The organism is Paracoccus alkanivorans (assembly GCF_003697785.1).
In the GTDB taxonomy this organism is placed as follows: domain Bacteria; phylum Pseudomonadota; class Alphaproteobacteria; order Rhodobacterales; family Rhodobacteraceae; genus Paracoccus; species Paracoccus alkanivorans.
In genome coordinates this window covers 280023-733118 of the sequence record NZ_QOKZ01000002.1, presented here as the reverse complement: position 1 = coordinate 733118, position 453096 = coordinate 280023, and the positions used below count along the sequence as shown (strand labels likewise).

Below are 453096 nucleotides of genomic sequence, written 5' to 3'. Positions count from 1 at the left end.
CCGTTCTGACCAGCCCCGGATGGGCCGCCAGGCATATCGAGGAAGGGGAGAACCATCGCGGAAAACTGCGCCGGGTTTTTGCCACTCATGGTCTGCGCGCGGTGGAAATTCGTGACAGTATCGATATTGACCACCTGATCGCCGCGCTGGGCGAGGCGCCGTTATGAGATGGCTGCTTCTCGGCTTGCTGCTGCCCTTGCCGGTGCTGGCGCAGCCCCGGATAGTTGCCGAGAACCCGCATGGCTATGGATGGTGGCTGGGCGACGAACTGGTGCAGCATATCCGGATCGATCTTTCCGACGGTGTGAGCCTCGACCCTGCCAGCCTGCCCAGACCGCGCAGGGTGGATTACTGGCTGGATCTACGAGGGATTTCAGCACGCGAGACACGGGACGGGATCGAACTGACCCTGTCTTGGCAGAATTTCTACTCGGCAATGGAGCCGAAGCGGCAGGAGGTCCCTTCCTCACCGATCCGGCTGTCGAACGGGGCCGAGGCCGTGCTGCCCGGTTTCAGTTTCGTCACATCGCCCATCCGGCCGCTCACCGCGCCATCCTCGCCCGATCAGTTGTTGCCCGACCCGGAATTCAGGCTGATAGATCCATATCCTCACCGGGCGGGACTCGTCGGCGCGGTATTCATGTTCGTCGCTTCATTCGCGGCATTGGCATGGCATCAGGCATGGTGGCCCTTTCATGCCCGGCCGGCGCGGCCTTTCACGCGGGCCGCGCGCAGACTGAGACGTCTCGCGGATCCTGCCATGCAGCGCCGGTTGCTGCACCGTGCCCTGGATGCCGCGTTCGGAAAGGTCATGATCGGCGAGGACCTGTCGCAATTTCTGGCCGACCGCCCGGAATTTGCCTCGATGGCCGATCGGCTGGCCGATTTCTTTCACGGCTCGGATGCCGCTTTCTTTGGCGTCGGACCGGTCGTCGAGGGCGATGTGGCCGCTCTGGCCCGCGATCTGTCCCGGATCGAGCGGGGCCAGAGATGATGGCGTTCTTCCATCCCTATGTCCTGTTTGCGCTTCCATTCGCCTTGCTGCCCCTGGGCTTGCGTTGGCTGCGCTCGTTCGATGTTCCACGGCTGGGTTCGAGGCCCGTGGATGCGCGATCCCGGCTGATCGACCGGGGATTGCCGATTGCCGGGTTCATCGCGATCTCGTCGCTCGTGCTCGGTGTCTCGGGCCCCTATCTGAAGGGGGGCAGCGTTCCGTATCGCGGGCAGGGCTCGAATCTGGTGGTGCTGATCGACCGGTCCTCCAGCATGGATGACAGTTTCGCGGGGCGGACGCCGGATGGCGGCGAGGAAAGCAAATCCGCCGCTGCGCGCCGCATTCTGCAGGACTTCATCGCAGGTCGTCCCGATGATCGGATAGGCATTGCGGCATTCTCGACCGCGCCCTTGCAGGTGCTGCCCATGACGACCAGCCGCAGCGCGATCAGGGCGGCCATCGATGCGCAGGCGGAACGGGGCCTGTCGCAAACCGATGTCGGACGCGGACTGGCACTGGCTATGGAAATGATGCGCGACAGCACTACCGTCGGTTCGCGCGCGGTGGTGATGGTGTCGGATGGGGCCGCCGTGATCGCCCCCGATGTGCAAAAGCAACTGCGCGAGCTGGCGCTCGAACAGCAGGTCAATCTCTATTGGCTTTACCTGCGCACCGAGGGGGCAAAAAGCATCTTCGACGATGGGGCGCCGGGCGAGGCGAATACCGCCCAGACCCGTCCAGAACGGCATTTGCATCTGTTCCTGCAAAGGCTGGGCATCACCTATCGCGCCTTTGAGGCCGAAGGCCCCGAGGCCGTTCAGCAGGCCATCGACGAGATCGGAAAGATGGAAACCAGGCCGATCCTGACCGAACGCATGATCCCGCGCCGCGATCTGGACTGGATATGCTATCTTCTGGCTGCCGCAGCGGCCGGAATTCTGACATTGGCCCGCTGGCTGGAGCGCCCCTATGCGCCGGTTATGCCCGCTCCGCTGATGAGGCGATCATGAGGCGGCTGGTCTGTATCGCGCTGATCACGCTCGCACTTGTCTTTGCTGGGGCGACCGTCTGGCGCGGTTACGTCCTGTGGATGGTCGAACGCGACAATGCCGATATCCGGGCATTGGCGGCGGGGCAGAATGTCGCCCGCCGCGCAACCGCCAATCCGAATGCGTTACATGCCCATGTCCTGTTTCTGAGCTGGCGCGACAATTTGCCGGAAGCGCAGGAAATGCTGGCGGCTATGGGAACCGAACGGCCCGATCTTCTGGCCGAGGTGCATTTTGCCATCGGCAATGCCCAGATGCGCGCGGCATATGAGCAGATCGAGGCGAACAGGCTCGAAGACGCCGTTCCCGCGGTGAATCTGGCCAAGGCCGCCTATCGCGAGGCGCTGCGCATCCTGCCGGATTATCGCGATGCCAAGGTCAATCTGGATCTCGCCATGCGTCTGGTTCGCGACATGCCGCGACCCGAAGCCGAGGGAGAGGACGACCCCGAGAACCGCCCGCGCCGTCTGTGGACGGATCTGCCAGGCCTGCCGCGTGGGGCGCCATGAGGTGGCGGGTCGTCTTGCCGGCTACGGTTACCGGTCTAGCCCTGTTGGCTGCATTGGGGCTGGGTATCCCGCGTAAACAGCATCTGACGGATGCGCTGGTCGTCGTCGATATCACCCGCTCGATGAATGTTCGTGACATGCAAGGAGAATCGCGGCTGGATTATGTTCGGCGCGCGTTGCGTGACTGGATAGCGGCACGTCCTTGCGGTTCGCGTATCGGGCTTGCGCTGTTTACCGAACGCCGCAGCGTGACGCTGTTCGAACCTGTCGAGATTTGCGCCGATTTTTCCTCTGTCGCGGGCAGCCTTGCCGGTCTCGATTGGCGCATGGCCTGGGAAGGCGACAGCATGATATCCAAGGGGCTGGATTATTCGCTCGACCGTGCGCGCGAACTCGGAGTGCCGCTGATCTTCGTGACCGACGGGCACGAGGCCCCGCCGCTGCCCTATGCCGGGCCGGCGGGATTTGCAGGCGACAGTCCGGGCGGGCTGATCCTTGGTGTGGGGGGCGATGCACCCGCACCCATCCCCAAATTCGATGATCTGGGGCGCGAAGTGGGGTTCTATGATCCCGAGGATGTTCAGCACGCCCCGGCGCGTATCGGAGCGCCGCCTTCCGATGCCTCGGAGCGCCCGGGATATCATCCCCGCAACAATCCGTATGGGGAATCCGACCTTGAAGGAAACGAGCATCTGTCCGAACTGCGTCAGGTGTATCTTCAGGATTTGGCTGAGGATCGTGAACTGGGTTTCCTGCGTCTGGCAGATGGAGGCGCGGCGATAGACCGCGCCCTGCTACAGTACGCACCAACCCATTCCGTCCGTGTCACCCGCAGCCTGTCGCCCCTGATAGGGGCGGCGGGATTACTGCTGCTAATTGCCCTTTGGCTTGCCGGCCATCGCGGTTTCACTCGAACCGAAAGGAGATTTCATGACTATAGGACGCATTCTCACCGCGGCTTTCTTCGCCGTCACATTGGCGTTGTCGGCAAAAGCGCACGGTCCTACGCCGCAACGGGTCGAAGAGACAGTGACAATCGCGGCCGCGCCCTCTGATGTCTGGGCTATCGTCGAGAGTTTCGCGGATATTGCCGAGTGGCATCCCATGGTCGGGGCGGGCTCGGGCGAAGGAGAGAACGAGACGGGGGCGACACGGAACCTGACGCTGGAAGGCGGCGAGATCGTCGAGCGCCTTGACAAGCATCAGCCCGACGAGATGAGTTATTCCTATCGGATGCTCAAGGAGAACGTTCAGGCCCTTCCGGTAAGTTTCTATTCGGCGACACTAAAGGTGGAGGCAGCGCAGGAGGGTAGCAAAGTCAGCTGGATGGGGCGTTTCTATCGGGGCGACACGGGAAACACCCCGCCGGAAAACCTGAATGACGAAGCCGGAAAAAAGGCCATGAGCGCATATTTCCGGGCCGGGCTGGATTCGCTCAGGTCCATGGCGGAAGCCGATTGATTCCGGACATGCCGTCATTCTGGCTGATCATATGGTTTCTCATGCTCGCGCTTGGCATGAATGCCGGGAAGGCTCTGGCCGATCCATTGCTGTATGTGGTGGATCAGGAAGGCGGTGCCGTGATCGTTGTGGATACGGAAACGGATACGGTTCAAAAGACCATCCCCGTGCCGGGCGGACCTGCTGTCACGGCCGTTTCCGCGAATGGGCAATTTCTTTACACGACCCATCCCGAAAAGGGGATGATCAGCGTCGTGGACAGGTATACGGCACGGCATGCCCGATCCTTCGATATCGGCGGTATGCCATTCGGCATCGCCGTCGATCCGGGGGACGGCTCTCTGTTCGTCAGCGATTGGAAGCGTGATACCGTGGCCAGGATAGATGCTTCGGATGGCCGACGGATTGCCGAAGCGCCAGTGGGACGGGCGCCTGCCGGGCTGGTTCTGGATCCCGGCGATGGCCGCATTTACGTTGCCGATCGCGAAAGCGATAGCGTCACGGTGCTGAATGCCGCAGGGCTGGATCGGGTCGCGACGATAGGTGTGGGCAGGGCCCCTTTCGGGTTGGCCTTATCGGTGGATACGAGGCGTCTTTATGTCGCGAATGTCCAAAGCGCCGATATCAGCGTCATAGATGTGGAAACGATGGCGGTGACCGCGACGGTGCGGGTGGGGGAAATGCCCTATTCGGTCGATATTTCCGGGGATGGTGAGTTAGTCTTTGTCACCAATCAGCAATCTGGAACCGTCACCGTGATCGAGGCGGCCGGCAATACGGTCACCGAGACCGTGACGGTCGGAGAATATCCCGAGGGGATTACAGTTATTAACGGTGCCAAAGCTTATGTTGCGAACTGGTTTTCGCAGGATCTCTCTGTCTTGGATCTCGATGCCTACCGCGAGGTTGCCAGGATTCCAGCAGGAAAGGGGCCTCGCAATATGGCAATCGGGGCTTCGAGGTGACGTGCGGATTCTGGATAAATCATAATCCGCCACAGTTCAGGGGAGGATATCACGGCTGTCGCGCAAATCTGTTGTCTCTACCTGACGAACTTCCGTGATCGACTGATCAACAGAGCAGTCGCTGTTGAAATGCCTATTTGACGATGAGAATACACATGACCAAAGGTCTCCGCGCTTGGAATGCCATTTTGATCGTGGCGTTCGCGAAGAGTCCGTGCTTGAAGGTGCGCATGGCCTCGAAAGCGGTCAGGCTGAGAGTGTGCCGGATGCTTCCCTCAGCCCTCTGACATTATCAGGTTACGTCCGCAGTATAGAGCGTTGCTGCGGATCATGCCAGATCTTGGTGATGTTCTCGCCGCGTAGCTGGGGTTCCTCCCGCATGTTCTGCCGCGAATGCCTCTTTCCCCTTTTCGGCCCATAGCTTTCGTGCACGGTCGCCATCCTCGCTTTGGAGCTTTTCGGCCATCCAGAGCAGCGCGCCGAGGATCATCGCACGATCATCGCCTGTCAGCTCCGCAATGCCCGCCTTCTTGATGAGCCCGCCGAGCTCGATCAGGTGCCGTGTGCGCCTGCGACGTTCTTGCTGCCAGGACCGCATGTCATGCCGCGCCCGGGCCGCCTGATACCGGTTGCCCGCCGCTTTGTTGCGTTTGAGCGCCACTATTGTCGCGGACAGCCGCTGGTGCAGATCGCTGCGATTTACCGCGAAAGAACGCGGCCCCACGTTTTGCCCACGCCTCCTTCTTTCCGGCATTGTCAGTCGCCGCCAGCGCGACCAGCGCCCCGGCCAATTCCTCGACGCTGAGCGCATCGGCCCCAGTGGCGATGACCAGTTCGCCCAGCTGCTGCACCTTGCGGGCTTTCAGGTCCCTGGCCTTCGCCTCCAGTGCTTTCAGTTCCGCATCGAAATCCCGTGGTTTGCGCATTACGTCCTCCATGATTTGCTGATGAGACAATGATAACGGCGTCCCCGTCGGAAGGCTTCCATGTTGCCGGGGCGCTGCGGGACGGCCCGGTCCCGCCCGAGAATTTTTCGAGGAAGGGCGCGCTTATACGTCGTTCCGACATGCGCCGAGACGGCATTGATCACCTGCCATCATGGCGATCTATCACCTCTCCGTTCAGGTCATGTCCCGCAAGACGGGCCGCAGTGCGGTGGCTGCCGCCGCCTACCGCGCGGGCGCGCGACTGCGCGACAACCGCCTCGACCGCCAGCAGGACTTTTCCAGGAAACGCGGCGTCGTGCATTCCGAGGTGCTGCTGCCGGAGAACGCACCGGAGATTTGGCAGGATCGCGAACGGCTGTGGAACGATGTCGAAGCCGTCGAGCTGCGGAAGGACGCGCAGCTTGCCCGCGAGGTGGAATTCGCCATTCCGCGCGAGATGACGCACGCGCAGGGCGTCGCGCTCGCCCGCGATTTCGCCCAATCCGAATTCGTCGATCAGGGCATGATCGCCGATCTGAATGTGCATTGGGATATCGGTGCGGACGGCATGCCCAGGCCGCATGCCCATGTCATGCTGACCATGCGCGAGGTCGATGAGAGTGGTTTCGGCAAGAAGAATCGCGACTGGAACCGCACGGAGATGGTCGAGCGCTGGCGGCAACGCTGGGCCGAACATGTCAATGAACGATTGATGGAACTCGACATCGATGCCCGGATCGATCATCGCAGCCTCGAGGCGCAGGGCATTGACCTGGAGCCGCAGACCCAGATCGGCGCATCGGCACAGCGGATCGAGCTTGACGGCATCGACGCCGCCGACCGCGCCGAGATGCATCGCGAGATCGCGCGGAGCAATGGCGCGCGCATCATCGCCGATCCGTCCATCACCCTGGAGGCGATCACCTATCAGCAGTCCACCTTCACGCGGCGCGACATGGCACGCTTTGCGCATCGGCACAGTGACGGCATCGAGCAGTTCAACGCGGTCATGGGCGCGATGGGCCGTTCTCCTGATCTTGTCGCGCTGGGCAAGGATTCGCGCGGCCATGACCGCTTCACCACGCAGGGCATGATCGAGGCCGAACAGCGGCTGCACCGCGCGGCGGAGCTGATGGCAAAGAAAGAACTGCACGGAGTCAGCGACAGGGACAGGGAACGCGCGCTGACGCGGGCCGCCGCGCGTGGCTTGGTCCTGTCGGGCGAGCAGGGGGCCGCGCTGGCGCATGTCATCGAAGGGCGCGGTCTCGGCATCGTCATCGGCTATGCCGGGACCGGCAAGAGCGCCATGCTGGGCGTGGCTCGCGACGCCTGGGAAACGGTGGGCCTTGAAGTTCGCGGCGTGGCGCTCTCCGGTATCGCGGCGGAAAATCTGGAAAGCGGTTCGGGCATTGCATCCCGCACCATCGCCAGCATGGAACATGGCTGGCAGAACGGGCGAGACATGATCACGTCACGCGATGTTCTTGTGATCGACGAGGCAGGCATGGTCGGCACGCGACAGCTGGAGCGCGTGCTGTCCCATGCCGCTGAACGCGGCGCCAGGGTGGTGCTGGTGGGCGATCCGCAGCAGTTGCAATCGATCGAGGCCGGTGCGGCCTTCCGGTCGCTTCATGAGCGTCACGGTGGTATCGAAATCGAAACCGTGCGCCGCCAGCGTGAGGGCTGGCAGCGGGACGCCACGCGTGATCTGGCCACCGGCCGCGCCGCTGCTGCGATCGGAGCCTATGACCGCCATGGCATGCTGCATGCAGTTGTAACGCGGGAGCAGGCGCGCGACGATCTGATCACCGGCTGGGACCGCGAGCGGCAGGCGGCGCCTGATGCCAGCCGGATCATTCTTACCCATACCAATGCCGAGGTGCGCGAACTCAACGAAGCCGCGCGGCAGAAAATGCGAGAGGCGGGTGATCTGGGGGCGGATGTGGACCTGACCGTCGAGCGCGGTGCGCGAAGCTTCGCGCGCGGGGACCACGTGATGTTCCTGCAGAACGAGCGCGGGCTGGGCGTGAAGAACGGCACGCTCGGCACTGTCGAGGACGTCAGCACACAGAGCATGACCGTGCGCACCGACGATGGGCGCGACATCTCCTTCGACCTCAAGGATTACGATCGCATTGATCATGGCTATGCTACCACGATCCACAAGGCACAGGGCATGACCGTGGACCGGACCCATGTGCTGGCGACCCCGGGGTTGGACGCCCATGGCAGCTATGTCGCAATGTCGCGGCATCGCGAGCAGATGGATCTGTATTACGACCGCGACGACTTCGCCAGCCGCGACCGGTTGATCCACGCCCTGTCGCGCAATCGGTCCAAGGACATGGCACTGGATTACGAGCAGCCGCGTGATCCGGTGCAGGATTATGCCGAACGGCGCGGCATCAACTTCCGGGCGCGTGTCGTCGAGATCTTGCGAAAACTCGTGCCGAAACGGTTGCGAGATGCCGTTGATGACATGTTGGATGGGCGGCGCTTCCTTGGTGATGGCGTGCCTGGTCCCGAGGCTGGGGTCGGGCCGGAACGGGGAAGAGCAGGCTCGGACCTCGTGCAGCAGGTCTCCCATCTGCCGGAGACCGAGACCTCGGAGGATTGGGAGCGAATGTTGCGCCGCGCCCGCACACAGGCATTGGTGCGGCACGCCCGCGCCGTCGATGCGATCTTCGAGGCCCAGGAACGGGGTGGCAAGGCCGGTCCGGAGCAGGTGAAGGAGTTGCGCGAAGCCCGAAAGGCCTTCGAGGAACTGCGACCCTTCGGTGCGCATGACGCCGAGGCCGCCTACAGGAAGGATCCAGACCTCGCGCGTGAGGCGGCGGCGAGCCGGGTCCGGCGTGCCGTGCGGGCACTGCAGCTGGAAACCGAGCTACGCACGAGTCCTGAACGCCGCGCGGATCGCTTCGTGGCCCGCTGGCAGGCACTCGACCGGGCTGTTGAGCAGAGATATGCGGCGGGAGATTATTCCGGCTATCACGCCGCGCGGAAGGAAATGGGCAATATGGCCAGGAGCCTGGAGCGCGATCCGCAGCTGGAATCCATTCTCGCCAACCGCAAGCGGGAGCTCGGCATCACCTTCGAAACAGGCCGCCAGCTTGGCAGAGAACTGGCCTTCCAGCACGGTATCGACTTCAGCAGGGGGCGCGGGCGCGGTCTGTGAGACCCCTCCGAATTACCGCCGGTTCCGCGCCACAACACGACGGGTCGATTCTCCCTCTTGCGCGCGCGTTTCTGCCTGTCCTGTCTGGACCAGAGATTATCAACAGGAGGCAGCACGACCATGCCGGAACCAGGCCGTATCATCCGCCTGAAAACCGTTCTCGTCCGGACCGGCCTGTCCCGATCCACCATCTACCGCAAGATTGCCGAAGGAACCTTCCCGGCCCAGATCAGGATCAGCATCCATGGCGCCGGCTGGCGGGAATTCGAGATCAATCGCTGGATCGAAGATCCGGTGGGGTGGCGACCGGAAGACAAAGGGGTTGAAGATCGCGGGGCAGGGGGACATTCGGCGTAGTCTTGTCCCTGGCGTACGCGGTCCTTTGCGGGCCGGTCGGCCCTACGCGCAGGGCTCACGGAAGCTGCCATTCAAACCTGGCGCAGTGTACTATCGCATGAGCCTCTATCCGTCAGCCATTCTCAGGTTTCGTGGCTCTGCCTCACTTTGTGTGGCAGAGCCGATTTCAAGGGCCACGCGGCACCCGGATAGATACGGCCGTGGCGAAGCAGAAAACCCTGCAGATGCTGCCGCGCCTTGCCCAACACCCGCATCGCCTCATGCGTAGCGTCCGGCACCCACATTGCGGTCAACTCGCCCGCCCGGTGCAGCTTCACCAGCATCACCGCATCACGACGGTCTGTCTTCACGCGATCACCCGCCTTCCCCGGAATGAGAGAGGGCGCCACGACGATGCAATCATGCGCCAGTTCCCCGAGTTGGCAAAGTAGACCGTAGCCGCATGGCTCAGCTTCATAGCAGAAATGAAGATGATTTCCGCCAGTGCCAAGCTTCTCCACCAGCTTCCGGACATGATCCGGATGGTCTGAGATTGTGCCCCAATGACGGACCTCGCCTCCGCGATCCTCTTGTGCAATCGCAACTGAAATCGTCGCCTTATGGACATCCAGCCCGATGAACATGCTATCTTGCATTTGGTCTCTCCCCCATTCTTGAGGCTCGGCACCAGCCAATCTGGCGCAACCCCTGAACAGAGAATGCCGCGGGAGAGGCCGCCAACCCAGTCAGCTCACTCCACGATCATTGGATCTAAGTTGTCTCTATAGATGTACTCCGGAATCATCATACGATTGGCCGTCAGGCAATCCATTTAGTGAATTCCGGGCGGGTCATGGCGTCTTTCATGCGCTCCTCGCCGTCTCCGACGCGCATCAGCATCGGCGTACGGGTCGGGCCGGGATCGATGCCAATGGCGCGGAACGCGGCCTTCATCCCCGGCAGTACGCCGGTCGCCAGCAAAACCTCGACAAAGCGGGCCGAGATATCCTGCAGGTTCTGCGCTTCGGTCAGGTTACCGGTGCGGATGGCCCGATCCAGCGCGACATAAAGCCGGCCCAGCAGGTTGTAGGTTGTTCCGATACCGCCATCCGCACCCAGTACCGCCCCTGACAGGTAAATCTCGTCAAAACCGAAGAACAGTGTCGAATCGGGGCAGGCACGGCGCAACATCGACAGTTTGAACATGTCGTTCGAAGTAAATTTGAGCCCCGCCACATTGGGCAGCCCGAGAATTTCGATCAGCGTCTCCATGGGGATCGGGCGACCGGTACGCACCGGCACTTCATAGACGATCAGCGGCAGGTCAGTCGCCGCCTGAAGATCGTGGTAGTAGGCTAGGATTTCGGCGTCGGTGAACGGATAGGAATGCGGCGGTAGCGCCGACAGCCCGTGATAGCCCAGTCGGGCCGCGTTCCGGGCCAGCCGCATCGAATCACGCAGATTGGGCGCGCCGACATGGGCGATTAAGGTGGTGTCGCCGGCATCTTCTGCCACGATGGCCTGCTGAGCCAGCAGTTCCTCGACATCCAACAGCCCGGATTCGCCGCTGCTGCCCCCGACATAAAGCCCGGTCAACCCCTGCCGCAGCACGTAATCATTCAGCTTTCTCTGGCGTTCCGGGCTGAAGCTGCCGTCATCGGCGAGTCCGGTCATCAGGGCGGCATACATGCCGGAAAGCGGTCTGGTCATGGGAATCCCTCGGAAAAGTGGAGCGTTATTGTCAGCATATTCTTTATATATTGTTTGACAAGATTAAAATATGGTCTTACCAAAAGCGAGCGAGGAGGGAGGGGTAATGAGCGATATGACTGAAGCCATACGAATGCCGGACATGATTGCCGATACGCTGATTTCAGAAATCCGCGACGGCGGCATCGCGGTCGGCAGCCAGTTGCCACCCGAACGAGAGTTATGCGAACGGTTTGATGCCTCGCGGCCGACGGTGCGTGAGGCGCTTGCGCTGATGCAGATGCGCGGTTTCATCGAGGCGGGAGGCGGCCGCAGGCCGCGCGCCGTGCGCCCATCGCTACAAACCATCCTAGTATCGGCCGGCGATCACATCCGCGACCTGCTGGGCGACGCCGAAAGCGGCGCGCATCTGGAGCAGATGCGGCAATTCATCGAAACCGGCGCCGCGCGCGAGGCGGCCATGCGGGGAGACCGCGTCCAGATCGCCCGGCTGCAGGATGCTCTGGACCGCAACGAAGCCGCCATCGGAACGCCGCGCTTTGCGGAAACCGATATCGCCTTTCACCGCGCACTGGTTTCGATCGTGGGTAACCCGGTGATCCTGACCCTGCACGACATGTTCGTGTCGGGGCTGCTGGCGCAGCGGCCGGCTGTCGAAGATCCCGCGAAGCACGATGCGATCGCCCATGCCGAGCACCGGGCCATCTACGACGCGGTGCTGGGTGGCGATGTCATGGCCGCGACCGAGGTAATGGACCGGCACCTGGCCCGCTCTTACAGGGCACGGCTGAACAAATCCAAACCGGCGAATCCGCCGGCAACTTCCTGAGGAGGAGAGGACGATCATGATGAAAGCAATGTTGATGGCAGGCGCTACGGTGCTGGCAGTCGCGACCGGTGCCGATGCGCGCGAGCTGACGCTGGGAACGCAGGATAACGAGGCGACACCCGTCTACAAGGGTGCCGCGGAATTCGCTGAACAGCTCGAAGCGGTGTCGGGTGGCGAGATGACGGTCAAGCTGTTTCCCTCGGCCACGCTGGGCGATTTCAAGGCGATGGTCCAGCAGGCGCAGGCCGGAGAGCTGGATATCGTGATCACTGGCTATCCCGACATGTCCTATACCATCCCCGAACTGAAGCTGATCGGCGCGCCGTATGTCGTCAGTGATTATGCGCAACTCAAGGAGATCGTCGCGGGTCCCTGGGGTCAGAAGATGGCCGCTAAATTCGAGGAGCAAGGCATCCATGTGCTGGATGTCTGGTATTACGGCACGCGCCAGACCACTGCCAACAAGCCGATCGAAAGCATCGAGGACATGAAGGGATTGCGTCTTCGTACCCCAAATGTGCCTTTCCTGATCGCCTATGCCGAAGCCGTCGGTGCGACGCCCGCGCCGGTCGCTTTCCCCGAGGTTTATCTGGCCCTGCAGACCAACCAGGTCGACGCTCAGGAAAACCCGCTGACTACCATCGACGCACAGAAATTCTACGAAGTGCAAAGTTCCATCGCGATGACCAACCATTTCGTCGCCTCTTCGGCCGTGCTGATCGCCAAGGACAGCTGGGACAGTTTTTCGGAACAGGAAAAGGAATGGGTCAGCGAAGCGATTGCCGCGGGTGGTAAGCTGAATGATGACCTGTTGATGAAGGGCGAGGAAGAACTGGTCAAGACCTTCGAGGAAAAGGGTATGACCGTTACCCATCCCGATCTCGAACCGTTCAAGGCCGCGATGCAGCCTTATTACGACACGCTAGAGGAAGAGTTCGGCGAGGGCGCCATCGCCGAGGTTACCGCGAAATAGGTTCGCTTTTTCGCCGGGGGCGGCATAGTCCCCGGCAGATTGCACGAAGGAGGTCGTCGGTGAAACCGATCCGGAGATACAGCGTCGAAGGGGTCGTTGCTTCGATCCTGTTCATCTGCCTGTTCATCGTGGTGCTGATCCAGATTTTCGGCCGCACGCCGCTGTTCACAGGTCCGGTCTGGACCGAAGAGGCGGCACGCTGGCTATGGGTCTGGATGGCCATGATCGGTATCGCCGAGGCAGAACGCACCGACGGACAGCTGCGCATGGGCTTTCTGGTCGAGGCGTTGCCTCGGCGGGGGCGCATCGCCGTCTTTACCGCTATCGACATTGTCTATCTGGGTATCGTGCTGAACCTGATCTGGATCGGCTGGATGACCATCCGGCGCACCTGGTCGAACGAGGCGGTGACCCTGCCGGTGTCAGACGCGGTCCTTTATGCCTCGGGCTTTATCGCCATGATCCTGATCGCGAACCGTGTCATTCGCCGCCTGAGCGGCCTCGGCCATCGCCATGACCCCGACAAGGTGGAGACGCCGCTATGATCCTGTCTGCCATCGCCCTGGGCTGGCTGTTCCTGGTTCTGGTCGGGGTACCTATCGGCATCTCGATGATCCTCGTTTCGATGGGTTATTTCTACTGGTCGGGCATGGGGCTGTCCTTTGCGGTGTCGCGCATGGCCGACGGGCTGAACAGCTTCCCGATGCTGGCTGTTCCGCTGTTCATCCTGGCCGCCGCGATCCTGAACGGGGCCGGCATCACCAACCACCTCTTCGGTTTCGCACGCGCGCTGGTCGGTCATATCCGCGGCGGGCTTGGTCATGTGAACGTCCTCGCCAGCCTGTTCTTTTCCGGCATGTCCGGCTCGGCTCTCGCCGATGCGGGCGGGTTGGGCAAGATGGAGATCGAGGCGATGCGCCGCGCGGGATATGACGACGAGTTCTCGGGGGCGGTCACTGCGGCGTCGTCGATGATCGGCCCGCTGGTTCCGCCTTCGATCACCATGGTGCTTTACGGCGTCATCTCGAACACCTCCATCGGCAAGCTGTTCATGGGGGGCGTGGTACCCGGCGTGCTATGCGCCGGCGCGCTGATGGTGATGGTCTATGTCGTGGCGCTGCGCCGCGACTATCCTCGGGACCGGTGGCCCGGGCTGCCGGTGCTGTTCGGCCTGTTCGTGCGCTCGTTCCCGGCGCTCCTGACGCCTGCCGTCATTGTCGGGGGGATTTTCAGCGGTTGGTTCTCGCCCACCGAGGCGGCTGCGGTAACGGTCCTCTATGCGGTCCTCATCGACCTGATCTTCTATCGCGAGCTGACCTGGCGGAGGCTGTGGGACGCGATCTATGAGACGACCGCAACCTCGGCCAGCATTGCCACGATCATCGCCGGGGTGTCGTTGCTGGGTTATGTGCTGGCGCGCGAGCAGGCACCGCAGCAGATCGCCGCGATGTTTCTTGCCATCGCCGACGGGCCGGTCAGCTTTCTGATCGCGGTCAACCTGATGATCTTCGCCTTGGGCATGTTCATCGAGTCGCTGGTCATCCTGCTGATCGTGGTGCCAATCCTGGTGCCGATCGCGATGGGTTTCGGCATCGATCCGATTCATTTCGGTGTCATCGTAGTGCTGAACCTGATGATCTCGATTCTGACCCCTCCGATGGGCATGGCGCTGTTCGTCGTGGCGCAGGTGGGGGGAATTCCGTTCCAGCGGCTGGCCCGTGCGATCCTGCCCTGGCTTATTCCGCCGGTCGTCGTGCTTGTGCTGGTTTGCGCTTTCCCGATTCTTGCAACGGGCTTGCCGGGATTGATGGAATGAGCGTGCTGGATCGGCTGGAGGGCAGGCTGGTTGTGTCCTGCCAGCCCGTGGATGATGGACCGATGGACGATCCCGCGATCGTCTGCGCGATGGCCCGCGCCGCTGTTGCGGGAGGGGCGGGCGGACTGCGGATCGAGGGTGTCGAGAACCTTCGCGCGACGCGCCCGCTGGTTGATGTGCCGATCATCGGTATCGTCAAGCGGAATGTGTCGGGCAGCCCGGTGCGCATCACCGTGACCGAGCAGGATGCTCGGGCACTTGTCGCGGCGGGCGCCGATATCGTGGCCTATGACGCGACCCCACGCCCGCGCCCGGACCCGCGCGACGGTATCCTTGCCGCGATCCTGGCGGGTGGTGCCCTGGCGATGGCGGATTGTGCGACACGCGCGGATGCACAGGCCGCGCTGACAGGTGGAGCCGCGATCATCGGCACGACGCTTTCCGGCTATACCGCCGACACGGCGACAGGGGACGACGCGCCCGATCTGGCCTTGATCGAAGAGTTCAGCCGGTTGGACGGATTTGTCATGGCCGAAGGGCGGTTGAACACCCCCGAACTCGCGGCACGCGCCATGCAGGCTGGTGCGGATGCGGTGACGGTCGGCAGCGCGCTAACCCGTCTCGAGGTTGTCACAGGCTGGTTCGCGGACGCGGTGCGGGGGCGGCGATGATCGAGGGTTTTTCCGTCGATCTGGGTGGCACCAAGACTGCCGCCGCGCGGATCGCGAATGGCCGGATCGAGGCGCGGCTGCAGTCGCCGACCGAAGCGCAGGCCGATTTCGAGGCGCAACTCGACGCCCTGTCTGCGTTTTTGGCAGAGCTGGGATTCCGAAAGGGCGACCGGCTGGGAGTTGCCGTTGCCGGTCGTGTCGATGCTGCGGGCCGTTGGGGGGCGGTGAATGCCGGCACGCTTCCCGGTATCAGGGGCGAGCCGTTGCTGGACCGGCTGCGAGGCCGTTTCGGAGCAAGGGTATCTGCGATCAATGATGCCGCGGCGGCCGCACTGGCCGAGGCCAGGCTCGGTGCGGGTGTGGGCGCCGATCATTTCGCTTATCTGACGGTCTCGACCGGGGTTGGTGGCGGTATCGTTCTGGACGGCAAGCTGCTGCAAAGCCGGAACGGGATGGCGGGGCATGTCGGCTTTATTTCCACTTTCCTCGGCCGGGACCGCTGTGGTTCGGGTCGGGTCGGAACGGTGGAAAGCGTGGCGTCTGGCCGGACCATTGCAGCCATGGCCGGGACACCGGACGCGCGGGCGGCATTTGCCTCGGACACCGACCGGAGCCACGCGGCCATTGATCGCTCTGCTGCGGCGGTGGCGGGGCTTTGTGCTGACCTGACCGCCATCTTCGGGCTGGACCGTATCGCCATGGGCGGCAGTATCGGGCTTGCCGGGGGTTATCTTGCTCGGGTCACCGCCCGGCTCAGCGATGAGCCGCCATTGTTTCGCGTGCCCGTCGTATCCGCCACCCTCGGCCATGACAGCGCACTTCTGGGCGCCCTGCTGTCAGAGAGGGCTGCGTCATGAAGGTTCTGATCTGCAAGGATCACTTGTCGGCAACCGAACGCGTCGCCGGACTGATCGCCGATCATCTGCGCAAGCGGCCGGGTGCGGTGCTGGGTCTTGCGACCGGTGGCACTATGCTGCCGCTGTACCGGCGGCTGATTGCATCGCACGAAGAGGGGCTGTCCTTCGCCGGGGCGACGACCTTCAATCTGGACAAATATGTCGGGCTGGCACCGGATCACCCGGCTTCGTATCACAGCTACATGCGCAAGGCGCTGTTCGACCATGTCGATATTGATCCGGCCCGTACCCATCTGCCCCGGGGCGACGCGGCCGATCCCACGGCCGCGGCACTTGATTACGAAGCGCGGATCGCGCGTGCAGGCGGTATCTCGCTGCAGCTTCTGGGGATCGGAAGAAACGGGCATATCGGCTTCAACGAGCCCATCTCGTCACTGGCTTCGCCCACCCGGGTCAAAGACCCTGACCGAAAGCACGCGCCGCGCCAATCAGGTTTATTTCGGCCTGGGTGAGGCTCCGCCCGGCTTTGCGATCACCATGGAGGTAGGCACCATCCTGTCGGCGCGGGAATGCCTGCTTCTGGCCACAGGGGCCGAAAAAGCCATGGCGGTCGCGGCGATGATCGAAGGCCCGGTTTCGGCGATCTGCTCGGCCTCGGCCCTGCAGATGCGCGCCTCCGCAACCAACATTCACGCCACCCGCGTTCCTGCGAGCGCATGTAAACCCTCGGGTCGGATGTGTGTGTAGTGGCGCAGCATCTTCCAATCTTTGTGTCCAGTTACGAGGGCGACTTGTTCAATTGAGAAACCTGCTTGGAAGAGGCGGCTGGTTGCTTCGTGGCGCAAATCATGGAAATGCAGGTCAAGTATGCCCAGAGTTCGGCAGGTCCGTCTAAATGCGGTCCCGACTGAACGGCCATTATATGGAAAAATGCGCCCACGACCGCCTGTGATCTTTCGCTGCTCCTCGATCAACACACGCGCATCGTACCCCGACACATCCAGCAGAGGAATTCGCTGATCGTTTCCCGATTTGTGGCGAGGGTCCTTGCGATCTCGAATGAGCAGCATCTTGGAGCGCGCATTGTAGTCCTCCCAGCTGACTCGGCAGATCTCTTCCTGACGCATGGCGCTCGCGATCGCGAACCGAACAATACGGGCCACGGGTATGACCTGTCGCGGATTACTCTCCAGCGCTTTGAGGATGGCATCAATCTCGTCTTCGCTTGAACGCCGGTCCCGTTCGTTGCCCTTGCCAACCAGACCAAGCCGGGAAAGCGAGATCAATCCCTTCGGTCGGAGCGATGATCCCGTGAACAGCCGCGGCATGTGAGAGGATCGTCTTTATATAGCCAAGGTCGATGCCGACTGTTACCGGACCTGCGCCTTCTTTGGCGCGCTGTCGGCCGAACTTGATAAACTTCTCTCGACTCAATTCGGCAGGTTTCAGGTTCCCAAGGCGCAGTGTGAAAAATTCCAGGCTTGCCGCCTTTGAACGGCCCAGTTTCTTCCCGACCTCCGCCAGATCTTCTTTGTGAAGGTCGATGAGGTCTTTGAATGTCTTGGCCGTCGCGCCACAAGAGTGTATAGGTTCGCCCCGATCGATCTTGCCCTCAATGGTCCTCGCCCAGAGCTCCGCGTCGCCGCGCCGCAGGAAAGACTCGCTGATATAGTTGCCTTTGCGTCTGACTTGGACGCGCCAGGAACCTGAAGGGAGTTTTGAAATCGTGGCCATTTTCGTGTGCTCTATGTGTGCAGTGCGCGGTCGAAACGTGGCGTATTGGGTCGTAAGATGGAGTGCACACGCCGCCGCACAACGATTTGATGATAAATGAAAAATGAATAAATATCAATCACATATACTTGCCGTGGCACCCATGATGGATTGGACCGACAGAGGCTAAATTCGTAAGTTAAAACAATTCCATATTGGCATTCTCCTTGTACCAAGTGCCAAAACCTTTGCAGGGCTTCGGCGGCGCGGCGCTTTTCGTCTTCGGGCACGAAGCGGTCGGCATAGACGACGGTGGTGCCGCGCTCGCCCTTCAAGACATTGCCGCCGAGCGAGAGCGCCTGACGGAAGGTGAGCCAGCTCTGGCCGGTAAAGTCACGTTCGATCACCGCGCCCCACAGAAGCAGCACGTTGATCCCCGAATAGCTCCGGCCGGTCGAGGCATTCTTCGGAAGGCCGAGCGGCGCTTTCGCCGCAGCCGTGCCCCAGGGCTGAACCCAAGGCACGCGGCCTGCCTCCAGCTCGGCGATGATCTTGTCGGTGATCTCGGAGTAGAGATTGGCCCGGTCACGCCTGGCGCCGGTGTTTCGCTTGTGTCTGGACATCGCGGTTCTCCGCGACGGGCGCCAAGGGCCTCTCCCTCGGCTTTCAACCCGTCACGGCAAACCGGTCCGCACTCTCACTCTCGGGGCGTTGTGGGATGTCCCCGCAGAAGGGGTCGGGCGAGACTACAGGCTCGGCCGCAGGGGAAGGCCTTCCCCTCCTGGGTCTTCCAGATCACGATCTATGCAGTTCCAATTTGCGGGTCGTTGACTTCCAATCAGCCAATATCGATCCTCTCGCGGTTTGAGGATCGGGAGACCGTCTTCGCCGCTCACAAGTTGACAGTATGTGCGTGGGGATACTACACCGATATCGCCGACGTCATCCGGCAGATTTCGAATAAGCCCGTCGATGATCTGCACGAACTCTGGCGGCGGATCGTCTTCACCATCCTCGTTTCCAACTCGGACGACCATCTGAAGAACCACGGTTTCATCTACGCTGGTGGGGATCGATGGCGGTTGTCACCGGCCTTCGACATCAACCCGTCCCCATCACGTCACAGAGTGCTGGAAACCGGCATTATCCAGGGCGGCTCGTTCGACGCCTCCCTCGACATCGCGCTGGAGGCGTGCGAGTTCTTCGAACTGACGCCGGTCGATGCACGACAGCAAGCATTTCAGATGGCCGAGACGATCGTGAGTAACTGGAAACAGGCCCTGCGCGATGAAGGCGCCTCATCCGATGACCTGCGAACCTACGCCGATGCATTTGAGCACACCGAATCGCAGAAAGCCCTGTGGTTGAACCTGTAAGACGTGGGTCGGCCGCCACGGTCGCTCGTGAATCACTCAAGAGCCTCGAATTTTGTATGGCGTTCATTCGTCAGCCAATCGAGAGCCGATAGACACGAGGGTAGAGGCCCGAAACGGTCTCCGACCGGGCACTCTTGGCGGCGTTGCACGCCTCGCATAGGAGTTGGATATTGGTGATGTCGTTCGCTCCGCCGTGTGCGAGCGGCACGATATGGTCGTAACGCTCCCGTGCTTCGGGAGACAGGACTCGGTCGATGGGCTTTTTGCAAGTGCGGCATTCACCTCCATCGCGGAAATAAATGGCGTCACGAACGTAGCTCGGTACGGCCACGCGGCGGAGGGTTCCTCTCGTGGTGAACCTTTCGTCTTCATTTCCGGTATCTTCACCGAAATCCGATATGTAATTCGCAACGATGGCGTTGAAGCGCGCCAACAGACTGACATCGCGAAAGACAATGTGAAACACTTCCTCCACGAGCCGGTCACGTCCCTTTTCATAGAGTTCGGTCAGAATGATTTCACCGGGACCTTCCTCGTCGATATCATCGAACCAGTCCTTCGGAGCGTCCATCAGTTCGAGAAACGCGCGAAAGGTCGCCGAACCCTCCTCGGTCGGTTCGTGCACGACACTCTCGAAGATCTCGGCGATGAAGAAGTGAAGGTTCGACCATCGCGGAAACGCGTTGCACAATGAAGTCGCACTCCCGTCCTCGGCCAAGATATAGTGCAGCTCTCTAAGATAGGCCTGTGGATCATCGACGACGTTGGAGACCACATGGGCAAACCAGTAGGGGGTCAGCCCGAGAGCTTCGAAATAACCGGATCGTCTCATCTGCGGCCCGCCCCGAACATGTCGATAGAATCATTTAGTGTTTGTCGCAGGCGCACGAGATCCTTTGTCTTCCATTCCCAGACAGGAGGCGTGAGGTCGGGCGCTCCGAGAAGCGCGTTGACGTACCGACGATACCTGTAGCCGAGCGCATGACACAGTCGGCGGACGGTCATTTCAGGTCTCGTTCCTCGTTGCGCGACGGCGGCCGTTATCCTGGAGCGCATTGAATCCATGTCTTCCTTCAATTCGGTGAGTTCGTCAGACATACTCATGATTTGGCTTTCGACCTCGGATTTGTGCAATGTTCCATGTAGAAGACTATAGCGATGATCGCCTCAAATCATGGTGCATACATTGCGGTGTCGCAATCGCGAACGTGAAGGCCAATCGCGACCACGTTCCCACGAAGTCCTTCCTTTCCAGGCGCCTGCGTGAAGACGGTGCAGCCTACGATCGCGGCCAAGGCGCGCCCGACGGCTATCTTCCTCAAGTAGTCGTGTGCAAGGCCTGCAACGCGGGATATTCGCGGGACGAGGCGTACCTATTATGCGTATTGCATGCAGTCCTTGCCGGATCACTCTATCCCGATCCTGATACTCACCCGGAAGCGGCGAAGGTCTTGCGCAGCAACCGCGATGTCGTTCGATCTCTCAAGGCCGATCCCAATGGTCAGATGCTTCTGTTCGACGATCTGGAACCGTTCACTTTGTATCCCGACCCCGATCGCGTCCGCGGCGTCGTTCTCAAGAACGCCCGTGGGCACGCATATCACGAAATCGGAGAACCGATGCTGGATGAGCCGTCTTTCATTTCGTTCCAGCCGCTCTCGTCGATGACCGATGAGGAGTGTGCAGCATTCGAAAATGGCGGCGGCGGAGGTTCGGACCTCTGGCCTGAGGTCGGAAGCCGCATGATGGTAAGAGTCGTCGAAGGCGTCGGTTTGGCCGGTGGCTGGGTTGAGGTGGAACGAGGCCGCTATCGCTATGCAGTCGACTGGTCGGCGGGCGTCACGGTGAGGACGGTCATTTGGGATTATCTCGCGACGGAAACCCGCTGGTGACGTAACCCCGACTTCCAGCCGCTACGAGAGTCCTCGGTTGATCCGACCCGTGGTCAGAATGGCTGCTCAGCGGCCGGGACGCGAAGCAGGGAGCGCTTTCGGACGAGGCACGGATCTGTGCCGACGCGTTTGAGCGCGCGGGGGACAGACAAAGCCCTGACTTTGGCACCGTAAGGAACGGCTGTTTGTGTCTCGGCATTTCAGAATGCTCAGATCACGACCCAAAGAATTTCCGGCGCAGTTCAGGTCTCTGATTCAGGAACCGTTCGATCTCGAAGGATGAGAAATGCTTCTGCACAATGTTGCGTCGCTCGCAGATTGCATCTGCGGCGTCGAAGAGCGTGGCGTCGATCGCGGCCGAGGTCATGATGCCGAACCCCTCCGCATCATACTGTTCCAGCATGTCACCGATGTCGGGAACATCACGCTTGCCGAGGGATCTCTTGGAGGTGACCAATTTGCACTGAAAAACGAACTTCTTGCTTGGCTCCCGGTATGCAAGCGGCTGTGTCCAGACGATGATATCGCGTCCCCCGTCCCTTGAACGGGAATGGCCCATTTTCCTGATCGTTTCATGATCAAATCCGGGATGGGAATATATCAGATCATAGCAAAGAGCTTCGAACTGTTCGTCGTCAAGCGACTGCCAATTCGACCGATGGCTCCCCGACACACCAAGAGCACGATCGATGCCGGAGGACAGATCGGCAACCTGAAGCCCCAGCTGCTTGGTCTCGAGAATGTCGAGTGCACGACTTTCAAAGAATATGTGATTCCACCCCTCATCGCTGTCCGTGAGGATGATTAATTCGCCGCTTTCGTGAACGAGGCAGGCGTGTCCCGAGACGGTCTGGTTGACAGGTCCGTACTCTCTCATCGACAGCATCGCCGGCGCGACCGAAAACAGTGGCCGTTGCCATCCAAGGCGCAGAACCTGGTCTTCATCGCCAAGAAACGACTGACAGACGCGCGCCTTCAGAAAGCCGTCCAGCGGAAAATGCACGTGAAGATCACCAGCCGTCGCAATGCACACATTGTTCAGCATCGACAGCTTGGCAGAATGGAATTGTGATATCGCCACATCCTGATTGAGGGCGCGAAAAAAGCCACCAAGATCGATCTTGGCGGAAACAATCCAGCTTTCGATTGAGGCGAAGGCATCAGCACCCAGCTGAGCCGAGAAGGCCGATTTGTGAAACCCGAAGCGCCTTTCCGGATATCGCGCGAGATCGGCTTGTACCCAGTCGGATTGTTCGTAGGTATAGTAGGCGCCATTTATCAGATTTGCGTGGTAGTCATCGATCAAGGCTGGAAAGAAGAACTGCCGTTCATCAAGGCTATCCTTGTAACGCTCCATGGTATCAGGATAATTCTGGAAATAGTCCGAATACAGTTTCGCGATGTCGGGATCATCGCCACCAAAATGCATGCAGCTTTGGCGCAGTTGGCTAAGGAAGTCTGGCCCGGGATCCTTTCCGTTGAATACGAATTGCGTTCTGTAGGGAGAGGTCGATTGCCGTCGCATTGAAAGCGACGGATTTGATACGCAGGCCGCCATGGCTTCCGTGACATAGGAGATGTCCAGAAGATCCTCGCATATCGAGAGATGTTCGTTTGCATGTCCTATGGCATACGAAGGAATGATAATCGTGATCTCGTCAGGACATTGGCAGCCAGCTTCAATCCTTTTGATCACCCTCAAGAGATTATCGGCTTCCAGATCGATCCGAGGAGGAATACTTTCATTCATTGTTGTCGAGTTCTGTCCTCATGGCCTCTGTTCGTAGTCATGCTGAAGAAGCAGATACGTTTTTGAAATGGATTGTAACCCGTCCTCTCGATCTGAACGTGAGCGCAAACGCAGAATGCACTCATTTAGCCCCTGAAGCCGAGCTTTCGCGCATCTACGAGAATTGTCTCCCCATGCATCGCCTGCTTTCGAGTAGGGGGCTTTCCGTTGCCGGCTAGCTTCCCAAGGCTGAAGGACAGGCTTCGTTGCCAGGGCTGGAGTGACTGGGTGTCTTTCGCCCAGGCTGACAGGGCAAACCATGTCTCGGCCGAAACTGCCGCGACGCGATCGATCAGCTCCGCTTCCTGGGCTGTCGTCTGTTCTTCAAGTGCGTGCCTGGTGCTCTGCGTCCGTGCCTTTTCGCGGCTCAGCAATTCGTCCTCAAGAACGGGCGGGATGTCGATCTCCATATCGCGAAAGGATTCCCAGCATCTTTCCTTCTTGCACCATTCAGTGACGTTCTGGCCGCCAGGAGAATTGGTGATGTGTTCATGGGCATGCACGCAAAGGGTATCGATGAAGTTCGAAAGCGCAGCCGACAGGCCCTGACGGTTCCAGATCGCTTCAAGGTCGATGCGCTTCGCGGTGCGGTGAGACAGCCATGCCAATGTGTAGGTGACGATATTTGCGCGATAGCCGCCGAATTTTCGTCGCGAGACGATACGCTCGGTTTCCTTGAACAGGATCGCTCGCGCGACAGCCCGATTGAAAAACGCGTCATCCGGCAGAAATTGACCCCGTCGGTCCAGGACATCCATGAAGTCGAGATAGCACTTCTGGGCACCTCGACTGACGATGTAGGGCAATTGTGACCAGGTGTGTTCAAACTTGGCGAGGTCCGTCTTTGATATCATCTGCCGACGCGGATGAATTGCCTCAAACGCCTTGCGTTGTGCAGGAGTCTTGTTCTGCGCAAGAGCGTCGTGATACTGGCCGCGCGCCCGTTCGTAGAACCAGCGGGATTGACGCTGCAGGCCCGGTGCCGGTGGTGCCCAGATCGAGCGCGACAGTTCCTCCATTCGCCGATGAAAGGGATGATTGGACGAGAAGTCCGCCATATTGACCTTGTTCTGATTGTTGGCGGACTGGGAAATGCGGGGCGCGATTTCCTCGACGTCGCCGCCCGAGAGAATTTCGGTGATCTTGACCGGAACCTGAAGGCGGCTGAGGTCGGCCGAATCCTTTCGCGAAGCTCGGAATATCGAGCCGGTAGTCTGGCCGCCGTTCACGATCTGAAAATCCTCGGCAGAAATCAGGGTCACCGTTCCGTCGCCATGATCCTCGAGAGCAAGCCCGGAGGCAGTGACAGACAGGCCATTGTTGAAGGCGAGAAACATCTGAGGTTCATCAAGGATGGTCTTGCGGATGCTCTGGTTCACCTTGCCTCGCAACTGGAGAAAGCTCCGCACGTTACGTTCGAGTAGCTTGGGCCCAAACCGCTTGTACATTTCGACGAGAACGTCACCGGGGATGACTGCCAGCAGGCAGCGATATCCGGCATTCTCCGGTTCGGAAATAATGCAGCGAAGCGGGCTTGCGCACATCTCGGCAAAATTGACGTGAATGGCTTCGTGCCCCGTGCCCGACGAGACAGCGCGATGAATGCGGCGCAGATCCCATAGATGACTCGATATCTCGATGCCGTGCAGGGTCTCGTCCTCGATCCGTTCGATTGTGGCCAACCCGTCGGTGATCACGAAAAGACGAACATGGCTGATGTCGTTTCGCGCCTGCCAGATCGATCGCGCCATGTCATAGCCGTCCAGCGCTTCCTCACGTCCCTGGTGAATGCCTTCGATCGCCTTTTCGAGGAATGTGAACAGGCGCCGGAAACCCGTGTCTATTTCGGTTTTGGATGTCGTGCCTGCTGCTCCGTCGAGGCGCGGAATGGTCAGGAACAGATCCAGACGGTCGTTGTCTTCGGAAAGGTAGTAGCCGCTGCATCGCATCCCACGCGCTTCGAAAGGGCACGATATTCCATCGTCTATCTCGCCGACCTCCGCCAGATAGCCAATCACGATCTCGGTGAACGCTTCCGCTCGTAGCGCGCCATCCTCGGCGGCATCAGCGTGAGCGATGACATCCTGCTGTATGTTGCGCCCGAACGCGTGGAGCTCTTCAAGTTCAGTCATTGGACTCCATCAGGAGCTGGACCGCCCTTTCTCGGGGGATCCCATATTCGGACAGGTCGCCGGCAATGATGGTGTAGCGGATGTCGCCCACGCCGGATGGAAGGTTTGCTTCGGTCAATCGGGGGAAATTCCCGCGGACGTGGAAACAATGCTGGTCGGTTACGCGATAGCGGCTCCTCGCATAGAGTGGGGCGTGTACTTCGAGGTATCCACTCTGCAGCAGGCGATCGTCGAATTCCCGTGCTGCCAAGTGATCTGACTGCAGTTGCGAGCGTATCCGGGCAACCAGCGCTGGAAGCGCTATCCCTCGCGCACTGCTTTCCTCGATGCACACATGTGCGAGCAGCAGCGCCCGGTGTGAGCGCTCGTCAAGTTGTCTCTCGTTGGCAATCGCAAGCCGTGCATGCAGCTTCGAGAGTGTCGTCTTCACTTCAACCGCTGCGTCTCTGATAGTGAAATCCTGATGTGACGCGCTCGGTCCCGACCAGGATGTTACGGCCTCATAGGCCTCCATCTCGGCGAGGCAGAGGCTCTCGAGAATGATCAGTTCACCGAAGAGGCCACGTTGCGCTTCCTGCGAAAGCCCTTCTGCGGGGACACGCTCGAACAGTCCTTGCCACATCGAGAGACGGTCGATGCATCGGCGCAGACCGGCGGTCGTGTTCTGCTCAGCCCCAACGGCATTCACGAGATCGGCGGAAAGCACTGCAAATATCTCGCGGAGACGATCATCCTCCAGCATGACGCGCAGGACCGTTCGAGGGTGCGCCGGGTCAAGTACTTCGTGCAGGACCTTTACACCTCGACAGGTCGGTATTCTATCCGTCGGAGGGCGCTGCTCTCCATCACCTTCGATGAGGAGTCCGAGACGGCCACTGGGCCAGAAGATGCAGGCGAACAGATCAACCGCTGCCTCCGTGTCCAGTCTGCGGCGATCCATCCCGGAGGTGCCTTGTCCCTCGGCAAGACTTCGCCAGAGTTCGACCAGTTCGTCGGGGTTCATGCGAACAGCTCCTCGAGCTGTTTGACGCTGTTTTCGGCGTAGTCGATCAGCGGTGCGTCGGCATCGAAAGGAAAGCTGACGGCAAAACCCATGATCGGGATGTTGCCATCGAGGCCGGCGTCGATTGGATAGATCAGCAGAAGTCCGCGATCCGGGCTCCGCTGTCTGCGAATGAAGGGACCGCTCGCCGACTTGGGCTGATCGCGCTTGGGTGGTGATTTTCGTTGCCATGCGGCAATGGTCTCTGTCATCGCCTTGTCGATCTGATCCTGGCTGAAGTCGATGGTTTCGTCGCGCGGGCTGACCAGCCGACCAATGGTCACCTTCTCGCGATCGCCGGGCATGTGGTTTTCGCGTTCCGTGAGAATGACCTCGTATGGACCGATCCGGGCCGGCACCTTCGAGCGGCCGTTCGCGATGAGCGCTATTGTCCAGTTTTTGAGTCGACCAGCGCCCACACGATTGGTGACGTAATCGGAGATCGCCCTTGAATTGGCCTTCCAGGAGTCGCGCGAAGTTTCCAGCGATCCCATGAGCTCTGCCACTCTGCCGCCATCGACATCTGTCCAGACAAAGCGGCCATTGCCGGTTATGCGTGGCAATCCCTCCAGAAACTCAGAGAAGACATTCAGATTGTGCTCTGCGCTGGATATGTCGAATGAAACGGTCTCCGAAATCGTTCCGGAAAAACCCGCGCGAACCGAGGCACCCGAGCGCATCTTGTTGGCAGCCGTGATCAGCATCCCATCTGGATGAGTTCGCACGCGGTTGCCGAACTGGAGCGGGTTCTCGCCGTTGGCGAACATCAGATCGAATTCCTCGCGGAGCTCGGCGGTGGCTGTCGCGATGTGACGGTACCAGTCGACGAGATCGGGTGACGTGTAGAGGCGACAGAGGTCCGCATAGCGCGGCCGATAGCCGAACCATCGGCCCATCTGCATCAGAGTGTCGTACATGCGCGATGTGCGTACGAAGTAGCTGACGCTCAGTCCTTCCAGAGTCAGTCCGCGGGACAGCTTGTCGCCGCCCACCGCAATCACCGAAAGGCCAAGCGGGTGGTCGGTATAGTCAAGTGCGTCTTTTGCAGACCCGTTGATTCTGCGAACAGTCAAGCGCTTGGTTGCATCGAACAGTTGCTGCTGTACTTGGTCCCATATGAGTTCCGGCAGATCGTGGTCGGGCAGCAGTCCTCGGATTTTCGGCGCGTTCGCGTCAAAGTCGCTGTCCCAGAGCTGTCTCAGCCTTTCTTCGGCGTCACCACCTGTTCCGGGAAATTCAAGCTGCCGCCTGATGTCGGCGAGTTCCTCTTCGATCAGCCGGGCAACCTGATCCTGCACGAGCGTGAAGCGTGTGACATGGACGAGCATGGAGTTGTCTGCATCGACTTCGCCACGAGCACGGCGCGCGGAACACGCCAGAATGTAGGCCAGGATGGCCTCTTTCAGCGATGCAGGCAGGGCCGAAACGGAGAGCTCCTTCTTATGTTTCGGTGGAAAGCAGGGGCTTGCGTCCCGGACGCGCCTGATGATCGGCAGGCCGGGCGTTTCACCCTCGGTTCCCGGACGATTCAGCCCGAACACCTTTTCAGGTCCTATGTAGTTCGATGGCGCCGGGATGTTGATGATGAAGCTTCGGGGAAAAAGGTCCTGGCCATGCGCATTCGAATAGGCTTGATGGTGCATGAAGACATTTGCGAATGGTGTCGCCGTATAGCCGACATAGGCGCTCTTTTCGAAAGCGGTCAGCAGGCTTCGAATGAAGCCATTGGTCTTTGTCGGATCCGCATCTTCATCGATGTTTCCGTCATCGTCGCGATACTCGTTCGTGTTTGCCGATGCGTTGTCGGCTTCGTCATCGATCACGAGCAGGGGCACGTCGCGGATTGTCTTTCCGCCTGGGACATCGGGGTCGTCGACGCCACGCACCGAGAGAACCCAAGCGAGCAGGTTCTTCAGTATCGACACGCGCTTCTTGACAACAAGGATGACCGGATCACGGCCTCCGGGGATGATGCGCGTGCCTTGGGCCGTTGCCTGCTTGAAGTCGCCGCCATCCGTGCTGCTGGTGAGCGAATGTGCGACAAGGAACGGCGCACTTGGCATCTTGCCCGCACCGATCCTCTGATTTTCCTGTTCGGCAAGAAGGTTGAGGCGGGTATCAAAGCCAAGAAACCCCTCATCCAGTCTGAGCTGGGTCTGGCTTCGAAGACTGTTGTGAATGCCCGCCAGGACGATCACGAGTGGAAAACCGGCGTCCACGGCCTTGCAGATCAGGCCGGTATAGTTGGACGTCTTGCCGGACTGCACGTCGCCGACCACCAGGCCGCGCCGATCCCACTCGCCGGCAGTCTCCGGGTTGCGTAGGCGATCCAGGATATCGTCCGTCAGGCGATCGAGCTGATCCAGCACCTCGCGGGGCAAACGCTTCTTCTTGTCGAGATAGTGCCGGTAGCGTTTCCAGAATTCGAACGGCCGTGTTTCCTGCGACGCCGCGATCCAGGCACTGAAGTCATTGTCGTCGATGACGGAGTAGCCGCTGACATGCGTATTGTTCTTTGCCTCCAGTTCCTTCAGGAGTCGATTGCCGTCTATGCTCCCGAATTGCGGCATGGACAGCACGGCTGTCACGGTTCGCTCCAGCGCGTCCTGGGTGATGCGCGGCTCCATCAGAAGAAGCGAGTCGGCAACTCCATAGGCGCTGGAGAACAAGGATTCATTTGATCCTGCCGTCATTCAAAGCCCCTTTTTTCGATGTCTCTCGCCGCCATTGCGCTGGTGATCTCGTCCAGGAAGCCGGCAATCAGCTCAGGATACTGATTGAAGGGTTCCATCCCCATCAGTGCTCGGGCGGCCGAGGCAGGTTCGTTTCCTTCCTGTCTGAGTGCCGAGTACACCGCCTCCATCGCTTTGCGCAGTTCGCCGGACGCGCCCTCGAAGGGCAGGCCGAAACCGTCGGGTGACTCTGCGTTGTTGATGACAATCAGCGGGGCAGGGACTGTCTGCTCGATCAGATTGAGCAGAGCACGAGACGCATCGCGATCGACAGAATCCTCGAGCACCCTGCGAACGAGTGGATGCTCTCTATTGATTTTGTAGAATGTCTTCCCGTGCCTGGTGAGGTGCGTCCAGAGAAACGACTGCTTGTCGCCATGCTGACGCTGCAGAATCTTTCCACGATGCCTGTAGATTCGGGATGCCTGACCGCGTGCGACCCGGGCGATACGCTGGAGGTCCTTGCGCAATTTGGCGGGAGGGCGCGCGCGTGACTTCTTGACATCGATCTGCCACGAAAGATCGGCCGAGTTGGGCAGATCGATCCTGATGCGCGCCAGCTTGAAATGCTCTTCCTTCTGCATTCCCAGCCCGAGCCAATCACCCGCGACCAATAGGCGGCGGTTCCTGTAGATGTAGAAACCCTGATGTGCGTTCCAGCCTTTCGGTCCGGCGCCAAGCGCATGCCGTTCAGACGAAATCTTGCTGTGATGAGGGAGAATGAAGGCTTTGATCTCGATTTGTGCGCCGTCCGCAGTCAGCGTTTCTGCGGGCAGAGGGTCCACCGCATCGATGTCTTCCATGAACGGATCCCAAGGCTCGATCTTGCGTCCGTTCAGATGGATGCTGATCGCATTCCGCCCTGTGAGAAAGCGGTGGAATACCATTGCCAGATGCTGTTTCACGGCATCTGCGCGTTCACGAAAGTGCTTCTGCGCGGTTTCATCGTCGGCGGAAACGGTGCCAACGAGCTGATCGAGTCGATCCCAGAACAGCACCGTTCCGGATGCCTGCTTGGGAAGCAGTCCAAGGTCACCCTCGCTGACAAGATCAGGACCCTTGAGTAGCCGCCATTCGCCCGTCTCGGTTGAGGCAATGTAATCCAGGTCCCATCGCCTGACGGCAACTGACGTAGGCGCTGATCTGCTGAGTACAGTGAGACAGCGGCAATGGGATATCGATGCCGTCTTCATGCCAAGTCCGAAACGCCCGAGGTCACTTGAAGATCGATGAGCAAGCGGGCTCATACTTCCGGGGCGCATCGCCTGTACCAGCTCCTTCTCGGACATGCCCTCGCCATCATCGCGAATCGTGATGCGGGACTCCTGACCTGCCCAGATCAGATCGATCCAGACGTTGCGAGCCTTGGCTGCAATGCTGTTGTCCACGATATCCGCCAGCGCGGTGGGAAGGTCATAGCCGAAGGCGCGCAGCGACTCGAACAACTCCGCGGCCCCCGGATTGGCTATGTCGTATTTAGCCGACATGGGCCAGTTCTCCCGCTTCGCGTTCCTGTTCGAGGCTCTCGACCTTGCCGGTCAGGAGGGAATGAAGAGCCTCGCCTATCCACATCGCGAGCAGCGGAGGAACCGCGTTGCCAACCTGCACGTATTGCTGCGTGCGATTGCCCTTGAAGAGATAGTTGTCTGGAAAGGTCTGCAGTCGAGCAGCCTCACGAACGGAGAGGCTCCGACACTGCAAAGGGTCCGGATGAATGAAGTAATGCCCATCCTTTGAGATGTGAGACGTGATCGTGGTCGAAGCCGCATCCCATAGCTGGACGCGAAAACGGTCGGAGAATTTCCCCGTGGACCAGTTGTTGTGGTTTGGCGCCAGTTCGGAAGGGAAATCCGATGCCTTCGGTGAGCGGCCGACCACTTCGCCAAAGACGGCAGCAAAGAAGTAGCGAGCCAAGTCCTCCGCCATGTGCCCTCGCGTCTGGTTGTTGGGCAATCGCGTGAGCCTCCTGTCGACAAGCCAGTTGCTGAGATTCTCGGAGCAGAGCTTCGAGTTTCCAGTGCTGTCTCCTTCCCTCGGAGGGATCTCATTCATTTTCTGAAACAGGGCCAGGTAGTGTTTTGCCTTGGACGTGAATGAGAGTCTCTCGTCCTCGATCAATCCCGGATCGAGTCCGGAAACCTTCGCCATTGCGGACGAGACGACCGCACGCCATTCGACGGGACCATCTGCAGAACGGCTGAGCCCGCTGCGCAGCTTCGGCATGCCTCCGATTGCATCCCTGACTGTGGCTTCAGCGCGGCGCCTCTCGATCAGATTAGCGACCGCTTGATCAGAGATGTCGCGTGCCAGATCTTCGCGAACTCCGACGACGATCACCCTGTGTCTCGCCTGTGGAATGCCGAAGTCTTCAGCGCGCATCACGAAATCGCGCGAACGGGGAGCGACAGTTTCAGCCTCCGGTCGGCGGCGCGACAGGGGTGAAAGGGCAAATAGCCGGTAGCGCCCAGCATCGCGCTGGTCACCCCGCAGATCCTCCAGAACCTGATCGAAGATGCGACGCTCACCATCGATTGACGAGGAGAGCATCCCCTTCACATTTTCCATGACGAATGCCGCAGGTTGCAGCCGATCTAGAATACGGATGTACTCCTTGTAGAGAAAATGTCGGCCATCTTTACTTGCAACATAGCCTTCCTTGCCCTGGTTTCGGGCGCGGCCTACAAGGGAATAGGCTTGGCAGGGCGGACCACCGATGAGAATCGTGTTTCCACCTGCTTTCTCGCGGATCGCGTCGATGCGATCATTCAGTCTGAGCTCCGGATCTTCTTTCCCCAGTTCGAGTTGCCATGCCTCCTGCGATGCAGCGGCCCATTGGTCGGGGAACAGCGTGGCCCAGTCCGGCTCCTCGCCGCCGTCGTTGATGAAGTCGTAATAGCGGTCAGGATATTTGTCGCTGAACTGCCGCAGGAAGGCCCGCAACAGCAGGGTCGAATGCGCGGTCACTTCCTTCTCGAGTGACAGCTCGAGGCGGAAAGCCGGGTTTCCGTCTGCCCGGCGAACCTTCGAAAATCCCTCGGCAAGGCCGCCCGGGCCTGCAAAAATGTCGACGACGGAATATGTTGACAAGAATCACGCTTCCCCGAACCAATAACTTGCCTTGAATGAATAACATTCTGAAGCCGGAAATACAGGTCTCAATTCATGGCTGATATAGTTGATGCCGCCACGCGATCGCGAATGATGTCGGAGATTCGCGGCAAGAATACCCGGCCGGAACTGCTCCTGCGCAAGGCACTTCATCGTGCAGGGTTTCGATTTCGGTTGCATGATGCGACGCTGCCCGGAAAGCCTGACATCGTGTTGCCGAAATACCGGGTAGTCATTTTCGTCCACGGCTGCTTCTGGCATCGCCACGAGGGCTGTCACTGGTGTTCAGTACCCGGCTCAAATGCAGACTTCTGGTCCAAGAAATTCGAAAAGAACGTCGAGCGTGATCGCCGCCATGTGACACAGCTGAAGCAGGCTGGGTGGCGTGTGGGGACGGTGTGGGAATGTGCGCTTCGATCCAACAGCACGTCAGCGGTCGAGAGTATAAGCGACTGGATACGTTCAGGTGAGCCCCGCTTCGAGACCGGCATTGTTCGGTCGAGCGATCGGTGAACCGGATTGGAACGCCATTTCGGGTCGACGCGGAGCTCATCGCGCGGTTCATGATGTTTCGACCGGATGCGGGACGTGTACTGCCGCATGAAAAATTGCACCTTCTCGGGGCTTTGGGTGTACGTGCGGCTGCGAGATCGGTCGCCAGCAGGGAGAGGGGCCCTCGACGCGTACTTGGCACCGTTGGAGACGGCGAACTCATGGAACTCGCTGGACAGTCAAGCGCCAATGAGCGCGCAGTGCTGGGCCAAGCATGGGGTTGGGTCTTAGAGGCCGCCGACGAAATGGTCACCCTGATCGACGCGGAGAAGGACGATCGTGTTCGACGCGAGCTATGCGGAAGTTGGCGTCACTGGAACCGCGTAGAAGCAGCCGTCATGCAATTCAGGGATACGCGCACCTTAGCTTCCATGGAATACGCCATCGACGTAGCGGACCCAGAGGTCCTCTTCATGTGGCAGGATCCGCTTAGGATTGTAGAACACATTCGCGGCGACGATCTACTGACGGCGAGGGCTGAGAAGCTTCTTGCAGCGCGATTGAATGCTCTCGACGGATCGAAGCTCAAGCGCGTCGTCGTCAGACAACAACTGGAGGAAGATCAAGGGCCTGCGTGACCGGCGGAATTGGGACACGTTAATGTCCGCTTTTGGGGTTGCCGTTCGACCAGTCGAACGTCCGAAACGGTGGCGCGAAGCGGCCACTATGCATGAGATTCCGGCAGGTTTGTCGGCTTCCGGGGGCTTCGTTGGATCGGCACACCGTTCGATTGGGCTGGTGGAAAGTGAATCTGTGCGTTACAAAACCTGGGTGTCAAATAGAATAGACCTAGGAATTGTCACGCGCGATTGTGTTACAAAACCTGGGTGAGAATCAAGCTAGACCTAGGATATGTAACGGCATGATGCAGGCAGGACGAACCCAGCGTGATCAACTGTCGGCTATTCTCCGAGCAAAGCCGATCGTGCGCGCGTACGAGCTTCGCAGGGTGGGAATCGCCGGGCAGACGATCAAGCGTGCCGTCGACGACGGCGAGCTTGTTCGCATCTCCCGCGGTCTCTACCAGCGCGCCGACACCGATGTGGACACGGAACAGGGACTGGCCGAAGCGGCAAAACTGGTGCCGAAAGGGGTCATCGCGATGGTCTCGGCACTTGCCTTCCATGGGCTGACCGATCAGATGCCTCGGAAGATCTGGGTCGCCATCAGCACGAAGGACTGGGCGCCGGCGCCCGTCTATCCCCCGATCCGCATTGTCGAATTTCGCGACAAGTACATGCAGCAGGGAATCGAGCATCACCGGATATCAGGCGTCGACGTGCCCGTATTTTCGGTAACGAAGACGCTTGCCGACATCTTTCGCAACAGCAAGCTGGTCGACCGCTCGGTTGCCGTGGAGGGCCTTCGCGCGGCACTTGAACAGCGCAAGGCCACGCCAGGCGCGATCGCGGACGCGGCAATGGGGGCGGGGGCCTGGAGGATCATGCGACCCTATCTCGAGGCTTTGACGTCGAATGGGTAGAACGCCTCCTGCAAATCAGGCCGCATCGATCAAGCAAAGGCTTCTGAACCTCGCACGGAAGGAGGGGCGGGTATACGAAGTCGTGCTGGTCCGTTACGCGCTCGAGCGACTGCTCTATCGCCTTTCGATATCGGATCACAACGACCGTTTCGTCCTGAAGGGCGGCATGCTCTTGACGCTTTGGATCGAGGGGGGCAATCGCGAGACACGGGATGCAGACTTTCTCGGGTTCGGGGACGCCAGCACAGACAGCCTCAAGGCCACGTTTGCAGACGTCATGGCCATAGATGCGAACGATGGACTCATCTTCGATGTCGACACGCTGACGGCAACGACGATCCGGGAAGACATGGAGTACGAGGGCGTGCGTCTGCGGACGACGGCATTTCTGGAGAAGTCGCGCATTCCGGTCACGATCGATGTCGGGTTTGGAGACGCGATTGCCGCCGGTGCACAGCCATTTGCCTATCCATCACTGCTTGGCATGGAAACGCCGAGAATACGGACTTATCCGCCTGCAACGGTAGTTGCAGAGAAGTTCCAGGCGATGGTTGCGCTTGGCGTCGCAAACGGACGCATGAAGGATTACTTCGATCTGTGGGCGATCGCGAAGGCCGTTCCCGTTTCCGGTGGTGAACTTGATGCCGCGATACGAGCCACCTTCGAACGAAGACGAACTGACGTTCCCTCTGAACGACCACCGGGTCTCTCGGAGACTCTATCGGCGGATGAGGTCAAGCAACGACAGTGGCGCGCCTATTCACAATCGATCGACCTTCCGGACCTGTCGCTGGAGGAGGTTGTGGATGCGGCCTGGGCTCTGGTTGGGCCAGCATGCTCACGAATAGCTTCATCCGATGACGAATGATTCCAAGCGCATCTGAAACTTGCCTGCCTTCTTCGGCTCGGCCACCGTGCCCGATCGCATCACCCGCTTATCGCTTGCGCCGAACGGCTTGTCCTTGGTCCCAACGATTTGGTACATGCCCCACTGATATGGCACATTGTGCCAAAGATGAAATCGACCGGAATGGAACGAAATAGGGCAAATACTTGAAATATAACCATAAAAATATTCGAGTCCAAGTGGTGGAATTTTGTTAAGTGACTGAAAAATATAGCAAATTTGCCATTGCACCCATGATGGATTGGACGGACCGGCACTGCCGGTTCTTTCATCGGCTGATGTCTCGGCGGGCGCTGCTTTATACCGAGATGGTGACGGCGCCGGCGGTCATTCATGGTGATCGGTCGCGGCTGCTGGACTATGACGCGGGCGAGCATCCGGTGGCGCTGCAACTTGGCGGCTCGGTTCCGGCCGAGCTTCGCGAGGCCGTCCGTGCCGCCGCCGATTGGGGATATGACGAGATCAACCTGAATGTCGGCTGTCCCAGTGACCGCGTGCAGTCGGGCTGTTTCGGAGCGGTGCTGATGAAAACCCCGGCACTGGTTGCCGATTGCGTCACCGCGATGATGGCCGTCAGCCCGGTCGAGGTCACTGTGAAATGCCGCATCGGGGTGGACGATCAGGAACCGGCAGAGATCCTGCCCGCTTTCCTGGAAACCATGCGCCGCGCCGGTGTGCGCAGGATTGCCATCCATGCGCGCAAGGCGTGGCTGCAGGGTCTCAGCCCGCGAGAGAACCGCGAGGTGCCGCCGCTGGATTACCCGCTGGTGCATGCGATGAAATCAGCCTTTCCCGATTTGGACCTGTCGGTGAATGGCGGTATCGAAAGCCTCGACGAGGCGCGCCGGCATCTGCGGGTGATGGACGGTGTGATGGTGGGAAGGGCCGCCTATCACCAGCCCTGGGACCTGCTGGGGCAGGCCGACACATTATGGGGCGAGAGGCCGGCTTTCTCGTCGGCGCTGCAAGTGGCCGAGGCGATGCGCCCCTATATCCGCGATCATCTGCGGCAAGGGGGGCGTTTGCACCAGATCACCCGCCACATGCTGGGCCTGTTCCACGGCCAGCCCGGGGCGAGAGGGTGGAAGCGAACACTCTCCGAAGGCGCGTCGAAGGGCGGGATAGAGGTGTATGACGCGGCCCTGGCGCAGGTCGGCCGGATCGCGGCCTGAGGGCGGGGGTGATCGACGCTGCGGCTTGTGCCTTTTCCGGCAACATGTCAGATCACCGGCGAAAGGATTTTTGCCATGAGCGATCTGCCCGTCATCCGCCTGCGTCCTAAATCGAAGCCGCAGGCCATCCGTCACGGCTTTCCCTGGATTTTCGCGGACGAGGCGGTGCTGGACCGCCGCACACGCGCCTTGCCTGCGGGGGGATTCGCTGTGCTGGAGGACGCCGAACGCCGGCCGATGGTGCTGGTGACGGTGAATCCGGTCTCGAAGATCATTGCGCGGGTGATGGATGCCGATCCGCAGGCGCGGATCGATGGCGACTGGCTGCGGGCCCGGCTGGTCCGCGCCCTGGCGATGCGCGAACAGCTTTATGACGCGCCCTTCTATCGGCTGGTCCATGCCGAGGCGGACGGGTTTCCGGGGCTGGTCGTCGATCGCTTCGGCGATGCCGCCGTGATCCAGCCCAACGCGGCATGGGCCGATCGCATGGCGGGCGAGATCGCCGAGGCGCTGGCGGACGTCGCCGGAGTGAATACTGTCATCCTGAACGGGCAGGGGCGTGCGCGCGGATTGGAAGGGCTGGACGAGCGGACCGGGATCCTGCGCGGCACGGCCCCTGACGCGCCCGTGCAGGTCGCGATGAACGGCGCGGTTTACATGGCCGACCTGCTGGGCGGGCAGAAGACCGGGCTTTTCTATGACCAGCGCCCGAACCATGCATTCGCGCAACGATTGGCGCGGGGGGCGGAGGTGCTGGATGTCTTCAGCCATGTCGGCGGCTTCGGCCTTGCGGCGCTGGCGGCGGGAGCCTCCCGCGCGACCTGCGTCGATGGTAGCGCGGCGGCGCTGGAACTTGCCGGAGCAGGGGCGCGGGCCATGGGCGTGTCCGACCGGCTGGAGATCCGGCAATCCGACGCTTTCAAGGCGATGGAGGCACTGGCCGAAGAGGGCCACCGTTTCGATCTGGTCATATGCGATCCGCCTGCCTTCGCGCCCTCGAAACAGGCGCTGGAGGCGGGGTTGCGCGCCTATGAGCGGGTGGCCAAACTGGCCGCGCCGCTGGTCGCGCCCGGGGGATATCTGGGCCTATGCAGCTGTAGTCATGCCGCCGACCTGACCCAATTCCGCAATGCCAGCGCGCGCGGGATCGGTCGCGGCGGGCGGCGCGGCGTGCTGATCCATAGCGGGCAGGCTGGTCCCGACCACCCGACATTGCCGCAACTGGCCGAGACCGGCTATCTCAAGGCGCTGTTCTTCCGGCTGGACGGATGAAGGCGGTTCTGGATGCCAATGTGCTGTTTCCCACCATCCTGCGCGAGATCCTGGGTGATCTGGCCACGGCGGGGCTTTACCGACCGCTCTGGTCGGCGCGGATACTGGCCGAGTGGCGCCATGCCGCGGCGCGCCTTGGCCCCGGGCAAGAGGCCGTGGCAGGGGCCGAGATCGCGCTGCTGACCCGGCGGTTCCCCGATGCCGCCATGCCCGATGACGGTGCCCGCGCCATCGACCTGCATCTGCCCGATCCTGCCGACCGCCATGTGATCGAGGCCGCGCTGGCAGGTGGTGCCGCGCTGGTGGTGACGGCAAATCTGCGTGATTTTCCGCGTCCTGTCATGGCGGGGTTGGGATTGCGTGCGATCCATCCCGATGCGTTCCTGCTGGAACTGCACCGCCGCGATGCGGCAACGGTTACCCTGGCCGTGCAGACCGCCCGTGACAAGGCGGCGAGGATGGGAGGCGACATGACCGTGACGGATATGCTCAAGCGCAGCCGCCTGCCGCGGCTCGCCAGGCTGCTGAGAGGTTGAATCAAGTTGCTGTTAACGCTAACAAGAGATATGGCGGAAGCCGGTGATAAGGAGGACAGCATGGTCTCGCGCGTCATTCCGGTCGAAGATTTCGACCTCGTGATATTCGGAGCAACCGGTGATCTCGCGCATCGCAAGATCCTGCCGGGGCTGTTCCGCCGCTTCGTTGCGGGGCAGATCCCCGAAACCTCCCGTATTATCGGCGCGGCCCGGACCGAGCAGGACGATGACGCTTTCCGCGCCGAAGCAGCCAAGGCGATTGTCGAATTCGCGGGCGTCAAGAAGAACGACCCGGATCTGGTCAGGTTCACCGGGCTTCTGGGTTATACCGCGATCGACGCCAAGGGCGAGGGTGGCTGGAAAGCGCTCAAGGCTCGGATGCGCAAGGGGGCGGTTCATGCCTTCTATTTCTCGGTCGCGCCGTCGCTTTTCGGGGATATCGCCGAACGCCTGCACGGTCATGGCATCACCGACAAGCACAGCCGCATCGTTGTGGAAAAGCCCTTTGGCCGAGATCTGGAAACGGCCCGGGCGCTGAATACAATGCTGGCCCAGCATTTCCGCGAGCAGCAAATCTACCGCATCGACCATTACCTGGGCAAGGAAACGGTCCAGAACCTGATGGCGGTGCGTTTCGCCAATATCCTGTTCGAGCCGCTGTGGAACGCGCAGTTCATCGACCATGTCCAGATCACCGTGGCCGAGACCGTGGGTGTTTCGGGCAGGGGCAGCTATTACGACAAGTCCGGCGCCATCCGGGACATGGTGCAGAACCACATGATGCAGCTTTTGTGCCTCATCGCGATGGAGCCGCCATACCATTTCGATCCGAACGCGGTGCGCGACGAGAAGCTCAAGGTCATCCGCGCGCTGGAACCGGTCGAACCGTCGGATATCGTGCGCGGCCAGTATCAGCCCGACGGCAAGGAGCCGGGCTACCTGGAGGATGCCGAGAACCCCGATTCCCGCACCGAAAGCTATGTTGCCATGAAAGTGCGGATCTCGAACTGGCGCTGGCAGGGCACGCCCTTCTACCTGCGCACCGGCAAGAAGCTGCGCGCCCGCACCTCCGAGATCGCCATCACCTTCAAGGAGCCGCCGCATTCGATCTTTGACGATACCGGCGCGCCCCGGGCCAACGAGCTTGTCATCCGGCTGCAACCGAACGAAGGTATGAATCTCAAGGTGATGATCAAGGAGCCGGGGCCGGGCGGGATGCGGCTGGTGCAGGTGCCGCTGGACATGTCCTTCGCGGATGCCCTTGGGCCGGAGGGGGCCGATATGCCCGACGCCTATGAACGGCTGATCATGGATGTGATCCGGGGCAACCAGACCCTGTTCATGCGCGGCGACGAGGTCGAGGCCGCATGGGCATGGACCGATCCGATCATCCGCGCGTGGGAGGATGGCAAGCAGCGCCCCGAACCCTATGATGCCGGCTCCTCGGGCCCGGAAGAGGCGCTGCGCCTGATGCACCGCGACAACCGCCGATGGAGGGAGATTCGCGCATGAGCATGGATTTCAAGGAATATCCCGACCGCGAGATGCTGGCCCTGTCGCTGGCCGACCGGATCGCCTCGCAGCTTGGGCAGCATCTGCGCTCTGCCGAGACGGCCAGCCTTTGCGTTCCGGGCGGCACCTCTCCGGTGCAGGTTTTCGATACGCTCAGCGGTGCCGATCTGGACTGGAACCGCGTGACGGTGTTCCTGGGCGATGAGAGGTGGGTCGATGGCGAGCACAAGCGCTCGAACAGCCGGCTGCTGCGCCGTCACCTGCTGCGGGATCGGGCGGTGGCGGCCAATTACATCGATCTCTATACCGGCGATGCGCAGCCCGAGGATGCGACGGACGGGCTGGCCGAGGCTTTGGCGCCGCATCTGCCGGTGACCGTGGTGCTTTTGGGCATGGGCAACGATATGCATACGGCCAGCCTCTTTCCCGGGGCCGACCGGCTGGCCGAGGCATTGGCAAATGACGCGCCGCCGCTGATGGCGATCCGTGCCGACGGGGCGGAGGAGCCCCGCATCACACTGACGCGCCCGATCCTGTCACAGGCGATTCATATCCATCTGCTGATCATGGGGCCGGAAAAGCGCGAGGCATTGGAACGGGCGCAGAAACTCGACCCGATCGAGGCGCCGATACGCGCCTTCCTGGATGCCGCCACCGTGCATTGGGCGGAATAAGAGGACCGACGACACATGAACGATATCTGGACCCGGCTGAAAGCCCATCGCGATGCACAGGGCGAGGGGCGCATCTCCGATCTTTTCGACTCTGATCCCGCCCGCGCCACGGCATTCTGCACCGAGTTGGATGACGGGCGGGGCGGGCTGGTGTTTGACTGGTCCAAGACGATGATCGATGCGGGCGCGCGCGATCTGCTGATCGAACTGGCGCAGGGGGCGCAGGTCGAGGCGCGGCGCGAGGCGATGTTCTCGGGCGAGAGGATCAACGAGACCGAGGGCAGGGCGGTGCTGCATACGGCGCTGCGCAACCTGGACGGCGACGTCCGCGTGGACGGACAGGACGTGATGCCCGGCGTGCGCGCAACCCATGAGCGCATGAAGGCTTTCGCCCGCGATATCCGCTCGGGCGCGTATCGGGGGCAGGGCGGCAGGATCACCGATGTCGTGAATATCGGCATCGGCGGCTCGGATCTCGGACCCTATATGGCCACATTGGCGCTGGCGCCCTATCATGACGGGCCGCGCACGCATTTCGTCAGCAATGTCGATGGCGCCGATATCGCCGATACGCTGAAGGGGCTGGACCCGGCGACGACGCTGGTGATCGTGGCCTCCAAGACTTTCACCACGATCGAGACGATGACCAATGCCCGCACCGCCCGCGACTGGATGGCGGCGACGGTATCCGAGCCTGCGGCGCAATTCGCGGCGCTGTCCTCGGCGCTCGACAAGACGGCGGATTTCGGGATCGATGCCGGCCGGGTCTTCGGCTTCGAGGATTGGGTCGGCGGGCGTTACTCGGTCTGGGGGCCGATCGGGTTGTCGGTCATGCTGGCCGTGGGGCCCGGGCGTTTCGATGAATTCCTGGCCGGTGGCGCCGCGATGGACGCGCATTTCCGCGCCGCCCCGCTGGAACGTAACCTACCGGTGCTGCTGGCGCTGACCGGTATCTGGCATCACCAGATCTGCGGCTATCCGACCCGTGCAGTGCTGCCCTATGACAACCGGTTGCTGCGCCTGCCCGCTTACCTGCAGCAACTCGAGATGGAGTCCAACGGCAAGCGCGTGGCGATGGATGGCAGTGATCTGACCCTGCCCTCCGGGCCCGTGGTCTGGGGCGAGCCGGGCACCAATGGCCAGCACGCGTTCTATCAATTGATCCATCAGGGCACTCTGCCGGTGCCATGCGAATTCATTCTCGCCGCGCGCGGGCACGAGGACGAGCTGTCCCATCACCATATCCTGCTGGCCGCGAACTGCCTTGCGCAATCCGAGGCGCTGATGCGTGGCCGAAACCTGGATGAAGCGCGGGCGTTGATGGCTGCCAAGGGGCTGGAAGGAGCGGAGTTGGACCGGCAGGCGCGGCATCGCGTCTTTCCCGGCAACCGCCCGTCGACCACCTTGCTGATCGGGCAGTTGACGCCCTTTGCCCTGGGGCAGATCGTCGCCCTCTACGAGCATCGGGTTTTCGTCGAAGGAGTCATCCTTGGCATCAACAGCTTCGACCAATGGGGAGTCGAACTGGGCAAGGAACTGGCGCTGAAGGTCGAACCGCTGCTGAAGGGCGAGGCCGCGCCCGGTCATGACGCCTCCACCGAGCATCTGGCGAGCCGGTTCCGGCAGATGCGTGGATAGGCGGGGCGGGGGGCTGTCTGCCCCCGGTCCCCGTTCCGGGGACTCCCCCCGAAGGTATTTGGCAAAGAAGAAGGGGCGAAATCGGTTGATCCGTTCCCCCGGCCTTTCACTCGGTTTCACGAGCGACTAGGTTCAGGCGGACGGAAAGGATGCGGATATGTCGTTTTTCTCGAAACTGCGCGAGCGGCTGACCCGCTCTTCCTCCAGGATCGGGGAGGGGCTGGACGATATCGTCGGTGAGGGCACGCCCGAAACGGAGGCGCGGCCCGGGGAGGACGATGCGCCGGGATCCGGGCCCGAGATGCATCAGCCGGTTCCCGCGGTGCCCTCGCCTGCCGGGGGGTTGGTCGGCCGTCTCTTCGGACGTGGGGAGGCGCCGGCGGACGAGCCGCGGCGGGCGCTTGACGACGAGATGCTGGAGGACCTGGAGGATATGCTGGTCCAGGCAGATCTGGGTGTGGATACCGCGTTGCGGGTCAGCGCCAATATCGCCGAAGGGCGGATGGGACGACGGGTCTCTGCCACCGAACTCAAGGAGCTTTTGGCGACCGAGATCGCCCGGATCATGACCCCGGTGGCGCGGCCTTTGCCGCTTTACCCCAAAAAGCCGCAGGTGGTTCTGGTCGTGGGCGTGAACGGTGCAGGCAAGACCACAACGATCGGCAAGCTGGCCAGCCAGTTCCGCGCGGCGGGCAAATCGGTCGTGATCGCTGCCGGGGACACCTTCCGGGCGGCGGCGGTCGAGCAGTTGCAGATCTGGGGGCAACGTGCCGGGGTGCCGGTGATGGTTGCGGCGCAGGGATCGGATCCGGCGAGCCTTGCCTTCGATGCGATGACCCGGGCCGAGGCGGATGGCGCCGATCTGCTGATGATCGACACGGCGGGGCGTCTGCAGAACCGCCAGGACCTGATGGAGGAACTGGCCAAGATCGTCCGGGTGATCCGCAAGAAGGATCCGGAGGCGCCGCATAATACCTTGCTGGTCCTGGACGCGACCACCGGGCAGAACGCGTTGAACCAGGTCGAAACCTTCCGGAAGCTGGCCGATGTGTCGGGGCTGGTGATGACCAAGCTGGACGGCACCGCACGCGGCGGTGTGCTGGTGGCGCTGGCGGATCGTTTCGGGCTGCCGATCCATGCGATCGGGGTGGGCGAGCAGATCGACGATCTGGATGCCTTCGACCCGGAGGAATTCGCCCGCGCGCTGGTGGGGCTGTAGCGCCCTGCCGCCCTAGCCACGCAGCGCCCGCCACAGGCTGAGCGCGGCATCGCCCAGATCGCCGAGCCGGGCCAGCAGATGCTCGGGTTCGAGGCTGCCAGCCGGGACGTCGCGATGGTCGAGACGGGAGAGCAGGCGCATCAGGCGGCGGCGATGCGTGCCGGTCAGGACCTGCACCGGATCCGCGATGACTCCCGCAAAGGTCGTGACGACCGAGCCGATGACTGCCAGCACAACGCCGGTTGCGACGACCTGCATGGGGGTAAGCTCGACCGGGAAGACGGCATACCACATCCGGCCCATGCCGCGCCCGAGGGTGAAATCCTCGATGGCCGTCGAATAGGCGCGTATCTCTGCCAGCGGACCGGCCAGCGAGATTATCCCGGGTGTGGCCCGTCCGAACAGCAGCAGCCCGGCAAACAGCACCAGAAGCGATGTGGTGATCTCTGCCACCGCGTTGCGGGTCTCGGTATGGCGGGCGATCTCTTGCCGGACGGCTTCCGGATCGGCGCGCGGGCCGAGCTTTTGGGTTTCCAGGTGACCGAGAAAAGCGGTCAGGTCGGTTTCGATGCGCCGTGCAACATCCGATTTCAGGAAAACGCGCCTGGCGGCCAGCCATTGTCCCGCCCGTTTTGCACCGATGGTTGAAAGCAGCATCGCGACCAGCCGTATCAGCAGGAATAGCGGTGCCATCGCGACATTCAGAGGCGCGCGCAAGAGATCCGGCCCGAAGGCAGCCCGGTGCAGCTTGAACGTGCCCGGAATACCGTAGCGCATCCGGACAAAGCGCGAGACCTCTGTCCGCCGGGCGGTTTCGATCGAATCTGCGCTGCCTGTCCCCTCTGAGCCCTGAGGCATGTTACCTTCCGATACTTTCTACCAGTGCCGGCCGCCCCGGATATCGATATATCCATATCTGGCCGGCAATATGCGCTGCCCGGTTTTTCCGCGCCCCGTTCCGTGACCGCAGGCCGGTTCCGGCAAAGACTGCGATTACCGGTGTGGCTTGACAACCCATTGTTTGCCGCGACGATGAGACATGCCTTGCATGCGGTAGCGGGCAGGCCGGAAACAGGAGGGGGCAGTGCAGTCATTCAGTTTTCAGACCACCCGTTCGGTTCTGGCCGAGGCCGGTGCCACGGCCAGGATCGGCGGGATTCTCGCGGCTCGGGGCTGCCGCAAGGCCGGCTTCGTCACCGATCCGATGATTCTGGAACTGGGGCTGGCCGATGTGGCACTTGCGGGGATAGAGAAAGCCGGGCTGTCAGTCTGGGTCTTCCCTGATGTCCAGCCCGACCCGCCCGAAGAGATGATACAGGGTGCCGTTCGTGCGGCGCGGGCCGAGGGCGTGGATTGCGTCGTATCCGTGGGCGGCGGCTCGTCGCTGGACACGGCCAAGCTGATAGCGGTGCTGTTGAATACCGATCAGCCGATTTCGGACATGTATGGCATCGATCTGGTCAGGGGAGAGCGTCTGCCCCTGATCCTGGCTCCGACCACAGCCGGAACGGGATCGGAGGTGACGCCGATCGCCATCGTCACGACCGGCGAAAACGAGAAGAAGGGCGTGGTCGCGCCGCAATTGCTGCCCGATTGCGCGATCCTCGACGCCGAGTTGACCGTGGGGCTGCCTGCGCAAGTGACGGCGGCGACGGGGATCGATGCGATGGTGCATGCGATCGAGGCGTTCACTTCGAAACGGCTCAAGAATGTCGTGTCCGATTGCCTCGCGAAACAGGCGCTGGAACTGCTGGGCGGCAATATCCGCAGGGCCTGTTCCGAGCCGCGGGATCTCGAAGCGCGGGCGAATATGCTGCTGGGATCGATGCTGGCGGGGATGGCTTTTGCCAATGCGCCGGTCGCGGCGGTGCATGCGCTGGCCTATCCGCTTGGCGGGCATTTCCACATCCCGCACGGGCATTCCAACGCGCTGGTCCTGCCCTATGTTCTGGAATTCAACATGCCCGCCGCCGGCTCGCTCTATGCCGAGATCGCTCCGCTGATATTTCCTGAACTGAGCGGGCAGGGCGAGGATGCGCGCGCCCGGGGACTTGCAGAGGGCTTCAAGGCCCTGGGGCCGGAACTTGGCATGACAAGCAGGCTGGGCGAGATGGGAATCAGCCATAATCACCTGCCGATGCTGGCGGCAGATGCGATGAAGCAGGAGCGTTTGCTGATCAACAACCCGCGCGAGATGACCTATGAGGCGGCGCTGGAAATCTATACGCAGGCTCTTTGACCGAAAGCCGGTCAGTCCACGGCGCGGATAAGCTTTTTGTCGAGCACCTTGAGCACCTGCGAAAGGTCATGCCCGCGCTTCAGGATGCGGCCATCCATGGCGATCACGGCATAGGCGCCCTGTGCGCTCCGCAGTTTAGGCCGCTTCTCGATCCGGTAGAGCGGATGTTCCGTGGCGCGGCGGAAAACGCTGAATATCGCGGCGTCGCGCAGGAACGACATCGCATAGTCGCGCCATTCGCCAGCGGCGACGAAACGGCCATATACTGTAAGGATGGCCCCGAGTTCGGCACGGTCAAAGACCACCCGTTCGGGATCGGCGGCAAACGGCGGGGCGGCGTTCATCATGACGGAATGGTGACATCGTGCCGGGCGCAAATCAACGAAAAACGACGGCCCGGTCAAAGGCCGCCGCGATCAGGGCTGGCCGTCTCAGTAACAGCCGATCTTCTCGATCCGGTCGTCGCCGTTGAGTTCGATATTCAGCCGGTCGGGGCGGAAATCCGCGGTCACCGCGTCTTCGGGGCCAATGATCCGTGTTCCGGCGGGCAGCTTTTGCGAATCGAGCGCCGATTTCGGCTGGCCGACCAGATCCTGCAGCACTTCCGCGCCGCAATTCTGGGGCAGGTCGAGCGTGGGAGCGGTGGAGGATTCGGTTTCCGGTTCACATGCCGCTAGCGCGAGGCCAGAGATCAGCGGGAGGATCAGGGTTCTGCGCATCGTCAGCCGCAATCTATATTGTAGATATTGCCCGAGGCATCGAGGCGGAAGACGATCCGGTTGGGATCATAATCCTGCGGCTCGATTCCGCGATGCTCCACGACGCGGTATTCCTTGCTCAGGCCAAGCGTGGGAATGACGCTGCCGGGCTGCGACAGGTATTGCGTGTATTCCTTGGCGCCGCAAAGATCGGGCTCACGCTCTTCAAGGCCGGAGATGCCCTGAACCGGGGTCGGTGCCAGCGGCTGAACGGGTTGAACGGCCGGTGTCGGGGCGGGCTGTGGTGCGGGCATGCAGCCCGCCAGCAACGCGGTCGTCGCGGCAATGGGCAGGATCGTCGTCTTGATCATTGTGTCAGGATTCCCTCGTGCGCCCGTGACGGGCATTTGTCGTGATTTGTAACGTGAAATATACGGATCCCCGGCCAGCTTGAGAACCCGGAGATGCAATCAATATTGCATCAGCGCATTGACGCAACATCCACGCATCTTTTCATTTCTTGCCGGTCGAGGTTCCGTGCCGCAGGGCCGCCAAAGGCCCGCAGGAACATCTCGGCAGAGCGAAGTGCCGCAGTCCTGTCGTCACCCGCGGTTCGGGCGGCGACCTGATCATGGATGGTGAGGCCGCAAAGACGGATCAGCTGCCGGGCGGCAAGCGCTGTATCCCCGATATCGAGCTCGCCCCGGCCCACGTATATCTCCAGCCGGTCGGCAAGCGGACGGACGAGCAGCTTTTCGGTCCGCTCGTGATAGGCCCTGATGAGGGCCGGGAAACGGTTCGCCTCTCCGATAGTGAGCCGGACCAGTTGAACCTCCGGATCCGAGTGCAGCCATTCCGTTATGGCCGCCGTGATCCGGGTCAGGCCGGGTTCCACGGGAAAATCGTGCTCAATCGAGGCCAGCGGCCCCACATCGGGACGATCGAGGGCCATCTTCACGGCTTGCTGGAACATCAACTGCTTGTCAGGGAAATAGGCGTAAAGGGTTGCCTTCGAAACACCGGCGGCCCGGGCGATGTCGTCCACTCCAGCCCCGGCATATCCGTCACGCAGAAAGATGCGCCACGCGCCATCAAGAACCTGATCGATCTTGCGCCCGAATGCGGCGTTCCTGCGCTTCTTGAGTTTCACCATACCGGCCCGCCCTGATAATTAATACGTTCCCGACTCAATGTATCCCGGCGCCCGGCGGTTGCATGCCGGATCGCATGGGGCGTTTCTCTGCCGAAGTTGTGAAGAATGTTTCAATTTTGCCTGAATTTTTGGCATGAAGCGCATAGAAGCCGTGACCGCTTTCCCCTAGCCTCGCAAATGGCAGGCGTCGAATCGTCAGTGTGAAAGAGGAGCCCGCAATGGCCAACACCCATACTTCATTTCGTGAATCTGTCGAGCGGATGTTCACGCATGCCGCGGGACTGATGGCTTTGCCCCCCGGCCTCGAAGAGAAAATCCGGGTCTGCAACTCGACCTACACGGTGCGTTTCGGTGTCCGGCTGCGCGGGCAGATCCAGACCTTCACCGGCTATCGCTCGGTTCATTCGGAGCATATGGAGCCGGTCAAGGGCGGGATCCGCTATTCACTGGATGTCAACCAGGACGAGGTCGAGGCGCTGGCTGCGCTGATGACCTATAAATGCGCGCTGGTCGAAGTGCCTTTCGGTGGCTCCAAGGGCGGGTTGCGCCTTGATCCTCGGGAATGGAACGAGGATGAGCTTGAGCGTATAACCCGCCGTTTTACCTATGAATTATCGCGCCGAAACCTGATTTCTCCCAGCCAGAACGTTCCGGCCCCCGACATGGGCACCGGCGAGCGCGAGATGGCCTGGATGGCCGATGCCTACAAGCGCCTGCATCCCGACGACATCAACGCCAAGGCCTGCGTGACCGGCAAGCCGCGCACCGCGGGCGGGATCGACGGTCGGATCGAGGCGACCGGCCGGGGCGTGCAATATGCGCTGCGCGAATTCTTTCGCCATGAAGACATGATGAAACGGGCCGGGCTGGAGGGTACGCTCGCCGGCAAGCGGGTCGTCGTGCAGGGGCTGGGGAATGTGGGCTATCACGCTGCGCTGTTCCTTGCGCAGGAGGACAAGGCGCTGATCACCACGGTGATCGAGCGCGACGGCGCCGTCAGCAACCCGAAAGGGCTGGATATCGGGGCGCTCAAGGCGCATATCGCCGCGAATGGTGGGGTCGAGGGGTTTGCCGGGGGCGATTTCCGCCCCGAAGGCCTCGCCGCGCTGGAGGATGATTGCGACGTGCTGATCCCGGCGGCAGTGGAAAGCGTCATCCATGGCCGCAATGCCGACCGGATCAGGTGCAAGCTCATCATCGAGGCCGCGAACGGCCCCGTGACCGCCGATGCCGACGAAATTCTCAAGCGCAAGGGCGTGGTCATCATCCCGGACATGTATGCCAATGCCGGCGGTGTGACGGTGTCCTATTTCGAATGGGTCAAGAACCTGTCGCAGATCAGCCTTGGCCGCCTGGAACGCCGCCACGAAGAGGCCCGCGCCCGCATGCTGGTCGAGGAACTGGAACGCCTGTCGGCCGATACGGGCCTGAACTGGACGCTTTCCAAGGGTTTCAAGGAGGCGTTTCTGACCGGCGCGGACGAATTGGAGCTGGTCCGCTCGGGGCTTGACGACACCATGCGCGAGGCTTTCGGCAAGATGAAGGAGGTCTGGGTCAGCAACAGCAAGGTGGATGACATGCGCACCGCCGCCTATGTGGTCGCCATCCGCAGGATTTCCAATGTTTACGGCTCACTTGGACTGTAGCGGCTGAACCGGCGATATCCGCGCGCCCGGATGCCTGCCGCCCGATCGGCGGGGCGGCAGGCATTTGTGTCTCTGTCTTTCTTGAGTATCCCTTCCGCGTCTGGCAAAGCTTCGGCCTGTCGTTCGTGACGCGGGGTTTCGGTTGTGACCGGCGTAACCGGCCTTAAGATGGCGGTCGGATCAGTCTGGATAGCAGTCGGGGCGCGCGGATTGCCGCCCTGCAAGGGAGGATCGGATGAGCTACAAGGCGCCAGTCGAGCAGATCGAATTCATTCTGCGGCATGTCGTGCCCTATGGTGAGATCGCTGCCACGGAACGGTTCAGCGAGGCCGGTTTCGACACGGTCAGCGCGATCCTGACCGAGGCGGGCAAGCTGGCCGGCAATGTGCTCGCTCCCCTGAACCGCAATGGCGACGAGACGCCGGCGCGGCTGGAAAACGGCAAGCTGCGCTCATCGCCCGGCTTTGACGAGGGGTTCCGCGCGATTGCCGAAGGCGGTTGGGTCGGGCTGGCTGCCGATCCGGAGCATGGCGGCATGGGGCTGCCGCAGGCGCTCAACATGGCCGTGGCCGAGATGATGGCGGGGGCCTGCCTGTCGCTGCAACTCAACCCGCTTCTGACGCAGGGCCAGATCGAGGCGCTGGAACATCACGCCAGCGATGATCTCAAGGCGCTTTACCTGCCTAAACTGATCAGCGGCGAATGGTCCGGCACGATGAACCTGACCGAGCCGGGGGCGGGCAGCGATGTCGGTGCCCTGACGACGAAGGCCGAGCGGAACGGGGACGGCAGCTATTCGATCACCGGGCAAAAGATTTTCATCACCTGGGGCGACAGCGATGTGACCGGGAATGTCTGCCATGCGGTGCTGGCGCGGTTGCCGGACGGGGCAAAGGGCACCAGGGGAATCAGCCTGTTCATGGTGCCGAAACTCATCCCGGACGAGAACGGCAATCCCGGCGTTGCCAACAGCCTCAAGGTCGTCAGTCTCGAGGAAAAGACCGGCATCCACGGCAGCCCGACCTGTGTCATGAGCTATGAGGGCGCGACCGGCTGGCTGATCGGCGAAGAGCACAAGGGCATGGCGGCCATGTTCACGATGATGAACTGCGCCCGGCTCGGTGTTGGTATGCAGGGAATCGGTGTGGGCGAGGCGGCATTGCAGCAGGCCGTCACTTACGCGCAAGAGCGTATCCAGATGGGCCCGATCATCCGCCATCCCGATGTCCGGCGGATGCTGGCCACCGCGCGGGCCGAGATTTTCGCCGCCCGCGCCATCGCTCTGGCCTGTGCTACCGCGATCGATCTCGAACGGGCGACGGGTGATGCTGACCATGCTGCACGCGCGGCCTTCCTGACCCCGATCGCCAAGGCCTACGGCACCGATACCGGTTGGCGCGTGGCCGATACGGCGGTGCAGGTGCATGGCGGCATGGGCTATATCGAGGAAACCGGCGCGGCCCAATATCTGCGCGATGTCCGCATCACCCAGATCTACGAGGGCACGAACGGCATCCAGGCGATGGATCTGGTGGGGCGCAAGCTGTCTGACGGGGGAGAGGCGGCGGCACGGTTGCTCGACGAGATCCTCGACGGCGCCAAATCCGCGCAGGGCGACCATCCCGAACTGGCCAACGAGGTCTGGCAAGCCGCCGAAACCCTGCGGGAGGCGACCCAGACCATGCTGGAACGCGATTTGCCCGAACGTTTCGCGGGCGCTGTTCCTTACCTTTCCGCTTTCGCGCGGGTGTTGGGCGGATATTACCATCTGCTTGCCGTTCGTGCCGGGGGCGAGGCCCAGCTTGCGCTGGCGCGGGTCTTCATCCGCCGCGTCCTGCCGCGTTTCGGCACCGATCTGGAGGAGGCGCTGGCCGGGCTGGAGGATCTGACGGCCATCCGTGACGAGACACTGGCAGGGGAGATGGCAGGTTGATCGCAACCCCGTTCGAGACGCCGCCCGCCCGGGGTGAGGCGATTGCAGTCGCGGACGGGGTGCTGTGGCTGCGCCTGCCTCTGCCCATGGCGCTGGATCATGTGAATATCTATGCGCTCGAAGAGGGTGACGGCTGGACCATCATTGATACCGGCTTTGACACCCGTTTGACCCGCGAGATATGGGGGGGGCTGCGCAGCGGCCCGCTTGGCGGCAAGCCGGTCCGGCGGGTGATCGGCACGCATCATCACCCCGACCATATCGGGCTTGCGGGTTGGTTCATGCGCAGCGATGGTGCCGAATTGATGATGAGCCGGACCGCATGGCTTACCGCCCGGATGCTGCAACTGGACCTGCAGGAGCGCCCCACGCAAGAGGCGCTGGCTTTCTGGCGGCGGGCAGGCATGCCGCCGGAACTGCTGGAAAAACGCGCGGGCGAGCGGCCCTTCAATTTCGCGGATGTCGTTGCGCCGATACCGCTTGGCTATACGCGGCTGACCGACGGGCAGGAGGTCAATTTCGGCGGGCGCCGCTGGCGGGTCGCGATGGGGCACGGCCATGCGCCCTGCCATGCCACCTTCTGGTCGCAGGATGACGATCTGGTGATCGGCGGCGATCAGTTGCTGTCCTCGATCTCTCCCAATCTCGGCGTCCACCCGACAGAGCCCGAGGCCGATCCGGTCGGCGAATGGCTGGAAAGCTGCACCCGGTTGCTGGAACTGGCCGAGCCGCGGCATTTCGTGCTGCCGGGCCACAAGCTGCCTTTTACCGGCCTGCCCGACAGGCTGCGGCAATTGATCGATAACCATCACGGCGCTCTCGACCGGGTGGAAACCGCCTTGCGCGCCGCCCCCCGCAGCGCCGTCGAATGTTTCGACATCCTGTTCAAGCGCCGGATCGATGAGTCGGTTTTTGGTCTGGCATTGGTCGAGGCGGTGGCGCATGTGAACCATCTGCGCCACAAGGGTGTGATCCACGCGGTCGGCGAAAGGGATGGCGCGGCACTGTGGGGGGCGTGACAGCGCGCCCGGTTTCGGCTATCGGATGGCCAAGGACAAACCGGAGGGCAGGCATGGCCACGCATCACGAGATTACCGAACACGAACATGGCAGCATGGATATCACCCAGCAGAAGCAGACTTTCGCCGGCTTCGTCCGCATGGCGATATGGGTCTCGGTGATATCGATTCTCGTGCTGATCTTCATGGCGCTGACAAACGCCTGATTACCGGCGCGGGAACATATCATGAAAAGACGCGTTTTTATCGCGGCGGCCCTGCCGGCGGCTTTGTCCGCATGCGGCGCTGACAATATCTGGGCCAGCGACGAGGCGGTGCGTGCCGCGCGTTTCGTGTCGAACGAGCCGCCCTCGATCACGCTGTTCACGGTTATCAGCATTCCCGGTGGCCGGGGCGGGCATACCGCGCTGATGATCAATGGCAGCCAGCGGGTCATCTACGACCCGGCGGGCAGCTGGAACCATCCGCGGATTCCTGAACGCCATGACGTGCTTTACGGGATTACCGACAATTTCAAGAATTTCTATATCGATTACCACGCACGCGAGACCTATTGGGTCGCCGAGGATACCGTGCCGGTTACCCGTGAGGTCGCCGATATCGCGATTCGCAGGGTCGAGGCGAACGGCGCCGCCAACAAGAGCTTTTGCGCGGTCGAGACCGGCACTGCCCTGCGCGGCGTTCCGGGCTTCGAGAACGCGCCGACCGGCTTTTCTCCGATCAGGATGCGCGAATGGTTCCTCACCTTGCCGGGCGTGACCTCGAAGCGGCACAGGGATGGCGATCCGGCGAATAACCACAATGTGCTCATCCGCCAGAAGGATGGCACGATGACCGGCTACCCCAGGACGTAAAGCATCCCGAACAGCGTAATGGCGCCGCCGAGGATAGCGAGGATGATATTTTTGGTCAGGACGCCCACGGCCACCGTCACGGCGGCTGCCGACAGCCGGGCGGGGTCCGGCTGTCCCCCGGTCGCGGCGGGCCACATGACCAGCGGCGCGACCAATGCGGGCAGGACGGCGACGGGCGTATAACGCAACATGCGCATGAACCATTGCGGCAGGTCGCGATTGCCCAACGCGCCAAGAAAGGACCAGCGGATAAGGAAGGTGCCGATCCCCAGCAGGATGATCACTACCCAGATGGTCAGGTCCGAATACCCGCCGCTCATCCCCGCGCCTCCTTCCGCCGTTCGGCCCGGATTTCGGCCCATGCGCCGGTCGCCATGCCAAGCACCGCCGCGATCATCATCCCCAGACCAGAAGGCAGCCATGCCAGTGCCAGCGCCGCGACGATCGCGACGAAACAGGCTGCCATATGCGCATAGGTGCGTAACATGGGCGCGATCATGGCGAGGAAGGTGATCGGGATGGCGAAGTCCAGCGCGATTCCCTCGGGGATGGCCCGCCCGAGCGTCGCTCCCAGCCAGCTGACCGCGACCCACGGAACGCAAAGCGCCACCGCCGCGCCAAGGAAATAGGCCAGCCGCTGCTGCAGGCTCAGGCGCGGATGCCGCTCGTAATGCTGGATCGCCAATGCATAGGTCTGGTCGATCAGGACATAGGCGATCCAGGCTTTCTGCTTGCCCGAGGCGCCTTTCAGCCACGGCACCAACGATGCCGAATACATCGCCATACGCAGGTTGACGGCAAGGCTGGACAGGATCACCACCCATACCGGTGCATGGTCCGACAGCAGCTGCACGGCGGTGAATTGCGATGCCCCGGCCAGGACCAGCACCGAGAAGCCGAGGACCTGCGCGATATCGATACCGGCCTCCAGCGCCACGACGCCGAAAAGCAGTGCAAAGGGAACAATGACGATCAGGAAGGGCAGGGTCTGGATCATGCCATGGTAGAATGCCTGAACCGGGCTGCGCGCCAATGCGCGCGCGCTGGCGGCATCGGCGGCGGCTTGCCGTGGCTGTGGTTGCGGGGCTGGCGAGGGAGCCATGGCGGCGCTATTCCTGTCTGTCATGCAAGCCTCTTGCTTGCATGATGTGCAGTGAGAGGCAAGCACCCGATGAAGATTTGCGCCCCGGTTCCCGATGCCGCCCTGCCGCAAGCCATCCAGCTATGGCGCAGCGCCTTCGGAAGCCCGGGCAGGGCAGGGCGTCCCTGTGCCGAGAACGCGATCGCCGCGATGCGTGGGGAGGTGATCGAGGGGATCGTCGGGCTTCGCGACCATCGGGGCGGTTTCCTTGCCGCATCGCCGCCATTGGCACGGCTGTTGTTCCGGCCCGCGCCACCGACCGCGGATCTGGTTCTTGACGGCATTGTCGTGCGTCATCCCCGCCGGGGCTGCGGCCGCGCCCTGATTTTTGCGGCCGAGGCCGAGGCGCGCCGCCGCCGCCGGGATGGGCTGCGGGCCGAGGTGCGTCTGCGGAACCGTGACGCGATGGCCTTCTATCGAAGCCTCGGTTTCGTCGAGGAAACGCGTGGCCGCTTTGGGTGGCCGTGGTCGGGGATGGTTGCAGTCATGCGGAAACCGATCTGATCGCGCGGAACCTGCCAGCGATTCCGGAGCCGGACAAGGAACGGGAGGCGACCGGAGCCGTGAATGGGCCGAGGTGTCAGCGAAACTGCTTGGCGAGTTTCAGGCCCTGTCCCTGGTAATTCGAGCTGATCCCCGACCCGTAAAGCTGCCGGGGCCGTGCGGCCATGCGCTCATAGACGAGCCGGCCCACGACCTGACCATGTTCCAGCACGAAGGGCGCCTCGTGGCAGCGGACCTCCAGCACGCCACGGGCGCCTGCGCCGCTGCTGCCGATGCCGAAGCCGGGATCGAAGAAGCCCGCGTAATGGACGCGGAATTCGCCTACCATCGCCAGGTATGGCGCCATCTCGGCTGCGTAATCGGCGGGGATTGCCACCGATTCGCGGCTGACCAGGATATAGAAGGCACCGGGGTCGAGAATCAACCGGCCATCCGAAGTGCGCAATTCGTCCCAGAACTCGGCCGCGGGATATTCGCCGATCCGGTCCAGATCGATCACGCCACTATGCGGACGGGCGCGATAGCCCACCAGATCGCCGCTTTCGGGCCGCAGATCGACCGAGAAGCCAAGCCCCTGATCGATCAGCGCCTCGCCGCCCATCAACGGTTCGCGGGTGTTCAGGGCGTGCAATTCGGTGTCGCTCAGTATTGCCTGACCGCGCCGCAGCCGAAGCTGGTTCAGGCGCATGCCGGGACGGACGAGGACCGAGAAGGAGCGCGGGCAGATCTCGGCATAGAGCGGGCCGTCATAGCCTTCGGGCAGGCGGTCGAACTCGGTGCCGTCATCGGTCACCAGCCGGGTCAGCAGGTCCAGCCGGCCGGTCGATGATTTCGCATTCGCCACTGCCGTCAGACCTTCGGGCAGCCGCAGCCGCTCCATCAGCGGGACAAGATAGACGCAGCCACGTTCGAGCACCGCGCCCTCCGTCAGGTCCATCTGGTGCATCCGCAGATCCTCCAGCCGGTCGGCGATGCGCCTGCCCTTGCCCGCCAGAAAGCTGGCGCGCAGGCGGTAGGCGGTATTGCCAAGGCGCAGATCCAGGCTGGCGGGTTGGATCTGCTCGGGGGTGATCCGGGGCTCGGCCGCGATCACGCCCGCTTCGATCAGGTGGCGGATTTCGCTGTCAGGCAGAACACCGTTCATGACTCTCCCCGAAAATCTGCGGTGGATATGGAAACGCCCATCCCGATGAAGGGATGGGCGGTTTCGGAATGGTCGGGCCGGCGAGATTCGAACTCGCGGCCTTCCGCCCCCCAGACGGACGCGCTAACCAGGCTGCGCCACGGCCCGACGCGGGCCATATAGAGCGAAGAAAGAGGGCTGCACAAGGGCCCTGAGAGGGAAATCTGCACCAATTCGCGTCGAGGGGGCCGAATGGTGTCAGTAATGCCGGGAGATGGCATCGCGAAGCTGCTTGCATTGCCGATAGGCGGCAACGGTCAGGCGGTCCGCCCGGCGCAGACGGGCAGCGGTGCCGACCAGGCGGGACAACCAGATGCCATCCCCCTCGGCGGAAGATGCGGCGAGATCGGGAAACAGTGGCAGCGATTGCGTGATGTCCCCGGCAGGACGTTTGCGTGAGCGGGGCCTTGAGGGCTGGCTGGACATTTCCCGAGGCTCCTCTGTGGCAGACTGAACCGGTTGGGACAGCGCGGATTGCATTGAGGTGCCGGTCACAGCGGGGATTGCCTCTTCCGTCGCGGAATCCAGTGCCGCACCGTTGAGACGGGCTGCGCCACGGTCGCGAATGCTTTCGCCACGGTCGCGAGCCATGAGCTTTTTTGCACCGCGGATCGTCAGCCCCTCTTCGCGCAGCACCTCGCAAAGCCCGGCCACAAGCTGCACGTCATCGGGCCGGTAATATCGCCGGCCATCGGGGCGCTTCATCGGTTTGAGCTGCGGGAATTGCGTTTCCCAATAGCGCAGCACATGCGGGGCAACCCCGACCATCTTGGCGACCTCGCCAATGGACCGAAATGCATCCGCCCGTTTTTCCATCCGTCAGCTGCGACCCTCAGCGCTTGTTGCCGGCGGCAACACGATCTTTCATCAGATGCGATGGCCGAAAGGACAGGACCCGGCGCGGTGTGATAGGCACCTCCTCGCCCGTCTTCGGATTCCGGCCGATCCGCTCGTTCTTGTCGCGGATGCTGAATGTGCCAAAGGATGAAATCTTGACCTGTTCGCCGCGCACAAGTGCGTCGGAAATATGGTCCAGCACCGCTTCGACCAGCTGCGCGGATTCGTGCCGGGACAATCCGACATCCCGAAAAACCGCTTCGGCCAGATCCATCCGGGTCAGCGTTTTGTCGCCCATGATCTTCCCTCTTTTGTGACGGCAGGATGGTTCGGTTTGCCGAACCTGTCAATGCAAAGGGCGGAGAAATCGTTCTCTGCCCGTGACTTGGGCCGCAGTTTTGCGCGAATTACTGCGCACATTCCTAAATCCTGGCCAGATCGGGGCTCGGCTGCGTGCGGCCGAGGTTGAAACGGGGCCGAGGTGTCGCGCCAGGTCGCGTAATCCCGCAGATAGGAGATCTGGCTGGCATAGACACTGCAGACGAAGGCTTGGCCTCCTTCGGTCGCCAATGCTCCTCACCGGCCTGTCCATCGTGCGAAAACCCGATTCGTTATTGGTCACACCATAGGGCGGGTAAACCATGCCGACCTTGCTATGAACCCGTTATACAGGTCGGCCCGCCCCGCTGCTGGATCCGGTCCACATAGTCGATGGCGTTGCGATCGGCATCGCCGCGACCGCTTGCCAGCCCGCGAATCATGTCCCGGCTGGCCCGCAGCGCGCCGGTGAGTTTGAACACCGATGTAAGGACCATAGCGCCGGTCACGATGAACCGCATCCGCCGCATGTCGCCACGGCTGATCTGTTGCTTCCGGGTAATAGCGGGCCCAGTCCGGCCTTGCCCGAGCGATGACCGCGACATGGATCGCATGCAGCAGCCCCGGCATCATGCCCGGAAGGGAGCGGATCATGGATTTGAAACGGCTGCTGTGCTGACCTATCTTAAAGGGAATGAAAGGAGAGCGATATGGCCGGAGGATGGGCCCGCGACGACGCGGTGAACGAACAGATCGAAATCAGCACGGCCGAGGCCATCGCCCGCGCGAAAGCGCGCGCCGCCCGGCCCCAGGATGTCGCCTCCGCCGAGTTCTGTGCCGAATGCGACGAGCCGATCCCGCAGGCCCGCCGCGAAGCGATTCCCGGCGTGCAGCTCTGCGTCACCTGCCAGTCCGGTCGGGACAAGGCCCGCCGTCCCACTGGCGGCATCAATCGCCGTGCCAGCAAGGACTCCCTGTTGAAATAACGGCTTGCGCCTTCTTCTTCATCAAAATGTCCCGGGGGGAGCCCTTTCGGGGGCGGGGGCAGAGCCCCAAACAGTTACCAGCGCAGAACCGCCGAACCCCAGCTCAGCCCGCCGCCGATGGCTTCGGTCACAAGAACATCGCCCGGCTTGAAGCGGCCTTCACCATCCGCCACCGACAGCGCCAGCGGAATCGAGGCTGCCGAGGTATTGCCATGATCGGCGACCGTGAGGACGACTTTCTCCATCGGCAGGCCCATCTTTTGCGCCGTGGCCGAGATGATGCGCAGATTCGCCTGATGCGGTACCAGCCAATCGACCTCGCCGGGGGTGAGCCCGGCCTTGTCCAATGCCGCATGGGCGGTCTTGGCCAGCTTCTCGACGGCATGGCGGAAGACCAGGTTGCCCTGCATCCGCAATTGCCCGGCCGTGCCGGTGGTCGAAACGCCGCCGTCGACGTAAAGCAAATCGCGATACTTGCCGTCGCTATGAAGATCGCAGGCCAGGATGCCTCGATCGCTGTTGTCTCCCTTGCCCTCCTGCGCTTCAAGGATCACGGCGCCGGCCCCGTCGCCGAACAGCACGCATGTCGTCCGGTCGGTCCAGTCCATGATGCGCGAGAAGGTTTCGGCACCGATCACCAGAACGCGGTCCACCTGTCCGGAGCGGATCATCGCATCGGCATTCGCCATCGCAAAGACGAAGCCCGCGCAGACGGCCTGAACGTCAAAGGCAAAGCCCCGGGTCATTCCCAGCCCTGCCTGCACCATCGTCGCGGCTGCGGGAAAGGTGAAATCGGGGGTCGATGTCGCCAGGACGATGCCGTCCAGATCGTCCGGCTGCAGCCCGGCCTTGTCCAGCGCGGCGCGGGCGGCACGGATGCCCAGGTCGCTGGTGGTCTCGCCCTCGGCCGCGAAATGCCGCCGTTCGATGCCGGTGCGTGTCCTGATCCACTCGTCCGAAGTGTCCAGCTTGTCCTCGAACCAACTGTTCTCGACCACGCGTTCGGGCAGGTAATGCCCCGTTCCGGTAATGACAGCGCGACGAATCACGATGCGATCCCTCCTGTTTCTGTGCCAGAGGGCAGCGTGGCGGCGCTTTGAGCAACGCGGGCGGCCAAGCGGTCCTGAAAGCCGGATTTGGTCAGTTGAAAGGCCAGTTTGATCGCCGCCGACACGCCGGTGGCGTCGGCCGATCCATGCGATTTGACGACCGTCCCGTTGAGGCCCAGGAAAATCCCGCCATTCACGCGGCGCGGATCGATCCGCTTCTGAAGGCGCTTGAGCGAGGTCATGGCCAGCAGGGCGGCGAATTTCGACATGATCGAGTTGGCAAAGGCTTCCCGCAGGAACTCGCCAACCAGCTTGGCGGTGCCCTCGCCGGTCTTCAGGGCGATATTCCCGGTGAAACCGTCGGTCACGATGACATCGACACGCGAAGAGGGCAGATCGCCGCCTTCGACAAAACCGACATATTGGAAATTCCCGGTCTCGGCGGCTGCCGTGATCAGTTCATTGGCCTGCTTCAACTCGGCCCGCCCCTTGTGCTCTTCGGTGCCCACATTCAGCAACCCGACCCGCGGCTCGGCGATATCCATGCCGTTGCGTGCGTAAGAGGCGCCCATCAGCGCATATTGCAGCAGATCCGGCGCATCGGCCCGGATATCCGCGCCCACATCCAGCATGATGTTGAAGCCGCCGGGGTTCTTGGATGGCCACAGGCAGGCGATGGCGGGGCGGTTCACGCCGGGCAGCTTGCGCAGCCGCAGCATCGACAGGGCCATGAGCGCGCCGGTATTGCCGCAGGACACCGCTGCCCCCGCCTCGCCGGTCTTGACCGATTCGATGGCGGACCACATCGAGGTGCCATTGCCCTTGCGGACGATCTGGCTGGGCTTGTCCTCCATCGTGATCACGCCCGCCATGTGGCGAATGTCGCAGCGCCCGGACAATTCCTTGCGGCGCTCGATCAGGCGGCGAAGCTGGGCTTCGTCGCCATGCACCACGAACCGGATCTCGGGGTTTTTCCTGGCGCTTTCAGCCATACCCGCCACCACGACCGAGGGACCGCGGTCGCCTCCCATCGCGTCAACCGAAATCACCACGCTGCCCCCGTCTTCAGGGGCGCGCGATGCCGGACTGGTCGGATCGGTGGTCATCAGGTGGCGAAGCCGGCCCCGATCAGGCCGCGTCGTCGTCGAGATCGATTTCGTTCGCCTGCGCGACAACTTCGCGGTCGGCATAGTGGCCGCAGGACGGGCATACGTGATGCGGGCGCTTCAATTCGCCGCAATTCGGGCATTCGTTGGGGTTCCCGGCGACCAGAGCATCATGCGCGCGACGCATGTTGCGCTTGGAACGGGTTACGCGGTTCTGAGGGACAGCCATGTCACAACCTCGGTTAGCTGGGTGCGGCGCCTTTGCGGCAAGCGCACCATGTGTTTTGAATTCGCAAATGAACCGCGCAGATACGCCATGACGGTCGCGCCCGCAAGCCCTTGCAACAGTGCCGTGGCCGGAAATGTGCCCTATCCACCACTCGGAACACGGATCGTGGCCCCAAATACGGTCTTGCGCAAGATGATTCCGCCAGGCGACCGGCAAAGGCCACGGCCGGGGCAGGGCGGTCAGCCCTGATTCCCTTCCCCCTTCAGCAGCTTGTCCAGGCCGGCGAAGGGCTTGCGGGTGTCCGCCTCGGTTTCCTCTTCGGCGATTCCCGGCAGTTCTGCGTCCTCGGCACGGGGATACTGGGGCAGGGCCAGGGTCAGTTCCTCGATCATGACCGCCGTCAGGTCGATGAACTGGCCCAGAGGCTCCAGCGTTTCGTCGGGCATCTCGATTTCTTCGCCTTCGGGAGGGCGGATATGCGGGGAATAATGGCGATGTATCTCTTCGGCCAGATCGGTCTTTACCGGTTTCAGCGTAATCACGCAGGATTGCACCACGCGGGCGGTCAACCTTCCCTGCAGGAGCCACGCATCGCCGCCCTCGGCCCGCAATTCGCCCCGCAACTCCAGTTCCGGCAGGCCCTGCAACCCCAGTTCTTCGGCGATAGCGGCGCGTGTCTTTTCATCGGGGCGTAATGTAAAGGGAGTAGGTGCACGCGGGTTCAGATGCGCCACTCGCAGGCGTTGCGGATGAGAATCGGGGGCGGTCATGTCGGGCCTCTGGCGTCGGTCGGCGGGTTGGATCGGCTTTTTTGCCGCAGGACCGGGTAGCGCAACCCCCGACCGCCGATGGATATTCTTGAGCGCCGGGTGCGAGTTTGCTAAGCCGGTCGGGCCGCGTCAACCGTCCGAGCAGAGGGATAACATTTTCATGGCCGCAATTCGGCAGATGCTGATCCTGGTCCTGGTGACCATTCTCGGGCTTGCAGCCTGTTCTCCGGTCTATCGCAATCACGGCTTCGTGCCGCCTGATATCGATCTGGCCCAGGTCGTGGTAGGAGAGACCACGATGGACCAGCTTCCGGCGCTGATCGGACGCCCCTCGGCACAGGGGCTGCTGACGGGTTCGGGATGGTATTACGTGGGCTCGCGCTGGCGTCATTACGGTATCAGAAAGCCGCAAGAGGTAAATCGAGAAGTCGTCGCGATCTCCTTTGATTCGCAAGGGGTTGTCAGAAATGTCGAACGGTTCGGGCTGGAGCGCGGACGGGTGGTCACCCTGTCGCGCCGTGTCACCGATACCGGCGTGACAGAGATCTCGCTGATCGGGCAGATCCTTGGCAATCTGGGCAATATCCAGGCCGGCGATTTCATCGACTGAGCTTGTTGCGGCGGGCCTGCCCCTGTCCTGATGTTCAGGGCAAAGGGCAAGCCGGCGGGAGTCGGGATCATGACCGCGCTTGACGATCTTGCAGCCACGCCTTTCCACGATGCCGATTCGGCGCAGCGGTCGCGAATGCTGTCGCGACTGGCCGATACGGAACTTTCCGTCGCGCTTGAGGGCGAGCCTGCCGGGGACCGGATCGAGCTGCGAATCTTTCCGCTCGAAAGCGGGCCGGTCGCGCTGGCCTGCGATGGCGAGGACCGGTTGGCAGATTTCTTTGGTGCGCCGGTCGCCTATGCCGCGATGCCGGGACGGGTCCTGGCCGGATTGCTGCGTGGCGAAGGGGCGGGCTTGCTGGTCAATCCCGGCCATCCCTCCGAAATGCTGCTGGACGCCGGGATGCTCGATTGGCTGACCGAAGTGCTGGCCGTCGCACCGGACACCGCCGAGATGCGGCTGCGCCTGACTGCTCCGGCCCCCGCCACGGTCGAGTCGCTTGCCGAGCCGCTGGCCACCCGGCTGGCCGATATGCACGGTTTGATCGGCGGCGCGGCGCTGGCTGGTATCCGGGGCGAGGACGGCCCTTCGGCGCATCTGCTGCTGATCGCCGGGGCCGAGGCCGGGCATCAGCCCGCCATCGCCAAGGCGCTGGCCGAGGCGCTTGCCTTCCTGCCGCCGCAGCCGGGGGGCGTGGATATCAGCTTTTCCGATGCCGCTCCGCCGCCCGGCGCCCTTCGCTTCGACCTGACACCGGCCGAGCCACCGCGCCCGGAGCGTCCCAAGACCCCGCCACGCCTGCGCTGAATTATCTGCGCAGTTGCGCCCGCGTCATCGAACTGACAAAAAAGGCGAATGCATTTGCGTCACAAGGCCCTGTCCGTTCATCTTCTCACCGCGACCGGCGCGGTCCTGTCCATGCTGGCGATGCTGGCGGCGGCGAAAGAGGAATGGTCGCTGATGTTCCTCTGGCTGGTCGTCGCTTTCGCCGTGGATGGTGTCGATGGCCCCCTGGCCCGCAGATATGAGGTCAAGACGAACTGGCCCACCTATGACGGTGTGCTGATGGACCTGATCATCGATTACCTGACCTATGTGTTCATCCCGGCCTTCGCACTGTTCCAATCGGGGCTGCTCTCGGGCTGGACCGGCTGGTTCGCGATTATCGTGATCACTTATGGCAGCGTCGTATATTTCGCCGATACGCGAATGAAAACGAACGACAATTCCTTTGCCGGGTTTCCGGGCTGCTGGAACATGGTGGTGCTGGTTCTCTTCGCGGTCAAACCGCATTGGCTGACAATCCTGGTCATAGTCGTGCTGCTGACCGTCGCCATGTTCACCAATATCAAGTTCATCCATCCGGTCCGCACCGAAAGATGGCGGGCGATTTCGCTGCCGGTGGCGGTCCTGTGGGTGATCTTCGCGGCCCGCGCCGCATGGGTCGATTTCCACCCGTCAAGCTGGGCCATCTGGGGGCTCGTCCTGACCTCGGTCTGGCTCTTGCTGGCCGGCTTGCTGCAGCAATTGCTGCCCGAACGCAGGTAAGGCACCGAGGACGGGCCTCCCGTTTCTTCTTCACGCAAATATCCCGCCGGGGGCCGGGGATGCGAAACCCCCCGGCTGTCGCAGGACGCAGGCCCGGCACAGCCCCAAACAGCTTGCCTGCACGCCCGATCCGTCCGATGATCCGGCAAAGGCAAGGATCGGGGGGCATATGCTTGATTTGCTGAAATCATCCGTCGCGGCGCTGGCACTGATGGCCGGCGGGGCCGCCGCGCAGGATTCGATCACCCTGGGGATGGTGCTGGAGCCGCCCAATCTCGACCCGACCGGCGGGGCCGCCGCCGCGATCGACGAGGTGGTCTACGCCAATGTCTTCGAGGGGCTGACGCGTTTCGGCCCCGATGGCGGTATCCTGCCCGCGCTGGCTTCAAGCTGGGAGGTGGAAGAGGATGGCCGGATCTACGTCTTTCACCTGCGGGAGGGCGTGATATTCCATGACGGGGCGGAGTTCACCGCCGAGGACGTGGTCTTCACGCTCGACCGGGCGCGGGCCGAGGATTCCACCAATGCGCAGAAGGTGCTGTTCGAGGGAATCGAGAGCGTCGAGGCGGTGGACCCGCTGACCGTCCGGGTCACGCTGACCGCGCCGGACGGGAACTTCCCCTTCAAGATGGCATGGGGCGACGCGGTGATGGTCGATGAGGCCAGCGTCGCCGATCTGGCCACCAGGCCGATTGGCACCGGTCCGTTCAAATTCGACGAATGGGCGCAGGGCGACCGGGTCGAACTGTCGGCCTTTGACGGCTATTGGGGCGAGAAACCGGCGCTGCAACGGGCCACATTCCGCTTTATCGGCGATCCGACCGCGGCTTTCGCGGCGATGATGGCGGGTGATATCGACGCTTTCCCGAATTTCCCCGCACCCGAGACCCTGCCGCAGCTGGAGGCCGATCCGCGCTTCAAGGTGATCGTCGGCACCACCGAGGGCGAGACGATCCTGGCAATGAACAATGCCCAGCCTCCGCTGGACGATATTAAGGTCAGGCAGGCCATCGCCCATGCGATCAACCGGCAGGACATCATCGACGGGGCGATGTTCGGCTATGGCACCCCGATCGGCAGCCATTTCGCGCCGCATCATCCCGATTACGCCGATCAGACCGCGAAATCCGCCCATGATCCCGAGGCTGCGGGGGCCTTGCTGGAAGAGGCAGGGGCAGGACAGGTCAAGTTGCGCCTCGCCCTGCCGCCGACGCCCTATGCGCGGCGCGGGGGAGAGATCGTGGCGGCGCAGCTGCGCGAGGTGGGGATCGAAACCGAGATCACCAATATGGAATGGGCGCAATGGCTGGAAAGCGTCTTCAAGGGCGGCGATTTCGACCTGACCGTGATCAGCCATACCGAGCCCCTGGATATCGATATCTATGCCCGGCCGGATTACTATTTCCACTATGCCAAGCCGGAATTCGTCGCGCTGATGGACGAGTTGCAGGCGGCGACCGATCCGGAACAGCGCAGCGCGCTTTATGTCAAGGCGCAAGAGATGATCGCGGATGATTATGTCAACGCGTTTCTGTTCCAGCTTGCGCGGACCGGTGTGGCGAATGCCAGGATCGAAGGGTTGTGGGAGAATGCCCCGACCCAGGCCAATGACCTGACCGGGGTGCGTTGGGTGGAATAATCCCGCCCGGCGGATGGCGGGCCAATGAAAACCGGCGGGCATATCGCAATGCCCGCCGGTTCCTGTTTCATGCCTCAAGGGTCAGGCGAATTTTCTGATCTCGCCCGAACGCAGCCGCGACACGTAGCTTGACAACTCCACCTTGACGATCGGCATCAGGAAATACAGTGCGATGATGTTCACGACCGCCATCGCGAAGATTGCCGCATCCGAGAAGTCGAGGACCGAGCCAAGCTGGATCGTTGCGCCGAGAAAGACGAAGAAGCAGAACAGCAGCTTGTAGATGATCTCCTTGGTCTGTCCCTCGCCGAACAGGTAGGTCCAGGCTTTCAGGCCGTAATAGCTCCAGGAGATCATCGTCGAGAAGGCAAACAGCACCACCGCGACAACCAGCACATAGCGGAACCAGCTGAAGGTGCTGCTGAAGGCGGCGGATGTCAGTGCCACCCCGCTGCTGCCGTCCAGCGTCTTGATCGCCTCGCCGGCCTCGTCCAGCACGAACATGCCGGTTGCGGGATCGGTGACCAGTTGCCCGGTGATGACGATGACCAGTGCGGTCATGGTGCAGATGACAACCGTATCGATGAATGGCTCCAGCAGAGATACGAACCCCTCGGTGATCGGTTCCTTGGTGCGCACCGCCGAATGGGCGATGGCGGCCGAGCCGACACCGGCCTCGTTCGAGAAGGCGGCGCGGCGGAAGCCCTGGATCAGTGCGCCGATGGCTCCACCGACGATCCCGCTTTCGGTGAAGGCGCCAGAGATGATCTGGCCGAAGGCGGTTCCGATCATGTTGAAATTCATCAGGATGATGATGAGCGCCGTCCCGACGTAAAGGATGCCCATGAAAGGCACGACTTTCTCGGTCACGCTGGCGATGGATTTCAGGCCACCAATGATGACCAGAAAGACGATACCGGCGAAGATCACGCCGGTGATCCAGCCCGGATAATCCCCGATGACATTGGAAAGCTGCGCATGGGCCTGGTTCGACTGAAACATGTTCCCGCCGCCCCAGGAGCCGAGGATGCAGAAGATCGCGAACATGACGCCAAGGAACTTGCCGCCGGGCAAACCGCGCTCGGCAAAGCCCTTGGTCATGTAATACATCGGTCCGCCCGATACGGTGCCGTCATCGTATTCGTTGCGATATTTCACGCCGAGCGTGCATTCGGTGAATTTCGATGCCATGCCGAGCAAACCGGCGAGAATCATCCAGAATGTCGCGCCGGGTCCGCCGACGCCCACGGCGACTGCCACGCCGGCGATATTGCCAAGACCGACCGTGCCCGACAGCGCTGTGGCGAGCGCCTGGAAATGGCTGACCTCGCCTGCGTCATTCGGATCGGAATAATCCCCTTTCACCAATGCGATGGCATGCGGAACCATCTTGAACTGCACAAAACCGAAATAGATGGTGAATACCATCGCCCCGGCCACCAGCCAGCCGACGATCCACGGGAAATCATAGCCGAAGATATTGAATGTGTAGAATATTATATTGACGAACCAGCCTGTCGCATAGCCGAAATACTGGTCGAATACCGCGTCGATTCCCTGCGCCAGGGCCGGGGCCGCGCCGAGCAAGGTCATCCCGAATGCGGCGGCGAGCATATGCATTGCACGAAAAGTCATGATGAATACTCCTTGGCGTTCAGGGGACAATGGTTACCGGTACCGGCGCGACTTGCGCCAATGTGCCCGCGACGGAACCAAAGATGCGCGATGACAGGCCCGAATGCCCCATCCGCCCGATCATGATCAGCGCGGCATCCTCGTCCTTGGCGATCTGGACCAGCGTTTCGGCGATATGGCCGTATTTCAGCACCGTCGAGACAGGCACGCCCGCCGCCTCGACCTTGGCCGTTACCGGGGCGAGAATCGCCGTTTCCGCCCGGGTCAATTCCTCCTGCCGGCGCTTGTGCCGTTCCTCCAACTCGTTCGGGGTCAGGAAGCTGTAGGGAGACCACTCCAGCACATGGGCGATGACAATGCTGTCACCCTGCGCCTTGGCGCGGGTAGTCGCGAAGTCCAGCGCACGATGCGATGCTTCGCTGCCGTCGAAACCGACGACGATTTTCCGGGACATTTCTTCCTCCTTGATGATGTTTATCATTATTATTGATGGATCGAGGATAGGCGTGCAGGGAGGCATGGGGCCAGCAAAAAATATGACGCATGCGTAATGTTGCGCAGTCATGGCCTTGTCCGGTCAGGAAAAAAGGCGGGTTTCGTCCGGTGTGCCGGGCATCCGGTGAAAGGATCGGCGCAACGGATACGATTTTTCCCTTTTCAAGCCGGATCATGGGCGGCATATTCCGCCACATGACTCGGATGCGACATATCGCCACCGCCACTACCGCGCCCTTTGGCGCGCTTCTGGCCGTGAATCTCCGTGGTCTGCTTCTTCTTACGCTGCGCTGAGCGGGTCTTCCCGGGCCGCCGCTCAGTCAGGTCAGTGCCCGGGGCGCGCGCACAAACCCCTCACATGAGTGTAAGAAAGACGACCAGATGACTGACCAGAACCGCGTATACATCTTTGACACCACCCTGCGCGATGGCGAGCAATCGCCGGGTGCCACGATGAGCCATGCCGAAAAGCTGGAAATCGCCCAGATGCTGGACGAGATGAATGTGGATATCATCGAGGCAGGCTTCCCCATCGCCTCCGAGGGCGATTTCGCCGCTGTGAGCGAGATCGCCAAACAATCGAGAAACAGCGTGATCTGCGGCCTCGCCCGCGCCCAGATCCCGGATATCGACCGCTGCTGGGAGGCGATCAGGCACGCGAAGCAGCCACGCATCCACACCTTCATCGGCACCTCGCCGCTGCATCGCGCGATCCCCAACCTGGATATGGACCAGATGGCCGAACGGATCGAGCAGACCGTGACCCATGCCCGCAACCTGTGCGACAATGTGCAATGGTCGCCGATGGATGCGACAAGGACCGAGCATGACTACCTGTGCCGGGTGGTCGAGATCGCCATCAAATGCGGGGCGAGCACGATCAATATTCCCGATACGGTGGGCTATACCGCGCCGCGCGAAAGCGCCGAACTGATCCGCATGCTGCTGGAACGGGTGCCGGGCGCCGACGAGGTGATTTTCGCGACCCACTGCCATAACGACCTGGGCATGGCGACGGCGAATTCGCTGGCTGCGGTGGAGGCCGGCGCGCGGCAGATCGAGTGCACGATCAACGGGCTGGGCGAGCGGGCGGGCAACACCGCGCTGGAAGAAGTGGTCATGGCGATGCGGGTGCGCAACGACATCATGCCCTTCAGCACTGGCATCGACACCACCAGGATCATGGGGCTGTCGCGCCGGGTGGCCCAGGTCTCGGGTTTCCCGGTGCAGTTCAACAAGGCCATCGTCGGCAAGAACGCCTTCCTGCATGAATCCGGCATCCACCAGGACGGTGTGCTGAAGAATGTCGAGACATTCGAGATCATGAAGCCCGCCGATATCGGGCTGAACGAGAACAACATCGCCATGGGCAAGCATTCCGGCCGCGCCGCCCTGCGCGCCAAGCTGGCCGATCTGGGCTACGAGGTCGGGGACAACCAGCTCAAGGATATCTTCGTGCGTTTCAAGGCCTTGGCCGATCGAAAGAAAGAAGTCTATGACGATGATATCGTCGCGCTGGTGCAGGATGCCGCCGCCAATACCGGCGACGATTACCTGCAGGTCAAGCATCTGCGGGTGATCTGCGGCAGCGACGGACAATCCGCAGACCTGACCATGATCGTGGGGGGCGAGGAGAAATCCGTGCATTCCACCGGCGACGGCCCCGTGGATGCCTGCTTCAATGCGGTGAAGAAGATTTTCCCGCATGACGCGGAACTGCAGCTCTATCAGGTCCACGCGGTGACCGAGGGCACGGATGCCCAGGCCACGGTCAGCGTCCGGATGGAGGAGGATGGCCGCATCGTCACCGGCCAGTCATCCGATACCGACACGATCCTGGCCTCGGTCAAGGCCTATGTCGGGGCGTTGAACCGGCTGATCGTGCGGCGCGAAAAGACCGGCAAGGACAGCGACGCGAAACAGATCAGCATGTATTCGCATTGACCGGATATCATCGGTGGGGCCCGGCTGGTCCGGGCTCCGTTCCTTCGAAAATGCGATTCCATCGCCTTGCTTAACGGTTTGTTAGCCCTTTTCATGCTGATTGCGCCGTGACGGGCGCATATCCGGCTTTCGTGCAGTCCTGCCAGCCGGTATACGCGGAGCCTCTCGACAGGGGCTTTCGTCAACGGTGTTAGCCTTCTATATGGGGCGACGTCTTTTCCCGTGGCGCGATTCCGCAAAAGCACACGGGAAAGGGACGGAAAACGGGGCAGGCCGGGACCAACCGGCGCGAAAGGGATACGTGCATGGCATTCGGGGGATTGTTTTCGACCGATATCGCAATCGACCTTGGGACGGCGAATACGCTGATCTATGTCAAGGGCAAGGGGATCATTCTGAACGAGCCCTCGGTCGTCGCCTATCACGTCAAGGACGGCAAGCGGCAGGTGCTGGCCGTGGGCGAGGACGCGAAACTGATGCTGGGCCGCACGCCCGGCAGTATCGAGGCGATCCGGCCGATGCGCGAGGGCGTCATCGCCGATTTCGACAGCGCCGAGCAGATGATCAAGCATTTCATCAAGAAAGTGTTCAAGCGTACCACCTTCTCCAAGCCCAAGATCATCGTCTGCGTGCCGCATGGGGCAACCCCGGTCGAGAAACGCGCCATCCGGCAATCGGTCCTGTCGGCGGGCGCCCGCAAGGCCGGGCTGATCGCGGAGCCGATTGCCGCGGCCATCGGCGCGGGCATGCCGATCACCGAGCCCACCGGCAGCATGGTCGTCGATATCGGCGGCGGCACAACCGAGGTCGCGGTGCTGTCCCTGGGCGATGTGGTCTATGCGCGCTCGGTCCGGATCGGCGGCGACCGGATGGACGAGGCGATCATCAATTACCTGCGCCGCAACCAGAACCTGCTGATCGGTGATTCGACCGCCGAGCGGATCAAGACCTCTATCGGCACCGCGCGAATGCCCGATGACGGGCGCGGGGCGACGCTGATGGTGCGTGGTCGCGATTTGTTGAACGGCATTCCCAAGGAGATCGAAATCTCTCAGGCGATGATCGCCGAGGCGCTGACAGAACCGATGCAGGCGATCTGCGAGGCGGTGATGGTCGCGCTGGAGGCGACGCCTCCGGATCTGGCCGCCGATATCGTCGATCGCGGCGTGATTCTGACCGGTGGCGGCGCCATGCTGGGCGAGTTGGACCTGGCGCTGCGCGAGCAGACCGGCCTGTCGATCAGCCTTGCCGATCAGCCGATGAACTGCGTTGCCCTGGGAACGGGCAAGGCATTGGAATATGAAAAACAGCTCCGTCATGTGATAGATTACGAAAGCTGAGACCAACCGCGCGGAGGCGCTGAATGGCGCGCAAGGGACCAGATTTCGCCACGCCGATCCGCCGCGTCCTCATCGCGCTGCTGGCGATTGCATTGGCCGGGCTGTTCCTGTTCTGGCGAATCGACAGCCCGCGCGCCGAAAAGATGCGTACGGCGGTGATCGACCGGGTTGTGCCCAGTTTCGAATGGGCGATGGCCCCGGTCACGCAGATCAGCGAGATGATCGCGGGCTTTCAGTCTTATGCAAGGCTCTATGAACAAAATCAGGAGCTTCGCCGGGAGTTGCGGAAGGCCGCCGAATGGAAGGAGGCGGCCGTCAGGCTGCAGGAGGAAAACTCCAAGCTTTCGGCGCTGAACGATGTTCGCATCGACCCTGCGCTGACCAGCGTGACCGGCGTGGTCATGGTGGATTCGGGCACGGCCTTCCGTCAGTCGGTCCTGCTCAATGTCGGTGCCCGCGATGGCATCGTCGATGGCTGGGCGACAATGGATGGCCTGGGTCTGGTGGGGCGGATTTCTGGCGTCGGCCAGCGCACCAGCCGTGTCGTGCTGCTGACCGATCCTTCCTCGCGGGTGCCGGTCACCATCCAGCCTTCGGGCATACGTGCTCTGTTGACCGGAGATAACAGCGCCTATCCCCTGCTTGAGTTCATCGAGACCCCGGACAATGTGCGCGCCGGGGATCGTGTCGTCACCTCCGGAGATGGTGGCGTCTTTCCGTCCGGGCTTCTGGTCGGGCATGTTGCCGAGGGTGCGGATGGCCGGACAAGGCTGCGATTGGCGGCCGATTACGGGCGGCTGGAATTCCTGCGCGTGCTGCGCGCTCATCCCGAGGAGCAGTTGACCGATGCCGGGGCGCTGATTGTGCCGGAGGCGGAGGAGCATGACCTGATAGGCCCGCCGCTGCCCGAGGAGTTTTTCGAAGCCGATCGGGGCGCCGAGGCCCTTTTGAGCGGGTCATCGCAGTGATCGAGAATGTGCGAAGACAGGTCCTTCTCGGTGCGGGTCTTTTCATTCTCTGCCAGGCACTGATCCTGTTTGCGCGGCTTTTGCCGCTCTGGACCGGCCATATTGGCCGGCCCGGCCCGGATCTGGCGCTTTGCCTGCTGTTCGTATGGCTCTTGCGCCGCCCGGATCAGCTTGCCGCCCCGATGATCGCCGGGTTGTTCCTGCTGGAGGATGTCCTGCTGTTGCGGCCGCCGGGTCTCTGGGCTGCCATCGTCCTGATCGGCAGCGAATTCGCCCGCTCGCGCGAGAACCGTTGGCGCGATCAGCCGTTTATGATTGAATGGCTGCGGGTCTCGATCCTCATGGGCGTCATGATGCTGGGCTATCGGATGGTGCAGTTTCTATTCCTGTTGCCTGTGCCTGCATTCGGGAACGTGCTCCTGCAATATATCTCGACCGTGGGCTTTTATCCGCTGGTCGTCCTTGCCGCGCGCTGGCTGATCGGGTTGCGCAGGATCAGCCCGGCAGAGGCCGAGATGATGAGATACAGCCGATGAAGAAATCGCCGCGCGAAGTCATGGAAAGCAGCCGCATGCTGGGGCGGCGGGGTCTGATGCTTGGCGGTGTCCAGCTTGGCATAGCCATGGCCCTGGGATTGCGGCTGCGAACCATGCAGCTTGAACATGCCGACGAATACCGGATGTTGTCGGACGGCAACTCCATCAAGATTCGCTTGCTGCCGCCCGCCCGGGGGCTGATCCATGACCGCACGGGAGCCGTCATTGCGGGTAATGAACAGAATTACCGTGTCACCCTGACCCGCGAAGAGGCGGGCGGAGATGTCGAAGCGGTTCTGCGCCACCTGTCGCGACTGATCCCGATCAATGATGCGCGGATGGCGGAATTGCTGGACGAGTTTTCCCGGCGATCCGCGATTACCCCCATCGTGCTCGCGGATCGCCTGAGCTGGGAGCAGTTCAGTTCTATCGCGGTCAATGCGCCCGCCTTGCCCGGGGTGACGCCGGAATCCGGCCTGTCGCGCGTCTATCCGCGATCCCATGATTTGGCGCATGTGCTTGGCTATGTAGGACCGGTTTCGGATTACGACCTGTCAAAGATCGAGAATCCAGATCCGGTGCTGATGCTGCCCGAGTTCCAGCTTGGCAAGGTCGGTGTCGAGGCCAAGATGGAGACGGAACTGCGCGGCACGGCGGGAGAGCGCCGGGTCGAGGTCAACAGCGCCGGGCGCGAGATGCGCGAACTCAGCCGGAAAGAGGGCCAGCAGGGCGCCACGGTGCAACTGACCATCGATGCGGGGCTACAGAATTACGCGGCGCAGCGAATGGGAACGGAAAGTGCGGCCGCGGTGGTCCTCGATGTCCAGACCGGCGAGGTGCTGTGCTCCTGCTCCACGCCCAGCTTCGATCCGAACAAGTTCGTGCGCGGTATTTCCGGCCCCGATTACCGCTCGCTGATGGAGCATAACCACCGGCCTCTCGCCGACAAGACGGTTCAGGGGGTCTACCCGCCCGGCTCGACCTTCAAGCTGGTCACGCTGATGGCAGGGCTCGAAGCGGGTGTCATCAATGGTGGCTCCAGTTTCTACTGCCCCGGATATGTCGAGGTGGGGGGGCGGCGTTTCCACTGCTGGCGGCGTGGCGGGCATGGCCAGATGGACGCGATCCAGAGCCTCGAACAAAGTTGCGACGTCTACTATTACGAACTGGCGCAGCGTGTCGGCATTGACCGCATCGCCGAGATGGCGCGCAAGCTGGGCATTGGCGTGAGGCACGACCTGCCGATGTCGGCCATCGCCCAAGGCATCGCGCCCGACCGCGCCTGGAAACGCGAAAGATACGATCAGGAATGGCAGATCGGCGACAGCCTGAACGCCTCGATCGGGCAGGGCTTCGTCCTGGCCTCGCCGATGCAACTCGCGGTGATGACCGCGCGGGTCGCCTCGGGCAGGCTGATCTCGCCGCGATTGGTGCGTGCCATCGACGGTGTGCCGCAACTGAGTGAGGAATTCCCCGATCTGGGCTTCGATCCCCGGAACTTGCAGCAGGTCCGGGCGGGAATGGACGCGGTGATGAATTCCGCGCGCGGCACGGCACGCAGTTCGCGGATCATTGCCGAGGAATGGCGCATGGCCGGCAAGACCGGCACCAGCCAGGTGCGCAATATCACCGCGGCCGAGCGCGCCCGTGGCGTGGTTTCGAATGAACAGCTGCCATGGGAAAGGCGCGATCACGCGTTGTTCGTCTGCTTTGCGCCGTATGAGCAACCCCGTTTCGCGGTCTCGGTGGTGGTCGAGCATGGCGGCGGCGGCTCGACGGTTGCGGCCCCGATCGCCCGCGACATCCTGCTTTACGCGCTGGCGGGGGGATTGCCACCGCTCGATTCCGTTCCCGAGGCGCAAAGGGCCGAGATGGAGGCCCGGCACAAGATGATGAAGCTTTATACGCCCGAGCCGCCCAAATCCGGCCGGTCGTCGCAGGCCTGAGGGGACAGGATGGCCTATCTCGACTATCAGGTTGCCCAGACTCCCGCAGGTTGGCGCAAGATCCTGTATCTGAACTGGCCGCTTGTCTTCCTGCTTTCCGCCGTGGCCTGCTATGGTTTCGTGATGCTCTATTCGGTGGCGGGGGGGGATACCGACATCTGGGCCAAGCCGCAGATGTACCGCTATGTTGTGGGGCTTGTCGCGATGATCGCCCTGGCTTTCGTGCCGATGTGGTTCTGGCGCGGCGTGTCGGTGTTCGGTTATGTCCTGTGCCTGCTGCTGCTGATCGCGGTCGAGCTGATCGGTGACATCGGGATGGGCGCGCAGCGCTGGATCGATATCGGCCCGGTTCAACTCCAGCCGTCGGAATTGATGAAAGTCGCCCTGGTTCTGGTTCTTGCGGCCTATTACGACTGGCTTGATGTCAAGAAGACTTCGCATCCGCTATGGGTGCTGGTCCCGGTGATCCTGATCCTGACGCCGACCGGTCTGGTGCTGATGCAGCCCGACCTCGGAACATCGATCATGCTGATCACCGGGGGGGCGATCGTGATGTTCGCGGCCGGAGTATCGCTGTGGTATTTCGCCGCCGTGATCCTGTTGGCCGTGGCACTTGTCACGACGGTTCTTGAGAGTCGCGACACCGAATGGCAGTTGCTCAAGGATTACCAGTATCGCCGGATCGACACCTTTCTGGATCCTTCGGTCGATCCTCTCGGGGCGGGCTACAACATCACGCAGGCGCAGATCGCCCTTGGCTCTGGCGGCTGGTCGGGCAGGGGCTTCATGCAGGGCACGCAATCGCGCCTGAACTTCCTGCCCGAGAAACACACCGATTTCATCTTTACGGTGCTTGCCGAGGAGTTCGGATTTGTCGGGGCCGGTTCGCTTCTGGTGCTTTATACGCTGATCATCGGCTTTTGCCTGTTCTCGGCACTCGGCAATCGCGACCGTTTCGGTTCGCTGCTGACCATCGGGATCGGCGGCACCTTCTTCGTCTATTTCGCGATTAACATGGGCATGGTCATGGGCATGCTGCCGGTGGTCGGCTCGCCCCTGCCTCTGGTCAGCTATGGCGGGACCGCTATGATGATCCTGATGCTGGGCTTTGGCATGGTCCAGTCCGCACATGTCCATAAACCGAGGTGATCCGATGCAAGTTCTGTTCGCAGCGCCCGAATCCATGTGGGAAGAGTGGTCGGCGCCGCTTGTTTCTGCCTGCCCCGAGATGCAGTTGAAGCGCGAAGGCGAGCCTGCGGGTTTTGATGCGATCATCTATGCGCCGGGCGGCGAGATCGAGGACCTGTCCCCCTATCGCAACGCCCGTCTTGTCCAGAGCCTCTGGGCCGGGGTCGAGCGCATCATCGGCAATCCCACGTTGACGCAGCCCTTGGCGCGCATGGTCGATCCGGGACTGGCGCAGGGCATGTCGGAATATTGCACGGGCTGGGCGATGCGCGGGCATCTGGAGATGGACCGTTATGCGCAGGACGGGATCTGGCGCAACGGCCAGATCCCGCCGCTGGCGTCCGAGCGGCGCATAACCATCCTGGGCATGGGTGAACTGGGCCGTGCCACTGGCCGCATGCTGGCGGGCATTGGTTTTCCCGTGACCGGCTGGAGCGCATCGGGAAGGCCGGTTGAGGGGATAGAGGTTCTCGGGGCTAGCGATCTGGACCGGGCATTGGAGCGGGCCGAGATCCTCGTCACCCTGCTGCCCGACACGGCGGCCACGCGGGGCCTGATGAATGCCGATCGCTTTGCCCGCTTGCCCGAAGGCGCCTGGCTCATCAATCCCGGCAGGGGAACGCTGCTGGACGAGGATGCACTGATCGCGGCGCTCGATTTCGGCCGGCTCGGCCATGCCGTGCTGGACGTGTTCCGGACCGAGCCTTTGCCCCCGGATCATCCTTTCTGGAAACATCCCCGGATTACCGTGACACCGCATATCGCCGCTGACACCCGCCCGGAAACCGCCGCCCCGGTGGTAGCCGAAAATCTGCGGCGCGCCATGTCCGGTCAGCCGATCCTGAATCTCGTGGATCGCGTGAAAGGCTATTGAGGCTCTTTCTTCTTCATCGAAATATCCCGGGGGGAGTCCGAAGGACGGGGGGCGGCACCCCCCTTTTCGGCCTCTTCGCGTCCTCGCGTAACCGTGGGGGCGCTGCTTGCCCGAACCCGCGCGATTCGCGCCGCCATTTTTTTCTCGCGGCGGCGGTGATAGGCGCGAATAACGGGAACGGTCAGGTAATGCGAGGCAATGCTGACCGCCAGTCCGATGATCACCCCGCCAACGATATAAGGCCAGTAAACCTGGTAAAGGAAATCGCCCAGATTCTCCCAATGCGCCTGTTTCGGCCCAAAGATCGACAGGATATTGTACCAAAGCTCGGCACTGGCGCGGGTGAACTCCCCGAAAATGAACTGCGGTGACAGTTCCCCGCCCAGGCCCAGAAGCTGGCGCCCGAGGCTGACGGACAGCACAGCGATGAAGGGAAAGGTGATCGGATTACCGACAAAGGTCGCCAGAAGCGCGGCAAGGATATTACCGCCGATCAGCCACGCGACCGCCGCCGCGCTTGCGAAATGCAGGCCGAAAAGCGGCGTGAAGGACACGAAAACGCCAGCCGCGACCCCGCGTCCGATGCGGTGGGGCTGATCGGGCAGGCGGCGCAACCGGTGCAGCACATAGGTCCCCGCCCGGCGCCAGCCGCCCCGCGGATAGAACATGTCGCTGGCCATCTGGCCGTAACTGCGAGGTTTGCGGCGTTTGAACACCTTGCTTTCCGATCCCCTGCCTCTGCCTCGTTCCGCTTTACAAAGAAACCATGACGGAAGTCTTACGGTTTCAATGCCGGGTCGCGGATCCGGGCCACCTGAGCCACGTCGCTTTCTGCTTCGAGTGCGGTCAGCAGCGCATGCAGATGCTCGTAATGCCGCAACTCCACCTCGATCGCGATACGGTAGAAATCCGGCTTGCGGTCGAGGAACTCGAGATCCGAGATATTCGCCCCATGCTGTCCGATCAAGGTGCAGATCCGGCCAAGGATCCCCGCGTCATGGCGAATGGTCAGATGCAGCATGGTCGAATAGGCGGGAGGATGACGTCCTTCGCGCCAGCGCAGATCGACCCAACGGTCCAGGTTATCCTCGAACTCGGCAAGCACCGGGCAGTCGATCGCATGGATCACCACGCCGCGCCCGCGATAGGTGATCCCGACGATGCGCTCGCCCGGCAGGGGGCTGCAACAGGGGGCGCGGGTGAAGCTCTGATCGGCATCCAGTCCGGCAATCGGGCGACGGCCGTCCAATTCGTCAGATGTGTCCACGAGATCGGGATAGAGGACATCGAGCACTTCCTTGGCGGAGTTTTCGGCGCTGCCGATCCGGGCCAGAAGCTCCTCGGCGCTGTCCAGCCCCATCTGGGTGGCGGCGATGCCCAGGGCCTTGTCGGTCGCCTTGCGCTCGACATGCTCGAAGCTTACCCGCACCAGTTCACGTCCTAGCCGGATGAAGCGGTCGCGGTCCTCCTGGCGTAATGAGCGCCGGATGGCGGCCTTGGCGCGGCCCGTCACCACCACGTCCAGCCAAGTCGCCTGCGGACGCTGCCCCGAGGCCGCGATGATCTCGACCGATTGCCCGTTCTTGAGCCGCGTCCACAGCGGCACGCGGATGCCGTCCACCTTCGCACCGACGCAGGAATGGCCCAGCCTGGTATGGATCGCATAGGCGAAGTCGATCGGCGTCGCGCCGCGCGGCAGCTGGATGACATCGCCTTTCGGGGAAAAGCAGAAGACCTGATCCTGATACATCTCGAGTTTGACATTCTCGAGGAAATCGTCGTGATCCTCGCCCTCGAAATGATCGGTCAGCGTCTCGATCCATTCGGCGGGATCGGCGGCAAAGGGGTTCTTGGCCCGGACCCCATCGCGATAGGCCCAATGCGCGGCCACCCCGGCCTCGGCGACCTCGTGCATCTGGCGGGTGCGGATTTGAACCTCGACCCGCTTGCCGTCGCGGCCCGAGACCGTGGTATGGATCGAGCGGTAACCGTTCGATTTCGGCTGGCTGATATAATCCTTGAACCGCCCCGGCACCGCCCGCCAGCGGTGATGGATCAGCCCGAGGGCACGATAGCAATCGGCTTCGTTGCGGGTGATGATCCGAAAGCCGTAGATATCCGAAAGGCGTGAGAAGGCGAGCTGTTTTTCCTGCATTTTCCGCCAGACTGAGAAGGGTTTCTTCGCGCGCCCGAAGACATCCGCTTCCAGCCCCTCACGTTCCAGTTCGGTGCGGATATCGGCGGTGATCTGGCTGATGACATCGCCGGATTCACGCTGCAGGCTGACGAAACGGCGGATGATCGAGTTGCGGGCCTCGGGATTGATGACCTTGAAGGCCAGGTCCTCCAGTTCCTCGCGCATCCATTGCATCCCCATGCGCCCGGCCAGCGGCGCATAGATATCCATCGTCTCGCGCGCCTTCTGAAGCTGCTTTTCCGGCTTCATCGAGCGGATCGTACGCATATTGTGCAACCGGTCCGCCAGCTTGACCAGAATCACCCGAAGATCGCGCGACATAGCCATGAAAAGCTTGCGGAAATTCTCGGCTTGCTTGGATTGGGCCGAACTGAGCTGCAGGTTGGTCAGCTTGGTTACGCCATCGACCAGCTCGGCGATCTCGCGCCCGAACATCGCTTCGACCTCGGTCATGGTCGAGCGCGTGTCCTCGACGGTATCATGCAGCAGGGCAGTGGCGATGGTCGCGTCGTCCAGCCGCATCTCGGTCAGGATGGCGGCAACGGCGATGGGATGGGTGAAATAGGGCTCGCCCGACTGGCGGAACTGCCCCTCATGCATCCGCATGCCGTATTCATAGGCATCGCGGATCAGCTGCAGATTGCTGCGCGGATTGTAATTGCGGATCAGCGCAATGAGGTCCTCGACGTCGATCATGCTTGACGAAGACCTCCGTGAAACCGATCAGCTGCGCTGGCTGGCTTCCAGCATCATGCGCAGCATCCGCTCTTCGGATTCCTCGTCGGCGGGTTTGGGACGGTCGATTTCGGCGCCCAGAAGCAACGCCATCGCGTCCTCTTCGGGTTCGTCCACTTCGATCTGGGTCTGGCTGGCTTCGATCATGCGTTCGCGCAGATCGTCCACCGGCTGTGTTTCGTCGGCGATTTCGCGCAGGGCGACAACGGGATTCTTGTCATTGTCGCGATCGACCGTGGGGGCGCTGCCCGAGGTAATCTCTCGCGCGCGATGCGAGGCCAGCATCACCAGATCAAAACGATTGGGAACCTTGTCGACGCAGTCTTCGACCGTTACGCGGGCCATTCTTCACCTGTAGAGTTGCGAATCGGAGTTCGGGAACGAAAAAGGATAACTGGAGATTGTGGCTGGAAATGTCAAGGTAATACCGGCATTTCCCTTGCCGCGAAGGGTGTCATTCCCCTTGTCGCCTCGTCGGGCAGGGCGGCCAGCATCTGCGCCACGCTCTGCCCCGTAACCGGGTGACGCCATTCTGGCGCGATCTCGGCCAGCGGGGCCAGGACAAAGCCGCGATCCTGCAATCGCGGATGCGGCAGGATCAGGGTTTCCGGCGCAGAGGTCCTTTGCCGTTCGGGCGAAAGCCGCATGCAGAGCCGCTGTGTATCCCCATCGGGCAGGATCTGGTCGTCAAGAGCGATCAGGTCCAGATCCAGCACCCGCGACGACCAGCGCCCGGTGCTGCGGTCGCGGCCGAAACGAGCCTCGATTTCATGTAACAGTGACAGCAGATCCTGGGCCGGCAGGGTTGTGCGCAAAGTCAGCGCCGCGTTCACATAATCGGGACCGGAACCAGCCGGCATTGCCGGGGTTTTCCAAAAACGGCTAAAGGAGGTTATTGTAGTATTCGGGTTTTCGTGCAGAATGCTCGCCGCCAAGCGCAACGTTTCACCCACGTCAGCGCCGGCAGAGGGCAGGTTAGCGCCTAAGGCAATAAGTGCGAGTTTGTATTGGGACATAGTAACCTGCTGAAAACTCAAGTCGTAGGATCGCGACGGTTCCACTGCCAGGGAAACTCCCCGGCGGATGGTTGTCGCCGGTTCACCCGGTAACGTCTCATTGAAGGCAATTCGAATGTTTTACAAGGATGACAGGTTGGCGATTTTCATCGATGGGGCCAACCTTTACGCAGCAGCCAAATCTCTTGGTTTCGACATCGATTACAAGCTTCTGCGTCAGGAATTTGACCGCCGCGGCAAATTGATGCGTGCCTACTACTATACCGCGCTCATTGAAGGCGAGGAATATTCTCCCATCCGGCCCCTGGTCGATTGGCTGCATTACAACGGCTTTTGCGTCGTCACCAAACCTGCCAAGGAATATACCGACAGCCTGGGGCGTCGGAAGGTCAAGGGCAACATGGATATCGAACTGACCGTCAACGCCATGGAGCTGGCGCCGCGTCTGGATCATGCCGTGCTGTTTTCGGGCGATGGCGACTTCCGTCCGCTGATCGAAGCCTTGCAGCGGCGCGGCGTGCGTGTGTCTGTCGTCTCGACGATCCGCTCGCAACCGCCGATGATCGCGGATGAATTGCGCCGTCAGGCCGATAATTTCATCGAGCTTGACGCGCTGCGCGACATCATCGGCCGCCCCCCGCGCGAGACGCCTCAAACGCAGGACGAGGACTGAGCGTCCCGGTTGCAGAAGCCGCCCCGGGGCGGTGGCGGGCGCTGGCACTGCTGAGTGCCGGCGTCGTCGGCGCTATGACCTGCTGGTTCTCGGCCACCGCCGTGGTGCCCGAACTGACCCGGGAATGGGCATTGACGCCCGCGCAGGCGGGCTGGCTGACCAATGGCGTGCAGATAGGTTTCGTGCTGGGCGCGCTTGCCTCGTCGCTGGTCAACCTGCCCGATCTCATGCGTATGACGCGCCTGATCGCGATTTCGGCCCTGGTTGCGGCATCCGCCAATGCCGTCTTGCTGTTCGAACCGGGCTGGTCCGCCGCGGTCATCGCCCGTTTCGTGACCGGTATCGCGCTGGCCGGGATATATCCGCCAGCGATGAAGCTGATGGCCACGTGGTTCCGCCGAGGGCGCGGTCTGGCGATGGGGGTGCTGATCGGAGCGCTTACACTCGGATCCTCGATGCCGCATCTGTTTCGCGCGGTCGTAGACGGATTGGACTGGCGGCTGGTCGTGAGTCTGGCCAGCCTTGGCGCCGCCCTGTCGGCGGCGATCTTTGGCCTGATGATCAGGGAAGGACCCTATGCATTCGGCCGCGCCGTCTTCGATCCAGGGCGTGCCCTGACGATATTTCGCGACCGTGGGGTGCTTTTGGCCAATCTGGGCTATTTCGGGCATATGTGGGAGCTCTACGCCATGTGGGCGTGGTTTCTTGCCTTCGCGACGGCGGCAGAACAGGGCGGGGCGGGGCCTTTCGCCTCTCCTTCGCTATTCGCGTTCCTCGTCGTCGCCTCGGGTGCGGTCGGCTGTATCCTGGGCGGGTTGCTTTCGGACCGCATCGGGCGCTGCCTGACGACCGCCGGGATGATGGCGGTGTCGGGGAGTTGCGCGCTGCTGATCGGCTTCGCCTTCGATGGCCCTGAATGGCTGCTGGCGCTGGTCGCGGTGATCTGGGGCATCTCGATTGCCGGAGACAGCGCCCAGTTCTCCACTGCCGTCACCGAGCTTGCCGATCCGCGCTTCATCGGCACGGCGCTGACATTGCAGGTCAGCATCGGCTTTGCGCTCACCGTGCTGACCATCTGGATCATGCCCCATATCGCCGCCGCCCTTGGCGGCTGGCGATGGGCCTTCCTCGTCCTGATACCCGGTCCTGCCGTCGGTGCCTGGGCAATGCTGCGCCTGCGCGGATTGCCCGAGGCTGACCGCCTTGCCGGGGGGCGGGGCTGACAGGATCAGCCCTTGGCCTGCCGGCTTTTGGGCTGACGCGAAGGACGGCGAGGCGGGCGTCTGGTGCTGCCGCCAGCAGGTTTGCCCCGGCTGCCCGGACTGCGCCCGGAGGGGGCAGGGGCCGCAGGAACCTCGCCGCCGATAACCGGGATTGCCGATTTCATCGCCCGTTCGATGGCGCGCAACTCTCCCAACTCGGCCGGGGCGCAGAAAGCCACTGCCCGGCCGTCGCGCCCGGCACGGGCGGTGCGGCCGATCCGGTGGACGTAGTTCTCGGGCACGTTCGGCAGGTCGTAATTATAGACATGCGCGACCTCGGGGATATCCAGCCCGCGTGCCGCGACATCCGTTGCGACGAGAATCTGCGTCTCTCCCTTGCGGAAGGCCTGCAGGGCGCGCTCGCGCTGGCCCTGGCTCTTGTTGCCATGGATCGCGGCGACGGTGAAACCCCACTTGTCCAGCAGCTTGGCCAGCTTGTCCGAACCGTGCTTGGTGCGGCCAAAGACCATCGCAAGCTCGCCCGGATGTTTCGACAGGTATTCGGCCAGCAGCGTGGCCTTGTCGCCCTGCGACACGAAATGCACGCCCTGCTCGATCTTTTCCGCGGCCTTGCCCGGAGGGTTCACGGCGACACGGACCGGATCGCTCAGATAGGTGTCGGCCAGTTCCGACATCAGCTTGGGCATGGTGGCTGAAAACAGCAATGTCTGGCGCTTGGGCGGCAGCATCTTCGCAATCCGGCGCAGCGCGTGGATAAAGCCGATATCCAGCATCTGGTCGGCCTCGTCCAGCACCAGGTAGGTCGTTGCCTCGAGCGAGATCGCGCGCCGTTCGATCAGGTCGATCAGGCGGCCTGGCGTGGCGATCAGCACATCGACCCCGCGCGAGAGCCGCTCGGTCTGAACATTGATCGATGCGCCGCCGACGACGCGGAAACTGCGGATCGGCGTGCCCTCGGCATAGGCGTCGATATTCTGGGCGATCTGCGTTGCCAGTTCGCGGGTAGGGGCAAGGATCAGCGCGCGGCAGGTCTTGGGGTCGGGTTTCTTGCCGAACTTGATCAACCGGGTCAGCATTGGCAGGCCGAAGGCGGCAGTCTTGCCGGTGCCGGTCTGGGCCAGTCCCAGCACGTCGCGGCCTTCCACGACCGCGGGAATGCCCTCGGCCTGGATCGGCGTCGGCCGGGTCAGTCCCATCGCGGCGATATTTGCGTTGATGCGCGGATCGATACCCATCTCTGCGAAAGGTCCGGTCGGCAGCGGATCGCGCGCGGGGGCGCGGCGGCCCTCGTTCGGTGCGGCGTGATGCTGGGGATTGCGGGGTTTACCCTTGCCGTCACGATAGGAGCGGCGGGAATTTGTCTTTTCCATCAAGATACTTTCGTCCCCCGCATCCCCCGTATCGGACGCAAGGGCAGGAGCCGTGGCAGCGGGCCACGGCGAACACAGGGATGCGAGCGCGATACGAGGATGCCCGCAAGCCTCCCCGCGTGAATGGGAAACTGAATGAAATGCCATGCGCCCCGTGCGAATCTTTCGCGGCTGCTCACGCGGCAGCGGGCCTTGGCCTGTGGCAGATGGTCCATGCCGCGCGGGAAGTCAAGATAAATCGTTGAAACGCATCCTTCCTGCGTCCCGCGATAACTGGGGGGCTTTGCGCCCCCAGACCCCCTGCAGGATATTTCCATGAAGAAGAAGAAGGGGCGAATACGGATTGGACCGGTGGCGGAGGGTTACGCCATCGTGGCTAGCATCTCTGCCGTAAGGGTATCCATTTCGTCGCGGGCGGCGCCGTTGCGGGCATGTTCGGCCACGCCCAGTCCCTGGCCCAATGTTTCGGCATAGGCGACGCGGTTGGCGATTTGCGTATCGGCAACCATCGCGCCCAGTTCGGCGGCCTTTTCGGCCACTTCCGCTGCCAGCCTTGTATTTGGACGCACCCGGTTCAGCACCACCATCACCGGCGATTTTTCGCGCCGCGCCAGGTCGAGCACGCCCTCGGTCGCCCACAGGTCGACATGGCTGGTCGCCACCGGCACGATCACCAGATCGGCCACTCGCAGGGCCGGGCGCAGATCGCTGTCGATCTTGGGTGGTGTATCGACGATGACGAAATCGAAGCGCTTCTTCAGTTTTTCGGATTCATAGCTGGCACCCCATGCCGAGGATGTCGAGAAATCCAGCGCCTCGTCCTCGCCCCGCGCCTCCATCCGTTCGATGAACCAGCGCCCCATGCTGCCCTGCGGATCGGTATCGACCAGCGCGACCGAATGCCCCATGCGATGCAGGCAGATGGCCAGATTGACTGCCAGAGTGGTCTTGCCCGAGCCGCCTTTCTGCTGGGCCACAGTGATAATCCTGCCCGCCATCAATACCCTCTCACCGCGAGTTTCCGGCAGGTTATCCGCCCCATCCCGTGATTGCACGGGTTTTCTGCACCTGCAGCATCAGTCCCGGAAGACTGACTGCAATTCATACATGACCGGCTCGAAACTTTTGCACATGGCATGAATATCGCGGTTGCGCCGCCGCATCTCGTCGGTCCGCAGCATCGCCTGGTAATCCTTGCGGTCACGCCATTGCGAATAGGTCGCGATGCGGGTCTGCGCGTCGTTCAGGTGGATTGCGCCGGAAACGAATCCCGGTTGACGGCTGATGACCTGTTCCCATGCGTCGGTCAGCATCTCCAGCACGTCATGGGCGGTGCCGGGGGTGACCTCGAAGGTGCAGATAACGGTCTGGCCGTCGAAATCGGGGCGGATATCGGGCATGGCTGGTCTCCATCTGGCAATGCTCGTTTTCAGCCTAGGCCGAATCCCGCCCGGCGCAAAGCACCTATCCGGGCATTGCCGCCGCGGACGGCAGGATGCATGGTCTGTGCGACAACATGCTAAAGGAGCAGGCGATGATCCCGGTATTCGATGGGCATAACGATTTCATCCAGCGCGTGGTCGCTGCGGGAGACGACGGTCCCAGGATCTGGCTGGAAGGTGACGGCACTGGCCATCTGGATCTGCCGAAGGCCAAGGCGGGCGGGATGATCGGCGGTTTCTTCGCGATCTGGATTCCATCGCCGCACGGGCCGAATGACGATGCGACAGTGGAAATGATGCAGAACCCGCCCTTTTCCATGCCTCTTCCCGATGAAATCCCCCATGACCTCGCCTTGCCCCACGCCTTTGAGCAGGCGGCCGCCTTGCGCGCATTGGAAAGAACCGGCACGCTGGATATCGTGACCAGCGTGGCGGGACTGCGCCGAACCGTGGCCGATGGCCGTATAGCGGCCATCATGCATATGGAAGGCGCCGAAGCGATCCGCGACATGGACGCGCTGCACCTGTGGCATGAAGCGGGGCTCCGCTCGCTAGGACCGGTCTGGTCGCGGCCCACGGCTTATGGCCACGGTGTGCCCTTCGCCTTTCCTTCATCACCCGATACCGGTGACGGGCTGACCGAAGCGGGCAAGGCGCTCGTCCGCGAGTGCAACCAGTTGCGGATCATGCTGGACCTGTCGCATCTGAACGAGGCCGGATTTGACGATATCGCGGCGCTTTCCGACGCTCCGCTGGTTGCCAGCCATAGCTGCGTGTACGCCATCTGTCCCAGTGCCCGCAACCTGACCGACCGGCAGTTGCGGGTCATCGCCGAAAGCGGTGGGCTGGTCGGGCTGAACTATGCTTCCAGCTTCCTGCGCGAGGACGGCAGGCGACTGCCTCTGGAAAATCTGGAGGTCATGCTGCGGCATCTGGATCATCTGCTGGACATTCTGGGCGAGGACGGTGTCGCACTCGGATCGGATTTCGACGGAGCGCTGATGCCACGGGATCTGCCCGATGCGGCGGCTTTGCCAAACCTTGTAAAAGCCATGAATAACCATGGATACGGGGATGATTTGGTTGAAAAAATATCCAGTGAAAACTGGATTTCCTTACTCGCGCGGACATGGGGAAACTGATGGCTTCCATGAAGCGGTCCAGAAGTGTCGCTTCATGGAAATCCGGGCTTCTCTATGCTCCGGGCGGGAGGCGTTTCCGCCAATCCCGCGATATGCCGGACTACTCGCTCACCTGAGCCTCTGACGAGATATCGCCGGTATCAGCCTGTGCGACAGCCACCATCTCGGCCAGTTCGGGATCGGCCTCCAGGTCGGCGAAGGCGAATTTCGAGGTCAGGTTCGCAGGCGACAGCTCGATATTCTTCACCACCTGCGGTCCCGGCGCGGCGGGGCCATAGGTCCGGCCATTCACCGCGAAATAAACCGCGCCGGAATTGCCAGTCCTCAGAACCGGAGGCTCTTCCAGCTTGGGCAGGGTGAAACGCTCGCCCGCATCCATGATCTTTTCAAGCAGAACAGTGCCATCCGCCGAGGTTACCCGAACCCATGCCGGGCGCGCTGCCAGCAATTGCAGTTCCGGCGCGTCCGGTGCGACGGTCCGGACCGCCGCCTGTTCTTCCGGCATCTGGGGGCCGTATTGCATGGCCTGCGCCAGTACGGTCACGGTATTGGCGCCGCCCGATGGCGGGGCGACGGTTGCCTTGTCCTGCTCTGAAACGGGGGCGTCGGCAGTCTCGAAAGAACCCTCCAACTTGGGGTCGATTGCCGCAATCGGACCGTCCCGCGAATTCAGCACCGGCGCCTCAAGGATCTGGGGGCGGTACATCCGGTCCAGAACCTCCGGCTGCGGCAGCCGCTGCACCATGGTTGCGGCGTCCGTCGGCGAAAGCGCCGGCTCGGGCAGGCCCGCGCTTTGCGCCGGGTCGAGCGATGCCGTGATATTCGGCGCATCGTTGCCGGGTGTAAGCGTGACGCGCTGGATTTCCTGCAGGACCGTCCAGCCGCCATAAGCCAGTCCGCAGACCAGCACCGCCAATACCAGAATGGAACCGATCGCCTTGGGTTCGATATCGGACCAGAAGCTTTGCTGCTGGGGGATGAACAGGGCGTGGGGATTGGCCAGCGCCTCTGCCGGGTCGGATGGCCGCCGCGCCGGCTTGGGGCCGGACGCCGAGGGTGCCATGCCATGGGTCGGCTGAAAGCCCGATTCGAGGCAAAAACGGCGAAAGGTCCAGTCCGGGTCCATATGCAGGTAGCGGGCATAAGAACGTACGTAACCCGCGATGAAACTGGGGGCATCGAAGGCACTGATGTCGCAATTCTCGATCGCAGCGACATAAGAGGCGCGTATCCTCAGCTCCCGCTGCACATCAAGCAGTGATTTGCCCAAGGTAGCACGCTCGCCGCGCATGATGTCGCCAAGGCGCGTGTCGTCATCGAGGAAATACTCGATCTCCTCTACCTGCGAATTCTCTTCTGCCGGACTTGTTGCCCGCAGTTTGCTCATGCTCTCTGCCTCATCACACCATCAAAATGCCGCCCGAATCACTGCGGCTCCAACTTGTAAGTGCTAGCATATTATCACGGCGGCGAGAGCAGTTCACCAGCAGATATCGTCAGGCAGTCAAATCGGCGCGATTCAGGGCGCATTGCGACCACAGCCTGTCCATTGCACGCACGAGCCTGTCGATCTCCTTGGGGTCGTGAACGGGCGAGGGGGTGAAGCGCAAACGCTCGGTCCCGCGTGGCACGGTGGGGAAATTTATAGGCTGTACATAGATGTTATGGTCGCGCAGCAACAAATCCGACAGCGATTTGCAATGCACCGGATGGCCGACATGAACGGGCACGATATGGCTGCCATGGTCGATGATCGGCATCCCGAGCGATTTAAGGCGCATTTTAAGTATCCGGGCATGGAGTTGCTGCGCATCGCGCAATTCCTGCCCTTTTTTGCCCTTGAGGAAGCGAATCGAGGCTGCCGCCCCCGCCGCGACCGCGGGCGGCAGCGAGGTGGTAAAGATGAAGCCCGGCGCATAGGAGCGGACCGCGTCGCACATCCGGGCCGAGGCGGCGATATAGCCGCCGAACACGCCGAACGCCTTGCCGAGGGTGCCGTTGATGATGTCGATCCGTTGCGACAAATGGTCACGCTCGGACACGCCGCCGCCGCGCGGGCCGTACATGCCGACCGCGTGAACCTCGTCCAGATAGGTCAGCGCGTTGAATTCGTCGGCCAGATCGCAGATTTCCTTGATCGGGCCGAAATCGCCATCCATCGAATAGATCGACTCGAAGGCGATCAGCTTGGGCGCGGCCGGATCGTCCGCCTCCAGCAATTCGCGCAGATGGGCAAGGTCGTTATGGCGGAAAATGCGCTTGGCGCCGCCATTGCGCTTGATCCCCTCGATCATCGAGGCATGGTTCAGCGCGTCGGAATAGATGATCAGGCCGGGAAACAGCTTGGGCAGAGTCGAAAGCGTCGCGTCATTGGCGATATATGCGCTGGAAAACACCAGCGCCGCCTCTTTCCGGTGCAGATCGGCCAGCTCGGCTTCCAATTGCTTGTGATAGACCGTGGTGCCCGAGATATTGCGCGTTCCGCCGGAACCGGCACCGGCGGATTCCAACGCCTCGTGCATGGCCGACAGGACCACAGGATGCTGGCCCATGCCAAGATAGTCATTGCCGCACCAGACGGTGATTTCCTGCTGCTGCCCATCGGGGCGCGTCCAGACCGCCTGCGGGAACCGGCCCTTCGCACGCTCGATATCGATGAAGGTCCGGTAACGGCCTTCCTCGTGAAGCTGTCCGATGGCCCGATCCAGAGCGGCGTCATAATTCATGTCTGGCGTTCCCTTGCTTTGCCTGCTGGGTGCGATCATTCTTCCGATCTCGCGCGCTTGTCGGTGATACATGCAGATTCTCGAAAATGACAGGTCAAAATTGTCGCAGCACGACTAAAGGCCAAGGCGAAAAACCAAGTGTTTCAGTCAGAAAGGACCGGAAAATGACGGACGGAAAACAGCTCGATGCGATTCTGGCGCAGCTTGATGCCGGGCAGGATGCGGCGCTGACGCGGCTGCTCGAATTCCTGCGCATCCCGTCGATCTCGACCGACCCGGCGCATCGCGATGATGTCCGCGAGGCCGCGCAATGGCTGTGCAGGGAGTTGGAAAGCCTTGGTTTCGAGGCAGGAATCCATGACACGCCGGGCCATCCCATGGTTGTGGCCCGTTCAGCCCCCGGCGATGCCCGCCCGTTGCTGTTCTACGGTCATTACGACGTGCAGCCGGTCGATCCGCTGGAATTGTGGGACCGCCCGCCCTTCGAGCCCGAGATCCAGGAAACCGATGACGGCAAGGTGATCCGCGGGCGCGGCGCCTCGGACGACAAGGGCCAGCTGATGACCTTCGTGGAGGCTTTCCGGGCGTGGAAAGCGGTGCATGGCAGCCTGCCCTCCGACCTGGTTCTGCTGTTCGAGGGCGAAGAGGAATCGGGCTCGCCGTCACTTCAGCCTTTCCTGACCGAGCATGCCGACGAGTTGCGCGCCTCGCTGGCGATGATCTGCGATACCGGGCTTTATGCCGATGGCCGCCCCGCGATCACGACGCAGCTTCGCGGACTGGTCGGCGAAGAAGTGATCATCCGGGCCGCCGACCGCGACCTGCATTCCGGCAGTTTCGGCGGACTGGCGGCCAATCCGGTCATGATCCTGGCACAGGCGCTCGGGGCGTTGAAGGATGGCGACGGGCGGGTGACGCTGCCCGGTTTCTATGACGGGGTCGAGGATCCGGGCGAGGATCTGGCCCGCGACTGGCAGGCGCTCGGCTTCGACGCGGCGGAGTTCCTGGGCCGGGTCGGACTGTCCGAACCCATCGGGGAAAAGGGGCGGACGCCGCTGGAAATGGTCTGGAACCGCCCCACCGCCGAGATCAACGGCATCGCCGGCGGCTATGCGGGCGAAGGTTTCAAGACCGTCCTGCCCGCCGAGGCCCGCGCCAAGGTCAGCTTCCGCCTGACCGGCACGCAGGATCCGCAGAAGATCCGCGAGGCCTTCCGCGCCCATGTCAGCAGGTTCGTGCCCGCCGATTGCCGCGTGGAGTTTCACGAACATGGCGGCAGCCCGGCCAGCGTCATGGATATCTCCGATCCGGCCTTTGCCGCCGCCAGGCAGGCACTGACCGAGGAATGGGGACGCGAGGCGGCCTATATCGGCGCTGGCGGCTCGATCCCGATTGCGGGCGACTTCAAGGAAATCCTCGGCATGGATTCGATGCTGATCGGTTTTGGCCGCGACGATGACCGGATTCATTCGCCGAACGAGAAATACAACGTGGAAAGCTTCGTCAGGGGCGCACGCTCATGGGCGCGGATCATTGCCGCGTTGAGGTAAGCGGCGTGGCCTGAACCCATCGAAGGCCGCCGGCGGGGCTGGCGGCCAACGGTCTTTGCGGAACGCGGATCACCTCAGAAGCCCGTTCACCCATTCCGGCACGGTCCGGCTGGCCGGCCCCAATATGCGCTGCGAGAAATCCCGGCTGTTGGCGCTCTCTTCCAGGTTCAGCTCAATGCACTCAACGCCGAATCGTGCGGCATGCTGCGCAAATCCCGCCGCCGGATAGACATTTCCCGAGGTGCCGATCGCGGCGAACAACTCGGCTTCTTCCAGTGCCTGCCAGATCCGTTCCATGTGATAGGGCATCTCGCCGAACCAGACGATATCCGGGCGCGTGGCCTGGGCGTTGCATTCGGGACATCGATCCTCGGGTCGCATGACCATCGGTGCCTGCCAGCGATGCCCGCATGCCGCGCAAAGCGCGCTGGCCACCGCGCCGTGCATATGGATGACATCCGCGCTGCCGCCACGCTCGTGCAGGTCGTCCACATTCTGGGTGATCAGGGTCAGATCATGCGCGCGCGCCAGTTCGGCCAATGCGCGATGGGCGGCATTGGGCTGTGCCTCGGCAGCTTTTATGCGGCGCATGTTGTAGAAATCGTGAACCAGTGCCGGATCGCGCTCGAACGCCTCGACCGTGGCGACATCCTCGATGCGATGGTTCTCCCACAGGCCGTCCGAGGCGCGAAAGGTCGCAAGCCCGCTTTCGGCCGAAATGCCCGCGCCGGTCAGGACCGCGATGCGCATCGCCTCAGCTGCAATAGGCGGCGGCGGTATTGGCGAAATTCGTGTAGCGCGACCAGAAGGCGCTGTCGGAACTGCTGTCGGATGTCCGTGCCTCCTGCGCCTCGTGCGGGTCGCGGAAGAAACGCGCGGCGCGGCGCTGGTCCGAACGTGAAAGGGTCTGGTCCGCCACCTGCTGGATACAGCCGCAAAGCGGTGTGTTGCCTTGCGCGCGGTCGGAACGGACGCAGGCGCTGTCGATAGGGCCGGCCATGGCCAGCGGCGTGGTCAATACTAAAGTGGCTGCCGCAATGGCGATGCGGTTGAACATAACTGTCTCCTCGGTTCCTTGCTGCCTCGGGCGGCCGGTGGGCCGGCTTGTTTTGCCCTTATGGACACAAGATATAGCAAAATCGTTACTTCAACTCAATCTGTTACGGTTATCACCCGGTTGCGGCGGCAAATCCGGCACCGTCAATATCTTGTGGCGCGGCCGGACAGGCACCTTGTGGCGGGCGGAGGATTCGGGCGCCTGGAGGTTTGACATGCGCGGGGCGGCGTGATCTCGATCATCCGAACGTGAGGAGGGGGCGCGATGATCGAGGCTGTGGGGCTGGATGCCGACGATACCCTGTGGGAGAACGAGCAGTTCTTTCGGCTGACCGAGGCGGGGCTTGCCGAATTGCTTGCCGATCATGGCGATCCCGACCAGATCAGCCGCTGTCTCCACGAGGTGGAGCGCCGTAACTTGTCGCGTTACGGATTTGGTATAAAAGGATTTACATTATCCATGGTCCAGACCGCCATCGAGTTGACCGGTGGCCGGGTGCCGGGGCAGGTGATAGGACGGATACTGGAGCTTGGCCACGAGATGCTGGCCCATCCGGTGCATCTGATCGAGGGCGTGCCCGAGGCGCTGGACGCGCTGGCGGGGCGGCGTCTCATCCTGATCACCAAGGGGGATCTGCTGGACCAGGAGCGCAAGCTCGCGGCCTCGGGATTGGCCGAGCGGTTCGATGCTGTCGAGATCGTGGCGGACAAGACGCCCGGAACCTATGCCCGGGTGCTGAAGCGCCATGCGGTCGACCCCGGCCGTTTCCTGATGGCGGGAAACTCGGTCAAGAGCGATATCCTGCCGGTGCTGGAACTGGGCGGCAGGGCGGCACTGATCCCGCATGACCTGACCTGGCAGGTGGAACATGATGACGATCCGGATCATCCGGGTTTTCGCCGGCTGGATTCGATCAGGGAACTGCCCGGGCTGGTCGAGCGGTTCGGGACAGGGAGATGAGCGACAATTTCCGTGCCGCCATGCTTATGGTCTTTTCCATGGCGCTGTTCGCACTGGAAGACGCCTTCATCAAGATGATGGCTGCGGGAATACCGGTCTATCAGCTGCTGGCAATGATCGGCGCATTCGGCATGCTGCTGTTCTGGCTGCGCATGATCGGGCGCGGGCAGCCGATGTGGTCGCCCGCATTGCTGCATCCGATGGTGATCGCGCGCAATCTGGGCGAGGTCGGCGGGGCCTTCGGGTTCGTAACCGCGCTGGCGATGGGCGAACTGGCCTCTGCCTCGGCGATCCTGCAGATGCTGCCCCTGACGCTTGTTCTGGGGGCAGCCCTGTTCCTGGGGGAAAAGGTCGGCTGGCGGCGCTGGAGTTCCGTCCTGCTGGGATTTATCGGTGTGCTTCTGATCCTGCGCCCGGGAACGGAGGCTTTCCAGCCATCCGGATTATGGGCGCTTTTCGGCGTCGTGGCGCTGACCCTGCGCGATTTGGCGACGCGGCTGATACCGGCGTCGATCCCATCGGATCAATTGTCGGGCGCGGCCTATGGGGCGATGGTTCCGGCCGGGCTGCTGATGGGGTTGATCGCTACTGCGGAGCCTGTCGTCCCAAGCGGCCGGGACTGGGCACTGCTGGCGGGAACCATGCTGTTCGGGGTCACCGCCTATTCCGCGATGGTGACGGCGACCCGCTTGGGCGAAGCCTCGGCTGTCGCGCCGTTCCGTTATACCCGCCTTGGATTTGCGCTGGTCGTCGCGGTCGTGATGTTCTCCGAGCGACCGGATCTTCCGACATTGGCGGGTGCGGGGCTGATCGCCGTTTCGGGCGGCTATGCCATGTGGCGCGAGGCGCGGCTGCGAGGGCGCAGGCGAAACCCGCCAGACGGCCTGATCCGGCGCGGCGAGAGATAAGGGCAGCCCTGGCCCCGATCCGTCGCCGCGACAGATGCAAATCCCTCTTTTCGCGGCGCGCGCGCCCTTGTATAGCCTCGCCATGACCGAGCTGTCCCATATACGCAATTTCTCGATCGTGGCCCATATCGACCACGGCAAGTCCACCCTGGCCGACCGGCTGATCCAGCTGACGGGCACTGTCGCCGAACGCGACATGAAGGCCCAGATCCTGGATGCCATGGATATCGAGCGCGAGCGCGGTATCACTATCAAGGCCAATACCGTTCGGATCAGCTATCCGGCGCAGGACGGGCATACCTATGTGCTGAACCTGATCGACACGCCGGGCCATGTCGATTTCGCCTACGAGGTTAGCCGGAGCATGCGCGCGGTCGAGGGCTCGCTGCTGGTGGTGGACGCCACCCAGGGGGTCGAGGCGCAGACGCTGGCCAATGTCTATCAGGCCATCGACGCCGATCACGAGATCGTCCCGGTCCTGAACAAGATCGACCTTCCGGCGGCCGAGCCCGACCGGGTGAAGGAGCAGATCGAGGATGTGATCGGCATCGATGCATCCGAGGCCATTCCGATCAGCGCCAAGACCGGCCTCGGCATCCCCGATGTGCTGGAGGCCATCGTGCGGCGCCTGCCTGCGCCCAAGGGGGATCGCGACGCGCCTCTCAAGGCGATGCTGGTCGATAGCTGGTATGATCCCTATCTGGGCGTCGTCGTGATGATCCGGGTCATGGATGGCGTGATCCGCAAGGGCGACCAGGTCAAGATGATGCAGACCGGCGCGAGCTATCGCCTCGATAAGCTGGCCGTGTTGACCCCGGCCATGCGCGACATTGCAGAACTCGGACCGGGTGAGATCGGCGTTTTCACCGCCTCGATCAAACAGGTCCGCGATACCCGCGTCGGCGACACCATCACCCACGAGAAGAAGCCGACCGAAAGACCGCTTCCGGGCTTCAAGCCCGCGCAGCCGGTGGTGTTCTGTGGGCTGTTCCCGGTCGATGCCAATGATTTCGAGGCGCTGCGCGACGCCATCGAGAAACTGGCCCTCAACGATGCCAGCTTCAGCTACGAGATGGAAACTTCGGCGGCGCTCGGTTTCGGGTTCCGCTGCGGCTTTCTGGGCCTGCTGCACCTGGAGGTGATCCGCGACCGGCTTGAGCGCGAATACGACCTTGACCTGATCACCACAGCGCCTTCGGTTGTTTTCAGGCTGCATATGCGGGATGGCGAGACGCGCGAATTGCACAATCCCGCCGACATGCCCGACCTGACCCTGGTGGATCATATCGAGGAACCGCGGATCAAGGCGACGATCATGGTGCCGGACGAATATTTGGGCGATGTACTGAAACTGTGCCAGGACCGGCGCGGCATCCAGCTTGACCTGACCTATGCGGGCAGCCGCGCCATGGTGGTCTATGACCTGCCATTGGCCGAGGTGGTGTTCGACTTCTACGACCGGCTGAAATCTGTGACCAAGGGTTATGCGTCCTTCGATTACCAGATCAGCGAGTATCGCGAGGATAACCTGGTCAAGATGTCGATCCTGGTGAATGACGAGCCGGTCGATGCGCTGGCGATCATGGTTCATCGCGACCGCGCCGAAGCCCGTGGCAGGGTGATGGTCGAGAAGCTGAAAGAGCTGATCCCGCGCCACATGTTCAAGATCCCGATCCAGGCGGCGATCGGCTCGCGGGTGATCGCGCGCGAGACATTGTCGGCGATGCGCAAGGACGTGACCGCGAAATGCTATGGTGGCGACGCGACGCGCAAGAAGAAGCTGCTGGAAAAGCAGAAGGCCGGCAAGAAGAAAATGCGCCAGTTCGGCAAGGTCGAGATCCCGCAGACGGCGTTTATCCAGGCGCTGAAGATGGACGGGTAGGGGCGGACACCGCGCCCGTCATTTTCACCCATCGCGTTGACCGGGCAGGTTCTGCCTCCGCGAACTGTATCCTGCGGTGGCCGGGGGCGCCGCCCGTCGCCGGCAGGTCTCTCGAACCGGTGGCGCGACCCCCGGGATATTTGCATGAAGAAGACGTGGGCCGGGGGGACTCGATTAAGCGCAAACTGCTCTAGCCGAGGTTCCGCCCACCTCACCGCAGGGATATGGCCCGCAGGAAGTGGTACGCAGCCTGTCCGCAAGCGGGCAGGCCGGTCTTGATCCTGCCCGGATACTTTCAACCACGTGGACAAATGGAAACGGGCGGGGCTACAATGCGGCCCCGCCCGTCTGGCTCGGTTTTGAAGGTTCCGTTCGTCAGGGGCCGACGACCCGGCATTCCTGCTGTTTTGCCTGCAGCCGGTCGCAGGTAAGCTGCGCATCGGCCTTGGTCAGGTTCGCGAAACTCGGCTCGAAACCGCGCAGGGTGTCGGCGACATGGCGATTTGCATTTTCCAGCACATCCCCGCTTTGCAAGGCGGTTTGCAACAGCAGCTCGTCGGCCGCGGCTTTCGAGCGATGAAGGCCAAGAACCACGCCCCAATGACGGCCGCTGTTTTCAGCGCGTGACACGATCTCGAGCGCGGCGGGATCGGCAATATCGCCTTCCCCCATCGCGGCGACGATGACCCTGTCCGAACGCGGTTCCGGCGGAGTCGAGGCCATGAGGGCGAGCGAGTCCGAGCCGGCCTGCGGGGCTGGCGCCGCATCGGCCAGAACTGCGGCCGTGCTGGCATCGCCCGGATCGCTGCTGCCGCGCGAGCGGGGTGCCGGAACCGGTCGGGAAGAGTTCGCGAGCACCGGTGCGGCCGGACTGGCCGATGCGGCTGAATCATCCGAGGCCACTGCCATTTGCACCGCCTTTGCGACGGCCTCCGCCGTCGCGTTCGGGCGCAGTTGGGGGCGCGGGCTGACGCTTAGTGCCAGCTGGCTCATGGCCTGGGGCCGCGCTGCCGCGCTGGTTGTCGTGCTGGGCAAGGCGCGCATTGCCGGCTCGGGCGGCGCGGAAGCGTTGAGCGTCAGTTCCTGCGGTTGCGGCTGAAGCGCGGCGAGCTTCGGCTCGACCTTTGCGCGGCGCACGATCCGCTGCGTCATCGTGGGAGGCGGTCCGGGGCGAACCTCCCGCACGCGGCTTGGCACGCGGCTGAAGCTCGAATCCAGCAATTGCGCCATGACCTGGTTGCGCTGCGCGGTCGAGGTGCCGCCGAATACGGTTCCGATCAGCCGCTTGTTGCCGCGGCTGGCCGAGGCGGTCAGGTTGAAGCCTGCCGCCCGCGTATATCCGGTCTTGATCCCGTCGGCGCCGGGATAACCATCGAGGAAACGCTTGTTCGTCGAAGAGACAGTGGTGATCCCCGCATCCGCCGAACGACGCGAGAACAGGTTGTAATACTGGGGAAAATCGTAAAACAACCGCCGCCCGAGAATCGTCATGTCATGGGCGGTCGAATAATGCCCGTCCTGCGTCAGGCCGTTGGCGTTGCGAAACTGGGTATTGTTCATCCCAAGGGCACGGGCCATCTGCGTCATCTGCTGGGCAAAGGCTGCTTCGGAGCCTGCCAGCCCCTCACCGATGGCGGTGGCGGCATCATTGGCGGATTTGATCGCCGCCGCGCGGATCAGGTAACGTAACTCGATCTGTTGCCCGGCCTTCAGCCCCAGCTTCGAGGGAGGCTCGGCCGCGGCGTTCGAAGAGATCGGAAACTTGCTGTCCAGCCGGACCTGCCCCCTCTCGACAGCCGTGAATGCCAGATAAAGGGTCATCATCTTGGTCAGGGACGCCGGATGAAGCTTGGTGTCCTCGTTCTGCTTATAGATGGGCTGTCCTGTCCTTGCGTCCATGACATAGGCGGCGAAAGGCGCAGCCGACAATGTCGTGGGGGCCAATACGGCCAGCAGGATCAGTGCCCACAGCCGGGCTGTCTGGGAAAATAGGGTCACTGTCGCGGTCTCTTCTGCCTCATGCGGCGCGTCGTTTATCGCACGCCAATTGTTAATGTTTTGACTATAGCATGACTGGATAATTCAGAAAACCTCGCATTTTACATATTTTGTTGCGCGTTTCCGGCGGCGGATCGTCCATTCGGAAATACAGCGTCCCGGCGGTGCGGTCAGATCATCCGGGGGCTTTCATCCCGGCATAATTTGACTATATTTCGCCCAAGGAAAGCAGGGCTTGGCAATGATTGCGAATGCCCGTCAATCCGCGAAAGGCCAGAGCTTAACCGCGATGACGCATTGGATGACCGACCCGAACAACCCGGACGAACAGTCCGATCTGGTGGTGAAGCCGCGTATGAAATCGCAGCGACCGCCGATGTACAAGGTCCTGATGCTGAATGACGACTTTACCCCGATGGAATTCGTCGTCCATGTCCTGGAACGCCTGTTCAACATGACCCATGCTCAGGCGATCGAGATCATGCTGACCGTTCACCGCAAGGGGATTGCCGTGGTTGGCGTCTTTTCGCATGAGGTCGCCGAGACAAAGGTTGCGCAGGTGATGGAGCTGGCCCGGCGCCAGCAGCATCCGCTGCAATGCACCATGGAAAAAGAGTAGGCCGTGACCGGAACTCGATTGCAACTGGCCTTCCCGGATGGCCATCCCGGGGGCGACGTGCTGGTTTTGGGCGCAGGTGGCGGTGATGACCTGTCGCCGCTCGACCCGGCACGAACCCGGATCGAGCAGGGAATGTTTCCCGATCACCGCATGCTGAGCACGCGCGGTTTCGATGTCGCCCCGCGGATCGATGGCCATTTCGGAACGGCCGTCGTGATCCTGCCGCGTGCCAAGCCCGCGGCCCGGGCCCGTATCGCAGCCGCTGTAGAGCGCCTGACACCGGGCGGGGCACTGTGGATCGATGGCCAAAAGACCGACGGGGTCGATTCCATCCTGAAGGAGCTGCGGGCGCTTTGCGACGTGGACGAGGTTCACAGCAAGGCGCATGGCAAGATTTTTCGTGTCACGTTACCCGGAGGGGAATGGGTGCCTGATGACTGGGGCGCCCGCCCGGCCGAGGTCGCGCCGGGTTTCGTGACCAGACCCGGTGTCTTTTCGGCGGATGGGATTGATCCGGGCTCGGCCTTGCTTGCTCGCCACCTTCCCGAACGTCTGCCGACCCGGCTGGTCGATATGGGGGCTGGCTGGGGCTGGCTGGCGGCCCAGGCGCTGACCCATCCGGGCGTCGAGGTGATCCATCTGGTCGAGGCCGATTACGCAGCCCTGCAATCGGCCCGCGACAATATTTCCGATACGCGCGCACGGTTTCATTGGGCCGACGCACGGGATTTCGAGCTGCCCGAGCCGGTCAACGGCGTGATCATGAACCCGCCTTTCCATCTTGGCCGCGATGCCGATCCGAAACTGGGCGCGGCGTTCATCGCGGCTGCGGCGGGTCTGCTGACCGGGGCGGGGCGGTTGTGGATGGTAGCCAACCGCCACCTGCCCTATGAAACCGTGCTGCGCGGGCATTTCGCGCAGGTGACCGAGATCGGCGGCGACAATCGTTTCAAACTGTTCGAGGCCAGCGGCGCGGGCCGTGGCGGCAATCGGCAAAGGGGGCGCAGATGAGCCTATCCATCCAGGGCAAGACCGCCATCGTGACCGGGGCGGGGCGTGGTATCGGTCTGGCCATAGCCAAGCATTTCGTCGAACGCGGCGCCAATGTCATGTTTGCCGATTGCAACGAGGCGGCGCTGGAATCGCAGATGTCGGATTACGATCTCGAAAAGGATCCGGTCCGCTATTTCGCGGGCGACATGTCAGAGCGTCTGGCGATGGCGAACCTGCTTTCGGCGACGCTCGATGCCTTTGATCGCATCGACATCCTTGTGAATGCGCATCGTTTCGTGAAGGGATCGGATCCGCTGGACACCGATCCGGGCGTGCTCGAAGAGATGCTGCGGCAGAACACGATCTCGGTGCTGCGCCTGTCGCAGATGGTGGCCAAGCGGATGATCAAGCAGGCCGAAGAGCAGGAGGAGGTCTCCCAGACCGGGGCCATCGTCAATATCTCGACGCTGGCGGCAACCCGGCCGGTTCCGGCGATGCTGGGCTATTCCATCGCCTGCGCGGCACAGGAACAGGCGACGCGGGGGCTGGCGCTGACTTTGGCGCCATACCGTATCCGCGTGAACGGGGTCAGTTTCAGCAGCGTCATGTCGCACGAGCTGAAATGCGCGCTGAAGGAAGATGGCGAGCTGCGCGGCCAGATCATCGCCGGCACGCCCCTGGGCCGGATCGCGGGCGCCGAAGAGATCGCTGACACGGCGCTCTACCTTGTCAGCGAGGGGTCGCGCTTCGTGACCGGCCAGATCATCACCGTCGACGGCGGGCGCTGCCTGGCCGATCCGGTGACGGCCCAGGTGCTGTAACGCCGGATCTCAGCCCGGCTGCCTCATGGGCAGGCCAAGACCGCCAAAGCGCATGTCGCCGAGCGACGAGGGAATGACGCGGGTATATTTCGTGCCTTCGATAGCCGCTCCGGCCATCAGCCCTGCCTGACCGAAGATCAGCGCGACCACCGGATACTGGGCGGTCACCGTGTCCGCCCCCATCGCCATGCCGCCAGCCGGAATGGCGTAGAAGGCATTCGCTCCGGCGACCCAACCGGGGGCGGCGCGGAACGCGGCCAGCGCGGCATCGCTTTGGAAGATCAGCACATGTGCATATTGCTGCGCGCCAAGCTGGAAGCCGAGCGTGGCCCGCGTGGCGGAGTAATAGTCCACCGTCGCCCCGCCGATCCGCAATGCGCCCTGACCATAGGCGCCGCCGACTCCGATGGCCGCCTCGGTCATCAGCGGCATGTAAAGCACGCCCTTGGCGTTCTGCACCATCGATGCTGCACTGGGATAGGTTTGCATCAGGTATTGATGCGTCTGGTCCACGCGCGCATCCAGCCGGGACGCCGCATTGTTGCCGACCGCGTTGCTGCATCCTGCCACGGCCAACATGGCCCCGCCCGTCGCCAGCATTTTGCGGCGGGTCATTTTTTCGAAACTGCCCATCTTTTTCGCCTCGCTTCTGTGATCGGGCTCCTTGGCGGCCCGTTGGCGGCAGGATACGCGAGACGGACCTATCATGCCAGCATTTCGGCCACGGCGGGCGCGAAATAGCTGAGAACCCCGTCGCAGCCGGCACGCCGGAAGGCGAGAAGGCTTTCCAGCATCACGTCACGCGACAGCCAGTCATTGCGGATCGCTCCTTCCAGCATCGCGTATTCGCCACTGACCTGATAGGCGAATGTCGGCACCTCGAAGCGATCCTTCACCTCGCGGCAGATATCCAGATAGGGCATGCCGGGCTTCACCATGACCATGTCCGCCCCCTCGGTCAGGTCGCGGGCGACGCAGCGCAGTGCCTCCTGCCGGTTGCCGGGATCGATCTGATAGGTCTTCTTGTCGCCGACCAGCCGCCCCGAAGCGCCCACCGCGTCGCGGAACGGCCCATAGAAGGCGCTGGCGAATTTTGCCGCATAGGACAGGATCGCCACATCCTTGTAACCTTCAAGCTCCAGCGCGGCCCGCAATGCGCCGATCCGGCCGTCCATCATGTCCGACGGTCCGAGGATGTCGGCCCCGGCCTCGGCCTGCGCAAGCGCCATTTTGACCAGCGCCTCGACCGTCTCGTCATTGAGGATCTCGCCATCGACGACGAAACCGTCATGGCCGTTGATATTATAGGGATCCAGCGCGATATCGGTCATCACCGCCAGTTCCGGCACCGTCTCCTTGATGGCGCGGATGGCGCGGTTGCCGATATTGTCCGGATCCCATGCGCGTTCGCAGCTTTCCGTCTTAAGTTCCTGGTCGGAATGCGGAAAGATGCAGATTGCCGGAATGTTCAACCGGGCCGCCCGCTCCGCCGCCCGCTTCGCTCCGTCCAATGTCAACCGCTCGACCCCGGGCATCGAGGGGATCTCGCCCTCCGCGCCCGCGACTTCGGTGACGAAGATCGGCCAGATCAGGTTGGCGGCGCTCAGATCGGTTTCCGAGATCATGGCACGCAGATTTGCCGTGCGGCGCATCCGGCGTAGCCGCGTGGAGGGAAAGGGGGCAATGATCGGGCTGGCCATGGCGGTATCCTCATCGATGTCTGGGCGAAAGCGCAGCCGGATCGGCTTTTCCTTCGCCTGAAGCCGTTCTAAGGTCGCGCGCGACCAAGGACAAGGAACCTGCCGCGTGCCGCAATTCGACGGATTTATCAGTTTTCTGGACAGCCGCTCTTTCGGGACCATCTGGTACTGGCTGGCCGTGATCGGCATGTGGTCGTCCAGTGGCCGAAAGATCATCGGGGTGCCGGTAGAGGTCCTTCTGCGCGCCCGCCATGCGCTATCGCGCGACGAGACTGACGGGCCCGCCATGGTCGCATTGCTGAACTGGCTGTCCCTGACCCTGCCGCGCTGGCGGTTGGGACATCGGGAAGCTGTGGTCATCCTGGCGGCGACGGGCTTCCTGATGACCTCGCTGGCAGGCCTGGGCTTTGGCTACGATCTCGAGATGGCTCAGGCGCTGACCTTGCTGCTGTTGCCTTTCGTAATCCTGTTCTGGATGCGGGTCCGTCTGGCGCGCAGGCTCATGCCGCTGTTGCAGGACGAACACGCAGAGCGGCAATTGCCCGCTGTCGCGGCAGAGGTCGTTCGGTGCATGAACTGGCATCGCAGGCTGGTCACGCTTCTGTCGATTCTCGCCGTGGCGATCACCGCGCTGTGGGGGGTGCTCTGGTCGCTGATGCATCCGAACGGGATGTGACCTTGACACCGCCGCCCCGCACTTTACCTGACGCCCCATGTCTGACCAGTTGATCCTTTCCGGCGCGCCCGAGGGCTACGACGCCGCCCTGATCGCCCGCGAAGCGGCGCGATCCGAAAACGGCGGGGCTCCGGTCATCCATATCGCCCGCGACGACCGCCGGATGGCGGCGATGCGGGCGGCGCTCGGGTTCCTGGCACCGGAGCTGGCCGTACTGGATTTCCCGGCATGGGATACGACGCCCTATGACCGCGTCTCGCCCGCACCCGCGATACAGGCGGCACGCATGGCGACACTGGCCGGTCTGGCTCAGGGGGCGGTCAAGGGGCCGTTCGTCCTGCTGACAACGCTGAACGCGGTGCTGCAGCGGGTTCCGGCCCGTGAACTGGTTGGCGGAGCCAGTTTCGCCGCGCGTGTCGGTGACCGCATCGACGAGGCGGGGCTGCGCGATTTCCTGATCCGGATGGGCTTCGTGCAATCGCCGACCGTGACCGAGCCCGGCGACTACGCCATCCGTGGCGGCATCATCGATATCTACCCGCCGGGCGAATCCGGGCCGATCCGGCTGGACCTGTTCGGCGATGTTCTGGACGGTGCGCGCCGCTTCGATCCAGTCAGCCAGCGGACCACCGAAAAGCTCTCGCGCGTCGAGATCGCGCCGATGTCCGAGGTCATCCTCGACGAGCCCGCGATCACCCGGTTCCGCCAGAACTACCGCGCCGAATACGGGGGAGGCAGCAACGACCCGCTTTATGAAGGCGTCAGCGCAGGCCGCAAGATGTCGGGGGTCGAGCATTGGCTGCCATGGTTCCACGACCGGATGGAGAGCCTTTTCGACTATCTTCCCGGCGCCTCCGTCGTGATGGACGACCATGTCGGGCAGGTGATCGATGCCCGGCGCGAAATGATCCGCGAACAGTTCCAGGCCCGCCGCGAGGCGATGGCGATGAAGGGACGCAGCGATACCGTCTACAAGCCGGTGCCGCCCGACGCGGTGTTTCCGACCGAAGAGGAATGGAACAACTGGCTCGCCCCGCATCGTGTGCTGCGCCTGTCGGTGCTGCCCCAGCCTCCGGGGCCGGGTGTCCTGGATGCGGGCGGACGGCCGGGGCGTAATTTCGCACCCGAACGTCAATCTGAAAATACCAATTTGTTCAAGGCGCTGTCGGATCATATCAAGAATCTGCGAAAAGATGGCCGCGTCGTCATCGCCAGCTTTTCCGATGGTGCCCGCGACCGTCTGGCCGGGCTGATCTCGGATGAGGGCGTCACCGGTGCGCAGATGATCGGTGACATCCGTGAACTGCCCGATGTGCCCGGTGCCCTGGGGCTGGCTGCCTGGCCGCTGGAAGAGGGTTTCACGGCGGATGGCCGCGCCCTTGGCCGGTTGACGGTGATCTCGGAACAGGACGTGCTGGGCGACCGCCTGATCCGGGGGGCGAAGAAGCGCCGCCGGGCCGAGAATTTCCTGCAGGACACGCAAAGCCTCACCCCCGGCGATCTGGTCGTGCATGTCGAGCATGGTATCGGGCGCTATACCGGGCTGGAAACGATCAAGGCCGCCGGGGTGCCGCATGATTGCGTGGCGCTGGAATATGCGGGCGGCGACCGCCTGTATCTGCCGGTCGAGAATATCGAGCTGCTCAGCCGCTATGGCCATGAAGAGGGGCTGCTGGACCGGCTTGGCGGCGGCGCATGGCAGGCCCGCAAGGCGCGGCTGAAGGAGCGTATCAAGCTGATCGCCGACAAGCTGATGCGTGTCGCAGCCGAGCGCCTGTTGCGTCCCGCCCCGGTGCTGGAGCCGGAGGATCACGACTGGCAGGCTTTCTCCGCTCGCTTTCCCTATAGCGAAACCGACGATCAGGCGGCGGCGATCGAGGATGTGTTGAACGATCTGTCGGCGGGCCGTCCGATGGACCGGCTGGTCGTCGGCGATGTCGGTTTCGGCAAGACCGAGGTGGCGATGCGCGCGGCTTTCGTCGCCGCCAGTCAAGGGCTGCAGGTGGCAGTCATCGCGCCGACCACCTTGCTGGCCCGCCAGCATTTCAACAGTTTTGCCGAACGTTTCCGCGGCACCGCGATCAGCGTCCGTCCCCTGTCACGCTTCGTCGGCGCCAAGGATGCGGCAAAGACCCGCGAGGGGCTGGCCGATGGCACGGTGGATATCGTCGTCGGCACGCATGCCGTGCTGGCCAAATCGGTGCGCTTCAAGCGCCTTGGCCTGCTGGTCATCGACGAAGAGCAGCATTTCGGTGTCGCCCACAAGGAACGGCTCAAGGAGTTGCGCAGCGATATCCACGTGCTGACCCTGACCGCAACGCCGATCCCGCGCACGCTGCAACTGTCACTCACCGGGGTGCGCGACCTGTCGATCATCGGCACGCCGCCCGTGGACCGCCTGTCCATCCGCACCTATGCCAGCGAATTCGACAGCGTGACCATCCGTGAGGCGCTGCTGCGCGAGAAATACCGTGGCGGGCAAAGCTTCTTCGTCGTGCCGCGCCTGTCGGACCTGCCCGATGTCGAGCACTGGCTGGCCGAGAACGTCCCCGAAATCTCCTATATCGTCGCCCATGGCCAATTGGCGGCTGGCGATCTGGACCAGCGGATGAACGCCTTTTACGATGGCAGCCATGACGTGCTGCTGGCGACCTCGATCGTCGAAAGCGGCCTGGACATTCCGACGGCGAACACGATGGTCGTCTGGCGCTCGGACATGTTCGGACTGGCGCAGCTTTACCAAATCCGGGGCCGGGTAGGGCGCTCCAAGACCCGCGCCTATTGCTACCTGACCACCAAACCGCGGACTCCCCTGACCCCGCAGGCGATCCGGCGGCTGAAATTCCTTGGCGCCATCGACAGCCTTGGGGCGGGTTTCAACCTTGCCTCGCAGGACCTGGATCTGCGCGGGGCAGGGAACCTGCTGGGCGAGGAACAATCCGGCCATATCAAGGAGGTCGGCTTCGAACTTTACCAGGCGATGCTGGAGGAAACCATCGCCAAACTGAAATCGGGCGAGATCGAGGGCACGCCCGAGGATGAATGGGCGCCACAATTGAATCTTGGCGTGCCGGTGACGATCCCGGAACATTACATCCCCGATCTGGACGTGCGGCTAGGCCTTTATCGCCGCCTTGCCGAACTGACCACCAAGGTCGAGCTCGAAGGCTTTGCCGCCGAATTGATCGACCGTTTCGGCGCGCTGCCGCGAGAGGTGAACACGCTGCTGCTGGTGATCCGCATCAAGGCGATGGCCAAGCGCGCCAATATCGCCCGGCTCGATGCCGGACCCAAGGGCGCGACGGTGCAGTTCCACAACGACAAGTTCCCCAACCCGGCCGGGCTGGTGGAATTCCTGACCGATCAGCGCGGGCTGGCGAAGGTCACCGATAACAGGATCATCCTCCGCCGCGACTGGAAATCGGATGCCGACCGCATCAAGGGGGCATTCTCTGTCGCCCGTGACCTGGCCGCAAAGGCAAAGGTGGCGAAGTGAGCGGGCAGGTCCGTTTCGACCACGGCCCGCTGCCGGGAGGGACGCTGTTCACAGCGCCGCAAACGGTGATCCGCGCCGACACGCCAGCCGGGGTCATCCCGGCACTGGCGGCGATGGAGGCGGCGCGGGCGCACGGCTGCTGGTTGGCGGGATACCTGTCCTATGAGCTCGGCTATGCGCTGACGCCCCGGCTTGCACCGCTGATGCCACTGGGCCGCGATGTGCCGCTGATCCTGATGGGGGTGTTCGACGGGCCGCGCCCCGCTCCGGACCTGCCCGATCCTGCCGGGATACGCCTTGGCGTGCCGCGCCCGCTCTGGTCCCGCGACCGTTATGACCGGGCGATTGCCAAGGTGCATCGCTATATCGAGGCGGGCGACACTTACCAGATCAACCTGACCTTCCCGATGGAAGCCGAGGCAGAAGGCGATCCGCTGGCCATCTATGCCGCTCTGGCGGCGCGCCAGCCGGTGGGCGAGGGGGCCTTCGTCGATCTGGGTGGCCCGGTCGTGCTGTCGCGCAGTCCCGAGCTGTTCTTTGCCACCGATCACGCGGGCCGGATCGAGACCCGGCCGATGAAGGGCACGGCTCCGCGCGGCGCGACCCCGGAGAAGGACCGGGCGGCGGCCGAGGCGCTGGCGGCTTCGGAAAAGGATCGGGCCGAGAACTTGATGATCGTCGATCTGCTGCGAAACGATATCAGCCGGGTCTGCCTGCCCGGCTCCGTCCGCGTGCCGAAACTGTTCGAGATCGAGCCCTATGCCACGGTTCACCAGATGACCTCGACCGTCACCGGGCAATTGACCGGTGATGCCGGGCTGAGCGACATCCTGCGGGCCCTGTTTCCCTGCGGCTCGATCACCGGTGCCCCCAAAATCCGCGCGATGGAGATCATCGCGGAACTGGAGCAGGCGCCGCGCGGGGTTTATTGCGGAGCCATTGGCTGGGCCGACCCGGCAGGACCGATGCGCTTCAACGTCGCGATCCGGACGCCGGTCATGGAGGGCAAGGGGCGTCTGCGGGTGAATGTCGGCGGCGGCATCACCCATGACAGCCGCGCCGGATCGGAATGGGAGGAGGCAATATGCAAATCCGCATTCCTGGGCCTGTCCCCGCAGGGCTGAAGGTGATCGAGACCATGCGGGCCGGGCCGGATGGCCGGATCCGTCACTGGCCGTTGCACCTGGAGCGCCTGCGCAGGGATTGCGCCGCGGTGGGTTTCCCGCTTGACGAGGAGGCCGTCGCGGCCTCTCTCGCTGCCCTGCCGAAGGAAGAGGTCCTGAGGGTCCGGCTGACCGTCGATGCCGGCGGGCGGATCGCGGTGACGCATCAATTCCTGCCTCCGACCCCGGATCACTGGATCATCACGATCTCGAAACTGGCGCTGAACAGCGCGGAGCCATGGCTGCGCATCAAGACCTCGCATCGCCCCGCCTATGATTCGGCCCGCGCGGATATGCCCCCGGGCTGCGACGAGGCGATTCTGCTGAACGAGCGGGGCGAGATCTGCGAGGGCACGATCACCAATGTCTTTTTGCGCCGGGACGGGCGGTTGCTGACCCCTGCCGCTTCTTGCGGGCTGCTGCCCGGCGTGTTGCGGCAAGCGCTTCTGCAAACGGGTGAGGCACGCGAAGCGCTGCTATATCCCGCCGACCTGACGCGGGGGGAGCTGTTTTGCGGCAATGCCCTGCGCGGCCTGATTCCGGCACGGTTGCGGCCCGCGCCCATCGCCTGAAAGCAGGAGGACGACGGCTTTGCACCGGCAGGCAGGCCCCGGCACACTGAAATTCCCGCCTCTTCTTCTTTGTCCAAATACCTCGGGGAGCCGCCGGAACGGCGGCGGGGCAGAGCCCCGGAAACCGTGACCCCGAAACAACACGCCATTTCCTTGTCATCCGCCCGGCACCGTTCCAGCGAAAGGCTGCTCAGCCTTCCGCGTGGTTTGCGCGATATCCGGCCATGGTTTTTCTACCCCTTTGCCGTTTCGGGTTCCGGCGGGGTATTCTCGGCAGATGCCTATTCTGTTCTTACTTCCCATAGCGGCACTGGCCGCATTGCTTGCAGGGTGGGAGCGCCATGGCCTGCCACGCTTCCTGCTATTGTCGCTTGGCGTCTTCGCGGCCGCGCTCTGGCTTTGGATCGCGATCGCTTTCATGGCCGTCAACAGGCCGTTCTGAAATGCGGAGCGCAGGAATAGGTGTCAGGCGGACATCCTTCATGCCATGCCGGCATGCTGCCACTTTCCGCTGACTTGCCGATTCTTCCCGTCTGCGCGACGTTGAGTTATGCTCGGTCATCGGAGGAGAGGACCATGGCGAACACAGATGGGGTGTTGATCCATCCCGCCGTCGATAACGGCATAAGGCAAACTGATCCGAATTTTTCAGGCGGTGTATTGAGTTGTCTCTGTAGCAGCAACCCGGTGAAAGTCCGGGTGGGCGCCCAGACCGCGCATAACCATGTCTGCGGCTGCACCAAGTGCTGGAAGCCCGAAGGGGCGGTCTTCAGCCAGATCGCCGTCGTCTCGCGCGATGCGGTCGAAGTGCTGGAAAACGGCGACAAGCTGGAGATCGTGAATGCCGAGGCGCCGATCCAGCGGCACCGCTGCCGCGATTGCGGCGTGCATATGTATGGCAGGATCGAGAATACCGGCCATCCCTTCTACGGTCTTGATTTCGTGCATACCGAATTATCGCCCGAAGAGGGCTGGTCGGCTCCGGAATTCGCGGCCTTTGTCAGTTCGGTCATCGAATCGGGTGTCGATCCGTCGCGGATGGACGGCATCCGGGCGCGGCTGCGCGAGTTGGGCCTGCATCCCTATGACACCTTGTCACCGCCGCTGATGGACGCCATCGCCGCGCATGTGGCGAAAACCTCGGGTGTCACCAGCAGGGCCGCGGCGCAAGAGGAAAAACCGGATACTCGCCACGACGGGCAGGCCACAGCCGAAAGCGAAAGCCGGGAAACGGCCAGTGCCAGCGCGCCCCCGCCGCCGCCCGCCGCATCCGGCTCGATCATCGGCAGGCTCCTGAATCGCCTGCTCGGCGGCAGCCGCTAGGAAATCAGGCGCGGCTGCGCAGCAACCCCATGATTTCCTTGGTGCGTTCAAGGATCGGGGTGGCGAGTTCATCGGCGCGTTCCGCACCATGGCCAAGGATCCGGTCGATCTCGGCCGGATCGTCCATGAATTCGCTCATCTTGCGGGTGATCGGCGACAGCGCCTCGACCGCTACCTCGGCCAGAGCGGGCTTGAATACGCCGAAACCCTGTCCCTCGAAACGGGCCAGGACCGCGTCGGGAGTTTCATCCGCCAGCGCGGCATAGATATTGACCAGGTTGCGCGCCTCGGGCCGATCCTTGAGCCCCTCGACATTGCCGGGCAGTGGATCGGCATCGGTGCGGGCCTTGCGGATCTTCTGCGCGATCGCGTCGGCGTCGTCGGTCAGGTTGATGCGGCTGGCATCCGACGGGTCGGACTTGGACATCTTTTTCGAGCCGTCGCGCAGCGACATGACACGGGTGGCGACGCCTTCGATCAGCGGCTCGGTGATCGGGAAATGCTCGATCTTGTAATCGTGGTTGAACTTGGCGGCGATGTCGCGGGTCAGTTCCAGATGCTGTTTCTGATCCTCGCCCACCGGCACCGCGGTGGCCTGATAGGTCAGGATGTCAGCAGCCATCAGCGCCGGGTAGGCCAGCAGGCCAAGGCTGGCATTCTCGCTGTTCTTGCCCGCCTTGTCCTTGAACTGGGTCATCCGGTACATCCAGCCGACCCGCGCCACGGTGTTGAACAGCCAGGCCATCTCTGCATGGGCGCTGACTTGCGACTGGTTGAACAGGATCGACTGGCGCGGATCGACGCCCGAGGCCATGAAGGCCGCTGCGCCTTCGCGGATGCGCTGGCGCAGGACGTCCGGGTCCTGCCAGACAGTGATCGCATGCAGATCGACGATGCAATAGATCGTCTCGGACTCGTTGCCCTGCAGCGCCGCGAAACGTTTCAGCGCACCCAGGTAGTTCCCGAGCGTCAGCCCGCCCGAGGGTTGGATTCCCGAAAAGATGCGGGGGGTAAAGCGCGTGTTGGTCGTCTCGCTCATGTCCGGCCTGCTTGGAATTTCTTCGAGGCTGGCTTAGCTGTTGGCTGCCGCAACCGCAACCGTGAAGGAACGCCCATGCATCAGGGGATGAATGAATCGCCGATCAACCCGCTGCCCGCCATTGTCTGGCTGCTGGCCATGCCCACCATCGCCAGCGAGGCGGTATTCGGGTTGGGCCGGCTCGGGCTGATCGGCGGGGCCGAGGGGGTCGGGCTGCGGCTGTCCGGACTGCAGATGAGTGCCTATGCACCCGAAATGGTGCAAAGAATGTGGGCCATGGACGCGGTCGATTGGAGGCAGGTTTACCGGCTGGTGAGCTATCCTTTCGTCAATTACTCGGTGATGCAGGCATTGTTCGTGCTGGCTTTCACGCTGGCGCTCGGCAATCTGGTGGCGCGGGAGTTCCGGCCCTGGGCGGTCGTGGCACTGTATCTGGGCTCGGCCATCGGCGGGGCGCTGGTCTACACGGTGGCCATGTCGCTCGTGCCGGGCCTGTCAGCGCCGCTGATCGGAGGGTATCCGGCGATCTACGGGCTGGTCGGTGCCTTTACCTTCCTGCTCTGGACCAGGCTGGCGGCGGCCAATGCCAACCGGATGCGGGCCTTTACGCTGATCGGAATGCTGCTGCTGTTCCAACTGGTCTTCGGCATTGTCTTTGGCGGCGCAGGCTATGGCTGGATTGCCGAGATCGCCGGATTCGCCGTGGGCTTCGGGCTCAGCTTCCTGCTGGTGGATGGCGGGATGGCACGCGCCTTGCGGCAGCTCAGGCAGAGATGATCCCCGCGGGCGGCACCCTGCCTGCATGATCAGGGAGCCTGTGGCGCTTCGCACTCATCCGTCGCCCATGAATGCCGCCAGGGTCTCGGCCACCGCCTCGGGAGCATCGGCATGCATCCAGTGGCCGGCATGCTTTATGCGCAGCAGCCGGGCTTGCGGGAAGTAGTCGCGAATGGCGGCCTCGCCCGCATCATCCACGTAATCCGATTCGGCACCGGCCATGAACAGGGCGGGGCCGTCGAAAGCCGCCTTGGGCAGGCCCTCGGGCCAGCCCGTGGTGCGATCCATCCAGTCGCGCAGAACCGGCAGGTTCAGCCGCCAGCGGGGTGGATCGGATTTCAGGTCCAGCGATTGCAGCAGGAATGCGCGCAGGCCGGTGCTGTGGACATGTTCGGAAAGCCGCTGATCGGCCTCACTGCGCCGGCTCAGCCCATGCAGATCCATCGCCTCCATCGCATCGATCAGGTGGCTTTGGCTATGGGCGTAGGTTACCGGCGCGATATCCATCACCACCAGCTTGCGGATCAGTTCCGGCCGGGTCAGCGCCAGCTGCATGGCGGCCTTTCCGCCCATGGAGTGGCCCGCAAGGTCCACGCGTCCGCCATATGCCTCGATCACCCCGGCCAGGTCGGCCGCCATCGCGGCATAGCTGTGATCGGGATCATGCGGGCTGTCGCCGTGATTGCGCTGATCGACAAGGATGACCCGCCGCTTTTCGGACAGCCGCCGGGCAATGGCGCCAAGGTTGCGGCCCTGGCCGAACAGGCCATGGACCAGCAGGATCGGCAGGCCCTCGTCCTGCCCGACAACAGAGTGATTCAGCTTCATGCCGGTGATCCTATGACCTCTGGCCTGCGCGCGCCATCCCGTCTATGACAAGGGCATGACTCGCGATGCACAGACGGTGGACGATGTCCGGGACATGGCCGAAGAAGTGGCGCGGCTGATGGCCGACCGCCTTGGCGGTGCGCGCCGGAGCGAGCGCCCGGGGCTGCAGGTGATGTTGCGGCGCCGTGGCGGGGCCTTGCCGCGCAAGCTGCGGCGCGCGGCTGGCGTTCTGGCCGAGGCCGAGCTGCACAGTGCCCAGCCCAGAATCGCCCGGCAGCTGGATCTTCCTGCGATCAGCCGCGCCTACAGCGCGCTGATGGCGCATCTGCAACCGATGGGCGAGATGAGCCGCTGGCGCGACCGTATGCTGAACTTTGCAGCCTCGCTGGTGTTCGGGCTGATGGTGCTGGCGGCGCTGCTGATCTGGCTGATGGTCCGGCGCGGCTCTCTTTGACATGCCCGCATGGATCCCGCAACGGCAGCCAGGCTTTGCCGCATCAGGCGCTTGCGGCATGTCCGACGTGGCATTCTGCCGAAGATCAAAAGCATATGACGGGGTAATAAGATGATGATTTTCTGGCGGCGTGGGCTGGTGTTCCTTGCCGTGCCGAAAACCGGGACGCATTCCTATCTGGCCAGCCTTGGCGATGCCGCCGATATCCTGTTCCGCCATCCACAGGGGCTCAAGCATATGGGGCTGCGCCGCTATCATCGTCAGATCCGGCCGCTTCTTCCGTCAGGCGAAACGCTCGAGACATTCGCCATCATGCGCGAGCCGGTCGATTGGCTGGGGAGCTGGTATCGTTACCGGTCGCGTTCCGAAATCAAGGGCCGGGAAACATCTACCAGCGGCATCAGCTTCGAGAAATTCGTCGCGGACTACCTGTCGGAAACTCCTCCGCCCCATGCCGAGATCGGGAGTCAAAGCGGGATGCTCAGCTATGGCAAGCCTCTCCACGTCGTTGATCACCTGTATAAATACGAGAATCCGGAGGCGATCGGGGAGTTCTTGTCCGACCGTCTGAAAGTTACGCTTGGTAAGCTGCCGATGCTGAATGTCTCTCCTGACGCCGAGATTGCACTGAGCCGAAAGCTTCGCAGCAGGCTAGAGAAGGAGCGCGGGAGGGATTTCGAGCTTTACGCCACAGCGACAGGGTAAGGATTCGTCACCTGCCGGCAGGCGGTGGGTCTGCATGTATCGCAAACCTGCCTTGCCCGTTTGACCGCTTGTTCATGCTGCGTTGCGGCATGCATGTTGGTCTCGAACGGAAAAGAGGCTCACATGAGTGATTCGCGCAGCTTGCGGCCAGCCATTCTTGCCCTTGCCCTGGGGGCATTCGCGATCGGAACCTCGGAATTCGCGGCGATGGGGCTACTGCCCTATTTCGCCGCCGATCTTGGCGTGACCGAGCCGCAGGCCGGTCATGTCATCAGCGCCTATGCCCTTGGCGTGGTCGTCGGCGCGCCGCTGACCTCGATCCTGGGGGCAAGATTGCCGCGGCGGCGTTACCTGGCCGCATTGATGATGTTCTACGGGGTGATGAACCTGCTGGCGGCTGTGTTACCGGGATTCGCCACGCTGGCGGGCATGCGGTTTCTGGCGGGATTGCCGCATGGCGGCTTCCTGGGCGTGGCGATGCTCTATGCCGCCGATGCCCTGCCACGCGAGCACCGGGCAAGGGGAGCGGCGCAGATTCTCATGGGACTGACGGTCGCCAATATCGCCGGGGTGCCGCTGGCAGGAGCCTTGGGGCAGGGGGTCGGCTGGCGTTGGGGCTTTGCGCTGCCCGGCCTGCTGGCGCTGGTCTCGGCATGGGCGATCCTGCGGCTGGCGCCGCGCGTGGGCGCCGATCCGAATGCGCGCCCTTGGGTCGAGTTGCAGGCGCTGCGCAACGCGCGGGTGCTGTGGTTGCTGGCAGTGGGCGCGATCGGCTGCGGTGGGGTGTTCGCCGTCTATGCCTTTCTGACGGCGGCGATGCTGGCCACCACCGATGCACCGGTCTGGGCGATTCCGCTGGCGCTGGCCATGTTCGGGGTCGGCGGCACGCTTGGCATATGGGCTGCCGGGCAGATCACCGAACGCTTGGGCCATGTCCGCGCGGCCTATATCAGCCTTGGCACCATGGCCGTGACGCAGGCATTCGCGGCGCTGGTGGTTGGGGACTGGCGGTTGATGGCGCTGTCTTCCTTCCTGCTGGCCGCCGGGGCCGGGCTGGTCATTCCATTGCAGACCCGGCTGATGGATGTGGCCGGTCCCGCGCAAAGCATGGCCGCTGCCCTGAATCACGCGGCCTTCAACGCCGCCAATGCATTGGGGCCGCTTCTGGCCGGGGCCGCTCTTGCCGCCGGATGGGGCTGGCAGGCGCCGGGGCTGGTCGGTCTCGGGCTTACGGCTGCGGGGGCCCTGGTTCTGACGCTGGCGGTCTGGCAGGATCGGGGAGCTGCGGTGCCGGAAGGCTTTGCATGATGACCCGGCGCGAGTTCGAGGCGAATTCGCGCCGCCATGTCACGAAAAGCACCACCGCCGTCGCCACGATGAGCGCCCAGGCCCCTGCCAGCCAGGCCAGCCCCCCGAGCGCGAAATAGACCGAGCGCAGACCGGCATTGAAGCTGCGTGCCGCCGTGATGTTCAATTCTCCTGCCTGGCCGGCGCGGATGCGCGCCATGGGATGGTCGGTCTCGTTCGGGACTGCCGCCATCATGATCGCGCAATAGCCGAACAGCCGGTGCGACCAGACGAATTTCAGAAAGGCGTTGACGACGAAGAACATCGGCACCAGCAGCTTCAGTTCCCATAACAGGGTGGTGCCGTGCTCCAGTTCGAATTCCTGCACGATGCCGCGGAGCCGGTCGGTATTGCCTATCAAGGCCAGCGCGCCGCCGATGGCGATCATGCAGGCCGAGGCGAAGAATGCCGTGCCCTCGCGCAGGCTGGACAGGATATTGCCGTCGAAGATGCGCGGGTCGCGGGTGACGAATTGCCGCATCCATTCGCGTCGATACCGCTTCATCAGCACCGAGACCGAGGGCTTGCCCGCAGGCGGATTCTCGGTGATCCAGCCGATGCCCAGCCATGCGATGAACAGCAGTGCCACGGCCGCCAGATCGAGAGGCGTCAGATCTTGGACAAGGGGGATATCGGCAAGCATCTCCATTCTCATAGCATGCCCGGCAAGGGTGAGTACCGGATTCGCGTCCCGAAGGCATACCGGAACAATAGGCCGTGAGGCGATCCCTCGGAAAGCCGGAATGGAACGAAAAATCGCCCGCCGGGTCTTGAAAGCCGCGAAAGTGCCACCAGATTTTTGCCATCGGCGGCCGGAATGGCGCCGGTAAACCGCCCGCCCGGAGACCGGGGGGCAATGACATGGCATCGCTTATGAAAGGATGTGACTGATGCGTAATTTCGACCTGACCCCGCTTTATCGCGCCACTGTGGGTTTTGACCGGCTGGCCGATGTCGTGGACCGCGCGCTGACGGCCGATCTGGCCGCACCCACCTATCCCCCATACAATATCGAGAAGACCGGCGAGGACAGCTATCGCATATCGATCGCCGTGGCCGGCTTCGCCGCCGACGATCTGAGCGTCGAACTGCGTGACAGTGCCGTCATCGTTTCGGCCCGCAAAGCCGAAGAGGATGACAACCGCAGCTACCTGCATCGCGGCATCGCCACCCGCGCCTTCGAGCGCAAGTTCACCCTGGCCGATCACGTTCGTGTCGATGGCGCCAGCCATGTCGATGGCATGCTGCATATCGATCTGGTGCGCGAAATCCCCGAGGCGCTGAAACCGCGCCGGATCGAGATCGCCAAATCCGCGCCGAAAGTGGAAAAGCTGGACGCCTGACAGCCCCGTTCCACTGCCGGTTTTCGGAACCGCCCGGCCGCCCCATCGGCCGGGCGTTGCTTGATTCCGGATAGCTGCGGGAAAGAGGCGTTTCCCTCAAGCCGGATATTCTCCTGGGAAACGGCGGATGTGACAGGCAGGAAAATTCCCATGTCCGGTAAAACCGCCTGAAAGCCGGGGCAGGTTGCTCATGCTGCCGGGCGGAAGCCAGAGTCATTCGCTAACAAGGTTGAATTGAATAATTGTTCAATTATGCTTGTTCCGGCAATGCCGGTGGAGGGCCGGCAGCCGCAAGGCGAAGGGAGGAGACATGATGGTCTATGGCGAGGCACCGCATGCCGGTGGCAAAGCGCATGTGCGTGGTGGGGAAGAGCCCGCATTGCTGAACGACACCATTCCGGAACTGCTGGCGCGCTGCGTGGCGGGGAATCCGGATGGCGAGGCGCTTGTCTTTCCCGATCGCGGCCTGCGGCTTGGCTGGCAGGAGTTTTCGGATGCGGTGGATCGTCTTGCGACGGGGCTGCTTGATCTCGGGCTGGCACGGGGGGATCGCTTGGGGATCTGGTCGCCAAATCGTCCCGAATGGGTGTTGACCCAATTCGCGACTGCACGGATCGGCGTGATCCTCGTCAACGTGAACCCGGCCTACCGGATAGGCGAGCTGGAATATGCGCTGCGCCATGTCGGCGTCCGGGCGATCATCGCCGCCGACCGGTTCAAGTCCTCCGACTATCTTGCCATGCTGAACGAACTTGCCGGAGAACTTGGTGAATGCGCGCCCGGTGCGCTGGTTTCGGCAAGGTTGCCCGACTTGCGTATCGTCATTCGCATGGGCGGGGAAAAATCCGACGGGATGTTGAATTTCGACGATCTCGCCGCGACCCCCGCCGATCCCGGGCGGCTCGATGCCGCCACCGCGGCGCTGTCCCCTGATGACGCGATCAATATCCAGTTCACCTCGGGCACGACCGGATTGCCCAAGGGGGCGACGCTGACCCATCGTAACATCGTCAACAACGCGCATTTCACCACCGGGCGAATGCATTTCACCAGCGCCGACCGGTTATGCATCCCGGTGCCGCTCTATCACTGTTTCGGCATGGTCATGGGGGTTCTTGGCTGCGTCACCAAGGGCGCCGCCATGGTTTTCCCGGGGGAGGGCTTTGACCCCGACATCACGCTCGCGACTGTCGCGAACGAGAAATGCACCGGGCTTTACGGGGTGCCGACCATGTTTTCGGGCATGCTTGATGCGGAAGGTTTCGCCGGGCATGACCTGTCGCGGCTGCGCACCGGGATCATGGCGGGCGCGCCCTGTCCGATCGAGGTAATGAAGCGGGTGCAGCGCGACATGAACATGTCCGAAGTCACCATCGCCTATGGCATGACCGAGACCAGCCCCGTATCCTTCCAGTCCCATACCGACGATCCGCTGGAAAAGCGCGTTTCGACCGTGGGGCGCATTCATCCGCATCTCGAGGTGAAGCTGGTCGACGATCAGGGCCGGACCGTCGGCATCGGCGAGACGGGAGAGCTGTGCACGCGCGGCTATTCGGTCATGCGTGGCTATTGGGGCGAGCCGGACAAGACCGCCGAGGCCATCGACGATGACGGCTGGATGCATACGGGTGATCTGGCCACAATCGACGCCGAGGGTTATTGCAGCATTGTCGGCCGTGTGAAGGACATGTTGATACGCGGCGGCGAGAATATCTATCCCCGCGAGATCGAGGAATATATCTTTCGCCATCCGGCTGTTCAGACCGTGCAGGTCTTTGGCGTGCCGGATGAGAAATTCGGCGAGGAGGTCTGCGCCTGGATCGTGCTCAAACCCGGCCAGGAGGCGACAGAGGACGAAATCCGCAGCTTCTGCCAGGGGCAGATGGCGCATTACAAGGTGCCGCGTCATATCCGGTTCAAGGCCGAGATTCCGATGACGGTGACCGGCAAGCCGCAGAAATTCGTCATGCGCGATGCGATGGCCCAGGAGCTTTCCGGCTGACGGGGATGGCGGGGCGCGGCAACCGGCAGGCCATTCGCGCGTTGACCCCTATCGACAATCGGCGCGCCAGCGAATTAAAGCGATGCTCTGACTGCATCCTTTCTGTATCCTGTGCGTTAATGGTTCAGGATTGACATACGGAGAGAAGCCATGACGCTTCATCGATACATCACTGCGGCGGTTGTTCTTGTCGCCATGGGAATTGCGCTGCCCGCGTCTGCCGACCCGGGCAAGGGCAAGGGAAATGGCAAACATGCCCGCCATCATCAGGTTCACAAGCATGGCGGCGAGCGCCGGGTTCTGCCCCGCTATGTCGCGAACTGCCCGCCCGGACTGGCCAAGAAAAACCCGCCATGTGTTCCGCCGGGACAGGTGCGTAACGCCGATATCCGGTATGTCCCGAGTATCGGGGATATTCTGCGCGTGGGGGATTACAGGATCATCCGGGATCCGAGCCGCTACGATCTGGAATATCGCCGGGGATGGGATTACTACCGGGACGACAACTATGTCTATCGCGTGGATAGCGGTACGCGGAAGGTCCTGGCTGTCCTTGATCTGCTGAGAGCATTCTCGAACTGAGGGAAGGGCGTGGCGCAACGCGCGGATCGGGATGTCGCGGCAGGGCCGCAAGTCATCCCCGATCCGTCTTTCGCCGGTTCCCGTTTGCGTGCCGCTGGAAATGCCGGGTGACGTTTCGCACCAGCCCATCCAGATGCGAATCTATGGCCGCGGTCATGCGGACGGGGTCGCGGGCATGCAGTGCCGCGATCATTTCCTCGTGTTCTGCCAGCACGCGCCCTGCCTCGGCCCGTTCGCGCGCTGACAGAAAGCGGATGCGCCACAGACGGGCAAGATATTCACGATAGGTCCGGCTCAGCGCGGCGTTATGCGCGGCATCGGCGATTGCGGTGTGCAGGCGCATGTCGCGGTCGAATACGTCGATCTTGTCGCCCAAGGCGTGATCGGTGGCGATGTCGGTGACCATGCCCGCGATGGCCTCGATCTCTTCGGCTGTCGCGTTCCGGCAGGCGAGGCCGCCCGAGAACAGCTCGAGCTGACGCAGCACGGCAATCTCGTCCAGCACCTCCTCCAGCGAAGGGTTGGCGATGATGGGGCTGCGCAGCGGGCGCAGCGTGACCAGCCCTTCCTGTCCCAGGATCCGTATCGCCTCGCGCAAGGGCGTGCGGCTGACACCCAATCGCAGCGCGTGGTCGCGCTCTTTCAACAGGCTGCCAGGGGGCAGGTCGCCGGTCAGGATCTCGCGCCGCAGCCGTGCGGCGATACCGGCGGGATAGGTCCGGTCGGTATCTTCAGTGCGGGTCATCGCATTGCCCGGCCGCCCCTAGTTGACCGGTGTTTCCGGCTCGCGCCCGTCCAGCATGGCGCGCAGGTTGCGGCGCTGCAATTCGCCCATCGCGGCGCGGGTCTCGGCCGTGGCCGAGCCGATATGGGGCAGGGGGAGAAGGTTTTTCATCCCGATCAGGCGCGGATCGACTTGCGGCTCTCCCTTGAATACATCCAGCGCCGCGCCCCGGATGGCGCCCGATTCCAGCGCGGCAATCAGCGCCTCTTCGTCGATGACAGTCCCGCGCGAGATATTCACGATAACGCCGTCCGGACCCAAGGCTTCGATCACCTCGGCCGAGACGAAACCCTCGGTCTGCGGGCCGCCGACCACCGCGACGAAAAGATCGTCGGCGGCGCGGGCCAGATCGACCGGATCGGCGTGATAGGTCCAGCCTTCGGGCGTGTCCTTGCGGCTGCGCGACTGGTAGTGGATCTCGCATTTGAAACCGGCGAGCCGGTCGGCGATCTCGCGCCCGATGCGGCCGAGCCCGAGTATGCCGACCTTGCGTCCTGAGGCCTTGCGCGCCAGTGGCAGTTTCCTGCCCCGGCCCCAATCGCCACTGCGCAGATGCTGCATCGCCGGTTCGAAGTCGCGGGCCTGCGCGATCCACATGGCGACCGCCAGGTCGGCCACGTCGTCATTCAGAACGTCGGGCGTGTTGGTAACGCGGATACCCCGTGAACTTGCGGCCTCCACGTCGATCGCATCATAGCCCACGCCGAAATTGGCGATTGCCTTCAGCGAGGGAAGCAGATCCATGCGCGCGCCGTCGAAAGGATCGTGCCCCATGAAGGCAACGGCGAGGATATCTTTCCGCTCGGCCTCGGGTAGTTCGGCCATCTCGGCAAGGCTCGCTACTCGGCGGGCGTCGAAATCCTGTTCCAGCGCGGTGGCGTCCCTGTCGGAATAGGGACCAATTGCAATGATTTGGGGCATGGGAATTCCTTTCGCTATTTCTGGGCCGAACCGCGATGCCGCATGGACAAGCGGGAGTTCACCGGTATCAGCCGCGCCCGATAAAGGGCATGTTCGTGGCCATGACGGTGACGAATTGCACATTCGCGCCCTCGGGCAGGCTGGCCATGTGCAGCACGGTATCGGCCACGACCTGCGCATCCATCACCGGCTCGACCCTGACCGAGCCGTCGGCCTGCGGCACGCCCCGGGTCATCTTTTCGGCCATGTCGGTCAGCGCATTGCCGATATCGATCTGTCCGCAGGCGATGTTGAACGGCCGCCCGTCAAGCGAGATCGAGCGCGTGATCCCGGTCACGGCATGTTTCGATGCCGTGTAACCGATCGAGCCGGGCCGGGGAGCATGGGCCGAGACCGAGCCGTTATTGATGATCCGCCCGCCCTGCGGCTTTTGCGCGCGCATGACGCGAAAGGCCGAGCGGGCGCAATTGAAGACGCCATTCACGTTGACGTCGATCACGCGGCGGAATTCATCCGCATCGACCTCGTCGGGGGTCTGGGTGACCAGCCCGGTGCCGGCATTGTTGAACAGCGCGTCGATCCGGCCCCACCGGGTCACGGCCTTGTCGAAAGCGGCATCCACCGCCGCGGCATCGGTGACGTCGCAGGGCAGGACCAGCGCGCCCGCATCGCCCGCGGTTTCGCGCAGCGCCTCCTCGCGCCGGCCGATCAGCCCGACCTGCCAGCCCGCTTGCAGAAATACCCGCGCCGTGACCCGGCCGATACCGCTGCCCGCGCCGGTGATGATGATGGTGCCTGTCATTGCCTCGCCTCCCCCTGTGATATCAGTTCAGTGATTGTCGCGCGGCAGGTTGCGTGCCACGCGTTGATAGGCCGTCGCCAGTTCCAGGCAGCCGCCATCGGCCAACTGGCCGACATGGCGGCGATAGATCTCCTGCCAGGGCGTCTGGTTGACCAGTTCGGGCGGCTGCCACGCGTCGCGGCGGCGCTGCCATTCGTCCTTTTCGACCAGCGCATCCATGCGCCGGTTGTTCAGGTCCAGCCGCACCCGGTCGCCGGTCTGCAGAAGGGCAAGCCCACCGCCCACGACCGCCTCGGGCGAGGCGTTCAGGATCGAGGGGCTTTCCGATGTGCCCGACTGCCGCCCGTCGCCGACGGTGGGCATGTGGTTGACGCCCTGTTTCAGCAGCGCATCGGGCGGCTGCATGTTCACCACCTCGGCGCTGCCCGGATAACCCACGCAGCCGACATTGCGGATGAAGAGGATGCAATTCTCGTCGATCTCCAGCGCCGGGTCGTTAATGCGGTCGTGGTAATCCTCGGGACCTTCAAAGACAATGGCGCGGGCCTCGTGGACCCCTTCGGCACCGGGATGCGACAGGAAACGGTCGCGGAAATCCCCGGAGATCACGCTGGTCTTCATCAGTGCCGAGTCGAACAGGTTGCCTGACAGGACCAGGAACCCCGCATTTTCGCGCAGGGGATCGGCGACGGAACGAATCACTTCGCTGTCGCGGCTGTCCCAGCCCCGCAGGTTCTCGGACATGGGTTTGCCGGTCACGGTCATGGCGTTTTCGCGGATAAGCCCGGCCTTGCGCAACTCTCCCATCACCGCAGGCACGCCACCGGCGCGGAAGAAGCTTTCGCCCAGATACTCCCCGGCGGGCTGCATGTTGACCAGCAGCGGCACCTCGAAGCCGATGGTTTCCCAGTCCTTGACGTTCAGCTCGATCCCGGCATGGCGGGCAACGGCCTGCAGATGCGGCGGCGCGTTGGTCGAGCCGCCGATGGCCGCGTTCACCACGATGGCGTTCTCGAAGCTTTCACGGCTGAGGATATCCGAGGGTTTCAAATCGTCCAGAACCATCTGCACGATGCGCTTGCCGGTCTCGTAAGCCATCGCCATGCGCTCCCGGAAGGGTGCGGGGATGGCGGAACAGCCGGGCAGGGACATGCCAAGCGCCTCGGCCATCGCGTTCATGGTGCTGGCGGTCCCCATGGTGTTGCAATGGCCAAGGCTGGGCGCGGATGCGCAGACCCGGCTTATGAATTCCTCGTAATCGATCGCGCCCTCGGCCAGCAGGCGGCGGCTTTCCCAGACAATAGTGCCCGAGCCCGCGCGCTTGCCCTGCCACCAGCCGTCCAGCATCGGCCCGCCGTTCAGCGTGATCGCCGGGATATCGACCGTCGCCGCGCCCATCAGCATGGCGGGGGTGGTCTTGTCGCAACCGGTGGTCAGCACCACGCCGTCGATGGGATAGCCATGCAGCACCTCGACCAGCGACAGGTAGGCGAGATTGCGGTCAAGCGCCGCGGTGGGGCGCTTGCCGGTTTCCTGGATCGGATGGACCGGGAATTCCATCGGGATGCCGCCGCCATCGCGAATCCCGGCCTTGATGCGGTCCATCAGAAACACATGGATCTTGTTGCAGGGCGCAAGGTCGCTGCCGGTCTGGGCGATGCCGATGACGGGCCGGCCCGCCTGGATTTCCTCGCGCGTGAAGGCCTGGTTCTGGTAACGCTCCACATAGAGCGCGGTCATGCCGGGATTGTTGGGATTGTCGAACCATTCCTGGCTGCGGAAGCGTTTGTTTGCGCGTGTATCGGACATGGTTCCCTCCGGCTGGCGTCAGCTTACCTGAATGCGAATCTGGTATACCATGCCGGCGTGGACTGTAAAGCCGAACACAGCCACGGAAGGACAAGCGCTTGAACAATGCGAGGAAAGGCAGATAACGTATACATAAGGATTGGCGCAAAGGAGGAGCAGCGCATGAAGGTTCTCATCATAGGCGCGGCCGGTATGGTCGGCCGCAACCTGACCGAGGCGCTGGCCGAAAGCGGCAAGCTGGGCGATCAACCGGTAAGCGGGATGACGCTGTTCGACGTGGTGCCCGCCTCGGCGCAAGGGAATAGCCGCGTGACGGTCGAGGTTGAGACCGGCGATATCTCGGACCGGGCCGTGGTCGGCCGGCTGGTGGCGGGCCGTCCGGAGGTGATCTTTCACCTTGCCGCCATCGTCTCGGGCGAGGCCGAGGCCGATTTCGACAAGGGCTATCGCATCAACATGGACGGCACGCGCAATCTCTTCGAGGCGATCCGGGCGCTTGGGGACTATCATCCGCGCGTCGTCTATACCTCTTCCATAGCGGTCTTCGGCGCGCCTTTCCCCGAGGCGATCGGCGACGAGTTCATCACCGCGCCCATGACCAGCTACGGCGCGCAGAAGATGATCGGGGAACTGCTGCTGAACGATTATTCCCGGCGCGGCATCTTCGACGGCGTGGGTATCCGCCTGCCGACAATCGTGGTGCGGCCGGGCAAGCCTAACAAGGCCGCGTCGGGTTTCTTCTCGGGTATCATCCGCGAGCCTCTTGCGGGGGTGGAGGCGGTGCTGCCCGTCGATGACGACGTGCAGCACTGGGTGGCCAGCCCGGCATCCGCGACAGGCTTTCTGATTCATGCCGCGACAATGGACACCGCGCCTCTCGGGGCCCGGCGCTGCCTGACCATGCCGGGCCTGTCCGTCACCGTCGGCGAAATGATCGCCGCGTTGGGCGAAGTCGCGGGCGAGGATCGCGTGGGCCTGATCAGGCGCGAGCCCGACGCCACGATCCGCGCCATCGTCGCCGGCTGGCCGCGGAATTTCGACGCCGCACGCGCAATCGAGGCCGGGTTCACCGCCGATGCCAGTTTTCAGGATATCATCCGTGCCCATATGCACGATACCGGGTTGCGGGAAGGGGAGACATGAAGGCCGGGCGCGCCTTTCGCTCGAACCGGGCGACACGGCCTCATCCGGTTCTTCCGGGAAGCGAGGACATGCCCGCGCGCGAACGCGCCTATCACGACCTGCGCTACCGGATCCTGACCGGGCGGCTTGCGCCTGGCACGACGCTTCTGGAGACCGAACTTGCAGCGCTGTTGTCGCTGTCGCGCACGCCGGTTCGCGAGGCGGCGATCAAGCTGGCCGAAGAGGGACTGGTCAATATCCGCGCCCGCCATGGCATCACCGTGTGCGACCTGAGCCTGTGCGACGTGGCCGAGGTCCTCGACGTATTCTCGGCACTGGAGATCCGCGCCGTGGCGCTGGTCGCGCGGCGGGGGCTGAGCCACGGCGAGCATAACCATCTGTCGGGGCTGCTCGACCGGATGGAGCGCTACACCGCCAATGGCAATATCGTGCGCTGGTCGGATCTCGACGACGATTTCCATTCCAGCATGGTCAGCCTGTGCGGCAATGCACGGCTGCAACGCACGCTTGGCGAATATTGGGGGCAGCAATTTCGCGCGCGGATGCTGATCCTGCCACTGCGTCCGGTGCCGCATCAGTCAGACAAGGAGCACCGGGAGATCCTTGCCGCCGTCCATGCCCGCGACGAAGAGGCTGCCCGCCATGCGCATGAACGTCACCGCGCCCGCGCCGATGCCCAGCAGCTTGCCTTGCTGAAGAACCACTTGCCGCCGGGCGATTCCACGGATTCACAGGAGGATATGCGATGAACCAGATTGACCTTAGCGGCCGCCGCGCCATCGTCACCGGAGGCGCGCAGGGCATCGGCCTGGCCGTTGCCCGCCGCTTTGCCGGCTCGGGGGCGGAGGTCATCATCTGGGACAGCAACGAGGAAGGTGCGCTGGCCGCGGCGGAGGAGATCGGCGGCCGGGCACGCAAGGTCGAACTGACCGATGATGCCGATGTCGCCGCCGCGGCCGATGAGGCGGGCGTCGTCGATATCCTCGTGAACAATGCGGGCATTACCGGTGGCAATGCCCGCCTGTGGGAGATCGAACCCGACACATGGCGGCAGGTCATGGAGGTCAACCTGAATGCGCCCTATGTGATTTGCCGCGCGCTGGTGCCCGGCATGATCGCGCGCGGTTACGGGCGGATCGTGAATGTCGCCTCGATCGCGGGAAAGGAGGGCAATCCCAATGCCTCGCATTACTCGGCCTCGAAAGCGGCACTGATCGCGCTGACGAAAAGCCTCGGCAAGGAGCTGGCGGGAACAGGGGTGATGGTGAACTGCATCACGCCAGCCGCCGCGCGCACGCCGATCTTTGACCAGATGAAGCAGGAACATATCGACTACATGTTGTCGAAGATACCGATGAACCGCTTCCTTGAGCCGGAAGAGGTCGCCGGATTGGTTGCCTGGCTGGCCTCTGAGGAGTGCGCCTTCTCGACCGGCGCGGTGTTCGACATCTCGGGCGGGCGCGCGACGTATTGATGCCGTGCGGATGCGATTTTCCTCGTTGGCCGGCGCCTATGTCCCGGCATGCCGCGAGGCGGTTGAATGCGCCGGATCGTGGTATGCCAGATTGCATGCCATCTGCCGGTGGACTAGGTTGCGAAGGATTTTTTCAAATTGGGGGACGGAATGAAATTATTGCGTTACGGGCCGGTCGGGGCCGAAAAGCCGGGGCTTCTGGACGATCAGGGCCGGGTGCGTGATCTTTCGGGCCATATCGACGATATCGCAGGCGATGTGCTGGCACCTGAAGGGCTGGAGCGCCTGCGGGCCCTTAACCCCGACGACCTGCCGCTGGTCGAGGGCAAGCCGCAGGACGGGCTGCGCCTTGGCCCCTGCGTCGGCCTGGTGCGCAAATTCATCGCCATCGGATTGAACTATGCCGATCACGCCGCCGAATCCGGCATGGCGGTGCCCTCCGAACCCGTGGTTTTCAACAAATGGACCAGTTGCATTACCGGCCCGGATGACGAAGTCCTCGTGCCGAAGGGCTCGACCAAGACCGATTGGGAGGTCGAACTGGGCATCGTCATCGGCGCCCCCGCCTCGGGGGTCGGCAAGGCCGAGGCGATGAAACATGTCGCTGGCTACTGCGTGGTCAACGATGTCAGCGAGCGCGAATGGCAACTGGAACGCACGGGAACCTGGGACAAGGGCAAGGGCTTCGACACATTCGGTCCCATCGGTCCCTGGATGGTAACGGCGGACGAAATCCCCGATCCCGGCAAGCTGAAGATGTGGCTCGAGGTGGACGGCAAGCGTTACCAGGACGGCTCGACCGAGACGATGATCTTCGGCGTTGCGGAACTGGTCAGCTATTGCTCGACCTTCATGACCCTGCAGCCGGGCGATATCATCACCACCGGGACGCCTCCCGGCGTTGGCATGGGGCAATCGCCGCAGGTCTTCCTGAAAGGCGGCGAGGTCATGAGGCTGGGCATCGAGGGCCTGGGCGAACAGACCCAGAAGGTCGGCAACGCCTGACCATGAGTGCCGAGGCCCGCCTGCGCGAATCCCTGTGCGAGCTGGCGGCCTCGCTTTTCCGGCGTGGGCTCACGCATGGTTCGACCGGGAATATCTCGGCCCGCTGCGAGGATGGCGGGCTGCTGGTCTCGCCCACCGGCACGAGTTTCGGGCGGCTGGACCCGGCGCGGCTTGCCCGCTTCGACGCCTCGGGCCGGCAGATCGGGGGCGATCCGCCGACCAAGGAGATGCCTCTGCATCGCGCCTTCTACGACACACGGGACGGGACGGGGGCGGTTGTGCACCTGCATTCCTGCCACTCGGTTGCGCTGTCCATGCTGCCGGCCGAGGATCCCGACAACTGGCTGCCGCCGATGACACCCTATGCGATCATGCAATTGGGCAAGGTTACCCTGCTGCCCTATTTCCGGCCGGGTGATGCGGCGATGGGCGATGCTGTGCGCGGGTTGGGCGGCAAGCGCGCGGCGGTGATGCTGGCCAATCACGGCCCCGTCGTCGCCGGCAGGACGCCCGAGGCGGCCTGCAACGCGGTCGAGGAACTCGAGGCGACCGCCCGCCTTGCCATGATGCTGCGTGGTCTGCCCGCCCGGATGCTGGATGCCGCGCAGATCGCCGATCTGGTCCGTATCAACAAGATCGAGTGGGAGGACTGAACTTGCCTCGTTTTTCCGCCAATCTCGGTTTCCTCTGGTCCGATCTGCCGCTGCCCGACGCGATCCGGGCGGCGGCCCGGGCAGGGTTCGATGCGGTCGAATGCCATTGGCCCTACCGGTTCGATCCCGCCGATATCCGTGCCGCGCTCGACGACACGGGGCTGGAGATGCTGGGTCTGAACAGTTCGCGCGGCAAGGAGGGAGAGAACGGCCTTGCCGCCCTGCCGGGCCGCGAGGCGGAAGCACGCGAGGCGATCTCGCAGGCGCTGGATTACGCGGGCCGGATCGGTTGCAAGGCGGTGCATGTCATGGCCGGTTTCGCTAGCGGCCCGCGCGCCGAGGCCGCGTTCCTCGCCAATCTGGATTTCGCCTGCGAACTAGCGGCGCGGCAGAGCGCGGCCATCCTGATCGAGCCGCTGAACCATTACGATGCGCCCGGTTATTTTCTGAACAGCGCCGATCAGGCCGCCGCGATCATCGAGCGGGCGGGGCGTGGCAATCTGCGGATGATGTTCGATTGCTATCACCTGCAGATCATGCAGGGCGACCTGACACGGCTCTTGCATCGCATGGCGCCCCTCACCGGTCATATCCAGTTTGCCGCGGTGCCCGATCGCGGCGCCCCGGATCACGGAGAACTGGATTACCGCCATGTCTTTGCCGAGATCGACAATATGGGCTGGGATCGTCCGTTAGGCGCGGAATACCGCCCCGTCGGTGCGACAGATGCGAGTCTCGGCTGGATGCAGAGCCTGCGTCCAAGCGCATAAGTTCAGGATGAAAGCGCAACGGAATTGCAGCGTATATCGCGAAATTCCCGCCCGCATACAGTCCGAAGCTCGATCCCGGCAAGGTTGAAACCGGCATCGGCAGAATCCGCCCGGCACAGTGCAGGGTGAACCCCCGGCCGATACGCGCAGGGGCAAGCTGAATCAAGGCAAGTCGTTAATCCATGTAGGTAAAACTACCTGCGTAATCTTGCGAATATCCGCATCAGTCTGAATTCTGTATACCATTTATGCCGCCGAAAAATATATGTGAGGCGGCGGGTTAACCAGCACTGTTTTCCCGAGTTGAATAGTCTGTCCCGGCAGCCCGGGTGGTGGGTGACCGCACGGCACCGGGAGATATTGAACGAGAGCCATTTCAGATCGCCGTCGGAGTTAGGGGCATTGCGCCGAGCTCCGGCGGCTTTTTCATTTCTGGATGTGTGGCGCGCAGGCCCGGCACTTCTTGTCAGCCCATATTGCGTGCCAGCGACATGAGTTCCACGACCGATCCTACCCCCAGCTTTTCCAGTATCCGCGCCCGGTGGTTGTCCACGGTTCTGGGGCTGATATTCAGATACCGCCCGATTTCCTTGCTGGAAACCTCGGAGGGACGCGAAAGCATGTGATTCACGATTTCCTTTTCACGCGGGGTCAGGCGGGAAAAGCGCTCCTGCAGATCCCGGTCCGTCTGGTTGGCCGCATGCATGGAACTGGCTACGCTCAGCGCGTTCTGGATGCATTCCATCAACTCGGCCTGGCGGAAGGGTTTCTCCAGGAAGTCGATCGCGCCGCCCTTCATGGCCTGCACCGACTCGGGAATGCCGCCATGGCCGGTTATGAAGATTATCGGAATGGCCCAGCCCTTTTTCTTGAGATGTTGCTGCAGTTCCAGCCCGGTCATGTCGGGCATGCCCTGATCGAGGATCAGGCAGGCGATCTGCTCGCTGTCGTAATGCTCGAGAAACTCGGCGGCTGAGGCGAAGGCCTGTGCTTCGATCCCCCGGATGCGCAATGCGCGAAGCAGCGAAGACCTGATATCCGGATCGTCGTCCACGATGAAAACGATATGAGAAGCATCGGACATCCCATCACCCTTCCTGTCATGCGGTTGCGGGTATCGATCTGCGGCAATCGCGGTATTCACGCGGCATCCGGCGATATGTCTCTATATTGATCTCGATTCCCGGTTCCTGATGTTATTGTCAGTGCTATCCGGAAGGATAGGCAAGGTAAAACAGAAACGCGCTCCGCCCGTGTAAGTTGCATCATGCCAAAGCTTGCCGCCATTCGCCTCGATCATGCTGCGGCAAATCGAAAGACCAAGCCCCATGCCATTCGCCTTGGTTGTCTCGAATTCGGTGAACAGTTCGACTTCGGGACTTATCCCCGGCCCGGTATCTTCGACGGATATCTCCAACTGCCGCCCGATTTTCTTGGCTGTGACGGTGATCTTGCGTGGTGCGAGATTGCTTTCGCCCATGGCCTCGACGGCATTGCGAAGCAGGTTGACGATGACCTGGGCGACCTGGATGCGATTGGCGCTGACTGGCGGCGGATCGCATGACAAGGCATGGATCGTCACGCCTGCCTCGGTCGCCTCGGGCTGGACGAGGCGCTGCGCCTGCTCGATCAGCTCGGCGATGTCGAACAGGGTCGCGCCCGTCGCATCCTTCATGATGAAACCGCGCAGCGCCCGGATGATGTCGCCGGCGCGCAGCGATTGCTGTTCGACCTCTGTCAGGATCTCTCTCAGTTCGGGCGGGCGGTTCTGGAGTGAATCGACGATCAGCAGCGCGGTATCGGTATTCTGGGCGATGGCCGCCAGCGGCTGGTTCAGTTCATGCGCAAGCCCGGCCGCCATCTGTCCCAATGTATGCCCGCGGGACAGGTGGATCAGATCGCGGTTCAGGCGGGCGATCTGGTTTTCCTGGGCCTTGCTTTCGGTAATGTCATCCAGCGTCACCACCGCGTGCAGCGGGTTGCCGTTGTAATCGCGAATAAGGATCGCGTTTACCGCGATGGTTATGCTTTCGCCATCCTTGCGGATAAAGCGGGTTTCGTGCCGGGTGGCAAAGCCGTCGCTCGTCGCGAAGAAATCGGAGTTGAACTTGTTGCGGTCATCCGGATGAATAAGATCGGCGTAACGCATATGCGTGATGTCATTCGTGTCATAACCGGTGATTTCGCAGAATTTCGCATTCACCTTGAGAAACTCGCCCGAACTGGGCGTGATTTGCGCCATGGCCCGCGATGACAGGTCGAATGTCTGCCCGTATTCGCGCTCGGTCTTTTTGCGCGCAACGATCTGCTGCATCAGCGTTTCATTGGCGTGGGCCAGTTCCTTGTAGGTGCTGGGCATCGGTTCGGAGGGATCGATCTCTCCCTGGGCGATAAGTGCAGACCGGACGGCGAAGGCGCGGACCGGCCGGTGGATATAATCCGCCAGGGCCAGCCCTGCGAAACCTGTGGCTATGGCGACCAATACGGCAATCCAGATGCTGATCGCCCGGCTTCGCTTGAGCCCGCCGATGAAGTCGATCTCCGGCGCGTAGACGCCGATGATCCATGGCAGGTTATCGCTGATGATCGGCGTCAGGGTCGAAATGTAGACTTCATCATCGAAGATGAACTTGGAAAAGCTTTCTTTGCTTACTTGTTCATTGAACCCATCCCCGAGCCAGGAAAATGCCTCCCGCGCGATCTCGTCTTCGAATTCGCGGATATTCGGAAAGCGTAATGTCCCGTCGTCATCCTGGGTCTTGAGAAGATCCCGGTTGGGATGGGCAATCACGTCGCCATTGCGGTTGATGATCAGCGCTTTGCCGGTATTGCCGATCCTCAGATTCGACAGGAATTCCGAGATGCTGCTGATCTCGATATCCACCCCGACAACGCCACTGATACCGCCATCGCCGGTTCGAACCGGGGCTGCAAGCGTAATGCCGGGCTGCTGGGAGGTGAAGAAGATATAGGGGTCGGTCCATATCGTATCCAGGGCCTTACGGGCGCGGATATACCAGGGACGGGTCCTGGGGTCGAACATGTCGGTCGGATCGACCTCGCTTTTGATCCTTTCGAAATTCGCGTTGCGCCAGATCTGCTCGCTGCGCCGGGTTTCGCCCTCGACGGTGATAATCTTGGTCCGAAACGGAGCCTTCCCGGTATCGCGCATGACAAAGACGAAACTGCCATCCTCCGAGCCGAAATAAAGTCCGGAGAACTGTGGCGTGACCTTGAGTTGCTGAAACAGGAACCGCTCAAGGATCTCGGGGTCGTCGCTGGCCAGAATGCGATTTTCCGACAATCGTGCCGCAAGCTCGGCCGCACCGCGCGCCGGGCGCAGAAAACCCTTGGAATGCTCGGTGGCGTTCATTCCGACATCGCTGAGGATCTTTTGCGCATGATCGAGCAGCGCCCGTTCCGATGTGATATAGGAAGTGAACACGACGGCCAGAACCGCGACGAGTTGAAGGCCCGCCAGACCTATTGCAAGCAGTGCCCCAAGCGAAATCCTCATCTTTGCGATCTTCCAGTAAAGCCGGGTATGACAATATATTGATAGAGTTTCCCCGCGTGACTGAAAACCTGCTGCGTGACAAGAACCGCATTCAAGGATTTGCGGGTCAATCCGATTCATGAACCGCCGGCCCCGGTTGGACAATGGGCGCAAAGCTGGCAGCTGTTCGAATCCCATGAGTTGTTCAAAGAAGGAAATCATCTTCGCTCAGCGAAATCTGCCCGCTCAGAATAAAAGCCATCTCGGCATGGCCATTGCCATCGATGTCAATGTTGATGCGGGTGTCAGCGCCCTGGAATTCCCATTTCAATTGGCGGCTGCCGGTAAAGACATCGTTTCCGATATAGACAAGACCGAGTGACGACAGGTCCATCTTGTCCGACCCGGTTTCAAAATCCCGGATAATGTCGGGGGCGTCGGGAGAACTGTGGGTGGCGAAGGAGAAGCGAAAGCTATCCTTGCCTGTCCCGCCAACCAATTCATCGGTGCCCAGGCTGCCTGCGATCGTGTCATCGCCATATCCACCGTAGATCGAGTCATTTCCCGACCCGCCGACCAGCATGTCCTTGTAGAGATTGCCGTATATCTCGTCGTTACCCTCTCCGCCCCAGATACGGTCGTCGCCGATATCACCGTAAAGCGTGTCATTACCGTCATTTCCGGCGATGCGGTCCGCGCTCTCCCTGCCGAACACGATGTCATCCCCGGCGCCCGCCTCGACGAAGTCGCGCTCTGCTCCGCCGGTTATCAGATCATCTCCCAGCATTCCCCAAAGCTGGTTGAGACCCTCGGCATCGGTGATCGTGTCGTCGCCATACCCGCCATAGATCGAGTCGTTTCCCGGTCCACCGACCAGCATATCCTTGTAGAGATTGCCATATATCTCGTCATCGCCCGCTCCGCCCCAGATACGGTCGTCGCCGATATCGCCGCGAAGCGTGTCATTGCCGTCATTTCCGGCGATGCGATCCGCCTTTTCCCCGCCGAATACAATGTCATCCCCGGCGCCCGCCTCGACGAAGTCGCGCTCTGCTCCACCGTTGATCCGGTCATTTCCCAGCATCCCCCAAAGCTGGTTCAGGCCATTGGCATCGGTCAGCGTGTCATCGCCATATCCACCATAGATCGAGTCATTTCCCGACCCGCCGACCAGCATGTCCTTGTAAAGATTGCCGTATATCTTGTCGTCACCTTCTCCGCCCCAGATGCGGTCGTCGCCGATATCGCCGCGAAGCGTGTCATTGCCGTCATTTCCGGCGATGCGGTCCGCGCTCTCCCTGCCGAACACGATGTCATCCCCGGCGCCCGCCTCGACGAAGTCGCGCTCTGCTCCACCGTTGATCCGGTCATTTCCCAGCATTCCCCAAAGCTGGTTCAGGCCATTGGCATCGGTCAGCGTGTCATCGCCATATCCGCCGTAAAGCGTGTCGTCCCCCGATCCGCCGATCAGCATGTCCTTGTGAAGATTGCCGAACAGCACATCGTTCCCTGTGCCGCCGACCAGATAATCCTCGTCGTTGGAGCCCGACAGGATATCGTCACCCGTGCCGCCATGAAGGCGATCATTCCCGTCATCGCCGGTAAGATGGTCATTTCCGCCGTCGCCGTGAATAGCATCGTTCCCGGCATTTCCCGAGGCCATGTCATCGCCCGCTCTCGCCCTGATCACATCCGGACCGACCTGCCCCGACAAGGTGTCGGCTCCATCGGTTCCGAAAATATGCCTGCCGACCGTAACGGGAGGGGGGTCGGTCCCGAATTCGGCGGGGTCGATTTCGGGCAGGTTGTAATGCGCGATCGGAAACATGTCGTTCGAAAAATCCGCTTCAGTCAGGGCGGTTCCGTCCCTGGTGGCGATTTCGATGGTTGCGTCGTGGAAACGCAGCTTGATACCGCCTGCCTTTGGCAGGAACTGGACCTGATACAGGCTGCGGATGCCAAGCTGGCTCAGGTCCAGCCGGTCTGATTCGATCTCGAAATCCATTATCAGGATTCGGCCGGTATCATGGGCGGGAACGAAAATATCTGCGCCGGCGCCGCCAAACATCCTGATGCCAGAGGCAGTCGCTATCAGGATATCATTGCCATCTTGCGCATCCATTCTCCGGTTGCCTGCTTCGGCGAGTAACAGGTCATTGTTCATTGTTCCGCCGATGACCCTGTTCGCTGACGAAACGGTTTCGCCGATTGTGCCGGGATCGAACTGAAGCTGGGTGATGCCGTTTTCCGTGGCCGAACTGACGAACAGATCTATCTTGCCGTCGTCGAGCCTTGCCTCGATATCGCTCACATCCGCCAGTGTCATTTCGTTGCTGTCCGCGATGGTCTGCAGATGCAAAAGCCGTCCATCGGGCTGCAACGTGAAAATGCTGAGACCGTCATCCACGCCCCCCGCGAAAACATAGGCGCGATCACCGACGGTCACGGTTTCCAGCGAGGTTATCCGTTCAAAGCTGGTATAGCCCTCGTCGAGTATATGGTCGGTCGGCGTCAGCTTGCCGTCCGCAAGAAGCCTGAACACGGTGAGGGTCGAGGAGCCTGCGGCAGCGGCGACGACATATGTATAGCCTCCGGCCTGTATCGCGCTGATATCCGTGGGCACCGCATAGCCTGTTCCCATCGCGCCGACATGCAGCATTCCGGTGCCTATCTGGCCGGAATCGGTCACATGATGTGTCGAGATGAAATCGCCCATCTTCGAGATCGCGACAAGGAAACGCGCCTCTCCGACATGCGTTTCGATGATCTTGTCCAGTGCGCTGTTCTCGTGGGCGTCGGGCAGGGGAATGGCAATGCTGGAGGGCCCGGTCAACTGCCCGTCCGCACCGATCCTTTGCACCGTGAGTTCCAGACTGTCCCGGTGCGCATGGTAAAGAAAACTTCCGGCCGGGCTGCTGAACTGGCCCAGTGAGGTGATCTCGGCGCCGATGTCGCCGGGCGCGAAAAGCGGCCGGAAGCCGCCCAGATCACCGGCAGGTGAAAGGCCGACCCCCATATGTTCGGCGCCGCCCAACCGGGTGAGATGGACAAAATCCTCTCCGTTCACATTCAACAGGTTGATGTCGGGTTCCCGCTGATAGGCGAAATGCGCGGGGAAGGGCAGGGTATCGATCTGCTGTAGCGGCCTGTCGGGCGTGGCAAGCGCATATGAACTGATGCCCGCACCCCAGAAAGCTGTCGTGGCGAGCAGCATTGCCTGGCCATTACTGGTCAGGATTTCCAGATCCGTTACTCCGGACAGCCATTGTTCGTTTGCGGCCGCATGGGTGGCCACATGTCGATAGCTCAGCATGATCGGTCTGTTCTTTGTTACCTGCCGACATCATCGGAAATGTGTCGGCGGGATCATCAAGCCATGAACCGGGCAGGAATGCACCAGATTTGAATGGCGCATTTTAATAGAAATGCTTGCTATTTCGTGGGCTCCGGCGTGCCGGATTCCTTCTTCGGATCGTGGAAGGCAAGCGGACCATAGAGGATGATGCCGGGCTGCGTGACCTTGGTATCGCGCATCATTTCCGCCAGCTCACCGACCGTGGTCCGGACCAGCCGCTGATGCGGATGGCCCACAGCCTCGGCGAACAGGGCCGGAGTTGATGCCGGCAGACCATGAGCCCGCAATCCCTCGGCCAGTTTCGGAAAGCTGCGCTGCCCCATGAAAACCACCGTGGTCACGCCGGGATCGGCGATGGCGGCCCAATTGATGTCCTCGGGCAGATTGCCGGTGACATCCGCGCCGGTCAGGAACTGCAGGCGGCGCGCGGTCAGCCGCCGGGTCAGGGGCAGGCCGGCGGCCGCCGCGGCGGCGCTGGCCGAGGTCACGCCGGGAATGATCTCGAAGGGAATTCCGGCATCCGTCAGGGCGATCAGTTCCTCTTCCAGCCGGCCGAAGATCCCCGCATCGCCGGATTTCAGCCTCACCACCCGCCGGCCCTGCCGTGCATGCCCGACCAGCAGCGCGTTCACATGTTCCTGCCGTGCCGAGGGGCGGCCCGCGCGTTTGCCGACGGCGATCAGTTCGGCCTGCGGTCCCGCCTGATCGAGCACCGGTCCCGAGGCAAGGTCGTCGAACAGGATCACATCGGCCTCGGCCAGCCGCCGCGCGGCCTTGAGCGTCAGCAGCTCGGGATCCCCGGGGCCAGCCGAAACGAGAGATACGAAACCGGTCGAATGGGCGGGGCTGGTCACGAGCGGCGGCTTTCTCTTTTATGGCGGTGACGGGGGTTTCCAGCTATATCACCGGAACATGCGGTGACAACGTATTTGATCCCTTGCCACGGTCGGGGCGGCAGGTTGCTATACTTGACATGTTTAGTCGGAAACATTAGCGCGGTGCCTGTCATTAATTGTCTGATAACCGATCTCGCCGGAGAATATAGGTGCCGCACTATCCGAAAGACGCTTTTTCCGAGATTTCCGGACCGGGTGAATCCGCGGGCGTGTTTCTGGCGGCGGCATTGACCAAGCATCCGGCATCCGCGCATCTGGCGGCCTCTTGGATGGCGCCGCGCCCTCTTGGCTACGGAGCATGCCATGCCTGAACTTTCCTCGACAATCACCGCCCTGCCGCTGCTGCAGATGATCCAGGATGGCGGCTGGACGATGTGGCTGATCACCTCCTTGTCCGTCGTCACGCTTGCCATCGTGCTGTGGAAACTGTTCTCGTTGTCACGTCTCGGGGTCTGGGGCGGCAGCCATTCGCGCCGCGCTCTCGCGCTCTGGGCCGAGGGGCGTCGCCGCGAAGCTATGGAAGAGGTGCGAGGACGTCCCTCTGCCCGTGCCCGTGTCGCGCAGGCTGCGATCGGCACCACGCTCGATCCGTCGATCGATGACAAGACCGCGCGCGAGGAAACCGCCCGTATCGCGCGCCAGACCCTTTATCGTGCCCGCGAGGGGCTGCGGGCGCTGGAGCTGATCGCGACCATCGCGCCGCTGCTGGGCCTGCTGGGCACCGTCCTAGGGATGATCGCCGCGTTCCAGGTGCTGCAGGAATCGGGCAACCGTGCCGATCCCTCCGCCCTTGCAGGCGGCATCTGGGAGGCCCTGCTAACCACGGCGGCAGGCATGGCGGTGGCGATCCCCGCTGGTGTGGCGCTCAGCTGGTTCGAATCCATCGCCGACCGCCTGCAGGCTGACCTGGAGGACCTGGCGACGCGCATCTTTGTCAAGGCCGACTCGCCGCAACAGCCGGCCTTGCGGCTCAAGGCGGCGGAATGAGCGAGGATAGCTTCGATCTGGGGCCGCGCCGGCATCCGCGAAGGATGTCGCTGACGCCGATGATCGACGTCGTCTTTCTGCTGCTGATCTTCTTCATGCTGTCCTCGCGTTTCGGCATGGATGCGGTATTGCCCGTCGCCGGTGGTGCCGAGGGAGCGGGCAGCGAGTGGCAGGGTGCGCCGCGATTGGTGGATATCTCGCCCGACAGCGTTTCGCTGAACGGTGTCGAGACGCCCGAGGCCGAACTGGCCGGGGCGCTGGCGGCACTGATGCCCGAAGAAGGGGCGGCGGTGATCCTGCGGCCCCGCGACGAGGCCGATCTGCAGCGCCTTGTCAGCGTGATGGACGGGCTGCGGGCGAAAGGTTTCAACAACATGATCCTGGTCGAGTGAGCCATGCGTATCGACATGCCCCCCCGCCGCCCGCGAGGCGAATCGATCATTCCGATGATCAACGTGGTCTTCCTGCTGCTGATCTTTTTCCTGCTGACCGCGCAGGTCACGCCGCCCACGCCGTTCGAATTGACGCCACCCGAAAGCAGCTCGGACATCCCCTCGCAGGATCGCGATGTGCTTTACGTCTCGGCGGCCGGTGAACTGGCCTATAACGAGGCGCGTGGCACCGATGTCTGGGCCGCGATCGGCGAACGCCGGGGGGAAGAGCCGCTGGAGATCCGCGCGGATGCGGAAACCTCCGCCACGCAGATCGCCGGCCTGCTGAAACGCCTGCGCGAGATCAGCGATACGGGCGCACAACTCGTCGTCAGCGGAGGTTGAGATGGCAGCCGGGCAGAAATGGGAAGTTGCAAGTTTCTTGACCATCGCCGCGGCGCTGCATGTCGCCGGAGCGGCGATTGTCATGCCGGAGCGGATCGCGATGGGGGCGGCGATGCCCAATCCGCCCGCGCCGGTTGCGGCGGGCTCGGGCAGGATGTCGGAACTGGTCGAGCAATGGGAGAATCCGCCAGAGACCGCCGAAGAGCCGGAGATGACGGAACCCGAAGAGATGGCCGAGCCGGAGATCGAGCAGCCGACGCCTGATCAGGCACCCGAGCGCGCGCCCGAAACGCCGCAGGTGCCCGCCGCGCCCGAGCTCAGCGCGGCCAAGCCGAACCTGCCGGAGCCGCCCGAGCCACAGCCCGAGCCGGTCAAGCCGGAACTGCCTGAATTGCAGCGTTTCGAACCGCCCGAGATCAAGTCGGAACTGGCGCTCGACACATCGGAGCGTCCCGGCCAGAAGCCGCCGAAACCCGAACCCGAGCCGGAACCCGAACCCGAAGTCGCGCGCGAGGCCGAGCCGACACCGCAGCGGCAGACCGCCCAACCCGAACCTGCCTCGCAAGGGGGCGGTGCCGGGGGGGATTCCTCGTCACGTTCCGCCGGTGGCGGGAGCAACGGGATCAGTGAGCAGCAGCGGGCCAGTTTGTTGTCGCAGTGGCAAAGTCAGCTCAGTGCCTGCATTTATAGTGGTGCCAGACGCGCCAGTATTCGAGGGGGAGGGAGCTTGACCGTCAATGTGACGATCGCCCCGAACGGTGGCATACAGGGTGTCTCATTGGCCGCTTCATCGGGCGACACCAGTGTGGACAGGGCAGTGGTGCAGGCCATCTCCCGGGTGGGGCGGTGTCCCGCCGCGCCGGCTGCATTGAATATCACCAGTTCGATAACCGCCCCCATGCCGGTCAGCGTTAGGTGATTGCCCATCAGGTGATGAGGCGAGTGCAATTAACTCGCCGCCTGTTTGGGAGTAACTCATGTTCCTGGGGCGGTGCATTCCGGCTATAGGCTCGTTGAGAGGCCGGTATAGGACGGATGTCACCGCAGCCTTTCGCAGCGACTGCTGAGTCAATTGAGTCAATCCTATTCGATGTTGTGTCACGTGCCGTTGCGAGCGTGACTGGACGGCGGGCGGTCAGCGCCGCTCCGCCACCTCCATCAACCCCGATCCGCCGAGTCCAGCCAGATCGTCACCGGCCCGTCATTCAGCAGGCGCAGCTTCATATCCGCGCCGAAGCTGCCCGTTTCGACCGGGACACCCAGCCCTCGCAGGCTTTCGGCGAAATGCAGATACAGCCGTTCTCCGTCATCGGGTGCCGCCGCCGCCGAAAAGCCGGGGCGGTTCCCGCTGCGCGTGTCGGCTGCCAGCGTGAACTGGCTGATGACCAGCGCCCCGCCCGAGACATCGAGAAGCGAGCGGTTCATCCGGCCCTCATCGTCGCGAAAGATGCGCAGCCTGGCTGTGCGGGCGGCAAGTTTCTCGGCGGCGGTCCCGTCATCGCCCCGCATGGCGCAGACCAGCACGGCAAGCCCCGGTCCGGTCCGGCCGACGATACGCCCCCCGACCTCTACCGAGGCTTCGCTGACCCGCTGGACCAGCGCCCTCATCCCAGCATCACCCCCAGCACCACCGTCATCAGTCCGAGCGCCGAGATCACCAGCGCCACCATGTTGACGGCAAGGATGCCCTGCATGCGGGCGCGCAGCATGTTTTCGTCCAGTTCCGCGCGGCGGATGCGGATGGCGGTGACGATGCACCAGATCAGCGCGGCCAGCCCCACCAGCGTCAATGCCGCGCCGCCCCAGACAAGCATGTCGAAAATCTCCACGTCGCGCCCCTTTCAGGTGATCACCGGTTTCCGCCGACCTAGCCGCGATCGGTCCGTGAGGCAAGGTCGAGGGGCGCGGGCTGCGGCAGGCAGGGGTTTGTCCTTGTGATTTTGTCGGGAATTGACCTCGGATTGCCGAGTGCTTAGGTCGGGTATCGACAGGGGAGCATCTATAAGGATTTGCCATGCGTCTGACAGCGGATTTCCCGACAACCCGCGGCCCGCAACTGCTGGCCACCATGTCCAAGCATTTCGGCCACAAGATCGATGTCGATATGCTGGATGACCGGTCAAGCTTCCATTTCGAGATGGGCGAGGCAGAGATCGAGACCACGGCCGAGGGCCTTCGCCTTACCGCCGATGCCCCTGATGAGGGGGGCTTGCAGCGGACCTGCGAGGTGCTGGAAAGCCATCTTTTGCGCTTTGCCCATCGCGAGGACCCGCAGCCCCTGCGTTGGAGCGCCGCAGCCGGTTGACGGCACGGGCCGGGTGTCACAAACAGGCAGTTGCCGTGAAAGGACTGTCGAATGAGCGCCCCGAACTGGATTGCCGCCGAGTATGACGGCGCCCGCCTGCGTTTCTGGTCGATGCAGGGAGCCGGGATATGCGCGCGGCAAGAGGGGGCCTGCACCTCGATGGCCGCGCTGACCGATGCGTTGAAGGACTGGCCGGATCTGCCGGTGCTGCTGGCCGACCTGACGGGCGAATTCCCCGCTCCGGGCGCGGCTGCGCCTGTTTCGGCGGCGCTCCGTCTCGTGCAGGGCAGTGGCGGCGCCCGCCCGCTCTGGCTGGCACAAGGGGTAACGCAGGCGACACCCGCCGGCGCGTTGCATGGCCAGACGGCGGCAATCGCCGGTCTGCTCAAGGCAGAGCCGCAATTCGACGGGGTGATCTGCCTGCCCGGCCGCCGCAGTCACTGGGTGCGTATTTCAGCCAGCGAGATCTGCCATTTCCACGGCTATATGACGGGTGAGTTGCTGGTATGGCTCGGCAGCCCGCATTCCTCCGATGCCGCGAGCGATCCCGATGCCTTCTTCGCCGCCTTCGAGGATGCGCTGAGCCGCCCGCATCGCGCCTATGGCCGGTTGCTTGCCTTGCGCGGCGCGAAGGGGGCGGAGGCTTCGCAACTCGCCGGGCTGCTGATCGGTATCGAGATGGCCGATGCGAAACCCTATTGGCTGGGAGAGAGGGTTGCCGTGACCGGGCATGCGCCGCTGGCCGATCTTTATGCCGCTGCGCTCGAGCGGCAAGGCGTTTCCATCCAGCGCCCGGATCCGGATGCCGCCCTGCTGGCCGGGCTGCATGCCGCGTGGAAATCCCTGCCGGTGAATGCGGCCAAGGGCATATTGCACTGATTTCCGGCGCGAAGGCCGATATCGTCGCATTCCCGTCGCTTCCAGCCCCATACACGCGATTATCAGTTGCCGCATATGGTTAATTGGGCGATTCTATGCTTGTGCCCTCATGTGATCGGGCCGCCGGTCAACAGTATTCCAGTATCCGTGCCATCAGGAGATCAGAATGCGAGCCCTCAAGGCTGTCTTGGGACTGTTGGTCATCCTTGCCGCATCGGCGGGCGGGCTTTACGTGACCGACCGGCTGCTCGCCTCGCCCAACGCGACCGGGCCTTCCGGCGATGAGCCGGCCGGGCCGCTGGCGGTCGAGACCATCCCGGTCGAAACCGTCACCTTCTCGGACGCTGTCCGGGCTGTCGGCACGGCACGGGCGCGCAAGGCCATCGATCTGGTCGCCGAAGCCAGCGGCCGCGTCACCCGCATCGCGTTCCATCCCGGCGACGAGGTGGCGAAAGGAGACATCCTGCTGGAACTGGATGACCGGGCCGAGCAGGCCGATCTCAAGGCCGCGGAGGCGACACTGGCCGAGGCACAGGCTGCTTTCGCGCGCCAGGAGCAGCTCAACAAGACAGGCAACGCCTCGGACGCGGCCTATCAGACCGCAAAGGGGGCGCTGCTGCGGGCCGAGGCGGAACGCGACCGCGCGACAGTTTCGCTCGAGGACCGGCGCATCCGCGCGCCTTTCGCGGGTGTGGTCGGGCTGACCGATCTGGTAGAGGGGCAGATGGTCGATGCGGCGACCGTAGTCACCACCCTTGACGACCTGTCCGTGATCGAGGTGGATTTCAGCGTTCCCGAAAACCTGCTGTCACGGCTCAGGCCCGGGCAACGGGTCGAATTGACCTCGGCGGCATGGCCGGGCCGGATCTTCGAAGGCCGGATCAGCCGGATCGATACCCGTGTCGATGACGCGACCCGCTCGATAGCCTTGCGGGCCGAGGTTCCGAACCGGGACCGCGCCCTTGTGGGGGGCATGTTCCTGCAGGTGCATCTGGTGCTGGACGAGCGGCAGCAATTCGCCATTCCCGAGCAGGTGCTCAGCGTCGATGGCGAACGGAACCTGGTGCTGTTGGCCAGGGACGGCGTTGCCCAGCAGGTCGAGATCACGATCGGCCAGCAGCTCGATGGCATGGTCGAGGTGGTCTCGGGGCTTTCCGAAGATGCACGGATCATCGCGACGAACCTGCATCGCGTCGCTCCGGGGATGGAGATCCGGGCCACGCCCCGCGACCGCCTTACCGAGGCAGCCCCGCGGACGGGTGAAGGCGGATGAGCCTGCCCGATCTTTCCCTGCGCCGCCCGGTTCTGGTGACGGTGCTGAACCTTCTGATCGTGCTGATCGGTGCCGTGGCGATGACCCGGCTCGCCGTGCGCGAATTGCCTCAGGTCGAAGCCGCGCGGGTGACGGTGCGGGTGAGCTATACCGGTGCTGCTCCCGATGTGGTCGACAGCCAGGTCGCGACGGTGATCGAAGGCGCGCTGGCCGGGGTGTCCGGCGTCACTTCCATGTCCACGGAATCAGAGCGCGGCGGCATGCGCACGGTGCTTGAATTCGATCCCTCGCGCAATATCGATGCCGCCGCAAATGATGTCCGCAACGCGGTGGAACGGGTCGTCGGCAACCTGCCCGAGGAGGCCGAGAGGCCCCGTATCGACAAGAATGACAGCGAGGGTGACCCGGTGCTGCGGCTCAGCCTGTCCAGCCCGGACATGACCTCGCTGGAACTGTCGGATTACGCCGATCGCTATATCAAGGACCGGTTGGCGCGCCTGCCCGGGGTGGCCAATACCGTGATCTATGGCGAGCGCGCGCCGTCGATGCGGATCTGGCTGGATCAGGCGCAGATGGCGGCGCACGGAATTACCACCTCGGATATCATCGCCGCCCTGCAATCGAACAATGTCGAACTGCCCGCCGGGGAAATAGAAACCGGGGCCCGGCAATTGCAGGTGCTTGCGCAAACCCGATTCACCTCGCCCGACGCGTTCCGGCAGATGGTCGTCCGCGACGACGGTATCCGGCCGCTGCGGCTTGGCGATGTCGCCAGGATCGACGAGGGCGCAGAGCAGACCGAGTCGCATTTCCGCAGCAATGGGGTGCTGGCCCTTGGCATGGGCGTCCAGCCGCAGGCGCAGGCCAACACTGTCGCCATCTCGAACGCCGTCCGCGCCGAACTGGAACGCATCATCCCGACCCTGCCTGCCGGAATGACGCTCGAGATCACCTCGGACGAGGCGGTGTTCATCGAAAGCTCGATCAAGCAGGTGGGCAAGGTCTTTGCCGAGGCGGTGCTGCTGGTGACGGCGGTGATCTTCCTGTTCCTGGGTTCGCTGCGGCTGTCGATGGTGCCGGTCGTGACGATCCCGATTTCCGCCTTTGGCGCGGGCCTTGCGATGTTGATGCTGGGCTTTTCGATCAATATCCTGACGCTTTTCGCGCTGATCCTGGCGATCGGGCTGGTCGTGGACGATGCCATCGTGGTGCTGGAAAATATCCAGCGCCATCGGGCGATGGGCGCGAGCCGGGCCGAGGCCGCCCGCCGCGGCGCCGGACAGGTCAGTTTCGCGGTGATCGCCACGACCGCCGTCCTGATCGCGGTTTTCCTGCCGATCAGTTTCATGCAGGGCCAGATCGGCCAGCTTTTCGCCGAGTTCGGTATCGTGCTGGCCGTCGCCGTGGCAGTGTCGGGCTTCGTCGCCCTGACGATTTCCCCGGTGCTGGCCTCCAAGGTTCTGCCGCGCGAGGATCGCCCGGGCCTACTGACCCGGGCTGTCGACCGACTTATCGGTCAACTGGAGCGTGCTTATGGCGCGCTGCTTGGCCGGATGATTGCCCGGCCCCTGCCGATCCTTGCCATCAGCGCCTTTGCCGTCGCCTCGGCCTTCGCGATTTACCAGAACCTGCCGCGGCAATTGACGCCGGACGAGGATCGCGGCCAGTTCCGCATCTATGTCTCTGCCCCGCAGGGCTCGAACCTCGCCTATACCGACGCCGCGACCCGGCGTATCGAGGCGATGCTGGAGCCGATGCGGGAGGAGGGCATCGTTCAGAACGTCACTGCCATCGTCGGGACATGGGGCGAATTGCGGCGTGCGCTGCTGCTTGTCACGCTCAGCCCATGGGACCAGCGGTCGAAAACCGTGGAGGACGTGATCTCGGAGCTTCGCCCGAGACTGGCGGAGATCACCGAGGCGGCGACTTTTGTCAGGCCCTCGGGCGGATTGGGGATCGGCGGGTCGCAAGGCAGCATTCGCTGGATGCTGGGTGCCCCCGATATCGAGCGCGGCGTGGAATGGGCCGATCAGCTTGCCACGGCATTGAAGGACGATCCGGGGCTGGCCGCGGTCGAGGTGAACTACTCGGCCAACCAGCCGGGCGCCACATTGTCGATAGACCGCGCCCGCGCGCAGGATCTGGGGCTGACATCCGAAGCCATCGCCCAGACCCTGCAAGTGCTGTTCGCCTCGCGCAGCGTCGGCGAATACAGCACCGACGGAAGACAATATCCCGTCGTCCTGCAGGCTGCCCCGGAGGATCGCGACTCCGTCGAGGACATGCTGTCGGTGCTGCTGCGCAATGATCGCGGGGATCTGATCCCGCTGTCGGCCTTTGCCTCGATCCGCACCGGCGCGACCGCGCCCGAGATCAACCGCTATGACCGGCTGATCTCGGTCGAGATGGAGGCCGATCTGCGCGAGGGCGCCGACCTGGCAACGGCGATGAGGGCGGTCGAGGATGCGGTCGGGCAACTGCCGATGGGCGCCAGCCTTGCCTGGCAGGGGCAGGCGGCGGATTACCTCGAATCCTCGGGCGGCGTCGCCATGGTCTTTGCGATGGCGCTGGCGATCGTCTTTCTGGTGCTCGCCGCGCAGTTCGAGAGCTTCCGCTCGCCGCTGACTATCATGCTGACCGTGCCCCTTGGGCTGGGCGGCGCGGCGATCACGCTGTTGATCACCGGCGCATCGGTGAACATCTTCTCGCAGGTCGGAATGATCCTGCTCATCGGGATCATGGCCAAGAACGGCATCCTGATCGTCGAATTCGCCAACCAGTTGCGGGCCGAGGGACGCTCGATCCCCGACGCCGCCCGCGAAGGTGCGGTCACGCGGCTGCGCCCGGTGATGATGACCACCATCGCCACGGTTCTGGGGGCTGTGCCGCTGGCGCTGGCCTCTGGGGCCGGTGCCGAAAGCCGCCGGGCCATCGGTGCTGTGATCGTGGGCGGCCTTAGCCTTGCCTTCATCCTGACGCTGCTTCTGACCCCGGTCATCTACGTGCTGATCGAAAACCTGCGCGGCACCCCGGACGAAGAGGCCGCAGGCACGCCGAAACCGGCGCCGGCAGAGTAAGTCCCTGCCGTGATCGCCGTCTGGCGGGAGTGGTTTCCGCTGCGCGCTTACGTCTTGTTAACCTTCGCCACATAGAGATTACCCCTCACCAAGGCGGCGCAGGGGTCCGGTCCGCGATGTTCATGTCCATGCCAACGGCGCGGTTCCCTTCGCAGCCAGCGGAGCATGTCAGCCGGGAACTTGCCGAGATCCTCGCGATCTATGAGCGGCTTTATCCGGCCAGGCACCTGAACTTCTACCTGTATGAGGGTGACAACCCGGTCTGGTGCGAGCCTACGATCATCGAAGGGGAGTTCGTCCCCGGCCCCGAACATCTGAGCCCGGAATATCTGGGTCATCTGGCGTGTCCGGGCAAGGATGATGCCGCACCTCCCGTCACGATCATGCTGTCGGTCCCGCGCGCCCCCGACCCGCGGGAAGCATCGCAGACAGAGCCGGACTGGAAACCGGTGCGGCTGCTACGGATGATCTATTTCCTGAATCCGCTGATTTACGAACAGATCCGCCATATGGCCGAAATGATGCGCAAATGGCGCAGGGATCGCGGGCGGGACATGGTCGCGCTTGCCCGTGGTCACGGGACGCCGCTGATGACCGGTCCCGGCCCGCAGGCGAACGGTCGCCCGGCGATCCTGATCGGTATGCACTGGCTTGAACTGGGTGGTGCCGAAAATCTTGCCTTCGATTGCATCGGTTGGGCGTTGGAGGCGGGGTTGCGGGTCTTCGTGATCGCCGCGGTGCCGTCACTTCAACGCCTCGCGGGGAGGCTGCCGCAGGATGCGGATATCCGTTTCATACGGCTGGATCGTTACCTGCCGCATCATCTCTGGCCGCGATTTGTGGAAAGACTGGTGCAAGGCGAGAATATCAGGCTGGTGCATATCCATCATTGCGCACCGCTTTACCGGGCGCTGCCGTATCTGCGCGCCAGGGCTCCGTGGGTCAGGGTAATCGACAGCACGCATATCGTCGAATACGCGGATGGAGGCTATCCGCGCATTTCCGGTACCTGGTCGAATTTCATCGATACCCATCATGTCATCAGCAATGACCTGATCCGCTTCTATCAGGATCGCTTCCACGCAGCGGGAAAGCTGGCGCTTGGAAGGATGCTCGACCGTTCGCAACTGGCGCAGCCGCTTGTGCCGATGACCATGCGGGCGGGCAAGAAATCGCTGCATTTCGCCTTTGTCGGGCGTTTCTATTACCAGAAGCGCCCCATCGTCCTGATCGCGATATTGCGGGCGCTGATGCGATGGGCGCGGCGCGGCGGCGTCGAATTGCGGGCAACGGTCATGGGCGAAGGGCCGTTTCGCGCGGCGATGTGCCGGCTGTTGCGGCGATACGGATTGGCGGAACGGGTCGAGATCAGGTCCGCCCGGATGCCGGTTTTCGAACTTCTGGAAGAGGCGGATATCCTGTTGCTTCCCTCCAGTAACGAGGGTCTGGCGCTGGTCTGTTACGAGGCGGTCCGGCATGGCTGCATTCCAATCTCCACGCGGGTCGGGGCGCAGGATGAACTCCTGCCGGAGGGGTTGCTTCTTCCGCTATCGCCCTTCGCCACGGTCCGGGCGGCGGTCAGGCTGGTCGACCGGCTTTGGCGGGACGGTGATTTCCTGGCCCGGCAGGTGGCGGAACTGAACGCGGCCTGGACAAGGCTCGGCGATGATCCGACGGCCAGAGAGGTGCTGATGCCGGTCTATCTTTCCGCGGCCAGCACCGGGCAGGAACGGAGGCGGGCATGAGTGTGCTGACCGGAACCGCCGCCATTATCGTGACCTTCAATCGCGCGGCCAAGCTGACGAAGGTTCTGGATGCGCTGGACCGGCAGGTGGTGCGGCCAGAGGTGATCTGGGTGGTTGACAACGCGTCCACCGATGGCACCGGCGATCTGGTTCTGGCCCGGGCGCGGCAAATGCCGGCCATCCGTTACCTGCGCCTGCCCGGAAATCTTGGCGGGGCAGGAGGCTTTCACGCGGGACTGAAGGCGGCCTATGCGCAGGGCGCGAATTACTTCTGGCTTTCCGATGACGACGCCTATCCGGAACCGGACGCGCTGCGGGTATTGCAGGAAGAGATGACCGGGTTTCAGGCCCGGCACGGCTGGAGGCCCGCTTTCGCCTGTTCACGGGTGGAATGGACCGACGGCAGCCTGTGCGAGATGAACACGCCCCGACCGGCATGGGACTGGCCGCGTTTCCTGTGCGACGGTTCCGCGCCGGTTCTGGTGGAGTCCTGCTCCTTCGTGTCGGTGCTGATTCCGCGTTGGGCGGTGAAGGAGCATGGCCTGCCGATCGCCGATTATTTCATCTGGTTCGACGATGTCGAATATACAAGCAGGCTTTCGCGTTCCTATCCCGGCATCTTCTGCCCCCGAAGCCGCGTGGTCCACGACATCGCCAGCAATCGCGGCGTGCATTTCGGTCAGCTTCGTGAAAGCGATTTGTGGAAATACCGCTACGGCACCCGGAACGAAGCCTCGTTTCGCCGTCGTGAAGGGGGCATCGCCGGGCTGGCCGGCTATGCCTTCCGGGTTCACCGGCAAATGAAGGATGCGGATGTGCCATGGAGGTTGCGCAGGCGAATCTATGCCTCGATCCTTCGGGGGGCAGGTTTCCGGCCCGGGATCGAACGGGTCTGACCGCCCCGGTCAGTGAGACAGTCTTTGACGCAGCACTGCCTGTATCCGATCACGGTCCATCGGCTCTTTCAACATGTCGAACACGTCCCGCAGCGCACCGGGATCGGTCGCGAACTCCTCGTAGCGGGTGATCCGGGTCCTGCTGGGATGGGCATCATGGTAATCGGCAAATCGCCGGTCCATGTCGTGGGCAAGGACGGTGATCTCGTCAGGTTTCCACTCGGTCCACCATGCCGATTTCATGACATCCTCGATCCGCCGTGTATTGAAGACGAAATGTGCGTTCTTGAAATGCGCCGCCATGAAATCCAGAATCTCGACGAAATGCCCGCCAAGCGCATTGTAGCGGATCTCCTTGAAACCGAACCAGCGCGCCTCGGGAGGCGGGCAGAGCACATGATCGACGAAACCGTCTATCATCGAGGCGGCGAAGGGCCATGGCCGGATTCCGTCTGCCCCGTGCCACGGATGGGTCGGCGGGCGGTGTTCCTGCCCCCAGGTCCCACGCGTCATCCGGCAGCGCATCGCCGCCTGCCAGATGGGTTCCATCATGTTGTGATTCTCGCCCCGGATGACGCAGCCCGGAATCGTCATCAGCAGGTTCTGCAGCAGGGTCGAGCCCGAACGGCCATAGGTGACGATGAAAACCGTGCCCTTCAGGCGATTGAACTTGCGGTCGAACCTATGCGCTGCCGGGGTGTGCATCTTCTCATATGTCAAGCGGAGTCACGATCCGACATACCGGCATTTACTTGAGGAAAGGTAAATGATGGTCCCGCAGAGTCAGGGTTGCCATAAATTCTTCACATTTATAATAACAAAATCACATAATAAATGTTGAAATATGTGGCGAAGCTGTTAAAACGATCCCGCGCCGAGCAGGGATCGGCCCGGGGATGTCAGATGAAGCGCGATGAACGCAGACAGGCAATCATGGATCAACTGATCGAGGCGCGGGCCGTCGATCTGGACGATCTGGCGACCCGTTTCGCGGTCTCGAAGATGACCATCCACCGCGATCTTGACGATCTGGAACAGGCAGGGCTGCTGCGCAAGGTGCGTGGCGGCGCGACCATCGAGACGGGAACGCAATTCGAAAGCGATTTCCGCATCCGCGAATTGCAGGATGCCGATGCCAAGACCCGCATGGCGCGGGCGGCGCTCGACCTGGTCGAGCCGGGCATGACCGTGATGGTCAATGACGGCTCCATGGCGGCCCTGCTGGGCGCCTGCCTGCCCGACAAGGCGCCGCTGACGGTGATCACCAACAATGCCGCCGTGATCGACCGGCTCAGGGATACGCCGCGTATCACCCTGATCGCGCTTGGCGGGGTGTTCAGCGCCAAGTTCAACGGCTTCTTCGGCGTCGTGACCGAAACGGCGCTGTCGCGGCTGCGCGCTGATCTGGCATTCATCTCGACCCCGGCTCTCGCGGGGTTGCAGGCCTTCCACATGGACGATTCGGCGGTGCGGGCCAAGCGTGCCATGATATCCGCCGCCGGGCGCAGCGTGCTGCTGGTCAATCACCGCCGCTTCGGGCGCTCGGCCCTGCATGTGCTGGCCGACCTGGCGGAATTTTCCGCGATCATCACCGATGCCGACCCCGCGCCACAGGATCGCGCCGCGATCGACCGGGCGGGGATCGGGCTGACCACTGCCAAGGACTGACAAAATGACGGATTTCTGGATCGGCACCAGTTGGAAGATGAACAAGACGCTGGCCGAGGCGCGCAGCTTTGCCGCCACGCTGGCCGCGGCGGATGCGGCCCGCGATCCCCGCATCCAGCGCTTTGTCATCCCGCCCTTCACCGCTATGCGCGAGGTCAAGGCGATGCTGGCGGATACCAGCGTCAAGGTGGGCGCGCAGAACATGCATTGGGCCGACGAGGGCGCTTGGACGGGCGAGGTCTCGCCCCCGATGCTGACCGATTGCGGCCTTGATATCGTCGAGCTGGGTCATTCCGAGCGCCGCAAGCATTTCGGCGAGACCGACGAGACCGTCAGCCTGAAAACCGAGGCCGCCATCCGCCACGGTCTGATCCCGCTGATCTGCATTGGCGAGACCCTAGAGGAGCGCGAAGCGGGCAGGGCGCAAGAGGTGCTGGAGGCGCAGGTCAGGGGCGCGCTCGGGAAACTTTCCGGCGACCAGAAATCCGCCGGGATCCTGCTGGCCTATGAACCTGTCTGGGCCATCGGCGAAAACGGCATCCCGGCGACATCGGATTATGCCGATGCAAGGCAGGCAGAGATCATCGCCGTGGCGCAGGATATGCTGGGGCGGCGCATCCCCTGCCTTTATGGCGGCTCGGTCAATCCGGGGAATTGCGAGGAACTGATCATCTGCCCGCATATCGACGGGCTGTTCATCGGGCGCTCGGCGTGGAAGGTCGAAGGCTATCTCGACATCCTCGCCCGTTGCGCCGCCAAATTGTGAAGGAGAGCGACATGAAACTGGCAATCGCAGGCGACAGCGCAGGTGAAGGGCTGGCCAAGATCTTGGCCGATTACCTGAAGGACAAGCACGAGGTGGCCGAGATCTCGCGCACGGATGCGGGACCGGATGCCTTCTATGCAAATCTTTCGGACCGCGTGGCGAGCGAGGTCCTGGCCGGCACCTATGACCGCGCCATCCTGGTCTGCGGCACCGGCATCGGAGTCTGCATCTCGGCCAACAAGGTGCCGGGCATCCGTGCCGCGCTGACTCATGACAGCTATTCCGCCACCCGTGCGGCGCTGTCGAACAATGCGCAGATCATCACCATGGGCGCACGGGTCATCGGGACCGAACTGGCCAAGACCATTGCCGATGCATGGCTGGCCGAGACCATGAACTTCGACGCGAATGGCCGCTCTGCCGGCAATGTGAACGCCATCGATGAGGTCGATGCGAAATACAACAAGGCCTGATCGGATGATGTCATGCTGAAACTGCCCGCCGACGGCCTCGCGCGGGGCCTCCCGCTGGAAGAGGCGCTGCCCGATCATGGCCCCGGCGCCATCGCTTTGGCGATCTTTCGCGCCCTGCCGCCGCTTGCGGCGCGCCTCGCGGCGGGCAGGCTGCATGGCGACCCCGATGCCATTGTCGGCACCAATGACAGCGGCGACCGGCAGAAGGCGCTGGATGTCGCCGCCCATGAGCACATGATCGCCGCCCTGCGCGCGGCGGGCGTCCGGCAGGTCCTGTCCGAAGAGGCCGAGGATGTCGCGCTGCTGAACCCCGACGGTGCCTATGATGTCGCGATGGACCCCATCGACGGCTCGGGCAGCATCGGCATCGGTGCGCCCCTGGGCATGCTGTTCAGCATCCTGCCCGCCGCGCCCGACGGTTTCATGCGCCCCGGACGGGCGGCGGTGGCCGCCGGCTATGCCTCTTTCGGCCATTCCGTCGATATCGGCTTCTCACTGGGAAAGGGTGTCAGCATCGCCACCTTTGACACCGGAATCAACGGCTTCCGAATCGTGCGCGAAGGCGTGACGCTGAAACCCTCTGCCCCGGTGCTGGCCTATAACGCCTCGAACGAGCGTCACTGGCCCGGGGGGCTACAGGCATGGCTGCGCGATATCCGGGCGGGGAAAGAAGGCCCGCTCGGGCGCGACTTCAACATGCGCTGGCTGGCCGCCGCCGTCGGGGAATTGCACCGCATCCTGTTGCAGGGCGGTGCCTTCCTCTATCCAGCCGATCACCGCCCCGGCTATCGGAACGGCCGGTTGCGGCTGATCTATGAATGCACCCCCATCGCCTTCCTGATCGAACAGGCGGGCGGTCTGGCCTCGGACGGGCAGGGGCCGGTTCTCGACCGCCTCCCCGACAGTCCTCACGGCATGAGCCCGTTGATTTTCGGCAGCCGGCAAGAGGTCGAAACCATCCTCTCCTATCTCTCGCGGTAACTCTTGGGAAAGGCCTGGACATTGCCCGCCTCCCTTCTTCTTCATGCAAATATCCCGGGGGCGTCGGCAGGTCGCGCCACTGGTTCGAGAACCAGCCGGTGACGGAACTGGTCCCCGGTTCGGCCGCAAACCCGGCTTAGCCCCAAAGAATCCCCTTCATGTTTCAAGGATAAACCCAATGGCCATGATCACCCTCCGCCAGCTTCTCGATCACGCAGCCGAGCACGGCTATGCGGTTCCAGCCTTCAATATCAACAACATGGAACAGGGGCTGGCGGTGATGACCGCCGCGCAGGACACAGATTCACCGGTCATCCTGCAAGCCAGCCGGGGCGCGCGCGCCTATGCCAACGACCTGGTGCTGGCCGGTCTGATCGGGGGCTTTGCCCGCGCCTTCCCCGATATCCCGGTCTGCATGCACTTGGATCACGGCAACAATCTGGCGACCTGCGCCACCGCGATCCAGAACGGCTTTACCAGCGTAATGATGGACGGTTCGCTGCGCGAGGACGGCGCGACCCCCGCCGATTATGCCTATAATTCCGGCATCACCGCCGAGGTGGTGCGGATGGCCCATGCCTGCGGAGTCTCGGTCGAGGGGGAGCTGGGCGTGTTGGGCAGCCTGGAAACCGGCATGGGCGATCAGGAAGACGGCCATGGCGCGACCGAAAAACTGGGAGAGGACCAGCTTCTGACCGATCCCGCCGAGGCAGAGCGTTTCGTGACCGATACCGGGGTCGATGCCCTGGCGGTGGCGATGGGCACCAGTCATGGCGCCTACAAGTTCACCCGACAGCCCGATGGCGACATCCTTGCCATGCATGTGATCGAGGAAATCCATCGCCGCCTGCCGAATACGCATCTGGTCATGCATGGCTCGTCCTCGGTTCCCGAGGATTTGCAACGCATCATCAACGACCATGGTGGCGATATCCGCCCGACCTGGGGCGTCCCGGTCGCGGAGATTCAGCGTGGCATCAGGTCGGGCGTGCGCAAGGTGAATATCGATACAGACAACCGGCTGGCCATGACCGCCGCGATCCGCAAGACATTGGCCGAGGACCCGTCCGAATTCGACCCGCGCAAATATCTCAAGCCCGCGATGGCGATGATGACCGAGGTCTGCAAGGCCCGGTTCGAGGCTTTCGGCACAGCCGGTCATGCGTCTGGCATCCGTCCCCTGCCGTTGGCGGCGATGGCGCGGCGGTATTGAGCTTATCACGATATCCTTGCGTCATTCTTGCGTTGGCTCGATATGGCTTGGCGACCTGAAAATGGTCATGTTTTCCGTGCTCGCACCATCCGATTGCAACGGAGCCGGGCAGAGCCCGGCCACGGGTGGGCATCCCGGCACCTGTGCTGCCCGATTCATGCTGCACCCCCGGACGAAGCTGAAATTACAGGATAACGTTAGCAAAGCGCCCGCCCATGGAGGCGGTCGGGCGCTGCCCGGCGGGCCTGCGGCTCTTGATTTCGGGCTGTTCAGGCTGCCCGACCAGATGACCCATTTCCAGGCCGCCAAGCCATATCGAGCCTTCCGTAAGAAAAGAACCGCCGGCTCTTAGCGGCTCATGCTGTGTCCGAAGCCGTCGCGTGACTTCCGGAAAGGCTCACTCCATCAACGCGCGGGCCGTCACCTCGTCCGTGATCAGCCCCGAGAGGCGGCCACTGCTCAAGACCGCCCGGATCGCAGAAACCTTTTCTCCGCCTCCCGCAATCGCCACGATGCGGCTGCCTTTCGGCCCCTCCAGCCCGGCGGAAAGCGTGCGCAGGCTCAGCGTGGTTTCCAGCGCCCGGCCCTTCGCGTCAAAGAAATGCCCGAGCATCTCTCCAACCGCTCCGACGGAATTTATCTCTTCGATCTCATGGGGTTCGATCATCCCCGAGGCGACAAGCTGCGCCCCCGCATCCGCCGTGCCGATGCCTGCGAATTTCAGCGTCGCGCCGTTGGACAGGTCGAAGATTTCGCGCACGCCGGGCTGGGCCAGCAGGATCTGGCGGTCACTCTCGGAATTGGCGAAGAACGGCACCGGCAGCACATGCGCCTGCGCGCCGGTCTTGTAGGCAAGGCTGTGCATCACGTCATGCGGATTGGCCGCGTAATGCCGGGTCAGCCCGCCCAGCAGCGACACGAAACGCATGCCGGAGCCGTCGAAGCGCGGCAATTGATGCACCGCCGCCGCCAGGGTCCGCCCATGGCCGAGCCCGATCACCTCATGCTCGCCACGCTCGATCTCGCGCCGCAGGAACCCGGCCCCGGCCAGCCCGAGCGCCCGAAATGGCAGCCCGGCCTCTCCCAGATCCGGGGCGACTTCGCAATAACTCAGGTGATATCTGTCGCTTAGCTGATTCTCCAGCATGGCGCATTCGACGATCTCGCCATCTATCGAGACCTTCACCACGCCATCCGCCACCGCCCGCGCGATCAGCCGATGCGTCTTGACCGAGGTCAGCCCAAGCCGCGTGGCCACCGCCGCCTGCGTCAGACCGCCCACGTAATGCAGCCAGGCGGCGCGTGTCGCGAGGCTTTCTTCGGGATCGGTCCTGGACATGACGTAAGCCTTTTTTGCTATATGTTCAGCTTGTCCGCACCGCTGTCGATATGCGGTGCCCAGAAGGCCACGCTTTCGGCGATCTGCCCGATCACCTCGCGGTCATTCGGCTCGCGCTCCTTGAAGCTCAGCTCAAGGCAAATCTCGTTATCGACCGCGCCGCCCTCGGCGAAGGCCCGCAGCAGAGGTTCGGGCTGGATATTGCCCCTGGCGTTGAATTCGGCGGTGAAGGGGCGATGCCCGCCCTTGTCCATCAGCGATTGCTTTATATGGATGATCGGAGACACGCGTGGCACTGCCCGCGCCCAGGCATAGGGGTCGTAATCGTCGGGATTGTCGCTGGTCACGTCGCCATGATCGATATCGGCCATCATCCACATCGGCACGGCCAGCCCGGCAGCGCTCAGCCGGTCCTGCAGGGCCATGCTCGCGGCGATGGTCTCGCCGAATTCGCGGCCGATGCTCATGGGTTCCCAGAAGACATGATCGAGCCCCGCAGCCTTGGCATGTTCCGCCACCTCGGCCCAGCAATCGATGGCGATCCGGATCAGTTCCTCGCGCCGTGCCGGGTCGTCGTAATCGCGATAGGTGAAGATCGCGAATTGCGTGCCGACGGAATGCCCGCCAAGATCCGCGATGATATCGGCGAAACCCTTGAACCAATCCACGTAATAGCGCCGCACGTCGCGGTCGGGATGGCCGAAATGATTGAGCCGCCCATAGGGTCCGGTCATGCCGCTGGTCACGCGGACTCCGGTGCGGTCCAGCGCCCGGCCCATCTGGCGGGTCAGGCGGCGGATCACCGGGGCAGGCCATGACGGGTTGATGAACTCATGCGTCAGCTGCAGGTCGCGGATGCGCAGCTCGCGGGCGACGGTATCGATCAGGTCATCCGGCTCGGCAAAGCGGTTGACCAGCGGGTTGGTGTTCAGCGACAGGGTCAGGGGCATGGCGATTTCCCGGCAGTGTATCGGGGTGAGTGGTGATCTTGCGCGGAATCAAGGCCCGAAGGGCCGCCGCGCAGCGCCCGTCCGCCCCACCGGATGGGCGCTTTGATGCCGTCGGGCTGCGGTTCCAGCCTTGGTCGGGATTGCACCGTAAAGCGGGGGCCGCGGACCTTTGCCTCCCGCCCGACGGACGGGCACTGCGCGGCTCCAAATGCGGTGAGTGGCGTGCTATGCGGCATCCGCGAGACCCGCGTTGTCGAACCATTCGGTGAATGCCGCGCGTTCGGCCTTGTTCAGATGCAGGTAATGCTTGGTCCGCCGCCAGAGGATATCCTCGGCAGTCAGCGCCCATTCCTTGCGGACCAGGTAGCGTGCCTCGGCCTCGTAAAGCTGGCCGCCGAAATGCCGGCCCAGATCGTCAAGGCTCAGCGCCCCCGCCACCACTGCCTTGGTGCGCGCGCCGTAAAGCCGCCCGTAATGATGCACCAGCTTGCGCGGCATCCACGGGTGCAATTCGCGCAACAGGTTGGCATAGCTTTCATAATCGGCATTGGCGATCTCGCCGCCCGGCAGCGGGGCGGTTTCGGTCCAGTCCGGTCCCATATCCGGAAAGACCTCTTTCAGCCGATGCATACCGTGCTCCGCCAATTCGCGGAAGGTGGTGATCTTGCCGCCGAACACGTTCAGGAGCGGTGCGCCGCCGTTCCGGTCGAGGTCAAAGACATAATCGCGCGTCACCGCCGAAGGATTGCCCTGCCCGTCGTCGAACAGGGGCCGCACCCCGGAAAAGGTCTCCAGCACGTCCGAGCGGCGCAGCTTTTCCTTGAAATAGCGGTTCACGGCGGCCAGCAGGTATTCGATCTCGGACTCGTCGGCCTGCACCTCCTCGGCCCGGCCATCATAGGCGATATCGGTTGTGCCGATCAGCGCCTTGTCGCCCTCGTAGGGGTTGATGAAGATCACCCGCCTGTCGTGGTTCTGGACGAGATAGGCGTTACTGCCCTGCCAGAATTTCGGCACGATGATATGGCTGCCCTTGACCAGCCGGACATTGCGGCTGGAATTCGCACCGGCCACCCGCCCGATAACGTCGCTGACCCAGGGGCCTGCGCAGTTCACGACGCAGCGGGCGCGGAAGCTGCGGGTTTCGCCGGTGATCTCGCTGCGGGTCTGCACCGTCCATGCGCCATCCTCGCGCCGGGCCGAGATGCAGGGACTGCGGGTCAGGATCTCGGCTCCTTTCTCGGCTGCATCGACTGCGTTCAGCACGACAAGGCGGGCATCGTCCACCCAGCAATCGGAATATTCGAAGCCCTTGGCATATCGATCCAGCAGGGGGGCGCCCTCGGGATCGCGGCGCAGATCCAGCGTGCGGGTGCCGGGCAGTTTCCTGCGCCCGCCCAGGTTATCGTAAAGGAACAGCCCAAGCCGGACCAGCCATGCCGGGCGGTCCTGCGGGCTGTGGGGCAGCACGAAGCGCATCGGCCAGATGATATGCGGGGCAGAGCGCATCAGCACCTCGCGCTCGATCAGGGCTTCGCGGACCAGCCGGAACTCGTAATATTCAAGATAACGCAGTCCGCCATGAACCAGCTTGCCCGAGCGTGACGACGTGCCCTCGGCCAGATCGCCCTTTTCACACAGCACGACCCTCAGCCCCCGGCCTGCGGCGTCGCGGGCCATGCCCGCGCCATTGATCCCGCCGCCGATCACGAAAAGATCGATCATCTCGTTGCCGGTCGTCATGTCAGTCTCCTTGTCAAAGGCGTCTGCGCGGCGCGGGCGCTTGCCAATGCGTCCCATGCCGGGGGCAGGGCCTGTCGCGATGCGGTGAATGCGGGGAAGAGCCGCGCATAGGCGGCCACGAGATCGGGGTCGGGCGCCTCGGCCTCGCCCAGAAGCGGCGTGACCCATTCGCCGATACAGGCCTCCATGTCCGGATAGGCGCCGATCGCGACCGCGGCCATCATTGCCGCCCCGGCCGCGCCCGCCTCGTCGCGTTCGGACACGCGCACCGGCGCGTTCAGCGAGGCAGACAGGATGCCGCGCAGCCCCCTGGACCGCGCCGCCCCGCCGGTCAGGCGCAGTTCCGAGGGCAGGGGCCCCATCGCGGCGTAGCAGTCGCGCATGGCCATCCCCAGCCCCTCGGCCACGGCGCGCAGCATGTCGGGATAACGGTGATGCTGCGCAAGCCCGACAAAACCCGCGCGCGCATCGGCGTTGACGAAAGGGCCGCGCTCTCCGGCATCCGAGATATAGGGGTGATAGACAATCTGTCCGGGGCGGCTGGCGGCCAGCCAGCCCTCGATATGATCGACAAGGTCGCGATGGCTGACGGAATGGCCCATATCCGACATGATTCCGGCGGCCATCCCCAGCACCCAGTCAAGATTCAGCGTCGCGGCCATGTTGGTCTGGACCTGCGTCACGATACCGGGGATGGGCAGGCAGATCACATAGCCGGTGCCCTCGGCGTTCAGGTGCACATCCGGGGCCGCCACCGCCCGCAGATGCACTCCGGTCGAGCCCACGGTTGAACAGGCCACGTCGCCCGCCCCGCCATAGACCCCGGCGCCAAGCGCGGTCATGACCATATCGACATAGCCAAGGCTGACAGGTGTTCCGGCGCGCAGCCCGGTCCGGGCGGCGGCCTCTGCCGTCAGCGGGTGGGTGATCTCGCTGCCGTCGACGATCTCGGGCAACAGATTACGGCGATGGGTCAGGCCGAGCGCCGCAATCACGGTGTCGTCATATTGGCGGTTGCGGAAATTGCCGAAGGTGAAGCTGGCTTCCGACGGGTCGGTCGCCCGGATGCCGGTCAGATTCAGGTAAAGCCAGTCCTTGCAATGCAGCGCGACCTCGGCCCCGTCCAGCAGTTCGGGCGCGTGGGTGTCCATATGCGCCATCTGGCTGCCTTGCTGGCAGGTGTTCAGCCCGGTTCCGGTCGCCTCGAAACGGGCGCGGTTGGCATCGCCCTGCGCCAGACGCTCAACCGTGGGTGCGGCACGGGCATCCAGCCAGATCCATGCATCGCTCACCGGGCCGTCCCGGCCCACCAGCCATGTGCCGTCCCCTTGCGCGGTAACCGATAATGCGGCGGTGCGGGTGGCGAGATTGTCGATCCGGTCGCCAAGCTGGCGCAGGGCGGCGGCGCAATCCTCCCATGTCTGGCGAAGATTCTGCGTGGCGGAGCCGTCCGGTCCCGTCGTGTAGCGATTCGGCACTGATGCCGCCGCGAGCTGCCGGCCTTGCAAATCGAAACTCACGGCCTTGATGACCGAGGTGCCTGCGTCGATGCCGATCAGGATGTCAGTGCCCTGCATGATCCGCCTCTGATGAACCGGTGTCCCTGCCATGCATTGTTCCTCTCCTCCTTCCCGGATCGTCGCGACGCCCTGCCGTGGCCTGTGGCTCAAAACGTCTGCTCGTTATATATCATAATTATCCCATAGTGAATGTATTTTTTTACAGACGAAGAAAATAATTTCATGTACCATTGTGTTGCAGCTATGCTTTCCGCGATTCGAAATGGGCGGTGCATAATCTGTTTTGGGGGAGAGTAGGGCATGATATTTGCGCAATACCGTTCACTCATGGCTGAGGTTCACATCTTGCACCTGCCGGGCTTGCGGTTGGCGGGTGCTGTGACGGTGCGGGATCTTTCAGGGGATGTTTATCTCTATTGACTGAGATTATAACATTGTTCTATCATAACTATCAATCCGCTCGCGTCAGAAGGGGCGCGGAAACCGGCTCGTAGGGAGGAGATCATGCACTTGCCCGGAACATCCCGAGCCAATCTGGCTCGCGCCCGTCGCGCCGAGACCGATCACAATCAATCCGAGGCCGCATCATGACCCAGAGTTCCGCCCCGATTTCCTCTGTCCCCGCACCCAAGGCGCCGGCGCCCTCGCGGCGCGGTCTGATCATCGGTACCGTGCTTGCCGCCGCGGTGGCGGCGGGTATCGCGCTGGATACCACTGTCGTGCGGATCGGCTCCGAAGCCGACGCCCGCCAGCAGGCTTTCTCGCCCGACAGCTATGGAGAGGCGGAGTTTCCGCGCATTCAGGCATTCGTGCAGGAAAATGCCGTCGATGCCGCCACCCTGGCCCCCGCAGTGCTGGCCGACAAGGATGCTGCCGCCGAAGAATACGGCACCCCGGCCTCGACCGGTGCGATCATGCCGGTGACCGTCACGGGCGTCGTGGGGGAGGGTAAATCCGGGATCTATACGCTGACCGCCGAGGGTGTGCCCGAAGAGATCACCGTCCGCGTCCAGACCGGCCCCGCCATCAACGGCACCGAGTTGCGCGATGCGCCGGGCGATATCGCCTTTGGCCAGTTCAAGAACCAGATCGAGTACCAGGATGCGGGCTCGGCCATCAACCGCGCCATGAAGGCCGCCGTTCTGGACGGCATAGACACCGCCGGCCTGCCGGGCAAGACCATCACCGTCACCGGTGCATTCCGGCTGATCAACCCCAAGAACTGGATGATCACCCCCGTCGCGCTGGAGGTGAAATGAGCCCCGAGACCCCCGTCCCCGACGCGCGGCCCGACCTGCAGGAGGTCGTGCTCGCCGCCCGCAATGTCGCCAAGTCCTATGGCAATGTCCACGCGCTGAAAGGTGTGAATTTCGATATCCATCGCGGCCAGGTCACTACGCTGTTCGGTGAAAACGGCGCCGGTAAATCGACACTGATGAAGGTGCTTTCGGGCGTGATCCAGCCGACATCCGGCGAGATCATCCTTGACGGGCAACCGGTGAGCTTCGGCAATGCTGCCGATGCCCGCGATCGCGGCATCTCGATCATCCATCAGGAATTGTCGCTGGCCCCCAACATGACGGTGCGCGACAATATCTTCATGGGGCGCGAGATCAGGACCGCCACCGGTGTCGATTTCGCCGAGGAAGAGCGGCAGACCCGCAAGCTGATGGAAGATCTCGAAGAGGATATCGATCCGCTGACCCCGGTCGAGGAATTGCGCCTCGGCCAGCAGCAGATCGTCGAGATCGCCCGCGCGCTGTCGGTCAACAGCCGTATCCTGATCATGGACGAGCCGACCTCCGCGCTTTCGGCCAGCGAGGTGGAGGTGCTGTTCAAGGTGATCCGCGACCTGACCGCAAGGGGCGTGTCGATCGTCTATATCTCGCATCACCTGGAAGAGGCGCTGACCATCACCGATCACGCGGTGGTGCTGCGCGACGGGAACATGACCGCCTATGCGCCGCGCGCCGAGATCGATCTGGAATGGATCGTCCGCAACATGGTGGGCGAAAACTACGACCTGGGCTCGCCGCCCGAGGGTCACGAAATGGGCGGGGTCGCCCTGTCGATCCGCAACCTGTCGGTTCCGGATGCCTCGGGCGTCGATCTGGTGGACGGGATGTCGCTGGATGTCCGCGCGGGCGAGATCGTCTGCATCTATGGCTTGATGGGGGCAGGGCGCACCGAATTGCTGGAGGCCATCGCCGGGCGGCTGCACGCGACTGGCGGAGAGATCGTGCTGGATGGCCGCGAGGTGTCGCATCTGTCCATCGGCGAGCGGATCGCGCGCGGCCTCGCATTGGTGCCCGAGGATCGCCAGCGCGACGGGCTCGTGCAGACCATGAGCGTCGGGCAGAACCTGTCGCTGGCCTCGATCCGCAACTTTACCCGGGGGCTGTTCACGCAGACCCAAGCCGAGAGGGCGCTGATCGATAGCAGCATCCGCGAAGTCACCGTCAAGACCGATGGCCCCGACGCGCCCATAGGCTCTTTGTCGGGCGGCAACCAGCAGAAGGTGGTGATCGGCAAGATACTGGCCACGAAGCCCCGCGTCATCATGCTGGACGAGCCGTCGCGCGGCATCGATATCGGCGCCAAGGCCGAGGTGTTCAGGCTGCTGGCCGAGGGGGCGAAACAGGGGCTTGCGGTGCTCTATTCGACCTCGGAGGTCGGCGAATGCCTGTCGGTCGCGCATCGGATCATCGTCATGCACAAGGGCCATATCTCGGCCGAATTCGATTCCACCGTCACCAAGGAAGAGATCATGGCCGCCTCGGGCGAGTCCGTGGCCGCCTGAAGGACGAGAGCGAGAGGGAACAACCCCATGTCGGACACCACAATCACCCGCGCCGCCTCGGACAAACAGGCGAAGAAATTCAATATTGGCCGTCTGCTGCTGGAAGGGCGTGCCTTCTTTGCGCTGATCCTGATCATCGCGGTATTCTCGGTCATGTCGCCGAACTACTTCACCGTCGGCAATTTCCTGATCATGTCCAGCCATGTGGCGATCTACGGGCTTCTTTCCATCGGCATGCTGCTGGTGATCCTGAACGGCGGCATCGACCTGTCGGTGGGCTCGATCCTCGCGCTGGCCGGCGTCAGTGCGGGCGCGATGATGCAGGGGATCGAGTTGCAGGCCCTTGGGGTGATCCTCTATCCGCCGGTCTGGGCCGTGGTCGTGCTGACCTGCGTGCTGGGCGCGCTGGTGGGCGCGGTGAACGGGGTGCTGATCTCGATCTTCAAGGTTCCGGCCTTCGTCGCCACACTTGGCGTCATGTATGTGGCACGCGGCATCGCGCTGCTGATGACCAACGGCCTGACCTATAACAACCTGTCGGGACGCGCCGAACTGGGCAATACCGGCTTTGGCTGGCTGGGTTTCAACCGCATCGCGGGCATCCCCATCTCGGTGCTGGTGCTGGCGGCGATGGCGATCATCGCCGGGCTGATGCTGTCGCGTTCGTCCTTCGGACGCTGGCTCTATGCCTCGGGCGGCAATGAACGCGCCGCCGAATTGTCCGGCGTGCCCACCCGCCGGGTCAAGATCACTGTCTATACGCTGTCGGGCATCCTTTCGGCCATTGCCGGGCTGGTCCTGTCCTCCCAGCTGACCTCTGCCGGACCCACCGCGGGCACCACCTATGAACTGACGGCCATCGCGGCCGTGGTGATCGGCGGCGCGGCCCTGACCGGCGGGCGCGGAACCATTCGCGGCACCATGCTGGGGGCCTTCGTCATCGGTTTCCTGTCGGACGGGCTCGTGATCATCGGCGTGTCCTCCTATTGGCAGACGGTCTTTACCGGCGCCGTGATCGTGCTGGCCGTGCTGATGAACTCGCTGCAATACGGGCGCGGCACCCGCAAGAGCTGACGCCCCCGAACATCACCGCCCGGGCAATGGCTGGTCCGGGCGCCACCCCCTGCCCGGAAAAACGGCAGAATCACCAACCCGAAGGGAGAGAGACAATGATGAAAATGACGCGCCGCCTGATGCTGGCCGCCGCCGCAAGCCTGCCGATGATGGCCGGCTCGGCATGGGCCGAGGGGCTGATCTCGATCATCGTCAACGATCCGGCGAACCCCTATTGGTTCACCGAGGGCGAGGTCGCCAAGGCCACCGCCGAAGAACTGGGCTACGAGGCCAATGTCGCCGCGCATAAGGGCGATACCAATACCGAAAGCACCCTGATCGACACCGCGATCACCAACCAGTCGGTGGCGATCATCCTCGATCCGGCCAATGCCGACGGTTCGGTCGGCGCGGTCAAGAAGGCTGTCGATGCGGGTATCCCCGTCTTCCTCGTCAATGCCGAGATCAACCAGGAAGGTCTGGCCAAGGCGCAGCTCGTTTCGAACAACGCGCAGGGCGCGGCGCTTGGCGCGCAGGCATGGGTCGAGGCGGTCGGCGACAGCGGCAGCTATGTCGAGCTGTTCGGCGCCCCGTCGGACAACAACGCCGCGACCCGCTCGAACGGTTACGAGACGGTTCTGACCCAGTATCCCGACCTGGAAAAGGCCGATCAGGAGGTCGCCAACTGGGATCGCACCCAGGGCTATCAGAAGATGCAATCCATGCTGCAGGCCAATCCCAACATCATCGGGGTGATCTCGGGCAATGACGAGATGGCGCTTGGTGCCATCGCCGCGCTGAAAGAGGCCGGCAAGCTGGATCAGGTCAAGGTCGGCGGTTTCGACGGCTCTCCCGATGCGGTCGAGGCGGTCAAGGCCGGCGAGATGCAATATACCGTCCTGCAGCCCGTCGCGGTCTTTGCCGAAGAGGCGGTCCGGCAGGCCGACAATTTCATCAAGACCGGCGAGACCGGCGTCGAGATGGAAAAGCAGCTCTTCGACTGCGTGCTGATCACCGCAGAAAATGCCGATCAGATGACCTCGCCCTTCGTGCTTGAGCAGTGACGGACAGGGGGCACGGGAAACCGTGCCCCTTTCCCTTCCGGCGGGTCCGGCTATCCTGCCATGTGACGCCCCCACCCGATGACGAGGCAGGAGAGATACGCATGACAGGCAGCCCGGAGCAGGAACCGATCGAAAGGCTGATCGCCGATGACCTGCCCAGTGACAGCCGCCAGGCCCGCCAGATCGCCCGCCGCCAGATGATCGCCGAGGCGGTCATGGCCGAGGGCACGATGCGGATCGAGGACCTGACCGAGCGTTTCGGGATCAGCCTGATGACCGCCCATCGCGATCTGGACGATCTTGCCAGCCGGGGACTCCTGCGCAAGACGCGCGGCATCGTCTCGGCCGCCCCCACCAGCCTGATCGAGGCCAGCGACGCCTATCGCGACACGAGGCAGGCCGCCGAGAAAGCCGCCATCGCCGCCGCCGCCGCCCGGATCATCGAACCGGGGCAGGCGGTGTTCTTCGACGATTCCACCACCGTGTTCCGCATGGTTCCGCATCTGGCCGCCAGGGTGCCGCTGACCGCGATCACCAATTCCATCGCCCTGATGAACGCGCTCAAGGAGATCCGCGATCTTACCCTGCTGGGGCTGGGCGGTCAGTTCCATAATTGGTGCAACGCCTTCATGGGTCCCGTCACCACTGCCGAGATCCGCCGCTTGCGCGCCGATCTGGTATTCCTGTCCATGTCGGCAATCACCGATGGGGTGGTTTTCCATCAAAGCCCGGAGATGGTCGAGACCAAGCGCGCCATGTTCGACAGCGCCGCCAGGCGCGTGCTGCTGGCCGATCACACGAAATTCGAGCGCCGCGCCCTCCATGCGATGGAGCCGCTGGAAAAATTCGATCTGGTCATCCTGGATGACGCCACACCCCCGGCCATGATCGAACAGATGAAGTCGCGCGGGATCGAGGTAATGGTGGCCAGCCCGGAACGCGCCGGATGACCCGGCGCGTTCGGTAATGTCGTGTCAGGCACTTCCCCGGTGGGACAGCGCCGCCTCCACCCCGCGCAGCTCGGCCAGCCCCTTGAGCCGCCCGATGGCCGGATATCCCGGCTGCCCTCCGCGCCCGATATCGTCAAGGATGTCCTGCCCGTGATCCGGCCGCATCGGGATCGCCGCATCCGCGCGGCCGGCCTTGCGCCGCCGTTCCTCCTCGCGCAGGACCGAGGCGACCAGCGCCACCATGTCGGTCTGTCCGCCCAGATGCTCGTCCTCGAAGAAGGAGCCGCGGATCGCATCGCCATCACGCCGGACATTGCGCAGATGCAGGAAATGCACCCGCGCGCCAAAGCGCTCCATCATGCCCGGCAGGTCGTTGTCGGGACGCGCACCCAGTGAGCCCGAACATAGCGTGATCCCGTTCGCGGGCAGATCGACGGCGGCAAGGCGCTCGGCGTAATCGGCCTCGGTCGACATGACGCGGGGCAGGCCCAGCAGGCCGAAGGGCGGATCGTCCGGATGGCAGCACAGCCGCACCCCGATCTCCTGCGCGACGGGGGCGACCTGTTCAAGGAAATCATGGAAATTCCGGCGCAGCACCTCGTCGGTCACGGGCGCATAGCTTTCCAGCAAGTCGCGCACATCCTGCAGGCTGAAATTCTCCGCCGCGCCCGGCAGGCCGAATACCACATTGCCGGCCAATTGTTCGCGCCTCGCCTCGTCCATCCCGGCGAAACGGCGGGCGGCCTCGTCGCGGACATCCTCGGGGAAATCCTCGGCGGCACCGGCGCGCTTGAGGATATGGATATCGAAAGCCGCGAAATCGGTGAAATCGAAACGCATGCAGGTCGCGCCATTGGGCCTTCGCCATGCCAGGTCGGTGCGGGTCCAGTCCAGCACCGGCATGAAATTATAACAGATAACCTCGATTCCCGCCGCCTTCAGGTTCTGCATCGATGTGATCCAGTTCCCGATATGGGTGCGCCAGTCGTCGCCCTGCGTCTTGATCGCCTCGCTGACCGGCAGGCTCTCGACCACCTCCCATTTCAGGCCCGATGGCGCGCCGTCCTTCATCACGGCGACCTGCTGCTGCCGCCTGGCGATTTCTTCCGGCGTCCAGACCGCGCCACTGGGCAGGTGATGCAAGGCGGTCACCACGCCCTGCACCCCGGCCTGCATCATGTCATCGATGGATACCCGATCCTTCGGCCCGAACCATCGCCAAACATGCCTCATCTCATTCTCCTCAACGCAGCGGATCGCAGTCACCGAATCCGCTCTTCTTCTTTGTTCAAATACCTTCCGGGGCTGCCGTCAGGCACATCACCGGTTCAAAAGAGAGTCGCCCGCGGCAGGTTGCCCCCGCGCTCCCGGCCATCTCATGCCGCGAAATCCAGTTGCACCTTGACCGCCTGCGCCCGGTCCCCGGCCAGATCGAAGGCCCGCACCGCCTCACGCGCAGGCAAGACCTGCGTCACCATCGGCGACAGGTCGATCCTGCCCGTGGAGATCATCCCGACGGCCTCCGCGAACTCCCTGTCGAAGCGATGGGTGCCGAAAAAGCGCAGCTCCTTGCCGACGATCAGGTTGAGCGGCAGCGGAGTCGTCCCGCCCACGCCGATCTGCACCAGGCTGCCCTGCGGACGGGTGACGCCGATGGCCTGCGCGATGGCGTGCTGATTGGCGGAACATTCCAGCACCACGTCGATCCGGCCCTTGCCGGTCGCATAATCGGCCAGCCCGTCGGGGTTTTGCGCCACGTTCACGACCCGGTCTGCGCCCATCTTTTCAGCGATCTGCAGGGTGAAATCCTGCACATCGGTCACGATGATCTCTGCCGCGCCCCTCAGGCGGGCCAGCGCGGTGCAGATCGCTCCGATCGGTCCGGCGCCGGTGATCAGCACGCGCTGCCCCTCCAGCGAAGGTGCCATCGAGATCGCGTGCAGGCAGACCGCCAGCGGTTCCGCCCCTGCCGCCGCCCCGGCATCGATGCCTTCTGGCAGGGGCAGGCATTGCGCCACGGGATGGGCCAGCCGGGTGCGGAACAGCCCGTTTTCATGCGGCAGGCGCATGGCCGAGCCGTTAAAGCGCATCTCCAGGCAATGCCGTTCCTGTCCGGCCTTGCAGAACGCGCATTCTCCGCAGGGGCGCGATGGCGACAGCGCGACGAGCTGTCCCGGCTTCAGTCCCGAATCCCCGGGTGCCGCCTCGACCACCCCGGCGGCTTCGTGACCCAGGATGATCGGCTCGCGGACCCGGACAGGGCCAAAGCCGCCATCGTGGTAATAGTGCAGATCCGATCCGCAGATACCCCCGCGAAGCACGCGGATCACCGCCATTCCGGGCGCGGTCTCGGGTTCGGGAGGCTCCTCGATGCGCAAGTCATGGGCGGCATGGAGGCGGCAGGCGATATCGGTCATTTTACTGGTCCATCAGGGAAGGCAGCCAGGTGCTGATCGCCGGGACATAGGACACCAGCAACAGCACCAGGATATTGGTGATCAGGTAAGGTATCAGCGCCCGGATCACCGGGGCAAGCGGTAGCCGGGCGATATTGGCGCAGACGAACATGCAGACCCCGACCGGGGGTGTGGTCAGCCCGATCATCAGGTTCAGCACCGCGAAGACCGAGAAATGCAGCGGATCGATCCCGACGCCTTGCGCAAGCGTCATCAGCGGCACGAAGAGGATGATGAGGGCGGCGATCGTTTCCATGAACATGCCGACGATCAGCAGCACGACATTGATCAGCAGGATCACCAGGATCCGGTTGTCGGTGATCGACAAGACCGCGTTCGCGATCATCTGCGGGATCTGTTCGCTGACCAGGATCCAGCCAAAAACATTGGCCGTGCCCACCAGCGCCAGGATTCCCGCCGAACTCACCGCGCTGTCGATCAGGATTCCCGGTATGCGGGCCAGTGGCAGTTCGCGATAGATGAAGGCGCCCACGATGACGGCATAGATCGAGGCGACGACGGCGGTCTCGGTCGGCGTGACATAGCCCGACAGCATCCCGCCCACGATCAGCGCGGTCATCGCCAGTGCCCAGAAGGCGCCAAGGAAGGATATGCCCAGCTCGCGCCATCCCTGCCACATCTGGCGCGGGAAATCGCGGCGCACCGCGATGATATAGGTCGTGACCATCATCGCCAGCCCCAGCAGGATACCGGGCACTGCTCCGGCAATGAACATCTTGCCGACAGAGATTCCCGACAGCGAGCCGACGATGATCATCGGCACCGATGGCGGAATGATCGGCCCGACGGTCGAGGAAGCCGCCGTCACCGCGGCCGAGAAATCCGCCGGATAGCCGGCCTTCTTCATGCCGGGGATCATCATTCCCCCGATCGAGGCCGCATCCGCGACTGCCGTGCCGGAAATGCCCCCGAACAGCATCGACGAGGCGACATTGGTCTGCGCCAGCCCGCCACGCACCCAGCCCACCAGCGCCTGTGCAAAGCGGATGATCCGGCCGGTGATGCCGCCGCCATTCATCAGGTTGCCCGCAAGGATGAAGCCGGGGATGCACAGCAACACGAAGCTGTCCATCCCCGCATACATCTTTTGCGGAATCACCACCAGGGGCATGCCGTTCCACAGCAGATAGGCCATCGAGGAAAGCCCGAGCGTGATCGCCACCGGCAGGCCGATCACGAGGCCCAGAACGAAGGTCAGTCCAAGGATCGCCAGGCTCATTCGATCTCTCCCACCAGGTTTTCGGGGCGGCCATCAGTGGCGCCGGTCAGCATTCCGGTTACCCGCAGCAATCCCGCCAGCGCCAGCACCGCCAGAAGCAGCAGCACGCTGCCATGCGCATAATTCATTGGCAGCCCCATGGCAGGAGAGGTCTGCATCGCGCCGATCCGGGTGAACTGCCATGCCGGCGCGATGATCAGCGCGCAAAATCCCAGCACCAGCCCTGCCGAGACCAGCCGCAGAAGCCATGGCCATCGCCCCGGCAACCCCTCGCTGACCAGATCCACATTCACTAGATCGCCCGTCAGCAAGGCCAGCCCGGTCCCGAAGCCCGCCAGATACAGCAGGGCGAAACGGGTCAGCTCCTCGGTCCAGACCGGCGAGGCGCCGACAAATCCGCGCCCGACCACCTGCACGGTGACGGCGGCGATCAGCACCATAAAGGAAATCCCGGTACCCAATCGCAAGAGGGCCCGCATCCAGCGGATCATGGCGGTCATGCTTCCTCCTCGGCGAATGTTGCCTTCGGATCATCAAGATTGGAAAATTTCCGGGCGGCCGGGGCGAACCGGCCGCCCGCAGGATCAGCCCTGGGCGGCGAAAAGCTCTTCGACCACCGGCTTGATCTCGTCGCCGACATTGGCCAGCACGGCATCCCTGGCCTGTGCGGCGAAGGCGGCCTTGTCGCTGTCCACGAATGTCATGCCCTTGTCCTGCAGGGCTTTCGCCAGGCGTTCCTCATCCGCCAGGAACAGTTCGCGCTCATATTGCTGCGCGGTTTGGGCTGCTTGCGTCACGGCTTCCTGGTCCTCGGCGGACAGGCGGCCCCATGTCATCTCCGAGATGGTCAGGTAGATCCATGACCGCACATGCTCGGTCTTGTTCACGAATTTCTGCACCTCGTTGAAATTCGCCGATTCGATCAGCGCGAGCGGGTTTTCCTGCGCGTCGATCGTGCCGTTCTGCAACGAGGTGAAGACCTCGCTGAAGGCCATCGGCGTGGGCTGTGCGCCAAGCGCCTCCCAGGTCTTGACGAAAAGCGGCACATTCGGCACGCGCAGCTTCAGCCCGCTCAGATCCTCGGGCGTCATCACCTCGCGATTCGAGGTCAGGTTGCGCGGTCCGCGTGCGAAATAGGCGATGGGCCGGATCTGCGCGCGCGCAAGGATCTCCTCCTTGATCTGCGTGCCGATATCGCCTGCCGCGACCTCGTCCATCTGTTCCAGCGAGTTATAGGCATAGGGCACGGCAAGCAGCGCCGCCATCGGCGACCAGTTCTGCAGGCTTTCTCCGGTGATCGTCATGTCGGCGGTGCCAAGCTGCATGCCGTTGATCAGGTCGATTTCCTTGCCAAGCGATTCATTGGGGAACACCTGCACCTCGACGCGGCCATCGGTCAGCTTGGCGACTTCCTCGCCGAATTTCAGCGAGGCCTTGTGCCAGCTGTTTTCCTCATTTGCCAAATGGCCCAGCTTGATGGTCACATCGGCGGCATGGGCGCGGATTGCCGGCGTGGCCAGAAGGCTGGCCCCGGCCAGGGCGGTGAATTGGCGGCGGTTCAGTTTCATGAAGGTTCCTCCTGATTTCATTTCGTGAAGAATTCGGGCTTGCTGCGGGCGATCTCGGGCAGGTCGTTGAGCACTTCGCGCAGATGCAGGCGCATTGCCTGCTCGGCCCCGTCCGCGTCGCCTTCCCGCAAAGCCTGCACGATGGCCCCGTGCTGCTCGATCAGTTTCTGGTGATCAAAGATCCGCGCGGTGATATGGCGCAGCCGGTTCATCTGGGATTTCAACCCCTCCAGCACGTCCCAGACATCGCCATGCCCCGCCGCGACGGCAAGGCTGTGATGGAACTGGTCGTCCAGCGTGATGAAGGCTTCGACATCCTGCCGCTCGCTGGCCTCCCGCTGCGCGGCGAGCTGCCGGTCCAGCCGGGCCAGCAGTTCGTAGTCGAGATTGGCCGAAACCATGCGGATCAGGTCGCTTTCCACCGCCTCGCGGATCAGTCGCGCCGAGAGCACGGCATTGATCGAGATCCGGCCGATGAAGGTGCCGCGCTGCGGGCGAACCTCGGTCAGCCCCGTGGCGGTCAGGCGGATGAACGCTTCGCGCACCGGTTGACGGCTGACGCCTGCCTGGCCCGCGATTTCGGTTTCGCTGAGACGCGCGCCGGGCTCCAGCTCACCACGAAGAATGCGGCCATGCAGCCAGTCATAGACCTGCTGCGCCGTCGAGTTCCCCGATGTGACGATGTTGATGTGATCCACGGCGTTCCCCCTCCATCGCCATTTATGCCATACTTCCATACCAGTCAATCGTCCAGATAGCGGTGACTGGGGCATCTCGTGATGGCCCGTTGCCGTCAGGTCTCTTGAAGCGGTTGTGTGTTATCCGCGGGCGCGGCGAAACAGGTCAGCCGAATACGCCTGCCGCGCGCCCGACCAGCATGAAACCCCGGGCGGAACGGGTATCGGCCAATTCGGTCAGCTGGGCATCATCCAGCCGCGGAGCCTCCCGGGTCAGCATCTGGTCGAAATGGCGCAGGAAATGGTGGGCGGTGTCGCGGAAAATCTCGTCCCCGCGCATGAGCGTCGCCACGGTTTCCAGCGCGATTTCATCACCGATTCCGCCGATCTTCCTGGCGGTCTCGCCCCGTTCTCCCTCGGCGAAGCGACGCCAGATCGCAGGGGGCACGGGGTCGGGCGGCAGGTCGTCCATATAGATGTCATGCGCGGCCAGCAACGTGACGACATCCTGGGCGGCGCGCAGCACCCGCGCGGTATCACGGTCCTGCAGTGCCATGCGCAAGGCCGCGATCGTTTCCTGGTCATTCGCATCGTCTGGAAAGTTGAGCGCATTGACAAGGATGCCGGCCGGTATTTCGACCGGCTCGGGGGCGTCGAAATGCAGGCTTGCCTGCCGGGGTGGCGTTGCCGGCCGCGCGGGCCTTGCCGGCGGCGGCGCCGGACGCGCGGCGGGGACGGGCGCTGGCTGTGGCTGCGTCCGGACGGGCTCGGCATTCGTCGGCCTGGGCCGTTTTGTCGCCATTTCCTGCAGGAGGAACAGGTTGCCGCGCAGTTCCGCCGCCTCGTCCCGCAGCCTCCTTATCGCGCCCGCGAACCCGACCGCCATCCAGATCAACGCAAGGGGCATGACGATGCCGGTAATGGTCAGGATCCGGGTGATGCCGCTGACCCGCATATCCGCCTCGCCGGGGATCAGCAACCAGAAGAGCAGCAGCAGGACCAGCCAGACCGCGCTCAGCACAAGGCCGATGACCGTCTCGGCATTACGATATGCCATAATGGTGTCCCGGCCGTTCAACGCCATTGCCTACTCGTACCGGATGGCGACGATCTCGTAGCTGCGCTGCCCGCCCGGTGTGCTGACCTCGACGCTGTCGCCTTCATCCTTGCCGATCAGGGCCCGGGCCAGTGGCGAGCGCATGTTCAGGCGCCCGCGTTCGATATCCGCCTCGGCCTCGCCGACGATCTGATAGCTGCGCTCTTCCTCGGTGTCCTCGTCGATGAGGTCGACGGTGGCCCCGAACTTGACCGAACCCGACAGCTTGGCGGGGTCGATCACCTCGGAGCGCGACAGGATCGATTCCAATTCCTTGATGCGGCCTTCGATGAAACCCTGCTTTTCGCGGGCGGCGTGATACTCGGCATTCTCCGACAGATCGCCATGTTCGCGCGCCTCGGCGATGGCGCGGATGATGGCGGGGCGCTCGGTCGATTTCAGCCGCGCGAGTTCCTGTTCGAGAGCCTGAAATCCGCCCCGTGTGATTGGTAGTTTGTCCATCGCTGCCCTGTCCTGTCCTGGGTTGCGTTGTTATGCCGATGCTAACCGAACGCCCCCGCCATTCGAAATGGCAGGGGCGCGAAAACCGTCGGCGGGTATCGTGACTCCAAATCCGTGGCCTTTGCAAGAGCAGCGATTGCGGACACGGCGATTTTCGGCCTGAGAAATCGTTGCGTCACGATTGCACGGTGGAAAAACGACATGTAGTGCTGTCACAGCCAGAGAAAGGGGAGACTTCCAGCCATGACCGACGAGACCCAGACCCTTCGCGAATCGATGGAGTACGATGTTGTGATCGTGGGCGCGGGGCCAGCGGGCCTGTCGGCCGCGATCCGGCTCAAGCAGATCGATCCCGAGATTCAGGTGGTGGTGCTCGAAAAGGGTTCCGAGGTGGGGGCGCATATCCTGTCGGGCGCGGTGCTGGATCCGTCGGGGCTGAACCGGCTGATTCCCGACTGGAAAGAGAAGGGCGCGCCGGTCGCGACCGAAGTCACCGACGACAATTTCTATGTTCTGGGCGAATCCGGGCAGATGAAGGTGCCGAACTGGCCGATGCCACCGCTGATGAACAATCATGGCAATTATATCGTCAGCATGGGCAATGTCTGCCGCTGGCTGGCCGAGCAGGCCGAGGAACTGGGCGTCGAGGTTTTCCCGGGCATGGCCGCGTCGCAGATCGTGTGGGACGGCAACCGCGTCAAGGGTGTCGTGGCCGGCGAGATGGGGTTGAATGCCGACGGCACCCCCGGCCCGCAATACGAGCCGGGCATGGAACTGCACGGCAAATATGTCTTTATCGCCGAGGGCGTGCGGGGCAGCCTTGCCAAGGAGATCATCACCCGTCTGAACCTGTCGAACGGGCACGAGCCGCAGAAATTCGGCCTTGGCATGAAGGAAATCTGGGAGGTTTCTCCCGAGAAATTCAAGAAAGGCCGGGTCGTGCACACGATGGGCTGGCCCCTGGGCAAGAACGCGGGCGGCGGCAGCTTCATCTATCATTTCGAGGATAACCAGGTTCTGGTCGGCTTCGTCGTTCACCTGAACTACGCCAACCCGCATCTGTATCCCTACATGGAGTTTCAGCGGTTCAAGCATCACCCGATGGTGGCCGAGCTGCTGGAAGGCGGCAAGCGCGTGGCCTATGGCGCCCGGGCGATCAGCGAAGGCGGCTGGCAGTCGATCCCCGAGCTGTCATTCGAGGGCGGCGTGCTGCTGGGCTGCTCGGCGGGCATGGTGAACGTGCCGCGGATCAAGGGCAATCACAACGCCATGATTTCCGGCATCGAGGCGGCGGAGGCCGCGGCGGCAGCCCTGGCCGAGGGGCGCGAAGGCGACCGGCTGGAGGCTTATGACGTGGCGGTGCGTGGCGGCGAGATCGGCAAGGATCTGAAACGCGTGCGCAACGTCAAGCCGATCTGGTCGAAACTGGGGCTTTGGGCCAGCCTCGCGCTTGGCGGTTTCGACATGTGGGTGGCGAATCTCACCGGCTGGAATCCGCTCGGCACGTGGAAACACGGCAAGACCGATGCGCAGGCGACCGGAAAGGCCAGCGATTATGAACCGATCGACTATCCGAAACCCGACGGGAAACTGTCTTTCGACCGGCTGACCAATGTCTCCTTCGCGTTTACCAATCATGAGGAAAGCCAGCCCTGCCACCTGAAGCTGAAGGACGCATCGGTGCCGATCTCGGTCAACCTGCCGGAATTCGCCGAGCCGGCGCAGCGCTACTGCCCGGCCGGCGTCTACGAGGTGGTCGAGGATGGGGGCGATCCGCGCTTCGTGATCAATTTCCAGAACTGCGTCCATTGCAAGACCTGCGACATCAAGGATCCAAGCCAGAACATCAACTGGACCACCCCGCAGGGCGGCGACGGGCCGAATTACCCGAATATGTGATAACGGGGCGGGGAGGCTGACATTGCCCTGATCGATTCGGGGCGTTAGGCTCGCGTCAACAACAATGTTACCTTCTCGATGGATGACGTGAACACGACCCGACCGAACCAGGCCCTGATCGTTGCCCTGATCGCAGGAATGTCCCTGCCTCTGGCGACGCCGTCCGCCGCGCAGGAACCACCGCCGCCGCGTCCCGAAAATCGCGAGATGGCGGAAACCGTGGCGCCGCCCGATGACGGGCCGGATGCACCTCTGACCAACGGTCTCGCGGGCCCCTTTCTTGCCGCTCGCATGGCGACGGTTCTGAATGATTACCGTGCTGCCGCGAATTATTTTTCGGAGGCGGTGGCCCAGGATCCGAAGGATCGCTACCTGCAGGACGGCGCATTGGTCGCACTGATTTCGGCCGGTGATGTCGCGCGCGCGATCACATTGGCCGACCAGATGGCAACGCAGGGCGGGGGGACCGAATTGTCGGCGCTGGTGCGCCGGGTCAACCTGGCGCAAAAGGGTGACTGGACCGGTCTTCTGGAATTGCTGGATGCCGATGCCAAGGACATCAATACGAAGGATAACGCACTTCTGGACGGCATGATGCGGGCATGGGCGCTGCTTGGGGTTGGAAACGCCTCGGATGCGCTTGCCACCTTCGAGGAAATGGCCAAGGCCCGGGACGTGGCGCCGATGGTCCAGTATCACCTTGCCCTGGCCCGGGCGATGGTCGGCGATTACGAGGGGGCGCAAAGCCTGTTGTCCGACCGCCAGGCCGGCGATCACCTTCTTGGCCTGACCGCGCGCGTCCAGATCCTGGCGCAGCTTGAACGCCGGGACGAGGCGGCTGCATTGCTGGACAAGGTGCAGGGGATCGAGGTCGAGCCGCAACTGGTCGAATTGCGCGAAAAGCTGAAATCGGGCGAGCCGATCACCTTCGATGTCGTGCAAACCCCGGCTGACGGGTTGGCGCAGCTTTTGCTGACCTTCGCCAGTGCTCTGGCCGCGAACCCGGATCCCGAGCCGCTCTCATTGATCCATGCGCGGCTGGCGGCGTGGCTTTCCCCGGAACTGGGAACTGCGCGTCTGACCGTGGCGCAGTTGCTGCAGGAGCGGCAGCAATTCGACCTGGCCGAACGGGAATTCGAGGCGCTGCGCCGCATGGGAGAGATGCGTCCGATCGCGGAACTGTCGCGGATCGATGCGCTGGCCAGCGCCGATCGCCATGACGAGGCGGAAAGCGCCGCCCTGTCGCTGACCGCGGCATATCCGGAATTGCCGCAGGCATGGGTGGCGCTTGGGGATCTGTTGCGGCAGCAGGAAAAATTCGCGCAGGCGGTGCCGGCATATGACAAGGCGCTGTCGCTTCTGGCCGATGCCCCGCCAGAGGAACGCTGGTTCGGGCTTTACGCCCGCGGCATCGCGCTGGAGCGTGTGGGACAGTTCGACCGGGCGGAAAAGGACCTGCTGGAAGCGATCGAGATCCAGCCGGAAGAGCCGAGCCTGCTGAACTATCTGGGTTACAGCTGGATCGACCGGAACGAGAATCTGGACCGGGCGCTGGAACTGATCCGCAAGGCGGTCGAGCTGTCGCCCGATGACGGCTATATCCTCGATTCGCTGGCCTGGGCGTATTTCCGCATGGGCCGCTACGAGGAGGCGGTCGAGCCGATGGAGCAGGCGATTGCCACCATGTCCTCGGATCCGCTGGTCAACGATCATCTGGGCGATATCTATTGGAAGGTCGGCCGCAAGCGCGAGGCGGAAATCCAGTGGCAGCGCGCCCTGTCGCTGAAACCCGGTGAAAGCGGAGAGGTGGATGCCGACCGCATCCGCGCCAAGCTGGAACGTGGCCTGGACAGGGTGCTGGCCGAGGAGAAAGCCGCCGGAGAAAGCGAGCAGCTGCCTCAGCCCGAGGCCGAAGCCGAGGCTGGTGCCGCTTCTGCCGATTGATATTTCATGTCCGTGACGTGCCTGTCCGAACCGGCCCCGGCCAAGCTGAATCTGGCGCTGCATGTGACCGGCCGGCGGACGGACGGCTATCACCTGCTTGATTCGCTGGTCTGTTTTACTTCGCTCGGGGACGAGTTGCGCCTGTCGCCCGGTCCGCTGTCGCTAAGCATCGATGGTCCGTTTGGCGATGGATTGGCGGTCGATGACGACAATCTCTGCCTGCGTGCCGCGCGCCTTGCCGGGGCCGATATCGGGATTTGCCTGACCAAGAACCTGCCCGTCGCCTCCGGCATCGGCGGTGGTTCCGCGGATGCCGCGGCGGTGCTGCGCGGGCTTGAAAGGCTGGGCCATGCCCTGCCTGCCGATCTTCAGCAACTCGGGGCCGACGTGCCGGTCTGCCTCGCCTCCGTTCCCGCCCGGATGCAGGGGATCGGAGAGAGGATCGTTCCGCTTCCCGCTCTTCCGCCCCTGCATCTGGTGCTGGTCAATCCGGGCGTGGCTTTGTCCACGCCGCAGGTCTTCGCGGCGCTGGAACAGCGCGAAAACCCGGCCCTGCCGGAGATCCCCGACTTCGCGGCTGCCGAGGCGCTGATCCGATGGCTGCGCGGCACGAGGAACGATCTGGAGGCTCCCGCACGCCATCTTGCCCCGGTGATCGGCGAGGTGCTGGCGGCACTGAACGCCATGGGTGCCGGATTCGCGCGCATGTCCGGCTCGGGCGCGACATGTTTCGGCATTTTCGATACCGCCCCTCGGGCCGCGGAATCCGCCGAAACCTTGCAACGGCATGGCTGGTGGGCGATGGCGACGGAACTGGCGCAACCGCCCGTGCCCGGCTAAGCTGTCAGGGAAATATCGGAGGACAGACATGCTGCGTCTCGGCGTCAATATCGATCACGTTGCCACGATCCGGAATGCGCGCGGCACCCCATGGCCGGATCCTCTGCGCGCCGCCCGCATCGCCGAAGCGGCGGGGGCCGATGGTATTACCGCCCATCTGCGCGAGGATCGCCGCCATATCAGCGATGCCGATATCGATGCGCTGATGGAGCATCTTGCCTTGCCGCTCAATCTCGAGATGGCCGCGACCGAGGAGATGCAGCGGATCGCCCTGCGCCACCGGCCGCACGCGGTCTGCCTTGTCCCCGAAAAGCGCGAGGAACGCACCACCGAAGGCGGTCTCGATGTGGCGGGCAATGACAGCATGCTGGCCGATTTCATCGCCCCCCTGCGCGAGGCGGGCTGCCGCGTCTCGCTGTTCATCGGCCACGAGCCCGCCCAGATCGAGGCCGCCGCCCGCATCGGTGCGGCAGTCGTGGAACTGCATACCGGCGCTTATTGCGACCTCGACACCGAGGGCCGGATTGCCGAACGCGATGCCGAACTTGCCGGCCTGACCGAGGGCGCGCGGCTTGCCGCCGATCTCGGGCTGGAGGTTCATGCCGGCCATGGCCTGACCTTCGGCACGGTTGGTCCCATCGCCGCGCTGCCGCAGGTCGCCGAGCTGAATATCGGTCATTTCCTGATCGCCGAATCCGTCTTTACGGGGCTTGGCGATGCCATCCGCGAAATGCGCCGCCGCATGGACGAGGCCCGCAAATGATCCGGGCGTCGCTCCTGACCCTCATCCTTGCTGCGGCTCCTGCATTGTCCCAGGATGTTTCGAATAGCGGCATGGTTCGGAAATGCGATGATGCGACCCGCGCCGATACCATTGCCGAACCCTGGGAGGAAAACACCGCCACCTATTCGGATGGCGCCATCCGCATCGCGCGCCTGGATTTCACCGAACCCGCGGCGGCGGCGGTGAAGCTTCTGGTCCTCAGCCCGCCCCGTGACGAGCTTGGCCTGCGCCAGTGCCGCGTGGTCAGCCTGAGCGACGGCATGGGCTTTTATGATATCGATTTCGCGCGGCGGGAGGCCAGCTACGATCCGCAGCGGGGGCTCACCATCAGCATGCCCGCCCGGCAATACCTGCCCGAAAGCGATCAGGGCGGGGATGACGGATGGTTCCAGCTTTACATCACGATCAATCAGCAAAGCGGCGAGATCACCACGCAGGGCTTCAAATGACCGGCTGTCGCCCCTTCTTCTTGATGAAAATATCCGGAATTCCGGCAGGGCGGCCAGGCGCATGATTCTCGGTATCGGCACCGACCTCGCGAATATCGAACGGATCCAGGGCACGCTGGACCGGTTCGGCGACCGTTTCCGCAAGCGCGTCTTTACCGAAACCGAACTCGCCAGGGCCGCCCGCCGCAAGGACGAGGCCGGGACATTGGCCAAGCGATGGGCCGCGAAAGAGGCCTGCTCCAAGGCCCTGGGCACCGGGCTCGCGATGGGGATCAGTTGGCGGGACATGGCGGTCAGCAATCTGGCAAGCGGTCAGCCGGTCATGGAACTGACCGGATGGGCGGCGGACCGGCTGGCGCGGATGACGCCTGCGGATCACGATGCGACGGTCCATGTCACGCTGACCGACGATCACCCATGGGCGCAGGCTTTCGTGGTGATCGAGGCGTTACCCAAATCGCGTGGCTCGGCTTGACTTTGCCCCCCGCACCGGACCATGAACGCGCGAATGCGGGGTATCGCTCGCGCACTGCTCGGAAGGACAAGGACCATGGCTGACAGCACGGCCGGCAAGAAGAAGGAAGGCATCTGGGAGACGATCAAGACGATCTTCTGGGCGCTGGTGATCGCGGGCATCTTCCGCACCCTGTTCTTCCAGCCATTCTGGATCCCCTCGGGCAGCATGAAGGACACCTTGCTGATCGGGGATTTCCTTTTCGTCAACAAGATGGCCTATGGCTATTCGCAATATTCCTGCCCCTTCTCGCTTTGCCCGATCTCGGGCCGCATCATGGGATCCGAGCCCGAGCGCGGCGATGTCGTGGTGTTTCGCCACCCCACGCGCGGCGTCGATTTCATCAAGCGCGTGATCGGCCTGCCCGGTGACGAGATCCAGATGAAGGGCGGGCGCTTGTGGATCAATGGCGAAGAGACCGCCATGGAACCGGCCGAGGATTTCATCGAGGTCAAGGAGCAGCAGGGTCCGCAGGGGCTGATCCCGCGCTGCGCGAACGACCCGGTGCCCGAGGGCGGCGAATGCGTCAAGCAGCGCTTTAACGAAACGCTGCCGAACGGTGTCAGCCACAGCATCCTGAACATCACCGATGGGTGGGTCGCCGACGACACCCCGGCTTTCACCGTTCCCGAGGGCCAGTATTTCTTCATGGGCGATAATCGCGACAATTCCGAGGATTCGCGCTTTCCGCAGGAGGTCGGCGGTCTCGGCTTCGTTCCCGCCGAATTTCTGATCGGCCGGGCCGACCGCATCATGTTCTCGTCTGCCGGCCGGTCCCTGCTGTATTTCTGGACCTGGCGGGGGGATCGCTTCTTCAAGGCGGTCAATTGAAGCCGGGGGCCGATATCCGCGCCTTCATGACCCGGCTTGGCCATGAGTTCGGGCATCCGGAACTGCTGATCCGTGCGCTGACCCATGGCTCGGTCGCGACACCCACCCGGCCCGACAACCAGCGGCTGGAATTCCTGGGCGACCGGGTGCTTGGGCTGGTGATGGCCGAGGCGCTGTTCTCCGCCGATCTGCAGGCCAGCGAGGGGCAACTCGCGCCGCGTTTCAATGCCCTGGTCAGGGGCGGAACCTGTGCGGCCATCGCCCGCGAGATCGGCCTGGGCGAGGTGCTGAAGCTGGGCCGCTCCGAGATGCTGTCGGGCGGGCGCCGCAAGGAGGCGCTGCTGGCCGACGGGATGGAGGCGGTGCTGGCCGCAATCTATCTGGATGCCGGTTTCGAGGCCGCGCGCAACGTGATCCTGCGGCTTTGGGCGGACCGGCTGGAGAGTATCGACGACGATCCCCGCGACGCCAAGACCGCGCTGCAGGAATGGGCGCAGTCGCAGGGAATGGGGCCGCCGGTCTACGAGCAGACCGACCGCAGCGGTCCTGACCATGCGCCGGTGTTTTTCATCACCGTGCGCCTGGCCGATGGCCAATCCGCCGAGGCCAGCGGCTCGGGCACCAAGCGCAGCATCGAACAGGCCGCCGCACAGGCCCTGCTGGACCGGCTGGAGGGCCGCGAATGAACGATACCACCACCCGCGCCGGTTTCGTCGCGCTGATCGGAGAGCCCAATGCGGGCAAATCCACGCTTCTGAACCGGATGGTCGGGGCCAAGGTCTCTATCGTGACCCACAAGGTCCAGACCACCCGCGCCCGCATTCGCGGCATCGCGATCGAGGGTGGCAGCCAGATCGTCTTTGTCGATACGCCCGGCATTTTCCGCCCCCGCCGCAGGCTGGACCGCTCCATGGTCGCGGCAGCCTGGGGCGGCGCGTCGGATGCCGATATCATCCTGCTTCTGGTCGAGGCGCATCGCGGGATGGCCGAGGGGGTCGAGGCGATCATCGCCTCGTTGAGGGAACTGGGCGGCAGGACTCCGGTGGCGCTGATCATCAACAAGATCGACCGGGTGAAATCCGAAGTTCTTCTGGCGCTGTCGCAGAAACTGAACGAGGCTTTCACCTTCGAGCAGACGTTCATGATCTCGGCCGAAAAGGGCTATGGTTGCGATGATTTGCGCGGATGGCTGGCGGGGGCGCTGCCCGAGGGACCGTGGCTATATCCCGAGGACCAGATCGCCGACCTGCCCATGCGCATGATCGCCGCCGAGATCACCCGCGAAAAGCTGACCCTGCGGCTGCACGAGGAAATCCCCTACCAGTTGACGGTCGAAACCGAGGCCTGGGAGGAGCGCAAGGACGGCTCGGCCCGTGTCGATCAGGTGGTTTACGTGGCCCGTAACGGTCACAAGGGTATCGTGCTGGGCAAGGGGGGCGAGACGATCAAGACGGTCGGGCAGGCCGCGCGCGCGGAACTGGAAGAGTTCATGGGCCGCCGCATCCACCTGTTCCTGCAAGTCCGCCTGCGCGAGAACTGGCAGGACGAGGCAGAGCGTTATAACGAGATGGGCCTCGATTTCCGCGATGGCGAATGACGGCCATGGCTGAGGCGCGGCTGGCAAGCGGTGTCTGGGTCTCGGCCTATCTGGCCCGGTTGGGGCTGGCGAATATCCCGGCCTATGTGGTCGCGCATGGAGACGATACCGCCGGGGCGGTGCTGATCAAATGCGCCCGGCTGGATGGCAGCGCGCAGCTTTACGCCCGCGAATGGGATTTCGAGACCGGCATCCGGTCATGGCAGATGGTGGCCGAAGGCTCCGAGGCCGAGATCGACGAGGCGATCCGCCGGCAGCGCAGTTTCGACCCTGACATCTGGGCGATCGAGATCGAAAGCCGGGACGGCCGCACCCTGTTGGACGAAGAGGGGCTGGGCTGAGCGGTAAACGGCATCTGGTGCCTGCCGGAATTGCAGATTATGCACGGCATATGAGCAGTTCTGCCGCCATAAACAGCGATTCGCCGCGAGGTTTCGCCTTTGCCCTGAGCGCTTATGTGCTGTGGGGGGTGCTGCCGCTTTACATGAAGACATTGGCACATATCCCGCCCATGCAGGTGATCGCCCATCGCGCCCTCTGGGCGCTGCCTATCGCGGCGGCGGTCCTGATCTGGCAGCGCCGCGGTGGCGACGTGATGGCCGCGCTGAAGAATCCGCGCCTGTTGGCCATGGCGGCACTGACTGCTGTGCTGATCACCGCCAACTGGACGATCTATGTCTGGGCGGTGACCAATGATCACGCGCTGGACGCGGCGCTTGGCTATTATATCAACCCGCTGTTCAGCGTGTTTCTTGGAGCCTTGCTGCTGGGTGAGAAACTGAACCGCACCAAGTTGCTGGCCATCGCGCTGGCCGTGGCGGCGGTGGTGGTCCTGACCGTGCAGGCCGGGCGCTTGCCCCTGGTTGCCGTGGGGCTGACCTTCAGCTGGGGCATCTATGCCTATTGCAAGAAAAGCCTGCCGCTTGGGCCCAATCAGGGCTTTACGCTTGAAGTTCTGCTGCTCAGTCCTTTCGCGCTTGCCTATCTGCTCTGGCTGAGCGTGACCGGGCAGGGGGCTTGGGGCGATGGCAGCACATTCGATATCCTGATGCTGCTGGGCTGCGGGCCGGTGACGGCGATCCCGCTGCTGTTCTATGCCAATGGCGCCAAGCTGCTGCGGCTGTCGACCATCGGTATCCTGCAATACCTGACTCCGACGATGATCTTTCTGACGGCGGTCTTCATGTTCGACGAGCCCTTCGGCCCGGCCCGGATGATCGCCTTCCCGATGATCTGGGCGGCATTGGCGATCTATTCCGTCTCGCTGTTCCGCGAGGCGGGGGAACGCCGCCGCAATCGCCGCGACATCGCTGCGCACCGGATCCAGTAAAGGCGGCATCAATCCGCGCCGGCCGGGGATCCCGTCGTGGTCAGGCCCCATACGCCGCTGTCCCGATCCGCCCGCGAGGCCGGAAGGTATTTGGACAAAGAAGAAGATGCTTTCGGGACGCCGTGACGGGACAGGGCTTGCCGGAAACTCCTGCGCATGTCAGCCTTTGGGACACGCATTTGAAACGAGGTTGAGATGGCGCATCCAAGACAGCGCGTGACTCTGATCACGCTTGGCGTTGCCGACCTGGCGCGGGCGCAGGAATTTTATGCCGCTTGGGGGTGGCAGCCGCATGGCGCCTCGCAGGAAGGGGTGGCGTTCTACCAGATGAACGGGGCGGTGCTGGCACTGTTCGGCAAGGCCGACCTGGCCGCCGATCAGGGACGGCCGGGGGCAGAGCTGGGAACCGGTGCGGTGACATTGGCGCAGAACTGCCCCAATGATGCCGAGACGGACGAGGTATTCGCCGCCGCGCTGGCTGCCGGGGCGACCTGCCTCAAGCAGCCGGAAAAGGTCTTTTGGGGTGGCTATTCGGGTTACTTCGCCGATCCCGACGGGCATGTCTGGGAGATCGCCACCAATCCCTTCTGGCCATTGGCCGATGATGGCGCGCTGACCCTGCCCGATCCCGATTGAGATGGCGATGGAGTGGCAGGCCGAAGGCACGGTGATCGCGCGGCGCCCGCATGGCGAAACGGCGGTGATCATCGAAGTGCTGACGCTGCAGCATGGCCGCCATGCAGGGCTGGTGCCCGGAGGAGCGTCACGCAAGCGGGCGGCGATGCTGCAACCCGGTGCGCGGCTGGATTTGCACTGGCGCGCGCGGCAAGAGGACCATCTGGGGCATTTTACCGCCGAGCCGCTCAGGCAGCGCGTTTCGCTGCTGGGCGATCCCCTGGGGCTGGCGGGGCTGAACGCGGTTTGCGCGCTGCTGTGTTTCGCATTGCCCGAGCGAGATCCGCATCCGGCCCTGGCCGCGATGACCGAGGCCCTGCTGGACAGGATGGAGGCCGGGGAGGATTGGGCCGAGGATTACCTGCACTGGGAAATGCGGCTGCTCGACGAGATGGGCTACGGTCTCGACCTGAGCGCATGCGCGGTGACCGGTGCGCGCGAAGGGCTTGCCTATGTCAGCCCGCGCTCCGGCCGGGCGGTCAGCCGGGAGGGGGCGGGGGAATGGGCCGACCGGCTGTTGCCGCTACCCGCGATACTGGGAGGTGCGGACAGCAATCGCGGCAATGGCCTTGCCGAAGGGCTGACCATCACCGGGCATTTTCTTGAGGCGCGATTGGCAGCGGAACTGATCGGCCGGCCGCTGCCTGCCGCCCGCGGGCGTTTGGTCCGGCGGCTGACAGGGGCCGCCGGATCGGCCGGCGATTACTGAGTGCCGCGAACGGTATCCAGCGCGGTGACGGCGCTCGATGCGCGGACTCCGCGCTCGAAGATCAGCCATGTAGAGGGCGATTTCACCTTCAGCACGCCGCCGTAGAACTCCATCTCGGTCGCCGATTGTAGCACCGAGAGGAAGCGGTTCTCCAGTTCCAAGTTCTTGCAGGCGGCCTTGGTCGAAACGATCGGCGACAATGCCACGGCGGGCAGCTCGGCCTGGTTCTGGGCCGAATAGCCATTGCACGGCCCCTTGCCCGAAATGCGCGTTTCCTCGACCCGCAGAGTGACATCGCGCAGGGGAACCGCCGCGCCGTCCATGCCCACCAGCACGTAATCGCCGCCCGGAATGAAACCATGGTCGTCGGGTGACACGGGCTGTGTCGGTTCGCAGGCGGCAAGCGCAAACACCCCTGCGATGGCAGCGATGGGAAGGCCGAGGCGGGCAAGGCGGGACATGATAAATCTCCTTGGGCAGTCTGATCGGTTTGGAACGCGGTAAATCCGCTTTGGTTCCAAACTTCTAGCCTAATTCCGATCAGCCCAAAAGACGCCTTGCGATAACCTGGGCCTGAATTTCCGCCGCGCCCTCGAAGATATTCAGGATTCGGGCGTCGCACAGGACCCGGCTGATCTGATATTCCAGCGCAAAGCCGTTGCCGCCATGGATTTGCAGCGCATTGTCCGCTGCCGCCCAAGCGACGCGCGCACCCAGCAGCTTGGCCATCCCGGCCTCGAGGTCGCAGCGATGGCCGTGATCCTTCTCCCACGCGCTGAAATAGGTGAGCTGCCGGGCGATCATGATCTCGACCGCCATCATCGCCAGCTTGTCGGCGACGCGCGGGAAATGGATCAGCGCCTTGCCGAACTGCTTGCGGTCTAGCGCGTATTGCAGCCCCAGCTCAAGCGCGTTCTGGGCCACTCCTATGGCCCGGGCGGCGGTTTGAATACGAGCCGATTCAAAGGTTTGCATCAGCTGCTTGAAGCCCTGTCCAGGAGTGCCGCCCAGCAGGTTCCCGCCCTTGATCTCGAAGCCGTCAAAGCCGAGTTCGTATTCCTTCATGCCGCGATAGCCGAGCACCTCGATTTCGCCGCCGGTCATGCCGGGGCTCGGGAACGGATCGTCATCGCTGCCCGGGGTTTTCTCGGCGATGAACATCGACAGGCCCCGGTAATCCGTGGTCTCGGGATCGGTGCGGGCCAAAAGGGTCATGATATGGGTGCGGGCGGCATGGGTGATCCAGGTCTTGTTGCCGGTGATCTTCCAGTTGTCGCCATCCCTGACGGCGCGGGTCCGCAGGCTGCCAAGATCGCTGCCGGTATTGGGCTCGGTGAACACTGCCGTCGGCAGGATCTCACCGCTGGCCAGCCGGGGCAGCCAGTGTTCCTTCTGTTCATCGGTGCCGCCGCCCAGAATCAGCTCTGCCGCGATTTCGCTGCGGGTGCCGAGCGAGCCCACGCCGATATAACCGCGCGAAAGCTCTTCGCTGACCACGACCATCGCCGCCTTCGACATGCCCAGCCCGCCGAGGTTTTCCGGAATGGTCAGGCCGAAGACGCCCAGTTCGGCCAACTCCTCGATGATCTCCATCGGGATGAAATCGTCCTTCAGATGCCATTCATGGGCATGCGGCACGACCTTGTCGTCGGACCAGCGGCGAAACTGGTCGCGGATCATCTCCAGATCCTCGTCCAGCCCGGTGGCACCGAATGTCGCGCTGCCCCGGTTGTCTGCGATCAGCGTGGCCAGCCGGGCGCGGGCATCGGGCGAATTGCCGGCCATCATTGCCCGTGCCGCATCCGAGGGCTGCCATTCGACCGCCAGATCGGACAGGCGGGCGAATTCGTTCTGGCTCATCGGTATTCCGCCGCCGATCTGCGCCAGGTATTCGCCAAAGCCGATCTGCAGGATCAGCTTTTCCATTTCTCCTTCGACACGGCCAGCCCATGCTGCAAGCTGCTTGAGCGCTTCAACATAGGTCGTCAGCCATGACAGGGCGTGGGCAGCGTGCTGATGCTGTTCCAGCAACTCGGCATCGGGCTTGCCCTCGGGGGCGACCATGTTCCGCAAGGCTTCGGTCGCGCGTTTTTGCAGATCCTCGATCTCGGACAGGACGGTTCCGGCCCGGTGCTGCATGTCTTTCATCGATTCGTCCTTTCGCGGCGTTGCAGCATTGCTAGATCCTTTGCAATCGCAGCGCAACTATAATGCGAAATTTGTGTGTTTTTAGACCGAAAATGTCGCGGCTGTTTTCGCGCTGTCACTCGGACATGCGGATGGGAAAAAAGGGGCATTTCCAATCCTTCGTGCTCGGTCTAGCGTGCCGCACATGTTCGGTATTGAAGCCTGGCAATTCTGGGGAGCAGTCGTGATCACGGCCTTTGCGGGCTTTGTGAAGGGCGCGGTGGGTTTTGCCATGCCGATGATCATGCTGTCGGCTTTCGGCTCGATCCTGCCGGCCACGACGGCGCTGGCGGCGCTGATCCTGCCCACCCTGCTGACCAATACCCAACAGGCATTCCGGCAGGGTCCGCAAGAGGCATGGGGATCGATCTGCCGCTTTCGGCTGCATATCTCGATGGTGGTGATCTTCATCTGCATCTCGGCAGGTTTCGTGAAGGTGCTTCCGCAGCCGGTGATGTATGTTTTGCTGGGGGCGCCGATCGTCGGCTTTGCCTTGTGGCAGCTTGCGGGCCGGTCGCTGATATTACCCTTGCATCACCGCCGCCGTGCCGAGGCGGTCACGGGTATCATCGGCGGGCTCTATGGCGGCATTTCGGGTATCTGGGGGCCGCCGCTGATCGTCTATCTGCTTTCCGTCGGAGTCGATAAGCGCGAGCAGGTGCGGGTGCAGGGCGTGGTGTTCCTGCTGGGGGCGGTCGTGCTGACGGCGGCGCATCTGACCTCGGGTATACTGAACGCGCAGACATTTTCGCTGTCGCTGGTGCTCTGCATTCCGGCCTTTGCCGGGATGCTGGCGGGCTTTGGCTTGCAGGACCGGCTTGATGTGGTGCAGTTTCGGCGCTGGACATTGGTGCTTCTGGTGCTGACCGGGCTGAACCTTGTCCGCCGCGCATTTGAAATCTGGATCTGAACATATGACCGACGCCGCCGACCTGACCGCCCGCCTGATCCGCTGCCCTTCCGTGACGCCAGAAGAGGGCGGCGCGCTGGTGCTTTTGGGCGACATGCTGACTGCCGCGGGATTCGAGGTGCACCGGGTGGATCGGAACGGCACGCCGAACCTGTTCGCGCGTTGGGGCGCGAAGGGGGCGAAGAGCTTCGGTTTCAACGGCCATACCGATGTGGTTCCGCCCGGCGATCTGGGCTCCTGGACGCATCCGCCTTTCAGCGGCCATGTCGAGAACGGGATCATCTGGGGTCGGGGCGCCACCGACATGAAGTCGGGCGTCGCGGCTTTCACCGTCGCCGCCATTGATTTCGTCACCCGGACCCCGCCCGATGGCGCCGTGATTCTGACCGTCACCGGCGACGAGGAGGGCGCGTCGAAGGACGGAACCCCGGCAATCCTTGACTGGATGGCCGCGAATGGCGAGCGGATGGATGTCTGTGTGGTCGGCGAGCCCAGCAATCCCGACCAGATGGGCGAGATGATGAAGATCGGCCGCCGCGGTTCGGTCACTTTCCGCATCACTGCCCGGGGCGTGCAGGGCCATGCCGCCTATCCGCATCGCGCAAAGAACCCGCTGCATGCGCTGACCCGCTACCTGGATGGGCTGATCTCCGAGCCGCTCGATCAGGGCACCGATCACTTCGACCCCACCGGCCTGCAGATCACCAGCATCGATTGCGGCAACCCCGCCTCGAATGTCATTCCCGAAACAGCGGTGGCGGTGGTCAATATCCGTTTCAACGATCTGCATAGCGGCGCCTCGCTGACCCGCGACCTGAGCGCCCGCGCCGAGGCGGTCAGCGCCGAAACCGGTGTCGCGCTGACAATCGAGGCGGATATCTCGGGCGAGGCATTCCTGACCGAACCCGGCTCCTTCGTCGATCTGGTCCGGGATGTCGTGACCGCGGAATGCGGGCGGCAGCCGGAATTGTCGACCTCGGGCGGGACCTCGGATGCGCGCTATGTCAAGGACCATTGCCCGGTGGTCGAGTTCGGCCTTGTCGGGCATTTCATGCATCAGGTCGATGAACGCGTGCCCGCCGCACAGGTCGAACAGCTCAAGGGGATCTACCAGCGCATCCTGGAGAGGTATTTCGCATGAGGATAGAAGAAACCGGTGACATCGACGCCTGCCGCGCATTGCGCCGGGCCGTGTTCATCGAGGAACAGGGCATCGCCGAGGCCGATGAGTGGGACGATCTGGACGGGCAGGCGATCCATCTTCTGGCCTGGGAAGAGGACGAGCCGGTCGGGACGGCCCGCATCCTGCAATCGGGCTCGACCGGCAAGATCGGGCGGGTCTGCGTGTTGGCCAGGGCACGCGGCACCGGCCTTGGCACCAAGCTGATCCGGGCGGCGGTGGATGTGCTGCGGGCGCGCCCCGGCGTGACCCATGCCAGGCTTGGCGCACAGGTGCATGCCATCGGGTTCTACGAGAAACTGGGCTTCACGGTGACAGGCGAGGTTTACGATGACGCGGGCATCCCGCATCGTGACATGATACGCGAGCTTTGAACCCCTGTCGCTTCTTGCCCTTTCCCTGTTAGGCTCATCCCATGACCCAGATTCCCAGCAAGCAACAGATCATGGATTGGGTTGCCGAACATCCCGACGCCAGTTCCAAGCGCGACATCGCCAAGGCCTTCGGCATCAAGGGCGCGGATCGGATCGAACTCAAGCGGGTGCTGAAGGAGCTTGAGGCCGAAGGCCAGCTTGAGCGCCGCCGCCGCCATTATCTCGACCCCGAGAAACTGCCCCCCGTGACGGTGCTGGAACTGCTGGCCCCGGACGGCTCGGGCGATCTTTTCGCCCGCCCGCTGGAATGGCGTGGCGAGGGGCCGATGCCGCGTATCCTCTTTACCCCGCGCGAATCCGATCCGGCATTGGGGCAGGGGGAACGCTTCCTCGCCCGGCTGGTCGAGATACATGGCGAGGATTATCAATACGAGGCGCGTCTCATGCGCCGCATCACTGCCGCGCCGAACCGGATCGTGGGGGTGTTCCGCAAGGAGGCGGAGGGCGGGCGTATCGTGCCCATCGACAAGGGGCAGGACCGCGAATGGCGGGTCCGGCCGGACGCCACGCTCGGGGCGCAGCCGGGGGAACTGGTGCAGGCCGAGCAGGCGGGGCCGAAAAACCGGCTTGGTCTGCCTCTGGCACGGATCGTGGAGCGGTTGGGCGATCCTTCGGCCCCGCGTGCCGTCAGCCTGATCGCCATCCATCAGCACGGCATCCCCGACGAATTCCCCGACAAGGTCATCGCCGAGGCCGAGGCGCAAAAGCCCGCGACCATGAAGGGGCGCGACGATCTGCGCGATCTGCCGCTGGTCACGATCGACCCGGCGGATGCGCGCGACCATGACGACGCCGTGGCAGGTATGATGGAGAAAGACGGCGGCGCCACCATCTGGGTCGCCATCGCCGATGTGGCGCATTACGTCCGCCCCGGTTCGGCACTTGACCGCGAGGCATGGAACCGTGGCAACTCGACCTATTTCCCCGACCGCGTGGTGCCGATGCTGCCCGAGGCGCTCTCGGCGGATCTGTGTTCGCTGCACGAGGGCGAGGACCGCCCGGTGATCGCGGTGCGCATGCGGCTGGATGCGCAGGGCAACAAGGTCAGCCACGCTTTCCATCGCGGCATGATGAACAGCCGGGCCAGCCTGTCATATGGGCAGGCGCAGGCGGCGGCCGATGGCAAGCCTGACGAGCAGACCGAACCCTTGGTGGATGCGGTGATCAAGCCGCTCTGGCATGCTTACGGTTTGCTGAAATCGGCGCGTGACCGGCGTCAGCCGCTTGATCTGGACCTGCCCGAGCGCCGGATCGAACTGACCGAGGATGGCCGCGTCAAATCGGTGAATTTCCGTGAACGCCTGGACGCGCACCGGCTGATCGAGGAATTCATGGTGCTGGCCAATGTCGCCGCCGCCGAGGAACTGTCCCGCCGCCAGCGCCCGCTCCTGTTCCGGGTGCACGAGGAGCCCTCGCTCGACAAGATCGACGCGCTGCGCGAGGTGGCGCAGGCATCGGGCTTCACGCTGGCCAAGGGGCAGGTCCTGCAGACCAGCCATCTGAACCGGCTGCTGGCCCAATCCGAAGGCACAGATTTCGACGAGCTGATCAATATCACCACGCTGCGCTCGATGACGCAGGCTTACTATCACCCCGAGAATTTCGGCCATTTCGGGCTGGCGCTGAAAAGCTATGCGCATTTCACCTCGCCCATCCGCCGTTACTCCGACCTGATCGTGCATCGGGCGCTGATCACCGGGCATGGCTGGGGCGGGGGGCGTGGCAAGGAAACCGACGGGCTGTCCGAAGGCGATATCGAGCGCATGCAGGAAACCGCCACCCATATCAGCGAGACCGAGCGCCGCTCGATGGCGGCCGAGCGCGACACGACCGACCGCTATCTTGCGGCCTATCTGGCCGACCGGGTGGGCACGGAAATGACCGGGCGCATCAGTGGCATCCAGCGGTTCGGTGCCTTCATCAAGCTGGACGAGACAGGGGCGGATGGCCTGTTGCCGATCCGCGATATCGGGCAGGAATATTTCCATTTCGACCCTGACGCGCAGATGCTGATCGGTGCCGATACCGGGCTGGAGATCGGCATCGGCCAGCGGGTCACCGTGCGGTTGACAGAAGCGGTGCCGGTCACCGGCGGCCTTACGCTGGAACTGCTGGAACTGGAGGGCGAGGCCCTGCCGCGCGCGCCGGGCAAGAGCAAGCGCAGCCGCAGCCCGCGCCGGGTCTCGACGAAATCCCGGCTGGCCGAGATCAAGCGCGCCCAGAAACGCCGCCGAAAGAAGTAAGGCGCTTCAGGGCGCGCGCTGACGAACTGCTTCCCCCGTTGCCCATGAGACGCAGCTACAGGTTCAGGTAGTGCTCGGGCATGAGAGGCACATCTGTATCGCCGGGCTTGATCCCTGCAGCAGTCAGCATTGCGTGGATCTGGCCGCGGTGATGGGTCTGGTGATTGAACATCTGCAGCACGAGCATTTTCTTCGGCTTGCTCAGCTCGCGCCCGATCGCGCCCGAGAACCAGTTTAATTCGCCCTCGAACCATTCCGACGGCACCTCGTGCGCCCATTGCAGGATAAGCTCGTCCAGCTCCCGCCGTTTTTCGCGGAAAGCGGGCCAGTCATCGGCAAGCCCGACCGATTCCGCAAGGCCGCCAGGGGGCCGGGCTGTTCCGGCGAAGCGGCTCATCCACATCATGTCCCCCCACAGGACATGGGAAAAGGTCTTGTGTATCGAGCCGAAGAATGCACCGCGGTCCCGCGCGCGTTCTTCTGGCGAAAGACCGTCCGCCGCATTCAGCAGGTTCTCGTTCTGCCAGAGATTGTATCTGGCCATGGCCAAGGCATATTCCCGGTTAGGCATATGTCACCTTTGATCAACGGTTGCGATGGGCTTCCAGGTCGAGGACCGGGCAGGGTCCTCTATGCATTCGTCTCGCCCGAACCCAGCCCAAGCCCCGCGCGCATCACCATCCGGCGGATCGGGCCGATACCGTAAAGACCGCCAAGCGCGGCTGCCCGCAAATCGCGCAGCGGGCGGGCCTTGGCCTGGCTGGCACGGTTCAGCGCGTCGATACCCAGCAATCGGGCATAGGCATCCGGGCGGCGGCTGCGGTTATAGCGGTCGAGGCTTTCCGCGCTGCCAGGATCGTTCCGTGACAACTCGATCAGCGCGGTAAGATCGGCAAGGCTCATGTTCAGGCCTTGCGCGCCGATGGGCGGGACGACATGGGCGGCCTCGGCGATCAGTGCCGTGCGGGGGCCGCTGAAGCGGTCGGCGATCTGGCTGATGATCGGCCATTGCGTCAGCGCGGTGGCCTGGGTGAGCCGGCCAAGAACCCCGGCCGAACGCGCGTTCAGCTCTGCGGCGAAATCCTCGCGGGGCAGGGCGCTCAGCCGGGCGATTTCGCGGCCGTTCTCCATCCACACGACAGCCGAGGACGGCAAGCCGTCGCGGTCGGGCAGGGGAACCAGCGTGAAGGGACCGCCCGAGCGGTGGATCTCGGTCGAGACATTTTCATGCGGGCGTTCATGGGTGACGGCGAAGGCCAGCGCCTTCTGGCCATAGCGGAATGTCCGCACCCCGATTCCCAGGGCCTGCCGGGTGGGCGAGTTGCGCCCATCGGCGGCAACGACCAGCCGCGCACGCAGGCGGCGGCCGTCCGACAGGGTAACCATGGCGCCCTCATTGCGGGGGATCAGGTCGGCTGTGCCGATGCCGGGCAAAAAGCGGATGGTTTGCAGATGTTCGATCCGGGCCGACAGCTCGCGCCGCAAGAGCCAGTTCGGCAGGTTCCAGCCAAAGGGCGCATCGCCGATCTCGGCGGCATCGAAATCGCGGGTCAGGCGTGCCTCGGGCCGGGCGCCGCCCGCATCGACGATACGCATGATCTGCAAGGGCGTCGCAAAGGGCGCAAGGCGGCCCCACAGCCCGATGCGCTCCAGCAGATCGACCGACGGGGCAAGAAAGGCGGTGCTGCGCAAATCGGCGCCGTGGGCGCTTTCCTCGGTCACCGGGGGGGTGGGATCGACGCAAAGGGTCGAGAACCCTTCGGAGCCGAAGGCAGCCGCCGCGATCAGCCCGGCGATCCCGCCGCCCGAGACCAGGATGTCGATATCTTCGATCTTGGCGGTCATGCTGGTCCTCTCGGCGCGTTTCGGTTCCGTCCTGTTCAGCAGGCGGTCACGATCCCTTGCAGGAACCCGGTCAGGTCCCCGGTGCGATGCTGGACATGATCGCCGATTGTCCCGGGCCCGGCAAGCGCGTTCGGCCCGTCGCGCCCCGGCCCGACCAGCACGGTGCGCATTCCCAATTCATGCGGCACGGCAAGATTGCGGGGATCATCCTCGAAGAATGCCGCGCGGGCAGGATCGATCCCGGCCTGTTCGATGACCGACTGATAGGCCTCGGATCGCGGCTTGGGATGAAAGCCGGTTTCCTCGACGCCATAGACCGCCTCGAACAGGTCGAGATCGCGCGCGGTCAGCACCCTGCGTGCATAGCGGGCATCGGCATTGGTATGGATCAGCTTGCGGCCCGGCAGGGCGGAAATCGCGGAGGCAAGATCCGGGGCCGGGGTCAATTCGGAAAAATCGATGTCATGCACCTCCGCCAGATAGGCGGAAGGATCGATCGCATGCTCGGCCATCAGCCCGGCCAGCGTGGTGCCATAGCGGTGCCAGTAATCGCGGCGCAGCCGGTCGGCATGATCCGCCCCGACCGAAAGCCTGCGCATGACATAGGCATTCATGCGGGCCTCGATCTGTGGAAACAGCGCCATCTCGGGCGGGTAGAGCGTATTGTCCAGATCGAAGATCCAGATATCGGTGTTCGTGAAATCCATACTTGTCGCATATCCCGGCGATTGCGCGCTTGCAATTGCCGTGCGTCCGGCCAATCGTGTCGGTCATGAGAGATGATGCCTATTCCCTGATCCTCGCCGCCATCGAATCCGGCACCTATCGCCCCGGTGACCGGCTGGTCGAATCCGAACTGGCCGAGCGTTTCGGCGTCTCGCGGACCCCGGTGCGCGAGGCGTTGCAGCGGCTTGAGACGCAACAGATGCTGGTGCGCGACGGGCGCAGCCTGATCGTCGCCTCGCTCGATCACAATCAACTGGCCGAGCTTTACGTCGTGCGGGCCGAGCTGGAGGCACTGGCTGCGCGGCTGGCTGCCCGCCACGCAACGCCCGAAGAGGTGCGGGTGCTGGCGCAGATGGTGGCCGAGGACCAGAAGGCGGTCGGCGATCCCGAGGCATTGGCGCGGGCGAACAAGCGCTTTCACCGGCAGATCCATCTGGCCTCGCATAACCGCTATCTGGTGCAGCAGCTTGATCTCGTGCATCGCAGCATGGCGCTGATGGCCCGCACCTCGCTGGCCGCCGAGGGGCGCAGCGAGACGGCGCTGGCCGAGCACAAGCGGATCGTGGATGCGATCGCGGCAGGGGATGGCAATACGGCGGATCAGGCGCTGCGCCAGCATATCTCGATGGCATGGGAGACCCGGCTGAAGCTTGAAGCGCAGGCGGATCATGGCTGAGCCGTCATCGCCGCGCGGGCCGGGGCGACTGATCGAAACCGAGGCCGATCTGGCCGAGGGTGTGACCTATCTGATGCGGATCTGCCCGGTCTGGGCGCGGGTGCTGCCGGAACTGGGCCCCTTGCCCTTGCGCCGCCGTCCTGACGGGTTCGAAGCAATTGCGAGTGCGATCGTGTCGCAACAGATCTCGATTGCCGCGGCGGGTTCGATTTGGGAGCGGATGGTGACTGCGGGCCTTACCACTCCCGCCGGGATCGTGGCGGCAAGCGATGAGGAGATGCGCGCCGTGGGCCTGTCACGCCCCAAGATTCGCTATCTGCGCGGGATTGCCGGGGCGGGGCTGGACTGGCCCGGTCTGCGCGGCATGCCCGATGACGAGGCGATTGCCGCGCTGGTCGCGTTGCCGGGGATCGGTCTGTGGACCGCCGAGATCTACCTGAAATTCGCATTGGGGCGGGCGGATGTCCTGGCGGCGGGCGATCTGGCGCTGCAGGAGGCCGCGCGGATGCTTTACGGGCTGGAGGAACGCCCCGGTCCGGCGGCGCTGCGGGAAATGGCCGAGCCGTGGCGGCCTTGGCGCTCGGTTGCGGCGCGGGGATTGTGGGCCTATTACCGGCAGCTCAAGGGACGTGAAGGGATCAGGTGAACATGGAATTGAAATCCGCCCGAAAGGGCCCCGGGAAGGCCGATGCGGTCGTGGTGTTCCTGCATGGCTATGGCGCCGATGGCGCCGATCTTCTGGGGCTGGCCGATCCCCTTGCGCCGCATCTGCCCGGAACCGCTTTTTACGCCCCGGACGCGCCCGAGCGCAGCGTCAACAATCCGATGGGCTACCAGTGGTTTCCGATCCCGTGGCTGGACGGTTCGACCGAAGAGCAGGCAAAGGAGGCGATGGCCCGTTCGATCGAGGCGCTGAACGCCTATCTGGACAGGGTGCTGGCCGATGAGGGGCTTACTCCTGACCGGATGGTGGTGGTCGGCTTTTCGCAAGGCACGATGATGGCGCTGCATGTCCTGCCGCGCCGGGACCGTGAGGTGGCCGGGATCGTCGGTTTCTCGGGGCGGCTCTTGCTGCCCGAACGGCTGGAGGCCGAGGTCAAGGTAAAGCCGCCGGTGCTGCTGATCCATGGCGATGCCGACCCGATGGTTCCCTTCGAGGATATGGGACTGGCCGGCAAGGCGCTGGAAGGCGCGGGTTTCGCTGTCTATGGGCATGTGATGAAGGGCACGGGGCACGGAATCGCGCCCGACGGGCTGTCGGTGGCCCTGGGCTTCCTGAAGGACCGTTTGGGCAAGTAGCCGGGCAACCCGATCGGGCCCGGCCTGGCCGGGCGCGCGACATGCCGGCCCGATCGGCCGGCGCGAGGGGGCTGTCTGCCCCCGTCCAGCCTGCTCAGGCTGGACTCCCCCGAAGGTATTTTCATCAAGGAGAAGTGATCAGGCCCAGAGTGCCGGATCGGCCAGTTCGATGGAATTTCCGGCAGGGTCGCGGAAATAGATCGAGCGGGCGCCGTTCGGCCAGCGAAAGTCGGCCTCGATCCCGACATCATGCGAGGCGAGGTGCCGGCGCCAGTTATCGAGCCGGTCCGGGGCCACCGCGAGGCAGACATGCCCAGGCCCGCGGGCGCCATGGGGCGGCACCGGCAGGCTCGCGCCCGGCGCGGGCGGCTTTTCGGTCGCTTCCGCGCGAAAGATCAGCAATACTTGCGGGCGTGGCGTATCGGTCACACGGAAGAAGACATGGCGGCCGGGTACGGCCACGATCTGCGTGAGTCCCATGACATCCGTCCAGAAGCTGGCCGCGATGTCCAGATCCTCCGCATAGAGGGCTGTTTCCAATGTGCCGAGAACCGGCGGGGCTGATTTTGTCATGGCCGACAGACTGCCATTCGGACAGGCCCGGGGCAAGTTGTCATGGTTTGTTCATTCTGATGCGCTATCTGATCCATGGATCGGATACATCCGGGGGCTTGTCAGAAGCGGGCCACGATATATAGTTGGCTTATGGAGTGATGAGCGCCCCGGTTCAGGTCAGGATGGGGCAGTCGGGAAGGCGGAATGCTGGATAAATCTCATCAGACGGAGTTTCGGACCCAGTTCGTGCGGGAACCGGCCAGCCTGCGCCATCATCCGGCGCTGGTGCTGAATGCGGATTACCGGCCGCTGAGCTATTACCCGCTCTCGCTCTGGCCCTGGCAGGAGGCGATCAAGGCGGTGTTTCTCGACAGGGTCAGTATCATCGCCGAATATGACGAGGTCGTGCGAAGTCAGCGGCAGGCCTACCGGATACCCTCCGTCGTCGTTCTGAAAGATTATGTGAAACCCCAGAAGCGCGTGGCATTCACGCGCTTCAATCTTTTTCTGCGGGACGAATTCTGTTGCCAGTATTGTGGTGCGAAGGGCGAGTTGACCTTCGATCATGTCGTGCCGCGCTCGCGTGGCGGAATCACCAGTTGGGAAAATGTCGTCGCGGCCTGTTCGCCCTGCAACCTGCGCAAGGCGAATCGCAGCCTGCGCCATTGCGGGATGAGCCTGCGCCGCAAGCCGCGCCGGCCCACGCCCGAAGAAATGCATGCTGTCGGCCGCCGTTTCCCGCCCAACCACCTGCATGAAAGCTGGATGGATTTTCTTTACTGGGATGCCGAGCTGGAAAGCTGATCCGGCCGATCAGCGGTCGTGGTCGTGCCAGTTCCGGGTCGAGAAATGGATCAGCGCCGCACCGGTCAGGCCCACGAGAAGCAGGGTGATCAGCGGCACGCCTGCGGCGAGGCTTGCCCACAGGGTGACGGCGGCTGCAAGGATCACCGCCACGATCAGCAACAGGAAATGCGGCAAGGGCATGTGGTTCTCTCCTTACCGGCAATATGGGGGTTGCGGCGGGAAATGAAAAGGCTTCGCCGCCCGCCCTGCCCAGATTTGCCGGGGCGGCATGTTACACCGGCAACAGGCCGCCCCTTGCCTGCACATTACCTGATCAGCAGGATCGGCACCTTGCAACTGCGGATCATTTCGAGCGCGGTCGAGCCGACGAACAAGGCGCGCAGACGGCTGTTTCCCGCGGCGCCCATGACCATGTGACCGAAGTTTTCGGTCTCGATCAGCTTGCCCAGAACCTCTTCGGGCTGGCCGGGCAATATGCGCGCCCCGGTTTCGAAGCCGGCCTTGATCAGCAGGCTTTTCACATCCGCCAGCGCCGTCTTTGCGGCGGGGCTGTCAGGGCCGACCGTCACGATCTCGAGCGGGAGCCCGGCATAGAGCGGGTTGCGGCTGACATGTTCCACCGCGCGGATCGCATTGGCGCTGCCGTCAAAGGCGACCAGAACCTTTTCGATCGGATTGAAGGCGCGCGAGGCCACGAAGAGGGGGCGGGTCGTTGCCCGCATCACCCGCTCCAGGTTGGAGCCGAGATGCCCCTTGGCGAAATCCGCGCCTTCGCCGCGTTTGCCCATGACGATCAGGTCCGCCCCGCCCTCCTTTTCCGAGACAGCCTCGATCAGGTCGCCATGCCGGAGATATTCGCTTGCCGTGATCCCGGCCTGCTCCAGCAGCGACTGCGCGTCCTCGAGGATTGCGCGGCCGCGTTGCACAGCCAGCCGGGCGCGTTGTTCGTCGATGCCGGCGAGCTGTTCGAGCAGGGCGCTGCGCGCGCCGAGCGTGATCGAACCCGACAGGTCCTGTCCGGGGCCGGTCTCGCGCCGTCCGAGCACATGCATCAGCTCGACATCCATGCCGGTGCGTCCGGCGATCCAGATGGCGTGGTCGCAGACCGTTTTCGAATAGACCGATCCGTCGACCAGCGCGATAAGCTTCCTTGTCATCAGATTTCCTCCCTCAATGCGCCATCAGCTTGTCGAGCGCGCCGGGCTTGTCATGCAGGGCGAGCTTGTCGACGATGGTTTCGGACGCCTCGTTCATGCCGACGATTTCGACTTCGGCACCGTCACGGCGGAATTTCAGCACCGCCATGTCCAGCGCGGCAACCGAGGAAATGTCCCAGATATGTGCGCCGCTGACGTCGATCACCACGTGGTCGACCGCCTCCCTGAAATCGAAGGCGCGCATGAATTGCTCGGCCGAGGCAAAGAAAAGCTGTCCCTCCACGAAATAGGTCCGGCAGCGCCCGTCCTCGGACAGGCTGGGCCTGACGCGGAACAGCTGCGCGATCTTACCGGCGAAGAACAGTCCCGACAAAAGCACGCCGACCAGCACCCCGATGGCGAGGTTGTGAGTGTAGACCACCACAGCGACCGTCGCCAGCATGACGAGCGACGAGGATCTCGGATGCGTCCTGAGTTGCTTGACCGAGGACCAGGAGAATGTGCCGACAGAGACCATGATCATGATCGCGACCAGCGCGGCCATGGGGATCCGCGCGACCAGGTCGCCAAGCGAGACCACCATGAACAGCAGGAAGACACCCGCCGCAAAGCAGGAAAGCCGCCCGCGACCGCCTGATTTGACGTTGATCATCGACTGGCCGATCATCGCGCAGCCCGCCATGCCGCCGATAAAGCCGGTGGCGGTATTGGCAAGGCCCTGACCGATGCATTCCTGGTTGCGATCCGATGTCGTGTCGGTGAGATCATCGACGATATTCGCTGTCATCAGGCTTTCCAGCAGCCCGACCACCGCGACCGCAGCCGCATAGGGAAAGATGATCGTCAGGGTTTCGAGGTTCAGCGGGATATCCGGGATCAGGAACATCGGCAGGGTGTCGGGAAGCGCGCCCATATCGCCCACGGTCCGAACGTCCCAGCCAAAGATTATCGCCAATGTGGTCAGCACGATGATCGTGACCAGCGGCGAGGGCACCGCGCGGGTGACATAGGGAAACAAATAGATGATGGCAAGCCCGGCGGCGACCAGCGGATAGGTCAGGAAGGGCACGCCGATCAGCTCGGGAAGCTGGGCCATGAAGATCAGGATCGCCAGCGCATTCACGAATCCGGTCATGACCGAACGCGACACGAAACGCATCAACTGCCCGAGGCGGGCGAACCCGGCCGCGATCTGCAGCAACCCGGCCAGCACCGTCGTGGCCAGCAGGTATTGCAGGCCATGATCCTTCACCAGCGTCACCATGAGAACGGCGGTCGCGGCCGTGGCCGCCGAGATCATCCCCGGCCGCCCGCCCGCGATGGCAGTGACCACGGCGATCGAGAAAGAGGCATAGAGTCCGACTTTCGGATCCACGCCGGCGATGATCGAGAAGGCGATAGCCTCGGGAATGAGAGCCAGGGCAACAACCAGCCCGGACAGCAGGTCGCCACGGATATTGCCGAGCCACTGGCGTCGGTAATCGTCGAATGTCATCAAAATGTCCCGTTCCTCTCCAGTGCGCAGCCTTGCTGCGTTCTGGCGTTTTCTTCAGTTTTCACGGTTATCCGGCGGATCGGCGGCCGGAAGAGCCACCCGGGAATCTCACCCGGGTCCAGACGGTCGCGCGTCGCATAGCCCGATAGAGGGCGGACTGCAAGCTTTCGCCCGCGATGAAACCGCCGCGGGAAAGTGGCTGCAGGCCGGGCTGCGCGTTCCTCAGAAAACCGACAGGATCTCGTCCAGCGGCTTCTTGCGTTTTGCCATGGCCGGGACGACCGCCGCCTCGGCGGGTAGGCCCACGGGCAGGATCATGACGGGTTTTTCGTTGTCGGGCCGGCTGCAAAGCTCGTTGAGAAACTTCATCGGGTTGGGCGTATGGGTCAGCGTGACCAGCCCGGCGTGATGGATCGCCGCGATCAGCATCCCGCAGGCGATGCCGACGCTTTCGGGGACATAGTAGTGCTTGTGCCGCTGTCCGTCCTCCAGCCCGTAGCGCTGCGCGAAGACCACGATCAGCCAGGGCGCGGTGGTCAGATGCGGCTTGTCCGGCCCGGTGCCCACGGGTTCCAGCGCCGCCAGCCACTCATCGCCGCCGCCACCGGCATAGAAGGCGCGTTCCTCTTCTTCGGCGGCTTGCCGGATGCGGGCCTTCATCGCCGGGTCGCTGATCGCGACGAAATGCCATGGCTGCTGGTTCGCGCCCGAAGGGGCGCTTCCGGCGGTTTCGATGCAGGCCTCGATCACCTCGCGCGTGACGGGCGTATCCGAAAAATCGCGCACGCTATGCCTTTTGCGCATGTGATCCCGGAACGCCCGCACCGATCGCAGTGAAGCCTCGGGCGACAATTGCACCCGGTCGGGCAGGGGCACTGGTTCATAGGTCACGCTTTCCTCCTGTTCTCATATGAAGGAAATCTTATGCGTGTTTCATGCGGTTTGGCCACCGGGCAGGGGTGGTTTAGCGGCTCGGTCGACGAAGTGCCGTTATTCGTGCATGGCCGAGGCTTTCTCAGCCCGCGCCGTTTTCCCCGGGCCGGAATCCGTGCCGCGCATGAAAGCGCGCCAGTTCGCTGGCGGTCGGGGCGTGGCCCGAGAAGATCTCGACATATCGGGGAATACGCCTCATCCGGACCCGCAGGCTTTCCCGCACCTGCATCGAGATATAGCCTATCTGGGTCAGGTAGACGGTGCGCGCCCTTGTATCGGCATCGTCCGGCGCATAGCCGAACCGCTCGAAGATCGACCGTATCGCCGCCAGCCGGTGTTCATCGGCGGCATTGACTCGCGCCATCACGGCATCGGATTGATGCGCCCAACCGCGCACCGCGAAATCCAGGCGCGGTTCGAAAAGCGTTTCGTCCAGGAACACCCCGATCAGGTTCAGCACCGCCTCTGCCGGGGTTTCAGCATAGGCCTTGCCCGCGTCGATGAAGGCACCGGTATTCTTTCGCTCCCATTCCTCAAGCAGCGCGTCGAGAAGCGCGTTGCGATCCTTGAAGAACCAGTAAAAGCTGGTGCGCGAGATATTCAGCCGGCTTGCGAGCGGCTGGATCTTCACCGCCTCGAGGCCGGTATCGAGGAAGGCCTGCTTGGCCGCCGCAAGCCAGAGTTCACGCGAACCGCGCCAGCCCGATGCCTTGGCCTCCTGACCCTGATGATCCGACATTCTCATATCCTGATCCTATCGCTCCGCCTTCAGGCTCACAAGCAGGAATATACATTAATGAACTCAATATTGACACTAGTGAACATTTCTGGAATCCTCCGCGAAGCCAAGGGAGACGCCCATGACCAACGATCCGCTCCTCCAGCCCTACCAGCTCAGGCACCTGACGCTGAAGAACCGGCTGATGATCACCAGCCACGAGCCCGCCTATCCCGAGGATGGCATGCCGAAAGAGCGTTACCGCGCCTATCATGCCGAGCGGGCGCGGGCCGGGGTGGCGCTGACCATGACCGCCGGATCGGCCTCAGTCGCCCGCGACAGCCCGCCGGTCTTCAACAATATCCTGGCCTGGAAAGACGAGGTGGTCGGCTGGATGAAGCAGCTGACCGACGAGTGCCACGATCACGGCTGCGCGGTGATGATCCAGCTCACCCATCTGGGCCGCCGCACACGGTGGGACAAGGCCGACTGGCTGCCCGTGGTCTCGGCAGGGCATGAGCGGGAGCCCTCGCACAAGGCTTTCCCCAAGAAGGCCGAGGATTGGGACATTGCCCGGATCATCGAGGATTACGCCGACGCGGCAGAGCGGATGCAGGCGGCGGGGCTCGACGGGATCGAACTGCAGGCTTATGGCCACCTGATGGACCAGTTCTGGTCGCCCCTGACCAATGAGCTGGACGGGCCCTATGGCGGCTGTCTCGACAACCGGCTGCGCTTCACCTTTGACACGCTGAGGGCGATCCGCGACCGGGTGGGGCCGGATTTCATCGTCGGCATCCGCTATACCGGCGACGAGGATCTGCCGGGCGGGCTGACCAAGCAGGACGGGCTGGAGATCTCGCGCCGCCTGAAGGATTGCGGGATGGTCGATTTCCTGAACGTTATCAAGGGTCATATCGATACCGATGCGGGCCTGACCGACGTGATCCCGGTGCAGGGCATGCGTTCCGCGCCGCATCTGGACTTCGCCGGAGAGATCCGGGCTGCGACTGAGTTCCCCACCTTCCACGCCGCCAAGATCCAGGACGTGGCCACCGCCCGCCACGCCATTGCCAGCGGCAAGCTGGACATGGTCGGCATGACCCGCGCGCATATGGCCGATCCGCATATCGTGGCCAAGATCATGCGCGGCGAAGAGGATCGCATCCGCCCCTGCGTCGGTGCGAATTACTGCCTCGACCGGATCTATCAGGGTGGCATGGCACTGTGCCTGCACAACCCGGCAACGGGGCGCGAACTGGAGCAGCCGCATGAGATCGCCAAGGCCCAAACCCGGCGGCGCGTGGTGATCGTCGGTGCCGGCCCGGCAGGGCTGGAGGCCGCGCGTGTCGCCGCCGAGCGGGGGCACGAGGTGATCCTGCACGAGGCGGCGAATGACCCGGGCGGGCAGATCCGCCTGACGGCCCAGACATCGCGCCGGGCCGAGATGATGCAGATCGTCCAGTGGCGCTTCGAGGAATGCCAGCGGATGGGCGTGAATTTCCGCTTCAACAGCTTCGCCGATGCCGGGACCGTGCTTGCCGACAATCCCGATGCCGTCATCGTCGCCACCGGCGGGTTGCCGCATACTGGGGTGCTGGAGGAAGGCAATGCGCTGGTCGTATCGGCATGGGATATCCTGTCAGGCGATGCGCAGCCGGGGCAGAATGTGCTGATCTATGACGATGCGGGCGATTATGCCGCGCTGCAGGCAGCCGAGAAGATCGCCGCCACCGGCGCGAAGGTCGAGATCATGACCCGTGACCGCATCTTTGCCCCGGAGGTCATGGCGATGTCGCTGACCCCGTCCATGCGCGAGTTGCAAAAGCGCGACGTGACCTTCACGGTAACATGGAAGCTGGACCGGGTGCGGCGCGATGGCAATGAATTGCTGGCCGGGATCGGCAGCGATTACGGCGGCGTCACCCGCGAGCACCGGGTGGACCAGGTGATCGTCAATCACGGCACGAGACCGCTGGACGATCTTTATTTCGATCTGCGTCCCGGCTCGGTCAATCTGGGCGAGGTGGATTACGAGGCCCTTGTCGCCGGTCAGCCGCAACAGGTTCAACGCAATCCCGGGGGCAGTTACCGGCTGTTTCGCATCGGCGACGCCGTGGCCGCGCGCAATACCCATGCCGCGATCTATGATGCGCTGCGGCTGGTAAAGGTGCTTTGACGGCAAGGTATCCCCGCGTTTCGTTGCCGGGCGGTTTTCGTGACGGCGGCGCTGCGTGGCATCGGCGCCGCAAGGTATTTGAACAAAGAAGAAGAGAGGGGTTCGCTCGTGGATGATAACGCCGGGATATTGCGCCAGGCCTGCGGAGATTGAGCCAGACAGGAATGCGTCCCTGCAAGACCGACCGGCCCGGCCGGCCTGACGATCAGGCCGCCGCCGCTCCCGGTTCCACAAGCGCCACGATATCCATCATGATCCTGTTGAGCTGGAAATCCTTGGGCGTATAGACCCGCGCCACGCCCATGGCGAGCAGCCGTTTCGCGTCTTCCTCGGGGATGATCCCGCCGGCGATGACGGGGATATGACCCAGCCCCGCCTCGCGCATGCGTTCCATCAATTCCTCGATCAGGGGCAGGTGGCTGCCCGACAGGATCGACAGGCCGACGACATGGGCCTCTTCCTCCAGGGCGCGGGTGACGATCTGCTCGGGCGTCAGGCGGATGCCTTCATAGGTGATATCCATGCCGCAATCGCGGGCGCGGAAGGCGATCTGCTCGGCGCCGTTGGAATGCCCGTCCAGCCCCGGTTTGCCGACCACGAATTTCAGACGCCGCCCCAAGCGGGTGCTGACCGCATCCACCGCCTCGCGGATCTCCTCCAGCCCCTCGGTCCGGTTCGAGGGCGAGGCCGACACGCCGGTGGGTCCGCGATACTCGCCATGGATTTCCCGCATCACCCCGGCCCATTCGCCGGTCGTGACGCCGGCCCTGGCCGCCTCGACAGAGGGGGGCATGATATTGCCACCGTTCCGCGCCACCTCGCGCAGCGCGGCCAGCGCGGCCCGGGCGGCACCCTCGTCGCGGGTCTCGCGCCATTCGTTCAGGCGGGCGATCTGGTCCTGCTCGACCTCCGGATCGACGGTCATGATGCCGCCATCGCCTGCCGTCAGCGGCGAGGGCTCGCCCTGTTCCCAACGGTTCACGCCGACCACCACGGTCTCGTTCGATTCGATCCTGTTGAAACGCTCGGCATTCGACTCGACCAGCCGGGATTTCATGTAGTCGATGGCCGCGATCGCGCCGCCCATCTCGTCCAGCAGCTTCAATTCGTCGCGCGCACCCGCCTTGAGTTCCTCGACCCTGGCGGCGATGACCGGGTTACCGTCGAACAGGTCGCCATATTCCAGAAGGTCGGTCTCGTAGGCGACGATCTGCTGCATTCGCAGCGACCATTGCTGGTCCCATGGCCGGGGGAGCCCGAGCGCCTCGTTCCATGCGGGAAGCTGCACCGCCCGCGCCCGCGCGTTTTTCGACAGCGTCACCGCCAGCATTTCCAGCAGGATGCGGTAGACGTTGTTTTCCGGCTGCTGCTCCGTCAGGCCAAGGCTGTTGACCTGCACACCATAGCGGAAACGCCGGTATTTCGGCTCCTCGATACCGTAACGGGTGGCGGTGATCTCGTCCCACAGCTCGGTGAAGGCGCGCATCTTGCACATCTCGGTCACGAAGCGGATGCCGGCATTCACGAAAAAGCTGATTCGCCCGACCATGGCCGGGAAGTCTCCGGCCGGGACCTTGCCCTTCAGGTCGTCCAGAACCGCGATCCCGGTGGCCAGCGCATAGGCCAGTTCCTGCTGCGGCGTCGCCCCGGCTTCTTGCAGGTGGTAGGAGCAGACATTCATCGGGTTCCATTTCGGCAGGTGCTTCGCCGTATAGGCCGCCACGTCGGTAATCATCCGCAATGAGGGCTTGGGCGGGCAGATATAGGTCCCGCGCGAGAGGTATTCCTTGATGATGTCGTTCTGCACCGTGCCCTGCAGTTTCGTGACATCCGCCCCCTGTTCCTCGGCCACGGCGATATAGAGCGACAGCAGCCATGGCGCCGTCGCGTTGATCGTCATCGAGGTGTTCATCTGTTCCAGCGGGATCTGGTCGAATAGCAGCCGCATGTCGCCAAGATGGCAGATCGGCACGCCGACCTTGCCGACTTCGCCCCGTGCCAGCACGTGATCGCTGTCATAGCCGGTCTGCGTGGGCAAATCGAAAGCTACCGACAGGCCGGTCTGCCCCTTGGCCAGATTGCCCCGGTACAGTGCATTCGACTTTTCGGCCGTGGAATGGCCCGCATAGGTGCGGAACAGCCAGGGTTTGTCTTTCTCGGCCATTTCAAGTCCTCGCAACAATCTTTCGACTGAATCCCAGATACAGAAACATTGATGCGCAGTCAATTCGCCGCGTCGCGGCAATTTCAACAACCGCATAGACACAATATTACAAATTATCAGTTCTTATGGTTGCAAAATTGCGCAAGCCATCATAGGAACAAGCTCGGATACCCGGTGATTCTGCACCGCGGCACGGTGAAGGAGATGCAGATGGCCCTTGATGCCCCGATCGCGCCCTATGAGGCGCCCCAGAAAGATCTTTACGAGATCGGCGAGATGCCGCCCCTCGGGCATGTGCCCAGGCAGATGCATGCCTGGGCCATTCGCCGCGAACGCCACGGAGAGCCGGACAAGGCGATGCAGCTGGAAATCGTGGATACCCCGGCGATCGACAGCAACGAGGTGCTGGTCCTGGTGATGGCGGCTGGCGTCAACTACAACGGTATCTGGGCCGGGCTGGGCCAGCCGATCAGCCCATTTGACGGGCATGGCGCGGAATATCACATCGCCGGATCGGATGCCTCCGGGATTGTCTGGGCGGTGGGTGACAAGGTCAAGCGCTGGAAGGTCGGCGACGAGGTCGTCATCCATTGCAACCAGGACGATGGCGATGACGAGCATTGCAATGGCGGCGATCCGATGTATTCGCCCAGCCAGCGCATCTGGGGATACGAGACGCCGGACGGTTCATTCGCCCAGTTCACCCGTGTGCAGGCGCAGCAGCTCATGCCCCGCCCGCGTCACCTGACATGGGAGGAATCGGCCTGCTACACGCTAACGCTGGCCACCGCCTACCGGATGCTGTTCGGCCATGAACCGCATGAACTGAAACCGGGCATGAACGTGCTGGTCTGGGGCGCCTCCGGGGGGCTTGGCTCCTATGCCATCCAGTTGATCAACGCCGCAGGCGGCAATGCCATCGGCGTAATCTCCGAAGAGGACAAGCGCGATTTCGTCATGAGCCTTGGCGCCAAGGGCGTCATCAACCGCAAGGACTTCAACTGCTGGGGTCAGCTTCCCAAGGTCAACACCCCCGAATATGCCGATTGGTTCAAGGAAGTCCGCAAGTTCGGCAAGGCCATCTGGGACATCACCGGCAAGGGCAACAATGTCGATATCGTCTTCGAACATCCGGGCGAGGCGACCTTCCCGGTCTCGACCTTCGTGTGCAAGAAGGGCGGCATGGTGGTGATCTGCGCGGGCACCACCGGGTTCAACTGCACCTTCGATGTCCGCTACCTGTGGATGCATCAAAAGCGCGTGCAGGGCAGCCATTTCGCTCATCTGAAACAGGCCAGCGCCGCCAACCAGCTTATGCTGGAGCGCCGCCTTGATCCCTGCATGTCCGAGGTTTTCCCCTGGGCCGAGATCCCGCAGGCGCATATGAAGATGTATAAAAACGAGCACAAGCCCGGCAACATGTCGGTGCTGGTGCAGGCCCCGACCACCGGGCTGCGCACTTTCGAGGACGCGCTGGAAGCCGGGCGGAAGGGCTGACCGGGGCTGGTCCCTAGCGGCCGAAGAGCCGCTCGATATCCGCCAGCCGCAGCTTGACCCAGGTGGGTCTGCCATGGTTGCACTGGCCGGATTTCGGGGTTCGTTCCATGTCGCGCAGCAATGCGTTCATCTCGTCGGCGGTCATCCGCCGGCCGGAACGCACCGAGCCGTGGCAGGCCATCGAGGACAGCACCGCGTCGAGCCGCGCGCGCAGGCGGTCCGAGGTGCCTTGGTCGGACAGGTCGTCCAGAATGTCGCGGATCAAGGCCTGTGCGTTCAGCCTGGTCAGCATCGCGGGCGCCTCGCGCACTGCCACCGCGCCGCCGCCGAATGCCTCGATGACAAGGCCGAGTTCGGCCAGTTCACCGGCGATGGACAGGATGCGGGCGGCGTCGGCTTCGGACAGTTCGACGATCTCGGGGATCAGCAGGGCCTGGCTGGCGATGCCATTGGCCTCTGCCTGGGCCTTGAGCCGTTCGTAGACAAGCCGTTCATGCGCGGCATGCTGATCGACGATGACCAGCCCGTCATCGCTTTGCGCGATAATGTAATTCTCGTGGATCTGGGCGCGTGCCGCCCCAAGGGGGGCCGTGGCTGGGGCGTCGTCACCCGCGGGCTCGAACCGGGCGGAGGGTGCCTCGGAAAAGCCGGTCTCCTGCATCGGCACGGGCGCCTGCAGATCGAGGCTTGCCCGGATCGCCCCGCCAGAGGGGCGGTAATCCATCTGGTAATTGCGCGGCGGCGGCGCGTTCAACCGGGCGGGCTCAGGCCGGAACGCGGCCAGCGTCGCATCGCCCACGGTCGAGGAGGCCCGGTGCCCGGCATTGGCCAGCCCGTGCCGAAGCGCGCTGACCACCAGCCCACGCGCGGCGGTGGGATCGCGGAACCGGACCTCGGCCTTGGCGGGATGGACGTTCACATCGACAAGTTGCGGATCGCAGGTCAGGTACAGCACCGCCGCCGGATGCCGTCCCGAGGCCAGCACATCCATGTAGCCCGCCCGCAGTGCCCCGGTCAGCAGCTTGTCGCGCACCGGGCGGCCATTGACGTAAAGATGCTGCGCCACCGCCGCGCCACGCGAATAGGTCGGCAGGGCGGCAAAGCCGGTCAGCGTCAACCCGTCGCGCTCGGCATCGATGGCGATGGCATTGTCGATGAAATCGCGGCCCATGACCCGGGCCAGGCGGGCCTGAAGCGCGCCGAACAGTTCCCCTTGCTCGGCATCGGCGCGGAACGCCTCCTTGCCGTCGGCGCTCAGGGTAAAGCCGGTATAGGGCTCGGCCATGGCGAGGCGGCGAACGGTCTCGGCCACGGCCTGCGTCTCGGCACGCTCGCTGCGCATGAATTTCAGCCGCGCGGGGGTGGCAAAGAACAGATCGCGCAGCTCGACCACCGTGCCGCGATTTCCGGCGGCGGGACGGGGCGGAGTGATCCGGCCCGCAGTGACCGAGATTTCCGCACCCTCATCGCCGTCCACGCGCGAAGTGATGGTCAGCCGTCCCACCGCGCCCAGTGAGGGCAGCGCCTCGCCGCGGAACCCGAAACTGTTGATCGCCAGAAGGTCATTGCCGTCGATCTTGCTGGTTGCATGGCGTGAAAGCGCCAGCGGCAGGTCGTCGGGCGTCATGCCGCAGCCGTCATCGCTGACGCGGATCAGCCGCTTGCCACCTTCCTCTATGGCGATGTCGATCCGGGTCGCGCCCGCATCCAGCGCATTCTCGACCAGTTCCTTGACCGCCGAAGCCGGCCGCTCCACCACCTCGCCCGCCGCGATGCGGTTGGCGGTGGCCTCGTCCAGTTGCCGGATGATCGGGCGGATATTGGGGCTGTGGTTGTTCATTCTACCAGATTTAGCAGTTGCGGGATCTGTTTGCCAGTGATTCGGGTGAGGCGAATGGCGGGCGCCCGCCTTGTGCCGGGCTGTCCGCAAATGCTTAAAGCAGGACGATCACCAGCAAAACCAGCCCGCCCGCGATGATTGCCCGCCGATACAGCGCCAGCGCGGGCTCGATATCGGTGGCGTCGGGATCGCGATCCGATCCGTTCAGCCATGGCTCATCCGCGATTTGGCTGCCATAGATGCGCGGACCGGAAAGCCGCACTTTCAGGGCGGCGGCCATTGCGGCCTCGGGCCAGCCGGCATTGGGCGAGCGATGGCCCCCCGCGTCGCGTCTTGCGATCCGCCAGGGATGCAGGGAGCCGGAGGCGAGCGTGAACAGCAATGCCGTCAGCCGCGCCGGCAACCAGTTCGCGAAATCGTCCAGTCTTGCCGCGAAACGGCCGAATTCCTGATGACGCGGCGTCCGGTGCCCGATCATCGAGTCCAGCGTGTTGATCGCCTTGTAGGCCGCGATTCCGGGCAGCCCGGCCGCCGCCGCCCAGAACAGCGGCGCGACCACACCGTCCGAGGCGTTCTCGGCCAGGCTCTCGATGCCGGCGCGGGACAGGGCGGCCTCGTCGGCGCGGGAGACGTCACGCCCCACGATCATCGATGTCGCCTCGCGCGCGGCTTTCAGATTGCCCGCCAGAAGCGGTGTTTCAACCGCGCGCAGGTGATCATGCAGGGACCGTGCAGCGACCAGCGGCCATGCCAGCAGCCCGGCGATGACCGGACCCAGCAAGGATTGCAGGATCAGTGCGGGCAGGACCGCCGCCGCGATGACGATCAGGCTGGCCGCCATGCCCTTGCCAAAGCGTTCACTGCCCCGGTTCATCCGGTGGTCCAGCCGCTCGATCAATGCGCCGATCCAGACCACCGGATGGCCAAGACGGCGATATAGCGCATCGGGCCAGCCGAGAAGCGCATCGGCCAGCAGGGCGATCAGGGCACTCAGGGCAAACATTCCGCCTCCGCCGTCAGGTTGACCGCCTCGACCGCCCACCCCCTGCCGGTCCGGCGCATGATCGTCAGCGATAGCGGCGCGACCGAAAAGGACAGGGCCGCTGCGCCCACCACCAGCGACAATGCCGCCCGGACGGTTCCGGCATGGGCGACGATCAAGGTATCATCCGTCAATGCCTGCAATTCGGGCCGGACACGCGCGGCCATGTCGTCGAAGCTTTCGCCACCCTCGGGCCGATGCGCGGCGATCCGCTCCGGCTCAAGATTGCCAAGATCGGGCAAATCCTCGTAGCGCCGCCCCTCCCAATCGCCGTAATCCTGCTCCCACAAGGCCGGGCTGGTGCCGGTGACCTCAAGCCCCAATGCGGCGGCGGTCTGCAGACAGCGCAGCGCCGGACTGCAGATCACCCGCCCGGGATCGCCGATCATGCGCCGCATCCGCGCGCAGGCGGTCGAATCGCTGCAATCGGCATCGATATCGCGGCGGCCGGCCAATCGTCCCCCGCTCAGCGGCGGGGCGTGGCGCAGAAGTTTCAGCCGCATGAGCCGCTCCGTCCCGGTTTCGACACCAGGCAGGACTATCGCAATCATTCCAGGGTCGAAAGCGGCAATATTGACCTGTAGCGGGATCGGGCGCAGGCTTTTGCTTGACGCAGGGGATCTGCTTGGCGTATTTACATTAAATGAACATATGTTCAATAAATGGGAGGAGGGGGCGCGATGTTCACCCGAGGAATGCAGTTCGATCTGGGCGAGGATGTGAATGCGCTGCGCGAGATGGTGCATCGTTGGGCGCAGGATCGCGTCAGGCCCATGGCGGCAGAGGTGGACCGCAAGAACGAATTTCCCAACGAGCTATGGACAGAGATGGGCGAACTGGGCCTGCTGGGCATCACCGTGCCCGAGGAGTTCGGCGGTTCCGGCATGGGCTATCTGGCGCATGTCGTGGCGACAGAGGAGATCGCCCGGGCATCGGCTTCGGTCAGCCTGTCCTATGGCGCGCATTCGAATCTGTGTGTGAACCAGATCAAGCTGAACGGCACCGATGAGCAGCGGGCGAAATACCTGCCCAAACTGTGCAGCGGTGAGCATGTCGGCGCGCTGGCCATGTCCGAGGAAGGGGCGGGCAGCGATGTCGTTGGCATGAAGCTGCGGGCCGAGAAGAAGAATGACCGCTACGTGCTGAACGGCAATAAATACTGGATCACCAATGCGCCGGATGCACAGACGCTGGTTGTGTATGCAAAGACCGACCCGGATGCCGGCAGCAAGGGCATCACCGCATTCATCGTCGAACGCGGGATGCAGGGTTTCTCGACCAGCCCGCATTTCGACAAGCTGGGGATGCGCGGCTCGAACACGGGCGAGCTGATCTTCGAGAATTGCGAGATCCCGTTCGAGAACGTGCTGGGCGAGGAGGGCCGCGGCGTGCGTGTCCTGATGTCGGGCCTCGACTACGAGCGGCTGGTGCTGTCGGGCATCGGCACCGGAATTATGGCGGCCTGCCTGGACGAGGTGATGCCCTATGTCGCCGAGCGCAAGCAGTTCGGCCAGCCGATCGGGTCGTTCCAGCTCATGCAGGGCAAGATCGCCGATATGTATGTCGCCCTGAACACCGCGCGCGCCTATGTCTACGAGGTGGCTAGGGCCTGCGACGCGGGCAAGGTGACGCGGCAGGACGCGGCGGGCGCGGTGCTTTACGCCTCCGAGCAGGCGATGGTTCAGGCGCATCAGGCGGTGCAGGCCCTGGGCGGAGCCGGTTTCCTGAATGACAGCGTGGTCAGCCGCCTGTTCCGCGACGCCAAGCTGATGGAGATCGGCGCGGGCACCAGCGAAATCCGCCGGATGCTGATCGGGCGGGAACTGATGGGGCTGGTCTGATGCGCGGGGTTGTCATTGCGCTCATGATGATGGCGGGCGCGGCCATGGCACAGGATGACGGCATGCCGGCGTTCGACCCTTCCTTGCTCGAGACCTGTCTCGACAACGCATCCTTGCGGGCCGAACAAGGCGAGGAACGGGATGCCGAAAGCTGCATCGGTCTGGCCGCAGGGCAATGCATGAAAGAAGAGGGCGGAGATACCACGGCCGGAATGGTGCAATGCCAAAGCCGGGAAACCGGGTTTTGGGATGCCCGTTTGAACGATGCCTACGCGGCGGCGATGGCGCAGGCCGAGGAGATGGACCGGATCAACGCCAAGGCCGACCCATCCGCCCCGAAACAGGCGGCCGCCCTGAAGCAGATGCAGCGCGACTGGATCGCGTTCCGTGACAGCAGTTGCGCCTATGAGCGCTCCTTGTGGGGAAGCGGTAGCGGCGCGGCGGTTGCCTTGGCGGGATGCGCGCTGTCGATCACAGCGGAGCAGGCATTGCGGCTGGAGCGATACAGGGAACGCTAGGCAGCGAGGAGGAGGAAAAATATGAGACTGTTGCAGCTTCTTTTCGCCGTGGCAGGGCTGACGGTATCCGCGCCGGTATTTGCGGGCGATGCCTCGGGGCTGGACCCGGCGGCGATCGACCGGTGCATCGGGGCGGGAGAGGGCGGCAATTGCGCGGATGCCGGGATGCAGGCTTGCCGTGAATATGCAGAGACGAAATATACCGGAGATGATCCCGATTTTGTCGAGAAAAACTGTCTCGACGCTTCGCATCAGGCCTGGGAGGCGAAGCTGAGCGAAACCTATCAGGCGCTTTTGGACAAGGAAGCCGAGGCGGGGATCAAGCCGCAGGAAATGCTGCGGCAGACCGAGCATGCATGGATCGGTTTCCGCGACAGCCTGTGCGATTACAGGGCGGATGCCGCAACTGCCCGCGAGGCGAGCGGCGAACTCGCCCGGCTGGAATGCCAGAGGGACGAGGCCGCACGGCATTGGGCGCTGCTGAATGCCCGGTTAAGGGACATGCCCGAATGACCATGTTGGCCGGTCATGACTATCCTGCGCTTTGGCGCGACTTCAGATGGGAATGGCCCGCCCGCCTGAACATGGCCGATCAATGCCTGTCGCATCACGGCGCGCGCGTGGCGATCATCGAGTATGACGGCACCCCGCATCCCGTGACCTATGCGGAACTGTCGCAGATGGCGGCGGCATTGGCCCATGCGCTGCAGGCGGAGCGGGGCGAGAGGGTGGCGGTGCTGCGCACGCAATCGGCATGGACGGCGGCGGCGCATCTGGCGGTGTGGAAATCGGCGGCGATCTCGATCCCGCTGTTCAAGCTGTTCGGTCCCGAGGCACTGGAACTGCGTCTGCGCGATGCCGGTGTCCGCACGGTGATCGCCGATGCCGAGGGGCGCGAGATGCTGCGCGCCTTCCCGGATCTGCGGGTGATCGTGCCCGAGGATGGATTGCCCAAGCCTGGCCCCTTCGCCACCCTTCCGACCGGTCCCGAAGACCCGGCGGTAATCATCTATACCTCGGGCACGACCGGGGCGCCCAAGGGCGCGCTGCACGGCCATCGCCTGCTGACCGGCCATCTGCCGGGCGTCGAGATGAGCCATGACCTGCTGGGCCAGCCCGGCGACTGCCTGTGGACGCCGGCGGATTGGGCATGGATCGGGGGGCTGTTCGACGTGCTGATGCCGGGGCTCGCGCTCGGTGTGCCGGTGGTGGCGGTTCGGATGCCGAAATTCGATCCTTCCGAAACGGTCCGGCTGATCGCCGATTGCGGCGTGCGGAACATCTTCTTCCCGCCGACCGCGCTGAAGATGCTGAAGGCCGCCGATATCTCGATTATCGGGTTGCGCTCGGTCGCCTCGGGCGGAGAGACGCTCGGGGCCGAGATGCTGGATTGGGGGCGGCGGGCCTTCGGCCTGACGATCAACGAGTTCTACGGCCAGACCGAATGCAACATGGTGGCATCCTCGGCCTCGTCGATGTTCGCCGCCCGCCCCGGATCGATCGGCAAGGCCGTGCCGGGCTTCGATGTCCGGGTGATCGACGAAAGCGGCCAGCCGACCGATGCCGAGGGCGATATCGCCGTGCGGCGCGGGGCCGGTTCGATGATGCTGGAATACTGGAACCGCCCCGATGCGACGGCCGGGAAATTTCGTGGCGACTGGCTTGTTACCGGCGACCGAGGCGTGATCGAGGACGGCTATATCCGCTTTGTCGGGCGCGACGATGACGTGATCACATCGGCGGGCTACCGCATCGGCCCCTCCGAGATCGAGGACTGCCTGCTGAAACATCCCGCGGTCGCACAGGTAGGGGTTATCGGCAAGCCCGACCCCGTAAGAACAGAAATCGTCAAGGCTTACATCGTGTTGCGGGATAAATTTCATCCATCGGACGAACTGGCCTGCGAATTGCAGTCCCACGCCAGACGCCTCTCTGCCGCTCATTCCTACCCGCGCGAGATCGCCTTTCTTGACGCTCTTCCAATGACCGTGACCGGCAAGGTGATGCGGCGGGAATTGCGGCAACTGGCGATTGCCGAGAACGAGGGAGGCAGGGATGGATGACGCATTTCCCCGCAACCGACGCCAGATGACGACCGAATTTTTCCAGATCGGAGCCCGCCGCGCATGAAACTCAGATCCGCCGCCCTGACCACGTCCGATGCTTTCAAGGCTAATCGCGAAGCGCATCTCGCGCTGCTCGCCACCGCCCGCGAGGCCGCCGAGGCAGCCGCCGCCGGGGGCGGGGCCAGGTCGATGGAGCGCCATGTCAGCCGCGGCAAGATGCCTCCGCGTGAACGGGTGGCGAACCTGCTCGATCCCGGCTCGCCCTTTCTGGAAATCGGGGCTGTGGCGGCGCATGGCATGTATGATGGCGCAGCGCCGGGGGCGGGAGTGATCGCCGGGATCGGGCGGGTTCATGGCCAGGACGTGATGGTCGTCGCCAATGACGCCACGGTGAAGGGCGGCACCTATTACCCGATGACGGTGAAAAAGCACCTGCGTGCGCAAGAGATCGCGGCGGAATGTCATCTGCCCTGCGTCTATCTGGTCGATAGCGGCGGCGCGAACCTGCCCAACCAGGACGAGGTCTTTCCCGACCGCGACCATTTCGGACGCATCTTCTACAACCAGGCGCAGATGTCGGCCAAAGGCATCCCGCAGGTCGCCGTGGTCATGGGCTCCTGCACCGCGGGCGGCGCCTATGTGCCCGCCATGTCGGACGTGACGATCATCGTCCGCGACCAGGGCACGATCTTCCTCGCCGGTCCGCCGCTGGTCAAGGCCGCCACCGGAGAGGTCGTGACGGCCGAGGATCTGGGCGGCGGCGATGTCCATACCCGCCTGTCGGGCGTGGCCGATTACCTGGCCGAGGATGACGCCCATGCACTGGCGCTGGCCCGCCGCACCATCGGCAATCTCAACCGCCGGATGCCCGAAAGCGTCCTCTGGCAATCGCCCGAACCCCCGGCCTATGACCCCGACGAGATCCTTGGCGTCGTGCCCGCGGATCTGCGCACCCCCTATGACATCCGCGAGGTGATCGCCCGCATTGTGGACGGCTCGCGCTTCGACGAGTTCAAGGCGCGTTTCGGCGAGACGCTGGTGACGGGTTTCGCCCATGTCGAGGGCTGCCCGGTCGGCATCGTGGCGAATAACGGCGTGCTGTTCTCCGAGGCCGCGCAGAAGGGCGCGCATTTCATCGAATTGTGCTCGCAACGCGGCATCCCGCTGGTGTTCCTGCAAAACATCACCGGCTTCATGGTCGGGCGCAAATACGAGAACGAGGGCATCGCCCGCCACGGCGCCAAGATGGTGACCGCTGTGGCCACGACTTCGGTGCCCAAGATCACCATGCTGGTCGGCGGCTCTTTCGGGGCAGGGAACTATGGCATGGCAGGCCGCGCCTATTCGCCGCGTTTCCTGTGGACATGGCCCAACAGCCGGATCTCGGTGATGGGCGGGGAACAGGCGGCGGGCGTGCTGGCCACCGTCAAGCGCGACGGGATCGAGCGGCAGGGCGGCAGCTGGTCCGCCGAGGAAGAGGCGGAGTTCAAGCGCCCCACCATCGAGATGTTCGAGCGCCAGTCGCACCCGCTCTATGCCTCGGCGCGGCTTTGGGATGACGGTATCATCGATCCGTGCAAGAGCCGCGATGTGCTGGCCCTGTCGCTGCGCGCCAGCCTGAACGCGCCGATTGCGCCGACGCGCTTCGGTGTCTTCCGGATGTGATTGTGGCAGCGATGGATGCCTCCGGCGGAGGTATTTTGGCAAAGAAGAAGGAACCGGAATGATACGGGTCTGGCAGGGAGATATCACCACATTGACCGTGGATGCCATCGTCAACGCGGCCAACGGGACGCTGCTTGGCGGCGGCGGCGTCGATGGCGCGATCCATCGCGCGGCAGGACCCGGTTTGCTGGAGGAATGCCGCAGGATCGGCGGCTGCCCGACGGGGGAGGCGCGCATCACCGGCGGCTACGATCTGCGCGCCCGGCATGTCATCCATACGGTCGGCCCGGTCTGGCGCGGAGGCGATCAGGGCGAGGACGGCCTGCTTGCCTCGGCCTATCGCAACAGTCTCGTGCTGGCCCGCGAGCACGGGCTTGCCAGCATCGCCTTCCCGGCCATCTCGACCGGCATCTACGGTTTTCCGCCCGACCGCGCCGCCCGTATCGCCGTTGAAACGATCCGGGCTCATGGAGAATCCCTTCAGGTGACGCTGGTCGCCTTTGACGAAGTCACTGCCCGATATCTCGAAGAGGCGCTCGGATGACCTCTTCTTCTTTGTGCAAATACCTCGCGGGGCCGCCGGTTGGTGCGCCACCGGTTCGAGAACCAGCCGGCGGCGGGCGCGAAGCCCCCGGCGCCCGCCAAGCCAAGGACCTGCCATGTTCCAAAAGATCCTGATTGCCAATCGCGGCGAAATCGCCTGCCGAGTCATCGATTCCTGCCACCGCTTGGGAGTTGCGAGCGTCGCCGTCTATTCCGATGCCGACCGCGCCGCCCGCCATGTCGCCATGGCCGACGAGGCCGTGTATCTGGGCGGTCCCGCTCCGGCGGACAGTTACCTGCAAGGCGACCGGATCATCGAGGCCGCCAAGGCCACCGGGGCGCAGGCGATCCATCCCGGTTACGGCTTCCTGTCCGAGAATCCCGATTTCGTCGATGCGGTCGAGGCGGCGGGGCTGGTCTTTATCGGTCCGTCGGCCAGGGCGATTCGGGCGATGGGGCTGAAGGATGCCGCCAAGGCGCTGATGGAAGAGGCCGGGGTGCCGGTCGTGCCGGGTTATCACGGCGCGGATCAGGACCCCGCCCATCTGGCGCAGGAGGCCGGGAGGATCGGCTACCCGGTGCTGATCAAGGCCGTGGCGGGCGGTGGCGGCAAGGGGATGCGCCGGGTGGACGACCCGGGCGCGTTCGCCGATGCGCTGGCCTCGGCCCAGTCCGAGGCGAGGAACGCTTTCGGCAATCCCGACGTGCTGATCGAGAAATACATCCTGCGGCCCCGCCATATCGAGGTGCAGGTCTTTGGCGACGGGCATCGCGCGGTTCATCTGTTCGAGCGGGATTGCTCCTTGCAGCGCCGCCACCAGAAGGTGATCGAGGAGGCCCCGGCCCCCGGCATGACGGCCGAGATGCGCAAGGTCATGGGCGCTGCCGCGACCCGTGCCGCCGAGGCGATCGGCTACAAGGGCGCGGGCACGATCGAATTCATCGTCGATGGCTCGGGCGGGCTGCGCACGGACGGTTTCTGGTTCATGGAGATGAACACCCGGCTGCAGGTCGAGCATCCCGTGACCGAGGCGATCACTGGCATCGACCTGGTCGAATGGCAGCTTCGCGTCGCCAGCGGCGAGCCCTTGCCCGCCCGGCAGGAGGATCTGCGGATCACCGGCCATGCCTTCGAGGCGCGGCTTTATGCCGAGGATGTCCCTGCGGGTTTCCTGCCCGCGACCGGTCGGCTGGCGCATCTGCAATTTCCCGATGCCGCGCGGATCGAGACCGGCGTGCGGCAGGGCGACGCGATCAGCCCGTGGTATGACCCGATGATCGCCAAGATCGTGACCCATGGCCCGACCCGCGCGGTCGCCTTGCGGGCGCTGGAATCGGCCCTTGTCGATACCGAGGTGGCGGGCTCTGTCACCAATCTCGATTTCCTGATCGCGCTGACAAGGCATGAGGGTTTCCGCGAGGGCGAGGTGGATACCGGCCTGATCGGCCGCGACCTGGAGGCGCTGGTTGCGGCGGCCGAAGCCGATCCCCGTGTCAGGGCACTGGCGGTGATCGGGCTGGCCGGGCTGGCCGATCCGCGGGTGAAGGGCGGGGCGACGCTGTGGCAGCCTTTGCGCCGGACCATTGCATGGGAGGGCGGCGAGGCGGTGCTGGAAGTCCTTGGCCCCGGTGCCGCGCGGGTCACGCTGGACGCCGGCTCCGCCCATGAGGTTCGCTGGCGGGACGGGCGCTGGTGGGTGGACGAGACCCTGATGCGTCACCGGATCGTCAGCCATGATGCCGGAGTCAGCGTCTTCGGGGGCCGCACCGTGCATCTGGTGCCGCTGGATCCGCTGGCCCGCGATGCCTCCGCTGCGGGTGACGAGGTTACGCTGGCGCCCATGCCGGGGCTGGTGAAATCCGTGCATGTGAAGGCCGGGCAGGCGGTGAAGGCGGGCGACCGGCTTGCCGTTCTGGAGGCGATGAAGATGGAGCATAGCCTGACCGCATGGCGCGACGGCGTGGTGGCCGAGGTGATGGCGGCGGCCGGGGATCAGGTCGAGGCGGGCGCGCCGCTGATCCGTCTGGAGGAGGAAGAGGAATGAGCGACCGTCCCGTCCTGTGGCATGTGCCGCTGTCGCGCTCGATGCGGGTGCGCTGGCTGCTGGAAGAGATCGGCTGCGATTACGATCTGCGCGAGTTGTCGTTTTTCGACAAGTCCATGCGCCAGCCTCCCTATAGCGATATCCATCCGGCGGGGCGCGTCCCGGCGCTGCAGGTGGACGGGCATCTGATCCGCGAATCCGGCGCCTGCATCGAGTATCTCTGCGAGACCCGCGCCCCCGAACTGATGCGCGCGCCCGGCGCCGAGGGGCGGGCCGACTGGCTGAACTGGCTGCATTTCGCGGAAACATTGGGACAGCATCTGGCCAACCTGACCCAGCATCACATCGTGCTGCGCGAGGATTACATGCGCTCGCCCACCGTGATGCGGCTGGAGGCGGCACGCCTGTCGCGCACGCTCGGGCTGGTGGCGCAGACCGTCGCCGGGCAGGACTGGCTGATGCCCGAGGGCTTCTCGGGCGTCGATTGCGCGGTGGGCTATTCGGTCTATATCGCCGCGCGTTTCGTGCGCTTCGATGACCGCCCCGCGCTGATCGCGTATTTAGAGCGCTGCAAGGCGCGCCCGGCATTCCGGGCGACCCTGCCGGAACCGGGCGGGCAATTGATCTATGCCAGGGAATTCTACGAGGTGCCCGATGCCTGAGACCGTCGAGATATTCGAGATGGGCCCCCGCGACGGGCTGCAGAATGAAAAGCGCCTGATCCCGGCGGCGGAAAAGATCGCGCTGGTCGATCTGCTCTCGCAGGCCGGTTTCCGGCGCATCGAGGTGACCAGCTTCGTCTCCCCGAAATGGGTGCCGCAGATGGGCGACGCCGCCGAGGTCATGGCCGGGATCGCCCGTAAGCCGGGTGTCAGCTATGCGGTGCTGACGCCGAACATGAAGGGCTTTGAGGCGGCGAAATCCGCGCGGGCCAGCGAGGTGGCGATCTTTGCCAGCGCATCCGAAGGCTTCAGCAAGGCCAATCTGAACGCGACGATTGCCGAGTCGCTGGAACGCTTCGCCCCGGTGGCCGAGGCCGCGCGGGCCGACGGGATTCCCGTGCGCGGCTATGTCAGTGTGGTGACCGATTGCCCCTTTGACGGCCCGACTCCCCCGTCCAATGCGGCCCGCGTGGCGGCGGCGCTGCGCGATATGGGCTGCTACGAGGTCAGCCTTGGCGACACCATCGGCCGGGGCCGCCCAGAGACCATCGACGCCATGCTGGCGGCGGTGCTGGACGAGTTGCCGCCGGAACGGCTCGCCGGGCATTATCACGATACCGCTGGCCGGGCGCTCGAAAATATCGATGCTTCGCTGGCGCGCGGGTTGCGCGTGTTCGACGCGGCGGTCGGGGGCCTGGGCGGCTGCCCCTATGCTCCGGGCGCCAGGGGAAATGTCGCGACCGAAGCCGTGGCGGCGCATCTGGCGGCGGCGGGCTATGCGACCGGGCTGGACATGGATGTGATCGAAAGGGCCGCGGCCATGGCGCGCGCCATGCGGGAGGGTGAGAATGTTTGAGACGATCCGGACCGAAACCGACACGCGCGGCGTCGCCACATTATGGATGGCACGCCCCGACAAGCATAACGCACTCTCGCAGCAACTGATCGAGGATCTGACGGCGGCGGCGGCGCAGCTTGGCGCCGATCCGGCTGTGCGGGTCGTGGTGCTGGCGGGCGAGGGCGCCAGCTTCTGCGCGGGCGGGGATCTGGGCTGGATGAAACAGCAGATCGCCGCCGATGCCGATACAAGACGGGCGGGCGCGCGGGTTCTTGCGGGCATGCTCTCGGCACTGAACCTTTTGCCAAAGCCCCTGATCGGGCGGGTGCATGGCAATGCCTTTGGCGGCGGGATCGGGATGATGTCGGTCTGCGATATCGCCATCGTCGCCGGGACCGCGAAATTCGGACTGACCGAGGTCAAGCTGGGCCTGATCCCGGCGACCATCGGCCCCTATGTGCTGGCCCGGATGGGCGAGGACCGGGCGCGGCGGGTGTTCTTCTCGGGGCGGGTCTTCGATGCATCCGAGGCGGTGGCGCTGAACCTTGCCGCGCGCAGCGTTGCCCCGGACGATCTCGACAAGGCGGTCGAGGCCGAGGTTGCGCCTTTCCTTCTTGGCGCGCCGGGGGCGATCGCGGCGGCCAAGGCACAGTGCCGCTTTCTCGGCCCACGCATCACCAAGGCCGAGATCGAGGACAGCATCGACCGGCTGGTGGCAGTCTGGGAAGGGCAGGAGGCCCCCGAGGGCATCAGCGCCTTCTTCGAGAAACGTAAACCGGGCTGGCAGTGAAAACCGGCCGCAAATCCGGTTTCTGTCATGCGCCGGCAATGAAATACCCCGCCGTATTCAGGAACGGCGGGGTATGGTCGTGGTTGCAGTCAGGACCGGATCACAGATCAGGATAGAGCGGGAAGCGCGCGCAAAGTTCGGCCACTTCGGCGCGGACCTTGTCCTCGGTGGCGGAGTTGCCTTCCTCGCCGTTGGCTGCAAGGCCATCGACGACCTCGACGATCCAGCGGGCGATCTGCCGGAACTCGGCCTCTCCGAAACCGCGGGTGGTGCCTGCCGGTGCGCCAAGGCGGATGCCCGAGGTGACGAAGGGTTTCTCGGGATCGAAGGGCACGCCGTTTTTGTTGCAGGTGATATGGGCGCGGCCCAATGCCGCCTCGGTCGCCTTGCCGGTCACGCCCTTGGGGCGCAGGTCGGCGAGGCACAGATGGTTGTCGGTGCCACCCGACACGATGTCGATGCCGCCCTTCATCAGCTCATCCGCCATGGCACGGGCATTGGCGACGACCTGCGCCGCGTAATCCCTGAAGCCGGGCTCAAGCGCTTCGCCGAAGGCCACCGCCTTGGCGGCGATCACATGCATCAGCGGACCGCCCTGCAGGCCGGGGAACACCGCCGAATTGATCTTCTTCGCGATATCGGCGTCATTGGTCAGCACCATCCCGCCACGGGGGCCGCGCAGCGATTTATGCGTGGTGGTGGTCACGACATGCGCATGCGGCAGCGGCGAGGGATGCTGTCCGCCCGCGACCAGCCCGGCGATATGGGCCATGTCTACCATCAGATAGGCACCCACCTCGTCGGCGATCTTGCGGAAGGCCGCCCAGTCCCAGATGCGGCTATAGGCGGTGCCGCCGGCCAGGATCAGCTTGGGCCTGTGGGTGCGCGCCGCCTCGGCGATTGCCTCCATGTCCAGCAGCTGATCCTGCTGGCGGACGCCATAGCTGACCACGTTGAACCATTTGCCCGACATGTTGACGGGAGAGCCATGGGTCAGGTGGCCGCCGGAATTCAGATCCAGCCCCATGAAGGTATCGCCCGGCTTCAGCAGCGCCAGGAACACCGCCTGGTTCATCTGGCTGCCGCTATTGGGCTGGACATTGGCGAATTCGCAGTCGAACAGCTCCTTGGCGCGCTCGATGGCCAGGTTCTCGACGATATCCACATATTGGCAGCCGCCATAGTAACGCTTGCCCGGATAGCCTTCGGCATATTTGTTGGTCAGGACCGTGCCCTGCGCCTCCAGCACCGCCTTCGAGACGATGTTTTCCGAGGCGATCAATTCGATCTCGTCGCGCTGGCGGCCCAGTTCCTTGCCGATGGCACCGGCGATCTCGGGGTCTCGGCTGGTCAGGGTTTCGGTGAAAAATCCGTTGTCGCGGGTGGGGGCGTTCATCTGTCACGCGTCCTTTCTGGCTAAGCTGCGGCAGGGATGGGCCCTCATAGCCCAAGCCCGGTCAGGCTGAAAGCAGCAAAACGACAGCTTCGGGGCCGGTTGCGTCAAGGGCGGGGCTTGTCTTTGTCACCGTCAGCGCCGATGCTGCGCAGCGAGAGGGGCAAGCCGTAACAGATGATGCCGAGGATCCATTTCACCGCCAGCCTGGCCGAGGCCGCGCGCGAGGCGCTGGCCAGTCTTTCCGCGCGATATGGCTGTGCCGATGCGGACAGCGCCGATCTGGTCGTCGCATTGGGCGGGGACGGGTTCATGCTGCAGACATTGCATGCCATGGAGGGGCGCGACCTGCCGGTCTACGGGATGAACCGGGGAACGGTCGGCTTCCTGATGAACGCCTATGGCGAGGAGGATCTGCCGCGCAGGCTGGCCGAGGCGGAGGAGACGATCATCAACCCGCTGCGCATGAGCGCCACATGCAAGGACGGATCCCTGCATGAAGCACTGGCCATCAACGAGGTCAGCCTTCTGCGCGAAGGCCCGCAGGCGGCCAAGCTGCGCATTCATGTGGATGGCAAGATGCGGATGGCAGAACTGGTCTGCGACGGGGCGCTGGTCTCGACCCCGGCGGGTTCGACGGCTTATAACTATTCCGCGCATGGCCCTATTCTGCCTATAGATTCCGAGGTTCTGGCCCTGACGGCCATCGCGCCTTTCCGGCCTCGCCGCTGGCGGGGGGCGCTGCTGCCCAAGAATGCGCAGGTCGAGATAGAAGTGCTCGACCCCGAGCGCCGCCCGGTCATGGCCGATGCCGATTCGCGCTCGGTCCGTCATGTCACGCGGGTGCATATCCACAGCGCCGCCGACATCTCGCACCGGCTGCTGTTCGATAGCGGCCATGGGCTGGAAGAGCGGTTGATCAGGGAACAGTTTGTTTAAAGCATCTCCAGCAAAAGTGGATACCGGTTTTCCGTCCGGAAATGGGTAAAAACAAAAACCTGCATCGTTTGGGTGCTTCAACGAAAAACCGGAACGATGTAGGGCATTGTCGGCAAACGCGGATATCGGTCCTGAAAGGCCGGGGGTTTCGGCCCGCTGGCCTATTGCCCGAAGAACCGCCGCAGTTCATGCCATAACCAGTCCCAGATTTCCGGCGCGCCCCGTTCGACCCAGGGGCCCACCCGTGCCTCTATATCGCTCAGCGTCACGTCATATTCGACCCATCCGGCCCCGCCGGATCGCAGGTTCTGCAGGACGGGCTGGCTTCGGTCGAGCGCCTTGGCAAAGCGGGCGTCAGGCGTCTCCACCGCCTCGAATTCCTGCCAGAGCGCCATGAACTCCGCCGCCTGAGACGCGGGCAGCAATCCGAATATCCGTTCGGCCGCCGCGGACTCGGCCGCCTGAACCGCCACCGAATGATGGGCCTGCCCGCCGGCCGAATGCAGCGGCACATCCCCGGTGTCGATCTCGACCAGGTCATGCAGCAACAGCATGCGGATGACGCGGGTGACATCGACACCGGCCCCGGCATATCCGGCCAGGACCAGCGCATAGAGCGCCAGATGCCAGCTATGCTCGCCGCTGTTCTCGCGGCGCGAGCCATCGATCAGCGTATTGGCGCGATAGACCGATTTCAGCCGGTCCGCCTCTGACAGGAAACGCAGGCGGGCGGTCAGGTCGCTGCCGGGCAGGTCCCGGCCCTCCAGCAGCGCATCCGCCGCATCCATCGCATCGGGCCATTCGCGGCGCAACCGGGCCGCGCGCCCGCCGGACATGTTGTCGCGGACGATGGCGACGTGATCGGGCAGGGGCGCCGGTGCCATCAGAACCTGGAACAGCGGTTGGCCGTGATCCATCCGCTTGGCCATCCGGGCATCCGGCGTTTCGCCCGCTTCGAATTCCCGCCACAGCGCATGCAGCGCCTCGCCGCCGGGGATCAGGCCAAACAGGCGCGCGGCGGCCTGCGCCTCGGCCTTGGCCAGGGCGGTGCCGTCATGGGGCAGGTGGATCGGATGATCGCCGCTGTCGATCTCGACCAGATCATGCAGCAGGGCCATGGCGATGGAGCGGTCCGAAGCGCCGAACACCATCGCGTAAAGCGCGACATGCCAGCTGTGCTCGGCGCTGTTCTCGGGGCGGGAGAGATCCATCAGGACATTCGCCCGCTTGACCGATTTCAGCCGGTCGGCCTCGCAAAGGAAGGCGAAGCGGTGGGGAAGATTGCCATGCATGGATATTGCCCTCCCCGCAGCGGATGGCCCGGCAGGCCGCCTCGTCAGCGCGTGCTTTCGGTCAGCCGCCGCCGGACATAACCTTGCACGGTTTCGATCATCGGCTTCATATGCGCCTCGTCGTCGCGGAAGAAATGATCGGCGCCTTCGATTTCCTCGTGGGTGATGGTGATGCCCTTCTGTTCGCGCAGCTTGGCGACCAGCGAATGCGTGTCCTTGGGAGGGGCCACCCGGTCGGCGGTGCCGTTGATGATCAGCCCGGAATTGGGGCAGGGGGCGAGGAAGCTGAAATCATACATGTTCGCGGGCGGCGCCACGCTGATGAAACCGGTGATCTCGGGCCGCCGCATCAAGAGCTGCATTCCGATCCAGGCGCCAAAGCTGAAACCCGCGACCCAGCAATGCTTGGAATTCGGGTTCATCGCCTGCAGGTAATCGAGTGCCGAGGCGGCGTCGGACAATTCCCCGATACCCTGATCGAATTCGCCCTGCGAGCGGCCGACCCCGCGGAAGTTGAACCGCATCACGGTAAAGCCCATGTTGTGGAATGCATAATGCAGGTTATAGACGACACGGTTGTTCATCGTGCCGCCATATTGCGGATGCGGATGCAGGATGATGGCGATGGGGGCGTCCGGTATGCCGGCCTGCGGATGGTAGCGGCCTTCGAGGCGGCCTTCGGGGCCCGGAAAAATCAACTCTGGCATCGTCTTCCTTCAGCGGCTTGGAGGTTTCTTGACGCATTCGCGCCAGGCTTCTAGACCGATATCTGGGAAGCCTGCGCAGCGGGCGCAAGAAACGGGCCTTCGGGGCATAACGCAGCGGTGCAGGGGCCGTCAATCTGTGGCGGTAATGCCGCAGGGAAGGAACAATAACGATGAAACTGTCAACCAAGGGCCGCTACGCAATCATCGCGCTGGTCGATCTGGCGATCGCGCGCGGGGACGACTTGACCTCGCTGGCCGAGATCTCGAAACGCCAGGATATCTCGCTGCCCTATCTCGAACAGCTTTTCGTCCGCCTGAGGCGGGCCGAGCTGGTGACGTCGGTGCGCGGCCCGGGTGGCGGCTATCGGCTGGCACGCCCGCCCGAAACCATCCGCATCGCCGAGATCCTCGAGGCCGTGGACGAAACCGTCAGCGCCATGCATGTGGGCGCGGGTGCCTCGGGCGGGGTATCGGGTTCGCGCGCGCAGACATTGTCGAACCGGCTGTGGGAGGGGCTGTCGGCGCATGTCTACGTGTTCCTGCACAACCACTCGCTGGCCGATGTGGCCAGAAACCAGTTGCTGCCATGCCCGGCCCTGCCGCAAATCCTGAACGTGGTGGACGAATAGGGGCGTTCAGGCGATCAGGGCCAGCGCCATGCCGCCAAGCGCGCCGGCGATCACGACCTGCCATGCGGGCCTGCGCCACAAGGCCAGCATCAGGAACAGCGCGACCGCCAGCGCCAGGTCGGCATCGCCCCGGATACCGCCGGTGAAGACCGGATCGTAAAGCGCGTGCCCAAGTATCCCGACAACCGCCGCATTGGCCCCGGCCATGGCGTGCCGCGCCGGGTTCAGGCGCGACAGCGCGGCCCAGAAGGGCATCGCCCCGGCCATCAGCAGAAAGCCCGGCAAAAAGATCGCGACCAGCCCCACCAGCGCGCCGGGCAATCCGGCGGCCACCTGGCCCAGCCAGCCCGCAAAGGTAAAGACCGGCCCCGGCATCGCCTGCGCCGCTCCGTAACCGGCAAGGAAACTGCCTTGCGGCACCATGTCGCCGGTGCCGCTTTGCAGCAGGGGCAGCACCACATGCCCGCCGCCAAAGACCAGCGCGCCGGCGCGGTAGAAGACATCCGCGATTTTCGCTAGCGCTCCGCTATCCGCGATCAATGGCAGGCCGACCAGCAGCAGCAGGAATGCCAGAAGGCATGACGCGCCTGCCCGGCGCGACAATGCGCGCAGGGGCGGGGTGGCGATATCGCCGGATGGCGGCGCGACGCGCAGCGCGAATCCCAGCCCCGCGCCAAGCAGGATGGCGGCGATCTGTGCCAATGAGCCTGCCGGCAACAGGGCGATCAGGGCCAGCGCCGCAAGGGCGATACCTGCGCGTGGACCTTCTGGTGCAAGGCTTCGCGCCATGCCCAGAACCGCATGGGCGACAACCGCGACGGCGGTGATCTTCAGCCCCGCGATCAGCCCTCCGGCCAGTCCCGCCTGCGGCGGCGCCGTCCCGACCAGTGCCGCCAGCAAGATCATCAGGATCGCCGAGGGCAGGGTGAAGGCCAGCACCGCCGTCACCGCCCCGGCAAAGCCGCCCCGCTGCCAGCCCAGTGCAAAGGCGGTCTGTGACGAGGCCGGGCCGGGCAGGAACTGGCTGAGCGCGAGAATCTCGGCATAGGCGTCATCGCTGATCCAGCGGCGGCGCTGGATCAGCTCGGCCCGGTAATAGCCCAGATGCGCGATCGGGCCGCCAAAGCTGGTCAGGCCGAGGCGCAGGAAAGCCGAGGCGATCTCGGGCAGCTGGGAGCGGGATGTTTCGGCCATTTCTGTGTCCCTAGAACCGGGTTGTGACAGGATCACGAAATCCGGGATGTTCCGTTCGCGTTTTTTTGGCAGGATGTCGGAAAAGGAGCCGCCATGAAACCCGAATATCCCGATCACCCCGCACCCGCCGATGCCGCGCAGCGCCGCGCTGTCGCCCCGGTCATCTGTTACCCGGTCGATGCCCTGCCACGTCCCGACCTTGCCGCCTGCCGCGCCGTCCGCGCGGGCTGGAGCCGGGTTGCGCAGGTGACGGTGCCGCCGCGGGAGGCGCGATGCTTCGACGTGCCGGCGGGCCATTTCTTTCGTATCACCAGTGTCGAAGGGCCGCAGGTCGGCGATCTGAACCTGTGGTCCGCCGACCTGTCCGAGCGTTTCTATTCCGGCAAGAGCCGGGCGCTGCACGGCACTCATCTGGGGGCTGGCGACCGGATGTGGTCGGGTTTCCCGACATTGAGGCCGATGGCGACGATCACCGAGGATACGCTGGACTGGTATGGGTTCGACGAATATGGCGGCGGCGTCCATGACGTGATCGGCACGCGCTGCGATCCCTATACGCATAACCTTCTGTCCGATGGCGGGCAGTATCACCATTGCTGTCATTCGAACCTGACCCGCGCGCTGGCCGAACGGCTGAACATTCCGCCGGCCGAGGCCGAGCAGCATGTGCATGACGTGCTCAATGTATTCATGTGCACCGGTTTTACCCGTGACACCGGGCAATATTTCATGAAGGCCAGCCCGGTGCGTCCCGGCGACTACCTGGAATTCTTTGCCGAGATCGATCTGCTGGGCGCGCTGTCGGCCTGTCCCGGCGGCGATTGCGGCAGCGAACATTCCTCGGACGAGGCGGCATGTCATCCGCTGCTGGTCGAGGTTTTCCGGCCCAAGGCCCCGCCTGCGGGCTGGGCCTCGCCCCGGCCGAACGGCTATGACCGCAGCCACGGGGCAGAGGCTTAGGCGGCGTTGTTCCGCTATCACACAATAGGTAGTGGCGCGGCATTGCATTTCGCGCTATGCTGCCCCCAGATCCGGATAAACCGGACATGATCGAGGCAGTGACGGCAGTATTCCCATGACCGAGATGGTCTTTGGCACGGCCCCCGCGCGGGCAGGTGATCCGATTCTTCCCAGATGGTGGCGCACCATCGACAAATGGTCCCTGGCCTGTGTGCTGGGGCTTTTCGCGATGGGGCTGCTCCTGGGGCTGGCAGCCTCGGTTCCGCTGGCCGAAAAGAACAACCTGCCACGGTTCTACTACGTCGAAAGGCAGGCCGCGTTCGGCGGCCTCGCGCTGCTTGTGATGCTGGTCTTCTCGATGATGTCGCCGCGGCAGGTGCGGCGGCTCGGCGTGCTGGGCTTCGCGGGGGCGTTCCTGCTGATCCTCGCCCTGCCGATCATCGGAACCGATCATGGCAAGGGCGCGGTTCGCTGGCTCAGCATCGGCGGGACGTCACTGCAGCCCTCTGAATTCCTGAAACCGGGCTTCGTGGCGCTTTGCGCGTGGTTCATGGCGGCCAGCCAGGAAGTGGGCGGCCCGCCGGGCAAATTCTATTCCTTCATTGCCACGACTGTCATTGTCGTGCTTCTGGCCCTGCAGCCCGATTTCGGGCAGGCCTCACTGGTGCTGTTCGCGTGGCTGGTGATGTATTTCGTGGCCGGGGCGCCGATGGTGCTGCTGATGGGCGTGGCGGGCCTGGCCGGGCTGGGCGGGTTCTTTGCCTATGGCGCCTCGGATCACTTCGCCCGGCGTATCAACGGTTTCCTGTCATCCGAGATCGATCCGCGCACGCAGATAGGCTATGCGACGAATGCCATCCAGGAGGGCGGTTTCTTCGGAGTCGGCGTGGGCGAGGGCACGGTAAAGTGGTCGCTGCCGGATGCGCATACCGATTTCATCATCGCGGTTGCGGCCGAGGAATACGGCCTGATCATGGTGCTGGCGATCATAGCGCTCTACTGCACCATTGTCGTGCGTTCCCTCCTGCGCCTGCTGAAAGAGCGTGATCCCTTCGCGCGGATCGCCGGCACCGGGCTGGCCTGTTCCTTTGGTGTGCAGGCGCTGATCAACATGGGGGTGGCGGTGCGCTTGCTGCCGGCCAAGGGGATGACGCTGCCATTCGTGAGTTACGGCGGCTCGTCGGTCATTGCCTCGGCGGTCGCGATGGGGGCCCTGCTGGCGCTGACCCGCACCCGGCCACAAGGTGAGATGGCCGAAATCCTGCGGCGGGGGCGCTGATGTCCCCACCCCTGGCCCTGATTGCCGCCGGCGGGACCGGCGGTCACATGTTTCCCGCGCAGGCGCTGGCCGAATTGCTGCTGGCCGAGGGCTGGCGCGTCAGGTTGTCCACCGATGACCGGGGCGCGCGATATGCGGGGGGATTTCCCGAGGCGGTCGAGCGTTCGGTGGTGCCATCGGCAACCACGGCGCGGGGCGGGGCCCTGGGCAAGCTGACGGCGCCTTTCAAGATTCTGGCCGGGGTCGTGGCCGCGCGGAGCGGGTTCCGCCGTGACCGGCCTGCCGTGGTGATCGGCTTTGGCGGCTATCCGACCATTCCGGCGCTGGCGGCGGCTGTCACCATGGGGCTGCCCCGCATGATCCATGAACAGAACGGCGTAATGGGACGGGTGAACCGGATATTCGCGCGCCGCGTTCATCGCATCGCCTGCGGGACATGGCCGACCGAATTGCCCCGGGGTGTCGGGGCGGTCCATACCGGCAACCCGGTGCGCGCCTCGGTGCTGGATCATGCCGGGGCGCCCTATGGCCCTCCGGCCGGGGATGATCTGCATCTTCTGGTGATCGGCGGCTCGCAGGGCGCGCGGGTGCTGTCAAAGGTGGTGCCCGATGCCATCGCCGCGCTGCCCGAGGATATTCGCGCCCGGCTGCATGTCAGCCACCAGGCTCGCGCCGAGGATGGCGACAGGGTCACTGCGGCCTATAGTGCAGCGGGGGTTCGGGCCGATGTGCAGCCCTTTTTCAACGACGTGCCCGAGCGTCTCGCGAAAGCGCAACTGGTCATCAGCCGTTCGGGCGCGTCCTCGATCGCCGATATCACGGTGATCGGACGGCCCGCGATCCTGATTCCGCTGCCGAGTGCGACCGGCGATCACCAGACCGCCAATGCGCGGGCGCTGGCCGAGCATGGTGCAGCACTCGTCCGCCCGGAATCCGCGCTTGACGCCGGGGGCCTGATGGGCGACATCCGCGGCCTTCTGACCGATCCCGCGCAGGCTCGGGCCATGGCGGCCGCCGCGCTGGAGCTTGGCCGCCCCGATGCGGCGCGGCGTCTTTATGCTATAGTGACGGAGATAACAGGATGAACGCGGCGACCAAATTGCCCTTCGATCTCGGACCGATCCATTTCGTCGGCATTGGCGGTATCGGCATGTCCGGCATCGCCGAGGTCCTGTTGACCCTTGGCTATACCGTGCAGGGCAGTGACCTGAAGCGTTCGAAGATCACCGACCGCCTGGAGGGGCTGGGAGCAACCATCTTCGAGGGGCAGCAGGCTGACAATATCGGCGAGGCCGGCGTGGTGGTCATCTCGACCGCGATCAGGAAGGGCAATCCCGAGCTGGAAGAGGCGCGCCGCCGCGGCCTTCCCGTCGTCCGCCGCGCCGAGATGCTGGCCGAGCTGATGCGGATGAAATCGAACATCGCCATCGCGGGCACCCATGGCAAGACCACCACCACCACCATGGTCGCCACTCTGCTGGATGCGGGCGGGCTGGATCCGACGGTGATCAATGGCGGGGTGATTCACGCCTATGGCTCGAACGCGCGGGCCGGGGAGGGCGAGTGGATGGTGGTCGAGGCCGACGAGAGCGACGGCAGCTTCAACCGCCTGCCCGCCGATATCGCCATCGTCACCAATATCGATCCCGAACATATGGAGCATTGGGGCAGCTTCGATGCGCTGCGCCAGGGTTTTTACGATTTCACCTCAAGGATCCCCTTCTACGGGCTGGCAGTGTGCTGCACCGACCATCCCGAGGTTCAGGCGCTGGTCGGCCGTCTGACGGACCGCCGGGTGGTGACATTCGGCTTCAATGCGCAGGCGGATGTGCGTGCGGTGAACCTGCGTTACGACAAGGGCATTGCGCATTTCGACATCGCCTTGCAGGGCGAGCGTGACGAAACCGGCGATGAGGGCGGGCTGATTGAAGGCTGCACCCTGCCGATGCCGGGCGATCACAATGTCTCGAACTGCCTTGCCGCCGTGGCGGTTGCCCGTCACCTGGGCATGAAGAAATCCGAGATCCGCGGCGCGCTTGCGAATTTCGCCGGGGTCGGGCGGCGCTTTACCCGCGTGGGCGAGGTGGACGGCGTGACCATCATCGACGATTACGGCCATCACCCGGTCGAGATCGCCGCCGTTCTGAAGGCCGCGAGGCAGGCCAGCAGCGGCCGGGTCATCGCCGTGCATCAGCCGCATCGCTATTCGCGGCTTTCGAACCTGTTCGACGATTTCTGCACCTGTTTCAACGAGGCCGATGTCGTCGCCATCGCCGAGGTCTATGCGGCGGGCGAGGACCCGATCCCCGGCGCCACCCGTGACGACCTGGTCGCCGGCCTGATCGCCCATGGCCACCGCCATGCCCGCGCGATCCTGAACGAAGATGACCTGACACGCCTGGTGCGCGAGCAGGCCCGTCCCGGAGACATGGTCGTCTGCCTTGGTGCGGGGACGATCTCTGGCTGGGCCAATGCGCTGCCCGAACGGTTGCGGGGACAGGCCGCATGACCGGGCTGCACGTCATCTCGGGCGCGATGGCGTTGCTTTGGGTCATATTGGCGAGCCTGCAGCCACGGGTGACGCGGCGCCATCAGGCCCGCTCGTTCTGGGCGGTGATCTTTCTCGGTGTGCCGGTGCTGGGCTGGCTGACCTTGCACTGGGGGCCGGTTATCGGCGTTGCCGCCTTCGTGCTCGGACTTTGCCTGCTGCTTTTTCAGCCTCTGCGCCCGAGGCGCGGCGAAGTGACGCGAGTGATCATGTGCGACACCCCACCGCCCGGCCCGGGAAGCCCGTGAACCACGCTTGTCTGTTCCGCGTTACCTCTGCACTGGTCACTGACGGCGCGGAAATTCACTCCCCGAGCGGAGCCGGGGACTTGAAACCCGGGATCGGTCTGGTTGACGCGGCATCGGGTTCGATCCTTGACCAGCTGTCCTCCGCCAGCTCGATATTGCCGGGGATGTCCGCCTCCCAGAAACCGACCACATTCCTGGTGATGTTCAGGTAAAGCTTGCCGTCGACGATCCGCCACAGGTTCGGATTGCCCGGCACCTTGCCGCCCTTGGAAACGCCATAGGCGCAATGACCGTCATATTGCGGCGCGTAATAGGCAGGATCCTCCAGGAACCTGTCGCGGTTTGCCGTGGTGGCGAAGGCGAAGGTCGCGCCGTTATATTTGGCGGTGATATCCGCCTTGCCGGGAATGGCGGCGGGCTGGGCCGTGCCGACAGGCGCCTGTTCGATATCGCGATAGGCGACCACGTCATAGCCGGATACGGCAAAGCCGGTCTGATCCACGAACTGCTCCCCCGCAAGGGCCGGGAACGCGAGACCGGAAGCGAGGATGGTGGCAAGGAAAAAGGCTTTCATGGCGATACCTGTGCTGTTGGTTTGCCATCGCCATTACGATCCCGGAGCGGATATCTTACAGGTGTTCGCGATTCCGTGATGGCAGGGCGGCGGCGACCGGCAGATTGACCTTCGCCAATGCCCTGTTTACCAGCATGGAATGACGTTCGATTTGCCTACCCCCCGTGGCGCCCTGACGCCGAACCGCTCCCTGGACAGCCTCACATGGCTGCGTGTGGGCGGGCCGGCCGACTGGCTGTTCCAACCCGCCGATGCCGAAGATCTGGCCGGTTTCCTGCGCGAGCTTGATCCGGCCATGCCGGTCTTTCCCATCGGTGTCGGCAGCAACCTGATCGTGCGCGATGGCGGCATCCGGGGCGTGGTGGTCCGGCTTGGACGCGGCTTCAACGCGATCACGACCGAAGGGGACCGGGTCACGGCAGGGGCGGCGGCGCTGGATGCCCATGTCGCCAGGCGGGCGGCGGATGCGGGGCTGGACCTGACCTTTCTGCGCACCATTCCCGGCAGTATCGGCGGGGCGGTCAGGATGAATGCGGGATGCTATGGATCCTATATGGCCGATCACCTGATCGAGGCAAGAGCGGTCACGCGCGACGGGCGCCAAGAGGTGCTGAAGCCCGGGGATTTGCGCTTTGCCTATCGCCATTCGGAACTGCCGGAGGGCTGGATCATCACCGAGGCGGTGCTGCGGGCCGAGAGGGGGGATCCCGACGCGCTGCACCGTAAGATGGCTGATCAGCTTGCCAGGCGCGACGCGACACAGCCGACGAAAGAGCGCAGCGCCGGTTCGACCTTCCGCAACCCGGCCGGATTCAGCTCGACCGGGCGGGAGGACGACACGCATGAGCTGAAGGCCTGGTCCCTGATCGACCGGGCCGGGCTGCGCGGCCATAGCTGGGGCGGGGCGCAGATGTCTGAAAAGCACCCGAATTTCCTGTTGAATGCCGGTGGTGCCACGGCGGCCGACCTGGAAGCCCTGGGTGAGCTGGTGCGCCGCCGCGTGCTGGAGGAAAGCGGCCACGAACTTCAGTGGGAAGTGATCCGCGTGGGCGACCCCCTGCCCGGGGACAAGCAAGGCTGAAAACGCGGCAGGAGCCGGCGTTACACCGCCGCGGCCCGAGCGGGCAGAGCTGTCGGGGCGGCTCCATGGGCGAATGAAGGCCGCCTGAAGCATTTCCAGCGAAAGTGGATACCGGTTTTGCGTCCGGAAATGCGTAAAAACAAAAATTTACATCGTTTCGGTGCTTCAGCGGAAAACCGAAGCGATGTAGGTAGAAATGCCTACGGTATACATTTTTATTGTATACCGTTTACCATTTCGTTAACCAATCATCTGCCGATGATTCACCACGTTTCCGCGAGAGAACGGCTTGTCGCGAATTCGTGTGGCGCATCGGCGCGATTGTTTCACAGAGGTCTCTGATGCCGACAGCATTCAACGTTCTATATTTGGGCAAACTTCCCCTCATGGATACCACGAGGGGGAACGGTACCACCGAAGCCGCCAGCCAGTTCAATGGCAGGACTTTCGGAGCCGAAACCGATCCGCTTTGGGAGGATTTCCGGCATCTCACGACCCGGCCGGGCTATACGAGCTATACCGCCAACTCCCCCGCCGACACCTATAACAACAATGCCGACCCCAATCAGAATACCGGCTCAAAATACGAATATTTCCGGACAACTGCAGATGGCGGGCAGACCTGGACACCGCACGCATATGATGTGCTGGCCGTTTATAACAACAGCGTCATAACCTATACGGATGGAACGACCGCGACCATTCAGGCCCATATATTCCAGGACTATAACGGAGAGACTTTCTGGGCGCCGCAGGTGACGCAGAACGGCTCTCAGGATGCGATGGAAGCGAAACCCATCCAGGCCCTGAAACTCGGGACCCTTTCTACGGCTACGAACTCGGGCCTTGCGGCGAGCCGGGACGCATGGGAATATCAGACCCCGTGCTTTACCCGTGGCGTCGCGATTACGGTTCGGGACGGTCAGAAACCCGTCGAGGATCTGGCCGTCGGTGATCTGGTCCTGACAAGGGATAACGGCCTTCAGCCGATCCGCTGGATCGGGTCGCGCAAGGTTGACGGGATCTTTCTGGAATGCAATCCCAAGCTTCGCCCGATCCGCATCAGGGCCGGCGCTCTTGGAAGAAACACACCGGCATCCGATCTGATTGTTTCCCCGCAGCATCGGATCCTGGTCCGCTCCAAGCTTGCGCAGCGCATGTTCGGTATCGACGAAGTTCTGGTCGCGGCCAGGCAGTTGCTGGATGTCGATGGGATCGAGATCGCCCGGGACATGCCGGAGGTCGAATATTTCCACTTCATGTTCGACGATCACCAGCTTGTCCTGGCCAATGGCGCGGAAACCGAAAGCCTCTATGCCGGCCCCGGAGCGCTGAAGGCGGTCGGTCCGGCAGCGCGCGATGAAATCCTCGCGCTGTTCCCCGAACTGCGCGAATTGGATTCGGAGGTGGTTGCGCAGCCGGCCCGGCCTCTGGTCGAGGGACGGACGGCGCGTCACCTGATCGGTCGCCATGCCCTGACCGGCCGCGAACTGATCAGCTAGCCTGGTCTTCGCTCCCGGTTTCCGGTGATCGGCCGGGAGCTTTGCGGAAACGTATTCCCTGTGACCGGCGTTCGTGCGGCCCAGAAGGCGCGAGCGCCGGAATTTTTCGGGCCCATGGCTTTCGCCCGTTCGAATCAACAGTTTCCGCCGAACCTCGAAAAAGCCCCTTTTGTGATTCGCGATTTGCGGCTATCCTGATACGACAAGGTGCAGGACCGGGATGAACCCGGCCGCATCGGATTGAACAAGACCCGGATCAACCGGGTTTCGAGAGGCAGAAACGTGACGGGCAGGTCGAGCAGGACAGCCCACACCGTAGCCGTTCTGATGGGCGGACCCTCGGCCGAGCGCGAGGTATCCCTGTCGTCAGGACGTGAATGCGCGGCCGCGCTGCGGGTGGCAGGTTATGAGGTGATCGAGGTCGAACTGGCCTCGGATCGCAGCGATGACATTATCGCGCGGCTGAGCGGGATTGCCCCGGATGTGGTCTTCAATGCGCTGCATGGCCGTTGGGGCGAGGATGGCTGCGTGCAGGGCATTCTCGAATGGATGGGGCTGCCCTATACGCATTCCGGCGTGCTGGCCTCGGCCATGGCGATGGACAAGACCGTCGCCAAGCAGGTTTTCCGCGCCGCCGGGCTGCCGGTGCTGGAAAGCGTCATCGCCGATGCCGCGGAGGTGCGCAGCCGCCATGTCCTGAAACCGCCATATGTGGTCAAGCCCTATAACGAGGGGTCTTCCGTCGGGATATATATCGTGCATGAGGCGGCGAACGGGCCGCCGCAGCTTTCCGATGCCATGCCCGCCCGGGTGATGGTCGAGACCTATGCGCCGGGGCGCGAACTGACGGTGACGGTTCTGGGTGACCGGGCACTTGCCGTCACCGACATCATCACCGATGGCTGGTATGATTACGATGCCAAATACAAGGAAGGCGGCTCGCGCCACGTGATCCCGGCGGAACTCCCCGAAGAGATCACGGCGGCCTGCCTCGATTATGCCCTCAGGGCGCATCGCGCGCTTGGCTGCCGCGGGCTGACCCGCTCGGATTTCCGTTGGGACGATAGCCGCGGGCTGGACGGGCTTGCCTTGCTGGAGGTCAATACCCAACCCGGCATGACGCCGACATCGCTGGCCCCCGAACAGGCCGCGTATCAGGGGATCGATTTTCCTGCCCTGATGCGCTGGATGGTGGAGGATGCACTGTGTCCGTCGTGATCGACCATCGTTCCCGGAACCAGGCCGAACAGCCTTCGCGTCCCAAGCGCGATCCGGCTCCGTCGCGGCTGAAATACCGGCTGGAGCGGATGTGGCTGACACCGCTTTACCGCCGTCTGGTCAGGGTCGGTCTGCCCGCCTTCCTGATCGCCATGACGGCGGGGCTTTGGCTGGCCGACGAAGGCCGGCGCGCGGCGCTGAGCGAAGGTCTGGCCGGACTGGTCGAAAGGGTCCAGAACCGCGAGGCATTCCAGGTCACGATGATGACCATCGAGGGCGCATCGCCTGCCGTGGATAAGGCGCTGCGGGGAATGCTGCCGGTCGATCTGCCCGCATCCAGCTTTGATATCGACCTTGCGGCGCTGCGCCTGCAGGTGCTGCAGCTGGACGCGGTGGAAAGCATCGACCTGCGGATCAAGCCGGGTGGCATCCTCTCGGCGACGGTGACGGAACGCCAGCCTGCGCTGCTGTGGCGCCATGCCCGCGGAATCGACATGCTGGACAAGTCGGGGCACCGGGTCGCCAGCGTCACCTCGCGCGATGTGCGCCCGAACCTGCCGCTGATCGCCGGCGACGGGGCCGATCTGGTGACCCAAGAGGCGCTGGCGCTGATCGACGCGGCCGGACCGATCCTGCCGCGGCTGCGCGGGCTGGTGCGCAAGGGCGAGCGGCGTTGGGACGTGATTCTGGACAAGGGGCAGATGATCATGCTGCCCGCCGAGGGCGCGGTGACCGCGCTGGAGGCTGCCATCGCCCTGGACCATGCCCAGGACATGTTGGGGCGCGATATCTCGGTGGTCGATCTGCGCGACCCGTCCCGGCCGATCGTGCGCTTGGGGCTGGATGCGCGCAATACCCTCCGCACGGCACGGGGCATGCTGCCACTGGGGCCGGACGGCAAGGTGATCGAGGAAAGGAAAGGGGGCTGAAATATGGCGGAACTGTATCAGACGCAGCGGGCGATGCGGAACATGCGCCGGGCGGCCTTGCAGCGCGGGGTGATCGGGATCCTCGATATCGGAACTTCGAAGATCGCCTGCATGGTGCTGAAATTCGACGGCACCGGAACCTTCCGCGAAACCGATGGGGTCGGCCCGATGGCCGGGCAGGCGAATTTCCGGGTGATCGGCGCGGCCTCGACCCGTTCGCGCGGCGTCCGCCGGGGCGAGATCGACACGATGGCCGAGACCGAGCGCGCGATTCGCACCGTCGTGGCCGCCGCGCAGAAGCTGGCCGGGGTCAGGGTCGATCATGTCATCGCCTGCATGTCGGGCGGGCGCCCGGCCTCCTATGGGCTGAACGGCGAGATCACCCTGCAATCGGGCAAGGTGACCGAGCATGACGTGGCCTCGGTGATGGCCGCATGCGACACGCCCGATTTCGGGCGCGGGCGCGAGGTGCTGCATGCGCAGCCGGTGAATTTCGCCGTGGACAACCGCAGCGGGCTGGGCGATCCGCGCGACCATGCGGGCAACAGGCTTGCCTGCGACATGCATGTGCTGACCATCGACGGCGACCTGATCGGCAACCTTGTGCAATGCATCCGCCGCTGCGATCTGGAACTGGCGGGGATCGCCTCGGCGGGCTATGCCTCGGCCCGGGCCAGCCTGGTCGAGGATGAGCAGGAACTGGGCAGCGCCTGTATCGATTTCGGCGGCGGCGGGACGAGCGTTTCAATTTTTGTAAAGAAACACATGATCTTCGCCGACCATGTTAGAATTGGCGGGAATCTGGTCACGCAGGATCTGGCGCAGGGGCTGCGGGTTTCCCTGCCGGTGGCAGAGCGGCTCAAGACCCTCAATGGCGGTGTCGAGGCCACCGGGCGCGACGATCGCGAGATGATCGAGGTGGGCGGCGATACCGGCGATTGGGAGGCCGACCGCCGCACCGTCAGCCGCGCCGATGTCATCGGAGTGATGCGCCCGAGGGTCGAGGAAATTCTGGAGAATGTGCGGCAAGTGCTTGATGCGGCGGGGTTCGATCACATGCCCAGCCAGCAGATCGTGCTGACCGGCGGAGGCAGCCAGATCCCGGGGCTGGACGGTCTTGCGACGCGTATCCTGGGGCCGAATATCCGCTGTGGGCGGCCCTTGCGCATCGACGGGCTGGCCCATCAGCTGACCGATCCCAGCTTTTCCAGCGCCGTCGGGCTGGCGCTGTTCGCGGCCCATCCGCAGGACGAGTGGTGGGATTTCGAGATGCCGGCGGATGCCTATCCGGCACGCAGTCTCAAGCGGGCCTATCGATGGTTCCGCAATAACTGGTAGCCGGGTTGCGTCCTGATGGTGGAAGGCCCGCGGCCAACCACCATATCAAGGTAATTTGGCAAGATACCGCCGATAGTTACGGAAAAGACCGCCATATTTTGCGGTCGAATCGTGTTTTTCGGGTGACGGACAGGGGCATGTCCGCTACGATTGGGTCTAATAAGGGGGATTCGGACGGGTGAATTAAGCCCGCCACGATCAGCGACAAACAGGCGGAAACCATGAACCTCAATCTGATGATGAACGACGAACAAGAGCTCAAGCCCAGGATCACCGTATTCGGTGTTGGCGGTGCGGGCGGCAACGCGGTCAACAACATGATCGAGAAACAGCTCGACGGGGTCGAGTTCGTGGTCGCCAATACCGACGCGCAGGCCCTGGCGCAGTCGCGCTCGACCAGCCGCGTGCAGATGGGCCCGAAAGTGACCGAGGGGCTGGGCGCCGGCGCCAAGCCCTCGATCGGCGCCAAGGCGGCCGAGGAAACCATCGAGGATATCGTCGATCACCTGATGGGCGCGCATATGTGCTTCATCACCGCCGGGATGGGCGGCGGCACCGGCACCGGCGCCGCGCCGATCATCGCCCAGGCCGCGCGCGAGATGGGCATCCTGACGGTCGGCGTCGTGACCAAGCCCTTCCAGTTCGAGGGCACAAAGCGGATGCGCCAGGCCGAAGAGGGTGTCGAGGCACTGCAGAAGGTCGTGGACACGCTGATCATCATTCCCAACCAGAACCTGTTCCGGCTGGCGAACGAGAAGACCACCTTTACCGAAGCCTTCGCGATGGCCGATGACGTGCTGTATCAGGGCGTCAAGGGCGTGACCGACCTGATGGTCCGCCCGGGCCTGATCAACCTCGACTTCGCCGATGTCCGTGCCGTCATGGACGAGATGGGCAAGGCGATGATGGGCACGGGCGAGGCCTCCGGCGACAACCGGGCGCAGGAGGCGGCCGAGCGTGCCGTCGCCAACCCGCTCCTGGACGAGATCAGCCTGAACGGCGCCAAGGGCGTGCTGATCAACATCACCGGCGGCTATGACATGACCCTGTTCGAACTGGACGAGGCCGCCAATGTCATCCGCGACAAGGTCGACTCGGATGCCAATATCATCGTCGGCTCGACCCTCGATCCGGATATGGACGGCTCGCTTCGCGTGTCGGTCGTGGCGACCGGTATCGACGCCTCGGCGGCGCAGGAGGATGTGCCCGCCCCGCGCCGCAGCATGGCCGAGCCGCTGACCCAGAACCCGCCGGTTGCGCGCGGCAACGCCGATGTCGCCGCGGAAGAGGATGATCTGCCGGTTCCGCCGCGCCGGGCTCCGGCCGCGATCAGCGAGCCCCGGACGGAGGGGCCCGCCCCCGCCGCGCGGGAAGAGGACGACCTGCCGCCTCCGGCGTGGCAGTCCCGGCCGCAGTCCCGCGCCGCCGCCGCGGTCCAGATCGAGGATGACGCCAGCGGATTTGTCGCGCCCAAGCCGGCGGGTGGCGATCGCGGCCAGCCCAAACCCGAGGTGCTGGAGCGGCTGCGCAAGGCCGTCGAGCATCAGGGCGAGCGCCAGGCGGCCCGGCAGCCGCAAGCCCGGCCCGAGACCGAGGCGAGCCGCGTCCAGAGCCGGATGAGCGGCCTTGGCCGGATGCTGGAGCGGATGGCCGGTCATAACGATCAGGGCGGTCAGGCCAAGCCTGCCGCGGCCTCCATCGCCGAGCGCGTCAACGAGCGGGTTGCCGTCCGCGCGCGCCAGCAGGAGGCGGATTTCGACGATCTGGCAAGCCCCGACAATGGCGACGACAACGTGGAAATTCCCGCCTTCCTGCGTCGTCAGGCGAACTAGGCTCATCACAAAACTGTCGCAACGCTTGATCGAAAGGGCCGCAGGAAGCGGCCTTTTCTTGTTTTTATACAAACGATTGACTTTCGTCCTTGTTTTCCTGCACCGGAATCGGCGGCGAATGTTACACCCGGTTACAATTCGTTAATTGAACGCCTGCCCGCTTCGCCTTAGCTGGGATGAAGACGGAATAACCATGTTCTGATCAACAGAATGTAAGGCAGGCAGATCATGCAGGCGACGCTTAAAACGAATGCGATCTTTGAAGGGGTTGGTTTGCACTCCGGTGCGGCAACCCGGCTGGAGATCCATCCCGCACCGGCTGGCCATGGCATCCTGTTCCGCCGGATCGATCTTTCACCGGCTGTCGATATACCGGCCCGTTGGGACCATGTGACGCCCTCCCAGCTATGCACATTGCTGGACAACGGGCAGGGGCAGACCCTGTCCACGGTCGAGCATGTCATGGCCGCGCTGGCCGGCACCGGTGTTCATAACGCGCTGATCGAGGTGAACGGTCCCGAAGTGCCGATTCTCGACGGTTCCGCCGCGCCCTTCGTCAAGGGCATCCTGCGCGCGGGCATCCGGATGCAGCCCGATCCGCTCCGCGCCATTCGCGTGCTCCGCCCCGTGGAACTGCGCGAGGGCGAGGCTTATGCCCGGCTGTCCCCCGCCGACCACCTGGAGATCGAGTTCGATATCGATTTCGTGGACGAGGCGATCGGCCACCAGGAAAAGCGGCTGGACATGGCCAACGGCGCCTTTCTGCGCGAACTGGCCGACAGCCGCACCTTTTGCCGGCAGGCGGATGTGGACATGATGCGCAAGAACGGTCTCGCGCTTGGCGGAACCTATCTGAACGCCGTTGTCGTGGACGGTGCGCAGGTGCTGTCCCCGGGCGGGCTGCGCCATGCCGACGAGGCGGTGCGTCACAAGATGCTGGACGCCATGGGCGACCTGGCGCTGGCGGGCGCCCCGCTGCTGGCACGTTATACCGGGCACCGTGCCGGTCATGGAATGACCAACCGGCTGCTGCGCGCCCTGTTCGCCGATCCGACGGCCTGGACATGGGAAACCTGTTCGCCCGATCTGGCGGACCGTCTGCCGGGGGCAGGGGTTGCAGCCTACTCATTTCTGGTCAATGACGAGTTGGTCGCGCAGTAATGCGCGGCCTTTTTCACGCTGTCGCGGACGGGCTTTCCGCTGCGGTATTCAGGCAGGCTTTCGCCCCTTAATCAATTCTCATGCAGAATTCAACGGATTGCCATTTTGCGCCCCCTGATGTTCTGTGCTAGGAGATGCCGGCTACCCGGTCAAAAGGGTGGCGGCACAGCAGAATCGTTGGGCAGGTGAAGATGGTGCGCTCGAAAATCTCGGCTTCCTTGATGGCTGCTGTGTTGGCAGGCATGACCCTTTCGGGATGTTCCGCCCTCCGCGGCTCGGATGACAAGGAACAGAACCTTGAAAGGTTCACCGCCGAGCAAATCTACAAGCGGGGCGAATACGAGCTGGAAAACAGCCGCAGGCCCGAGGACGCGGTTCATTATTTCAGCGAGGTCGAACGGCTTTATCCCTATTCGGAATGGGCCAAGCGGGCGCTGATCATGCAGGCCTACGGCCATCACCGCGCCGGCGAATACGAAGAGGCGCGCGGGGCCGCGCAGCGCTTCATCGACACCTATCCGGGCGATGCGGATGCCGCTTATGCGAAATACCTGCTGGCGCTGTCCTATTACGACCAGATCGACGATGTCGGCCGGGACCAGGGCCTGACCTTCCAGGCGCTGGTGGCGCTGCGCGAGGTGATCGAGGAATATCCCGACAGCGAATATGCCCGCAGCGCGATCCTGAAATTCGATCTCGCTTTCGACCATCTTGCCGCCAAGGAGATGGAAATCGGGCGCTACTACCTGAAGAAAGGCCATTACGCCGCGTCGGTCAACCGGTTCCGCGTCGTGGTCGAGGAATTCCAGACCACGACCCAGACACCCGAGGCGTTGCTTCGTCTGGTCGAGGCCTATCTGGCGCTTGGCCTCAATGACGAGGCGCAGACGGCGGGGGCGATTCTGGGCTATAACTTCCAGTCGTCGCCTTTCTACGAGGATGCCTATCGCCAGCTTCGCGGGCGTGGCCTGTCGCTCGAGGCGCGGGGCGACAGTTGGCTGACCAATGTTTACCGCCAGATGGTTCAGGGGAAATGGCTGTGACCTTCGCCCTCTAGGGTCGGGCGCGGCCTGCCGGAGCACGATGCTGCAATCGCTGGAAATCCGCGACATGCTCTTGATCGACCGGCTGGAGCTTTGCTTCGCGCCCGGTCTGAACGTGCTGACCGGCGAAACCGGGGCGGGCAAATCGATCCTGCTGGATTGCCTTGGCTTCGTTCTCGGCTGGCGCGGCCGTGCCGATCTGGTCCGGCAGGGGGCGGCGCAGGGAGAGGTGACGGCGGTATTCGACCTGCCCGCAGGCCACCCGGCACGCGCGATTCTGGCCGAGGCGGGAATCGAGATCGACGAGGACGAATTGATCCTGCGCCGCGTCAATGGCGGCGATGGCCGCAAGACCGGATGGGTCAATGACCGGCGTGTCTCGGGCGAGGTCCTGCGTCAGCTCTCCGAACAACTGGTCGAGCTGCATGGTCAGCATGACGATCGCGGCCTTCTGAATCCGCGCGGACATCGCGCGCTTCTGGACGCTTTCGGACGGCTGGACCTGTCCCCGGTCCGGCAGGCCTGGGTGGTTCGCCGGGAGGCCCGGACGGCTCTGGCCAGGGCCGAGGCGGAACTGGCTGCCGCCCGCGAGGAAGAGGAATATCTGCGTCACGCGGTCAAGGAACTCGACGATCTGGCGCCGCAGCCGGGCGAAGAGGCCGAACTGGACACGCGCCGCCGCAGCATGCAGGCCGCCGCGCGTATCCGCGAGGATGTCCTGCGCGCCCTGCAGATGCTGGGGCCGGAAGGCGCGGAAGGGGCGATTCTGGATGCGAACCGCTGGCTCGAAGGGGCCGCGGAAGGTGCCGAGGGGCGGCTTGATGCGTCGATCAGCGCCCTTTCCCGGGCACTGATCGAACTGGGAGAGGCCCATGGCGGGGTCGAGGCCGCCCTGTCGGAAATGGATTTCGATCCGATGGAACTGGAGAATACCGAAGAGCGTCTGTTCGCATTGCGGGCGCTGGCACGGAAACATGACGTGCTGGCGGATGACCTGTCGGGGCTTGGCGATGAGCTGCGCGAACGCCTGGACCGGATCGATGCGGGCGAGGAAACGCTGACCGCGTTGCGCCAGAAGGCCGAGTCCGCGGACCACGCCTGGCAGCAGGCGGCGGATACCCTGAGCGCGGCGCGCGCCGAGGCGGCCGGGCGGCTGGACAAGGCGGTGATGGCGGAACTCGCGCCGCTCAGGATGGAGCGGGCGGTTTTCGAGACCGGGATCACGCGAAACGATCCGGGGCCGGACGGACAGGATGCCGTGGCCTTCACCGTTGCCACCAATCCCGGCGCACCGGCAGGACCGCTGGACAAGATCGCTTCGGGCGGGGAATTGTCGCGCTTCCTGCTGGCATTGAAGGTCTGCCTTGCGCGGGGAAATGACGCGCTGGTGATGATCTTTGACGAGATCGACCGGGGTGTTGGCGGCGCAACCGCCGATGCGGTGGGGCGGCGGCTGAAGAAACTGGCGCAGGATGCGCAGGTTCTGGTGGTGACGCATTCGCCGCAGGTCGCCGCCCTTGGCGACCGGCATTTCCATGTCTCGAAAACGGTCGAGAGGGGCATGACGACATCCGCCGTGACCGAACTGGCCCCCGGCCCGCGCGTGAGCGAGATCGCGCGCATGCTGTCGGGGGACAGGATCACGGATGCCGCCGCCGCCGCCGCCCGGGCACTGCTGGACGGGTAATGTTGCCAGCCATGCGGATGAACGGGGAGGGCGGCGAGACCCTGGCCGGCGGCCGGGGCCGGGCCGCTTCCCTCGCCACCGGCACAGGCGGAATTGCCCCGCGATGCAGTTGCGGACACGGGATTGACAAGGCAAAAGCTGTTACCGAATGAACGATACAAACCCGAGGTAAGGTGCATCATGGATCAAGTGACTGAACAGGATAAATACAATGTCACCGCGGCGGAGCTTCGCCAGTTCGTCGAACAGATCGAGCAGCTGGAAGCCGAGAAGAAAGACATTGCCGAGCAGATCAAGGAGATCTTCGCGGAAAGCAAAAGCCGTGGCTACGATTCCAAGGCGCTCAAGACCATCATATCGCTGAGAAAGAAGGACAAGGACCAGCGGGCCGAGGAAGAAGCGGTGCTGGAACTGTACAAGGAAGCGCTTGGCATGAACTGATCGGGCGGAACCCGTTCGGGGTCAGGCCGTTTCCATGCCCTCCCGCATGCGCGGATGCCGGACATCGGCTGGAGCAGCTTGCAGCTGATCGGGTTCAGTTGCGAGTTGCGCCCCGCGATCGGGGCGTGCCCCCATCCGGCCCATCCGGGCCGGATTCCCCCGGGATATTTGCATGAAGAAGAAGCGGGCCGGGGTGGATTCGATCAAGTGCAAATGCTCTGACCGGAAAGCGTCACGGCAGGAGGCCGAAGCGCGGCCATGATGTCGTCCTGTCGGCAATATCAGGCTCATGAGAAAAGCCCGCGCCGGTGAGGCGCGGGCTTGACGATGAAATCATATGCCTCAAAGCCTTTGCTCGCTAATGGAGTGAGCATACCCGAATCGGGACCATGCGCGCCATAAGTGCGATTACCCAGTTATCATTACCTGTGAAATGACGCGCATGGAGGCGGCAACTCGTAACCGCGGGCGAGGCGCAGCCTCAGTCCCGCTTACCCTCAACGTGCCGTTGTGCCTCGTCATCGAGCTTGGGTTTATGGATGCCTTGAGGCGTGGAGACACCTAGAGTCTGGCAATTCTTGGTCATTGTCATTCTCCTTGATGAGGGTTCTGTATATCACGGCTGCGTGAAAGGTAAATGACATTGCCCGCCCCGCCCGTGAAACGGGATCCGGGCAGATCCATTACCACCGGCCCTAACCGAAAATTCGTTAATATCGGCAACGGGCTAGAGAATCCCGCCAAGGCGGAACGGTCTCGCCAAGGCGGAACGGTTCGTCCCGTCTGTCCATGCGGTTGCCCGGCCATTGGAGGCGCCCAGGTTGAAGCGATCCCGATATCTGTTAAATATGGTATACAAATTTGGGGGGGAACTATGGCAGCAAATACACTACAGCCGGTGACTGTATTTGGGCGGAATAATTTTGAATGGCGGTTTGCCGGGGAAACCGAATGGAGGTCGGGCGTTCCCGACGAGGGGAGCGGGCGTGCTTACAGCAGCACTTGGACCGGGGAAATGCAAATCAGGTTCGTCGGGGGCGGGGATTCCGCCACCTTCGACATATGGGACGACGATACTCGAGACGATGGCGATGATCTGGACGAATATGTTGCGCGCGGCGGCGGTTCACGCCATCAGGAAATCGCCGAAGCGGTTACACTGAACGGCGAAACTTGGCAGCCGAGGGGGGACACCGGATACGGGCCGCAACTTCAGGCAGACTGGGTTCTGACATCCTCCGATTTTTCAAAGATCGGGGACGGCGCCACAGAAGGTGACAATACCATCACAGCTGGACATGCGCTGATCGGGGTGAGTTTTGAGGAAAGGGTCAACGTCAACGGTCTCAGTAATCATACCGACGGTATTATCTTCGCCGGAGACACCCAGCCCACACCCGGCGAAATTTACAGTTTCACCCCCTCTGGCAGACAGAGTGCTTACCCGATCGACTACTCGTCCCTCGTCACCTGCTTTACGACAGGCACCCTGATCGAAACCTGCAATGGCCCTGTCCCGATCGAAAAACTTGGCGTCGGCGACATGGTGCGCAGCTGCGATCACGGCTTGCAGCCTGTTCGCTGGATTGGCGCGACGCGGGTGGATCGCTCCGCACTCGCCAGAAACCCGAAACTGTTGCCGGTGCGCATAAAAGCAGGTGCGCTGACCCAAGGTCTGCCCCGGCATGACCTGCTCGTCAGCCGCCAGCACAGAATGCTCGTCCGCTCTGAAATTGCTCGGCGGATGTTCGGAACCAAGGAGGTTCTGGTCCCTGCGATCCAGCTGGTCGGGTGGGACGGAATCGATATCGCGACAGATGTCGACAGCGTCACTTACTGGCATGTCATGTTTGATGCCCATGAAGTGATCTTTGCCCATGGAACGCCAAGCGAAAGCCTGTTTGCCGGACCGATGGCGCTGGCAAGCCTGTCGCCGGACGCGCTTGAGGAAATCACGACATTGTTTCCGGAGGTTGCGGCCCCGGATTTTGCCGGGGTTCCGGCGCGGCAATTCGCCTCGAGAGGCGCGGCGGTCAGGCAGCTTGTCGCAAGACACGCGAGGCAAGGCAAGCCGTTGCTGTAGCCTGTCATTTTCGTGACAGGAACGCGGATACCGGATCTGAACCGTGAAACGATCCCGCCTCTGCCAAAAGAGGCGGGATCGTTGATTCTGCGCGATCCGGCACCCGGAACCAGCCGCTGGACGATTATGCCACCAACTTGCGGCCCGGGATTGCCTCAATTCCCTCGGGGCAGCGGGTTTCACTGCCCGTCAAGCGCGGTAGGATTTTGTTTTCACATATTTTCAGACGCAAAACCGGTATCCATCCCGGCTGGAAATGCTTTAATGCCATACAGGAGCGCGGCTGACGGGAGCGGATGATGTTGAAGCGGATTTTCCTTGGACTGGTCGTTCTGCTCATCCTCGGGGCTGCCGCATTCTTCACTTTCGCGCCCGGCTATGTCGAGCGCAGCCAGAATCCGGTGGCCATGCCCGCAGAAGGCTGGCCGGTCTCGGATGAGGCCGCTTCATTGCACCGCGAACTGGTGATCGGCGACTGGCATGCCGATTCGCTGCTTTGGGACCGCGATCTGCTGAAGCGCGGGGGGCGCGGGCACACCGATTTTCCCCGGCTGCTGGAGGGTAACGTCGCCTTGCAGGTCTATACGACGGTGACGAAAAGCCCGCGCGGACAGAATTACGATCAGAACAGCGCCGGGGCTCCGGACAATATCACACCGCTGTTCATGGGGCAGTTGCGGCCCGTCCGGTCATGGTTTTCCCTGCGCGAGCGGGCGCTGGTGCAGGCCGAAAACCTGCAACGGATGGCCGAAGAGGCGCCGGAGCTTCTGCGCATCATCCGCACGCGCGGGGATCTGGCGGAACTGCTGGCTGACCGGGCAGGGGGCGAGCGGGTCCTGGGCGTGATGCTGGGCTCGGAGGGCGGGCACCCGCTGGAAGGCGATCTGGCCAATCTGGATGTCCTGTATGACGCCGGTTTCCGGCTGATGGGGCTGACGCATTTCTTTGACAACGAGCTGGGCGGCAGCCTGCATGGCGAAGGCGGCAGCGGTGCCGGGCTGACGGAATTCGGGCATCAGGTGGTCGCGGCGATGATGGAAAAGGGCATGGTGATCGACCTTGCCCATGCCTCGCCGCAGATGGTCGAGGATGTGCTGGCCATCGAGGGCACGCGCCCGATCCTGTCGCATACCGGCATTCACGAGCAATGCGCCAGTCATCGCAACCTGCAGGACGCGCTGGTGAAACGGATTGCGGACAAGGGCGGGGTGATCGGGATCGGCTACTGGGCCGATGTGGTCTGCGGCCGGACCCCTGCCGATATCGCGGCCGCGATCAGGGCCGCGATCGCGCTGGTGGGCGAGGATCATGTCTCGCTCGGGTCGGATTACGACGGCTCGGTCGGTGTGCCTTTCGATGCCGCGCATCTGTCCGCCTTGACTCAGGCGCTGATGGATGCGGGATTGAGCAAGCCGCAAATCGCCAAGGTCATGGGCGGCAACATGATGCGCTACCTGGCGGATATTCTGCCAAGCGGGACTTGAGGAGGTCGGGATGAAACGCGGAGCATTGCTGAATGCGGAACTGTCGGGGCTGGTCGCGGCGATGGGGCATGGCGACCTGCTGGTCATCGGCGATGCCGGCCTGCCTGTTTCGCCGGGGGTGCGCTGTATCGACCTGGCCGTGACCGGCGGCGTGCCCGGCTTTTTCGAGGTGCTGGACGCGGTGCTGTCGGAACTGGTCGTAAAACGTTCCGCCGCCGCGGTCGAGGCCGATCCGGACCTGATCGACCATTTCTCCGTCCGGCAGATCGGAATGCTGGAACGGCTGCCCCATGATGAGCTGAAGCAGGTCAGCAAGGGTGCGCGGGCCATCGTCAGGACCGGCGAGTTCACGCCCTATGCGAATATCTGCCTGTGGTCCGGCGTGGCGTTCTGAGCGGCACCGGCTCCGATGGAAAGGGTATCCGCATGAGCACCGTCACCCTGCTGACCGGCAAGGCAAGGCCGATTGCCGGCACCGGACATGCAAGCGCCATCGCAAAGGCGCCTGTGAAGGGGCCGCTCTCACTTGGGCCGGAAGGTTTCACCGGCGACGAACAGGCGGACCGGCGCGTGCATGGCGGCCCCGAAAAGGCCGTGCATCATTATCCGCGCGATCATTACCCGGCCTGGCGGGACGAGATCGGCGCGCATCCGTTGCTGGATCAGCCCGGCGCTTTTGGCGAGAATATTTCCGCCACGGGGTTGACCGAGGACAATGTGGCGGTGGGCGACATGTTCCGCTTGGGCGGGGCGCTGATACAGGTCTCGCAGGGCCGCCAGCCCTGCTGGAAGCTGAATCATCGTTTCGATGTAACGGACATGGCGCGCCGCGTGCAGGGCAGCGGGCGGACCGGCTGGTATTATCGCGTGTTGGAGCCGGGAACCGTCGCGCCGGGGGACGCGCTTGTCCTGGTCGACCGCCCCGCGCCGGACTGGACCATTCGCCGCCTTTGGCATGTGATGTATGTCGAGCGGATGAATCCCGATGACCTGTCGCGGATGGCGTCGCTGGAGCTATTGGCCGAGGGCTGGAGGCGCCATGCCAGGCGCCGCCTCGAAAGCGGCCGGGTCGAGGATTGGAGCAGCAGGCTGGAGGGTTCCCGATGACGCAGATTGCAAGACCGCCGCTGGTGATCTCGGTTCAAAGCCAGGTGGTGCATGGCCATGTCGGCAATTCGGCTGCGCTGTTCCCGATGCAGGCCGCCGGGCTGGAGATCGCCGCCATTCCCACGGTGATTTTCTCGAATACCCCGGACTATCCGACCCTGCGCGGCGCACCCGTCGCGCCCGGGCTTTTCGCCGACCTGCTTCTGGGGGCCGAGGAACGCGGCCTGCCGCAGCGCGCGGCCTATCTGATGTCGGGCTATATCGGCTCGGTCGAGGTGGCGCGGCTCGTGGCCGATTTCGTGGCGCGCTGCAAACGGGCCAATCCCGCGCTGATCTATATCTGTGATCCGGTGATGGGCGATCATGCGCCGGGACTCTATGTGCCCGAGGAAATCGCCGGGGTGATGCGGGACGGGCTCTTGCCGCTGGCCGATATCGCAACGCCGAATTCCTTCGAACTCGGGCACCTGACCGGCCATCCCATCGTCACGCTGGAGGATTTGCGGCAGGCCGCCGCGGGACTGAGGCTGGCCCCCGGCGCACGGCTCATCGCCACCGGCTGCGAGTTGCAGGACACGCGCAGGGGCTATCTGGAAACCGTCATCCTTGGCCCGGGCGGGCTCAGCCGCCATCCGACCCCGCATATCCCGGTCGCCCTGCCGGGCACCGGGGATCTGTTCGCCGGGCTGGTCGTGGCGGGGCTGGGGAAGGGCCGTCCGCTGCCGGATGCGGTCGAACTGGCGCAGGACCTGACGGGCCGGGCGCTGGACCATGCCCGCCGCATCGGCGCGCGCGAGGTGGTCCTGTTCGAGCCGGGGTTCCGCCGCGCATTGCTGGAAATATGAGCTTTCCGGGAACCTGGACACGAAGGGGATATGCAGATGGAAATCGGGGCGGAACTGGACGGGAATGTCATCCGGCGGGTGCGTGACAGCTTCAACCGGCAGGGGCTGATGGCGCATCTGGGGGCCGAGATCGCCGGGATCCGCGCCGGGCTGGTGACGCTGACCCTGCCGTTTCGGCCGGAACTGACCCAGCAGCACGGCTATTTCCACGCGGGCGGCAGTTCCGCCATCGCCGATACCGCCGGCGGCTACGCGGCCTATACGCTGTTTCCCGAAGGCAGCGCCGTTCTGACGGTCGAGTTCAAGCTGAACCTGATCAATCCCGCCCGCGGCGAAAGGCTGGAGGCGGTGGGGCGGGTGATCAAGCCGGGGCGCACTCTGACGGTGTGCCAGCTCGATGTCCGGGCCGTGGATGGCGCGCGAAGAACCCACGTGGCCACGGGGATGCAGACATTGATCCGGGTAGAAGGCAGCGCCTGAACCCCGGGCGGCAGACATGACCCGGCCATCATGGAATGACCGCCGGGCAGAATTTCGGAACGAAGGAGAAGATCATGCGAGTCCTGACAATCATTGCCGCCGCCGCGATCGGCCTCTGGGCGGTGACAACCGGCACGGCCCGGGCCCAGGAAGATCAGGCACAGCAGGATTACCCGCCACAGAAGGTGGTTTACCATATCAATGCGGATGGCGGCGGGGACGGTGCGGGCTATAAACCCGCGCTCAACAATATCCGCAACCATGTCAATGCGGTCGGCAAGGACAATCTCGATCTGCGCGTGGTCATGCATGGCGATGGCCTGGGCCTGTTGCAGGCCGCGCTGGAAAACCAGCAATTGCAAGGGCTGATTGCCGGGCTCAAGAACGAGGGCGTGCAATTCCTGGTCTGCAACAACACGCTGACCGGGCGCGGGATCGACCCGGAAACCGACCTGTTCGATGTCTGGCCAGAGGATATCGTGCCTTCCGGCGTGGCCGAACTGGCCAGGCTGCAACAGGAGGGCTTTGCCTATATCAAGCCCTGAGCCCCCCGCATCGGTCCTTGCAGCATCCGCCCGGCATGCCTATATTCCACCCTGTTCGGCATCTGCCGGACTATGGACATAAACGCGCTCGTAATAAGCGGATCGGACCCGGGGGCGGTACCCGGCGGCTCCACCATTCACCTTCGTTGGGGGAACATGGGGCCGAAACAGGATCGACGAACGTCTAAAGGGGTTTGCTTTGTCCCGGTGAGCTACCACCGTCATCGGTGCAAAATGTACAGTTGCCAACGACAACCGTGCTCCGGTGGCCGTTGCTGCGTAAGCAGTAACCAAACCGAAACCTTAAGCCCTGACGCCTAGCAGCTTCAGGCGGGGCCCGCAGGAGCCTGGCAACAGAATCCTGCATTTTATTCCCGCTCTTATAGGTATCTGCATTTCCCGGGATGGGGTTTGGATTGATGTAGCCGGGATAAGGCTGGCCGCATCGATCAGGCCATGCCTGCCGGGATGTTTCGTTCACGGCACCGTCGGGCCATCGAATGCCGATTCAGAGGGATCACGTTCTTGCGGCAAAGTGGCCCGTGTGAGCAGGCCGGGAACCGCATAACTTATTGATGATTGAAAGCTCCATTTGACAATACTTACTTAAGCTATATCAATCAAATCTTAACTATGCATGAGTGAGTGACAAGGATTAACCGGGGCGATTAGCAGGGTTGCAAGTTCCGGCGCGTAACGAGTGGGGGTTAGGTTATGGTAACCAGAACTTATGGTACCTGGGGTTGGGTAATTGATATTCCGAATAACAGCGGTAACGATCTAGAGAACATTTCTCCACATACCTATAAAATAGGTTCTGGTGCGGTATATCGGGACGATCTGGCGTTCAGGGACACCTCTGCCAATGAGACGGATCGTCCCTGGATCGGGGACACTGATAATGATGGTGGCTCCCCCCCTGGCGCGGATGAAGGTGTTCTGGTTGATGGGAAGTTCAGTCAGATAAACGAAATTGCAAGATATAATGTTGAAATCGAACTGCAAAAACCCGGTGGGAAACCCGAGGTGCTGGAGTATCGATTTTTTATCATGCAACTTGATTCGGATGGAGCCAATCCGGGTATGACCTTTATCAGGCCCCGGGATGACGATATCCAGGATATGTTGAGCAAGGGGTACAAGCAGACCGATGTCAATTCGATAAGACTTGTATCGAAGTCGACACCCTCGGGATCCTCTGAATACGGCACCCTATACGCTGACTCCTTCGATCAGCCGTTCTGCTACGTTGAGGGTACCGAAATTCTCACAAAAGCTGGTGCACAGCGGGTCGAAAGCCTTGCTCCAGGTGACCTGGTTCTGACCCGTGACAACGGGTATCAACCCGTTCGCTGGATCGGTCATCGCAGCCTAAATGCCGAACAACTGGCCGCCAATCCAAAGCTGCGCCCGATCCGCATCCGGGCGGGTGCATTGGGAGAGAATACGCCTTCCACGGATCTTCTGGTGTCGCGGCAGCACCGCATTCTGATCCGTTCGAGGATTGCCCAGCGGATGTTCGGGACGTCAGAGGTTTTGGTCGCGGCCGTGCAACTGCTGTCGTTCGAAGGGTGCGAGATCGTGGATGATCTTGATGAGGTCGTATATTGCCACCTGCTTTTCGATCGGCACGAGATCGTGATAGCGAACGGAGCTGAAGCCGAGTCACTTTTCACGGGGCCTGAGGCTCTGAAACGAGTAGGACCGGAGGCGGTCGCGGAAATATATGCGCTTTTCCCGGAATTGCGCGATCACGATTATACTCCGGTTGCAGCGCGACCATTTCCGACTTACCGTGATGCACGTAGTCTGCTGCACCGTCATGATAAAAGCATCACGCAGCTTGTATCAGCATGAGATAAGTTCGTATTGCTGTTCTGGTTCATCCGGTTTTGATAGGATCAATATCCAGGCCGGATCACTCCAGGGCATAAATATCGTTGTCGCGGCGGGTGCCGATGACGATACTGCGCGATCCGTTCAGGTGAGAAATCACGGCGGCATCGGTTTCGGCATCCAGATGCTCTTTAACAAGATCGGCGATTTTTTCTCGCGGCTCCCGGCTCGAGAAAAGAACGAATGATTTGCCTTTGCTGATTACAGCTTCGGTCACGGCATTCAATGCCTGATCGAGTTCCGGATATTTCTCCTGAAGCGAAACATTTTCAGCAATGTTGAAAGTCACACAGTAACCGTACATCCCACCCTCTGTGCGCCGGCACGATTCAATCGATCCGTCCGCGCAAGCGTATTGAACCTCGGGCGAAGAGTCCAACGCGAAACCCGAAAACCCGCTGCCCGACGGTTGCGGGGCGGCCGGCCCGTCCGGCGCGCCGCCACCGGCGATATCGTGCCAAGTCGGAAAGAAACGGCACAGGATTCCGGCTGTCGCGGATCATATCCTCGATGATCCGATTTACATCTTCGATCCGAACGGTCATCCTCTTGAACTGGCGGCCCCGATGCGGGGCATGCCGGAGGAATGGAGCCGGACGAAGCGGGGCCGGGACAGGCCGAATGGCTGCACGCGGTGGAATTTGCCACCCTTGCATCCCGGCAACCGGTCGGATCTTTCCGACCCGTCTGAACCGCGATCGTCGTAGCCACGTCAAGGAAGACCACATGCGATATCATACACCATCCAGTTTCGATGATGCGGCAAGGCTTGCGGCCGAAGCCTCCGGGGTGACGCGTTTCCTGGCCGGCGGCACCGATGTGCTGGTCCAGATGCGCGCCGGTGCGGTCCTGCCCGACGACCTGATCGATCTCAAGAAGATCCCGGGCGTGACCGAGATCGCGCAAACCGGGGATGGCGGCTGGAAAATCGGTGTCGCCGTGTCCGGCGCGCGGCTTGGGGCGCATGAGGCGCTGGTGCGGGACTGGCCCGGAGTCGTCGAGGGAATGGAGCTTGTCGGCTCGACACAGGTGCAGGGGCGGGCCACGCTGACCGGCAATCTGTGCAACGGCTCTCCGGCGGCGGATTCGGTGCCCGGGCTGGTCGCGGCGGGCGCGAGTGTCGAGATCACCGCCCCCGGTGGCCGCCGCATCGTGCCGGTCGAGGACATCCCCGCCGGACCCGGCAAGACGACGCTTGCTGCTGGCGAGGTGATTTCCGCCATTCTGCTGCCGCCGCGCGGGGCCGGGGGCGGCGACGCATATCTGCGCTTCATCCCGCGCACCGAGATGGACATCGCGGTGGTCGGCTGCGCCGTCAACCTGCGCGTCGATGGCGGCAGGATCACCGAGGCGCGCGTGGCGCTCGGTGCCGTCAGCCCGAGGATCGAACTGGTCCCCGCCTGCGCCGAGGCCATCATCGGCACATCGCTGGACGATGCGGCGCTGGACGCATTGGCCGGGGCCGCGTCGGCCGCCTGCAACCCCATCGACGACAAGCGCGGAACCGTCGAGTTCCGCACCGAAGTGGCCGGCGTTCTGGCAAAGCGCGCCGCCAGGATAGCCTATGCCCGAGCCAACGGAGACTGATCCATGAGCAAGATGCACGTTACCACCACCGTCAACGGCGATGAGGCCGAGTTCCTCGCCGACCCGCGCGAGACGCTTCTGGACTGCCTGCGCGACCATCTTGGCCTGACCGGCTCCAAGGAAGGCTGCGGCACCGGGGATTGCGGGGCCTGCTCGGTCACGCTCGACGGAGAATTGGTCTGTTCCTGCCTGGTCCTGGGCGTCGAGGCCGCGGGCAAGCGGGTCGAGACCATCGAGGGCATGGCGAATGGCAACGAGCTGCATCCGCTGCAGCGCAAGTTCATCGAACATGCCGCGCTGCAATGCGGCTTCTGCACGCCGGGCTTCCTGGTGGCCGCGAAAGCGCTGCTGGAGCGTAACCCCGACCCGACCGAAACCGAGGTGCGCTATTGGCTGGCGGGGAATCTCTGCCGCTGCACCGGATATGACAAGATCGTCCGCGCCGTGCTCGACGCGGCTGCGGACATGCGCAAGGAGGCTGCGTGATGGCAAAGGATGAGATCAGGGAATTCCGGCTGGTCGGCACCCGGCCCGACCGTCCCGACGGGCTGGACAAGGTAACCGGCCGCGCGCGCTACGGCGCCGATATCTCGGCTCCGGGGATGCTTTGGGGCGCGGTTGTCCGCTCTCCCCATGCGCATGCGCGGATCGTCAGGATCGACAGCTCGAAGGCCGAGGCGCTGGCGGGCGTGAAGGCCGTCGTCACCCGCGCCGATTTTCCCACCGGCCTGACCGGCGAGGACTGGAACCTCCAGGAAAACACCATGGCCGGGGAAAAGGCGCTGTATGACGGCCACGCGGTTGCCGCCGTTGCCGCGACCTCGGCGCTGCGCGCGCAGGAGGCGGCGCGGCTGATCGAGGTCGAATACGAGGTGCTGCCGCATGTCATCGACGTCGATGACGCGATCAGGCCCGACGCGCCGGTGATCCGCGAGGGTGCCGCCGACGCGACCGTGCCCGAGGGCATGCCGCCCAACGTGGTGCGCTATATCGATTTCGGCCGTGGCGATATCGAGGCGGGTTTCGCCGAGGCCGATCTGGTCATGGAGCGCAGCTACAAGACCGAGGCCACCCACCAGGGCTATATCGAGCCGCATGCCTGCCTTGGCCAGCTTGGCGAGGATGGCAAGGGCGAGATGTGGGTCTGCACGCAGGGGCAATGGTTCATCCGCAGGATGTGCACCGCTGTTCTTGGGCTGGAAACCTCGCAACTGCGCGTGACGCCTTCGGAAATCGGCGGCGGATTCGGCGGCAAGACGACGATCTTCATGGAACCCCTGTCGCTGGCGCTCAGCCGCAAGGCGGGCGGACGCCCGGTCAAGATCGTGATGAGCCGCTCCGAGGTGCTGCGGGCGACGGGCCCGACCGCCTCGGCCTCGATGGACGTCAAGATCGGCATGAAGAAGGACGGCACGCTCACCGCCGCCCGGGCCGAGTTCCGGATGCAGGGCGGGGCCTTTCCCGGCGCGCCGGTGGACATGGCGCTTTATTGCGCCTTTGCGCCCTACAAGCTGCCCGCCGTGCAGCATATCGGCTATGACGTGCTGGCGAACCGTCCGAAATGCGCCGCCTACCGCGCGCCGGGTTCGCCCATGGGCGCCTTCGCGGTGGAAAGCCTGCTCGACGAGATGTGCCGCGAACTGGATCTCGACCCGCTCGAAATGCGGCTCAAGAATGCCGTGAATACCGGCGATACCTCCAGCTATGGCCCGAAATTCGGCACCATCGGCCTGATCGAGACGCTGGAGGCCACGCGCGCGCATCCGAACCTGTCCGCGCCGCTCGGGCCGAACCAGGGGCGCGGCATCGCCACCGGCTACTGGTTCAACCATAACGGCGAGACATCGGTGTCGATGGCGCTTTCCGAGGATGGAACCGTGCAGGTCTCGATCGGCACGCCGGATATCGGCGGCAGCCGCGCCTCGATCGCGCTGATGACAGCCGAGACACTGGGGATCCCCTACGAGGATGTCCGCGTCAATGTCGTCGAGACCGGCGCGCTCGGCGTCAACGAGCCGACCCATGGCAGCCGCGCCACATTCGCCTGCGGCAAGGCGGCGGTCGAGGCCGCGCGGCAGGCCATCGGCGAGATGTGCAGGCGGGCCGCCAGCGAATGGGGAATCGACCCGGAGGCCGTCGAATGGATGAACGGCGCGGCACAGCCCGCCGGTCCCAATGCCGGGGAATTCCCGCCGATGACCATCGCCGAGATCGCGGGCAAGATGGGCTCGACCGGCGGGCCGATCTCGGGGCACCATGAATCGGTCCCCGACGGCGTCGGGGCGAGCTTTGGCTGTCATGTCGTCGATGTGGAGGTCGATCCGGAAACCGGCCGCACCACCATCCTGCGCTATCTTGTCGTGCAGGATGCCGGCCGGGCGATCCATCCCTCCTATGTCGAGGGCCAGTATCAGGGCGGCGCGGTGCAGGGCATAGGCTGGGCGCTGAACGAGGCCTATATCTACGGCGAGGACGGGCGGTTGCAGAATTCGGTGTTCCTCGACTACCGGGTGCCGGTGGCCTCGGACCTGCCGATGATCGATACCGAGATCGTCGAGGTGCCCAATCCCGGCCACCCGTTCGGCGTGCGCGGCGTGGGCGAGACGGGCATCACCCCGCCGCTTCCGGCGATCGCCAATGCCATCCACCAGGCCACAGGCGCGCGGCTGCGGCAATTGCCGATGTCACCGCCCAGGGTGTTGGCCGCGATCGGGGAGGCCCGGCAGGGCTAAGGCGATTTCAGCAAGAATGGAGACCGGTTTTGTGTCCGAAAATGCGTAAAGACAAGGACCCGCAGCGTTCCGGAGCTTTGCCGGAATGCCGGAATGCTGCGGGGCGCGCATGGTGAAGGTCAATCTTTGGTCCAGCCTGACCCGGTTCACCGACGGGGAACGGGCGGTCGAGATCGAGGCCGGAACCGTGGCCGAGATTCTGGACGGGCTGACAGCCGCCTATCCGGGCCTCGGGCCGATCCTCGATAGCGGCGTGTCGGTGGTGATCGACGGCGAGATCGCCACCGGGCGCCACACCCCCGTCACACCCGAAAGCGAGGTCTTCCTGATGCAGCGCCTGAAGGGCGGCTGAAGGGCCGGGGCCGAAGGCCAGAGCAGTTTGCAGTTGATCGGGTTCAGCCGCGATCTGCATCCTGCCATGGCCGGGGGCGCTGCCTCCATCCGGCCCGGATGCCCCCGGGGATATCTGCATGAAGAACAAGCGGGCCGGGGTAGGGCTGATCAAACGCAAACTGCGCTGGAGGCTGGACGGCTTGTGCAGACCGTTACACCGGGGGCCCCTTTCCGGTGATTGGTGCGGACGACGGGACTCGAACCCGTACTCTCATGCGAGAAGCAGATTTTCGTACCACTTCGGCTTTCGCCGCCGCCTTTCGGCGTTCGTGGTCTGGACTGTCCCTTCGCCATGACCCGAAGGCTTTAGGCGCCGCCCGTCCAGTCTCTACACCTTCCCCGGTTGGGGCTTGGCTCGGGATTGACCTGGGGCGCGTGTATCTGCCCTTTAGCGTTCCCCGACTTTGAGCGGTTCTACTCCACGGATTTCCCCGCGGGCACTCCAAATTTAAAGTCTGCTGCGTCTACCGATTTCGCCACGTCCGCCGTGACCCCGAGTAGCTAGCCAAGCCGCCCGGATTAATCAAGCGTAACCTGCCGCCCGGCGTTGCGCGTCAATAGCTGCGGGTCGGGCGGTCGAAGACCTTGCGGCCCATCAGCGAGCCGACCAGGTCGACCATCAGCTTGGCGGTGCGTCCCCGGTCGTCGAGGAAAGGGTTGAGCTCGACGAGATCCAGCGAGGTCACGAGCCCGGATTCATGCAGCAGTTCCATCACCAGATGCGCCTCGCGGAAGGTGGCGCCGCCGGGCACGGTGGTGCCGACCGCAGGGGCGATGGAAGGATCGAGGAAATCCACGTCCAGCGAGACATGCAGCATGCCGTTCACGGCGGCGACACGGTCGAGAAAGGCGCTGAGCGGCGCGGCAATGCCCTGTTCGTCCAACACGCGCATGTCGTTCACCGTGATGTCGGTTTCCTGCATGGCGCTATGCTCTGCCGGATCGACGCTGCGGATGCCGAACATGCAGATATTCGCGCCGGGGATCGGGTTGGGAAAGGGCGGGAAGGGCTCGAATCCGGAGCGGCCATTGGCATAGGCCATCGGCGTGCCGTGCAGGTTGCCCGAACTGGTGGTCAGGACGCTGTGGAAATCGCTATGCGCGTCCAGCCAGATCACGAATTGCGGGCGGCTGATGCCTGCGGCATGAGCGGCGACCCCGGCGAGGCTGCCAAGCGCAAGGGAATGATCGCCCCCCATGATGATCGGCATGCCGTCGGACAGGGCGGCGGCGGTGGCCCGGCTCAGCGCGCCGGTCCAGCCGATAACCTCGGGCAGATGGTGAACGGCGGGATTGCCGCAGCTTTCCTGCCTGCCCGGGTCGGGGGCGACATCGCCGCGATCCTCGACGCTGTGGCCAAGCGCGGCAAGGGTATCGCTGATGCCCGCCACGCGATAGGCGGCGGGGCCCATCAGGCAGCCGGGGCGGCGCTGGCCTTCGTCCACGGGTGCGCCGAGAAGGATGCAATGGGTCATGCGGGGCTCCTGTTCCTGTCCGGTCAGGATAGACCCGGCGGCGGCGCTGCGCCAGATGGCGCAGCCCGGACCGGGCCGGAAGCGGGGCGGTCATCCATCTGGGCGGGAGCCTGAGATAATCAAGGCAATTTATTGTTTTCGAATAATTCCCTTGAGACCGCCGCCGATGAGTAACGCGATGTCGAGAATTGCCAGCACCGCAATGCCCCGGCCGGAAACCGCGATATAGCGCGGCTGCCACCGGGGGCGGAACTTGGACTTGAAAGCCCTTACGCCCTGGAAATTGTAATACCGTTCGCCGCTGAGGAATATCCGGTTGCCGAGATGATTCCAAAGCGGCGCCCGCGAATGGATGGCAAGTCCGGCCAGCGGGGCCATGCCCAGGTTCAGGGTCCGGAACCCCTCGGCCTTCAGCCGCTCCATGATGCGGACGAAAAGCAGGTCCATTGCGCCCCGATGGGCATCGGGGACATGGCGCATCAGGTCGATATAGGCATCGCCTTCGCAGGACGAGACAAGGATATTGGCGAATGCCACGATCCTGCCGTTCATCCTGATGACCGCCACCGGCCCCGCGGCGATGTATTCCGGCTGGAACCTTCCAAGGGAAAAGCCCTTCTCGGCGGTTCGATGCATCGCCAGCCAGAGATCGGAGACATGTCTCAGTTCGTCCAGCACGGCGGGAATTTCATCGGCGGAGAGCATGGAAAACTCCAACCCGTCGCGCGTGGCGCGGTTCACCGAGCGGCGCAATTTCAGCCAGGTGCCGCCCTGCAGGTTGAAATTTTCAATATCGACAATAGCTTGCTCGCCAAATTTCAGGCATTTCATCCCCGTGTCCAGCGCAAATGGCAGGAACCCTGCCGAGACCTGGTAGAAAACCGCCCGGCATCCGGCCTTGCGGGCCGTTTCGATGAACTTCACGATCAGTCCGGGCCATGCCTGCGCCGGACCGACCGGATCGAACAGGGCCACGCAGGAGCGTCCGCGCCGGGCATACATGATGAAGGCCGTGCCGCAGTCGGAAAACATCACCTGCTTGTCGCCAAGGCGGACAAGGCCGGCGCCCGCATCAGGCTGACGGGCGAGGATATCGGCGGCGCGGCGCAGGTCCCCGGTTGCCGGCAGCCTGCAACCGGGGAGCCGGCCGAGCAGCCTGCGCGCAATCGCCCCGCCGGTCAGCGCCAGCAACGCCAGTGTGACAGGCGCGGTGAAGCCGCGATTTGCCAGAAGCAATCTCAGCCCGGCCCCTTCGACGAGTTCGGCGAAGAGAAGCAGGGCGGAAAATGCCACGCCAAGGACAAACAGGCTGCAGGACAAGAGCGAGTAGCGGTCGGGCAATAGCCGGCCGAAGATCAACTTGGCCAGCGGGAGCCCGGGCCCCGGCGGAACCTGCGTTCCGTGATCCTCCCGCAATGCGGAATTTTCGTCATCGGCAAGCGTATCCGCCATGGTCCACCCGCAACAAGAGTCGGCAAGGCGCTTGGACAGGCAAGCCCGGCCGCGCCACTGTGCTGTCTACAGCGGTTTCGCAAAGCAAAAGTTGACCGGCGGTATTTTCCGCGATTTTCCCGGCGCATGGTTAATACGAGGTTCCATCTTGCGTAAATGGAAACTTTGGGAACTATTACAGACATGCACGTCCCCTCACCCCGGCCGTGCCGCCATATTTCAAACTTCGGAGTTTTCAAATGTATAAGAAACTTACTGCCGAGGTTCTCGGCACTTTCTGGCTCGTGTTCGGAGGCTGCGGCAGCGCCATTTTCGCCGCAGCATATCCAGAGCTCGGCATCGGCTTTACCGGCGTTGCCCTTGCCTTCGGCCTGACCGTCCTGACCATGGCCTATGCCGTCGGCGGGATTTCCGGCGGGCATTTCAACCCTGCCGTCTCGATCGGCCTCGCCACGGCGGGGCGGTTCCCGGCGGCCCATCTGCTGCCCTATATCGTGGCGCAGCTGGCCGGGGCCGTCCTTGCCGCCGCCGCGCTTTATGTCATCGCCACCGGCAAGGCGGGATTCGAGGCCGGGGGATTCGCGGCAAACGGATATGGCGAGCATTCGCCGGATGGCTATTCGATGCTCGCGGCCCTCGTCATCGAGACGATCCTGACCGCGTTCTTTCTGATCGTCATCCTCGGCGTTACCCATGGCCGGGCGCCGACCGGCTTCGCGCCGATCGCGATCGGACTGGCGCTGGTGCTGATCCATCTCATCTCGATTCCGGTCACCAATACCTCGGTCAATCCCGCCCGTTCGACCAGCCAGGCGCTGTTTGCCGATGGCTGGGCGCTTGGGCAGTTGTGGCTGTTCTGGGTCGCCCCGATCCTTGGCGCGGTCATCGGCGCGTCGATCTGGAAAAGCTTCGGCGAAAACGACTGATACCGCAGGATCCCTGGGACCCGCCCGGAGTGGCGGATCTGTGAAACTCGGCGAGATGATCTCGCCATGGCCGGGGGCTGCCGCCCCCCGCCGCACCTCGCGTGCTTCCCCAGGGGATATCTGCGCGAAGAAGAGCCGGAGCGCCTTTGGACGGGGGCGGAGCGGCCCGGATCGGGGCGCTTATTCCCGCGTGCCCTTGAAGCGTTCTTCCCATTCCGCGCGCTGTTCGTCGGTGATCTTGGCGAAAAGCACCTCGGGCACGGTAAAGGCATGGCCCGGTTGCAGGGCGGCCAGCGCCTCTGCGATGTCGGTGGGCCAGTCTGCCTGATCGGTTTGCATCGCCTCAAGCATCGACTTCGAGGCAAAGGGGATGAAAGGCGCCGACAGCACCGCGTAAAGCCGGATCAGGTTCAGCCCGAGCCGGACCTGCATCGCGGCCATTTCCGGGTCGGTCTTGAAGCTGGACCACGGCGCCGCGCTTTGCAGATATTCGTTGCCCAGCACCCAGATGGCGCGCAGCTCGGCGGCAGAGCGGCGGATCTCCATCCGGTCCATATGCCCCTCGTAGGCGCGGATGCGGGTGGTCAGGGCCTCGATCAGTGCGGTTTCGTCGGGGCCGTAGCTGCCGCCCTCGGGCACCGCCTCGCCGAACTTCGAGCGGCAGAACTTGGTGATCCGGCTGACGAAATTGCCGAGCACATCGGCGAGATCCTTGTTCACCGACTGCTGGAAATTCTCCCATGTGAACTCGCTGTCGCCGGATTCGGGGGCGTGGGACAGCAGCCACCAGCGCCAGTAATCGGCGGGCAGGATCTCGAGCGCGTGATCCATGAACACGCCGCGTCCCTGCGAGGTCGAGAACTGCCCGCCGTCATAGGTCAGGTAGTTGAAGGACTTGATGTAATCGACCATCTTCCACGGCTCGCCCGAACCGATCTGGGTGCAGGGAAAGGACAGGGTGTGGAAGGGCACGTTATCCTTGCCCATGAACTGGGTATAGGTGACGTCGCCCGCGCCCTCGTCCAGCCGCCACCAGCGGCGCCAGTCGGCCTCGGCCCGGCCGTTGGCGTCGGCCCATTCTGCGGTGGCGCCGATATACTCGATGGGCGCGTCGAACCAGACATAGAAGACCTTGCCCTCCATCCCCGGCCAGTCCTGCTCGCCGCGCTTGACCGGCACGCCCCAGTTCAGGTCGCGGGTGATGCCCCGGTCGCGCAGCCCGTCGCCATCGTTGAGCCATTTCTTGGCGATCGAGGTGGTCAGGATCGGCCAGCCGGTCTTGGAATCGATCCATTCGGCGATCTCGCCCTTGAGCGCCGATTGGCGCAGGTAGAGATGCTTGGTCTCGCGCACTTCCAGGTTGGTGCTGCCGCTGACGGCCGAGCGCGGATTGATCAGGTCGGTCGGGTCGAGCTGCTTGGTGCAGTTCTCGCATTGATCGCCGCGCGCACGCTCGTAGCCGCAATTGGGGCAGGTGCCCTCGATATAGCGGTCGGGCAGGAAGCGGCCGTCATCGATGGAGTAGACCTGCTTCTCGCTGACCTCGCGGATATAGCCCGCATCGGCCAGCCGTCCGGCGAAATGCTGGGTCAGCACGCGGTTGCGGTCGCTGGAGGAACGCCCGTAATGATCGAAGCTGAGGCCGAAACCCCGCGCCAGCGCCGATTGCTCGCCATGCATCCGGGCGCAGTATTCGGCCACCGGCTCGCCGGTCTTGGCGGCGGCCAGTTCGGCGGGGGTGCCGTGCTCGTCGGTGGCGCAGATGAACATCACCTCATGCCCGCGCCCCCGCAGGTAACGCGCGTAAAGATCGGCGGGAAGCTGGGAGCCGACGAGATTTCCCAGATGCTTGATGCCGTTGATATAGGGCAGGGCAGAGGTGATGAGATGGCGGGCCATGGATGCGTCCTTTTGATCGGCGCTTGTCTATCGGCACCGCAGGGGAATTTCCAGCGGTTACGAAAGGTTTCCCCGCGCCCGCGGATTACCGATCCGCCGCCCCGGGGTAGCTTCAGGGGGTAGCCTGTGGCGCCAACACTGTCCCCGGCACCGATCTGCCGGCGGGTGCGGTGTTTCCGCAGCCGGTCAGAGACCGGCGAGTTCCATCACCACCGCCCATTCCGCGTCACTCACCGGCTGGACCGACAGGCGGGAATTGTTGACCAGCGCCATGTCCTTCAGCCGGGGCTCGGTCTTGGCCTGCTCCAGCGAGACAAAGCGCGGCAGCGGTTTGACCGCCTTCACATCCACGCATTCCCATCTGGGATCGTCGGTGGTGCTGTCGGGATGGGCCTCGGCGATGACCTCGCAGATGCCGACGGCCTCCTTGCCCTGGTTCGAGTGATAGAACAGCCCGAGATCGCCCTTTTTCATCGCCCGCATGTTGTTGCGGGCCTGGTAGTTGCGCACCCCGTCCCATTCCTCGCCCCGATCGCCCTTGGCGACCAGGTCGTCCCAGCCAAAGACGTCGGGTTCGGATTTGAAAAGCCAGTATGCCATCAGCCGATCACCTTCTTCCATTCGGTCACCCGCACGCTCTCGAACAGCCCGGCGGATTTGTAGGGATCATTCGCCGCCCAGTCCTCGGCCGCGCCCAGGTCGGGGGCGTCGAGAATGACCAGCGAGCCGCGCATCTCTCCGTCCTCGATCAGCGGGCCGGCCATGGCGACGATCCCGCTGTCCCTGATATGGGCCAGATGCGCCTCGCGCGTGTCCAGCCGGGTCTGCAGTGCGCCGGGCCTGTCCCGGCAGATGACGGCGAATAGGGGCATCATTCCTCCTTGAGCGGGCGGTTCATCAGGTGCTCCATGGCGTTTTCCACGGAAACCGCGCCTTGCGCAAGACGCGCGACCATGGCGGCGATGGGCAGTTCCTCGTCCAGTTCCGCGGCCAGCCGGGTCACGGCGCGGGCGGTGGCGGCCCCCTCGACGGTCGTGCCGGAGTCGAAATCCGAGCCCGAGCCGATGGCATGGCCGAAACGGAAATTGCGCGACTGCACCGAAGAGCAGGTCAGCATCAGGTCGCCCAGTCCCGACAGGCCGGTGAGCGTCTCGGGCCGGGCGCCAAGCCGGGCGCTGAGGCGGGTCATCTCGGCAAAGCCCCTGGTGATGATTGCCGCGCGGGCGCTGTCGCCCAGCCCCGCGCCCATCACGGTTCCGGCGGCGATGGCGATGACGTTCTTCAGCGCGCCGCCCAGTTCGGCCCCGGTCACGTCGCTGCTGCGGTAAAGGCGCAGGACGGGCGTGGACAGCGCATGCTGCAGCGCCTTGCCGCGCCCGGGATCGGCGCAGGCCAGCGTCAGGGCGGTGGGCAGGCCACGGGCGATATCGGCGGCGAATGACGGGCCGGTCAGCACCGCGACCGTGGCGGCGGGACAGGCGGAGGCAATCAGCCGCGAGGGGCCGGTCAGCCGGGTCAGATCGATCCCCTTGGCCGTGCTGACCAGCGTCTTGCCGTCCAGATGCGCGGCGTGATCGGCCAGGAATGCGCCCAGCTTCTGCGCCGGAAGGGCCAGCAGCAGCGTATCGGCGCGGGTGGCCTGCGGCAGGTCGCCGGTGACGGTGACCGCATCGGGCAGGGTGACGCCGGGCAGGCGCGGGTTCTCTCGCCCCCAACCCGTGCTGCGTCCCCAAAGCGTGACCGGCCCGCGTGTCGCCAGCGCCACCGCCAGCGCAGAGCCGAATGCGCCTGCGCCCAGAACCGCGATGCTCATGCCTTCGCCCCCTTCTTGCCGCTGCCCAGCATCGGCGCGGCGCGGCTGTCCAGTGGCCAACGTGGGCGGGCGGCTAGGTCCATGCCGTCGCGCGCGCCTGTCCGGAACCGCTCGATCCCCGCCCACGCGATCATTGCCGCGTTGTCGGTGCAAAGCCGCAGGGGCGGGGCGAGGAAGCGCGCGCCCGCGTCCCGCGCGACCTGTTCCAGCGCGGCGCGGATGGTCCTGTTGGCCGCGACCCCGCCCGCAACGGCCAGCACCGGGGCAGGGGACAGGGCCAGCGCGCGGCGGGATTTCTCGGCCAGAACCTCGGCCACGGCGGTCTGGAAGGCGGCGCAGAGATCCTGCCGGTCGGATTGCCGCAACCCGCCCTGTTCCGCGATCAGCTGGTCGCGCAGGCGCAGCGCCGCCGTCTTGAGGCCCGAAAAGGACATGTCGCAGCCGGGCCGGTCCAGAAGCGGACGCGGCAGCTCGAAGCGGTCGGCACGCCCAAGCGCCGCCTCGGCCTCGACCGAGGGGCCGCCGGGCTGGGGTAGGGCCAGCAGCTTGGCCAGCTTGTCGAACGCCTCTCCGGGTGCGTCGTCGATGGTGCCGCCGAGGCGCGAGAATTCCTGCGGGCCATCCACGCGCAGGAACTGGCAATGCCCGCCCGAGACCAACAGCACCAGGTAGGGAAAACCGATGCCATCCGTCAGGCGCGGGGTCAGCGCATGTCCGGCAAGGTGGTTCACCCCCACCAGCGGCAGCCCGGCCCCGGCGGCGATGCCCTTGGCCATCATCACCCCGGCCATCACCCCGCCGATCAGCCCCGGCCCGGCAGTCACCGCAACGGCGGTCAGTTCGCGCAGCGTCAGCCCCGATTCGGCCAGCGCCTGCTCGACGCAGATATCCAGCCGCTCGGCATGGGCGCGGGCGGCGATCTCGGGGACGACGCCGCCGAAATCGGCATGCATCTCGGTCTGGCCCGCCACGACCGAGGACAGGATGCGGCGGCCGCCGGTGACGATGGCGGCGGCGGTGTCATCGCAACTGCTTTCGATGCCAAGGAAAATGCTGTCGTCCATGCTCTTGCCGGGAGGGGGAATGCCGCTTACCCCTGATGAAGTAGCATCGCCGAGGGGGAAATGCCAATGCCAGCAAAGCCGCAGCCCCGCCTTCTGCTGACCCGCCCCGAGCCGGATTCGCGGCGCTTCGCGGCGATGCTGCCGGAATGGGAGGCGGTGATCTCGCCGATCCTGAGGATCGCGCCGGTGGCGCATGATGCGGACCGGCTGCATGCGGCGCCGGGGCTGGTCTTTACCTCGGCCCATGCGGTGCCGGCGGCGGGACCGGGGCGGGGGCGGCTGGCGCTTTGCGTGGGCGCGCGGACGGCGAAGGCTGCGCGCGAGGCCGGGTTTACCCCGCGCGAGGGCAACGGCTTTGCCGAGGGGTTGCTGCCGCTGATCGAGGCGGCAGAGGTTCCGCTGATCCATCCGCATGGCCGTCACCTCGCGCGCGAATTGCCGGTCGAGGGGATGGTGGTCTACGACCAGATCGCCCAGCCCCTGAATGACGCGGCCCGGGCATTGCTGGCCGGACCCGGGCCGGTGGCGGTGCCGCTGTTCTCTCCGCGCTCCGCCCGGCTGCTGTCGGCGGCGTTCCGTGATTCCCGTGCCGAGGCATGGATCGCGGCGATCAGCCCGGCTGCGATGGATGAGTGGCGGATGCCCGCCAAGCGCCGCGCAATCGCCGCCGATCCCTCTGCAAAAGCGATGGCCGCGACGATTCGCCGACTTGCGGAAAGGGAACAAAGCTGATGACAGCGGGTTGAGACTGCGGCATTGGCTGGATAGGCTAAGCCGGAAGACCCGGCGGCTGCGGTGCCACCGTGGCGTTGGATGACGGGGAGTAAACGTGACCAAGCCAAGCAAGAGCAAACCCTCGAACAAAACCGCGGCCTCACCGGCCGAGCAGCCGAAAGAGACGCTGAAGCTCAGGAAAGAGGCGGCTGAGCCGGGTGTGATCCGCACCACCGATACAGGTGCGGGCAAGGGCGATTCGGCTGCCGCGCGCGGGGGAGAGATCAGCCCCGCCGATTCGGCGCTGGTCGGAAAATCCGCGACAGGGCGGGGCGCGGCAGAGCCCAAACCGGCGCCGGAACAGGCGGATATGGGCAAGGCCGCCGTGATCTCCGCCGCCACGGAACCGGAGACGGGGCCGAAGGACGAGAGTAAACCCGGCGTTCCGTCCGTCGATTCGCGCGGCAAGCCCGAGGCGGAACCGGCCGGGATACAGCAGGCGGCGGCGAACCAGCCGACCGCAACACAGCAGAACGTGACCGTGCGCAAGACCGGCTTCTGGCCGGTGGTTTTCGGCGGTGTCGTGGCTGCCGGCCTGGGCGCTGCGGCGACGATCTGGGCATTGCCGCATCTGCCGGCGGGCTGGTTGCCCGAGCAGGAGCCCGCCATCGACGCCGAGGCGATCAGGGCCGATGCCGTGACGGCCGCCGAAGAGGCGGCGCGGCAGGCCGTGGCCGAGACAACGGCTGCCGATGCAGGCGAGGCCGCGGTTCCCGCCGATATCCAGGCCATGCTGGAAGAGCAGGCCGAGCGTATCGCCGCGCTGGAAGCGGCGGGGGCGGCCCCTTCGGATGCGGCCGGTGCGCCATCCGATCCCGCCTCGGCGAGCCTTGCGGGCGGCGCGGGCGAAGCGCCGGTTTCGCCGCAGGATCTCGCGCGGTTGCAGGAGCAACTGGAACAGCAGGCCGCTAAGCTGGCCAAGCTGGAGGCGCGGCCCGGCATCGACCCCGAGGCCGCCGCGAAAGTGCAGCAGATCGCCGAGCAGGCCGATACGCTGCAACAGCAGATCAGTTCCGCCGCCGAACAGGCGCAGGCGCAGATCAGTGCTGCGCAAGCGGAAGCCACGAAATTGCAGGAAGCCGCTGCCGACAGCACAAAACGCGCGCAGGCCGTGGCGGCGGTCGCCGCATTGCAGGCCGCGCTGGACAAGGGTGTGACGGCGCAGGACGCGCAGCAGGCCCTTGCCGATGCCGGGATGGACGCCCCTGAAGCGTTGCAACAGGACATCCCCAGCATCGAGACCCTGCAGGACAGCTTTGGCGATGCCTCGCGGGCGGCGCTGCGGGCGTCCCTGTCCGCCGAGGGCGCGCAGGGCGGCAACATGCTGACGAATTTCCTGAAGGCACAGACCGGCGCCCGTTCGGTCGCCCCGCGCGAGGGGGACGATCCCGACGCGGTGCTTTCGCGCGCCAATGCCAGGGTCGAGGCGGGCGATATCGCCGCTGCCCTGGAAGAGATGGCGGCCTTGCCCGATGCTGCCCGCGAAGCCCCGGCCATGGCCGATTGGCTGGCCGGTGCCACGGCCTTCAGCGATGCGCAGGCGGCGCTGTCCGACCTGTCAGCCACCACGAATTGAGGACCCGGCCCATGTTACTGTCCTTGTTGAAAATCCTGTTTTTCTTTGCCGTGGTCCTGGCCATTGCCCTGGGGGCGATGCAGCTTTCGGAAACCGGCCAGACATTGCGCCTTGAATATGCGGGCACCGAGATCGCGCTGACGCCGATCAAGGCGATCGTGGCGCTTCTGGTGCTGATGGTGCTGGCATGGCTGGTGTTCAAGCTGCTGGGCCTTGCGCTGGCCTTCATCCGCTTCATCGCCGGGGACGAGACCGCGATCAGCCGCTATTTCGCCCGCTCGCGCGAGCGCAAGGGATATGACGCGCTTGGCGAGGGGATGCTGGCCGTCGCCTCGGGCGAGGGCAAGCTGGCGCTGGCCAAGGCCGCCCGCGCCGAGAAATTCCTGGACCGGCCGCATATCACCGATCTGCTGACCGCGCAGGCCGCCGAGGTGGCGGGCGACTCGGCCCGGGCCAACGCGACCTATCGCAAGCTGCTGGAGGACGAGCGCACGCGCTTTGTCGGCATTCGCGGGTTGATGCGGCAAAAACTGGAAGAGGGCGATACCAGGGCCGCGATGCTGCTGGCGCAGAAGGCCTATGCGATCAAGCCGAGCCACAAGGAGATCCAGAATACGCTGCTGGACCTGCAGACGCGGGAACATGACTGGAAGGGCGCCCGCGCCATCCTCAAGGACAAGCGCCGGCAGGGGGAGCTGCCCAAGGATGTCGCGCTTCGCCGCGACGCGGTTCTGGCCCTGCAGGAGGCCAGCGAGGTTCTGGCGCAGGGCAATTCGATCAGTGCCCGCGAGGCGGCGATTTCCGCCGCCAAGGCCTCGCCCGACCTGATCCCGGCCTCGGTTCTGGCGGCGCGCAGCTATATCGCGCAGAAGGATCCGCGCAATGCGACGCGGATCCTGGAAAAGACATGGTCGGTGCGCCCGCATCCCGATGTCGCCGCCGCCTATGCCGAGATCGTGCCGGACGAGACCCCGAACGCGCGCCTGCGCCGCTTCGAGGCGCTGCTGCGGAAAAATCCCGATCACGAGGAATCGCGCCTGCTGAAGGCCGAGCTTTTGCTGGCCGCCGAGGATTTCCCCGGCGCGCGGCGGGCGCTTGGCGACCTGGCCGAGTCGCATCCGACGGTGCGAACCCTGTCGATCATGGCCGCCGTGGAGCGGGGCGAGGGCGCCGATGACAGCGTTGTGCGGGGCTGGCTGGCGCGCGCGCTGACCGCTTCGCGCGGGCCGCAATGGATCTGCGACAAATGCAGCAATGTCATGTCTAACTGGGCGCCGGTCTGCGACAGCTGCGCCGGTTTCGACACGCTGACATGGCGCGAGCCCGAAGAGAAGGGGTCCGCCCCGGCAATGCCCGGCGCCGAGATGCTGCCGCTGCTGGTCGGTGCTTCCGGCAAGGGCAAGGCGGGGACAGACGGGAAAGCCTCTGATTCAGCGGATGTCGAGGCGATCGCGACGCCCGAACCGGCGAAGAAAGCGGCGAGGACCGAGATTGCCGATGTCGCTCCGGGCATGGTTCCGCGCGAAGAGGATTATGTCGAGGTGACGGAGCCCGCGACCACCGTGACCGCGCCTGAAAAGGATGCGTCCGGAGAAAGCCCCTCGGAGAAAAGCGGAACCGGGGCGCGCGCCGGATCCGGGGCCGTGAAAGCGGATGGTCCGGCACCGAACGGCAAGGCGACCGGCGAGGCCGAGATTATCCCGGTTCGTCCGGATGTCGAGCCTCCGGAAGAGGCGCAGCAGGCGGTGCCGGCTTCGAAAAGGTAAAAGGATCGCGGGCCGGGACCGGATGCCCGCCCCATCGTGAAAAAGGCCCCGGCGGTTTCGCCGGGGCCTTTCCTTGTGTCGTCTAAAGCATTTTCAGCAAAAGTGGATACCGTTTCGGCAGAAAAACAGTCCCCCGAACTGTTTTTCGATCCTGCCTCAATGCGTCCGGAAATGCGTAAAAACAAAAGTTTACATCGTTTCGGTGTTTCAACGAAAAACCGAAACGATGTAGTGCAGTTTGCAGTTGATCGGGATCGGCCGCGAACTGCATCCCGCGATGGCCGGGGGCGCTGCCCCTATCCGGCCCATCCGGGCCGGATTCCCCCGGGATACTTGTATGAAGAAGAAGGAAGCCGGGGGAACGAACAAGCGCAAACGGCTCTGGTGCAGCCTGTCGTCAGTGCAGTGTCGCCTCGGGTTTAGGCCCTTCGCCGACCGCGCCCAGCTTGTGCCCGGCGCGTCCGATGCGGTTGCCGACCAGCAGACCGTCGTCATTTGCGGTGACATGCACGGTCTGGCCGTCCAGCACCTCGCCCGACAGCAGCAATTCGGCCAGCGGATCCTGCAGGGCGCGCTGGATCACCCGCTTGAGTGGGCGGGCGCCGAAGACCGGGTCATAGCCCTGATCGGCCAGCCATTTGCGCGCCTCGTCATCCAGTTCCAGCGTGATCTTGCGGTCGGCCAGACGGGCCTCCAGCCGCGCGAGCTGGATCTTGACGATGCCATCCATGTTCCCGCGCGTCAGGCGGCGGAAGATGATGATCTCGTCCAGCCGGTTCAGGAATTCGGGGCGGAAATGCGACCGCACCGCCTCCATCACCTGTGTCCGGGCATCGGTGGAATCGGCCTCTTCCGGCAGCGTCGACAGCGCCTGCGAACCAAGGTTGGAGGTCAGGATGATCAGCGTCTGCTTGAAATCCACCGTCCGGCCCTGGCCATCGGTCAGCTTGCCGTCGTCCAGCACCTGCAACAGCACGTTGAAGACATCGGGATGCGCCTTCTCGACCTCGTCGAACAGGATCACCTGATAGGGCCTGCGCCGCACCGCCTCGGTCAGCACGCCGCCCTCGTCATAGCCGACATAGCCCGGAGGCGCGCCGATCAGCCGGGCCACGGAATGTTTCTCCATGAATTCCGACATGTCGATGCGGACCATCGCCTGGTCGTCGTCGAACATGTAATCGGCCAGCGCCTTGGTCAGTTCGGTCTTGCCGACGCCGGTCGGGCCGAGGAACAGGAAGCTGCCAAGCGGCCGGTTCTCGTCATTCAGCCCGGCGCGCGCACGGCGCACGGCGTTGGACACGGCGATCACCGCCTCTGACTGGCCGATCACGCGGCCGGTCAGCACGTCTTCCATCTTCAAGAGCTTCTCGCGCTCGCCCTCCAGCATCCTCGCCGTCGGAATGCCGGTCCAGCGTTCGACCACCTCGGCGATCTGCTCGGGGCGGACGGCCTCCTCGACCATCGGGCCGTTGGCCTCTTCGGTTTCGGTTGAGGCCAATTGCTTTTCGAGGCCCGGGATGATGCCATAGGACAGTTCTCCCGCGCGGGCCAGGTTGCCCTCGCGCTTGGCCTGCTCCAGCTCTGCCCGCGCCCGGTCAAGCTGTTCCTTCAGCCCCCTTGCGCCTTCCAGCTTGTCGCGTTCGGCCTGCCAGCGGGCAGTCATTTCGGCGCTGCGCTCCTGCAGATCCGACAGGTCCTTTTCCAGCCGCTCCAGCCGGTCGCGCGAGGCGCTGTCGTCCTCGCGTCGAAGTGCCTCGGCCTCGATCTGCATCTGCAGGATCTGCCGGTCCAGCGCGTCGAGTTCCTCGGGCTTGCTGTCCACCTCCATCCGCAGCCGGCTGGCGGCCTCGTCCATCAGGTCGATGGCCTTGTCCGGCAGGAAGCGGTCGGTGATGTAGCGGTTGGACAATTGCGCAGCCGCGACCAGCGCCGCGTCCGAGATCCGCACGCCGTGGTGAAGTTCGTATTTCTCCTTGATGCCGCGCAGGATGCTGATCGTATCCTCGACGGTCGGCTCTTCGACCATCACCGGCTGGAAGCGGCGGGCAAGGGCGGCGTCCTTCTCGATATACTTGCGGTATTCGTCCAGCGTCGTGGCGCCCACGCAATGCAGCTCGCCCCGCGCAAGCGCCGGTTTGATCAGGTTGGCCGCATCCATGGCGCCATCGGTCTTGCCGGCGCCGACCAGCGTATGCAACTCGTCGATGAACAGCACGATCTCGCCCGCGGCGGCCTCGATCTCCTTCAGGATCGCCTTCAGCCGTTCCTCGAATTCGCCGCGATACTTGCTGCCCGCGATCAGCGCGCCCATGTCCAGCGCCATCAGCCGCTTGTCGCGTAGGGATTCCGGCACGTCGCCATCGATGATCCGCAGCGCCAGCCCCTCTGCGATGGCGGTCTTGCCGACGCCGGGCTCGCCGATCAGCACCGGGTTGTTCTTGGTGCGGCGGCTCAGCACCTGCATGGCGCGGCGGATTTCCTCGTCGCGGCCGATGATCGGGTCGATCTTGCCCTGTTCGGCGGCTTCGGTCAGGTCGCGGGCATATTTCTTGAGCGCATCGTAGCCGTCCTCGGCGGAGGCCGAGTCGGCGGTGCGTCCCTTGCGCAGATCGTTGATCGCGGAGTTCAGCTTTTGCGCCGTCACCGCGCCCGCCTCCAATGTGTCGCGCGCGCGGGTGTTCACCATCGCCAGCGCCATCAGGATACGCTCGGCCGGCACGAACCTGTCGCCTGCCTTTTTCGCGATCTTCTCGGCCTCGTCCAGCACGCGGACCATGGAGGGGTCCACATAGACCTGCCCGTCCGCGCCCGAAACCTTTGGCAGCCTGGCGACCGCCTGATCGACGGCCTCGGCCACGCGGCTTGCATCTCCGCCCGCGCGGTTGATCAGGTTGGAGGCCAGCCCCTGATCGTCATCCATCAATGCTTTCAGCAAATGCTCGGGAACGACCCGCTGGTTTTCCTCGCGGATCGCGATGGTCTGGGCGGCTTGCAGGAATCCGCGCGACCGTTCCGTGAACTTTTCCATGTTCATCGGCAATTTCTCCTTTTGTTAGCCCCCGAGTTGGCAGACGCCCTGTAGAGGCACGTCCCGGTTCGGGTCTTCGGGTAACAGATGGGATGTTTCACGCCGCTTTCAAGCCGCGACAACCTGTGCCATAACACCGCGATTTCGCGGCAAAAGGGGATGCAGATGGATGACCGGCTGATCGTGGCGCTGGATGTGCCGGATGCGGTGGCGGGACTGGAACTGGCCGGGAAGCTGGGCGATTCCGTCGGCTTCTACAAGATCGGGCTGGGGATGCTGACAGGCGGCGGGCTGGCGCTGGCCAACGAACTGAAACAGGAACATGGCAAGCGCATTTTCCTTGACATGAAGCTGTTCGATATCGGCGCGACGGTCGAGGCGGCGGTGCGCGGGCTGGCCCGGTTTGAGCTGGATTTCCTGACCGTGCATGGCGATCCCAATGTCATCCGCGCCGCGAAGGAGGGGGCGGGGGACAGCGGGCTGAAAATCCTTGGCGTCACAATCCTGACCTCGCTGGAGCGCGCCGACCTGGATGCCGCGATGATCCGGCCCGGCGAGTTGCACGAGATCACCGTGGAACGCGCCGCCCGCGCCTTCGAGGCCGGGGCCGATGGCATCATCTGCTCGCCCCGCGAGGCGGCGGCGATCCGTGCCTTGCCGGGGTCGAAGCTGATCGTCACGCCGGGCGTGCGCCCCGCGGGCAGCGATCTGGGGGATCAGAAGCGGGTGGAGACGCCGGCCAGCGCCATTGCAGCCGGTGCCGATCACATCGTCGTCGGCCGCCCTATCTGGAAGGCCGGGGATCCGCGCGCCGCCGCACAGGCCATACTGGCCGAGATGGCATCGCCACAGGCACAGCGCCCGAACCTGTAGCGCGATCCTTCCGTGCCGGGCGGATACCGGGAGCCTTGCCTTAACGGATCAGGACCGCCTGCCGCGTCTCCATGATCCAGGCGGCGACTATTGCGAAGAGGACATGGCCGATCAGGGCGACCCATGTGATGCCGGTAAAGCCCAGGAAAGGCGGGTTGCCCGCGACCAGATGCGCCATGACATAGAGCGCGAAGATCCACAGCACAACGCCATAGACCAGCGCCGTCATGATCCAGGGCAGGGCGGGCATGATCCTTTGCTGGACGGGCCGGGCGATCAGATACCAGCCGAGCGGATAAAAGAGCAGGCCGGTGACGACATGCAGCAGGTAGCCCAGTTCCGGTGACCTGAGGCCGGTCAGGACCTGGATGGTCTGGGTGGCCAATGGCACCGGTGCCAGTTTCGACATGCCGATCAGCGGGCTGATCGCCTGACCGTATGAATCGAAGGCGAGCGTGGCAAGCGCGCCTGCCGCGAGCATGGTGTAGATATGCGAGTCCGTCTGCTGTTCGGTCATGGGTTTGTCCAGTTCAATTACAATGTCAAAGACCCGCCGGTTTTTCGGGGCGGCTGTTTCCCGATACGCTTGTGGTGAACGATCCGTTACAGGCGATTCCCGAAGGTCCGGGAAATTTGCCTTTCTGCGATCCATCCGGCGGGTCCGCGTTGCGTGTCAGCCCCGTTGCATCGCCGCGTTCGATCAGGGCGACGCAACGGACAGGCAATTGTTTTGTCACGATTTAGGCAGGTTTCAGGATGCAATCGAGGGTTTTGTTATTGACTTTGAAAACGCCTTAAGGTAGAAATATCGCATGCTGGGAGAAATGGGCGAGCGGCCGGGGTTGGACCTTTGGCCGCTTTTTCATTTCTCGGCCCGTGCGGACAGGACACGGAGCGCGAGGCGGATTGCATGAAGGACAACAATCAGGACGGGGCCGGGCGCATTGACGCATCGGCCCCCAGGCCCGTTGGGGCGCGTGAGGAGCAGGCGGAACCTTGTTCCGCGACCGATCCCGAAGAGGTGATCGCCGAGGCGGCGGCCGCGGTGCCGTTGATCTGCGAGGACCGGGAGCGGCGCTTTGAGGTGCATCCGATGCTGGAATTGCTGCGGCGGCCCAATCCGGGGCAGGGGCGGGCCGAGCTGTTCGAGGCGCTGTTCGGGCAGATCCTGCTGTCGGGGAACGGCTATGTCGAGGCGGTGGGGCTGCGCGGCGACGGTTTGCCGGAGGAGCTGCATGTGCTGCGCTCGGACCGGATGAGCATCGTTCCGGGGGCGGATGGCTGGCCGGTCGCGTTCGAATATGCGGTGGGCGGGCGCAGGCATCGGTTCGACATGACGGGCTCTCCCGATCCGGTCTGCCATATCAAGAGCTTTCATCCGCTGGACGATCATTACGGGCTGTCGCCCATGCAGGCGGCGGCGGTGGCGCTGGATGTGCATAACAGCGCCAGCGCGTGGTCCAAGGCGCTGCTGGACAACGCGGCGCGGCCTTCGGGGGCGATCGTCTACAAGGGGGCGGACGGGCAGGGGGTGCTGAGCCCTGAGCAATATGACCGGCTGGTGGGCGAGATCGAGATGAACCACCAGGGCGCGCGCAATGCCGGGCGCCCGATGCTGCTGGAGGGCGGGCTGGACTGGAAGCAGATGGGGTTCAGCCCCTCGGACATGGAGTTCCACCAGACCAAGATGGCGGCGGCGCGCGAGATCGCGCTGGCCTTTGGCGTGCCTCCGATGCTGCTGGGGATACCGGGGGATGCGACCTATGCCAATTACGCCGAGGCGCATCGGGCATTCTACCGGCTGACGGTTTTGCCGCTGGCGGCGCGGGTGGCGGCCTCGGTCGCGTGGTTCCTGTCGGAGCATCTGGGGGCGGAGGTTCTGCTGCGGCCCGATCCGGATGCGATCCCGGCGCTGGCCGAGGAGCGGGACCGGCAGTGGAAGCGGATCGGCGAGGCGGCATTCCTAGGCGATGCCGAGAAGCGGGCGCTGCTGGGGCTGGCGCCGATGGGAGAGGGGTGAGGCGATGGAGCATTCGCGTTTCGCGCAGGTGGCCGGCTGGCAGGATCCGCGGCTGGAGGCGCAGGAGCGGATCATGGCGCTGCAATTCGGCACGGTCGAGAAGCGGCTGGAGCGGATCGAGGCGATGATCGAGGGCTTGGAGCGGCGGTTAACGGGCTGGCCGATCCTTATGGGGGTGCCGAACAGCCGGTCATGCCGTGGCGGGGGCGGATCACGACATCGGTGGCGGCGGGGCGCGAGAGCTCGCCGGACGGGAGCAAGGCGGCGGAGGCCGAGGTGGCGGCGTTTTTCGGGCAGGCCGGGCCGGGCGATTTCATCCGCGATGGCGAGCGGATCGAATATCGCGGGCCGGAGGAATGGTCCTATCGCCGCTTTGTCCTGCATTATGCGCATCTTTGTGCCGTGGCAGGGGGCGTGGACAGCTTCCTGATCGGCTCGGAAATGGTGGGCATGACGCGGATTCGCGGGGCCGGGGGCAGTTATCCGGCGGTGGCGGCGTTACGGCGGCTGGCGGCGGATGTGCGGGCCGTGCTGGGGCCGGAGGTCAGGCTGGGCTATGCCGCCGACTGGTCGGAATATTTTGGTCATCATCCGGGCGGGGGCGAGCTGTTCTTTCATCTCGATCCGCTCTGGGCCGACGGGAATATCGATTTCATCGGCATCGACAATTACATGCCACTCTCCGATTGGCGCGATCCCGCCTTTCCCGCCCGCCGCGACCTGTGGAGCGATGGTCCGGCATGGGAGCGGGGCCATTGGCTGAACGGGCGGGCCGGGGCGGTGCCGTTGGCCTCGGTCGTGGGCGATATCTGCCGGGAGGCGGGGGTGAGGGCTTTTGACACCAGTGGATTGTCGGGTGTCGTGCACGGCTATCGGCTGGAGGGGCAGGAGACCGGGCGGGCGGCGCTGCAACCCTTGATGCTGGCGCATGGCTTTGATGCGGTGGAGCGTGACGGGGTGCTGCGTTTCGTCATGCGGGATGGCCGGGCCAGGGGAGAGATCGGGCCGGATGATCTGGCTGTAGCCGATGGGCTGAGCGGGATCGAGGTCTCGCGGGCTCCGGATGCCGAGATAGTGGGGCGGCTGCGGCTGTCCCATGTCGAGGCGGGCGGCGATTACGCGGTGGCGACGGCGGAGGCGATCCTGCCCGGGGACGTAAGGGACAATGCCGCCGGGAGCGAGTTCCCGATGCTGCTGACACGGGCCGAGGGGCGGGCGATTGCCGAGCGGTGGCTGGCCGAGGCCGAGGTCTCGCGCGACAGGATACGTTTTGCCCTGCCGCCCTCGCGTGCGGATCTGGGGCCGGGGGATGTGCTGCGTGTGGCGCGGGAGGGTGCGGAGGCGCAGTCATGGCGGATCGACCGGGTCGAGCGGGCTGGGGCGATCAGCGTCGAGGCGGTGCGGGTCGATCCGGGGGTCTACCGGCCCGCGCGGGCGGCCGACGAAGAAACCGCGATCCGGCGCTATGTGCCGCCCCTGCCAGTCTGGCCGGTCTTTATGGACCTGCCGCTGATGCGGGGGGACGAGGCGCCGCATGCGCCATATCTCGCGGTATCGGCGCATCCCTGGCCGGGATCGGTCGCGGCCTATATGTCGGTCGAGGAGGAGGGCGGGTTCGACCTGAACCTGACCCTAACACGGCGGGCGGTGATGGGGCGGACATTGACGCCGCTGGCGCGCGCCCGTCCGGGGATGATCGACCGGGGTGCGCCCTTGCGATTGCGGATCAAGGGCGACCAGTTGCGCTCGGTCGGGCGGCGGGCGCTTTGGTCCGGGGCCAATCTGCTGGCGATCGGGGATGGATCGGCAGAGCGTTGGGAATTGCTGCAATTCGCCCGGGCCGAGCCGGTGGGCGACGGGATCTGGGAGATCCGCGACCGTCTGCGCGGGCAGGCGGGGACGGATGGGGTGATGCCTTCTGTCTGGCCCGCCGGGTCTCTGGCGGTGCTGATGGATGGGGCTGTGCGGCAGGTGGCACTGCCGCCCTCGGCGCGCGGACAGGAGCGGTTCTGGCGGATCGGCCCGGCGCTGCGCGCGCCCGATGACGCCAGTTACCGGGGGATCGTGACCGGGGCGAGGGGGATCGGGCTGCGTCCCTATGCGCCCTGCCATCTGCGGATCGAGGGGCGGCGGATCCGCTGGATCCGGCGGGCGCGGGTGGATGGCGATGGCTGGGATGGGCCGGAGGTGCCCCTGGGCGAGACGCGGGAAGCCTATCTGCTGCGGCTGAGCCGGGGCGGCGAGGTGATCCATCAGGTTCAGGTCCCGGTCCCGGAATACCGGGTGCCAGAGGGTGTCTGGTCGGCGGCGCTTGCCGGAGGCGCATTCACGGTCGCGGTCGCGCAACTGTCGGAACAGTTCGGGGCCGGGCCATTTGTCAGGAGGGATATCAATGACGGCGAATGATACGATGCGGCTGGAGATGCCGCTGTTGCAGCCCGCGCAGGCGCAGAAACATGTGACGGTGAACGAGGCGCTGATGCGGCTGGACGGGATGGTGAACCTGGTGCTGCAAAGCGTTTCGGCACGGGTGCCGCCGCTGGCGGTGATCGACGGGCAGTGCTGGGGCGTGCCGTCGGGGGCCGAAGGTGCCTGGGCGGGGCAGGGGGGCCGGATCGCCATTGGCTCGAATGGCGGTTGGGTCTTCGTGGTGCCATCAGTGGGGATGCGGGGATTCGTGGCCGACCGTGGCGCGCAGGCAATCCATGACGGGGCGGATTGGGTTGTCGGCGCATTGACTCTTGGCGCGCATGGATCGGGGATGCGGGCCGGGATGGCCGAGGCGGAGGTTTCGGTGGACGCCGGTGCGAGCTTCGAGACTCCGGTGATCATCCCGGATGGCGTGATGGTGGTGGGCGCGGTGGCGCGGGTGATCGAGCCGCTGCACGGGAGCCTGAACAAATGGAGGCTGGGAACGGCGGGTGCCCTGGACCGTTTCGGCAGCGGGTTGGGCATCCAGAAAGGGTCCTGGGCGCGCGGGCTTTCAGCTATTACGCGCCCGCACCGCTGGTCATGACCGCCGAAGGGGGCGCATTCGCCGGGGGGCGGGTGCGGCTGGCGGTGCATTGGTGGGAGTTGCGGCTGCCCGTGCAGAAGGGCTGATCCCGGGGTTCCGTTCGGGAAAGCGCGACGGCTCGCGCTTTCCCCTGCGGCCGAATTGGTCTAAGACTGGGATTGACGCAATTGGCGAGCGAGTCCTTTCGATGAATATGCAAAATGGCAGCAAGACGCCTCTGGATTTGGACCGTGACGCGGTCTGGGCGCAGATTCGCGATGAAGCTTCCCGGGCGATTCAGGACGAGCCGCTTCTGGGATCGGTGATTCATTCCGGGCTGCTGCATCACCGCAGCCTCGAGGCCGCGCTGGCCTATCGCTTTTCGCAGAAGCTGGCCTCGGGCGAGATGAGCGAGCAGATCCTGCGCGAGATCGCGGATGAGGCGCATCGCGCGTCGCCCGGGCTGGGCGATGCGGCGCGGGCCGATCTGCTGGCGGTCTATGACCGCGATCCGGCGACGCATCGGCTGATCCAGCCGATCCTGTTCTTCAAGGGATACCAGGCATTGCAGGCCTATCGCATGGCGCATTGGTTATGGCGCCAGGAGCGGCGGGACCTGGCCTATTTCGTGCAGATGCGCGTCTCGGAATGTTTCGGGGTCGATATCCATCCGGCGGCGCGGATCGGCACCGGGGTGATGATCGACCATGCCCATTCCATCGTCATCGGCGAGACCGCGACGGTGGGCAATGACGTGTCGATGCTGCATTCGGTTACATTGGGCGGGACCGGCAAGGAGGATGGCGACCGCCATCCCAAGGTCGGCGACGGGGTGATGATCGGCGCGGGCGCCAAGGTGCTGGGCAATATCCATATCGGCCATCATTCGCGGATCGCGGCGGGGTCGGTGGTGCTGCACGAGGTGCCCGCCTGCAAGACCGTGGCCGGGGTGCCGGCGCGGGTGATCGGAGATGCGGGCTGTTCGGAGCCCTCGCAATCGATGAACCAGTTGCTGGGGATCGACGACTACCTGTAGCCGTGAAGCCATCTGCAGAACGGTTGCGTGGCCGGTTGTGCGGGGTCACATGCCGTCGAGATGCAGGGCCAGGAAGACCGCTGAATAATGCACCGCCGCCGCGGCAACGACGAAACCGTGCCAGATCGCGTTCTGGAAGCGCAGCTTTTGCCACAGGTGAAAGCTTACCCCGGCTGAATAGATCAGGCCGCCGATGACGACCAGCCAGATCGAGATCCCCGGCAGATAGCCCGAGATCGGCCCGATGGCGATCAGCCCGCTCCATCCCATGGCGAGATAGAGCAGCACGGCCAGCCGGTCGCCCCGGCCCGGAAAGACGCATTTCAGGACGATTCCGGATATCGCGGTCAGCCAGATGCAGACCAGCAGCGCGGCGATCGCCGGCCTGTCGATGCCCAATTGGAGGAAGGGCGTGTAAGTTGCTGCAATCAGTATGAAGATCGCGGAGTGATCCAGCCGGCGCATGACCCATTTGAAACGCGACGGCGGCAGCATGTTGTAGGTGAAGGAAATACCGAGGGCGAGGACCAGTCCGAGGCCATAGATCCAGGCGGCGATCTGTTCGCCGCCACCGCCCCATGCCGTCGCATAGAAAATCAATGCGGTCGCCCCGATCAGCGCGAAGGCGACACCGATGCCGTGGACGATACCGTCGGCCAGCAATTCATGGAAGTCGTAGGATCGGCCAAACGGGAAATGCGAGGTCATCTGCAACGGGAGCGATTGTTTGGGAACTGGCATGATCCGGATGATGCGCGATAAGGGCCGCGCCCGCAATGCGGCGGTGGGGTTTTCTTTGCCTGTCCCCTTGCCAAGCCCGCCCTGAGCAGCTATTTCCCCCACACTTCTCAGGCAGAGGAGGGCCCTTGCGGGAGACATCCGTGAACGGTCCACCGGTTGGGGCATCCGCCTCGAAACCTCTGCCAAGGCGCAAACCGGAAAGGAAATGGACATGGCGCTTCCCGAATTTTCGCTGCGTCAGCTCTTGGAAGCTGGCGTTCACTACGGCCACCAGACTCAGCGCTGGAATCCGCGCATGGGCGAGTTCATCTATGGTGACCGCAACGGCATTCACATCATCGACCTGACACAGACCGTCCCGATGCTGGACGCGGCGCTGCAGGTCATCCGCGACACCGTCGCCAAGGGCGGCCGGGTGCTGTTCGTCGGCACCAAGCGCCAGGCGCAGAAATCGATCGCCGACGCGGCCGAGAAATCGGCGCAGTTCTACATGAATCACCGCTGGCTGGGCGGCACGCTGACCAACTGGAAAACCGTGTCGCAGTCGATCAGCCGCCTGAAGGCGATCGACGAGACCATGGCGGGCGGTGCCGAGGGCATGACCAAGAAGGAACGCCTCGGCCTTGAACGCGAGCAGGCCAAGCTGCAGGCATCCCTGGGCGGGATCCGCGATATGGGCGGCCTGCCGGACCTGCTGTTCGTCATCGACGTGAACAAGGAAGACCTCGCCATCGCCGAGGCGAAGAAGCTGGGGATCCCGGTTGTCGCCGTCGTTGACACCAACTGCTCGCCCGAGGGCGTTGACTACATCATTCCGGGTAACGATGATGCGGCGCGGGCGATTGCGCTTTACTGCGATCTGGCCAGCCGTGCGGCCCTGGACGGGATGTCCGCGCAGATGGGCGCTGCCGGGGTCGATGTCGGCGCGCTGGCCGAGGCTCCGGAAGAGGTTCTGGAGGAAGGCGAGGCCGAAGCCGCTGCCGAAGAGCAGGCCACGACCGACGCCTGACCCCGCCGGGGCGGATTTACCGCAGGTTTACAGAATTGTCGTCAGGCGGGGATATGCCCCGCCTGAGGCGTTGAACAAAGGAGACGGATCATGGCTATCACAGCCGCGATGGTGAAAGAGCTGCGCGAGACGACGGGCGCAGGGATGATGGACGCCAAGAAGGCGCTGACCGAGACCGATGGCGACATGCAGGCCGCATCCGACTGGCTGCGCACCAAGGGCCTGGCCAAGGCCGCCAAGAAATCGGGCCGCATCGCCGCCGAGGGTCTGGTCGCGGTCGCCGTGCGCGATGGCAAGGGTGTCGCGGTCGAGGTGAACTCGGAAACCGACTTCGTGGCCAAGAACGAAGAATTCCAGAACATGGTCCGCAAGATCGCCGGTGCCGCGCTGGACGTGGACGATGTCGAGGCGTTGAAGAATGCCCAGATCGACGGCAAGCCCGTCTCCGAGATTCTGACCGACGCCATCGCCAAGATCGGCGAGAACATGTCGCTGCGCCGGATGACCGTTGTGACTGCTCCGAAAGTCGTGACATATGTGCATAACTCGGTTGCCGATGGCATGGGCACGATCGGCGTGCTGGTCGGCCTGGAAGGCGGCGATGACGAGATCGGCCGCCAGATCGCCATGCATGTCGCCGCGACCTCGCCCGCCTCGCTTGGGCAGGACGATCTCGATCCCGCGATGATCGAGCGTGAAAAGCAGGTGCTGACCGATCAGGCCCGCGAATCAGGCAAGCCCGAAGCCGTCATCGAGAAGATGATCGTGGGCCGCATGAACAAGTTCTTCGAAGAGGTCACGCTGCTGGGCCAGAAATTCGTCATCAATCCCGACCTGACAGTGGAGCAGGCGGCGAAGGATGCCGGCGCGAAAATCACCGGCTTTGCCCGTGTGGCCGTGGGTGAAGGCATCGACAAGAAGGAAGAGGATTTCGCGGCCGAGGTCGCCAAGACCCTGGGCGGCAACTGATCCTCTTTTTCCTGGCCCGAATGGATGCGGCGCCGCTCGTCATGGAGTTGGCGCCGCATTTTTTACCTGGTTCCCATCCTGCGCTGGACCTGCATGCCCAAAATATGGCAAGTCCGGTTCACCCCCCCTTTGATCAGTTTCCCAAGCATGCCCTTCATCATTGCCATCGACGGACCCGCCGCATCGGGCAAGGGCACTATTGCCCGTGCCCTGGCCGCGCATTACGGTTTTCATCATCTCGACACAGGATTGCTGTATCGGGCGACCGGCGCGAAAGGCGGCGACCCGATAGAAGCCGCGCGCAGCCTTGCCCCCGATGACCTGCAACGCGATGACCTGAGAAGCGCGGAGGCCGGGCAGGCCGCCAGCCGGATCGCGGCCATCCCCGAAGTGCGCTCCGCACTGGTCGAGTTTCAGCGCCGTTTCGCGGCACAGGAACCGGGTTCGGTTCTGGATGGGCGCGATATCGGCACGGTGATTTGCCCGGATGCACCGGTCAAGCTGTTCGTGATCGCCTCGAACGAGGTCCGGGCGCGGCGGCGGGCCGAGGAATTGGGAGCGGATCCGGCCGAGATGCTGGATCAGCTGCAAGAACGCGACCGCCGCGACCGCGAACGGGACACCGCGCCGCTGCGCCCTGCCGATGACGCGACGGTCATCGACACCAGCCATATTTCCGTCGAGGAGGCGGTTGCGGCCGCCATTGCCATCGTGGAGCGGGCGCGCGGCTGAACCTCTTGCGCTGATCCCGCCAATAGGCGAGGCTGGCTTCCGCAAGGAGGAGCCGCCATGAATACCCATACCCGGCCTCGTGCCATTGCCGCCGCTTCGGACGGGGTTTTCATCGATAACCAGTGGCGGCCCTCGGCGAGTGGAGCCACGCTGGAGGTGATCGATCCGGCAAGGGGCGAGGCCTTCACCCGGATCGCGGCGGGTAATGCCGTGGATATCGATGCCGCGGTGTCCGCGGCCCGGCGCGCCCGGGACGGGGAATGGGGCGGGCTGACCGCGACCGAACGCGGGCGAATTCTCGGCCGGGCCGCCGCGCTGATTCCTGAGAATTTCGAGGAATTGTCGGCGCTGGAGGCCCGCGATACCGGCAAGCCGATGACACAGGCCCGTGCCGATATCACGGCGGCTGCCCGTTACCTGGAATTTTACGGCGGTGCGGCGGACAAGGTTCACGGTGACATGATCCCCTTTCTGCCGGGGCATTTCGTGACGACCGAATATGTGCCCTTTGGCGTGACCGGTCATATCATCCCGTGGAACTACCCCGCGCAGATGTTCGGGCGCACCATCGCCGCATCCCTCGCCATGGGCAATGCCTGTGTGCTGAAGCCCGCCGAGGATGCCTGCCTGACGCCCTTGCGGCTGGCGGAATTGCTGCGCGATGCCGGGCTGCCGCCGGGGGCGCTCAATGTGGTGCCGGGGCGCGGGGAAGAGGCCGGGGCGGCGCTGTCGGCACATCGCGGCATCGATTTCATCAGCTTCACCGGCAGTCCCGAGGTCGGTGCGGCGGTCCAGACATCGGCGGCGGCGCATCATATCGGCTGCACGCTGGAGCTGGGCGGCAAATCGCCGCAGATTGTCTTTGCCGATGCCGATCTGGACCGCGCCATGCCGGTAATCCTGAAGGCGATCACCCAGAATGCCGGGCAGACCTGTTCCGCCGGGGCGCGGCTGCTGGTCGAGGAAAGCATCGTTGACGTGGTGACCGAGCGCCTGCGGGCCGAATTCCCGGCGCTGACTGCGGGGGCACCGGAGGATGACCGCGATCTCGGCCCGCTGATCAATCCGCGGCAGCTGGCCCGCGTGCGGCGTTTCTGCGAGCAGGCCGATGCGGACGGCATCCCCCTGATTGCCGAGGGGAAGCTGGACGCGAATGTTTCGGGTGGCGGCAATTTCATCGCTCCGCGCGCCTATGGCCCGGTTCCCCGTGATCACATGCTGGCCCGGCAAGAGGTCTTTGGCCCGGTTCTGTCGCTGATGACATTCAGGGATGAGGCCGATGCCGTGGCGCTGGCCAATGACACGGATTACGGGCTGGTCGCGGGGGTCTGGTCGCGCGATGGCAGCCGGGCGATCCGCGTGGCGCGGCAGATCATGGTCGGGCAGGTCTTCGTCAACGCCTATGGTGCGGGCGGTGGCATCGAGTTGCCCTTCGGCGGCATGAAGAAATCTGGGCATGGCCGGGAAAAGGGCTTCGATGCGCTTTACGAATTCGCCGCCACTCGGACCATGGTGATCCGGCACGATTGATTGCGGCAGCAGGGGTGCGCGTTGCAATGGTGACAATTGCAACGGCGTAACCAGTTTGATCAGCAAATGCTGGGAACCCGGCTGCACAACCTGTGCAGCTCGCTTACACGGCCTGTACACAGGGCGTACACAGCTTGCGCACGCACTCCTCCGAATCCGTGAAGAACCACCCGGATTTTCAGACCGCTTCTTCTTTGTCCAAATACCTATTGGCCGACGGGTCGCGCCGCAGGTCCGAGCGACCAGTCGGCGACGGGCAAAGCCCCGGGCAACAGATCACCCCGCGATGATCTCGAACCTCTCGACATCCACCATGCCGCGATCGGTGATCTTCAGCGCCGGGATCACCGGCAGGGCGAGGAAGGCGAGCTGCAGGAACGGTTCTTCCAGCGTAACGCCAAGGCCGCGGGCCGCCTCGCGCAGATCGACCAGCCGGTCGCGGACCGCCTCGAAGGGATCGAGGCTCATCAGCCCGGCGATGGGCAGGGCAAGCTCGGCCAGGATGCGCCCCTTGTCGGCCACGACGAAACCGCCCTCGATATCCGACAGCCGGTTCGCGGCCAGCGCCATGTCATCGTAATCCGCGCCCACCACGGCGATATTGTGGTGGTCGTGGCAGACGGTCGAGGCGATGGCGCCGTGCGCGATGCCGAACCCGCGCACGAAGCCGGTGGCGATATTGCCGTTCCTGCCGTGGCGCTCGATCACCGCGATGCGCATCAGGTCACGCGCCGGATCGGGGCGCTTGTCGCCATCCTGCGGGGTGATCTCTTCGCGCAGATGTTCGGTGATGATCTTGCCTTCCATGATCCCGATCACATCGGTCTTGGCCCTGTTGCCGCTGCAGCGGAAATCCTCGGCCCGAACCGGCGGAGCCTTGACCGAGGCCCGCCCGACCGGCGGAACGAACCCGCGCGCCGCGAAGGCGCCGTCATCCACCATCCGGCCGCCGCAAAGCACCAGTTGCGCATCGCATGCCTCGAGTGAGCCCACCGCCACGATATCGGCCCGCAAGCCCGGCGCGATCAGCCCGCGATCCTTCAGCCCGAAGGCCTCTGCCGCCGAAAGCGAGGCGGCGCGATAGGCGGCCAGCGGCGTCGTGCCCAGTTTTATCAGCCGCCGGATCATGTAGTCGAGATGGCCATGCTCGCCGATATCCAGCGGATTGCGGTCGTCGGTGCACAGGCAGATATAGGCGCTGGCCGCCTCGGTCAGGATCGGCTGCAGCGCGTCCAGGTCCTTGGACACCGAGCCCTCGCGGATCAGCACCCGCATGCCCTTGCGCAGTTTTTCCAATGCCTCTTCGGCGGTTGTCGCCTCGTGCTCGGTGCGGATACCGGCGGCGATATAGGCGTTCAGGTCGCGGCCCGAAAGTTGCGGGCAATGCCCGTCGATATGGCCGCCCTCGAACAGGCGCAGCTTGGCCATGGCCAAAGGGTCGCGATGGATCACGCCGGGATAGTTCATGAATTCGGCCAGCCCGATGCCGGAAGGATGGTTCATGACCTCGCGCAGGTCATCGGCCTCGATCCGGGCGCCCGCCGTCTCCATATCGGTCGAGGGCACGCAGGAGGACAGTTGCACCCGCAGGTCCAGCAGCAGATGTTCGGCTGCCTGCTGGAAATAGCGGATCCCGTCCAGCCCGATGACATTGGCGATCTCATGCGGGTCGCAGATGGCGGTGGTGATGCCGCGTGGCGTCACGCAGCGGTCGAATTCGAAGGGCGTGACAAGGCTGCTTTCGACATGCAGATGGGTGTCGATAAAGCCCGGCACCAGCGTCAGGCCGGTCGCGTCGATCACCTCGTGGCCCTCGTAATCCGCGCCGATTCCCGCGATGCGGTCGCCGCAGATCGCCACGTCGCCCGGTATCGTCGCCCCGGTGACAAGATCGAATACGCGCCCCCCGCGCAGGACCAGGTCGGCGGGCTGATCCCCACGGGCCTGCGCGATGCGCCGTTCCAGATCGTCCATGCGGGCCTCCTTTATTGCCATTCCTTACAGAACCTCATCCCCGAGCAGCCGTCCAGATCCGCTTGCCTTCACCATGAACGCATGCTTGCCTGCGGCCAGCAGCGAGGGGAGGGCGCGCCATGACACTGACGGCAGAGAATTTCCACAGCCATTTTTCAACCGGGGGCAAGGCGGTGAATGGCTGGTGCGGCCTGCCATCGGCGGCGACGGCGGAGATCGTCGCGCGGGCGGGGTTCGACATGCTGACCATCGACATGCAGCACGGGATGATCGATTACCAGGTGATGTTGACCATGCTGCAGGCGATGTCGGCCAGCACCGCGCCCAAATTCGTCCGGCTGCCATGGAACGAGCCCGGCATCGCGATGAAATGCCTAGATGCGGGGGCGAGCGGCATCATCTGCCCGATGATCAACAATGCCGAGGATGCCCGGCGCCTTGTTGCCGCCACGCGCTATGCACCGCTTGGCGCGCGCAGCTACGGGCCGGTGCGGGCAGGGGCGCTGTGGTCCGATTACGTCGCGCGGTCAGGGGAGCTGGTGCAGGTCTTTGCGATGATCGAAACCGCCGAGGCGCTGGCCAATCGCGAGGCGATCATGGCGGTCGAGGGGTTGTCGGGGGTCTATATCGGCCCGGCGGATCTGGGCCTGTCACTGGGGCATGCCGCGACGCTGAACCCCGAGGCATCCGAGGTGCAGGAGGCCATCGACGCCATCCTGGCCTCGGCCCGCGAAGCGGGGCTGCTGGCGGGCATCCATTGCGGCTCGGGCGAGATGATCCGGCAGATGCACCGGCGCGGCTTTGATTTCGCCTCGCTATCGACCGATACGGGGATCTTTGCTCAGGCCATGGCCTCCGCGCTTGCGGATGCGCGGGGATAAGGCGGGAGGCGGCCTGATCCTCAGGTGATCCCGGGACTGTCTGAACACGGAACATGGCGGTGAGCCGGTCCGGAGGCAATTGCTGACGGGTTTGTGAAGTATTTACAAAAACGACTGTATTCGTGTCAATAAATTTACATAATTTTTCTTATATAAAAACGACTTAACATGATGTATAGCTTCCTGTTAACATAGTGTGCATTGCCGATCGATCTTGCTCGGATGGAGGTTTCCGGCATTGCGCGGGTGTTGTTACGGCTGCGAGGAGGGGAACTCATGAGTTCTGAAAATATTGCCAAACACGCGATTCCGGCGGGGTTCGAGAATGCCCATGTGAAACCGGCGGATTACGACCGGCTATATGCCGAATCGATCAATGATCCCGAGGCGTTCTGGGCCCGCGAGGGCAAGCGGCTGGACTGGATCAAGCCCTATACCAAGGTCAAGAATACCGATTTCACCTTTGGCAATGTCAGCATAAAGTGGTTCGAGGATGGCGAGCTGAACGTCGCCGCGAACTGCATCGACCGGCATCTGCCCAAGCGCGCCGAGCAGACCGCGATCATCTTCGAGCCCGACGATCCCAAGGATCCGGCGCAGCATATCACCTATGCGCAGCTTTCCGAGAACGTGAACCGGATGGCGAATGTGCTGCGTGACCTGGGCGTGAAAAAGGGCGACCGGGTGGTGATCTACCTGCCGATGATCCCCGAGGCCGCCTATGCGATGCTGGCCTGCGCGCGGATCGGGGCGATTCATTCCATCGTCTTCGCGGGCTTTTCCCCCGATGCGCTGGCCAACCGGATCAACGATTCGGGCGCGCAGATCGTGATCACCGCCGATACCGCTCCGCGCGGCGGGCGCAGGACGGCGCTGAAATCCAATGCCGACCAGGCGCTGCTGAGCTGTTCGGACAAGGTGCGCTGCCTTGTCGTCAAGCATACCGGGGACCAGACGACATGGACCGAGGGCCGCGACATCGACGTCAAGGTGCTGATGGCCGGGGCCGCGACGGAATGCGAGCCCGAGGCGATGAATGCCGAGGATCCGCTGTTCATCCTCTATACCTCGGGTTCGACCGGCAAGCCGAAGGGGGTCGTGCATACGACCGGCGGCTACCTCGTCTTTGCGGCGATGACGCATCAGTATACCTTCGATTACCACGAGGGCGATATCTACTGGTGCACGGCGGATGTGGGCTGGGTCACGGGCCACAGCTATATCGTCTATGGCCCGCTGGCCAATGGTGCCACCACGCTGATGTTCGAGGGTGTGCCGACATGGCCCGACGCCGGCCGTTTCTGGGAGGTCTGCGCCAAGCACAAGGTCAACCAGTTCTACACTGCGCCGACCGCCATCCGGGCGCTGATGGGCAAGGGGCCGGAATTCGTCGAGAAGCACGACCTGTCCAGCCTGCGTATCCTTGGCACCGTGGGCGAGCCGATCAATCCCGAGGCCTGGAACTGGTATGACACCCATGTCGGCAAGGGCAGATGCCCGATCGTCGATACATGGTGGCAGACCGAGACCGGCGGCCACCTGATCACGCCCTTGCCCGGCGCGACCGAGACCAAGCCGGGATCGGCCACGGTGCCGTTCTTCGGCATCAGGCCCGCCGTGCTGGATCCGGGCAGTGCCGAACTGATCGAGGGCAATCCGGCCGAGGGCGTGCTGTGTATCGCCGATAGCTGGCCGGGCCAGATGCGCACCGTATGGGGCGACCACCAGCGCTTCATGGAGACCTATTTCCAGCAATATCCGGGCTATTACTTTACCGGCGACGGTTGCCGCCGGGACGAGGACGGCTATTACTGGATCACCGGGCGGGTGGATGACGTCATCAATGTCTCGGGCCACCGGATGGGCACCGCCGAGGTGGAATCGGCGCTGGTCGCCCATGAGAAGGTCGCCGAGGCGGCAGTGGTCGGCTATCCGCATGCCGTCAAGGGGCAGGGCATCTATGCCTATGTCACGCTGATGAACGGCGTCGAGCCCACCGAGGAGCTGCGTGCCGAGCTGGAGAAGTGGGTCCGCAACGAGATCGGCCCGATCGCCAAGCCCGACCTGATCCAATGGGCGCCGGGTATGCCCAAGACCCGTTCGGGCAAGATCATGCGCCGCATCCTGCGCAAGATCGCCGAGAACGACTATGGCAGCCTCGGCGACACTTCGACCCTGGCCGAGCCGGAGGTCGTGGATGACCTGATCGCGAACCGGATGAACCGGGGCTGACACCGGCCCCGCCATCGCGCCCCGGCCTCTCCGCCGGGTAACCGGGGCGCCGATCACCAAAGGGCGGAAAAGAGGGACATGTCTGAACTGGGGAGGACCGAAGGACATGAGTGACAGACAATCATCAAACGCATACTGGCGTGCGAATATCCGCACGATCTGGATATGCATCGCCATATGGGCCTTTGTGTCCTATGGCTGCGCCATCCTGTTCCGCCCGTTGCTGTCCGGCATCAAGATCGGCGGAACCGATCTTGGCTTCTGGTTCGCGCAGCAGGGCTCGATCATCACCTTCGTGATCCTGATCTTTGCCTATGCCTGGCGGATGAACCGGCTGGACCGCGAGCATGGGGTGGAGGAGTAAATTATGGAACAGTTCACCCTCAACCTGATCGTCGTGGGGCTTACCTTCGCGCTCTATGTCGGTATCGCCATCTGGGCGCGTGCCGGTTCGACCAGCGAGTTCTATGCTGCGGGTCGTGGCGTCCATCCGGTTCTGAACGGCATGGCGACCGGGGCCGACTGGATGTCGGCGGCGTCCTTCATCTCGATGGCGGGGATCATCGCCTTTGGCGGCTATGACACCTCGGCCTATCTGATGGGCTGGACGGGCGGCTATGTGCTGCTGGCGATGCTGCTGGCGCCCTACCTGCGCAAATTCGGCAAATTCACCGTGCCGGAATTCATCGGCGACCGTTTTTACAGCCAGACTGCCCGCCTGATAGCGGTCATCTGCCTGATCATCGCCTCGGTCACCTATGTTATCGGGCAGATGAAGGGCGTCGGCGTGGCCTTCTCGGGCTTTCTGAACATGTCCTACGAAATGGGCCTGTGGACGGGCGCGCTGATCGTTGCGGTCTACGCGGTGCTGGGGGGAATGAAGGGCATCACCTATACGCAGGTCGCGCAATATGTGGTGCTGATCATCGCCTATACCATTCCGGCGATCTTCATCTCGCTGACCATCACCGGGAATCCCATCCCGGCGCTTGGCCTGTTCAGCAATACCGCCGCCGAGGGTGTGCCGCTGCTGGAGAAGCTGGACACTGTGATCCAGGATCTCGGCTTTGCCAGCTATACGGCGCAGACCGATACGACGCTGAACATCTTTCTGTTCACCCTGTCGCTGATGATCGGCACGGCCGGTCTGCCGCATGTGATCGTGCGCTTCTTCACCGTGCCGCGCGTGGCCGATGCACGGACCTCGGCGGGCTGGGCGCTGGTGTTCATCGCGCTGCTGTACCTGACCGCTCCGGCGGTGGGCGCCATGGCGCGGCTGAATTTCGTCGATACCATGTGGCCCAATGGTCCGCAGCAGGACGCGATCGCCATCGAGGAGATGCCGAACTGGGTCCAGAACTGGGAACGCACCGGGCTGCTGGCCTTCGAGGACAAGAACGGCGACGGCCGGATCGAATACTGGGCCGATGAGGAAAAGAACGAGGCGGTCAAGGTCGATCAGGACATCATGGTTCTGGCCAATCCCGAGATCGCGGGGCTGCCGAGCTGGGTGATCGCGCTTGTGGTCGCCGGCGGTCTTGCGGCGGCGCTGTCGACTGCGGCAGGGTTGCTGATGGCGATTTCCTCGGCCGTGTCGCATGACCTGATCAAATCGATGATCAATCCCGATATCAGCGAGAAAGGCGAGTTGATGGCGGCACGGATCTCGATGCTGGTGGCCATTCTGGCGGCGACATGGCTGGGGCTGAACCCGCCGGGCTTTGCCGCGCAGACCGTGGCACTGGCCTTCGGGATCGCGGCGGCCTCGCTGTTCCCGGCGATCCTGATGGGGATCTTCTCCAAGCGGATGAACTCCCAGGGTGCCATCGCGGGGATGCTGGCGGGTCTGCTGGTCACGGTGATCTATATCTTCCTGCACAAGGGGTGGTTCTTCATCCCCGGCACGAACAGCTTCACCGATGATGATCCCCTGCTGTTGTCGATCAAGTCGACCAGTTTCGGAGCTGTCGGCGCGATGATCAACTTCGTCGTCGCCTATGTCGTGTCGAACGCGACGCAGGAGCCGCCGGAAGAGGTGCAGGATCTGGTCGAGTCGATCCGGGTGCCGAAAGGCGCCGGTGCGGCGCAGGCACACTGACGTGAAACCGATGCGGGGGGCTGCCTGCCCCCCGCACCCCCCCGGGGATATTTGCATGAAGAAGAAGGAACAGGCTTTTCCTACCTTTCCGGCGCATTTCAGCGGGGTCGTGAAGAATGTCCGGGATCTCTGATTTCATCTCCACCGTTCACCCCTATGACAGCCTGCCGCGGGACGAGTTGGCGCGGGTCGCCGCCTCCTTCAGCCGCAGGAGCTATCCGGCGGGTGCCGCGATCTATCGGCATGGCGAGCTGTTGCCCGGCCTGTTCCTGATCGAGAGCGGGACCGTCCATGTCGCCGACCGCAATGGCGAGTCGGTCTCAGAGCTTGGGCCGCGCAACTCGTTCGGCGAACGGGGGCTCTTGCGTGACGGCAGGGCGGTGACTTCGGCCCGGGCGGTCGGGGAGGCGGTGATTCTCATGCTGCCGCGGGACGAGCTGACACGCCTGATCGCCGTTTCGCGCCCGGTTGCGCGGTTCTTCGACCGGGGCGGCGGGGCGATGCTGCGCGCCGGGGACGTGGCATTGCTGAAGGTGGGCGAGTTGCTCAACCGCCGCCCGCAAAGCTGCTCTCCCGACACAACGGTCATCGAGGCGGCGCGGATGATGCGCGATGCGCAGATCAGCAGCCTCGGCATCACCGAAGGCGAACGGCTGATCGGGCTGGTGACGATCCGCGACATGTCGAACCGCGTGGTGGCCGAGGGCCGCGACATGCGCATGCCGGTGAGCGAGGTGATGACCGCCGATCCGGTCACGTTGCCGCCCACGGCGCTTGGCTACGATGTGCTGAACATCATGCTGGAGCGCCGGATCGGGCATCTGCCCATCGTCGAGGACGGGCGTTTCGTCGGCATGATCAGCCAGACCGACCTGACCCGGGTGCAGGCGATCTCGGCCAGCGGGCTGGTCCGCGACATCGCGCAGGCGGACAGCGTGGCCGATATGGCCGAGACGGCCGCCCGGATCCCCGACCTGCTGGTGCAGCTGGTCCGGGCGCGTCAGCGGCACGAGGTCATCACGCGGATGATCTCGGATATCGCCGATGCGGTGACCCGCCGCCTGCTCGAAATGGCCGAGGCGGAGCTTGGGCCGGCCCCCGCGCCGTATCTCTGGGCGGCTTGCGGCAGCCAGGGGCGGCAGGAACAGACCGGGGTGAGCGACCAGGACAATTGCCTGATCCTCGCCGAAGGGACCGATCCGGCGGAACCTTGGTTCGAGGCTCTGGCCCGATTCGTCAGCGACGGGCTGAACGAATGCGGTTACGTCTATTGCCCCGGCGACATGATGGCGACCAACCCGCGCTGGCGGCAGCCGCGCGATGTCTGGCGCCGATATTTCCGCGACTGGATCGCCACCCCCGACCCGGAGGCACAGATGCTGGCCTCGGTGATGTTCGATCTGCGCGGCATCGGCGGAGAGACCTCGCTGCTGGCGGGATTGCAGGTCGAGACGCTGGAGCAGGCCGAGAAGAACTCGATCTTCGTGGCGCATATGCTGTCCAATTCGCTCAAGCATCGTCCGCCCCTGGGGCTGATCGGCGGTTTCGCGACGATCCGGCATGGCGAGCACCGCGACCATATCGACATGAAGCATAACGGGGTCGTGCCGGTCATCGACCTGGCGCGGATCTATGCGTTGCAGGGGCGGCTGACGCCGGTGAATACGCGCGCGCGGCTGCAGGATGCCGAGGCCAAGGGCGTGATCTCGGGCAGCGGCGCACGCGACCTGATCGCGGCCTATGACCTGATCCAGACGATGCGGCTGGACAACCAGGCCGACCTGATCCGCGCGGGGCGTGCGCCTGACAATTACCTTTCGCCCGCCGATCTGCCGGATTTCGAGCGCAGCCATCTGCGTGATGCTTTCGTCGTCGTGCGCGGCATGCAATCGGCCGCGGGCCATGGGAAAGGATTGCTGGGATGACCGGTATGGGTTTCGAGCTTGTCGCCGCGATCACGGTGGGGATAGGGGTGGCCGCGCTGCTCTTTGCGGCGATGCATGCGGCCCGCAAGGCCGGGTTCTCGCCCCCGCGATGGATCCTGCCCGCCGGGGTGGGGCTGTCGATGATCGGTTACTCGGTGTGGAACGATTACACATGGTTCGATCGCGCCAGGCAGCAACTGCCCGAAGGGGCGGAATTGCTGGCGATCGGGCATGACAGTCAGCCATGGGCGCCGTGGACCTATCTTGCGCCGGTGGTGGTTCGCTTTGCCACGTTGGATCCGGGGCAGATCAGCGAGACCGGGGAAGGCGTGAAGCGGGCCAGGATCATGTTGATCGAGCGGCGCGGTCCCACCCGGATCGTGCCACAGGATTTCGATTGCGCGAAGGGCATGTTCTCGGTTGCGGGCGGGGAATGGCGGAAGGCCGAGACCACGGATCCGGCCTTTGGCGTCGTATGCGAGGGGGAGGGCGGGTGATGGCCGAGATCCTGGTGGTCGAGGACGAGGACAATATCGCCATCGCGCTTGATTTCCTGCTGTCGCGGGACGGGCACAGCCATTCCCGGTTGGCGACGGGGGCCGGGGCGGTCGATCAGATCCGGGCGGAAAGGCCCGACCTGGTACTGCTGGACGTGATGCTGCCGGATGTCTCGGGCTACCAGATCGTGCAGGATCTGCGGGCCGATCCGGCGCTCAAGGACGTCCGGGTGCTGATGATGACCGCGCGGGGCTCGGTGGTCGAGCGCCGCAAGGGGCTGGCGCTTGGTGCCGACGGTTTCATCGCCAAGCCTTTCGAACTGTCCGAGCTCAGGGCCGAGATGGCAAGGCTGCTGGAGCGGGAATGACCCGGGGGATCGGCCTGCGGCTGCGCGTCCTGCTGATCTTTGCAGGGCTTGCGGTTGCTGCGCTGGTGGTGATCGGGCTGGCGCTGTGGGTGGGCGCGCGGCGGCTGCTTGGCAATGGGGTCGCGCCGCGCGAGGCGCTGGACCCGATGCTGCAGGCCGGGGTGATCGCGGGTTTTGGCATCCTGGCGCTGATTGCCGCGGTCTGGTTCCTGTTCGACCGCCATTTCGCCCGTCCCATCGACGGGCTGGCAGGGGCCTTGCGGACCGGGCGGATCCCCGATTCCGGACAGGCGCGTTACCTCGGCGATCTTGGCCCGGCGGCACATGACGCTGCCGAGGCTCGGGCGCATAATGCCGAGGCATTGTCCGAGGCGGTGGCCGAACATGCCGCCGACCTGATCCGCGAGAAGGCACGGCTGGAATCGATCCTGGCCGATTTCGGCGCGGCCGCGGTGATGACCGATTCCGGTGGGCGGGTTGTGTTCTACAATGCCTCGGCGGCACGCTTGTTGCCGGGGCTGGCGCTGGACCGGCCGATCCAGCGCCATATCGCCCCCGGCGCGATCGAGGCTGCGGATGCGCGCCTGGCCGCCGGAGCGGAGGCGACCGATCTTGTCTGCCTGACCCCGGAAGGCGTGCGGCTGTCGGGCCGCATGCGCCGGATCGAAGAGGATATCCTGCTGATCCTGCGCGATCAGGCCGCGAGCCGCCCGCCACCCCATGACGCGCTTGAGGCGCTCCGCCGCCATGCCGCGACGCTGGTTCCGATGCTGGACGCATTGGACGGGCCGATCCCGCCCGCACTGGCAAGGGCGATCCGGGACGAGGGGCAGGGGCTGGCCGCAGCGACAAGGCAGCTGTCCGAAGCGTTCACCGGCGAAGGACCTGCCGCGCGGGCGGGGCTGAACGAGTTGGTGGCGGGGCTGGCGGTCGATGGCGATCCGCCGCGGCTGTCGGTTCTGGCCGAGGCCGGCGCGATGAACGCATTGCTGCGCCGGCTGGACGCGAGGCTGCGCGATGGCGGCGCACGGCCGCATCTGCGCCTTCGCCGCGAGGACGGGGAATTGCACCTGCGCCTTGAATGGCAGGGGGAAGCCGTGCCGATGGCCCGTTTGGAGCGCTGGCTGGAGGAGGCCCCCGACCCCGGGCAACCCGGCCTGACCGGCGCCGATATCCTCGCGGCACATGGCACTGGCGTCTGGCCGGAAAACAGCCAGGACGGGCCGTGCCTTGTCCTGCCGCTGCAACTTGTGCCCGACCGGCTTGACGCGGCGGGGCTGACCTATGATTTCGCGCTGGCGGCCCGTGGGGCGGCATCGTCCCGGCTGGCCGATCTGACCTGCGTGGTGTTCGACACCGAGACGACCGGGCTGGAGGCTTCCGACCGGATCGTGCAGATTGCCGGACTCAGGATCGCCCGGGGGCGGCTGACGGGCGAGCGTTTCGAGACTCTGGTCAATCCGGGCCGTCCGATCCCGCCCGGCGCGGTCGCGATCCACGGCATCACCGATGCGATGGCCGCAGAGGCCCCGGATATGCGCGCTGCGCTGACCGCATTTCACCACTTTGCCGAGGACGCGGTGCTGGTCGCGCATAACGCCCCGTTCGACATGGGGATGCTTCGCGCTGCCGGGCCGGGAACGGGGGTGCATTTCGATAACAGGGTGCTGGATACGGTGCTGCTGTCCGCCATGGTCTGGGGCGGTGCGGTGCCGCATACGCTGGACGCGCTGGCCGAGCGCCTTGGCGTCGCCATTGCGCCCGGGCTGCGCCATACCGCGATGGGGGACGCCACCGCGACGGCAGAGATTTTCCTGCGGCTGATCCCGGCGCTGGAGGCGAAGGGGATTACCCGTTTCGAGGAAATCACCGCCGAGGCCCGGCGCCATCGCCGCCTGATCGCCGACGTCAATCAGAGGTCGATTTCAGGGGCGTCCGGATCGCGCGGCACCGATGGCGCGGGGTGATCCTCGGGGGCGGTGAAGTCGCGCAGGTTATCCCCGATCGGCGGCGGCGGTGGCGCATCCGCCCTGCGCCGGATGACGATATCGCCGTTCTCCAGCCGCTCCGGCGCCTCGTAATTGCGCAGGTCGTCGACCAGAACGCTGAGATCCTTCAGCACCGGCGCCATGTCGGACAGCGCGCCCGACATGTCCTGACCGAGCTGACCCAGTTCCGGGCCGACATCGCGCAAGAAGTTTTCCATCAGGATGCCCACGCCGCGCCCGATCAGGTCGGTCCCGTCCTCTTCCGGTGCGCTTTCCGCCGGAGGGCTGTCCTGCATGGGCGGCTGCCAAGGTTCGGAATCGTCTTGGGCAAACAGGACCGGCGCGGCGAACAGGGCCGGGGTCAGGAATGCGGCAAGGGTCAGGGCGCGTATCTGCATGAAAGGCAAGATGGGGCGTGAAGGGGCGTTGTGCAAGGGATTTGCGGCCCGTGTAGAGCCATGGTGCGGATTGCGGCGCAGCCGGGCGCGGGCCTGCGGCCCCTTGTTTCGCGCGGGATTTCGCGGCGGGTCGTGATGGCTGGGCTGAAATTGCCCGGCCGTGCCCGGATTCCATGCTCCCGGCACTTCGCCAAAATTGACGCGAGTAAAAAATCGGGCTAGTGATCCGGCAACCACCGCCGGGACGAATGCGGGGGCGGCAAGGCGGCGGGGTGATGAATGCGCAAGGTTCTGACGATCGGTGAAATTCTTGTCGAGATCGTGGCCACCACCAAGGGCGACGGCTTCCTGCAGGCGCAGCCCCTGGTTGGGCCGTTCCCCTCTGGCGCGCCGGCGATCTTCATCGACCAGCTGGGCAAGCTGGGCACGCCCTGCGCCATCGTCTCGCGCGTAGGCGGCGACGATTTCGGGCGGCTGAATATCGAGCGGCTGGCGGCCGACGGCGTGGATGTTTCCGGGATCGAGACGGCCCCGGGTGAAACCACGGGCAGCGCCTTCGTGCGTTACCGCGCCGATGGCAGCCGCGCCTTCGTCTATAATATCCGTCACAGCGCCTGCGGCAATCTGCTGCCCACCGCTGCCTCCGAGGCGCTGATCGAAAGCTGCGGTCACATGCATGTCATGGGAACCGCGCTTTCCGCGCCGGGGCTGGGCGGGATGGTCATGGATGCCGCCCGCCGGATCAAGGCGCGCGGCGGCACGATTTCCTTCGACCCCAATCTTCGCCCCGAGATCCTCGATGCGCCCGGCCTGCGCGAGGCGCTGGAGGAGGTGCTGGGCATGACGGATCTCTTCCTGCCCTCGGGAGAAGAACTGTTCCTGTTCGAGCGGACGGATGACGAGGACAGGGCGATCCGGGCATTGCTGGAACGCGGAATCCGCACCATCGTCGTGAAGCGCGGCGGGCAGGGCGCGAGCCTGTTCCAGGATGGTCTGCGAGAGGATGCGCACCCCATCGCCGTTGACGAGGTGGACCCGACAGGCGCGGGCGACTGTTTCGGCGGCGCTTTCCTGAGCTTCTGGCTGGCGGGGGCCGAGCCGGGGCAGGCCCTGCGATATGCCAATGCCGCCGGGGCGCGGGCCGTGACGCGGCTTGGACCGATGGAGGGCAGCTCGACGCGCGAGGAACTGGACGAATTGCTGGCGGAACGGGAAAGGACCGGGTCATGAGCGAAAATCCCTTGCATTCCATCGCGGATTGGCGCGACCGGCCCGGTCCCTCGGGTATTCCCTCGATCTGCACCGCGCATCCGCTGGTGATCGAGGCCGCAATGCGTTGCATCGCGCCGACGCCTTTGCCGCTGCTGATCGAGGCCACCTGCAACCAGGTGAACCAGGATGGCGGCTATACGGGCATGACTCCTGCGGATTTTCGCCGCTTCGTTGAAGATATCGCCGGGCGGATGGATTTTCCGCTGGAACGGTTGATCCTTGGCGGTGACCATCTAGGCCCGAACCCGTGGAAGCACCTGCCCGCCGAGGAGGCGATGGCAAAGGCCGAAACCATGATCCGCGCATATGCCGGTGCCGGGTTCAGCAAGCTGCACCTGGATTGCTCGATGGGCTGCGCGGGCGAGCCGGCCGCGCTGGACGATGCCGAAACGGCGGTGCGTGCCGCGCGTCTGGCGGCCGCGGCCGAGGCGGCGCGGCCTGCGGGCGGCGTGGCGCCGGTCTATATCATTGGCACCGAGGTCCCGATTCCGGGCGGCGCGATGGAAGAGATCGAAGCCCTTGAAGTGACCGGCCCGGATGCCGCACAGGCGACGTTTTCGGTGCATCGTGACGCCTTTCACGCGGCAGGGCTGGCCGGAGCCTTCGACCGCGTCGTCGGGCTGGTCGTTCAGCCGGGGGTGGAGTTCGGCAACCACAATGTCATCGATTACGACCCCGGTGCCGCGGCGGGGCTGAGCGCCACTTTGGGCGGCATGCCGGGGGTGGTTTTCGAGGCGCATTCGACGGATTACCAGACGCGCGACGCCCTCGCCTCGCTGGTGCGGGATGGATTCGCGATCCTCAAGGTCGGCCCCGGCCTGACCTTCGTGCTGCGCGAGGCGCTCTACGGTCTGGACGCGATCGCCGAAGAGCTGTTTCCGGGCCAGCGGCCGCAGACCCTGCGCGCGGTGATGGAGGCTGTGATGCTGGACGCACCGGGGAGCTGGGACCGCTATTATCATGGTGCAGATGCCGAGCGTGCGCTGCAGCGGCATTTTTCCTATAGCGACCGTATTCGCTATTACTGGCCGGATCCGAGGGCCGAAAGGGCGGTGAAGGAGCTTTTCGCGCTGCTGGGCGAGCGCGCGCTTCCCGAAACCCTGGTCGGGCAATATCTGGGGGCTTCCTATGCCGATGTCCGGGCCGGAAGGCTTGCCCCGCAGGCGCGCGAATTGGCGCTTGCGGCGGTGGAGCGGCTGATGCGGGATTATGTGTTCGCCTGCTGCCCTTACAGCATTCCGGCTTTTCGCTGAAACGCCGAAATGCTGCAATCTTTTGTTTATACGCATTTTCGGACGGAAAACCGGTATCCACTTTTCCTGAAAATGCTTTATGGGGCTGGCGGGACAGGGAGCCGCCCGCATGCTTGTCGCCTGTCTGAAAACGGATTTCAGCCTCCTGCGACGAAGGGCAGGCGATAGCTGATCGCTTCGGCCAGATGTGGCTTGCGGACGTTTTCAGAGCCATCGAGATCGGCGATGGTGCGGGCGGTTCGCAGGATACGGTGATAGCCCCGCGCCGTGAGGCCAAGACGTTCGGAGGCTTTCACGATGAGGTCGCGGCCTTCCCCGTCCGGGCCGGCGATTTCGTCGAGGATCGTGCCCGAGGCGTCGGCATTGACACGCAGGCGGGGATGATCGCGAAAGCGCCGGGCCTGGATGGCGCGGGCAGCCGCGATACGGGCGGCGATGATGGCCGAGCTTTCCCCGCTGCCGGGCAGTTCCAGTTCGTGGAAACCGACGGCGGGAAGGTCGAGGCGCAGGTCGAAGCGGTCCATCAGCGGCCCGGAGATCCTGCCCATATACTCGGCGCCGCAAACCGGCGCGCGCGAACAGGCCCGCCCCGCATCGACCATATGACCGCAGCGGCAGGGATTGGCAGCGGCGATCAGCAGGAAGCGGCAGGGATAGCGGATATGCGCATTGGCGCGGGCGATGGTGACCTCGCCCGTCTCGATGGGCTGGCGCAGGGTTTCCAGCACCTGGCGGGAAAACTCGGGGAATTCATCCATGAACAGCACGCCGTTATGGGCGAGGCTGATCTCTCCCGGTTTGGCGCCGCGTCCGCCGCCGACGATGGCCGGCATCGAGGCGGTGTGATGAGGCTCGCGGAACGGGGCGAGGCGCGAGATGCCGCCATCCTTCAGCATCCCCGCGAGAGAGTGGATCATCGAGGTCTCCAGCGCCTCGGCCGGGGTGAGGGGGGGCATCAGGCCGGGCAGGCGGGCCGCGAGCATGGATTTCCCCGCGCCGGGCGGACTGGCCATCAGCAGGTGATGGCGGCCCGCGGCGGCGATTTCGAGGGCACGCTTGGCGCGTTCCTGTCCCTTGACCTCGGACAGGCAGCCCGTGACCGGAGGATCGCCGGCCATGCCGGGGGTGGCGCGGGCCAGCGGGCGGCGGTCGGTCAGGTGATCGACCGCGTCGCGCAGCGTGGCCGGGGCGAGGACCGGCACCGCCTCGACCCATGCCGCCTCGGCGCCGCAGGGGCGGGGGCAGATCAGGGCGCGGTCGTCCTCGGCCGCGGTCACGGCGGCGGGAAGGGCGCCGGCGACCGGCACCAGCCGCCCGTCCAGCGCCAGCTCTCCAAGGCAGACGCAGCGGGCGAGTTCCTCGGCCGGGACGATTTCGATCGCGGCGAGGATCGCCAGAGCGATGGGCAGGTCGAAATGCGAACCCTCTTTCGGCATGTCGGCGGGGGACAGGTTCACCGTCAGCCGCTTGCTGGGCATGGCGATGGATAATGCGCCGAAGGCGGCCTTGACACGTTCGCGCGCCTCGCTCACGGCCTTGTCGGGCAGACCCACGACGGCAAAGCCCGGCAGCCCGGCGGTAACCGAGCATTGCACTTCGACCAGGCGCGCCTCGACCCCTTCGAAGGCGACCGAATAGGCGATTGCGACCATCATGCCCCCTGCTGCATTCCCCGGGGGAGCATGGAGGATGGCGGCTAAGAACTGGTTAATCGACGGCTTTTCTTGCGGCTTGCGGGCTGCATCGCTATCTGTCGAAAAGAACCTGGGGGCGACATGAACGGCAAGCGTATCCTTCTGATCATCGGCGGCGGTATCGCTGCCTACAAGCTGCCGCAGCTGATTCGGCTGATCCGGGCCGAGGGCATGGCGGTGACTCCCGTGCTGACGCGGGCGGGAGCCGAGTTCACCACGGCGATGACGCTTTCGGTGCTGGCCGGAGAGGCGGCGCATGAAGGGCTGTTCGAGATCTCGACCGAGGCCGAGATCGGGCATATCCAGCTTTCCCGCAATGCCGATCTGGTGGTGGTCGCGCCGGCGACGGCCGATCTGATGGCCAAGATGGCGCAGGGGCTGGCCGACGATCTTGCCTCGACCCTGCTGCTGGCCACCGACAAGCGGGTGCTGATCGCGCCCGCGATGAATGTGCGGATGTGGAACCACCCGGCCACGCAGCGCAACTTGGCCGTTTTGCGCGATGATGGTATCCTGACCGTCGGCCCGGACGAGGGCGACATGGCCTGCGGCGAGTTCGGACCGGGCCGGATGGCCGAGCCCGAGGCGATCATGGTGGCGATCCGCGAGGCGCTGGATGCTCCCCTCAAGCCGATGCCGGAAGCGCGGGTGATGCCGGGTCCGCTGTTGGGGCGGCATGTGGTGGTGACCTCGGGGCCGACGCATGAGCCCATCGACCCGGTGCGTTATATCGCCAACCGCTCTTCGGGTGCGCAGGGGGCGGCAATCGCGGGGGCGCTGCGCGATCTGGGCGCAAAGGTCAGCTTCGTCACCGGCCCGGCGAGTGTGCCGCCGCCCGATGGCGTCGATGTCATCCGGGTCGAGACGGCCCGGCAGATGCGCGACGCCGTTGAGGCCGCGCTGCCCGCCGATGCCGCCGTCATGGCGGCGGCGGTGGCCGATTGGCGTGTCACCAACGCGGTGGAAAGGAAGATCAAGAAGGACGGTTCGGGCAATCCTCCGGCGCTGGAGATGGCCGAGAACCCCGATATCCTGGCCTGGATAAGCGGACTGGAGCGGGGCAGGCCCGCGCTGGTCGTGGGATTCGCGGCGGAAACCCATGACGTGGTCGAAAACGCCGCCGCCAAGCGCAAGCGCAAGGGCTGCGACTGGATCGTCGCCAATGATGTCAGCCCCGCGACCGGGATCATGGGCGGGCAGGAGAACGCGGTCACGCTGATCCGTCCGGACGGTGTCGAGGCATGGCCGCGCATGGGCAAGGACGAGGTGGCCCGGCGGCTGGCCGAAGCCATCGCGGATGCGCTTTGATGAGCCGGGTCTATCTTGACTGGAACGCCACCACGCCGCTGCGCCCCGAAGCGCGGGCGGCGATGGTCGAGGCGATGGATGTCGCGGGAAATCCCTCCTCGGTCCATGCCGAGGGGCGTGCGGCCAAGATGGCGATGGAGCGGGCCCGCGAACGTATTGCCGCCGCCCTTGGGGCCGAAGGGGCGGATATCGTGTTCACCTCTGGCGCGACCGAGGCGGCGGCGATGGTGCTGGCCGAATACGGCATGGCCTGCGCTCCGGTCGAGCATGACGCGGTCAAGGCATGGTGCGAGACCTCCCTGCCGGTCGATCGCGACGGTGCCGTGATGGTTGCCGATCCGGGCCGTTCCGCCCTGCAGCTTGCCAATAGCGAAACCGGCGTGATCCAGGATCTGCCCGAGGGGCTGGCGGTCAGCGACCTGACCCAGGGTTTCGGAAAGATTCCCTTCGCCTTTAACTGGCTGGGCGTGACGGCGGGTTTCGTCAGTGCGCATAAGCTGGGTGGCCCGAAGGGTATCGGGGCGCTGGTCCTGAGGAAGGGCACCGATATCCTCGCAAGGATTCGCGGCGGCGGACAGGAACAGGGCCGCCGTGCGGGAACCGAGAACCTGATCGGCATCGCGGGTTTCGCCGCCGCCGCCGAGGCCGCGCAGAGCGATCTGGAAGCCGGGCTGTGGGAAGAGGTTGCCGCCCGCCGCGATGCGCTGGAGGCGCGGCTGGCCGCTGTGGCCCCGGAAACCATTATTGTCGGAAAAGCCGGTAAACGCTTGCCGAACACCACTTGCCTTCTTACATCGGGGTGGAAGGGTGAAACGCAGGTCATGCAGATGGATCTTGCGGGTTTTGCCGTGTCGGCGGGCTCGGCCTGCTCATCGGGCAAAATCCGGGCCAGCGGGACGCTTCAGGCGATGGGTTTTGACGACGCGCAGGCGCAGTCCGCGATCCGGATCTCGATAAGTCCGGCTTTGGACGGGGATCAGATGAACCGATTTGCGGATGCGTGGGAAACCGCGTATTCACGCTGGCGCGATAGGAATGGGTAAGCTGCCGCTTGCTCCGAGGAAGGACAAGAGATGACCGAGACCACCGATCTTGACGTTCGCGAAGGTGTGGACCGCGAAACGGTCGAGACTGTCCAGAACATGGGCAGTTACAAATATGGCTGGGATACCGAGATCGAGATGGACTATGCCCCCAAGGGGCTGAACGAGGATATCGTCCGCCTGATCTCGGAAAAGAACGAGGAACCGGAATGGATGACCGAGTGGCGGCTGGAAGCCTATCGCCGCTGGCTGACCATGAAGGAGCCGGGATGGGCGATGCTGCACTATCCCAAGATCGACTACCAGGACCAGTATTACTATGCCCGCCCGAAAAGCATGGAGCAAAAGCCAAAATCGCTGGACGAGGTCGATCCCAAGCTGCTGGCCACCTATGAAAAGCTGGGCATCCCGCTGAAGGAACAGATGATCCTGGCCGGTGTCGAGGGTGCGGGCGATGCGCCCGCCGAAGGCCGCAAGGTCGCCGTCGACGCGGTTTTCGATTCGGTCAGCGTGGGCACCACCTTCAAGGACGAGTTGGCGAAGGCCGGTGTGATCTTCTGCTCGATCTCCGAGGCGATTCGCGAGCATCCCGAGCTGGTGAAGAAATATCTCGGCTCGGTCGTGCCGCAATCGGACAATTACTTCGCCACGCTGAACAGCGCGGTCTTTTCCGACGGTTCTTTCGTCTATGTGCCCCCCGGCGTGCGCTGCCCGATGGAGCTGAGCACCTATTTCCGCATCAATGCAGAGAATACCGGCCAGTTCGAGCGGACGCTGATCATCGCCGACAAGGGCTCTTATGTCAGCTACCTGGAAGGCTGCACCGCGCCCAAGCGCGACACCCACCAATTGCATGCCGCCGTGGTCGAGATCGTCGTGCTGGAAGACGCCGAGGTGAAATATTCCACCGTCCAGAATTGGTTCCCCGGCGACGAGGAGGGCAAGGGCGGCGTCTACAATTTCGTCACCAAGCGCGCCGATTGCCGCGAGGCGCGGGCCAAGGTGATGTGGACGCAGGTCGAGACCGGCTCCGCGATCACCTGGAAATATCCGTCCTGCATTCTGCGCGGCGACGAGAGCCAGGGCGAGTTCTATTCCATCGCCATCGCCAACAACTACCAGCAGGCCGATACCGGCACCAAGATGGTGCATCTGGGCAAGAATACCCGCTCGCGGATCGTCTCCAAGGGGATCTCGGCGGGGCAGGCGCAAAACACCTATCGCGGGCTGGTCAGCATGCATCCGCGCGCCACGAACAGCCGCAACTATACGCAATGCGACAGCCTGCTGATCGGCGACAAATGCGGCGCGCATACGGTGCCCTATATCGAGGTCAGGAACACCTCCAGCCGCGTCGAGCACGAGGCGACGACCAGCAAGGTCGATGACGACCAGCTGTTCTATTGCCGCTCTCGCGGGATGGACGAGGAAGAGGCTGTGGCACTGGTCGTCAACGGTTTCTGCCGCGAGGTCCTGCAGGCGCTTCCGATGGAGTTCGCCATGGAGGCGCAGTCGCTGGTGGCCATTTCGCTGGAAGGCAGCGTTGGATGATGGATATTGGGCGCGAGGACAGGTCCGAAATACGGATCAAGCACCTTCTGGCCATGCTGGCTCCGGAGCGAAAGACACGTATCGTCGATATTGGCGCCAACCCTGTTAACCAACCTCCATATGGTGCGCTGCGAGCAGTGGGAGGCTGCGAAATATGGGGGTTTGAACCCCAAAAAGCTGCGTTCGACAAGCTTGTAGCGGATTGCGGAGAGGATGAGCATTATTTTTGTGAGGCTGTCGGCAGCGGTGGACAAAAACAACTGAATGTTTGCCAGAGTAGGGGCTTTACGTCACTGCTCGAACCGAACCCGGCGGCCTTCAAATATCTTGGTCGCTGGCATCAGGCAACGAAGGTTGTCGAAACGGTGAGGCTGAATACAAGCAGACTCGATGATATCGAGGGATTGCCGGATTTCGATCTATTGAAAATTGATGTGCAGGGCGGAGAACAGGCGGTTTTCGCCGGGGGAACAGACAAGCTGAAAAATGCGGTCGCAGTTGTGACCGAGATTGCGGCAATACCAATATACAAGAATCAGCCACTACTGGATGAGCAGATGGCGATGCTGAGAGGCTTGGGTTACTTTCTGCATACCTTCCTTCACTTTACTGCTGTTCCGGTAAATTCATCTAGTGGCAGAGGTAGGCCTATACCGAAGCAGAAAAGACAACTGGTTGATGGAGATGCCGTATTCATACGGGATCTTCTGGCACTCGAAGAGATGGAAAGCGAAAGGCTGAAACATTTGGCAATCCTTGCCGATACGACGTTCTCCAGCTTCAGTCTTACGCTTCGTTGCCTCGATATACTGCTGGCGCGCAAAGAAGTTACGGATGACGCGGTTACCGAGTATGTCGAGTTTTTGCCGGTTAAGGCGGCTGGATAGCGGGCAGTGTCCTCGGTGGGTTACATATATCGCAAAAGTAGAGGATCAGCATGATCGTCACCACTACACAGAATATCGAAGGCCACAAGATCACCGCCTATCATGGCGTGGTAACCGGCGAGACGATCATCGGGGCCAATGTCTTCCGTGATGTCTTTGCCGGTATCCGCGATATCGTGGGTGGCCGTTCGGGCGCCTACGAGACCGCGCTGGCCGAGGCGCGCCTGACGGCGCTTGCCGAGATGCAGGAATACGCGGTGACGTTGGGCGCCAATGCCGTGGTCGGGGTCGATCTCGACTACGAGGTTATCAACAATATGCTGATGGTGTCGGCCTCCGGCACCGCCGTCACCATCGATTGAGGTATAAAATGCTTAAGATCAATAATTTGCATGTGAAACTGGAAGAAGAGGACAAGCAGATCCTCAAGGGCCTCTCGCTGGAGGTCCCGGCCGGCCAGGTCCATGCGATCATGGGGCCGAACGGTTCGGGCAAATCGACGCTCTCCTATGTGCTTTCGGGCCGCGACGGCTACGAGGTGACCGAGGGCGAGGCGACCATGGATGGCGAGGACCTGCTGGAAATGGAGCCCGAGGAACGGGCTGCCGCCGGCCTGTTTCTTGCCTTCCAATACCCGGTCGAAATCCCCGGCGTCGGCAACATGACCTTCCTGCGCACCGCCGTGAACGCGCAGCGCAAGGCGCGCGGGCAGGAGGAAATCTCCTCGGGCGAGTTTCTCAAGGCGATCCGGGCGAAGGCGGCGGAACTGCAGATCGATGCGGAGATGCTCAAGCGCCCGGTCAATGTGGGCTTCTCGGGCGGCGAAAAGAAGCGCAACGAGATCCTGCAGATGGCCATGCTGGAGCCGCGCATGTGCATCATGGACGAGACCGACTCGGGGCTTGACGTGGACGCGATGCGGCTGGTGGCCGATGGGGTGAATGCGCTGCGTTCGCCCGACCGCAGCTTTCTGGTCATCACCCACTACCAGCGCCTGCTGAACCATATTCAACCCGATGTGGTGCATATCATGTCGAATGGCAGAATCGTGAAGACCGGTGGTCCGGACCTGGCCCTGCAGGTCGAGGATGAGGGCTATGGCGACCTGCTGGCGGAGGCCGGCTGATGTCCGAGGCCGCAGTTCAGACCAAAGACGTGACGCCGCAGGTCAGCGGTGCGCCCAAACCGGTCGATGCGCTTCAGGCGCGGCTGGATGCGCTGTCACTGCCCAAGGGTGGATTTACGGCGGGCGCCCGGGCCGATGCGCTCGCGCGTCTGCGCGAGATGGGGCTGCCCGGCCCGCGCGACGAGTATTGGCGTTATACCGATCCTCGGCCCTTCAACGCGCCCGTTCCGCAGCCCATCCCGATCGAGGCCCGGGAACCGGATTCGCCGCTGTTTCTGGATCTGCCGCGCCTGACGCTGGTTTTCGTGGATGGTGCCTTCGATGCGGCGGAGTCGGATGACCTGTCGCTGGAAGGGATCGAGATCGACACGCTGGCGCAGGCCGATACCGGTGCAGATCACTGGGCCAAGGGGCTTTACGGCGTGCTTGAAGCTTCCGGGCAGAATCCGGTCAAGCGTCCTTTCGCCGCATTGAACACCGCGGCGGCGCAGGATGGTGTCCTGATCCGCGTGACCGCAAAGCCGTCGCGCCCGGTCCATATCATCCACCGCCGCGCGCGCGAGGATGCCGATGCGACCTGGCATCACGTCATCCGCGTCGAGGAGGGTGCGGAACTGACCCTGCTGGAAACCGGCATGGCCGGGGCGCGCTCGAATGGCGTGATCGAGGCTGATCTGGCCAAGGGTGCCAGGCTGCACTACATCGCTGCAAAGCGCGCGGGCCATCAAAAGCTGGGCAACGCGCATCTGTTTGCGCGGGTCGCGGCAGAGGCGCAGCTGAAAAGCTTTGCGCTGTCGGTCAACGGCACGCTGATGCGCCACGAGGCTTTTATCGATATTACCGGCGACGATGCCGTGGCCCATATCGCGGCGGCGGTGCTGGGCGATGGCAATGTCGGCGCGTTCCACCATGACGACACGGTTTTCGTGACCCACGGGGCGGAGCGCTGCGAAAGCCGGCAGGTCTTCAAGAAGGTGCTGAAGAACGGCGCCGAGGGCGTGTTCCAAGGCAAGATCCTTGTCAAGCCCGGCGCGCAGAAGACCGATGGATACCAGATCAGCCAGGCATTGCTTCTGGACGAGCGCAGCCAGTTCCTGGCCAAGCCGGAACTGGAGATCTATGCCGACGACGTGCAATGCTCGCATGGTTCGACCACCGGCGCCCTTGACGAGACCGCGCTGTTCTATCTGCGTTCGCGTGGGGTGCCGAGGGATCGCGCCATCGTTTTCCTGGTGCTGTCCTTCCTTGCCGACGCGCTGGAGGAGATCGAGGACGAGGTGCTGCGGGGGCAAATCAACGATCGGCTGGAAGCGTGGCTGACCCGGCACGGCAATCAGTGACGCACCGTTCCGGTGCCGGGGGCGGCATGCTGCCGCGCATCCTGCAAAGCTGGTGGGCCCCGCGCCGGGTGGTGCGCGGGCTGGCCGCGATGCCCGAGCGGGTCAAGCTGGTGGTGCTGATGGCGGCGATGCTGATCTTTCTGATCGCGCAGACCCCGATGCATGCGCGGGCCGCGGCGCTGGATCCGTCGGTGCCCTTCGAGGCGCGGATGGGCGGCTCGCTTCTGGCGGTCATGTTCCTGATGCCGCTGATCGCCTATGCTGTCGCCGGTCTGCTGTCGCTGCTTTCGCGGCTGACGCCATGGCGGCTGACGCAGGAGGATTCGCGGCTGGCATTGTTCTGGGCGCTTCTGGCGGCTGCGCCTGCGGTGCTGCTGGCGGGGCTGGTCGCCGGACTGGTGGGGCCGGGCGCGGCCCTGACCCTGACGCGGGCGCTGTCGGGGGTCGGCTTTCTGATGATATGGGGTGCCGGGATCGCGGCGCTGGCGAGGCGAGCATGAGTTTCGATGATTTCAAGGCGCTGATCGGCCTGACCTTCCGCAACCCCGAAGCCGCGGCAACGGCGCTGATCGGGACGGGCTTGCCGGTCTCGGCCCGCTGGATGGCGCTGCTTCTGGCGGTGTCGGTTTCGGCGCTGCTTGCATGGCTGTCCTCGCAACTGTTCCCCTTGCCGCAGGGTGAGGCCGGGAATGTCCCGGTGCTGGCGGTGACCTCGCAGCCCATGGTGCTGGCCGGGATGCAATTGGTGGCGGTGCTGCTGGCCGCCGGGCTGATGGCCGGGGTCGGGCGGATGTTCGGCGGCCATGGCAGGTTCGAGGACGCGCTGCTGCTGACCGTCTGGATCGAGGTCGTGCTGCTGCTGGTGCAGGCGGTGCAGATCGCCGCCACCTTGATCCTGCCGGGAGTGGCGGGCATTCTGGGTGTCCTCGCCATCGCCCTGTTCTTCTGGCTGACCGTGCAGTTCACCAAGGCGCTTCACGGCTTTACCAGCGGAATCAAGGTTTTCCTCGGCCTGGTCGGCACCGCTTTCGCCGTGGGCTTCGTCCTTTCCCTGCTGGCCGCCAGCTTTGGTCTTTTCCCCGAGGTGCCGCAATGAGTTTCGATCTTGTGAAAATCCGCGCCGATTTCCCGATCCTGTCGCGGCAGGTGAATGGCAAGCCGCTGGTCTATCTGGATAATGGCGCCAGCGCCCAGAAGCCCCGGCAGGTGATCGAGGCGATCACCCGCGCCTACGAGGACGAATATGCCAATGTCCATCGCGGGCTGCATTTCCTGTCCAACCTCGCCACCGAGAATTACGAGCGCGTGCGCGCCATCATCGCCCGCTTCCTGAACGCCCCGCGCGAGGACGAGGTGATCTTCACCTCGGGCGGGACCGAGGGGATCAACCTGGTCAGCTATGGCTGGGCGGCGCCGCGCCTGCAGCCGGGCGACGAGATCGTGCTGTCGGTGCTGGAGCATCACGCCAATATCGTGCCCTGGCATTTCCTGCGCGAGCGTCAGGGCGTGGTGCTGAAATGGGTCGAGCCCGAACCCGATGGCAGCCTGCCGCCCGCCAAGGTGCTGGAGGCCGTGGGCCCAAGGACCAGGCTGATCGCCGTCACCCATATGTCGAACGTGACCGGCACCATCGTGGATGTCGGAGCGATCGCACGCGGGACCGATGTGCCGGTGCTGGTCGATGGGTCGCAGGCGGCAGTGCATATGCCGGTCGATCTGTCGGCGCTTGGCGTCGATTTCTACTGCATCACCGGGCACAAGCTTTATGGCCCTTCGGGATCGGGCGCGATCTGGATCCGGGCGGAGCGGCAGGCCGAGATGCGCCCCTTCATGGGCGGCGGCGACATGATCCGCACCGTTGCCCGGGACGAGGTGACCTATGCCGATCCGCCCCTGCGCTTCGAGGCGGGCACCCCCGGCATCGTCAACCAGATCGGGCTGGGCGCGGCGCTGGAATACATGATGGATATCGGCATGGAGAATATCGCCGCGCATGAGCGCGTGCTGCGCGACCATGCCCGCGCCCGGCTGCGCGAATTGAACTGGCTGAGCGTGCAGGGCGATGCGCCGGACAAGGGGGCGATCTTCTCCATGACCATGGAGGGGGCGCATGCGCATGACCTCTCGACCATTCTCGACAAGCGCGGTATCGCGGTGCGCGCGGGCACCCACTGCGCCATGCCGCTGATGGAGCATTATGGAATCACCGCCAGCGCCCGCGCCTCCTTCGGGATGTATAATTCCGTCGAGGAAGTGGATGCTCTTGTCGAAGCTTTGAGCTTTTGCCGCGAGCTTTTCGCCTGAATCTTGCAAATTTTTGGGCAGATGCCGAAGATTGCCCGATATTTCTTGCCGCAGGCGATGGGAATCTGCATCCGTGATACGAGCTTATCAAGGAGGCAGGCATGGCCGAGATTCTGGTTCTGGGTGCGGGCATGGTCGGCGTCAGCTCGGCGCTGGCGTTGCAGGCCCGCGGGCATGACGTCACCATTGTCGACCGCAACGCCCCGGGGCGCGAGACCAGCTATGGCAATGCCGGGCTGATCCAGACCGAGGCGGTCGAACCCTATGCCATGCCGCTGGCCCCCGGTGCGCTTTTGCAGATCGCGTTGGGGCGCGGCTATGACGTGAAATGGAACATTCCCGGCCTGCTGGATCAGGCATGGGCGGTTCTGGCCTATGCGCGGAATTCCCTGCCTGCCGCGCATAAGCGGGCCTCGAAGGTCTGGGGCAGACTGATCCGGCAATCGACCGAGCGGCATGGCCCGCTGATCGAGGCGGCGGGGGCCGACAATATCATCCGCCGCAATGGTTATATCGAACTGCACCGGACCCCGGCGCAGATGGACAAGGCGCGGGCTTCGGCCGCACGCTTCCTGACCGAGTTCGGGGTCGAGGCGACACTTCTTGACGGCAAGGAATTGCGCGCACTCGAACCTTCGATCAAGATCGAGATTGCCGGTGCAACACATTGGTCTGACAGTTGGAACTGCTCTGATCCCGGTGGGCTCGTGGCGGCTTACGCGGCGCTGTTCCAAAAGCGCGGCGGGCGGATCATCAATGGCGATGCCGGCGATCTGCACCGCAAGGGCGCGGCATGGATCGCCGATGAGGCCGAGGCGGAGCATGCCGTGATCGCCCTTGGGCCGTGGTCTCCGATGATGCTGGCGCGTTACGGGCTGAAGGTGCCGATGGTCTACAAGCGCGGCTATCACCGGCATTTCCACATGGAGACGCCGCCGCATCATCCGATCGCGGATTTCGCCAATTCGATGGTGACTTCGCCCATGCGCCGCGGCCTGCGGATCGCCACCGCCGCCGAACTGACCCGCCATCCGCGCCTCGCGCCGCCGCAACTGAAACATGCCGAGCAAGGGGCGCGGGAATTGTTCGACATCGGCGACCCGGTCGAGGCCGAGCCCTGGACCGGGCGGCGGCCCTGCATGCCCGACATGCTGCCGGTCGTGGGCCGGGTGCCGGAGCAGCCGAATCTCTGGGCGCATTTCGGGCACGGCCATCAGGGCTTTACCCTTGGCCCGGTGACGGCGGAGATACTGGCCGATGAACTGGATGGCGGGGAAGGCTGGGCAGAGTTGCAGCCGGACAGACTGAAGCGCTGACCGGGGCTTTGCCTGTCGCCGGCAGGTCTCTTGAACCAATGGCGCGATCCGCCTGGCGGCCCCGGGACATTTGCTGAAGAAGAAAGGGCCGCGCCTTTCCTGTTGACCTGTTTTGTCAGCAGGGGCGGTTGACTTTCGATGCGGAGGGCTCACCTTGTGAGGCGTCCCGGACAGGATCAGGCTCATGGCCCATAACAACACCAACGCCCCCACGGCGCGCTTTCCAGAAGTGACCCGCCCCAAGCTGGAAGGCGGCAAGCGTTTCGTCATGCATAGCGAGTTCCAGCCCGCAGGCGACCAGCCCACCGCGATCGCCGAACTGGCGCAGGGCGTGCGGGACGGCGAGCGTGACCAGGTGCTGCTGGGCGCGACCGGGACGGGCAAGACCTATACCATGGCCAAGGTGATCGAGGAAACGCAGCGCCCGGCGATCATCCTTGCGCCCAACAAGACGCTGGCGGCGCAGCTTTACGGCGAGTTCAAGGGCTTCTTTCCCGAAAACGCAGTCGAATATTTCGTCAGCTATTACGATTACTACCAGCCCGAGGCCTATGTGCCGCGTTCGGACACCTATATCGAGAAGGAAAGCCAGATCAACGAGGCCATCGACCGGATGCGCCACTCGGCCACCCGCGCGCTGCTGGAACGCGACGACGTGATCATCGTGGCCTCGGTGTCCTGCATCTACGGCATCGGCTCGGTCGAGACCTATTCGGCGATGACGCAGGACATGGTGGTGGGCGACAGCTATGACCAGCGCGAGTTCCTGGGGCAGTTGGTGGCGCAGCAATATCGCCGCCTCGACGGGTCGTTCCAGCGCGGCGGCTTCCGGGTGCGCGGCGATCTGGTCGAGGTCTGGCCGGCGCACCTGGAGGATCGGGCGTGGCGCTTCGATTTCTTCGGCAACGAGTTGGAGGCGATCACCGAGTTCGATCCGCTGACCGGCTCGAAGACCGACAATTTCCGCCAGATCCGCATCTATGCGAACAGCCATTACGTCACCCCGCGCCCGACCATGCAGCAGGCGATCAAGGGCATCCGGGCCGAATTGCAGCAGCGCCTGAAACAATTCCAGGACGAGGGCAAGCTGCTGGAGGCTCAGCGGCTGGAGCAGCGGACGAATTTCGACCTGGAGATGCTGGAGGCAACCGGCGTCTGCAACGGCATCGAGAATTATTCCCGTTATCTGACCGGGCGCGCGCCGGGCGAGCCTCCGCCCACGCTGTTCGAGTTCATTCCCGACAATGCCATTGTTTTCGCAGATGAATCCCATGTCAGCGTGCCGCAGATCGGCGGCATGTATCGCGGCGACTTCCGGCGCAAGTCGGTGCTGGCCGAGCATGGTTTCCGGCTGCCCTCCTGCATGGATAACCGGCCCTTGAAATTCGAGGAATGGGACGCGATGCGGCCTCAGTCGGTCTTTGTCAGCGCCACGCCGCAAAGATGGGAGATGGACCAGACCGGCGGCGTCTTTACCGAGCAGGTTATCCGTCCGACCGGGCTTCTGGACCCGCAGATCGAGATCCGGCCGGTCGAGATGCAGGTGGACGACCTGCTGGACGAGGTGCGCAAGGTGACCGCCAAGGGCTATCGCACGCTGGTGACGACCCTGACCAAGCGCATGGCCGAGGACCTGACCGAGTATCTGCACGAGCAGGGGATCAAGGTCCGCTACATGCACAGCGATATCGACACGATCGAGCGGATCGAGATCCTGCGCGACCTGCGTCTTGGCGCTTTCGACGTGCTGATCGGGATCAACCTGCTGCGCGAGGGGCTGGATATCCCCGAATGCGGCCTTGTCGCCATCCTGGACGCCGACAAGGAGGGTTTCCTGCGTTCCGAGACCTCGCTGATCCAGACTACCGGGCGCGCGGCGCGAAATGCCGATGGGCGGGTGATCATGTATGCTGATCGCATCACCGGCAGCATGGAACGCGCCATTGCCGAGACCGAGCGCCGCCGTGCCAAGCAGATGGCCTATAACGAGAAGCACGGCATCACGCCGCAGACCGTCCGCAAGAATGTCGAGGATGTGCTGGCCGGGCTGTGGCAGGGCGACACCGACCAGTCGCGGATCACCGCCGGGATCGACAAGCCGATGGTGGGGGCCAATCTTGCCGCCCATCTGGATGCCTTGCGGGGGGATATGCGCAAGGCGGCCGAGAACCTGGAATTCGAGGAGGCCGCCCGGCTGCGTGACGAGATCAAGCGGCTTGAGGCGGTTGACCTGGCCGTGGCCGACGACCCGTTGGCCCGGCAATCCGCCGTCGAGGCGGCGGCGGAGGCGGCGGTCAACGCATCCGGCCGCTCGACGGCGGGCAGGGCCGGGCAAAGGGGCGGGAACAAGCGGCGCAAACGCCGCTGAGCCTCAGCCGCAGCTGATCCGCCCGATCCAGCCCTTGGCATCGACGAAGATATTCAGCCGCGCCGGGTTGTAGTCCTCGGTCACCATGTCGCCGGGGCTGATGACACGCTGCGGCAATTCGCGCGGCAACGTCACCTCGCCGATATTCTTGCCGACCAGCGCCTGATGCGCCTGCGGATCGCAGACGCGTTTCGATACGGTTTCGCCCGACTCGCAAGCGGCAAGGATGGATGCCGCGGCGATCAGCGGGAGCATGCGGGGGAACATCATTCTCTCCTCTCCTGTTTGTGACAGAACCCGCGAAGGTGCTCATGCGTTCCCTGATGCGTTTCCGGCAGGGGTGGGATACAGGTTCCGTATCCGGAAATCGTCGAAACATATGCGGGACGGGTTAGGGCATGATATTCAGGACCATGGCTATATTGCTGGCAGGCGGGATGATCGCGGACGCCGCCTCTGCATCCTCCGACGAGGCCTGGGAGGAGTTTCGCGAACAGGTCCGCGAGCGTTGCTCGGAGCTGGCCGAGGTCCCCGAGAGCGGCGAATTGACCATCGAGGTCAACCCGTTCGGGTCCGAAAACTATGGCCTCGCCATGGTGACGGTGGCCTATCCCGGCGACGCGCAGGACCGGATGATCTGCGTGATGGACAAGGCAACCGGCAAGGCCGAACTGTCGGCACCTTTCACGCCGTTATCCACGATGGAATAACGTCGCCCCTGCAGGGCGAACAGGGCTTGATCCGATGCCCCGTTTTGGCGATAACTTGCGCGGTTCGAACCGAAGGAAGCCCGTCATGCGAATCCGCATCTATCAACCCGCCCGCAATGCCATGCAATCCGGCACCGCGCGCATGAAAGGATGGGTGCTGGAGTTTCCTCCGGCCGATCCGCGGGAAATCGACCCGCTGATGGGCTGGACGAGCAGCGACGACACGCAAAGCCAGGTGCGGCTGCGCTTCGAAACCCGCAAGCAGGCGGAGGATTACGCCAGGGAGCGGGGGTTGGACTACATCGTGCAGGAACCTCACAGGCGTTCGGCGAATATCCGGCCTCGCGGCTATGGAGAGAATTTCGCCACCGACCGCCGCGCGCCCTGGACGCATTAGGTCACTGAAAGGCGCGTTCATCGCAGGGCATGCTTTCATCTCGGAGTTGCCGTGATACGGGAACACCCTGTCGAAAGCGCACATGATGCAATAATGGCCGCGAGGCTCGGATATGGCTTGTTCCGTTAAAGCATTTCCAGCAAAAGTGGATACCGTTTCGGCAGAAAAACAGCCCCCCGGATTGTTTTTCGATCCTGCCTCAATGCGTCCGGAAATGCGTAAAAACAAAAATTTACATCGTTTCGGTGTTTCAACGAAAAACCGAAACGATGTAATCCTGTGATGGAATAAGGAGGAGCCAGAGCAGTTTGCGCTTATGCGAATCCAGCCCGGCCCGCTTCTTCTTCATCCAGATATCCCGGGGAGCGCCGGCCGGTCGCGCCACCGGTTCGAGAGACCTGCCGGCGACGGGCAGCGCCCCCGGCCATCGCAGGATGCAGTTCGCGGCTGAACCCGATGAGCTGCAAATTGCTCTAATCGTGCCCCGTCACGCAATGCAGGGAGGCGGCAGAAGAGCCTGACGCCACGGTTCCGCCGTCAGAAACCCGCTGCCATCCCGTCCTTGCGGCTGTCCGAGGCGCCGGTCAGTATCCCGGTCCCGGGATCGATATGAATGGCTTGTGCGCCGCCGAGCGGCCCGGATGCGGTTGCCAGCCGGTGGCCGCGCTGTTCCAGATCGCGGCGAACCTCGTCCGGCAGGCCGGGCTCGACCTGCAATTCGCCGTCGAAGGCGAAAGTCCTTGTCTCTTCCATTGCGGCCTGCGGATCCAATCCCCGGTCCAGGACCGCCGACAGGAATGCCGCGTGACCAGCCGCCTGGTAATGACCGCCCATCACCCCGAAAGGCATCGTCACCCGGCCGTTGTCACGCAGCATTCCCGGAATGATCGTATGCATCGGGCGCTTGCCCGGCCCGATGGCGTTCGGATGTGCCGGATCGAGACGGAAAGAGGAGCCGCGGCTGTGGAACAATACCCCGGTTTCGGGATCGAGCCGCGTCGAGCCGAAAGCGTGGAAGATCGAATTGATAAAGGAGATCGCATTGCCCTCGGCATCGACCACGCAAAGATAGATCGTGTCCTTGTGCTCTGGCTCGGTCCACAGGGCGGGTTGGCCCGCATGCGCCGGATCCACGCGCGCGCGCAGTGCCTCGATAACCTGATCCGAAAGCAGCTGTTCCGCCAATCCCTCGCAATGGGCCGGATCCGCGATCAGCGCGTCCCGGTGGTGATAAGCCAGCTTGGTCGCCTCGGCGAGCAGGTGGATGCGGTCGGCTTGCGGAATATCCGGCCCCATGTCGAAGCCTTCGAGTATCCGCAGGATCATCAATGCAGCCAGTCCCTGGCCATTCGGCCCGCATTCCAGGACCTCATGGCCGCGATAGAAGGCGGAGATGGGGTCTTCCCAACGGGCGACCGACATCGAATCGTGGAAATCCTGTTCGCTGTGCAGACCGCCCAGATCCTGCAGGTAGCGGCTCATCTTCGCGGCGGTTTCGCCTGTATAGAATGCCGCCGCCCCGCGCGCCGCGATCTCGCGCAGGCGCGCGCCAAGAAGCGGCTGGCGCATGACAGCACCGGCGTGCGGGGCGTGGCCATCGGGCAGGAACAGGCGCGCGGCATGATCGCCCGGCTGCAGGCTGTCGCCATTGCTGGCCCAATCGCGCGCCACCCGGGCGGTGACGGGGAAGCCCTCTTCGGCATAGCGGATCGCCGGGGCGAACAGCCGGTCCAGCGGCAATGTCCCGTATTCGCCATGTAGCAGGCACCATGCCGATATCGCTCCGGGAATGGTGACGGAATGCGGGCTGGTCTGGGTCAGCTCGGTGACTCCCCTGGCGCGCAAGGCATCGGGGGTGGCCGCGGCGGGGGCCATGCCGGAGCCGTTCAGTGCCCGGACCTTGCCTCTTGCGGGCGCATAGAGAACGAAGCAATCCCCGCCGATCCCGGTCATATGCGTATCGGTGACGCATTGCACGGCGCAGGCGCAGATCGCCGCATCGACCGCGTTGCCGCCCTCGGCCAGCACGGCCAGGCCCGCCGAGCTCGACAGGGGATGCGAGGTCGCGATCATCGCGCGGCTGGCATAGCTGGGCGGGCGCCGCCCCGAGAGAAAGTCGAAATGCGTCACAGGATGGCCTCGATCAGGAATGGTCCGGGTTCAAGAACCGCATCCGAGAGGACGCGGTGCAGCTCTGCCGCGCAGTCGACCCGGCGGGCAGGCACGCCCATGCCGGCTGCGAGGGATACGAAATCAAGCTCGGGCCGCCGCAGGTCCAGCAGGTTCAGCGCATCCGGTCCGGGATTTGCGCCGACCTTGAACAATTCGTGCTTCAGCAGGTCATAGCTCTTGTTGGCGAAGATGATGGTGGTGACGTTTAGGTTCTCGCGCGCCTGCGTCCACAGCGCCTGCAGCGTATACATGGCCGAACCGTCGGCCTGCAGGGCAATCACCGGGCGATCCGGGCAGGCGACCGCCGCCCCGGCGGAAAGCGGCGGGCCGATGCCGATCGCGCCCCCGGTGATCGACAGCCATGAATGCGGAGGCGCACCTGCCGACAGCCGGTCGACCTGGTTTGCGCTGGTCAGGCTTTCGTCGATGATGATCGCCCCCTCGGGCAGCGCCGATGCGATGGCGGCGGACAATGCGAGATCCTCAAGCGGTCCGGCCTGTGGCGCCTCCGGCCTGGGCGAATCGACGAGCCGCGCGGATTTCGCACCCATGCTGTCGGCCAGCGCCTGCACCGCGGCCCGGCCGTCCTGGTCGAACTCGGCCAGTTGGATGACCTCGCATGCCTCGGGCAACAGCAGGCTGGGCCGGTCGGGATAGGCAAAGAAGGCGACCGGAGGCTGTGCCTCGATCAGGACCGCACGGCGGAACGGGGCCAGCTGTTCGATCGCCATGTCGATAGGGTAGGGGATGCGGGGAATGCTGGCCCGTCCGGCTCCACGCTCGATCCGGCGGTTCGAGCCCGGCGCCATCAGCCTTGCGCCGGTTTGCCTGGCGATGCCGGCCAGAAGCCGGGTCGAGGCGGGGTCCTCCAGCACGGTTCCGCCGCACAGGATCAGCGCATCGGGGCCAAGCGCCGATACCGCGCGGGCAATGACCTGAGGATCCAGCGGGCGCGGCCCGTGCGGCTGCATCGGGCGCGTGATCACCCCGCCCTCCTGCCAGCCGATATCGGCCGGTGCGATCAGCGTCGCGATACGGCCGGGATGACCGGTCGCCACGGCCAGCCCCTCGACGGCGTCGCGCGCCAGCGTGTCCGCGCTTTGCGCCGTGCGGACCCAGTCCGAGAAAACCGAGGCGGTTGCCGGAACGTCGGCGGTCAGCGGCGCATCATAGCGCAAATGCCGCAATGTGTGATTGCCGACGATATTCAGCATCGGCGAGCGCGCCTTCTTGGCGTTGTGCAGATTGGCGCCGGCATTCGCCAAGCCCGGCGCGAGATGCAGCAGCGTCACTGCCGGTTTGCCCGCCATTCTCGCATAGCCGTCGGCAGCACCCGAAACCACCCCTTCGAACAGTCCAAGAACGCAGCGCATCAGGCGCGTGCGGTCAAGCGCATCGACGAATTGCATCTCGGATGTGCCCGGGTTGGCGAAGCAGACCTCGACCCCTCCCGCGCTGAGGCTGCGCACCAGGCTTTCCGCGCCGTTCATCGCTTGTTGATCCTTCATGCCGATCCTGCTCTCGCCCGTTCCAATACCGCCAGCCGGCGGGTCAGTGCCGGGTTCTCCGCCTCGGCGCGGCCTGCTTCCATGCCGACGACCTTTTCGGCCAGGTGGCAGGCGACCCGTGATTGACCGACCTGCCGCAATTCGGGTCGTACGCTGCGGCAGCGGTCGATGGCAAGTGGACAGCGCGGATGGAAGGCACAGCCCGGGGGCATTGCCAGCGCGCTTGGCGTGCCCCCCTTTACCGGCAGCCTGTGCCGGATTGCGGTGGGATCCGGGCGTGGCGCCGAGTCGATCAGGATGCGTGTATACGGGTGGCGGGGGGCGTCGAAGAGATCTTCGGTCGCGGCCTCTTCGACAACGCGCCCCAGATACATGACGGCGACTTTCCCGGCGATATGGCGCACGACGGCAAGGTCGTGGCTGATGAAGACATAGGCGATGCCCAGTTCGCTTTGCAGGTCCTGCAACAGGTTGACGATCTGGGCCTGGACCGAAACGTCCAGCGCCGAAACCGGCTCGTCGCAGATGATCAGCTTGGGCCGCGTGGCCAATGCGCGAGCGATGCCGACGCGCTGGCGCTGACCGCCCGAGAATTCATGCGGATAGCGCTCGGCATGCCAGCGGGACAAGCCGCACAGATCGATCAGCCGGTCTGTCTCGGCGCGGACGGTGGCTGGCGTCGCCAGCCCGTGCAAAAGCAGCGGTTCGGCCAGCGTCTCGCGCACCGTCATGCGCGGATTGAGGGAGCCGAAGGGATCCTGGAAAATGATCTGCATATGCCTGCGTGCCTCGCGCAAACCCCGCTTGTCCAGTGCGGTCACATCCATGTCCTGTAGCCAGACCTTGCCGCCACTGGGCTCGTGCAGACGCAGCAAAGCCCGCCCGAGCGTCGATTTTCCACAGCCGGATTCGCCGACGATGGCGAGGGTCTCGTTCGAGCCGAGTTCGAAACTCACATCCGTCACCGCCTGCACGGTTCCGACCTGGCGGCGCAGCACACCGCGCCGGACGGGAAAATGCTTGGTCAGGCCCTCGGTTTTCAGCAGCGCGGTCATGAATGCGTTTCCATTTCGGACATTCCCTCGATGGGAGCCTTCCAGCAGGCGATCTCGTGGCCGGGTGCGATTTCACGCAGGCCGGGCGGTTCGGAGCGGCAGCGATCATCGGCCAGCGGGCATCGCGCGGCAAAGCGGCAGCCGGGCACCTGCGCCCATGGGGGCGGAACCGAGCCGGGAATTGCCGCCAGCCGGCCCCGCCTGGTATCCATGCGGGGAACCGCCGCCATCAGCCCGATCGTATAGGGATGCTGCGGGTCGCCGAAGATGGATTCGACCCTGCCGCGCTCGACCACGGTTCCGGCATACATGATGACGACAGCCTGACAGGTTTCGGCCACCACCCCGAGATCATGGGTGATCATCAGCACCGCCGTTCCGGTGCGTTCCTGCAGGTCGCGCAGCAGGTCGAGGATCTGCGATTGGATGGTCACGTCCAGCGCGGTCGTCGGCTCGTCGGCGATCAGCACCGCCGGGTCATTGGCCAGCGCAAGCGCGATCATCACCCGCTGCCGCTGCCCGCCGGAAAGCTGATGCGGATAGTCGTCCACCCGCTTTTCCGGCGAGGGGAGGCGGACCAACTCCAGCAGTTCGATCGCGCGTTCCCGGGCGGGTCTGCCGGTCAGTCCCGAATGCCGTTGCAGGCTTTCGATGATCTGGGCGCCGCAGGTATAGACGGGATTCAGGCTTGTCATCGGCTCCTGAAAGATCATGCCGATGCGGCCGCCCCGCAGCTCTCGCATGTCCCGTTCCGAGAGTTTCAGCAGGTCGCGCTTTTCAAAGATGACCTCGCCCGCGGCGATCTCTGCGGGCGGGCTGGCCAGCAGCCGCATGATCGCAAGCGAGGTCACGCTTTTGCCGCATCCGGATTCGCCCACCAGCCCCAATGTCTGGCCCGCCATCAGGTCAAAGCCGATCCCGTTCACCACCCGCGACCGGTGCCCGTCGGAGTTGAACCGGATGTCGAGACCGCGCAGCGAAAGGACGGGCTCAGCCATCGACGACCTCGTAGGACAGCGGCGAGGCGGCCAGATGCGACCGTCCGGCATAGTCCCTTGATGTGAACTCTTTTTCCGCCCGGCGTTGGGCCGCCTCCAGCCGTTCCAGAGCGTCGGAAAGGTCGAAGGCCGCGACCTGTCCATCCGCGACGACCTGGCGGCCGTCGATGAATACATCGGTCACGGCCCGCTCCCCCGCCACATAGATCAGCGAGCGCAGCGGATCGCGGACGGGCCGCATGGCCGGATGGGTGACATCGGCGATCAGGAGATCGGCCTTGGCTCCTGTCGCCAGCCGCCCGATATCGTCGAACCCGAGGATCGCCGCGCCGCCGACCGTGGCCGCGTCGAAGACATCCGATGTGCGCAGGTCAAAGACATCCCCGCTCATCAGCCGCGAATTTATCAGCGCGTGACGCATTTCCTCCAGCATGTTGTGGGGATAGGTGTCGGTGCCTATCCCCATCGGAATGCCGGCGCGGCAATAACGGCCAAAGCTCCGCAGGGCGATCCCCCGGCGCTGGAAGACCGTGGGGCAATGGGCGACCGCCGCCCCCGATCCTGCCAACCGGTCCAGATCAGCGGCCTGCGGCCAATGCACCCAGGGATGATCGTTCAGAAAGATGCCATGGCCGATGATGGCCGTGCCGTCCAGCACCTCCAGATCGTCCAGCCATTCGATCGGGGTCCGGCCATGGCGCCGGGTGATCTCGTGGAACTCGACCACCGATTGCGCCGCGTGGATCTGTATCTTGAGACCACGGCGGACCGCCTCGGCATGGCTATCGCGGATCAGTTCGGGCGTGCAGGTGTCGATCTGCGATGGCGCGACCATGCCCGACAGGCGCCCCGAAGGATCCGCGCCCGCACGGTCGATCACATCCATCGCCGCCGCCATCGCTGCCTCGCCACCGGCCCTGTCCCATTCGTATCCGGTGACATGGCCATCCCCGGTGAACCACCTGGCCGAGCGATACATCGGCGCCGCCACCGCCCTCAGGCCGGATTGCGACAGCAGATCCAGCCAGCCGTCATAGGGGACCGACAGATCGACCAGCGTCGTCACCCCCGACAGCATCAGTTCGGACAGGGCGACTTGGGTGCAGGCGATGCGGCCCTCGTCATCGGGGCCGAACAGCGGCATGAATTCGTAAAGCGAGCTTTGATACAGGCCGGGGCTGCCGAGTTCGTCCAGGAAACCCTTGTTCATGGGTTCGGAAAGCGGATGCGAATGGATATCCACCAGTCCCGGAGCGACGAGACGTCCCGTCCCGTCGATCTCGCGCGTAGCCGGCCCGTCATACCGTCCGCCGACCTGCACGATCCGGTTTCCCGCAAAGGCGACATCCTGACCGCGCAGAAAGCAATGGCGGTTCGATGTCTCGTCCCATCCAATGATCCAGTCCGCCTTGCGGATCACTGTGACTTCTGCACTGTCCATTCAAGCCTCCTGCTGTCTGGGCGGGGCGCAGGGGCACCCCGCCCGATGCCTCATTCCCGGAATTTCAGATCCAGACCCTTGTAGAGACCGGCGCCATAGATGTTGTGCGGCACGATGGTCTCGAGTTCTTTCGATTGAACGATGGTCATCGGCTCGTGATAGAGCGGCAGCCAGACGGCAGCGTCATGCACCTTGTTGAGAACCTTGGCATAGGCTGCGGCACGTGTCGCGTCGTCGGTCGCATGGCGGCCCTCGGCCAGCCATTCATCGGTCTCCGGATCGTCCCAGTTCATCCGGTTGGGGGTCGGCATGTTCTGGGACAGGAAGTAAAGGTTCAGCGCGTCCCCGGCCGAGATATAGGGATAGCTCATTCCGAACGCGTCGAATTCCTGCGTTGCGACCTTGCCCCAGAAGACGGTGGCGTCGAAAGCCTGGATCTGCATGCCGATGCCGACCTTCAACAGTTCGGCTTGCACGAATTCGGCAAGCTTCTGCCATGTCGAGCCGCTTTGGATATAGGCGACCGGTGCCAGCCTGACCCCGTCCTTTTCGCGCACGCCATCCTCGCCGGGTTTCCAGCCGGCCTCGTCAAGGATCCGCTTTGCCTCTTCCGGGTCGTAACGCAACAGCTTGTCGTTCAGCGTCTTGTCCCAATCCAGCGCGTTTTCAGAGATGTAGCTATAGGCCGGGGTCACCTCGCCGAACATGATGTCGCGGGCCAGCGCCTCCTGGTCGACGGCAAGGTTGAGCGCCTTGCGGACAGCCGGATCCGACACCGACGGCTTGTCGATCTTGAAGCCCATGAAATAGGTCCAGAACGCGGCGTCGGACCGGACCAGTTCAAGATTCGGAGCCTGCCGTATCTGCTGCAGCGCGATGGCGGGAATGTATTGCGTGACCTGGCTTTGATTGGTCATCAGCGCCACGGTCCGGGTATTTTCCTCCGGCACGATCTGCCAGGTGATCCCGGCCATATGGGCCGGGCCCTTGTTCTGGTAGAATGCGGGGCCCCAGCCATATCCCTCGTGCCGGGTCATGGTCAGGCGGTCGCGCGGCAGCCATTCCTGCCAGCAGAAGGGGCCGGTTCCGTTAAAGCCGGTGACCCCGAAATCCTCGCCGAGTTCCTCGACATTGTTCTTGTCGATCACCGTCGCAAAGCTTTGCGTCAGTTGATACAGCAATTCCGAGAAGGGCGCCTTCAACTCGTATTTGACGGTTTTCGGGTCGGGCGCGGTGATATCCTTGACCTCTCCCGCGCGCCAGGCGACCGGGGAATTCGTTTCCGGGTCGATCCAGCGCTTGAGCGAATAGACCACGTCCTCGGCGGTCATCTCGCGACCGTCGCAGAACTTGATCCCGTCTTTCAGGTGGAATGTATAGGTCAGCCCGTCATCCGACACCTCCCATTCCTTGGCCAGCCCGTCGGTGATCGTGCTCATGTCGGGTTCCAGCGACACCAGCGTATCGCCCAGCATGAACAGCACTTCCGATGCCGATCGCGCGGTCGATTTATGCGGGTCGTAATTGTTGCTGTCCACCTCGCGCACGATATTGATCTCCTGCCCCGAGGCGGGCAGGGCCAGCGCAACCGCGACGGCTCCGTAAAGCAGTGATTTTCTCATATCGGTCTTCCCTGTTGTTTACGTTTGAAGACGGGGGTCCAGAACATCGCGGAGCGCGTCGCCGGTGATATTCGCGCACAGCACGATGACGAAGATCACGACCGAGGGGATGGTGGCGATATGCGGCGCGAACATCAGCGTGTCGCGGCCCTGTGCCGCCATCATCCCCAGCTCGGAGGTGGGGGGGCGCGCGCCAAGACCCAGAAAGCTCAGCGCCGCGCCGATCAGGATGATCTGTCCGAAACGCAGGCTGAGAAAGATCATGATGGAAGAGATCGAATTGCGCAGCAGGTAGCGCCGGAAGATCGCCCAGTCCGACAGGCCGACGGCGCGCCCGGCCTCGATATATTCCTGTCCCATCACGCCGATGCCGATCGACCGCGCGATCCGCGCGCAATCGGGGATCGAGGCTATGCCAAGCGCGACGATGACCGGCAGGACGCCGGGGCCCGCGACCGCGACCAGCGCCAGTCCCAGCAGGATCGCGGGAAATGACAGCATCATGTCGTTGATGCGCATGATCCACGGATCGATCCGGCGATACATCGCGGACAGCAAGCCGAGCGTGGAGCCGATCACGCCGCCGATCCCGATCGCCACCAGGCCGATCAGCAATGTCAGCCGCGTTCCGTAAAGCGCACGCGACAGGATATCCCGCCCCTGGCTGTCGGTTCCCAGCAGATATTCCGCGGTTCCGCGTTCGGACCAGACCGGCGGCTGCATGATGGCGCGGGAATTCGCGTTCGGATCATGCGGGGCGATCAGCGGGGCGAAGAGTGCCGCCAGGACGATGGCCATCAGCAGCAGCATCGCCGGTGCCGCCGCGCGGTCCGCCAGCAGTGACCGCCACCATGCCCGGCGTGCGGCGGGGGCGGCATTTTCGGGTTCGGGCGTTCCGCCGCCATGAGTTTCGGTCACGGTCATTTTTTCTGCACCCTTGGATCAAGCTGAGCGTAGAGAATGTCGACGATCAGGTTCACGAGGATGAAGCCCAGTGCCAGGACAAGGATCGTGCCCTGCGTCAGGGGAAAATCCGAGGACAGGATCGCCCCCACGGCGAGCCTGCCGATGCCGGGATAGGAGAAGATCGTCTCGGTGACGACCGCGCCGCCAAGCAGGTAGCCGATCTGCAGGCCGACCAGCGTGACCACCGGGATCAGGGCATTGCGCAGCCCGTGGCGCAGAATGACCTGCCGTTCGGTCAGTCCCTTGGCCCGGGCGGTGCGCACATGATCCAGCCGCAGAACCTCCAGCACCGAAGAGCGGGTCATGCGCGAAACCGGCCCGATGAAGATCATCCCGAGCGACAATGCGGGCAGCGCGATATGGCGTAGCCCTTCCAGCGTCCAGAGCGGCCCGCCGCGCCCGATGAAGGGAAAGATCGGGAACTTGACGCCCAGAAGCTGGATCAGCATCAGGCAGATGAAGAAGATCGGCAGCGACACGCCCGCGACCGAGATCGCCATGATGAGCCGGTCGAACAGCGAGCCCCGCCAGACCGCCGCCAGCGTCCCCATCGCGATGCCAAGCGGGATCGCCCAGATCAGGCTGGCGAACATCAGCTCGATCGTCGGAACGATCGCGGCGCCAAGCTCGCTGGTCACGGATTTGTTCGAGATCAGCGACCGGCCCAGATCGCCATGGGCAAGCCGCTCCATGTATTTGCCGAATTGCACGATCACGGGCTGATCGAGGCCCATCTCCTGGCGGATCTGTTCAACCACCTCGGGCGGCGCGGTCGGCCCGGCCTGCACCCGGGCGGGATCTCCGGGTGCAAGCTGGACCAGCGCAAAGCCCAGGAAAAGCACGCCGAACAGGACCGGGATGGATACCAGGATCCGGTTGAGGATCGTTTCGATCATTGTCCTTCCCGTTCATGGACAACGCGCCCGCCAAGGATCGTCGCATCGCAGCGCGTGGCGGTGATCTGCTCCGGATCGATGGTGAAGAGATCGCGCTCCCACACCGCGATGTCGCCAAGCATGCCCGGCTCCAGCAGCCCCTTGATCTTCTCTTCATGCGAGGCATAGGCCGAGGCGGCGGTATAGGCGTGCAGCGCCTCTTCCATGCTCAGCCGGTGCTCGGGTCCCAGCACGGTGCCCTTCGAGGTCTTGCGCGTCACCATATTGTAGATCACCGGCATCGGATCGATCTCGGTGACCGGGCAATCGGTCGAGGCCGAGGGATGCAGCCCCGCCTCGATCCATGTCCGCATCGGATGCGAGGCCTCGACGCGATCCTGCTCGGCCACGGTGCAGTAGAGGTCGCCGAACCAGTAAAGGAACGAGGGCTGGGGCACCGGTATGACATGCATCTCCTTCATCCGCTGCATCTGGTCGGGACGCAGCCAGCCGCAATGCTCGATCCGGTGGCGGCGGTCAGGGGCGGGCATGTCGGCCAGCGCCGCCTCGTAGGCCTCCAGCACCTGGTCGATGGCGGCATCGCCGATGGCATGGATGGCCATCTGGTAGCCCGCGCGATGGGCGGCCATGACCATGCCGGTCAGTTCCGCCTGATCGGGAATGCAAAGCAGTCCCCGGTCGTCCGGATCGCCTCCGATATAGGGGCGGGTCATCGCCGCCGTCCGCCCGCCCGCGCTGCCGTCGGTGAAAATCTTGACCGGCCCGTGCCGGAACATCTCGTCGCCCGCTCCGGTGATCATCCCCGCCTCGGTCGCCTGCTCCAGTATCGAGCGTGTCTTGTCCCCCATGATGCAGCCATAGACGCGCAACGGCAGCCGCCCCTGTTCCTTCGCGGCAAGATAGGCCTCCATCTCGGGCCAGCCTTCGCGGATACCGATCGCGGCCTCCATGCAGGAGGTGATCCCGTATGACAGCAGATCCCTGCCGCCACGTTCGATCGCATCGACCAGCGTCTCGACGGTCAGTCTCGGCAGCACCGCCGTCACCGGCTCGCGCCCGGTTTCGGCCAGAAGTCCGGTAAGCCGGCCATTCTGCCGCTCGATCAGCCCGCCTTCCGGCGAGGGGGTATCCTCGGTGATGCCCGCCAGCCTGAGCGCCGCGCTGTTTGCCACCGCCAGATGTCCGCAGGTGCGCACGATATAAACCGGATGATCGGGGCAGGCCTCGTCCAGCTCTTCGCGATAGGGGTGGCGGCCGGTATCCAGCTTGAAGTGATCGTAACCGCGCCCGGTGATCCATTCTCCCTTCGGGGTCTCGGTGGCCCTTGCCTTCAGCGCCCCCAGCAGGGCGGCAAGATCGGGCGCGGATTTAGGCCGCAGATCGACCTCGGCCATGCCCAGGCCATACATGTGCAGATGCATATGCGCATCGTTAAGCCCGGGTGTCGCCAGCCGTCCGCCCAGGTCGATGATATGCGTTTCCGGTCCGGCCAACGCGTCGATATCCCGGCTTGATCCCGTTGCCAGGACTTTTCCCCCGGCGCAGGCCAGCGCCTCTGTGAAGCCAAGGCCCAGCCCTTTCCAGATTCTGCCATTCGTGAGCACCAGATCCGCTTGCCCGCTCATGATGAGGTGCTCCGCTGGATCAACATATCCGCTGGCATGATGACGCCCTCCGATCCGGTCATGTTGCTTGCATGAACTCATGATACGCGGCGGTATCGCGGTCCCGTCAACGAAAAGCGGATCGTCGCCGCGATGCAGCTTAAAATTTAGGAAAGCTATTCGTAACTAATTGAAGTAAAGAAATTTACCGAAGTTCGCAGATCGCATGCCCGCGCCGGTAAACGGTATTTGATGAATTATTATTCCGATAGAATATCTTTTCTGAAGATTTCAGGATTTGTCAGCCCCAACCGACCGGTCCCATTTCGATCACGATCGCGGTGAGATTCTCGAGCAGCAGTTTCATTGTGTCATTTGGCTGGGTGTCTTCCGGCAGCATGGCGACCACCGCCACCCGCGTCACCGGGGCGAATTTGCGCGTCACGATACCGAGTCCCGATGACAGGGTGGCCGTGAACGGATCGACCACCGCAACCCCGAGTCCGGCATTGACCATCGCGCAGGCCGTCTGAGCCTGCGCGGTTTCGAAGCGCGGCTCATAGCGGATGCCTTGCTGCGCGAAGGCGCCCGCCACGAGGGTTTCCAGAACGCGGCCGATGCCGATCACATTGTATTTGGCAAGATCCGATGGCCCTACGACTGCCCGCATGGTCAGGAAATGGTCCCGCGGCAATATCGTGACCAGTTCCGCCTCGCCCAATCGAATGGTCTGAACGCCCGGGTTCTCGATCTGTCCCATGATCAGGCCCAGATCCGCGATCCCCAGTTCGACCGCGTGCCGGACCTGTTCGGGATCGCGCACGGTGATCTCGACATCCAGCCCGTCACGGTCGGCGAGCGTGCGCAGCAATGCCGGCGGCAGGACGGCGTGGCCTATGGGCGGTGTCGCAAAGATATGCATGCGTCCGCGTTTATGGTGCTTGAGCGCATGCAGGCGCCTGGAGAGATGATCGAGCAGCCCGATCAGGGGGCGGATATCATCATAGATCAGCCTTCCTTCGTCAGTGGGTTCAAGGCGGCGGCCCTTGCGCCGGAAAAGCGTCACCCCAAGCTGCGCCTCGAAGCTGCGGATGGCATTCCAGACCGCCGATTGCGACAGGCCCAGATGCTCGGCGGCGGCAGGTGTCGTCCCGCGCTCCATGACTGCCGCGAAGGATTCGACAAGGCGCAGGTCAAGGTCGTTACGGCGATCGATACGCATCGTGATGCTCCTGGCGAGGGGCTGTGGCATGCTGGTGCAGAGTTTTTACATATGCATTTCCATATATCACCGGGGCAAGAGGACCGGGTGCCGGAATATCCATCTTTACCTGAGCGCGCTTCGGCGCCGGGCGCTGTGGCGGTTCCCTCGTGCAAGGTTTCAGCCGCGCCGGCCCAATGCCGTTTCGATGGTCCTGGCCGAGTTCTGCACCTCGCGGGTCAGCTCGTCATAGGCGGCGCGGGCGCGGGTTTCGGGCAGCACGATGGAGATGGTCGCCAGACAGGCGCCGCTTTCGTCGCATATCGGCGCCGCGATGCAGGCGACCGCGAATTCCGAGGCGCTCATCTGCACCGCCAGCCGTGCCTCGAATTCCTCGCGGGCCAGCCGTGACAGCCTGGCCGGGTCGGTTTCCGCCTGACCGGTCTCGGACGGGCGCGCGCTTTCGGTGAAGATCCGCAGCCGCGTCTCGTCGTCGAGATGCCCCAGCAGCAGCCTGCCCGACGCCGTCCAGTTAAGCGGCACTCGGGTGCCGACATCCGAGGCGACGTTGAAATGCCCGCTGGCGCGGGCCATGCCGATCACGGTCATCATGCCCTCGTCGCGGGCGCAGATCTGCACCGTTTCGCCAAGGTTTTCCGACAGCCTGTTCATCTCGCGCCGGGCCTCGGCAAAGACATCCATGCGGGCGCGATAGGTCAGGCCATAGCGCATCAGCCGCGGCCCGAGCCAGATGCCGTTCTCGCCGACTCGTGACAGCATGGAACGCTCCAGAAGTTCCTCCACGAGCTTGTAGATCGTCGAGACCGGGGCGCCGGTGCTGCGCGCCAGGTCATAGGCGGTCATCGGTTGGTGCCGCTCGGTCAGCAGGTCGAGAATCTGCAGGCTGCGATCGATCGCGCCGACTCGTGTTCTGGTTTTTTCAGTCATTTCAGCATCCTGCGAAAGAACTTCTACAATTATGGAAATAAATATACTTTAGTGGAATGCGAGGCAAGGCTGAAATGATCTGTCGCCAAATTGGGCCTCGGCGACATTATCTTGACAAATTCGCGACTCGCGACTATCAAAACAAGAGAATATATTTCATAATAATGGAGGTATGGATGAAACCCCGGCTGCCCAAACGCGCCTCGCTCCTGGCCGCCTTCCTGGCGGGCACTGCCCTGGCCGGCCCGCTTGCCGCGCAAACCACGCTGGATGTCGCCATCATCGGCGAGGCCGATACGTTCGACCCGATGATGTCGACCAAGGATGTCGTTTCCATCGTCACGCAACATTTCGTCGAGACGCTCTATACATTCGACTCGGGCTGGAATGTCGCGCCGCTGCTGGCCACCGACCTGCCACAGATCAGCGATGACGGATTGACTTACACCATCGGGATTCGTGAAGGCGTGACCTTCCATGACGGCTCTTCCATGGACGCGAAGGATGTCGTGGCGTCGCTGGAGCGCTGGCTCGAGGTCGCTTCGCGGGGGAAACTGGTGGCCGACAAGGTCGCCTCGGTCGAGGCGACCGGCGATTACGAGGTGACCATTACCCTGACCGAAGCCTATTCGCCGCTCTTGTCGCTGCTGGCCTTTTCCAACTCGGCGGCGGCGATCTATCCCGAAGAGATCATCGGAGAGACCATCGATCCGGTCATCGGCACCGGGCCTTACAAGATTGCCGAGCATGTGCCGGACCAATATCTGCAACTGGTGCGGTTCGACGATTACAGCTCGCGCAGCGAAGAGCCGGACGGGGCGGCGGGCGCGCGCAAGCAGACAGTGGACGAAATCCGCTTTGTCCCGGTGCCCGATCCCAATACCCGCGTCGAGGGGCTGCTTTCGGGACAGTTCGATTTCGCCGACGGCTTGCCTGCCGAAAGCTATGGCCGGCTGGAATCCTCGGACGTGGCCGACCCGATGCTGTTGCAGCCCTTCGGCTGGCCGGTATTCGCGCTCAATCACAAGGACGGGCTGCTGGCCGACAAGACCATCCGCAAGGCTTTGCAGGCTGCGCTTCCGATGGATGATATGCTGTTCGCGGCCTTTGGCGACGACAAGTTCTTCCTGACCGATGGCCCGCTATATCCCGAAGGCTGGGCCTGGCGCAACGATGCCGGGGTCGAGCTGTTCAACCAGAACGACCAGGCCCGCGCGGCCGAATTGCTGAAAGAAGCCGGCTATGACGGCACGCCCTTGCGGATCCTGACATCGCGCCAATACGAGTTCCATTTCAAGATGGCCGAAGTGGCGCGGATGGCGCTTGAGGCAGCCGGGTTCACCGTGCAGATGGACGTGGTCGATTGGGCGACATTGGGCGAGCGGCGCAACGATCCGGCGCTGTGGGACATCTATATCAGCCATTCGCCCTTCCTGCCCGAACCGTCCCTGACCGACATGTATTCCGAGACCTCGCGCCTTGGCTGGTCGAACCCGGAAAAGGACAAGATTCTTGCCCAGTTCACCAGCGAGACCGACCCCGATAAGCGCAAGGAACTTTATACGCAATTGCAGGGGCAGGTTTTCGAGGATGTCGGTTTCATCAAGATCGGCGCATTCAACGCCCTGTCGGGCTTGGCCGAAGGACTGACGGGCGTGACCGAGACGCCGTGGCCGTTCTTCTGGAACGCCGAACCCGCCGAGTGACGTGATCGGGGCGGGTTGCCGCCCGCCCCATTTCCAAGCCAGCGACCGGAGTTCTCGGATGGCCCGCTATATCTTCAAACGCCTGATCGGCATGATGATCGTGATCTTCATTGTGCTGACCATCGCCTTCATCATCGTGCGCCTCGCACCGGGAGATCCGGCAGCGCTGATGCTCGGCCCCGAAGCGACGGCCGAGGATGCCGCGGCCCTGCGCCAGCGCCTCGGGCTGGACCGGCCGATCCTGGTGCAATACCTGTCATTCGTCGGAAACGCGCTGCAGGGCGATCTGGGCGAGTCGCTGTTCTTCAACCAGCCGGTGACGCAGGTCCTGGCCGGGCGGGCCGAGCCGACGATATTCCTGTCGCTGTTCTCGTTGCTGATCGCGCTGGTGATCGCCACGCCCATCGGGATCTATGCCGCTTACCGGCGGGGATCGTTGCTGGATCAGGCGGCGATCACCACGGCGATGCTGGCGGCCTCCATCCCCAGTTTCTGGACCGGGCTGATGCTGCAGCGCTACCTTGCCACCGATCTGGGCTGGTTTCCAGTGTCTGGCTATGGCGGCCCCGATACCGGCTTTCTCGAAAGGATGCGCTACCTGCTGCTGCCCTCGATCGTGCTGGGCATCGTCAATTCCGCGCTGATCCTGCGTTTCACCCGCGCCTCGATGCTGGATATTCTTGGCGAGGATTATATTCGCACCGCGCGCTCCAAGGGGATGGGGGAAAGGCGGGTCGTGCTGCGTCACGCGCTGAAGAATGCCGCCATTCCGATCATCACCGTCGTGGGTCTGACCTTTGCCCTGCTGGTATCGGGCGCGGTGGTGACAGAGCGGGTGTTCAACATTCCCGGCATGGGAAACCTGGTCGTCAGTGCCGTCCTGCGCCGCGACTACCCGGTGATCCAGGGGGCGCTGATCGTCGTCGCATCGCTTTACGTGCTCATCAACCTGTTGACGGACCTGCTTTACCTGGTCGTCGACAAGCGCGTGAAATATTGAGGGAGGAATGCCGTGACTGCCGCAAGCGTTACGAATGAACCGAAATTCCTCGCCCTGCTGTTTTCGCGCCGGGCGGTGCTGATCGCGCTGATCGTCTTTGTCGTGGTTGCCGGATTATGCCTGTTGGCTACGCTGGTGGCCCCGGCGGATCCGGCCAGGATGTCGGTGCGGGCGCGTCTGTCGCCGCCGGGCGGAGATTTCCTGCTGGGCGCCGACGCCTTCGGGCGCGATGTCCTGTCGCGGTTGCTTTTCGCCGGTCAGGTGTCGCTGAGCATCGGGCTGGGGGTGGCCGCGCTGTCATCGGCGATCGGCGTTATCATCGGGCTGATGGCGGGGTTCTTCCGCAAGCTCGACGCGCCGATGTCGCGGCTGATCGACGCGATGATGGCCTTTCCCGATATCCTGCTGGCGATCGCGCTGGTCTCGATCCTCGGCGGCTCGATCGTCAACGTGGTGGTCGCGCTGTCCATCGTCTATGCGCCGCGTATCGCCCGGATCGTGCGGGCCTCGACGCTGGTGATCCGCGAATTGCCCTATGTCGAGGCCGCCGTGGCGCTTGGCTCATCGACGCTGACCATCATGGTGACGCATGTGCTGCGCAACATCCTGTCGCCGATCATCGTGCAGGCCACCTTCATCTTTGCCTATGCGATGCTGGCCGAGGCGGGGCTGTCTTTTCTTGGTGTCGGGCTCGATCCCACGACGCCAAGCTGGGGCACGATGATCAACGAAGGCCGGCAATATATCGATCAGGCGGCTTACCTGATCCTCTTTCCGGGGCTGGCGATCTCGATCTCGGTCCTGTCCCTGCAACTGATTGGCGACGGATTGCGCGATGCGCTCGATCCGCGGCTGGCGAAGGATATGTGACATGGCTCTGCATCTCATCAATTACCGTCCCCTGGGCCTGAACGATGCCCCCGGCGAGATTTTCGTCGGCGCTGACGGGCTGGTCTCGCCCGGACCGGTCGCAGGGGCCGAGACCGTCGATTGCGGCGGTTCCTACCTGTCGCCCGGCTGGTGCGATCTGCATGTCCATGTCTGGCATGGCGGCACCGATATCTCGGTCCGCGCCTCCGAGGCCGGGCGGGCGACGGGCGTGACGGCGATGGCGGATGCCGGCTCGGCGGGCGAGGCGGCGTTCCACGGGCTGCGCGAATATGTCATCGAGGCGCAGCAGGAAACCGTGCGAGCTTTCCTGAACATCGGCTCCATCGGGCTGGTTGCCTGCAACCGGGTGCCGGAACTGATCGACCTGCGTTCGGTCGATGTAGACCGGACGCTTGAGGTGGCCGAGGCCAATCGCGACGTGATCTGCGGCATCAAGGTGCGGGCCAGCGGGGTCATCACCGGGGCCTGGGGCATCACCCCCGCCAAGATCGCCAAGCGTGTGGCCGAGATCCTGAACCTGCCGCTGATGGTGCATATCGGCGAGCCGCCGCCCCTGATCGACGAGGTGTTCGACATCCTGACCGAAGGCGATATCGTCACCCATTGCTTCAACGGCAAGCGCGCGGGCTCGATTCGGGACACGGCGGCGCTGTTCAGACAGGCGCAGGAACTGGCCGGGAACGGGGTGCGGATGGATATCGGTCACGGCGTGGCCTCGTTCAGCTTTGACACCGCGCGGGATGCCCTGGCGGATGGGCTGAAGCCATTCTCCATCTCGACCGACCTGCATCTGCGCAATATCGGCGGGCCGGTTTACGATCTGGCCACGACCATGTCGAAGCTGCTGGCCGTCGGCATGGAGTTCGACGAGGTGATCGCGGCGGTGACCGAACGGCCGCGCAGCGTGCTGGGCCTTGGCGCGCGGAACGGGGCCGCGCCGGGGCAGAAGGCCGATTTCACCCTGTTCGACCTGGAGGACAGCCGCGCCGAGACCATCGATTCCCAAGGCGCCCGCCTGACGCTGGAGCAGCTGTTCGAGCCGCGCCTGACGGTGATCGGCGCCAGCGCCCAGAAGGCGCAGCGGAGGGGCGGATGACCGGGCCGGTTCTGGATGTCAGCAATCTGCAGGTGACGTTTCGCGCGCGCGGGCGCAGCGTGACGGCCCTGCGCGATGTCAGCTTCACGCTCCATCCCGGCAAGACGCTGGCACTGGTCGGCGAATCCGGATCTGGGAAATCGGTGTCGTCGCTGGCGATCATGGGACTTTTGCCCAGGAACGGCGCGGTGGCCGGGGGCGAAATCCGTTATCGCCGTCCCGATGGCAAGGTCAGCGACCTGACCGCCTTGCCCGAGCAAGAGATGCGCAAACTGCGCGGGTCGAGCATCGCGATGATCTTTCAGGAGCCGATGTCGTCGCTCAACCCCCTGTTCACCATCGGCGACCAGATCGGAGAGATGCTTTTGCTGCACAGTCCGCTTGATGCGCAGGCGCGGCGCAAGCGGGTGCTGGAGATGCTGGAACTGGTCGAGATCCCCGCCGCTGCCTCGCGCCTGGACAATTATCCGCACGAGCTTTCCGGCGGGATGCGGCAGCGGGTCATGATCGCCCTTGCGCTCGTGTGCAACCCGGCGCTGCTGATCGCGGACGAGCCGACCACGGCGCTGGATGTGACCATTCAGGCGCAGATTCTCGACCTGATGCGGCGGCTGCAGAAAGAGATGGGCATGTCGATCCTGTTCATCACCCATGACATGGGCGTGGTGGCGGAAGTGGCCGATGACGTGGCGGTGATGTATGCCGGGGCCATCGTCGAACAGGCCGCGGTGGGCACGCTCTTTGCCCGGCCATCGCATCCCTATACGCGCGGATTGCTCGGCTCGATCCCGATGCCCGGACGCCCCGAGGGTAAGCGGCTGGTGCCGATCCCGGGCACGGTGCCGCCCTTGCACGCCATGCCGCCCGGTTGCGCCTTTGCGCCGCGCTGCAAGCGGGCCGATCATGCCTGCGATCATCCGGTGACATTGTCGGAACTGGAGCAGGGGCACCGGATCGCCTGTTTCCACCCGGTCACGCAAGAGGTGGAACATGCCTGAACCGCTGCTTCAAATCCGCAACCTTTCCAAGCGGTTCGAGACGCCGCGCGGAACGGTTCATGCCGTGAACGATGTCAGCTTCGATATTCCACGCGGCTCGATCACCGGCCTGGTCGGCGAATCCGGCTCGGGCAAGACGACGTTGGGGCGATCCCTGCTGCGCCTGATCGAGCCGAGCGAGGGGCAGACGATCTTTGACGGGACGGATCTGAACCGGCTCGACAAGTCCGGGCTGCGGGCTGCGCGCCGGCGTATGCAGATCATATTTCAGGATCCGGTTTCGTCGCTCAATCCCCGCCTGCGCGTGCGCGACGTGATCGCCGAAGGCTTGCGCGCCCATGGTATCGGCAATGCCCGTTCCCGCCGCGACAAGGTGGCGGAACTGCTGGAAGAGGTGGGGCTGAGCGCCGATCACATGAACCGCTTTCCGCATGAGTTCTCTGGCGGTCAGCGGCAACGGATCGGCATTGCCCGGGCGCTGACGCTGGAGCCCGAGTTCATCGTCGCCGATGAAAGCGTCTCGGCGCTGGACGTGTCGATCCAGGCGCAGGTGCTCAACCTGCTGCTCGACCTGCGGGAAAGGCGCAACCTGACCATGCTGTTCATCGCGCATGACCTGTCGGTGGTCGAATATCTCTGCGACCAGATCGTGGTGATGTATCTGGGCCGGGTTGTCGAGAAAGGCCCCTCGCGGCCGCTTTACCGCAATCCGTCGCATCCCTACACGCAGGCGCTGCTGTCGGCGATTCCGATGCCGGATCCGGGATTGGAGCGTCGCAGGACGCTTTTGAAGGGCGACATCCCCAGCCCATTGCACCCGCCCTCGGGCTGCGTTTTCCGGACGCGCTGCCCCAAGGCGGCGGAGATCTGCGCCGCAGGTACGCCCGAGCCCGTCACCGTGGGCCAGTTCCATCAAAGCTATTGCAAGAGAATAGAAGGACATCATGCCACAACCTGAGATTCTGGGCGCCGTCCCGATCGCTGCACGATTGCAGCGCCTTGGCGTGGAACTGCCCGAGGCCGCCCCGACCCCGATCGGCGCGTTTCGCAATGTGCGGCAAAGCGGCAATCTGGTCTATGTCTCGGGTCAGGGGCCGGTGCTTGCCGATGGAACATTGCTGTGCGGCAAGGTGGGCGCAGAGGTCAGCGCCGAGATCGCCCGCGACCATGCGCGGCTGGTGGCGGTGAACATTCTTGGCGCATTGCGGGACCATTTCGGCGGGCTCGACCGGTTGCGGGGCGTGGTGAAGCTGTTGGGGCTGGTCAATGCGGTGCCGGATTTCGACCGCCATCCTTTCGTGATCGACGGCGCCTCGACCCTGCTGGCGGAGCTGTTCGGTGAAGAGGGGATCCACGCCCGCTCGGCCTTCGGGGTCGGCTCTCTGCCCAACAATATCACCGTGGAAATCGAGGCCATATTCGAAATTGACGCGTAGGAGATCGAGATGACAGGAAATATGTGGGGCTGGCATGACGCGAACGGGTTCACCCGGCTGATCAATGTCAGCGGTACGATGACGTCACTGGGGGGCTCTGTCACGGGTCCGGCGGCGCAAAAGGCGGCGGCGGATGCCATGGGGCACTTCGTGAAGATGCACGAATTGCAGGAGCATGCCGGACGGGTGATTTCCCGCCTGACGAGGGCCGAAGCGGGCTGTGTCACTGCCTCGGCAAGCGCCGGTATCTCGCTTTGCGTCGCGGGTTGCATGACCGGTCTGGACCCGAGCCGGGCAGAAGCCTTGCCGGCAGATCCGGGGCCGCGCGACATCGTGGTGGCCCAGGCAGGCCATCTGTGCCATTACGGCGCGCCGATCGAGACCGCCGTTGGCCTGACCGGAGGCAGGCTGCGCGTCATCGGCCAGTCCACGCTATGTGCCGACCATCAGCTTGAAGGCGCGCTGAATGACAGCGTGGCGGCCGCGCTGTATGTCGTGTCGCATCACGTGGTGCATTACGGCCAGATCCCCTTTGCCCGCTTTGTCGAGATCGCCCATCGTGCCGGGGTGCCGGTGATCGTCGATGCCGCGTCGGAATATGACCTGACCGGCTTTATCGAACAGGGCGCGGATCTGGCGATCTATTCGGGGCACAAGTTCCTGTCCGGTCCGACCAGCGGCATCATCGCCGGACGCCGGGACCTGGTGCGCGCCGCCTATCTGCAGAATATCGGTATCGGGCGCGGCATGAAGGTCGGCAAGGAAAGCATCATGGGGCTGGTCGCCGCGATGGAGGACTGGATGAGCCGCGATGCCGCCACGATCCGTGCCGCAGAGCGTGCCGCGCTTGACGAATGGCAGGCGGCGGTGGCCGATCTGCCCGGTGTGACGGCGAGAATAGTTCCCGATCCGACCAACAATCCGCTCGACCGGCTGCAGATCGAGATCGACCCGCGCGAGGCCGGTGCGAATGCCGCCGCATTCGCCGCCGCTCTTGGACGGCAGGACCCGGCAATCATCGTGCGCGATCACGAGGTCGAGCTGGGCTACTTCCAGCTTGATCCCTGCAACCTGTTGCCGGGCCAGCAATCGCTGGTTGCCGAGGCGCTTCGCAATGTGCTGGGCGCCGGAACCGATCAGGCCGGGGCAGATCCGCGCAACGGGGCAATCCGGGCATATCTGGAATGGGCGTGCGGCTGACGGATACCGGGCTTTCTGCCGGGAGATGGTTTTTTCATACGGGCATCGCCCGCGCTTGGGCCGAAGCTTGCCCGCAAGGCCAATGCAATTCGCGGAAAACTGCCGGAAGGAGCAGCTTCACTTCTATGTCATAGAGGTGATGGAAAACTGGGCGCATATTCATGTCTGTGGGGACGGGACGGCAGTCGTTCCGTCCGGCGACAAGATTGCGACAGCAGAGAGGCGAAGTCATGGCAACTCTTTCCTACGCCCATTACTGGTCAACCTATAAGCACATACTAAAGAAATCGGCGGACAAGCTTGCCGAAGGCATGGCCGATCTGGATGATTTCAATTACGAAGACGGCGACTCCGGGTCCGACAGGCTTACCGGAACCGGCGGCAATGATGCTCTTTTGGGCCGTGGCGGCGCCGATACGCTGCTGGGCTATGGCGGTCACGATTTCATTCTTGGCGGCCCCGGTCCGGATAGCATCTGGGGCGGAGACGGTATCGACGTGATCTTCGGGGCCCAGGGCAAGGATGTCATCTTTGGGCAGACCGGCAGCGATTTCATCGATGGCGGCCCCGGAAATGATGTCATCTGGGGCGGGGAGGGAAATGATTTCCTGCTTGGCGGTTTCGGGAATGACAAGATCACCGGCGAGGATGGAAGCGACTTCCTCTATGGCAGCTACGGCCAGGATTCGCTGTTCGGTAAGGATGGCGACGACAGGCTGCGCGGCAGTTTCGATGATGACAGGCTGGATGGCGGCGCTGGCGACGATGTGCTGACCGGCGGTCCGGGGCGTGACAGCTTTGTCTTCAACGGCGGAGATGACCGGATCAGGGATTTCGAGACCGGCGACGAGAAGAATGGCCGCAAAACCGAATCCATCACCATCGATATTGCCGGAATCGACGATTTCCAGAGCCTGATGGCGCATGCCTCTCAGCAGGACGGGGATACGGTCTTTGATCTGGGCGACGGCAACTCGCTGAAGCTTGAGGGCGTGAGCATGGACATGCTGGACCAATCCATGTTCGATTTCGTCTGATACGAGGCATCTTGTGACACCAGCCGCGGGACAGGAAATATCTGCCCCGCGGCAACGATTTGCCAGGCCGGTCGGCTGGCTGCTTGGTTCGCGCCCCGGGGCGATCCGGTCTGGTGGGTAAACCGGTCATGGCGGGCAAGCGGCGCGGAAAGCCGCCTCGAGCTTTGATCAGTCGCTTGAGACCAGCGGTTGCCTGTTTCTGATATGGCGCTCGGCCAGTTTCCGTCCGTCCTGGCCATTCAGCAGGAGCCGGGCGGGATGCGCGCAAAAGTCCGGCCGCGCAAGTTCGGGAAAGAGCGAGAAGATCTCGCGGCGCGCGGCATAGCTGATATTTCGCATCGCATAGGGGCCGGTGAACAGGCTTTCGGTCCAGGTGCCGTTCGAAAGGACGAGTTCGTGCCTATCGAACAGCATATGCCAATATGTGACACCCTCATCGGGACATATGGCCTCGATTCCCGGATGGGCAAGCAGGTGTTTGGCGGCGACGAGGATTTCGCTCTGACCGTACATGCGCTGGACGATCTTCGAGCTGACCAGAACCCGGTGCTGGGGAGAAACCGTCAGGTCACGCTCGGGAAGGCCGGGCGCAAGCGCACCCGCCCGGATCAGGATCGGGCGCAGGTTGGGGCGCAGGTCGAGCTGGCGGCGGTCCAGGCTTGTATGGCCGATCCATGCAATGCGGCGCAGGCCATTGTCGCGTGTCCGGATCATGTCGCCGGGGGCAAGCGTTTCGATGGTGCGGGGTCCGGTTGCCGTTTCGATCAGGGTGCCGCCGGCAAAACAGGGAATGAAGGCGTATTTCGGGGCGTGGGGATCGCCGGTCCGCACCGAGACCGTTTCGACGAACCTGAATGTCCTTGCCTGATCCAAAACCGGAAACAGCTGATTGCCTTGCGCGTCCAGCACGGGATTGCCGTCGGCATCGCGCATCGGTTCGGGGAAAACCAGCACGGCCTGCCTGCCGCCCAGTTCCTGGCCCAGCCCTCCTGATACGAATGTCCGGGGAAACATCACCCGGAAATGATTGCCGTCATCATCGACGAGCCGCGATCCGATGAACCCTGCAAGCCGCGTGCCTGCTGGCGTGACATCGGTATCAGCGCCGAAAACCCTGTCCTCGATCAGGATCTGGTGCGTCTCTTCGGGTGTATAGTAACCATTGTGGAATTTGTCGTCGTCATCTTCCAGCAGGATCGTCTCTTGCCGTCCGGAACTCAGCTCGACGATCCTCCCCTCACCACGATTTGCCCAGGGGGCGAACTTCCCGGCTGCCTGGGACCCGGTCGGGACCGCCCCGTCAAAGGTCAGCATCGTGATTTCGTATCTTGTCGTCATCGCCTGTTCACTCGCTTGTTCCGTGCTGGTCGCGGCCATCACCCGATCCGGCATGGCAACCGGGAAAGGGCAGGCCGCTGGCGATCGGCTTAGCGGGTAAAACTTGACGAAGGATTAAGGTTAATGGGGTGGGTGCAGCCAGCGCCGTTTGCGCTTATTCGAACCCACCCCGGCCCGCTTCTGCTTCATGCAAATATCCCGGGGGGTGCCGGCCGGTCGCGCCACTGGTTCGAGAGACTTGTCGGCGACGGGCAGCGCCCCCAGCCATCGCGGGATGCAACTCGTGGCTGAACCCGATTAACTGGAAACTGCTCTAGATTTCCGCAGTGGGGGACAGTGGCGCGGCCTGCTGCAAGCGCGTGGCCGTGCCGGTTCCACGCTCGCGATAGGGCGTGCTGCCATATTGGGCGCGATAGCATTTCGAGAAATGCGACGGGCTGGAAAATCCCGAGGCCAGAGCGATCTCGATGATCGACATCTCGGTCTGCATCAGCAGGTTGCGCGCCCGCGCGAGGCGGGTTTCCATGTAATAGCGCTTCGGGCTGCGATTCAGATAACGGCGGAACAGCCGTTCGAGCTGACGGGTGGACATGCCGGCATCGGTGGCCAGGCGCGCCGGACTGATCGGGTCCTCGACATTGGCCTCCATCCGCGCAATGACGGCGGCCAGCCGTGGATGGCGTACGCCGATCCTTGTGGGGATGGACAGGCGCTGGCGGTCCTGATCCGTGCGGATCCCGGTATGAAGCATCTGGTCGGCCAGTTCCGCGGCCAGTTCATCTCCATGTGACTGGGCGATCAGGTGCAGCATCAGGTCGATCGACGAGGTGCCGCCGGCCGCGGTCAGGCGGTTGCCGTCATGGACGAAGACCGAGCGGAACAGCACCACTTCGGGAAAGGCCTCGGCAAAACCGTCATGGTTCTCCCAGTGGATGGTGGCCTTGCGGCCATCGAGCAGTCCGGCCACGGCCAGGACCCATGCACCGGTGCAGACCGCGCAGATCGACGCGCCGCCCCGCGCCTTGCGCCGCAGCCAGTTCAGCACCGGCTTGGTCGCCTCTCGCGCGACCTCGGTGCCGCCGCAGACGATCACAACCTCGTCGCGATCCGTCGGCGCATCCTGCTCGAGCCCCTCGTCCAGCATGATACGGGTGCCGTTCGAGCATGTCGCGAAATCGCCCGCCGGACCGACGAGCCGCCATTGATACAATGTCTTGCCCGAGGAGCGATTGGCCAGTCGCAGCGGTTCGATCGCTGCCGCGAATGGCAGCATCGTGAAACGGTCAAGAAGCAGGAAGGTGAAACGGCGCGGTCGGTCGGATTGCATGGAGCTGTCTCGGCGCAAATGTAGCGGCCACCTCACAACAGGGAATTCGGGTTTGCGCAAGATCCTAAATCACTCGTCCAACTTTAGTCGCATCATTTTTGCGAGACAATGCGCTCTTTCCCTGAAGTGGCGAAGCGATTATATCGGCCCGGCAGTCTTTCAAGGAGCAAGTGTCATGACGCAGGAGAATCGCAAAACCGCCGCCGCCCGGAACTGGGACAAGGCCGGCTGGCGCGCCTATCCTCGCGTGCAGATGCCGGATTATACCGATGCCGCCGCGCTGGCGGCGGCCGAGGCGCAGCTTCGCCGCTATCCGCCGCTGGTTTTCGCGGGCGAGGCGCTGCGTTTGCGCGCCCAGCTTGCCGAAGTGTCGGAAGGCCGCGCCTTCCTGCTGCAGGGCGGGGATTGCGCCGAGAGCTTCGCCGAGTTCAGCGCCGACAATATCCGCGACACCTTCAAGGTGATCTTGCAGATGGCCGTGGTGCTCACCTGGGGCGCGCAGCTTCCTGTGGTCAAGGTCGGACGGATGGCGGGCCAGTTCGCCAAGCCCCGCAGCGCCCCGACCGAAGTGGTGGATGGCGTCGAACTGCCCAGTTACCGCGGCGATATCATCAACGGTTTCGATTTCACTCCGGATGCGCGAATTCCCGATCCGAACCGGATGCTGGCGGCCTATACGCAGGCGGCCTCGTCTCTGAACCTGCTCAGGGCCTATTCGACCGGCGGCTATGCGGACATGCATCTTGTCCAGAACTGGATCGCCGATTTCGTCGGCGGGCCGGAGGCGGCGAAATATCGCGATATCGCCGACCGTATCCGCGACGCGATGGCCTTCATGCAGGCGGCGGGCGTGAATTCGGATACGGCGCATCAGTTGAGCAAGGTGGATTTCTACACCAGCCACGAGGCGCTGCTGCTGGAATACGAAGAGGCGCTGGCGCGTCTCGATGCGACGACCGGGGTGACGGTCGCGGGATCGGGCCACATGATCTGGATCGGCGACCGCACCCGGCAACCCGATGGCGCGCATGTGGAATTCTGCCGTGGCGTGCATAACCCGATCGGGCTGAAATGCGGCCCGACCACCACGGCCGAGGATCTCAAGCTGCTGCTGGTCCGCCTGAACCCCGATAACGAGGCCGGACGGCTGACGCTGATTACCCGTTTCGGTGCGGGCAAGGTCGGCGATCACCTGCCGCAACTGATCAAGGTGGTGCAGGAAGAAGGCGCCAGGGTCGTCTGGCATTGCGATCCTATGCATGGCAACACGATCAAGTCGGCCTCGGGCTACAAGACCCGGCCCTTCGATTCGGTGCTGCGCGAGGTGCGGGAGTTCTTCGCCATCCACGGCGCCGAGGGCACCATCCCCGGCGGCGTGCATTTCGAGATGACCGGCCGCGACGTGACCGAATGCACCGGCGGCGTGCGGGCGGTGACGGACGAGGACCTCTCCGACCGCTATCACACCGCCTGCGATCCGCGCCTGAATGCCAGCCAGTCGCTTGAGCTGGCCTTCCTGGTGGCCGAGGAGTTGCGCGCCCGCCGCGAGGCGGCAGCGGCTCCGTCGAACGGCGTCAAGGCTGTCTGAACGGATTGTTTTCCGGATGGGTAAAGGCGGTCCCCCGGGGCCGCCTTTTTCATTTCCAGCGCCGGTGAATCCAGAACCATTGTTCCATATGGCGACGCACCAGCGCCTCAAGATCGTCATTCAGTGCCTGCATCATCGCTGCGGGCTCGCCATGCTCGACCGGTTCGCCGACACGGACGCGAAAGGACAGCCCGTCGGGTTGACGGATGCCATGCACTGGCAGGATCAGCGCGTCATAACGGATCGCCAGTTCGGCCGGGGTCAGCACCGTTCTGCTGGGCAGGTCGAAAAAGCGCAATTCAGGCGCGCGCCGGTCATGCTGGTCGAAACCAAGGGCCAGCCAGCCGCCTCCCTTCAGAAAGCGCAGCATTGCCGCCAGCCCGGCCCGGCCACGCGGAAAGAGCGGCTCGGCAATGGCGGTGATCGCCGGGATGTAGTGGCGGTTGAAGGCCTCGTTGTTCATCGGCCGGTAGAGTGCGCCGACCGGCCAGCCCCGGCTGGCCAGCGCCGTGCGCATGGCGTCGTAATTGCCGAAATGGGCGCAGGCGATGATCACCGGCCGTCCGGCCTCGAAAGCGGCTTCCAGCGCTGACAGCCCGGGGCCTTCCAGCGGATCGGCATCGCGGATGCGGCGGGTGAATTCCTCGCCCGAATAGATCTCGGCCACCGAGCGGCCGGCATTGGCCGGAACCGCGCGCACCAGTGCCTCGACCTCCTTGCCGGTCAGGTCGGGCCGCGCCAATGCCAGGTTGTCGCGAATCCGCCGTCGCCATCCCGCGACCGGCGCCAGCAGATGCGCGAACAGCCAGCCCATGGCCGGGATACGCCGCTCATATGGCAGCAGCCGGGCCAGTCCCATGACTGCCAGAAAGGCGGCGTTCGCCAGCCGGTCGCTCAGCGGTAATCTGTCGTCCTCGCTCATTGATCCTTTCGCGCCGCCCGCGCCTCGCGCGACCAGACATAGAGGCCTGCGCTCACGATAATGGCTGCCCCGAGGATGGTCCAGACATCGGGCAACTGGTTGAAGAACAACAATCCCCACAGCCCGGCCCAGACCAGCCCGGTATAGCCGAAGGGCGCCAGCACCCCGGCCTCCGCGCAAGAGAAGGCGCGCACCAGAAGCCACTGGCTGAGCGTGCCGAAAAAGCCCAGCAGCAGGAAAACCCACCAATGCGACGGATCGACAGGCTGCCAGACGAAGGGCAGGATGACAGAAGAAACGGCAGTGCCGAACACCGCCGACCACATGACCGAGGTTTCGACTGAATCGCTGCGGACCATCCGCGTCAGCAACGCGCCCGCGGCGTAGGTAAAGGCCCCGGCCAGCGGCAGCAGGGCGGCGGGCTGGAACACGCCCAGCCCCGGGCGGATGATGATCAACGCGCCGATCACCGCCGCCGCGATTCCCGCGACCCGCCGCGGCCCGATCCTTTCACCCAGGAACAGGGCGGCTCCGAGTGTGATCAGCACCGGGTTCATGTCCATGATCGCGGTCGCCTCGGCCAGCCCGATGAATTGCAGCGCGGTAAAGAACAGCCCGACCGAGGCCAGCTGCATGAACGCCCGGCCGGCCTGCAATCCCGGCTGTCGCGTGCGCAGCAGGCCGAACATGCGGCCACGGAAGATGGCAGCGAAGATCAGGATATTGCCAAGGAAGCGCGCCCAGACCACCTGAGCCGGATGATAATGCTGGGTCAGGAATTTCGCGGTGGCGTCCATCAGGGTAAACCCGACGATCGCCGCCAGCAGCAGCACGATTCCCGTGGCGTTTCCACCGCCCGCCGGATGGCGCAGCCCGTCCCGTTCGCGCCCCATCAGCGCAAAGGCCCGCGCCAGGACCTGCATCAGACCAGCATTGAAACAGCCGGACAGATGCCCGGCTGCTTCTTCTTTGTAAAAATACCTCCGCCGGAGGCAGGAATCCCTGTCACAACAGTGCCTTTGCGCGTTCCGTCGCCACCTCGGCGGTAATGCCGAACTCGCGATACAACGCCGGGGCAGGGGCCGAGGCGCCGAAGCCCTCCATGCCGACGAAGGCGGATTTTTCCTCGCGCCCGCGCTCGCCCAAGAGCAGCCAGTCCCAGGGCTGGCGGATGGCGGCCTCGATGGCGATGCGGACGGTGCCGCCCGGAAGAACCTCTTCGCGATAGGCGGTGGATTGCGCGCGGAACAGCTCCATCGAGGGGACCGACACGACGCGGGTCGGGGTGCCCTCGGCCTCCAGCGCCTCGCGGGCGGCGACAGCGATCTCGACTTCCGATCCGGAGGCCATCAGCACCACGGCAGGCTTGCCGCCCGAGGCCTCGCGCAGCACATAGGCGCCCTTCCGCGACAGGTTCTCGTCCTGGTGGTTGACCCGCAGCGTCGGCAGATTCTGCCGCGACAGCGCCATGACCGAAGGCGCCGAGCCATGCGACAGGGCGATTTCCCAGGCCTCGGCCGTCTCGACCTGGTCGCAGGGGCGCAGCGTCAGCGTGTTGGGCGTGGCGCGGCAGATGGCCAGATGCTCGACTGGCTGGTGGGTCGGGCCATCCTCGCCAAGGCCGATGCTGTCATGGGTCATGACATAGGTCACCGGCAGGCCCATCAGCGCCGACAGCCGCATCGCGCCGCGCGCGTAATCGGTGAAGGTCAGGAAGGTGCCGCCATAGGGCCGGAAACCGCCATGTAGCCAGATGCCGTTCATCGCTGCGGCCATGCCATGTTCGCGGATGCCGTAATGGATGTAGCGGCCAAGCCGGTTCTCGGCGTTGAAGATGCCCATCTCGGGCGTCAGGGTGTTGTTCGATCCGGTCAGGTCCGCCGAGCCGCCGAAATTCTCGGGCATGACCGGGTTCAGCGCCGCCAGTACATTCTCGCTGGCCTTGCGGGTGGCGAGCTTGGGCTGCTCTTCGGAACTTTTCTGCTTGATCGTCCGGATGGTCTGGGCAAGCTGCGGGTTGACCTCATTGCCGATCCGGCGGGCAAACTCATTGCGCGGCTCCGAACTGAGCGCATCGACACGCGACTGCCATTCCTTGCGCATTGCCGCGCCCCGCGCGCCGATCTCGTGCCAGCTTGCGGCGATATCCTCGGGGATCGCGAAGGGCGTCTCGTCGTTCCACCCATAGGCCTTGCGCGCCGCCGCGATTTCTTCGGCGCCAAGCGGCGAGCCATGGGCCTTGGCGCTGTCGGCCTTGGTCGGTGCGCCAAAGCCGATGATCGTCTTGCATGAAACCAGGACGGGGCGGCCGTCATCCTTGGCGGCTTCGGTCAGGGCGCGGTCGATATCGGCGGCGTCATGGCCGTCGCATTCCAGCACCCGCCAGCCCGAGGCCGTGAAACGTGCCATCTGGTCGGTCCGGTCGGACAGGCTGACGCGGCCGTCGATGGTGATGTCGTTATTGTCCCACAGCACGATCAGCCGGCCCAGTTGCTGGTTGCCGGCCAGTCCCACGGCCTCCTGGCTGATACCTTCCATCAGGCAGCCGTCGCCGGCGATGACCCATGTCCGGTGATCGCAGAGCTCGGCGCCGAATTCGGCGCGCATCGCCTCTTCGGCCATGGCCATGCCCACGGCGGTCGAGATGCCTTGCCCGAGCGGGCCGGTCGTCGTCTCGATCCCCTCGGCATGCCCGTATTCCGGATGACCCGCGGTGATCGAGCCCAGTTGCCGGAAATTCCGGACCTGTTCGAGTGTCATCTGCCGATAGCCGGTCAGGTGCAGCAGCGAATAAAGCAGCATCGAGCCATGTCCGGCCGACAGCACGAAGCGGTCGCGGTCGAACCAGTTCGGAGCGGAGGCGTCGAATTTCAGGTGCTTGCGGAACAGCACGGTGGCCACGTCGGCCATGCCCATCGGCATGCCGGGATGGCCGGAATTCGCGGCCTCGACCGCATCCATCGCCAGCACGCGGATGGCGCTGGCAAGTTTCCAGTGATCGGGGTCTGCTTTGCGGCGGGCTTCGAGATCCATGGTGGTCCTTTGGGTCTGGGTCGCTTTGCTGTTTGTTAGGGGTAACAAGGTCCGGTTGCAAGTGAGGCCCATACCGGTCCCGCGCCAGCCTAGCGCCGCCTTGCCGCCCGAGTCTACTCTTCGGTCGCGCCGCTGGCGATGAACCGGTCGAGTCCGGCCTCGAAACCGGCGGCGTGACTGCCCAGCTCTGCCAGCAGCTCGGCCTGGAACGCGTCGGCAATCCGCCCGAGTTTCTCCATCATGACATGCCCTTTCCCGGTCAGTTCCAGCGAGATCAGGCGGCGGTCGCCCTCATGGGCGGATTTGCGCAGCAACCCGGAGCCCTCCAGGCGCGATGCCGCCCGGCTGACGATGGATTTGTCCAGGTTGACCCGCTTGTGGATGTCGCGCACGCTGACCGCACCTTCGTTGGCAAGATGCGCCATTACCCGCCATTCCGGGATCGAGAGCCCCGATTCGTCCTGATGCAGCGCGGCAAAACGGCGGCTGATCCGGGTCGCCGCGACATTCAGGCGATAGGGCAGGAACTCGTCCAGCTTGAAGGTCATCGGGCTCTCCTTTGCAGCAGATCAGCAAAAAAACGTTGCAGGAGCAACAAGAAACTGGGCCGACAGATGCGGATCTGGCGAGGGTGCATCCTTCGCTTGACATCATTGCATCCGCAACGATATATTCGTTGCAACAGCAATGAATCGCTGTGACGGAGGATGGAAGATGGCGACGCATGAACTTCCCCAAGGCATGATCCGCTCGGAGGTGGTCACCGGAACGCATCAGGGCTACATGCCGGGCTTCGGCAATGATTTCGAAACCGAGGCGCTGGAGGGCGCGCTGCCGCAGGGGCAGAACTCGCCCCAGAAATGCGAATACGGGCTTTATGCCGAGCAGCTTTCCGGCACCGCCTTTACCGCGCCGCGCGGCCAGAACGAGCGGACATGGTGCTATCGCATCCGCCCTTCGGTGCGTCATACCGGTGAATTTCGCGCAATCGATGTGCCTTACTGGAAGACCGCGCCGCATGTGCTGCCTGCCGTCACCAGTCTGGGGCAATACCGGTGGGATCCGGTGCCGATGCCGGCAGAGGACGAGGACCTGACATGGATCACCGGCATGCGGAGCATGACCACGGCGGGGGACGTGAATATCCAGGTCGGCATGGCAAGCCATATCTACCTTGTCACGCGATCCATGCAGGACGAGTATTTCTATTCCGCCGACAGTGAATTGCTGATCGTGCCGCAAGAGGGGCGGCTGCGTTTCTGCACCGAACTGGGCGTGATCGAGCTGGAGCCGAAGGAGATCGCCATCATCCCGCGCGGGCTGGTTTACCGGGTCGAGGTGCTGGAGGGGCCGTGCCGCGGTTTCGTCTGCGAGAATTACGGGCAGAAATTCGACCTGCCGCATCGCGGCCCGATCGGGGCGAACTGCCTTGCCAATCCGCGCGACTTCAAATGCCCGGTGGCAGCCTTCGAGGATCGCGAGGCCGAGTCCCGCGTGGTCATCAAATGGTGCGGCCAGTTTCACGAGACGATCATCGATCACAGCCCGCTGGACGTGGTTGCGTGGCACGGGAACTATTGCCCGTATAAATATGATCTGCGGACATATTCTCCGGTCGGGGCGATCCTGTTCGACCATCCGGACCCGTCGATCTTCACGGTGCTGACCGCGCCTTCCGGGCAGGAGGGAACGGCGAATATCGATTTCGTGCTGTTCCGCGAGCGCTGGATGGTGGCCGAGCATTCCTTCCGCCCGCCATGGTATCACAAGAACATCATGTCCGAGCTGATGGGCAATATTTACGGCATCTACGACGCCAAGCCGCAGGGCTTCGCGCCGGGAGGAATGAGTCTGCATAACTGCATGCTGCCCCATGGCCCCGACCGCGACGCTTTCGAGGGCGCGTCGAATGCCGAGCTGAAACCCGAGAAGCTGGACCAGACAATGTCCTTCATGTTCGAGACGCGCTTTCCGCAGCATCTGACCGAGTTCGCCGCGAAAGAGGCGCCGATGCAAAAGGAATATATCGAGGTCTGGAACCGGCTGGAGAAGAAATTCGACGGTAAGCCGGGGGTGAAGTGAGGAAGCCGGGGGCTTCGCGCCCCGTCGCCGGCAGGTCTCTCGAACCAGTGGCGCGACCGGCCGGCGACCCCGCGAGGTATTTGGACAAAGAAGAAGGGGAACGGAATGCGGTCATGGCTGGCGAGTGCCAATGAGGAAGGGTGCGATTTTCCCATACAGAACCTGCCCTACGGGGTGTTTTCCACCGAAGACGGGGTGCCGCGTTGCGGGGTGGCGATCGGGGATCGGATCGTCGATCTGGCCGCTTGCGAGGCGCGCGGGCTGATCGATGCGGAAGGGGCCTTTGGCTTGCCGCAGCTGAACGGGTTCATTGCGCAGGGGCGGGCGAAATGGGATGAAATCCGCGCCCGGCTGACGGAGCTGCTGGCCGAGGGCGGGGACGAGTCCCTGCCATTGGTGGCGATGGCGGATGCGCGGCTGCATCTGCCGGTCCGGGTGAGCGAGTTCACCGATTTCTATGCCTCGAAGAACCATGCCTTCAATGTCGGCGTGCTGTTTCGCGGGCCGGAGAACGCGCTGCCCGCGCAATGGACGCATATGCCGATCGGTTATAACGGGCGGGCCTCTTCCGTGGTGGTGTCGGGCACGCCGATCCGCCGCCCGATGGGGCAACTCAAGGGGGAGGAGGGGCCGGTCTGGTCGCCCTGCCGCCGACTGGACCTGGAACTGGAACTGGGTGCCATCATCGGCGGCGACAGCCCATTGGGCGAGCGGGTCGGCGTGGCCGAGGCCGAGCGGATGATCTTTGGCTATGTGCTGCTGAACGACTGGTCGGCGCGGGATGTCCAGGCATGGGAATACCAGCCGCTCGGGCCGTTCCAGGCCAAGGCGCTTGGCACCACGATCAGCCCCTGGATCGTGACGCAGGCCGCGCTGGAACCGTTCCGCTGCGAAGGGGCCGAGCGGGTGAACCCGCTCTTGCCCTATCTGCAGGAAGAGCAGCCGGGGTTCTATGACCTGACGGTGGGCTGGAGCCTGAACGGCCAGAAGATGGCGCAGACCAACTATAACGTCATGTATTATTCCAGCGCCCAGCAATTGGCGCATCACACGAGTTCGGGCTGTCCGATGCGGGTGGGCGATCTGCTGGGATCGGGGACGATCTCGGGGCCGAAGCGGGAGCAGACCGGGGCGCTGCTGGAGATGACGGAGGGCGGCAAGACCCCGGTGACGGTCAATGGAGAAGAGCGGCGCTTCCTTGAGGATGGCGACGAGGTCGGGCTGTTCGGCTTTGCCGAGGGGCAGGGATACCGGATCGGTTTCGGGCCCTGCACCGGACGGATCCTGCCGGCGAAGGAGTAGGTCATGGGACATGATCGGGTTGTGCTGCATGATTACTGGCGTTCCTCGGCCTCTTACCGGGTGCGGATCGGTTTGGGGCTGAAGGGGATCGCGCATGAGCGGGTTTCGGTCGATCTGCTCAAGGGCGCGCATCGCGAGGAGGCGCATCGCAGGATCAACCCGCAAGCCCTTGTGCCGGTTCTGGAAATCGACGGGCTGGTGCTGACGCAATCGCTGGCGATCCTGGAATATCTGGACCAGACCCGGCCCGGGTCGCCGTTTTTGCCCGGGGATGCGGCGGAACGTGCCCATGTGCGGGCCATCGCGCTGGCGATCGCCTGCGAGATTCACCCGGTCTCGAACAGTTCCGTCCTGAAGCGGATCGAGGATCTGGCCGGGGCCGAGGCGCGCGCGGAATGGAACCGCGACAATATCCGCCGGGGCCTGGTCGCGGTCGAGGCGATGCTGGATCATCCGGGCTGGCGCGGGCGTTTCTGTCATGGCGACCGGCCGGGGCTGGCCGATTGCGCGCTGATCCCGCAGCTTTACAACGCAACCCGGTGGGGCGTTGGTTTTGACGATCTGCCGCGTATCATGGCGGTGCAGGGTCATTGTTCGGATCTGCCCGCCTTTGTCGCGGCGCATCCGGATCATGTCGCGCCGTCGTAAAGGCGGGGAGTATTCAGGGAGGAGTGAAATGAAAACGCTTGGACTGGCATTCGCGGGGCTGCTGCTGGCCGCCGCTCCGGCATTGGCCGAAGAACTGATCATGTCGTCATGGCTGCCGCCGAAACACCCCATCGTGGTGAATGCGTTCGAGCCATGGGCCGAAGAGGTCGAGAAGGTCACCGGGGGCCGGGTCACGGTGCGGATCATGGGCAAGCCCCTGGGCAGTCCTCCGGCGCATTTCGACATGGCGCGGGACGGGATCGCCGATATTACCTATGGGCTGCATTCCTTTACCGAGGATGACCGCTTCAACCGCGCCCGGCTTGGCCAGTTTAGTTTCATGGGCGATGATGCGATTGCAAATTCGCAAGCCTACTGGGAGATTTACGGTGGCAAGCTCGACGCCGCCGACGAGCATGAGGGCACCCATCTGCTGGGGCTGTTCATGCATGGCCCCGGCCTGTTGCATAACAGTATCCGCAAGATCGAGGCGCCTGCCGACCTGCAGGGGCTGAAATTGCGGGTGCCGGGCGGTTACGTCGCCGATCTGGTCGAGGCATTGGGGGCAAGCCCGCTCTTCATGTCCTCGCCCGAGGTTTACGAGAAACTGTCGCGCGGGGTCATCGACGGCGTGGCCTTCACTTATGAGGCGATGACCGCCTTCAACCTGACTGACGACATCAAGTATTCGATGACGGTTCCGGGCGGCATCTATAACACCACCTGGTTCTTCGCGATCAACGAGGACAAATGGGAGAGCCTGTCCGAAGAGGATCGGGCCGCCATCGACGCCATATCCGGCGCGGCCTTCGCCGAGCGGGTGGGCAAGGCGTGGAACGACGCCGACACGGTTGCCATGGAAGAGATCGGCGACAAGGTGGATTTCTACGAGGCACCGCCCGAGGTGGTCGCGGCGCTGAAAGAGGTTGCGGGCAAGCTGGAGCAGGATTGGACGGAAAGCCTGGGCGAGGGATATGACGGTGCCGCAGCCTTAGCCGAGTTCCGCGAAATGACCGGGGTCGCGCTGGAATGACCGGGCCGGCTGCCGGAACCGGGGGGCAGGGCGCATCGCGTCGCCATGCGGGCTGGTATCGTGCGCTGGCCGCCATCGCCGCGCTGCTGATCGGGCTGCTGATCCTTGTCACCTGCATCGATGTGATCGGCCGCTACCTGCTGAATCGGCCCTTTGGCGGTGCCTATGAGCTGACGCAGATGCTGTTGGCGGCGCTGGTTTTCGTGGCGCTGCCGCTGACCAGCGCCGATGGCGGGCATGTCGAGGTCGACCTGGCGCTGCACCTGTTTCCGGCGCCCGTTCAGCGTTTGCTGGGGCGGCTGGCCGGGATCGTCTCTGCCGTGGCGCTGGCCTTTTTCTGCTGGCGGCTGGTGCTGATCGGGCTGGATCAGGTCGAGGACGGCACCCGCAGCGCCTCGCTGATGATCCCGATGGCGCCCTTGGCATTCCTGGCGGCGGCAAGCTGTGCCGTCTCTGCCTTCATCCTGCTTTTGCGCCGCGAGGACCCATGACGATTTCCCTGATCGCCCTTGCCATCCTGCTGGGACTGGTTTTCCTGCGGGTGCCCATCGCCTTTGCCATGTCAATCGTGGGCGGGGCGGGTTTCGCCGTCATGCGCGGCTGGCAGCCCGCCGGGGCGATGGTCGGCAATGCCGTGTTCGAGACCGGGCTGAGCTATTCCCTGTCTGTGGTGCCGCTGTTCATCTTCATGGGCAATGTGCTGGCCGGATCCGGGATCGCGCATGGGCTGTTTGCCGCCGCCGACCGGGTCTTTGGCCGGATGCGGGGCGGGCTGGCCATGGCAACGGTGCTGTCCTGCGGGGGCTTCTCGGCCGTTTGCGGATCGTCGCTGGCGACGGCGGCGACGATGTCCAAGGTCTCGATGCCCTCGATGCGGCGCTTCGGCTATTCCGACAGCCTCGCCACCGGTGCCATCGCGGCGGGCGGCACCCTTGGGATCCTGATCCCGCCCTCGGTGGTGCTTATCATCTTCGGGCTGCTGACCGAGGCCGATATCGGCAAGCTGTTCCTTGCCGGCATCATCCCCGGCATCCTTGGCATCATCGGCTACCTGCTGGCGGTCATGGCCGCGGTCCGGCTGAAGCCCGAACTGGCGCCGGAAGTGGGAGAGGTCCACCCGCTGACCCGCCGCGATGCGGTCAGCGTTTTCGCGGTGCTGGCGCTGTTCCTGTTCATCATGGCGGGCATCTATGGCGGTTTCTTCACCCCCATCGAGGCGGCGGGAATGGGCGCGGCGGCGGCGCTGTTGATCGCTTTCGCGACCGGAGGGCTGAGCCGTCAGGCCCTGTGGACGGCATTCCTGGACAGCGCCACCGCGTCGGCGATGATCTTCGCGATCATCATCGGGGCCGATATTTTCAGCAATTTCATCAGCTTCGCAGGGCTTCCCGATGCGCTGAGCGGGATTGTCGAGGATATGGGCCTGTCGGCATGGACGGTTCTGCTGATCGTCGTGCTGATCTATATGGTGCTGGGCTGTTTCCTGGAAAGCCTGTCGATGATCCTGCTGACGGTTCCGGTCTTCTACCCGGTGATCTCGTCTCTCGATTTCGGGCTGGAGATCCTGCAGGACCCCGAGGCGGTCCTGATCTGGTTCGCGATCATCGTCGTCGTCGCGACCGAGATCAGCCTGATTACCCCGCCGATCGGCATGAATGTCTTCGTGCTGCGCTCGGTCCTGCCCGACGTGCCGCTATGGACGATCTTTCGCGGGGTCTGGGTGTTCTGGATCGCGGATATCCTGCGGCTTGCGCTGATCGTCGGCCTGCCGGTGCTGTCGCTCTATCTGGTGACATAGGCGGGACCGGCGCTATCGCCGGTGTTCGCCCGTCATTTCCGAACCCGGTGAGGATATCTGATTATCATTCTGTAATGATTATATTATTCCTGCCGGGTTGTGATGTTCGGTGTGATCGCTACACTGAACGAAACAAAATTGCGCAGGGAGGGACAGATGAGCACCCCAACCGATCCGGTGCCGCCGCTGGAAGGTGCGCTGGATACCGACTTCACCATCGGCCAGGACAATATCGAAGGACAGGTCGGCCCGTTCGGCTTTGACATCCACAACCCGGTCTTTGTCGTTTCGTCGCTGACAGCCATCCTGTTCATCGTCCTGACCCTGCTCTTTCCGACCACTGCCGGCGAGATCTTCAAGGCGATTGTCGGCTTCGCGACCGGGACGCTGGACTGGTATTTCATGATCGTGGTCGATTTCTTCATCCTGTTCTGCGTGGTGCTGATCTTCACGCCCTACGGCTCGATCAGGCTGGGCGGCAAGGAGGCGCGGCCGGATTACAGCTACCTGTCCTGGTTCTCGATGCTGTTTGCCGCCGGGATCGGGATCGGGCTGCTGTTCTTCGGAGTGCTGGAGCCGGTCTACCACATGGCGGTGTCATCGCCGCTCGGCACACCCTCGCCCTTCGGCGAGGACGGCACGATCAACGAAGCCGCGATCGAACGGGCACGGGCCATGGGTCTTGCTGGAACCTATCTGCATTGGGGCATCCATGGCTGGGCCGTCTATGTGGTGATGGCGCTGGCGCTTGGGCTTTTCACCTATAACAAGGGGCTGCCCTTCTCGATCCGCTCGGCCTTCTACCCGATCCTCGGGGAACGGGTCTGGGGCTGGTGGGGCCATGTCATCGATATCCTCGCGGTCTTCTCGACGCTGTTCGGGCTGGCCACCTCGCTTGGGCTGGGCGCGCAGCAGGCCAATGCCGGGCTGAATTTCGTCTATGGGCTGGAGATCAGCATCACCACGCAGGTGATCGTCATCATCCTGGTCACCGGGGTGGCACTGATCTCGGTCTGGCGCGGTCTCGATGGCGGGGTGAAGGTGCTGTCCGAGATCAACATGATCATGGCGCTGCTGTTCTTTCTGTTCGTGCTGTTCGTCGGACCCACTCTGGCTGCGCTGGACGGGTTCTGGACCGGGCTTGTCACGTATGTCGGGGAATTCATCCCCCTGTCGGCCCCTTTCGGCCGGACCGATGACGCCTATCGCGAGGGATGGACTGCCTTCTACTGGGCATGGTGGGTCAGCTGGGCGCCCTTCGTGGGCATGTTCATCGCTCGCGTGTCGCGGGGCCGCTCGATCCGTGAATTCGTGATCTGCGTGCTGTTGATCCCCAGCATGACGATCTTCATCTGGATGGGCGTGTTCGGGGGCGTGGCCATCGACCAGCTTTTCGCCAATCCCGATGCCAGCCTGGTGAAGGAATATGTGATCGATAATTACAGCCCCGAACTGTCCCTGTTCGGGATGCTGAACGAATTGCCCTTTACCGGTATCGTTTCGACCATTGCCATCGTGCTGGCGCTGATCTTCTTTGTCACCTCGTCGGATTCCGGCTCGCTGGTGGTCGATACGATCACTGCCGGAGGCAAGACCGACGCGCCCAAGCCGCAGCGGCTGTTCTGGGCCTCGATCGAGGGGCTGATCGCCATCGTGCTGCTGATCGGCGGCGGTTTGGAAGCCCTGCAGGCCGGGGTGACCGCGACGGGGATTCCGTTCTCGGTGGTGATGCTGCTGATGTGCTACACGATCTTCCGGGCCTTGCAGAGCGAACCGCGATAGGACCGTCCTTGTCAGGATGATGGGCGGGCACCACCCGCCACGACGGATTCCGGCAGCCAGCCATGCTTCCTGCATGGCGCCTGTTTGCCGAAGGTCTTCCCCCTGGACCCGGTATCGGACTGAACCGCCAATTATGGTTCTCTTCCCGGAAGCGGTCCTCTAAGAAGTGCCTGCTTGAATCACCAGCATAGGGGTGTCCCGGACATGAAAGTGATTATTCTCGGTGGCGACGGTTTCTGTGGCTGGCCGAATGCGCTCCATCTTTCGAACAGAGGGCATGATGTCATCATCGTCGACAACCTCAGCCGTCGGGCAATCGACCTGGAACTGGAAGTCGACAGCCTCACTCCGATCCGTCCCATCGGGGAGCGGCTGCGGGTCTGGAAGGAACTGACAGGCAAGGAGATCAGGTTCTACAACTTCACCGTGGGCGAGCATTATCACCGTCTGCTGACGCTCTTCAAGGAGGAGAGGCCCGACGCGGTCATCCATTTCGCCGAACAGCGCGCCGCGCCCTATTCGATGAAGTCGAGCTTCCACAAGCGCTACACGGTGAACAACAATCTCAATGCCACCAACGACGTGCTGGCGGCGATCGTCGAGTCCGGCCTTGATATCCATCTCGTCCATCTGGGCACCATGGGGGTCTATGGCTACGGCACAGCGGGGATGAAGATTCCCGAGGGCTATCTCAAGGTGAAGGTCGAGACCGAACAGGGGGATGCCGAGCAGGAGATCCTGTATCCGACCAATCCGGGCTCTATCTATCACATGACCAAGTCGCAGGATCAGCTTTTCTTCCATTTCTACAACAAGAACGATGGTGTGAAGATCACCGACCTGCATCAGGGCATCGTGTGGGGCACGCAGACCGAGGAAACCAGGAAGGACGAACGCCTGATCAACCGTTTCGATTATGACGGCGATTACGGCACCGTCCTGAACCGCTTCATCATGCAGGCGGCGGTGAATTACCCGATGACGGTGCACGGCACCGGGGGCCAGACCCGCGCCTTCATCCATATCCAGGACACCTGCCGCTGCATCGAACTGGCGCTGGAGAACCCGCCGCAGAAGGGCGAGCGGGTGAACATCCTCAACCAGATGACCGAAACGCATCGGGTCCGCGACCTGGCGCAGATGATCCACGAGATGACGGGCGCGGAGATCGCCTATCTCGAAAACCCCCGCAACGAGGCGGCCGAGAACGACTTGCACGTGACCAATGACCGTTTCCTCGGGCTGGGCCTGCAACCCGTCAAACTGTCCGAAGGCGTGATGGAGGAGGTCAGGGAAATCGCCGAGAAATACGCCGATCGCTGCGACAGAACCAAGATCCCCTGCGTTTCGCTCTGGCGTTGAGCTTTTGCGTTTTCCGGGCTGCCCCAGAGATGGGCGGCCCTCCTGCCGGTTCCCGGAACTGGATGGGGACAGTTCGCGGGGATGGCAGAAACAAGGCTTGTCGTTGCCGCCGGAAAGTCGCGTTATGGGGGGCAATCTCCCGAACGCCCGGTTCTGCGGCCCCGGCATCGCACTGCCGGGTGTTCAACGGACAGATTGACCCCGGCCCGGTAAAACTGTGATGAGTATAAGTTGACTTCCGAGGATTGACCCCGCAATGACACAAGCCATCCACCCCCTTCTTCTCTGCGGCGGCTCCGGCACGCGTCTCTGGCCCCTGTCCCGCAAGAGCTATCCAAAGCAATTCACCCGGCTGACCGGGGAGGAGAGCCTGTTCCAGATGTCGGCGCGACGGCTTGCGGGAGAGGGTTTTGCCCCGCCTATCGTGGTTACGGCGACTGATTTCCGCTTTGTCGTGACCGAGCAGCTTGCCGCCATAGAGACCGTGGCGAAAGCGACGCTGATCGAGCCCGAGGGCCGCAACACCGCTCCTGCGGTTCTTGCCGGGGCGCTGGTTCTGGCGGAGCAGTCACCCGGCGCGCTGATGCTGGTGGCGCCGTCGGATCACGTCATCCCCGAGCCGGAACGGTTCCGCGAGGCGGTTCGCGCCGCGGTGCCGGCCGCCGAGAAGGGACAGTTGGTGACTTTCGGCATCCGTCCCGACCGGGCAGAGACCGGCTATGGCTGGCTGGCATTGTCCGAGAGGCCGGACGCGGATTTCCGGCCGGTGCCGCAGGCGCTCAAGGCATTCGTCGAAAAGCCCGATGCCGATACGGCACGCGCCATGCTGGAAGGGGGGGAGCATCTTTGGAATGCCGGAATCTTCCTGTTTTCGACCGATGCGATCATCGCCGCCTTTGAACGCTATCAACCCGCGATGCTGGAAGGCGTGCGCAAGGCGTTGGCGCAGGCCGAGATCGACCTGGGCTTCACCCGGCTTGCCCCGGAACCGTGGTCCGGGCTCCAGGATATCTCGATCGATTACGCGGTGATGGAGAAAGCGCCAAATCTGACCGTGGTGCCCTATGCAGGAGGCTGGTCCGACCTGGGGGGCTGGGATGCCGTCTGGCGTGACAGCGGCCCGGATGACGCGGGGGTCGTAAGATCAGGCCCCGCCACCGCGATAGATTGCCGCGATACCTTGCTGCGCGCCGAGGACGGGCAGCAGCCGCTGGTCGGGATCGGCCTTGTCGACGTGATCGCCGTGGCCATGCCCGATGCGGTTCTGGTGGCCCACAAGGACCGGGCGCAGGACGTCAGGAAGGCCGTCGCCGCGCTCAAGGAGCAGGGCGTGCCGCAGGCCGAGACGCTGCCGCGCGATTACCGGCCATGGGGCTGGTATGAAAGCCTTGCGGTCGGCAGCCGTTTTCAGGTCAAGCGCATCCATGTCCATCCCGGCGGTTCCCTGTCCCTGCAAAGCCATCACCATCGCTCGGAGCACTGGATCGTCGTGGAGGGCACCGCGAAGGTGACCGTGGACGACGAGGTCAGGCTGCTGACCGAGAACCAGTCGGTCTACATCCCGTTGGGGGCGGTGCATCGGATGGAGAATCCCGGCAAGATGCCGATGGTCCTGATCGAGGTGCAGACCGGCAGTTATCTCGGCGAGGACGACATCATTCGCTATGAAGATGTCTACGCGCGGGGGCAGGGTGCCCGGGGCTGAGGCTGCACCGGGCGGATCGCTACCGCTTGCCTGGCGCCCCAACTCCTGATGAGAAGGGTGGCCACCGCGGCCGTTCAAGGCGGCGGGGGGTGGCGGCATGAGGCGCCTTGATTTAGGGCAGTTTGCAGTTACATCGTTTCGGTTTTTCGTTGAAACGCCGAAACGATGTAATTTTTTGTTTTTACGCATTTCCGGACGTATTGAGGCAGGATCGAAAAACAGTCCGGGGGACTGTTTTTCTGCCGAAACGGTATCCGCTTTTGCTGGAAATGCTTTGATCGGGTTCAGTCGCGAACTGCGTCCTGCGATGGCCGGAGGCGCTGCCCGTCGCCGGCAGGTCTCTCGAACCAGTGGCGCGGCCGGCCGGCGACCCCCTCGGGATATTTGCATGAAGAAGAAGGAAGCCGGGGAGACGATCAAGCGCAAACGGCCCTGACCCGTCGGAATGGCATTCGATCGCCGGGCCTTACGATTTTTTCAGCATATCGAGATGTAATTCGATCGCCTCGTCCACATCGCGGTAGTAGCGCAGCCTCCCACCCGACAGGATGATGGCGGCATCGCAGAACTCGCGGACCTGGGCCATGTCGTGGCTTACCATGATCGCGCTCGAGGTTTTCATGCGTTCCTTGAACACCTGCCGGCTCTTGGCACGGAATGCCGCGTCGCCCACGGCGGTCACCTCGTCCACCAGGTAGGTGTCGAAATGGATGCCCATCGACGCGCCAAAGGTCAGACGCGACCGCATCCCCTGCGAGTAGCTGCGCACCGGCATGTGGAAATGGGCGCCGATATCGGCGAATTCCTTGACGAACTCGACCAGTTCATCCGTATCCACCCCATAAATCCGGGCGATGAAGCGCACATTCTGGGCACCGGTCAGGTCGCGATGAAACGATCCGCCGAATCCCACCGGCCACGATATCGACCCGTCGCTGACGACGCGGCCGGAATCCGGTCTCATCGTGCCGGCTATTATTTGCAGGAGCGTCGATTTTCCGGCCCCGTTGCGCCCCAAAAGCGCGAGGGAATCGCCCGTGGGCAGGGTAAGGTCGAGATTGTCGATCACGACCTTGCGCCTGTCCCTTACCCAATAGCTCTTGGTCAGGTTCTCGAAACGGATCATGCCCTGTCACGGATAGAGTAATAGACCAGCGCCAGCACCGACCAGCTAAGCAACAGGAACAGCCCGCACAGCCCCGCGATGGTGAAACGGCGCGGATATTCGCTGCTTTCGGCCAGGGTCGGCTGGATATAGGTGGCAAGATACCGGCTCTCGCGCTGCGCGTTGGCACGGGCGAGATCCAGGGCCGCGAGCGACGCGCGGTAGGTTTCCTCGGTGAACTCGCGATCCACGACAAGGCCCTCGTATTCGGCGATCAGGCTGGGGTAATCCTCGCCGTCGGGCGTGTCCTCGGCGCTGCGTGTCGCGAAGGATTTGCGCTCTTGCGCGATGCGCTCGCGGATCACCTCGATGCGGCGGCGTCCCTGTGCCAGCCGTGGATCATTCTCATGCGTCGTTTCGAGCAGCAGGTCGTAATCCACCAGGGCCGTTGCCAACTGCTGCTGAAGGTTGTTCATCACGCCCATCCGCCCCTGAAGATCGGCTTCGGGATCGACGATCTGTGTTCGGGAACGGAAGGCGGTCAATGCCTCGCGCGCCCTCTTGAGCCGTTCCACCACTTCTTCCAGGTCGTTGCGGGCATAGCGCATGGCATCCTCGCGTGCCTGCTCGCTGAGCCTGTTGATCATGTCTTCGCTCTGACGGACGATCGCCTGTGCGATTTCCTGCGCTTTTTCCGGGGTAAAGGCCAATACGCGGACCTCTATCAGCCCCGAATTGGCGTCATAGGATACCCGCACGATGCGGCGCCAGTACCATTCGAGATCCTCTATCGACGGATCGCGCCAGAGCGCAAAGACCGGATCCTCGTCCCAATAGTCGCTGTAATGCTCGATAAGGCCGACCTCGTTCTCGATGGTCCGCACCAGACTCTGGCTGTGGATGAACTCATAGAGGATATCGCTGTCCGACGAGAGGCTGGAGCCGGCGATCTGGGCGAGGCCGCCAATCAGTTCGGATGTGTTGCCGCCCTCTTCCTTGCGCACGGTAAAGCCGGCGACCGAACTGTATTGGTCGAGCGCAACGCTCCAGAGATAGATGACAAGGACAGCGATGGGCATCGCCACCATCACCACGAAAGAGGCAAGCAGCCTCCAATGCCGCAGCCGCATGCGGGCGGCTCGTGCGGGCGGTGGCACAGGCCGTCCGGGTGACGGCGCCCTGCCTGCCTGCTGGTCGGAAGCGGCTTTCTGCTGTGCGGGATCCTGCAGGGCTTTCGGAGGGCCGGGCTGCTTCTCGTCCCGGGTCTGTTTTCCGGCTCCGCCCTCCCTTATGGGGCTTGCGGGGCCGAGCTTAGCGTCATTCATGATGCAAATCCGAAAACAGCCTGTTTGATCTTTCACCGCGCCTTATCATAATGCTGACACATTTGGCCAGCACGGGAAAACGCCGCAGATGATCACACTCCCCGAGATGCCTCCCCGGAATACCGGCGGCGTCAACCGCAGTTTCGCGACCATGCGCGCCGTGGTCGCGCTGATGATGCGTGAAATGGCCACCCGCTATGGCCGTTCGCCCGGCGGCTATGTCTGGGCCCTGCTTGAACCGATCGGAGCCATCATCATCCTGGCGATCGGCTTTTCCATGCTTCTGCGCTCGCCGCCCGTGGGCAACAGTTTCGTATTGTTCTATGCCACCGGTTTCCTGCCGTTCACGCTTTACCAGTCGTTGCAGACCATGGTCGCGCGGAGCATCATCTTCTCGCGACCCTTGCTCATGTATCCGGCCGTGACATGGATTGACGCGGTGCTGGCCCGCTTCATCCTGAACGCGCTTACCTCGCTTCTCGCCACGATCATCCTTTTCGCGGGAATCCTGCTGTTTTCGGATGCGCGTGCGGTGATCGAGATAACCTTCATTCTCAAGAGCCTCGCATTGGGCATGCTGCTGGGCCTGTCGGTGGGGCTGCTGAACTGCGCGCTGTTCGGGCTGTTGCCGGTGTGGGAACAGATCTGGTCGATTGCAACCCGGCCATTGTTCCTGATTTCGGGGGTGTTTTTCACCTTCGACAGCATGCCCCGCATGATGCAGTCGATCCTCTGGTACAATCCCCTCATGCACATTGTCGGCGCAATGCGCAAAGGATTCTACCCGACCTATTCCGGCGGCTACATCAACCTGTCCTATGTGCTGGGGGTCTGCCTGGTGCTCATGTTCTTAGGCGTGGTGTTGCTGTGCCGCTTTCATCGCGACATTCTCAATAACAACTAGGCGCGTATCCCGTTCGATTCCGCAGCCGGAGGAAGACCGCTGCGGCGATGACGAAAGATCAGCGCTCCAGCACCAGCAGATCGCCTTCAAAGCTGACCCGGGCGAAACGGCGCAGGTAGGACATGCCAAGAAGCGAGCCATCCAGATCGCCCCCGATCACCGTGGCGGGAACATTGCGGTCGACGATATCGCCGATGGCGAATTCCTCGATGGTGACATTGGCGATGCGCACAATGCCATTCGCAGTCCGCGCCGTGCCGATATAGGCCAGATCGTCGGGATCTATGCCGATCTTCCGGGCATCCTCGCTGCCAAGCGCGATCGAGGTGGCACCGGTATCGACGACGAAACGCACCGGTGTGCCGTTCAACTCGGCGGTCAGGTAGAAATGATTGTCGCGGCTGACCGGGATCTCGACGCGCCCGCCCGATACGACCTGCTGCGCCTCCTGTTCGAGCCAGAGATTCGCGGCAAAGCTCACGCCTGCGAAGATCACCGCCCAAAGCACGATCTGGCGCAGCCCCCTGCTGCCCCGCCCGGACAACTCGAACAGAAGCGCGCCGCCGATCACCAGCAGGAGCAGTCCGTAATAGATCAGTCGCGCCCAGTCATCGCCCGGCATCAGAAAAGCCCCGAATCCAGCAATCCGTCGATCACGAACTGGATCGACAGCGCGGCCAGCAGCATGCCCAGAAGTCGCGTGACAACCATCGTGCCGGTCCGCCCTAGCGCGCGGGCCAGCGGCGTGGCCAGGTGGAACAGCACCAGCGCGATGGTCAGAACCGCCAGCATGGCCAGATGCACCATCACCACATGCAGAACGCCGGTTTCCTGTCCGACCAGCAGGATCATCGTCGCCAGCGAGCCGGGACCGGCCAGAAGCGGCGTAGCCAGCGGAAAGACCGAAGGATCGTTTTCCGGCTGGCCATCGTTCTTTTGCCCCTCGCGGCGCTCGGTCCGCCGTTCGAACAGCATGTCCAGCGCGGTCAGAAACAGCAATATCCCGCCAGCGATGCGAAAGGCGGACAGCGAGATCCCGATTCCCGACAAGATCGCCTTGCCCGCCAATCCGAACAGCGTCAGCAGGATTGCCGAGATCACGACGGCGCGCATGCCGATGCGCGCCCGCTCCGCCGCGCTCGCGCCCGGTGTCAGGGCGATGAAGATCGGCGCCAGCCCGACCGGGTCGATAACCACGAACAGCGTGACGAAAGCGGTGATGTAAAGCGACGCGTCCATGCCTCCCTTATCGCCCGCCCGGCGGACCGTGCCAAGCGCAAGCGTCGGCAACCATTATTCCTGCCCCTTCATTCCTTTACTTCGGGGGAGGTTGACATGACAGAGCTGCCGGTGACGGGTGGCCTTGGGCCATCATCGGGCGCAATACACGCGGCCCGTTCACGGATTCGGGCTTTGCATTCCGCCGCGCAAGCCCCTAAATGTGGCCCGCGGGCGTCAGGCCCCGCGCAAGGGAGTTTGCAATGCTGAACAATATCGGCCTTCCCGGCCTTCTTCTGATCGCGGTCGTCGTGCTGGTTCTGTTCGGGCGCGGCAAGATCTCGTCCCTGATGGGCGAGGTCGGCAAGGGAATCACCGCCTTCAAGCGCGGCGTGAAGGACGGCACCGAAGAGATCGAGAAAACCGCTGACGATGCGCAGCAGGACCTGCCCGGCGAAAAGGCCCGGGACGTGACGCCAGACAGCAGCGACCGCAGCTGATCGCGGAAGGGCACAGCCATGTTGGACATCGGCTGGAGTGAGCTGCTGCTGATCGGGGTGGTCGCGCTGATCGTGGTCGGCCCCAAGGATCTGCCGCATCTGTTCCACTCCCTGGGACGGTTCACCGCCCGGGCCCGTAGCATGGCGCGCGAATTCACCTCGGCGATGGAGGATGCCGCCAAGAGCTCCGGCATCGATGAGGCGACGAAATCGATCAAGGACGTGAAGTCGCTGACCTCGAAGAAATCGCTCGGGCTGGATGCGCTGGACCGCGCCGCCGAACGTTTCGAGAAATGGGATCCGTCGCAGCCGGCGAAAGCCGCCCGCCCCGATCCTGCCGCACAGCGACCCGTGACAGAGCCAGCAAGCCCGGCAGAGGCGGCGCCTTTGGCGGATGAGACACCGGCCGACGGGGCAACCACCGGCAAGCGGCGCCTGCATGCGGTGCGTCGGTCGGATATGAAAGACGACTGAATTGGCCACGAATACCCAACCGGACGATGAGATCGACGACAGCTCGGCCCCGCTGATCGAGCACCTGGCCGAGTTGCGCACCCGGATCATCTGGTCGCTGCTGGCCTTCGTCGTGATGATGGTGCTGTGCTATACCGTCTGGCAGCCGATCTACAATTTCCTGACGCAACCGATCTGCGCGGCGCTGGATGCGCGCGGACAGGATTGCCAGTTGCAGATCATCAAGCTGCAGGAAGGTTTCTTCACCGCCATCAATATCTCGTTCTTCGGCGGCTTCGCGCTGGCCTTTCCGATCATCGGCTACCAGATGTGGCGCTTCGTCGCGCCCGGGCTTTACCGCAAGGAAAAGAGCGCATTCCTGCCCTTCCTGATTGCCTCGCCGGTGATGTTCGCAATCGGCGCGGCCTTCGCCTATTACGTGATCCTGCCAATGGCTTACGACTTTTTCCTCGGCTTTCAGCAGGGACCGGTCGCCGCCACCCCCGACGAGATGACCGAGATGCGCGATGTCGCGGGCATCTTCTTCCAGGGGTCGATGCAGGAATATCTCAACCTGACGCTCAAGTTCCTGCTGGCATTCGGGCTCAGCTTCCAGTTGCCGGTGCTGCTGACGCTGATGGGCAAGGCGGGGCTGGTCTCTGCCGACGGGCTGGGCTCGGTCCGCAGATATGCGGTCGTCGCGATCCTCGTGCTGGCCGCCGTCGCCACCCCGCCCGACGTGATCTCGCAGGTGGTGCTGTTCGTTGTGGTTTACGGGCTCTACGAGGTTTCGATCCAGCTTGTCCGCCGGATCGAGAAACGGCGCGAGGCGGATCTGAAGGCGCAGGGGCTGTGGGTCGAGGACGAGGAATGAAGGACATGACCGGATCATCCGAGCCGCTGGAACGCATCGCCGCCGCATTGGAGCGGCTGGCACCGAAACCCCGGCCCGAGCCGCGCTTCACCGAGGCGAGCGCCTATGTCTGGCATCCCGATCCCGATTGGCTGGAACCGGTCGATACCGTCAACCGCGTCGATCTGGTGCAACTGATCGGCATCGACCGGGCCAAGGACACGCTGCTGGCCAATACGCTGCAATTCGCCCGCGGCTATGGCGCCAACAACGCGCTTCTCTGGGGCGCGCGCGGCATGGGGAAATCCTCGTTGGTCAAGGCCGTGCATGCCGAGGCGGTCGGGCAGGGCCTGCCGCTCGTGCTGGTCGAGATCGCCCGCGAGGATCTCGGCTCTGTCGGACGGCTGCTGGCGATTCTGGGGCGCGCGCAGGACCGCCGCTTCCTGCTGTTCTCGGACGATCTGTCCTTCAGCCATGACGATACGCAATACAAGTCGCTCAAGGCGGTGCTGGATGGCGGGATCAGTGGACGGCCCGCAAATGTGATCCTCTATGCGACCTCGAACCGCCGACATCTGATGCCGCGCGACATGATCGACAACGAGCGTTCGACCGCGATCCATCCCGGTGAGGCGGTCGAGGAAAAAGTCTCCCTGTCGGACCGTTTCGGGCTATGGCTGGGCTTTCATCCATGCAGCCAGGACGAGTATCTGGCCATGGTGCGGGGTTATTGCGATGCCTATGACCTGAAGATCGCCCCCGAGGAACTGCGCGCCGAGGCGGTGGAATGGCAGGCCACGCGGGGCGGGCGCTCGGGCCGCGTGGCATGGCAGTTCTTCACCGACCTGGCCGGACGGCACGGTATCGCGGTCTAGCCCGCCATCCGGATCGCCCTGCAAGCCCCTTTCTTCTTCATGCAAATATCTTGGGGGAGCGGCCCGGAACGGGTGGCGGGGGCAAAGCCCCCATCGCTACGCCAACCCGCTTGCGCAAATGCCGCCTGCCGGGTTTCATGTCTGCCATGAGCCCACGCAGCGTAACCCATATCCTGACTGGCACCCGGATCCGTGAACGGCGGCTTGCCCTGTCGCGCCGGCAGGCCGATATCGCGAGGGCGGCGGGCATATCGCCTGCCTATCTGAATCTGATTGAGCATAACCGCCGTCCGGTGGGCGAAGACCTGATCGCCCGTCTGGCCGAGGTATTGGAGGTCCCGGCCGACGAACTGGCCTCGGGTCGCGAAGAGGCTCGGATGGCGGCCCTGCGGGAGGCGGCGGCGCGTGCGCCGTCGCGGGGCGGGCAGGCGCCGGAACTGGAGCAAGCGCCGGAACTCCTCGCCCGCTTTCCCGGTTGGGCTGGCGCGCTGATCGCCACCTCCCGCCGCGCCGACGCGCTGGAGCGGCAATTGGTGAACCTGTCGGACCGGATGACGCAGGATCCCTATCTGCTGACCACCCTGCACGAGGTGCTCTCTGCGGTGACATCGTTGCGCTCTACCGCCTCGATCCTGGTCGAGGAGGGCGAACTGCCCGGAGAATGGCGGGAGCGTTTCCACGCCAATCTGGCCGAGGACAGCCTGCGCCTGTCCACCACGGCACAGGCTCTGGTCGCTTATCTTGACAGTTTCGAGACCGAGGGCGGCATCTTTACCCCGCAGGAAGAGGTCGAGGCATGGATGGCGGCGGACATGCCCCCGATCGAGGAGGCCGCCGATCTGGCCTCGGACGCGGCCCGCGCCCTGGCCCGCGATCACCTGACCCGGACAGAGACAGAACGTGCCGCATTGCCCGACACGGCCCTGGCCGGAGCAGCGGAGGAGAGCGACCCGCTGCGGATCGCCACTCGTCTGCGGGTGCCGCTGGATCTGGTGTTGCGCCGGCTCGCGGCGCTGCGCCCGCCGGGCTTCGAAGAGGCGGGCCTGCTGGTCTGCGATGGTTCGGGGGCACTGATCCTGCGCCGTCCCGCGCCGGGCTTTCCGCTGCCGCGCCCTGGCGATGCCTGCCCGCTCTGGCCGCTTTATCAGGCATTGGCAGCCCCGCAGACGGCGATCAGTGCGCAGGTCCGCACCCCGCAGGGGCGTGAATTCGACACGATCAGCTATGCAACCCGCAGCCAGCCCGAGGGGATAGGGGGACCGGTCCTGACACAGGCGCAGATGCTGATCCTGCCGGCCAAGGGCGCCGCCGACGGCTCAGGCCCGGTGATCGGGATCGGGGCCTCGTGCCGGATTTGCCCGCGGTCCGGTTGCCCGGCGCGGCGCGAGCCGTCCATTCTTTCTCCGCGCCATGATGCGCGGGGGCTTTGACAGGGAGGCGGGTTGCTGCAAACTGGTATCAGACGCTGCGGGGGAGGCGGCATTCAACTCATGAAGCCCGACATCCTGATGATCGAGGACGAACCCAACATCGCCGAGGCGGTGCGTTTCATCCTGACGCGTGACGGATGGCGGCTTGCGCTGCATGACAACGGGCTGGGCGGGATCGAGATGATTCGCGAATTGCGTCCGCGCCTGCTGATTCTCGACCTGATGCTGCCCAATCGGTCGGGGGGCGAAATCCTGTCGGAACTGCGCGCCGACAGCGATCCCGCCCTTGCCGGGACCCTCGTGCTAATGTTGACCGCACGCGGCCAGACCGGAGAGGCGATGGGCCAGGCCGATGCGGTCATGGCCAAGCCCTTTGCCAATGACGAACTGCGTGCGCAGGTCAGGCGGATGCTGGGATGAGCGGGCATCATCCACCACGGCGGCATGGGCGTGAAGCGCGGTCTCTGTGCGGCCCCGGCCGCTCTGGAAGCGCGCGCTCCTTCTTTCTCATGAAAATACCCTCCGGAATCGCCGGTTGGGGCATCGCTGATCCAAGAACCGGCCAGAGGCGGGGCGAAGCATCTTTGGCCGTCGCGGAACGCGATGAGTCCTGGTTCCTGTCCTCAGCAATCCGGGCTGCCGCATCGCGAGGGTTTGCGGATGTCTGATCGGCCGCTGTTTCTGGAGCGGGCTTCGTTCCGGCGCCGTCGCTTGGGCGATGCGGCACGGGTATTACCGGTTCTGGCGGCGCTGGCCGTGATGCTGCCGGTCTGGTGGTTGCCCGCCGCGTTCAGCTTTGGCGCCGGGGCGATTGCGTTGTTCGGCTTCTGGGCGGTGCTGATCCTCGCCGTGTGGGTGCTGCATCGCGCCCTGATCCGGGCCGAGGCTGCCACCATGCGCGCCGGGGGCGAATCGCCGGGAGACAGCGACTGGACCGGCCACGATGCCCTTTGAGATGCTGGTCGCCGGATGCCTGGCCTATGTCGCGCTGATGTTCGGCGTGGCATTCGCCGCCGATCGGGCGGCGCAGCGCGGCCATGTCCGCTGGCTGGATCATCCGGCGGTCTACACGCTTTCGCTGTCGGTCTATTGCTCGGCATGGACCTTTTACGGCGCGGTTGGCTATGCCAGCCGCTCGGGACTGGAATTCGCGACCATCTATATCGGCCCGACCATCGTCTTTACGGGCGCGTGGTGGGGGCTGCGCAGGCTGGTGCGGGTGGCACGGATGCATCACGTCACCTCGGTCGCGGACCTGATCTCGGCCCGTTTCGGCAAGTCGAACCCGCTGGCCGCCATGCTCACCCTGATCGCCGTCATTGCCGCTACGCCTTACATCGCGCTGCAACTGCAATCGGTCAGCCTGTCATTCGAGGTCTTCGCGACCCAATCCCCGGACGGTCCCGAGATCGGCGGCGGGACGGCCCTGTGGGTGGCGGCAGGGCTGGCACTGTTCTCGATCCTGTTCGGCACCCGCAATCTCGACGCAGATGAGCGCCATCACGGCGTCGTCACCGCCATCGCACTCGAGGCGGTGGTCAAGCTGCTGGCCTTCCTGGCGCTTGGGATATTCGTGGTCTGGGGGTTGGCGGACGGCCCCGCCGATATCATCGGCCGCATCTCCGCCGCCGCCGGGGAGCCTGCACGCGAGGGCTGGTTGCTGCGCCCCGACCGCTGGACGACATTGATTATCGTTTCGGCGGCCGCCGTGCTGACCCTGCCGCGGATGTTCCAGGTCATGGTCGTCGAGGCCGCCGATGAAGAGCGGCTGCATGTCGCGGGCTGGGCCTTTCCGGCCTATCTTTTCGCGATGTCGCTGTTCGTGCTGCCCATCGCCGTCGTCGGGGCCGAGGTTCTGCCAGCGGGATCGAATCCCGATCTCTACATGCTTACCTTGCCTCAAGCTTCGGGGCAGAACCTTTTGGCATTATTGGTGTTTCTTGGCGGTTTCTCTGCCGCCACCTCGATGGTGGTGGTCAGCGCCATTGCGCTGGCGACGATGATCTCGAACCACTGGCTGACGCCGCTCTGGCTGTTCCTGCGCCGCCGTCCCGCAGGGGAAACGCCCGAGGATCTGCGCGGCTTCATCCTGAATGCCCGTCGGCTGGCGATTCTGTCGGTGGTGGGTGCGGGATGGGTCTATCATCAGGCTTCGGGCGGAACGACGGCCCTTGCCGCGATGGGGCTGGTGGCCTTCACCGGGATGGCGCAGGTGCTGCCGGCGATGGTCGGCGGGTTGTTGTGGCGGGGCGCGAACCGAATGGGGGCCTATGCAGGGGTGGGCACAGGCTTTGTGCTGTGGCTGGCGATGATCTTCCTGCCATCCGTCGGTATCGGAACATCGCTGGCACCGGCTGCGGGTGTCGATCCACTTTCCTTCGCGATCTTCCTGTCGCTGTCGCTGAACATACTGGCTTTCGTTGCCGTCTCGATCTTCGGCTTTCCCGACCCGGTCGAACGCCTGCAGGGGTTGTCCTTTGTCAGCACCGTCCAGCCGATACGCCACTCGCGCATGGCGCGCACCGAGGACCGCGCCGAGCCGCTGCTGGTCATGGCCCGGCGTGTCTGGGGGGCGGATGCCGCGTTGCGCTATTTCCAGGCGCAGGCTGCGGCACAGGGGAAATCGGGCTATCTGCCCGACCTGACGCCGGGTTTTCTGACCGGATTGGAGCGGCGGCTGGCCGGTTCGATCGGTGCGGCCACGGCCCATGCCATGATCGACCGGGTGGCCGGGGGGATGACATTGACCGTATCGGATCTGATGGAGGTCGCCGACGAGGCGCAGCGCGCCAAGGAAGAGGCGCAGCGGCTGGAGACCGCGACCACAGAACTGGAGCGCACCGCCCGGCAACTGCGCGAGGCCAATGACAAGCTGACGGCGCTTTCGGTGCAGAAGGATGCCTTCCTGGGGCAGATCAGCCATGAATTGCGCACCCCCATGACCTCGGTCCGGGCGTTCTCGGAAATTCTCAAGACCTCCGATCTCTCCGACGAGGAGCGCCGCCGGTTCGCCGGGATCATCCATGACGAGGCGGGGCGGCTGACCCGGCTGCTGGACGACCTGCTGGACCTGTCGGTGCTGGAAAGCGGCAATACGCAGCTTACCGTTTCGGCGGCCAATCTGCACGATCTGATCGAACGTGCATTGTCCGCGGCTTCGGCCACCCGGCCCGAGCGGAGCTTTACCATCGACCGCGATCTTCCCTCCGAGCATCTGGGCGTCATTACCGATCCCGACCGGCTCTTGCAGGTATTGATCAATGTCATCGGCAATGCCCGCAAATACTGCGATGCCGAGCGTCCGGCGCTGACCATCCGGGTGTTGCGCCGCGAAGGAAACGGCCCGCAGATCGATATCAGCGATAACGGTGCCGGGATCGACACTTCCCGCCAATCGCTGATCTTCGAGAAATTCGCCCGGCTCAACGAACCGGCGCGGGCAGGCGGGGCGGGGCTTGGCCTGGCGATCTGCCGCGAGATCATGGCGGTTCTGGGCGGCGAGATCAGCTATCTTCCCGGCCAGGGCGGGGCTGCATTCCGGATTACCTTGCCGCGAAAGCCGCCTTTGGGTGTCGCAAGGGGCGGCGTGTAACCATTTCTCAATCCTTTCTTGCCAGAACCTTCCCTCACAGCTTGGGGATTCGACATGGCGCAGAAGGGGCAAAAGGGCGGCGAAAACGGAAAGAAAGCTGAGGCGTCGGGGAAAAAGTCCGCAGCCGGTATAAAAGACAAGCCGCAGAAGCAGGACAGTGGCAAACAGGGGGCGGAGGGACAGGAAAATGAGAGCGGTCAGGGAGTCCTGCGGCAATTGCTGCAGGCCCGCAATCACAGCAAGACGGAATTGGGGCGCGCCCCGCTATTGCCGGTGCCATCGCCGACCACGCCTGCCCATGCAGCCGCCACCGCCATCGGCCGGGCCGCAGAGACGCTTTATCAGCTGCCTGTGCAGGCGAAGTCCGTCAAGCTGAACGGGTTGTCGCTGGCCGAATTGCCGGAATTGCTGCCCGAGGATGCGTTGCTGATCGTGCTTCAGGGCGCGGGGGAGGCGATGGGCGTCATGGCGCTGTGCCGCGAGACGGTGACGGCACTGATCGAGATGCAGACCTTTTCACGCGTGACGGACCGCCCGGCTCCCCGCCGCAAGCTGACCCGGGCGGATGCACTGATGTGCGCGGAATTCGCCAACACGCTGATGGCCGAGCTTGGAACCGAGTTGGAAGACCGGGACGGTTTCGCGGGAATTGGTGACTTTCGCTATGCGACCTATCTGGATGAACCCCGTCCGCTGGCGCTGATCCTTGAAGATAAACCCTTCCGCAGCCTGTCTTTCGGTGTCGGGCTGGGCGCGAAACCGGCCCGGAAAGCGACGATATTCCTGGCCCTGCCGAAATCGGCGGTTGCCGAAGAGGCCGAGGCGAAGACCGGAATAGCTGATGGTCGCGCGGCGGCCAGGCAGATCGCGCCGCCGCCTTCGATCCGGCACGGGCCCGACACAGCGACGCTTGCCTCTGTGGTGCGGGATGTGCCGGTCGAGGTCGTGGGCATTCTTTGCCGCCGCAGGATCACGCTGCGCGAGTTGCGGGCACTCGGAGACGGGCAGGAACTGGCCCTGCCTCGCGTTACCCTGTCAGACGCCACGCTGGAACTGACGAGCGGACAGGTGCTTGCCCGCGGCAAACTTGGCGAGGCAGAGGGATGTCACGCCATCCGCCTGCATGATCCGAAGAATCTGGCGGAGGAGGAGACCGGTGCGGCTCAGCCGGCGCCGATGGCAATGCGGGACATGGATGGGGACGTGATGCAGGTGGCGGGTCCTGCCGAGACCGCAATGCCGGTCGATCTGTCGGCACCGGACGAGTTTCTTGCCGGTTCGGGCGAGGAACCGGGCGCCAATATGCTTCCAATCCTGTCATCCGGTGTCATATAGGCCACGAATTGCGCCAAACATGGCGCTTTTCCCTTGAAATTACCCCGCTATGGACGCATCTAACTTTGGCCCCGAATCCTGCGGGGTGATCAATACGGAGTGACCATGGCCAAGGAAGAAATGCTCGAATTCCCCGGCGTCGTGAAGGAACTCCTGCCCAATGCGACGTTCAGGGTCGAGCTTGAAAACGGCCATGAGATCATCGCACATATGGCAGGCAAGATGCGGAAGAACCGCATTCGCGTTCTCGCCGGAGACAAGGTTCAGGTCGAGATGAACACCTATGACCTGACCAAGGGGCGGATCAATTACCGCTTCAAATAAGGCCGGCGCGCATGGCGCCGGTTCATCTGTCATGACCAGCATTGCCCCGCCCCGGCTGATCCTTGGATCGGCCAGTCCCCGGCGGCTGGAACTGCTGGCCCAGATCGGTTTGCGCCCCGATGGGGTGCGGCCTGCTGATATCGACGAGACTCCCGCCCGGAACGAACCTCCCCGTGACTATGTCGCGCGCATGGCACGTCAAAAGGCCGAGGCGCTGCCTCTGGCCGATAAAGAGGCCGTGCTGACCGCCGATACGACCGTGGCCGTCGGGCGGCGTATCCTGGGCAAACCTGCCGACCGGGGCGAGGCGGCGGCCTTCATGCGGCTGATGTCGGGCCGCAGGCATCGTGTGCTGACCGCCGTGGCGCTGCGTCACGCTGGCCGCACCCGGCTGCGCCAGGTCGAGACGCTGGTGCGGATGCGGCCCATCGATCCGGCCGCGCTGGAGCGTTATCTCGATTTCGGTGATTGGCAGGGCAAGGCCGGGGCCTATGCGATCCAGGGCGCCGCCGCCGAGTTCATTCCCTGGATACAGGGCTCGTTTTCCGCCGTCGTCGGCCTGCCGCTATCCGAAACGGCGGCAATGCTTGCCGCCATCGGCATATACGGAGGCGCATCATGAAGGGGCGTCAGGTTGTTCTGGGACGGTTCCGCGGCAACGAGGCCGCCGCACTGATGCAGGACGGACAGTTGATTGACCTGATCCTCGATCCCGGCCCGCTGGCTGCCCTTGCTCCTAGTGCGATTTGCCGGGGGGTGGTCGAACGGCTGATGAAGGGGCAGGGGGGTGTTTTCGTCCGCTTGCCCGGCGGTGAGCGCGGCTATCTTCGTGAGCGTGCGGGCCTGGGTGAAGGGCAGCCGGTCCTGGTCCAGATCAGCGGCGTCGCGGAAGAGAGCAAGGCAATCCCGTTGTCCGGGCGGCTGCTGTTCCGTGGCCGCTACGGGCTGGTCACACCGGCGGCGCCCGGTATCAATGTCTCGCGCCGTATTCGCGACAGCGAGATTCGCGAGGCATTGGTGGGGTTTGCACAGGCGCAACTGGGCGAACGGAGCCATGGCCTGATCCTGCGCAGTGCCTCGGCCCATGCCGGCCGCGACGAGATCGCCGGGGAATTGAAGACGCTGATCGACCTGGCCGACCGGATCACCGCCGAGACCGGGGGCGAACCCGAATTGCTGCTCGATTCGGCGACCCCGTGGGAGCAGGCCTGGACCGAATGGGCCGATCCGGAACCCGATGCGGTCGAGGAGGGTGAAGACAGTTTCGAAGATTGCGGCGTGAATGACGCGATCGATGCGCTGCTGGCGACCGGGATTGCCCTGCCGATGGGGGCCCATGCCGTGATAGAGCCGACCCGCGCGCTGATCGCGGTGGATGTGAATACCGGGCGCGACACCACGCCGGCCGCTTCGCTCAAGGCCAATATCGCCCTGGCGCGCGACCTGCCGCGGCAATTGCGGCTGCGTGGGCTGGGCGGGCAGGTGGTGGTGGATTTCGCACCGGTGCCCAAGCGCGACCGGGTGGTCCTGGATCAGGCGCTGCGCGCGGCCTTCAAGGGTGATGGAACCGAGACGACGCTGATCGGTTGGACCAGGATGGGACTATACGAGATCAGCCGCAAACGCGACCGGGTGCCCCTGGTCCGGCTGGCAGGAGAGGATTGATGGCCTGCCCGATCTGCAACAAGGAAAGCACGGTCAGATACCGCCCGTTCTGTTCGAAACGCTGCGCGGATGTCGATCTGGCGCGCTGGCTGCGCGGCGAATACACCATTCCCGGCCCGCCCTTGGATGATATTCCCTCGGAAGACGAGGAAAAGCACTGAAATTTCTGCAAAGGGGTCTGGACAGTTCCCTTCGTCGCCCGTAAACACCGCTGCACGCCAGCCGTCGGAAGCGACGCGCAAGGGCCCGGATAGCTCAGTTGGTAGAGCAGCGGACTGAAAATCCGCGTGTCGGTGGTTCGAATCCGCCTCCGGGCACCATTTCACCCATCATTGCATCTGACATTGTTGCTTCCGTATACCGAATTTTCGACTCCTGCCCGGTTTCCGGGGCCATGACTGTCTTGCCTTATCCCGCAACTTGGTGATGCTTGAATGACCAATGTGAGAGGGGGAGGGACGAATGACGGAAGAACAGGACCGGCAATTCATGGCGTTGGCTTTGGCCGAGGCCGAACAGGGGATGGCAGATGGCGGGCTGCCTATCGGTGCGGTGCTGGTTCGAAACGGCGAGGTGGTCGCGGCAGGCCACAACCAGCGTGTGCAGCAAGGCGATCCCATCGCGCATGGCGAAATGGACTGCCTGCGCAAGGCGGGGCGGCAGCGCAGTTACCGCGATACCGTGCTTTATACCACGCTCAGCCCCTGCATGATGTGCAGCGGCACGATCCTGCAATTCGGCATCCCACGCGTCGTCATCGGAGAGGCCGAGAATTTCGAAGGCGACATTCCTTTCCTGCGCGAGCGCGGCGTGGAGGTCACGCTGATGGATGACGAGGGTTGCAAAGGGGTGATGCGGCGCTTCCTGGCTCAACCCGGCAACCTGGAGCTGTGGCACGAAGACATAGCTGAAGACTGAGGAGCAGCGGCATGGATCAGGAAAGCCAGGATTACCCGCTGTCCGAGGTGCCGCAAGCGGCGAGAAAGAGCCTTGGTTCGCTCGCGGTCGTGTTGCTGGGCTTCACCTTTTTCACCGCGACCATGTTCGCAGGCGGTCAGATCGGCGTGGCCTTTCCGCTATGGCCGGACCTGGCCGCGATCATCATCACCGGCAATCTGCTTTTGGGCGCCTATGTCGCGGTGCTGGGGATGATCGGTGCGCGCACCGGGCTGAACACCGCATTGCTCAGCCGATTCAGCTTTGGCCGGATCGGGGCAAGGCTGCCCGACCTGGTGCTGGGTTTCACGCAAATCGGCTGGTATGGCTGGGGGACCGCGACCATGGCCGTCGTGCTGTTGCGGCTGATCGGTCTTGATGCCGAGACCCATTCTACCCTTGCATACGCTCTGATGATCGTCTTTGGCTTCGCCTTCTGCTGGACAGCCTATATCGGCTATCGCGGGCTGGAGGTCCTGTCGGTCGTCTCGGTGCCCCTGATGATCCTGCTTTTGGCAGTGTCGCTATGGATCGCGATCGGTGATGGCGGCGAAGGGGCAGGGGGCGCCGGGATCCAGCCCGGTGATGCGCTTGGTATCGGCACCGCGATTACTTTGGTTTTTGGCACCTTCGTGTCGGGGGGCACGCAGGCGACGAACTGGACCCGATTCGCGGCCAGCCCGCGCCATGCGGTCTGGGCGTCACTGGTGGCGTTCTTCATCGGCAACGGGCTGATGATCACCGCCGGGGCAGTCGGAGCTCTGGTCTATCAGCAGCCGGATATCGTCGATGTGCTGGTGATTCAGGGGCTGACGGTGCTGGGAATCCTGATGCTGTTCCTGAACCTGTGGACCACGCAGGACAACACGATCTACAATTTCTCGGCCGTGGGCTGCACGGGTTTTGCGACCGGCAAGCGGCGGCTTGTCACGATCATCGGCGCGGTGATCGGCACTGTCCTGGCGCTTCTGAGGATCGACCTGTATCTGATTCCCTTCCTGCTGCTTCTGGGCACATTCATCCCGCCCATCGGCGGCGTCATCATGGCGGATTACCTGATCAAGCGCCGCGGCTCCTATCCGCCTATCGCCTCTGCCGAACTGCCGGATTTCAACAGGGCGGGTCTGGCAGGCTATGTCGTGGGATGTCTTGCGGCGTATTTCGGTCCGGGCATACCGCCCCTTGTCGGCATTGTCGCGGCTGTCCTTGCCTATGTCATGACCGATCGCCTGCTGTCGCGGCAGGAGAGACCGGCGGCCGGTTCCCGATAGGGATATCCTGTCAGGTCAAGGAACAGGCCCCCGGGTGCTGTTCGGAAGGAAAGGGCAGTCGGTTTCCGCCCCTGATATGCATGCAGGCAGGCCCGGCAGCCGGGCCGGCGGAAACCGCCCATATGGCCGGCAGGCAGTAGATTTCCTGATTTCAAATGCGGTTTTGTCATGCGGGAGACCGGGCTGTGTCGAATGACTGGCGCGGCGGCTGGCACGCATGAAGAACCTGGCCGAATTTCACTGGCAACACATGGAAAATATATCTTGATTGAATAAATTCGACGTAAAGATAGTAACTTCCATTATTACATATTATATTCCAAAAATATAAAGAAATATACGATAGAAAATTGGAATATTGAATACAATTTTTAAAGACTCCTGAACTCTTGCGAACCTTGATGCTGACAGTATCGGTTTGCGGTTATATTGAATTAGGTTGAGCGCTGAGTTGTCTCGATTTCCCTCGGGTTGTATTTTTTTGTTGAAAATGTCGAAATTATATTGTTGCATCGGGGTGCTTCCGGGTTGATCGCAACCATTACCGATTTTCTGTTTACCAAGGCGTTAGCTTGCATAGGTGTGCCAACCTGTGCGCCTGTTTCTGTACGTAGCCTTCTTACCCGGGGCGTACATCGGTGCTAACGACAAGGATGCTATTACATGGCCTATATTTCGCAATTCGACTCGTCGATTTCATTCGACGTGAATACGGGTGTCATCAATACAAACAATCTTTCATTGCTTAATAGCTTCGGGGCCTCCGAGACGGTCTCTGGTTATGATGCGGGAAGCGGTGACAATACGCTGGAAAACGGTGAATCCCTGGGGGTGTCGACCGAGGAAGGATCCTCGCTTACCGGGACGTATCTCGGCGATTTGACACTTTCGACCACGTCACCAAGCATAAATGTTCTTGGGAATGGCCTGAGCGTTCAGCTCAACCCGCTTGTGGGGGAGATGTATCAGGCAGACAGCGGAGAGTTGTATATGATCTCCGACGATCCGATAAATGATGCGCGGATCGGGATTACCGCAACCGTTACGATACTTGGCCAGGACACGACCTTCGAGGGAAGCTTGGCGGATCTGGATGAATGGCTGGCGGGTATACCTCTTGCCGGTCCGATTCTGGATGCTGTCGGCGATACGGGGCAGTGGGTGCTGGATACTGCGCTTACTTCCCTGGCCTATGATCCGAACGGAACGTTGATCGTTTGCTTCGCCCGGGGAACCCTGATCGAAACCGAGCAAGGCATGCGCCCGATCGAGGAGTTGCAGACCGGGGATCGCGTCGTGACGCGTGACAACGGCATCAAGGAAATCCGCTGGATCGGGGCGACCAGGCTTTGCGCGAAAACCCTCGCGGAAAACCCGCGCCTTCGCCCTGTTCGCATCAGGGCGGGTGCGCTTGGCCACAACACGCCTTCCACGGACCTGCTGGTTTCGCCGCAGCATCGCATCATGGTCCGCTCTACCATCGCGCAGCGCATGTTCGGTGCCATGGAGGTGCTGGTGGCCGCCAAGCAGCTTTGCCAGCTGGAGGGGGTCGATATCGCCGAGGAGGTGACCGAAGTCGAATATTATCACTTCCTCTTTGATCAGCATGAAGTGGTGAATTCGAACGGTGCCGCGTCCGAGTCGCTCTTTACGGGGCCTCAGGCGTTGAAATCCGTGGGTGCCGCGGCACGCGAGGAGATCCTGGCGCTGTTTCCGGAACTCAGGGACGCTGACTTTTCCCCGGTTTCGGCTCGCGAACTGGCTTCGGGACGCAAGGCGCGCAAACTGGCCATGCGTCACCTGCAGAACGGCAGACCGCTGGTGATGTAGGACCTGCAGGGGGAGGAAAATGCAAGATAGAGCCCGGCTTTACGTATTCGCGCGAAATCCGGGCTCGGGAATATAGCCGAGGAGGAGATGTGGTCAGGGTGGTGCCACACCCTGACCACGAGCCTTCATTTCGGTGCCATGAAGGATGCAATCGAGCGGGTGTCGTATCCGTATTCGCTTGCAAGGAGGAAGTGTACTCGATCATGACCATGCCAAGCAACAGAGTGTATCCGGCTGCGGCGGCTAATCGCCGGTCGAACCGTGTCGATGCCGGGTTCCGGACGGCTTTTCCACGAAGCAAAAGATGGGGGGATGCGTTGATACGCATAGATAACATGGAAACAACATTCTCTCGAGCGTCACACGCGGACGCCCGTCAGCCATCTATTCCCGCTGCCCACCGCCGTTCATATGCTGAAAGCGATATGAAGTGGGGTATCTGGAATAGCCTTAGAACAAGCAGGTTTTTCCTGCCGATCGGCATGAGTTTCGCGGCATGCGCGATCGGGCTGGCATCCGGATACATGTTATTCTGATCTGTCCTGCCCGGATCGGGCTGGCTGAAACCGGGACTGTCAGGGGGCCGGCTAATGATAACAACATGGTTGAATACCTCGCCCGTAATGGAGAGGCAGCTTTCGGAATCGCTTGGGAATTTTCATGTTTCCGGCAATGTCCTGAAAAGGAGGTTGCGAAAGAATTTTGCGCTCTGTGTTAATTGGGAAATGCCCGCCGCAATTGCCTTCGACAGAATTACCGATTTTCAGCGGCTGGAAGAAAAGCTTCCCCGGTACGGAATGAGTGCAAGGCGTATCGATCCTGCCGAGGAACCGGGGGTTGGTTTGGGCTGGATTATGGATTTTGACCATCGCGAAGGAACGGAACCGGTCAGATTGGTGGTCAATCAGTTCGACAGGCCGGGTAGAATATCGATTTCGGGCCTGTCCAGGACGCTGGAGATCTTGATAGAGGTGACGATCATTGCCTTGAACGGATCGCAATCGCGCGCCATTATCGATTTTTCAATTCGTCCGCGTGATCTGCGCGCGAACCTGATGCTGAGGTTGCCGAAACGGTGGGGCGGAAATGCTATTCCCGATCTTAATACGACGACAATGCGATTCATAAATGACCTGGTGAATGGCTGAAGCGTTTTCGGGAAACCTGTATTCCGCTCGCCCGTTCGGTTCGGGGTCTGCCTGGCATCGGTCGTGATCGCACGCATTGATTGCCGACAGCCGTTTGCATACGGCACCTTGCCGTATGGCTGTTTGTCTGGCGGATCATGACCATATTCAAAATCGGCCCAGATGTAGCCGCCGGGCCGCTACGCTTGGAGTCGAGGGGGCAAGGTGATAGGGCGCGCCCGCACCAATGACTGCGTAACTCAATACATGTCTGCAATTGCAAGATTTCAACGTTTCCTGGGCGGGGCGGTTCCCGGCCCGGCAAATTTTTTCGCGATTGTTCCCGCTCCGCACTGCGCGGTTCACATTCGCTCTTCATCCGCTCTAGTCTGCGTGCGAATCCTGTCCGGGGAGAATCATGCGACGATTGACCGCCAGCCTGTGCCTTGCCCTGTTGCCGATCACTGCTTCGGCACAGGTTCTTGGTGATCCCGATGTGATCGAGATCCTGCTGAAGGATGCCGGGATGCCGGTTGTTCGCGAGACCGATTCATTCGGCGATCCGCTGATCCGCAGCGCCACGGATGACATCCGGTTCAGCATTTCCTTCTATGACTGCGACGACGGTCCCTGTGACTCGCTGCTGTTCTATGCGGGGTTCGACAGTCCAAGGCCCCGCAATCTGACGCTGGTCAATGACTGGAATCGCGATTACCGTTTCGCCAAGGCATATCTGGACACCGAGGGCGACCCGGTGATCGAGATGGATGTCAGCCTCGACGCGGACGGGATCGGACGGCGCAATTTCAACTCCATTCTGGACAGCTGGAAAAGCCTGTTGTCCGGTTTTCGTGATCACATCAACTGGTGAGGAAACCATGAGCTTCGAGAAAACCCTGACTGACAAGGGCATCAGCCTGCCGGATGCTCCGGCCCCTGCGGCAAACTATGTTCCGTTCGTTCGTTCGGGCAATCTGATCTTTGTCTCGGGCCAGATCAGTGCCGATGAAAACGGCCTGATCAAGGGCAAGCTGGGCGAGACCATGGAAGTCGAGGCGGGAGCAGCCGCCGCACGGCGCTGCGGTCTTGCGCTGATCGCGCAATTGCGGGCGGCGACCGGATCGCTCGACAAGGTCAGGCGGGTGGTCAAGCTGACCGGTTTCGTGAATTCCACACCGGATTTCACCGACCAGCCCAAGGTGATCAATGGCTGCTCGGACCTGATGGTTGAAATCTTCGGCGATGCCGGACGGCATGCGCGCGCGGCGGTCTCGGCCCCCGCGCTGCCCCTCGGCGTCGCGGTCGAGATCGAAGCGGTCTTCGAGGTGGAATGATGCGCGAACTGCCCTCTGGCTTCAGGCATATTCCCATATCCCATCGCGGGCTGCATGGGCCGGGCGTGCCGGAAAACTCCCTTGCGGCTGCCGGGGCTGCCATCGCGGCCGGTTACGGGATCGAACTGGACATCCAGCCCTCTGCCGACGGCGTCCCGATGGTATTTCACGATGACGATCTTGAAAGGATGACCGGCGAGAAGGGGGCCATAACTGTCCATACCGCCGCGATATTGACCGGGAAACGCCTGCTGGGCAGCGATGAGCCGATCCCGACCCTGGCGCAGATGCTGGAACTGGTGGCTGGCCGGGTGCCGCTTCTGATCGAAATCAAGGATCAGGACGGCCGGTTGGGCGCGCAGATCGGCGAGTTGCACCTGCGTGTTGCCGAAGCGCTTGAAGGATATGACGGGCCGGTTGCAGTCATGTCCTTCAATCCGCATATCGTGAAGGCGTTTCACGATGTCCGGCCCGATATCCCGGTCGGCATCACCAGCTGCGGTTTTCCTGCCGGGGACTGGCCGATGCTGAACGAGGAACTCCGCAGCCACCTGGCCGCGATTACCGATTTTGACCGCGCCGGGGCCTGCTTCATCTCGCATGACAAGGGCGATCTGGACAATCTCCGTGTCGATGCGCTCAAGGCGCAAGGGGTGCCCATCCTGAGCTGGACCATCCGTTCCGCGGCGGAGGAGGAGATGGCCCGCAGTATCGCCGACAATATCACTTTCGAGGATTACCATCCGCCTGTCGGGAGAGAAGATGACTGATTACGTCCTGGCCGCGCCGCAACCGGCCTCCGTGCCCGTCGCGGGCAGCGATACGCGTTTCCCGGTCCGGCGCATCTATTGCGTCGGGCGCAACTATGCCGAACATGCCCGCGAAATGGGGCACGATCCCGACCGCGAGCCGCCTTTCTTCTTTTCCAAGCCCGCCGATGCCCTGCTGACCGATGGCGGCGATCTGCCCTATCCGCCGCAGACTGCCGACCTGCATTTCGAGGCCGAACTGGTGGTCGCCTTGGGCAGGGCCGGGCGCGATATTCCTGCCGCGGAGGCGCAGGGATATGTATGGGGCTATGCGGCCGGATGCGATTTCACCCGCCGTGATCTGCAGGCCCAGGCCAAGAAACAGGGCCGGCCCTGGGACATGGCCAAGGGGTTCGATCTGTCGGCGGCTTGCGGAACCCTGCATCCGCTGGACGAGACCGGCATGCTGGAACACGGGGCAATCACTCTGGAACTGGATGGCGAGACGCGCCAGAAAGGCGATCTCGCCGACATGATCTGGTCGGTGCCCGAGATCATCGCGCATCTGTCGCGCTTCGTGGCGCTGGCGCCGGGGGATCTGATCTATACCGGGACTCCGGCAGGGGTCGGTGCGGTTAAGGCCGGTCAGATCGTGACGGTCGGGATCGAGGGGCTGGAGCCGCTGGTGACGCGCGTCGTGATCTGAAGGCCGGTATCCGAGGGGCAGGGGGCGCTGCCCCATCCGGCCTATCCGGGCCGGATTCCCCCGAGGTATTTGGGCAAAGAAGAAGCAGCGTCCGGTTCGGGCAGCGCCAGTGATCGTCCGGATGTCCGGAGCCGGGGCGCGGGCATGGAAAAGGGGCCGAACTGATCCGGCCCCTCGGTATGATTTCGGGCAGGTTTACTGCGTCGGGCGGATGATGATCTCGACCCGGCGGTTCTGGGCCCGGCCTTCGACCGTGCCGTTCGAGGCGACGGGCTGCGATTCGCCACGGCCCACGGCGACGATGCGGCCCGAAGAGACACCGCCCGCCGTCAGGATGCCCGCGACCGATTGCGCCCGGCGCTGCGACAGGTCCTGGTTGTAGGCGGCGCTGCCGGTATTGTCGGTATGACCGATTACCTCGACGCGGCTGTTCGGATACTGGTTCAGGTTGCGCGCGACGGCGTAGAGATCGCTTTGTGCCGGACCCGACACGGCTGCCGAATCGGTGGCGAAAAGAATGCCTTCGGGCAGGATCACCTGCAGGTAGGAGCCGTGATTGACGATCTGCACATTGGGATTGGTGATCGCCTGGTCCAGCGCCGCCGCCTGACGGTCGAGGATATTGCCCGCGATCGCGCCGGCGGCTGCACCGAGGATCGCGCCCTTGGCGGCATCGCGGCCCTGGTTGTTCGTGTCGTCGTCGCGGGTCGCCCCCAGCACCGCGCCGATTGCGGCCCCGGCCAGCGCACCCTGTTGCGTGCGGTTCATGCCGGTGCCGGTGCCGGTTCCGGCGGGGTCGGTGCAGGCGCCCAGGGCGATCAGGCCCGAAGCGGCGAGAATAGTTGTCATGCGGAGGTTCATCTGTCTCCCTTTCCTGTCTTGTTCGCGGCAGACGCTGTACCGCGCATATGCTTGATGGACCCGTTCCCGAGCTACCATGATAACGCGCCACAGGCTGGCGTAGTTCCGCGCGAAAGAAAAGGGGGTATCCTCCGGGAAAGTCCGGACAATGCGTCACATTCCGGCAATAAGGCCGTGATCCGTCCGGATGCTCCGCCTCGTTGCCGGCGGGCGGGATATCCGCTGTGGAACCGGGGGTTCCGGCACCTTTCGGACGCGGCCCGGTCTGTCGCGGTTCCGTCCCGCTTGAGGCCGCGAGTGCAAGCCGCTAACAAGGCGCAATTGCAGGGGAATGCCATGCCGGTCACGCTGAACACATCCGATGCCGATTTCGAGACCCGATTTGCCGCGATGCTTTCGGCCAAGCGCGAGGATTCCGCCGATGTGAACGATATCGTGTCCGGGATCATAGCCGATCTGCGCGCGCGTGGCGATGCGGTGCTGTGCGAGTTGACGGCGAAATTCGACCGTCTTGACCTGACGCCGGACCGGCTGCGTTTCACTCCGCAAGAGATCGCCGCGGAAGTGGCCAGGGTTTCGGCAGACGACCGCGCCGCGCTGAGCCTCGCTGCCGAACGTATCCGCGCCTATCACGCGAGGCAGATGCCCGAGGATGCCAGTTGGACCGATCCCGAAGGCGCGACCCTCGGATGGCGGTGGACGCCGGTATCGGCTGCGGGGCTTTACGTGCCGGGGGGGCAGGCGGCCTATCCGTCTTCGGTGCTGATGAACGCGATCCCGGCACGGGTGGCCGGGGTCGGGCGGCTGGTGGTCTGCGTACCGACGCCGGGCGGCGTGATCAATCCGCTGGTCCTGCTGGCGGCGCAGCTTTCGGGAGTGGACGAGATCTATCGCGTCGGCGGTGCGCAGGCCATTGCAGCTATGGCCTACGGGACCGAAACGATCGCTCCGGTCGACAAGATCACCGGGCCGGGCAATGCCTTTGTCGCGGCGGCCAAGCGGCAGGTTTTCGGGCGGGTTGGCATCGACATGATCGCCGGACCCTCCGAAGTGCTGATCATCGCCGAGGGAGAGCAAAATCCCGACTGGCTGGCGCTGGACCTGCTGGCCCAGGCCGAGCATGACGCCGATGCGCAGTCGATCCTGATCACCACCGATCCGGCTCTTGGCCATGCTGTCGCCGGGGCCGTGGACAGGATCCTGCCGACGCTTCCGCGCGCCGCGATCGCCGGAGCGAGCTGGCGCGACTACGGCACCATCATCATCGCCCGCGACCTCGATGAGGCTGCCGCCCTGTCCGACCGCGTCGCGCCCGAGCATCTGGAGCTTTGTGTGGACGATCCCGAGGCGCTGGCCACAAGATGCCGCCATGCCGGGGCGATCTTTCTTGGTGCCCATACGCCCGAAGCCGTGGGCGATTATGTCAGCGGTCCGAACCACGTGCTGCCGACGGCGCGCTCGGCCCGGTTCTCCTCGGGCCTGTCGGTGATGGATTTCCTCAAGCGCACGACGCTGGCGCGGCTGACGCCCGGTGCCCTGGCCGCGATCGGCCCCGCCGCGATGCGGCTGGCCGCCTCCGAAGGGCTGCAGGCGCATGGCGCCTCGGTCGAGGCGCGCCTGAAGGCGCTGAACGAAAGGACGGCGGAATGATCGCCCCATCTGTCATTGGATTTCTGGCCGCCATTCTCGGCACGATCTGCTGGGTTCCACAGGTGGTCAAGACATTGCGCAGCCGCGAGGTAAAGGATTTGTCCCTTGGCACCAATGTATTGGTACTTGCCACTGTGGCTCTCTGGCTGATCTATGGCTTGCTCCTTGGTGACTGGCCGCTGATCTTGGCAAACGTGTTTTCGGTGACTTGCGTGGGAACGATTGTTGCAGCCAAGCTGATATGGGGGCGCGAATGAGCCGGATCACCCGTATCGAGATCGACGATTCCGCGATCCCCCCCGCCACGCCCGAAATGGAGCAGGAGCGGCGTGTCGCCATTTTCGACCTGATCGAGGACAACAGCTTTGCCATCCCCGGACGCGACGGGCAGCCCGTTCCCGAGGGCCCTTTCGTGCTGAAGCTGGATATCCGCGAAGGGCGCCTGGTGTTCGACGTCACCACCGAAACGGCAGAGAAGGTCGCCGAGTTTCACCTGTCGCTTGGACCGTTTCGGCAGGTGGTGAAGGATTACTTCCAGATTTGCCAAAGCTATTTCGACGCGGTGAAGCGTCTGCCCCCCGCCCAGATCGAGGCCATCGACATGGCAAGACGCGGTATCCACAACGAAGGCGCCCGGACATTGCAGGAGCGGCTGGAGAGCAAGGCAGAGCTGGATATCGATACCGCAAGACGCCTTTTCACCCTGATTTGCGCGCTGATTCCACAGGGTTGAAACCATGGAGCAGAACAAGATTCCCGCTTCGGTTCTGTTCTGCTGCGACCATAACGCCGTCCGCTCGCCCATGGCGGAAGGGATGATGAAGAAGTTCTACGGCCATCTCGCCTATGTGCAATCGGCCGGAGTCAGGAACGATCTGGAGATCGATGGTTTCGCCATCGCTGTCTGCGACGAGATCGGAGTCGAATTGTCGAACCATCGCAGCCGCAGTTTCGAAGAGATGCAGGACTGGGGGGACGATCTTGGAGGTTTCGACCTGATCGTGGCGCTTTCGCCGGCAAGCCAGCGGCTGGCGCTGGAAATGACCCGGGTCTTCCATCTGGACGTCGAATACTGGCCGATCATGGATCCGACCGGGTTGGGCGAGAGCCGCGAGGCCAAGCTGGCTGTATATCGCCAGACCCGGGATCAAATCAGGACGAGAATGCTGGATCGCTTCGGCCCCGCACTGGACGATCCCGATTGAAATACCGTTGACCCGCATGACGCGCGAATGGCGCATCATGCGGGGCTTTCAGCGATGACGCCAATGCGGCGGAACATCCCAGATCTTGCGGGCCAGTTCGGCCTCGACGTCATCGCGGGTAAGACCGATATCGTGCAGCTGTTCGTCAGAGAGCCTTGACAGGTCGATGCGGGTCTTGCGGACGTCGAACATGGTCAGGATACGTTCGATCCAACCGGGGCGCGGGATGATGCCTTGCCCGGTCACGACGCGCAGCATTGCGGCGGATTTCTGTGCCATTCTTCACCTCCGGTGATCAATATCATCAATTTTGATGATTGGATTAGCGGATATCATCCGATGCCTTGATATTTAGGCGTTCAAGATGTATTAGTAAAACGAATGATTTTGATGCCAAGTATCAGGAGGATTGAGGAATGCGAAATCTCGATGTCGCAACGCTACGGTCATTGCTGGCGGTGGCTGAATATGGTGCCGTGACCCGCGCGGCAGAGGCGCTGAACATGACGCAAAGCGCCATCTCGATGCAGATGAAACGGCTGGAGGAGGTATTCGGCAGGCCGGTGCTGGTGAAGCAGGGGCGGGGCGTGGTTCTGTCGGATTTCGGCTTTGAGCTGCTGACCGAGGCGCGCAAGATGCTGGCGCATAACGACGCGATCATCGCCCGTTTCATGGGGGAACGGCCAGAGGGCCGGCTGCGTGTCGGTCTGACCTGCGACTGGATGATCGACAAGGTCGCGCAGGCGACCCGTGCTTTCCGGCAGGATCATCCGCGGATCGAACTGGTCATCAATACCGCGCGCAGCCGGGATTTGCGGCGCCAGTTGAAACAGGGCGAGCACGACTTGATCCTGACCACCGAGTTCGAGGCCCCTTTGGGAGCGATTCATCTGGGCAAGGCCGATCTGGCATGGGCCGGGGCGGTCGGCGGAAAGGTGTGGATGCAGCGCCCCTTTCCCTTCGCGAATTCGCCGGATTGCACCTACACACCGGTAGGAATGGCGGCCCTGGATCGCGCCGGAATCGAATGGCGGCAGATGATCGGCGAGGGAGGCAAGGATACCTGGCGTGTTCTGGCCAGCGCGGATCTGGGCGTCACGATCATACCCGCCGACAGGCCGGAAGCGGGGCTGGAAATCATCGAGCATAACGGCGCCCTGCCGCCGCTGCCGCAGACTTGGTTAAATGTCCATGTGAATGACGGCCCCGGGCAGCACATGGCCTCGGACTTCATCTGCTACCTGCGCAGTGCCGTATGCGAGGTCGCAACCGAGGCGGAGGCCGCCTGAACCGGCAGAGCCTTCAGACCACCACGCCCGCGCCTTCGGTCGCGGGGCCGGCGACGGCGCGAAAGGCGGCAAACATCTCGCGCCCCATGCCCTCGCTGCTGGGGGCCGGGTCGAAGGCGACGGGCCTGCGGTCCTCGAAATCCTCTGCAAGGCAGTCGATCGTGCCCATGGTCGCATCCATGCGGATCAGGTCGCCATCCCGCACCCGCGCCAGCGGCCCACCGACCGAGGCCTCGGGCGAGATATGGATCGCCGCAGGCACCTTGCCCGAAGCCCCCGACATCCGCCCATCGGTCACCAGCGCGACCCGGAACCCGCGATCCTGAAGCACCGCAAGCGTCGGGGTCAGCGAATGCAGCTCGGGCATGCCATTCGCGCGCGGTCCCTGGAAGCGCACGACAACGATGGTGTCCTCGGTGAACTCGCCGGCCTTGAAGGCGGCCTTCACCTGTTCCTGGTCGCTGAAGACGCGGGCCTTGGCCTCGATTACGTGACGCTCCTCGGCCACCGCGCTGACCTTGATGACGCCCCGGCCCAGATTGCCCTCTAGCTGCTTGAGTCCGCCAGTCGCGGCGAAGGGGTCATGGGCCGGGCGCAGGATCTTGTCGTTCAATGATTCCTTCGCTCCGGCCTCCCACCGGACACGGGTGCCGTCCAGCTTGGGCTCGGCCGTATAGCCGTCCAGCCCGGTGCCGTTGATCGTCTTGACATCCGGATGCAGCAATCCCGCATCCAGCAACTGCCCGATCATGTAGCCGATCCCGCCCGCCGCGTGGAAATGGTTCACATCGGCCAGACCGTTGGGATAGACCCGCGCCATCAGCGGCACGGCCTCGGAAATATCGTGGAAATCCTCGATATCCAGCAGCACGCCCGCCGCCCGGGCCATCGCAGGCAAATGCATGACGAGATTGGTGGAGCCCCCGGTCGCCATCAGCCCGACCATGCCATTGACAAAGGCACGTTCGTCCAGCACCTCGCCCGCAGGCAGGTAATCATTGCCCAAGCGGGTGATCGTCGCCGCGCGTTCGACGCCGGCCACGGTCAAGGCGTCGCGCAGCGGTGTATTCGGATTTACGAAGCTCGATCCCGGCAGGTGCAGGCCCATGAATTCCATCAGCATCTGGTTGCTGTTGGCGGTGCCATAGAAGGTGCAGGTGCCGGGGCTGTGGTAAGAGGCCATCTCGGCCGCCATCAGCGCGTCGCGCCCGACCTCTCCGGTTGCGAATTTCTGCCGGATCCTGGATTTCTCGTCATTCGGCAGGCCCGAGGGCATTGGCCCGGCAGGCAGGAATACCGCCGGGATATGACCGAATGTGGCCGCGCCGATGACCAGCCCCGGCACGATCTTGTCGCAGACGCCCAGGTAAAGCGCCGCATCGAAACAGTCATGCGACAATGCCACCCCGGCCGCGAGCGCGATCACGTCGCGCGAGAACAGCGACAGTTCCATCCCGGCGCGGCCCTGCGTGACGCCGTCGCACATGGCGGGCACGCCGCCCGCGACCTGCACGGTTGCGCCCGCCGCATGGCCCGCACGGCGGATGAGATCGGGATAACGCTCATAGGGCTGATGCGCCGAGAGCATGTCATTATAGGCGGTGACGATGCCGATATTCGGCTTGCGCGTCGTCGCCATATCCTCCTTGTCATCCATCGCGGCATAGGCATGGGCCTGGTTGCCGCAGGAAAGATGCGCGCGGCGGGGGCCATCCTCCGCCGCCTTCGCGATTTTCTTCAGATAGTGGCTGCGGCTGTCTTGCGAGCGTTCGCGGATCCGGTCGGTGACGCGGTCGATGGTGGCGTGAAGGGTCATCTTGCGGCCTCCTCTGGCTTTGGGATGACTATATTCTGTTAGCGATAACAAAGCAAGCGTTGCAAGGCAACTCGCAAGAGTCTCGGCAAGTCGTTACCGGCTGGCCTTCTCCATCACCTTCGCCTGATCCCAGAGCCGGTCCATCTCGGCCAGGTCGCTGTCCTCGGGGCGGCGGTCATCCGCTGCCAGCGCCGCCTCGATGGCCTGGAAGCGGCGGGTGAACTTGGTATTCGCCCGGCGCAGGGCCTGTTCCGGATCGATCTTCAGATGGCGGGCGAGATTGGCCATCACGAAGATCAGGTCGCCGAACTCTTCCTCCAGCGCGTCCGGTCCCAGCTTGTCGCGGGCCTCGACCAGTTCGGCGGTTTCCTCGGCGATCTTGTCCAGAACCTGTTCCGCGCCCGGCCAGTCGAAACCCACCCGAGCGGCGCGGTTCTGCAGCTTGATCGCCCGGGTCAGGGCGGGCAGACCCAGAGCCACCCCGTCCAGCGTGCCGCGCTCGGCCTTGCCGGCGCGCTCAGTGGCCTTGATCGCCTCCCAGTCCTTGACCTGCTGCTCGGCTGACTTGTCTCGGTTCTCATCGCCAAAGACATGCGGATGGCGGAAGATCAGCTTGTCTGATATCGCCGCCGCGCAATCGGCGAAATCGAACATCCCCTTCTCGCGCGCCATCTGCGCATGGAACACCACCTGCAACAGCAGATCGCCCAGTTCCCCGGGCAATTCGTCCCAAGCCGCGCGGTCGATGGCGTCGGCGACCTCATGCGCCTCCTCGATCGTATAGGGCGCGATCGAGGCGAAATCCTGCTCGATATCCCAGGGGCAGCCGGTCTCCGGATCCCGCAGCTTTGCCATGATATCGATCAGGCGGGCGATCTCGGTTCCCGCATCCTTGCTGTCAGCCATTGCAATTCACCCCGTCCTCGGCTCCGATGGATCGATTGCCACAGCCCGGAAGGTGAGTCCACATGCCAGTCCTGAACCGTATCGCCGATTACGCAGACGAGATGACCGCATGGAGGCGGCACCTGCACCAGAATCCCGAACTGGGCTTTGACTGCCACGAGACGGCGGGCTTCGTCGTTGCCCGGCTGCGTGAATTCGGCGTGGACGAGATCCACGAGGGAATCGGCCGAACCGGAATCGTCGCAATCGTGAACGGGCGGGGGCAGGGACCGGTGATCGGGCTGCGCGCGGATATGGATGCGCTGCCGATGCAAGAGGCGACCGGCGCGGAATGGGCCTCGAAAGTGCCGGGGCGGATGCATGCCTGCGGGCATGACGGACATACGACAATGCTGCTGGGGGCAGCCAGGTATCTTGCCGAGACACGGAATTTCGCGGGGCGCGTGGCGCTGATCTTTCAGCCCGCCGAGGAAAATGGCGGCGGTGGCGATGCCATGGTGCGCGAGGGCATGATGGAGCGTTTCGGCATCGGGCGGGTTTTCGCCATGCATAACAGCCCGAACCATCGGGCGGGCACCATCTATACGACGCCCGGTCCGATCATGGCGGCAGTGGACAGTTTCGAGATCGACGTGAAGGGGCGGGGCGGGCACGGGGCCATGCCGCATCTGACCGCCGATCCCGTCGTGGCCGCGGTGGCCATCGTGAACGCGATACAGACGATCTCCAGCCGCAATCACTATGCGCTGGACGATCTGGTGGTGTCGGTGACCCAGATCCACACCGGCAGCGCCGACAATATCGTGCCCGACGATGCCTGGATTTGCGGCACCGTGCGGACATTCGATCCCCAGGTTCGCGAGATGGTCCGCCGCCGTCTTTCCGAGATCTGCGCAGGGCAGGGCGCGGCCTATAACGTCAGCGCCGAGCTGAATTATATCGAGGGGTATCCGGCAACCGTGAACGACGCCGATCAGGCCGCCTTCGCCGCCGAGGTTGCGCGTGAAGTGGCCGGAGCCGCGAATGTTTCCGACTCGGTCGGGCGCGAGATGGGAGCCGAGGATTTCAGCTATATGCTGAATGCGCGCCCCGGCTGCTACCTGTTCCTCGGACAGGGGGAGGGGCCGGGCGTCCATAATCCCGGCTATGATTTCAATGACGAGGTTGCCCCGGTCGGCGCCAGCTTTTTCGCAAGACTGGTTGAGCGGGCTCAGCCGGCCTCGTGACGCTCGGGCCGGATGGTGGCAGCGCGGTTTCGACCTGATTGGGGCCTCGATGCGATTGCCGCGATTACCCGCTCCGCCCCGTCAGGTGGCGCGGGTAATCGCCGGTTTGTTTTTCGGCATCTCTGGGCGTTAGACCGATATCCGCTTTTGCCGAAGATGCATCAGCGGCGAACTGCGGCCCTCAGTTCCGATAGCCGGTAGGCGCCGGTGGCAAAGCTGAGGCCGAAATAGATCGCGGCGCCGCCGAAGACGAGGATGGCGAGGCCAGGAATGCGGGAGAACCCGGCGGTGTCGAGCCAGTCCTTCATGAACCACAGGGCGAGCGCCATCAGCACCGAGGCCAGTGCGATCCGGGGGGCGGCGCGCAGCAGGCGGGCATCGGCACGGGCGGCCTGTCCCATGGCGCGGGTCCCCCACCAGAGCTGCCCGACCATGACCCATGCCGCGACGGTGGTGCCGATGGCGGCGGCAAGGAACCCGATCAGCGGCATCAGCCCAAAGGCGACGATCGCGTTCACGACCATCGACATCGCGGCAAAGCGGAACGGGGTCTTGGTATCCTCGCGCGCGAAATAGAGCGGCTGCAGGATTTTCTGCAGCACGAAGGCGGGCAGGCCAAGCGCATAGACGATCAGCGCCTTGGCGGTCTGGCTGGTGTCATGGGCGCTGAACTGGCCGCGCTCGAACAGGGTCGCGACCATCGGCTCGGCGATGACGGCGATGGCGAAGGCGGCGGGCAGGGTCAGGAACAGCCCGAACTCCGTCGCGCGCGAATAGGCGGATTGCCCGCCCGCGTGATCCTCGGCCCGCAGGCGGCGGGCCAGTTCCGGCAACAGGACCACGGCGACGGCGGCGCCGACCACGCCAAGCGGCAGCTGATACAGGCGGTCGGAAAAATAAAGCCATGTCACAGCGCCCTCGAAACGCGATGCGACCTGCCGCCCGATCAGCAGGTTGAGCTGCACCACACCCCCGGCAAAGGCGGCGGGCAGGGCAACGGCCAGCAGGCGGCGCATGTCGGGTGAAAGCCGCGGACGGCCCGGCCAGAAGGTCCAGCCGTTGCGATGTGCATCCCACCACACCAGCCCGAGTTGCGAAATGCCGGTCAGCGGCGTCGCCCATGCCAGCGTCAATCCCAGGTCCCAGCCTTGCCAGCGCCCCAGACCCATCGCCACGATGAACAGCAGGTTGAGCAGAACAGGCGCGGCGGCGGCGGCGGTGAAACGGCGGTTGGCGTTCAGCACGCCCGAGATCATCGAGGCCAGCGAGATCAGCAGGATATAGGGAAAGGTGATACGGCCATATTCGACGGCCAATGCAAAGCGCTCGTCGCCCGCGAAACCCGAGGCCATCAGCCAGACGAGCCCCGGCATGAGTATCATCGCGACAGCCGAAAGGATCGTCACGATCGTGAACAGGCCCGAGAACGCCTCGGATGCGAAGCGCTGTGCATCCTCGCGATCGTCCAGCCGCTTGGAAAACATCGGCACGAAGGCGGTATTGAACGCTCCTTCGGCGAAGAAGCGGCGGAACATGTTGGGCAGGGACAAGGCGATGACGAAGGCTTCGGCCATCGGTCCGGTGCCCAGCCAGGCCGCCATGACGATGTCGCGGACAAAGCCCGTCGCCCGCGAAACCATCGTCCAGAGCCCCACCGACAGGAACCCGCGCACCAGCCCCGATTTCATTGGCCTATTCCTCTGCCCGTTTTGCCCCGTCGGCGATTGCCGAGCGCAGTTTCTTTTCCAGCGACAGGCGCTTGGACTCGCTGTGCAGCTTCAGCCCGAACATGTCCTTGACGTAGAAACTGTCAACCACCTGCGCGCCATAGGTAGCGATCACGGCGCTCACGATCTGTATATGATTGGCGGCGAGCGTTCGGGTCAGGTCATAGAGCAGGCCCGGACGGTCGCGGGTATCGACCTCGATGATCGTATAGATGTCGCTGCCCTCGTTGTCGAAGGTGACATGTGTGGGAAAGCGGAACTCGCGGTTGCGCTTCTTGGGCTTGTCGCGGGTGGCGAAAGCCTCGCGGGCCACGATCTCGCCCTTGAGCGTGCGCAGGATGGTCTGACGCAGGCGGGGCAGGCGGTCCTCGGCGAAGGGATGACCCTCAGCGTCCTGTATCCAGAATGCCGCCGTGGCATAGCCGTCGCGCGTGGTGTAGGTGCGCGCATCCACGACATTCGCCCCCATCAGGGTCAGCGCCCCGCACAGACGCGAGAAGATGCCTGGATGGTCGGCCAGCACGAAGGCCGTGCGTGTCGCATCGCGGTCGGTGTCGGGATGCAGGTCGATGCGGATCTCGTCATGGCCGATCTCGCGCAGCATCTCGGCGAAGACTGCCTGCGTCTCGGTCGGCAGGCCGGGCCAGTAGGCGTCGTAATGGCGGGCGATCTCGGTCCGGATCTCCTTCGGCTCCCACCCCCTTGCGATCAGCAGGTGGCGCAGCGAGCGTTTCGCCTCGTTCTGGCGCTTGTCGCGGTTGAGATCCTCCAGCCCGTTCTCCAGCACTGCGGCCGTGTCCTGGTGAAGCTTGCGCAGCAGAACCGCCTTCCAGTTGTTCCATGTGTTCGGGCCGACACCGCGGATGTCGCAGGTTGTCAGCACCAGCAGCAGGTCCAGCCGCTTACGGGTTTTCACCGCCTTGGCGAAATCGCGCAGGGTGCGGGGGTCCGAGATGTCGCGCTTTTGCGCCACGTCCGACATCAGCAGGTGATTGCGCACCAGCCATTCGACCGTCTCCACGTCCTCGGCGGAAAAGCCGAACCGGGTGGCGATGCGACGGGCGATGCGGGCGCCGAGGATCGAGTGATCCTCGGGCCGGCCCTTGCCGATATCGTGCAGCAGGGTGGCCAGATAGAGAACGCGGCGGTTGATGCCCTCCTCCATGATCTCGCTGGAGAGCGGCAGATCCTCGGGATGCTCGCCCCGCTCGATCTCGGCCAGCGCCGCGACGCATTGGATGGAATGCTCGTCCACCGTGTAATGGTGGTAGAGGTTGAACTGCATCATTGCCACGACCGGCTCGAATTCCGGGATGAAGGCGGCGAGCACGCCAAGCTCGTTCATCCGGCGCAGCGAGCGTTCGGGATTGCCGTGCCTGAGCAGCAGGTCCATGAAGATGCGGATCGCCTCGGGGTCGGATCGCACGCGGTCGTCGATCAGATCCAGATTGGCGGCGACAAGGCGCATGGCGTCGGGATGGATCAGGATGCCGGTGCGCAGCGCCTCTTCGAACAGGCGCAGGATATTCAGCGGATCGCGAAAGAACTCGCCCTCGTTCTGGATCGCCAGCCGCCCATGCTGGTCGACGAAGCCCGCCCGGAGCTTGCGCCGTCTGCGGAACAGGCGGCCGAGGAAGGGAGCGCTGCGGACATGCTGCGCCTCCAGTGCGGTCAGGAAGACGCGGGTCAGCTCGCCGACGCGGGTGGCATGGCGGAAATAATCCTGCATGAAATACTCGACCCCGCGCCGGGCGCTGTTGTCGGCGTAGCCCATGCGGCTGGCGACCTCGACCTGCATGTCGAATGACAGCACATCCACGGGCCGCCCCGCGATCAGGTGCAGATGGCAGCGCACCGCCCAGAGGAAATCCTCGGCCTGCCAGAAGGCCAGATGCTCGTCGCGGGTGAAGACGCCCAGATCGACCAGTTCCACAGCGCGGTCGACATGGTGGATATATTTCGCGATCCAGTAGAGCGTCTGCAGGTCGCGCAACCCGCCCTTGCCCTCCTTGACATTGGGTTCCAGCACATAGCGCTGGCCACCCTGCCGTTGATGGCGTGCGGCCCGCTCCTCCAGCTTGGCTTCGAGGAATTCGGGGACGGTCTTTTCAAACAGTTCGGACCACAGCCGGAAACCCAGCTTATGGGCAAGCGGCGCGTTGCCGGTGACGAGCCGGTGCTCGACCAGCGAGGTGCGGATGGTCATGTCGCCTGCGCCGAGCCGCAGGCAGTCGTCTATGGTGCGGATCGAGTGACCGATCTTCAGTTTCAGATCCCACAGCATGTAGAGCATGGACTCGACCACGCTTTCCGCCCAGGGCGTGATCTTGTAGGGCGTCAGGAACAGCAGGTCGACATCGGAGGACGGTGCCATCTCGGCCCGTCCATAGCCGCCGACCGCGAGCACGGCCAGCCGCTCGGCATCGGAAGGCGAATGCAGCGGATGCAGCTGGGTCGTGGCGACATGATGGATGGCCGTGACCAGGCCATCGGTCAGCATCGCGATGGCGCGCACCGTTTCCCGCGCGGCGCGCGGATGGCCCAGGAAGCCGGTCGTGATATCGGCCATCGCTGCGGCCCGGGCTTCGGACAGTTCCGCGACTGTCGCGGCGCGAATATCGCGCGGCTGGTCCAGTTCCGACAACAGGGCATCCAGCCGGGGCAGGAAAATCCCGGGATCGAATATGGCATGCGCCCCGGGCAGTGCCGGGGCGCTTTGAACGACGGTATCGGTGGATGTGCCGCTCAAGATCAGAAACCGAACCCGCCGAAGCCGCGCGGAGCCGGGTCGAGAATGACCAGCTGGTTGTTACGGATCGTGGCCACGGCCAGCCCCCGCTCGGCGGTGCGGTCGGGCCGCAGCCGGAACACCCCACCGACACCGGCAAAGCCCGAATTCTGGGTCAACCCGCTTGTGGTGACGGCATTGCGCTTGCCGGCGCGAACCTGCGAGGCGATCGCCGCGATGCTGTCATAGGCCAGAGGGGCCAGCGCGTGCGGTGCTTCGCCGTAAGCGGCCTGGTAGCGGGCGTTGAATTGCTGCGCAAGCCGCTGATCGGGGATCGCGAACCAGCCATTCTGCAGCTGCTGCAATGTCATGCGCGAGCGGGGCTCGTCCCAACGCGTCAGGCCCATGAACTGGGTAACCTGAGAGGTGACACCTGCCGCGGCCAGTTTCTCGGTCAGATAGGGCAGGACTGCCTGGTGATTGGCGGTCATGAAGATCGCATCCACCTGACCCGATTTCGCTGCCGCCGAGATCTGCGGAGTGACGGAGTCGATGCCGGTGATCGAGACCGGATGGTTGCTGCGCCCGGCCAGCCGTGCGCCATTGCGGGCGATTGCGGCCTCGATGGCGCGGCCGCCGATCTGGCCCGCCACGTCGTCCTCGGCCACGACATAGACGTTGCGCTTGCCCTGGCGGACGCCGTAACCCACCAGCCGATCGGCAATATTGCCGAAATTGGTGCCCATCACGAAAACATTGCCGCCTGCCACCTCGGTATTGTTGGAAAATGACAATACGTTGATATTGCGGGGCATCATGGCGGCGCCGACGGCATTCGCCGCCTCGGCATAAAGCGGACCGACGATGATCTTGGCTCCGGCATCGGCGGCGGCATTGGCCCGCGCGACGGCCTGCTGGGTATTCCCGCCCGTGTCGTAGATGCTCAGGTCGATGTTCGCGCCCTGGGCGTCGGCGGCGGCCATTCTGGCGGCGTTCTTGAGGCTGCGGGCCAGCGTCTCGATATTGGGGTTTCCGGTGCCGCCCGGGACCAGCAATGCCACCTTGACCGGCTGGCCGGGATCGATCATCTGGCCGGCCTCGGGACCCACCGAGGCGACATTGCCTCCGCCCATGGGCTCGCAAGCGGCGATGACAAAGGCGGACAGAACGGCCCCGGCACGCAATGCCAGACGACGGAGCGGAAACGGTCCCCGGCTCGTGATAATTGCGGACATATGAAATTTCCCTGCTGTAATGTAGGTATCGGCGGATCACGGCCAGCAGCCTATGTCCATCGCCCGGGATTGGCAATCAGGCGGAAGGTCCGAAAACGGTAAAAGGAGATGCCTGTGAGCGAAAGACCAGCACGCGGAAACACGGGCACCCGCAGCACCGCGGAGGAGCCGGCCCGCCGTCTTGCGGCACATGTCGAGGCGGTGGCGCTGGAACCGGGCCTGCACCTGGTTGCAACCCCGATCGGCGCGGCACGGGACATCACGCTGCATGCGCTGGATGTGCTGAACTCGGCGGAGCTGCTGGCAGCCGAGGATACAAGGGTGATGCGGCACCTGATGGATATTCACGGCATACCCCTGCGCGGGCGCCGGATCATGGCCTATCACGACCATAACGCCGACCGGCAGCGCCCGGCGATCCTGGTCGCGCTGCGCGAAGGGCGCAGCGTGGCTTATGCATCCGATGCCGGCACGCCGCTGGTCGCCGATCCCGGTTACCGGCTGGCGCGGGACGCGGCCGCGCAGGGCAGCCGGGTGCATGCGGTTCCCGGTCCCTCGGCCGCACTTGCGGCTCTGAGCCTGTCGGGCCTGCCGAGCGACCGGTTCCTGTTCGCCGGATTTCCGCCCGCGACCAAGGCTGCCCGCGCGACATGGCTGCGGCAATGGGCGGTGATCGATGCGACGGTGATCCTGTTCGAGAGCCCCCGGCGGGTTAACCAGACAGTGGAAGAGCTGTTCGAAATCGAGGCGAATCGAGTTATCGTGGTGGCCCGGGAACTGACGAAGAAATTCGAAGAGGTGATTCGGGGAACGGCGGCAGAACTGCTGGCCGATCCGCGTATGCAAAGCCTGAAAGGCGAGGTCGTGCTGGTGCTGGATCGTCCGGCCCCCGTGTCTATCGGCGAGGACCAGCTTCGCGCGGCGCTGCAGGAAAAATTGCAAAGCATGACGGTCAAGGATGCCGCGCGCGAGGTGGCGCATGATCTGGGGCTTCGCAGGAGAGATGTGTATCAGACCGCCCTTGCGCTTGCCGGGCGGGATGACGGCGAGGATTGAGGCGATGTATCGCCTTTGAGGAGAATGTTCCGGAATGGGTTATCAATCGCGGTTTTTCGATGAGCGGATCGATGGCGATGTCAAGCGCGGCACCCCGCCATCGCGACGGTTTCCGGGCAGGCGGGCGAGGCGGGGGGTAGTTGCCGCGATGTCGGGCCTGTTGGCCGAGGAGCGGGTGGCGGCCCATTACAAGGCGCAGGGATATGAGGTGCTTGCACGGCGCTGGCGGGGCAAGGCGGGGGAAATCGATCTTGTCTGTCAGCGCGGTGATGGGGTGATATTTGTCGAGGTGAAATCCGCGTCCACCCATGCGCTGGCGGCGGAGCGGCTGTTGCGCAGGCAGATGGACCGCATCTGCCTGGCCGCCTGTGAGTTTTGCGGGAACCGGCCTGCGGGATCGCTGAGCGAGATGCGCTTCGATGCGGCGCTGGTGGATGCTCCGGGCCGGGTCCGGGTGATCGAAAACGCCTTTGGCGGCTAGTTCCGGGCCACTTGCATCCGCACGTTCCTCGGGCGACAAGCGAGCGACGCATTTCAGGAGGGCGGCATGAGCCTTTACGTCGCATTGCAGATGGATCCGATCGAAGCCGTTGACATCAACGGCGACAGCACCTTTCGCATCGGATTGGAGGCCGAGGCGCGCGGGCACCGGTTGTTCCAGTATACGGTCGATCAGCTTCGCTATGACGAGGGGCGCGTGATCGCACGCGGCCGCCCGGTGACCTTGCGGCGCAAGGAGGGGGATCACGTGACTTTCGGGGATTGGGCCGAAGTCGATCTGAGCGAGTTCGACGTGGTGTGGCTTCGGCAGGATCCGCCTTTCGACATGGGATATGTCACCTCCACCCATCTTCTGGACCGGGTGCATCCCGATACCCTGGTCGTCAATGATCCGTTCTGGGTGCGCAACTGTCCCGAGAAGCTGATGGTTCTGGATTTCCCTGACCTGACCCCGCCGACCATGATCGCCCGTGACCTGTCCGATTTCCGGCGGTTTCGGGAGCGTCACAGCGAAATCATCGTCAAGCCGCTTTACGGCAATGGCGGAGCCGGCGTGTTTCATTTGCGTCCCGGCGATCCGAATCTTTCCGCGCTGCTGGAGACTTTTGCCGGGATCAACCGCGAGCCGATGATCGCGCAGAAATATCTTCCGGCGGTGGCGAAGGGTGATAAGCGGATCATTCTGGTCGATGGAGAGCCGGTCGGCGCAATCAACCGCGTTCCGCAAGAGGGGGAGGCGCGTTCGAACATGCATGTCGGCGGACGTGCCGAGAAAGTCGACCTGACCGATCGGGAGCGTGAAATCTGCAGGCGGATCGGCCCGGTATTGCGCGAGAAAGGGCTGATCTTCACTGGTATCGATGTCATCGACGGCTGGCTGACCGAGATCAATGTCACCTCTCCGACCGGGCTTCAGGAACTGGAGCGTTTTGACGGGATCAACGCGGCGGCCCTGATCTGGGATGCGATCGAGAGACGCTACGCCGAGAGATAAACTATTGCAGGCAAGAGAGGCTGCCGTTTCGGCAGGGGAAATGGTCCGGAACTGTTTTCCCGTTCTGCCTGAATGCATTCGGAATTGGAGTATGCCGCGCCCGCCTCGATTTGAGATTTCCAGCTGGCGTTGACATGCCTCCATCGCTTCAGGCAGCCATGAAGCCTCGGCCGGCAAGTCACGTATCGTGAAATTCAGCCAGCCACGCTGGTTGGCATCGTCGGGGGAATGGATGGGCACCAATCGGCAACCGCGCGTCTCCGGGGCGCGATCGGATTCGTGAACCCGATGGTGAGGCTACAAGTCAATCCAACTTGGCAGGAAGGGTCCAGCCGCGCAGCAATTCCGCGGTCTTCATGGGCTTTTTGCCTGAACGCTGTGCCTGCAGGATTTCGACCGCTCCTTCGCCGCAGGCGATGCGGAAGCCCGGCAGCACTTGTCCCGGCTTGCCTTGTCCGCTGGTCAGTCGGCTGCGCAACAGCTTGACGCGTTCGCCCCCGATCTCGCACCAGGCTCCCGGAAAGGGCGACAGACCGCGGATCTGGCGATCCAGTTCGATGGCGGAACGGTTCCAGTCGATACGCGCCTCGGCCTTGTCGATCTTGGCGGCATAGGTCACGCCTTGCCCGGATTGCGGCTGTGCTTTCATGGGTAGTCCGGCCAGCACCTCGACGATCAGATCCGCCCCCATCGCGGCCAGACGGTCATGCAGATCGGCGGTGGTTTCCTCCGCGCCGATCCGGGTTCGCGCCTCGGCCAGCACCGGCCCGGTATCCAGCCCCGCCTCCATCTGCATGATCGCCACACCTGTCTCGGCATCTCCGGCCATCACCGCCCGATGGATCGGCGCTGCCCCCCGCCATCGCGGCAGCAGCGAGGCATGGATGTTCAGACAGCCCAAGCGGGGTGCATCCAGAACCGCCTGCGGCAGAATCAGGCCATAGGCCACAACGACCGCCACATCCGCCTGCAGCGCGGCAAACTCCTCCTGTGCCTTGGTGTCGCGCAGGCGCAGCGGGGTCCTGACCTCGAGCCCCAACCGTTCCGCCTCCGCATGGACGGGAGAAGGCCGCAATTTCTGCCCTCGTCCCGCCTCTCGCGGTGGCTGCGAATATACTGCCACGACCTCATGCGCCCCTACCAGCATCCGCAATGCAGGAACCGAGAATTCGGGCGTTCCCATGAAAATTACGCGCATGGAACCCCTCTTCCTTACCCCGGATATCTCTGGGCCAAGCCGATGGATTGCGCAACCTCAACCCGCCGGGGCCGGCAGGGCCCCGGCGGGACGCGATCGGGCGCGCTGCTTCAGCCGATTGCCGCCGCGCGAACCTCGTCATCGATGGCGGCCAGGTATTGCGCAAAATTGTCGCTGAACATCTGCACCAGTTTCCGGGCCTGCATGTCATAGGCTTCCGGGTCGCCCCAGGTCTGGCGCGGATCAAGCAGCATATCCGAAACATTCGGCACGCTTACCGGAACCTCGAAGCCGAAATTCGGATCGCGGCGGAACTCGGCATCGTTCAGGCTGCCGTTCAGCGCTGCGGCCAGCAGGGCGCGGGTCGCCTGGATGGGCATGCGCGAACCGGTGCCGAATGCGCCGCCGGTCCAGCCGGTATTGACCAGCCAGCAACTCGAACCATGCCTGGCGATCTTGTTCTGCAGCAACTGCCCATAGACCTCGGGGCGGCGTGGCATGAAAGGAGCGCCGAAGCAGGTCGAGAAGGTCGGGATCGGTTCTTTCACGCCGACTTCGGTGCCCGGAGTCTTGGATGTGAAGCCCGACAGGAAATGATACATCGCCTGCGCCGGGGTCAGCCGGGCGATGGGAGGCAGCACGCCGAAAGCATCGCAGGTCAGCATGATGATATTCTTGGGGTGGCCGCCAAGGCTGGTTTTCGAGGCGTTCGAGATGGCGTCGAGCGGATAGGCGCAGCGCATGTTGTCGGTGATCGAGTTATCCTCGAAATCCAGCTCCAGGCTGTCCTCGTCATAGACCATGTTCTCGATCACGGTGCCGAAGCGCGAGGTGGTAGCGTAGATCTCGGGCTCGGCCTTGGGCGACAGGCTGATGGTCTTGGCGTAGCAGCCGCCCTCGAAGTTGAAGATGCCGCGATCGGACCAGCCATGCTCGTCATCGCCTATCAGCACGCGCGAGGGATCGGCTGAAAGCGTCGTCTTGCCGGTCCCTGAAAGGCCGAAGAACACGGCGCTGTCATCGGGATTGCCGGGGGCATGGTTGGCGCTGCAATGCATGGCCATGATGTTCTTGGCCGGCAGGAAGTAGTTGAGCAGCGTGAAGACGGATTTCTTGTTCTCGCCCGCATAGGCCGAATTGCCGATGAGGATCAGCTTCTTTTCGAAATTCAGCGCGATCACGGTTTCACTGCGGCACCCATGACACTCGGGGTCGGCCTTGAAGCTGGGGCAGTTGATGATGGTGAATTCGGGGGTGAAGCCGGTCAGTTCCGCAGCCTCGGGACGGCGCAGCATATGGCGGATGAACAGGCCATGCCATGCCAGTTCGGTCACGACCCGGACATCCAGCCGCTCTTCGGGATCGGCGCCGCCGAAGAGATCCTGCACGAAATAGTCGCGCCCCTTCATATGGGCCAGCATGTCGGCATACAGCCGGTCGAAGGCGTCAGGCGACATCGGCTTGTTGTTCTCCCACCAGATCGTGTCCTCGACGGCGGGGGTGCGAACGACGAACTTGTCCTTGGGAGAGCGGCCTGTATGCGCGCCGGTCGAGACGAGGAACGTGCCGCCAAGGCCGATCCTGCCTTCGTTCCGGGCGACCGCTTCGGTCATCAGGGCAGGTTCCAGCAGGTTGTAATAAACCCGGCCGAGTCCCTCGATACCCTGATCCTCCAACCGGCAATTCGGGTTCACGCGCGTGGTCATGTGATATGCTCCTGACTTACTGGGCGCCTGCAAAGGTAATGTGACGCAGTAAGTCGGGCCTATAGCACAGGGTTCCAATGAAAAAAGAAGCTAGCGATCCCGGTTAGCGCAAACTTCACATGTTATCGCCATCAAGGGGGTCAAAAGCTGGCTGGTGGCGGAAAAAAGCTGACAAGCTTGGTCCGGATCGGAGGGCGATATGATTCGAACAACACAGATTCACGGAACGGTGGTCGCGCTGGCGGGGCGGGGACTCCTGATCATCGGACCGTCCGGCTCGGGCAAATCCACCCTCGCGCTGCAGTTGATGGCCGTGGGCGCGCAACTGGTCAGCGACGACCGGACCGATCTGCATCGCGAAGAAGACAGGATCATCGCGGCGGCCCCCGCGACATTGTCCGGGCGGATAGAGGCGCACCGGATCGGTGTATTGTTTGCAGATGCAGCAAGTCCCACGGCCCTGTCGCTTGTGGTCGATTTGGGCCGGGAGGAGGAGACGCGTTTACCTCCTTTGCGGTATCATGAGTTGCTGGGGATTCAACTACCACTTGCACTCGGCCCTTATCGACCGCATCTTTATGCTGCGCTGCGGCAGTATCTGCTGGCCGGACGCGCCGATTAGCGTCAAGCGAAAGGAGCATGGATCAAATGGCCGAGGACCGGATGGCTTGCGGGAAGGATCGAAGCAATCCCGATCCTGCAGCGATGCAACGCGTCGTCCTGGTCACGGGCCCGTCGGGCGCAGGGCGTTCGACCGCCATCAACGTGCTTGAGGATCTGGGATTCGAGGCGATCGACAACCTGCCGCTTTCACTGGTCCCACGCCTCCTGGACGGGCCGTCTCGCCCCGGGCCGCTGGCCCTCGGGCTTGACGTGCGCAATAGGGATTTCTCGGCGGCGAATCTGATAGAACTGATCGACCGCCTGACCCGCAATCCGCATTATGCACCCGAAGTGCTGTATCTCGACTGTGCGCCCGACACACTGCTCAGCCGTTATAACGAGACACGGCGCAGGCATCCGCTGGCCCCCGACGGATCGCCCCTGATGGGGGTCACGAGCGAGGTCGACCTGCTGGCGCCGATTCGGGCGCGCGCCGACGTGCTGGTCGATACGACGGAATTGTCGCCGCATGACCTGAGGGCCGAGCTTGGGCGCTGGTTCGACACGCGTCCCGACAGGCGGCTGAGCGTATCGGTCCATTCCTTTTCCTACAAGCGGGGGGTGCCGCGCGGACTCGACCTCATGTTCGACTGCCGCTTCCTGGCCAATCCGCATTGGGAGAAGGGCCTGCGCGAGATGAATGGAACACAGGCTGAGGTCCAGGACTTCGTCTGCCGCGATTCGCGTTACGAGGAATTCTTCTCACGCATACGCGATCTGATAGTTTTTCTGCTTCCCGCGCATGTCGAGGAGGGCAAAACTCACCTGTCGATCGGCTTTGGGTGTACCGGAGGGCAACACCGTTCGGTTACTTTGGTGGAAAAAATGGCAGTAGCGCTTGCAGATGCGGGATGGCCGGTGTCAATAAGGCATAGGGAACTTGAACGCCGTATGACAGCGTCCCCGGCCATTGGCGAAGTCTTGCCCGCCAGCGCGGCAGGACAAGGGGCCATTCGCCCGGGGAATGCGTCGTGATAAGCGGCTTTATTAGTACTGGTGGAACGCGTTGATCGGAATTGTCATTGTCGCACATGGCGGGCTTGCGCGGGAATATCTGTCCGCGGTCGAGCATGTCGTAGGTCCGCAAAGCGGCATTGCCGCCGTCTCGATCGAGGATGATCACGACCGGGCTGCGAAAACCGCTGAAATCCAGGCCGCCGCGAATGCTGTCGATCATGGCGATGGCGTGGTGGTGGTCACGGATTTGTTCGGCGGTTCGCCCTCGAACCTGTCTGTGCCTGCCTGCGCGATGCGGAACCGCACGATCCTGTATGGTGCCAATCTGCCGATGCTGGTCAAGCTGGCCAAGTCGCGGCATCTGCCGGTGCCCGACGCGGTTGCCTTCGCCAAGGAGGCGGGGCGCAAATATATCAACTCCTACAATGTCCCGATCGAGGCGGTCCTTGATACCGGGACCCATGCAAGATGAGTTCTTCCGTTACCCGTGAATTGCCGATCATCAATGTCAAGGGTCTGCATGCACGGGCCAGCGCGAAATTCGTCGATGTGGTCGAGCGTTTCGACGCGCAGGCGATGGTCGAAAAGGACGGGATGAGCGTGTCGGGCGATTCGATCATGGGGCTGCTGATGCTGACCGCCCCGCGCGGCAGTGCGATTACCGTGACGACGACCGGGCCGGATGCGGCGGCGCTGGCGGATGCGCTGGAGGAACTGGTGGCCGATTATTTCGGCGAAGGCATGTAGGGCGGCGGTGCATTGGCGGACCGCAAGAGCTATCATCACGGAAACCTGCGCCAGGCATTGGTCGAGGCGACCGCCGCGCTGATCGAGGAACTCGGCCCGCAAGCCTTCACCATGTCCGAGGCGGCGCGCCGTGCCGGGGTTTCCCCGGCGGCGCCCTATCGGCATTTCAAGGGCCGCGACGACCTGATCGAAGAGGTTGCGCGTCTCGGTTTTCTGGAATTCACCGAACGGCTGGATGCGGCCTTCGACGACGGCCATCCCCGGACCCTGACCGCGTTTCTGCGGATGGGACAGGCTTACCTGGATTTCGCACGGCAGCGGCCCGGCTATTACATGGCGATGTTCGAATCGGGGATCTCGATCGCGGGGAATGCCGAACTGTCCCAGGCATCCGAGAAAGCGCAGGGGGTCCTGTTGCGCGCGGCAGAGGCCCTGGCAAGCCGATTGCCCGAGAACCGGCGCCCTCCCGCGCGCATGGTTGCCAATCATATCTGGGCGATGAGCCATGGTGTGGTCGAATTGTTCTCGCGCGGCAAGCCCGGAAGGCGGGCGCCGGTCGAACCGGCCGAGATGCTGGAAAGCGGCGCGATCATCTATCTGCGCGGGCTGGGGCTGATTCCCGACGATTGACCGGCGGATCAGATAGGCGGATGATGAATCAAGGGCGTATAAGCCGGAATCCCCCGCCCGAATTGCCGCGAAATTGCCTGTAAAATCGCGGTCTCTGATTGCCCGGAACAAAAATCGAAAGACGGCTCTTGACGTGGGCATCGCCATGCCCATCTATGTAAATGTGATTAACATTAACATGAGGGGATCACAGAAATGCACGGTGCTTCGCACAGCTTGCCCAATTACCACATGCCGCGAAATGCGGGTTTGGGACCGTTCGGACGGGCGCGTGACTGGCTGGACGAACGCGGCAAAGCCGCCTGGATCATCGCCATGATCCTTGGTTTTGTCGCTTTCTGGCCGGTCGGGCTCGCCATTCTCGCCTATATGATCTGGAGTAAACGCATGTTTGGATGCAGCAAACGCAGCTACCGCAGCCGGTATCACGCGATGCCGACCGGGAATACCGCCTTCGACGCCTATCGCGAGGAAACGCTGAAGCGGCTGGAGGAAGAACACAGCGAGTTCATGGACTTCCTGCAGAAACTGCGCGAGGCCAAGGACAAGGCGGAGTTCGACCAGTTCATGGAACAGCGCGAGACCAAGACCGATAACTGATCGGAGCTGATGAACGGGGCCGGGATGACCGGCCCCTTCGCTTATTCCCCGCGCGGGAATCTCTGGCTCTCTTCCAGAACATTCAGATCCATGTGGTTGCGCATGTAACGCTCCGACGCCTGCATGAGCGGCTGGTAATCCCAGGGATAGTAGGAGCCGTTCCGCAACGCCTCATAGACGATCCAGCGCCGGGCCTGAGACTGGCGCACCTCGGCGTCATAGGCGGCCAGATCCCAACGCTCACCCGCCATGTCCCGCAAGCGCTCCAGGGTATCGGCATGGTTCGCATCACCGGCCAGGTTGCGCCGCTCATTCGGGTCTGTTTCCAGATCGAACAGCATCTCGGGATCGGCCGCGCAGGCGATATATTTCCACCGCCCGTCACGGATCGCGACCAGTGGCGCGATACTGCCTTCCGCGGCATATTCCATCGGCACCGGTCCGCGGCTGGCCCCGCCATCGGCCAGCGATACCCCATCGGTCCATGGCGCGATCCCGTCCATGGGCAAACCCGCAAGATCGCAGAGCGTCGGCAGGACATCGATGGTGCTGACAGGCCGATCGACCCGGCCCGGTGCCATGGAAGGAGCCGAGATCATCAGCGGCACCCGCGCCGAACCCTCGTAGAAGCTCATCTTGAACCACAGGCCACGCTCGCCCAGCATATCGCCGTGATCGGACACGAACAGGATGATCGCTTCCTGCCCGGTGGTTTCCATCACGTCCAGGATCTCGCCGATCTTGTCGTCGATATAGCTGATATTGGCGAAATAGCCCCGGCGCGCGCGGCGGATATGATCCCCGGTGATGTCGAAGGCGCGCCAGTCCGACGCATCCATCAGCCGCTGCGAATGCGGATCCTGATCCTCGTATGCGACAGGCTCGGGCGGGGTCAGCTCGGGCGCGTCCTCATAGAGGTCCCAGTATTTGCGCCGCGCGACATAAGGATCATGCGGATGGGTGAAGCTGACCGTCAGGCACCAGGGCCGCTCATCGGCCCCGCGAGCAAGATCATACAGTTTCCGGCAGGCGTTATAGGCGACCTCGTCGTCATATTCGAGCTGGTTGCTGATCTCGCCCACGCCCGCGCCCGTGACCGAGCCGAGATTGTGATACCACCAGTCGATCCGCTCGCCCGGCTTGCGGTAATCCGGGGTCCAGCCGAAATCGGCGGGATAGATATCGGTCGTCAGCCGTTCCTCGAAACCATGCAACTGGTCCGGGCCGACGAAATGCATCTTGCCCGACAGGCAGGTCTGATAGCCCGCCCGGCGCAGGTGATGCGCATAGGTCGGGATGTCCGAGGCGAACTCGGCGGCATTGTCATAGACCCGGGTGCGCCGTGGCAATTGCCCCGACATGAAGCTGGCGCGGCCGGGCGCGCAAAGCGGGCTGCCGGTATAGGCATTGGCAAAGCGCGTCGAACGCCCGGCCAATCGCCGCAGGTTGGGAGTATGCAGGAAAGGGGCGGGGCCGTCAGGGAACAATACCCCCGACAGCTGATCAGCCATCAGGATCAGGATATTCGGTTTCACTCTGCCACCGCTGCCATCAATGCATCTTCTGCCGGTTCGCCTTCCAGCGTGGTCACGCCGTCCAGCCATGGTTTGACTGCCTCGGGATTGGCCGCGATCCATTCTTTCGCCGCGTTCTGTGCGCCCATACCGTCATCGAGAATCTTGCCCATCAGGACATTCTCCATGCCGATGTCGAAGGTCAGCTGACCGAACAGTTTCGCGGCATTGGGGCAGGAGGCAGCCCATTCCTTGCGCGCCAGCGTATGCACGGTCGCGCCGCCGAAATCCGGACCGAACTGTTTGTCGCCGCCCGAGAGATAGGTGATCTCGATCGCCTCATTCATCGGATGCGGAGCCCATGCAAGGAAGACCGTGGGTGTGCCCGCGTCCTGATTCCTGCCCACCTGCGCCAGCATCGCCTGCTCGCCGCTTTCGACCAGCTCCCAGTCTCCGAGCCCGAATTCATCCGCCTCGATCATCGCCTGAATGGACTGGTTCGCGGGGGCGCCGGGCTCGATGCCGTAGATCTTGCCTTCAAAAGCGTCCTTCTGTGCGTCGAGATCGGCGAAATCGGCCACGCCCGCATCGGCGCCTGCCTTGTTCACGGCAAGGGTGAATTTCGCGCCTTCAAGATTCTGGACCAGTTCCTCGATATCGCCGGTCGCGTCCAGGTCGTCGCGGAATTTCTGCTGCGCGGGCATCCAGTTGCCCAGGAAGACATCGGTCTGGCCGTTCTTCAGTGCTTCATAACCTACCGGAACGGAGAGGGTGGCGATGTCGGGCGTATAGCCAAGCGCCGACAGGACGACCGCAGCGACGCCATTCGTGGCGGTGATATCAGTCCAGCCCGGATCGGACAGATGCACCGTGCCGCATGTCGCGGGATCATCGGCCATCGCAGGCATCGCCGCACCAACCGTCAGGATCAGCGCGGCACTCATGCGTTTCAGAATAGGCATTGGTTCACTCCTGTCGGTTTTTGATTGACTGTCCAATCAATGACAGATTCCCGGCAGGATTTCATCCAAAAAGTTAACGCGTCGGAACGGGGCTTTCTCCGCGATAATCGTAAAAGCCGCGGCCGGTCTTGCGGCCCAGCCAGCCCGCCTCGACATATTTGGTCAAAAGCGGGCAGGGGCGGTATTTCGTGTCCGCGAGCCCGTCATGCAGCACGTTCATGATCGCAAGGCAGGTGTCGAGCCCGATGAAATCGGCCAGTTCCAGCGGCCCCATCGGGTGATTGGCGCCCAGTTTCAGCGATTCGTCGATCGATTTGACGTTCCCCACGCCCTCATAGAGCGTATAGACCGCCTCGTTGATCATCGGCATCAGGATCCGGTTCACGATGAAGGCCGGGAAATCCTCGGCTGAGGCCGCGGTCTTGCCCAGCTTGCCGACGACCTCGTGCAGCGTCTTGTAGGTTGCCTCATCGGTGGCAATGCCGCGGATCAGTTCGACCAGTTGCATGACCGGGACCGGGTTCATGAAATGGAAACCCATGAATTTCTCGGGCCGGTCGGTGCGGCTGGCCAGCCGGGTGATCGAGATCGACGAGGTGTTCGAGGTCAGGATCGTGTCGGGCTTCAGATGCGGGACGAGATCCTCGAAGATCGCTTGCTTGACCGTTTCGCGCTCGGTCGCGGCCTCGATCACCAGGTCGGTCTGGCCAAGATCGGTCAGGGTCAGCGTGGTCGAAATCCGCCCCATCGCGGCCTTCTTGTCCTCGGCGCTGATCTTTTCGCGGCTGACCTGCCGTTCCAGGTTGCGGTCGATCAGCGCGATGGCCTTGTCCAGCGCATCCTGACTGATGTCGTTGAGCAATACGTCATAGCCCGCCAGCGCAAAGACATGGGCGATCCCGTTGCCCATCTGCCCCGCTCCGATCACGCCTACCTTTTGAATCGCCATGTCCGCCTCTCTTGTCTGATCGCCGCGACGATAGGGGGAGCGGTTTCCTGTCGCAATGCAAAACCGCCTCCGGGATGGCCGGAGGCGGTGAGGGTTTGCCGGGGAAAGGGGCTCTGCCCCCGCCGCGCATCGCGCGGCTCCCCCGAGGTATTTTCACAAAGAAGAAGCTGCTACAGCTTTTCGGTCAGTTCCGGGACGACGCTGAACAGGTCTCCGACGAGGCCGTAATCGGCGATCTGGAAGATCGGGGCCTCCTCGTCCTTGTTGATCGCGACGATGACCTTGGAGTCCTTCATCCCCGCGAGATGCTGGATCGCGCCGGAGATGCCGACGGCCACGTAAAGCTCGGGCGCGACGACCTTGCCGGTCTGGCCGACCTGCCAGTCATTCGGGGCATAGCCCGAATCGACGGCGGCGCGGCTGGCGCCGACGGCGGCGCCCAGCTTGTCGGCCAGCTTCTCGATGATCGCGAAATCCTCCTTGGAGCCGACACCGCGGCCACCCGAGACCACCCGGCCTGCCGAGGTCAGCTCGGGGCGGTCGCTTTCGGCGACCTCGTCGGCAACCCATTTCGACAGGGCGGGATCGTCGGCCGGTGCGACTTCCTCGATGGGCGCCGGGCCGCCTTCGCCTGCCGCGTCAAAGCTGGCGGTACGCACGGTCAGAACCTTTTTGGCGTCCTTCGATTTCACCGTCTGGATGGCGTTACCGGCATAGACCGGGCGCTCGAAGGTCTCGGCATCGATGATGCCGGAGACATCCGAGATGATCATCGCATCCAGCAGTGCGGCCACGCGCGGCATGATGTTCTTGGCATCGGTGGTCGCAGGGGCGACGATATGCTCGTAATCGCCCGCGAGGCTGACCAGCAGTGCCGCCGTGGGCTCGGCCAGGCGGTGGCCGTAGCGTGCATCCTCGGCAACCAGCACCTTCGATACGCCGTCGATCTTTGCCGCTTCCTGCGCGGCATCCCTGGCGGAGGCCCCGGCGCAGAGCACCGTCACCTCGCCAAGCGCCTTGACCGCGGCCACGGCCTTCGAGGTGGCATCGACGCTGAGTTCACCCCCGGTGACTTCTCCAAGCAACAGAACAGCCATTACACGACCCCCGCTTCTTTCAGTTTCGCAACCAGCTCGTCGACCGAGCCGACCTTGATGCCGGCCTTGCGGCCCTCGGGCTCGCGCGTGCCGGTGATTTCGAGGCGCGGGCTTACGTCGACGCCGTAATCCGCCGCCGTCTTTTCATCCAGCGGCTTCTTCTTGGCCTTCATGATATTGGGCAGCGAGGCATAGCGCGGCTCGTTCAGGCGCAGGTCGGCGGTGACGATCGCCGGCAGCCTGACCTCGATGGTCTGCAAGCCGCCGTCGACTTCACGCGTGACCTTCGCCGCCTCGCCCTCGATCTCGATCTTGGAGGCGAAGGTGGCCTGGGACCAGCCCAGCAGCGCCGAGAGCATCTGGCCGGTGGCGTTCATGTCGTTGTCGATGGCCTGCTTGCCGGCGATGACCAGCTTGGGCTGTTCCTCGTCGATCACGGCCTTGAGGATCTTGGCGACGGCCAGCGGCTCGATATCCTGGTGCACGTCATCGGCGGCGACCACAAGGATGGCGCGGTCGGCGCCCATGGCAAGCGCGGTGCGCAGTGTCTCGGCCGCCTGCTTGACGCCGATGGACACGGCGACGACCTCTTCGGCCACGCCCTTTTCCTTCAGGCGGATCGCCTCTTCCACCGCGATCTCGTCGAACGGGTTCATCGACATCTTCACATTCGCCAGATCGACACCCGATCCGTCCGCTTTCACACGGGCTTTCACGTTGTAGTCAATCACCCGCTTGACCGGCACGAGAACCTTCATCGGCCTCTCTCCCTTATTTGCGTCTTCTGTCGAGGGGCAGTGTTATCGACAGATTTTGGGGATTTACAGCATAAAAACGCCTTTCGACGCGACGTTTGCGGCTGTCATCCGCTAACGGCTGGCGCCCGGAACCCAGAGGATATCCTCGGTGCCGCCGCCATTCGCCAGACGCGCGGCCACGAAGAGCCAGTCGGATAAGCGGTTGAGATAGCGGATCGCCGCGCCATTGACATCGCCTCCCTCTGCCAGCGCGGTTGCGCAGCGCTCGGCCCGGCGGGCGACGGTCCGTGACAGGTGCAGATGCGCGGCCAGCACCGTGCCACCGGGCAGGATGAAACTGCGCAAGGGCTGCAGATCGGTGTTCATCTCGTCGATCTCGCGCTCCAGCCGCTCGACTTGCGACTGGACGATTCGCAGGACCGGATAGCCTGCCTGATCATCGGCATCCAGGTTCGGGCGCGCCAGGTCGGCGCCCAGGTCGAACAGATCGTTCTGGATCACCGACAGCCTTTCCGCCAGCTTGTCCGAGGCATGAAGGCGGCACAGCCCGAGCGTCGCATTCAGTTCGTCCACGGTGCCATAGGCATCGACACGGCGGTCATGCTTGGCCACGCGGCTGCCATCCGACAGCGCCGTGTCGCCCTTGTCGCCGGTGCGGGTATAGATCCTGTTCAGAACGACCATCAGGAAGACCTCATCCAGATAAACAGCATGATCAATGCGATGGCGACCGCCTGCGCGATGATCCGCCAGCGCATCATCCGGTTGCCGTGCTTGCGGTTGAACTCGCCGCCACGGGCGAAGCCGCCGATCCCGGTTGCCAGGATGGCCAGAACCACCAGCCCCGCGAGGATGACGAGAAAGAAGAGGGGCTTGTCTTGCATGGGAACCGCCTTTCGCGGGCAAGCCTAGCTGCGGCGGGCGAACCAGTCCAGTGCGCGGGTGGGCAAAAGCCTGCGGCCGATCCCGGAAATCCATGTCGGTGCCGTGACATAATAGCGCGGGGCGGGATTGGCCGCCGTCAGCGCGAGCAGGATCCGGTCGCTGACGGCAGAGGGCGGCAGTTCGAACCGGTCCTTGCCGCTTGGTTCATAGAGCCGCCTCAGCAGGCTGGCGCGATACTCCTGTGCCCTTGCGCTGTCCTGCCAGTTCACCCATCGCTCGAAATGCGGAATGGCGTTTTCGCGAATCCTGCTGGTGATCGGGCCGGGCTCGATCAGCACCACCCCGACGCCGGTTCCGCGCATTTCCAGCCGCAGCACGTCGGTCAGCCCTTCCAGTGCGAACTTGGTGGCCACATAGGGGCCGCGCCACGGGATGCCCACCAGTCCGAGGACCGAGCTGATATTGACGATCCGCCCGCCATGCTGTCGGAAATGCGGGATCAGCCGGACTGTCAGATCATGGGTGCCGAAGAGATTGGCCTCGAAAATCGCGCGCAGGGCGCCGCGCGGCATGTCCTCGACCGCGCCGGGCAGGGCGAAGGCGGCATTGTTGACCAAGGCGTGCAGGGGGCCATCCGCCAACACCCGCTCTGCCAGTTCCGCCACGCTGCCGGGATCGGCAAGTTCGAGGTGGTGGCACTGCATTCCCTCGGCCCGGCGGGCGGCGATATCCTCGTCCTGGCGGCAGGTGGCGACAACCTGCCATCCCTCGGCCTGCATCCGTCTTGCCGCATCAAGGCCGATGCCCGAGGAACAGCCGGTGATGAGAACCCGCTTCGTCATGCCGTCAGGGGGCATCGGGAGACAGGAATTGCCCGGACATGTAGCCGATGCGCCCATCCGTATCGCGGATATGCACCCAGTCATCGCCGGTGGGGCCAAGGGCTTCGACCGCCGTGCCGCCATCCAATGCGCCGATCACCCGGTCATCGGTGGAAGGACCGGAGCGGAAGTTCACCCTGGTGCCGGTGACATAGAGGATCGGACCTTGGGTGTCGTCGGGTAACGCGGCGGGTTCTGGCACCTCGTCCGCATATTCGGGGGATGGCTGCAGTTCGGGGCCGGGAAATTCCTGCACGCGCTCGGGGGTTTGCCCGGTGGCCTGAACCAGATCGGCGGGTGGTTCGCCATCCGCGCCGCTCGATTCGGGTATTTCGGATTGTTCGGCGGGAGCGTTTGAAGGATCGGCGGGTGGGTCGGGCGGAGCTTCGGACGGTTGTTCCTGCGTTGTCTCTTGCCGGTGTGGCGGTTGCTGCCTTTCCGCCCGCAGATTGCCGCTACCGAAGGTCGAGAGCACGATGAAAATGGCTGCCAGGGTAGCTGCCAGTAAAAACGTCAATCTTGTCATTCCGCTGCCATCGTCCCTTGCCGGCCTTTCGGGCCATTTACCGTATTTGCGGTTCCAACGCCACGACGACGCAGGATGTTCCCGCCGAAAGAACCACGCCACGTTAACCACCCAAGCGGGCGGGCCGGGGAATGATCGGTCGCCGCCGGGATGATTTTCATCTGGACCGTCGGCGCGCGGACGCCTATCCAATGCGACATGTCAGACGATCTGCCCATCGACCCCGAACAGAACACTCAGGCCGAGCCGCTCAGCCGCGCCATCGGCGAGCGCTACCTGACCTATGCGCTGTCCACGATCATGAACCGCGCCTTGCCGGATGCCCGCGACGGGCTCAAGCCGGTGCATCGCCGCATCCTTTACGCGATGCGCGAATTGCGGCTGGCTCCGAATGGCGCTTTCCGCAAATCTGCCAAGATCACCGGCGACGTGATGGGCAATTACCACCCGCATGGCGACGCGGCGATCTATGATGCCATGGCGCGCCTGGCGCAGGATTTCGCCATGCGCTACCCGCTGGTCGACGGGCAGGGCAATTTCGGCAATATCGACGGCGATAATCCCGCCGCCGCGCGTTATACCGAGGCGCGGCTGGCGATGGCGTCAGAGGCGCTGATGGACGGGCTGGCCGAGGATTCGGTCGATTTTCGCCCCAATTACGACGGCACCCTGACGGAACCCGTGGTGCTGCCCTCGGCATTTCCGAACCTGCTGGCCAATGGTGCTTCGGGAATCGCGGTGGGGATGGCGACGAATATCCCGCCGCATAACCTGCACGAGGTGATCGACGCCTGCCTGCACCTGATCAAGACGCCCGAGGCGCGCGACGACACGCTGGCCGGGATCATACAGGGACCGGATTTTCCCACCGGCGGGGTAATCGTCGAAAGCCGCGAATCGATTGCCGAGACCTATCGCACCGGGCGCGGGGCGTTTCGCGTTCGCGCCAGATGGGAGCAGGAGGATCTGGGCCGTGGCCAATGGCAGGTCGTGGTCACCGAGATTCCCTATCAGGTGCAGAAATCCAAGCTGATCGAACGGCTTGCCGAATTGATCCAGACCCGCAGGATCCCGATCCTTGCCGATGTGCGCGACGAATCCGCCGAGGATATCCGCATCGTGCTGGAGCCGAAATCGCGCAGCGTGAACCCGGATCAGCTGATGGCGGCGCTGTACAAGGTCAGTGACCTGGAGGTCCGCTTCAGCCTGAACATGAACGTGCTGATCGACGGGCGGGTGCCGAAAGTCTGCAGTCTCAAGGAGGTTCTGCGGGCCTTTCTGGATCATCGCCGCGAGGTGCTGCTCCGGCGGGCGAATTTCCGGCTGGAAAAGATCGCCGCGCGGCTGGAGGTGCTGGAAGGCTATCTGGTCGCCTATCTGAACCTCGACCGGGTGATCGAGATCATCCGCAACGAGGACGAGCCCAAGAAGATCATGATGGCCGAGTTCGGCCTGACCGATGTGCAGGTCGAGGCGATCCTGAACATGCGCCTGCGCGCCCTGCGCAAGCTGGAAGAAATCGAGTTGCGGGCCGAGCGCGACAACCTTCTGGAAGAGCGCAAGGGGCTGGAGGCGATGCTGGCCGACGAGGCCGTGCAATGGGCGCGGATCGCGGACCAGTTGAAAGAGGTGCGGAACCTCTTTGGAAAATCAACGCCGGAGGGGCTGCGCCGCACCCAGATCAGCGAGGCCGAGGATGTCGCGCCGATCGACATGGACGCGATGATCGAACGCGAGCCGCTGACCATCATCCTTTCGAAGATGGGCTGGATCCGGGCGATGAAAGGGCATCAGCCTCTGGATGCCGAGCTGAAGTTCAAGGACGGCGACGGGCCGGGCCTCGCGCTGCATGCCGAGACCACCGACAAGCTGATGGTCTTTGCCTCGAACGGGCGGTTTTATACCTTGCCCGCCAATGGCTTGCCCGGAGGCCGCGGGATGGGGGAGCCGCTGCGGCTGATGGTCGATCTGCCCAATGAGGCCGAGGTGATCTCGGTCTTTCCGTGGCGCGAGGGCGAGAAATACCTGGTGGCCTCGAAAGAGGGCAACGGATTCGTGGTGCAATCGGGCGATATCCTGGCGCAAACCAAGACCGGCAAGCAGGTGCTGAATGGCGAGGCGCTGTTGTGCAGGCCGGTCAGCGGCGATCATGTCGCTGTGGTGGGCGAGAACCGGAAAATGCTTGTATTTCCGCTGGATGAACTGCCCGAGATGGCACGCGGCAAGGGTGTCCGGTTGCAGAAATACAAGGATGGCGGGCTGTCGGACGCGATCTGCCTGACATTGGCTGACGGTCTGAGTTGGCCGATGAATGGCGGCAAGACGCGCACCGAAAGCGACCTGAGCGAGTGGCTGGGCAAACGTGCCGGGGCGGGCCGTATGGCACCACGGGGCTTTCCACGCGACAACAAGTTCGCCTGACGCTATTCCGCGACCGATTGCTGGCGGCTAAAGGCCAAGATCCCGGAATACGCCCGGCAATTGCTCGGGCAGGTCGTCTGCGATCAGGCCGGGGCCGAAACGGCGGGCGGCCCTGGCATGGACGAATGCGCCGAATGCCGCGGCTTCCATCGGCGCAAGCCCGCGTGCCAGAAAACCGGTAATCAGCCCGGCCAGAACATCGCCTGATCCCGCTGTCGCCAGCCACGGCACGTCGAAGGCCGAATGGATACAGGCCCGGCCATCCGGTGCGGCGATCACCGTATCGGGGCCTTTCAGCAGGATCACCGCGCCGCATCGCCTTGCAGCTTCGCGTGTGGCATCGACACGGGAAAAGGCCGGGCCGCGCGCCGATGTTTCGCCCAGCTTTGCGGCAAGGTCGGGAAAGAGGCGCGCGAACTCTCCGCCATGGGGTGTCAGCACGTGATGGCCGGAAAGCGCCCTGGGCCAATCCGGGGATCGCGCCAGCGCCGTGAGCGCATCGGCATCCAGCACGCAGGGGCGTGGCTGCTCCAGCACGGCCGGCAGGAAGGTGACGGCGCGATCCACGCCGCAGCCGGGCCCAATGCAAAGCGCGGATATACGCGGGTCCGTCAGTATCGCCTGCAGACCCGCAGCATGGTCCAGACCGCGCCGCATCAGCGCGTCGGGATATCCGGCATGCTCGGACAGGGCAGGGTGGGGCGGGCAGATCGTTACCAGCCCTGCGCCGCTGCGCAATGCGGCCCGGGCAGTCAGCCTTGCCGCCCCACCATGGCCGGAGGCACCCGCCACGATCAGCGCATGGCCGTAGCTGTATTTATGCCCGGCAGGGCCTTTTGCGGATATGCCCTTGTCCAGGACGGCGCGCGCCCGCTCACGGATAGAGCAGATGCGCCTGTCGGGGATCGGAAATTCCGGCCAGATGGCGCTGAGCGAGGGCGGGCGGCCATCTTCCCGCCAGCGGCGCAGCCCGATATCGGCGATGACCAGCTTGCCGCAGGCGGCCGGCCCCTGATCCAGAAGATGCCCGGGTTTGGGGCTGTCGAAGGCGACTGTCAGTGCGGCCTCCAGCGGGACAGGGCCGGCTCCTTTGCCGCCATTGCCGGAACCCAGCCATCTGCCGCTGTCCATGCACAGGCCCGAGGGGCAATCGACGGTCACGAGGGATGCGCGGCTGCTGCCTCCGGTCATCCGGCCCAGCTTGTGCAGGACTGCGGCGATCCGTCCCTCGGGCGGGCGGGTGAGACCGGTGCCGAAAATCGCGTCGATAAAGACATCGCTTGCAGGAGAATCGTGCAGTTCGGATTCGGTCAGCGGAGCGATGGGGCCGGTTTCCAGCCAGCGCCGCTTCATTTCCGCGGCATTTGCGCCGGGGGTATTGTCCAGCCCAAGGACGCGCAGGCTCCAGCCCGCCTGTGCCAGCAGCCGGGCGATGGCATAGCCGTCGCCGCCATTATTGCCCGGACCGCACAGGACGGTCGCCTGCCCCGGCTTGGGCCAGCGCAGGCGAATCTGTCCCGCGATGGCGGCACCGGCTCGTTCCATCAAGGTCAGGCCGGTGACTTCGCCGCTGTCCATCGCCTCGGATTCGATGGCGCGCATTTGGGCGGCGGTCAGGATTTCACTGCCATATAGCATCGCACTTGCCTATAATATAGCCATCAAGCCTAAAAAATAGGCATGCAGGCCCACAGCATGGTTTCTGCTGCCCAATCCATGGCATGCCGCATTTACCCGCGCCATGAAACCCGCCAATCAGGCTTCAGGCAAGCCGCGAGGAAGGATCAATAGCGATGAAAAAGATCGAGGCGATCATCAAGCCGTTCAAACTGGACGACGTGAAGGAAGCGCTGCAGGAAGTGGGCGTGCAGGGGCTGTCGGTCACCGAAGTCAAGGGTTTCGGACGCCAGAAGGGTCACACGGAGCTTTATCGCGGCGCTGAATATGTCGTCGATTTCCTGCCCAAGGTGAAGATCGAGATGGTCCTGCCCGACGACCAGGTCGAATCGGCCATCGATGCCATCGTGGGGGCCGCGCGCACCGAAAAGATCGGGGACGGAAAGATTTTCGTGTCGCCGGTCGAGCAGGCCATCCGTATCCGCACCGGGGAAACCGGCGACGACGCGGTTTAAGGATAACCGACGACTGTTTCCTGCGCCCGGCCGCGAAGGTTGCCGGGCCGCATCTACGAAGAAAGGGAAGAGATGCAAATCAAAGAGGTATTGAAGCTGATCGAGGACGAGGACGTCGTTTATGTCGACGTTCGCTTCACCGATCCCAAGGGAAAGCTTCAGCATGTGACGCTGGACAAGGATCTGGTGGATGAGGATTTCTTCGAGGAAGGCTTCATGTTCGACGGCAGCTCGATCGCCGGCTGGAAGTCGATCGACCAGTCCGATATGAAGCTGATCCCGGACACCGCCTCGGTCTATATCGATCCGTTCTATGCCGAAAAGACGCTTTGCGTGCACTGCAATGTCGTCGAGCCGGACACGGGCGAGCCCTATAGCCGCGACCCGCGCGGAACCGCCGTGAAGGCAGAGGCTTACCTGAAATCCTCGGGCATCGGCGATGCCGCCTATTTCGGGCCGGAAGCGGAATTCTTCATCTTCGACGATGTGCGCTACTCGGTAACGCCGCAGAAGGTGGCCTACGAGATCGACGCCGTGGACGCGGCATGGAACACCGACAGCGAATACGAGATGGGCAACCAGGCCCATCGTGCCGGTCACAAGGGCGGCTATTTCCCGGTCAACCCGATCGATGCCGGGCAGGATATCCGCAGTGAAATGCTGTCCACGATGAAGCGCATGGGCATGAAGGTGGACAAGCACCACCACGAGGTCGCCTCGGCGCAGCATGAGTTGGGGCTGATCTTCGGTTCGCTGACCGAGCAGGCCGACAACCTGCAGAAATACAAGTATGTCATCCACAATGTCGCTGCCGCCTATGGCAAGTCGGCGACCTTCATGCCCAAGCCCATGAAGGGCGACAACGGTTCGGGGATGCATGTCAACATGTCGATCTGGAAGGACGGCAAGCCGTTGTTCGCAGGCGACAAATACGCCGATCTCAGCCAGGAGGCACTGTATTTCATCGGCGGCATCCTGAAGCATGCCAAGGCGCTGAACGCGCTGACCAACCCCTCGACCAACAGCTACAAGCGGCTGATCCCCGGTTTCGAGGCGCCGGTCCTGCGCGCCTACTCGGCCCGGAACCGCTCGGGCTGCGTGCGGATCCCGTGGACGGAAAGCCCCAAGGCCAAGCGCGTCGAGGCCCGCTTCCCCGATCCTGCTGCGAATCCCTATCTGTGCTTTGCCGCCCTGCTGATGGCCGGGCTGGACGGGATCAAGAACAAGATCGACCCGGGTTCGGCCTCGGACAAGGATCTCTACGATCTGCCGCCCGAGGAACTGGCCGAGATCCCGACCGTTTGCGGCAGCCTGCGCGAAGCGCTGGAAGAACTGGAGAAAGACATGGACTTCCTGCTGGCGGGCGATGTCTTCACCCGCGATCAGCTGGAAGGTTACATGGCGCTGAAATGGGAAGAGGTCTATGCCTATGAGCATACGCCCCACCCGGTCGAGTATCAGCTTTACTACTCGGTCTGATCCAGCGCGGACCAATCGGAAAGGCGCCTCTTCGGGGGCGCCTTTTTCGTTTCGAGGGTCGGCTAGGGCGGGTGATTTCCATGCCGGAATCTCGGAAGGAAACCCGGCATTCCGTCACTGCGGTTTCGAGGGACCTCACGAAAGGGTCATGTGGCTAACTGGAACTGCCGGGCTCGTTGTCGGTTAATGCCGCAGAACGGAATGAAGCATGTGAGGAATGCAGATGCGCCGGATCATCCATAACAGCACCGCTATTGCCGCCTGCCTGTCGCTTTTGGCACCCCATCTGGCGATGGCGGAAACATCGCTTGTCGATGGAGTCGCGCTGGAGCGTGCCGCGAAACAGTCGAAGGCCGGGCAGGAACAGGCCGGGTTTGACGTGATTGCACAAGCCGACACGGAAACCGTATTGCCGGTTGAGCCGGGAACGGCAGAGCAAACGGAAGCCGAAGCTGAAGCCGCAGCGGAAGCCGAGGCGGAAGCTGAAGCTGAAGCGGCTGCCGAGGCCGAAACCGAAGCGGCTGCCGAGGCTGAGGCTGCGGAACCGGTCGAGGCCGAAACCGAAGCGGCTGCCGAGGCTGAGGCTGCTGAACCGGTCGAGGCCGAAACCGAAGCGCCGACCGACAGCACCGCTGCGACCTCCGAAAGCACCGAGTCCACGGACGAGGACGCGCTGGCCGATGCCTTGGCCGAAGAGGAAAAGGCCGCCGAGGAAACTGGGGGAGAGGCCGCTGAAACCGGCGATGCCGCTGCGACCTCCGAAAGCACCGAGTCCACGGAGGAGGACGCGCTGGCTGATGCCTTGGCCGAAGAGGAGCAGGCCACCGAGGAAGCCGGGGGAGAGGCCGCTGAAACCGGCGATGCCGCTGCGACCTCCGAAAGCACCGAGTCCACGGAGGAGGACGCGCTGGCCGATGCCTTGGCCGAAGAGGAGCAGGCCGCCGAGGAAGCCGGGGGAGAGGCCGCTGAAACCGGCGATGCCGCTGCGACCTCCGAAAGCACCGAGTCCACGGACGAGGACGCGCTGGCCGATGCCTTGGCCGAAGAGGAAAAGGCCGCCGAGGAAGCCGGGGAAGAGACCGCTGAAACCGGCGATGCCGCTGCGGCCTCCGAAAGCACCGAGTCCACAGATGAGGACGCGCTGGCCGATGCCTTGGCCGAAGAGGAAAAGGCCGCCGAGGAATCCGGGGGAGAGACCGCTGAAACCGGCGATGCCGCTGCGGCCTCCGAAAGCACCGAGTCCACGCATGAGGACGCGCTGGCCGAAGAAGGCGGTGCCGAGACGGAAGCCGCCAAGGAAGCCGCGGCAGCGACCGAGGCTCCGACCGCCGCTGCCCTGACTGCGGAAAGCGGCGAGGGCGAGGTTGTCGAACAGCAGGTGACAGAGGAAAACTCCCGTTCGTCCTCGGAGGACTTCGAGACCAGCCTGCGGGACGCATTGTCCGGCGTGACTGGCCAGGATGGGCAGGAACAGACGGCCAATGCCGATGAGGACGACGACAACAATGACCTGGCCAAGGCATTGTTGCTGGGGGCGGGAGCGGTCGTTGTCGGCTCGATGCTGAACAATAACCGTGAAGTCACGCTCAGCACGCCGGACCGGGTTGTCGTGACGCGTGCCGATGGCAGCCAGGAGGTCATCAAGGACGAAGTCGCCCTGCTGCGTCAGCCCGGCTCGACCATCACGACAGAGAATTTCGACGACGGTTCTTCGCGGACGGTGGTGACTCGCGCCGATGGCAGCCAGGTGGTGACTATCCGCGACGCCGATCTGCGCGTCCTGCGCCGTACGCTGGTTTCGGCCGATGGCAGCTCGACACAGCTTATCGATGACACCGCGGGTGTGGAGCCGGTGGATATTGCCAGCCTGCCCGCTCCGGCCGAGCCGGTAGAAACCGGCGAAGGTCCGCTGGACGAGGAGGAGCTTCGGGCCGCGCTGCTGCGCGAAACCGATATCGACCGGCGCTTCACCCTTGGCCAGATTCGCAATATCGCCGAGGTGCGCGCATTGGTGGCACCGGTCAATATCGATGCCATCACCTTCGAAACCGGCTCTGCGGCGATCAAGTCGGATCAGGCCAAGCAACTTTCGGCGCTCGGCAATGTCATACAGGGCGCGATCAGCGAGAACCCGCGCGAGATCTTCCTGATCGAGGGGCATACCGACACGGTAGGAGATGCGGCCATGAACCTCGCCCTGTCTGATCGGCGCGCGGAATCGGTGGCGCTGGCACTGAGCGAATATTTCGACGTGCCGCCGGAAAACCTTGTCGTGCAGGGCTATGGCGAGCAGTTCCTGCAGGTCCGGGCCGAAGGCGATATCCGTGAGAACCGGCGCGCTTCGGTGCGGCGTATCACCGATCTTCTGCAGACATCCGAGTGACCGGGGCTGCGGCAAGTACCGGAAAAAGAATCAGTGTCAGAACGACGGCGGCCCGGGCAATCTTGCCCGGGCCAAATTTTGGCGAAACCATGTAGCAGCCGAAATCGAAGACGGGGATCAAAGGGCGATCCTTGTGCGCTGCGCGGCAGCGGTGGTTGGATTCAGGCGCGTCTGGCGTCATTGACGAGGCGCAGGATCATCGGCGTCAGGATCAATTGCATGGCCAGGTCCATCCGCGGCCCCGGAATGACGATCGAATTGGCGCGGCTCATCCAGGAACCCTGGATCATCGCTGTCAGATAGGGGAAATCGATTCCCTTCGGGTCGCGGAACCGGATCACGACGAGGCTTTCGTCCGGTGTCGGAATCCAGCGGGCGATGAACGGGTTCGAGGTGTCGACCACCGGCACGCGCTGGAAATTGATATCGGTCTGCGTGAATTGCGGGCAGATGCAGTGCGCATAGGCATGCATGCGGCGTAGGATGGTGTCGGTGACGGCCTCGGTGGAATAGCCCCGGCTGGCCTTGTCGCGGTGGATCTTCTGGATCCATTCCAGGTTGATCACCGGCACCACGCCGATCTTCAGATCGGCCAGTTTGGCCAGGTTGACCTGGTCGTTGACCACCGCACCATGCAGCCCCTCGTAGAACAGCAGATCCGAGTTGTCTTCGAATGGTGCCCAATCGGTGAACTTGCCGGGGGGCGTGCCCCATTTCGCAGCTTCGGCATCGTCATGGACGTAGTGGCGCGTTTCGCCGCGGCCGGTTTCGCCATAGACGCGGAACACCTCTTCCAGCTTTTTCAGCTCGTTGGCGTCATAACTGAAATGGCTGAAGGTCTGGTCACCTGCGGCCTGCCGGCGGGCGAGTTCCTCTTTCATCGCTGCGCGGTCATAGCGATGGAAAGCGTCGCCCTCGATGCTGACGGCATTGATACCCTCGCGGCGGAAGATCTGGTCGAAGATGCCCTTGACCGTGGTGGTCCCCGCGCCGGAAGAGCCTGTGACCGAGATGATCGGGTGTTTCCGGGACATGATTATTCCTTTGGATCAGGCGCGGAACAGGCCGCGATTGCCGAAAAGCGCGGAAACTTCCGGTTCGGGAAGATCGTGACAGGTGGCCAAGCGGTCGACCTTGTCGGGCGTGCCGAAGACGAAGGGGGTGTGGGCATGCAGGCTCGTCGGCACACGCTCCAGCATTCGGCTGATGCCATCGGTCGCCTTGCCGCCGGATTGCTCGACCAGAAAGGCGATCGGTGCGCATTCGTGGATCAGCCGCAATCGTCCCTCGGCATGACCGTCCCGCGCATCGCCGGAATGAAGGAAAATCCCCCCGCGCAAGATGATCCGATGCGCTTCGGCAACCGGCGAGGCGATCCAGCGCATGTTGAAACTCTTGCCGCGCGGACCGTCCATGCCTGCAAGGCAGTCATCGACATAGGCCCGGACCGGTTGCGACCAGTGCCGGTAGTTGGATGCGTTAATGGCGAATTCCACCGTCTTGCACTGACCTGGAAGCGGGGACACCGGCACTTCCCGGAAAATTCCGGCTTTGCGGTCGAGGATGAACTTGCGCAACCCGTCGCCAAGGCTGATCATCAACACGGTTTGCGGCCCATGGATGAAATATCCCGCTGCCACGATATGGTGACCTGCCCGCAGAAAGGTGGCGTCGGGATCGTCTTCGGCGGGTTGGATGCTGAAGACCGTGCCGATTGAGGCGTTCACATCCAGGTCGGAGGAACCGTTCAACGGGTCTATGGCGATGGCAAGATTTCCCGCCGGTTCGACCTCGGCCACTCTGTTTCGCGCTTTCGAGGCATACCAGCGGATGCCAGTGCCGTTCATGGCAGCGCGAAAATCCCTGTCGGCGATCAGGTCCAGAGGTTGCTGCGTATTGCCACCGGTGTCTGAACCGGCGCTTTCCGCAAGGTTGCCTTCCAGCCCATCCATCAAGATGCGGGAGAGCAGGTCGCAGGTCACATCGCACAGCGCAGCGACCGGCTTTTCAAGATGCGCGGGAATTGCCCGTCCGGCCATCTGCTGGATCTGCGCCAAGGACTGAACCTCCCCTTTCAAGCCCGTTGCGCCCCTTTGCTATTCCATTCGGGGCTGATAAGAAATTTTAAAATTGTTCCTGGACCGTAAAAGAAAATTACGTCCTTGCTCGGCAGGATCATGCTGGAACAACTCCGCGCGCTCAGGATGCTGGCCGATCACGGCACGGTTGCGGCGGCGGTAAAGACCGTTGGGCTGACGGCACCTGCCATTCATATCCAGCTGAAAAACCTGGAGGAAAACATTGGATCTCCGGTCGTCGACCGCGAAGGAGGTAGCGGCGGGCTGATGCCGCAGGGCAGGGTCTTGCTGCGTGCCTATGAGCGGATCGAGGTTGCGATAACCCGGGCGCTTGCCGAGGTGGAGGCGCTGAACACTGGTGCCTGCGGCAATTTGACGCTGAGGATGTAACGACATGCAGGTATTTTGCGCCCGAGATCGTCGCGCCGCCAGGGCACGAGATGTCCGGTATCACGATTTCCCCGAAGATTGGCAATCGCGGCGATATCATCCAGGGACTGGCGCGCGGGGGATTCGGCCTGCGCATCATGGGATGCCCCCGCGTGAGCCGCCGGTCGATGCGATATCGCTGCATCCGCATGTCCTGATCGCCCGCCCGGATCACTTCTTGTCGGCCGGGACAGGATCGGGCCGCATGACCTGGTGGAGGAACGCTTCGTCATGCGCGGGCCGGGATCGGGCATTCGTATCCCTGCCCAACGCTTTGCGCCCAGGCTGGAGAGCCGGGATACCGGTCAACAGGCGGAGTATTCGTTGCCGGGCGAGGTGCTATCCCGCACAGATCTGCTGAAGTGCCAGCCATTGCTGATCGTTCAGTAGTGGCTGGGGAGGGGGTGCGTCGCGGAAGGGGTCAGCCTCGATCAACTCCATGACCGAGGTTCCCGTGGGATCGAGAGAGCGGGCGTAAGGGGTGCTTGATATTCCCTTTCTCTCGAAGGCCTCCAGCAATCGTTCATCCTGCGGCGCCGGGGCGGGGCGCCGTAAAAGCTGTTCGCCGTAACCGCGCAGCGCATCCTGGGGCAGGGTGCCAAGCGTCAGCAGTTGCAGCACCGCGCCGGTGCCCGCATATTCCAATGCGTCCAGCAGAAGCACGCGATCCGGCACGGCCATTTGCGCCGCGATCAGGTGACCGGCCGCAGCCTCGGGACCGGGGGCGGTCAGCAGCATGTCGTTGCCAAGCACATAAACCTGTCCGGGCAGGCGGCGCGCACCGTTGACGGGCGCCGGCACGACATGGATTTCCGCCTCGTCGGCAATCAGCTTGGGGGATATCCAGTCCAGCACCGCCCGTCCTGAACTGCGCTCGCAAACTGCGCCGGTGCTGCGCGTGATATCGGCCAGAATGGCCTTGCCGATGGCATGCGCCTGTGCCGGAGGCGCGATCCTGGCGGCATGGCGGGTCAGCGCGTCGGGAAGCCAGACCACGGCTGCCGCAGCCATCAGCAGCGCCGCAAGCAGGGTCAGCCCGCCTCGCAGCCGTCCGGGATGTGCCCGGCGCGAGGCGATGGCGCGCTGGACACGCTCGATCGCCTCGATCATCAGCGGGTCGTCGATCTCCAGCGTCTCGTCCGGCCCGTCCGGATTCGGGCTGTAGACGGCGGGCTGCTTGCCGGGATTGAGACGGATCACGGCAGGGAGCGACCAGTGCGACAGGGGGCGTTCGGATTTCGGATCGGAAAGCGTCAGCGTTGCCTCGCCCACCGAGACGATTACCTCGCGCAGCCGCGCCTCGGGCGTCTCACGCCACGAGCCCTGCGCCTCCAGGCGTTCGAATTCCGTCAGCGCCGTCATGGGATCTGGATATGCCTGTCATTTTCAATGACCATAGCGCGCTGGTGGGGCTGGTCAATGCCCGCGCGCATGGCCATGCGAATGCGGGAACCTGTCCGATAGGCAGCGGATACAAGTATGACAGGGGACAGGCCGTGCAGTTCAGCCACCCAGGGCATGTGTCAGGTCCTGGGCGGCGGAGGCGACAGCCGCCCCGAGGGTTTTCACATGCTCGTGGCCGATGCGATGCGTCGGGCCACTGACCGAGATGCCCGCGATGGCCTCTCCGGTCAAATCGAAGACCGGGGCGGCAATGCAGCGCATGCCACGGGTGCGCTCCTCGTCATCGAAGGAAAAGCCACGGGCGCGGATTCGGGTCATGTCCTCTTGCAGCGCCTCGGAACTGGTCAGCGTCTTGTCGGTGAAGCGCGACAGTTCGGAATTGTCGAGCAGGCTCCGCAATGTTTCCGGACGGCCAAAGGCCAGCAATGCCTTGCCGATGCCCGAGGCGTGCAGGGGCGAGCGGGTGCCGGGCGGGAAGAAGGCGCGGATCGTTTCATGCGTCTCGGCCTGGCTGACGAACAGCACCGCGTCGCCGTTGAGGATGCCCAGATTGGCGGTCTCGCCGGTATGTTCCATCAGGGCGCGCAGGATGGGGCGGGCGCGCTCGACGATGCCCGAGCGGCGCATGAAGGCCGAGCCGAGCCGGAAGGTGGCGGGGCCGATATGCCATGTCTGGGTAGCCGGATCGCTTTCGGCGACACCACGCGCTGCCAGCGTATGCAGCACCCGGTGCACGGTCGAGGGCGATTGTCCCATCTGCTCGGCAACCTCGCTGAGCGTCAGCCCGGGATTGGCCGCCAGCATATCCAGTATATCCAGTGCCCGGTCCAGTGCCTGGATGGTGCCGGATGTCTCGGGCGCGTCCTTGCGCGGGCGGCCTCGGCGGCGAGTCGGCTCGGCCATTATTTACCTCCGCTTGATGATGCCTTTTCATTGCGGCGAAAATCACCATGAGCAAGTGGAAAATCTCAACTGATTGTAAAGGCGCTATAATATGGATAATTTCCGCTGATCGGAAATATTTTCCAGAAAAATTGCGGCATTGCAATAGGCGCGATACATTAACCATAACTCGCCAGGAGGAGTGCCATGACAAGCCAGAATCCCGTTTTCATACCCGGCCCGACCAATATCCCCGAGATATTGCGCAAGGCCGTGGACATGCCCACGATCGATCACCGCAGCCCGGTTTTCGGCAAGATCCTTCATCCCGCGCTGGAAGGGGTGAAGAAGGTTCTGAAGACCACCGAGGGGCAGGTCTTTGTCTTTCCCTCGACCGGCACCGGCGGGTGGGAGACCGCAATTTCCAACACCCTGTCGCCGGGCGACAAGGTTCTGGCCACGCGCAACGGCATGTTCAGCCACCGCTGGATCGACATGTGCCAGCGCCACGGGCTGGATGTCGAGGTCGTGATGCAGGAATGGGGCGAGGGCGTTCCCGCCGATCGCTTCGAGGAAATCCTGACCGCCGACAAGGCACACGAGATCAAGGCCGTGCTGGCCACGCATAACGAGACCGCGACGGGCGTGAAATCCGATATCGCCGCCGTCCGCCGCGCCCTGGACGCGGCGGGGCATCCGGCCTTGCTTTTCGTCGACGGCGTCAGCTCGATCGGGAGCATGGATTTCCGCATGGACGAATGGGGCGTCGATATCGCCGTCACCGGCTCGCAGAAAGGCTTCATGCTGCCGCCCGGCCTCGCGATCGTCGGCTTTTCGCCCAGGGCAATGGCGGCGGTCGAGACGGCGAAACTGCCGCGCACCTTCTTTGACATTCGCGACATGGCCAAGGGCTATGCGGCGAACGGCTTTCCCTATACGCCTCCGGTCGGGCTGCTGAACGGGCTGAACCTGTCCACCCAGATGCTGCTGGAAGAGGGGCTGGAGAATGTCTTTGCCCGTCACCACCGCATCGCCGAAGGCGTCCGCAAGGCCGTCTCGGCATGGGGGCTGCAGCTTTGCGCCACCCGGCCCGAGCTTTATTCCGACAGCGTCAGCGCGATCCGGGTGCCTGAAGGCTTCGACGCCAACAGGATCGTCAGCCATGCGCTGGAAGCCTATGACGTCGCCTTCGGGACCGGGCTGGGCGATGTCGCGGGCAAGGTGTTCCGCATCGGCCATCTGGGCAGCCTGACCGATGTCATGGCGCTGTCCGGTATCGCCACCGCCGAGATGGTCATGGCCGATCTTGGTCTGCCGGTGACGCTTGGCAGCGGCGTCGCCGCCGCGCAGGAGCATTACCGCCAAAGCGCCACCGCCATCGAAAAGGCTGCATGATGAAGGATCAGACCATGTATATTCCAACGCTGGACGATATGCTGGCGGCGCGGGAACGGATCGCCGGGCATGTGCATTTGACCCCGGTTCTGACCTCGCGCATGCTGAACGAACTGACCGGGGCCGAGCTGTTCTTCAAATGCGAGAACCTGCAAAAGGCCGGGGCGTTCAAGGCGCGCGGGGCATCGAACGCGGTATTCGGCCTGACCGACGAACAGGCTGCGAGAGGGGTTGCCACCCATTCCAGCGGCAATCACGGAAGCTGCCTGTCCTATGCGGCCGGGCGGCGGGGGATTCCCTGCACCGTGGTGATGCCGCGCACCGCGCCGCAGGCCAAGAAGGACGCAGTCCGGGGCTATGGCGCGCGCGTGGTGGAATGCGAGCCGTCCACCTCCAGCCGCGAGGCGGTGTTCGCCGAGGTCGTGGCCGAGACCGGGGCGGAATTCGTCCATCCCTATAACGATCCCCGGGTGATCGCGGGGCAGGGCACATGTTCGGCCGAACTGATCGAGCAGGTTGAAGACCTAGATGCCGTGATCGCTCCGATCGGTGGCGGCGGGATGGTGTCGGGGACTTGCCTGACGCTGTCGAACCTTGCACCGAACGTGAAGATCTATGCCGCCGAACCCGAGCAGGCCGATGATGCCATGCGCAGCTTCAAGGCCGGTCATATCATCGCCGATGACGCACCGGAGACGGTGGCGGACGGGCTGAAGGTGCCGCTGAAGGAACTGACATGGCATTTCGTGCAGCGCCATGTCACCGACATCCTGACCGCCTCGGATGCCGAGATCGTCGAGGCGATGAAGCTGATCTGGAAGCGCATGAAGATCGTGATGGAGCCCAGCAGCGCCGTGCCGCTGGCCACCATCCTGAAGAACCGCGACGTTTTTGCCGGCAAGCGGGTCGGCGTCATCATCACCGGCGGCAATGTCGATCTTGACAAGCTGCCCTGGAATTGACGGAGGAAATCATGAACGCACCTGTGAATTTCGATGGGCTGGAGGTTGGCTTCGACGTACCGGCGCTGCCGGGAATGGATGAGGCGGATATTCAAACTCCCTGCCTGATCCTCGATCTGGACGCGCTTGAGCGCAACATCAGGAAGATGGGCGATTATGCCAAGGCTCATGGGATGCGGCACCGCGCCCATGGCAAGATGCATAAATCGGTCGATGTGCTGAAGCTGCAGGAAAAGCTGGGCGGTGCCATTGGCGTCTGCTGCCAGAAAGTGTCCGAAGCCGAAGTTTTCGTGCGCGGCGGCATCAAGGATGTGCTGGTGTCGAACCAGGTCCGCGACCCGGCCAAGATCGACCGTCTGGCCCGCCTGCCAAAACTGGGCAGCCGGATCATCGTTTGCGTCGATGATGTCGCGAATGTCGCCGATCTCTCGGCGGCGGCGCAAAAACACGGCACCACGCTGGAGGTCTTTGTCGAGATCGATTGCGGCGCCGGGCGCTGCGGGGTCAAGACGACCCCGGAAGTGGTCGAGATTGCCAAGGCCGTGGATGCGGCCGAAGGTCTCAAATTCACCGGCATCCAAGCCTATCAGGGCGCGATGCAGCATATTGACGGCTTTGATGACCGCAAGGCCAAGCTGGACGCCGCCATCGCGCAGGTGAAGGACGCCGTGGACGGGCTGAAGGCCGTGGGACTGGAGCCGGAACTGGTCTCGGGCGGTGGCACCGGGTCTTATTATTTCGAAAGCAATTCGGGCGTTTACAACGAATTGCAATGCGGCTCCTACGCGTTCATGGACGCCGATTACGGCCGTATCCTGGACCGGGACGGCAACCGTATCGACAAGGGCGAATGGGAAAACGCGCTGTTCATTCTGACCAGCGTCATGAGCCACGCGAAAGCCGACAAGGCGATCTGCGATGCCGGTCTCAAGGCGCAGTCGGTCGATAGCGGGCTGCCCTTTATCTATGGGCGCGAGGATGTGAAATACATCAAGTGCAGCGATGAGCATGGCGTGATCGACGACCCCGACGGGGTGCTGAAGGTCAATGACAAGCTGCGGCTGGTGCCGGGCCATTGCGATCCGACCTGCAATGTCCATGACTGGTATGTGGGCGTCCGGAACGGCAAGGTGGAAACCGTCTGGCCGGTCAGCGCGCGCGGGAAGGCTTACTGATGTGGGTCGTTCCAGAGGCCGAGATCGCCGGCCTGATGACGCCCGAGGCGGCGTTCGACGCTGTCGAGGCGGTGTTTGCCGCGATGGCGAGCGGGGAAGCCTATAACTTCCCCGTGGTGCGCGAGGCGATCGGGCATGAGGATGCGCTTTACGGTTTCAAGGGCGGCTTCGACAAGAGCGCCCTGAACCTGGGGCTGAAGGCCGGGGGCTACTGGCCGAACAACCAGAAGCGCGACCTGATCAACCATCAGTCCACCGTGTTCCTGTTCGATCCGGATACCGGGCGGGTTTCGGCGGCGGTCGGGGGGAACCTGCTGACCGCCCTGCGCACCGCCGCGGCAAGTGCCGTATCGATCAAGCATCTTGCGCCCGAGGAGGCCAGGGTGCTGGGCATGATCGGCGCGGGCCATCAATCGGCCTTCCAGATGAGGGCCGCCGCCCGCGTGGGCCAATTCGAGCGCGTTATCGGCTGGAACCCGCATCCCGAGATGCTGATCCGGCTGGCCGACACCGCCGCCGAGATCGGCCTGCCCTTCGAGGCGGTGGAACTGCCCCGGCTTGGGGCCGAAGCGGATGTGATCATCTCGATCACCTCGGCTTTCGAGCCGCTCTTGATGGACGGCCATGTCAAGGGGCGCACCCATATCGCCGCGATGGGCACCGATACCAGGGGCAAGCAGGAACTCGACCCGGCGCTGGTCGCGCGTGCGCGCCTGTTTACCGACGAGATTGCCCAATCGCTCAGCATCGGTGAGTTTCAGCATGCCAGCGCAGCGGGAAATATTTCCAACAGCGACGTCACCGCGATAGGCCGGGTTATCACTGGCGATCACGAGGGACGTGGCGATGCGGAAATCACCATTTTCGACGGCACCGGTGTCGGGCTGCAGGATCTTGCGGTCGCGGGCGCAGTCGTCGAACTTGCACGACAACAGGGAAAGGCCGTCAAGGTCGAGATCTGATCATATTCCGACAGTAGTGGAAAGGGAGGTCCGCAATGTCCGATGCAAGCATTGAAGCCGGGAGGTCCGGGACGGTTCATGCCGTCGACGAGGTCTTGCCCGCGCCAAAGCTCATCACTTTAGGGTTTCAGCATGTGCTGGTCATGTATGCGGGTGCGATCGCGGTTCCGCTGATTGTCGGCAGGGCACTGCAATTGCCCGCCGAGGAAGTCGCGTTCCTGATCTCGGCCGACTTGTTTGTCTGCGGGATCGTGTCGATTATTCAAAGCCTTGGCACGACGCAATATTTCGGCATCAAACTGCCTGTCATGATGGGTGTCACATTCGCCTCTGTCGGGCCGATGGTGGCAATCGCGGGAAGCACTCCGGGGCACGAGGGCGCGCGCGCATTGTTCGGCGCGATCATCGCGGCGGGGCTGATCAGCATCTTTCTGGCCCCGATCGTCAGCAGGATGCTGCGTTTCTTTCCTCCGGTGGTGACGGGAACGCTGATCCTGACCATTGGCATCAGCCTGATGCCCATCGGCATCAACTGGATTTTCGGTATGCCGGTCGGGGCGACCGCGCCCAAGATCGTCGATCCTGCCGCACAGGAATGGCTTAACCAGGCGATGGCGGCGGGAGGCGTGCCCGAAGGGGTGCAACTGGCGCCGACGGTCAAGAACCCGGCCTATGCCTCGGGCCAGAACATCCTGATCGCGGTCCTGGTGCTGGGCACGATCCTGCTGATTTCGCGCTTTGCCAGGGGTTTCGTCGCCAATATCGCGGTCCTGATCGGTATTGCCGCAGGCGGCGTGGTGGCAGCGATGCTGGGCATGATGCATTTCGAGAAGGTCGGCGAGGCAAGCTGGTTCGCCCTGATCAAGCCGCTGCATTTCGGTATGCCGGTATTCGACCCGATCATGATCGTCACCATGCTGCTGGTCATGCTGGTCACGATGATCGAATCCACCGGCATGTTCCTTGCCCTCAGCGATATCTGCAAGAAGCCGCTGACCCAGAAATCGCTGGCCGCAGGCCTGCGGGCCGACGGGTTGGGCACGGCGATCGGCGGGCTGTTCAACACCTTTCCCTATACGTCCTTCAGCCAGAATGTCGGCCTTGTCGGCGTTACCGGGATCCGCTCGCGCTTCGTTTGCGTGGCGGGGGGCGCGATCATGATCGTGCTGGGGCTGATCCCTAAGATGGGGGCGCTGGTGGAAAGCCTGCCGACAACGGTTCTGGGCGGTGCCGGGCTGGTGATGTTCGGCATGGTCGCGGCGACCGGGGTGCGCATCCTCGCGCGGGTCGATTTCGCTGGAAACCGGCATAATCTGTTCATCGTGGCGATCTCGGTCGGGATCGGGATGATTCCGATGATCGCGCCCGATTTCAACCAGTGGATGCCGCATGCCATTCACCCGCTGATCCATTCCGGCATCCTGCTGGCGGCGATCTCGGCGGTGCTGCTGAACTGGTTCTATAACGGCGCGCCGCATATCAGCGAAGATGATGTGCGCGAGGCGGGGCACGCGTCCGATGCCCACTAGGCTGCTGATCCGGAACGCCGATGTCGTCGTCACCATGGACGAGACACGGCAAGAGATCGCGGGCGGCGATGTGCTGGTCGAGAATGGAAAGATCGTCGCGGTGGGCAAGGGCCTGCCGCGCGATGGCGCCGAAATCATCGAGGCCGGGGGCTGCGTCGTCACCCCCGGCCTCGTCAATACCCATCACCACCTGTTCCAGACCCTGACCCGCGCCGTGCCCGCCGCCCAGGATGCGGCGCTGTTCGGCTGGCTGCGGGTGCTCTATCCGATCTGGTCGCGGATGGAGCCCGAGGATATCCGCCTGTCGGCGCAGGTCGGTCTGGCCGAGCTGGCGCTGTCGGGCTGCACCTGCAGCTCGGATCACCTGTACCTGTTTCCGAACGGCTCGCGGCTGGATGACAGTATCGAGGCGGCCTCGGATATTGGCATCCGCTTCACCGCCACGCGCGGGGCGATGTCGATCGGCGAGAGCAAGGGCGGCCTGCCGCCCGATGCGCTGGTCGAGGATGAGACCGCGATCCTGCGCGACAGCGAGCGGGTGGTGGATGCCTTTCACGATGCGGGCGAGGGGGCGATGGTGCAGGTGGCACTCGCGCCCTGTTCGCCTTTTTCGGTGAGCCGCGAATTGATGCGCGATGCCGCCATTCTTGCGCGGGAAAAGGGCGTGCGGCTGCATACCCACCTGGCCGAGAATGACGAGGATATTCGCTATTCTCTTGATAATTTCGGAATGCTGCCGGGGGATTACGCGGAAAGCCTTGGCTGGACCGGGGATGATGTCTGGCATGCCCATTGCGTGAAACTGTCGGATCCCGAGATCGACCTTTTTGCCCGGAGCGGGACCGGGGTGGCGCATTGCCCCTGCTCGAACGCGCGGCTGGCCAGCGGCATCGCCCCGGTGCGGACGATGCGCGACAGGGGCGTGCCGGTGGGGCTGGGGGTCGATGGATCGGCCTCCAATGATTGCAGTCATCTGGGGCTGGAGGCTCGGCAGGCGATGCTGGTCGCCCGTCTGAAGGACGGCCCGGCCGCGATGGGCGCCCGCGAAGCGTTGGAGATCGCCACGCTTGGCGGCGCCCGCGTGCTGGGGCGCAGCGATATCGGCGCGCTCGCGCCGGGGATGCAGGCCGATCTGGTCCTGTGGGATATTGGCGAACTGCCCGCCGCCGGCCAATGGGATCCGGTCGCCGCACTGGTATTCTGCGCGCCGATACGTCCCCGGGCGGTTTACGTTCGGGGCAGGGCGGTGGTTACGGACCACCAGCTACTGACCGCCGATCCGCGTGACTTGCGGGCACGGGCTCAAAAGGCCGTCGCGCGGTTGGCGGGATCTGCCTGACAAAGGTTGATCGGCCGTCAATTCGACGCGGCATCACGCCAAGGCAGCCGGGCATCTCCATTGCCCGGCTGTCGCATAACCGGGGCAGGCACCAAGCCCGTCCGCTGCATGTCATGGCCTGTCTTCAATCGATTTTCTACGAAAATTATAGACTGCCTTGCCTTCGCGCCCTCTCGTCTTGCGGGCAGGATCGGTTATCAATGAAACCGCGATAATCAGGGGAGGCGCAGATGCCGGGTTACCTGACAACCCATGTTCTCGATACCGCCCGCGGCAAGCCTGCCGAGGGAATGGAGGTGGTGCTGTTTCGCCTGCAGGGCGGACAGCGGGTCGAATTGGCACGGCTGAAGACCAATGCCGATGGCCGCACCGACCGGCAAATCCTGCCGGAAAGCGAATTCGAAACCGGCGCATACGAGCTGGAATTCCACGCCGGCGCCTGGATGGATGCCACGGGAATCCCGCCCGAGACCCCGCGTTTCCTGGACGTGATCCCGATCCGTTTCGGCATGTCGCAGCAGGATCACTATCATGTGCCGCTGCTGGTCTCGCCCTTCGGCTATTCGACCTATCGGGGGAGCTGAGCGATGATTCCCGATCATATCGTTATCTGGGAGTGGCTGAGCTTCGCGATCCGCTGGACCCATGTGATCACCGCCATCGCCTGGATCGGTTCGTCCTTCTATTTCGTCGCGCTGGATCTCGGCCTGGTCAAGGCGCCCGGCCTGCCAAAGGGCGCGCATGGCGAGGAATGGCAGGTCCATGGCGGCGGTTTCTACCATATCCAGAAATACCTGGTCGCGCCGGAACGGATGCCCGAGCATCTGACATGGTTCAAATGGGAAAGCTACGCGACATGGCTTTCGGGCGCGGCGCTGCTGATGGTGACCTATTGGGCCGGAGCGAACCTGTTCCTGATCGATCCGGCCAAGATGGCGCTGGCGCAATGGCAGGCAATCCTGATCTCGGGCGGCTCCCTGGCGATCGGCTGGCTGATCTATGACACGCTTTGCAAATCGCCGCTCGGAGAACGCCCGACCGTGCTGATGCTGCTGCTGTTCGCGGCGCTGGTGGTCATGGGCTGGGGCTATGACCAGGTCTTCACCGGGCGCGCGGCGCTGTTGCACCTGGGCGCCTTCACCGCGACGATCATGACCGCGAATGTGTTCCTGGTTATCATGCCGAACCAGCGCATCGTGGTGGCCGATCTCAAGGCCGAGCGCGCGCCCGATCCGAAATACGGCAAGATCGCCAAGCTGCGTTCGACGCATAACAACTACCTGACCCTGCCGGTCATCTTCCTGATGCTGTCGAACCATTACCCGCTGGCCTTCGCGAGCGATTACAACTGGCTGATCGCGGCGCTGATCTTTCTGATGGGCGTGACCATCCGGCATTTCTTCAACACCATGCATGCCCGCAAGGGCGAACTGTGGTGGACCTGGGCGGTGACGGCGGTGCTGTTCATCATGATCATGTGGCTGAGCTCCATCGGCCTCAACCAGGACACGCTGGAAAATGCCGAGACCCGTGCCCTGACCCCGGTCGAGACCCGTTACGCCGAGGCGGCGGGTTTCGACGAGGTCGCCGGTATCGTGGCGGGACGCTGTTCCATGTGCCACGCGCGCGAGCCGGTTTACGAGGGCATCTATCACGCGCCCAAGGGAGTGTTCCTCGAAACGCCCTCGGATATCGCCCGGGCGGCGCGCGAGATATATGTGCAGGCAGGGCTGACCGATGCGATGCCGCCCGCCAATGTCAGCTTCATGGAAGATGAGGAACGCGCCAAGGTCATCCGCTGGTTCCGCGCCGCCGGAGGCGCGGATCTCGCCGGGATGTGAGACGGCCGGTTCCGTCCGCTGTCACGGAGCCCGGCCGCCTCTGACCTCGATCTATGGCAGGATGAACTCCACTCCGGGCAGCGCCACGATCTCCGCGATATCGCGGTGGTAGTTGTCGGTCATCTCGTCGACCATCTCCTGCGTCCAGTCGGGCAGTTCGACGGGCTGTTCCATCACATCTTCCGCGGCATGTTTCCCCAATATCTCGGCGCAGGTCTTGCGCCGGTCCGAGATCGACATCTGGTCGCGCGCGCTTATCGCTTCGGCCAGTTTCGCGGAACCGGCGTCGTCAAGCAGTTCACGCATATACAGCATCCCCCCTTCGAGCGGCGATTCGGGGGCGATCTGGCCGATCAGGCGGATCACCTCGGGCCAGATCAGCGGCACATCCTCGTGGCACCAGATGACGAGGCGCCGCCCCTGTGCCGCCCGAACCAGGCGCTGAGCCGCCTCGCGCCAGCGCAGGTCCAGCGGATGGCGGCCCTGCAGCATGGCCTTGTAGCCGCCGCCCTTGAATTGCGGCAGGATATCCGAGAGCAGCGTCGCGGGATTGCGGATCGCCATGAAGAACTCGGCTTCCGCCTTGGGAAACAGGTTGGCCAGTGACGCTACGCTATTGCCGATCTGCGGATACAACCCCTCTTTCCCGACGACCCGCCCGACACCACCCAGGAAGCTGGGGCTGGACAGGATCACCCGCTGCGGATCATCGGTTTTCAGGATGGCGTCCAGGATGACCTCTTCCATCTCGTTGGTTGCGAGCCCGCCCTGAAGCGCCATCAGCGCCTGCTCGAACAACCCGCTGTGACGGCGGGGAGGCACGGTTTCGGTTTCCTGCCGCAGCAACAGGTCGTTATTCTTCAGCAGTGTTTTCAGTAGCCGGCCGTCATCCGTAGCATGTACGCCGATATGAAAGACCATCTGCATGCGGCTTGCCCTCTCCACTCCGGTAAATCTTGCACATCAGGGATTAACGAGATGCAAATTCCGGGGCACAGTATCCGGCAATCGTGGACAGTCAAACCGCTTTGCGCTACCGCTCCGGCATGAGCGTTTTTGACATGCCCCGCCGGAGGCGGCGCGGCCACGAAAGCATCCTGCGGCAGAATGGCGGGCGGGCATGGTCGGCCGGGGCGGTTTTCATTGCTGCTCTGGTGCTGATGCCGGTGGCAGCGGTGGTCTGGATGGCGCTGAACCCGACCGAGAATATCTGGCCGCATCTGCTGAATTCGGTCCTGCCGCGTTACCTGTCGAACAGCGTGATCCTGGCGGTGGGGACCGGCCTGCTGTCGGCCTGCATGGGGGCCGGGCCCGCATGGCTGGTCAGCATGTATGATTTTCCCGGCCGCCGCTGGATGCAATGGCTGCTTCTGGCTCCGCTGGCCGTGCCTGCCTATATCGGGGCCTATGCCCTGGCGGATTTCCTGGACTATTCCGGCCCGGTGCAGACCGCCTTGCGCGGCTGGTTCGGCTGGACGAATGCAAGCGATTACTGGTTTCCCCGCATCCGCTCGATCGAGGCGGCGATCGTCGTTCTGTCGGCGGCGCTTTATCCCTATGTCTACCTGCTGACCCGCGCGGCCCTGCATGAGCAATCCGGCAGCGCCTATGAGGTCGCGCGTGCCCTGGGGGCGGGGCCCTGGGCGCTGTTCCGCCGCGTCGGTCTGCCGCTGGCCCGCCCGGCCATCGTCGCCGGCTCGGCCATTGCGATGATGGAATCGGTCGCCGATTACGGCGTGGTCAGCTATTTCGGGGTGCAGACCCTGAACACGGGCATTTTCACCACCTGGCTGGAGCGCCGCAATGCCGGAGGGGCGGCACAGATCGCCTGCGTCATCCTGCTGGTGGTCACGCTGCTGGCATTGTGGGAGCGTTTCGCCCGCCGCAATGCTCGTTTTCATCAAAGCGCGCGCCAGCCGCGCCCGATCAGCCGCCTGACATTGAAGGGTATCCCCGCGATGGCCGCGACGGCAGCCTGCGCCTTTCCGTTTGCCCTTGGATTCCTTCTGCCTGTCGGGGTGATCCTCAATTACGCCCTGGCCTATCCCGAGGGCTGGATTACTCCGGGGCTGGGGCTTGCGGTCTGGCATACGGTCAGCCTTGGCGGGATCGCGGCGGTTCTGACCGTGGGGATGGCGCTGGTCATGGTCTACGGGGTGCGTCTTTCCGGACGCAGCCTGCCGCGGCTGCTGCTGCCGGTGACAATGATCGGTTATGCCGCGCCCGGCGCAGTGCTGGCCGTCGGCATTCTGATTCCTCTGGCGGCGCTGGATCATCGGGTCGCGGATGGCTGGCTGGCCCTGACCGGCAGCGATCCGGGGCTGATCCTGACCGGCAGCGGCGCCGCGATCGTGTTCGCCTATACGGTGCGGTTCTTCGCGATCGGGCAGGGCGCCATCGATGGGGCCTTCACCCGGGTGCCGCCCTCGCTGCCAATGGCGGCGCGTTCCCTCGGGCGGAGCAGCACCGGCGCTCTGCGCGATATCCTGATGCCGCTGATGCGGGGCTCGGTCGGTTCCGCGTTGCTGTTGATCTTCGTGGACAGCTGCAAGGAACTGCCGGCCACGCTGCTGTTGCGCCCGTTCAGCTACGAGACGCTCGCGACCCGTGTGCATGAAAAGGCCAGCCTCGAGGATCTGGGCAATGCCGCTCCGGCCGCGTTGCTGGTCATGTCGGTGGGGCTATTGGCGGTGATCCTGCTGGCGCAGACCAATCCCGGCTTGCGTCAACCGGCATCTCGCGGTATCGGGATGTCGAAAGCGGGCTAGCCCCGCATGGCCGGTTTAGCTCAGCAGGTAGAGCAGCTGATTTGTAATCAGAAGGTCGCGGGTTCGATTCCTGCAACCGGCACCATGATTTCAATGGGTTAGGAAACATATCTAATATCGTCATTTTGTGTATCCCACTTTCTGATCCCACGTTCATGTTCTGTCCTTGTTAGGTGTCATGATTAGTTTCAGTCTTGAGCTGAGGCGAGTTGATCTGAGCTGACCTGAGTTAGACCTATAAAAAATAAAAGAAAAAACAAAAAATAGACGGGGCCGACAGGTCGTTGTCCGCGTCCGACATGGACAAGGGTGGCATCGGATGGAAGCGGCTCGAAAAGACTGCGATTCAGGATGGCCTGCGTTTCGTCGGTCAGCGGCAACAGGCAGATGAGTATGTCGGTCTGATCGAGAAACGGTTCCAACCCCTCAGGCCCTTGAAACGTGTAACGTCGTCGGTCCGGTTGGGGTTTCGCGACCAGCCTGAGAGCGGGAAGCCGAATGGCGCGAGGGTGCGTAATACGCCCTGTCCCAATTCGCCCAGCCCCATCATGCCGATACGTCGTTTTAGGGCTGGTGGCGGGACGGAAATCTTTTGCCAGACCTGCCGCGCCTTCCGGTTGATATAGCCGGGCAGATCCCGATGCAGGGCCAGGATCGCCATGGTCACATATTCCTGCATCACCGCGGTCAGGTCATCGTTAATGATCCGCAGCAGACTTACATGCGGGAGCAAGACCGCTTCGGTGAACTGATCCACACCGGCCCCAAGCGAAAAGACGGCCTGCAAATTCGGATAAGCCGTGGCGATATCTTCAGGCACCATCCAGTGAGCATGTAGCGGATGGAGGATTTGTCATAAGGCTCGTCGCCCAGAACGACCTGAATGTCGGGCAAGACCTCCTTGAAGCGGGCTTGCAGGAATTAGCCCCGTTCACGATCCATACTGGCAAGGAAAATCATCATGCCCTTATCGTCAAGTCGGTTCGGAACGCACGTCGAACGCGTCGCGCAATCCGTCGCCGATGAAATTGAAGCTGGTCACGGCGATGGTGATCGTGATCCCCGGCACGATCGCAAGCCATGGGGCGGAGTCCAGGTATTGCTGCGCCCCGTTCAGCATGTTGCCCCAACTGGGTAGCGGCGGCTGAATGCCATAGCCCAGAAAGCTGATATAGGCCTCGAGCAGGATCGCGCGCGCGACGGTCAGGGTTGCCGCGACGATGATCGGCCCGACCATGTTCGGCAGCAATTCGCGGAACATGATATGGGTATTGCTGAGTCCCAGCATCCTGCCCGCCATGACGAAATCCCTCTCGCGCAGGGATTTGACCTCGGCCTCGACGATGCGGGCAATCTCCATCCAGCTTGTGACGGCGATGATGACGGTGATCATGACCGGGCTGGGATTGATGAAGGCCGCAAGCGCCAGCAACAGGAAGATCGAGGGAAAGGCCAGGAAGGCATCGACAAAGCGCATCAGCGCCGCATTCACCCTGCCGCCGTAATAGCCGGCGACAACCCCGATGACCGTGCCGATCAGGGTGGAAAGGATCATGGCGAAAAAGCCGACCAGCAGCGAAGTCTGTCCCGCAACCAGCAGCCGCGCCGTGATGTCGCGCCCCATCGGGTCGGTGCCCAGGTAATGATCGCCGGTCAGGGGCGGCGAGAACCGCGCCCGCAGGTCGATGAACAGCTCGTCATAGGCGAGCAGATGCGGGCCAGCAAAGCAGGCCAGTGTGAGCAACAGCAGCATCGCCGTGCCGATGATCGCGAGCCGGTGGCGCATGAAACGCGACAGGGCACGGCTGTTCCACCAGCGATGCGAGGGGGTATCGAGCGTCGTTTCGGTCATCTTGCGTCCCTCTGGTCAGCTCAGGCGAATGCGGGGGTCGATGGCGGCCGAGATCAGGTCGGCGATCAGGTTGCCCAGAAGAACAAGGATGGCGGAAAACATCAGCAATCCCATCACCACCGGGTAATCATTATATCCCAGGCTATCGAGGAACAGCCTGCCCATGCCGGGCCAGGTAAAGACGGTTTCGGTCACCAGGGCGCCGCTGAGCAGGTTGGGCAATTGCATGCCGGCCAGCGTGATCATCGGCAGTAACGCGTTTCCGACCACATGTTTCATCAGCACCCGGCGCTCGCTGACGCCCTTGGCACGGGCGGTCTTGACGAAATCCTGGTTGATGACATCCAGCGTCGCGGTCCGCATGTAGCGGCTCCAGATCGCGATATTCACGAGGGCCAGGACCACGCTGGGCATGATCAGGTGATGCAGGTAGTCAAGGAACGAGCCGTTGCCGATCTCGTACATGTTCCCGGCGGGCAGCCAGCCGAGCTCAAGCGAGAAGATATAGATGCCGACCAGCCCGAACCAGAATGTCGGAATCGACAATGCCACCATCGCGCCCACCGTGGCGACATAATCGAAGGCCGAATAGCGATGCGTGGCGCCGCGAATGCCGATCCAGGTGCCGATGCCGATGGAGATCGCGGTCGAACTGCCCATCAGAAGAAGCGTCGCGAAAAGATGACGGCCGATCACGGAAAGCACGGGTTGATTGTCGCGATAGGATTCCCCCCAATCGCCCTGAACCAGCCGCCAGACCCAATCGAGATACTGAACGGGCAGGGGCCGGTTCAGCCCCATCTGCTCGGCGATACGGTCGATTGTCTCCTGCGTCATGCCCGGCGTCAGCGCGTATTGCGACAAGGGCCCGCCGGGGGTCAGGTGCAACATGAAGAACCCGATCATCGAGACGATGATCAGCAAGACAATGCTTTGACCAAGGCGTTTCAAAAGATATCTGGCCATCGGTTATCCTGTGTGCCGGGCATTTGGTTGTCGATGGGAGAACCGGCCTCCGAAAGGGCAGAGGCCGGACATGGAGCCTGGAAAGGCGTCAGTTGTCCCAGTAATAGGCCGCCGCATGCCAGGTATCGATGCGGGTATTGATATTCGGCACGATACCCATGATGCCCTCTTTATGGCCACGGACGGTGGCATATTGGAACATCGGCAGCAAAGGCAGATCGTCGCGGATGATCTTTTGCAGCTGGTGATAGATCTCCTTGCGCTCCTCGGGCACGAAAGTGCTTGTGCCCTGCTCCAGCAGCTTGTCGACCTCTTCGTTCTGGTACTGGCCGGTATTCGATCCGGCACCGTCCTGCGCCGGGATGGCGCCGGAATGGAAACGCACCGTCACATCGGCATCGGCCCCGGTGGTAAAGACGATCCCCACGATGACCGTGTCGAATTCCGAATTCGTCCAGTAATCCCCCCACATCACCGCAGGCGGTTTGTTCGAGATGGTCATCTCGACGCCGATCTCGGCAAAGGTCTGCTGGATGAATTGCTGCGCCTGCTCGCGCAGATGGTTGCCCGAGGTGGTCGAGTTGGTGAAAGACAGTCGGACCCCGTCCTTTTCCCGGATTCCCCCCGCACCCCGGGTCCAGCCCGCCTCGTCGAGGATCTGGTTGGCCCTCTCGATATTGAATTCATGCTGGGGAAGGTCGGGATTGTAGAAAAAGGATTGCTGCGGCAGATAGCTTTCGGTCGGAGTCGGCAGACCATAATAAAGCGCGTCGATGATCGCCTGCTTGTCCAGCGCCGCGTAAAGCGCCTCGCGCACCGCCTTCTCCTTGAATTGTGGCCGCTCCATGTTGAGGAACAGGGATTCCACGGTCGGTGAGGGAACGACCTCCACCACTTTTCCGGGCAGCGTTTTCGCCTCTTCGTAATTGTCCGGAGTGATGTATTGAGACCCGGCGATGTCGATATCACCGCTCTTGAACTGGGTATAAAGCACGGTCAGATCGGGGATATATTTGTAGATCAGCCGCTCGATATACGGGCCTTCGCCAAAGTAATCGGGATTGGCGACCAGCTCCAGATGGTCCCCGGCCGTCCGGCTGCCCCATTTGAACGCGCCCGTGCCGACAGGCGCCTGGTTGAAAGGTGCGTTGTTGCGATCCTCTTCGGGGCCAAGGATATGCTTGGGCACCATCATTGTTTCCACGAGGATGGCCATATAGGGGGCAAAGGGCTCTTCCATGCGCCATGTGATCTCGGTCGGCGAGACTACGGTCAGGTCGCGGACCAGATCATGCCCGGTGGTGCGCCAGCTTCTGAAATTCGGATCGACCACCAGTTCCAGAGTGAATTTCACATCTTCGGCGGTAAAGGGTTCACCATCATGCCATTTCACATCGTCGCGCAGCTTGACGCGCCATTCCAGCCCATCTTCGGATAGGCCGCCATTTTCGATGGTCGGAACTTCGGCGGCAAGCGCGGGAATGAATTCGCCCTCGGGGCTGATACGGAACAGCGCGTCGAATAGCGAAAGCTGCACGCCATCATCCACCTCGATCCGGGGCATGAGCGGGTTGAACACCGTGGGCTCTTGCGAGAAACCGACGATGATCTGGCCCGTGGGGGCATCGGGTGCCGCCGCCAGCGCCCTGCTGACGAGCAGGTTCGGGGCAAAGAGCCCGGCAGCCCCGGCCAGCCCCATCATCTGCATCGTGCCGCGGCGGGTGATCCTGTTGGATGTCATCTTGATTATCCTCCCAATTCGTAGCTGGTGTTATGCGGGTCGGGCAGCGCGTCCTGTGCCGGGAATGGCCGCGACAAGCTGCCGGGTATAGTCATGCCGGGGGTGGTGAAAAATGCGGGATGGCGGCCCTGCCTCCACGATCTTGCCGCTTTGCATCACTAGGACATGATCGCAAATCTGGCTGGCAATTCGCAGGTCATGCGTAATGAAGACCATGCTCACCTGGGTTTCGCGCTGAATTTCGTCCAGCAGTTGCAGGATTTGTGCCTGAATCGAAACGTCCAGCGCGGACACGGCCTCATCCGCGACCAGAACTTCGGGATCGAACATCAATGCGCGCGCGATTCCGACCCGCTGGCGCTGCCCGCCGGAAAATTCGTGCGGATAACGGCCATAGGCTCCGGCATCCAATCCTACCTGCTGCAGGATGCGAAACGCCTTTGTGCGGGCTTCTGACCGTTTCATTCCCTGGGCGATCGGCCCGACCGTGATGATATGCCCGATTGTCGAGCGCGGATTGAGCGAGGCGAAGGGATCCTGAAAGATCATCTGGATCTTCGGACGCAAGGGCCTGAACTCGCGCTCCGACATCGGGGCGATATCGGTGCCGCGATAGACGATCCTGCCGCTGTCACTTTCCAGCAGCTTGATCAGCAGCCGGCCAAGCGAGGTCTTGCCCGAACCGCTTTCGCCCACGAGACCAAGGGTCTGCCCGCGCTTCAGTGTAAAGCTGGCATCGGCCACGGCGCTGACGACCCGCTTGCGTCCCAGCCATCCGCTGCCGCTGGTATAGGTCTTGTTGAGGTTTTCAACAGATATGACGGTGTCGTCCTGACCGGCTGAAATGCTTCTGTCGGGTTGGCCTGCCTCGATCAATTCCGGGACGGCCGCGATCAGGCGCTTGGTATATTCGTGCTTGGGCGCGGTGAAAATCTCGTTCGCGGGAGCCTGCTCGACGATCACCCCTTTTTCCATGACGATGACCTGATCCGCGATCTCGGCCACGACACCGAAATCATGGGTGATGAACATGACGCTCATTCCCTTGCGTTTCTGTATATCCAGGATCAGTTCGAGAATTTGCGCCTGCGTCGTCACGTCCAGCGCGGTGGTCGGCTCGTCGGCGATCAGGATATCGGGCTCGAGCGCGAGTGCCATGGCGATCATCACCCGCTGCCGCTGCCCGCCCGACAGCCGGAAGGGATATTGATGCAGCATCAGCGCCGGATCCGGCAAACCCACCTCCTCCAGCAGTTCAAGCGCCCGTTCCGTCCGCGATTGCCTGGTGCCCGCACCATGCGCCGCCATGGCCTCGGCGATCTGGTCGCCAACTGTCATGAGCGGGTTCAGGGCCGATAGCGGGTCCTGGAAGATCATCGAGATTGCCCGCCCCCGCAGGCCGCGCAGGGAATCCTTGTCGAGTTTCAGAAGGTCGTCGCCCTGGAACCGGATTTCGCCAGACGTCACCCGGATCACGTTCGGCAGCAGCCCCATGATGGTGTTCGCCGTCACCGATTTGCCCGAGCCCGACTCACCGATGACACAGAGCACCCTGCCGCGCGGCAGATCGAAGGACACGTCCTTCACCGCATATCTACGCTCCATCCCTGTCGGGAGCTCTACGGTAAGGTTACGCACGGTCAGCACCGGTTCGGATCGCGGACACTCGCCAGCGGTATCAGGTTCAGGCCGCACTCAGTCCCCCCTTGGCTGATATTCATTATTGAAATCAATATAGGGTTATATTGAAAAAAATGGCAAGCAATCAGATTTTCCTTGCGGATTTCAGCATTATCATTGAAATTCTGCAGGAATATTTTCATCATTGAACGCATTGCCGGGTGTTCGACGCAGCTTTCCAGCGGGCATCCGGCAGTCAGGGATATTAAAAGCCGGTGCCTCATGACCCAGGATGAAACAGGTGATGCCGAGAACGGCTCCTCGCGGTCTATCGGCGCCACGTTTCGCCATCTTCGCAAGCAGCAGGGAATCTCGATTCAGGAACTTGCCCGGAAATCGGGCGTTTCGGTCGGGATGATCAGCCAGATCGAAAGGGATCTGGCCAACCCCTCGATGCGCGTGTTGACCGCGATCCGGCGGGCGCTGAACATTTCCATGCAGGCAATGTTCAGCGACGATCAGCCGGACACCCGGGACGAGCCGCCATTCGTGCGCCGGGCCGAAAACCGTCCGTTCATCGATCTTGGGACATTGCAAAAGGAACTGCTGACATCGGGCGGCAACCATAACCTGCAGATTATGATCCTTACGATCGCGCCGGGCGCGAGTTCCGGGAACACGGCCCTGAGTTATCCGGCGGAAAAGGGGGGGCTGGTGCTCGAAGGTGAGCTTGTCCTGTCCGTGGACCACCGTGAGGCAAGGCTTGGACAGGGCGACAGTTTCGTTTTCGACAGCGCCCTTGAGCACGGTTTCCGAAATGAGAGCGACCGGCCCGCCCGGATACTCTGGGTGATCGGCGCGGTGCAGTTCGACCGGCATCTTTGAGAAAAGGCTAGGACATGACTCTGACCGAAAGCAAGATGAACACCACGCCTTACTGGTGGGACGCCGCGCCGCCGCGCCCCTTGCCTCAGAAGCAGCTGGAGAAAACGGTGGATGTCGCCATCGTCGGGGCTGGTTATGCGGGGCTGACGGCGGGCCTGACACTGGCGCGGGCCGGGCGTGCGGTCGCAGTGTTCGACCGTCAGCATCCGGGAGAGGGGGCGTCGTCGCGCAATGGCGGCATCACCAGCGGGAATATTCGTCTCGACCATCAGACCCTGCTGCGTAAATTCGGCGAAGAGCGCACCATGGCGATCGAGGCGGAGGGAAAGCAGGCGCGGGAGCATCTTTACAACCTGCTGGAGGAAGAGGGGATCGATTGCGATTTCCGGCTTTCCGGGCGTTATGTATGCGCCATTGGCCCCCAGGATTACGAGCAGATGTCCCGCAACGCGGAAAAATTGCGCCGGGATCTGGGGATCGAGGCCTATGCCGTACCGCAGGCCGAGCAGCGTAACTATATCGGGTCGGATTATTTCCGGGGCGGCATGGTGCGTATGGATATCGGCGGGCTGCACCCGGCCAAATTCATCGCGGAATTGCTGCGCGTGGCACAGGCTGCGGGAGTCGTGGTCCACTCGGACACCGCGGTCACGAAGATCGACCGGGATGGCGGGGCGTTCACCGTCCGAACCAGCCGGGGACAGGTTCGGGCGCGGCAGGTTCTGGTTTGCACGAATGGCTATACCGACGAAGCCAGCCCGTGGCTGCAGCGCCGCCTAGTCCCCGTGCGCAGCCGCATCATAGCCACCGAGGAACTGCCGGCCGAGCTGATGGCCCGGCTGATGCCCCGTCAGATGATGCTGAGCGATACGCGCGTTCTGGGCTTCTATTTCCGGCCCTCGCCCGACGGCAAGCGCATTCTTTTCGGAGGGCGGGACGGCACCTATAGTGACGATCCGGCCAAGCCCGTGGCCTATCTGCACAAGAACCTGCTGGAGATCTTCCCCGAACTGCAAGGGACGCCGATCTCGCATACATGGTTCGGCAATGTTGCCATGCACCGCGACATGATCCCGCGAATTTTCACTCGGGACGAGATCGTCTATGCGACAGGCTTCTGTGGTTCGGGCGTGGTCTGGGCACCCTGGATAGGGCGGCGTGCGGCATTGAAGCTGCTTGGCCAGGAACAGGACAATCCGTCGGCTTTCGATTTCCGGGCACCTGCCTCTATCCCGTTTTATCGCGGCAAACCGTGGTTCATGCCGTTCTTCATGGCGCTATACAAGGCACGGGATCGCAAGAAGATGCGTCGCGAAGGGCGAATTTAGATGTCTAATCCCATGGTCTGATGGCGCGGCCTTTCGGATGACCCTGGCTAAACATGGTCGCGAGAGGGCCAACATGGAACGCTTCTACCATGTCCGGAAAGTCCAGATCGGGCAAACCTGCCGGCTGAAAGCCCATTATGGAGTTGAAAAACCGGTGTTTAATCGCTTGTCAGAGTGCCGCTGCGAGAGGGCGCACTTACAGGCCCATCCGGCCAGAAAGCTGGTTTTCGGGCTATACTGAAAGACACGCGGAACGATCTGCCCGCCCCGCTATTCTTTATTTATCAAAGTTGAACCGGGGTCTTCCGGTTTTCTCGATCCTCTCCCGGGTAACTGAAACTATTCATGACAACTAACATTTCGATCAGCGTGAATCTCTTGTCGTCGTGCACTGCTTTCATGCAGCGGTATTGGCGCAACGGGTGAATGATGGCAACGACGCGTCGAGAGGATGCCTCCCGAGAAAGCTGGAGAAGATGTTGGGCCAGATTTGTACGGATACTGCCCGCTTTACCAGTCTGAAGCTTGATAGAACCGCATCAAAGAATCTCATCGGTGAGACTGAAATCGGAACAAAAATGTAAACTGAGGTGTAAACCGGGCCATCCCCGCAAAACTGCCGGTTAATCTATCGAGCTGTCTTTTGAGGATAAAGCTTGGCTGGGGCGGTAGGATTCGAACCTACGGTACACGGTACCAAAAACCGTTGCCTTACCACTTGGCTACGCCCCAACTGTCCGGGCTGAATAGCCAAGACGACGGAGGGGTTCAAGCCGAAATTTGCACCGGCTTGCCGGTTACACGGGAACCCGTTATCCGCGGCATATGGATCAGGTGGATATCGCAATTCTCGGAGCCGGAGCAGCGGGGCTGTTCTGTGCGGGCTCGGCCCTGGCACAGGGCTGCCGCGTGCTGATCCTTGAGCATTCCCGCAAACCCGGCGAGAAAATTCGAATCTCCGGCGGGGGGCGGTGCAACTTCACGAATCTCTCTACCTCCTGGGACCGGTTCCTGTCGCAGAACCGGCGTTTTGCTGCCTCGGCATTGGCGCGATACCGCCCGGAGGATTTCGTCGAACTGGTGGATCGTGCGGGAATCGCCTGGCATGAAAAGACGCAGGGACAGTTGTTTTGCGACGGAAAAGCGACGCAGATCATTGATATGCTGATGCATCGCATGCGGGGCGCCGGGCTGCGGCTGGAAACCGGGATCGAGGATGTCGGCCGCGATGCCGATGGTTTCGTGATCGCGACGAATGCGGGGCAGGTGCGGGCAAGGCATGTCGTGGTCGCGACGGGCGGCAAGTCGATCCCGAAGATGGGGGCGACCGGGATCGGCTATGCGATCGCCCGCAAGTTCGGATTGCGCCTTGTCGAGCCCCGTGCCGGGCTGGTGCCCCTGACCTTCGCCGAACAGGATCTGAACCTGTGCCGTCCGCTCGCCGGAGTGTCGGTCGAGGCAGAGATCCGTCACGGCGGCGCCCGGTTCCGCGATGCGCTGCTGTTTACCCATCGCGGGTTGAGCGGCCCGGTTATCCTGCAGATCTCCAGCTATTGGCAGCCCGGAGAGGTTCTGGAAATCGACCTGCGCCCCGGAATCGATATCGCCACGGCACTGATGGAGACGCGAAGCCGGACGGGGCGCACGGCAGTGGCATCGGCATTGTCACAGCACCTGCCCGAACGGCTGGCGCAGTCCATCGCGGCCGAATCAGGATTGGCCAATGCAAGGCTGGCCGATCAGCCCAACGACGTTTTGCAGGCCTTGGGGCGGCGGATCAACCGCTGGCGGCTGCGGCCGGTCGGAACCGAGGGATACCGGACCGCCGAGGTGACACTCGGAGGCGTGGATACCCGCGATCTGGACGCGAAAACCATGCAGGCCCGTGATGTGCCGGGACTGTATTTCATAGGTGAATGCGTTGACGTGACCGGCTGGCTGGGTGGTTACAATTTCCAGTGGGCTTGGGCATCCGCACATGCCGCCGGGCAGTCGCTGAAGGCGTCATAGCCTTGTAGCCGTCAGACCCGAAGCGGATCGGCCTTGGCCAGCGCATCGAATTTCATCAGCGATTCTATCAGTGCGGGCATCCGGTCCAGCGGGATCATGTTCGGCCCGTCCGAAGGCGCATTGTCGGGATCCTCATGGGTTTCGATGAAGACGCCCGCAACCCCCAACGCGACTGCCGCCCGCGCCATCACCGGCGCGAATTCGCGTTGCCCGCCCGAAGAGCCGCCCTGACCCCCCGGCTGCTGCACCGAATGGGTGGCGTCCATGATCACGGGATAGCCGGTGCGGGCCATGATCGGCAGCGAACGCATGTCCGCGACCAGGGTGTTATAGCCAAAGCTCGCGCCGCGTTCGGTCAGCAGGATCTTTTCATTGCCGGTCGAAGCGACCTTGGCCGCGACATTGGGCATGTCCCACGGGGCGAGGAACTGCCCCTTCTTGATGTTGATCACGGCGCCCGAGCGGCCGGCGGCCAGCAACAGATCGGTCTGCCGCGACAGAAAGGCGGGGATTTGCAGAACGTCCACCGCCTCTGCCGCCATCGTGGCCTGCTGGATGTCATGTATGTCCGTCAGGACGGGGCAGCCCAGCCTTTCGCGGATCGTGGCGAGCATTTGCAGCCCGTCCTCGATCCCGACCCCTCGGCGGCCCTGCAGCGAGGTCCGGTTCGCCTTGTCGTAGCTTGCCTTGAATATATAGCCGGCGCCGGCTTTGGCGCAGGCTTTGGCCATCGTTTCGCCGATATGCAAGGCATGCTCCAGGCTTTCCAGCTGGCAGGGGCCGGCGATGACGGTCAGTGGCAGATCGTTGCCGCAGGTCAGGCCGCCGATGCGGATATGGCGTTGTTCGGTCATGTCGATACCTGTTCGCGCAGGATGGATACTGTCAACGACAGCATCAGATATATGCCCATGAAAATCAGGAAGGCCACGAGCGTGTTCTGAAACGCCCGCGGATAGGTCGCCTCGTCCGGCGGGATCGGAGATACCGACATCGAAAGGTAACGGACCTGCTTGTTGGCCTCGATCTGGGCGGCTTCCAGTTGTTCGGCCGCGCTTGCCAGCAATTCCTGCCGGGTCAGCAACTCACCCTCCGCAATCCGCAATTCACCCGTGATCTGGGCCAGGGAATTGCGCGTATCGTTATCCTGGGTAAGCTGCTTCCTGGTCTCCGCGATCATTTGTTCCAGCCGCGCGATATCGCCCTTTGCACCTTCGACCCGGCTTTGCACGGGTCTTGGATTGGTCAGCAATTGCCCCAGTTCCAGCCGTTTTTCGGTGAGCTGGCTTTCAAGTTGCGTGATCTGGGTCATGACGACCGAGCTTTCGGCCTGGGGGTCCAGAACGCCCAGTTGCGTCTGCGCCTCCTGCACACGTTGCTGGGCTTCCAGCACCTTGGCCTCGGCATCCTCGTAGTTCCGCCGGGCACCCTCCATCTGGTCGTCGCGCAGACGGGACGTCATGTTGTCCACCTGTTCCTCGGCATAGCGTATCAATGCCCGGGAGAACTCCTCGCTGATTTTCGGATCGGGGGCGATCACCTCCATGTTGATCATTCCCTCGGTCGGATCATAGCCGATGATCACCGAATCGCGGTAAACCTCGTAGGCTTCCTCGTTCGTGGCGTTCTCCGGCAGGCGCTTGATCGAGTCGAGAGCCGGATCCTGGAAGACGTCCTTGAACCCGAGTTCCTCGTTCAGGCGGAGCATGGCCGCGCGGGAGGTGAGATAACTCTGAACCGCGACCGAATCGGTATTGTTGGCAAGCGGTGAACTGCCGAACAGCCCGCCGCTCGTGGCCGAGCCGGAGGTTTCTGCCGTCTGGATCTGGAACTGCGACTTGGTCGCGTAGAGCGGCGTGGCGATGGCATAGTAATACCATCCGGCAAGGATCGTGGGCAGGATGACAAAGACCAGAACCCGCGCGCCCAGCATGGCCAGCCTGCGCCTGCGCCTGGCCGCCATTTCCTGTTGGATGCGATAGATCTCTGCCGCCCGCCGCGCTTCGGTCATGTCCTCGCGGGAAGGCAGGCCCGGCGTCTCCTTGACCGCAGGGGGAGAGGAGGGAGGGCGTATTGCGGGAGTGTTCGCAGCCGGCGATGTTCCGGCGCGGTGGCCTTCGCTTGAAAGGATCTGCTTCAACGCGGCACGGTGCGACGGATCGATGCCGCGTTCGCGCAATTCGAGCACCGCCTCTTCGTCGGAGGCCACCTTGATCTGGTGCAGCGAGGCGATGCGGCGGGCAATGCGAAGCTGGCGTTCGGACAGGCGCTCCTCGCGGATTGCCTTGAGCTTGGCTTCGCGATCCTCGCCGGGCTCGGATTTGTCCCCGGCCTCCTCGGCCGTTTTCCCGGAGGCTTTGCCTGCCGGTTTCTCAGGGGCCTTTTCATCCGGCTTCTCCGTCAGGCGAAAATCGCCGAAACCGTCATCCACGGGCTCGGTGAACATGAAGCGTTCGCGCGCTTCCGCCTCGGATTCGGGGGGCGATTGGGGCGCCTTGCCGGGGGCCGCCTGATCGGGGTCCTTCTTGCGCAGTTCCACCCGGACCTTCGGCTTTGCCTTGGGTGCAGCTTTTTCGCTCTTGCTGCCGGTGCGGCGGACGGATTCATCGGTAGAGGCGTGGAATCGTCGCGCCTTAGGCGGTGTAGTCATAATACTGCTTTGCCTCGTCAAGTGTCTCGAACATGTATAACTTTCCGTCGCGCATGACTGCAGCGGAACGGCAGAACTTCTCGATGGTTCCGGGCTGATGCGAAACGATGATCACGGTCGAGCTTCGCAGCCGGTCGAAAAGAACCGCGCCGGCCTTTCGGTTGAATTCCACATCGGTGGTATGCGGCATCCCTTCGTCGATCAGGTAAATATCGAATTCCAATGCAAGCAGAAGCGAAAAATTGAACCGCTGCCGCATCCCGGCGGAATAGGTGCCCACGGGCATGTCGAAATATTCGTCGATGCCGGCAAGCCAGCGGGTGAAAGCCTCGACATAATCGGGATCGAGGCCGTAGATCCGGGCGATATAACGTGAATTCTCGACCGCGGAAAGCCTGTTGACCACGCCTCCCATGAAACCGAGCGGAAAGGAGACGCGGCAATTGTTCTTGCGAATAAAGCCTTCGTCCGGTTTTTCCAACCCGCACATCATGTTGATGAGCGTTGTCTTGCCAGTTCCGTTGGGTGCCAGGATACCAAGCGAGTTCCCAAGCTCCACGCGAAACGAGGCCCGGTCAAGAATGACCTTGCGCTGCAGTCCGGTCCAGAAGGACTTGGAGACGTTTTCGAATTCCAGCATAGGTGTCAGTCACCATCCTGTGCATATCGCCATACCGGCGATGTCGGCGGACAATAGGTTCCAGCCGACATAGTGTCCAGTTTCCTGCAGGATACATGACAAATCGTGACCATGTGGCTTCTTTCATGCCGAAATTGTTTTAAATTAAGCGAATGCGGTCTCTGTCGCGTGAAATAAGGGCTTGCACCCTCTGCGCCGAGCGGTTCGCGGCGACGGCGACCGGGCATGAACCGCGTCCGGTGGTCTGGTTTCGCAAGGGGCCGGGGTTGTTGATCGCGGGGCAGGCGCCCGGAATGCGGGTGCATGAAAGCGGACGGCCCTTTACCGACCGCTCGGGCGAGAGGCTGCGGCAATGGATGGATATCGACGAAACCGCCTTCTACGACCGTGACCGGGTTGCCATCGTGCCGATGGCATTCTGTTTCCCGGGCTATGATTCGAAAGGCTCGGATCTGCCGCCGCCGCCGATCTGCGCCAATACGTGGCGGGTGCGGGTCATGCGGTATCTGCGGCCCAGGCTGACGCTGCTTGTCGGCGGCCACGCGATCAAATGGCATCTGGGGCAGGGCAACGTGACCGAAACCGTTCGCGGATGGCGTGATCATGCGCCCGCAGTCTTTCCGCTGCCACACCCTTCCTGGCGCAATACCGCGTGGTTGCGCAAGAATCCGTGGTTCGAAGCCGAACTGCTTCCGGCACTGCGCGAAGCGGTCGCCGCCGAACTGGCCCGCTGATATGCCTTTGTCATTGCAGGCAACTGCCGATCAGCTTTCCTGACCGGCATGACGCAGCCGCAGCCGGGCCAGTTCGGCCTGCTCGTCGGTCCGCTGCTGGATGGTCAGTTGTTCTGCGACATAATCCAGATGTTCTTCGATACGGCGCCGCGCGGCGGTGCCGTCGCGGCTTTGCAGGGCGGTGTTGATCGCCTCATGCTGTGACAATATCCGGTCACGCACCGCGTCCGAGGCGAAGATGCGGCTGCGATTGCGGAATACCCCTGCTTGCAGCAGTTCCTGCATCGATCGCATCATATGCAGCGCGACGACATTATGACTGGCCTCGATGATGGCCATGTGAAAGGCCACGTCCAGAGTTGCTTCGGTTTGCGGGTCGGGACGGAGATGGGCGGCCTGCATCCTGCGGAAGGCTGCGTCGATTACCTGCAGGTCGACATCGCCTGCGGATTGCGCCGCGCGTTCGGCTGCCAGCCCCTCCAGATCCTTGCGGAACGCCAGGTAATCGGCGGTCGCGCGGGGGTGGCGGGCGATCAGCCGCACAAGCGCGGGCGAAAAGGCCGAACCCAGGATCTCGGCGACATAGATGCCCGAGCCGGGGCGCGCGACCAGCAGCCCGTCCTCCTGCAGGCGCGACAACGCCTCGCGCAGGGAGGGGCGCGAGACCCCCATCGCCTCGGCCATGTCCCGCTCGGAGGGCAGGCGCTCGGACGGGGAGAGGACGCCTTGCAGGATCAGCCCTTCGATCTGGCGGATCACCGCGTCGGACAGTTTCTTGGCTTCGATCTTCTGGAAGGGCATGGGGCCTGCGGTGCTGCCTGAAAACTGGTCAGATTTTATAACCAGATGCGGGGCAATGTCGATTGCCAGCCATGCCTTGCCCACCGGCATGGGAAAAGCCCCCGCCGGAAGGCGAGGGCTCATGCGTCAAACCTGCCCGATGGGCGTGGATCGCGCTCAGGCGAAAGCGACGTTGATCGCCGATTCGCGTCCGTCGCGGCCGGTTTCGATGTCGAAAGT

General features: G+C 63.6%; 430 protein-coding genes, 4 tRNA genes, 1 other RNA gene, 4 pseudogenes and 1 other annotated feature (2 of these 440 running past the window's edge). Of the genes and pseudogenes, 274 read left to right on the top strand and 165 right to left on the bottom strand.

The window, feature by feature from the left end:
• The 7 genes in view from C9E81_RS08220 to C9E81_RS08190 are tightly spaced (at most 8 nt apart) and all read left to right on the top strand, a layout consistent with a single transcriptional unit that may run on beyond the window.
• Nucleotides 1–167, top strand: the end of a protein-coding gene (locus tag C9E81_RS08220) for a DUF58 domain-containing protein (RefSeq protein ID WP_243698558.1). It extends 712 nt beyond the left edge of the window; only the last 167 of its 879 coding nucleotides appear in the window; its start codon lies off the left edge, out of view; its stop codon occupies nucleotides 165–167.
• Entirely contained in the window at nucleotides 164–994 is an 831-nt protein-coding gene (locus tag C9E81_RS08215) for a nonribosomal peptide synthetase MxaA (RefSeq protein ID WP_122111786.1), read from the top strand. Before C9E81_RS08220 ends, C9E81_RS08215 begins: the two co-directional genes overlap by 4 nt.
• Nucleotides 991–2004, top strand: a complete 1014-nt coding sequence (locus C9E81_RS08210; RefSeq protein WP_122111785.1) for a vWA domain-containing protein — start codon at nucleotides 991–993, stop codon at nucleotides 2002–2004. Before C9E81_RS08215 ends, C9E81_RS08210 begins: the two co-directional genes overlap by 4 nt.
• Nucleotides 2001–2552 (top strand): hypothetical protein, encoded by a 552-nt coding sequence (locus C9E81_RS08205; protein WP_122111784.1) that lies wholly within the window; start codon nucleotides 2001–2003, stop codon nucleotides 2550–2552. Before C9E81_RS08210 ends, C9E81_RS08205 begins: the two co-directional genes overlap by 4 nt.
• Nucleotides 2549–3607 (top strand): vWA domain-containing protein, encoded by a 1059-nt coding sequence (locus C9E81_RS08200; protein WP_122111783.1) that lies wholly within the window; start codon nucleotides 2549–2551, stop codon nucleotides 3605–3607. The genes C9E81_RS08205 and C9E81_RS08200 overlap by 4 nt, the downstream gene beginning before the upstream one ends.
• Nucleotides 3582–4013, top strand: a complete 432-nt coding sequence (locus C9E81_RS08195) for an SRPBCC family protein (RefSeq protein WP_166461816.1) — start codon at nucleotides 3582–3584, stop codon at nucleotides 4011–4013. The genes C9E81_RS08200 and C9E81_RS08195 overlap by 26 nt, the downstream gene beginning before the upstream one ends.
• A gap of 8 nt (nucleotides 4014–4021) precedes the next feature.
• Nucleotides 4022–4978, top strand: a complete 957-nt coding sequence (locus C9E81_RS08190; protein WP_122111781.1) for a YncE family protein — start codon at nucleotides 4022–4024, stop codon at nucleotides 4976–4978.
• 328 nt (nucleotides 4979–5306) lie between these two features.
• Here the strand turns inward: C9E81_RS08190 and C9E81_RS08185 are convergent, their stop codons facing one another.
• Nucleotides 5307–5576 carry a conjugal transfer protein TraD gene (locus tag C9E81_RS08185; protein ID WP_122111780.1) on the bottom strand — a complete coding sequence of 90 codons (270 nt, stop codon included), beginning with the start codon at nucleotides 5574–5576 and terminating at the stop codon, nucleotides 5307–5309.
• A gap of 1 nt (nucleotide 5577) precedes the next feature.
• Complete coding sequence (locus C9E81_RS08180) at nucleotides 5578–5904, bottom strand: conjugal transfer protein TraD (RefSeq protein WP_243698557.1); 327 nt, start codon at nucleotides 5902–5904, stop codon at nucleotides 5578–5580.
• A gap of 172 nt (nucleotides 5905–6076) precedes the next feature.
• Between C9E81_RS08180 and traA the strand changes: the two genes are divergently transcribed.
• A complete protein-coding gene (gene traA / locus C9E81_RS08175; RefSeq protein WP_122111778.1) occupies nucleotides 6077–9079 on the top strand; it encodes a Ti-type conjugative transfer relaxase TraA in 3003 nt (1000 codons plus the stop codon).
• A gap of 120 nt (nucleotides 9080–9199) precedes the next feature.
• Nucleotides 9200–9436 (top strand): helix-turn-helix transcriptional regulator, encoded by a 237-nt coding sequence (locus C9E81_RS08170; protein WP_122111777.1) that lies wholly within the window; start codon nucleotides 9200–9202, stop codon nucleotides 9434–9436.
• 122 nt (nucleotides 9437–9558) lie between these two features.
• On the opposite strand, the gene C9E81_RS08165 is transcribed toward C9E81_RS08170, so the two are convergent.
• On the bottom strand, nucleotides 9559–10059 hold the full coding sequence (locus C9E81_RS08165; RefSeq protein ID WP_243698556.1) for an IS110 family transposase: 501 nt from the start codon (nucleotides 10057–10059) through the stop codon (nucleotides 9559–9561).
• 175 nt (nucleotides 10060–10234) lie between these two features.
• Nucleotides 10235–11125, bottom strand: a complete 891-nt coding sequence (locus C9E81_RS08160) for a dihydrodipicolinate synthase family protein (RefSeq protein ID WP_122111776.1) — start codon at nucleotides 11123–11125, stop codon at nucleotides 10235–10237.
• A gap of 106 nt (nucleotides 11126–11231) precedes the next feature.
• Between C9E81_RS08160 and C9E81_RS08155 the strand changes: the two genes are divergently transcribed.
• Genes C9E81_RS08155 through C9E81_RS08125 form a run of 7 tightly spaced genes read left to right on the top strand, consistent with a single transcriptional unit; the run spans nucleotide 11232 to nucleotide 16783 of the window.
• Entirely contained in the window at nucleotides 11232–11954 is a 723-nt protein-coding gene (locus C9E81_RS08155; protein ID WP_122111775.1) for an FCD domain-containing protein, read from the top strand.
• A 16-nt stretch (nucleotides 11955–11970) separates the two neighbouring features.
• Nucleotides 11971–12927, top strand: a complete 957-nt coding sequence (locus C9E81_RS08150) for a sialic acid TRAP transporter substrate-binding protein SiaP (protein WP_208021130.1) — start codon at nucleotides 11971–11973, stop codon at nucleotides 12925–12927.
• Nucleotides 12928–12986: 59 nt separating this feature from the next.
• Nucleotides 12987–13472, top strand: coding sequence for a TRAP transporter small permease (locus tag C9E81_RS08145; protein WP_122111773.1), 486 nt, complete (start codon nucleotides 12987–12989; stop codon nucleotides 13470–13472).
• Entirely contained in the window at nucleotides 13469–14743 is a 1275-nt protein-coding gene (locus C9E81_RS08140; RefSeq protein WP_122111772.1) for a TRAP transporter large permease, read from the top strand. Before C9E81_RS08145 ends, C9E81_RS08140 begins: the two co-directional genes overlap by 4 nt.
• Complete coding sequence (locus tag C9E81_RS08135) at nucleotides 14740–15414, top strand: N-acetylmannosamine-6-phosphate 2-epimerase (RefSeq protein WP_122111771.1); 675 nt, start codon at nucleotides 14740–14742, stop codon at nucleotides 15412–15414. Before C9E81_RS08140 ends, C9E81_RS08135 begins: the two co-directional genes overlap by 4 nt.
• Nucleotides 15411–16271, top strand: coding sequence for an ROK family protein (locus C9E81_RS08130; protein WP_122111770.1), 861 nt, complete (start codon nucleotides 15411–15413; stop codon nucleotides 16269–16271). The genes C9E81_RS08135 and C9E81_RS08130 overlap by 4 nt, the downstream gene beginning before the upstream one ends.
• Complete coding sequence (locus C9E81_RS08125; protein WP_243698555.1) at nucleotides 16268–16783, top strand: glucosamine-6-phosphate deaminase; 516 nt, start codon at nucleotides 16268–16270, stop codon at nucleotides 16781–16783. Before C9E81_RS08130 ends, C9E81_RS08125 begins: the two co-directional genes overlap by 4 nt.
• Before the next feature lie 177 nt (nucleotides 16784–16960).
• Here the strand turns inward: C9E81_RS08125 and C9E81_RS23280 are convergent, their stop codons facing one another.
• From C9E81_RS23280 to C9E81_RS23750, 3 genes are read right to left on the bottom strand one after another with little or no spacing between them, the layout of a single operon-like run.
• On the bottom strand, nucleotides 16961–17557 hold the full coding sequence (locus tag C9E81_RS23280) for a site-specific integrase (RefSeq protein WP_243698554.1): 597 nt from the start codon (nucleotides 17555–17557) through the stop codon (nucleotides 16961–16963).
• Nucleotides 17481–18005, bottom strand: a complete 525-nt coding sequence (locus tag C9E81_RS23275; protein ID WP_243698553.1) for a hypothetical protein — start codon at nucleotides 18003–18005, stop codon at nucleotides 17481–17483. The genes C9E81_RS23280 and C9E81_RS23275 overlap by 77 nt, the downstream gene beginning before the upstream one ends.
• A gap of 11 nt (nucleotides 18006–18016) precedes the next feature.
• On the bottom strand, nucleotides 18017–18607 hold the full coding sequence (locus tag C9E81_RS23750) for an ArdC-like ssDNA-binding domain-containing protein (protein ID WP_481859698.1): 591 nt from the start codon (nucleotides 18605–18607) through the stop codon (nucleotides 18017–18019).
• Nucleotides 18608–18811: 204 nt separating this feature from the next.
• Between C9E81_RS23750 and C9E81_RS08115 the strand changes: the two genes are divergently transcribed.
• Nucleotides 18812–19360, top strand: a complete 549-nt coding sequence (locus C9E81_RS08115) for a type II toxin-antitoxin system HipA family toxin (RefSeq protein ID WP_166461845.1) — start codon at nucleotides 18812–18814, stop codon at nucleotides 19358–19360.
• Nucleotides 19361–19430: 70 nt separating this feature from the next.
• Here C9E81_RS08115 and C9E81_RS08110 read toward each other — a convergent pair whose 3' ends face one another.
• Both C9E81_RS08110 and C9E81_RS08105 read right to left on the bottom strand, forming a co-directional pair.
• The gene (locus C9E81_RS08110) at nucleotides 19431–20192 is read right to left on the bottom strand and encodes an HNH endonuclease (RefSeq protein ID WP_122111768.1); all 762 of its coding nucleotides are present in this window, start codon (nucleotides 20190–20192) and stop codon (nucleotides 19431–19433) included.
• Complete coding sequence (locus tag C9E81_RS08105) at nucleotides 20189–20416, bottom strand: PDDEXK family nuclease (RefSeq protein WP_208021138.1); 228 nt, start codon at nucleotides 20414–20416, stop codon at nucleotides 20189–20191. The genes C9E81_RS08110 and C9E81_RS08105 overlap by 4 nt, the downstream gene beginning before the upstream one ends.
• A 77-nt stretch (nucleotides 20417–20493) precedes the next feature.
• Here C9E81_RS08105 and C9E81_RS08100 point away from each other — a divergent pair, with 77 nt between their 5' ends.
• Nucleotides 20494–21252, top strand: coding sequence for a hypothetical protein (locus tag C9E81_RS08100; RefSeq protein ID WP_122111766.1), 759 nt, complete (start codon nucleotides 20494–20496; stop codon nucleotides 21250–21252).
• 214 nt (nucleotides 21253–21466) lie between these two features.
• Here C9E81_RS08100 and C9E81_RS08095 read toward each other — a convergent pair whose 3' ends face one another.
• The 6 genes from C9E81_RS08095 to C9E81_RS08070 form a co-directional block, all read right to left on the bottom strand.
• Nucleotides 21467–23002, bottom strand: a complete 1536-nt coding sequence (locus tag C9E81_RS08095; RefSeq protein WP_122111765.1) for a restriction endonuclease — start codon at nucleotides 23000–23002, stop codon at nucleotides 21467–21469.
• 125 nt (nucleotides 23003–23127) lie between these two features.
• On the bottom strand, nucleotides 23128–25173 hold the full coding sequence (locus C9E81_RS08090; protein ID WP_122111764.1) for an AIPR family protein: 2046 nt from the start codon (nucleotides 25171–25173) through the stop codon (nucleotides 23128–23130).
• Nucleotides 25166–26176: a PD-(D/E)XK motif protein gene (locus tag C9E81_RS08085; protein ID WP_166461844.1), complete on the bottom strand. Its 1011-nt coding sequence runs from the start codon at nucleotides 26174–26176 to the stop codon at nucleotides 25166–25168. Before C9E81_RS08085 ends, C9E81_RS08090 begins: the two co-directional genes overlap by 8 nt.
• Nucleotides 26173–28908, bottom strand: coding sequence for a Z1 domain-containing protein (locus C9E81_RS08080; RefSeq protein WP_122111763.1), 2736 nt, complete (start codon nucleotides 28906–28908; stop codon nucleotides 26173–26175). The genes C9E81_RS08085 and C9E81_RS08080 overlap by 4 nt, the downstream gene beginning before the upstream one ends.
• Complete coding sequence (locus tag C9E81_RS08075) at nucleotides 28905–30434, bottom strand: ATP-binding protein (RefSeq protein ID WP_122111762.1); 1530 nt, start codon at nucleotides 30432–30434, stop codon at nucleotides 28905–28907. The genes C9E81_RS08080 and C9E81_RS08075 overlap by 4 nt, the downstream gene beginning before the upstream one ends.
• Nucleotides 30424–32034 carry a DNA cytosine methyltransferase gene (locus C9E81_RS08070; protein WP_122111761.1) on the bottom strand — a complete coding sequence of 537 codons (1611 nt, stop codon included), beginning with the start codon at nucleotides 32032–32034 and terminating at the stop codon, nucleotides 30424–30426. Before C9E81_RS08070 ends, C9E81_RS08075 begins: the two co-directional genes overlap by 11 nt.
• Before the next feature lie 75 nt (nucleotides 32035–32109).
• Between C9E81_RS08070 and C9E81_RS08065 the strand changes: the two genes are divergently transcribed.
• The 11 genes from C9E81_RS08065 to ftsY all read left to right on the top strand — a co-directional run bounded on the left by C9E81_RS08065 (nucleotide 32110) and on the right by ftsY (nucleotide 43020).
• Nucleotides 32110–32568: a very short patch repair endonuclease gene (locus C9E81_RS08065; RefSeq protein ID WP_122111760.1), complete on the top strand. Its 459-nt coding sequence runs from the start codon at nucleotides 32110–32112 to the stop codon at nucleotides 32566–32568.
• Nucleotides 32569–32768: 200 nt separating this feature from the next.
• Nucleotides 32769–33185 (top strand): hypothetical protein, encoded by a 417-nt coding sequence (locus C9E81_RS22870; protein ID WP_166461815.1) that lies wholly within the window; start codon nucleotides 32769–32771, stop codon nucleotides 33183–33185.
• A 284-nt stretch (nucleotides 33186–33469) separates the two neighbouring features.
• Nucleotides 33470–34090, top strand: coding sequence for a type IV toxin-antitoxin system AbiEi family antitoxin domain-containing protein (locus C9E81_RS08055; RefSeq protein ID WP_208021129.1), 621 nt, complete (start codon nucleotides 33470–33472; stop codon nucleotides 34088–34090).
• On the top strand, nucleotides 34083–34958 hold the full coding sequence (locus C9E81_RS08050; protein ID WP_122111759.1) for a nucleotidyl transferase AbiEii/AbiGii toxin family protein: 876 nt from the start codon (nucleotides 34083–34085) through the stop codon (nucleotides 34956–34958). The genes C9E81_RS08055 and C9E81_RS08050 overlap by 8 nt, the downstream gene beginning before the upstream one ends.
• 236 nt (nucleotides 34959–35194) lie before the next feature.
• Nucleotides 35195–36169: a tRNA dihydrouridine(20/20a) synthase DusA gene (gene dusA, locus C9E81_RS08045; protein ID WP_122111758.1), complete on the top strand. Its 975-nt coding sequence runs from the start codon at nucleotides 35195–35197 to the stop codon at nucleotides 36167–36169.
• A gap of 75 nt (nucleotides 36170–36244) precedes the next feature.
• Complete coding sequence (locus C9E81_RS08040) at nucleotides 36245–37441, top strand: RSP_2647 family RNA methyltransferase (protein ID WP_122111757.1); 1197 nt, start codon at nucleotides 36245–36247, stop codon at nucleotides 37439–37441.
• Complete coding sequence (locus tag C9E81_RS08035; RefSeq protein ID WP_122111756.1) at nucleotides 37438–37977, top strand: RSP_2648 family PIN domain-containing protein; 540 nt, start codon at nucleotides 37438–37440, stop codon at nucleotides 37975–37977. Before C9E81_RS08040 ends, C9E81_RS08035 begins: the two co-directional genes overlap by 4 nt.
• Before the next feature lie 60 nt (nucleotides 37978–38037).
• The gene (gene zwf / locus C9E81_RS08030) at nucleotides 38038–39489 is read left to right on the top strand and encodes a glucose-6-phosphate dehydrogenase (protein WP_122111755.1); all 1452 of its coding nucleotides are present in this window, start codon (nucleotides 38038–38040) and stop codon (nucleotides 39487–39489) included.
• Nucleotides 39490–39491: 2 nt separating this feature from the next.
• Nucleotides 39492–40163, top strand: a complete 672-nt coding sequence (pgl, locus tag C9E81_RS08025; protein ID WP_208021137.1) for a 6-phosphogluconolactonase — start codon at nucleotides 39492–39494, stop codon at nucleotides 40161–40163.
• Between the two features lie 15 nt (nucleotides 40164–40178).
• Nucleotides 40179–41801 carry a glucose-6-phosphate isomerase gene (gene pgi / locus C9E81_RS08020; RefSeq protein ID WP_122111753.1) on the top strand — a complete coding sequence of 541 codons (1623 nt, stop codon included), beginning with the start codon at nucleotides 40179–40181 and terminating at the stop codon, nucleotides 41799–41801.
• 157 nt (nucleotides 41802–41958) lie between these two features.
• Complete coding sequence (ftsY, locus tag C9E81_RS08015) at nucleotides 41959–43020, top strand: signal recognition particle-docking protein FtsY (protein ID WP_122111752.1); 1062 nt, start codon at nucleotides 41959–41961, stop codon at nucleotides 43018–43020.
• Between the two features lie 12 nt (nucleotides 43021–43032).
• On the opposite strand, the gene C9E81_RS08010 is transcribed toward ftsY, so the two are convergent.
• The gene (locus C9E81_RS08010) at nucleotides 43033–43878 is read right to left on the bottom strand and encodes a DUF6635 family protein (RefSeq protein WP_122111751.1); all 846 of its coding nucleotides are present in this window, start codon (nucleotides 43876–43878) and stop codon (nucleotides 43033–43035) included.
• A gap of 226 nt (nucleotides 43879–44104) precedes the next feature.
• On the opposite strand from C9E81_RS08010, the gene C9E81_RS08005 reads away from it, so the two are divergent.
• On the top strand, nucleotides 44105–45259 hold the full coding sequence (locus tag C9E81_RS08005; RefSeq protein ID WP_122111750.1) for an iron-containing alcohol dehydrogenase: 1155 nt from the start codon (nucleotides 44105–44107) through the stop codon (nucleotides 45257–45259).
• Between the two features lie 11 nt (nucleotides 45260–45270).
• On the opposite strand, the gene C9E81_RS08000 is transcribed toward C9E81_RS08005, so the two are convergent.
• From C9E81_RS08000 to C9E81_RS07985, 4 genes are all read right to left on the bottom strand, one after another.
• Nucleotides 45271–45603 carry a DUF2794 domain-containing protein gene (locus C9E81_RS08000; protein ID WP_122111868.1) on the bottom strand — a complete coding sequence of 111 codons (333 nt, stop codon included), beginning with the start codon at nucleotides 45601–45603 and terminating at the stop codon, nucleotides 45271–45273.
• A gap of 87 nt (nucleotides 45604–45690) precedes the next feature.
• Nucleotides 45691–45978 carry an I78 family peptidase inhibitor gene (locus C9E81_RS07995; RefSeq protein WP_122111749.1) on the bottom strand — a complete coding sequence of 96 codons (288 nt, stop codon included), beginning with the start codon at nucleotides 45976–45978 and terminating at the stop codon, nucleotides 45691–45693.
• Nucleotides 45979–45980: 2 nt separating this feature from the next.
• Nucleotides 45981–46328, bottom strand: a complete 348-nt coding sequence (locus C9E81_RS07990; protein WP_122111748.1) for a hypothetical protein — start codon at nucleotides 46326–46328, stop codon at nucleotides 45981–45983.
• Between the two features lie 110 nt (nucleotides 46329–46438).
• A complete protein-coding gene (locus C9E81_RS07985; protein WP_122111747.1) occupies nucleotides 46439–47110 on the bottom strand; it encodes a TetR/AcrR family transcriptional regulator in 672 nt (223 codons plus the stop codon).
• A gap of 218 nt (nucleotides 47111–47328) precedes the next feature.
• Here C9E81_RS07985 and C9E81_RS07980 point away from each other — a divergent pair, with 218 nt between their 5' ends.
• The 5 genes from C9E81_RS07980 (at nucleotide 47329) to C9E81_RS07960 (ending at nucleotide 52562) form a co-directional block, all read left to right on the top strand.
• The gene (locus C9E81_RS07980; protein WP_122111746.1) at nucleotides 47329–48756 is read left to right on the top strand and encodes a Glu/Leu/Phe/Val family dehydrogenase; all 1428 of its coding nucleotides are present in this window, start codon (nucleotides 47329–47331) and stop codon (nucleotides 48754–48756) included.
• 235 nt (nucleotides 48757–48991) lie between these two features.
• Nucleotides 48992–50689 carry an acyl-CoA dehydrogenase gene (locus C9E81_RS07975; protein WP_122111745.1) on the top strand — a complete coding sequence of 566 codons (1698 nt, stop codon included), beginning with the start codon at nucleotides 48992–48994 and terminating at the stop codon, nucleotides 50687–50689.
• Nucleotides 50689–51708: an MBL fold metallo-hydrolase gene (locus C9E81_RS07970; protein ID WP_243698573.1), complete on the top strand. Its 1020-nt coding sequence runs from the start codon at nucleotides 50689–50691 to the stop codon at nucleotides 51706–51708. The genes C9E81_RS07975 and C9E81_RS07970 overlap by 1 nt, the downstream gene beginning before the upstream one ends.
• A 53-nt stretch (nucleotides 51709–51761) precedes the next feature.
• Nucleotides 51762–51914: an aa3-type cytochrome c oxidase subunit IV gene (locus tag C9E81_RS07965; RefSeq protein ID WP_122111744.1), complete on the top strand. Its 153-nt coding sequence runs from the start codon at nucleotides 51762–51764 to the stop codon at nucleotides 51912–51914.
• Between the two features lie 21 nt (nucleotides 51915–51935).
• Nucleotides 51936–52562, top strand: a complete 627-nt coding sequence (locus C9E81_RS07960) for a hypothetical protein (protein WP_122111743.1) — start codon at nucleotides 51936–51938, stop codon at nucleotides 52560–52562.
• Here C9E81_RS07960 and C9E81_RS07955 read toward each other — a convergent pair.
• Both C9E81_RS07955 and C9E81_RS07950 read right to left on the bottom strand, forming a co-directional pair.
• Complete coding sequence (locus C9E81_RS07955; protein ID WP_122111742.1) at nucleotides 52547–52882, bottom strand: AzlD domain-containing protein; 336 nt, start codon at nucleotides 52880–52882, stop codon at nucleotides 52547–52549. The genes C9E81_RS07960 and C9E81_RS07955 overlap by 16 nt on opposite strands.
• A complete protein-coding gene (locus C9E81_RS07950) occupies nucleotides 52879–53688 on the bottom strand; it encodes an AzlC family ABC transporter permease (protein WP_425010621.1) in 810 nt (269 codons plus the stop codon). The genes C9E81_RS07955 and C9E81_RS07950 overlap by 4 nt, the downstream gene beginning before the upstream one ends.
• A gap of 45 nt (nucleotides 53689–53733) precedes the next feature.
• Between C9E81_RS07950 and C9E81_RS07945 the strand changes: the two genes are divergently transcribed.
• Complete coding sequence (locus C9E81_RS07945; RefSeq protein WP_122111740.1) at nucleotides 53734–54207, top strand: GNAT family N-acetyltransferase; 474 nt, start codon at nucleotides 53734–53736, stop codon at nucleotides 54205–54207.
• Nucleotides 54208–54283: 76 nt separating this feature from the next.
• Here C9E81_RS07945 and C9E81_RS07940 read toward each other — a convergent pair whose 3' ends face one another.
• The 5 genes from C9E81_RS07940 to C9E81_RS07920 form a co-directional block, all read right to left on the bottom strand.
• On the bottom strand, nucleotides 54284–55351 hold the full coding sequence (locus C9E81_RS07940) for a 2'-deoxycytidine 5'-triphosphate deaminase (RefSeq protein ID WP_122111739.1): 1068 nt from the start codon (nucleotides 55349–55351) through the stop codon (nucleotides 54284–54286).
• Between the two features lie 69 nt (nucleotides 55352–55420).
• Nucleotides 55421–55498 (bottom strand) — tRNA-Pro (locus C9E81_RS07935).
• A 90-nt stretch (nucleotides 55499–55588) separates the two neighbouring features.
• A complete protein-coding gene (locus C9E81_RS07930; protein ID WP_122111738.1) occupies nucleotides 55589–56206 on the bottom strand; it encodes a MerR family transcriptional regulator in 618 nt (205 codons plus the stop codon).
• A 16-nt stretch (nucleotides 56207–56222) separates the two neighbouring features.
• Nucleotides 56223–56525 (bottom strand): integration host factor subunit alpha, encoded by a 303-nt coding sequence (ihfA, locus tag C9E81_RS07925; RefSeq protein ID WP_122111737.1) that lies wholly within the window; start codon nucleotides 56523–56525, stop codon nucleotides 56223–56225.
• A 355-nt stretch (nucleotides 56526–56880) separates the two neighbouring features.
• Nucleotides 56881–57066 carry a hypothetical protein gene (locus C9E81_RS07920; protein WP_147457571.1) on the bottom strand — a complete coding sequence of 62 codons (186 nt, stop codon included), beginning with the start codon at nucleotides 57064–57066 and terminating at the stop codon, nucleotides 56881–56883.
• A gap of 189 nt (nucleotides 57067–57255) precedes the next feature.
• Between C9E81_RS07920 and C9E81_RS07915 the strand changes: the two genes are divergently transcribed.
• A complete protein-coding gene (locus C9E81_RS07915) occupies nucleotides 57256–57531 on the top strand; it encodes a DksA/TraR family C4-type zinc finger protein (protein WP_122111735.1) in 276 nt (91 codons plus the stop codon).
• 74 nt (nucleotides 57532–57605) lie between these two features.
• Here C9E81_RS07915 and C9E81_RS07910 read toward each other — a convergent pair whose 3' ends face one another.
• From C9E81_RS07910 to C9E81_RS07895, 4 genes are all read right to left on the bottom strand, one after another.
• On the bottom strand, nucleotides 57606–58580 hold the full coding sequence (locus tag C9E81_RS07910; protein WP_122111734.1) for a beta-ketoacyl-ACP synthase III: 975 nt from the start codon (nucleotides 58578–58580) through the stop codon (nucleotides 57606–57608).
• Complete coding sequence (gene plsX, locus C9E81_RS07905) at nucleotides 58577–59686, bottom strand: phosphate acyltransferase PlsX (protein ID WP_122111733.1); 1110 nt, start codon at nucleotides 59684–59686, stop codon at nucleotides 58577–58579. Before plsX ends, C9E81_RS07910 begins: the two co-directional genes overlap by 4 nt.
• A gap of 22 nt (nucleotides 59687–59708) precedes the next feature.
• A complete protein-coding gene (gene rpmF, locus C9E81_RS07900) occupies nucleotides 59709–59915 on the bottom strand; it encodes a 50S ribosomal protein L32 (RefSeq protein WP_106690150.1) in 207 nt (68 codons plus the stop codon).
• Between the two features lie 239 nt (nucleotides 59916–60154).
• Nucleotides 60155–60685: a YceD family protein gene (locus C9E81_RS07895; RefSeq protein ID WP_122111732.1), complete on the bottom strand. Its 531-nt coding sequence runs from the start codon at nucleotides 60683–60685 to the stop codon at nucleotides 60155–60157.
• A 160-nt stretch (nucleotides 60686–60845) separates the two neighbouring features.
• On the opposite strand from C9E81_RS07895, the gene C9E81_RS07890 reads away from it, so the two are divergent.
• From C9E81_RS07890 to C9E81_RS07875, 4 genes are all read left to right on the top strand, one after another.
• Entirely contained in the window at nucleotides 60846–61295 is a 450-nt protein-coding gene (locus tag C9E81_RS07890) for an outer membrane protein assembly factor BamE (RefSeq protein ID WP_122111731.1), read from the top strand.
• 69 nt (nucleotides 61296–61364) lie between these two features.
• Nucleotides 61365–62102, top strand: coding sequence for an SseB family protein (locus C9E81_RS07885; protein ID WP_122111866.1), 738 nt, complete (start codon nucleotides 61365–61367; stop codon nucleotides 62100–62102).
• Nucleotides 62103–62150: 48 nt separating this feature from the next.
• Nucleotides 62151–62843, top strand: a complete 693-nt coding sequence (locus C9E81_RS07880) for a CDP-alcohol phosphatidyltransferase family protein (protein WP_122111730.1) — start codon at nucleotides 62151–62153, stop codon at nucleotides 62841–62843.
• Between the two features lie 169 nt (nucleotides 62844–63012).
• Nucleotides 63013–64482 (top strand): ABC transporter substrate-binding protein, encoded by a 1470-nt coding sequence (locus tag C9E81_RS07875; RefSeq protein WP_122111729.1) that lies wholly within the window; start codon nucleotides 63013–63015, stop codon nucleotides 64480–64482.
• 81 nt (nucleotides 64483–64563) lie between these two features.
• On the opposite strand, the gene C9E81_RS07870 is transcribed toward C9E81_RS07875, so the two are convergent.
• The gene (locus tag C9E81_RS07870; protein WP_122111728.1) at nucleotides 64564–66102 is read right to left on the bottom strand and encodes an alanine/glycine:cation symporter family protein; all 1539 of its coding nucleotides are present in this window, start codon (nucleotides 66100–66102) and stop codon (nucleotides 64564–64566) included.
• 34 nt (nucleotides 66103–66136) lie between these two features.
• The gene (locus C9E81_RS07865; protein ID WP_122111865.1) at nucleotides 66137–66571 is read right to left on the bottom strand and encodes a universal stress protein; all 435 of its coding nucleotides are present in this window, start codon (nucleotides 66569–66571) and stop codon (nucleotides 66137–66139) included.
• A 422-nt stretch (nucleotides 66572–66993) separates the two neighbouring features.
• Between C9E81_RS07865 and C9E81_RS07855 the strand changes: the two genes are divergently transcribed.
• The 7 genes from C9E81_RS07855 to C9E81_RS07825 all read left to right on the top strand — a co-directional run bounded on the left by C9E81_RS07855 (nucleotide 66994) and on the right by C9E81_RS07825 (nucleotide 75408).
• On the top strand, nucleotides 66994–68556 hold the full coding sequence (locus C9E81_RS07855; protein WP_122111726.1) for a 2-isopropylmalate synthase: 1563 nt from the start codon (nucleotides 66994–66996) through the stop codon (nucleotides 68554–68556).
• Between the two features lie 305 nt (nucleotides 68557–68861).
• Nucleotides 68862–69896, top strand: coding sequence for a rod shape-determining protein (locus tag C9E81_RS07850; protein WP_122111725.1), 1035 nt, complete (start codon nucleotides 68862–68864; stop codon nucleotides 69894–69896).
• Nucleotides 69897–69919: 23 nt separating this feature from the next.
• A complete protein-coding gene (gene mreC, locus C9E81_RS07845; RefSeq protein WP_122111724.1) occupies nucleotides 69920–70864 on the top strand; it encodes a rod shape-determining protein MreC in 945 nt (314 codons plus the stop codon).
• A gap of 8 nt (nucleotides 70865–70872) precedes the next feature.
• Entirely contained in the window at nucleotides 70873–71400 is a 528-nt protein-coding gene (locus tag C9E81_RS07840) for a rod shape-determining protein MreD (protein ID WP_243698551.1), read from the top strand.
• Nucleotides 71397–73346 carry a penicillin-binding protein 2 gene (gene mrdA, locus C9E81_RS07835; protein ID WP_122111722.1) on the top strand — a complete coding sequence of 650 codons (1950 nt, stop codon included), beginning with the start codon at nucleotides 71397–71399 and terminating at the stop codon, nucleotides 73344–73346. Before C9E81_RS07840 ends, mrdA begins: the two co-directional genes overlap by 4 nt.
• 9 nt (nucleotides 73347–73355) lie before the next feature.
• Complete coding sequence (rodA, locus tag C9E81_RS07830; RefSeq protein WP_122111721.1) at nucleotides 73356–74495, top strand: rod shape-determining protein RodA; 1140 nt, start codon at nucleotides 73356–73358, stop codon at nucleotides 74493–74495.
• A 4-nt stretch (nucleotides 74496–74499) separates the two neighbouring features.
• On the top strand, nucleotides 74500–75408 hold the full coding sequence (locus C9E81_RS07825) for a 2-hydroxyacid dehydrogenase (protein ID WP_122111720.1): 909 nt from the start codon (nucleotides 74500–74502) through the stop codon (nucleotides 75406–75408).
• Here the strand turns inward: C9E81_RS07825 and C9E81_RS07820 are convergent.
• The 4 genes from C9E81_RS07820 to folK all read right to left on the bottom strand — a co-directional run bounded on the left by C9E81_RS07820 (nucleotide 75402) and on the right by folK (nucleotide 79356).
• Nucleotides 75402–76124: a DUF2062 domain-containing protein gene (locus tag C9E81_RS07820; protein WP_243698550.1), complete on the bottom strand. Its 723-nt coding sequence runs from the start codon at nucleotides 76122–76124 to the stop codon at nucleotides 75402–75404. The two genes, C9E81_RS07825 and C9E81_RS07820, sit on opposite strands and share 7 nt — an antisense overlap.
• A gap of 62 nt (nucleotides 76125–76186) precedes the next feature.
• A complete protein-coding gene (locus C9E81_RS07815) occupies nucleotides 76187–78301 on the bottom strand; it encodes a RelA/SpoT family protein (RefSeq protein ID WP_122111719.1) in 2115 nt (704 codons plus the stop codon).
• A 27-nt stretch (nucleotides 78302–78328) separates the two neighbouring features.
• Nucleotides 78329–78685 carry a DNA-directed RNA polymerase subunit omega gene (gene rpoZ / locus C9E81_RS07810; protein WP_122111718.1) on the bottom strand — a complete coding sequence of 119 codons (357 nt, stop codon included), beginning with the start codon at nucleotides 78683–78685 and terminating at the stop codon, nucleotides 78329–78331.
• Nucleotides 78686–78756: 71 nt separating this feature from the next.
• A complete protein-coding gene (gene folK, locus C9E81_RS07805) occupies nucleotides 78757–79356 on the bottom strand; it encodes a 2-amino-4-hydroxy-6-hydroxymethyldihydropteridine diphosphokinase (RefSeq protein ID WP_122111717.1) in 600 nt (199 codons plus the stop codon).
• A 115-nt stretch (nucleotides 79357–79471) separates the two neighbouring features.
• On the opposite strand from folK, the gene C9E81_RS07800 reads away from it, so the two are divergent.
• On the top strand, nucleotides 79472–80029 hold the full coding sequence (locus C9E81_RS07800; RefSeq protein WP_122111716.1) for a LabA-like NYN domain-containing protein: 558 nt from the start codon (nucleotides 79472–79474) through the stop codon (nucleotides 80027–80029).
• Nucleotides 80026–81252, top strand: coding sequence for an MFS transporter (locus C9E81_RS07795; protein ID WP_279432708.1), 1227 nt, complete (start codon nucleotides 80026–80028; stop codon nucleotides 81250–81252). The genes C9E81_RS07800 and C9E81_RS07795 overlap by 4 nt, the downstream gene beginning before the upstream one ends.
• Before the next feature lie 5 nt (nucleotides 81253–81257).
• Here the strand turns inward: C9E81_RS07795 and C9E81_RS07790 are convergent, their stop codons facing one another.
• The 3 genes from C9E81_RS07790 to C9E81_RS07780 form a co-directional block, all read right to left on the bottom strand.
• Nucleotides 81258–82487 (bottom strand): DEAD/DEAH box helicase, encoded by a 1230-nt coding sequence (locus C9E81_RS07790; protein ID WP_166461857.1) that lies wholly within the window; start codon nucleotides 82485–82487, stop codon nucleotides 81258–81260.
• A gap of 497 nt (nucleotides 82488–82984) precedes the next feature.
• A complete protein-coding gene (gene parA / locus C9E81_RS07785) occupies nucleotides 82985–83620 on the bottom strand; it encodes a ParA family partition ATPase (RefSeq protein ID WP_122111713.1) in 636 nt (211 codons plus the stop codon).
• A 78-nt stretch (nucleotides 83621–83698) separates the two neighbouring features.
• Nucleotides 83699–84022: an antibiotic biosynthesis monooxygenase family protein gene (locus C9E81_RS07780; RefSeq protein WP_122111712.1), complete on the bottom strand. Its 324-nt coding sequence runs from the start codon at nucleotides 84020–84022 to the stop codon at nucleotides 83699–83701.
• Nucleotides 84023–84156: 134 nt separating this feature from the next.
• On the opposite strand from C9E81_RS07780, the gene C9E81_RS07775 reads away from it, so the two are divergent.
• The gene (locus tag C9E81_RS07775) at nucleotides 84157–85206 is read left to right on the top strand and encodes a dipeptidase (RefSeq protein ID WP_122111711.1); all 1050 of its coding nucleotides are present in this window, start codon (nucleotides 84157–84159) and stop codon (nucleotides 85204–85206) included.
• A gap of 100 nt (nucleotides 85207–85306) precedes the next feature.
• Here the strand turns inward: C9E81_RS07775 and C9E81_RS07770 are convergent, their stop codons facing one another.
• Both C9E81_RS07770 and hemA read right to left on the bottom strand, forming a co-directional pair.
• Nucleotides 85307–86593, bottom strand: coding sequence for a helix-turn-helix domain-containing protein (locus C9E81_RS07770; protein ID WP_243698549.1), 1287 nt, complete (start codon nucleotides 86591–86593; stop codon nucleotides 85307–85309).
• 109 nt (nucleotides 86594–86702) lie between these two features.
• Nucleotides 86703–87932 (bottom strand): 5-aminolevulinate synthase, encoded by a 1230-nt coding sequence (gene hemA / locus C9E81_RS07765; RefSeq protein WP_122111710.1) that lies wholly within the window; start codon nucleotides 87930–87932, stop codon nucleotides 86703–86705.
• Between the two features lie 164 nt (nucleotides 87933–88096).
• On the opposite strand from hemA, the gene C9E81_RS07760 reads away from it, so the two are divergent.
• Nucleotides 88097–89482 carry a dipeptidase gene (locus tag C9E81_RS07760; protein WP_122111709.1) on the top strand — a complete coding sequence of 462 codons (1386 nt, stop codon included), beginning with the start codon at nucleotides 88097–88099 and terminating at the stop codon, nucleotides 89480–89482.
• A 69-nt stretch (nucleotides 89483–89551) separates the two neighbouring features.
• On the opposite strand, the gene C9E81_RS07755 is transcribed toward C9E81_RS07760, so the two are convergent.
• Nucleotides 89552–90232, bottom strand: coding sequence for an NAD-dependent deacylase (locus tag C9E81_RS07755; RefSeq protein ID WP_122111708.1), 681 nt, complete (start codon nucleotides 90230–90232; stop codon nucleotides 89552–89554).
• Between the two features lie 4 nt (nucleotides 90233–90236).
• The gene (locus C9E81_RS07750) at nucleotides 90237–90539 is read right to left on the bottom strand and encodes a hypothetical protein (protein WP_122111707.1); all 303 of its coding nucleotides are present in this window, start codon (nucleotides 90537–90539) and stop codon (nucleotides 90237–90239) included.
• Nucleotides 90540–90803: 264 nt separating this feature from the next.
• Between C9E81_RS07750 and C9E81_RS07745 the strand changes: the two genes are divergently transcribed.
• From C9E81_RS07745 to lepA, 3 genes are all read left to right on the top strand, one after another.
• Nucleotides 90804–91499 (top strand): HAD family hydrolase, encoded by a 696-nt coding sequence (locus tag C9E81_RS07745; protein WP_122111706.1) that lies wholly within the window; start codon nucleotides 90804–90806, stop codon nucleotides 91497–91499.
• Nucleotides 91496–92407: a DMT family transporter gene (locus C9E81_RS07740; RefSeq protein WP_122111705.1), complete on the top strand. Its 912-nt coding sequence runs from the start codon at nucleotides 91496–91498 to the stop codon at nucleotides 92405–92407. The genes C9E81_RS07745 and C9E81_RS07740 overlap by 4 nt, the downstream gene beginning before the upstream one ends.
• Nucleotides 92408–92489: 82 nt before the next feature.
• Nucleotides 92490–94289, top strand: a complete 1800-nt coding sequence (gene lepA / locus C9E81_RS07735) for a translation elongation factor 4 (protein WP_122111862.1) — start codon at nucleotides 92490–92492, stop codon at nucleotides 94287–94289.
• 375 nt (nucleotides 94290–94664) lie between these two features.
• Here the strand turns inward: lepA and C9E81_RS07730 are convergent, their stop codons facing one another.
• Complete coding sequence (locus C9E81_RS07730) at nucleotides 94665–96287, bottom strand: D-alanyl-D-alanine carboxypeptidase family protein (protein WP_279432707.1); 1623 nt, start codon at nucleotides 96285–96287, stop codon at nucleotides 94665–94667.
• A gap of 301 nt (nucleotides 96288–96588) precedes the next feature.
• Here C9E81_RS07730 and clpS point away from each other — a divergent pair, with 301 nt between their 5' ends.
• The 3 genes from clpS to C9E81_RS07715 are packed head-to-tail and all read left to right on the top strand — an operon-like array spanning nucleotide 96589 to nucleotide 98720.
• On the top strand, nucleotides 96589–96906 hold the full coding sequence (gene clpS / locus C9E81_RS07725; RefSeq protein ID WP_122111861.1) for an ATP-dependent Clp protease adapter ClpS: 318 nt from the start codon (nucleotides 96589–96591) through the stop codon (nucleotides 96904–96906).
• Between the two features lie 3 nt (nucleotides 96907–96909).
• Nucleotides 96910–97917: a class I SAM-dependent methyltransferase gene (locus C9E81_RS07720; protein WP_122111703.1), complete on the top strand. Its 1008-nt coding sequence runs from the start codon at nucleotides 96910–96912 to the stop codon at nucleotides 97915–97917.
• Nucleotides 97914–98720, top strand: a complete 807-nt coding sequence (locus C9E81_RS07715; RefSeq protein ID WP_122111702.1) for an SDR family NAD(P)-dependent oxidoreductase — start codon at nucleotides 97914–97916, stop codon at nucleotides 98718–98720. The genes C9E81_RS07720 and C9E81_RS07715 overlap by 4 nt, the downstream gene beginning before the upstream one ends.
• Before the next feature lie 9 nt (nucleotides 98721–98729).
• On the opposite strand, the gene C9E81_RS07710 is transcribed toward C9E81_RS07715, so the two are convergent.
• Complete coding sequence (locus C9E81_RS07710; RefSeq protein ID WP_243698548.1) at nucleotides 98730–99353, bottom strand: lipid-binding SYLF domain-containing protein; 624 nt, start codon at nucleotides 99351–99353, stop codon at nucleotides 98730–98732.
• A gap of 71 nt (nucleotides 99354–99424) precedes the next feature.
• Nucleotides 99425–100420: a porphobilinogen synthase gene (gene hemB, locus C9E81_RS07705; RefSeq protein ID WP_122111701.1), complete on the bottom strand. Its 996-nt coding sequence runs from the start codon at nucleotides 100418–100420 to the stop codon at nucleotides 99425–99427.
• Nucleotides 100421–100526: 106 nt separating this feature from the next.
• Here hemB and C9E81_RS07700 point away from each other — a divergent pair, with 106 nt between their 5' ends.
• The 6 genes and pseudogenes from C9E81_RS07700 to gfa form a co-directional block, all read left to right on the top strand.
• Nucleotides 100527–101096: a hypothetical protein gene (locus C9E81_RS07700; protein ID WP_122111700.1), complete on the top strand. Its 570-nt coding sequence runs from the start codon at nucleotides 100527–100529 to the stop codon at nucleotides 101094–101096.
• A 37-nt stretch (nucleotides 101097–101133) separates the two neighbouring features.
• A complete protein-coding gene (gene mfd / locus C9E81_RS07695; RefSeq protein ID WP_122111699.1) occupies nucleotides 101134–104592 on the top strand; it encodes a transcription-repair coupling factor in 3459 nt (1152 codons plus the stop codon).
• Entirely contained in the window at nucleotides 104589–105716 is a 1128-nt protein-coding gene (locus C9E81_RS07690; RefSeq protein WP_122111698.1) for an aminodeoxychorismate synthase component I, read from the top strand. Before mfd ends, C9E81_RS07690 begins: the two co-directional genes overlap by 4 nt.
• Nucleotides 105677–106327 carry an aminotransferase class IV family protein gene (locus C9E81_RS07685; RefSeq protein WP_166461843.1) on the top strand — a complete coding sequence of 217 codons (651 nt, stop codon included), beginning with the start codon at nucleotides 105677–105679 and terminating at the stop codon, nucleotides 106325–106327. Before C9E81_RS07690 ends, C9E81_RS07685 begins: the two co-directional genes overlap by 40 nt.
• Before the next feature lie 277 nt (nucleotides 106328–106604).
• Complete coding sequence (locus tag C9E81_RS22865) at nucleotides 106605–106769, top strand: hypothetical protein (RefSeq protein ID WP_166461842.1); 165 nt, start codon at nucleotides 106605–106607, stop codon at nucleotides 106767–106769.
• A 134-nt stretch (nucleotides 106770–106903) separates the two neighbouring features.
• Nucleotides 106904–107473, top strand: a pseudogene (gene gfa / locus C9E81_RS07680) (S-(hydroxymethyl)glutathione synthase); the annotation flags it as partial.
• Between the two features lie 181 nt (nucleotides 107474–107654).
• On the opposite strand, the gene trpS reads toward gfa, so the two are convergent.
• Complete coding sequence (gene trpS / locus C9E81_RS07675) at nucleotides 107655–108689, bottom strand: tryptophan--tRNA ligase (RefSeq protein WP_122111695.1); 1035 nt, start codon at nucleotides 108687–108689, stop codon at nucleotides 107655–107657.
• A 75-nt stretch (nucleotides 108690–108764) separates the two neighbouring features.
• On the opposite strand from trpS, the gene C9E81_RS07670 reads away from it, so the two are divergent.
• Nucleotides 108765–109466: a rhomboid family intramembrane serine protease gene (locus C9E81_RS07670; RefSeq protein WP_122111694.1), complete on the top strand. Its 702-nt coding sequence runs from the start codon at nucleotides 108765–108767 to the stop codon at nucleotides 109464–109466.
• Between the two features lie 54 nt (nucleotides 109467–109520).
• Here the strand turns inward: C9E81_RS07670 and C9E81_RS07665 are convergent, their stop codons facing one another.
• Complete coding sequence (locus tag C9E81_RS07665) at nucleotides 109521–110294, bottom strand: alpha/beta fold hydrolase (RefSeq protein ID WP_122111693.1); 774 nt, start codon at nucleotides 110292–110294, stop codon at nucleotides 109521–109523.
• A 55-nt stretch (nucleotides 110295–110349) separates the two neighbouring features.
• On the opposite strand from C9E81_RS07665, the gene C9E81_RS07660 reads away from it, so the two are divergent.
• The 3 genes from C9E81_RS07660 to C9E81_RS07650 all read left to right on the top strand — a co-directional run bounded on the left by C9E81_RS07660 (nucleotide 110350) and on the right by C9E81_RS07650 (nucleotide 112761).
• Nucleotides 110350–110748, top strand: coding sequence for a hypothetical protein (locus tag C9E81_RS07660; RefSeq protein WP_122111692.1), 399 nt, complete (start codon nucleotides 110350–110352; stop codon nucleotides 110746–110748).
• A 111-nt stretch (nucleotides 110749–110859) separates the two neighbouring features.
• On the top strand, nucleotides 110860–111453 hold the full coding sequence (locus C9E81_RS07655; RefSeq protein WP_122111691.1) for a gamma-glutamyl kinase: 594 nt from the start codon (nucleotides 110860–110862) through the stop codon (nucleotides 111451–111453).
• Nucleotides 111454–111576: 123 nt separating this feature from the next.
• Complete coding sequence (locus C9E81_RS07650; RefSeq protein WP_122111690.1) at nucleotides 111577–112761, top strand: MFS transporter; 1185 nt, start codon at nucleotides 111577–111579, stop codon at nucleotides 112759–112761.
• Here the strand turns inward: C9E81_RS07650 and C9E81_RS07645 are convergent.
• Nucleotides 112682–113443 carry a DUF599 domain-containing protein gene (locus tag C9E81_RS07645; RefSeq protein WP_122111859.1) on the bottom strand — a complete coding sequence of 254 codons (762 nt, stop codon included), beginning with the start codon at nucleotides 113441–113443 and terminating at the stop codon, nucleotides 112682–112684. The genes C9E81_RS07650 and C9E81_RS07645 overlap by 80 nt on opposite strands.
• A 247-nt stretch (nucleotides 113444–113690) precedes the next feature.
• Here C9E81_RS07645 and C9E81_RS07640 point away from each other — a divergent pair, with 247 nt between their 5' ends.
• The 3 genes from C9E81_RS07640 to C9E81_RS07630 all read left to right on the top strand — a co-directional run bounded on the left by C9E81_RS07640 (nucleotide 113691) and on the right by C9E81_RS07630 (nucleotide 116727).
• A complete protein-coding gene (locus C9E81_RS07640) occupies nucleotides 113691–114143 on the top strand; it encodes an Hsp20 family protein (protein WP_122111689.1) in 453 nt (150 codons plus the stop codon).
• 310 nt (nucleotides 114144–114453) lie between these two features.
• Complete coding sequence (locus C9E81_RS07635; protein WP_122111688.1) at nucleotides 114454–116145, top strand: AMP-binding protein; 1692 nt, start codon at nucleotides 114454–114456, stop codon at nucleotides 116143–116145.
• Nucleotides 116146–116295: 150 nt separating this feature from the next.
• Entirely contained in the window at nucleotides 116296–116727 is a 432-nt protein-coding gene (locus tag C9E81_RS07630) for a hypothetical protein (RefSeq protein WP_122111687.1), read from the top strand.
• Nucleotides 116728–116779: 52 nt separating this feature from the next.
• On the opposite strand, the gene C9E81_RS07625 is transcribed toward C9E81_RS07630, so the two are convergent.
• The 4 genes from C9E81_RS07625 to C9E81_RS07610 form a co-directional block, all read right to left on the bottom strand.
• Nucleotides 116780–117472: a GntR family transcriptional regulator gene (locus tag C9E81_RS07625; protein ID WP_122111686.1), complete on the bottom strand. Its 693-nt coding sequence runs from the start codon at nucleotides 117470–117472 to the stop codon at nucleotides 116780–116782.
• Between the two features lie 18 nt (nucleotides 117473–117490).
• A complete protein-coding gene (locus tag C9E81_RS07620; protein WP_122111685.1) occupies nucleotides 117491–118432 on the bottom strand; it encodes a 2-hydroxyacid dehydrogenase in 942 nt (313 codons plus the stop codon).
• 67 nt (nucleotides 118433–118499) lie between these two features.
• A complete protein-coding gene (locus tag C9E81_RS07615; RefSeq protein ID WP_122111684.1) occupies nucleotides 118500–119234 on the bottom strand; it encodes an SDR family oxidoreductase in 735 nt (244 codons plus the stop codon).
• Nucleotides 119235–119261: 27 nt separating this feature from the next.
• Nucleotides 119262–121043, bottom strand: a complete 1782-nt coding sequence (locus C9E81_RS07610) for an IlvD/Edd family dehydratase (protein ID WP_122111683.1) — start codon at nucleotides 121041–121043, stop codon at nucleotides 119262–119264.
• A gap of 162 nt (nucleotides 121044–121205) precedes the next feature.
• Between C9E81_RS07610 and denD the strand changes: the two genes are divergently transcribed.
• From denD to C9E81_RS07580, 6 genes are all read left to right on the top strand, one after another.
• Nucleotides 121206–122186, top strand: coding sequence for a D-erythronate dehydrogenase (gene denD / locus C9E81_RS07605; RefSeq protein WP_122111682.1), 981 nt, complete (start codon nucleotides 121206–121208; stop codon nucleotides 122184–122186).
• Complete coding sequence (locus C9E81_RS07600; protein ID WP_208021127.1) at nucleotides 122183–122935, top strand: GntR family transcriptional regulator; 753 nt, start codon at nucleotides 122183–122185, stop codon at nucleotides 122933–122935. The genes denD and C9E81_RS07600 overlap by 4 nt, the downstream gene beginning before the upstream one ends.
• Nucleotides 122932–123660 (top strand): SDR family oxidoreductase, encoded by a 729-nt coding sequence (locus C9E81_RS07595; protein ID WP_122111681.1) that lies wholly within the window; start codon nucleotides 122932–122934, stop codon nucleotides 123658–123660. Before C9E81_RS07600 ends, C9E81_RS07595 begins: the two co-directional genes overlap by 4 nt.
• Nucleotides 123661–123810: 150 nt before the next feature.
• Nucleotides 123811–124665 carry a fumarylacetoacetate hydrolase family protein gene (locus tag C9E81_RS07590; RefSeq protein WP_122111680.1) on the top strand — a complete coding sequence of 285 codons (855 nt, stop codon included), beginning with the start codon at nucleotides 123811–123813 and terminating at the stop codon, nucleotides 124663–124665.
• A gap of 2 nt (nucleotides 124666–124667) precedes the next feature.
• Nucleotides 124668–125318: a 3-oxo-tetronate 4-phosphate decarboxylase gene (gene otnC, locus C9E81_RS07585; protein ID WP_122111679.1), complete on the top strand. Its 651-nt coding sequence runs from the start codon at nucleotides 124668–124670 to the stop codon at nucleotides 125316–125318.
• A gap of 2 nt (nucleotides 125319–125320) precedes the next feature.
• Nucleotides 125321–126088 carry a hydroxypyruvate isomerase family protein gene (locus tag C9E81_RS07580; protein WP_122111678.1) on the top strand — a complete coding sequence of 256 codons (768 nt, stop codon included), beginning with the start codon at nucleotides 125321–125323 and terminating at the stop codon, nucleotides 126086–126088.
• A 466-nt stretch (nucleotides 126089–126554) separates the two neighbouring features.
• On the opposite strand, the gene C9E81_RS07575 is transcribed toward C9E81_RS07580, so the two are convergent.
• The 4 genes from C9E81_RS07575 to cobA form a co-directional block, all read right to left on the bottom strand.
• A complete protein-coding gene (locus C9E81_RS07575; RefSeq protein ID WP_122111677.1) occupies nucleotides 126555–127172 on the bottom strand; it encodes a response regulator transcription factor in 618 nt (205 codons plus the stop codon).
• An 81-nt stretch (nucleotides 127173–127253) separates the two neighbouring features.
• Nucleotides 127254–129605, bottom strand: coding sequence for a cache domain-containing protein (locus tag C9E81_RS07570; protein ID WP_122111676.1), 2352 nt, complete (start codon nucleotides 129603–129605; stop codon nucleotides 127254–127256).
• 184 nt (nucleotides 129606–129789) lie between these two features.
• Nucleotides 129790–132897, bottom strand: coding sequence for a calcium-binding protein (locus tag C9E81_RS07565; protein WP_122111675.1), 3108 nt, complete (start codon nucleotides 132895–132897; stop codon nucleotides 129790–129792).
• 119 nt (nucleotides 132898–133016) lie between these two features.
• Nucleotides 133017–133793: a uroporphyrinogen-III C-methyltransferase gene (gene cobA, locus C9E81_RS07560; protein ID WP_122111674.1), complete on the bottom strand. Its 777-nt coding sequence runs from the start codon at nucleotides 133791–133793 to the stop codon at nucleotides 133017–133019.
• Between the two features lie 345 nt (nucleotides 133794–134138).
• Here cobA and C9E81_RS07555 point away from each other — a divergent pair, with 345 nt between their 5' ends.
• From C9E81_RS07555 to tolA, 4 genes are read left to right on the top strand one after another with little or no spacing between them, the layout of a single operon-like run.
• Nucleotides 134139–134822 carry a MotA/TolQ/ExbB proton channel family protein gene (locus C9E81_RS07555; protein WP_122111673.1) on the top strand — a complete coding sequence of 228 codons (684 nt, stop codon included), beginning with the start codon at nucleotides 134139–134141 and terminating at the stop codon, nucleotides 134820–134822.
• Nucleotides 134819–135214, top strand: a complete 396-nt coding sequence (locus C9E81_RS07550) for an ExbD/TolR family protein (RefSeq protein WP_122111672.1) — start codon at nucleotides 134819–134821, stop codon at nucleotides 135212–135214. Before C9E81_RS07555 ends, C9E81_RS07550 begins: the two co-directional genes overlap by 4 nt.
• 3 nt (nucleotides 135215–135217) lie before the next feature.
• Nucleotides 135218–135598 carry a biopolymer transporter ExbD gene (locus C9E81_RS07545; RefSeq protein WP_122111671.1) on the top strand — a complete coding sequence of 127 codons (381 nt, stop codon included), beginning with the start codon at nucleotides 135218–135220 and terminating at the stop codon, nucleotides 135596–135598.
• Between the two features lies 1 nt (nucleotide 135599).
• The gene (gene tolA, locus C9E81_RS07540) at nucleotides 135600–136517 is read left to right on the top strand and encodes a cell envelope integrity protein TolA (RefSeq protein ID WP_122111670.1); all 918 of its coding nucleotides are present in this window, start codon (nucleotides 135600–135602) and stop codon (nucleotides 136515–136517) included.
• A 239-nt stretch (nucleotides 136518–136756) separates the two neighbouring features.
• Here the strand turns inward: tolA and dtd are convergent, their stop codons facing one another.
• Both dtd and C9E81_RS07530 read right to left on the bottom strand, forming a co-directional pair.
• Nucleotides 136757–137206 carry a D-aminoacyl-tRNA deacylase gene (gene dtd / locus C9E81_RS07535; RefSeq protein WP_122111669.1) on the bottom strand — a complete coding sequence of 150 codons (450 nt, stop codon included), beginning with the start codon at nucleotides 137204–137206 and terminating at the stop codon, nucleotides 136757–136759.
• Nucleotides 137203–137427: a hypothetical protein gene (locus tag C9E81_RS07530; protein ID WP_341802629.1), complete on the bottom strand. Its 225-nt coding sequence runs from the start codon at nucleotides 137425–137427 to the stop codon at nucleotides 137203–137205. The genes dtd and C9E81_RS07530 overlap by 4 nt, the downstream gene beginning before the upstream one ends.
• A 185-nt stretch (nucleotides 137428–137612) precedes the next feature.
• Here C9E81_RS07530 and C9E81_RS07525 point away from each other — a divergent pair, with 185 nt between their 5' ends.
• The 6 genes from C9E81_RS07525 to C9E81_RS07500 all read left to right on the top strand — a co-directional run bounded on the left by C9E81_RS07525 (nucleotide 137613) and on the right by C9E81_RS07500 (nucleotide 145773).
• Entirely contained in the window at nucleotides 137613–137903 is a 291-nt protein-coding gene (locus C9E81_RS07525; RefSeq protein WP_122111668.1) for a DUF2218 domain-containing protein, read from the top strand.
• Nucleotides 137904–137954: 51 nt separating this feature from the next.
• On the top strand, nucleotides 137955–138782 hold the full coding sequence (locus C9E81_RS07520) for a 2-dehydro-3-deoxygalactonokinase (RefSeq protein WP_122111667.1): 828 nt from the start codon (nucleotides 137955–137957) through the stop codon (nucleotides 138780–138782).
• Nucleotides 138783–138948: 166 nt separating this feature from the next.
• Nucleotides 138949–140055, top strand: coding sequence for an efflux RND transporter periplasmic adaptor subunit (locus C9E81_RS07515; RefSeq protein ID WP_122111666.1), 1107 nt, complete (start codon nucleotides 138949–138951; stop codon nucleotides 140053–140055).
• Complete coding sequence (locus tag C9E81_RS07510; protein WP_122111665.1) at nucleotides 140052–143132, top strand: efflux RND transporter permease subunit; 3081 nt, start codon at nucleotides 140052–140054, stop codon at nucleotides 143130–143132. Before C9E81_RS07515 ends, C9E81_RS07510 begins: the two co-directional genes overlap by 4 nt.
• Before the next feature lie 122 nt (nucleotides 143133–143254).
• Nucleotides 143255–144877, top strand: a complete 1623-nt coding sequence (locus C9E81_RS07505; RefSeq protein WP_166461841.1) for a glycosyltransferase — start codon at nucleotides 143255–143257, stop codon at nucleotides 144875–144877.
• Nucleotides 144874–145773, top strand: a complete 900-nt coding sequence (locus tag C9E81_RS07500; RefSeq protein ID WP_122111663.1) for a glycosyltransferase family 2 protein — start codon at nucleotides 144874–144876, stop codon at nucleotides 145771–145773. The genes C9E81_RS07505 and C9E81_RS07500 overlap by 4 nt, the downstream gene beginning before the upstream one ends.
• A gap of 9 nt (nucleotides 145774–145782) precedes the next feature.
• Here the strand turns inward: C9E81_RS07500 and C9E81_RS07495 are convergent, their stop codons facing one another.
• Nucleotides 145783–146493 (bottom strand): sulfotransferase, encoded by a 711-nt coding sequence (locus tag C9E81_RS07495; protein WP_147457570.1) that lies wholly within the window; start codon nucleotides 146491–146493, stop codon nucleotides 145783–145785.
• A 183-nt stretch (nucleotides 146494–146676) separates the two neighbouring features.
• On the opposite strand from C9E81_RS07495, the gene C9E81_RS07490 reads away from it, so the two are divergent.
• From C9E81_RS07490 to fba, 5 genes are all read left to right on the top strand, one after another.
• Nucleotides 146677–147441 carry a DeoR/GlpR family DNA-binding transcription regulator gene (locus tag C9E81_RS07490; RefSeq protein ID WP_122111661.1) on the top strand — a complete coding sequence of 255 codons (765 nt, stop codon included), beginning with the start codon at nucleotides 146677–146679 and terminating at the stop codon, nucleotides 147439–147441.
• Nucleotides 147442–147445: 4 nt separating this feature from the next.
• Complete coding sequence (locus C9E81_RS07485) at nucleotides 147446–148207, top strand: triose-phosphate isomerase (protein ID WP_122111660.1); 762 nt, start codon at nucleotides 147446–147448, stop codon at nucleotides 148205–148207.
• An 11-nt stretch (nucleotides 148208–148218) separates the two neighbouring features.
• A complete protein-coding gene (gene derI, locus C9E81_RS07480) occupies nucleotides 148219–148680 on the top strand; it encodes a D-erythrulose-4-phosphate isomerase (RefSeq protein ID WP_122111659.1) in 462 nt (153 codons plus the stop codon).
• A gap of 12 nt (nucleotides 148681–148692) precedes the next feature.
• Nucleotides 148693–149661, top strand: coding sequence for a class 1 fructose-bisphosphatase (locus C9E81_RS07475; protein ID WP_122111658.1), 969 nt, complete (start codon nucleotides 148693–148695; stop codon nucleotides 149659–149661).
• A gap of 178 nt (nucleotides 149662–149839) precedes the next feature.
• A complete protein-coding gene (fba, locus tag C9E81_RS07470; RefSeq protein WP_122111657.1) occupies nucleotides 149840–150874 on the top strand; it encodes a class II fructose-bisphosphate aldolase in 1035 nt (344 codons plus the stop codon).
• 397 nt (nucleotides 150875–151271) lie between these two features.
• Here fba and C9E81_RS07465 read toward each other — a convergent pair whose 3' ends face one another.
• The 4 genes from C9E81_RS07465 to C9E81_RS07450 form a co-directional block, all read right to left on the bottom strand.
• Nucleotides 151272–152213 carry a sugar-binding transcriptional regulator gene (locus C9E81_RS07465; protein ID WP_122111656.1) on the bottom strand — a complete coding sequence of 314 codons (942 nt, stop codon included), beginning with the start codon at nucleotides 152211–152213 and terminating at the stop codon, nucleotides 151272–151274.
• A gap of 17 nt (nucleotides 152214–152230) precedes the next feature.
• Nucleotides 152231–153163, bottom strand: coding sequence for a sugar phosphate isomerase/epimerase family protein (locus tag C9E81_RS07460; RefSeq protein ID WP_122111655.1), 933 nt, complete (start codon nucleotides 153161–153163; stop codon nucleotides 152231–152233).
• A gap of 225 nt (nucleotides 153164–153388) precedes the next feature.
• Nucleotides 153389–154906, bottom strand: coding sequence for a glycerol-3-phosphate dehydrogenase (locus C9E81_RS07455; protein ID WP_122111654.1), 1518 nt, complete (start codon nucleotides 154904–154906; stop codon nucleotides 153389–153391).
• Nucleotides 154903–156516, bottom strand: a complete 1614-nt coding sequence (locus C9E81_RS07450; RefSeq protein WP_243698547.1) for an FGGY-family carbohydrate kinase — start codon at nucleotides 156514–156516, stop codon at nucleotides 154903–154905. The genes C9E81_RS07455 and C9E81_RS07450 overlap by 4 nt, the downstream gene beginning before the upstream one ends.
• 497 nt (nucleotides 156517–157013) lie before the next feature.
• Here C9E81_RS07450 and C9E81_RS07445 point away from each other — a divergent pair, with 497 nt between their 5' ends.
• From C9E81_RS07445 to C9E81_RS07425, 5 genes are all read left to right on the top strand, one after another.
• A complete protein-coding gene (locus tag C9E81_RS07445) occupies nucleotides 157014–157685 on the top strand; it encodes a DUF2291 family protein (RefSeq protein WP_122111653.1) in 672 nt (223 codons plus the stop codon).
• The gene (locus tag C9E81_RS07440) at nucleotides 157682–159226 is read left to right on the top strand and encodes a sugar ABC transporter ATP-binding protein (protein ID WP_122111652.1); all 1545 of its coding nucleotides are present in this window, start codon (nucleotides 157682–157684) and stop codon (nucleotides 159224–159226) included. The genes C9E81_RS07445 and C9E81_RS07440 overlap by 4 nt, the downstream gene beginning before the upstream one ends.
• 27 nt (nucleotides 159227–159253) lie before the next feature.
• On the top strand, nucleotides 159254–160300 hold the full coding sequence (locus C9E81_RS07435; protein WP_122111651.1) for an ABC transporter permease: 1047 nt from the start codon (nucleotides 159254–159256) through the stop codon (nucleotides 160298–160300).
• Nucleotides 160301–160398: 98 nt separating this feature from the next.
• Nucleotides 160399–161343: a D-ribose ABC transporter substrate-binding protein gene (locus C9E81_RS07430; protein WP_208021135.1), complete on the top strand. Its 945-nt coding sequence runs from the start codon at nucleotides 160399–160401 to the stop codon at nucleotides 161341–161343.
• A gap of 101 nt (nucleotides 161344–161444) precedes the next feature.
• The gene (locus C9E81_RS07425; RefSeq protein WP_122111649.1) at nucleotides 161445–162293 is read left to right on the top strand and encodes a DeoR/GlpR family DNA-binding transcription regulator; all 849 of its coding nucleotides are present in this window, start codon (nucleotides 161445–161447) and stop codon (nucleotides 162291–162293) included.
• A gap of 24 nt (nucleotides 162294–162317) precedes the next feature.
• Here C9E81_RS07425 and uxuA read toward each other — a convergent pair whose 3' ends face one another.
• From uxuA to greA, 8 genes are all read right to left on the bottom strand, one after another.
• Complete coding sequence (gene uxuA, locus C9E81_RS07420) at nucleotides 162318–163526, bottom strand: mannonate dehydratase (protein ID WP_122111648.1); 1209 nt, start codon at nucleotides 163524–163526, stop codon at nucleotides 162318–162320.
• Nucleotides 163527–163669: 143 nt separating this feature from the next.
• Nucleotides 163670–164710: an L-idonate 5-dehydrogenase gene (locus tag C9E81_RS07415; RefSeq protein WP_122111647.1), complete on the bottom strand. Its 1041-nt coding sequence runs from the start codon at nucleotides 164708–164710 to the stop codon at nucleotides 163670–163672.
• 1 nt (nucleotide 164711) lies between these two features.
• Complete coding sequence (locus C9E81_RS07410) at nucleotides 164712–165989, bottom strand: TRAP transporter large permease (RefSeq protein ID WP_122111646.1); 1278 nt, start codon at nucleotides 165987–165989, stop codon at nucleotides 164712–164714.
• A complete protein-coding gene (locus tag C9E81_RS07405) occupies nucleotides 165986–166489 on the bottom strand; it encodes a TRAP transporter small permease (RefSeq protein ID WP_122111645.1) in 504 nt (167 codons plus the stop codon). The genes C9E81_RS07410 and C9E81_RS07405 overlap by 4 nt, the downstream gene beginning before the upstream one ends.
• Nucleotides 166490–166573: 84 nt before the next feature.
• Nucleotides 166574–167557: a TRAP transporter substrate-binding protein gene (locus C9E81_RS07400; RefSeq protein ID WP_122111644.1), complete on the bottom strand. Its 984-nt coding sequence runs from the start codon at nucleotides 167555–167557 to the stop codon at nucleotides 166574–166576.
• Nucleotides 167558–167574: 17 nt separating this feature from the next.
• Nucleotides 167575–168255 (bottom strand): GntR family transcriptional regulator, encoded by a 681-nt coding sequence (locus tag C9E81_RS07395; protein WP_243698546.1) that lies wholly within the window; start codon nucleotides 168253–168255, stop codon nucleotides 167575–167577.
• Nucleotides 168256–168400: 145 nt separating this feature from the next.
• Nucleotides 168401–169291: a hypothetical protein gene (locus C9E81_RS07390; RefSeq protein WP_122111642.1), complete on the bottom strand. Its 891-nt coding sequence runs from the start codon at nucleotides 169289–169291 to the stop codon at nucleotides 168401–168403.
• A 30-nt stretch (nucleotides 169292–169321) separates the two neighbouring features.
• The gene (gene greA, locus C9E81_RS07385; RefSeq protein WP_166461840.1) at nucleotides 169322–169792 is read right to left on the bottom strand and encodes a transcription elongation factor GreA; all 471 of its coding nucleotides are present in this window, start codon (nucleotides 169790–169792) and stop codon (nucleotides 169322–169324) included.
• Nucleotides 169793–170035: 243 nt separating this feature from the next.
• On the opposite strand from greA, the gene C9E81_RS07380 reads away from it, so the two are divergent.
• The 13 genes from C9E81_RS07380 to recO all read left to right on the top strand — a co-directional run bounded on the left by C9E81_RS07380 (nucleotide 170036) and on the right by recO (nucleotide 181364).
• Nucleotides 170036–171691, top strand: coding sequence for an electron transfer flavoprotein-ubiquinone oxidoreductase (locus C9E81_RS07380; RefSeq protein WP_122111641.1), 1656 nt, complete (start codon nucleotides 170036–170038; stop codon nucleotides 171689–171691).
• A 78-nt stretch (nucleotides 171692–171769) separates the two neighbouring features.
• Nucleotides 171770–173635, top strand: coding sequence for a tetratricopeptide repeat protein (locus tag C9E81_RS07375; RefSeq protein ID WP_243698545.1), 1866 nt, complete (start codon nucleotides 171770–171772; stop codon nucleotides 173633–173635).
• A 6-nt stretch (nucleotides 173636–173641) separates the two neighbouring features.
• The gene (locus tag C9E81_RS07370; RefSeq protein WP_122111640.1) at nucleotides 173642–174475 is read left to right on the top strand and encodes a 4-(cytidine 5'-diphospho)-2-C-methyl-D-erythritol kinase; all 834 of its coding nucleotides are present in this window, start codon (nucleotides 173642–173644) and stop codon (nucleotides 174473–174475) included.
• 28 nt (nucleotides 174476–174503) lie between these two features.
• The gene (locus C9E81_RS07365) at nucleotides 174504–175238 is read left to right on the top strand and encodes a pyridoxine 5'-phosphate synthase (protein ID WP_122111639.1); all 735 of its coding nucleotides are present in this window, start codon (nucleotides 174504–174506) and stop codon (nucleotides 175236–175238) included.
• 71 nt (nucleotides 175239–175309) lie between these two features.
• Complete coding sequence (locus C9E81_RS07360) at nucleotides 175310–175708, top strand: hypothetical protein (protein WP_147457569.1); 399 nt, start codon at nucleotides 175310–175312, stop codon at nucleotides 175706–175708.
• 61 nt (nucleotides 175709–175769) lie between these two features.
• Nucleotides 175770–176183, top strand: coding sequence for a holo-ACP synthase (gene acpS / locus C9E81_RS07355; RefSeq protein ID WP_122111637.1), 414 nt, complete (start codon nucleotides 175770–175772; stop codon nucleotides 176181–176183).
• A 75-nt stretch (nucleotides 176184–176258) separates the two neighbouring features.
• Nucleotides 176259–177053, top strand: coding sequence for a signal peptidase I (lepB, locus tag C9E81_RS07350; protein WP_122111636.1), 795 nt, complete (start codon nucleotides 176259–176261; stop codon nucleotides 177051–177053).
• On the top strand, nucleotides 177050–177739 hold the full coding sequence (rnc, locus tag C9E81_RS07345) for a ribonuclease III (RefSeq protein WP_122111635.1): 690 nt from the start codon (nucleotides 177050–177052) through the stop codon (nucleotides 177737–177739). The genes lepB and rnc overlap by 4 nt, the downstream gene beginning before the upstream one ends.
• Nucleotides 177736–178650: a GTPase Era gene (gene era / locus C9E81_RS07340; protein ID WP_122111634.1), complete on the top strand. Its 915-nt coding sequence runs from the start codon at nucleotides 177736–177738 to the stop codon at nucleotides 178648–178650. Before rnc ends, era begins: the two co-directional genes overlap by 4 nt.
• Nucleotides 178651–178655: 5 nt before the next feature.
• On the top strand, nucleotides 178656–178991 hold the full coding sequence (locus C9E81_RS07335; RefSeq protein WP_122111633.1) for a DUF1491 family protein: 336 nt from the start codon (nucleotides 178656–178658) through the stop codon (nucleotides 178989–178991).
• 50 nt (nucleotides 178992–179041) lie between these two features.
• Nucleotides 179042–179980, top strand: coding sequence for an EamA family transporter RarD (gene rarD / locus C9E81_RS07330; RefSeq protein WP_122111632.1), 939 nt, complete (start codon nucleotides 179042–179044; stop codon nucleotides 179978–179980).
• Nucleotides 179981–180175: 195 nt separating this feature from the next.
• The gene (locus tag C9E81_RS07325) at nucleotides 180176–180616 is read left to right on the top strand and encodes a VOC family protein (RefSeq protein WP_122111631.1); all 441 of its coding nucleotides are present in this window, start codon (nucleotides 180176–180178) and stop codon (nucleotides 180614–180616) included.
• A gap of 7 nt (nucleotides 180617–180623) precedes the next feature.
• The gene (gene recO / locus C9E81_RS07320) at nucleotides 180624–181364 is read left to right on the top strand and encodes a DNA repair protein RecO (protein WP_122111853.1); all 741 of its coding nucleotides are present in this window, start codon (nucleotides 180624–180626) and stop codon (nucleotides 181362–181364) included.
• Here recO and C9E81_RS07315 read toward each other — a convergent pair.
• Nucleotides 181358–181825, bottom strand: coding sequence for an META domain-containing protein (locus C9E81_RS07315; protein ID WP_122111630.1), 468 nt, complete (start codon nucleotides 181823–181825; stop codon nucleotides 181358–181360). The genes recO and C9E81_RS07315 overlap by 7 nt on opposite strands.
• A 79-nt stretch (nucleotides 181826–181904) precedes the next feature.
• Nucleotides 181905–183512: an acyl-CoA dehydrogenase family protein gene (locus tag C9E81_RS07310; RefSeq protein WP_122111629.1), complete on the bottom strand. Its 1608-nt coding sequence runs from the start codon at nucleotides 183510–183512 to the stop codon at nucleotides 181905–181907.
• 184 nt (nucleotides 183513–183696) lie between these two features.
• Here C9E81_RS07310 and C9E81_RS07305 point away from each other — a divergent pair, with 184 nt between their 5' ends.
• The 4 genes from C9E81_RS07305 to rnr are packed head-to-tail and all read left to right on the top strand — an operon-like array spanning nucleotide 183697 to nucleotide 188318.
• Nucleotides 183697–184461 (top strand): sulfite exporter TauE/SafE family protein, encoded by a 765-nt coding sequence (locus C9E81_RS07305; protein WP_122111852.1) that lies wholly within the window; start codon nucleotides 183697–183699, stop codon nucleotides 184459–184461.
• Between the two features lie 4 nt (nucleotides 184462–184465).
• On the top strand, nucleotides 184466–185602 hold the full coding sequence (dapE, locus tag C9E81_RS07300) for a succinyl-diaminopimelate desuccinylase (protein WP_122111628.1): 1137 nt from the start codon (nucleotides 184466–184468) through the stop codon (nucleotides 185600–185602).
• Nucleotides 185599–186015: a GNAT family N-acetyltransferase gene (locus C9E81_RS07295; protein WP_122111627.1), complete on the top strand. Its 417-nt coding sequence runs from the start codon at nucleotides 185599–185601 to the stop codon at nucleotides 186013–186015. The genes dapE and C9E81_RS07295 overlap by 4 nt, the downstream gene beginning before the upstream one ends.
• A gap of 41 nt (nucleotides 186016–186056) precedes the next feature.
• Nucleotides 186057–188318, top strand: a complete 2262-nt coding sequence (gene rnr / locus C9E81_RS07290; protein ID WP_122111626.1) for a ribonuclease R — start codon at nucleotides 186057–186059, stop codon at nucleotides 188316–188318.
• 55 nt (nucleotides 188319–188373) lie between these two features.
• Here the strand turns inward: rnr and C9E81_RS07285 are convergent, their stop codons facing one another.
• Genes C9E81_RS07285 through C9E81_RS07275 form a run of 3 tightly spaced genes read right to left on the bottom strand, consistent with a single transcriptional unit; the run spans nucleotide 188374 to nucleotide 190870 of the window.
• Nucleotides 188374–188889: a DinB family protein gene (locus C9E81_RS07285; RefSeq protein ID WP_122111625.1), complete on the bottom strand. Its 516-nt coding sequence runs from the start codon at nucleotides 188887–188889 to the stop codon at nucleotides 188374–188376.
• Between the two features lie 59 nt (nucleotides 188890–188948).
• Complete coding sequence (locus tag C9E81_RS07280; RefSeq protein ID WP_122111624.1) at nucleotides 188949–190163, bottom strand: UbiH/UbiF family hydroxylase; 1215 nt, start codon at nucleotides 190161–190163, stop codon at nucleotides 188949–188951.
• Nucleotides 190164–190198: 35 nt separating this feature from the next.
• Nucleotides 190199–190870 (bottom strand): pyrimidine 5'-nucleotidase, encoded by a 672-nt coding sequence (locus C9E81_RS07275; RefSeq protein ID WP_122111623.1) that lies wholly within the window; start codon nucleotides 190868–190870, stop codon nucleotides 190199–190201.
• 65 nt (nucleotides 190871–190935) lie between these two features.
• Here C9E81_RS07275 and C9E81_RS07270 point away from each other — a divergent pair, with 65 nt between their 5' ends.
• From C9E81_RS07270 to C9E81_RS07260, 3 genes are read left to right on the top strand one after another with little or no spacing between them, the layout of a single operon-like run.
• Nucleotides 190936–191565: a GntR family transcriptional regulator gene (locus tag C9E81_RS07270; protein WP_122111851.1), complete on the top strand. Its 630-nt coding sequence runs from the start codon at nucleotides 190936–190938 to the stop codon at nucleotides 191563–191565.
• Nucleotides 191558–192211 (top strand): DNA-3-methyladenine glycosylase family protein, encoded by a 654-nt coding sequence (locus tag C9E81_RS07265; RefSeq protein WP_122111622.1) that lies wholly within the window; start codon nucleotides 191558–191560, stop codon nucleotides 192209–192211. Before C9E81_RS07270 ends, C9E81_RS07265 begins: the two co-directional genes overlap by 8 nt.
• A 2-nt stretch (nucleotides 192212–192213) precedes the next feature.
• A complete protein-coding gene (locus C9E81_RS07260; RefSeq protein WP_122111621.1) occupies nucleotides 192214–192864 on the top strand; it encodes an alpha/beta hydrolase in 651 nt (216 codons plus the stop codon).
• 138 nt (nucleotides 192865–193002) lie between these two features.
• Here the strand turns inward: C9E81_RS07260 and C9E81_RS07255 are convergent, their stop codons facing one another.
• The gene (locus C9E81_RS07255) at nucleotides 193003–193437 is read right to left on the bottom strand and encodes a VOC family protein (protein ID WP_122111620.1); all 435 of its coding nucleotides are present in this window, start codon (nucleotides 193435–193437) and stop codon (nucleotides 193003–193005) included.
• Between the two features lie 186 nt (nucleotides 193438–193623).
• On the opposite strand from C9E81_RS07255, the gene C9E81_RS07250 reads away from it, so the two are divergent.
• A complete protein-coding gene (locus C9E81_RS07250) occupies nucleotides 193624–194223 on the top strand; it encodes an HNH endonuclease (RefSeq protein ID WP_122111619.1) in 600 nt (199 codons plus the stop codon).
• Between the two features lie 9 nt (nucleotides 194224–194232).
• Here C9E81_RS07250 and C9E81_RS22860 read toward each other — a convergent pair whose 3' ends face one another.
• The 5 genes from C9E81_RS22860 to C9E81_RS07230 all read right to left on the bottom strand — a co-directional run bounded on the left by C9E81_RS22860 (nucleotide 194233) and on the right by C9E81_RS07230 (nucleotide 198556).
• Nucleotides 194233–194406 carry a hypothetical protein gene (locus C9E81_RS22860; RefSeq protein WP_166461839.1) on the bottom strand — a complete coding sequence of 58 codons (174 nt, stop codon included), beginning with the start codon at nucleotides 194404–194406 and terminating at the stop codon, nucleotides 194233–194235.
• 125 nt (nucleotides 194407–194531) lie between these two features.
• Entirely contained in the window at nucleotides 194532–195383 is an 852-nt protein-coding gene (locus C9E81_RS07245; RefSeq protein WP_122111618.1) for a universal stress protein, read from the bottom strand.
• A 13-nt stretch (nucleotides 195384–195396) separates the two neighbouring features.
• Nucleotides 195397–196878 carry a SulP family inorganic anion transporter gene (locus tag C9E81_RS07240; RefSeq protein WP_166461838.1) on the bottom strand — a complete coding sequence of 494 codons (1482 nt, stop codon included), beginning with the start codon at nucleotides 196876–196878 and terminating at the stop codon, nucleotides 195397–195399.
• Nucleotides 196879–196943: 65 nt separating this feature from the next.
• Nucleotides 196944–197001, bottom strand: a sequence feature (sul1 is cis-regulatory element that is thought to sense ions involved in sulfur or methionine metabolism; They are found in Alphaproteobacteria).
• A 99-nt stretch (nucleotides 197002–197100) separates the two neighbouring features.
• The gene (locus C9E81_RS07235) at nucleotides 197101–197769 is read right to left on the bottom strand and encodes a nitroreductase family protein (RefSeq protein ID WP_122111616.1); all 669 of its coding nucleotides are present in this window, start codon (nucleotides 197767–197769) and stop codon (nucleotides 197101–197103) included.
• Nucleotides 197770–197893: 124 nt separating this feature from the next.
• Entirely contained in the window at nucleotides 197894–198556 is a 663-nt protein-coding gene (locus C9E81_RS07230; protein ID WP_425010618.1) for a TetR/AcrR family transcriptional regulator, read from the bottom strand.
• Between the two features lie 115 nt (nucleotides 198557–198671).
• Between C9E81_RS07230 and C9E81_RS07225 the strand changes: the two genes are divergently transcribed.
• Nucleotides 198672–200708 (top strand): NADH:flavin oxidoreductase, encoded by a 2037-nt coding sequence (locus C9E81_RS07225; RefSeq protein ID WP_122111614.1) that lies wholly within the window; start codon nucleotides 198672–198674, stop codon nucleotides 200706–200708.
• 205 nt (nucleotides 200709–200913) lie between these two features.
• Here the strand turns inward: C9E81_RS07225 and C9E81_RS07220 are convergent, their stop codons facing one another.
• On the bottom strand, nucleotides 200914–202872 hold the full coding sequence (locus C9E81_RS07220) for a protein meaA (protein WP_122111613.1): 1959 nt from the start codon (nucleotides 202870–202872) through the stop codon (nucleotides 200914–200916).
• 210 nt (nucleotides 202873–203082) lie between these two features.
• On the opposite strand from C9E81_RS07220, the gene ccrA reads away from it, so the two are divergent.
• The gene (gene ccrA / locus C9E81_RS07215) at nucleotides 203083–204369 is read left to right on the top strand and encodes a crotonyl-CoA carboxylase/reductase (protein ID WP_122111612.1); all 1287 of its coding nucleotides are present in this window, start codon (nucleotides 203083–203085) and stop codon (nucleotides 204367–204369) included.
• A gap of 13 nt (nucleotides 204370–204382) precedes the next feature.
• On the opposite strand, the gene mutL is transcribed toward ccrA, so the two are convergent.
• From mutL to C9E81_RS07200, 3 genes are all read right to left on the bottom strand, one after another.
• Nucleotides 204383–206209, bottom strand: a complete 1827-nt coding sequence (gene mutL / locus C9E81_RS07210; protein ID WP_122111611.1) for a DNA mismatch repair endonuclease MutL — start codon at nucleotides 206207–206209, stop codon at nucleotides 204383–204385.
• A 94-nt stretch (nucleotides 206210–206303) separates the two neighbouring features.
• Nucleotides 206304–207212 carry an adenosylcobinamide-phosphate synthase CbiB gene (cbiB, locus tag C9E81_RS07205; RefSeq protein WP_122111610.1) on the bottom strand — a complete coding sequence of 303 codons (909 nt, stop codon included), beginning with the start codon at nucleotides 207210–207212 and terminating at the stop codon, nucleotides 206304–206306.
• Nucleotides 207200–207754, bottom strand: a complete 555-nt coding sequence (locus C9E81_RS07200; RefSeq protein ID WP_122111609.1) for a histidine phosphatase family protein — start codon at nucleotides 207752–207754, stop codon at nucleotides 207200–207202. Before C9E81_RS07200 ends, cbiB begins: the two co-directional genes overlap by 13 nt.
• 177 nt (nucleotides 207755–207931) lie before the next feature.
• Between C9E81_RS07200 and C9E81_RS07195 the strand changes: the two genes are divergently transcribed.
• The 10 genes from C9E81_RS07195 (at nucleotide 207932) to C9E81_RS07150 (ending at nucleotide 218219) form a co-directional block, all read left to right on the top strand.
• A complete protein-coding gene (locus C9E81_RS07195; protein WP_122111608.1) occupies nucleotides 207932–209092 on the top strand; it encodes an isovaleryl-CoA dehydrogenase in 1161 nt (386 codons plus the stop codon).
• On the top strand, nucleotides 209092–209610 hold the full coding sequence (locus tag C9E81_RS07190; protein ID WP_122111607.1) for a lysozyme inhibitor LprI family protein: 519 nt from the start codon (nucleotides 209092–209094) through the stop codon (nucleotides 209608–209610). Before C9E81_RS07195 ends, C9E81_RS07190 begins: the two co-directional genes overlap by 1 nt.
• 21 nt (nucleotides 209611–209631) lie before the next feature.
• Nucleotides 209632–210123 (top strand): lysozyme inhibitor LprI family protein, encoded by a 492-nt coding sequence (locus tag C9E81_RS07185; RefSeq protein ID WP_122111606.1) that lies wholly within the window; start codon nucleotides 209632–209634, stop codon nucleotides 210121–210123.
• A gap of 2 nt (nucleotides 210124–210125) precedes the next feature.
• Nucleotides 210126–211673, top strand: coding sequence for an AMP-binding protein (locus C9E81_RS07180; RefSeq protein ID WP_122111850.1), 1548 nt, complete (start codon nucleotides 210126–210128; stop codon nucleotides 211671–211673).
• A 63-nt stretch (nucleotides 211674–211736) separates the two neighbouring features.
• Entirely contained in the window at nucleotides 211737–213341 is a 1605-nt protein-coding gene (locus C9E81_RS07175) for a carboxyl transferase domain-containing protein (protein ID WP_122111605.1), read from the top strand.
• A 58-nt stretch (nucleotides 213342–213399) separates the two neighbouring features.
• Nucleotides 213400–213885 carry an O-acetyl-ADP-ribose deacetylase gene (locus tag C9E81_RS07170; protein WP_122111604.1) on the top strand — a complete coding sequence of 162 codons (486 nt, stop codon included), beginning with the start codon at nucleotides 213400–213402 and terminating at the stop codon, nucleotides 213883–213885.
• A 115-nt stretch (nucleotides 213886–214000) separates the two neighbouring features.
• Nucleotides 214001–215929 carry an acetyl-CoA carboxylase biotin carboxylase subunit gene (locus C9E81_RS07165; protein ID WP_122111603.1) on the top strand — a complete coding sequence of 643 codons (1929 nt, stop codon included), beginning with the start codon at nucleotides 214001–214003 and terminating at the stop codon, nucleotides 215927–215929.
• Complete coding sequence (locus tag C9E81_RS07160) at nucleotides 215926–216591, top strand: glutathione S-transferase family protein (protein ID WP_122111602.1); 666 nt, start codon at nucleotides 215926–215928, stop codon at nucleotides 216589–216591. Before C9E81_RS07165 ends, C9E81_RS07160 begins: the two co-directional genes overlap by 4 nt.
• A complete protein-coding gene (locus C9E81_RS07155; RefSeq protein WP_122111601.1) occupies nucleotides 216584–217447 on the top strand; it encodes a hydroxymethylglutaryl-CoA lyase in 864 nt (287 codons plus the stop codon). The genes C9E81_RS07160 and C9E81_RS07155 overlap by 8 nt, the downstream gene beginning before the upstream one ends.
• On the top strand, nucleotides 217440–218219 hold the full coding sequence (locus tag C9E81_RS07150; RefSeq protein WP_122111600.1) for a crotonase/enoyl-CoA hydratase family protein: 780 nt from the start codon (nucleotides 217440–217442) through the stop codon (nucleotides 218217–218219). Before C9E81_RS07155 ends, C9E81_RS07150 begins: the two co-directional genes overlap by 8 nt.
• Nucleotides 218220–218319: 100 nt before the next feature.
• On the opposite strand, the gene glyA is transcribed toward C9E81_RS07150, so the two are convergent.
• Entirely contained in the window at nucleotides 218320–219615 is a 1296-nt protein-coding gene (gene glyA, locus C9E81_RS07145; RefSeq protein ID WP_122111599.1) for a serine hydroxymethyltransferase, read from the bottom strand.
• A gap of 174 nt (nucleotides 219616–219789) precedes the next feature.
• Between glyA and C9E81_RS07140 the strand changes: the two genes are divergently transcribed.
• Entirely contained in the window at nucleotides 219790–220551 is a 762-nt protein-coding gene (locus C9E81_RS07140) for an NAD kinase (RefSeq protein WP_122111598.1), read from the top strand.
• A gap of 161 nt (nucleotides 220552–220712) precedes the next feature.
• Here the strand turns inward: C9E81_RS07140 and C9E81_RS07135 are convergent, their stop codons facing one another.
• Together C9E81_RS07135 and C9E81_RS07130 are read right to left on the bottom strand one after the other, a co-directional pair.
• Nucleotides 220713–221843: an HD domain-containing protein gene (locus C9E81_RS07135; protein WP_122111597.1), complete on the bottom strand. Its 1131-nt coding sequence runs from the start codon at nucleotides 221841–221843 to the stop codon at nucleotides 220713–220715.
• A gap of 44 nt (nucleotides 221844–221887) precedes the next feature.
• Complete coding sequence (locus C9E81_RS07130) at nucleotides 221888–222550, bottom strand: alpha/beta hydrolase (RefSeq protein WP_122111596.1); 663 nt, start codon at nucleotides 222548–222550, stop codon at nucleotides 221888–221890.
• Between the two features lie 170 nt (nucleotides 222551–222720).
• Between C9E81_RS07130 and iscR the strand changes: the two genes are divergently transcribed.
• A complete protein-coding gene (gene iscR, locus C9E81_RS07125; protein WP_122111595.1) occupies nucleotides 222721–223179 on the top strand; it encodes a Fe-S cluster assembly transcriptional regulator IscR in 459 nt (152 codons plus the stop codon).
• 6 nt (nucleotides 223180–223185) lie between these two features.
• Here iscR and chrA read toward each other — a convergent pair whose 3' ends face one another.
• On the bottom strand, nucleotides 223186–224373 hold the full coding sequence (chrA, locus tag C9E81_RS07120; RefSeq protein WP_122111594.1) for a chromate efflux transporter: 1188 nt from the start codon (nucleotides 224371–224373) through the stop codon (nucleotides 223186–223188).
• Nucleotides 224374–224466: 93 nt separating this feature from the next.
• On the opposite strand from chrA, the gene C9E81_RS07115 reads away from it, so the two are divergent.
• From C9E81_RS07115 to C9E81_RS07095, 5 genes are all read left to right on the top strand, one after another.
• Complete coding sequence (locus C9E81_RS07115) at nucleotides 224467–225333, top strand: urea carboxylase-associated family protein (protein WP_122111593.1); 867 nt, start codon at nucleotides 224467–224469, stop codon at nucleotides 225331–225333.
• Nucleotides 225334–225448: 115 nt separating this feature from the next.
• Nucleotides 225449–226612 carry a putative lipid II flippase FtsW gene (gene ftsW / locus C9E81_RS07110; protein ID WP_122111592.1) on the top strand — a complete coding sequence of 388 codons (1164 nt, stop codon included), beginning with the start codon at nucleotides 225449–225451 and terminating at the stop codon, nucleotides 226610–226612.
• The gene (locus C9E81_RS07105) at nucleotides 226612–227697 is read left to right on the top strand and encodes a UDP-N-acetylglucosamine--N-acetylmuramyl-(pentapeptide) pyrophosphoryl-undecaprenol N-acetylglucosamine transferase (protein ID WP_122111591.1); all 1086 of its coding nucleotides are present in this window, start codon (nucleotides 226612–226614) and stop codon (nucleotides 227695–227697) included. The genes ftsW and C9E81_RS07105 overlap by 1 nt, the downstream gene beginning before the upstream one ends.
• A complete protein-coding gene (murC, locus tag C9E81_RS07100; protein WP_122111590.1) occupies nucleotides 227694–229121 on the top strand; it encodes a UDP-N-acetylmuramate--L-alanine ligase in 1428 nt (475 codons plus the stop codon). The genes C9E81_RS07105 and murC overlap by 4 nt, the downstream gene beginning before the upstream one ends.
• Nucleotides 229118–229408, top strand: a complete 291-nt coding sequence (locus C9E81_RS07095; RefSeq protein WP_122111589.1) for a DUF2484 family protein — start codon at nucleotides 229118–229120, stop codon at nucleotides 229406–229408. The genes murC and C9E81_RS07095 overlap by 4 nt, the downstream gene beginning before the upstream one ends.
• Before the next feature lie 55 nt (nucleotides 229409–229463).
• Here the strand turns inward: C9E81_RS07095 and C9E81_RS07090 are convergent, their stop codons facing one another.
• On the bottom strand, nucleotides 229464–229982 hold the full coding sequence (locus C9E81_RS07090; RefSeq protein ID WP_122111588.1) for a YHS domain-containing (seleno)protein: 519 nt from the start codon (nucleotides 229980–229982) through the stop codon (nucleotides 229464–229466).
• 139 nt (nucleotides 229983–230121) lie between these two features.
• Here C9E81_RS07090 and murB point away from each other — a divergent pair, with 139 nt between their 5' ends.
• The 19 genes from murB (at nucleotide 230122) to C9E81_RS06990 (ending at nucleotide 250615) form a co-directional block, all read left to right on the top strand.
• The gene (gene murB / locus C9E81_RS07085) at nucleotides 230122–231063 is read left to right on the top strand and encodes a UDP-N-acetylmuramate dehydrogenase (protein WP_122111587.1); all 942 of its coding nucleotides are present in this window, start codon (nucleotides 230122–230124) and stop codon (nucleotides 231061–231063) included.
• A 386-nt stretch (nucleotides 231064–231449) separates the two neighbouring features.
• Nucleotides 231450–232565: a Hint domain-containing protein gene (locus C9E81_RS22855; RefSeq protein WP_208021126.1), complete on the top strand. Its 1116-nt coding sequence runs from the start codon at nucleotides 231450–231452 to the stop codon at nucleotides 232563–232565.
• A gap of 327 nt (nucleotides 232566–232892) precedes the next feature.
• A complete protein-coding gene (locus C9E81_RS07075; protein WP_122111586.1) occupies nucleotides 232893–233783 on the top strand; it encodes a D-alanine--D-alanine ligase in 891 nt (296 codons plus the stop codon).
• Nucleotides 233771–234712 (top strand): cell division protein FtsQ/DivIB, encoded by a 942-nt coding sequence (locus C9E81_RS07070; protein ID WP_243698542.1) that lies wholly within the window; start codon nucleotides 233771–233773, stop codon nucleotides 234710–234712. The genes C9E81_RS07075 and C9E81_RS07070 overlap by 13 nt, the downstream gene beginning before the upstream one ends.
• 3 nt (nucleotides 234713–234715) lie before the next feature.
• Nucleotides 234716–236050: a cell division protein FtsA gene (gene ftsA, locus C9E81_RS07065; protein ID WP_122111585.1), complete on the top strand. Its 1335-nt coding sequence runs from the start codon at nucleotides 234716–234718 to the stop codon at nucleotides 236048–236050.
• Between the two features lie 221 nt (nucleotides 236051–236271).
• Nucleotides 236272–237882, top strand: coding sequence for a cell division protein FtsZ (gene ftsZ, locus C9E81_RS07060; protein WP_122111584.1), 1611 nt, complete (start codon nucleotides 236272–236274; stop codon nucleotides 237880–237882).
• Nucleotides 237883–238110: 228 nt separating this feature from the next.
• Nucleotides 238111–239043, top strand: coding sequence for a UDP-3-O-acyl-N-acetylglucosamine deacetylase (lpxC, locus tag C9E81_RS07055; protein WP_122111583.1), 933 nt, complete (start codon nucleotides 238111–238113; stop codon nucleotides 239041–239043).
• Between the two features lie 191 nt (nucleotides 239044–239234).
• Nucleotides 239235–240086, top strand: a complete 852-nt coding sequence (locus tag C9E81_RS07050) for an outer membrane protein assembly factor BamD (protein WP_166461836.1) — start codon at nucleotides 239235–239237, stop codon at nucleotides 240084–240086.
• Nucleotides 240087–240126: 40 nt separating this feature from the next.
• The gene (recN, locus tag C9E81_RS07045; protein ID WP_122111582.1) at nucleotides 240127–241773 is read left to right on the top strand and encodes a DNA repair protein RecN; all 1647 of its coding nucleotides are present in this window, start codon (nucleotides 240127–240129) and stop codon (nucleotides 241771–241773) included.
• Between the two features lie 180 nt (nucleotides 241774–241953).
• Nucleotides 241954–242214, top strand: a complete 261-nt coding sequence (locus C9E81_RS07040) for a DUF2312 domain-containing protein (RefSeq protein WP_122111581.1) — start codon at nucleotides 241954–241956, stop codon at nucleotides 242212–242214.
• Between the two features lie 874 nt (nucleotides 242215–243088).
• Nucleotides 243089–244297, top strand: a complete 1209-nt coding sequence (locus tag C9E81_RS07030; RefSeq protein ID WP_243698541.1) for a Hint domain-containing protein — start codon at nucleotides 243089–243091, stop codon at nucleotides 244295–244297.
• 299 nt (nucleotides 244298–244596) lie between these two features.
• On the top strand, nucleotides 244597–245781 hold the full coding sequence (locus tag C9E81_RS07025) for a dipeptidase (RefSeq protein WP_122111846.1): 1185 nt from the start codon (nucleotides 244597–244599) through the stop codon (nucleotides 245779–245781).
• Nucleotides 245782–245791: 10 nt separating this feature from the next.
• Nucleotides 245792–246175, top strand: a complete 384-nt coding sequence (gene rbsD / locus C9E81_RS07020) for a D-ribose pyranase (protein ID WP_122111578.1) — start codon at nucleotides 245792–245794, stop codon at nucleotides 246173–246175.
• A gap of 32 nt (nucleotides 246176–246207) precedes the next feature.
• Entirely contained in the window at nucleotides 246208–246888 is a 681-nt protein-coding gene (locus C9E81_RS07015; protein WP_122111577.1) for an MOSC domain-containing protein, read from the top strand.
• Between the two features lie 5 nt (nucleotides 246889–246893).
• Nucleotides 246894–247733 carry a pyridoxal kinase gene (pdxY, locus tag C9E81_RS07010; protein ID WP_122111845.1) on the top strand — a complete coding sequence of 280 codons (840 nt, stop codon included), beginning with the start codon at nucleotides 246894–246896 and terminating at the stop codon, nucleotides 247731–247733.
• A gap of 36 nt (nucleotides 247734–247769) precedes the next feature.
• Nucleotides 247770–248213: a PaaI family thioesterase gene (locus C9E81_RS07005; RefSeq protein WP_122111576.1), complete on the top strand. Its 444-nt coding sequence runs from the start codon at nucleotides 247770–247772 to the stop codon at nucleotides 248211–248213.
• A 74-nt stretch (nucleotides 248214–248287) separates the two neighbouring features.
• Nucleotides 248288–248758 (top strand): DsrE family protein, encoded by a 471-nt coding sequence (locus C9E81_RS07000; protein ID WP_122111844.1) that lies wholly within the window; start codon nucleotides 248288–248290, stop codon nucleotides 248756–248758.
• A 13-nt stretch (nucleotides 248759–248771) separates the two neighbouring features.
• Nucleotides 248772–249126: a transfer-messenger RNA gene (gene ssrA / locus C9E81_RS06995) on the top strand.
• A gap of 346 nt (nucleotides 249127–249472) precedes the next feature.
• On the top strand, nucleotides 249473–250615 hold the full coding sequence (locus tag C9E81_RS06990) for a Hint domain-containing protein (protein WP_122111575.1): 1143 nt from the start codon (nucleotides 249473–249475) through the stop codon (nucleotides 250613–250615).
• 61 nt (nucleotides 250616–250676) lie between these two features.
• On the opposite strand, the gene C9E81_RS06985 is transcribed toward C9E81_RS06990, so the two are convergent.
• Nucleotides 250677–250958, bottom strand: a complete 282-nt coding sequence (locus tag C9E81_RS06985; RefSeq protein ID WP_122111574.1) for a hypothetical protein — start codon at nucleotides 250956–250958, stop codon at nucleotides 250677–250679.
• 422 nt (nucleotides 250959–251380) lie between these two features.
• On the opposite strand from C9E81_RS06985, the gene C9E81_RS06975 reads away from it, so the two are divergent.
• The 4 genes from C9E81_RS06975 to C9E81_RS06960 all read left to right on the top strand — a co-directional run bounded on the left by C9E81_RS06975 (nucleotide 251381) and on the right by C9E81_RS06960 (nucleotide 255325).
• On the top strand, nucleotides 251381–252241 hold the full coding sequence (locus tag C9E81_RS06975; RefSeq protein WP_122111572.1) for an FAD binding domain-containing protein: 861 nt from the start codon (nucleotides 251381–251383) through the stop codon (nucleotides 252239–252241).
• Nucleotides 252242–252244: 3 nt separating this feature from the next.
• The gene (locus C9E81_RS06970) at nucleotides 252245–252727 is read left to right on the top strand and encodes a (2Fe-2S)-binding protein (protein ID WP_122111571.1); all 483 of its coding nucleotides are present in this window, start codon (nucleotides 252245–252247) and stop codon (nucleotides 252725–252727) included.
• A complete protein-coding gene (locus tag C9E81_RS06965) occupies nucleotides 252727–254973 on the top strand; it encodes a xanthine dehydrogenase family protein molybdopterin-binding subunit (protein ID WP_122111570.1) in 2247 nt (748 codons plus the stop codon). The genes C9E81_RS06970 and C9E81_RS06965 overlap by 1 nt, the downstream gene beginning before the upstream one ends.
• A gap of 85 nt (nucleotides 254974–255058) precedes the next feature.
• Entirely contained in the window at nucleotides 255059–255325 is a 267-nt protein-coding gene (locus tag C9E81_RS06960) for a MoaD/ThiS family protein (RefSeq protein WP_243698540.1), read from the top strand.
• A 595-nt stretch (nucleotides 255326–255920) separates the two neighbouring features.
• Here C9E81_RS06960 and rocF read toward each other — a convergent pair.
• Both rocF and C9E81_RS06950 read right to left on the bottom strand, forming a co-directional pair.
• A complete protein-coding gene (gene rocF / locus C9E81_RS06955; RefSeq protein WP_122111569.1) occupies nucleotides 255921–256841 on the bottom strand; it encodes an arginase in 921 nt (306 codons plus the stop codon).
• Between the two features lie 129 nt (nucleotides 256842–256970).
• A complete protein-coding gene (locus C9E81_RS06950) occupies nucleotides 256971–258293 on the bottom strand; it encodes a phosphatidylglycerol lysyltransferase domain-containing protein (protein WP_122111568.1) in 1323 nt (440 codons plus the stop codon).
• A 206-nt stretch (nucleotides 258294–258499) separates the two neighbouring features.
• Here C9E81_RS06950 and aqpZ point away from each other — a divergent pair, with 206 nt between their 5' ends.
• Entirely contained in the window at nucleotides 258500–259219 is a 720-nt protein-coding gene (aqpZ, locus tag C9E81_RS06945; protein ID WP_279432705.1) for an aquaporin Z, read from the top strand.
• A gap of 180 nt (nucleotides 259220–259399) precedes the next feature.
• Here aqpZ and metG read toward each other — a convergent pair whose 3' ends face one another.
• From metG to tsaD, 5 genes are all read right to left on the bottom strand, one after another.
• Nucleotides 259400–261118 (bottom strand): methionine--tRNA ligase, encoded by a 1719-nt coding sequence (gene metG / locus C9E81_RS06940; protein WP_122111566.1) that lies wholly within the window; start codon nucleotides 261116–261118, stop codon nucleotides 259400–259402.
• A 186-nt stretch (nucleotides 261119–261304) separates the two neighbouring features.
• Entirely contained in the window at nucleotides 261305–261718 is a 414-nt protein-coding gene (locus tag C9E81_RS06935; RefSeq protein WP_122111565.1) for an EVE domain-containing protein, read from the bottom strand.
• The gene (locus C9E81_RS06930) at nucleotides 261718–261990 is read right to left on the bottom strand and encodes a YciI family protein (protein ID WP_122111564.1); all 273 of its coding nucleotides are present in this window, start codon (nucleotides 261988–261990) and stop codon (nucleotides 261718–261720) included. The genes C9E81_RS06935 and C9E81_RS06930 overlap by 1 nt, the downstream gene beginning before the upstream one ends.
• Entirely contained in the window at nucleotides 261990–262931 is a 942-nt protein-coding gene (locus C9E81_RS06925) for an NAD(P)H-dependent glycerol-3-phosphate dehydrogenase (protein ID WP_122111563.1), read from the bottom strand. Before C9E81_RS06925 ends, C9E81_RS06930 begins: the two co-directional genes overlap by 1 nt.
• Nucleotides 262928–263995, bottom strand: a complete 1068-nt coding sequence (gene tsaD, locus C9E81_RS06920) for a tRNA (adenosine(37)-N6)-threonylcarbamoyltransferase complex transferase subunit TsaD (protein WP_122111562.1) — start codon at nucleotides 263993–263995, stop codon at nucleotides 262928–262930. The genes C9E81_RS06925 and tsaD overlap by 4 nt, the downstream gene beginning before the upstream one ends.
• Nucleotides 263996–264061: 66 nt before the next feature.
• Here tsaD and C9E81_RS06915 point away from each other — a divergent pair, with 66 nt between their 5' ends.
• From C9E81_RS06915 to C9E81_RS06905, 3 genes are all read left to right on the top strand, one after another.
• Nucleotides 264062–264727 carry a uroporphyrinogen-III synthase gene (locus tag C9E81_RS06915; protein ID WP_122111561.1) on the top strand — a complete coding sequence of 222 codons (666 nt, stop codon included), beginning with the start codon at nucleotides 264062–264064 and terminating at the stop codon, nucleotides 264725–264727.
• 97 nt (nucleotides 264728–264824) lie between these two features.
• The gene (locus C9E81_RS06910) at nucleotides 264825–266345 is read left to right on the top strand and encodes a hypothetical protein (RefSeq protein ID WP_122111560.1); all 1521 of its coding nucleotides are present in this window, start codon (nucleotides 264825–264827) and stop codon (nucleotides 266343–266345) included.
• A gap of 11 nt (nucleotides 266346–266356) precedes the next feature.
• The gene (locus tag C9E81_RS06905; RefSeq protein WP_122111559.1) at nucleotides 266357–268111 is read left to right on the top strand and encodes a heme biosynthesis HemY N-terminal domain-containing protein; all 1755 of its coding nucleotides are present in this window, start codon (nucleotides 266357–266359) and stop codon (nucleotides 268109–268111) included.
• A 397-nt stretch (nucleotides 268112–268508) separates the two neighbouring features.
• Here the strand turns inward: C9E81_RS06905 and clpB are convergent, their stop codons facing one another.
• Nucleotides 268509–271148, bottom strand: a complete 2640-nt coding sequence (clpB, locus tag C9E81_RS06900) for an ATP-dependent chaperone ClpB (protein ID WP_122111558.1) — start codon at nucleotides 271146–271148, stop codon at nucleotides 268509–268511.
• 159 nt (nucleotides 271149–271307) lie between these two features.
• Here clpB and pyrF point away from each other — a divergent pair, with 159 nt between their 5' ends.
• Nucleotides 271308–272015 (top strand): orotidine-5'-phosphate decarboxylase, encoded by a 708-nt coding sequence (pyrF, locus tag C9E81_RS06895; protein WP_122111842.1) that lies wholly within the window; start codon nucleotides 271308–271310, stop codon nucleotides 272013–272015.
• Nucleotides 272016–272055: 40 nt separating this feature from the next.
• Here pyrF and C9E81_RS06890 read toward each other — a convergent pair whose 3' ends face one another.
• A complete protein-coding gene (locus C9E81_RS06890; protein ID WP_122111557.1) occupies nucleotides 272056–272532 on the bottom strand; it encodes a hypothetical protein in 477 nt (158 codons plus the stop codon).
• Between the two features lie 393 nt (nucleotides 272533–272925).
• On the opposite strand from C9E81_RS06890, the gene C9E81_RS06885 reads away from it, so the two are divergent.
• The 5 genes and pseudogenes from C9E81_RS06885 to cysE all read left to right on the top strand — a co-directional run bounded on the left by C9E81_RS06885 (nucleotide 272926) and on the right by cysE (nucleotide 278066).
• Entirely contained in the window at nucleotides 272926–274035 is a 1110-nt protein-coding gene (locus C9E81_RS06885; RefSeq protein ID WP_122111556.1) for a phage portal protein, read from the top strand.
• Nucleotides 273986–274132: pseudogene (locus tag C9E81_RS23660) on the top strand (hypothetical protein); the annotation flags it as partial. The gene C9E81_RS06885 and the pseudogene C9E81_RS23660, both read left to right, overlap by 50 nt.
• Nucleotides 274133–274185: 53 nt before the next feature.
• A pseudogene (locus C9E81_RS06880) lies at nucleotides 274186–276441 on the top strand (baseplate megatron protein TIM-barrel domain-containing protein); the annotation flags it as partial.
• A complete protein-coding gene (locus C9E81_RS06875) occupies nucleotides 276428–277051 on the top strand; it encodes a DUF2793 domain-containing protein (protein WP_243698538.1) in 624 nt (207 codons plus the stop codon). The pseudogene C9E81_RS06880 and the gene C9E81_RS06875, both read left to right, overlap by 14 nt.
• Nucleotides 277052–277238: 187 nt before the next feature.
• Complete coding sequence (gene cysE / locus C9E81_RS06870) at nucleotides 277239–278066, top strand: serine O-acetyltransferase (protein ID WP_166461834.1); 828 nt, start codon at nucleotides 277239–277241, stop codon at nucleotides 278064–278066.
• A 45-nt stretch (nucleotides 278067–278111) separates the two neighbouring features.
• Here cysE and trhA read toward each other — a convergent pair whose 3' ends face one another.
• Nucleotides 278112–278807, bottom strand: coding sequence for a PAQR family membrane homeostasis protein TrhA (trhA, locus tag C9E81_RS06865; protein ID WP_208021125.1), 696 nt, complete (start codon nucleotides 278805–278807; stop codon nucleotides 278112–278114).
• Nucleotides 278808–279018: 211 nt separating this feature from the next.
• Here trhA and rpsB point away from each other — a divergent pair, with 211 nt between their 5' ends.
• The 4 genes from rpsB (at nucleotide 279019) to C9E81_RS06845 (ending at nucleotide 283047) form a co-directional block, all read left to right on the top strand.
• Complete coding sequence (gene rpsB / locus C9E81_RS06860) at nucleotides 279019–279816, top strand: 30S ribosomal protein S2 (RefSeq protein WP_122111552.1); 798 nt, start codon at nucleotides 279019–279021, stop codon at nucleotides 279814–279816.
• A gap of 90 nt (nucleotides 279817–279906) precedes the next feature.
• A complete protein-coding gene (gene tsf, locus C9E81_RS06855) occupies nucleotides 279907–280785 on the top strand; it encodes a translation elongation factor Ts (protein ID WP_122111551.1) in 879 nt (292 codons plus the stop codon).
• 147 nt (nucleotides 280786–280932) lie between these two features.
• Nucleotides 280933–281517, top strand: coding sequence for a (d)CMP kinase (locus C9E81_RS06850; protein ID WP_122111841.1), 585 nt, complete (start codon nucleotides 280933–280935; stop codon nucleotides 281515–281517).
• Nucleotides 281518–281574: 57 nt separating this feature from the next.
• Entirely contained in the window at nucleotides 281575–283047 is a 1473-nt protein-coding gene (locus C9E81_RS06845) for an aldehyde dehydrogenase family protein (protein WP_122111550.1), read from the top strand.
• Between the two features lie 276 nt (nucleotides 283048–283323).
• On the opposite strand, the gene ade is transcribed toward C9E81_RS06845, so the two are convergent.
• Nucleotides 283324–285021, bottom strand: coding sequence for an adenine deaminase (ade, locus tag C9E81_RS06840; protein ID WP_122111549.1), 1698 nt, complete (start codon nucleotides 285019–285021; stop codon nucleotides 283324–283326).
• A 119-nt stretch (nucleotides 285022–285140) separates the two neighbouring features.
• Between ade and C9E81_RS06835 the strand changes: the two genes are divergently transcribed.
• The 8 genes from C9E81_RS06835 to C9E81_RS06800 all read left to right on the top strand — a co-directional run bounded on the left by C9E81_RS06835 (nucleotide 285141) and on the right by C9E81_RS06800 (nucleotide 294989).
• Nucleotides 285141–285902, top strand: coding sequence for an HpcH/HpaI aldolase family protein (locus tag C9E81_RS06835; protein WP_122111548.1), 762 nt, complete (start codon nucleotides 285141–285143; stop codon nucleotides 285900–285902).
• Nucleotides 285903–286178: 276 nt separating this feature from the next.
• Nucleotides 286179–288134 (top strand): acetate--CoA ligase, encoded by a 1956-nt coding sequence (gene acs / locus C9E81_RS06830; protein ID WP_122111547.1) that lies wholly within the window; start codon nucleotides 286179–286181, stop codon nucleotides 288132–288134.
• Nucleotides 288135–288240: 106 nt separating this feature from the next.
• Nucleotides 288241–288498 (top strand): DUF4212 domain-containing protein, encoded by a 258-nt coding sequence (locus C9E81_RS06825; RefSeq protein ID WP_122111546.1) that lies wholly within the window; start codon nucleotides 288241–288243, stop codon nucleotides 288496–288498.
• A gap of 3 nt (nucleotides 288499–288501) precedes the next feature.
• Nucleotides 288502–290232: a sodium:solute symporter family protein gene (locus tag C9E81_RS06820; RefSeq protein ID WP_122111545.1), complete on the top strand. Its 1731-nt coding sequence runs from the start codon at nucleotides 288502–288504 to the stop codon at nucleotides 290230–290232.
• A 116-nt stretch (nucleotides 290233–290348) separates the two neighbouring features.
• A complete protein-coding gene (locus tag C9E81_RS06815; protein ID WP_122111544.1) occupies nucleotides 290349–292157 on the top strand; it encodes a DUF294 nucleotidyltransferase-like domain-containing protein in 1809 nt (602 codons plus the stop codon).
• Nucleotides 292154–292654 carry a hypothetical protein gene (locus tag C9E81_RS06810; RefSeq protein ID WP_122111543.1) on the top strand — a complete coding sequence of 167 codons (501 nt, stop codon included), beginning with the start codon at nucleotides 292154–292156 and terminating at the stop codon, nucleotides 292652–292654. The genes C9E81_RS06815 and C9E81_RS06810 overlap by 4 nt, the downstream gene beginning before the upstream one ends.
• Nucleotides 292654–293022: a response regulator transcription factor gene (locus tag C9E81_RS06805; protein WP_122111542.1), complete on the top strand. Its 369-nt coding sequence runs from the start codon at nucleotides 292654–292656 to the stop codon at nucleotides 293020–293022. The genes C9E81_RS06810 and C9E81_RS06805 overlap by 1 nt, the downstream gene beginning before the upstream one ends.
• Nucleotides 293019–294989, top strand: coding sequence for a 3'-5' exonuclease (locus C9E81_RS06800; RefSeq protein WP_122111541.1), 1971 nt, complete (start codon nucleotides 293019–293021; stop codon nucleotides 294987–294989). The genes C9E81_RS06805 and C9E81_RS06800 overlap by 4 nt, the downstream gene beginning before the upstream one ends.
• On the opposite strand, the gene C9E81_RS06795 is transcribed toward C9E81_RS06800, so the two are convergent.
• Nucleotides 294935–295408, bottom strand: a complete 474-nt coding sequence (locus tag C9E81_RS06795) for a hypothetical protein (protein ID WP_243698537.1) — start codon at nucleotides 295406–295408, stop codon at nucleotides 294935–294937. The two genes, C9E81_RS06800 and C9E81_RS06795, sit on opposite strands and share 55 nt — an antisense overlap.
• 279 nt (nucleotides 295409–295687) lie before the next feature.
• Here C9E81_RS06795 and C9E81_RS06790 point away from each other — a divergent pair, with 279 nt between their 5' ends.
• Nucleotides 295688–296638, top strand: coding sequence for a tagatose kinase (locus C9E81_RS06790; protein ID WP_122111540.1), 951 nt, complete (start codon nucleotides 295688–295690; stop codon nucleotides 296636–296638).
• Complete coding sequence (locus tag C9E81_RS06785; protein WP_122111539.1) at nucleotides 296635–297933, top strand: D-tagatose-bisphosphate aldolase, class II, non-catalytic subunit; 1299 nt, start codon at nucleotides 296635–296637, stop codon at nucleotides 297931–297933. Before C9E81_RS06790 ends, C9E81_RS06785 begins: the two co-directional genes overlap by 4 nt.
• Before the next feature lie 137 nt (nucleotides 297934–298070).
• Here the strand turns inward: C9E81_RS06785 and C9E81_RS06780 are convergent, their stop codons facing one another.
• The gene (locus C9E81_RS06780) at nucleotides 298071–299585 is read right to left on the bottom strand and encodes a YifB family Mg chelatase-like AAA ATPase (RefSeq protein WP_122111839.1); all 1515 of its coding nucleotides are present in this window, start codon (nucleotides 299583–299585) and stop codon (nucleotides 298071–298073) included.
• 123 nt (nucleotides 299586–299708) lie between these two features.
• Here C9E81_RS06780 and coaBC point away from each other — a divergent pair, with 123 nt between their 5' ends.
• From coaBC to uvrB, 12 genes are all read left to right on the top strand, one after another.
• On the top strand, nucleotides 299709–300935 hold the full coding sequence (gene coaBC / locus C9E81_RS06775) for a bifunctional phosphopantothenoylcysteine decarboxylase/phosphopantothenate--cysteine ligase CoaBC (protein ID WP_122111538.1): 1227 nt from the start codon (nucleotides 299709–299711) through the stop codon (nucleotides 300933–300935).
• Nucleotides 300935–301978 carry a cysteine desulfurase family protein gene (locus tag C9E81_RS06770; protein ID WP_122111537.1) on the top strand — a complete coding sequence of 348 codons (1044 nt, stop codon included), beginning with the start codon at nucleotides 300935–300937 and terminating at the stop codon, nucleotides 301976–301978. The genes coaBC and C9E81_RS06770 overlap by 1 nt, the downstream gene beginning before the upstream one ends.
• A gap of 30 nt (nucleotides 301979–302008) precedes the next feature.
• Nucleotides 302009–303529, top strand: a complete 1521-nt coding sequence (gene sufB, locus C9E81_RS06765) for a Fe-S cluster assembly protein SufB (protein WP_122111536.1) — start codon at nucleotides 302009–302011, stop codon at nucleotides 303527–303529.
• Nucleotides 303526–304416 (top strand): FkbM family methyltransferase, encoded by an 891-nt coding sequence (locus C9E81_RS06760; RefSeq protein WP_122111535.1) that lies wholly within the window; start codon nucleotides 303526–303528, stop codon nucleotides 304414–304416. The genes sufB and C9E81_RS06760 overlap by 4 nt, the downstream gene beginning before the upstream one ends.
• Nucleotides 304417–304466: 50 nt before the next feature.
• Nucleotides 304467–304778: a heavy metal-binding domain-containing protein gene (locus tag C9E81_RS06755; protein ID WP_122111534.1), complete on the top strand. Its 312-nt coding sequence runs from the start codon at nucleotides 304467–304469 to the stop codon at nucleotides 304776–304778.
• Nucleotides 304779–304786: 8 nt separating this feature from the next.
• Nucleotides 304787–305542 carry a Fe-S cluster assembly ATPase SufC gene (gene sufC / locus C9E81_RS06750; RefSeq protein ID WP_122111533.1) on the top strand — a complete coding sequence of 252 codons (756 nt, stop codon included), beginning with the start codon at nucleotides 304787–304789 and terminating at the stop codon, nucleotides 305540–305542.
• Nucleotides 305542–306882 (top strand): SufB/SufD family protein, encoded by a 1341-nt coding sequence (locus C9E81_RS06745; RefSeq protein WP_122111532.1) that lies wholly within the window; start codon nucleotides 305542–305544, stop codon nucleotides 306880–306882. Before sufC ends, C9E81_RS06745 begins: the two co-directional genes overlap by 1 nt.
• Before the next feature lie 26 nt (nucleotides 306883–306908).
• Nucleotides 306909–307382, top strand: coding sequence for a hypothetical protein (locus C9E81_RS06740; protein ID WP_122111531.1), 474 nt, complete (start codon nucleotides 306909–306911; stop codon nucleotides 307380–307382).
• A complete protein-coding gene (locus C9E81_RS06735) occupies nucleotides 307379–307978 on the top strand; it encodes a Yip1 family protein (RefSeq protein WP_122111530.1) in 600 nt (199 codons plus the stop codon). Before C9E81_RS06740 ends, C9E81_RS06735 begins: the two co-directional genes overlap by 4 nt.
• Nucleotides 307975–309186 carry a cysteine desulfurase gene (locus C9E81_RS06730; protein ID WP_122111529.1) on the top strand — a complete coding sequence of 404 codons (1212 nt, stop codon included), beginning with the start codon at nucleotides 307975–307977 and terminating at the stop codon, nucleotides 309184–309186. The genes C9E81_RS06735 and C9E81_RS06730 overlap by 4 nt, the downstream gene beginning before the upstream one ends.
• A 101-nt stretch (nucleotides 309187–309287) precedes the next feature.
• Nucleotides 309288–310502: an NAD(P)/FAD-dependent oxidoreductase gene (locus C9E81_RS06725; RefSeq protein WP_122111528.1), complete on the top strand. Its 1215-nt coding sequence runs from the start codon at nucleotides 309288–309290 to the stop codon at nucleotides 310500–310502.
• Between the two features lie 184 nt (nucleotides 310503–310686).
• Nucleotides 310687–312870 (top strand): excinuclease ABC subunit UvrB, encoded by a 2184-nt coding sequence (uvrB, locus tag C9E81_RS06720; protein ID WP_122111527.1) that lies wholly within the window; start codon nucleotides 310687–310689, stop codon nucleotides 312868–312870.
• Between the two features lie 3 nt (nucleotides 312871–312873).
• Here uvrB and C9E81_RS06715 read toward each other — a convergent pair whose 3' ends face one another.
• The gene (locus C9E81_RS06715) at nucleotides 312874–313140 is read right to left on the bottom strand and encodes an I78 family peptidase inhibitor (protein ID WP_122111526.1); all 267 of its coding nucleotides are present in this window, start codon (nucleotides 313138–313140) and stop codon (nucleotides 312874–312876) included.
• 143 nt (nucleotides 313141–313283) lie between these two features.
• On the opposite strand from C9E81_RS06715, the gene C9E81_RS06710 reads away from it, so the two are divergent.
• The gene (locus tag C9E81_RS06710) at nucleotides 313284–313580 is read left to right on the top strand and encodes a hypothetical protein (RefSeq protein WP_208021124.1); all 297 of its coding nucleotides are present in this window, start codon (nucleotides 313284–313286) and stop codon (nucleotides 313578–313580) included.
• A gap of 85 nt (nucleotides 313581–313665) precedes the next feature.
• Nucleotides 313666–313977: an ETC complex I subunit gene (locus C9E81_RS06705; protein ID WP_122111524.1), complete on the top strand. Its 312-nt coding sequence runs from the start codon at nucleotides 313666–313668 to the stop codon at nucleotides 313975–313977.
• 537 nt (nucleotides 313978–314514) lie between these two features.
• Here the strand turns inward: C9E81_RS06705 and C9E81_RS06700 are convergent.
• The 11 genes from C9E81_RS06700 to C9E81_RS06650 all read right to left on the bottom strand — a co-directional run bounded on the left by C9E81_RS06700 (nucleotide 314515) and on the right by C9E81_RS06650 (nucleotide 328388).
• Nucleotides 314515–316107, bottom strand: coding sequence for a gamma-glutamyltransferase family protein (locus tag C9E81_RS06700; RefSeq protein ID WP_243698536.1), 1593 nt, complete (start codon nucleotides 316105–316107; stop codon nucleotides 314515–314517).
• Entirely contained in the window at nucleotides 316104–317657 is a 1554-nt protein-coding gene (locus C9E81_RS06695) for an acetolactate synthase large subunit (RefSeq protein ID WP_243698535.1), read from the bottom strand. Before C9E81_RS06695 ends, C9E81_RS06700 begins: the two co-directional genes overlap by 4 nt.
• Nucleotides 317654–318712 carry an ABC transporter ATP-binding protein gene (locus C9E81_RS06690; RefSeq protein ID WP_122111523.1) on the bottom strand — a complete coding sequence of 353 codons (1059 nt, stop codon included), beginning with the start codon at nucleotides 318710–318712 and terminating at the stop codon, nucleotides 317654–317656. The genes C9E81_RS06695 and C9E81_RS06690 overlap by 4 nt, the downstream gene beginning before the upstream one ends.
• Nucleotides 318709–319710: an ABC transporter ATP-binding protein gene (locus C9E81_RS06685; protein WP_122111522.1), complete on the bottom strand. Its 1002-nt coding sequence runs from the start codon at nucleotides 319708–319710 to the stop codon at nucleotides 318709–318711. Before C9E81_RS06685 ends, C9E81_RS06690 begins: the two co-directional genes overlap by 4 nt.
• Nucleotides 319703–321151 carry an amidohydrolase family protein gene (locus C9E81_RS06680; RefSeq protein ID WP_122111521.1) on the bottom strand — a complete coding sequence of 483 codons (1449 nt, stop codon included), beginning with the start codon at nucleotides 321149–321151 and terminating at the stop codon, nucleotides 319703–319705. Before C9E81_RS06680 ends, C9E81_RS06685 begins: the two co-directional genes overlap by 8 nt.
• 50 nt (nucleotides 321152–321201) lie before the next feature.
• Nucleotides 321202–322773: an ABC transporter substrate-binding protein gene (locus tag C9E81_RS06675; RefSeq protein WP_122111520.1), complete on the bottom strand. Its 1572-nt coding sequence runs from the start codon at nucleotides 322771–322773 to the stop codon at nucleotides 321202–321204.
• 18 nt (nucleotides 322774–322791) lie between these two features.
• Complete coding sequence (locus C9E81_RS06670) at nucleotides 322792–323697, bottom strand: ABC transporter permease (RefSeq protein WP_122111519.1); 906 nt, start codon at nucleotides 323695–323697, stop codon at nucleotides 322792–322794.
• The gene (locus C9E81_RS06665) at nucleotides 323694–324635 is read right to left on the bottom strand and encodes an ABC transporter permease (protein ID WP_122111518.1); all 942 of its coding nucleotides are present in this window, start codon (nucleotides 324633–324635) and stop codon (nucleotides 323694–323696) included. The genes C9E81_RS06670 and C9E81_RS06665 overlap by 4 nt, the downstream gene beginning before the upstream one ends.
• Nucleotides 324632–326260, bottom strand: a complete 1629-nt coding sequence (locus C9E81_RS06660; RefSeq protein WP_122111517.1) for an amidohydrolase — start codon at nucleotides 326258–326260, stop codon at nucleotides 324632–324634. The genes C9E81_RS06665 and C9E81_RS06660 overlap by 4 nt, the downstream gene beginning before the upstream one ends.
• A 280-nt stretch (nucleotides 326261–326540) precedes the next feature.
• The gene (locus tag C9E81_RS06655; RefSeq protein ID WP_166461833.1) at nucleotides 326541–327461 is read right to left on the bottom strand and encodes a LysR family transcriptional regulator; all 921 of its coding nucleotides are present in this window, start codon (nucleotides 327459–327461) and stop codon (nucleotides 326541–326543) included.
• A gap of 159 nt (nucleotides 327462–327620) precedes the next feature.
• Nucleotides 327621–328388 carry an IclR family transcriptional regulator gene (locus C9E81_RS06650; RefSeq protein ID WP_122111515.1) on the bottom strand — a complete coding sequence of 256 codons (768 nt, stop codon included), beginning with the start codon at nucleotides 328386–328388 and terminating at the stop codon, nucleotides 327621–327623.
• Between the two features lie 176 nt (nucleotides 328389–328564).
• Between C9E81_RS06650 and C9E81_RS06645 the strand changes: the two genes are divergently transcribed.
• The 9 genes from C9E81_RS06645 to C9E81_RS06605 all read left to right on the top strand — a co-directional run bounded on the left by C9E81_RS06645 (nucleotide 328565) and on the right by C9E81_RS06605 (nucleotide 337752).
• Entirely contained in the window at nucleotides 328565–330094 is a 1530-nt protein-coding gene (locus C9E81_RS06645) for an ABC transporter substrate-binding protein (protein ID WP_122111514.1), read from the top strand.
• 58 nt (nucleotides 330095–330152) lie between these two features.
• Complete coding sequence (locus C9E81_RS06640) at nucleotides 330153–331094, top strand: ABC transporter permease (protein WP_122111513.1); 942 nt, start codon at nucleotides 330153–330155, stop codon at nucleotides 331092–331094.
• A gap of 12 nt (nucleotides 331095–331106) precedes the next feature.
• Complete coding sequence (locus tag C9E81_RS06635; RefSeq protein ID WP_122111512.1) at nucleotides 331107–331964, top strand: ABC transporter permease; 858 nt, start codon at nucleotides 331107–331109, stop codon at nucleotides 331962–331964.
• Nucleotide 331965: 1 nt separating this feature from the next.
• Nucleotides 331966–333081, top strand: a complete 1116-nt coding sequence (locus tag C9E81_RS06630) for an amidohydrolase/deacetylase family metallohydrolase (RefSeq protein ID WP_122111511.1) — start codon at nucleotides 331966–331968, stop codon at nucleotides 333079–333081.
• Nucleotides 333078–334079, top strand: coding sequence for an ABC transporter ATP-binding protein (locus tag C9E81_RS06625; RefSeq protein WP_122111510.1), 1002 nt, complete (start codon nucleotides 333078–333080; stop codon nucleotides 334077–334079). The genes C9E81_RS06630 and C9E81_RS06625 overlap by 4 nt, the downstream gene beginning before the upstream one ends.
• On the top strand, nucleotides 334072–335037 hold the full coding sequence (locus C9E81_RS06620; protein ID WP_122111509.1) for an ABC transporter ATP-binding protein: 966 nt from the start codon (nucleotides 334072–334074) through the stop codon (nucleotides 335035–335037). Before C9E81_RS06625 ends, C9E81_RS06620 begins: the two co-directional genes overlap by 8 nt.
• Entirely contained in the window at nucleotides 335024–335515 is a 492-nt protein-coding gene (locus C9E81_RS06615; protein WP_122111508.1) for a RidA family protein, read from the top strand. The genes C9E81_RS06620 and C9E81_RS06615 overlap by 14 nt, the downstream gene beginning before the upstream one ends.
• Nucleotides 335516–335524: 9 nt before the next feature.
• A complete protein-coding gene (locus C9E81_RS06610) occupies nucleotides 335525–336715 on the top strand; it encodes an aminotransferase class V-fold PLP-dependent enzyme (RefSeq protein WP_122111507.1) in 1191 nt (396 codons plus the stop codon).
• Nucleotides 336716–336945: 230 nt separating this feature from the next.
• The gene (locus C9E81_RS06605; protein WP_208021122.1) at nucleotides 336946–337752 is read left to right on the top strand and encodes a calcium-binding protein; all 807 of its coding nucleotides are present in this window, start codon (nucleotides 336946–336948) and stop codon (nucleotides 337750–337752) included.
• Nucleotides 337753–337920: 168 nt separating this feature from the next.
• Here the strand turns inward: C9E81_RS06605 and C9E81_RS23270 are convergent, their stop codons facing one another.
• Entirely contained in the window at nucleotides 337921–339129 is a 1209-nt protein-coding gene (locus C9E81_RS23270) for a Hint domain-containing protein (protein ID WP_243698534.1), read from the bottom strand.
• Between the two features lie 274 nt (nucleotides 339130–339403).
• A complete protein-coding gene (locus tag C9E81_RS06595; protein WP_122111506.1) occupies nucleotides 339404–340417 on the bottom strand; it encodes a GlxA family transcriptional regulator in 1014 nt (337 codons plus the stop codon).
• Nucleotides 340418–340592: 175 nt separating this feature from the next.
• Between C9E81_RS06595 and C9E81_RS06590 the strand changes: the two genes are divergently transcribed.
• On the top strand, nucleotides 340593–342005 hold the full coding sequence (locus C9E81_RS06590) for a class II 3-deoxy-7-phosphoheptulonate synthase (protein ID WP_122111505.1): 1413 nt from the start codon (nucleotides 340593–340595) through the stop codon (nucleotides 342003–342005).
• 49 nt (nucleotides 342006–342054) lie between these two features.
• On the opposite strand, the gene C9E81_RS06585 is transcribed toward C9E81_RS06590, so the two are convergent.
• The 4 genes from C9E81_RS06585 to C9E81_RS06570 form a co-directional block, all read right to left on the bottom strand.
• Nucleotides 342055–342927: a lysophospholipid acyltransferase family protein gene (locus C9E81_RS06585; protein ID WP_122111504.1), complete on the bottom strand. Its 873-nt coding sequence runs from the start codon at nucleotides 342925–342927 to the stop codon at nucleotides 342055–342057.
• On the bottom strand, nucleotides 342924–343850 hold the full coding sequence (locus tag C9E81_RS06580; RefSeq protein WP_243698533.1) for a DMT family transporter: 927 nt from the start codon (nucleotides 343848–343850) through the stop codon (nucleotides 342924–342926). Before C9E81_RS06580 ends, C9E81_RS06585 begins: the two co-directional genes overlap by 4 nt.
• A gap of 82 nt (nucleotides 343851–343932) precedes the next feature.
• Nucleotides 343933–345960, bottom strand: a complete 2028-nt coding sequence (tkt, locus tag C9E81_RS06575; protein WP_122111503.1) for a transketolase — start codon at nucleotides 345958–345960, stop codon at nucleotides 343933–343935.
• Between the two features lie 113 nt (nucleotides 345961–346073).
• Nucleotides 346074–346508 carry a MarR family winged helix-turn-helix transcriptional regulator gene (locus tag C9E81_RS06570; RefSeq protein WP_122111502.1) on the bottom strand — a complete coding sequence of 145 codons (435 nt, stop codon included), beginning with the start codon at nucleotides 346506–346508 and terminating at the stop codon, nucleotides 346074–346076.
• 166 nt (nucleotides 346509–346674) lie between these two features.
• Here C9E81_RS06570 and hmgA point away from each other — a divergent pair, with 166 nt between their 5' ends.
• The 9 genes from hmgA (at nucleotide 346675) to C9E81_RS06525 (ending at nucleotide 357672) form a co-directional block, all read left to right on the top strand.
• Nucleotides 346675–348042 (top strand): homogentisate 1,2-dioxygenase, encoded by a 1368-nt coding sequence (hmgA, locus tag C9E81_RS06565; RefSeq protein WP_122111501.1) that lies wholly within the window; start codon nucleotides 346675–346677, stop codon nucleotides 348040–348042.
• A 105-nt stretch (nucleotides 348043–348147) separates the two neighbouring features.
• Nucleotides 348148–349344, top strand: a complete 1197-nt coding sequence (gene fahA, locus C9E81_RS06560; protein WP_122111500.1) for a fumarylacetoacetase — start codon at nucleotides 348148–348150, stop codon at nucleotides 349342–349344.
• A 3-nt stretch (nucleotides 349345–349347) separates the two neighbouring features.
• Nucleotides 349348–349992 (top strand): maleylacetoacetate isomerase, encoded by a 645-nt coding sequence (gene maiA / locus C9E81_RS06555; protein WP_122111499.1) that lies wholly within the window; start codon nucleotides 349348–349350, stop codon nucleotides 349990–349992.
• 28 nt (nucleotides 349993–350020) lie between these two features.
• Nucleotides 350021–351025: a TRAP transporter substrate-binding protein gene (locus tag C9E81_RS06550; RefSeq protein WP_122111498.1), complete on the top strand. Its 1005-nt coding sequence runs from the start codon at nucleotides 350021–350023 to the stop codon at nucleotides 351023–351025.
• Nucleotides 351022–351516: a TRAP transporter small permease gene (locus C9E81_RS06545; protein WP_122111497.1), complete on the top strand. Its 495-nt coding sequence runs from the start codon at nucleotides 351022–351024 to the stop codon at nucleotides 351514–351516. Before C9E81_RS06550 ends, C9E81_RS06545 begins: the two co-directional genes overlap by 4 nt.
• The gene (locus tag C9E81_RS06540) at nucleotides 351513–352823 is read left to right on the top strand and encodes a TRAP transporter large permease (RefSeq protein ID WP_122111496.1); all 1311 of its coding nucleotides are present in this window, start codon (nucleotides 351513–351515) and stop codon (nucleotides 352821–352823) included. Before C9E81_RS06545 ends, C9E81_RS06540 begins: the two co-directional genes overlap by 4 nt.
• 156 nt (nucleotides 352824–352979) lie before the next feature.
• Nucleotides 352980–354605, top strand: a complete 1626-nt coding sequence (locus tag C9E81_RS06535) for a BCCT family transporter (RefSeq protein WP_122111833.1) — start codon at nucleotides 352980–352982, stop codon at nucleotides 354603–354605.
• 204 nt (nucleotides 354606–354809) lie between these two features.
• Nucleotides 354810–355967: an NAD-dependent epimerase/dehydratase family protein gene (locus C9E81_RS06530; protein WP_122111495.1), complete on the top strand. Its 1158-nt coding sequence runs from the start codon at nucleotides 354810–354812 to the stop codon at nucleotides 355965–355967.
• A gap of 256 nt (nucleotides 355968–356223) precedes the next feature.
• On the top strand, nucleotides 356224–357672 hold the full coding sequence (locus C9E81_RS06525; RefSeq protein WP_122111494.1) for a mannose-1-phosphate guanylyltransferase/mannose-6-phosphate isomerase: 1449 nt from the start codon (nucleotides 356224–356226) through the stop codon (nucleotides 357670–357672).
• 466 nt (nucleotides 357673–358138) lie between these two features.
• Here C9E81_RS06525 and C9E81_RS06520 read toward each other — a convergent pair whose 3' ends face one another.
• Both C9E81_RS06520 and C9E81_RS06515 read right to left on the bottom strand, forming a co-directional pair.
• The gene (locus tag C9E81_RS06520; protein WP_122111493.1) at nucleotides 358139–358798 is read right to left on the bottom strand and encodes an ABC transporter ATP-binding protein; all 660 of its coding nucleotides are present in this window, start codon (nucleotides 358796–358798) and stop codon (nucleotides 358139–358141) included.
• On the bottom strand, nucleotides 358795–360102 hold the full coding sequence (locus tag C9E81_RS06515; RefSeq protein ID WP_147457567.1) for a KpsE/RkpR family capsule polysaccharide export protein: 1308 nt from the start codon (nucleotides 360100–360102) through the stop codon (nucleotides 358795–358797). Before C9E81_RS06515 ends, C9E81_RS06520 begins: the two co-directional genes overlap by 4 nt.
• An 88-nt stretch (nucleotides 360103–360190) precedes the next feature.
• On the opposite strand from C9E81_RS06515, the gene C9E81_RS06510 reads away from it, so the two are divergent.
• Nucleotides 360191–361006: an ABC transporter permease gene (locus C9E81_RS06510; protein ID WP_122111491.1), complete on the top strand. Its 816-nt coding sequence runs from the start codon at nucleotides 360191–360193 to the stop codon at nucleotides 361004–361006.
• 58 nt (nucleotides 361007–361064) lie between these two features.
• Here C9E81_RS06510 and C9E81_RS06505 read toward each other — a convergent pair whose 3' ends face one another.
• The gene (locus tag C9E81_RS06505; protein WP_122111490.1) at nucleotides 361065–361628 is read right to left on the bottom strand and encodes a retropepsin-like aspartic protease family protein; all 564 of its coding nucleotides are present in this window, start codon (nucleotides 361626–361628) and stop codon (nucleotides 361065–361067) included.
• The gene (locus tag C9E81_RS06500) at nucleotides 361628–362245 is read right to left on the bottom strand and encodes a MarC family protein (protein WP_122111832.1); all 618 of its coding nucleotides are present in this window, start codon (nucleotides 362243–362245) and stop codon (nucleotides 361628–361630) included. The genes C9E81_RS06505 and C9E81_RS06500 overlap by 1 nt, the downstream gene beginning before the upstream one ends.
• 242 nt (nucleotides 362246–362487) lie before the next feature.
• On the opposite strand from C9E81_RS06500, the gene C9E81_RS06495 reads away from it, so the two are divergent.
• The 22 genes from C9E81_RS06495 to C9E81_RS06390 all read left to right on the top strand — a co-directional run bounded on the left by C9E81_RS06495 (nucleotide 362488) and on the right by C9E81_RS06390 (nucleotide 381204).
• Nucleotides 362488–362724, top strand: a complete 237-nt coding sequence (locus C9E81_RS06495; RefSeq protein WP_122111489.1) for a twin-arginine translocase TatA/TatE family subunit — start codon at nucleotides 362488–362490, stop codon at nucleotides 362722–362724.
• 18 nt (nucleotides 362725–362742) lie between these two features.
• A complete protein-coding gene (gene tatB, locus C9E81_RS06490; protein WP_122111488.1) occupies nucleotides 362743–363198 on the top strand; it encodes a Sec-independent protein translocase protein TatB in 456 nt (151 codons plus the stop codon).
• A gap of 1 nt (nucleotide 363199) precedes the next feature.
• Nucleotides 363200–364051 (top strand): twin-arginine translocase subunit TatC, encoded by an 852-nt coding sequence (tatC, locus tag C9E81_RS06485; protein WP_122111487.1) that lies wholly within the window; start codon nucleotides 363200–363202, stop codon nucleotides 364049–364051.
• Nucleotides 364052–364056: 5 nt separating this feature from the next.
• Nucleotides 364057–364905 (top strand): ATP-binding protein, encoded by an 849-nt coding sequence (locus C9E81_RS06480; RefSeq protein ID WP_122111486.1) that lies wholly within the window; start codon nucleotides 364057–364059, stop codon nucleotides 364903–364905.
• Between the two features lie 137 nt (nucleotides 364906–365042).
• Nucleotides 365043–366335, top strand: coding sequence for a helix-turn-helix transcriptional regulator (locus tag C9E81_RS06475; protein WP_122111831.1), 1293 nt, complete (start codon nucleotides 365043–365045; stop codon nucleotides 366333–366335).
• A 60-nt stretch (nucleotides 366336–366395) separates the two neighbouring features.
• Nucleotides 366396–366755, top strand: coding sequence for a response regulator transcription factor (locus tag C9E81_RS06470; RefSeq protein ID WP_122111485.1), 360 nt, complete (start codon nucleotides 366396–366398; stop codon nucleotides 366753–366755).
• Between the two features lie 240 nt (nucleotides 366756–366995).
• Nucleotides 366996–367289 (top strand): hypothetical protein, encoded by a 294-nt coding sequence (locus C9E81_RS06465; RefSeq protein ID WP_122111484.1) that lies wholly within the window; start codon nucleotides 366996–366998, stop codon nucleotides 367287–367289.
• On the top strand, nucleotides 367279–369927 hold the full coding sequence (locus tag C9E81_RS06460) for an ATP-binding protein (RefSeq protein WP_122111483.1): 2649 nt from the start codon (nucleotides 367279–367281) through the stop codon (nucleotides 369925–369927). The genes C9E81_RS06465 and C9E81_RS06460 overlap by 11 nt, the downstream gene beginning before the upstream one ends.
• Before the next feature lie 54 nt (nucleotides 369928–369981).
• Complete coding sequence (locus C9E81_RS06455) at nucleotides 369982–371262, top strand: FliM/FliN family flagellar motor C-terminal domain-containing protein (RefSeq protein WP_122111482.1); 1281 nt, start codon at nucleotides 369982–369984, stop codon at nucleotides 371260–371262.
• A gap of 105 nt (nucleotides 371263–371367) precedes the next feature.
• Nucleotides 371368–371586, top strand: a complete 219-nt coding sequence (infA, locus tag C9E81_RS06450; RefSeq protein ID WP_010397442.1) for a translation initiation factor IF-1 — start codon at nucleotides 371368–371370, stop codon at nucleotides 371584–371586.
• A gap of 31 nt (nucleotides 371587–371617) precedes the next feature.
• Entirely contained in the window at nucleotides 371618–372208 is a 591-nt protein-coding gene (locus C9E81_RS06445) for a Maf family protein (protein ID WP_122111481.1), read from the top strand.
• Entirely contained in the window at nucleotides 372205–373251 is a 1047-nt protein-coding gene (locus C9E81_RS06440; RefSeq protein ID WP_122111480.1) for a ribonuclease E/G, read from the top strand. Before C9E81_RS06445 ends, C9E81_RS06440 begins: the two co-directional genes overlap by 4 nt.
• A complete protein-coding gene (locus C9E81_RS06435) occupies nucleotides 373251–373412 on the top strand; it encodes a DNA gyrase inhibitor YacG (RefSeq protein WP_122111479.1) in 162 nt (53 codons plus the stop codon). The genes C9E81_RS06440 and C9E81_RS06435 overlap by 1 nt, the downstream gene beginning before the upstream one ends.
• 83 nt (nucleotides 373413–373495) lie before the next feature.
• Nucleotides 373496–373571 (top strand) — tRNA-Phe (locus tag C9E81_RS06430).
• Nucleotides 373572–373713: 142 nt separating this feature from the next.
• Nucleotides 373714–374169 carry a nucleoside deaminase gene (locus tag C9E81_RS06425; protein ID WP_122111478.1) on the top strand — a complete coding sequence of 152 codons (456 nt, stop codon included), beginning with the start codon at nucleotides 373714–373716 and terminating at the stop codon, nucleotides 374167–374169.
• A gap of 11 nt (nucleotides 374170–374180) precedes the next feature.
• Nucleotides 374181–375458: a cytosine permease gene (gene codB / locus C9E81_RS06420; protein WP_122111477.1), complete on the top strand. Its 1278-nt coding sequence runs from the start codon at nucleotides 374181–374183 to the stop codon at nucleotides 375456–375458.
• A 663-nt stretch (nucleotides 375459–376121) separates the two neighbouring features.
• The gene (locus C9E81_RS06415; protein WP_122111476.1) at nucleotides 376122–377288 is read left to right on the top strand and encodes a Hint domain-containing protein; all 1167 of its coding nucleotides are present in this window, start codon (nucleotides 376122–376124) and stop codon (nucleotides 377286–377288) included.
• Nucleotides 377289–377893: 605 nt separating this feature from the next.
• Nucleotides 377894–378436 carry a hypothetical protein gene (locus tag C9E81_RS06410; RefSeq protein ID WP_166461832.1) on the top strand — a complete coding sequence of 181 codons (543 nt, stop codon included), beginning with the start codon at nucleotides 377894–377896 and terminating at the stop codon, nucleotides 378434–378436.
• A gap of 397 nt (nucleotides 378437–378833) precedes the next feature.
• Nucleotides 378834–379286: a YbjN domain-containing protein gene (locus C9E81_RS06405; protein WP_122111474.1), complete on the top strand. Its 453-nt coding sequence runs from the start codon at nucleotides 378834–378836 to the stop codon at nucleotides 379284–379286.
• 7 nt (nucleotides 379287–379293) lie between these two features.
• The gene (locus tag C9E81_RS06400; RefSeq protein WP_122111473.1) at nucleotides 379294–379749 is read left to right on the top strand and encodes a RidA family protein; all 456 of its coding nucleotides are present in this window, start codon (nucleotides 379294–379296) and stop codon (nucleotides 379747–379749) included.
• Nucleotides 379749–380519, top strand: coding sequence for a glycerophosphodiester phosphodiesterase family protein (locus C9E81_RS06395; RefSeq protein ID WP_122111472.1), 771 nt, complete (start codon nucleotides 379749–379751; stop codon nucleotides 380517–380519). Before C9E81_RS06400 ends, C9E81_RS06395 begins: the two co-directional genes overlap by 1 nt.
• Nucleotides 380512–381204, top strand: coding sequence for a fumarylacetoacetate hydrolase family protein (locus tag C9E81_RS06390; protein ID WP_122111471.1), 693 nt, complete (start codon nucleotides 380512–380514; stop codon nucleotides 381202–381204). Before C9E81_RS06395 ends, C9E81_RS06390 begins: the two co-directional genes overlap by 8 nt.
• 195 nt (nucleotides 381205–381399) lie before the next feature.
• On the opposite strand, the gene C9E81_RS06385 is transcribed toward C9E81_RS06390, so the two are convergent.
• On the bottom strand, nucleotides 381400–382065 hold the full coding sequence (locus C9E81_RS06385) for a YiaD family glycine zipper/OmpA-like lipoprotein (RefSeq protein ID WP_122111470.1): 666 nt from the start codon (nucleotides 382063–382065) through the stop codon (nucleotides 381400–381402).
• 336 nt (nucleotides 382066–382401) lie between these two features.
• Between C9E81_RS06385 and hisD the strand changes: the two genes are divergently transcribed.
• Genes hisD through C9E81_RS06365 form a run of 4 tightly spaced genes read left to right on the top strand, consistent with a single transcriptional unit; the run spans nucleotide 382402 to nucleotide 384920 of the window.
• A complete protein-coding gene (gene hisD, locus C9E81_RS06380; RefSeq protein ID WP_122111469.1) occupies nucleotides 382402–383715 on the top strand; it encodes a histidinol dehydrogenase in 1314 nt (437 codons plus the stop codon).
• Nucleotides 383712–383972: a SemiSWEET family sugar transporter gene (locus C9E81_RS06375; protein ID WP_122111468.1), complete on the top strand. Its 261-nt coding sequence runs from the start codon at nucleotides 383712–383714 to the stop codon at nucleotides 383970–383972. The genes hisD and C9E81_RS06375 overlap by 4 nt, the downstream gene beginning before the upstream one ends.
• Nucleotides 383969–384448, top strand: coding sequence for a UPF0262 family protein (locus C9E81_RS06370; protein WP_122111467.1), 480 nt, complete (start codon nucleotides 383969–383971; stop codon nucleotides 384446–384448). The genes C9E81_RS06375 and C9E81_RS06370 overlap by 4 nt, the downstream gene beginning before the upstream one ends.
• 4 nt (nucleotides 384449–384452) lie before the next feature.
• Nucleotides 384453–384920, top strand: a complete 468-nt coding sequence (locus C9E81_RS06365) for an arsenate-mycothiol transferase ArsC (RefSeq protein WP_122111466.1) — start codon at nucleotides 384453–384455, stop codon at nucleotides 384918–384920.
• A 48-nt stretch (nucleotides 384921–384968) separates the two neighbouring features.
• Here the strand turns inward: C9E81_RS06365 and C9E81_RS06360 are convergent, their stop codons facing one another.
• Nucleotides 384969–385199, bottom strand: a complete 231-nt coding sequence (locus tag C9E81_RS06360; RefSeq protein ID WP_243698531.1) for a DUF1127 domain-containing protein — start codon at nucleotides 385197–385199, stop codon at nucleotides 384969–384971.
• A 137-nt stretch (nucleotides 385200–385336) separates the two neighbouring features.
• Here C9E81_RS06360 and C9E81_RS06355 point away from each other — a divergent pair, with 137 nt between their 5' ends.
• Nucleotides 385337–386209, top strand: coding sequence for a LysR family transcriptional regulator (locus C9E81_RS06355; RefSeq protein WP_122111465.1), 873 nt, complete (start codon nucleotides 385337–385339; stop codon nucleotides 386207–386209).
• A 13-nt stretch (nucleotides 386210–386222) separates the two neighbouring features.
• On the opposite strand, the gene edd is transcribed toward C9E81_RS06355, so the two are convergent.
• Together edd and mazG are read right to left on the bottom strand one after the other, a co-directional pair.
• Nucleotides 386223–388025, bottom strand: coding sequence for a phosphogluconate dehydratase (gene edd / locus C9E81_RS06350; protein WP_122111464.1), 1803 nt, complete (start codon nucleotides 388023–388025; stop codon nucleotides 386223–386225).
• Nucleotides 388026–388118: 93 nt separating this feature from the next.
• Nucleotides 388119–388931: a nucleoside triphosphate pyrophosphohydrolase gene (mazG, locus tag C9E81_RS06345; RefSeq protein WP_122111463.1), complete on the bottom strand. Its 813-nt coding sequence runs from the start codon at nucleotides 388929–388931 to the stop codon at nucleotides 388119–388121.
• A 62-nt stretch (nucleotides 388932–388993) separates the two neighbouring features.
• Between mazG and C9E81_RS06340 the strand changes: the two genes are divergently transcribed.
• On the top strand, nucleotides 388994–390157 hold the full coding sequence (locus tag C9E81_RS06340) for a M20 aminoacylase family protein (RefSeq protein ID WP_122111462.1): 1164 nt from the start codon (nucleotides 388994–388996) through the stop codon (nucleotides 390155–390157).
• Between the two features lie 161 nt (nucleotides 390158–390318).
• Here the strand turns inward: C9E81_RS06340 and murJ are convergent, their stop codons facing one another.
• From murJ to C9E81_RS06325, 3 genes are read right to left on the bottom strand one after another with little or no spacing between them, the layout of a single operon-like run.
• Nucleotides 390319–391845 (bottom strand): murein biosynthesis integral membrane protein MurJ, encoded by a 1527-nt coding sequence (murJ, locus tag C9E81_RS06335; protein WP_122111461.1) that lies wholly within the window; start codon nucleotides 391843–391845, stop codon nucleotides 390319–390321.
• A gap of 4 nt (nucleotides 391846–391849) precedes the next feature.
• Nucleotides 391850–394633 (bottom strand): [protein-PII] uridylyltransferase, encoded by a 2784-nt coding sequence (locus C9E81_RS06330; protein ID WP_122111460.1) that lies wholly within the window; start codon nucleotides 394631–394633, stop codon nucleotides 391850–391852.
• A gap of 2 nt (nucleotides 394634–394635) precedes the next feature.
• On the bottom strand, nucleotides 394636–395847 hold the full coding sequence (locus C9E81_RS06325; RefSeq protein WP_122111459.1) for a penicillin-binding protein activator: 1212 nt from the start codon (nucleotides 395845–395847) through the stop codon (nucleotides 394636–394638).
• A 201-nt stretch (nucleotides 395848–396048) separates the two neighbouring features.
• On the opposite strand from C9E81_RS06325, the gene rsmI reads away from it, so the two are divergent.
• The 3 genes from rsmI to gshB all read left to right on the top strand — a co-directional run bounded on the left by rsmI (nucleotide 396049) and on the right by gshB (nucleotide 398398).
• Nucleotides 396049–396903 carry a 16S rRNA (cytidine(1402)-2'-O)-methyltransferase gene (gene rsmI / locus C9E81_RS06320; protein ID WP_243698568.1) on the top strand — a complete coding sequence of 285 codons (855 nt, stop codon included), beginning with the start codon at nucleotides 396049–396051 and terminating at the stop codon, nucleotides 396901–396903.
• Nucleotides 396904–396937: 34 nt separating this feature from the next.
• A complete protein-coding gene (locus C9E81_RS06315) occupies nucleotides 396938–397384 on the top strand; it encodes a YraN family protein (protein ID WP_122111457.1) in 447 nt (148 codons plus the stop codon).
• A gap of 66 nt (nucleotides 397385–397450) precedes the next feature.
• Nucleotides 397451–398398 (top strand): glutathione synthase, encoded by a 948-nt coding sequence (gene gshB / locus C9E81_RS06310; RefSeq protein ID WP_122111456.1) that lies wholly within the window; start codon nucleotides 397451–397453, stop codon nucleotides 398396–398398.
• 304 nt (nucleotides 398399–398702) lie between these two features.
• Here gshB and fmt read toward each other — a convergent pair whose 3' ends face one another.
• Both fmt and C9E81_RS06300 read right to left on the bottom strand, forming a co-directional pair.
• Nucleotides 398703–399596, bottom strand: a complete 894-nt coding sequence (fmt, locus tag C9E81_RS06305; protein ID WP_122111455.1) for a methionyl-tRNA formyltransferase — start codon at nucleotides 399594–399596, stop codon at nucleotides 398703–398705.
• A gap of 110 nt (nucleotides 399597–399706) precedes the next feature.
• Nucleotides 399707–401302 (bottom strand): phosphoenolpyruvate carboxykinase, encoded by a 1596-nt coding sequence (locus C9E81_RS06300; protein WP_122111454.1) that lies wholly within the window; start codon nucleotides 401300–401302, stop codon nucleotides 399707–399709.
• A gap of 199 nt (nucleotides 401303–401501) precedes the next feature.
• Between C9E81_RS06300 and C9E81_RS06295 the strand changes: the two genes are divergently transcribed.
• The 6 genes from C9E81_RS06295 (at nucleotide 401502) to C9E81_RS06270 (ending at nucleotide 404899) form a co-directional block, all read left to right on the top strand.
• Entirely contained in the window at nucleotides 401502–401924 is a 423-nt protein-coding gene (locus C9E81_RS06295) for an HPr kinase/phosphorylase (RefSeq protein ID WP_122111453.1), read from the top strand.
• A 41-nt stretch (nucleotides 401925–401965) separates the two neighbouring features.
• Nucleotides 401966–402940, top strand: a complete 975-nt coding sequence (gene rapZ, locus C9E81_RS06290; protein ID WP_425010629.1) for an RNase adapter RapZ — start codon at nucleotides 401966–401968, stop codon at nucleotides 402938–402940.
• Between the two features lie 31 nt (nucleotides 402941–402971).
• Nucleotides 402972–403394: a PTS sugar transporter subunit IIA gene (locus C9E81_RS06285; RefSeq protein WP_122111452.1), complete on the top strand. Its 423-nt coding sequence runs from the start codon at nucleotides 402972–402974 to the stop codon at nucleotides 403392–403394.
• Nucleotides 403391–403669: an HPr family phosphocarrier protein gene (locus C9E81_RS06280; protein ID WP_122111451.1), complete on the top strand. Its 279-nt coding sequence runs from the start codon at nucleotides 403391–403393 to the stop codon at nucleotides 403667–403669. The genes C9E81_RS06285 and C9E81_RS06280 overlap by 4 nt, the downstream gene beginning before the upstream one ends.
• Before the next feature lie 12 nt (nucleotides 403670–403681).
• Nucleotides 403682–404299, top strand: coding sequence for a TetR/AcrR family transcriptional regulator (locus C9E81_RS06275; protein ID WP_243698530.1), 618 nt, complete (start codon nucleotides 403682–403684; stop codon nucleotides 404297–404299).
• A gap of 231 nt (nucleotides 404300–404530) precedes the next feature.
• The gene (locus tag C9E81_RS06270; RefSeq protein ID WP_122111450.1) at nucleotides 404531–404899 is read left to right on the top strand and encodes a DUF2852 domain-containing protein; all 369 of its coding nucleotides are present in this window, start codon (nucleotides 404531–404533) and stop codon (nucleotides 404897–404899) included.
• A gap of 41 nt (nucleotides 404900–404940) precedes the next feature.
• Here the strand turns inward: C9E81_RS06270 and betC are convergent, their stop codons facing one another.
• From betC to C9E81_RS06225, 9 genes are all read right to left on the bottom strand, one after another.
• Nucleotides 404941–406434, bottom strand: coding sequence for a choline-sulfatase (betC, locus tag C9E81_RS06265; RefSeq protein ID WP_279432704.1), 1494 nt, complete (start codon nucleotides 406432–406434; stop codon nucleotides 404941–404943).
• On the bottom strand, nucleotides 406431–407375 hold the full coding sequence (choX, locus tag C9E81_RS06260) for a choline ABC transporter substrate-binding protein (protein WP_122111828.1): 945 nt from the start codon (nucleotides 407373–407375) through the stop codon (nucleotides 406431–406433). The genes betC and choX overlap by 4 nt, the downstream gene beginning before the upstream one ends.
• A gap of 73 nt (nucleotides 407376–407448) precedes the next feature.
• The gene (locus tag C9E81_RS06255) at nucleotides 407449–408324 is read right to left on the bottom strand and encodes a 3-hydroxybutyryl-CoA dehydrogenase (RefSeq protein ID WP_122111448.1); all 876 of its coding nucleotides are present in this window, start codon (nucleotides 408322–408324) and stop codon (nucleotides 407449–407451) included.
• Nucleotides 408325–408494: 170 nt separating this feature from the next.
• Nucleotides 408495–409421 carry an electron transfer flavoprotein subunit alpha/FixB family protein gene (locus tag C9E81_RS06250; RefSeq protein WP_122111447.1) on the bottom strand — a complete coding sequence of 309 codons (927 nt, stop codon included), beginning with the start codon at nucleotides 409419–409421 and terminating at the stop codon, nucleotides 408495–408497.
• Nucleotides 409421–410179, bottom strand: a complete 759-nt coding sequence (locus C9E81_RS06245; RefSeq protein WP_122111446.1) for an electron transfer flavoprotein subunit beta/FixA family protein — start codon at nucleotides 410177–410179, stop codon at nucleotides 409421–409423. Before C9E81_RS06245 ends, C9E81_RS06250 begins: the two co-directional genes overlap by 1 nt.
• A gap of 111 nt (nucleotides 410180–410290) precedes the next feature.
• Nucleotides 410291–410863: a cob(I)yrinic acid a,c-diamide adenosyltransferase gene (locus C9E81_RS06240; protein ID WP_122111445.1), complete on the bottom strand. Its 573-nt coding sequence runs from the start codon at nucleotides 410861–410863 to the stop codon at nucleotides 410291–410293.
• The gene (locus C9E81_RS06235) at nucleotides 410863–411063 is read right to left on the bottom strand and encodes a twin transmembrane helix small protein (RefSeq protein ID WP_122111444.1); all 201 of its coding nucleotides are present in this window, start codon (nucleotides 411061–411063) and stop codon (nucleotides 410863–410865) included. Before C9E81_RS06235 ends, C9E81_RS06240 begins: the two co-directional genes overlap by 1 nt.
• A gap of 24 nt (nucleotides 411064–411087) precedes the next feature.
• Nucleotides 411088–411906, bottom strand: a complete 819-nt coding sequence (locus tag C9E81_RS06230; RefSeq protein ID WP_122111827.1) for an SDR family NAD(P)-dependent oxidoreductase — start codon at nucleotides 411904–411906, stop codon at nucleotides 411088–411090.
• 4 nt (nucleotides 411907–411910) lie between these two features.
• The gene (locus C9E81_RS06225) at nucleotides 411911–412471 is read right to left on the bottom strand and encodes an SH3 domain-containing protein (protein WP_122111443.1); all 561 of its coding nucleotides are present in this window, start codon (nucleotides 412469–412471) and stop codon (nucleotides 411911–411913) included.
• A 198-nt stretch (nucleotides 412472–412669) separates the two neighbouring features.
• Here C9E81_RS06225 and parC point away from each other — a divergent pair, with 198 nt between their 5' ends.
• Nucleotides 412670–414892, top strand: coding sequence for a DNA topoisomerase IV subunit A (parC, locus tag C9E81_RS06220; RefSeq protein WP_122111826.1), 2223 nt, complete (start codon nucleotides 412670–412672; stop codon nucleotides 414890–414892).
• A 27-nt stretch (nucleotides 414893–414919) separates the two neighbouring features.
• On the opposite strand, the gene C9E81_RS06215 is transcribed toward parC, so the two are convergent.
• The gene (locus C9E81_RS06215) at nucleotides 414920–416530 is read right to left on the bottom strand and encodes an NAD(P)H-hydrate dehydratase (RefSeq protein WP_122111442.1); all 1611 of its coding nucleotides are present in this window, start codon (nucleotides 416528–416530) and stop codon (nucleotides 414920–414922) included.
• 155 nt (nucleotides 416531–416685) lie between these two features.
• Here C9E81_RS06215 and C9E81_RS06210 point away from each other — a divergent pair, with 155 nt between their 5' ends.
• The 3 genes from C9E81_RS06210 (at nucleotide 416686) to C9E81_RS06200 (ending at nucleotide 420886) form a co-directional block, all read left to right on the top strand.
• Nucleotides 416686–417024 carry a P-II family nitrogen regulator gene (locus C9E81_RS06210; protein ID WP_122111441.1) on the top strand — a complete coding sequence of 113 codons (339 nt, stop codon included), beginning with the start codon at nucleotides 416686–416688 and terminating at the stop codon, nucleotides 417022–417024.
• Between the two features lie 72 nt (nucleotides 417025–417096).
• Nucleotides 417097–418503, top strand: coding sequence for a type I glutamate--ammonia ligase (glnA, locus tag C9E81_RS06205; protein WP_122111440.1), 1407 nt, complete (start codon nucleotides 417097–417099; stop codon nucleotides 418501–418503).
• 223 nt (nucleotides 418504–418726) lie between these two features.
• Nucleotides 418727–420886: an OmpA family protein gene (locus C9E81_RS06200; protein WP_166461831.1), complete on the top strand. Its 2160-nt coding sequence runs from the start codon at nucleotides 418727–418729 to the stop codon at nucleotides 420884–420886.
• A 161-nt stretch (nucleotides 420887–421047) separates the two neighbouring features.
• Here C9E81_RS06200 and C9E81_RS06195 read toward each other — a convergent pair whose 3' ends face one another.
• Entirely contained in the window at nucleotides 421048–421920 is an 873-nt protein-coding gene (locus C9E81_RS06195) for a phosphoribulokinase (protein WP_122111438.1), read from the bottom strand.
• A gap of 15 nt (nucleotides 421921–421935) precedes the next feature.
• A complete protein-coding gene (locus tag C9E81_RS06190; protein WP_122111825.1) occupies nucleotides 421936–422925 on the bottom strand; it encodes a class 1 fructose-bisphosphatase in 990 nt (329 codons plus the stop codon).
• A 138-nt stretch (nucleotides 422926–423063) separates the two neighbouring features.
• On the opposite strand from C9E81_RS06190, the gene C9E81_RS06185 reads away from it, so the two are divergent.
• A complete protein-coding gene (locus C9E81_RS06185; RefSeq protein WP_122111437.1) occupies nucleotides 423064–423354 on the top strand; it encodes a LysR family transcriptional regulator in 291 nt (96 codons plus the stop codon).
• Between the two features lie 378 nt (nucleotides 423355–423732).
• Here the strand turns inward: C9E81_RS06185 and C9E81_RS06180 are convergent, their stop codons facing one another.
• Nucleotides 423733–424755: a hypothetical protein gene (locus tag C9E81_RS06180; protein ID WP_122111436.1), complete on the bottom strand. Its 1023-nt coding sequence runs from the start codon at nucleotides 424753–424755 to the stop codon at nucleotides 423733–423735.
• A 141-nt stretch (nucleotides 424756–424896) separates the two neighbouring features.
• A complete protein-coding gene (gene bhcR, locus C9E81_RS06175; RefSeq protein ID WP_122111435.1) occupies nucleotides 424897–425700 on the bottom strand; it encodes an HTH-type transcriptional regulator BhcR in 804 nt (267 codons plus the stop codon).
• A gap of 186 nt (nucleotides 425701–425886) precedes the next feature.
• Between bhcR and bhcA the strand changes: the two genes are divergently transcribed.
• From bhcA to C9E81_RS06135, 8 genes are all read left to right on the top strand, one after another.
• A complete protein-coding gene (bhcA, locus tag C9E81_RS06170) occupies nucleotides 425887–427074 on the top strand; it encodes an L-aspartate--glyoxylate aminotransferase BhcA (protein WP_122111434.1) in 1188 nt (395 codons plus the stop codon).
• Nucleotides 427074–428036 carry a beta-hydroxyaspartate dehydratase BhcB gene (bhcB, locus tag C9E81_RS06165; protein WP_122111433.1) on the top strand — a complete coding sequence of 321 codons (963 nt, stop codon included), beginning with the start codon at nucleotides 427074–427076 and terminating at the stop codon, nucleotides 428034–428036. Before bhcA ends, bhcB begins: the two co-directional genes overlap by 1 nt.
• Nucleotides 428037–428047: 11 nt before the next feature.
• On the top strand, nucleotides 428048–429211 hold the full coding sequence (bhcC, locus tag C9E81_RS06160; RefSeq protein WP_122111432.1) for a 3-hydroxy-D-aspartate aldolase BhcC: 1164 nt from the start codon (nucleotides 428048–428050) through the stop codon (nucleotides 429209–429211).
• Nucleotides 429211–430173, top strand: coding sequence for an iminosuccinate reductase BhcD (bhcD, locus tag C9E81_RS06155; protein WP_122111431.1), 963 nt, complete (start codon nucleotides 429211–429213; stop codon nucleotides 430171–430173). The genes bhcC and bhcD overlap by 1 nt, the downstream gene beginning before the upstream one ends.
• Nucleotides 430174–430208: 35 nt before the next feature.
• Nucleotides 430209–431702, top strand: coding sequence for a nucleobase:cation symporter-2 family protein (locus tag C9E81_RS06150; RefSeq protein WP_122111430.1), 1494 nt, complete (start codon nucleotides 430209–430211; stop codon nucleotides 431700–431702).
• Nucleotides 431692–433041, top strand: coding sequence for an 8-oxoguanine deaminase (locus C9E81_RS06145; RefSeq protein WP_122111429.1), 1350 nt, complete (start codon nucleotides 431692–431694; stop codon nucleotides 433039–433041). Before C9E81_RS06150 ends, C9E81_RS06145 begins: the two co-directional genes overlap by 11 nt.
• 230 nt (nucleotides 433042–433271) lie before the next feature.
• Nucleotides 433272–433625: a hydroxyisourate hydrolase gene (uraH, locus tag C9E81_RS06140; protein WP_122111428.1), complete on the top strand. Its 354-nt coding sequence runs from the start codon at nucleotides 433272–433274 to the stop codon at nucleotides 433623–433625.
• 6 nt (nucleotides 433626–433631) lie between these two features.
• Complete coding sequence (locus C9E81_RS06135) at nucleotides 433632–434882, top strand: urate hydroxylase PuuD (RefSeq protein ID WP_122111824.1); 1251 nt, start codon at nucleotides 433632–433634, stop codon at nucleotides 434880–434882.
• A gap of 51 nt (nucleotides 434883–434933) precedes the next feature.
• On the opposite strand, the gene C9E81_RS06130 is transcribed toward C9E81_RS06135, so the two are convergent.
• A complete protein-coding gene (locus tag C9E81_RS06130; RefSeq protein WP_122111427.1) occupies nucleotides 434934–435809 on the bottom strand; it encodes a hypothetical protein in 876 nt (291 codons plus the stop codon).
• Between the two features lie 134 nt (nucleotides 435810–435943).
• Between C9E81_RS06130 and C9E81_RS06125 the strand changes: the two genes are divergently transcribed.
• Together C9E81_RS06125 and C9E81_RS06120 are read left to right on the top strand one after the other, a co-directional pair.
• A complete protein-coding gene (locus tag C9E81_RS06125; RefSeq protein WP_122111426.1) occupies nucleotides 435944–437650 on the top strand; it encodes an ABC transporter permease in 1707 nt (568 codons plus the stop codon).
• Nucleotides 437651–437659: 9 nt separating this feature from the next.
• A tRNA-Thr gene (locus C9E81_RS06120) sits at nucleotides 437660–437735 on the top strand.
• A 103-nt stretch (nucleotides 437736–437838) separates the two neighbouring features.
• Here the strand turns inward: C9E81_RS06120 and C9E81_RS23655 are convergent.
• The 6 genes and pseudogenes from C9E81_RS23655 to C9E81_RS06095 all read right to left on the bottom strand — a co-directional run bounded on the left by C9E81_RS23655 (nucleotide 437839) and on the right by C9E81_RS06095 (nucleotide 443814).
• Nucleotides 437839–438150 carry an NAD(P)-dependent oxidoreductase gene (locus C9E81_RS23655; RefSeq protein ID WP_425010627.1) on the bottom strand — a complete coding sequence of 104 codons (312 nt, stop codon included), beginning with the start codon at nucleotides 438148–438150 and terminating at the stop codon, nucleotides 437839–437841.
• A gap of 71 nt (nucleotides 438151–438221) precedes the next feature.
• Nucleotides 438222–438311 (bottom strand): annotated as a pseudogene (locus C9E81_RS23650) (hypothetical protein); the annotation flags it as partial.
• Nucleotides 438312–438623: 312 nt separating this feature from the next.
• Complete coding sequence (locus tag C9E81_RS06110; protein ID WP_122111424.1) at nucleotides 438624–439502, bottom strand: ABC transporter permease; 879 nt, start codon at nucleotides 439500–439502, stop codon at nucleotides 438624–438626.
• 15 nt (nucleotides 439503–439517) lie between these two features.
• The gene (locus tag C9E81_RS06105; protein WP_122111423.1) at nucleotides 439518–440468 is read right to left on the bottom strand and encodes an ABC transporter permease; all 951 of its coding nucleotides are present in this window, start codon (nucleotides 440466–440468) and stop codon (nucleotides 439518–439520) included.
• A gap of 88 nt (nucleotides 440469–440556) precedes the next feature.
• On the bottom strand, nucleotides 440557–442209 hold the full coding sequence (locus C9E81_RS06100; protein ID WP_122111422.1) for a peptide ABC transporter substrate-binding protein: 1653 nt from the start codon (nucleotides 442207–442209) through the stop codon (nucleotides 440557–440559).
• A gap of 30 nt (nucleotides 442210–442239) precedes the next feature.
• Entirely contained in the window at nucleotides 442240–443814 is a 1575-nt protein-coding gene (locus C9E81_RS06095; protein ID WP_122111421.1) for an ABC transporter ATP-binding protein, read from the bottom strand.
• Nucleotides 443815–444111: 297 nt separating this feature from the next.
• Here C9E81_RS06095 and C9E81_RS06090 point away from each other — a divergent pair, with 297 nt between their 5' ends.
• Complete coding sequence (locus C9E81_RS06090; protein ID WP_122111420.1) at nucleotides 444112–444714, top strand: cupin domain-containing protein; 603 nt, start codon at nucleotides 444112–444114, stop codon at nucleotides 444712–444714.
• 14 nt (nucleotides 444715–444728) lie between these two features.
• Nucleotides 444729–446042 (top strand): NAD(P)/FAD-dependent oxidoreductase, encoded by a 1314-nt coding sequence (locus C9E81_RS06085; RefSeq protein WP_122111419.1) that lies wholly within the window; start codon nucleotides 444729–444731, stop codon nucleotides 446040–446042.
• A 657-nt stretch (nucleotides 446043–446699) separates the two neighbouring features.
• Here C9E81_RS06085 and C9E81_RS06080 read toward each other — a convergent pair.
• Nucleotides 446700–446774, bottom strand: a tRNA-Gln gene (locus tag C9E81_RS06080).
• 93 nt (nucleotides 446775–446867) lie between these two features.
• Here C9E81_RS06080 and C9E81_RS06075 point away from each other — a divergent pair.
• Entirely contained in the window at nucleotides 446868–448052 is a 1185-nt protein-coding gene (locus tag C9E81_RS06075) for a BaiN/RdsA family NAD(P)/FAD-dependent oxidoreductase (RefSeq protein ID WP_122111823.1), read from the top strand.
• An 11-nt stretch (nucleotides 448053–448063) separates the two neighbouring features.
• On the opposite strand, the gene kdsA is transcribed toward C9E81_RS06075, so the two are convergent.
• The 3 genes from kdsA to C9E81_RS06060 are packed head-to-tail and all read right to left on the bottom strand — an operon-like array spanning nucleotide 448064 to nucleotide 451342.
• Nucleotides 448064–448906: a 3-deoxy-8-phosphooctulonate synthase gene (gene kdsA / locus C9E81_RS06070; RefSeq protein WP_122111418.1), complete on the bottom strand. Its 843-nt coding sequence runs from the start codon at nucleotides 448904–448906 to the stop codon at nucleotides 448064–448066.
• Nucleotides 448903–450702, bottom strand: a complete 1800-nt coding sequence (locus C9E81_RS06065; protein WP_122111417.1) for a KpsE/RkpR family capsule polysaccharide export protein — start codon at nucleotides 450700–450702, stop codon at nucleotides 448903–448905. Before C9E81_RS06065 ends, kdsA begins: the two co-directional genes overlap by 4 nt.
• Nucleotides 450686–451342, bottom strand: a complete 657-nt coding sequence (locus C9E81_RS06060) for an ABC transporter ATP-binding protein (protein WP_122111416.1) — start codon at nucleotides 451340–451342, stop codon at nucleotides 450686–450688. Before C9E81_RS06060 ends, C9E81_RS06065 begins: the two co-directional genes overlap by 17 nt.
• Nucleotides 451343–451494: 152 nt before the next feature.
• On the opposite strand from C9E81_RS06060, the gene C9E81_RS06055 reads away from it, so the two are divergent.
• Complete coding sequence (locus tag C9E81_RS06055) at nucleotides 451495–452076, top strand: uracil-DNA glycosylase family protein (RefSeq protein ID WP_122111415.1); 582 nt, start codon at nucleotides 451495–451497, stop codon at nucleotides 452074–452076.
• Between the two features lie 30 nt (nucleotides 452077–452106).
• On the opposite strand, the gene C9E81_RS06050 is transcribed toward C9E81_RS06055, so the two are convergent.
• A complete protein-coding gene (locus tag C9E81_RS06050) occupies nucleotides 452107–452877 on the bottom strand; it encodes a FadR/GntR family transcriptional regulator (RefSeq protein WP_122111822.1) in 771 nt (256 codons plus the stop codon).
• A gap of 156 nt (nucleotides 452878–453033) precedes the next feature.
• A protein-coding gene (locus C9E81_RS06045) for a cold-shock protein (protein ID WP_122111414.1) crosses the window boundary here: on the bottom strand, nucleotides 453034–453096 show its 3' end. 144 nt of this gene lie beyond the right edge of the window; only the last 63 of its 207 coding nucleotides appear in the window; the start codon falls outside the window, past its right edge; it ends in the stop codon at nucleotides 453034–453036.

Excerpts from the sequence above, each read along its gene's own strand:
- C9E81_RS06685 (WP_122111522.1), bottom strand. The coding sequence starts at position 319,710 with ATGGCTGAGCCCGTCCTTTCGCTGCGCGGTCTCGACATCCGGTTCAAC.
- C9E81_RS07490 (WP_122111661.1), top strand. The coding sequence starts at position 146,677 with ATGAAGCGCGATGAACGCAGACAGGCAATCATGGATCAACTGATCGAG.
- C9E81_RS07315 (WP_122111630.1), bottom strand. The coding sequence starts at position 181,825 with ATGTCCCGCCTTGCCCGCCTCGGCCTTCCCATCGCTGCCATCGCAGGG.
- rpmF (WP_106690150.1), bottom strand. The coding sequence starts at position 59,915 with ATGGCTGTCCCTCAGAACCGCGTAACCCGTTCCAAGCGCAACATGCGT.
- fmt (WP_122111455.1), bottom strand. The coding sequence starts at position 399,596 with ATGCGCGTAATTTTCATGGGAACGCCCGAATTCTCGGTTCCTGCATTG.
- C9E81_RS06975 (WP_122111572.1), top strand. The coding sequence starts at position 251,381 with ATGCGATATCATACACCATCCAGTTTCGATGATGCGGCAAGGCTTGCG.
- bhcD (WP_122111431.1), top strand. The coding sequence starts at position 429,211 with ATGTGGGTCGTTCCAGAGGCCGAGATCGCCGGCCTGATGACGCCCGAG.
- C9E81_RS07515 (WP_122111666.1), top strand. The coding sequence starts at position 138,949 with ATGCGAGCCCTCAAGGCTGTCTTGGGACTGTTGGTCATCCTTGCCGCA.
- C9E81_RS06730 (WP_122111529.1), top strand. The coding sequence starts at position 307,975 with ATGAGTTTCGATCTTGTGAAAATCCGCGCCGATTTCCCGATCCTGTCG.
- C9E81_RS06645 (WP_122111514.1), top strand. The coding sequence starts at position 328,565 with ATGAAACCCCGGCTGCCCAAACGCGCCTCGCTCCTGGCCGCCTTCCTG.
- C9E81_RS06725 (WP_122111528.1), top strand. The coding sequence starts at position 309,288 with ATGGCCGAGATTCTGGTTCTGGGTGCGGGCATGGTCGGCGTCAGCTCG.
- C9E81_RS07525 (WP_122111668.1), top strand. The coding sequence starts at position 137,613 with ATGCGTCTGACAGCGGATTTCCCGACAACCCGCGGCCCGCAACTGCTG.
- C9E81_RS07250 (WP_122111619.1), top strand. The coding sequence starts at position 193,624 with ATGCTGGATAAATCTCATCAGACGGAGTTTCGGACCCAGTTCGTGCGG.
- C9E81_RS06225 (WP_122111443.1), bottom strand. The coding sequence starts at position 412,471 with ATGACAAGATTGACGTTTTTACTGGCAGCTACCCTGGCAGCCATTTTC.
- clpS (WP_122111861.1), top strand. The coding sequence starts at position 96,589 with ATGACCGACCCGAACAACCCGGACGAACAGTCCGATCTGGTGGTGAAG.
- C9E81_RS07550 (WP_122111672.1), top strand. The coding sequence starts at position 134,819 with ATGAGCGAGGATAGCTTCGATCTGGGGCCGCGCCGGCATCCGCGAAGG.
- C9E81_RS08210 (WP_122111785.1), top strand. The coding sequence starts at position 991 with ATGATGGCGTTCTTCCATCCCTATGTCCTGTTTGCGCTTCCATTCGCC.
- C9E81_RS06510 (WP_122111491.1), top strand. The coding sequence starts at position 360,191 with ATGATCACACTCCCCGAGATGCCTCCCCGGAATACCGGCGGCGTCAAC.
- C9E81_RS07915 (WP_122111735.1), top strand. The coding sequence starts at position 57,256 with ATGGCCGGAGGATGGGCCCGCGACGACGCGGTGAACGAACAGATCGAA.
- recO (WP_122111853.1), top strand. The coding sequence starts at position 180,624 with ATGGAGTGGCAGGCCGAAGGCACGGTGATCGCGCGGCGCCCGCATGGC.
- choX (WP_122111828.1), bottom strand. The coding sequence starts at position 407,375 with ATGCCTATTCTGAAACGCATGAGTGCCGCGCTGATCCTGACGGTTGGT.
- C9E81_RS07475 (WP_122111658.1), top strand. The coding sequence starts at position 148,693 with ATGCTGAAACTGCCCGCCGACGGCCTCGCGCGGGGCCTCCCGCTGGAA.
- C9E81_RS07770 (WP_243698549.1), bottom strand. The coding sequence starts at position 86,593 with ATGAGCAAACTGCGGGCAACAAGTCCGGCAGAAGAGAATTCGCAGGTA.
- otnC (WP_122111679.1), top strand. The coding sequence starts at position 124,668 with ATGAGTGCCGAGGCCCGCCTGCGCGAATCCCTGTGCGAGCTGGCGGCC.
- metG (WP_122111566.1), bottom strand. The coding sequence starts at position 261,118 with ATGGCCCGCCATCTCATCACCTCTGCCCTGCCCTATATCAACGGCATC.
- era (WP_122111634.1), top strand. The coding sequence starts at position 177,736 with ATGAACGATACCACCACCCGCGCCGGTTTCGTCGCGCTGATCGGAGAG.
- C9E81_RS06665 (WP_122111518.1), bottom strand. The coding sequence starts at position 324,635 with ATGATCGAAACGATCCTCAACCGGATCCTGGTATCCATCCCGGTCCTG.
- C9E81_RS07950 (WP_425010621.1), bottom strand. The coding sequence starts at position 53,688 with ATGACAGACAGGAATAGCGCCGCCATGGCTCCCTCGCCAGCCCCGCAA.
- C9E81_RS06655 (WP_166461833.1), bottom strand. The coding sequence starts at position 327,461 with ATGCGTATCGATCGCCGTAACGACCTTGACCTGCGCCTTGTCGAATCC.
- C9E81_RS07630 (WP_122111687.1), top strand. The coding sequence starts at position 116,296 with ATGACGCTTCATCGATACATCACTGCGGCGGTTGTTCTTGTCGCCATG.
- C9E81_RS07225 (WP_122111614.1), top strand. The coding sequence starts at position 198,672 with ATGACCAACGATCCGCTCCTCCAGCCCTACCAGCTCAGGCACCTGACG.
- C9E81_RS07230 (WP_425010618.1), bottom strand. The coding sequence starts at position 198,556 with ATGAGAATGTCGGATCATCAGGGTCAGGAGGCCAAGGCATCGGGCTGG.
- C9E81_RS23750 (WP_481859698.1), bottom strand. The coding sequence starts at position 18,607 with ATGTCCAGACACAAGCGAAACACCGGCGCCAGGCGTGACCGGGCCAAT.
- C9E81_RS22860 (WP_166461839.1), bottom strand. The coding sequence starts at position 194,406 with ATGCCCTTGCCGCATTTCCTGTTGCTGATCGTGGCGGTGATCCTTGCA.
- mfd (WP_122111699.1), top strand. The coding sequence starts at position 101,134 with ATGTCTGACCAGTTGATCCTTTCCGGCGCGCCCGAGGGCTACGACGCC.
- C9E81_RS07165 (WP_122111603.1), top strand. The coding sequence starts at position 214,001 with ATGTTCCAAAAGATCCTGATTGCCAATCGCGGCGAAATCGCCTGCCGA.
- C9E81_RS07855 (WP_122111726.1), top strand. The coding sequence starts at position 66,994 with ATGACTGACCAGAACCGCGTATACATCTTTGACACCACCCTGCGCGAT.
- C9E81_RS07555 (WP_122111673.1), top strand. The coding sequence starts at position 134,139 with ATGCCTGAACTTTCCTCGACAATCACCGCCCTGCCGCTGCTGCAGATG.
- C9E81_RS06215 (WP_122111442.1), bottom strand. The coding sequence starts at position 416,530 with ATGCTATATGGCAGTGAAATCCTGACCGCCGCCCAAATGCGCGCCATC.
- C9E81_RS06815 (WP_122111544.1), top strand. The coding sequence starts at position 290,349 with ATGTCCGGGATCTCTGATTTCATCTCCACCGTTCACCCCTATGACAGC.
- C9E81_RS06395 (WP_122111472.1), top strand. The coding sequence starts at position 379,749 with ATGCGCGAACTGCCCTCTGGCTTCAGGCATATTCCCATATCCCATCGC.
- C9E81_RS06475 (WP_122111831.1), top strand. The coding sequence starts at position 365,043 with ATGTCTGCCATGAGCCCACGCAGCGTAACCCATATCCTGACTGGCACC.
- C9E81_RS07285 (WP_122111625.1), bottom strand. The coding sequence starts at position 188,889 with ATGCCTAACCGGGAATATGCCTTGGCCATGGCCAGATACAATCTCTGG.
- C9E81_RS07595 (WP_122111681.1), top strand. The coding sequence starts at position 122,932 with ATGAACCAGATTGACCTTAGCGGCCGCCGCGCCATCGTCACCGGAGGC.
- ftsW (WP_122111592.1), top strand. The coding sequence starts at position 225,449 with ATGACCGAGATGGTCTTTGGCACGGCCCCCGCGCGGGCAGGTGATCCG.
- glyA (WP_122111599.1), bottom strand. The coding sequence starts at position 219,615 with ATGAACGCCCCCACCCGCGACAACGGATTTTTCACCGAAACCCTGACC.
- C9E81_RS06825 (WP_122111546.1), top strand. The coding sequence starts at position 288,241 with ATGAGTGACAGACAATCATCAAACGCATACTGGCGTGCGAATATCCGC.
- derI (WP_122111659.1), top strand. The coding sequence starts at position 148,219 with ATGAAACTGGCAATCGCAGGCGACAGCGCAGGTGAAGGGCTGGCCAAG.
- pgl (WP_208021137.1), top strand. The coding sequence starts at position 39,492 with ATGGATTTCAAGGAATATCCCGACCGCGAGATGCTGGCCCTGTCGCTG.
- recN (WP_122111582.1), top strand. The coding sequence starts at position 240,127 with ATGCTGCAATCGCTGGAAATCCGCGACATGCTCTTGATCGACCGGCTG.
- C9E81_RS07030 (WP_243698541.1), top strand. The coding sequence starts at position 243,089 with ATGGCAGCAAATACACTACAGCCGGTGACTGTATTTGGGCGGAATAAT.
- C9E81_RS06770 (WP_122111537.1), top strand. The coding sequence starts at position 300,935 with ATGAGCCGGGTCTATCTTGACTGGAACGCCACCACGCCGCTGCGCCCC.
- C9E81_RS06875 (WP_243698538.1), top strand. The coding sequence starts at position 276,428 with ATGACGGCGAATGATACGATGCGGCTGGAGATGCCGCTGTTGCAGCCC.
- maiA (WP_122111499.1), top strand. The coding sequence starts at position 349,348 with ATGGGACATGATCGGGTTGTGCTGCATGATTACTGGCGTTCCTCGGCC.
- C9E81_RS08075 (WP_122111762.1), bottom strand. The coding sequence starts at position 30,434 with ATGTCGGCTAAATACGACATAGCCAATCCGGGGGCCGCGGAGTTGTTC.
- C9E81_RS07460 (WP_122111655.1), bottom strand. The coding sequence starts at position 153,163 with ATGCCCCTGACCCTGTCGCTGAACACCAACCCGCTGGTCAACCGCTTT.
- C9E81_RS07255 (WP_122111620.1), bottom strand. The coding sequence starts at position 193,437 with ATGACAAAATCAGCCCCGCCGGTTCTCGGCACATTGGAAACAGCCCTC.
- C9E81_RS06180 (WP_122111436.1), bottom strand. The coding sequence starts at position 424,755 with ATGACGGCGCTGACGGAATTCGAACGCCTGGAGGCGCAGGGCTCGTGG.
- C9E81_RS22870 (WP_166461815.1), top strand. The coding sequence starts at position 32,769 with ATGGAACTCGCTGGACAGTCAAGCGCCAATGAGCGCGCAGTGCTGGGC.
- C9E81_RS08130 (WP_122111770.1), top strand. The coding sequence starts at position 15,411 with ATGATCGAGGGTTTTTCCGTCGATCTGGGTGGCACCAAGACTGCCGCC.
- C9E81_RS06185 (WP_122111437.1), top strand. The coding sequence starts at position 423,064 with ATGCTGGAACAACTCCGCGCGCTCAGGATGCTGGCCGATCACGGCACG.
- chrA (WP_122111594.1), bottom strand. The coding sequence starts at position 224,373 with ATGGCCGAAACATCCCGCTCCCAGCTGCCCGAGATCGCCTCGGCTTTC.
- C9E81_RS06905 (WP_122111559.1), top strand. The coding sequence starts at position 266,357 with ATGTTACTGTCCTTGTTGAAAATCCTGTTTTTCTTTGCCGTGGTCCTG.
- bhcR (WP_122111435.1), bottom strand. The coding sequence starts at position 425,700 with ATGGCCGAGCCGACTCGCCGCCGAGGCCGCCCGCGCAAGGACGCGCCC.
- C9E81_RS07105 (WP_122111591.1), top strand. The coding sequence starts at position 226,612 with ATGTCCCCACCCCTGGCCCTGATTGCCGCCGGCGGGACCGGCGGTCAC.
- fahA (WP_122111500.1), top strand. The coding sequence starts at position 348,148 with ATGCGGTCATGGCTGGCGAGTGCCAATGAGGAAGGGTGCGATTTTCCC.
- C9E81_RS23270 (WP_243698534.1), bottom strand. The coding sequence starts at position 339,129 with ATGGCCGCGACCAGCACGGAACAAGCGAGTGAACAGGCGATGACGACA.
- C9E81_RS07220 (WP_122111613.1), bottom strand. The coding sequence starts at position 202,872 with ATGGCCGAGAAAGACAAACCCTGGCTGTTCCGCACCTATGCGGGCCAT.
- C9E81_RS08100 (WP_122111766.1), top strand. The coding sequence starts at position 20,494 with ATGTTCCATGTAGAAGACTATAGCGATGATCGCCTCAAATCATGGTGC.
- C9E81_RS06915 (WP_122111561.1), top strand. The coding sequence starts at position 264,062 with ATGCCAGCAAAGCCGCAGCCCCGCCTTCTGCTGACCCGCCCCGAGCCG.
- C9E81_RS07790 (WP_166461857.1), bottom strand. The coding sequence starts at position 82,487 with ATGGGTATCGATCCGCGCATCAACGCAAATATCGCCGCGATGGGACTG.
- C9E81_RS07740 (WP_122111705.1), top strand. The coding sequence starts at position 91,496 with ATGAGCGACAATTTCCGTGCCGCCATGCTTATGGTCTTTTCCATGGCG.
- C9E81_RS07465 (WP_122111656.1), bottom strand. The coding sequence starts at position 152,213 with ATGTCCAGGACCGATCCCGAAGAAAGCCTCGCGACACGCGCCGCCTGG.
- C9E81_RS07405 (WP_122111645.1), bottom strand. The coding sequence starts at position 166,489 with ATGACCGCCATGATCCGCTGGATGCGGGCCCTCTTGCGATTGGGTACC.
- C9E81_RS06885 (WP_122111556.1), top strand. The coding sequence starts at position 272,926 with ATGAAGGACAACAATCAGGACGGGGCCGGGCGCATTGACGCATCGGCC.
- C9E81_RS06540 (WP_122111496.1), top strand. The coding sequence starts at position 351,513 with ATGACGATTTCCCTGATCGCCCTTGCCATCCTGCTGGGACTGGTTTTC.
- cbiB (WP_122111610.1), bottom strand. The coding sequence starts at position 207,212 with ATGTTTGCCCTGAGTGCCCTGATCGCCCTGCTGGCCGATGCGCTTCTC.
- C9E81_RS07615 (WP_122111684.1), bottom strand. The coding sequence starts at position 119,234 with ATGACAGGCACCATCATCATCACCGGCGCGGGCAGCGGTATCGGCCGG.
- plsX (WP_122111733.1), bottom strand. The coding sequence starts at position 59,686 with ATGACCACCGATCCGACCAGTCCGGCATCGCGCGCCCCTGAAGACGGG.
- C9E81_RS06495 (WP_122111489.1), top strand. The coding sequence starts at position 362,488 with ATGCTGAACAATATCGGCCTTCCCGGCCTTCTTCTGATCGCGGTCGTC.
- C9E81_RS06240 (WP_122111445.1), bottom strand. The coding sequence starts at position 410,863 with ATGGTCGTTCTGAACAGGATCTATACCCGCACCGGCGACAAGGGCGAC.
- C9E81_RS07975 (WP_122111745.1), top strand. The coding sequence starts at position 48,992 with ATGAGCTACAAGGCGCCAGTCGAGCAGATCGAATTCATTCTGCGGCAT.
- kdsA (WP_122111418.1), bottom strand. The coding sequence starts at position 448,906 with ATGACCGAACAACGCCATATCCGCATCGGCGGCCTGACCTGCGGCAAC.
- C9E81_RS07930 (WP_122111738.1), bottom strand. The coding sequence starts at position 56,206 with ATGGAAAAACGGGCGGATGCATTTCGGTCCATTGGCGAGGTCGCCAAG.
- C9E81_RS06145 (WP_122111429.1), top strand. The coding sequence starts at position 431,692 with ATGCCCACTAGGCTGCTGATCCGGAACGCCGATGTCGTCGTCACCATG.
- C9E81_RS07815 (WP_122111719.1), bottom strand. The coding sequence starts at position 78,301 with ATGATCGACGTCGAGGACCTCATTGCGCTGATCCGCAATTACAATCCG.
- C9E81_RS06985 (WP_122111574.1), bottom strand. The coding sequence starts at position 250,958 with ATGTACGGTTACTGTGTGACTTTCAACATTGCTGAAAATGTTTCGCTT.
- C9E81_RS06200 (WP_166461831.1), top strand. The coding sequence starts at position 418,727 with ATGCGCCGGATCATCCATAACAGCACCGCTATTGCCGCCTGCCTGTCG.
- C9E81_RS06325 (WP_122111459.1), bottom strand. The coding sequence starts at position 395,847 with ATGTCCGCAATTATCACGAGCCGGGGACCGTTTCCGCTCCGTCGTCTG.
- C9E81_RS07760 (WP_122111709.1), top strand. The coding sequence starts at position 88,097 with ATGACGGACGGAAAACAGCTCGATGCGATTCTGGCGCAGCTTGATGCC.
- C9E81_RS06660 (WP_122111517.1), bottom strand. The coding sequence starts at position 326,260 with ATGAGCGGGCAAGCGGATCTGGTGCTCACGAATGGCAGAATCTGGAAA.
- mutL (WP_122111611.1), bottom strand. The coding sequence starts at position 206,209 with ATGAACAACCACAGCCCCAATATCCGCCCGATCATCCGGCAACTGGAC.
- C9E81_RS07510 (WP_122111665.1), top strand. The coding sequence starts at position 140,052 with ATGAGCCTGCCCGATCTTTCCCTGCGCCGCCCGGTTCTGGTGACGGTG.
- C9E81_RS06235 (WP_122111444.1), bottom strand. The coding sequence starts at position 411,063 with ATGCAAGACAAGCCCCTCTTCTTTCTCGTCATCCTCGCGGGGCTGGTG.
- C9E81_RS07960 (WP_122111743.1), top strand. The coding sequence starts at position 51,936 with ATGAAAAGACGCGTTTTTATCGCGGCGGCCCTGCCGGCGGCTTTGTCC.
- C9E81_RS06810 (WP_122111543.1), top strand. The coding sequence starts at position 292,154 with ATGACCGGTATGGGTTTCGAGCTTGTCGCCGCGATCACGGTGGGGATA.
- C9E81_RS08105 (WP_208021138.1), bottom strand. The coding sequence starts at position 20,416 with ATGCGCTCCAGGATAACGGCCGCCGTCGCGCAACGAGGAACGAGACCT.
- C9E81_RS06315 (WP_122111457.1), top strand. The coding sequence starts at position 396,938 with ATGGGTTATCAATCGCGGTTTTTCGATGAGCGGATCGATGGCGATGTC.
- C9E81_RS06085 (WP_122111419.1), top strand. The coding sequence starts at position 444,729 with ATGACTCTGACCGAAAGCAAGATGAACACCACGCCTTACTGGTGGGAC.
- C9E81_RS06500 (WP_122111832.1), bottom strand. The coding sequence starts at position 362,245 with ATGGACGCGTCGCTTTACATCACCGCTTTCGTCACGCTGTTCGTGGTT.
- C9E81_RS06535 (WP_122111833.1), top strand. The coding sequence starts at position 352,980 with ATGAGCACCCCAACCGATCCGGTGCCGCCGCTGGAAGGTGCGCTGGAT.
- trpS (WP_122111695.1), bottom strand. The coding sequence starts at position 108,689 with ATGAGCGAGACGACCAACACGCGCTTTACCCCCCGCATCTTTTCGGGA.
- C9E81_RS07650 (WP_122111690.1), top strand. The coding sequence starts at position 111,577 with ATGAGTGATTCGCGCAGCTTGCGGCCAGCCATTCTTGCCCTTGCCCTG.
- C9E81_RS07745 (WP_122111706.1), top strand. The coding sequence starts at position 90,804 with ATGATCGAGGCTGTGGGGCTGGATGCCGACGATACCCTGTGGGAGAAC.
- C9E81_RS07335 (WP_122111633.1), top strand. The coding sequence starts at position 178,656 with ATGGCTGAGGCGCGGCTGGCAAGCGGTGTCTGGGTCTCGGCCTATCTG.
- codB (WP_122111477.1), top strand. The coding sequence starts at position 374,181 with ATGGATCAGGAAAGCCAGGATTACCCGCTGTCCGAGGTGCCGCAAGCG.
- rbsD (WP_122111578.1), top strand. The coding sequence starts at position 245,792 with ATGAAACGCGGAGCATTGCTGAATGCGGAACTGTCGGGGCTGGTCGCG.
- C9E81_RS06125 (WP_122111426.1), top strand. The coding sequence starts at position 435,944 with ATGCCCCGCCGGAGGCGGCGCGGCCACGAAAGCATCCTGCGGCAGAAT.
- lepB (WP_122111636.1), top strand. The coding sequence starts at position 176,259 with ATGGCTGACAGCACGGCCGGCAAGAAGAAGGAAGGCATCTGGGAGACG.
- ftsY (WP_122111752.1), top strand. The coding sequence starts at position 41,959 with ATGTCGTTTTTCTCGAAACTGCGCGAGCGGCTGACCCGCTCTTCCTCC.
- C9E81_RS07590 (WP_122111680.1), top strand. The coding sequence starts at position 123,811 with ATGAAATTATTGCGTTACGGGCCGGTCGGGGCCGAAAAGCCGGGGCTT.
- C9E81_RS06105 (WP_122111423.1), bottom strand. The coding sequence starts at position 440,468 with ATGGCCAGATATCTTTTGAAACGCCTTGGTCAAAGCATTGTCTTGCTG.
- C9E81_RS06385 (WP_122111470.1), bottom strand. The coding sequence starts at position 382,065 with ATGAACCTCCGCATGACAACTATTCTCGCCGCTTCGGGCCTGATCGCC.
- C9E81_RS07155 (WP_122111601.1), top strand. The coding sequence starts at position 216,584 with ATGCCTGAGACCGTCGAGATATTCGAGATGGGCCCCCGCGACGGGCTG.
- C9E81_RS08155 (WP_122111775.1), top strand. The coding sequence starts at position 11,232 with ATGAGCGATATGACTGAAGCCATACGAATGCCGGACATGATTGCCGAT.
- C9E81_RS07170 (WP_122111604.1), top strand. The coding sequence starts at position 213,400 with ATGATACGGGTCTGGCAGGGAGATATCACCACATTGACCGTGGATGCC.
- C9E81_RS06110 (WP_122111424.1), bottom strand. The coding sequence starts at position 439,502 with ATGACCGAAACGACGCTCGATACCCCCTCGCATCGCTGGTGGAACAGC.
- C9E81_RS06480 (WP_122111486.1), top strand. The coding sequence starts at position 364,057 with ATGACCGGATCATCCGAGCCGCTGGAACGCATCGCCGCCGCATTGGAG.
- C9E81_RS07305 (WP_122111852.1), top strand. The coding sequence starts at position 183,697 with ATGTTCGGTATTGAAGCCTGGCAATTCTGGGGAGCAGTCGTGATCACG.
- C9E81_RS06760 (WP_122111535.1), top strand. The coding sequence starts at position 303,526 with ATGATGGATATTGGGCGCGAGGACAGGTCCGAAATACGGATCAAGCAC.
- rpoZ (WP_122111718.1), bottom strand. The coding sequence starts at position 78,685 with ATGGCCCGCGTAACGGTCGAAGACTGCGTCGACAAGGTTCCCAATCGT.
- C9E81_RS08055 (WP_208021129.1), top strand. The coding sequence starts at position 33,470 with ATGATGCAGGCAGGACGAACCCAGCGTGATCAACTGTCGGCTATTCTC.
- C9E81_RS06805 (WP_122111542.1), top strand. The coding sequence starts at position 292,654 with ATGGCCGAGATCCTGGTGGTCGAGGACGAGGACAATATCGCCATCGCG.
- C9E81_RS07985 (WP_122111747.1), bottom strand. The coding sequence starts at position 47,110 with ATGGTGAAACTCAAGAAGCGCAGGAACGCCGCATTCGGGCGCAAGATC.
- C9E81_RS07135 (WP_122111597.1), bottom strand. The coding sequence starts at position 221,843 with ATGCATGGCAATCTTCCCCACCGCTTCGCCTTCCTTTGCGAGGCCGAC.
- lepA (WP_122111862.1), top strand. The coding sequence starts at position 92,490 with ATGACCGAGCTGTCCCATATACGCAATTTCTCGATCGTGGCCCATATC.
- C9E81_RS07260 (WP_122111621.1), top strand. The coding sequence starts at position 192,214 with ATGGAATTGAAATCCGCCCGAAAGGGCCCCGGGAAGGCCGATGCGGTC.
- C9E81_RS06400 (WP_122111473.1), top strand. The coding sequence starts at position 379,294 with ATGAGCTTCGAGAAAACCCTGACTGACAAGGGCATCAGCCTGCCGGAT.
- C9E81_RS08170 (WP_122111777.1), top strand. The coding sequence starts at position 9,200 with ATGCCGGAACCAGGCCGTATCATCCGCCTGAAAACCGTTCTCGTCCGG.
- C9E81_RS06580 (WP_243698533.1), bottom strand. The coding sequence starts at position 343,850 with ATGCAGGTCCTGGCGCGGGCCTTTGCGCTGATGGGGCGCGAACGGGAC.
- tatB (WP_122111488.1), top strand. The coding sequence starts at position 362,743 with ATGTTGGACATCGGCTGGAGTGAGCTGCTGCTGATCGGGGTGGTCGCG.
- C9E81_RS06065 (WP_122111417.1), bottom strand. The coding sequence starts at position 450,702 with ATGACTACACCGCCTAAGGCGCGACGATTCCACGCCTCTACCGATGAA.
- C9E81_RS07990 (WP_122111748.1), bottom strand. The coding sequence starts at position 46,328 with ATGATCAAGACGACGATCCTGCCCATTGCCGCGACGACCGCGTTGCTG.
- C9E81_RS06255 (WP_122111448.1), bottom strand. The coding sequence starts at position 408,324 with ATGGCGATTCAAAAGGTAGGCGTGATCGGAGCGGGGCAGATGGGCAAC.
- C9E81_RS07570 (WP_122111676.1), bottom strand. The coding sequence starts at position 129,605 with ATGAGGATTTCGCTTGGGGCACTGCTTGCAATAGGTCTGGCGGGCCTT.
- C9E81_RS07575 (WP_122111677.1), bottom strand. The coding sequence starts at position 127,172 with ATGTCCGATGCTTCTCATATCGTTTTCATCGTGGACGACGATCCGGAT.
- C9E81_RS08150 (WP_208021130.1), top strand. The coding sequence starts at position 11,971 with ATGATGAAAGCAATGTTGATGGCAGGCGCTACGGTGCTGGCAGTCGCG.
- C9E81_RS08085 (WP_166461844.1), bottom strand. The coding sequence starts at position 26,176 with ATGAACCCCGACGAACTGGTCGAACTCTGGCGAAGTCTTGCCGAGGGA.
- C9E81_RS07425 (WP_122111649.1), top strand. The coding sequence starts at position 161,445 with ATGACAGGCAGCCCGGAGCAGGAACCGATCGAAAGGCTGATCGCCGAT.
- C9E81_RS06595 (WP_122111506.1), bottom strand. The coding sequence starts at position 340,417 with ATGCAATCCGACCGACCGCGCCGTTTCACCTTCCTGCTTCTTGACCGT.
- C9E81_RS06755 (WP_122111534.1), top strand. The coding sequence starts at position 304,467 with ATGATCGTCACCACTACACAGAATATCGAAGGCCACAAGATCACCGCC.
- C9E81_RS07380 (WP_122111641.1), top strand. The coding sequence starts at position 170,036 with ATGACCGACGAGACCCAGACCCTTCGCGAATCGATGGAGTACGATGTT.
- C9E81_RS07635 (WP_122111688.1), top strand. The coding sequence starts at position 114,454 with ATGATGGTCTATGGCGAGGCACCGCATGCCGGTGGCAAAGCGCATGTG.
- C9E81_RS08040 (WP_122111757.1), top strand. The coding sequence starts at position 36,245 with ATGAGCGATCTGCCCGTCATCCGCCTGCGTCCTAAATCGAAGCCGCAG.
- C9E81_RS06465 (WP_122111484.1), top strand. The coding sequence starts at position 366,996 with ATGTCTGATCGGCCGCTGTTTCTGGAGCGGGCTTCGTTCCGGCGCCGT.
- C9E81_RS06610 (WP_122111507.1), top strand. The coding sequence starts at position 335,525 with ATGACAGGAAATATGTGGGGCTGGCATGACGCGAACGGGTTCACCCGG.
- C9E81_RS06780 (WP_122111839.1), bottom strand. The coding sequence starts at position 299,585 with ATGGTCGCAATCGCCTATTCGGTCGCCTTCGAAGGGGTCGAGGCGCGC.
- C9E81_RS08090 (WP_122111764.1), bottom strand. The coding sequence starts at position 25,173 with ATGACTGAACTTGAAGAGCTCCACGCGTTCGGGCGCAACATACAGCAG.
- C9E81_RS07995 (WP_122111749.1), bottom strand. The coding sequence starts at position 45,978 with ATGCGCAGAACCCTGATCCTCCCGCTGATCTCTGGCCTCGCGCTAGCG.
- C9E81_RS06845 (WP_122111550.1), top strand. The coding sequence starts at position 281,575 with ATGAATACCCATACCCGGCCTCGTGCCATTGCCGCCGCTTCGGACGGG.
- C9E81_RS07400 (WP_122111644.1), bottom strand. The coding sequence starts at position 167,557 with ATGAAACTGAACCGCCGCCAATTCACCGCCCTGGCCGGGGCCAGCCTT.
- C9E81_RS07240 (WP_166461838.1), bottom strand. The coding sequence starts at position 196,878 with ATGACATTCGACGATTACCGACGCCAGTGGCTCGGCAATATCCGTGGC.
- bhcB (WP_122111433.1), top strand. The coding sequence starts at position 427,074 with ATGAAGGATCAGACCATGTATATTCCAACGCTGGACGATATGCTGGCG.
- C9E81_RS07415 (WP_122111647.1), bottom strand. The coding sequence starts at position 164,710 with ATGACCGATATCGCCTGCCGCCTCCATGCCGCCCATGACTTGCGCATC.
- C9E81_RS07945 (WP_122111740.1), top strand. The coding sequence starts at position 53,734 with ATGAAGATTTGCGCCCCGGTTCCCGATGCCGCCCTGCCGCAAGCCATC.
- C9E81_RS06965 (WP_122111570.1), top strand. The coding sequence starts at position 252,727 with ATGGCAAAGGATGAGATCAGGGAATTCCGGCTGGTCGGCACCCGGCCC.
- glnA (WP_122111440.1), top strand. The coding sequence starts at position 417,097 with ATGCAAATCAAAGAGGTATTGAAGCTGATCGAGGACGAGGACGTCGTT.
- gshB (WP_122111456.1), top strand. The coding sequence starts at position 397,451 with ATGAGCCTTTACGTCGCATTGCAGATGGATCCGATCGAAGCCGTTGAC.
- C9E81_RS06190 (WP_122111825.1), bottom strand. The coding sequence starts at position 422,925 with ATGGCCGGACGGGCAATTCCCGCGCATCTTGAAAAGCCGGTCGCTGCG.
- C9E81_RS06740 (WP_122111531.1), top strand. The coding sequence starts at position 306,909 with ATGCTGCCGCGCATCCTGCAAAGCTGGTGGGCCCCGCGCCGGGTGGTG.
- C9E81_RS07140 (WP_122111598.1), top strand. The coding sequence starts at position 219,790 with ATGATGCCGAGGATCCATTTCACCGCCAGCCTGGCCGAGGCCGCGCGC.
- C9E81_RS06060 (WP_122111416.1), bottom strand. The coding sequence starts at position 451,342 with ATGCTGGAATTCGAAAACGTCTCCAAGTCCTTCTGGACCGGACTGCAG.
- C9E81_RS08095 (WP_122111765.1), bottom strand. The coding sequence starts at position 23,002 with ATGAATGAAAGTATTCCTCCTCGGATCGATCTGGAAGCCGATAATCTC.
- C9E81_RS07435 (WP_122111651.1), top strand. The coding sequence starts at position 159,254 with ATGTCGGACACCACAATCACCCGCGCCGCCTCGGACAAACAGGCGAAG.
- parC (WP_122111826.1), top strand. The coding sequence starts at position 412,670 with ATGTCAGACGATCTGCCCATCGACCCCGAACAGAACACTCAGGCCGAG.
- C9E81_RS06295 (WP_122111453.1), top strand. The coding sequence starts at position 401,502 with ATGATTCGAACAACACAGATTCACGGAACGGTGGTCGCGCTGGCGGGG.
- ftsA (WP_122111585.1), top strand. The coding sequence starts at position 234,716 with ATGGCGGAACTGTATCAGACGCAGCGGGCGATGCGGAACATGCGCCGG.
- coaBC (WP_122111538.1), top strand. The coding sequence starts at position 299,709 with ATGAACGGCAAGCGTATCCTTCTGATCATCGGCGGCGGTATCGCTGCC.
- C9E81_RS06445 (WP_122111481.1), top strand. The coding sequence starts at position 371,618 with ATGACCAGCATTGCCCCGCCCCGGCTGATCCTTGGATCGGCCAGTCCC.
- C9E81_RS08050 (WP_122111759.1), top strand. The coding sequence starts at position 34,083 with ATGGGTAGAACGCCTCCTGCAAATCAGGCCGCATCGATCAAGCAAAGG.
- greA (WP_166461840.1), bottom strand. The coding sequence starts at position 169,792 with ATGGACAAACTACCAATCACACGGGGCGGATTTCAGGCTCTCGAACAG.
- C9E81_RS06425 (WP_122111478.1), top strand. The coding sequence starts at position 373,714 with ATGACGGAAGAACAGGACCGGCAATTCATGGCGTTGGCTTTGGCCGAG.
- C9E81_RS08190 (WP_122111781.1), top strand. The coding sequence starts at position 4,022 with ATGCCGTCATTCTGGCTGATCATATGGTTTCTCATGCTCGCGCTTGGC.
- C9E81_RS06590 (WP_122111505.1), top strand. The coding sequence starts at position 340,593 with ATGACGCAGGAGAATCGCAAAACCGCCGCCGCCCGGAACTGGGACAAG.
- C9E81_RS07195 (WP_122111608.1), top strand. The coding sequence starts at position 207,932 with ATGTTCACCCGAGGAATGCAGTTCGATCTGGGCGAGGATGTGAATGCG.
- C9E81_RS07890 (WP_122111731.1), top strand. The coding sequence starts at position 60,846 with ATGGCCGCAATTCGGCAGATGCTGATCCTGGTCCTGGTGACCATTCTC.
- C9E81_RS07190 (WP_122111607.1), top strand. The coding sequence starts at position 209,092 with ATGCGCGGGGTTGTCATTGCGCTCATGATGATGGCGGGCGCGGCCATG.
- rapZ (WP_425010629.1), top strand. The coding sequence starts at position 401,966 with ATGGCTTGCGGGAAGGATCGAAGCAATCCCGATCCTGCAGCGATGCAA.
- C9E81_RS08160 (WP_122111776.1), bottom strand. The coding sequence starts at position 11,125 with ATGACCAGACCGCTTTCCGGCATGTATGCCGCCCTGATGACCGGACTC.
- murJ (WP_122111461.1), bottom strand. The coding sequence starts at position 391,845 with ATGAAATCGGGGCTGGTGCGCGGGTTCCTGTCGGTGGGGCTCTGGACG.
- C9E81_RS06470 (WP_122111485.1), top strand. The coding sequence starts at position 366,396 with ATGAAGCCCGACATCCTGATGATCGAGGACGAACCCAACATCGCCGAG.
- C9E81_RS07755 (WP_122111708.1), bottom strand. The coding sequence starts at position 90,232 with ATGCGCATCGCGGTCCTGACCGGCGCGGGCATTTCGGCCGAAAGCGGG.
- C9E81_RS07025 (WP_122111846.1), top strand. The coding sequence starts at position 244,597 with ATGTTGAAGCGGATTTTCCTTGGACTGGTCGTTCTGCTCATCCTCGGG.
- C9E81_RS07280 (WP_122111624.1), bottom strand. The coding sequence starts at position 190,163 with ATGACCGCCAAGATCGAAGATATCGACATCCTGGTCTCGGGCGGCGGG.
- C9E81_RS08215 (WP_122111786.1), top strand. The coding sequence starts at position 164 with ATGAGATGGCTGCTTCTCGGCTTGCTGCTGCCCTTGCCGGTGCTGGCG.
- C9E81_RS07160 (WP_122111602.1), top strand. The coding sequence starts at position 215,926 with ATGAGCGACCGTCCCGTCCTGTGGCATGTGCCGCTGTCGCGCTCGATG.
- C9E81_RS07665 (WP_122111693.1), bottom strand. The coding sequence starts at position 110,294 with ATGAAGCTGAATCACTCTGTTGTCGGGCAGGACGAGGGCCTGCCGATC.
- C9E81_RS07640 (WP_122111689.1), top strand. The coding sequence starts at position 113,691 with ATGCGTAATTTCGACCTGACCCCGCTTTATCGCGCCACTGTGGGTTTT.
- hmgA (WP_122111501.1), top strand. The coding sequence starts at position 346,675 with ATGGCGACGCATGAACTTCCCCAAGGCATGATCCGCTCGGAGGTGGTC.
- tkt (WP_122111503.1), bottom strand. The coding sequence starts at position 345,960 with ATGGATCTCGAAGCCCGCCGCAAAGCAGACCCCGATCACTGGAAACTT.
- C9E81_RS06630 (WP_122111511.1), top strand. The coding sequence starts at position 331,966 with ATGGCTCTGCATCTCATCAATTACCGTCCCCTGGGCCTGAACGATGCC.
- C9E81_RS07360 (WP_147457569.1), top strand. The coding sequence starts at position 175,310 with ATGGTTCGGAAATGCGATGATGCGACCCGCGCCGATACCATTGCCGAA.
- C9E81_RS07090 (WP_122111588.1), bottom strand. The coding sequence starts at position 229,982 with ATGAAAGCCTTTTTCCTTGCCACCATCCTCGCTTCCGGTCTCGCGTTC.
- C9E81_RS06375 (WP_122111468.1), top strand. The coding sequence starts at position 383,712 with ATGATCGCCCCATCTGTCATTGGATTTCTGGCCGCCATTCTCGGCACG.
- C9E81_RS07685 (WP_166461843.1), top strand. The coding sequence starts at position 105,677 with ATGCAAATCCGCATTCCTGGGCCTGTCCCCGCAGGGCTGAAGGTGATC.
- C9E81_RS06925 (WP_122111563.1), bottom strand. The coding sequence starts at position 262,931 with ATGAGCATCGCGGTTCTGGGCGCAGGCGCATTCGGCTCTGCGCTGGCG.
- rpsB (WP_122111552.1), top strand. The coding sequence starts at position 279,019 with ATGGCGCTTCCCGAATTTTCGCTGCGTCAGCTCTTGGAAGCTGGCGTT.
- bhcA (WP_122111434.1), top strand. The coding sequence starts at position 425,887 with ATGACAAGCCAGAATCCCGTTTTCATACCCGGCCCGACCAATATCCCC.
- C9E81_RS07885 (WP_122111866.1), top strand. The coding sequence starts at position 61,365 with ATGACCGCGCTTGACGATCTTGCAGCCACGCCTTTCCACGATGCCGAT.
- C9E81_RS06365 (WP_122111466.1), top strand. The coding sequence starts at position 384,453 with ATGGAGCAGAACAAGATTCCCGCTTCGGTTCTGTTCTGCTGCGACCAT.
- C9E81_RS06095 (WP_122111421.1), bottom strand. The coding sequence starts at position 443,814 with ATGGAGCGTAGATATGCGGTGAAGGACGTGTCCTTCGATCTGCCGCGC.
- C9E81_RS06960 (WP_243698540.1), top strand. The coding sequence starts at position 255,059 with ATGCCGGAATGCTGCGGGGCGCGCATGGTGAAGGTCAATCTTTGGTCC.
- C9E81_RS06620 (WP_122111509.1), top strand. The coding sequence starts at position 334,072 with ATGCCTGAACCGCTGCTTCAAATCCGCAACCTTTCCAAGCGGTTCGAG.
- C9E81_RS06455 (WP_122111482.1), top strand. The coding sequence starts at position 369,982 with ATGGCGCAGAAGGGGCAAAAGGGCGGCGAAAACGGAAAGAAAGCTGAG.
- C9E81_RS06300 (WP_122111454.1), bottom strand. The coding sequence starts at position 401,302 with ATGACCACGCGCGTGAACCCGAATTGCCGGTTGGAGGATCAGGGTATC.
- C9E81_RS07545 (WP_122111671.1), top strand. The coding sequence starts at position 135,218 with ATGCGTATCGACATGCCCCCCCGCCGCCCGCGAGGCGAATCGATCATT.
- C9E81_RS07200 (WP_122111609.1), bottom strand. The coding sequence starts at position 207,754 with ATGCGGCTGAAACTTCTGCGCCACGCCCCGCCGCTGAGCGGGGGACGA.
- C9E81_RS06615 (WP_122111508.1), top strand. The coding sequence starts at position 335,024 with ATGCCACAACCTGAGATTCTGGGCGCCGTCCCGATCGCTGCACGATTG.
- C9E81_RS07310 (WP_122111629.1), bottom strand. The coding sequence starts at position 183,512 with ATGAAAGACATGCAGCACCGGGCCGGAACCGTCCTGTCCGAGATCGAG.
- C9E81_RS08065 (WP_122111760.1), top strand. The coding sequence starts at position 32,110 with ATGGCTGATATAGTTGATGCCGCCACGCGATCGCGAATGATGTCGGAG.
- tsf (WP_122111551.1), top strand. The coding sequence starts at position 279,907 with ATGGCTATCACAGCCGCGATGGTGAAAGAGCTGCGCGAGACGACGGGC.
- C9E81_RS07130 (WP_122111596.1), bottom strand. The coding sequence starts at position 222,550 with ATGCCAGAGTTGATTTTTCCGGGCCCCGAAGGCCGCCTCGAAGGCCGC.
- C9E81_RS06705 (WP_122111524.1), top strand. The coding sequence starts at position 313,666 with ATGCGAATCCGCATCTATCAACCCGCCCGCAATGCCATGCAATCCGGC.
- C9E81_RS06890 (WP_122111557.1), bottom strand. The coding sequence starts at position 272,532 with ATGACCGAACAGCAGACGGACTCGCATATCTACACCATGCTCGCGGCA.
- C9E81_RS07610 (WP_122111683.1), bottom strand. The coding sequence starts at position 121,043 with ATGTCCGATACACGCGCAAACAAACGCTTCCGCAGCCAGGAATGGTTC.
- C9E81_RS06230 (WP_122111827.1), bottom strand. The coding sequence starts at position 411,906 with ATGACGAAGCGGGTTCTCATCACCGGCTGTTCCTCGGGCATCGGCCTT.
- mazG (WP_122111463.1), bottom strand. The coding sequence starts at position 388,931 with ATGGCTGACAGCAAGGATGCGGGAACCGAGATCGCCCGCCTGATCGAT.
- hisD (WP_122111469.1), top strand. The coding sequence starts at position 382,402 with ATGCCGGTCACGCTGAACACATCCGATGCCGATTTCGAGACCCGATTT.
- C9E81_RS06075 (WP_122111823.1), top strand. The coding sequence starts at position 446,868 with ATGGATCAGGTGGATATCGCAATTCTCGGAGCCGGAGCAGCGGGGCTG.
- C9E81_RS08205 (WP_122111784.1), top strand. The coding sequence starts at position 2,001 with ATGAGGCGGCTGGTCTGTATCGCGCTGATCACGCTCGCACTTGTCTTT.
- murC (WP_122111590.1), top strand. The coding sequence starts at position 227,694 with ATGAACGCGGCGACCAAATTGCCCTTCGATCTCGGACCGATCCATTTC.
- C9E81_RS06585 (WP_122111504.1), bottom strand. The coding sequence starts at position 342,927 with ATGAGCGAGGACGACAGATTACCGCTGAGCGACCGGCTGGCGAACGCC.
- C9E81_RS07520 (WP_122111667.1), top strand. The coding sequence starts at position 137,955 with ATGAGCGCCCCGAACTGGATTGCCGCCGAGTATGACGGCGCCCGCCTG.
- C9E81_RS08180 (WP_243698557.1), bottom strand. The coding sequence starts at position 5,904 with ATGCGCAAACCACGGGATTTCGATGCGGAACTGAAAGCACTGGAGGCG.
- C9E81_RS07115 (WP_122111593.1), top strand. The coding sequence starts at position 224,467 with ATGAAACCCGAATATCCCGATCACCCCGCACCCGCCGATGCCGCGCAG.
- C9E81_RS07175 (WP_122111605.1), top strand. The coding sequence starts at position 211,737 with ATGAAACTCAGATCCGCCGCCCTGACCACGTCCGATGCTTTCAAGGCT.
- C9E81_RS06055 (WP_122111415.1), top strand. The coding sequence starts at position 451,495 with ATGCGGTCTCTGTCGCGTGAAATAAGGGCTTGCACCCTCTGCGCCGAG.
- C9E81_RS06950 (WP_122111568.1), bottom strand. The coding sequence starts at position 258,293 with ATGGCGGATACGCTTGCCGATGACGAAAATTCCGCATTGCGGGAGGAT.
- C9E81_RS07000 (WP_122111844.1), top strand. The coding sequence starts at position 248,288 with ATGCGAGTCCTGACAATCATTGCCGCCGCCGCGATCGGCCTCTGGGCG.
- C9E81_RS07265 (WP_122111622.1), top strand. The coding sequence starts at position 191,558 with ATGGCTGAGCCGTCATCGCCGCGCGGGCCGGGGCGACTGATCGAAACC.
- C9E81_RS08000 (WP_122111868.1), bottom strand. The coding sequence starts at position 45,603 with ATGAACGCCGCCCCGCCGTTTGCCGCCGATCCCGAACGGGTGGTCTTT.
- C9E81_RS07430 (WP_208021135.1), top strand. The coding sequence starts at position 160,399 with ATGAAAATGACGCGCCGCCTGATGCTGGCCGCCGCCGCAAGCCTGCCG.
- C9E81_RS06100 (WP_122111422.1), bottom strand. The coding sequence starts at position 442,209 with ATGACATCCAACAGGATCACCCGCCGCGGCACGATGCAGATGATGGGG.
- C9E81_RS06250 (WP_122111447.1), bottom strand. The coding sequence starts at position 409,421 with ATGGCTGTTCTGTTGCTTGGAGAAGTCACCGGGGGTGAACTCAGCGTC.
- C9E81_RS07270 (WP_122111851.1), top strand. The coding sequence starts at position 190,936 with ATGAGAGATGATGCCTATTCCCTGATCCTCGCCGCCATCGAATCCGGC.
- C9E81_RS07920 (WP_147457571.1), bottom strand. The coding sequence starts at position 57,066 with ATGCGGTTCATCGTGACCGGCGCTATGGTCCTTACATCGGTGTTCAAA.
- C9E81_RS06680 (WP_122111521.1), bottom strand. The coding sequence starts at position 321,151 with ATGGACAGTGCAGAAGTCACAGTGATCCGCAAGGCGGACTGGATCATT.
- C9E81_RS06545 (WP_122111497.1), top strand. The coding sequence starts at position 351,022 with ATGACCGGGCCGGCTGCCGGAACCGGGGGGCAGGGCGCATCGCGTCGC.
- C9E81_RS06785 (WP_122111539.1), top strand. The coding sequence starts at position 296,635 with ATGAGCGAAAATCCCTTGCATTCCATCGCGGATTGGCGCGACCGGCCC.
- C9E81_RS06270 (WP_122111450.1), top strand. The coding sequence starts at position 404,531 with ATGCCGCGAAATGCGGGTTTGGGACCGTTCGGACGGGCGCGTGACTGG.
- C9E81_RS06245 (WP_122111446.1), bottom strand. The coding sequence starts at position 410,179 with ATGAAGGTTCTCGTGCCGGTCAAGCGGGTGATTGACTACAACGTGAAA.
- C9E81_RS06530 (WP_122111495.1), top strand. The coding sequence starts at position 354,810 with ATGAAAGTGATTATTCTCGGTGGCGACGGTTTCTGTGGCTGGCCGAAT.
- C9E81_RS07325 (WP_122111631.1), top strand. The coding sequence starts at position 180,176 with ATGGCGCATCCAAGACAGCGCGTGACTCTGATCACGCTTGGCGTTGCC.
- C9E81_RS07940 (WP_122111739.1), bottom strand. The coding sequence starts at position 55,351 with ATGAACGGTGTTCTGCCTGACAGCGAAATCCGCCACCTGATCGAAGCG.
- C9E81_RS08135 (WP_122111771.1), top strand. The coding sequence starts at position 14,740 with ATGAGCGTGCTGGATCGGCTGGAGGGCAGGCTGGTTGTGTCCTGCCAG.
- fba (WP_122111657.1), top strand. The coding sequence starts at position 149,840 with ATGGCCATGATCACCCTCCGCCAGCTTCTCGATCACGCAGCCGAGCAC.
- ihfA (WP_122111737.1), bottom strand. The coding sequence starts at position 56,525 with ATGGGCGACAAAACGCTGACCCGGATGGATCTGGCCGAAGCGGTTTTT.
- C9E81_RS06935 (WP_122111565.1), bottom strand. The coding sequence starts at position 261,718 with ATGGCATACTGGCTTTTCAAATCCGAACCCGACGTCTTTGGCTGGGAC.
- C9E81_RS06440 (WP_122111480.1), top strand. The coding sequence starts at position 372,205 with ATGAAGGGGCGTCAGGTTGTTCTGGGACGGTTCCGCGGCAACGAGGCC.
- C9E81_RS08080 (WP_122111763.1), bottom strand. The coding sequence starts at position 28,908 with ATGACGGCAGGATCAAATGAATCCTTGTTCTCCAGCGCCTATGGAGTT.
- edd (WP_122111464.1), bottom strand. The coding sequence starts at position 388,025 with ATGACCCTTCACGCCACCATCGACCGCGTCACCGACCGGATCCGCGAA.
- acs (WP_122111547.1), top strand. The coding sequence starts at position 286,179 with ATGAGTTCTGAAAATATTGCCAAACACGCGATTCCGGCGGGGTTCGAG.
- hemA (WP_122111710.1), bottom strand. The coding sequence starts at position 87,932 with ATGAATTATGACGCCGCTCTGGATCGGGCCATCGGACAGCTTCACGAG.
- clpB (WP_122111558.1), bottom strand. The coding sequence starts at position 271,148 with ATGAACATGGAAAAGTTCACGGAACGGTCGCGCGGATTCCTGCAAGCC.
- C9E81_RS06280 (WP_122111451.1), top strand. The coding sequence starts at position 403,391 with ATGAGTTCTTCCGTTACCCGTGAATTGCCGATCATCAATGTCAAGGGT.
- C9E81_RS08125 (WP_243698555.1), top strand. The coding sequence starts at position 16,268 with ATGAAGGTTCTGATCTGCAAGGATCACTTGTCGGCAACCGAACGCGTC.
- C9E81_RS08035 (WP_122111756.1), top strand. The coding sequence starts at position 37,438 with ATGAAGGCGGTTCTGGATGCCAATGTGCTGTTTCCCACCATCCTGCGC.
- C9E81_RS07375 (WP_243698545.1), top strand. The coding sequence starts at position 171,770 with ATGGATGACGTGAACACGACCCGACCGAACCAGGCCCTGATCGTTGCC.
- C9E81_RS06390 (WP_122111471.1), top strand. The coding sequence starts at position 380,512 with ATGACTGATTACGTCCTGGCCGCGCCGCAACCGGCCTCCGTGCCCGTC.
- C9E81_RS06195 (WP_122111438.1), bottom strand. The coding sequence starts at position 421,920 with ATGTCCCGGAAACACCCGATCATCTCGGTCACAGGCTCTTCCGGCGCG.
- C9E81_RS07645 (WP_122111859.1), bottom strand. The coding sequence starts at position 113,443 with ATGCTTGCCGATATCCCCCTTGTCCAAGATCTGACGCCTCTCGATCTG.
- murB (WP_122111587.1), top strand. The coding sequence starts at position 230,122 with ATGACGTTCGATTTGCCTACCCCCCGTGGCGCCCTGACGCCGAACCGC.
- C9E81_RS06850 (WP_122111841.1), top strand. The coding sequence starts at position 280,933 with ATGCCCTTCATCATTGCCATCGACGGACCCGCCGCATCGGGCAAGGGC.
- C9E81_RS08110 (WP_122111768.1), bottom strand. The coding sequence starts at position 20,192 with ATGAGACGATCCGGTTATTTCGAAGCTCTCGGGCTGACCCCCTACTGG.
- C9E81_RS07565 (WP_122111675.1), bottom strand. The coding sequence starts at position 132,897 with ATGCTGAGCTATCGACATGTGGCCACCCATGCGGCCGCAAACGAACAA.
- C9E81_RS06505 (WP_122111490.1), bottom strand. The coding sequence starts at position 361,628 with ATGCCGGGCGATGACTGGGCGCGACTGATCTATTACGGACTGCTCCTG.
- C9E81_RS07825 (WP_122111720.1), top strand. The coding sequence starts at position 74,500 with ATGCAAGTTCTGTTCGCAGCGCCCGAATCCATGTGGGAAGAGTGGTCG.
- denD (WP_122111682.1), top strand. The coding sequence starts at position 121,206 with ATGAAGGTTCTCATCATAGGCGCGGCCGGTATGGTCGGCCGCAACCTG.
- C9E81_RS07075 (WP_122111586.1), top strand. The coding sequence starts at position 232,893 with ATGGGCGGACCCTCGGCCGAGCGCGAGGTATCCCTGTCGTCAGGACGT.
- pgi (WP_122111753.1), top strand. The coding sequence starts at position 40,179 with ATGAACGATATCTGGACCCGGCTGAAAGCCCATCGCGATGCACAGGGC.
- C9E81_RS07965 (WP_122111744.1), top strand. The coding sequence starts at position 51,762 with ATGGCCACGCATCACGAGATTACCGAACACGAACATGGCAGCATGGAT.
- C9E81_RS07365 (WP_122111639.1), top strand. The coding sequence starts at position 174,504 with ATGCTGCGTCTCGGCGTCAATATCGATCACGTTGCCACGATCCGGAAT.
- C9E81_RS06415 (WP_122111476.1), top strand. The coding sequence starts at position 376,122 with ATGGCCTATATTTCGCAATTCGACTCGTCGATTTCATTCGACGTGAAT.
- C9E81_RS07880 (WP_122111730.1), top strand. The coding sequence starts at position 62,151 with ATGCATTTGCGTCACAAGGCCCTGTCCGTTCATCTTCTCACCGCGACC.
- C9E81_RS06710 (WP_208021124.1), top strand. The coding sequence starts at position 313,284 with ATGGCTATATTGCTGGCAGGCGGGATGATCGCGGACGCCGCCTCTGCA.
- rarD (WP_122111632.1), top strand. The coding sequence starts at position 179,042 with ATGAGCAGTTCTGCCGCCATAAACAGCGATTCGCCGCGAGGTTTCGCC.
- C9E81_RS07870 (WP_122111728.1), bottom strand. The coding sequence starts at position 66,102 with ATGCATATGCTCGCCGCCGCATTCGGGATGACCTTGCTCGGCGCGGCC.
- C9E81_RS06150 (WP_122111430.1), top strand. The coding sequence starts at position 430,209 with ATGTCCGATGCAAGCATTGAAGCCGGGAGGTCCGGGACGGTTCATGCC.
- infA (WP_010397442.1), top strand. The coding sequence starts at position 371,368 with ATGGCCAAGGAAGAAATGCTCGAATTCCCCGGCGTCGTGAAGGAACTC.
- C9E81_RS07390 (WP_122111642.1), bottom strand. The coding sequence starts at position 169,291 with ATGGCATATCGTAATGCCGAGACGGTCATCGGCCTTGTGCTGAGCGCG.
- C9E81_RS06675 (WP_122111520.1), bottom strand. The coding sequence starts at position 322,773 with ATGAGAAAATCACTGCTTTACGGAGCCGTCGCGGTTGCGCTGGCCCTG.
- C9E81_RS07980 (WP_122111746.1), top strand. The coding sequence starts at position 47,329 with ATGGCCAACACCCATACTTCATTTCGTGAATCTGTCGAGCGGATGTTC.
- C9E81_RS07750 (WP_122111707.1), bottom strand. The coding sequence starts at position 90,539 with ATGTTCAACCGCATCGCCATTGCGGCAGCCACTTTAGTATTGACCACG.
- C9E81_RS06570 (WP_122111502.1), bottom strand. The coding sequence starts at position 346,508 with ATGACCTTCAAGCTGGACGAGTTCCTGCCCTATCGCCTGAATGTCGCG.
- rocF (WP_122111569.1), bottom strand. The coding sequence starts at position 256,841 with ATGACCCATTGCATCCTTCTCGGCGCACCCGTGGACGAAGGCCAGCGC.
- rodA (WP_122111721.1), top strand. The coding sequence starts at position 73,356 with ATGGCCTATCTCGACTATCAGGTTGCCCAGACTCCCGCAGGTTGGCGC.
- bhcC (WP_122111432.1), top strand. The coding sequence starts at position 428,048 with ATGAACGCACCTGTGAATTTCGATGGGCTGGAGGTTGGCTTCGACGTA.
- C9E81_RS07410 (WP_122111646.1), bottom strand. The coding sequence starts at position 165,989 with ATGAGCCTGGCGATCCTTGGACTGACCTTCGTTCTGGGCCTCGTGATC.
- iscR (WP_122111595.1), top strand. The coding sequence starts at position 222,721 with ATGAAACTGTCAACCAAGGGCCGCTACGCAATCATCGCGCTGGTCGAT.
- C9E81_RS07450 (WP_243698547.1), bottom strand. The coding sequence starts at position 156,516 with ATGGCAGGGACACCGGTTCATCAGAGGCGGATCATGCAGGGCACTGAC.
- C9E81_RS07245 (WP_122111618.1), bottom strand. The coding sequence starts at position 195,383 with ATGACAAGGAAGCTTATCGCGCTGGTCGACGGATCGGTCTATTCGAAA.
- cysE (WP_166461834.1), top strand. The coding sequence starts at position 277,239 with ATGAATATGCAAAATGGCAGCAAGACGCCTCTGGATTTGGACCGTGAC.
- C9E81_RS06790 (WP_122111540.1), top strand. The coding sequence starts at position 295,688 with ATGCGCAAGGTTCTGACGATCGGTGAAATTCTTGTCGAGATCGTGGCC.
- C9E81_RS07800 (WP_122111716.1), top strand. The coding sequence starts at position 79,472 with ATGTTTTACAAGGATGACAGGTTGGCGATTTTCATCGATGGGGCCAAC.
- C9E81_RS06670 (WP_122111519.1), bottom strand. The coding sequence starts at position 323,697 with ATGACCGTGACCGAAACTCATGGCGGCGGAACGCCCGAACCCGAAAAT.
- lpxC (WP_122111583.1), top strand. The coding sequence starts at position 238,111 with ATGCAGGCGACGCTTAAAACGAATGCGATCTTTGAAGGGGTTGGTTTG.
- C9E81_RS07180 (WP_122111850.1), top strand. The coding sequence starts at position 210,126 with ATGTTGGCCGGTCATGACTATCCTGCGCTTTGGCGCGACTTCAGATGG.
- C9E81_RS07600 (WP_208021127.1), top strand. The coding sequence starts at position 122,183 with ATGAAGGCCGGGCGCGCCTTTCGCTCGAACCGGGCGACACGGCCTCAT.
- C9E81_RS07710 (WP_243698548.1), bottom strand. The coding sequence starts at position 99,353 with ATGGGCAGTTTCGAAAAAATGACCCGCCGCAAAATGCTGGCGACGGGC.
- C9E81_RS08140 (WP_122111772.1), top strand. The coding sequence starts at position 13,469 with ATGATCCTGTCTGCCATCGCCCTGGGCTGGCTGTTCCTGGTTCTGGTC.
- C9E81_RS06930 (WP_122111564.1), bottom strand. The coding sequence starts at position 261,990 with ATGCCCCTATTCGCCGTCATCTGCCGGGACAGGCCCGGCGCACTGCAG.
- C9E81_RS07850 (WP_122111725.1), top strand. The coding sequence starts at position 68,862 with ATGGCATTCGGGGGATTGTTTTCGACCGATATCGCAATCGACCTTGGG.
- mreC (WP_122111724.1), top strand. The coding sequence starts at position 69,920 with ATGGCGCGCAAGGGACCAGATTTCGCCACGCCGATCCGCCGCGTCCTC.
- C9E81_RS06090 (WP_122111420.1), top strand. The coding sequence starts at position 444,112 with ATGACCCAGGATGAAACAGGTGATGCCGAGAACGGCTCCTCGCGGTCT.
- C9E81_RS22865 (WP_166461842.1), top strand. The coding sequence starts at position 106,605 with ATGCCTATTCTGTTCTTACTTCCCATAGCGGCACTGGCCGCATTGCTT.
- traA (WP_122111778.1), top strand. The coding sequence starts at position 6,077 with ATGGCGATCTATCACCTCTCCGTTCAGGTCATGTCCCGCAAGACGGGC.
- C9E81_RS07655 (WP_122111691.1), top strand. The coding sequence starts at position 110,860 with ATGATGATTTTCTGGCGGCGTGGGCTGGTGTTCCTTGCCGTGCCGAAA.
- C9E81_RS06650 (WP_122111515.1), bottom strand. The coding sequence starts at position 328,388 with ATGACTGAAAAAACCAGAACACGAGTCGGCGCGATCGATCGCAGCCTG.
- C9E81_RS06130 (WP_122111427.1), bottom strand. The coding sequence starts at position 435,809 with ATGCAGATGGTCTTTCATATCGGCGTACATGCTACGGATGACGGCCGG.
- zwf (WP_122111755.1), top strand. The coding sequence starts at position 38,038 with ATGGTCTCGCGCGTCATTCCGGTCGAAGATTTCGACCTCGTGATATTC.
- ccrA (WP_122111612.1), top strand. The coding sequence starts at position 203,083 with ATGGCCCTTGATGCCCCGATCGCGCCCTATGAGGCGCCCCAGAAAGAT.
- ftsZ (WP_122111584.1), top strand. The coding sequence starts at position 236,272 with ATGAACCTCAATCTGATGATGAACGACGAACAAGAGCTCAAGCCCAGG.
- C9E81_RS22855 (WP_208021126.1), top strand. The coding sequence starts at position 231,450 with ATGGATACCACGAGGGGGAACGGTACCACCGAAGCCGCCAGCCAGTTC.
- C9E81_RS07625 (WP_122111686.1), bottom strand. The coding sequence starts at position 117,472 with ATGACCCGCACTGAAGATACCGACCGGACCTATCCCGCCGGTATCGCC.
- uvrB (WP_122111527.1), top strand. The coding sequence starts at position 310,687 with ATGGCCCATAACAACACCAACGCCCCCACGGCGCGCTTTCCAGAAGTG.
- C9E81_RS07370 (WP_122111640.1), top strand. The coding sequence starts at position 173,642 with ATGTCCGTGACGTGCCTGTCCGAACCGGCCCCGGCCAAGCTGAATCTG.
- C9E81_RS06970 (WP_122111571.1), top strand. The coding sequence starts at position 252,245 with ATGAGCAAGATGCACGTTACCACCACCGTCAACGGCGATGAGGCCGAG.
- C9E81_RS06340 (WP_122111462.1), top strand. The coding sequence starts at position 388,994 with ATGCCAGTCCTGAACCGTATCGCCGATTACGCAGACGAGATGACCGCA.
- C9E81_RS06550 (WP_122111498.1), top strand. The coding sequence starts at position 350,021 with ATGAAAACGCTTGGACTGGCATTCGCGGGGCTGCTGCTGGCCGCCGCT.
- C9E81_RS07275 (WP_122111623.1), bottom strand. The coding sequence starts at position 190,870 with ATGGATTTCACGAACACCGATATCTGGATCTTCGATCTGGACAATACG.
- sufC (WP_122111533.1), top strand. The coding sequence starts at position 304,787 with ATGCTTAAGATCAATAATTTGCATGTGAAACTGGAAGAAGAGGACAAG.
- tsaD (WP_122111562.1), bottom strand. The coding sequence starts at position 263,995 with ATGGACGACAGCATTTTCCTTGGCATCGAAAGCAGTTGCGATGACACC.
- C9E81_RS07040 (WP_122111581.1), top strand. The coding sequence starts at position 241,954 with ATGGATCAAGTGACTGAACAGGATAAATACAATGTCACCGCGGCGGAG.
- C9E81_RS07875 (WP_122111729.1), top strand. The coding sequence starts at position 63,013 with ATGCTTGATTTGCTGAAATCATCCGTCGCGGCGCTGGCACTGATGGCC.
- pyrF (WP_122111842.1), top strand. The coding sequence starts at position 271,308 with ATGGATGACCGGCTGATCGTGGCGCTGGATGTGCCGGATGCGGTGGCG.
- C9E81_RS06370 (WP_122111467.1), top strand. The coding sequence starts at position 383,969 with ATGAGCCGGATCACCCGTATCGAGATCGACGATTCCGCGATCCCCCCC.
- C9E81_RS08010 (WP_122111751.1), bottom strand. The coding sequence starts at position 43,878 with ATGCCTCAGGGCTCAGAGGGGACAGGCAGCGCAGATTCGATCGAAACC.
- parA (WP_122111713.1), bottom strand. The coding sequence starts at position 83,620 with ATGGCGGGCAGGATTATCACTGTGGCCCAGCAGAAAGGCGGCTCGGGC.
- C9E81_RS07015 (WP_122111577.1), top strand. The coding sequence starts at position 246,208 with ATGAGCACCGTCACCCTGCTGACCGGCAAGGCAAGGCCGATTGCCGGC.
- C9E81_RS07050 (WP_166461836.1), top strand. The coding sequence starts at position 239,235 with ATGGTGCGCTCGAAAATCTCGGCTTCCTTGATGGCTGCTGTGTTGGCA.
- C9E81_RS07500 (WP_122111663.1), top strand. The coding sequence starts at position 144,874 with ATGAGTGTGCTGACCGGAACCGCCGCCATTATCGTGACCTTCAATCGC.
- C9E81_RS07440 (WP_122111652.1), top strand. The coding sequence starts at position 157,682 with ATGAGCCCCGAGACCCCCGTCCCCGACGCGCGGCCCGACCTGCAGGAG.
- C9E81_RS08165 (WP_243698556.1), bottom strand. The coding sequence starts at position 10,059 with ATGTTCATCGGGCTGGATGTCCATAAGGCGACGATTTCAGTTGCGATT.
- C9E81_RS06605 (WP_208021122.1), top strand. The coding sequence starts at position 336,946 with ATGGCAACTCTTTCCTACGCCCATTACTGGTCAACCTATAAGCACATA.
- C9E81_RS06745 (WP_122111532.1), top strand. The coding sequence starts at position 305,542 with ATGTCCGAGGCCGCAGTTCAGACCAAAGACGTGACGCCGCAGGTCAGC.
- rnr (WP_122111626.1), top strand. The coding sequence starts at position 186,057 with ATGACCCAGATTCCCAGCAAGCAACAGATCATGGATTGGGTTGCCGAA.
- C9E81_RS07485 (WP_122111660.1), top strand. The coding sequence starts at position 147,446 with ATGACGGATTTCTGGATCGGCACCAGTTGGAAGATGAACAAGACGCTG.
- ade (WP_122111549.1), bottom strand. The coding sequence starts at position 285,021 with ATGGACGATCTGGAACGGCGCATCGCGCAGGCCCGTGGGGATCAGCCC.
- uxuA (WP_122111648.1), bottom strand. The coding sequence starts at position 163,526 with ATGAGGCATGTTTGGCGATGGTTCGGGCCGAAGGATCGGGTATCCATC.
- C9E81_RS07095 (WP_122111589.1), top strand. The coding sequence starts at position 229,118 with ATGACCGGGCTGCACGTCATCTCGGGCGCGATGGCGTTGCTTTGGGTC.
- C9E81_RS07505 (WP_166461841.1), top strand. The coding sequence starts at position 143,255 with ATGTCCATGCCAACGGCGCGGTTCCCTTCGCAGCCAGCGGAGCATGTC.
- C9E81_RS06435 (WP_122111479.1), top strand. The coding sequence starts at position 373,251 with ATGGCCTGCCCGATCTGCAACAAGGAAAGCACGGTCAGATACCGCCCG.
- C9E81_RS07955 (WP_122111742.1), bottom strand. The coding sequence starts at position 52,882 with ATGAGCGGCGGGTATTCGGACCTGACCATCTGGGTAGTGATCATCCTG.
- C9E81_RS06690 (WP_122111523.1), bottom strand. The coding sequence starts at position 318,712 with ATGACCGCGCTGCTGAAAACCGAGGGCCTGACCAAGCATTTTCCCGTC.
- C9E81_RS07660 (WP_122111692.1), top strand. The coding sequence starts at position 110,350 with ATGACTCGCGATGCACAGACGGTGGACGATGTCCGGGACATGGCCGAA.
- C9E81_RS06625 (WP_122111510.1), top strand. The coding sequence starts at position 333,078 with ATGACCGGGCCGGTTCTGGATGTCAGCAATCTGCAGGTGACGTTTCGC.
- C9E81_RS08185 (WP_122111780.1), bottom strand. The coding sequence starts at position 5,576 with ATGCGGTCCTGGCAGCAAGAACGTCGCAGGCGCACACGGCACCTGATC.
- C9E81_RS07865 (WP_122111865.1), bottom strand. The coding sequence starts at position 66,571 with ATGTCCCGGAAAATCGTCGTCGGTTTCGACGGCAGCGAAGCATCGCAT.
- C9E81_RS23275 (WP_243698553.1), bottom strand. The coding sequence starts at position 18,005 with ATGGCCACGATTTCAAAACTCCCTTCAGGTTCCTGGCGCGTCCAAGTC.
- hemB (WP_122111701.1), bottom strand. The coding sequence starts at position 100,420 with ATGGCCAGCCCGATCATTGCCCCCTTTCCCTCCACGCGGCTACGCCGG.
- C9E81_RS06515 (WP_147457567.1), bottom strand. The coding sequence starts at position 360,102 with ATGAATGACGCTAAGCTCGGCCCCGCAAGCCCCATAAGGGAGGGCGGA.
- trhA (WP_208021125.1), bottom strand. The coding sequence starts at position 278,807 with ATGCCAGTTCCCAAACAATCGCTCCCGTTGCAGATGACCTCGCATTTC.
- folK (WP_122111717.1), bottom strand. The coding sequence starts at position 79,356 with ATGTCCCAATACAAACTCGCACTTATTGCCTTAGGCGCTAACCTGCCC.
- C9E81_RS06525 (WP_122111494.1), top strand. The coding sequence starts at position 356,224 with ATGACACAAGCCATCCACCCCCTTCTTCTCTGCGGCGGCTCCGGCACG.
- C9E81_RS07895 (WP_122111732.1), bottom strand. The coding sequence starts at position 60,685 with ATGACCGCCCCCGATTCTCATCCGCAACGCCTGCGAGTGGCGCATCTG.
- mrdA (WP_122111722.1), top strand. The coding sequence starts at position 71,397 with ATGAAGAAATCGCCGCGCGAAGTCATGGAAAGCAGCCGCATGCTGGGG.
- C9E81_RS06990 (WP_122111575.1), top strand. The coding sequence starts at position 249,473 with ATGGTAACCAGAACTTATGGTACCTGGGGTTGGGTAATTGATATTCCG.
- tolA (WP_122111670.1), top strand. The coding sequence starts at position 135,600 with ATGGCAGCCGGGCAGAAATGGGAAGTTGCAAGTTTCTTGACCATCGCC.
- C9E81_RS06695 (WP_243698535.1), bottom strand. The coding sequence starts at position 317,657 with ATGAAGGATCAACAAGCGATGAACGGCGCGGAAAGCCTGGTGCGCAGC.
- C9E81_RS07620 (WP_122111685.1), bottom strand. The coding sequence starts at position 118,432 with ATGCCCCAAATCATTGCAATTGGTCCCTATTCCGACAGGGACGCCACC.
- C9E81_RS06050 (WP_122111822.1), bottom strand. The coding sequence starts at position 452,877 with ATGCCCTTCCAGAAGATCGAAGCCAAGAAACTGTCCGACGCGGTGATC.
- C9E81_RS07775 (WP_122111711.1), top strand. The coding sequence starts at position 84,157 with ATGATCCCGGTATTCGATGGGCATAACGATTTCATCCAGCGCGTGGTC.
- C9E81_RS06520 (WP_122111493.1), bottom strand. The coding sequence starts at position 358,798 with ATGATCCGTTTCGAGAACCTGACCAAGAGCTATTGGGTAAGGGACAGG.
- C9E81_RS07185 (WP_122111606.1), top strand. The coding sequence starts at position 209,632 with ATGAGACTGTTGCAGCTTCTTTTCGCCGTGGCAGGGCTGACGGTATCC.
- C9E81_RS06795 (WP_243698537.1), bottom strand. The coding sequence starts at position 295,408 with ATGCAGATACGCGCCCTGACCCTTGCCGCATTCCTGACCCCGGCCCTG.
- acpS (WP_122111637.1), top strand. The coding sequence starts at position 175,770 with ATGATTCTCGGTATCGGCACCGACCTCGCGAATATCGAACGGATCCAG.
- C9E81_RS06735 (WP_122111530.1), top strand. The coding sequence starts at position 307,379 with ATGAGTTTCGATGATTTCAAGGCGCTGATCGGCCTGACCTTCCGCAAC.
- C9E81_RS07455 (WP_122111654.1), bottom strand. The coding sequence starts at position 154,906 with ATGACGACCGGCAACGAGATGATCGATCTTTTCGTGATCGGCGGCGGG.
- uraH (WP_122111428.1), top strand. The coding sequence starts at position 433,272 with ATGCCGGGTTACCTGACAACCCATGTTCTCGATACCGCCCGCGGCAAG.
- C9E81_RS07670 (WP_122111694.1), top strand. The coding sequence starts at position 108,765 with ATGCATCAGGGGATGAATGAATCGCCGATCAACCCGCTGCCCGCCATT.
- C9E81_RS06405 (WP_122111474.1), top strand. The coding sequence starts at position 378,834 with ATGCGACGATTGACCGCCAGCCTGTGCCTTGCCCTGTTGCCGATCACT.
- C9E81_RS06820 (WP_122111545.1), top strand. The coding sequence starts at position 288,502 with ATGGAACAGTTCACCCTCAACCTGATCGTCGTGGGGCTTACCTTCGCG.
- C9E81_RS06800 (WP_122111541.1), top strand. The coding sequence starts at position 293,019 with ATGACCCGGGGGATCGGCCTGCGGCTGCGCGTCCTGCTGATCTTTGCA.
- dapE (WP_122111628.1), top strand. The coding sequence starts at position 184,466 with ATGACCGACGCCGCCGACCTGACCGCCCGCCTGATCCGCTGCCCTTCC.
- sufB (WP_122111536.1), top strand. The coding sequence starts at position 302,009 with ATGACCGAGACCACCGATCTTGACGTTCGCGAAGGTGTGGACCGCGAA.
- C9E81_RS07295 (WP_122111627.1), top strand. The coding sequence starts at position 185,599 with ATGAGGATAGAAGAAACCGGTGACATCGACGCCTGCCGCGCATTGCGC.
- C9E81_RS06460 (WP_122111483.1), top strand. The coding sequence starts at position 367,279 with ATGCCCTTTGAGATGCTGGTCGCCGGATGCCTGGCCTATGTCGCGCTG.
- C9E81_RS08200 (WP_122111783.1), top strand. The coding sequence starts at position 2,549 with ATGAGGTGGCGGGTCGTCTTGCCGGCTACGGTTACCGGTCTAGCCCTG.
- dtd (WP_122111669.1), bottom strand. The coding sequence starts at position 137,206 with ATGAGGGCGCTGGTCCAGCGGGTCAGCGAAGCCTCGGTAGAGGTCGGG.
- C9E81_RS06210 (WP_122111441.1), top strand. The coding sequence starts at position 416,686 with ATGAAAAAGATCGAGGCGATCATCAAGCCGTTCAAACTGGACGACGTG.
- C9E81_RS06715 (WP_122111526.1), bottom strand. The coding sequence starts at position 313,140 with ATGATGTTCCCCCGCATGCTCCCGCTGATCGCCGCGGCATCCATCCTT.
- C9E81_RS06640 (WP_122111513.1), top strand. The coding sequence starts at position 330,153 with ATGGCCCGCTATATCTTCAAACGCCTGATCGGCATGATGATCGTGATC.
- C9E81_RS06835 (WP_122111548.1), top strand. The coding sequence starts at position 285,141 with ATGACACTGACGGCAGAGAATTTCCACAGCCATTTTTCAACCGGGGGC.
- C9E81_RS06355 (WP_122111465.1), top strand. The coding sequence starts at position 385,337 with ATGCGAAATCTCGATGTCGCAACGCTACGGTCATTGCTGGCGGTGGCT.
- C9E81_RS06360 (WP_243698531.1), bottom strand. The coding sequence starts at position 385,199 with ATGGCACAGAAATCCGCCGCAATGCTGCGCGTCGTGACCGGGCAAGGC.
- C9E81_RS07150 (WP_122111600.1), top strand. The coding sequence starts at position 217,440 with ATGTTTGAGACGATCCGGACCGAAACCGACACGCGCGGCGTCGCCACA.
- C9E81_RS07005 (WP_122111576.1), top strand. The coding sequence starts at position 247,770 with ATGGAAATCGGGGCGGAACTGGACGGGAATGTCATCCGGCGGGTGCGT.
- C9E81_RS07445 (WP_122111653.1), top strand. The coding sequence starts at position 157,014 with ATGACCCAGAGTTCCGCCCCGATTTCCTCTGTCCCCGCACCCAAGGCG.
- C9E81_RS07715 (WP_122111702.1), top strand. The coding sequence starts at position 97,914 with ATGAGCCTATCCATCCAGGGCAAGACCGCCATCGTGACCGGGGCGGGG.
- C9E81_RS07780 (WP_122111712.1), bottom strand. The coding sequence starts at position 84,022 with ATGCCCGATATCCGCCCCGATTTCGACGGCCAGACCGTTATCTGCACC.